The 448,543-nt window shown below is 66.6% G+C and carries 439 protein-coding genes, 4 tRNA genes, 5 pseudogenes and 1 riboswitch (2 of these 449 cut by a window edge); of the genes and pseudogenes, 255 read left to right on the top strand and 193 right to left on the bottom strand.

Annotated features, from left to right (window positions below; genetic code table 11):
• Positions 1-1,112 carry the 5' portion of a chromosomal replication initiator protein DnaA gene (gene dnaA / locus FS388_RS06420; RefSeq protein ID WP_146340668.1) on the bottom strand. Its footprint begins 421 nt before the window's first position, so 1,112 of the gene's 1,533 nt are visible here — the first part of the coding sequence; its start codon is at positions 1,110-1,112; its stop codon lies beyond the left edge, outside the window.
• A 257-nt stretch (positions 1,113-1,369) separates the two neighbouring features.
• Between dnaA and rpmH the strand changes: the two genes are divergently transcribed.
• The 8 genes from rpmH to FS388_RS06380 all read left to right on the top strand — a co-directional run bounded on the left by rpmH (position 1,370) and on the right by FS388_RS06380 (position 6,978).
• Positions 1,370-1,507, top strand: a complete 138-nt coding sequence (gene rpmH, locus FS388_RS06415) for a 50S ribosomal protein L34 (protein ID WP_146340667.1) — start codon at positions 1,370-1,372, stop codon at positions 1,505-1,507.
• Positions 1,508-1,571: 64 nt separating this feature from the next.
• Positions 1,572-1,958: a ribonuclease P protein component gene (gene rnpA, locus FS388_RS06410; protein ID WP_146340666.1), complete on the top strand. Its 387-nt coding sequence runs from the start codon at positions 1,572-1,574 to the stop codon at positions 1,956-1,958.
• Positions 1,955-2,392: a membrane protein insertion efficiency factor YidD gene (gene yidD, locus FS388_RS06405; RefSeq protein WP_210410158.1), complete on the top strand. Its 438-nt coding sequence runs from the start codon at positions 1,955-1,957 to the stop codon at positions 2,390-2,392. The genes rnpA and yidD overlap by 4 nt, the downstream gene beginning before the upstream one ends.
• Before the next feature lie 100 nt (positions 2,393-2,492).
• On the top strand, positions 2,493-3,488 hold the full coding sequence (gene yidC / locus FS388_RS06400; RefSeq protein WP_146340665.1) for a membrane protein insertase YidC: 996 nt from the start codon (positions 2,493-2,495) through the stop codon (positions 3,486-3,488).
• Positions 3,485-4,093 carry a R3H domain-containing nucleic acid-binding protein gene (locus FS388_RS06395; RefSeq protein WP_146340664.1) on the top strand — a complete coding sequence of 203 codons (609 nt, stop codon included), beginning with the start codon at positions 3,485-3,487 and terminating at the stop codon, positions 4,091-4,093. Before yidC ends, FS388_RS06395 begins: the two co-directional genes overlap by 4 nt.
• Entirely contained in the window at positions 4,093-4,755 is a 663-nt protein-coding gene (rsmG, locus tag FS388_RS06390) for a 16S rRNA (guanine(527)-N(7))-methyltransferase RsmG (protein WP_146340663.1), read from the top strand. The genes FS388_RS06395 and rsmG overlap by 1 nt, the downstream gene beginning before the upstream one ends.
• Positions 4,756-4,770: 15 nt before the next feature.
• A complete protein-coding gene (locus FS388_RS06385; RefSeq protein ID WP_146340662.1) occupies positions 4,771-5,679 on the top strand; it encodes a ParA family protein in 909 nt (302 codons plus the stop codon).
• A 93-nt stretch (positions 5,680-5,772) separates the two neighbouring features.
• Positions 5,773-6,978 carry a ParB/RepB/Spo0J family partition protein gene (locus tag FS388_RS06380; protein ID WP_146340661.1) on the top strand — a complete coding sequence of 402 codons (1,206 nt, stop codon included), beginning with the start codon at positions 5,773-5,775 and terminating at the stop codon, positions 6,976-6,978.
• Positions 6,979-7,092: 114 nt separating this feature from the next.
• Here the strand turns inward: FS388_RS06380 and trxA are convergent, their stop codons facing one another.
• From trxA to FS388_RS06355, 5 genes are all read right to left on the bottom strand, one after another.
• Positions 7,093-7,419, bottom strand: a complete 327-nt coding sequence (gene trxA / locus FS388_RS06375) for a thioredoxin (RefSeq protein WP_146340660.1) — start codon at positions 7,417-7,419, stop codon at positions 7,093-7,095.
• Between the two features lie 13 nt (positions 7,420-7,432).
• Positions 7,433-8,410: a thioredoxin-disulfide reductase gene (gene trxB, locus FS388_RS06370; protein WP_146340659.1), complete on the bottom strand. Its 978-nt coding sequence runs from the start codon at positions 8,408-8,410 to the stop codon at positions 7,433-7,435.
• A 108-nt stretch (positions 8,411-8,518) separates the two neighbouring features.
• Positions 8,519-9,712, bottom strand: a complete 1,194-nt coding sequence (locus FS388_RS06365) for a hypothetical protein (RefSeq protein ID WP_146340658.1) — start codon at positions 9,710-9,712, stop codon at positions 8,519-8,521.
• 70 nt (positions 9,713-9,782) lie between these two features.
• Positions 9,783-11,486 (bottom strand): murein biosynthesis integral membrane protein MurJ, encoded by a 1,704-nt coding sequence (gene murJ, locus FS388_RS06360; RefSeq protein WP_146340657.1) that lies wholly within the window; start codon positions 11,484-11,486, stop codon positions 9,783-9,785.
• 20 nt (positions 11,487-11,506) lie between these two features.
• Complete coding sequence (locus FS388_RS06355) at positions 11,507-11,950, bottom strand: NUDIX hydrolase (protein WP_246836344.1); 444 nt, start codon at positions 11,948-11,950, stop codon at positions 11,507-11,509.
• Positions 11,951-12,229: 279 nt separating this feature from the next.
• On the opposite strand from FS388_RS06355, the gene FS388_RS06350 reads away from it, so the two are divergent.
• From FS388_RS06350 to FS388_RS06315, 9 genes are all read left to right on the top strand, one after another.
• Entirely contained in the window at positions 12,230-12,829 is a 600-nt protein-coding gene (locus tag FS388_RS06350; RefSeq protein ID WP_146340656.1) for a TetR/AcrR family transcriptional regulator, read from the top strand.
• Positions 12,830-12,879: 50 nt separating this feature from the next.
• Positions 12,880-14,352, top strand: coding sequence for an amidase (locus FS388_RS06345; RefSeq protein WP_146340655.1), 1,473 nt, complete (start codon positions 12,880-12,882; stop codon positions 14,350-14,352).
• A gap of 43 nt (positions 14,353-14,395) precedes the next feature.
• Complete coding sequence (locus FS388_RS13045; RefSeq protein ID WP_246836343.1) at positions 14,396-14,767, top strand: hypothetical protein; 372 nt, start codon at positions 14,396-14,398, stop codon at positions 14,765-14,767.
• Positions 14,674-15,354 (top strand): branched-chain amino acid ABC transporter permease, encoded by a 681-nt coding sequence (locus FS388_RS06340; protein ID WP_246836132.1) that lies wholly within the window; start codon positions 14,674-14,676, stop codon positions 15,352-15,354. Before FS388_RS13045 ends, FS388_RS06340 begins: the two co-directional genes overlap by 94 nt.
• Positions 15,272-16,471, top strand: a complete 1,200-nt coding sequence (locus tag FS388_RS06335) for an ABC transporter substrate-binding protein (RefSeq protein ID WP_146340653.1) — start codon at positions 15,272-15,274, stop codon at positions 16,469-16,471. The genes FS388_RS06340 and FS388_RS06335 overlap by 83 nt, the downstream gene beginning before the upstream one ends.
• Positions 16,468-18,177 carry an ATP-binding cassette domain-containing protein gene (locus tag FS388_RS06330; protein ID WP_146340652.1) on the top strand — a complete coding sequence of 570 codons (1,710 nt, stop codon included), beginning with the start codon at positions 16,468-16,470 and terminating at the stop codon, positions 18,175-18,177. Before FS388_RS06335 ends, FS388_RS06330 begins: the two co-directional genes overlap by 4 nt.
• A 2-nt stretch (positions 18,178-18,179) precedes the next feature.
• A complete protein-coding gene (locus FS388_RS06325) occupies positions 18,180-18,869 on the top strand; it encodes an ABC transporter ATP-binding protein (RefSeq protein WP_168198627.1) in 690 nt (229 codons plus the stop codon).
• Positions 18,870-18,938: 69 nt separating this feature from the next.
• Positions 18,939-20,375, top strand: a complete 1,437-nt coding sequence (locus FS388_RS06320; protein WP_146340650.1) for a CCA tRNA nucleotidyltransferase — start codon at positions 18,939-18,941, stop codon at positions 20,373-20,375.
• On the top strand, positions 20,375-21,748 hold the full coding sequence (locus FS388_RS06315; protein WP_146340649.1) for a glycosyltransferase family 87 protein: 1,374 nt from the start codon (positions 20,375-20,377) through the stop codon (positions 21,746-21,748). Before FS388_RS06320 ends, FS388_RS06315 begins: the two co-directional genes overlap by 1 nt.
• A gap of 7 nt (positions 21,749-21,755) precedes the next feature.
• Here FS388_RS06315 and FS388_RS06310 read toward each other — a convergent pair whose 3' ends face one another.
• Complete coding sequence (locus FS388_RS06310) at positions 21,756-22,085, bottom strand: hypothetical protein (RefSeq protein ID WP_146340648.1); 330 nt, start codon at positions 22,083-22,085, stop codon at positions 21,756-21,758.
• 157 nt (positions 22,086-22,242) lie between these two features.
• Between FS388_RS06310 and FS388_RS06305 the strand changes: the two genes are divergently transcribed.
• The 10 genes from FS388_RS06305 to rplI all read left to right on the top strand — a co-directional run bounded on the left by FS388_RS06305 (position 22,243) and on the right by rplI (position 30,641).
• Positions 22,243-23,532 (top strand): DUF418 domain-containing protein, encoded by a 1,290-nt coding sequence (locus FS388_RS06305; protein ID WP_168198626.1) that lies wholly within the window; start codon positions 22,243-22,245, stop codon positions 23,530-23,532.
• Positions 23,533-23,585: 53 nt separating this feature from the next.
• Positions 23,586-24,497 carry an ABC transporter ATP-binding protein gene (locus tag FS388_RS06300; RefSeq protein ID WP_146340646.1) on the top strand — a complete coding sequence of 304 codons (912 nt, stop codon included), beginning with the start codon at positions 23,586-23,588 and terminating at the stop codon, positions 24,495-24,497.
• Positions 24,494-25,345 carry an ABC transporter permease subunit gene (locus FS388_RS06295; RefSeq protein WP_146340645.1) on the top strand — a complete coding sequence of 284 codons (852 nt, stop codon included), beginning with the start codon at positions 24,494-24,496 and terminating at the stop codon, positions 25,343-25,345. The genes FS388_RS06300 and FS388_RS06295 overlap by 4 nt, the downstream gene beginning before the upstream one ends.
• Before the next feature lie 11 nt (positions 25,346-25,356).
• Positions 25,357-26,730: a sensor histidine kinase gene (locus tag FS388_RS06290; RefSeq protein WP_146340644.1), complete on the top strand. Its 1,374-nt coding sequence runs from the start codon at positions 25,357-25,359 to the stop codon at positions 26,728-26,730.
• Positions 26,727-27,482, top strand: coding sequence for a response regulator transcription factor (locus FS388_RS06285; protein WP_146340643.1), 756 nt, complete (start codon positions 26,727-26,729; stop codon positions 27,480-27,482). The genes FS388_RS06290 and FS388_RS06285 overlap by 4 nt, the downstream gene beginning before the upstream one ends.
• 16 nt (positions 27,483-27,498) lie before the next feature.
• Positions 27,499-28,788, top strand: a complete 1,290-nt coding sequence (locus tag FS388_RS06280; RefSeq protein ID WP_146341901.1) for a M18 family aminopeptidase — start codon at positions 27,499-27,501, stop codon at positions 28,786-28,788.
• A gap of 95 nt (positions 28,789-28,883) precedes the next feature.
• Positions 28,884-29,183: a 30S ribosomal protein S6 gene (rpsF, locus tag FS388_RS06275; protein ID WP_146340642.1), complete on the top strand. Its 300-nt coding sequence runs from the start codon at positions 28,884-28,886 to the stop codon at positions 29,181-29,183.
• 69 nt (positions 29,184-29,252) lie between these two features.
• Positions 29,253-29,825, top strand: coding sequence for a single-stranded DNA-binding protein (locus tag FS388_RS06270; RefSeq protein ID WP_146340641.1), 573 nt, complete (start codon positions 29,253-29,255; stop codon positions 29,823-29,825).
• A gap of 85 nt (positions 29,826-29,910) precedes the next feature.
• Positions 29,911-30,156: a 30S ribosomal protein S18 gene (gene rpsR, locus FS388_RS06265; protein ID WP_146340640.1), complete on the top strand. Its 246-nt coding sequence runs from the start codon at positions 29,911-29,913 to the stop codon at positions 30,154-30,156.
• Positions 30,157-30,185: 29 nt separating this feature from the next.
• Entirely contained in the window at positions 30,186-30,641 is a 456-nt protein-coding gene (gene rplI / locus FS388_RS06260; protein WP_146340639.1) for a 50S ribosomal protein L9, read from the top strand.
• A 43-nt stretch (positions 30,642-30,684) separates the two neighbouring features.
• Here the strand turns inward: rplI and FS388_RS06255 are convergent, their stop codons facing one another.
• A complete protein-coding gene (locus tag FS388_RS06255) occupies positions 30,685-32,175 on the bottom strand; it encodes a peptide synthetase (RefSeq protein WP_146340638.1) in 1,491 nt (496 codons plus the stop codon).
• 89 nt (positions 32,176-32,264) lie between these two features.
• On the opposite strand from FS388_RS06255, the gene FS388_RS06250 reads away from it, so the two are divergent.
• From FS388_RS06250 to dnaB, 4 genes are all read left to right on the top strand, one after another.
• A complete protein-coding gene (locus FS388_RS06250; RefSeq protein ID WP_246836325.1) occupies positions 32,265-33,074 on the top strand; it encodes an alpha/beta fold hydrolase in 810 nt (269 codons plus the stop codon).
• Between the two features lie 619 nt (positions 33,075-33,693).
• Positions 33,694-34,830 (top strand): CE1758 family FMN-dependent luciferase-like monooxygenase, encoded by a 1,137-nt coding sequence (locus tag FS388_RS06245; RefSeq protein ID WP_146340637.1) that lies wholly within the window; start codon positions 33,694-33,696, stop codon positions 34,828-34,830.
• 172 nt (positions 34,831-35,002) lie between these two features.
• Positions 35,003-35,212, top strand: a complete 210-nt coding sequence (locus tag FS388_RS06240) for a hypothetical protein (RefSeq protein WP_146340636.1) — start codon at positions 35,003-35,005, stop codon at positions 35,210-35,212.
• A 28-nt stretch (positions 35,213-35,240) separates the two neighbouring features.
• Positions 35,241-36,602: a replicative DNA helicase gene (gene dnaB / locus FS388_RS06235; protein ID WP_168198625.1), complete on the top strand. Its 1,362-nt coding sequence runs from the start codon at positions 35,241-35,243 to the stop codon at positions 36,600-36,602.
• Positions 36,603-36,623: 21 nt separating this feature from the next.
• Here dnaB and FS388_RS06230 read toward each other — a convergent pair whose 3' ends face one another.
• The 3 genes from FS388_RS06230 to FS388_RS06220 are packed head-to-tail and all read right to left on the bottom strand — an operon-like array spanning position 36,624 to position 39,092.
• Positions 36,624-37,211 carry a DJ-1/PfpI family protein gene (locus FS388_RS06230; RefSeq protein ID WP_146340635.1) on the bottom strand — a complete coding sequence of 196 codons (588 nt, stop codon included), beginning with the start codon at positions 37,209-37,211 and terminating at the stop codon, positions 36,624-36,626.
• 51 nt (positions 37,212-37,262) lie between these two features.
• On the bottom strand, positions 37,263-37,730 hold the full coding sequence (locus FS388_RS06225) for a hypothetical protein (protein ID WP_146340634.1): 468 nt from the start codon (positions 37,728-37,730) through the stop codon (positions 37,263-37,265).
• A 12-nt stretch (positions 37,731-37,742) separates the two neighbouring features.
• On the bottom strand, positions 37,743-39,092 hold the full coding sequence (locus FS388_RS06220; protein WP_146340633.1) for a galactokinase family protein: 1,350 nt from the start codon (positions 39,090-39,092) through the stop codon (positions 37,743-37,745).
• A gap of 134 nt (positions 39,093-39,226) precedes the next feature.
• Between FS388_RS06220 and FS388_RS06215 the strand changes: the two genes are divergently transcribed.
• Positions 39,227-39,652: an organic hydroperoxide resistance protein gene (locus tag FS388_RS06215; protein WP_146340632.1), complete on the top strand. Its 426-nt coding sequence runs from the start codon at positions 39,227-39,229 to the stop codon at positions 39,650-39,652.
• Between the two features lie 69 nt (positions 39,653-39,721).
• Here the strand turns inward: FS388_RS06215 and FS388_RS06210 are convergent, their stop codons facing one another.
• From FS388_RS06210 to FS388_RS06200, 3 genes are read right to left on the bottom strand one after another with little or no spacing between them, the layout of a single operon-like run.
• Positions 39,722-40,267, bottom strand: coding sequence for a DUF4190 domain-containing protein (locus FS388_RS06210; protein WP_210410249.1), 546 nt, complete (start codon positions 40,265-40,267; stop codon positions 39,722-39,724).
• Between the two features lie 45 nt (positions 40,268-40,312).
• Positions 40,313-41,266, bottom strand: coding sequence for an electron transfer flavoprotein subunit alpha/FixB family protein (locus tag FS388_RS06205; protein ID WP_146340631.1), 954 nt, complete (start codon positions 41,264-41,266; stop codon positions 40,313-40,315).
• The gene (locus FS388_RS06200; RefSeq protein ID WP_146340630.1) at positions 41,263-42,078 is read right to left on the bottom strand and encodes an electron transfer flavoprotein subunit beta/FixA family protein; all 816 of its coding nucleotides are present in this window, start codon (positions 42,076-42,078) and stop codon (positions 41,263-41,265) included. The genes FS388_RS06205 and FS388_RS06200 overlap by 4 nt, the downstream gene beginning before the upstream one ends.
• A gap of 97 nt (positions 42,079-42,175) precedes the next feature.
• On the opposite strand from FS388_RS06200, the gene FS388_RS06195 reads away from it, so the two are divergent.
• Positions 42,176-43,075 (top strand): CoA ester lyase, encoded by a 900-nt coding sequence (locus FS388_RS06195; protein ID WP_168198624.1) that lies wholly within the window; start codon positions 42,176-42,178, stop codon positions 43,073-43,075.
• 17 nt (positions 43,076-43,092) lie between these two features.
• A complete protein-coding gene (locus FS388_RS06190; protein ID WP_146340628.1) occupies positions 43,093-44,232 on the top strand; it encodes an acyl-CoA dehydrogenase family protein in 1,140 nt (379 codons plus the stop codon).
• A gap of 12 nt (positions 44,233-44,244) precedes the next feature.
• On the opposite strand, the gene FS388_RS06185 is transcribed toward FS388_RS06190, so the two are convergent.
• Together FS388_RS06185 and FS388_RS06180 are read right to left on the bottom strand one after the other, a co-directional pair.
• Positions 44,245-45,411, bottom strand: coding sequence for a M20 family metallopeptidase (locus FS388_RS06185; RefSeq protein WP_146340627.1), 1,167 nt, complete (start codon positions 45,409-45,411; stop codon positions 44,245-44,247).
• A 53-nt stretch (positions 45,412-45,464) separates the two neighbouring features.
• The gene (locus tag FS388_RS06180) at positions 45,465-48,707 is read right to left on the bottom strand and encodes a beta-phosphoglucomutase family hydrolase (protein WP_146340626.1); all 3,243 of its coding nucleotides are present in this window, start codon (positions 48,705-48,707) and stop codon (positions 45,465-45,467) included.
• 123 nt (positions 48,708-48,830) lie between these two features.
• Between FS388_RS06180 and FS388_RS06175 the strand changes: the two genes are divergently transcribed.
• The 5 genes from FS388_RS06175 (at position 48,831) to FS388_RS06155 (ending at position 53,321) form a co-directional block, all read left to right on the top strand.
• Complete coding sequence (locus FS388_RS06175) at positions 48,831-49,769, top strand: acyl-CoA thioesterase (protein WP_146340625.1); 939 nt, start codon at positions 48,831-48,833, stop codon at positions 49,767-49,769.
• A gap of 97 nt (positions 49,770-49,866) precedes the next feature.
• Entirely contained in the window at positions 49,867-50,796 is a 930-nt protein-coding gene (locus tag FS388_RS06170; RefSeq protein ID WP_146340624.1) for a CPBP family intramembrane glutamic endopeptidase, read from the top strand.
• 1 nt (position 50,797) lies between these two features.
• Complete coding sequence (locus FS388_RS06165; protein ID WP_246836324.1) at positions 50,798-52,174, top strand: MATE family efflux transporter; 1,377 nt, start codon at positions 50,798-50,800, stop codon at positions 52,172-52,174.
• A 63-nt stretch (positions 52,175-52,237) separates the two neighbouring features.
• Entirely contained in the window at positions 52,238-52,822 is a 585-nt protein-coding gene (locus FS388_RS06160) for a hypothetical protein (RefSeq protein ID WP_146340622.1), read from the top strand.
• Positions 52,823-52,901: 79 nt separating this feature from the next.
• Positions 52,902-53,321, top strand: coding sequence for a hypothetical protein (locus FS388_RS06155; RefSeq protein WP_146340621.1), 420 nt, complete (start codon positions 52,902-52,904; stop codon positions 53,319-53,321).
• A 10-nt stretch (positions 53,322-53,331) separates the two neighbouring features.
• Here FS388_RS06155 and FS388_RS06150 read toward each other — a convergent pair whose 3' ends face one another.
• Both FS388_RS06150 and FS388_RS06145 read right to left on the bottom strand, forming a co-directional pair.
• Entirely contained in the window at positions 53,332-54,141 is an 810-nt protein-coding gene (locus tag FS388_RS06150; protein WP_146340620.1) for a CGNR zinc finger domain-containing protein, read from the bottom strand.
• A 162-nt stretch (positions 54,142-54,303) separates the two neighbouring features.
• Positions 54,304-54,780 (bottom strand): SRPBCC family protein, encoded by a 477-nt coding sequence (locus tag FS388_RS06145; protein ID WP_146340619.1) that lies wholly within the window; start codon positions 54,778-54,780, stop codon positions 54,304-54,306.
• 61 nt (positions 54,781-54,841) lie between these two features.
• Here FS388_RS06145 and FS388_RS13040 point away from each other — a divergent pair, with 61 nt between their 5' ends.
• Both FS388_RS13040 and FS388_RS06140 read left to right on the top strand, forming a co-directional pair.
• Positions 54,842-56,101 (top strand): hypothetical protein, encoded by a 1,260-nt coding sequence (locus FS388_RS13040; protein ID WP_168198623.1) that lies wholly within the window; start codon positions 54,842-54,844, stop codon positions 56,099-56,101.
• Positions 56,102-56,106: 5 nt separating this feature from the next.
• A complete protein-coding gene (locus tag FS388_RS06140) occupies positions 56,107-57,732 on the top strand; it encodes an NAD(P)/FAD-dependent oxidoreductase (RefSeq protein ID WP_168198622.1) in 1,626 nt (541 codons plus the stop codon).
• Between the two features lie 4 nt (positions 57,733-57,736).
• On the opposite strand, the gene FS388_RS06135 is transcribed toward FS388_RS06140, so the two are convergent.
• Positions 57,737-58,459, bottom strand: a complete 723-nt coding sequence (locus FS388_RS06135; protein ID WP_146340617.1) for a LysE/ArgO family amino acid transporter — start codon at positions 58,457-58,459, stop codon at positions 57,737-57,739.
• A gap of 76 nt (positions 58,460-58,535) precedes the next feature.
• On the opposite strand from FS388_RS06135, the gene FS388_RS06130 reads away from it, so the two are divergent.
• Genes FS388_RS06130 through FS388_RS06120 form a run of 3 tightly spaced genes read left to right on the top strand, consistent with a single transcriptional unit; the run spans position 58,536 to position 61,718 of the window.
• A complete protein-coding gene (locus FS388_RS06130; protein ID WP_146340616.1) occupies positions 58,536-59,426 on the top strand; it encodes an ArgP/LysG family DNA-binding transcriptional regulator in 891 nt (296 codons plus the stop codon).
• Between the two features lie 36 nt (positions 59,427-59,462).
• Entirely contained in the window at positions 59,463-60,572 is a 1,110-nt protein-coding gene (locus FS388_RS06125) for an Atu2307/SP_0267 family LLM class monooxygenase (RefSeq protein WP_146340615.1), read from the top strand.
• A gap of 27 nt (positions 60,573-60,599) precedes the next feature.
• Positions 60,600-61,718: a hypothetical protein gene (locus FS388_RS06120; protein WP_146340614.1), complete on the top strand. Its 1,119-nt coding sequence runs from the start codon at positions 60,600-60,602 to the stop codon at positions 61,716-61,718.
• A gap of 44 nt (positions 61,719-61,762) precedes the next feature.
• Here the strand turns inward: FS388_RS06120 and FS388_RS06115 are convergent, their stop codons facing one another.
• Entirely contained in the window at positions 61,763-62,290 is a 528-nt protein-coding gene (locus tag FS388_RS06115) for a small multi-drug export protein (protein ID WP_246836323.1), read from the bottom strand.
• A gap of 135 nt (positions 62,291-62,425) precedes the next feature.
• Here FS388_RS06115 and FS388_RS06110 point away from each other — a divergent pair, with 135 nt between their 5' ends.
• Positions 62,426-63,106 (top strand): hypothetical protein, encoded by a 681-nt coding sequence (locus FS388_RS06110; protein ID WP_146340613.1) that lies wholly within the window; start codon positions 62,426-62,428, stop codon positions 63,104-63,106.
• Between the two features lie 64 nt (positions 63,107-63,170).
• Positions 63,171-64,028: a UbiA family prenyltransferase gene (locus FS388_RS06105; RefSeq protein WP_146340612.1), complete on the top strand. Its 858-nt coding sequence runs from the start codon at positions 63,171-63,173 to the stop codon at positions 64,026-64,028.
• Positions 64,029-64,035: 7 nt separating this feature from the next.
• Here FS388_RS06105 and FS388_RS06100 read toward each other — a convergent pair whose 3' ends face one another.
• The 5 genes from FS388_RS06100 to FS388_RS06080 all read right to left on the bottom strand — a co-directional run bounded on the left by FS388_RS06100 (position 64,036) and on the right by FS388_RS06080 (position 68,324).
• Entirely contained in the window at positions 64,036-65,151 is a 1,116-nt protein-coding gene (locus FS388_RS06100; protein WP_146340611.1) for an NAD(P)/FAD-dependent oxidoreductase, read from the bottom strand.
• Complete coding sequence (locus FS388_RS06095; protein ID WP_146340610.1) at positions 65,144-65,839, bottom strand: methyltransferase domain-containing protein; 696 nt, start codon at positions 65,837-65,839, stop codon at positions 65,144-65,146. Before FS388_RS06095 ends, FS388_RS06100 begins: the two co-directional genes overlap by 8 nt.
• 5 nt (positions 65,840-65,844) lie before the next feature.
• Positions 65,845-66,927, bottom strand: a complete 1,083-nt coding sequence (locus FS388_RS06090) for a type III polyketide synthase (protein WP_146340609.1) — start codon at positions 66,925-66,927, stop codon at positions 65,845-65,847.
• Positions 66,928-67,013: 86 nt separating this feature from the next.
• Positions 67,014-67,625, bottom strand: a complete 612-nt coding sequence (locus FS388_RS06085) for a flavodoxin family protein (protein WP_146340608.1) — start codon at positions 67,623-67,625, stop codon at positions 67,014-67,016.
• A gap of 72 nt (positions 67,626-67,697) precedes the next feature.
• Positions 67,698-68,324 carry a bifunctional 2-polyprenyl-6-hydroxyphenol methylase/3-demethylubiquinol 3-O-methyltransferase UbiG gene (locus tag FS388_RS06080; RefSeq protein WP_146340607.1) on the bottom strand — a complete coding sequence of 209 codons (627 nt, stop codon included), beginning with the start codon at positions 68,322-68,324 and terminating at the stop codon, positions 67,698-67,700.
• Between the two features lie 91 nt (positions 68,325-68,415).
• On the opposite strand from FS388_RS06080, the gene FS388_RS06075 reads away from it, so the two are divergent.
• From FS388_RS06075 to FS388_RS06050, 7 genes are all read left to right on the top strand, one after another.
• Positions 68,416-68,892: a DUF3253 domain-containing protein gene (locus FS388_RS06075; RefSeq protein WP_146340606.1), complete on the top strand. Its 477-nt coding sequence runs from the start codon at positions 68,416-68,418 to the stop codon at positions 68,890-68,892.
• A 47-nt stretch (positions 68,893-68,939) separates the two neighbouring features.
• Complete coding sequence (locus FS388_RS06070; protein WP_146340605.1) at positions 68,940-69,488, top strand: DUF421 domain-containing protein; 549 nt, start codon at positions 68,940-68,942, stop codon at positions 69,486-69,488.
• Positions 69,489-69,578: 90 nt separating this feature from the next.
• Positions 69,579-69,977, top strand: a complete 399-nt coding sequence (locus FS388_RS06065; RefSeq protein ID WP_210410248.1) for a DoxX family membrane protein — start codon at positions 69,579-69,581, stop codon at positions 69,975-69,977.
• Between the two features lie 92 nt (positions 69,978-70,069).
• Positions 70,070-70,558 (top strand): cation transporter, encoded by a 489-nt coding sequence (locus FS388_RS13245; RefSeq protein WP_246836322.1) that lies wholly within the window; start codon positions 70,070-70,072, stop codon positions 70,556-70,558.
• On the top strand, positions 70,555-71,001 hold the full coding sequence (locus tag FS388_RS13240; protein ID WP_246836321.1) for a hypothetical protein: 447 nt from the start codon (positions 70,555-70,557) through the stop codon (positions 70,999-71,001). Before FS388_RS13245 ends, FS388_RS13240 begins: the two co-directional genes overlap by 4 nt.
• 51 nt (positions 71,002-71,052) lie before the next feature.
• The gene (locus FS388_RS06055) at positions 71,053-72,516 is read left to right on the top strand and encodes a YdiU family protein (RefSeq protein WP_146340603.1); all 1,464 of its coding nucleotides are present in this window, start codon (positions 71,053-71,055) and stop codon (positions 72,514-72,516) included.
• Between the two features lie 127 nt (positions 72,517-72,643).
• Positions 72,644-74,035 carry an NAD-dependent succinate-semialdehyde dehydrogenase gene (locus FS388_RS06050; RefSeq protein WP_146340602.1) on the top strand — a complete coding sequence of 464 codons (1,392 nt, stop codon included), beginning with the start codon at positions 72,644-72,646 and terminating at the stop codon, positions 74,033-74,035.
• A gap of 40 nt (positions 74,036-74,075) precedes the next feature.
• On the opposite strand, the gene FS388_RS06045 is transcribed toward FS388_RS06050, so the two are convergent.
• Together FS388_RS06045 and FS388_RS06040 are read right to left on the bottom strand one after the other, a co-directional pair.
• Complete coding sequence (locus FS388_RS06045; protein ID WP_146340601.1) at positions 74,076-75,770, bottom strand: AarF/ABC1/UbiB kinase family protein; 1,695 nt, start codon at positions 75,768-75,770, stop codon at positions 74,076-74,078.
• Positions 75,771-75,818: 48 nt separating this feature from the next.
• The gene (locus tag FS388_RS06040; protein WP_371708770.1) at positions 75,819-76,394 is read right to left on the bottom strand and encodes a PadR family transcriptional regulator; all 576 of its coding nucleotides are present in this window, start codon (positions 76,392-76,394) and stop codon (positions 75,819-75,821) included.
• 282 nt (positions 76,395-76,676) lie between these two features.
• Between FS388_RS06040 and FS388_RS06035 the strand changes: the two genes are divergently transcribed.
• From FS388_RS06035 to FS388_RS06015, 5 genes are read left to right on the top strand one after another with little or no spacing between them, the layout of a single operon-like run.
• A complete protein-coding gene (locus tag FS388_RS06035) occupies positions 76,677-77,789 on the top strand; it encodes an ABC transporter ATP-binding protein (RefSeq protein WP_168198621.1) in 1,113 nt (370 codons plus the stop codon).
• 48 nt (positions 77,790-77,837) lie between these two features.
• Positions 77,838-79,121, top strand: coding sequence for an ABC transporter substrate-binding protein (locus FS388_RS06030; RefSeq protein WP_146340599.1), 1,284 nt, complete (start codon positions 77,838-77,840; stop codon positions 79,119-79,121).
• Positions 79,122-79,176: 55 nt separating this feature from the next.
• Positions 79,177-80,460 (top strand): ABC transporter substrate-binding protein, encoded by a 1,284-nt coding sequence (locus tag FS388_RS06025; protein WP_146340598.1) that lies wholly within the window; start codon positions 79,177-79,179, stop codon positions 80,458-80,460.
• Between the two features lie 4 nt (positions 80,461-80,464).
• Positions 80,465-81,418 (top strand): carbohydrate ABC transporter permease, encoded by a 954-nt coding sequence (locus FS388_RS06020; RefSeq protein ID WP_168198620.1) that lies wholly within the window; start codon positions 80,465-80,467, stop codon positions 81,416-81,418.
• A gap of 7 nt (positions 81,419-81,425) precedes the next feature.
• Entirely contained in the window at positions 81,426-82,253 is an 828-nt protein-coding gene (locus FS388_RS06015; RefSeq protein WP_146340596.1) for a carbohydrate ABC transporter permease, read from the top strand.
• Here the strand turns inward: FS388_RS06015 and FS388_RS06010 are convergent.
• The gene (locus FS388_RS06010) at positions 82,246-82,713 is read right to left on the bottom strand and encodes a hypothetical protein (RefSeq protein WP_146340595.1); all 468 of its coding nucleotides are present in this window, start codon (positions 82,711-82,713) and stop codon (positions 82,246-82,248) included. The two genes, FS388_RS06015 and FS388_RS06010, sit on opposite strands and share 8 nt — an antisense overlap.
• A gap of 62 nt (positions 82,714-82,775) precedes the next feature.
• On the opposite strand from FS388_RS06010, the gene FS388_RS06005 reads away from it, so the two are divergent.
• Entirely contained in the window at positions 82,776-83,639 is an 864-nt protein-coding gene (locus FS388_RS06005; protein ID WP_146340594.1) for a PhzF family phenazine biosynthesis protein, read from the top strand.
• 69 nt (positions 83,640-83,708) lie between these two features.
• On the opposite strand, the gene FS388_RS06000 is transcribed toward FS388_RS06005, so the two are convergent.
• On the bottom strand, positions 83,709-84,092 hold the full coding sequence (locus FS388_RS06000) for a hypothetical protein (protein ID WP_146340593.1): 384 nt from the start codon (positions 84,090-84,092) through the stop codon (positions 83,709-83,711).
• 355 nt (positions 84,093-84,447) lie between these two features.
• Between FS388_RS06000 and adhP the strand changes: the two genes are divergently transcribed.
• Positions 84,448-85,485 carry an alcohol dehydrogenase AdhP gene (gene adhP, locus FS388_RS05995; protein WP_146340592.1) on the top strand — a complete coding sequence of 346 codons (1,038 nt, stop codon included), beginning with the start codon at positions 84,448-84,450 and terminating at the stop codon, positions 85,483-85,485.
• Between the two features lie 13 nt (positions 85,486-85,498).
• Here the strand turns inward: adhP and FS388_RS05990 are convergent, their stop codons facing one another.
• From FS388_RS05990 to FS388_RS05980, 3 genes are all read right to left on the bottom strand, one after another.
• Positions 85,499-85,783 (bottom strand): hypothetical protein, encoded by a 285-nt coding sequence (locus FS388_RS05990; RefSeq protein WP_146340591.1) that lies wholly within the window; start codon positions 85,781-85,783, stop codon positions 85,499-85,501.
• 95 nt (positions 85,784-85,878) lie between these two features.
• Entirely contained in the window at positions 85,879-87,315 is a 1,437-nt protein-coding gene (locus tag FS388_RS05985) for a sodium:solute symporter (RefSeq protein ID WP_146340590.1), read from the bottom strand.
• A 126-nt stretch (positions 87,316-87,441) separates the two neighbouring features.
• The gene (locus FS388_RS05980; protein WP_146340589.1) at positions 87,442-88,284 is read right to left on the bottom strand and encodes a MurR/RpiR family transcriptional regulator; all 843 of its coding nucleotides are present in this window, start codon (positions 88,282-88,284) and stop codon (positions 87,442-87,444) included.
• Between the two features lie 84 nt (positions 88,285-88,368).
• Between FS388_RS05980 and FS388_RS05975 the strand changes: the two genes are divergently transcribed.
• Positions 88,369-89,598, top strand: a complete 1,230-nt coding sequence (locus FS388_RS05975; protein WP_146340588.1) for an amidohydrolase family protein — start codon at positions 88,369-88,371, stop codon at positions 89,596-89,598.
• Between the two features lie 67 nt (positions 89,599-89,665).
• Here the strand turns inward: FS388_RS05975 and FS388_RS05970 are convergent, their stop codons facing one another.
• Complete coding sequence (locus FS388_RS05970; protein ID WP_168198619.1) at positions 89,666-91,723, bottom strand: DUF262 domain-containing protein; 2,058 nt, start codon at positions 91,721-91,723, stop codon at positions 89,666-89,668.
• 432 nt (positions 91,724-92,155) lie between these two features.
• Here FS388_RS05970 and FS388_RS05965 point away from each other — a divergent pair, with 432 nt between their 5' ends.
• On the top strand, positions 92,156-93,424 hold the full coding sequence (locus tag FS388_RS05965) for an alpha/beta hydrolase (protein ID WP_146340586.1): 1,269 nt from the start codon (positions 92,156-92,158) through the stop codon (positions 93,422-93,424).
• A 21-nt stretch (positions 93,425-93,445) separates the two neighbouring features.
• On the opposite strand, the gene FS388_RS05960 is transcribed toward FS388_RS05965, so the two are convergent.
• Positions 93,446-93,928 (bottom strand): Lrp/AsnC family transcriptional regulator, encoded by a 483-nt coding sequence (locus tag FS388_RS05960; RefSeq protein ID WP_146340585.1) that lies wholly within the window; start codon positions 93,926-93,928, stop codon positions 93,446-93,448.
• 99 nt (positions 93,929-94,027) lie between these two features.
• Here FS388_RS05960 and hisC point away from each other — a divergent pair, with 99 nt between their 5' ends.
• Positions 94,028-95,125 carry a histidinol-phosphate transaminase gene (hisC, locus tag FS388_RS05955; protein ID WP_146340584.1) on the top strand — a complete coding sequence of 366 codons (1,098 nt, stop codon included), beginning with the start codon at positions 94,028-94,030 and terminating at the stop codon, positions 95,123-95,125.
• Positions 95,122-95,778 carry a YitT family protein gene (locus FS388_RS05950; RefSeq protein WP_146340583.1) on the top strand — a complete coding sequence of 219 codons (657 nt, stop codon included), beginning with the start codon at positions 95,122-95,124 and terminating at the stop codon, positions 95,776-95,778. Before hisC ends, FS388_RS05950 begins: the two co-directional genes overlap by 4 nt.
• On the opposite strand, the gene FS388_RS05945 is transcribed toward FS388_RS05950, so the two are convergent.
• Positions 95,775-96,473: a YafY family protein gene (locus tag FS388_RS05945; RefSeq protein WP_146340582.1), complete on the bottom strand. Its 699-nt coding sequence runs from the start codon at positions 96,471-96,473 to the stop codon at positions 95,775-95,777. The genes FS388_RS05950 and FS388_RS05945 overlap by 4 nt on opposite strands.
• A gap of 73 nt (positions 96,474-96,546) precedes the next feature.
• Here FS388_RS05945 and FS388_RS05940 point away from each other — a divergent pair, with 73 nt between their 5' ends.
• Positions 96,547-97,287, top strand: a complete 741-nt coding sequence (locus tag FS388_RS05940) for an alpha/beta fold hydrolase (protein ID WP_146340581.1) — start codon at positions 96,547-96,549, stop codon at positions 97,285-97,287.
• Between the two features lie 40 nt (positions 97,288-97,327).
• On the opposite strand, the gene FS388_RS05935 is transcribed toward FS388_RS05940, so the two are convergent.
• A complete protein-coding gene (locus FS388_RS05935; protein WP_146340580.1) occupies positions 97,328-98,476 on the bottom strand; it encodes a glycerol dehydrogenase in 1,149 nt (382 codons plus the stop codon).
• Between the two features lie 180 nt (positions 98,477-98,656).
• Between FS388_RS05935 and FS388_RS05930 the strand changes: the two genes are divergently transcribed.
• The gene (locus tag FS388_RS05930) at positions 98,657-99,406 is read left to right on the top strand and encodes a phosphatidylcholine/phosphatidylserine synthase (protein ID WP_146340579.1); all 750 of its coding nucleotides are present in this window, start codon (positions 98,657-98,659) and stop codon (positions 99,404-99,406) included.
• A gap of 24 nt (positions 99,407-99,430) precedes the next feature.
• Here FS388_RS05930 and nudC read toward each other — a convergent pair whose 3' ends face one another.
• From nudC to FS388_RS05915, 3 genes are all read right to left on the bottom strand, one after another.
• Positions 99,431-100,306, bottom strand: a complete 876-nt coding sequence (nudC, locus tag FS388_RS13035; RefSeq protein ID WP_168198618.1) for an NAD(+) diphosphatase — start codon at positions 100,304-100,306, stop codon at positions 99,431-99,433.
• 1,236 nt (positions 100,307-101,542) lie between these two features.
• Positions 101,543-102,193: a hypothetical protein gene (locus FS388_RS05920; protein ID WP_146340577.1), complete on the bottom strand. Its 651-nt coding sequence runs from the start codon at positions 102,191-102,193 to the stop codon at positions 101,543-101,545.
• Positions 102,190-102,900 (bottom strand): hypothetical protein, encoded by a 711-nt coding sequence (locus tag FS388_RS05915; protein ID WP_146340576.1) that lies wholly within the window; start codon positions 102,898-102,900, stop codon positions 102,190-102,192. Before FS388_RS05915 ends, FS388_RS05920 begins: the two co-directional genes overlap by 4 nt.
• Before the next feature lie 300 nt (positions 102,901-103,200).
• Here FS388_RS05915 and FS388_RS05910 point away from each other — a divergent pair, with 300 nt between their 5' ends.
• The 3 genes from FS388_RS05910 to FS388_RS05900 are packed head-to-tail and all read left to right on the top strand — an operon-like array spanning position 103,201 to position 105,950.
• Positions 103,201-104,031: a UbiA family prenyltransferase gene (locus FS388_RS05910; protein WP_246836319.1), complete on the top strand. Its 831-nt coding sequence runs from the start codon at positions 103,201-103,203 to the stop codon at positions 104,029-104,031.
• A complete protein-coding gene (locus FS388_RS05905; protein ID WP_146340574.1) occupies positions 104,028-105,467 on the top strand; it encodes an NAD(P)/FAD-dependent oxidoreductase in 1,440 nt (479 codons plus the stop codon). Before FS388_RS05910 ends, FS388_RS05905 begins: the two co-directional genes overlap by 4 nt.
• A 39-nt stretch (positions 105,468-105,506) precedes the next feature.
• Positions 105,507-105,950, top strand: coding sequence for a hypothetical protein (locus FS388_RS05900; protein WP_146340573.1), 444 nt, complete (start codon positions 105,507-105,509; stop codon positions 105,948-105,950).
• On the opposite strand, the gene FS388_RS05895 is transcribed toward FS388_RS05900, so the two are convergent.
• Positions 105,951-107,054: an alanine racemase gene (locus FS388_RS05895; protein ID WP_146340572.1), complete on the bottom strand. Its 1,104-nt coding sequence runs from the start codon at positions 107,052-107,054 to the stop codon at positions 105,951-105,953.
• 188 nt (positions 107,055-107,242) lie between these two features.
• On the opposite strand from FS388_RS05895, the pseudogene FS388_RS05890 reads away from it, so the two are divergent.
• Positions 107,243-110,695 (top strand): annotated as a pseudogene (locus FS388_RS05890) (pyruvate carboxylase).
• 17 nt (positions 110,696-110,712) lie between these two features.
• Here the strand turns inward: FS388_RS05890 and FS388_RS05885 are convergent.
• The 4 genes from FS388_RS05885 to FS388_RS05870 all read right to left on the bottom strand — a co-directional run bounded on the left by FS388_RS05885 (position 110,713) and on the right by FS388_RS05870 (position 114,865).
• Complete coding sequence (locus FS388_RS05885; protein ID WP_146340571.1) at positions 110,713-111,492, bottom strand: MerR family transcriptional regulator; 780 nt, start codon at positions 111,490-111,492, stop codon at positions 110,713-110,715.
• Positions 111,485-112,735, bottom strand: a complete 1,251-nt coding sequence (locus FS388_RS05880; RefSeq protein ID WP_146340570.1) for an MFS transporter — start codon at positions 112,733-112,735, stop codon at positions 111,485-111,487. Before FS388_RS05880 ends, FS388_RS05885 begins: the two co-directional genes overlap by 8 nt.
• A gap of 239 nt (positions 112,736-112,974) precedes the next feature.
• Positions 112,975-113,952: a serine hydrolase gene (locus FS388_RS05875; RefSeq protein ID WP_146340569.1), complete on the bottom strand. Its 978-nt coding sequence runs from the start codon at positions 113,950-113,952 to the stop codon at positions 112,975-112,977.
• Positions 113,915-114,865 carry a LysR family transcriptional regulator gene (locus tag FS388_RS05870; RefSeq protein ID WP_256369564.1) on the bottom strand — a complete coding sequence of 317 codons (951 nt, stop codon included), beginning with the start codon at positions 114,863-114,865 and terminating at the stop codon, positions 113,915-113,917. Before FS388_RS05870 ends, FS388_RS05875 begins: the two co-directional genes overlap by 38 nt.
• Positions 114,866-114,994: 129 nt before the next feature.
• Between FS388_RS05870 and bla the strand changes: the two genes are divergently transcribed.
• The 3 genes from bla (at position 114,995) to FS388_RS05855 (ending at position 117,549) form a co-directional block, all read left to right on the top strand.
• Positions 114,995-115,903, top strand: a complete 909-nt coding sequence (bla, locus tag FS388_RS05865; protein ID WP_146340567.1) for a class A beta-lactamase — start codon at positions 114,995-114,997, stop codon at positions 115,901-115,903.
• Between the two features lie 129 nt (positions 115,904-116,032).
• The gene (locus FS388_RS05860) at positions 116,033-116,491 is read left to right on the top strand and encodes a hypothetical protein (protein WP_146340566.1); all 459 of its coding nucleotides are present in this window, start codon (positions 116,033-116,035) and stop codon (positions 116,489-116,491) included.
• Entirely contained in the window at positions 116,488-117,549 is a 1,062-nt protein-coding gene (locus tag FS388_RS05855; RefSeq protein ID WP_146340565.1) for a YdcF family protein, read from the top strand. The genes FS388_RS05860 and FS388_RS05855 overlap by 4 nt, the downstream gene beginning before the upstream one ends.
• Positions 117,550-117,585: 36 nt before the next feature.
• On the opposite strand, the gene FS388_RS05850 is transcribed toward FS388_RS05855, so the two are convergent.
• Positions 117,586-117,807, bottom strand: a complete 222-nt coding sequence (locus FS388_RS05850) for a hypothetical protein (RefSeq protein WP_146340564.1) — start codon at positions 117,805-117,807, stop codon at positions 117,586-117,588.
• A 194-nt stretch (positions 117,808-118,001) separates the two neighbouring features.
• Here FS388_RS05850 and FS388_RS05845 point away from each other — a divergent pair, with 194 nt between their 5' ends.
• Positions 118,002-119,582, top strand: a complete 1,581-nt coding sequence (locus tag FS388_RS05845) for a peptide chain release factor 3 (protein WP_146341896.1) — start codon at positions 118,002-118,004, stop codon at positions 119,580-119,582.
• A 102-nt stretch (positions 119,583-119,684) separates the two neighbouring features.
• Here FS388_RS05845 and FS388_RS05840 read toward each other — a convergent pair whose 3' ends face one another.
• The gene (locus FS388_RS05840) at positions 119,685-120,785 is read right to left on the bottom strand and encodes a DUF2235 domain-containing protein (protein ID WP_146340563.1); all 1,101 of its coding nucleotides are present in this window, start codon (positions 120,783-120,785) and stop codon (positions 119,685-119,687) included.
• A 252-nt stretch (positions 120,786-121,037) separates the two neighbouring features.
• On the opposite strand from FS388_RS05840, the gene FS388_RS05835 reads away from it, so the two are divergent.
• A complete protein-coding gene (locus FS388_RS05835; protein ID WP_146340562.1) occupies positions 121,038-121,775 on the top strand; it encodes a VIT family protein in 738 nt (245 codons plus the stop codon).
• Positions 121,776-121,909: 134 nt separating this feature from the next.
• Positions 121,910-122,755 carry a heliorhodopsin HeR gene (gene heR, locus FS388_RS05830; RefSeq protein WP_146340561.1) on the top strand — a complete coding sequence of 282 codons (846 nt, stop codon included), beginning with the start codon at positions 121,910-121,912 and terminating at the stop codon, positions 122,753-122,755.
• A gap of 121 nt (positions 122,756-122,876) precedes the next feature.
• Here heR and FS388_RS05825 read toward each other — a convergent pair whose 3' ends face one another.
• Together FS388_RS05825 and FS388_RS05820 are read right to left on the bottom strand one after the other, a co-directional pair.
• The gene (locus FS388_RS05825; protein WP_210410247.1) at positions 122,877-124,745 is read right to left on the bottom strand and encodes an ABC transporter ATP-binding protein; all 1,869 of its coding nucleotides are present in this window, start codon (positions 124,743-124,745) and stop codon (positions 122,877-122,879) included.
• Between the two features lie 949 nt (positions 124,746-125,694).
• Complete coding sequence (locus FS388_RS05820; protein ID WP_146340560.1) at positions 125,695-126,537, bottom strand: PhzF family phenazine biosynthesis protein; 843 nt, start codon at positions 126,535-126,537, stop codon at positions 125,695-125,697.
• 83 nt (positions 126,538-126,620) lie between these two features.
• On the opposite strand from FS388_RS05820, the gene FS388_RS05815 reads away from it, so the two are divergent.
• On the top strand, positions 126,621-127,610 hold the full coding sequence (locus FS388_RS05815) for a LysR family transcriptional regulator (RefSeq protein WP_146340559.1): 990 nt from the start codon (positions 126,621-126,623) through the stop codon (positions 127,608-127,610).
• 119 nt (positions 127,611-127,729) lie between these two features.
• Here FS388_RS05815 and FS388_RS05810 read toward each other — a convergent pair whose 3' ends face one another.
• Together FS388_RS05810 and FS388_RS05805 are read right to left on the bottom strand one after the other, a co-directional pair.
• Positions 127,730-128,182, bottom strand: coding sequence for a nuclear transport factor 2 family protein (locus FS388_RS05810; protein WP_146340557.1), 453 nt, complete (start codon positions 128,180-128,182; stop codon positions 127,730-127,732).
• 49 nt (positions 128,183-128,231) lie between these two features.
• The gene (locus FS388_RS05805; RefSeq protein ID WP_146340555.1) at positions 128,232-128,549 is read right to left on the bottom strand and encodes a hypothetical protein; all 318 of its coding nucleotides are present in this window, start codon (positions 128,547-128,549) and stop codon (positions 128,232-128,234) included.
• A gap of 92 nt (positions 128,550-128,641) precedes the next feature.
• Here FS388_RS05805 and FS388_RS05800 point away from each other — a divergent pair, with 92 nt between their 5' ends.
• On the top strand, positions 128,642-129,226 hold the full coding sequence (locus FS388_RS05800) for a TetR/AcrR family transcriptional regulator (protein ID WP_146340553.1): 585 nt from the start codon (positions 128,642-128,644) through the stop codon (positions 129,224-129,226).
• A gap of 152 nt (positions 129,227-129,378) precedes the next feature.
• Here the strand turns inward: FS388_RS05800 and FS388_RS05795 are convergent, their stop codons facing one another.
• Both FS388_RS05795 and FS388_RS05790 read right to left on the bottom strand, forming a co-directional pair.
• Positions 129,379-130,368 carry a hypothetical protein gene (locus FS388_RS05795; RefSeq protein ID WP_146340551.1) on the bottom strand — a complete coding sequence of 330 codons (990 nt, stop codon included), beginning with the start codon at positions 130,366-130,368 and terminating at the stop codon, positions 129,379-129,381.
• Positions 130,369-130,400: 32 nt separating this feature from the next.
• Positions 130,401-130,763, bottom strand: coding sequence for a GntR family transcriptional regulator (locus tag FS388_RS05790; RefSeq protein ID WP_146340549.1), 363 nt, complete (start codon positions 130,761-130,763; stop codon positions 130,401-130,403).
• A 662-nt stretch (positions 130,764-131,425) separates the two neighbouring features.
• Here FS388_RS05790 and clpB point away from each other — a divergent pair.
• Positions 131,426-134,035, top strand: a complete 2,610-nt coding sequence (gene clpB / locus FS388_RS05785; protein WP_146340547.1) for an ATP-dependent chaperone ClpB — start codon at positions 131,426-131,428, stop codon at positions 134,033-134,035.
• Here clpB and FS388_RS05780 read toward each other — a convergent pair.
• Positions 134,032-134,721, bottom strand: coding sequence for a septum formation family protein (locus FS388_RS05780; RefSeq protein WP_168198617.1), 690 nt, complete (start codon positions 134,719-134,721; stop codon positions 134,032-134,034). The two genes, clpB and FS388_RS05780, sit on opposite strands and share 4 nt — an antisense overlap.
• 148 nt (positions 134,722-134,869) lie before the next feature.
• Here FS388_RS05780 and FS388_RS05775 point away from each other — a divergent pair, with 148 nt between their 5' ends.
• Both FS388_RS05775 and FS388_RS05770 read left to right on the top strand, forming a co-directional pair.
• On the top strand, positions 134,870-135,067 hold the full coding sequence (locus FS388_RS05775) for a DUF3073 domain-containing protein (RefSeq protein ID WP_146340543.1): 198 nt from the start codon (positions 134,870-134,872) through the stop codon (positions 135,065-135,067).
• Positions 135,045-136,055, top strand: a complete 1,011-nt coding sequence (locus tag FS388_RS05770; protein WP_146340541.1) for a Sir2 family NAD-dependent protein deacetylase — start codon at positions 135,045-135,047, stop codon at positions 136,053-136,055. The genes FS388_RS05775 and FS388_RS05770 overlap by 23 nt, the downstream gene beginning before the upstream one ends.
• On the opposite strand, the gene FS388_RS05765 is transcribed toward FS388_RS05770, so the two are convergent.
• On the bottom strand, positions 136,038-136,412 hold the full coding sequence (locus tag FS388_RS05765; RefSeq protein WP_146340539.1) for a hypothetical protein: 375 nt from the start codon (positions 136,410-136,412) through the stop codon (positions 136,038-136,040). The two genes, FS388_RS05770 and FS388_RS05765, sit on opposite strands and share 18 nt — an antisense overlap.
• A 144-nt stretch (positions 136,413-136,556) precedes the next feature.
• Between FS388_RS05765 and FS388_RS05760 the strand changes: the two genes are divergently transcribed.
• The 7 genes from FS388_RS05760 to FS388_RS05730 all read left to right on the top strand — a co-directional run bounded on the left by FS388_RS05760 (position 136,557) and on the right by FS388_RS05730 (position 143,545).
• Complete coding sequence (locus FS388_RS05760) at positions 136,557-137,750, top strand: Fic family protein (RefSeq protein WP_146340537.1); 1,194 nt, start codon at positions 136,557-136,559, stop codon at positions 137,748-137,750.
• 144 nt (positions 137,751-137,894) lie between these two features.
• Positions 137,895-139,424 (top strand): MFS transporter, encoded by a 1,530-nt coding sequence (locus FS388_RS05755; protein ID WP_371708773.1) that lies wholly within the window; start codon positions 137,895-137,897, stop codon positions 139,422-139,424.
• 65 nt (positions 139,425-139,489) lie between these two features.
• Positions 139,490-140,059, top strand: coding sequence for a TetR/AcrR family transcriptional regulator (locus tag FS388_RS05750; RefSeq protein ID WP_146340533.1), 570 nt, complete (start codon positions 139,490-139,492; stop codon positions 140,057-140,059).
• A 112-nt stretch (positions 140,060-140,171) separates the two neighbouring features.
• Complete coding sequence (locus tag FS388_RS05745; protein ID WP_146340531.1) at positions 140,172-141,131, top strand: ABC transporter substrate-binding protein; 960 nt, start codon at positions 140,172-140,174, stop codon at positions 141,129-141,131.
• Positions 141,132-141,180: 49 nt separating this feature from the next.
• Entirely contained in the window at positions 141,181-142,230 is a 1,050-nt protein-coding gene (locus FS388_RS05740; RefSeq protein WP_146340529.1) for an ABC transporter ATP-binding protein, read from the top strand.
• A 6-nt stretch (positions 142,231-142,236) separates the two neighbouring features.
• Positions 142,237-142,878: an ABC transporter permease gene (locus FS388_RS05735; RefSeq protein ID WP_246836317.1), complete on the top strand. Its 642-nt coding sequence runs from the start codon at positions 142,237-142,239 to the stop codon at positions 142,876-142,878.
• A complete protein-coding gene (locus FS388_RS05730) occupies positions 142,868-143,545 on the top strand; it encodes an ABC transporter permease (protein WP_146340527.1) in 678 nt (225 codons plus the stop codon). Before FS388_RS05735 ends, FS388_RS05730 begins: the two co-directional genes overlap by 11 nt.
• Here FS388_RS05730 and purM read toward each other — a convergent pair.
• From purM to FS388_RS05715, 3 genes are read right to left on the bottom strand one after another with little or no spacing between them, the layout of a single operon-like run.
• A complete protein-coding gene (purM, locus tag FS388_RS05725) occupies positions 143,523-144,665 on the bottom strand; it encodes a phosphoribosylformylglycinamidine cyclo-ligase (protein ID WP_146340525.1) in 1,143 nt (380 codons plus the stop codon). The two genes, FS388_RS05730 and purM, sit on opposite strands and share 23 nt — an antisense overlap.
• Positions 144,662-146,239: an amidophosphoribosyltransferase gene (gene purF / locus FS388_RS05720; RefSeq protein ID WP_246836316.1), complete on the bottom strand. Its 1,578-nt coding sequence runs from the start codon at positions 146,237-146,239 to the stop codon at positions 144,662-144,664. Before purF ends, purM begins: the two co-directional genes overlap by 4 nt.
• Entirely contained in the window at positions 146,232-146,576 is a 345-nt protein-coding gene (locus tag FS388_RS05715) for a hypothetical protein (protein ID WP_146340521.1), read from the bottom strand. The genes purF and FS388_RS05715 overlap by 8 nt, the downstream gene beginning before the upstream one ends.
• Before the next feature lie 78 nt (positions 146,577-146,654).
• Between FS388_RS05715 and FS388_RS05710 the strand changes: the two genes are divergently transcribed.
• Positions 146,655-147,575, top strand: coding sequence for an ion transporter (locus FS388_RS05710; protein WP_146340519.1), 921 nt, complete (start codon positions 146,655-146,657; stop codon positions 147,573-147,575).
• On the opposite strand, the gene FS388_RS05705 is transcribed toward FS388_RS05710, so the two are convergent.
• Entirely contained in the window at positions 147,552-147,920 is a 369-nt protein-coding gene (locus FS388_RS05705; RefSeq protein ID WP_146340517.1) for a sterol carrier family protein, read from the bottom strand. The genes FS388_RS05710 and FS388_RS05705 overlap by 24 nt on opposite strands.
• 2 nt (positions 147,921-147,922) lie before the next feature.
• On the bottom strand, positions 147,923-148,936 hold the full coding sequence (locus FS388_RS05700; RefSeq protein ID WP_146340515.1) for an asparaginase: 1,014 nt from the start codon (positions 148,934-148,936) through the stop codon (positions 147,923-147,925).
• Positions 148,937-148,971: 35 nt separating this feature from the next.
• On the opposite strand from FS388_RS05700, the gene purD reads away from it, so the two are divergent.
• A complete protein-coding gene (gene purD / locus FS388_RS05695; RefSeq protein ID WP_146340513.1) occupies positions 148,972-151,179 on the top strand; it encodes a phosphoribosylamine--glycine ligase in 2,208 nt (735 codons plus the stop codon).
• A gap of 53 nt (positions 151,180-151,232) precedes the next feature.
• On the opposite strand, the gene FS388_RS05690 is transcribed toward purD, so the two are convergent.
• The 7 genes from FS388_RS05690 to FS388_RS05660 all read right to left on the bottom strand — a co-directional run bounded on the left by FS388_RS05690 (position 151,233) and on the right by FS388_RS05660 (position 161,666).
• Entirely contained in the window at positions 151,233-151,628 is a 396-nt protein-coding gene (locus FS388_RS05690; RefSeq protein ID WP_146340511.1) for a hypothetical protein, read from the bottom strand.
• Positions 151,629-151,702: 74 nt separating this feature from the next.
• On the bottom strand, positions 151,703-154,075 hold the full coding sequence (locus tag FS388_RS05685) for an acyltransferase family protein (protein WP_246836342.1): 2,373 nt from the start codon (positions 154,073-154,075) through the stop codon (positions 151,703-151,705).
• A 151-nt stretch (positions 154,076-154,226) separates the two neighbouring features.
• On the bottom strand, positions 154,227-156,098 hold the full coding sequence (locus tag FS388_RS05680) for an ABC transporter ATP-binding protein (protein WP_146340507.1): 1,872 nt from the start codon (positions 156,096-156,098) through the stop codon (positions 154,227-154,229).
• Positions 156,098-157,963 (bottom strand): ABC transporter ATP-binding protein, encoded by a 1,866-nt coding sequence (locus FS388_RS05675; protein ID WP_146340505.1) that lies wholly within the window; start codon positions 157,961-157,963, stop codon positions 156,098-156,100. The genes FS388_RS05680 and FS388_RS05675 overlap by 1 nt, the downstream gene beginning before the upstream one ends.
• Positions 157,960-158,883 carry a metallophosphoesterase gene (locus FS388_RS05670; protein ID WP_146340503.1) on the bottom strand — a complete coding sequence of 308 codons (924 nt, stop codon included), beginning with the start codon at positions 158,881-158,883 and terminating at the stop codon, positions 157,960-157,962. Before FS388_RS05670 ends, FS388_RS05675 begins: the two co-directional genes overlap by 4 nt.
• A gap of 21 nt (positions 158,884-158,904) precedes the next feature.
• Positions 158,905-161,133: a transglycosylase domain-containing protein gene (locus FS388_RS05665; RefSeq protein WP_146340501.1), complete on the bottom strand. Its 2,229-nt coding sequence runs from the start codon at positions 161,131-161,133 to the stop codon at positions 158,905-158,907.
• Positions 161,134-161,438: 305 nt separating this feature from the next.
• On the bottom strand, positions 161,439-161,666 hold the full coding sequence (locus tag FS388_RS05660; protein WP_146340499.1) for a hypothetical protein: 228 nt from the start codon (positions 161,664-161,666) through the stop codon (positions 161,439-161,441).
• A gap of 41 nt (positions 161,667-161,707) precedes the next feature.
• Between FS388_RS05660 and FS388_RS05655 the strand changes: the two genes are divergently transcribed.
• Positions 161,708-162,466 carry a hypothetical protein gene (locus FS388_RS05655; protein WP_146340497.1) on the top strand — a complete coding sequence of 253 codons (759 nt, stop codon included), beginning with the start codon at positions 161,708-161,710 and terminating at the stop codon, positions 162,464-162,466.
• A 13-nt stretch (positions 162,467-162,479) separates the two neighbouring features.
• On the opposite strand, the gene FS388_RS05650 is transcribed toward FS388_RS05655, so the two are convergent.
• On the bottom strand, positions 162,480-163,661 hold the full coding sequence (locus FS388_RS05650) for a MarP family serine protease (RefSeq protein WP_168198615.1): 1,182 nt from the start codon (positions 163,659-163,661) through the stop codon (positions 162,480-162,482).
• Positions 163,662-163,853: 192 nt separating this feature from the next.
• Here FS388_RS05650 and FS388_RS05645 point away from each other — a divergent pair, with 192 nt between their 5' ends.
• The gene (locus FS388_RS05645; protein ID WP_146340493.1) at positions 163,854-164,531 is read left to right on the top strand and encodes a Crp/Fnr family transcriptional regulator; all 678 of its coding nucleotides are present in this window, start codon (positions 163,854-163,856) and stop codon (positions 164,529-164,531) included.
• Here the strand turns inward: FS388_RS05645 and FS388_RS05640 are convergent.
• Genes FS388_RS05640 through acs form a run of 6 tightly spaced genes read right to left on the bottom strand, consistent with a single transcriptional unit; the run spans position 164,528 to position 170,126 of the window.
• The gene (locus FS388_RS05640; RefSeq protein WP_246836315.1) at positions 164,528-165,763 is read right to left on the bottom strand and encodes a peptidoglycan bridge formation glycyltransferase FemA/FemB family protein; all 1,236 of its coding nucleotides are present in this window, start codon (positions 165,761-165,763) and stop codon (positions 164,528-164,530) included. The two genes, FS388_RS05645 and FS388_RS05640, sit on opposite strands and share 4 nt — an antisense overlap.
• Before the next feature lie 32 nt (positions 165,764-165,795).
• Entirely contained in the window at positions 165,796-167,028 is a 1,233-nt protein-coding gene (locus FS388_RS13235; RefSeq protein WP_246836314.1) for a hypothetical protein, read from the bottom strand.
• Positions 167,018-167,479 carry a RidA family protein gene (locus FS388_RS05635; RefSeq protein ID WP_146340489.1) on the bottom strand — a complete coding sequence of 154 codons (462 nt, stop codon included), beginning with the start codon at positions 167,477-167,479 and terminating at the stop codon, positions 167,018-167,020. Before FS388_RS05635 ends, FS388_RS13235 begins: the two co-directional genes overlap by 11 nt.
• An 8-nt stretch (positions 167,480-167,487) precedes the next feature.
• The gene (locus FS388_RS13030; RefSeq protein ID WP_168198614.1) at positions 167,488-167,652 is read right to left on the bottom strand and encodes a hypothetical protein; all 165 of its coding nucleotides are present in this window, start codon (positions 167,650-167,652) and stop codon (positions 167,488-167,490) included.
• Between the two features lie 9 nt (positions 167,653-167,661).
• A complete protein-coding gene (gene aroQ, locus FS388_RS05630; RefSeq protein ID WP_146340487.1) occupies positions 167,662-168,108 on the bottom strand; it encodes a type II 3-dehydroquinate dehydratase in 447 nt (148 codons plus the stop codon).
• Positions 168,109-168,125: 17 nt separating this feature from the next.
• On the bottom strand, positions 168,126-170,126 hold the full coding sequence (gene acs, locus FS388_RS05625) for an acetate--CoA ligase (RefSeq protein WP_146340485.1): 2,001 nt from the start codon (positions 170,124-170,126) through the stop codon (positions 168,126-168,128).
• Between the two features lie 113 nt (positions 170,127-170,239).
• Between acs and nth the strand changes: the two genes are divergently transcribed.
• From nth to FS388_RS05595, 6 genes are all read left to right on the top strand, one after another.
• The gene (gene nth / locus FS388_RS05620; protein WP_146340483.1) at positions 170,240-171,022 is read left to right on the top strand and encodes an endonuclease III; all 783 of its coding nucleotides are present in this window, start codon (positions 170,240-170,242) and stop codon (positions 171,020-171,022) included.
• Between the two features lie 120 nt (positions 171,023-171,142).
• Complete coding sequence (locus FS388_RS05615; protein WP_146340481.1) at positions 171,143-171,997, top strand: hypothetical protein; 855 nt, start codon at positions 171,143-171,145, stop codon at positions 171,995-171,997.
• Entirely contained in the window at positions 171,997-172,227 is a 231-nt protein-coding gene (locus FS388_RS05610; RefSeq protein WP_146340479.1) for a hypothetical protein, read from the top strand. Before FS388_RS05615 ends, FS388_RS05610 begins: the two co-directional genes overlap by 1 nt.
• Positions 172,220-173,404, top strand: a complete 1,185-nt coding sequence (locus tag FS388_RS05605) for a TadA family conjugal transfer-associated ATPase (RefSeq protein ID WP_146340477.1) — start codon at positions 172,220-172,222, stop codon at positions 173,402-173,404. Before FS388_RS05610 ends, FS388_RS05605 begins: the two co-directional genes overlap by 8 nt.
• Positions 173,404-174,141 (top strand): type II secretion system F family protein, encoded by a 738-nt coding sequence (locus tag FS388_RS05600; protein WP_146340475.1) that lies wholly within the window; start codon positions 173,404-173,406, stop codon positions 174,139-174,141. The genes FS388_RS05605 and FS388_RS05600 overlap by 1 nt, the downstream gene beginning before the upstream one ends.
• A 10-nt stretch (positions 174,142-174,151) precedes the next feature.
• On the top strand, positions 174,152-174,721 hold the full coding sequence (locus FS388_RS05595; RefSeq protein WP_146340473.1) for a type II secretion system F family protein: 570 nt from the start codon (positions 174,152-174,154) through the stop codon (positions 174,719-174,721).
• 3 nt (positions 174,722-174,724) lie between these two features.
• Here FS388_RS05595 and FS388_RS05590 read toward each other — a convergent pair whose 3' ends face one another.
• The 5 genes and pseudogenes from FS388_RS05590 to FS388_RS13230 form a co-directional block, all read right to left on the bottom strand.
• Positions 174,725-175,456: a PIG-L deacetylase family protein gene (locus tag FS388_RS05590; protein WP_146340471.1), complete on the bottom strand. Its 732-nt coding sequence runs from the start codon at positions 175,454-175,456 to the stop codon at positions 174,725-174,727.
• Between the two features lie 16 nt (positions 175,457-175,472).
• Positions 175,473-175,748, bottom strand: a pseudogene (locus FS388_RS05585) (DUF4031 domain-containing protein); the annotation flags it as partial.
• Between the two features lie 255 nt (positions 175,749-176,003).
• Positions 176,004-176,444: an Rv3654c family TadE-like protein gene (locus FS388_RS05580; RefSeq protein ID WP_168198613.1), complete on the bottom strand. Its 441-nt coding sequence runs from the start codon at positions 176,442-176,444 to the stop codon at positions 176,004-176,006.
• On the bottom strand, positions 176,441-176,815 hold the full coding sequence (locus FS388_RS05575; RefSeq protein WP_146340465.1) for a TadE family type IV pilus minor pilin: 375 nt from the start codon (positions 176,813-176,815) through the stop codon (positions 176,441-176,443). Before FS388_RS05575 ends, FS388_RS05580 begins: the two co-directional genes overlap by 4 nt.
• Before the next feature lie 8 nt (positions 176,816-176,823).
• Positions 176,824-176,892: a hypothetical protein gene (locus FS388_RS13230; RefSeq protein ID WP_246836341.1), complete on the bottom strand. Its 69-nt coding sequence runs from the start codon at positions 176,890-176,892 to the stop codon at positions 176,824-176,826.
• Positions 176,893-177,182: 290 nt separating this feature from the next.
• On the opposite strand from FS388_RS13230, the gene FS388_RS13025 reads away from it, so the two are divergent.
• The 7 genes from FS388_RS13025 (at position 177,183) to FS388_RS05545 (ending at position 183,744) form a co-directional block, all read left to right on the top strand.
• The gene (locus tag FS388_RS13025; RefSeq protein WP_168198612.1) at positions 177,183-177,809 is read left to right on the top strand and encodes a M3 family oligoendopeptidase; all 627 of its coding nucleotides are present in this window, start codon (positions 177,183-177,185) and stop codon (positions 177,807-177,809) included.
• Complete coding sequence (locus tag FS388_RS05565; RefSeq protein WP_168198611.1) at positions 177,806-178,699, top strand: hypothetical protein; 894 nt, start codon at positions 177,806-177,808, stop codon at positions 178,697-178,699. Before FS388_RS13025 ends, FS388_RS05565 begins: the two co-directional genes overlap by 4 nt.
• Positions 178,587-179,636 carry a phage/plasmid primase, P4 family gene (locus FS388_RS05560; RefSeq protein WP_256369571.1) on the top strand — a complete coding sequence of 350 codons (1,050 nt, stop codon included), beginning with the start codon at positions 178,587-178,589 and terminating at the stop codon, positions 179,634-179,636. Before FS388_RS05565 ends, FS388_RS05560 begins: the two co-directional genes overlap by 113 nt.
• Before the next feature lie 17 nt (positions 179,637-179,653).
• Positions 179,654-180,052: a primase-like DNA-binding domain-containing protein gene (locus FS388_RS05555; RefSeq protein ID WP_168198609.1), complete on the top strand. Its 399-nt coding sequence runs from the start codon at positions 179,654-179,656 to the stop codon at positions 180,050-180,052.
• 130 nt (positions 180,053-180,182) lie between these two features.
• A complete protein-coding gene (locus FS388_RS13020; RefSeq protein ID WP_168198608.1) occupies positions 180,183-180,347 on the top strand; it encodes a hypothetical protein in 165 nt (54 codons plus the stop codon).
• A 748-nt stretch (positions 180,348-181,095) separates the two neighbouring features.
• On the top strand, positions 181,096-182,055 hold the full coding sequence (locus tag FS388_RS05550) for a plasmid recombination protein (RefSeq protein ID WP_168198607.1): 960 nt from the start codon (positions 181,096-181,098) through the stop codon (positions 182,053-182,055).
• A gap of 654 nt (positions 182,056-182,709) precedes the next feature.
• Positions 182,710-183,744, top strand: coding sequence for a hypothetical protein (locus tag FS388_RS05545; protein WP_146340455.1), 1,035 nt, complete (start codon positions 182,710-182,712; stop codon positions 183,742-183,744).
• Between the two features lie 43 nt (positions 183,745-183,787).
• On the opposite strand, the gene FS388_RS05540 is transcribed toward FS388_RS05545, so the two are convergent.
• Positions 183,788-184,627 (bottom strand): hypothetical protein, encoded by an 840-nt coding sequence (locus FS388_RS05540; RefSeq protein WP_146340452.1) that lies wholly within the window; start codon positions 184,625-184,627, stop codon positions 183,788-183,790.
• 126 nt (positions 184,628-184,753) lie between these two features.
• Between FS388_RS05540 and FS388_RS05535 the strand changes: the two genes are divergently transcribed.
• Positions 184,754-184,996, top strand: coding sequence for a helix-turn-helix transcriptional regulator (locus tag FS388_RS05535; protein ID WP_256369570.1), 243 nt, complete (start codon positions 184,754-184,756; stop codon positions 184,994-184,996).
• A 326-nt stretch (positions 184,997-185,322) separates the two neighbouring features.
• Here FS388_RS05535 and FS388_RS05530 read toward each other — a convergent pair whose 3' ends face one another.
• Entirely contained in the window at positions 185,323-186,432 is a 1,110-nt protein-coding gene (locus FS388_RS05530; protein ID WP_146340448.1) for a helix-turn-helix transcriptional regulator, read from the bottom strand.
• Positions 186,432-187,310 (bottom strand): site-specific DNA-methyltransferase, encoded by an 879-nt coding sequence (locus FS388_RS05525; protein WP_146340446.1) that lies wholly within the window; start codon positions 187,308-187,310, stop codon positions 186,432-186,434. Before FS388_RS05525 ends, FS388_RS05530 begins: the two co-directional genes overlap by 1 nt.
• Before the next feature lie 377 nt (positions 187,311-187,687).
• On the opposite strand from FS388_RS05525, the pseudogene FS388_RS05520 reads away from it, so the two are divergent.
• A pseudogene (locus FS388_RS05520) lies at positions 187,688-188,661 on the top strand (IS481 family transposase).
• On the opposite strand, the gene FS388_RS05515 reads toward FS388_RS05520, so the two are convergent.
• The 6 genes from FS388_RS05515 to FS388_RS05490 form a co-directional block, all read right to left on the bottom strand.
• Positions 188,658-188,891, bottom strand: coding sequence for a hypothetical protein (locus tag FS388_RS05515; RefSeq protein ID WP_146340443.1), 234 nt, complete (start codon positions 188,889-188,891; stop codon positions 188,658-188,660). The pseudogene FS388_RS05520 and the gene FS388_RS05515 sit on opposite strands and share 4 nt — an antisense overlap.
• A complete protein-coding gene (locus tag FS388_RS05510; protein ID WP_146340441.1) occupies positions 188,884-189,258 on the bottom strand; it encodes a hypothetical protein in 375 nt (124 codons plus the stop codon). Before FS388_RS05510 ends, FS388_RS05515 begins: the two co-directional genes overlap by 8 nt.
• A gap of 752 nt (positions 189,259-190,010) precedes the next feature.
• Positions 190,011-191,504, bottom strand: a complete 1,494-nt coding sequence (locus FS388_RS05505) for a recombinase family protein (RefSeq protein ID WP_146340439.1) — start codon at positions 191,502-191,504, stop codon at positions 190,011-190,013.
• 340 nt (positions 191,505-191,844) lie between these two features.
• A complete protein-coding gene (locus FS388_RS05500; RefSeq protein WP_246836313.1) occupies positions 191,845-194,334 on the bottom strand; it encodes a DEAD/DEAH box helicase in 2,490 nt (829 codons plus the stop codon).
• Positions 194,335-194,364: 30 nt separating this feature from the next.
• On the bottom strand, positions 194,365-195,414 hold the full coding sequence (locus FS388_RS05495; protein WP_146340437.1) for a homocysteine S-methyltransferase family protein: 1,050 nt from the start codon (positions 195,412-195,414) through the stop codon (positions 194,365-194,367).
• Positions 195,415-195,560: 146 nt separating this feature from the next.
• Positions 195,561-196,259 carry a GNAT family N-acetyltransferase gene (locus FS388_RS05490; RefSeq protein ID WP_168198606.1) on the bottom strand — a complete coding sequence of 233 codons (699 nt, stop codon included), beginning with the start codon at positions 196,257-196,259 and terminating at the stop codon, positions 195,561-195,563.
• 68 nt (positions 196,260-196,327) lie between these two features.
• Between FS388_RS05490 and FS388_RS05485 the strand changes: the two genes are divergently transcribed.
• The 6 genes from FS388_RS05485 to proC all read left to right on the top strand — a co-directional run bounded on the left by FS388_RS05485 (position 196,328) and on the right by proC (position 204,632).
• Positions 196,328-197,293: a rhodanese-related sulfurtransferase gene (locus FS388_RS05485; protein WP_146340433.1), complete on the top strand. Its 966-nt coding sequence runs from the start codon at positions 196,328-196,330 to the stop codon at positions 197,291-197,293.
• Positions 197,290-198,966: a methyltransferase gene (locus FS388_RS05480; RefSeq protein ID WP_146340431.1), complete on the top strand. Its 1,677-nt coding sequence runs from the start codon at positions 197,290-197,292 to the stop codon at positions 198,964-198,966. The genes FS388_RS05485 and FS388_RS05480 overlap by 4 nt, the downstream gene beginning before the upstream one ends.
• Positions 198,967-198,981: 15 nt before the next feature.
• Positions 198,982-201,735: a type I DNA topoisomerase gene (topA, locus tag FS388_RS05475; RefSeq protein ID WP_246836312.1), complete on the top strand. Its 2,754-nt coding sequence runs from the start codon at positions 198,982-198,984 to the stop codon at positions 201,733-201,735.
• 26 nt (positions 201,736-201,761) lie between these two features.
• Positions 201,762-202,847 (top strand): Ppx/GppA family phosphatase, encoded by a 1,086-nt coding sequence (locus FS388_RS05470; protein ID WP_146340429.1) that lies wholly within the window; start codon positions 201,762-201,764, stop codon positions 202,845-202,847.
• On the top strand, positions 202,847-203,662 hold the full coding sequence (locus FS388_RS05465; RefSeq protein WP_146340427.1) for a sugar phosphate isomerase/epimerase: 816 nt from the start codon (positions 202,847-202,849) through the stop codon (positions 203,660-203,662). Before FS388_RS05470 ends, FS388_RS05465 begins: the two co-directional genes overlap by 1 nt.
• Before the next feature lie 130 nt (positions 203,663-203,792).
• A complete protein-coding gene (proC, locus tag FS388_RS05460) occupies positions 203,793-204,632 on the top strand; it encodes a pyrroline-5-carboxylate reductase (protein ID WP_146340425.1) in 840 nt (279 codons plus the stop codon).
• Here the strand turns inward: proC and FS388_RS05455 are convergent.
• The 8 genes from FS388_RS05455 to ectA all read right to left on the bottom strand — a co-directional run bounded on the left by FS388_RS05455 (position 204,613) and on the right by ectA (position 210,876).
• Positions 204,613-204,858 carry a glutaredoxin family protein gene (locus tag FS388_RS05455; protein WP_246836311.1) on the bottom strand — a complete coding sequence of 82 codons (246 nt, stop codon included), beginning with the start codon at positions 204,856-204,858 and terminating at the stop codon, positions 204,613-204,615. The two genes, proC and FS388_RS05455, sit on opposite strands and share 20 nt — an antisense overlap.
• An 84-nt stretch (positions 204,859-204,942) precedes the next feature.
• Positions 204,943-205,041, bottom strand: coding sequence for a 30S ribosomal protein bS22 (locus tag FS388_RS05450; RefSeq protein WP_081652675.1), 99 nt, complete (start codon positions 205,039-205,041; stop codon positions 204,943-204,945).
• A gap of 111 nt (positions 205,042-205,152) precedes the next feature.
• Entirely contained in the window at positions 205,153-206,256 is a 1,104-nt protein-coding gene (locus FS388_RS05445; protein WP_146341891.1) for an acetoin utilization protein AcuC, read from the bottom strand.
• A 105-nt stretch (positions 206,257-206,361) separates the two neighbouring features.
• On the bottom strand, positions 206,362-207,000 hold the full coding sequence (locus FS388_RS05440; RefSeq protein WP_146341889.1) for a TrkA family potassium uptake protein: 639 nt from the start codon (positions 206,998-207,000) through the stop codon (positions 206,362-206,364).
• 25 nt (positions 207,001-207,025) lie between these two features.
• Complete coding sequence (locus FS388_RS05435) at positions 207,026-208,390, bottom strand: TrkH family potassium uptake protein (protein ID WP_246836310.1); 1,365 nt, start codon at positions 208,388-208,390, stop codon at positions 207,026-207,028.
• An 81-nt stretch (positions 208,391-208,471) separates the two neighbouring features.
• Positions 208,472-208,864 (bottom strand): ectoine synthase, encoded by a 393-nt coding sequence (locus FS388_RS05430; protein ID WP_146340421.1) that lies wholly within the window; start codon positions 208,862-208,864, stop codon positions 208,472-208,474.
• 113 nt (positions 208,865-208,977) lie between these two features.
• Entirely contained in the window at positions 208,978-210,264 is a 1,287-nt protein-coding gene (gene ectB, locus FS388_RS05425; protein ID WP_146340419.1) for a diaminobutyrate--2-oxoglutarate transaminase, read from the bottom strand.
• An 81-nt stretch (positions 210,265-210,345) separates the two neighbouring features.
• Entirely contained in the window at positions 210,346-210,876 is a 531-nt protein-coding gene (gene ectA / locus FS388_RS05420) for a diaminobutyrate acetyltransferase (RefSeq protein WP_146340417.1), read from the bottom strand.
• 206 nt (positions 210,877-211,082) lie between these two features.
• On the opposite strand from ectA, the gene FS388_RS05415 reads away from it, so the two are divergent.
• Positions 211,083-211,301 (top strand): CsbD family protein, encoded by a 219-nt coding sequence (locus tag FS388_RS05415; RefSeq protein ID WP_146340415.1) that lies wholly within the window; start codon positions 211,083-211,085, stop codon positions 211,299-211,301.
• 94 nt (positions 211,302-211,395) lie between these two features.
• Positions 211,396-212,772, top strand: coding sequence for a uracil-xanthine permease family protein (locus FS388_RS05410; RefSeq protein WP_146341888.1), 1,377 nt, complete (start codon positions 211,396-211,398; stop codon positions 212,770-212,772).
• 33 nt (positions 212,773-212,805) lie between these two features.
• Here FS388_RS05410 and FS388_RS05405 read toward each other — a convergent pair whose 3' ends face one another.
• Positions 212,806-214,323, bottom strand: a complete 1,518-nt coding sequence (locus FS388_RS05405; RefSeq protein WP_146340413.1) for an amidase — start codon at positions 214,321-214,323, stop codon at positions 212,806-212,808.
• A gap of 60 nt (positions 214,324-214,383) precedes the next feature.
• Between FS388_RS05405 and FS388_RS05400 the strand changes: the two genes are divergently transcribed.
• From FS388_RS05400 to FS388_RS05385, 4 genes are all read left to right on the top strand, one after another.
• Positions 214,384-214,710, top strand: coding sequence for a rhodanese-like domain-containing protein (locus FS388_RS05400; RefSeq protein WP_146340411.1), 327 nt, complete (start codon positions 214,384-214,386; stop codon positions 214,708-214,710).
• A 17-nt stretch (positions 214,711-214,727) separates the two neighbouring features.
• On the top strand, positions 214,728-215,660 hold the full coding sequence (pheA, locus tag FS388_RS05395) for a prephenate dehydratase (protein WP_146340409.1): 933 nt from the start codon (positions 214,728-214,730) through the stop codon (positions 215,658-215,660).
• 92 nt (positions 215,661-215,752) lie between these two features.
• Positions 215,753-217,324, top strand: coding sequence for a DUF4041 domain-containing protein (locus FS388_RS05390; RefSeq protein ID WP_146340407.1), 1,572 nt, complete (start codon positions 215,753-215,755; stop codon positions 217,322-217,324).
• A gap of 147 nt (positions 217,325-217,471) precedes the next feature.
• Complete coding sequence (locus FS388_RS05385; RefSeq protein WP_146340405.1) at positions 217,472-218,398, top strand: diacylglycerol kinase family protein; 927 nt, start codon at positions 217,472-217,474, stop codon at positions 218,396-218,398.
• 22 nt (positions 218,399-218,420) lie between these two features.
• Here FS388_RS05385 and FS388_RS05380 read toward each other — a convergent pair whose 3' ends face one another.
• Entirely contained in the window at positions 218,421-219,080 is a 660-nt protein-coding gene (locus FS388_RS05380; RefSeq protein ID WP_168198605.1) for a potassium channel family protein, read from the bottom strand.
• A gap of 190 nt (positions 219,081-219,270) precedes the next feature.
• Between FS388_RS05380 and serS the strand changes: the two genes are divergently transcribed.
• Both serS and FS388_RS05370 read left to right on the top strand, forming a co-directional pair.
• Positions 219,271-220,560 (top strand): serine--tRNA ligase, encoded by a 1,290-nt coding sequence (gene serS, locus FS388_RS05375; protein ID WP_146340401.1) that lies wholly within the window; start codon positions 219,271-219,273, stop codon positions 220,558-220,560.
• A 209-nt stretch (positions 220,561-220,769) separates the two neighbouring features.
• Positions 220,770-221,264, top strand: a complete 495-nt coding sequence (locus FS388_RS05370) for a Dps family protein (protein WP_146340399.1) — start codon at positions 220,770-220,772, stop codon at positions 221,262-221,264.
• A 37-nt stretch (positions 221,265-221,301) separates the two neighbouring features.
• On the opposite strand, the gene FS388_RS05365 is transcribed toward FS388_RS05370, so the two are convergent.
• The gene (locus FS388_RS05365; RefSeq protein ID WP_168198604.1) at positions 221,302-222,360 is read right to left on the bottom strand and encodes a LacI family DNA-binding transcriptional regulator; all 1,059 of its coding nucleotides are present in this window, start codon (positions 222,358-222,360) and stop codon (positions 221,302-221,304) included.
• A 590-nt stretch (positions 222,361-222,950) separates the two neighbouring features.
• On the opposite strand from FS388_RS05365, the gene FS388_RS05360 reads away from it, so the two are divergent.
• The 8 genes from FS388_RS05360 to FS388_RS05325 all read left to right on the top strand — a co-directional run bounded on the left by FS388_RS05360 (position 222,951) and on the right by FS388_RS05325 (position 232,372).
• The gene (locus tag FS388_RS05360) at positions 222,951-224,267 is read left to right on the top strand and encodes an extracellular solute-binding protein (protein ID WP_146340395.1); all 1,317 of its coding nucleotides are present in this window, start codon (positions 222,951-222,953) and stop codon (positions 224,265-224,267) included.
• A 23-nt stretch (positions 224,268-224,290) separates the two neighbouring features.
• Positions 224,291-225,283 carry a carbohydrate ABC transporter permease gene (locus FS388_RS05355; protein ID WP_210410246.1) on the top strand — a complete coding sequence of 331 codons (993 nt, stop codon included), beginning with the start codon at positions 224,291-224,293 and terminating at the stop codon, positions 225,281-225,283.
• A 4-nt stretch (positions 225,284-225,287) separates the two neighbouring features.
• Positions 225,288-226,238: a carbohydrate ABC transporter permease gene (locus FS388_RS05350; protein WP_146340393.1), complete on the top strand. Its 951-nt coding sequence runs from the start codon at positions 225,288-225,290 to the stop codon at positions 226,236-226,238.
• A gap of 51 nt (positions 226,239-226,289) precedes the next feature.
• Positions 226,290-228,647, top strand: a complete 2,358-nt coding sequence (locus FS388_RS05345) for a glycoside hydrolase family 3 N-terminal domain-containing protein (protein WP_246836309.1) — start codon at positions 226,290-226,292, stop codon at positions 228,645-228,647.
• A gap of 129 nt (positions 228,648-228,776) precedes the next feature.
• Entirely contained in the window at positions 228,777-229,805 is a 1,029-nt protein-coding gene (locus FS388_RS05340) for a sulfate ABC transporter substrate-binding protein (RefSeq protein WP_210410245.1), read from the top strand.
• Positions 229,805-230,602 (top strand): ABC transporter permease, encoded by a 798-nt coding sequence (locus FS388_RS05335; RefSeq protein ID WP_146340391.1) that lies wholly within the window; start codon positions 229,805-229,807, stop codon positions 230,600-230,602. Before FS388_RS05340 ends, FS388_RS05335 begins: the two co-directional genes overlap by 1 nt.
• A complete protein-coding gene (locus FS388_RS05330) occupies positions 230,592-231,389 on the top strand; it encodes an ABC transporter permease subunit (protein ID WP_146340389.1) in 798 nt (265 codons plus the stop codon). Before FS388_RS05335 ends, FS388_RS05330 begins: the two co-directional genes overlap by 11 nt.
• A gap of 14 nt (positions 231,390-231,403) precedes the next feature.
• Entirely contained in the window at positions 231,404-232,372 is a 969-nt protein-coding gene (locus FS388_RS05325) for a sulfate/molybdate ABC transporter ATP-binding protein (protein WP_146340387.1), read from the top strand.
• Here the strand turns inward: FS388_RS05325 and FS388_RS05320 are convergent.
• Both FS388_RS05320 and FS388_RS05315 read right to left on the bottom strand, forming a co-directional pair.
• Positions 232,369-233,274, bottom strand: coding sequence for a RimK family alpha-L-glutamate ligase (locus tag FS388_RS05320; RefSeq protein WP_146340385.1), 906 nt, complete (start codon positions 233,272-233,274; stop codon positions 232,369-232,371). The two genes, FS388_RS05325 and FS388_RS05320, sit on opposite strands and share 4 nt — an antisense overlap.
• Positions 233,271-234,191 (bottom strand): DMT family transporter, encoded by a 921-nt coding sequence (locus FS388_RS05315; protein ID WP_371708728.1) that lies wholly within the window; start codon positions 234,189-234,191, stop codon positions 233,271-233,273. Before FS388_RS05315 ends, FS388_RS05320 begins: the two co-directional genes overlap by 4 nt.
• Before the next feature lie 60 nt (positions 234,192-234,251).
• Here FS388_RS05315 and FS388_RS05310 point away from each other — a divergent pair, with 60 nt between their 5' ends.
• Positions 234,252-235,298 carry a nitronate monooxygenase family protein gene (locus FS388_RS05310; protein ID WP_146340383.1) on the top strand — a complete coding sequence of 349 codons (1,047 nt, stop codon included), beginning with the start codon at positions 234,252-234,254 and terminating at the stop codon, positions 235,296-235,298.
• On the opposite strand, the gene FS388_RS05305 is transcribed toward FS388_RS05310, so the two are convergent.
• Genes FS388_RS05305 through FS388_RS05295 form a run of 3 tightly spaced genes read right to left on the bottom strand, consistent with a single transcriptional unit; the run spans position 235,289 to position 238,198 of the window.
• On the bottom strand, positions 235,289-236,077 hold the full coding sequence (locus FS388_RS05305; protein ID WP_146340381.1) for an ABC transporter ATP-binding protein: 789 nt from the start codon (positions 236,075-236,077) through the stop codon (positions 235,289-235,291). The genes FS388_RS05310 and FS388_RS05305 overlap by 10 nt on opposite strands.
• 13 nt (positions 236,078-236,090) lie before the next feature.
• Entirely contained in the window at positions 236,091-236,930 is an 840-nt protein-coding gene (locus FS388_RS05300) for an ABC transporter permease (protein ID WP_146340379.1), read from the bottom strand.
• Positions 236,927-238,198 carry an ABC transporter substrate-binding protein gene (locus FS388_RS05295; protein WP_168198603.1) on the bottom strand — a complete coding sequence of 424 codons (1,272 nt, stop codon included), beginning with the start codon at positions 238,196-238,198 and terminating at the stop codon, positions 236,927-236,929. The genes FS388_RS05300 and FS388_RS05295 overlap by 4 nt, the downstream gene beginning before the upstream one ends.
• Before the next feature lie 136 nt (positions 238,199-238,334).
• On the opposite strand from FS388_RS05295, the gene FS388_RS05290 reads away from it, so the two are divergent.
• Both FS388_RS05290 and FS388_RS05285 read left to right on the top strand, forming a co-directional pair.
• Positions 238,335-238,919 (top strand): OsmC family protein, encoded by a 585-nt coding sequence (locus FS388_RS05290; protein ID WP_146340375.1) that lies wholly within the window; start codon positions 238,335-238,337, stop codon positions 238,917-238,919.
• 4 nt (positions 238,920-238,923) lie between these two features.
• The gene (locus FS388_RS05285) at positions 238,924-240,015 is read left to right on the top strand and encodes an acyl-CoA dehydrogenase family protein (RefSeq protein ID WP_168198602.1); all 1,092 of its coding nucleotides are present in this window, start codon (positions 238,924-238,926) and stop codon (positions 240,013-240,015) included.
• 20 nt (positions 240,016-240,035) lie between these two features.
• Here the strand turns inward: FS388_RS05285 and FS388_RS05280 are convergent, their stop codons facing one another.
• Both FS388_RS05280 and xylA read right to left on the bottom strand, forming a co-directional pair.
• Positions 240,036-241,508 (bottom strand): xylulokinase, encoded by a 1,473-nt coding sequence (locus FS388_RS05280; protein ID WP_146340370.1) that lies wholly within the window; start codon positions 241,506-241,508, stop codon positions 240,036-240,038.
• 114 nt (positions 241,509-241,622) lie between these two features.
• Positions 241,623-242,804 carry a xylose isomerase gene (gene xylA / locus FS388_RS05275; RefSeq protein ID WP_146340368.1) on the bottom strand — a complete coding sequence of 394 codons (1,182 nt, stop codon included), beginning with the start codon at positions 242,802-242,804 and terminating at the stop codon, positions 241,623-241,625.
• A gap of 128 nt (positions 242,805-242,932) precedes the next feature.
• On the opposite strand from xylA, the gene FS388_RS05270 reads away from it, so the two are divergent.
• Positions 242,933-244,348, top strand: coding sequence for an ROK family transcriptional regulator (locus FS388_RS05270; RefSeq protein WP_146340366.1), 1,416 nt, complete (start codon positions 242,933-242,935; stop codon positions 244,346-244,348).
• Positions 244,349-244,368: 20 nt separating this feature from the next.
• Here the strand turns inward: FS388_RS05270 and FS388_RS05265 are convergent, their stop codons facing one another.
• On the bottom strand, positions 244,369-245,772 hold the full coding sequence (locus FS388_RS05265) for a cytochrome P450 (protein ID WP_146340364.1): 1,404 nt from the start codon (positions 245,770-245,772) through the stop codon (positions 244,369-244,371).
• 143 nt (positions 245,773-245,915) lie between these two features.
• On the opposite strand from FS388_RS05265, the gene FS388_RS05260 reads away from it, so the two are divergent.
• Together FS388_RS05260 and FS388_RS05255 are read left to right on the top strand one after the other, a co-directional pair.
• Positions 245,916-247,640, top strand: a complete 1,725-nt coding sequence (locus FS388_RS05260) for a carbon starvation protein A (RefSeq protein WP_146341883.1) — start codon at positions 245,916-245,918, stop codon at positions 247,638-247,640.
• A 38-nt stretch (positions 247,641-247,678) separates the two neighbouring features.
• The gene (locus FS388_RS05255) at positions 247,679-248,278 is read left to right on the top strand and encodes a MarR family winged helix-turn-helix transcriptional regulator (protein WP_146340362.1); all 600 of its coding nucleotides are present in this window, start codon (positions 247,679-247,681) and stop codon (positions 248,276-248,278) included.
• A gap of 9 nt (positions 248,279-248,287) precedes the next feature.
• Here the strand turns inward: FS388_RS05255 and FS388_RS05250 are convergent, their stop codons facing one another.
• From FS388_RS05250 to FS388_RS05215, 8 genes are all read right to left on the bottom strand, one after another.
• A complete protein-coding gene (locus FS388_RS05250) occupies positions 248,288-249,526 on the bottom strand; it encodes a 2-hydroxyacyl-CoA dehydratase family protein (protein ID WP_210410244.1) in 1,239 nt (412 codons plus the stop codon).
• Positions 249,523-250,602, bottom strand: coding sequence for a 2-hydroxyacyl-CoA dehydratase family protein (locus FS388_RS05245; protein WP_146340360.1), 1,080 nt, complete (start codon positions 250,600-250,602; stop codon positions 249,523-249,525). Before FS388_RS05245 ends, FS388_RS05250 begins: the two co-directional genes overlap by 4 nt.
• Positions 250,599-251,834 carry a CaiB/BaiF CoA-transferase family protein gene (locus FS388_RS05240; protein WP_146340358.1) on the bottom strand — a complete coding sequence of 412 codons (1,236 nt, stop codon included), beginning with the start codon at positions 251,832-251,834 and terminating at the stop codon, positions 250,599-250,601. Before FS388_RS05240 ends, FS388_RS05245 begins: the two co-directional genes overlap by 4 nt.
• The gene (locus FS388_RS05235) at positions 251,831-252,961 is read right to left on the bottom strand and encodes a CapA family protein (protein ID WP_146340356.1); all 1,131 of its coding nucleotides are present in this window, start codon (positions 252,959-252,961) and stop codon (positions 251,831-251,833) included. Before FS388_RS05235 ends, FS388_RS05240 begins: the two co-directional genes overlap by 4 nt.
• Positions 252,958-253,716, bottom strand: coding sequence for an amino acid ABC transporter ATP-binding protein (locus FS388_RS05230; protein WP_146341881.1), 759 nt, complete (start codon positions 253,714-253,716; stop codon positions 252,958-252,960). Before FS388_RS05230 ends, FS388_RS05235 begins: the two co-directional genes overlap by 4 nt.
• 28 nt (positions 253,717-253,744) lie before the next feature.
• The gene (locus FS388_RS05225) at positions 253,745-254,677 is read right to left on the bottom strand and encodes an amino acid ABC transporter permease (RefSeq protein ID WP_146340354.1); all 933 of its coding nucleotides are present in this window, start codon (positions 254,675-254,677) and stop codon (positions 253,745-253,747) included.
• Positions 254,674-255,594: a transporter substrate-binding domain-containing protein gene (locus FS388_RS05220; RefSeq protein ID WP_146340352.1), complete on the bottom strand. Its 921-nt coding sequence runs from the start codon at positions 255,592-255,594 to the stop codon at positions 254,674-254,676. Before FS388_RS05220 ends, FS388_RS05225 begins: the two co-directional genes overlap by 4 nt.
• Before the next feature lie 210 nt (positions 255,595-255,804).
• Positions 255,805-256,875, bottom strand: a complete 1,071-nt coding sequence (locus tag FS388_RS05215) for a PaaX family transcriptional regulator C-terminal domain-containing protein (protein WP_146340350.1) — start codon at positions 256,873-256,875, stop codon at positions 255,805-255,807.
• A gap of 117 nt (positions 256,876-256,992) precedes the next feature.
• On the opposite strand from FS388_RS05215, the gene FS388_RS13015 reads away from it, so the two are divergent.
• From FS388_RS13015 to FS388_RS05175, 7 genes are all read left to right on the top strand, one after another.
• Positions 256,993-258,156, top strand: a complete 1,164-nt coding sequence (locus FS388_RS13015) for an ABC transporter ATP-binding protein (RefSeq protein ID WP_168198601.1) — start codon at positions 256,993-256,995, stop codon at positions 258,154-258,156.
• Positions 258,153-259,886 carry an iron ABC transporter permease gene (locus FS388_RS05200; RefSeq protein ID WP_146340348.1) on the top strand — a complete coding sequence of 578 codons (1,734 nt, stop codon included), beginning with the start codon at positions 258,153-258,155 and terminating at the stop codon, positions 259,884-259,886. Before FS388_RS13015 ends, FS388_RS05200 begins: the two co-directional genes overlap by 4 nt.
• 29 nt (positions 259,887-259,915) lie before the next feature.
• Positions 259,916-260,953, top strand: coding sequence for an ABC transporter substrate-binding protein (locus FS388_RS05195; RefSeq protein ID WP_168198600.1), 1,038 nt, complete (start codon positions 259,916-259,918; stop codon positions 260,951-260,953).
• Positions 260,953-262,158, top strand: a complete 1,206-nt coding sequence (locus tag FS388_RS05190) for a cytochrome P450 (RefSeq protein WP_146340344.1) — start codon at positions 260,953-260,955, stop codon at positions 262,156-262,158. The genes FS388_RS05195 and FS388_RS05190 overlap by 1 nt, the downstream gene beginning before the upstream one ends.
• Before the next feature lie 48 nt (positions 262,159-262,206).
• Positions 262,207-263,391: a cytochrome P450 gene (locus tag FS388_RS05185; RefSeq protein WP_146340342.1), complete on the top strand. Its 1,185-nt coding sequence runs from the start codon at positions 262,207-262,209 to the stop codon at positions 263,389-263,391.
• A gap of 196 nt (positions 263,392-263,587) precedes the next feature.
• The gene (locus FS388_RS05180; RefSeq protein ID WP_146340340.1) at positions 263,588-264,754 is read left to right on the top strand and encodes a sulfurtransferase; all 1,167 of its coding nucleotides are present in this window, start codon (positions 263,588-263,590) and stop codon (positions 264,752-264,754) included.
• A 66-nt stretch (positions 264,755-264,820) separates the two neighbouring features.
• On the top strand, positions 264,821-266,080 hold the full coding sequence (locus FS388_RS05175) for a YeeE/YedE family protein (RefSeq protein ID WP_168198599.1): 1,260 nt from the start codon (positions 264,821-264,823) through the stop codon (positions 266,078-266,080).
• On the opposite strand, the gene FS388_RS05170 is transcribed toward FS388_RS05175, so the two are convergent.
• Positions 266,073-266,954, bottom strand: a complete 882-nt coding sequence (locus FS388_RS05170; protein WP_210410242.1) for an HAD family hydrolase — start codon at positions 266,952-266,954, stop codon at positions 266,073-266,075. The genes FS388_RS05175 and FS388_RS05170 overlap by 8 nt on opposite strands.
• A 90-nt stretch (positions 266,955-267,044) precedes the next feature.
• Between FS388_RS05170 and FS388_RS05165 the strand changes: the two genes are divergently transcribed.
• From FS388_RS05165 to FS388_RS05140, 6 genes are all read left to right on the top strand, one after another.
• Positions 267,045-267,947 (top strand): aldose epimerase, encoded by a 903-nt coding sequence (locus FS388_RS05165; protein ID WP_146340336.1) that lies wholly within the window; start codon positions 267,045-267,047, stop codon positions 267,945-267,947.
• 46 nt (positions 267,948-267,993) lie between these two features.
• A complete protein-coding gene (locus FS388_RS05160; RefSeq protein ID WP_146340334.1) occupies positions 267,994-269,172 on the top strand; it encodes a DNA glycosylase AlkZ-like family protein in 1,179 nt (392 codons plus the stop codon).
• A complete protein-coding gene (locus tag FS388_RS05155; protein WP_246836308.1) occupies positions 269,165-269,767 on the top strand; it encodes a GNAT family N-acetyltransferase in 603 nt (200 codons plus the stop codon). Before FS388_RS05160 ends, FS388_RS05155 begins: the two co-directional genes overlap by 8 nt.
• A gap of 114 nt (positions 269,768-269,881) precedes the next feature.
• Positions 269,882-270,385: a helix-turn-helix transcriptional regulator gene (locus FS388_RS05150; protein ID WP_146340332.1), complete on the top strand. Its 504-nt coding sequence runs from the start codon at positions 269,882-269,884 to the stop codon at positions 270,383-270,385.
• Between the two features lie 5 nt (positions 270,386-270,390).
• The gene (locus FS388_RS05145; protein ID WP_210410239.1) at positions 270,391-271,266 is read left to right on the top strand and encodes a M23 family metallopeptidase; all 876 of its coding nucleotides are present in this window, start codon (positions 270,391-270,393) and stop codon (positions 271,264-271,266) included.
• 41 nt (positions 271,267-271,307) lie between these two features.
• The gene (locus FS388_RS05140) at positions 271,308-271,793 is read left to right on the top strand and encodes an inorganic diphosphatase (RefSeq protein ID WP_146340328.1); all 486 of its coding nucleotides are present in this window, start codon (positions 271,308-271,310) and stop codon (positions 271,791-271,793) included.
• 81 nt (positions 271,794-271,874) lie between these two features.
• Here the strand turns inward: FS388_RS05140 and FS388_RS05135 are convergent, their stop codons facing one another.
• Genes FS388_RS05135 through FS388_RS05125 form a run of 3 tightly spaced genes read right to left on the bottom strand, consistent with a single transcriptional unit; the run spans position 271,875 to position 275,991 of the window.
• Complete coding sequence (locus FS388_RS05135) at positions 271,875-274,049, bottom strand: S9 family peptidase (protein WP_371708716.1); 2,175 nt, start codon at positions 274,047-274,049, stop codon at positions 271,875-271,877.
• Between the two features lie 13 nt (positions 274,050-274,062).
• Complete coding sequence (locus FS388_RS05130; RefSeq protein ID WP_146340323.1) at positions 274,063-274,722, bottom strand: response regulator transcription factor; 660 nt, start codon at positions 274,720-274,722, stop codon at positions 274,063-274,065.
• 48 nt (positions 274,723-274,770) lie between these two features.
• Positions 274,771-275,991, bottom strand: a complete 1,221-nt coding sequence (locus FS388_RS05125; RefSeq protein WP_146340321.1) for a sensor histidine kinase — start codon at positions 275,989-275,991, stop codon at positions 274,771-274,773.
• Between the two features lie 173 nt (positions 275,992-276,164).
• Here FS388_RS05125 and FS388_RS05120 point away from each other — a divergent pair, with 173 nt between their 5' ends.
• From FS388_RS05120 to pstA, 7 genes are all read left to right on the top strand, one after another.
• Positions 276,165-277,013 (top strand): DUF4352 domain-containing protein, encoded by an 849-nt coding sequence (locus tag FS388_RS05120; protein WP_246836307.1) that lies wholly within the window; start codon positions 276,165-276,167, stop codon positions 277,011-277,013.
• A 70-nt stretch (positions 277,014-277,083) separates the two neighbouring features.
• Positions 277,084-277,734, top strand: coding sequence for a hypothetical protein (locus FS388_RS13010; protein ID WP_168198598.1), 651 nt, complete (start codon positions 277,084-277,086; stop codon positions 277,732-277,734).
• Positions 277,731-278,264 carry an amino-acid N-acetyltransferase gene (locus FS388_RS05110; protein ID WP_146340319.1) on the top strand — a complete coding sequence of 178 codons (534 nt, stop codon included), beginning with the start codon at positions 277,731-277,733 and terminating at the stop codon, positions 278,262-278,264. The genes FS388_RS13010 and FS388_RS05110 overlap by 4 nt, the downstream gene beginning before the upstream one ends.
• 177 nt (positions 278,265-278,441) lie before the next feature.
• Entirely contained in the window at positions 278,442-279,314 is an 873-nt protein-coding gene (gene pstB, locus FS388_RS05105) for a phosphate ABC transporter ATP-binding protein PstB (protein WP_146340317.1), read from the top strand.
• 76 nt (positions 279,315-279,390) lie between these two features.
• A complete protein-coding gene (pstS, locus tag FS388_RS05100) occupies positions 279,391-280,560 on the top strand; it encodes a phosphate ABC transporter substrate-binding protein PstS (protein ID WP_146340315.1) in 1,170 nt (389 codons plus the stop codon).
• 81 nt (positions 280,561-280,641) lie between these two features.
• On the top strand, positions 280,642-281,640 hold the full coding sequence (gene pstC, locus FS388_RS05095; protein WP_146340313.1) for a phosphate ABC transporter permease subunit PstC: 999 nt from the start codon (positions 280,642-280,644) through the stop codon (positions 281,638-281,640).
• On the top strand, positions 281,637-282,575 hold the full coding sequence (pstA, locus tag FS388_RS05090) for a phosphate ABC transporter permease PstA (RefSeq protein WP_146340311.1): 939 nt from the start codon (positions 281,637-281,639) through the stop codon (positions 282,573-282,575). The genes pstC and pstA overlap by 4 nt, the downstream gene beginning before the upstream one ends.
• A 48-nt stretch (positions 282,576-282,623) precedes the next feature.
• Here pstA and FS388_RS05085 read toward each other — a convergent pair whose 3' ends face one another.
• The 10 genes and pseudogenes from FS388_RS05085 to FS388_RS13435 form a co-directional block, all read right to left on the bottom strand.
• Positions 282,624-283,637 carry an inorganic phosphate transporter gene (locus FS388_RS05085; protein ID WP_168198597.1) on the bottom strand — a complete coding sequence of 338 codons (1,014 nt, stop codon included), beginning with the start codon at positions 283,635-283,637 and terminating at the stop codon, positions 282,624-282,626.
• Between the two features lie 4 nt (positions 283,638-283,641).
• Positions 283,642-284,262, bottom strand: a complete 621-nt coding sequence (locus tag FS388_RS13005; protein WP_168198596.1) for a nuclease PIN — start codon at positions 284,260-284,262, stop codon at positions 283,642-283,644.
• A 262-nt stretch (positions 284,263-284,524) separates the two neighbouring features.
• A complete protein-coding gene (locus tag FS388_RS05080) occupies positions 284,525-285,802 on the bottom strand; it encodes an ABC transporter permease (protein ID WP_146340307.1) in 1,278 nt (425 codons plus the stop codon).
• On the bottom strand, positions 285,799-287,067 hold the full coding sequence (locus FS388_RS05075) for an ABC transporter permease (protein ID WP_146340305.1): 1,269 nt from the start codon (positions 287,065-287,067) through the stop codon (positions 285,799-285,801). The genes FS388_RS05080 and FS388_RS05075 overlap by 4 nt, the downstream gene beginning before the upstream one ends.
• Positions 287,064-288,632 (bottom strand): ABC transporter ATP-binding protein, encoded by a 1,569-nt coding sequence (locus FS388_RS05070; protein WP_146340303.1) that lies wholly within the window; start codon positions 288,630-288,632, stop codon positions 287,064-287,066. Before FS388_RS05070 ends, FS388_RS05075 begins: the two co-directional genes overlap by 4 nt.
• Positions 288,633-288,682: 50 nt before the next feature.
• Entirely contained in the window at positions 288,683-289,810 is a 1,128-nt protein-coding gene (locus tag FS388_RS05065) for a BMP family protein (protein ID WP_146340301.1), read from the bottom strand.
• Positions 289,811-289,957: 147 nt separating this feature from the next.
• Positions 289,958-290,581, bottom strand: coding sequence for a hypothetical protein (locus tag FS388_RS05060; RefSeq protein WP_146340299.1), 624 nt, complete (start codon positions 290,579-290,581; stop codon positions 289,958-289,960).
• Positions 290,581-291,090 (bottom strand): hypothetical protein, encoded by a 510-nt coding sequence (locus FS388_RS05055; protein WP_146340297.1) that lies wholly within the window; start codon positions 291,088-291,090, stop codon positions 290,581-290,583. Before FS388_RS05055 ends, FS388_RS05060 begins: the two co-directional genes overlap by 1 nt.
• 90 nt (positions 291,091-291,180) lie before the next feature.
• On the bottom strand, positions 291,181-292,002 hold the full coding sequence (locus FS388_RS05050; protein ID WP_246836306.1) for an ATP-binding protein: 822 nt from the start codon (positions 292,000-292,002) through the stop codon (positions 291,181-291,183).
• A 96-nt stretch (positions 292,003-292,098) separates the two neighbouring features.
• Positions 292,099-292,248: pseudogene (locus FS388_RS13435) on the bottom strand (AAA family ATPase); the annotation flags it as partial.
• A gap of 150 nt (positions 292,249-292,398) precedes the next feature.
• Between FS388_RS13435 and FS388_RS05045 the strand changes: the two are divergent.
• Positions 292,399-292,611, top strand: coding sequence for a hypothetical protein (locus FS388_RS05045; protein ID WP_146340293.1), 213 nt, complete (start codon positions 292,399-292,401; stop codon positions 292,609-292,611).
• A 7-nt stretch (positions 292,612-292,618) separates the two neighbouring features.
• Here the strand turns inward: FS388_RS05045 and FS388_RS05040 are convergent, their stop codons facing one another.
• Entirely contained in the window at positions 292,619-293,779 is a 1,161-nt protein-coding gene (locus FS388_RS05040) for an MFS transporter (protein ID WP_168198595.1), read from the bottom strand.
• A gap of 85 nt (positions 293,780-293,864) precedes the next feature.
• Here FS388_RS05040 and FS388_RS05035 point away from each other — a divergent pair, with 85 nt between their 5' ends.
• From FS388_RS05035 to FS388_RS13430, 4 genes are all read left to right on the top strand, one after another.
• Entirely contained in the window at positions 293,865-294,473 is a 609-nt protein-coding gene (locus tag FS388_RS05035; RefSeq protein WP_146340291.1) for a TetR/AcrR family transcriptional regulator, read from the top strand.
• A gap of 29 nt (positions 294,474-294,502) precedes the next feature.
• Positions 294,503-294,575 (top strand) — tRNA-Lys (locus tag FS388_RS05030).
• A 149-nt stretch (positions 294,576-294,724) separates the two neighbouring features.
• Entirely contained in the window at positions 294,725-295,438 is a 714-nt protein-coding gene (locus tag FS388_RS05025) for a hypothetical protein (RefSeq protein WP_146340289.1), read from the top strand.
• Positions 295,439-295,979: 541 nt separating this feature from the next.
• On the top strand, positions 295,980-296,147 hold the full coding sequence (locus FS388_RS13430) for an oxygenase MpaB family protein (RefSeq protein ID WP_371708707.1): 168 nt from the start codon (positions 295,980-295,982) through the stop codon (positions 296,145-296,147).
• Here the strand turns inward: FS388_RS13430 and FS388_RS13225 are convergent.
• Both FS388_RS13225 and FS388_RS13220 read right to left on the bottom strand, forming a co-directional pair.
• Positions 296,116-296,370, bottom strand: coding sequence for a MarR family winged helix-turn-helix transcriptional regulator (locus FS388_RS13225; RefSeq protein WP_246836305.1), 255 nt, complete (start codon positions 296,368-296,370; stop codon positions 296,116-296,118). The two genes, FS388_RS13430 and FS388_RS13225, sit on opposite strands and share 32 nt — an antisense overlap.
• An 11-nt stretch (positions 296,371-296,381) precedes the next feature.
• The gene (locus FS388_RS13220; protein WP_246836304.1) at positions 296,382-296,684 is read right to left on the bottom strand and encodes a hypothetical protein; all 303 of its coding nucleotides are present in this window, start codon (positions 296,682-296,684) and stop codon (positions 296,382-296,384) included.
• A 167-nt stretch (positions 296,685-296,851) separates the two neighbouring features.
• On the opposite strand from FS388_RS13220, the gene FS388_RS05015 reads away from it, so the two are divergent.
• From FS388_RS05015 to FS388_RS05000, 4 genes are all read left to right on the top strand, one after another.
• Positions 296,852-297,040 carry a hypothetical protein gene (locus FS388_RS05015; RefSeq protein ID WP_146340285.1) on the top strand — a complete coding sequence of 63 codons (189 nt, stop codon included), beginning with the start codon at positions 296,852-296,854 and terminating at the stop codon, positions 297,038-297,040.
• 22 nt (positions 297,041-297,062) lie between these two features.
• A complete protein-coding gene (locus tag FS388_RS05010; protein WP_210410238.1) occupies positions 297,063-297,200 on the top strand; it encodes a hypothetical protein in 138 nt (45 codons plus the stop codon).
• Positions 297,197-297,385: a hypothetical protein gene (locus FS388_RS05005; protein ID WP_146340282.1), complete on the top strand. Its 189-nt coding sequence runs from the start codon at positions 297,197-297,199 to the stop codon at positions 297,383-297,385. Before FS388_RS05010 ends, FS388_RS05005 begins: the two co-directional genes overlap by 4 nt.
• A gap of 99 nt (positions 297,386-297,484) precedes the next feature.
• Positions 297,485-298,159 (top strand): SDR family oxidoreductase, encoded by a 675-nt coding sequence (locus FS388_RS05000; protein ID WP_146340280.1) that lies wholly within the window; start codon positions 297,485-297,487, stop codon positions 298,157-298,159.
• 46 nt (positions 298,160-298,205) lie between these two features.
• Here the strand turns inward: FS388_RS05000 and FS388_RS04995 are convergent, their stop codons facing one another.
• The 3 genes from FS388_RS04995 to FS388_RS04985 are packed head-to-tail and all read right to left on the bottom strand — an operon-like array spanning position 298,206 to position 300,695.
• The gene (locus tag FS388_RS04995) at positions 298,206-299,261 is read right to left on the bottom strand and encodes a zinc-dependent alcohol dehydrogenase family protein (RefSeq protein WP_146340278.1); all 1,056 of its coding nucleotides are present in this window, start codon (positions 299,259-299,261) and stop codon (positions 298,206-298,208) included.
• A 24-nt stretch (positions 299,262-299,285) separates the two neighbouring features.
• Positions 299,286-299,975 carry a class F sortase gene (locus tag FS388_RS04990; protein WP_210410237.1) on the bottom strand — a complete coding sequence of 230 codons (690 nt, stop codon included), beginning with the start codon at positions 299,973-299,975 and terminating at the stop codon, positions 299,286-299,288.
• A gap of 6 nt (positions 299,976-299,981) precedes the next feature.
• Positions 299,982-300,695 (bottom strand): CHRD domain-containing protein, encoded by a 714-nt coding sequence (locus tag FS388_RS04985; protein ID WP_146340276.1) that lies wholly within the window; start codon positions 300,693-300,695, stop codon positions 299,982-299,984.
• 177 nt (positions 300,696-300,872) lie between these two features.
• Here FS388_RS04985 and FS388_RS04980 point away from each other — a divergent pair, with 177 nt between their 5' ends.
• The 9 genes from FS388_RS04980 (at position 300,873) to FS388_RS04940 (ending at position 310,708) form a co-directional block, all read left to right on the top strand.
• Positions 300,873-301,412, top strand: a complete 540-nt coding sequence (locus FS388_RS04980; RefSeq protein ID WP_146340274.1) for an RNA polymerase sigma factor — start codon at positions 300,873-300,875, stop codon at positions 301,410-301,412.
• Positions 301,405-302,142 carry a hypothetical protein gene (locus FS388_RS04975; RefSeq protein ID WP_146340272.1) on the top strand — a complete coding sequence of 246 codons (738 nt, stop codon included), beginning with the start codon at positions 301,405-301,407 and terminating at the stop codon, positions 302,140-302,142. The genes FS388_RS04980 and FS388_RS04975 overlap by 8 nt, the downstream gene beginning before the upstream one ends.
• Before the next feature lie 62 nt (positions 302,143-302,204).
• Complete coding sequence (locus FS388_RS04970; RefSeq protein WP_146340270.1) at positions 302,205-303,593, top strand: deoxyribodipyrimidine photo-lyase; 1,389 nt, start codon at positions 302,205-302,207, stop codon at positions 303,591-303,593.
• 121 nt (positions 303,594-303,714) lie between these two features.
• Positions 303,715-305,232 (top strand): TIGR01777 family oxidoreductase, encoded by a 1,518-nt coding sequence (locus FS388_RS04965; protein WP_146340268.1) that lies wholly within the window; start codon positions 303,715-303,717, stop codon positions 305,230-305,232.
• A 100-nt stretch (positions 305,233-305,332) separates the two neighbouring features.
• Positions 305,333-306,487, top strand: a complete 1,155-nt coding sequence (locus tag FS388_RS04960; RefSeq protein WP_146340266.1) for a PP2C family protein-serine/threonine phosphatase — start codon at positions 305,333-305,335, stop codon at positions 306,485-306,487.
• A complete protein-coding gene (locus FS388_RS04955) occupies positions 306,484-308,457 on the top strand; it encodes a glycosyltransferase (RefSeq protein WP_146340264.1) in 1,974 nt (657 codons plus the stop codon). Before FS388_RS04960 ends, FS388_RS04955 begins: the two co-directional genes overlap by 4 nt.
• Complete coding sequence (locus FS388_RS04950) at positions 308,442-308,774, top strand: STAS domain-containing protein (protein ID WP_146340262.1); 333 nt, start codon at positions 308,442-308,444, stop codon at positions 308,772-308,774. The genes FS388_RS04955 and FS388_RS04950 overlap by 16 nt, the downstream gene beginning before the upstream one ends.
• On the top strand, positions 308,767-309,186 hold the full coding sequence (locus FS388_RS04945; protein WP_146340260.1) for an ATP-binding protein: 420 nt from the start codon (positions 308,767-308,769) through the stop codon (positions 309,184-309,186). Before FS388_RS04950 ends, FS388_RS04945 begins: the two co-directional genes overlap by 8 nt.
• 67 nt (positions 309,187-309,253) lie before the next feature.
• Positions 309,254-310,708: an SDR family oxidoreductase gene (locus FS388_RS04940; protein WP_146340258.1), complete on the top strand. Its 1,455-nt coding sequence runs from the start codon at positions 309,254-309,256 to the stop codon at positions 310,706-310,708.
• On the opposite strand, the gene FS388_RS04935 is transcribed toward FS388_RS04940, so the two are convergent.
• Positions 310,683-311,237, bottom strand: coding sequence for a MarR family winged helix-turn-helix transcriptional regulator (locus FS388_RS04935; protein ID WP_146340256.1), 555 nt, complete (start codon positions 311,235-311,237; stop codon positions 310,683-310,685). The two genes, FS388_RS04940 and FS388_RS04935, sit on opposite strands and share 26 nt — an antisense overlap.
• A gap of 65 nt (positions 311,238-311,302) precedes the next feature.
• Here FS388_RS04935 and idi point away from each other — a divergent pair, with 65 nt between their 5' ends.
• The 10 genes from idi to FS388_RS04885 are packed head-to-tail and all read left to right on the top strand — an operon-like array spanning position 311,303 to position 318,928.
• Positions 311,303-311,866, top strand: coding sequence for an isopentenyl-diphosphate Delta-isomerase (gene idi / locus FS388_RS04930; protein WP_146340254.1), 564 nt, complete (start codon positions 311,303-311,305; stop codon positions 311,864-311,866).
• A complete protein-coding gene (locus tag FS388_RS04925; protein WP_146340252.1) occupies positions 311,866-312,759 on the top strand; it encodes a phytoene/squalene synthase family protein in 894 nt (297 codons plus the stop codon). The genes idi and FS388_RS04925 overlap by 1 nt, the downstream gene beginning before the upstream one ends.
• On the top strand, positions 312,756-314,303 hold the full coding sequence (gene crtI / locus FS388_RS04920; RefSeq protein WP_146340250.1) for a phytoene desaturase family protein: 1,548 nt from the start codon (positions 312,756-312,758) through the stop codon (positions 314,301-314,303). Before FS388_RS04925 ends, crtI begins: the two co-directional genes overlap by 4 nt.
• Positions 314,296-314,643 (top strand): lycopene cyclase domain-containing protein, encoded by a 348-nt coding sequence (locus FS388_RS04915; protein ID WP_210410236.1) that lies wholly within the window; start codon positions 314,296-314,298, stop codon positions 314,641-314,643. The genes crtI and FS388_RS04915 overlap by 8 nt, the downstream gene beginning before the upstream one ends.
• A complete protein-coding gene (locus tag FS388_RS04910) occupies positions 314,631-315,002 on the top strand; it encodes a lycopene cyclase domain-containing protein (protein ID WP_371708699.1) in 372 nt (123 codons plus the stop codon). The genes FS388_RS04915 and FS388_RS04910 overlap by 13 nt, the downstream gene beginning before the upstream one ends.
• Positions 314,992-315,861 carry a prenyltransferase gene (locus FS388_RS04905; protein ID WP_146340248.1) on the top strand — a complete coding sequence of 290 codons (870 nt, stop codon included), beginning with the start codon at positions 314,992-314,994 and terminating at the stop codon, positions 315,859-315,861. The genes FS388_RS04910 and FS388_RS04905 overlap by 11 nt, the downstream gene beginning before the upstream one ends.
• A 13-nt stretch (positions 315,862-315,874) precedes the next feature.
• Positions 315,875-317,095, top strand: a complete 1,221-nt coding sequence (locus FS388_RS04900; protein ID WP_146340246.1) for a ferrochelatase — start codon at positions 315,875-315,877, stop codon at positions 317,093-317,095.
• Between the two features lie 2 nt (positions 317,096-317,097).
• Positions 317,098-317,574 (top strand): pyrimidine dimer DNA glycosylase/endonuclease V, encoded by a 477-nt coding sequence (locus tag FS388_RS04895; RefSeq protein WP_146340244.1) that lies wholly within the window; start codon positions 317,098-317,100, stop codon positions 317,572-317,574.
• Positions 317,571-318,317, top strand: a complete 747-nt coding sequence (locus tag FS388_RS04890; RefSeq protein WP_305778815.1) for a glycosyltransferase family A protein — start codon at positions 317,571-317,573, stop codon at positions 318,315-318,317. The genes FS388_RS04895 and FS388_RS04890 overlap by 4 nt, the downstream gene beginning before the upstream one ends.
• Complete coding sequence (locus tag FS388_RS04885; RefSeq protein WP_146340242.1) at positions 318,314-318,928, top strand: hypothetical protein; 615 nt, start codon at positions 318,314-318,316, stop codon at positions 318,926-318,928. Before FS388_RS04890 ends, FS388_RS04885 begins: the two co-directional genes overlap by 4 nt.
• A 9-nt stretch (positions 318,929-318,937) precedes the next feature.
• Here the strand turns inward: FS388_RS04885 and FS388_RS04880 are convergent, their stop codons facing one another.
• Both FS388_RS04880 and arsB read right to left on the bottom strand, forming a co-directional pair.
• Positions 318,938-320,155, bottom strand: coding sequence for an NAD(P)-binding domain-containing protein (locus FS388_RS04880; protein WP_146340240.1), 1,218 nt, complete (start codon positions 320,153-320,155; stop codon positions 318,938-318,940).
• A 10-nt stretch (positions 320,156-320,165) separates the two neighbouring features.
• Positions 320,166-321,278, bottom strand: a complete 1,113-nt coding sequence (arsB, locus tag FS388_RS04875; RefSeq protein ID WP_146340238.1) for an ACR3 family arsenite efflux transporter — start codon at positions 321,276-321,278, stop codon at positions 320,166-320,168.
• Between the two features lie 90 nt (positions 321,279-321,368).
• On the opposite strand from arsB, the gene FS388_RS04870 reads away from it, so the two are divergent.
• Positions 321,369-321,773, top strand: a complete 405-nt coding sequence (locus FS388_RS04870) for a metalloregulator ArsR/SmtB family transcription factor (protein ID WP_146340236.1) — start codon at positions 321,369-321,371, stop codon at positions 321,771-321,773.
• On the top strand, positions 321,770-322,210 hold the full coding sequence (locus FS388_RS04865) for a low molecular weight phosphatase family protein (RefSeq protein WP_146340234.1): 441 nt from the start codon (positions 321,770-321,772) through the stop codon (positions 322,208-322,210). Before FS388_RS04870 ends, FS388_RS04865 begins: the two co-directional genes overlap by 4 nt.
• A 7-nt stretch (positions 322,211-322,217) precedes the next feature.
• Here the strand turns inward: FS388_RS04865 and FS388_RS04860 are convergent, their stop codons facing one another.
• Together FS388_RS04860 and FS388_RS04855 are read right to left on the bottom strand one after the other, a co-directional pair.
• Positions 322,218-323,045 carry an undecaprenyl-diphosphate phosphatase gene (locus FS388_RS04860; RefSeq protein WP_146340232.1) on the bottom strand — a complete coding sequence of 276 codons (828 nt, stop codon included), beginning with the start codon at positions 323,043-323,045 and terminating at the stop codon, positions 322,218-322,220.
• Positions 323,046-323,084: 39 nt separating this feature from the next.
• Positions 323,085-324,164, bottom strand: coding sequence for a BMP family protein (locus tag FS388_RS04855; protein ID WP_168198593.1), 1,080 nt, complete (start codon positions 324,162-324,164; stop codon positions 323,085-323,087).
• 142 nt (positions 324,165-324,306) lie between these two features.
• Here FS388_RS04855 and cutA point away from each other — a divergent pair, with 142 nt between their 5' ends.
• From cutA to FS388_RS04835, 4 genes are read left to right on the top strand one after another with little or no spacing between them, the layout of a single operon-like run.
• Positions 324,307-324,624 carry a divalent-cation tolerance protein CutA gene (gene cutA, locus FS388_RS04850; RefSeq protein ID WP_146340230.1) on the top strand — a complete coding sequence of 106 codons (318 nt, stop codon included), beginning with the start codon at positions 324,307-324,309 and terminating at the stop codon, positions 324,622-324,624.
• A gap of 38 nt (positions 324,625-324,662) precedes the next feature.
• Complete coding sequence (locus FS388_RS04845) at positions 324,663-325,721, top strand: low specificity L-threonine aldolase (protein WP_246836303.1); 1,059 nt, start codon at positions 324,663-324,665, stop codon at positions 325,719-325,721.
• Positions 325,718-326,395: a TVP38/TMEM64 family protein gene (locus FS388_RS04840; protein WP_246836302.1), complete on the top strand. Its 678-nt coding sequence runs from the start codon at positions 325,718-325,720 to the stop codon at positions 326,393-326,395. The genes FS388_RS04845 and FS388_RS04840 overlap by 4 nt, the downstream gene beginning before the upstream one ends.
• Before the next feature lie 9 nt (positions 326,396-326,404).
• The gene (locus FS388_RS04835) at positions 326,405-327,082 is read left to right on the top strand and encodes a YigZ family protein (protein ID WP_146340228.1); all 678 of its coding nucleotides are present in this window, start codon (positions 326,405-326,407) and stop codon (positions 327,080-327,082) included.
• A 37-nt stretch (positions 327,083-327,119) separates the two neighbouring features.
• Here the strand turns inward: FS388_RS04835 and FS388_RS04830 are convergent, their stop codons facing one another.
• The 8 genes from FS388_RS04830 to FS388_RS04795 form a co-directional block, all read right to left on the bottom strand.
• The gene (locus tag FS388_RS04830) at positions 327,120-329,150 is read right to left on the bottom strand and encodes a CocE/NonD family hydrolase (protein ID WP_146340226.1); all 2,031 of its coding nucleotides are present in this window, start codon (positions 329,148-329,150) and stop codon (positions 327,120-327,122) included.
• Between the two features lie 10 nt (positions 329,151-329,160).
• Positions 329,161-330,438, bottom strand: coding sequence for an acetyl-CoA carboxylase biotin carboxylase subunit family protein (locus FS388_RS04825; protein ID WP_146340224.1), 1,278 nt, complete (start codon positions 330,436-330,438; stop codon positions 329,161-329,163).
• 146 nt (positions 330,439-330,584) lie between these two features.
• Entirely contained in the window at positions 330,585-331,034 is a 450-nt protein-coding gene (locus FS388_RS04820; protein WP_146340223.1) for a hypothetical protein, read from the bottom strand.
• A gap of 4 nt (positions 331,035-331,038) precedes the next feature.
• Positions 331,039-331,365, bottom strand: coding sequence for a hypothetical protein (locus FS388_RS04815; RefSeq protein WP_146340221.1), 327 nt, complete (start codon positions 331,363-331,365; stop codon positions 331,039-331,041).
• Positions 331,366-331,537: 172 nt separating this feature from the next.
• Positions 331,538-331,843, bottom strand: coding sequence for a hypothetical protein (locus FS388_RS04810; protein WP_146340219.1), 306 nt, complete (start codon positions 331,841-331,843; stop codon positions 331,538-331,540).
• A 79-nt stretch (positions 331,844-331,922) separates the two neighbouring features.
• Positions 331,923-332,744, bottom strand: a complete 822-nt coding sequence (locus tag FS388_RS04805; RefSeq protein WP_146340217.1) for a spermidine synthase — start codon at positions 332,742-332,744, stop codon at positions 331,923-331,925.
• Between the two features lie 110 nt (positions 332,745-332,854).
• Complete coding sequence (locus tag FS388_RS04800; RefSeq protein WP_146340215.1) at positions 332,855-334,534, bottom strand: sodium:solute symporter family protein; 1,680 nt, start codon at positions 334,532-334,534, stop codon at positions 332,855-332,857.
• On the bottom strand, positions 334,531-334,848 hold the full coding sequence (locus FS388_RS04795; RefSeq protein WP_146340213.1) for a DUF4212 domain-containing protein: 318 nt from the start codon (positions 334,846-334,848) through the stop codon (positions 334,531-334,533). The genes FS388_RS04800 and FS388_RS04795 overlap by 4 nt, the downstream gene beginning before the upstream one ends.
• A 288-nt stretch (positions 334,849-335,136) precedes the next feature.
• Here FS388_RS04795 and FS388_RS04790 point away from each other — a divergent pair, with 288 nt between their 5' ends.
• Both FS388_RS04790 and FS388_RS04785 read left to right on the top strand, forming a co-directional pair.
• Positions 335,137-335,685, top strand: coding sequence for a hypothetical protein (locus FS388_RS04790; protein WP_246836301.1), 549 nt, complete (start codon positions 335,137-335,139; stop codon positions 335,683-335,685).
• Complete coding sequence (locus tag FS388_RS04785) at positions 335,685-336,257, top strand: LytTR family DNA-binding domain-containing protein (protein ID WP_146340211.1); 573 nt, start codon at positions 335,685-335,687, stop codon at positions 336,255-336,257. The genes FS388_RS04790 and FS388_RS04785 overlap by 1 nt, the downstream gene beginning before the upstream one ends.
• A gap of 80 nt (positions 336,258-336,337) precedes the next feature.
• Here FS388_RS04785 and FS388_RS04780 read toward each other — a convergent pair whose 3' ends face one another.
• Entirely contained in the window at positions 336,338-338,458 is a 2,121-nt protein-coding gene (locus FS388_RS04780) for a BCCT family transporter (protein ID WP_146340209.1), read from the bottom strand.
• A 216-nt stretch (positions 338,459-338,674) separates the two neighbouring features.
• Between FS388_RS04780 and FS388_RS04775 the strand changes: the two genes are divergently transcribed.
• The 4 genes from FS388_RS04775 to FS388_RS04760 all read left to right on the top strand — a co-directional run bounded on the left by FS388_RS04775 (position 338,675) and on the right by FS388_RS04760 (position 343,266).
• Entirely contained in the window at positions 338,675-339,985 is a 1,311-nt protein-coding gene (locus tag FS388_RS04775; RefSeq protein ID WP_146340207.1) for an endonuclease/exonuclease/phosphatase family protein, read from the top strand.
• Between the two features lie 53 nt (positions 339,986-340,038).
• Complete coding sequence (locus tag FS388_RS04770; protein ID WP_146340205.1) at positions 340,039-341,088, top strand: hypothetical protein; 1,050 nt, start codon at positions 340,039-340,041, stop codon at positions 341,086-341,088.
• 88 nt (positions 341,089-341,176) lie between these two features.
• Positions 341,177-342,130, top strand: a complete 954-nt coding sequence (locus FS388_RS04765) for a glycerophosphodiester phosphodiesterase family protein (protein WP_146340203.1) — start codon at positions 341,177-341,179, stop codon at positions 342,128-342,130.
• A gap of 80 nt (positions 342,131-342,210) precedes the next feature.
• Positions 342,211-343,266, top strand: coding sequence for a universal stress protein (locus FS388_RS04760; RefSeq protein WP_146340201.1), 1,056 nt, complete (start codon positions 342,211-342,213; stop codon positions 343,264-343,266).
• 94 nt (positions 343,267-343,360) lie between these two features.
• Here FS388_RS04760 and FS388_RS04755 read toward each other — a convergent pair whose 3' ends face one another.
• The 3 genes from FS388_RS04755 to FS388_RS04745 all read right to left on the bottom strand — a co-directional run bounded on the left by FS388_RS04755 (position 343,361) and on the right by FS388_RS04745 (position 346,396).
• A complete protein-coding gene (locus FS388_RS04755; protein WP_146340199.1) occupies positions 343,361-344,335 on the bottom strand; it encodes a C40 family peptidase in 975 nt (324 codons plus the stop codon).
• Between the two features lie 594 nt (positions 344,336-344,929).
• Positions 344,930-345,664, bottom strand: a complete 735-nt coding sequence (locus tag FS388_RS04750) for a hypothetical protein (protein WP_146340197.1) — start codon at positions 345,662-345,664, stop codon at positions 344,930-344,932.
• Between the two features lie 366 nt (positions 345,665-346,030).
• Positions 346,031-346,396: a metallopeptidase family protein gene (locus FS388_RS04745; protein ID WP_146340195.1), complete on the bottom strand. Its 366-nt coding sequence runs from the start codon at positions 346,394-346,396 to the stop codon at positions 346,031-346,033.
• Positions 346,397-346,496: 100 nt separating this feature from the next.
• On the opposite strand from FS388_RS04745, the gene FS388_RS04740 reads away from it, so the two are divergent.
• From FS388_RS04740 to FS388_RS04725, 4 genes are all read left to right on the top strand, one after another.
• A tRNA-Glu gene (locus FS388_RS04740) sits at positions 346,497-346,569 on the top strand.
• 72 nt (positions 346,570-346,641) lie between these two features.
• Positions 346,642-346,718, top strand: a tRNA-Asp gene (locus tag FS388_RS04735).
• An 18-nt stretch (positions 346,719-346,736) separates the two neighbouring features.
• Positions 346,737-346,812: transfer RNA gene (locus tag FS388_RS04730), tRNA-Phe, on the top strand.
• 170 nt (positions 346,813-346,982) lie between these two features.
• On the top strand, positions 346,983-347,627 hold the full coding sequence (locus tag FS388_RS04725) for a DUF4282 domain-containing protein (RefSeq protein WP_146340194.1): 645 nt from the start codon (positions 346,983-346,985) through the stop codon (positions 347,625-347,627).
• 55 nt (positions 347,628-347,682) lie between these two features.
• Here the strand turns inward: FS388_RS04725 and FS388_RS04720 are convergent, their stop codons facing one another.
• Together FS388_RS04720 and nadE are read right to left on the bottom strand one after the other, a co-directional pair.
• Positions 347,683-348,486, bottom strand: a complete 804-nt coding sequence (locus FS388_RS04720; protein ID WP_146340190.1) for an exodeoxyribonuclease III — start codon at positions 348,484-348,486, stop codon at positions 347,683-347,685.
• A 13-nt stretch (positions 348,487-348,499) separates the two neighbouring features.
• Complete coding sequence (gene nadE, locus FS388_RS04715) at positions 348,500-349,330, bottom strand: ammonia-dependent NAD(+) synthetase (protein WP_146340188.1); 831 nt, start codon at positions 349,328-349,330, stop codon at positions 348,500-348,502.
• Positions 349,331-349,438: 108 nt separating this feature from the next.
• On the opposite strand from nadE, the gene pyrE reads away from it, so the two are divergent.
• Positions 349,439-349,999 carry an orotate phosphoribosyltransferase gene (pyrE, locus tag FS388_RS04710; RefSeq protein ID WP_146340186.1) on the top strand — a complete coding sequence of 187 codons (561 nt, stop codon included), beginning with the start codon at positions 349,439-349,441 and terminating at the stop codon, positions 349,997-349,999.
• A 10-nt stretch (positions 350,000-350,009) separates the two neighbouring features.
• On the opposite strand, the gene FS388_RS04705 is transcribed toward pyrE, so the two are convergent.
• On the bottom strand, positions 350,010-350,543 hold the full coding sequence (locus FS388_RS04705) for a GNAT family N-acetyltransferase (protein ID WP_210410235.1): 534 nt from the start codon (positions 350,541-350,543) through the stop codon (positions 350,010-350,012).
• A gap of 23 nt (positions 350,544-350,566) precedes the next feature.
• A complete protein-coding gene (locus FS388_RS04700; RefSeq protein ID WP_146340184.1) occupies positions 350,567-351,760 on the bottom strand; it encodes a MalY/PatB family protein in 1,194 nt (397 codons plus the stop codon).
• 26 nt (positions 351,761-351,786) lie between these two features.
• Between FS388_RS04700 and FS388_RS04695 the strand changes: the two genes are divergently transcribed.
• On the top strand, positions 351,787-352,479 hold the full coding sequence (locus tag FS388_RS04695; protein ID WP_146340182.1) for an RNA methyltransferase: 693 nt from the start codon (positions 351,787-351,789) through the stop codon (positions 352,477-352,479).
• On the opposite strand, the gene FS388_RS04690 is transcribed toward FS388_RS04695, so the two are convergent.
• Positions 352,453-353,163, bottom strand: coding sequence for a glutamate racemase (locus FS388_RS04690; protein WP_168198592.1), 711 nt, complete (start codon positions 353,161-353,163; stop codon positions 352,453-352,455). The two genes, FS388_RS04695 and FS388_RS04690, sit on opposite strands and share 27 nt — an antisense overlap.
• An 85-nt stretch (positions 353,164-353,248) precedes the next feature.
• On the opposite strand from FS388_RS04690, the gene FS388_RS04685 reads away from it, so the two are divergent.
• The 9 genes from FS388_RS04685 (at position 353,249) to FS388_RS04645 (ending at position 361,289) form a co-directional block, all read left to right on the top strand.
• Positions 353,249-353,971, top strand: a complete 723-nt coding sequence (locus tag FS388_RS04685; RefSeq protein WP_246836300.1) for an AzlC family ABC transporter permease — start codon at positions 353,249-353,251, stop codon at positions 353,969-353,971.
• A complete protein-coding gene (locus tag FS388_RS04680; protein WP_146340177.1) occupies positions 353,968-354,279 on the top strand; it encodes an AzlD domain-containing protein in 312 nt (103 codons plus the stop codon). The genes FS388_RS04685 and FS388_RS04680 overlap by 4 nt, the downstream gene beginning before the upstream one ends.
• Before the next feature lie 104 nt (positions 354,280-354,383).
• Positions 354,384-355,406: a class II fructose-bisphosphate aldolase gene (gene fbaA, locus FS388_RS04675; RefSeq protein ID WP_146340175.1), complete on the top strand. Its 1,023-nt coding sequence runs from the start codon at positions 354,384-354,386 to the stop codon at positions 355,404-355,406.
• A 184-nt stretch (positions 355,407-355,590) separates the two neighbouring features.
• On the top strand, positions 355,591-356,409 hold the full coding sequence (locus tag FS388_RS04670) for an HAD family hydrolase (protein WP_168198591.1): 819 nt from the start codon (positions 355,591-355,593) through the stop codon (positions 356,407-356,409).
• Between the two features lie 162 nt (positions 356,410-356,571).
• Positions 356,572-357,666: a phosphate/phosphite/phosphonate ABC transporter substrate-binding protein gene (locus FS388_RS04665; RefSeq protein ID WP_146340170.1), complete on the top strand. Its 1,095-nt coding sequence runs from the start codon at positions 356,572-356,574 to the stop codon at positions 357,664-357,666.
• Between the two features lie 102 nt (positions 357,667-357,768).
• A complete protein-coding gene (gene phnC, locus FS388_RS04660) occupies positions 357,769-358,587 on the top strand; it encodes a phosphonate ABC transporter ATP-binding protein (protein ID WP_146340168.1) in 819 nt (272 codons plus the stop codon).
• A 2-nt stretch (positions 358,588-358,589) separates the two neighbouring features.
• On the top strand, positions 358,590-359,663 hold the full coding sequence (locus tag FS388_RS04655) for an ABC transporter permease (protein WP_146340166.1): 1,074 nt from the start codon (positions 358,590-358,592) through the stop codon (positions 359,661-359,663).
• Positions 359,660-360,838 (top strand): ABC transporter permease, encoded by a 1,179-nt coding sequence (locus tag FS388_RS04650; protein ID WP_246836299.1) that lies wholly within the window; start codon positions 359,660-359,662, stop codon positions 360,836-360,838. Before FS388_RS04655 ends, FS388_RS04650 begins: the two co-directional genes overlap by 4 nt.
• A gap of 25 nt (positions 360,839-360,863) precedes the next feature.
• Complete coding sequence (locus tag FS388_RS04645) at positions 360,864-361,289, top strand: DUF3151 domain-containing protein (RefSeq protein ID WP_146340164.1); 426 nt, start codon at positions 360,864-360,866, stop codon at positions 361,287-361,289.
• 22 nt (positions 361,290-361,311) lie between these two features.
• Here FS388_RS04645 and FS388_RS04640 read toward each other — a convergent pair whose 3' ends face one another.
• Entirely contained in the window at positions 361,312-362,598 is a 1,287-nt protein-coding gene (locus FS388_RS04640; protein WP_146340162.1) for an adenylosuccinate synthase, read from the bottom strand.
• Between the two features lie 94 nt (positions 362,599-362,692).
• On the opposite strand from FS388_RS04640, the gene FS388_RS13000 reads away from it, so the two are divergent.
• Entirely contained in the window at positions 362,693-362,839 is a 147-nt protein-coding gene (locus tag FS388_RS13000) for a hypothetical protein (RefSeq protein WP_168198590.1), read from the top strand.
• Between the two features lie 66 nt (positions 362,840-362,905).
• Here FS388_RS13000 and FS388_RS04635 read toward each other — a convergent pair whose 3' ends face one another.
• From FS388_RS04635 to FS388_RS04575, 13 genes are all read right to left on the bottom strand, one after another.
• Positions 362,906-363,424: a CoA-binding protein gene (locus FS388_RS04635; RefSeq protein ID WP_146340159.1), complete on the bottom strand. Its 519-nt coding sequence runs from the start codon at positions 363,422-363,424 to the stop codon at positions 362,906-362,908.
• Positions 363,421-364,722, bottom strand: a complete 1,302-nt coding sequence (locus tag FS388_RS04630; protein WP_146340157.1) for an O-acetylhomoserine aminocarboxypropyltransferase/cysteine synthase family protein — start codon at positions 364,720-364,722, stop codon at positions 363,421-363,423. The genes FS388_RS04635 and FS388_RS04630 overlap by 4 nt, the downstream gene beginning before the upstream one ends.
• Positions 364,719-366,788, bottom strand: a complete 2,070-nt coding sequence (locus FS388_RS04625) for an acetate--CoA ligase (RefSeq protein WP_146340155.1) — start codon at positions 366,786-366,788, stop codon at positions 364,719-364,721. The genes FS388_RS04630 and FS388_RS04625 overlap by 4 nt, the downstream gene beginning before the upstream one ends.
• A gap of 17 nt (positions 366,789-366,805) precedes the next feature.
• Positions 366,806-367,681, bottom strand: coding sequence for an ABC transporter permease (locus FS388_RS04620; protein ID WP_146340153.1), 876 nt, complete (start codon positions 367,679-367,681; stop codon positions 366,806-366,808).
• Positions 367,678-368,733: an aliphatic sulfonate ABC transporter substrate-binding protein gene (locus FS388_RS04615; protein ID WP_146340151.1), complete on the bottom strand. Its 1,056-nt coding sequence runs from the start codon at positions 368,731-368,733 to the stop codon at positions 367,678-367,680. The genes FS388_RS04620 and FS388_RS04615 overlap by 4 nt, the downstream gene beginning before the upstream one ends.
• Before the next feature lie 87 nt (positions 368,734-368,820).
• Positions 368,821-369,660 carry an ABC transporter ATP-binding protein gene (locus FS388_RS04610; RefSeq protein WP_146340149.1) on the bottom strand — a complete coding sequence of 280 codons (840 nt, stop codon included), beginning with the start codon at positions 369,658-369,660 and terminating at the stop codon, positions 368,821-368,823.
• 11 nt (positions 369,661-369,671) lie between these two features.
• Positions 369,672-369,771: riboswitch (SAM riboswitch) on the bottom strand.
• A gap of 132 nt (positions 369,772-369,903) precedes the next feature.
• A complete protein-coding gene (locus FS388_RS04605) occupies positions 369,904-370,533 on the bottom strand; it encodes a hypothetical protein (RefSeq protein ID WP_146340147.1) in 630 nt (209 codons plus the stop codon).
• Positions 370,534-370,642: 109 nt separating this feature from the next.
• Positions 370,643-371,632 carry an endonuclease/exonuclease/phosphatase family protein gene (locus FS388_RS04600; RefSeq protein WP_146340145.1) on the bottom strand — a complete coding sequence of 330 codons (990 nt, stop codon included), beginning with the start codon at positions 371,630-371,632 and terminating at the stop codon, positions 370,643-370,645.
• Positions 371,625-372,365, bottom strand: coding sequence for an HAD family phosphatase (locus FS388_RS04595; RefSeq protein ID WP_146340143.1), 741 nt, complete (start codon positions 372,363-372,365; stop codon positions 371,625-371,627). Before FS388_RS04595 ends, FS388_RS04600 begins: the two co-directional genes overlap by 8 nt.
• On the bottom strand, positions 372,362-373,438 hold the full coding sequence (locus FS388_RS04590) for an ABC transporter ATP-binding protein (RefSeq protein WP_146340141.1): 1,077 nt from the start codon (positions 373,436-373,438) through the stop codon (positions 372,362-372,364). Before FS388_RS04590 ends, FS388_RS04595 begins: the two co-directional genes overlap by 4 nt.
• Positions 373,435-374,280 (bottom strand): ABC transporter permease, encoded by an 846-nt coding sequence (locus FS388_RS04585; RefSeq protein WP_146340139.1) that lies wholly within the window; start codon positions 374,278-374,280, stop codon positions 373,435-373,437. The genes FS388_RS04590 and FS388_RS04585 overlap by 4 nt, the downstream gene beginning before the upstream one ends.
• On the bottom strand, positions 374,268-375,227 hold the full coding sequence (locus FS388_RS04580; protein WP_246836298.1) for an ABC transporter permease subunit: 960 nt from the start codon (positions 375,225-375,227) through the stop codon (positions 374,268-374,270). Before FS388_RS04580 ends, FS388_RS04585 begins: the two co-directional genes overlap by 13 nt.
• Entirely contained in the window at positions 375,224-376,360 is a 1,137-nt protein-coding gene (locus tag FS388_RS04575; protein WP_210410234.1) for an ABC transporter substrate-binding protein, read from the bottom strand. The genes FS388_RS04580 and FS388_RS04575 overlap by 4 nt, the downstream gene beginning before the upstream one ends.
• 191 nt (positions 376,361-376,551) lie before the next feature.
• On the opposite strand from FS388_RS04575, the gene FS388_RS04570 reads away from it, so the two are divergent.
• Positions 376,552-377,343, top strand: coding sequence for a GntR family transcriptional regulator (locus tag FS388_RS04570; RefSeq protein WP_146340137.1), 792 nt, complete (start codon positions 376,552-376,554; stop codon positions 377,341-377,343).
• A 24-nt stretch (positions 377,344-377,367) separates the two neighbouring features.
• Here the strand turns inward: FS388_RS04570 and FS388_RS04565 are convergent, their stop codons facing one another.
• Positions 377,368-378,678, bottom strand: a complete 1,311-nt coding sequence (locus FS388_RS04565; RefSeq protein WP_146340135.1) for a hypothetical protein — start codon at positions 378,676-378,678, stop codon at positions 377,368-377,370.
• Between the two features lie 21 nt (positions 378,679-378,699).
• Positions 378,700-379,173, bottom strand: coding sequence for a hypothetical protein (locus FS388_RS04560; RefSeq protein ID WP_146340133.1), 474 nt, complete (start codon positions 379,171-379,173; stop codon positions 378,700-378,702).
• 9 nt (positions 379,174-379,182) lie between these two features.
• On the opposite strand from FS388_RS04560, the gene FS388_RS04555 reads away from it, so the two are divergent.
• Positions 379,183-379,458, top strand: coding sequence for a hypothetical protein (locus FS388_RS04555; RefSeq protein WP_146340131.1), 276 nt, complete (start codon positions 379,183-379,185; stop codon positions 379,456-379,458).
• Here the strand turns inward: FS388_RS04555 and FS388_RS04550 are convergent.
• Positions 379,450-379,665, bottom strand: a complete 216-nt coding sequence (locus FS388_RS04550) for a hypothetical protein (RefSeq protein ID WP_146340129.1) — start codon at positions 379,663-379,665, stop codon at positions 379,450-379,452. The genes FS388_RS04555 and FS388_RS04550 overlap by 9 nt on opposite strands.
• 151 nt (positions 379,666-379,816) lie before the next feature.
• On the bottom strand, positions 379,817-381,193 hold the full coding sequence (locus FS388_RS04545; RefSeq protein WP_146340127.1) for a PucR family transcriptional regulator: 1,377 nt from the start codon (positions 381,191-381,193) through the stop codon (positions 379,817-379,819).
• A 112-nt stretch (positions 381,194-381,305) separates the two neighbouring features.
• Between FS388_RS04545 and FS388_RS04540 the strand changes: the two genes are divergently transcribed.
• Genes FS388_RS04540 through FS388_RS04530 form a run of 3 tightly spaced genes read left to right on the top strand, consistent with a single transcriptional unit; the run spans position 381,306 to position 384,294 of the window.
• Entirely contained in the window at positions 381,306-382,070 is a 765-nt protein-coding gene (locus tag FS388_RS04540) for an SDR family oxidoreductase (RefSeq protein WP_146340125.1), read from the top strand.
• 1 nt (position 382,071) lies between these two features.
• The gene (locus FS388_RS04535) at positions 382,072-383,475 is read left to right on the top strand and encodes an aspartate aminotransferase family protein (protein WP_146340123.1); all 1,404 of its coding nucleotides are present in this window, start codon (positions 382,072-382,074) and stop codon (positions 383,473-383,475) included.
• Positions 383,476-384,294: a coenzyme F420-0:L-glutamate ligase gene (locus tag FS388_RS04530; RefSeq protein WP_146340121.1), complete on the top strand. Its 819-nt coding sequence runs from the start codon at positions 383,476-383,478 to the stop codon at positions 384,292-384,294. It abuts the gene before it with no gap.
• Here the strand turns inward: FS388_RS04530 and cofD are convergent.
• From cofD to cofC, 4 genes are read right to left on the bottom strand one after another with little or no spacing between them, the layout of a single operon-like run.
• Positions 384,255-385,280 carry a 2-phospho-L-lactate transferase gene (gene cofD / locus FS388_RS04525; protein WP_146340119.1) on the bottom strand — a complete coding sequence of 342 codons (1,026 nt, stop codon included), beginning with the start codon at positions 385,278-385,280 and terminating at the stop codon, positions 384,255-384,257. The genes FS388_RS04530 and cofD overlap by 40 nt on opposite strands.
• Entirely contained in the window at positions 385,274-386,755 is a 1,482-nt protein-coding gene (locus FS388_RS04520) for an NAD(P)/FAD-dependent oxidoreductase (RefSeq protein WP_146340117.1), read from the bottom strand. The genes cofD and FS388_RS04520 overlap by 7 nt, the downstream gene beginning before the upstream one ends.
• The gene (gene cofG / locus FS388_RS04515; RefSeq protein WP_146340115.1) at positions 386,752-389,106 is read right to left on the bottom strand and encodes a 7,8-didemethyl-8-hydroxy-5-deazariboflavin synthase CofG; all 2,355 of its coding nucleotides are present in this window, start codon (positions 389,104-389,106) and stop codon (positions 386,752-386,754) included. The genes FS388_RS04520 and cofG overlap by 4 nt, the downstream gene beginning before the upstream one ends.
• Complete coding sequence (gene cofC / locus FS388_RS04510; RefSeq protein WP_246836297.1) at positions 389,103-389,771, bottom strand: 2-phospho-L-lactate guanylyltransferase; 669 nt, start codon at positions 389,769-389,771, stop codon at positions 389,103-389,105. Before cofC ends, cofG begins: the two co-directional genes overlap by 4 nt.
• Positions 389,772-389,990: 219 nt before the next feature.
• Between cofC and FS388_RS04505 the strand changes: the two genes are divergently transcribed.
• From FS388_RS04505 to FS388_RS04465, 9 genes are read left to right on the top strand one after another with little or no spacing between them, the layout of a single operon-like run.
• Positions 389,991-390,839 carry a nitrilase-related carbon-nitrogen hydrolase gene (locus FS388_RS04505; protein WP_146340113.1) on the top strand — a complete coding sequence of 283 codons (849 nt, stop codon included), beginning with the start codon at positions 389,991-389,993 and terminating at the stop codon, positions 390,837-390,839.
• Between the two features lie 14 nt (positions 390,840-390,853).
• Positions 390,854-392,269, top strand: coding sequence for a dihydropyrimidinase (gene hydA / locus FS388_RS04500; RefSeq protein WP_146340111.1), 1,416 nt, complete (start codon positions 390,854-390,856; stop codon positions 392,267-392,269).
• Between the two features lie 18 nt (positions 392,270-392,287).
• Positions 392,288-393,316: a TIGR03842 family LLM class F420-dependent oxidoreductase gene (locus tag FS388_RS04495; protein ID WP_146340109.1), complete on the top strand. Its 1,029-nt coding sequence runs from the start codon at positions 392,288-392,290 to the stop codon at positions 393,314-393,316.
• A 6-nt stretch (positions 393,317-393,322) separates the two neighbouring features.
• Positions 393,323-394,372, top strand: a complete 1,050-nt coding sequence (gene fgd, locus FS388_RS04490; RefSeq protein WP_146340107.1) for a glucose-6-phosphate dehydrogenase (coenzyme-F420) — start codon at positions 393,323-393,325, stop codon at positions 394,370-394,372.
• Positions 394,369-395,280 carry an ABC transporter permease gene (locus FS388_RS04485; protein WP_246836296.1) on the top strand — a complete coding sequence of 304 codons (912 nt, stop codon included), beginning with the start codon at positions 394,369-394,371 and terminating at the stop codon, positions 395,278-395,280. The genes fgd and FS388_RS04485 overlap by 4 nt, the downstream gene beginning before the upstream one ends.
• Positions 395,277-396,077, top strand: a complete 801-nt coding sequence (locus FS388_RS04480; protein ID WP_146340105.1) for an ABC transporter ATP-binding protein — start codon at positions 395,277-395,279, stop codon at positions 396,075-396,077. Before FS388_RS04485 ends, FS388_RS04480 begins: the two co-directional genes overlap by 4 nt.
• Entirely contained in the window at positions 396,077-396,862 is a 786-nt protein-coding gene (locus FS388_RS04475) for an ABC transporter permease (RefSeq protein ID WP_146340103.1), read from the top strand. Before FS388_RS04480 ends, FS388_RS04475 begins: the two co-directional genes overlap by 1 nt.
• 36 nt (positions 396,863-396,898) lie before the next feature.
• The gene (locus FS388_RS04470; RefSeq protein WP_146340101.1) at positions 396,899-398,065 is read left to right on the top strand and encodes an ABC transporter substrate-binding protein; all 1,167 of its coding nucleotides are present in this window, start codon (positions 396,899-396,901) and stop codon (positions 398,063-398,065) included.
• A gap of 53 nt (positions 398,066-398,118) precedes the next feature.
• Positions 398,119-400,095 (top strand): amidase, encoded by a 1,977-nt coding sequence (locus FS388_RS04465; protein ID WP_256369563.1) that lies wholly within the window; start codon positions 398,119-398,121, stop codon positions 400,093-400,095.
• A gap of 33 nt (positions 400,096-400,128) precedes the next feature.
• Here the strand turns inward: FS388_RS04465 and panD are convergent, their stop codons facing one another.
• The 4 genes from panD to FS388_RS04445 are packed head-to-tail and all read right to left on the bottom strand — an operon-like array spanning position 400,129 to position 405,318.
• A complete protein-coding gene (gene panD / locus FS388_RS04460; RefSeq protein ID WP_146340097.1) occupies positions 400,129-400,536 on the bottom strand; it encodes an aspartate 1-decarboxylase in 408 nt (135 codons plus the stop codon).
• Positions 400,537-400,569: 33 nt separating this feature from the next.
• Complete coding sequence (locus tag FS388_RS04455) at positions 400,570-403,149, bottom strand: HAD-IC family P-type ATPase (RefSeq protein ID WP_146340095.1); 2,580 nt, start codon at positions 403,147-403,149, stop codon at positions 400,570-400,572.
• Between the two features lie 31 nt (positions 403,150-403,180).
• Complete coding sequence (locus FS388_RS04450; protein ID WP_146340093.1) at positions 403,181-404,326, bottom strand: hypothetical protein; 1,146 nt, start codon at positions 404,324-404,326, stop codon at positions 403,181-403,183.
• A 29-nt stretch (positions 404,327-404,355) separates the two neighbouring features.
• On the bottom strand, positions 404,356-405,318 hold the full coding sequence (locus tag FS388_RS04445) for an AEC family transporter (RefSeq protein WP_146340091.1): 963 nt from the start codon (positions 405,316-405,318) through the stop codon (positions 404,356-404,358).
• Between the two features lie 75 nt (positions 405,319-405,393).
• Between FS388_RS04445 and dcd the strand changes: the two genes are divergently transcribed.
• Positions 405,394-405,972, top strand: coding sequence for a dCTP deaminase (gene dcd / locus FS388_RS04440; protein WP_146340089.1), 579 nt, complete (start codon positions 405,394-405,396; stop codon positions 405,970-405,972).
• On the opposite strand, the gene FS388_RS04435 is transcribed toward dcd, so the two are convergent.
• Entirely contained in the window at positions 405,962-407,392 is a 1,431-nt protein-coding gene (locus FS388_RS04435) for an MFS transporter (RefSeq protein ID WP_146340086.1), read from the bottom strand. The two genes, dcd and FS388_RS04435, sit on opposite strands and share 11 nt — an antisense overlap.
• 72 nt (positions 407,393-407,464) lie before the next feature.
• On the opposite strand from FS388_RS04435, the gene FS388_RS04430 reads away from it, so the two are divergent.
• Genes FS388_RS04430 through FS388_RS04400 form a run of 7 tightly spaced genes read left to right on the top strand, consistent with a single transcriptional unit; the run spans position 407,465 to position 414,693 of the window.
• Positions 407,465-410,449: a Na+/H+ antiporter subunit A gene (locus FS388_RS04430; protein WP_146340084.1), complete on the top strand. Its 2,985-nt coding sequence runs from the start codon at positions 407,465-407,467 to the stop codon at positions 410,447-410,449.
• Complete coding sequence (locus FS388_RS04425) at positions 410,446-411,024, top strand: Na(+)/H(+) antiporter subunit C (RefSeq protein WP_146340082.1); 579 nt, start codon at positions 410,446-410,448, stop codon at positions 411,022-411,024. The genes FS388_RS04430 and FS388_RS04425 overlap by 4 nt, the downstream gene beginning before the upstream one ends.
• On the top strand, positions 411,024-412,751 hold the full coding sequence (locus tag FS388_RS04420; protein WP_146340080.1) for a Na+/H+ antiporter subunit D: 1,728 nt from the start codon (positions 411,024-411,026) through the stop codon (positions 412,749-412,751). Before FS388_RS04425 ends, FS388_RS04420 begins: the two co-directional genes overlap by 1 nt.
• The gene (locus FS388_RS04415; RefSeq protein WP_146340078.1) at positions 412,748-413,431 is read left to right on the top strand and encodes a Na+/H+ antiporter subunit E; all 684 of its coding nucleotides are present in this window, start codon (positions 412,748-412,750) and stop codon (positions 413,429-413,431) included. Before FS388_RS04420 ends, FS388_RS04415 begins: the two co-directional genes overlap by 4 nt.
• On the top strand, positions 413,428-414,015 hold the full coding sequence (locus FS388_RS04410) for a monovalent cation/H+ antiporter complex subunit F (protein ID WP_146340076.1): 588 nt from the start codon (positions 413,428-413,430) through the stop codon (positions 414,013-414,015). Before FS388_RS04415 ends, FS388_RS04410 begins: the two co-directional genes overlap by 4 nt.
• A complete protein-coding gene (mnhG, locus tag FS388_RS04405; protein WP_146340074.1) occupies positions 414,015-414,419 on the top strand; it encodes a monovalent cation/H(+) antiporter subunit G in 405 nt (134 codons plus the stop codon). Before FS388_RS04410 ends, mnhG begins: the two co-directional genes overlap by 1 nt.
• A gap of 49 nt (positions 414,420-414,468) precedes the next feature.
• Positions 414,469-414,693, top strand: coding sequence for a hypothetical protein (locus FS388_RS04400; protein WP_146340073.1), 225 nt, complete (start codon positions 414,469-414,471; stop codon positions 414,691-414,693).
• On the opposite strand, the gene FS388_RS04395 is transcribed toward FS388_RS04400, so the two are convergent.
• Genes FS388_RS04395 through FS388_RS04385 form a run of 3 tightly spaced genes read right to left on the bottom strand, consistent with a single transcriptional unit; the run spans position 414,694 to position 417,092 of the window.
• Positions 414,694-414,966 carry a DUF4235 domain-containing protein gene (locus tag FS388_RS04395; RefSeq protein ID WP_146340071.1) on the bottom strand — a complete coding sequence of 91 codons (273 nt, stop codon included), beginning with the start codon at positions 414,964-414,966 and terminating at the stop codon, positions 414,694-414,696.
• A 35-nt stretch (positions 414,967-415,001) separates the two neighbouring features.
• Positions 415,002-415,736 carry a GntR family transcriptional regulator gene (locus FS388_RS04390; RefSeq protein ID WP_146340069.1) on the bottom strand — a complete coding sequence of 245 codons (735 nt, stop codon included), beginning with the start codon at positions 415,734-415,736 and terminating at the stop codon, positions 415,002-415,004.
• A 9-nt stretch (positions 415,737-415,745) separates the two neighbouring features.
• Positions 415,746-417,092 carry an aspartate aminotransferase family protein gene (locus tag FS388_RS04385; RefSeq protein ID WP_146340067.1) on the bottom strand — a complete coding sequence of 449 codons (1,347 nt, stop codon included), beginning with the start codon at positions 417,090-417,092 and terminating at the stop codon, positions 415,746-415,748.
• A gap of 300 nt (positions 417,093-417,392) precedes the next feature.
• Here FS388_RS04385 and FS388_RS04380 point away from each other — a divergent pair, with 300 nt between their 5' ends.
• A complete protein-coding gene (locus tag FS388_RS04380) occupies positions 417,393-418,481 on the top strand; it encodes a phosphotransferase enzyme family protein (protein WP_146340065.1) in 1,089 nt (362 codons plus the stop codon).
• Between the two features lie 21 nt (positions 418,482-418,502).
• Here the strand turns inward: FS388_RS04380 and FS388_RS04375 are convergent, their stop codons facing one another.
• Entirely contained in the window at positions 418,503-419,195 is a 693-nt protein-coding gene (locus FS388_RS04375) for a LuxR C-terminal-related transcriptional regulator (RefSeq protein WP_146340063.1), read from the bottom strand.
• A gap of 216 nt (positions 419,196-419,411) precedes the next feature.
• Here FS388_RS04375 and FS388_RS04370 point away from each other — a divergent pair, with 216 nt between their 5' ends.
• The 10 genes from FS388_RS04370 (at position 419,412) to FS388_RS04325 (ending at position 431,621) form a co-directional block, all read left to right on the top strand.
• Positions 419,412-420,410: a sugar ABC transporter substrate-binding protein gene (locus tag FS388_RS04370; RefSeq protein ID WP_146340061.1), complete on the top strand. Its 999-nt coding sequence runs from the start codon at positions 419,412-419,414 to the stop codon at positions 420,408-420,410.
• Positions 420,407-421,921 (top strand): sugar ABC transporter ATP-binding protein, encoded by a 1,515-nt coding sequence (locus FS388_RS04365; RefSeq protein WP_146340059.1) that lies wholly within the window; start codon positions 420,407-420,409, stop codon positions 421,919-421,921. The genes FS388_RS04370 and FS388_RS04365 overlap by 4 nt, the downstream gene beginning before the upstream one ends.
• Entirely contained in the window at positions 421,918-422,901 is a 984-nt protein-coding gene (locus FS388_RS04360; protein WP_146340057.1) for an ABC transporter permease, read from the top strand. Before FS388_RS04365 ends, FS388_RS04360 begins: the two co-directional genes overlap by 4 nt.
• Before the next feature lie 463 nt (positions 422,902-423,364).
• Complete coding sequence (locus FS388_RS04355; protein WP_146340055.1) at positions 423,365-423,826, top strand: phosphotransferase family protein; 462 nt, start codon at positions 423,365-423,367, stop codon at positions 423,824-423,826.
• Positions 423,823-424,764, top strand: coding sequence for a choline kinase family protein (locus FS388_RS04350; RefSeq protein ID WP_146340053.1), 942 nt, complete (start codon positions 423,823-423,825; stop codon positions 424,762-424,764). Before FS388_RS04355 ends, FS388_RS04350 begins: the two co-directional genes overlap by 4 nt.
• A 33-nt stretch (positions 424,765-424,797) precedes the next feature.
• Positions 424,798-426,087 carry a M20 family metallo-hydrolase gene (locus FS388_RS04345; protein WP_146340052.1) on the top strand — a complete coding sequence of 430 codons (1,290 nt, stop codon included), beginning with the start codon at positions 424,798-424,800 and terminating at the stop codon, positions 426,085-426,087.
• Complete coding sequence (locus FS388_RS04340) at positions 426,087-427,568, top strand: amidase family protein (protein ID WP_146340050.1); 1,482 nt, start codon at positions 426,087-426,089, stop codon at positions 427,566-427,568. The genes FS388_RS04345 and FS388_RS04340 overlap by 1 nt, the downstream gene beginning before the upstream one ends.
• A gap of 17 nt (positions 427,569-427,585) precedes the next feature.
• The gene (locus FS388_RS04335; RefSeq protein WP_168198589.1) at positions 427,586-428,221 is read left to right on the top strand and encodes an HAD family phosphatase; all 636 of its coding nucleotides are present in this window, start codon (positions 427,586-427,588) and stop codon (positions 428,219-428,221) included.
• A gap of 48 nt (positions 428,222-428,269) precedes the next feature.
• Entirely contained in the window at positions 428,270-430,279 is a 2,010-nt protein-coding gene (locus tag FS388_RS04330) for a primary-amine oxidase (protein WP_146340046.1), read from the top strand.
• A gap of 526 nt (positions 430,280-430,805) precedes the next feature.
• Complete coding sequence (locus tag FS388_RS04325) at positions 430,806-431,621, top strand: carbon-nitrogen hydrolase family protein (RefSeq protein ID WP_146340044.1); 816 nt, start codon at positions 430,806-430,808, stop codon at positions 431,619-431,621.
• 25 nt (positions 431,622-431,646) lie between these two features.
• On the opposite strand, the gene FS388_RS04320 is transcribed toward FS388_RS04325, so the two are convergent.
• Entirely contained in the window at positions 431,647-432,618 is a 972-nt protein-coding gene (locus FS388_RS04320) for an aminotransferase class IV (RefSeq protein WP_146340042.1), read from the bottom strand.
• A 66-nt stretch (positions 432,619-432,684) separates the two neighbouring features.
• Between FS388_RS04320 and cls the strand changes: the two genes are divergently transcribed.
• Together cls and FS388_RS04310 are read left to right on the top strand one after the other, a co-directional pair.
• On the top strand, positions 432,685-434,211 hold the full coding sequence (gene cls / locus FS388_RS04315; RefSeq protein ID WP_371708663.1) for a cardiolipin synthase: 1,527 nt from the start codon (positions 432,685-432,687) through the stop codon (positions 434,209-434,211).
• A 25-nt stretch (positions 434,212-434,236) separates the two neighbouring features.
• Positions 434,237-435,067, top strand: a complete 831-nt coding sequence (locus FS388_RS04310) for a hypothetical protein (protein WP_146340040.1) — start codon at positions 434,237-434,239, stop codon at positions 435,065-435,067.
• Here FS388_RS04310 and FS388_RS04305 read toward each other — a convergent pair whose 3' ends face one another.
• Entirely contained in the window at positions 435,068-436,324 is a 1,257-nt protein-coding gene (locus FS388_RS04305; RefSeq protein WP_246836294.1) for an anthranilate synthase component I family protein, read from the bottom strand.
• Between the two features lie 140 nt (positions 436,325-436,464).
• Between FS388_RS04305 and FS388_RS04300 the strand changes: the two genes are divergently transcribed.
• From FS388_RS04300 to FS388_RS04290, 3 genes are all read left to right on the top strand, one after another.
• Entirely contained in the window at positions 436,465-439,239 is a 2,775-nt protein-coding gene (locus FS388_RS04300) for an MMPL family transporter (RefSeq protein ID WP_146340036.1), read from the top strand.
• Complete coding sequence (locus tag FS388_RS04295) at positions 439,236-439,820, top strand: TetR/AcrR family transcriptional regulator (protein ID WP_146340034.1); 585 nt, start codon at positions 439,236-439,238, stop codon at positions 439,818-439,820. The genes FS388_RS04300 and FS388_RS04295 overlap by 4 nt, the downstream gene beginning before the upstream one ends.
• A gap of 79 nt (positions 439,821-439,899) precedes the next feature.
• Positions 439,900-442,446, top strand: a complete 2,547-nt coding sequence (locus FS388_RS04290; RefSeq protein ID WP_146340032.1) for an MMPL family transporter — start codon at positions 439,900-439,902, stop codon at positions 442,444-442,446.
• On the opposite strand, the gene FS388_RS04285 is transcribed toward FS388_RS04290, so the two are convergent.
• Complete coding sequence (locus FS388_RS04285; RefSeq protein ID WP_146340030.1) at positions 442,441-443,268, bottom strand: HAD-IIA family hydrolase; 828 nt, start codon at positions 443,266-443,268, stop codon at positions 442,441-442,443. The two genes, FS388_RS04290 and FS388_RS04285, sit on opposite strands and share 6 nt — an antisense overlap.
• Positions 443,269-443,412: 144 nt before the next feature.
• Between FS388_RS04285 and FS388_RS04280 the strand changes: the two genes are divergently transcribed.
• From FS388_RS04280 to FS388_RS04270, 3 genes are read left to right on the top strand one after another with little or no spacing between them, the layout of a single operon-like run.
• A complete protein-coding gene (locus FS388_RS04280; RefSeq protein ID WP_146340028.1) occupies positions 443,413-443,775 on the top strand; it encodes a GntR family transcriptional regulator in 363 nt (120 codons plus the stop codon).
• 13 nt (positions 443,776-443,788) lie between these two features.
• Positions 443,789-444,703 carry an ABC transporter ATP-binding protein gene (locus FS388_RS04275; protein WP_146340026.1) on the top strand — a complete coding sequence of 305 codons (915 nt, stop codon included), beginning with the start codon at positions 443,789-443,791 and terminating at the stop codon, positions 444,701-444,703.
• A complete protein-coding gene (locus FS388_RS04270; RefSeq protein ID WP_146340024.1) occupies positions 444,700-445,410 on the top strand; it encodes a hypothetical protein in 711 nt (236 codons plus the stop codon). The genes FS388_RS04275 and FS388_RS04270 overlap by 4 nt, the downstream gene beginning before the upstream one ends.
• A 193-nt stretch (positions 445,411-445,603) precedes the next feature.
• On the opposite strand, the gene FS388_RS13215 is transcribed toward FS388_RS04270, so the two are convergent.
• Positions 445,604-445,918 carry a transglycosylase family protein gene (locus FS388_RS13215; protein WP_371708772.1) on the bottom strand — a complete coding sequence of 105 codons (315 nt, stop codon included), beginning with the start codon at positions 445,916-445,918 and terminating at the stop codon, positions 445,604-445,606.
• On the opposite strand from FS388_RS13215, the gene FS388_RS13210 reads away from it, so the two are divergent.
• Positions 445,917-446,312 carry a hypothetical protein gene (locus tag FS388_RS13210; protein WP_246836293.1) on the top strand — a complete coding sequence of 132 codons (396 nt, stop codon included), beginning with the start codon at positions 445,917-445,919 and terminating at the stop codon, positions 446,310-446,312. The genes FS388_RS13215 and FS388_RS13210 overlap by 2 nt on opposite strands.
• A gap of 47 nt (positions 446,313-446,359) precedes the next feature.
• Here FS388_RS13210 and FS388_RS13425 read toward each other — a convergent pair.
• A pseudogene (locus FS388_RS13425) lies at positions 446,360-446,731 on the bottom strand (SH3 domain-containing protein); the annotation flags it as partial.
• 631 nt (positions 446,732-447,362) lie between these two features.
• Between FS388_RS13425 and FS388_RS13200 the strand changes: the two are divergent.
• Positions 447,363-447,515: a hypothetical protein gene (locus FS388_RS13200; protein ID WP_246836291.1), complete on the top strand. Its 153-nt coding sequence runs from the start codon at positions 447,363-447,365 to the stop codon at positions 447,513-447,515.
• A gap of 166 nt (positions 447,516-447,681) precedes the next feature.
• Here the strand turns inward: FS388_RS13200 and FS388_RS04260 are convergent, their stop codons facing one another.
• Entirely contained in the window at positions 447,682-447,921 is a 240-nt protein-coding gene (locus FS388_RS04260) for a hypothetical protein (protein ID WP_146340020.1), read from the bottom strand.
• Positions 447,922-448,357: 436 nt separating this feature from the next.
• Between FS388_RS04260 and FS388_RS04255 the strand changes: the two genes are divergently transcribed.
• Positions 448,358-448,543: the start of an RNA-binding S4 domain-containing protein gene (locus FS388_RS04255; protein WP_146340018.1), read on the top strand. The gene runs 213 nt beyond the window's last position; the window shows 186 of its 399 coding nt (coding positions 1-186); the start codon lies at positions 448,358-448,360; the stop codon falls past the right edge of the window.

The raw sequence follows: 448,543 nt of genomic DNA, 5'->3' as shown, positions 1-448,543 counted from the left end.
GTCGAGATCTTGGAACCGATGTACTCCAGCACATCGTCCGGGCATGAGAAGTTCTCGGCGTTGGCCTTCTTGCGCAGGATCGCGATGCGCGTCTCCAGCTCCGGAGGCTGAATGTCAGTGATCAGGCCCCATTCGAACCGGGAGCGAAGCCGCTCCTCAAACCCTGACAGCTGCTTGGGGGGCAGGTCCGAGGTGATGACGACCTGCTTGTTGTTGTTGTAGAGCGTGTTGAAGGTGTGGAAGAACTCCTCCACCGTGCGCTCCTTGTCGGCGAGGAACTGGATATCGTCGAGGAGGAGGATGTCCACGTTGCGGTAGAGGGTCTTGAAGCTGGCACCCTCATCGTCGCGGATGGAGTTGATGAAGTCGTTCGTGAACTCCTCAGAGTTGACGTACCTGACCCTGATTCCCGAGTAGAGGCGCTGGGCGTAGTGGCCGATGGCGTGCAGCAGGTGCGTCTTGCCCAGTCCCGAGTCCCCGTAGATGAACAGCGGATTGTATGCCTTGGCGGGCGCTTCGGCGACGGCGTTGGCCGCTGCGTGTGCGAACCGGTTCGACGAGCCGATGACGAACGTGTCGAAGGTGTACCGCGGGTTCAGCCGAGAGGCCTCGAACGTCTCTCCCTGCGCAGTGGCATCAGGATCAGGAACCGGAGAGGGCCTGGGAGCCTCGAAGGGTTCGGCGTGGGAGGTCGGAGCGGGTCCGCGGGCTGGACTCGGAGCGGGGGCTTCGGGCGCATGCGGCGGATACTGCGGGGAGGGCTGCTCGCCGACGGACTCAGCAGCCGGGGTGAGCGAGGGGTCGGTGCCGGGAGAGTCAGCGCGCTGCCGCTTGGCGAGCTCCGGATCGATCACGTAGGCGCACAGCACATCTTTGCCGAAGACTGTCCGAAGTGCGGCGGAGATCTGAGCCTGGAGTGTGGACTGCATCGTCTCTCGGATCCGCTCATGCGGGACGGCGAGCAGCAGGGTGTCGCCGATGAGCTGGTCCGACTGGGGGACCGCCCGGGCGATGTCGGTGAGCTTCAGACCGCTGATTCCATGGTTCTCACGCAGTTCTGCAATGACCTGCTGCCATTTGGCTGAGACGCTGGTCTGATAGGTGTCCGACACGCTGTGGAGTCCTCCATTAGTATTCTCATGCCATGTGCTAAGCGGCCAGTCTTCGTGCTCGGACAGTATTCCACAGGTTGTGAACAGCCTGTGGGGAAAATGTTGACAATCTGTGGAGTTGACGATGACAGGCTGTCGCCCGTAGTGTTGACAGGTCGCTCTGTGTTATGTGCGCGCCGTGACGCCTCACGTGGCGCTCCCGCAGCGCCGAGCAGAGCCCGTAAGACTTCACAGACATTTCATTTGGGAGAAGACCAATGACCAAGCGGACTTTCCAGCCGAGCAACCGCCGCCGCAGCCGTAAGCACGGCTTCCGGTCCCGCATGCGGACCCGCGCGGGCCGGTCGATCATCTCGGCGCGCCGTCGCAGCGGACGCAAAGAGCTGAGCGCCTGAGCTTCTGCACGACACGTCAACGGCCCGTTCCCCGCTTGGGGGACGGGCCGTCCGTGTTCTGAATATGCTTCCTGTCGAGCACCGCATCCGGAAGGCCCAGGACTTCAGGGCGATACTGCGCTCCGGCGCGCGCGCCGGAACGAGCACCTCTGTGGTGGTGGTTCGCGTGACTCCCCTCAGCGCTGAGGAAAGCCTGCGCCCCGTCCGATGGAGGGCCGGGCTCGTCGTGTCCAAAGCGGTGGGCAACGCAGTCGTCCGCCATCGGACCGCCCGCAGACTCCGGCACATCTGCGCCGAGATCGTGCCTCCGTGGACCATGGACGGGCACCGTCTCGACATCGTGGTGAGGGCACTGCCCCCCATCGCAGCCTCTGACCACGAGACGGTGACCAAAGAGGTGCGAAGCGGACTCAAGCGGGCTCTCAAGCGCGCCGGATACGGAGCGTCATGACGCAGACTCCCGAGGGCACATCCTGGCTCCGTCATCGTGACTACTACGTGGAGGAGGGCGAACAGCCCGGCCTCCCCGGTCCGGCACCGTCGGACGAAGAGGTCAGATCGCAGCACTGGGGCTGGCTCAGGAGAGCGCCCTCCTATCCTCTGGTGCTGTTCGTCATGGCCTGGCGCCGCGTGATCTCCCCGCTCTACGGGCAGGTGTGTGCGTTCTATCCCAGCTGCTCGGCCTACGGCCTGGAGGCGCTGACCACGCACGGGCTGATCAGGGGCGGCGCGCTGACGGCGTGGAGAGTGCTCCGGTGCAATCCCTTCACCGGCGGCGGAGTCGACCACGTTCCGTGCGCCCATCGGATTTGGCCGGCGGAGGAGCTCCCCCGGATCATAGAGACGAACCATCCGCCCATCGACCATGAGCCGAGCAGCCCCTAGAGGTCAGGAACTTCCGATACCCTGGAGGCTGATCTTTTGCGAGCTTTCAGCCGGACGGCGTCCCAAGCACTGATGTCCGGCCCAACCCTTTGAGAGTTATATGGCCTTCCTCGACACACTAATGTGGCCCTTCAGCTGGGCCGTGTCATTCATCCTCAGCATCGCCCACTCCTTCCTGGGCATCCTCGGCATGGATTCCGAGTCCGGATGGACGTGGACGATCTCCATCATCCTGCTGGTGCTCTTCATCCGTACCCTGCTGATCCCGCTGTTCGTGCGGCAGATCAAGTCGCAGCGCGGCATGCAGTCGATGCAGCCGGAGATGCAGAAGCTCCAGGCCAAGTACAAGGGCAAGAAGGACCCCGTCTCGCGGCAGGCGATGGTTCAGGAGCAGCAGGCGCTGTTCAAGAAGCACAGCGTGAACCCGTTCATGACCTGCCTGCCCATTCTGGCGCAGCTGCCGATCTTCTTCTCCCTCTTCTGGATGCTGAACCGGATGAACGAGGAGTACTACGACGAGGGGTACTTCTCGCTCTCCGGCAGCGAAGTGCAGAGCCTCTCCGAGTCCACCATCTTCGGCGTCGGCATGAACGACGTGCTCTGGGGCGCGGTCCAAGGCGATCCGTCGACTCAGGGCAGCGTGACCTCCGTCGTGCTCCTCGCCAGCATCCTGACGGCAGCCATGGTGGCCAGCCAGTTCTTCACGCAGAAGCAGCTGATGGCGAAGAACATGTCCGAGGCGGCCCAGACCGGCCAGATGGCGCAGATGCAGAAGATCATGCTGTACGTGCTGCCGCTGGCCATGATCTTCGGCGGCGTGAACTTCCCGCTGGCACTGATCATCTACTGGACCGCGACCAACCTCTGGACCATGGGTCAGCAGTGGTGGGTCATCCGCAACAACCCCACGCCCGGCTCCATGGCGGAGAAGGAGCTCAACCTCCGGCGCGCTGCCAAGGGCCTGCCGCCGATCGGTGAGGAAGCACGCAAGGCCGCCGAAGAGGCGAAGAAGCCGACCGGCGAGCACAAAGGGCCCCAGGCCCAACCAGCCCGCAAGCGCAAGAAAAAGAAGAAGAAGAAAAAGGGACAGCGATGACGGAAACCTCTGAGAACCCCGCCGAGAACCCAGTGCTCCAGGCCAATGAGACTGTGGCCCCTGAGGAGGCGCACGTCGTCGAGAACCAGGACACTGTCGAAGAGCTTCCGGAGGAGGACTCCGACGGCGAGGACGACAGCGACGACGAGACCCCGGACGAGGGAGACGTCGCCGCCGATTACCTCGAAGAGCTTCTGGACATCGTGGACCTCGACGGTGACATCGAGATCGAGATCCGCGGCGAACGGACGTTCATCTCCATCCAGGCTGAGGACGGCGGCGCAGAGCTGCAGGACCTCGTCGGCACGGACGGAGAGACGCTCGACGCGCTCCAGGAACTGACGCGCCTCGCCGTGCTGTCGGCGACCGGTCACCGCACCCGCCTCGTGCTGGACATCAACGGTCATCGCAACGCACGCAACGAGGAGCTCCGGGCCAAGGCCCAGGAAGCCGTCCAGAAGGTCAAGGACACCGGCGAAGAGGTGCCCATGGAGCCGATGAGCGCCTTCGAGCGCAAGATCGTCCACGACTTCATCGCCGAGGCAGGCCTGACCTCAGGCTCCGAGGGCGAGGGCCGCAAGCGGCACGTGGTGGTCTCCGCCTGATGACGGAGGCCCCAGTCCCGGACCCCACGGAGCAGGAGCGTCGAGCGGCCGAGCAGCTGTTCGGCGAACGCCTGCCCCTTGCCGAGGGGTTCGTCCGCCACCTGTGCACCACAGGCATCGATCACGGTCTGCTGGGCCCTCGTGAGGTGCCGCGCATGTGGTCCCGCCATGTGCTGAACTGCGCTGTGCTTGCGCCCGAACTGCCGGAGGGCGGCGACGTGGCAGACGTGGGCTCCGGCGCAGGGCTTCCAGGACTGGCTCTTGCGATCGCACGGCCCGATGTCCGCATGTCACTCATCGAGCCCATGGAGCGACGTGTCGACTGGCTCTCCGAGGTGGTGGCCGATCTGGGCCTCGACAACGTCGACATCATCCGAGGCCGCGCCGAGGACGTCACGGACGAGGTCATGGCTGACGTGGTGACAGCACGCGCCGTGTCAGCACTTAAGAAGCTTGTACCCCTGACAGCGCCACTGCTGGCTGATGACGGTCAGCTCCTCCTGATCAAGGGCCGGAGTGCGGCAGAAGAGATTGAGACGGCAGCGAAGGCCATTCGTCGCTTCAAACTCCGCGCGCCGGCCGTCGAGCTTCTGGGCGAGGATCTTCTGGAGGAGCCGACGACGGTTGTCAGGATCCGTCGAGTGCCCGCGTCCGACAGCTGACCTAGACTCGTCGTCATGACTGAATCTCTCTCTGGCTCACCGCTGGCCGCACAGCTGCACGACGAGCAGCGCCGTCGCCGCAAACTTTCAGAGATGTCTCTCCAGCCCCCGGAGAGCACCCGCGTCATCACGGTCTCCAACCAGAAGGGCGGCGTCGGCAAGACCACGACGACCGTGAACCTCGCAGCTGCCCTTGCCGATCACGGATTCAACGTTCTCGTCATCGACATTGATCCCCAGGGCAACGCATCAACAGGGCTGGGAGTCCCCCACAGCGCTGAGACCGACTCCATCTATGACGTGCTGATCGATGACCTCTCCATCGCTGAGGTCGTCTCAGCCTCTCCCGACGTAGAGAACCTCGAAGTGGTTCCTGCAACGATCCACCTGGCGGGCGCGGAGATCGAACTGGTCTCTCTCGTTGCTAGGGAGCAGCGTCTCCAGCGGTCGCTTGATGAGTACATCCAGTACAGGGAGAACGAGGGCAAACCCCGCCTGGACTACGTATTCATCGATTGCCCGCCGAGTCTTGGTCTCCTCACCGTCAACGCCTTCGTCGCGGCCAGAGAAGTTCTGATCCCGATCCAGTGCGAGTATTACGCGCTTGAGGGACTCAGCCAGCTGCTGAACAACATCAGTCTCATACAGAAGCATCTCAACCCGAAGCTTGAAGTCTCCACGATCCTGCTGACCATGTACGACGCCCGGACAAACTTGGCGGCGCAGGTTGTTCATGAGGTCAAGGAGTACTTCGGTGGGGAAGTGCTGGAGAGCAAGATTCCGCGCAGCGTCAGGATCGCTGAAGCTCCCAGCTATCAGCAGAGCGTCATCACCTACGCGCGCGACAGCACGGGTGCGCTCGCCTATCTTGAAGCAGCTGCAGAGATAGTCCAACGGGCGTCGTCAGCTCCCTTTGCCGGGTAGCTTCCCGTTTCACGTGAAACCCTGCCCCCGCTGAAGCTCTCCCCGCCCTAGAATGAAGGGCATCATTCGAACGCTCGGGAGGGCATCTTTTCTATGGCAGAGCGAAAGCGACGCGGACTTGGCCGGGGCCTCGGCGCACTGATCAACTCCGACGCGGAGGAACAGTCTCCCTCCGGCGCGACGGCGCATGCGATCCCTCCGCTGGAACCTGAGATACCTCCGGAGCCCGTTTCACGTGAAACCGATGAAGCGGCCAATGAGCGGCCCGAACGACCCATCGACGTCTTCTTCTCGGCCAAGAGTCACCTGGAGACCCAGAAGATCTCGCATCAGCGGGATGCATCGCGAGCCCGCACGACGAGCAGCCGCGCGAATGGGCGAAAGCGAGCGGAGATGCCTGCCATGTCCTCCGCCCAGACAGCGAAGCAGGAGACTGTCAGTTCTCTTCCCGTTCCACGTGAAACGGAACCGTACGAGTCCGCCGAGTTCCTCGCCGTTCCGATCGCGAGCATCCGACCCAACCCTCGCCAGCCTCGTCAGGTGTTCGACGAAGACGATATGGCGGAGCTCGTTCACTCGATACGCGAGATTGGGGTCCTTCAACCCATTGTCGTGAGGCCTGTAGAAAATGCCGGCTATGAGCTCATTATGGGCGAACGTCGTTGGCGGGCATCCGAGGCGGCGGGCAAGGAGACCATTCCAGCGGTGGTCCGACACACCGCGGACGAGGATCTGCTCCGTGACGCGCTGCTCGAGAACATCCATCGCTCAGAACTCAACCCTTTGGAAGAAGCCGCCGCGTACCAGCAGCTGCTCGACGACTTCGGGATCAGTCAGGAAGAGCTGTCACGCCGTATTGGCAGGTCACGCCCACAGATCTCCAACACTCTGCGTCTGATGCGCCTGCCCGCCGCGGCCCAACGACGCGTGGCCGCCGGCGTGCTGTCCTCGGGTCATGCGCGCGCCCTGCTGTCCTTGAACAGTGAGGATCGTATGGAGGAGCTCGCATCCCGGATCGTATCCGAGGGCCTCTCCGTGCGCGCTGCCGAAGAACAGGCGTCGGTCATGAAGCGGACTCCCGCACAAGAAGCTCCGGTTTCACGTGAAACGGACCGTCTGCCCAGCAGCTCTCGTTATGAGCAGCTCGACGAATACGCCGAGGCCTTGATTGACACCCTCGACACCCAGGTCAAGATCACTTTGGGGGCGAAGAAGGGACGCATAGCGATCGACTTCGCAGGCGTTGAGGATCTCGAACGCATTCTGAAGCAGCTGGGGCTGCACGTGGACGCTGGGTGATCAGCAGGCAAGGTGGACCGCCGGGCAGACTGGCGCGTTTCACGTGAAACACAAAAATGCCCCCTCCGGCGTCTCCATGAGATCAGCCAGAGGGGGCATTCCTATGCCCGACGTCTACTTCAGAAGATCGGAGAACTCATCCTCGAGGGCAGGCTTGGGCTTTGCTCCGATGGAGGAGACCACGTGCTCGCCGTCGCGGAAGCCGTAGACCGCAGGAATCGACGTGATGCCGTACTTCGCCGCGGTGGCGGGGTTCTCGTCGACGTTGACCTTCACGACCTCTATCTTGTCCTCGTTCTCGTTGGCAAGCTCTTCGAGGACCGGGGAGAGGGCCCGGCAGGGGCCGCACCACTCCGCCCAGAAGTCCACCAGAACCGGCTTGGAGTTCTGCAGAACATCGGCTTCGAAGCTTGAATCGGTCACGTTCTTCAGTTCAGACATAATGTGTCCTTTCCTAGGAGGTTTCGGCCAGTTGGGGAGTGGTGGGCAGACGGGATGCCAGGTAGTGCTCGACGTCGAGGGCGGCCGTGCAGCCTGAGCCTGCAGCGGTGATCGCCTGACGGTAGTGCGGGTCCAGGACATCCCCCGCTGCGAAGACGCCGGGGAGCGACGTCTTGGAGGATCGTGCGTCCACGGCGACGGTTCCCTCGGCAGTGAGCTCAAGCTGATCAGCGAACAGTGCTGTTCGAGGATCATGGCCGATGGCGACGAAGAGTCCCGTCACATCCAAGGACGACTCCTCGCCTGTCACGGTGTTGCGCAGGGCCAGGCGGTTCACTTTGCCATCACCGTCGACTCGAGTGATCTCGTTGTTCCACACAAAATCGATCTTGTCATTGGCATGGGCGCGGTCGGCCATAATCTGCGATGCGCGCAGGGAGTCCCGTCGGTGAATGACGGTGACCTTGGAGGCGAACTTTGTGAGGAACATTGCTTCTTCCATAGCGGAGTCGCCGCCTCCTGCCACGGCAATGTGCTGCTCCCTGAAGAAGAAGCCGTCACACGTGGCGCACCAGCTGACTCCGTGGCCGGAGAGCTCCTTCTCACCGGGCACTCCCAGCTCACGGTACGCCGAACCCGTTGCCAGAATGACAGCACGGGCGTGGAGGATCTCCCCTGAGCCGGTGGTGATCTTCTTGATCTCGCCGCCCAGGTCCAGAGCGGTGGCGTCCTCGTGCCGGATGTCGGTGCCGAAGCGTCGCGCTTGGGCTTCCATGTTCATCATGAGGTCAGGTCCCATGATGCCCTCGGGGAATCCGGGGAAGTTCTCGACCTCAGTGGTGTTCATCAGCTCCCCGCCCGCGGTGACCGAGCCCGCGAGGACCACAGGGCTGAGGTTCGCTCGGGCGGTGTAGATGGCAGCCGTGTAGCCGGCGGGTCCGGAGCCGACGATCACAACGTCGTGCACCTGGTTCGGAGTCTGATCAGTCACGCTGGGTGTCCTTCGTGGGGTTGTAGGGTGCCAATGGCATCAACAGCTGTGTCCATGGAGCCTATTCCATCAGCTGAGTCTGAGGCCCTCCTGGCCGGGCCTTGGGGGTCAGCCTTGGAGCGCTGCGAAGATGATCACAGCGGCGATGATCACCAGAAGAAGGAGGCCGCCGGCCGAGACCCACTGGCGGGGCGTGAGGCTGGCCATGCTGAAGCTGTCCTCGGACGGCGCTGCCTCTGCTGAGCCGGGTTCGGCTGCGGAGGTGCCTGCGGCGGAGCCGTCGCTGCTGGCGGACGGGAAGCTCTTCGGAGCCTTGGGTGCGTCAGATGTGAGCAGATCGGCGAAGCTGCTCGGTGCCTGCGCGCTCTGTGGGGCGACGGGGGCGGGAGCAGCGCCGCTGTACATGTGGTCAGGCTGCTCAGGCGGGTTGTCTATGACTTCCTCGCCCTCTGCGATGAGGTCTTCCTCAGGGGTGGCCTGGGGTGAGGCCGAGGTATCAGCGGCATCATCTGCTGCTGCAGCCGGCTTATCGCTCGGGCCGTCGGGTTCCTTAGCCGGCTCTTCGACAGGCCCGTCGTCCGATGTTGCCCATGACGTTGAGGCCTCATCTGCGTCACCGACGGCGGAGGGGCGCAGTGAGGCCTCCAAGGTCTCGCTTCCGTCCGCCTCAGAGGACACAGTGATCTCGTCCAGATCGGACAGCAGGCCCAGGTCTGCCTGGAACGCCTTCGAGGGCTCATCCTCGGGCGTGGAAGCAGGGGCTGCCTTGTCCAGGAACGCCGGACGCTTCCGAGCGCCTGCCTCACGGGGCGGACGCCGCTCTCCCATACGAAGCCGTCTGCGCGCCCACCCGGGGGCAGGGGCATCCGGGGTCTCATGGAGCCTGGCATAGTACTCGGCATCGTCGGCGAAGGTCTGCGGCTGCATCTCCCTGGACTGGCCGAAGATCTCCGAGCCCAGCGAGTCGGTGAAGTACGGCTCCACGAAGGGCGCGACGTCAGGAACCACCAGATCCAGAAGCTGATTGGGGTCCACCAATGTGGAGATCAGATACGTCCGATCATCGGCGAGGCCAAGATCCAGGACCTCCACCTCAGAGGCGCGGTCGCCGGCCGCCAGCTCGCGAGCCGAGGTTGCGACCTGCTTCGCATTCGAGCGCGAAGCCAGAAGGACGGAGACCTCGCGGCCGAGGGCTTCGTCGTGCGCCTGGAAGACGATGTCCTGATCCGCGGAGGTCACCACGTGATACGTGATGCGATAGCGGCCGCCGACCACATCGCCGACGCCGAAAGGCTTGGCCACGGACTCTCCTTGGGCTAGCGGGGGTACTCAGGACTGCGTGGAAACATTAGCCTACCGCTCTCCTGCTCGATCAGAGGCGAACCAGGCGGCGAGCTGCCGGCACGCGGCGCCCAATGGGCTCCATGAACTCCTCGAACTCCCGCACTCGCAGGGCCCGAAGCACCGCGATGTACACCACGGCCATCGCTGTGCCCGCCAGAGCGCTCGTCAGCGCAGCAGTCATGATGCTGCTGTAGGCGAATCCGAAGGTGTAACCACCCATCCCCCAGGCGATCAGGCCGCCCGCCAGGCCGGCGGCCGCCGCAGCCCATCCTGACCGCACATAGGCGGTGATGATGCTCGGCAGCCCGAAGCTGCCCCAGCGTCGGGCTGCCAGGACATGGAAGCACACGTAGCGCATCACGTTCATGATGCCCCACACGGCGACGACGACGAAGGGCATGAGCTCGTAGGGGACCACGAGCAGGGCCGCATGCGCGGTCACCTGCCCGAAGCCCATCGTGATGAGCGTCACCTTCAGGGGCGTTTTGGGGTCCTCGGCGGCGTAGAAGGTCCGCATCATGTACAGCGAGGCCGACCGGAACGGCAGCGCCACGGCGAAGAGGATCAGCAGCTGGCCGATGGCGGCCGCCGCCATCTCGGAGTCGGCGGCGGCGCCTGAGAACAGACGCCCCAGCACGCCTGCGAGGACGAGGAAGGCGATGGTGGAGAACATGATGGGTATGGCGAAGATTCGCAGACCCCGGTTCATCACCTCCCGGGCCTCACTGACCCGCCCTTCGCCCATCGCGTCCGACATCTGGTTGAACAGCACCGTCGCGATCGACAGGACGAACACCGAGTGCGGCAGGAGCACGATCAGCTCCGCGATGTTCGCGGCATACTCGCCGGGCACCGACGCCCCGTCCTGGCCCATCTCCTCACGGGCTGCCGTCGCGCCTGAGATGAGACGGATGTGGACGATGTTGGAGACGTTCCCGATCGTCATCGTCAGCAGCGTCCAGGCGGCGATTCGGCCGGTGGCGCCGAGCCCCATGCCGCGGACGCCGAACCGGGGGCGCAGCTTCAGGCCGAGTCTGCTCAGCGGCCAGATCAGCAGGGCCGCCTGAGCGGCGATGCCCAACGTGTGGCCCCCGGCGAGGATGACGGTCTGGGTCGTCGTCCACTCCGCCAGCTGCTCCTCTTCGCCGCTGTACTGTCCGAACGCGACGATGTAGCTGATGAGCATGGTGATGGCGACGATGTTGTTCAGCACCGGCGCCCACATGTACCAGCCGAACTTGGCGTTCGCGTTGAGGATCTGCCCGATCACGGCATAGACCCCGTAGAAGAAGACCTGCGGCAGGGTCCACAGGGCGAAGGATGTGCCCAGTGCGAGCATGGGCTCGCTCCAGCCGAGGGTGAGCAGCCTCAGGATCGGATACGCGCAGACCGTGAGCACAGCCGTGGAGACGAACATCACCACCAGGCTCAGCGTGAGCAGTCGGGAGGTGTAGTCGGCACCCTGGTCAGGCTTCTTGGCCGCCTTGATCAGCTGAGGGACCAGCACCATGTTGAACATGCCGCCCACCAGCAGCAGATACACCGAGTTGGGGATGGTGTTGGCGCGTTCGAAGACGTCGACGATCAGCGTGGTGCCGCCGATCGCCACCGCCAGCAGCATGCTCCGCACGAACCCCAGAACGCGCGAGACCATGGTGCCGGCGGCCATGATGGTCGAGGCCGCGGCCACACCATTCTTGGGAACATGGGCGGGAGGGGAAGGTTGGCTCATCGGAGCCGACTATAGGCCACTCAGACGATGTCGCTGATGACCTGCTTGGCCGCGGCCACAATGCGTCGCTCGTTCGGGAAGGACAGGCGCCGGTCCAGCTGCTCGAGGTTCACCCAGGCCACATCCACGGCCTCATGGTCCGGGTCCTTCTCGATCGTGAGCTCCCCGCCGATCGCCTCCATGAGGTAGTGGTGGACCGTCTTGTGCACCCGGTGGGTGGGAACGGTGAACCAGTACTCGATGGATCCCAACGAGGTCAGGATCGACCCTTCGATGCCCGTCTCCTCAGCGACCTCCCGCAGAGCAGCCTCGCGGTGGTCCTCCGCACCCTCAGGGTGGCCCTTGGGGAGGCACCATTCCAGACGTCCTCCCCGGTTGTAGCGGGCGATGATGGCAGCTTCGAATCCGTGGGCGGCCGGGCGGATGATCACACCGCCTGCGCTGACCTCCTCGACCGTGGGCATCTGACCGGACTGGCGGGCCCGCGGGGGCCGCTGCTGATGGGATGCAGCCCGGCGTGCGCCCATCGAGACAGTCAGGGGCGTCTGCCCTTCATCTCCCGAGTCGGCCGTAGTCATGCTCTCTACTTTAACCGTGAGCGGTTTCACCAGGATTGCCCCTCCGGGGAGAGGTGACGTAATGGCGAAGAAATCTGCCTGTACTACTCTTGAGCGAGTACGAGTGACATATGTCACATAGCATATGCCGTCTAGGAATTCTCAGTCCAAGGATGAGGCCCAACGATGCGAGTAGATGCAGCGAACAACAAGATGCGTCTGGTCCGTGCGGTCAGAGATGTCATCAGTGAACAGGGGAGGGCGGCGGTCACGGCAAAAGAGATCGCCTGCAAGGCGGGAGTAGGCACTGCCACCTTGTATCGCCACTTCGAGAACAAGGACACCCTCATCGACGAGGTCTCCATCGTCCGCTGGATGCAGATGGAGCAGACGGCGCGACAGGGTGCACAGATGGGGGGTTCGAGCCTCGAAGACATCATACGAACCCTGGACTTCTTCACGCGGATGATCAATGCAGACAACCAGTTCATCGATATCGTCGGTGTGAAGATCGGCTGGTCGCCGGAGCCGATCCGTCCGATCCGACGGGCCTTCGAGACACCGTTCACCGATATGTGGGTCAGGTGCCAGAGGGAGGGAGCGATTCGCCGCTCCGCACATCCCCGCGACGCCATCGACATGGCGGGGTCCGTGCGCAACGGTGAACGACGACTCCAAATGCTCACGATGGTGGTCGGCGGATTCTGCACCGGTGCCGTGGATGCCGAAGCCTTAGTGCATGACATGGTCGTCTCAGGAAAGTTAAAAGCGAGAACCTCCTTCTGAGTTGATCTCACTTTCAAGTCTTTTCGTCTGGACATTGGCAGTCTGTGCACATGGACAGCACAGAATCTTCTCAGCTATCGCTGCTGAGCACGATTGAGAGTCTGCGGACGGGCAAGGTGACTTCTGCCGACCTGGTGGGCGCAGCACTGGACCGCATTGACCAGGTGAATGGACCAGCTCCGAGTTTCGACGGCACTGAAGGTGCAATCAATGCGTGGGTGCGTCTCTACCCTGAGCGAGCCCGCGCGGCCGCCCAGGAGGCCGACATGCGCCTGGCGCAGGAAGGCGACGACGCGCCTCTGCTTTGCGGCGTTCCGATCGGCATTAAGGACCTGTACGCCGTGGAAGGCCTTCCACTGACAGCCTCCAGCGCCGTGCTCGAGGGGAACATCGCGGATGAGTCCTCAGCGCTGACACGCCACTTAGAAACGCAAGGGGCAGTCGTCATTGGGCATACACATACCCATGAGTTCGCTGCAGGTGGTTCTACTCACCAGGTAGGAAACCCCTGGGACTTGAGCCGCTCCGCGGGGGGATCCAGCGGCGGCTCAGCTGCGGCGGTAGCCTCCGGACAGGTTCCCTTGACTCTGGGGACGGACACGGCAGGGTCCATCCGTATTCCTGCTTCCCTGTGCGGCGTTTCGGGCTTCAAGCCCTCTATCTCGGTGCTGCCCACCGACGGAATCATTCCGCTTTCCTACACTCTCGACCATGCCGGGCCACTGGCGCCGACTATCGCCGACTGCGCTGTCGCCCTCAATAGCCTGCGAGACGCACCTCGGACCTCTTCGCCCTTCGGTCTGCACAGTGCAGCCCGTCTGGAGGAGCTTCCCACCAGGGCGCTCAACGTTCCCACACCGCTCAAGGGTGTGCGCATAGCTCTGACGGGTCGCAACATGGGCGACATTGTCGAAAGAGAGATAGTTGAGGCGCTGGAACAGGCACGCGCGGCCTGTGAAGCACTGGGGGGTGAGATCGTTGAGCTCCCACAGCCTCGTGACATGGACAAGGCTGCCTACGACACGATCCTCTTGGCCGAGTCGAGGGACTTCCACCGGCAGTTTGCCGAACAGGAAACCCAATATCGCGGGAGCACTAGAGATTTCCTCGCCTTCGGCTCTGCCCCTATTACCGCTCAGGACTACCTGGGCGCCCAGCGGGACCGGATCAGAGTCACAAAGGCATGGGATACGTGGTTTCAGGAGAACCGCATTGACGCCGTGCTAGAGCCGACTCAGGCAATCGTCGCGCCCAAGAGAGGACATGGCTACGACCCGGACCAGCAGATTGGGGGCGAAGACCCCATGACGCTGTTCACGGCTCTTTGGAACTACACCGGCTTCCCTGCAGCCACTCTCCCGGTTGGTGTCGGACCGGAGAGCGGAATGCCGTTGGGAGTCTCGCTGATATCAGCCTTCGGCCGGGATCGTGCCCTCGTGGAGATCTGTCTTTCTCTGCAGGCCCAGGCGTTGCCGGCCCTGAAGAAGCCCGGACAGACGGCAAGTGCGGGTGCGCAGGCATGAGCATCAGGGGCCATGAGTCAGGAAGGAGGGCCGGACTGTGGAGATGATGGTCGTCTTCTCGCTCTCCGTTCTGACTCTCTTCGGCTTCTACGCCCTGCTTGCCTGGGGCCTGGGTTTGATCTTCGGGCAGCTGGGAGTGGTCAACGTTGCCCACGGAGAGTTCGCCATGGTTGGAGCCTTCACTGTGGTCGCCTTGGCTCCGCTGCCATTCGTGATTCGCGTGCTGGTGGCCATCCTCGTGGCGATCGTTCTTGCGGTGCTCGCCGAGCGGTATTGCTCACGAAGCTCTATGCCCGTGGACTGTTGGCCACTCTGCTGGCGATGTGGGGCGTCGGTATCGTTCTTCGGCAAGGAGCCGAGGCGATCTTCGGCACCACGCCTCGATCAGTCGCAGCTCCCATCACCGGCAGTTTGAATATTCTCGGAGTCCAGTACCCGACCTATCGTCTGGTGGCTACAGGCGTTGCGGTGCTGGTGATCGCGCTCGGACTGCTGGTTATATACCGAACCGATCTAGGCCTCAGACTTCGAGCGTCGATCGACAACCGTGAGATGGCTTCCCTGTTGGGCATCTCCCCGACCCTCATGATTACCAGCACGTTCTGCCTGGGAATCAGCCTCGCCGTGCTGGCAGGTGCGCTGCAGAGCCCCATGCTGGGGATCACTCCGGAAGTGGGACTGAGCTTTCTAGCTCCTGCATTCTTTGCAGTCCTGGTCGGAAAGCCCGGCTCCCTGGCGGGTCCGGTCTTTGGAGCCTTCCTGGTGGCGCTCCTGCAGACTGCGCTGCGAATGACCTTTTCCGAGACGATCGCCAGCCTCATCTTCTTCCTCGCACTCATCATTCTGATCGCTATTCGCCCACAGGGCCTGAACTGGAGGATCCCCACATGGAGCAGAAAACTCGCACCGAAGCCGCGGCATGAGGCACAGCTCACTGCTGGCCTCCCCACTGATCGCAGCGCTGGGCCTGACCGCCTGCGGCGGGTCTATGGGCGGAGGTGATGACGACGGTTCGGCCGACGGCGAGCCCAACGAGGTGTTCACCGTGGGCATTGTCGCCCCGCTGACCGGGAATGCCTCCCTGGAGGGCAACGCCCTGAGCGATGGCTTCACCCTCGCGGTCGATGAGATCAACGCTGATGAGGGTCTGCTCGGCAACGATATCGAGCTGGTCTACGTCGATGACCAGGGCGACGCGGCGCAATCTACGCAGGCCGCTCAGCAGCTAATCCAGCAGGACGAGGTCGACTACATCTTCGGCACAGTGGCCGGCGACACCTCCGAGGCCGCCGCAGGGGTGGCCGAGAGCGCTGAGGTTCCGTTCTCCACCTCCATTGTGGGATCCATCCCCCACTGCAGTCCGCACTTCTGGCCCTTCGGCGCGACTGAGCAGACGGCGGTCGAAGATCTCATTCCGCACATGATGGAGGAATACGGCGAGTCCGTGGCCCTGGTGGGCAACGACTATCTTTTCCCTCGTCAGTATCACGAGGTGGCTGCGGACATCATCGAGGAGGCTGGAGGCGAAGTGGTCGTCGAGGAGTACTCATCGATGGGAACTTCGGACTGGCAACCGGTGATCAATCAGATTTCCAGCGCTGATCCCGACTGGGTGCTCACGGCCGTGGTAGGCGGCGATGCCATCTCCTTCACCCAGCAAGCCGACCAGTTCGGACTTCTCGACGACGTCGGCATCACAGGAACCTCTATGCAGCAGGAGTTCTTCCCTGCAACAGCCGACATCATTGCGGGGGAAGTGACGGCGCAGCCTTACTCCGATCAGGTCGACTCTGAGGAGAACGCAGCCTTCGTAGAGGCTTATCGAGACGAGTTCGACTTCGAAGACCCGATTCCGGTGGTTGCCGCCACTTCGTATCACGCGGCCCACTACATCGCAGAAGCAGTGGAGGCTGCAGGCAGCACAGACGCGGAGGCCATAAGCGCCCAGATGCCCGAGGTTGAATATTCCGGCCTCATCGGCTCAGGAAGCTTCGATGCGGAGAACCACACCTTCAGCAGTCATATGCGTCTGCTGGAGATCGGCGAGGACGGAGCGTATGAGCCGATCGAAGACTACGGTGTCGTCGAGGACACCTGGATCGATCGAGACTGCTCATGAGTTCAGCTCGCTTCGCCGGACGCATCCGACGCGGGCACATCCTGACTATCGCAACTGTCGCCGTGGGCATAGCGGCCACCCCGTTTGCACTGACGCCTTATCCGCTGGCCCTGCTCACACTGGCCTTGGCCTATGGGCTCTTCGCCTTCGGTCTGGACCTCACCTGGGGACGGGCCGGAGTGGTCAGCATCGGTCATGCTGCTTTCTTCGGCATCGGCGCCTACGGGGTAGCGATCGCGACGGACAATGATCAGCACATGCTCCTTGGGGCGCTCGCGGGGATCGCGATCTCAGTACTGGTGGCTCTGGCCATCGGGCGGATAGGACTGGGGTCGAAGACTCTGCCCTCGACGATGGCCATCCTTACCTTGGCGGCCACCCTGCTCGCCCAGCAAGTAGCACTTTCCTGGCGGGGCACCACCGGGGGGAGCAACGGCATCTTCGTTGCGAGCAGCGGAGTCGTTCCCGATTTTTATCGCACTGCCGCAGTCGTTTTCGTTGTGGTGATCTGTGTATGGTTCTTCGTGATCCGCGGCCAATGGGGACGCAGGTTCCGGGCCGTGCAGTCCAACGAAATCCGTGCCGCCCACCTGGGCATCGACCCCCGCCAGACGAAAGTGATCTCGTTCTGCCTCAGCGCCGCAGTCGCTGCCATCGCAGGGGCGCTGGCAGCGCCCGTGATGGGTCTGGTGTCTCCCAGTGCGGCAGGGATCATGCTGTCTACCCAGGTGTTGGTCTGGCTGGCCGTGGGCGGCAGGGGCAGCATTGCAGGCGCATTTCTCGGGGCAGGACTGATCAGCATCGGGGAGCGCTATCTCGGCGATGCCATCGGCAGCTGGTACCTGCTTGTGCTGGGCATCGTGTTCATTCTGGTCGTCCGGTTCGCTCCGTCGGGACTGGTCGGGTCTATGCGGCTGCTCACGAGGCGGCCACTGTCAGAGACCGCCGCACTCGGTGCCCTGCTGAGGGCTCCTGAGCCTCCGACGCAGCATCAGAGTGCCGGAGGCAGCGGTCGCGCGGCGCTGTCGCTCGAAAGCGTCGAGAAATCCTTCGGGGCCTCTCGTGTGATCGATGAGGTCACCATGGATGTCACCGATGGAGAGGTTGTATGCCTCATCGGTCCAAACGGCGCTGGGAAGACGACTCTGCTCAACATCATGGCCGGGAACCTGCCGGCAAGCAGGGGTACCACCCGATACTTCGGCCAGGACATTTCCCGATGGTCTATTCACCGGCGCGCCAGGCTTGGTCTGGGCAAGGTGTTTCAGATTCCCAGCGTCTTCGCGGACCTCACCCCTGCGCAGAACATTCAGATTGCGCAGTCCGAAGCGAACTGGACCGTGCCCATGCCCGTGGCCTACCAACGATTCGTGGAGGACGAGTCGATCCTGGCCGCGGATCTTCCCCTGGCGGACCGTAGGGCGCTCGAACTCGCCATGGTGCTGGCATGGGGACCGCAGGTCATTCTTCTGGACGAGCCCGCCGCCGGTCTCTCCCACGAGGAGTCCATCGGCCTGGCTCAGCGGCTGCGAGAGGTGGCCGAGCAGAACGGCTGCACCCTGGTGACTGTCGAGCACGACATGGAAATCGTACGAGAACTGGCCGACCGAGTCATTGTGCTCGCCAACGGCTCGCTCCTGGTGGACGGGAGCATGGACGAGGTCTCCGACAACGCGGACGTGCGCCGCGCATATCTAGGAGCATGACAGTGCTGAACGTAACGGACCTGGTCGCCGGCTATCGCGACGCCACAGTCATCCATGGCCTGAATCTGCATCTGCGGGCCGGCGAAATGACAGCCGTGCTGGGACGCAACGGTGTAGGCAAGTCGACACTGCTGAAAAGCATATTCGGCCTCTGCCGCATCACATCCGGAGACGTCATGGCAGAGGATCAGTGGGTGCGTCCCGGCCGCCCGGAGCTGTTGGCACGACGCGGGTTCAGCTTCATGCCTGATGACAGGGGAGTCTTCTCCACCCTGACCGTAGAGGAGAATCTGCGGTTGGCCCGGCGTAAGGACTACACACCCCCGGTGGATGTCACGGAGCTGTTTCCGCTCCTGAACGAACGAGCATCCCAGCAGGCGGGAAGCCTCTCAGGCGGGCAGAAGCAGCAGGTCGGCATCGCGAGAGCCATCCTTCAGGGCAGCCGCATGGTCGTCATCGACGAATTCTCGCAAGGCTTGCAGCCATCGATCTCGCGGGCCGCGCTGCTGGCCTTCCGGCAGCTATGCGAGACAGGGGTCTCCGTCGTCATCGTGGAACAGAGCCCTGCGCTGCCCCTGGAGCACTGTGACCGCATCGTCGGAATGTCCAAAGGGCGGGTCGTTCTGGACCGAACAGTCGCGGAAGTGGAGGCTGAGCCCAGTGAGCTCAACGACCTGCTGATAGTTACCTGAACCCCGGGCTTCGCACGCCGCGATTCGCGCCCGTGGGTCTGCAGGCGTTGTGCCAGACTGTCCTGCATCATGGTTGATCTTCCCCACGGGTTCCCGGATGGCGCGCGCCTTCCGGACGTTGTTGTTGAGCTCGGCGAACGCTTCGAGTCCGCAGGCTTCGAGCTGGCGCTGGTCGGAGGGCCGGTGCGCGACCTCTTCCTGGGACGAGTGTCGCCCGACCTGGATTTCACCACCGATGCCGACCCGGACCAGATCCTCGGCGTCGTGCGGCCCTGGGCTGACGCCGTCTGGGAGATCGGACGGGACTTCGGGACGATCGGCCTGCGCAGGGCAGACAGCGACGGCGATCACCAGCTCGAGGTCACCACGTACCGTGCGGAGGCCTATGACGCGGCCTCACGCAAGCCTGAGGTCCGCTTCGGCAAAGACCTGGGCGACGATCTGGTCCGGCGAGACTTCACCGTCAACGCCATGGCGCTGCGGCTGCCGTCCCTGGAGCTCGTGGATCCCCATGGAGGTGTCCGCGACCTGGTCGGCCGGCAGCTGCGCACCCCCGCCACTCCCGAGGAGTCGTTCTCGGACGACCCTCTGCGCATGATGCGGGCTGCGCGCTTCGCCTCCCAGCTGAGCCTCGACGTCGCCCCCGAGGTGCGTGAGGCCATGACGCAGATGGCGGAGCGGCTGGAGATCGTCTCCGCCGAACGCATCCAAGTGGAGCTGGTCAAGCTGATCAGCGGCGAATCCCCCCGTGCCGGCATCGACCTGATGGTCGACACCGGGCTGGCGGACATCATGCTGCCGGAGATTCCCGCGCTGAAGCGCCTGGACGATGAGCACAACCGCCACAAGGACGTCTACCAGCACTCCCTGCAGGTGCTCGAGCAGGCGGCCGAGCTGGAGACCGACCCCGACGGCCCCGTTCCCGGCCCAGACTTCGTCCTGCGGTTCGCCGCGCTGATGCACGACGTCGGCAAGCCCAAGACCCGCCGCTTCGAAGCCGGAGGAGCGGTCAGCTTCCGCCACCACGACGTGGTGGGAGCCAAGCTGACGCGCAAGCGCATGCAGGCGCTGCGGTTCGACAAGGAGAGCATCAAGGCCGTCACCCGGCTCGTCGAGCTGCACATGCGGTTCTACGGGTACGGAGAGCAGGAGTGGACCGACTCTGCGGTGCGGCGGTACGTCACCGATGCGGAGGATCAGCTGGAGCGCCTCCACCGACTCACCCGCTCGGACGTGACGACGCGGAACCGGAAGAAGGCCAACCGGCTCGCGCACGCCTACGACGACCTCGAGCAGCGGATCGCTGAGCTCCGGGAGAGGGAGGAGCTCTCCAAGATTCGGCCCCACCTCGACGGGGAGCAGATCATGGAGCTCCTCGAGATCCCTCCCGGACCCGCCGTCGGCAAGGCATACCGGTTCCTCCTGGACCACCGGATGGAGCACGGCCCTGTGGAGCACCAGGAGGCAGTCGCCCTCCTGAAGCGCTGGGCCCAAGAGAACCTGTAATGCCCGAGCACTCCTCGCCCTCCCGCACGGACCCGGTGGTGCGCCTTCTGTCCGATCGGGTCGGGGGGCCTGCGGGACGCCGAGCTGCGGCACGCGGCGGATTCTGGACGCTGCCTCGGATACTGATGGCGCTCACCACGGTGGGCATCCTGCTCTCGGCCCTGTCCATGCAGTACTGCCGCATGCACGGCTGGGGAGGCGTCGAGGTCTATCACCACGGCTGCTACTCGGATGTGGCCGCGCTCTGGGAGGGACGCGACTTCGCCGCATCGGCCTGGGCTCCCTTCCGGGAGGACCTCAGCAGCTTCGAATACCCGGTGCTGACGATGCTGCTGGCCTCAACGGCTGCGGGCCTGACCCACGGGCTCGACGGACTCACAGACGGCTACTGGGAGCATCGGACGAGCCTGCTGTTCTGGGACATCACATTCGTCGTGGCCGCCCTGTGCTGGATGGCCCTGGTCCTGGTGACGATGCGCGCCGCACGGCACCGGCCCTGGGACGCCGCCGTGGTGGCCCTCTCCCCGGCCATCATCTTCGGCATCGGCATCAACTGGGACATCTACCCGGCCCTCGCTCTCGCCGGGGCGGTGCTTCTGACGCAGCGGGGGCACTGGGCCGCGGCCGGCGTGCTGATCGGGGTGGGAGCCTCGTTCAAGCTCTACCCGCTCTTTCTGCTGGGCGCCGTCTTCACCCTGGCGGTGCGCCGCAGGCTCCGCAGAGATGCGCACCTGGCCGCTCACCCCGAGGATGCCCCGGACATTCCCAGCGTGGTGAGGCTGGCGGTCGCCGGCGCGGCGACCTGGGCGGTGCTGAATGTTCCAGCCATGCTGATCAGCTGGGACTCATGGGTCCGGTTCTACGGGTTCTCCTCCGAGCGCGGCGCCGGCTACTCGAGCGTGTGGCATATATGGCAGACCCTCAGCGAGCAGGGCCCGTCGGCCGACACCGTCTCACTGCTGAGCTTCCTCGTCTTCCTCACCGCGTGCGGGGGCGTCTTCGCCGTCGGGCTCACAGCACCCTGCCCTCCCCGCATGGCTCAGCTGCTGCTTCTGATCGTCGCGGCGTTCTGCATCGCGAACAAGGTGTACTCGCCGCAGTTCATGCTGTGGCTGGCTCCCCTGATAGTGCTCGCCGCGCCTCGCATGCGCGACCTGATCATCTGGCATGCGGTGCAGCTGCTGCACTTCTGGGCCATCTGGATGCATCTGGCCGCCGTGGTCGGGGATGCCGAGCCGCAGCACAGCTTCGACGAGAACCTCTACATCGTGGCGGTGGCTGCGCACGTCCTCAGCACGCTGTACATCTGCGCGCAGGTGGTTCGGGACGCGTACAGGCCATCCCGCGATGTGGTGCGCGCCGAGGCGCACTAGCCGGCGCTCACTCCGCGTCCTCTCCCGTGCGCGTCTCGGTCAGCTCGGCCTGATACTCGACCTCGTCAGTCTCCTCATCGACGTCGACGATGGTGATCTCCCAGATGTCTGTCTCCGCGAGGTCCTCGAAGTGGACGGTGCACTCCTCCGAGGCACCCTCCTCCGCGGCGACGTCCGTGCACGTCATGGTGTATTCGTCCTGCGAGTACCCCATCTCCGCGTAGTCGCTGTGGAGAGCCTCCTCGATGGCGTCGGCCTCAAGCACTTGATCGCACCCCGTCAGGACCAGGGCCCCCAGTGCGGCCAGTCCTGCGCCGGCCAGTCCTCTGCGTGTCATGCCGTTCCCTCTCTCTGCTCCTGATCAGTACTCGATACGAACAGCCTGACCCTTTTCTGTTCAGAGGCTGTGCAGAAGCTGAGTGTGCGCGGCGACGAGGACGTCGTCATCCCTGGGGAGGATGCGCCGGGAACCGGTCAGACGTAGGTTGCCAGTCATGAGCACCCCACACCCAGCACCTGAGAGCGACCCGCCCGGCAGCGGCCGTCCGGCATCCCAGGAGAGGACAGCGGGAGACGCAGCATCCCCGGTGCGGCTGCACGCGGTGGACGCTCTCCGGGCGCTGGCGCTTCTGGGCATCCTCAGCGTCAACGTATGGTTCTTCGCCCACCCCGACACCATCGTCGGCGCCGTGACAGGTGATGCGGACACTGCACAGCCCACCGGGGCCGACCAGCTGGTCCGCTTCGCCTCGAGCCTCCTCTTCGAGGGCAAGTCCTACGTGGTCTTCAGCTTCCTGTTCGGGCTGAGCTTCGTCTTCGCCTGGGCGAGGGCCTCGGAGAGCGGTGCCTCTGAGGTCCGGCGATCCCTGCGACGTTCGGCTGCGCTCATCGTCCTGGGCGCGCTCCACGGGATCTTCCTGTTCTTCGGCGACATCCTCCTGGCGTACGGGGTGCTCGGCATGCTGCTTCTGGCGGTCCGACGGATCTCCGTGAAGCCGGCCCTCATCATCGCCGCCTGCCTGTACGCACTGGTGATCACCGTCGTCCTGGGCAGCGCCGGTCTGATGGTCATGCTGGAGGGCGCAGCCGGCGCCGACGCCATGGGCGCCGGGTTCGAGCTTCCCGTCACCCCCGACGAGGTGACGGAGGCCTACACGGGCTCGGTCGGCACATACCTGCTGTATCAGCTCATTGCGTGGGTCGTCATGGTCTTCAACATCTTCCTCGCCCAGGGGCCGCTGGCCTTCGCCGCATTCCTGGTCGGCCTGGTGGTGGGCCGGGCGCGCATCATCGAACGCCTGCTGGCCGGGGAGTTCAGCACCGCGCGCCTCGTCGGCTATGCCGTTCCGGCCCTGGTCCTGGGGCTGCTGCTCAGCGGCCTGGGCTCCTGGCTGGCCTGGGGCGCTCCCGGAACGCCCGACTATGACGGCAGCGCGTGGGCCATGATGGGTCAGGCGCTGGCGCTCGCCGCCGGCCCCATCCAATCCTTCGGCTATGTGGTCCTCCTCCTGATGGCCTTCCGCTCCGGAGCCTTCGACTGGCTCGTGACGATCCTGGCGCCGGCAGGCCGCATGTCACTGACCAACTACCTCATGCAGTCGCTCGTGCTGGTGCTGATCTTCGCCGCACCCGGCCTGGGTTTGGCGGGTCAGCTGGAGGCCTCGAGCGTCGCAGTCATCGTCGCGGCGCTGTGGCTCAGCCAGCTGCTGCTCTCCCACCTGTGGTTCGCGAGGTTCCGCCGCGGACCGGTCGAAGCGCCGGTGCGCGCCTGGACCTACCGATGAATCCTCCCTGAGGGGGATGTGCTCATCCCGGGGGCGGACCTAGGCTGAATTCTGTGATTACAGCGGAGAACCTCACCAAGCGCTATGGGAGCACCACGGCCGTCGACGGCATCAGCTTCGCTCTCAAGCCCGGTCAGGTGACAGGCTTCCTGGGGCCCAACGGCTCCGGCAAGTCCACCACCATGCGCATGGCGGTGGGCCTGGACCGGCCGACCTCAGGAGCGATCACCGTCTGCGGCATGGAGTATCCGCGGCACCCAGCGCCGATCCGCAGCGTAGGCGCCGTCCTGGACGCCGGTGCCACGCACCCTGGCCGCACGGGCAGAGGCCACCTGAAGATCCTCGCCGCCACCCACCGCATCTCCTCCGCTCGGGTGGAGGAGCTCATCGAGCTGACGGGGCTGGGCCCTGCCGCCCACAGGCGCATCAAGCAGTACTCGCTGGGAATGAACCAGAGGCTCGGCATCGCTGCCGCGCTGCTGGGAGACCCGGCGGCGCTGATCCTGGACGAGCCGGTCAACGGGCTGGACCCCGAAGGCGTCCGATGGGTGCGCCAGCTCTGCCGGCAGCTCGCCGCAGAAGGGCGCACCGTCTTCGTCTCCTCCCACCTGATGAGCGAGGTGGCCCAGACCGCGGATCATCTGATTGTGCTGGGGCGCGGGCGGATCCTTGCAGATGCCCCCATGCGTGACTTCATCAGCGACGGGGCGGAGCAGCGCACGCTGGTGCGGGCTGAGGACGCAGCGACTCTCATGAGTGCGCTGTCCGGTCAGAGCGCGGCCGTGACCACGCTCGATGCGGAGACGTTCGAAGTCGTCGGAGTCTCACCGCGCGACATCGGTCGCCGCGCTCTGGAGGCCGGCGTGGTCCTCCATGAGCTCTCACCGCAGCACAGCACCCTGGAGGACTCATACATGCGACTCACCGGCGACCACGTCGAATACCGATCAGGGGAGGCAGCATGACGCATCGCACCGCTCGGGGCGTGGCGGAGCCGGTCCGCCCCTTCGCCCCAGACCCGGACCTGCCAGGCGTCACCTTCGCCGGCGCATTCATCGCCGAGGTGCGGAAGCTGCTGGCCCTGCGCACGGCCTGGTGGCTCATCGGCATCGCCGTCGGGCTCAGCGTGCTGCTGGCCGGGGCGGTCGCCTGGAGCTTCAGCGGAGCCGCCCCCGACGCCGGCATGCTCGGCGCCTCCGATGTTGCCGACGGAGCCATGGCGGGCTCCTACTTCGCGATCATCCTCTTCGGGACCTTCGCCGCAATAGCGGTGACGACCGAATACTCCGCCGGGTCGATCCGATCCGCCCTGACCGCAGTTCCGCATCGCGGAATGCTGGCCGCAGCCAAGCTGGGCGCTGTGCTGACCGTGACAGCTGCCGCTGCCGCAGCCATCGTGCTGCTGAGCCACGTGGTCGCTGCCCTGTTCGCCGAGCAGCTCGGTCTGGGCGACATCGTCATGGACGCGACCGTGCCGGTCATCTATGGGACCAGCTGGCTGGCCATGATCGTCACAGCGGCGCTCGGGTTCGGTCTGGGGCTTCTCCTTCGCTCCTCCGCGGGAGCCATTGTGGTGCTGGCGGCGCTGCTCTTCGTCGTGGAGGTGGCACTTGCCGTCATGTACGGGGTGACTCAGGCGGAGTGGATTCAGTCGCTCTCCGAATGGCACTACATGTACTTCATGAGCGAATTCGTCAGTCTCGACGGCGAGCATCGTGAGCTGGGCCGTCCGGCGGCGCTGCTGGGGATGCTGGCGTGGGCTGCCCTGCCGACCGCAGCCGGGTGGGTCAGGTTCGTGCGCTCCGATGCCTGATACTTGAGCCCATGCCAGAGAATCAGCGGCCGAGCCCGTCACCCGGCAGCGGGTTCGAGGACCTCGGTCTGGTTCGCCGCCCCGGCCTGAGGGGCTGGTTCCGCAAGCACCCGGGGTGCATGAACGCCGTCGTCATCGCGATCTACCTGCTGATGGCGCTCTGGACGTTTCCGATCGCCCTGGTCGACATGGAGGCCGACGCCCTGTGGCTGCTGGCGGCCTACGCGCTCACCGCGATGCTGCTGTGCTTCCGCCGTACGAGGCCGCTCACTGTGCTGCTGGGGATCGCCGCCCTGGAGGCCGTCCAGCTGCTGATCTACCCGTGGAACGGCTCCCAGATGGTGGCCCTGTGGTTCGCCGCATACTGCGTCGCCCGGGACCGGGGACTGGTGCGGGGCCTGATGCTGTCCGTTCCGCTCTGCGCCGTCGCCTATACCGTCCTGCTCAGGTACGGAGCCTGGGAGCGGGCGTACGGGCCGAGCTGGTGGATGGAGGAGTTCTATCCAGCCTTCGGGGTGGACTTTCCCCAGGCGCTGATCACCCTGGCTCTCAGCGGACTCATGTTCACCCCTGTTGCGGTGGGGATCGGCGCCGCAGTCCGCGCGAACAGGCGGCACGAGCAGGAGATCCTCGAATGGGCGCAGCGCACCCACGGCCTCGCCCAGGCTGCCGAGCGCAACCGGATCGCACGCGAGATGCACGACGTGGTCGCCCACTCGCTGTCGGTCATGATCAGTCTGGCCGACGGCGCCAAAGTGGTGGGCCGCCGGGACTTCGCGCGGGCCGAGGAGGTCCTCAGCGAACTCTCATTGACGGGCCGCACCGCTCTGGACGATATGCGTCGGGTCATCGGGGTGCTGACCAAGGGCGAGGAGCTCAGCGAATCGCGCCGGCCGGTCCACGAGTCCCTCGAGGAGCTCTACGAAGGATTCCGGCAGGCCGGCCTGCCGCTGAGAGTGCGCACCTCAGGTCCGCCGCTGCCCGAGGACGCCGCGTTCGGCCTCACGGTGCACCGCATCATTCAGGAGTCTCTGACCAATGTGCTGCGCTACGGCCGGCAGGTCACCGATGTTGAGGTCTCGGTGGAGCACACCCCCGGCACCCGTGAGGCGGAGTGGCAGCAGCTGGCCGAGGAGGGCTACAGCCGCAAAGAGGCCGAGGCGCTCGGACTGGGCGGTCCGGCTCAGGTGGTCCTCTCCATCACCGACGACGGGGCAGTGGCCCCAGCGGGCCATCACGCGTCAGTCGGCTCAGGCATGGGCATCCGCGGGATGCAGGAGCGCGCCGGGTTCTACAGCGGGTCGGTCTGGGCCGGACCCGGAAAATACCGAGGCTGGGAAGTCAGAGCGGTCCTCGAACCGCCGCAGAGAAGGAGCGAAGCATGAGCATCAGGGTGGCGCTGGTCGATGACCAGCACCTGCTGAGGATGGGCTTTCGGCTGATCCTCGAAGGCGAGGACGACCTGCAGGTCGTGGGGGAGGCCGCTGACGGGGCTGAGGCTCTGGAGCTGATCGGGGGTTTGGGCGAGGAAGCTCCCGATGTGGTGCTCATGGACGTGCGGATGCCCCGCATGGACGGCATTGAGGCGACAGCCAAGGTGGTTCGCCGCCACCCCGAGACGAAGGTGATCATCCTGACCACCTTCGACCTCGACGAATACGCCTTCGCCGGGCTCCAGGCCGGCGCCAGTGCGTTCCTCCTCAAGGATGTGGAGCCGGAGGCGCTGGTGGAGGCGGTGCGCACCGTGGCCGCCGGCGACGCCGTCGTCGCCCCCCGGATCACCCAGCGCCTCCTGGAGGTCTATCTCCGGCAGGGCGTCGGGGAGGGCACGCGGGGCCCGTCCGCACAGGCGGCGCCCCAGCACGCGCCGGGGCATCCTGCAGCTGGCCTGCCGCGCGGGGAGGACGTCGCCCAGGCGCTTCAGGACGGCACGCCCCGGGAGTCGCTGACCCAGCGGGAGACCGAGGTTCTCTTCGCCGTCGCTGAAGGCCTGTCGAATGCGGAGATCGCAGCGCGGCTCTTCCTCTCCGAAGCGACCGTGAAGACCCATGTGCGCCGCATCCTGACCAAGCTGCAGCTGCGGGACCGTGTCCAGGCGGTGGTCTACGTGTACCAGGCCGGACTGCTCGGACCTTAGTAGGCTGGCGGACATGATGAGCACTGACGAGCTGGTGTCCGACCTGGGAGCGTTCGTCACGGCGTCGCCCTCCTCCTACCATGCTGCCGAGGAGACGGTTCGACGGCTTGGGGCCGCAGGGTTCCGGATCCTGCGCGAGGACCAGGACTGGAAGGAGGTGCAGCCCGGCAGCCGCTGCGCGGTGGTCCGCGACGGCGCCGTCATCGCGTGGGCCGTGCCGCAGGACGCAGGGCCCACGACGCCGGTGAGGATTCTGGGCGCCCACACCGATTCCCCCGGCTTCAAGCTCAAGCCCGAGCCGACACTGACCCGGCACGGGTGGGTGCAGGCGGGTGCGGAGGTCTACGGAGGGCCGCTGCTGAACTCGTGGCTGGACCGGGAGCTGCGGCTCGCCGGACGCATGATCTTCAGCGACGGCAGCGAACGCACCGTGGCCACGGGGCCCGTGGCGCGCATCCCCCAGCTGGCGATCCACCTGGACCGCCAGGTCAACGACGGGCTCAAGCTCGGCAAGCAGCAGCACACCCAGGCGGTGCTCGCGCTCGCCGGCGATGATGCCGTCGACGTGCTCGATCTGGTGGCCGAATCCGCAGGCATGAGGGCCAAGGACGTCGACGGGTGTGACATCGTCTTCGCCGACGCGCAGGAGCCCGCCCGCTTCGGCGCGCACGGCGAGTTCTTCGCCTCCGGCCGACTGGACAACCTCTCCTCCGTCCACGCCGGGCTCACCGCGCTCGAGCAGCTCGATGAGCGCCTCCCTTCTGGGGCGATTCCGATGCTGGCCGCGTTCGATCATGAGGAGATCGGCTCCGGCTCCCGATCCGGTGCCGCGGGCCCATTCCTCGAGGAGGTGCTGGAGCGGATCTACGCGGGCCTCGGCGCCGACGCAGACCAGAGGGCGCGTGCGATGCACACCTCATGGCATGTCAGCTCGGATGCCGGGCACTCCGTGCACCCGAACTACCCGGAGCGGCACGACCCGGCCAACCGGCCCCTGCTCAACGGCGGCCCGCTGCTGAAGATCAACGCCAACCAGCGCTACACCACCGACGCGCGCGGCACCGCCATGTGGACGCGCGTCTGCCGCGACGCCGGGGTGCCGGTCCAGCCGTTCGTCTCGAACAACGACATTCCGTGCGGCTCCACGATCGGTCCGCTCACCGCCACCCGGCTGGGCATCAGCACGGTGGACGTGGGCATTCCGCTGCTGAGCATGCACTCTGCGCGGGAGATGTGCGGGGTCCAGGACGTGGCTCATCTGCGGGACGCCATCAGCAGTTTCTTCCGAGGGGCCCGAATACCGTAAGATAGCTGAGTTGTGCTCGTACACGGGCACACACGCATCGAACCTCCTGTGACGGAAGTCCCGTCACCGTAAGACCGAAGGAGGTGGGTTCACACATGCGTCACTACGAACTGATGGTGATCGTCGACCCCGAGGTTGACGAGCGCACCGTTGAGCCGACCCTGGGCAAGTACATGGAACTCGTCAAGAAGAACGAGGGCACCGTGGACAAGATCGACGTCTGGGGCCGTCGCCAGCTCTCCTACGAGATCGACAAGAAGACCGAGGGCGTCTACGCCGTCGTCGACTTCAACTCCACTCCTGAGATCGCCAAGGAGCTTGACCGCCTGCTGCGTCTGAACGAGACCATCATGCGCACCAAGATCACCCGTCCCGAGGAGATGAAGATCGCCTGACGATCTTCGCCCCTCTCCGCTGCTGGGTACTCAACTGGACCGCCGGATACATCACCCTGAGGAGCCACCATGGCCAATGAAACAGTCATCACCGTCGTCGGGAACCTGACCGCTGACCCGGAGCTGCGCTTCACCCCTTCGGGTGCGGCCGTCTCCAACTTCGTGATCGCCTCCACGCCACGCTACTTCGACCGCCAGGCCAACGAGTTCAAGGACGGCGAGACTCTCTTCGTCCGCTGCTCGCTCTGGCGCGAAGCTGCTGAGAACGCCGCCGAGTCGCTCACCAAGGGCACGCGTGTGGTCGCTCAGGGCCGTCTGAAGGCTCGGTCCTTCCAGACCAAGGAAGGCGAGAACCGGACCAGCTGGGAGCTCGACGTCGATGAGATCGGCCCCTCGCTGCGCTTCGCCACCATGCAGGTGAACCGCCAGCCCGGCACCGGCGGCTCCGGCCGCGGCGGTGGCGGCGGCGGCTTCGGAGGCAATTCCTCCGGAGGCGGCTTCGGCGGAGACTCCTACGGCGGCCAGCAGAGCTCCGGCGGCTGGGGCGGCGGCCAGGGCGGACAGCAGTCCGACCCCTGGGGCGGCCAGCCCTCCTCCGGAGGCGGCTGGGACACCCCGAACAACGACGAGCCTCCGTTCTGATCTACGGGCTCGTACGAACACCTGATTAATCACCATCCCGCGCCCACCCGGGCTGCGGGCTCCACCGAGGAAAAGGAGCACCACGATGGCTGGCAAGGCTGACACCAAGAAGCCCATCAAGCCCAAGGCGAACCCGCTGAAGGCTGCTGACATCACCCACATCGACTACAAGGACACCGCTCTGCTGCGGAAGTTCATCTCCGACCGGGGCAAGATTCGCGCTCGTCGCGTGACCGGCGTGAGCGTGCAGGAGCAGCGCAAGATCGCTCAGGCCATCAAGAACGCCCGCGAGATGGCCCTGCTGCCCTACGCCGGCGCTGGCCGCGGCTGAGTCCGACTGAGGAAGGGAAGGAATAACCAATGGCAAAGCTCATCCTGACTCAGGAAGTGACCGGACTCGGAGCCGCTGGCGACGTCGTCGAGGTCCGAGACGGCTACGCGCGCAACTACCTGCTGCCCCGCGGATACGCGATGACCTGGTCCAAGGGCGGCGAGAAGGACGTGCAGCGCATCCGCTCAGCACGTCAGGCTCGCGAGATCGCGACCGTCGAAGAGGCTCAGGCGATCGCCCAGAAGCTGCAGGCGAACCCTGTCAGCGTCCAGGTGAAGACCGGCGAGTCCGGACGCCTGTTCGGCACCGTCGGTCCCGCTCACATCGCCGAGGCTGTTGAGGCCGCAGGCCTGGGCAGCATCGACAAGCGGACGGTGGAGATCCCCGAGCGGATCAAGTCCACCGGCAGCTACACCGCAACGGTCAAGCTGCACGCCGATGTTTCGGCCGCCCTGGATCTGAATGTGATCCCGGCCGGCAAGTAAGCATCGTCGCACTGCGGCGCAGGACCCCGAAGCAGGCCCTCTCCTATGAGGCCCGCTCCGGGGTCCTTCTGCGTCCGGCCGGCTTCTGCATCCCCTCCAGAGGGCCGCGCAGACCGTAGACCAGCCCGGCCAGCCAGGTGCGCATGGCTCGCCGCGCCTGACGCGTGTCCGGGTACCGGCACCGCAGGTGCATCCCCGACTCGTTGATCACGAACCACACCATCACCCCATCGGTGCGTATCACCGCCGAAATGTGCTGAGGACGCAGCGTTTCCGGGACGTTGACCGGAAGCTTTCGATGATCAAGCCATGACATGGCGAACATCCCAGGGTCCTGCGGCATGCCGCCATAGGGCCGCATGATCGGCGCCAGAGGGTGCGATCCCAGCCTGACCGCCTCCTTCACAGCGGCGCGGCAGGCTTCATAGCTGGTGTCTGAGGATTCGATGACGGAGTTGGTGATGAACCATCCCACCGAGTCGTACCAGCGCGGCTCATAGCGGGAATGGACCGGGAACACGGCGCGCAGCGGCTCCCCGACGAGCTCGTGGGCCAGCCGCGTCATCACCGAGACGGCCACCGCGATGAGCCGCACGCCGCCCTCCTCCGCGTGGCTCTCCACGGCGGCGAGCTCCTCCGCGTCGAACACATCCCGGACCTCCACCACCTCGGCCGCTGGGGCGGCGGGATCCCCCAAGTCCAGGGGAAAGGTGGGCATAGCGCCGCCGCCGGCCTCAAGGATCTCAGTCCAGCGGCTCACCACATCCTCCGGGGGGCACGAGCGCTGCTCCAGGGACGCCGAATGCGCTGCGAAGGACTCGGGCGCCGGCCTGTCCTGCGCGGAGGGACCCCCGGCGACGAGGTCCTCGATGGCCGTGGAGAGGTCGCGCATGAGCACCAGGAGGCTCCAGGCGTCGACATGCGCATGATCGGATCCGATGACGATCTGCGAGTGGCCGCCGTCAGCGGGATCCTCAATGAGGCACAGCCGATGCGAGGGGCGCGCGAAGGGTTCGCAGACGGCGTCGAAGTGAGCGCGCAGAGCGGCGCGGATTCCTCCCGCGGTCATCGTTGAGGCTTCCTCTGCCGGAACAGGGTTCGCGTCGGCGCGGCTGTCGTCCTCCTCGTGATCCCACGCTGCCCACGGAGTGTCCAGAGGCTCCCACATGCCCCCGAGCACCTCCAGCGGAGTGAGGACCAGATCGGTGTCGGGCCCGCCGCACACGTCGCTGGGGCGCACAGCGGGCGCGGATGCCCGCTGTCTGGGGTCGCGGCTGAACGCTGTCCGAAGTGTGCTGTGGCGCGCGATGACGCAGTGCCAGGCCTCAGCGATCGTTTCACGTGAAGCGGCGCCGGGGAGCCGGAAGGAGGCGGCCATCCAGGTGCCCGGCCGCGAGCCGAAGCTCACGTGCCTGCCCTGGTCGAAGGAGACCGGCATCTGATCGTGCGGCTCCGGGAGGTCCTCGACGTGCAGGCGATAGGAGAGCAGTCGGCCGGGCTGCACGTCCATCTGGGAGACATTGGTGAGCCGCATGAGGCGTAGTCTAGGCTCCAGCTGAAAACCGAAACCGCCGGTTGTATGAACGCCGGTTTAACAGATGACCAAGAGGTGACATCTCTTCCGTGGCAGACGCCAGAACGCCCGCTTTCCGCGTGCAGGGGGCCGCTCTCGCGTACGAGCTCACCGGCCCGGAAGACCCCGACGCCCCGGTGTTCGTGCAGATGCACGGACTGACGTCGTCTGCGTGGAGGGAGCACCGGGCCGGACTGGATATGACCGCAGGGCTACCTCGATCCATGCGTGTGCTCCGGTACGACGCCAGGGGGCACGGTGCCTCGACGGGACGAGCGGTGCCCTACGACTATCTGTGGCCGAAGCTGGCAGATGATCTGCTGAAGCTGCTGGACCAGGCCGCACCGGGGCAGGCGGTGCATGCGGCAGGCCCGTCGATGGGAAGTGCCACACTGCTGTATGCGGCCCTGCGTGATCCCGAGCGGTTCCGGACGCTCACGCTGATGGTTCCGCCCACCGCTTGGGAGACGCGGGAGCACCAGGGCGAGTCCTACAGGGCGTCGGCCGATCTCGTGGAGAAGCAGGGGATCGGCGCCTTCGTCCGCGTCGGCGAGGACGTGCTTCCTCCACCGGCTCTGGCGGACCGCCCGAAGGAGCGGGTGCCCGCGGTGAGCCAGGAGCTTCTTCCGTCGATATTCAGAGGGGCTGCCATGACCGACCTCCCCGCCCTGGAGGACATTCGGAGCATTTCTGCGCCCGTTCAGGTCTTCGCGTGGGCGGATGACCATACGCACCCGGTCTCGACGGCCCAGAAGCTTCACCGCGCCATACCGGGCTGCCAGCTTCGCATCGCGGAGACTCCGGAGGACCTGCAGACCTGGCCCGCCGCGACGGCGAGCTTCCTGGAACGCCACTCCTGAGCGCCAGTGGCCAGTTAGAGGGCCGCTTGGAAGGGCCTGCGGTGAGGCGGATCGCCGAGCCGGGCCCCTGAGGGCACCAGCAGGATCACGCCCGTGAAGGCCTGATCCTCTTCCCAGTGCTGGTGGCTCGGCGATCCGAACGGCGCCGATGCACGCTGGACGATGATCCAGCCAATATCCGCGCCTCTTCTGCTCCCATCAAATGCGGGACGGTCCACACTGTATTGCCGCCGAGAGGTGCTGGGCAATAGCGCCATCCACTGGGGTTGTGGATTATGTGTGCAGTACGCGGCGTGTTGTGTGCACTACCTGGGGATAACGCTGTGGATAGATATCAGCGGAGAGGGCATTAGGCGACCTGACCTGGGGTTTTGCAGCCGAGCGCCTGTGGGGAAAAGTTTTTTCGCGAGCGGCGGCCGTCGAGCGGGGGCCCTTGCTGTGGCACGCTCTGAGGTGTATAAGCGGACGCCATGTGGACCGAGAGTGAGGTTCTCCACAAGTTATCCCCACCCTGGTGATAATCCGCTGTGCGGAGCTTCCCTGAGATTCCGCCTCTGCCGCGGCAATTGGGGGCACAGAGGGATCGTATTATATTCAAATTTGAATTATCATGCATCATATGCAGTTCGGAATCTTCTCCATCGGTGACGTCACACCCGACCCGACCACCGGCAGGGCCCCCAGCGAGCACGAGCGCATCAGATCGATGGTCGCCATCGGCAAGAAGGCCGAAGAGGTGGGACTTGATGTCTTCGCCATCGGCCAGCACCACAACCCTCCGTTCGTCGCACCTGCCAATCCGCCCATTCTGATGGCCCATCTGGCTGCGCAGACCGAACGGCTGCTCTTCTCGACAGCCACCACCCTCATCACCACGACCGATCCGGTGCGCCTGGCCGAGGACTACGCCTACGTGCAGCACCTCACCGACGGACGCGTCGATCTGACCCTCGGACGGGGCAACACCGGGCCCGTGTACCCCTGGTTCGGCAAAGATATGCGAGCAGGAATACCGCTGGCGGTGGAGAACTACGCGCTGCTGCACCGGCTGTGGCGCGAGGAGAGCGTGAACTGGAGCGGGCGCTACCGCACCCCCTTGGAGCGCTTCACCGCCACTCCACGCCCTCTCGACGACACCCCTCCGTTCGTATGGCACGGATCGATCCGCTCCCCGGAAATGGCTGAGCAGGCCGCCTACTACGGCGACGGGTTCTTCCACAACAACATCTTCTGGAACAAGGAGCACACGGGTCGCCTCATCGACCTCTACCGCGAGCGCTTCGAGCACTACGGGCACGGCTCTGCCGACCAAGCCGTCGTGGGTCTGGGCGGTCAGGTGTTCATGCGCCCCACCAAGGAGCAGGCAGTGCGCGAGTTCCGTCCGTACTTCGACAACGCTCCCGTCTACGGCGGAGGCCCCAGCCTGGAGGACTTCTCGCAGCACACCCCCCTGACAGTGGGCACCCCCGAGGAGGTGATCGAGAGGACGCTGACCTTCAGCGAGTATGCGGGCCACTACCAGCGCCAGCTCTTCCTCATCGATCACGCAGGGCTGCCGCTGAAGACCGTCCTGGAGCAGATCGACATCCTCGGCGAACAGGTGGTCCCGGTGCTGCGCAGAGAATTCGCCAAGCAGAGGCCGGCCTCGACCCCTCCAGCGCCCACGCACCAAGGACTGGTGGAGCGTCGCCGTGCCGGCCTGGAGCCCGTGCCGGGCGGCAGGGCCTCCTCGTCAGCGTCGGAGCACGCGGCCTGAGCACAGGCACCTGACGCGACGGAGCCGGGCAGCGTCCAGGGTCGGTGGCGGATCCGGGGGGAAGTTTTACCTCATGCTCAGGGCATTCACAGTGTAGGTCCTTACAGTTTGGTGCCAGAACGAGAGAAGAAAGCGACGAGACAACGCATGCTTCATCCAACCGGAGGCTGATATGAAGTCCCAGGAGTCCGACAAGGGCGAGCTCATTTTCGCACTCGGCCCGTCACGTGGACACGACACATCCAAAGGGCGGAGCGGCAGAGAGTCCGACGACGACGACCTCGGCTTCTCCGCATCGAATCGCGCTGTGGGCATCACGCTGGCCATCGGGATCGGCCTGATGGTTCTGGTGCTGATGCTTCCTTACATCGGCGGGCTCTGACCCGCCCAGACTCCCGTACCCTGGTGCGGTGAGCATCGACACCTACGACCCCTCAACCGGTGCGGGCCAAGAATCCCGCATTCCACCGCAGGACGTCGTCGCGGAGCAGTCAGTGCTCGGCGGAATGCTTCTGGACAAGGACGCCATCGCGGATGTCGTCGAGGTCCTCCGCGGGCACGACTTCTACCGCCCCGCCCACGAGATGATCTATGAGGCGATCATCGACCTCTATGGTCGGGGTGAGCCGGCGGACGTCGTCACCGTCAACGACGAGCTGTCCAAGAAGCAGCAGCTGCAGCGTGTGGGCGGGCCCACGTATCTGCACAACATCGCGCAGACTGTCCCCACCTCGGCCAACGCGAGCTTCTACGCGGAGATCGTGCGCGAGCGGGCCATGCTGCGACGCCTGGTCGAAGCGGGCACCAAGATCGTTCAGCTGGGCCACACCGCCGACGGTGAGGTGGAGGCCATCGTCAATGAGGCGCAGGCCGAGATCTACTCGGTGGCCGAGAACCGGCAGTCCGCAGACTACGTCTCACTGTCCGAGGTCCTGGCGCCCACGATCGATGAGATTGAGACCAACGCCGCCCATGACGGCTCCTTGACGGGCATTCCCACCGGATTCCGCGAGCTCGATGAGCTGACCCACGGCTTCCACGGGGGCCAGATGATCGTGGTGGCTGCGAGACCGGCCATGGGCAAGTCGACGCTGGCGCTGGACTTCGCCCGATCAGCGTCAGTCAACAACCAGATGCCCACCGCGTTCTTCTCCCTGGAGATGGGCCGCACCGAGATTGCGACCCGTCTGCTCTCGGCGGAGTCGCGGGTGCTCTTCGGAGACCTCCGCAAAGGAAACCTGAAGGACGAGGACTGGGAGAAGATCTCCCAGGCGGTGGACAAGCTGGACAACGTTCCGCTGTTCATCGATGACAGCCCGAACATGAGTCTGATGGAGATTCGCGCCAAATGCCGTCGGCTCAAGCAGCGCAATGGCCTGAAGTTTGTGATCCTCGACTACCTGCAGCTGCTGTCCTCCGGAAAGCGCGTCGAGTCCCGTCAGCAGGAGGTCAGCGAGTTCTCCCGCACGCTGAAGCTGCTGGCCAAAGAGATCGACGTGCCCATCATTGCGCTCTCTCAGCTGAATCGAGGCTCGGAGCAGCGGCCCGACAAGAAGCCCCAGGTCTCAGACCTGCGCGAATCGGGCTCGATCGAGCAGGACGCGGACATGGTGCTGCTGCTTCACCGGCCGGAGGTCTACGACAAGGAGACCGAACGCGCGGGCGAGGCAGACATCATCGTGGCCAAGAACCGAAACGGGCCCACCCGCGACATCGTCGTCGCCTTCCAGGGCCACTACGCGCGCTTCCAGGACATGGCCCGGGACTTCTGACGGCGACGTCCCGGTCAGGGCCTAGACCGGCGGGAGCGGGTCGTACTGAATCCCGCGGCGCACCTCGCGCGCCCGCTCGGCTCCTGCCAGCCGCCGCACCAGGTGAAGAGCCATATCGATGCCGGCGCTCACTCCGGCGCTGGTGATGGTGTCACCGTCGTCCACCCATCGACTCTCCGGCTTCACCGTGATCGTCGGGTCGTACTCGGTCAGGTGGTCCAGCGCGCCCCAATACGTGGTGGCAGGCCGATCCGTGAGCAGGCCTGCCGCGGCATACACCAGGCTGCCGGTGCACACGCTGGACATCAGCGGGGTGGACGCACGCAGCTCGCGCATCCACCGCAGATGCTCCGGGTCCACTGCCAGTGCCCGTGTGCCGACGCCCCCGGGATGCAGGAGCACCTCCAGCTCGGGCAGGCCCGCTCTTGAGGTGTGCGGGGTCAGAAGCATGCCCTTGGCCGCGGCGACGGGGCGACCGTCGGGGGAGACCATCGTGACCTCATAGCCGTCCTGAGGGAAGTTCTGGGTCCACCAGGCCAGCACCTCCCAGGGGCCGACGGCGTCGAGCTCCTCCACGCCGTCGAAGAGCAGCACACCGATGAGCTTCATGCCCTGAGACTCTCACGGACTCGCATCGCTGGCGAGCGGGGGCCCGGCGGCTCAGAAGGCGGCGAGGATCTGGTCCAGGAACAGGAAGCCGACGGTGCCGTAGATCAGACCGATCCACAATGCGTGCGTCAGGCTGCGCCAGAACTGGCCGGTGGCGATGAGCAGGCCGAAGGCCCACGGCAAGCAGGCTAGGACGTAGCCGCCGGCGACGAACCACAGGCCGATGAACTCCGGGACCGACAGCATGTACACCCCCATGCCCAGGGTGAAGATCATCGTCGACTCGAACAGCAGGGCCGCGATGAGCAGGGAGGTGACCGCGCCCCAGAGCCTCCGGGCCCACGTCCATCGCCGTTCCTGGCGCTGCTGCTGCTCGAGGCGACGCTGGCGTGCCGCGGCCGACTCAGGGCTGCGGCGGCGCGCTCCCGATGATCCCGTCGACGGGCGAGGGGATCGGGTCGGCTTCCGCCGGGCGCTGCTCGGCTTCTTCTTCGCGGAGGAAGGCTTCCTGCTGCTCATCTGGCCCCCACACTACGTGGCGGGCCACAGGGCCCGCGCAGGCCCTGAGGGAGTCACCTCGAGGAACCTGATGCCTCTGCTCAGGCGTCCGACGCTCCGGGTGATCTTGTCCACCGCGGCCTCCGGGGCCATGATCAGCACGCTGCCGCCGAAGCCGCCGCCGATGAGCCGGGCACCTTGGGCGCCCGCCCCCAGTGCGGCCTCGACCACGCTGTCCGCCAGGGGGAAGCTGACCTGCGCGTTGCTGCGCATACTGCTGTGGCCGGCGGTCATGACCTCGCCCAGCTCACCGGCCATCTGGGTGACGCCGTGGCACTCACCGGTGAAATGGTGATTGAGCTTCTCCGACCGGACCATCTCTGACAGGGCGTGCTTGAGCCGACGCCGGCAGCCGTCCACGGGCCGGCCCTGAATCTGGTCCTGACCGGCTGTCAGCTCGTCGAAGCGGGCGAGCACATCATCCACCTCGGCTCGTCGGGCGCGGTGGCTGAGCGCATCCCGCAGCCGCTCCACGCCCAGCACCGCAGCAGCGGCCTCGGAATCTGCCCGGCGGGAGCCGAACTCCCCGTCCGAGAGTGCGTGGGGGGTGTCAGTGTCGACTGCGATGAGGCGGTGGCCGCGCAGCAGGAAGCTGATGGCGACTCGCTGGAGGCTGAAGTCGCGGCAGTCCAGCGAGAGCAGCATGCCTTCGGCCGCGCGCAGCGACGTGGTCTGGTCCAGCCCGCCCGTGCCGGCGCCGACGACCTCCACCTCGGCACGCATGCAGGCGGCTGCGACGTCAGCGCGATGGGCGTCGGTGAGCGCATCGGTGAGCATCGTGCCGGGGTTGTCCCTGCCCAGAGCGGAGCCGAGGCCGACGAAGGCGAGGGCTGCCGCGCACTCCAGCGATGCGGAGGAGGAGAGGCCGCCGCCCACGGGGAGAGTCGAGCGGATCAGCAGGTCCGCACCGAACTGCGGGTCCGGCCGGAGGTCCTCATCGTCCGCGCGCTGCAGCGCCCACAGCACCCCGCTCACGTAGCGGGTCCACCCCGGGTACTGGTCCTGGCCCTCGGCGTCGGCAGGCCCGACGGCTGAGATGGTCACCTCGTGCACGCCCTGGTCCAAGGATGCTTCCAGGGTGCGCACCCGCAGCACCCCGTCGTTCCTTGCGCGAGCCGCGGCGTAGGTGCCGTGGGGCAGAGCAAGGGGCAGGCAGCGGCCTCCGTGGAAGTCGATGTGCTCTCCATTGAGGTTGGCTCGGCCGGGTGCGAACCAGATTCCCTCGGGGTCCGTGCCGAACTCTTCGCTGAAGCGTGCGCGGAGGTTCTGAGCTATGGAGGCAGGCTCGCCTGGAGCGAGCCACCTCGGTGGGGCGTCATTCATCGTGAGCAATTGTGCCACTATGAGCCGCACCTGAACGTCGCCATGATATTTGCCCGAAGCTCTGGAACATCTGGGCACGGTGTGATGCTGTAGGGGACGGACATACAGTCCGCTGACCCTTCTAGGAGGACACCATGGCAGTTGACGTGAAGTACACCGCAGAAGCCCTTGCCACCGGCGGCGGCCGCGAAGGCCACGCGAAGACCAAGGACGGCTCCTTGGATCTCACCCTTGCTCCGCCCAAGGAGCTGGGTGGATCCGGCGACGGCGTGAACCCCGAGCAGCTGTTCGCCACCGGGTGGGCCGCCTGCTTCCTCGGCGCCATGAAGAAGGTCGCCGGCGACGACTACGACACCACCGACGCATCCATAGGCGTCAAAGTGGGGCTCGGCGCCGACGACGACGGCGGCTTCGGCCTCACCGCGGAGATCGAGGTGGTCCTGCCGAAGCTCGAGCAGGCCTCCGGCGAGGAGCTTGCGGAGAAGGCGCACGCCTTCTGCCCCTACTCCAAGGCGACCAGCGGCAACATCGACGTGAAGCTCACCGTCTCGCAGGACTGATTCGCGCTGATTCGCAGAAGGGCCCGGGGAAGAAGTCCCCGGGCCCTTCGCGCGTCGCAGCCTGTGCGGCTAGAAGGTGGTTTGGTCGAAGGCGCCGCCCGCTGAGAATGCGAATCCGAGCAGGACGATGAACGCCACCAGGGCGAGCACATAGAGGATGCCCAGCGCCACGTTGATCCAGCCCATCACCACGCCCGGAGTGCCGTTGGCGTGGCCTCGTGCGGCCTTCTTGCCCTGCCAGACGCCGAAGGCGCCGAGGATCAGGGAGACGGGCCCTGTGATCCACAGGAACGGTGAGATGACCACCGCGTTGACCAGGCCGATGATGCCCAGCACGAGCCCGGCCGTCTCATTGCCCTTGCCCGGAGGCGCCGCCGGGTACCCGTACCCGTAGTCGGGGGTGCCCTGCGGGTATGAGCCCGGAGGTGCTGCCGGGTAGCCGTATCCCTGCTGGGGTGCCTGCTGCGGGTAGGCGGGATAGCTGCCTGCCTCAGGCTGTGCGGGGGGAGTCGGCGGGTGCGGCGGAGGGTAGTGCCCCTGAGCGGACCCGGTCTGCTCGTAGTCGGGACGGCCGTCTGCGCGCCGCGGCTGGCTCTCGTCAGGTGTCTCGGTCATCGCGCTGCTCCGTCCGAGGAGTCGGGGGTGAGTACACCCAGCACTTTAGCCCTTCCGCGCACGAAGCTCCTCGATCATCTGCGGAAGCACCTCGTTGAGGTCGCCCACCACACCGTAGTCGGCGATCTCGAAGACCGGAGCGTCCTCGTCCTTGTTGATCGCGACGATCACATCGGAGGTCTGCATGCCGGACTTCTGCTGGATCGCGCCTGAGATGCCCACGGAGATGTAGAGCTGCGGGGACACGGTGACGCCGGTCTGGCCGATCTGCGCCGAGTGGTCGATCCACCCCGCATCCGTGACGGCTCGGGAGGCGCCTATCGCTGCGCCCAGCTCGTCCGCGAGCTGCTCCACCAATGAGAGGTCGCCGTCGACGCCGCGGCCGGCCGCGATGACCACCCGGGCCTCCGTCAGCGGAGGGCGCCCGGAGGTGGGAAGAGGTGCGGTCTCCAGCACCTCGAAGGCGGGCGAAGGCTTCACCGGCAGTGAGGTCAGCTCAGGGCGCGCGCCCTTCTCAGTGATCGCCTCGACGCTGTTCGGCTTCACCGTGGCGATGAGGGGCCCCTGGCCTGCCCGCGCGACGCAGGTGTGCTCGCCGGCCAGCACCGGCTTGCTCACCGTTCCGTCGACGTCGATGCCGGTCGCTGAGGTGATGATGCCCGCATCCAGGCGGACCGAGAGGCGAGCCAGCGCGTCGACCGCGTCGGGAACGTCCACTCCCAGCACCACCGATGCCTCCGACTCCTTGACCGCGGTCTCGAGCAGATCCACCAGTGCGCCGTCGGGCGGGGTGATCTCACCGTCGCCCACGTACACCTCACGCACGCCCCTGATGCTCAGGGCGTCGCCTGCGGCCTCCCCGGAGGCGCCGGTCACCACCGAGACGTCGCCGAGGCGCTCCGCGAGAGTCAGCAGCTCCGCCTGAGCGCCGCTGAGCGTGCCCTCGATCCGCTCCAGAAGCACCAGCACCTGACTGATCCCTGATGTGCCACGGCTCATACAAGACGCTCCTTTGCGAGATACTCCACGATTCGTCGGCCGCCCTGACCATCGTCGGCGATGACCTCTCCGACAGCGCGGGCGGGCCGGGACTGGATGCTGACCAGCCCAATCTTTGAGCGCGCGTCGACCGGCGTCAGCCCCACATCGAGGAGGCTGAGCTCCGTGACCGGCTTCTTCTTCGCGGCCATGATCGCCTTGAAGTTGGGGTAGCGGGGATCGTTGGCCTTGTCGGTGACGGAGACGACCGCAGGCAGGGGGAGGTCGAGCTTCTGGCTCGTCTGCCCCGAGATCCGGGTGACCACCAGGTGCCCGGCCTGAAGCGCCAGGTCAAGGGCGCGGGTCAGGGCAGGGATGCCCAGGCGCTCGCCGACCTGCGCCGGCACCGCGCCGGCCTCACCGTCGTCGGAGGCCATGCCGGTGAGCACCAGGTGCTCGGGGTCCTCGTCGGCGTCGAACACGGCCTGATCGCGCACGGTGCTCACCAGCGCGGCGACGGCCGCCGAGGTGGCCCAGATGTCAGCGCCCGTCAGAGCATCGTCGGTGAGTCGGAAGCCGTCGTCGGCTCCGAGCTGCAGGGCCTTCTTCAGGGCGGCCGAGGACCCCTCGGGGCCGACCGTCACCGCCGAGACCCGCACCTCACGGTCCGGGTGGGCCTCCTTGATCTGCAGGGCAGCCTCCAGCGGGTACTCATCCAGCTCCGCCAGGATTCCCTCTGATCGGTCCAGCCGGTTCTCGTCGGTGAAGCGGCGCTGCAGCTGGGAGTCGGGCACCCATTTGACCAGGGTGATGATGTGAAGCGGTGCCGGCATGAGGTCCTTTCAGTCCAGGTGTCCGCGGCGTGCCAGGATCGATCACCAGTTTCGCACGATACTCACCGCTGGGTCAGGCGAGCGTAATGTGGGTCCTATGGCTGTCCTCCTCCCCGGTCCGGCACTCCTCTTCTGCCCCGCAGACCGCCCTGAGCGCTTCGCCAAGGCGGCAGCGCGATCCGACGGGGTCATCCTCGACCTGGAGGACGCAGTGCTGCCGGGCAGCAAGGACCAGGCCCGCCAGCATCTCGCCGCGGCCTTCGAGGGCCCTGAGCCGCTGGCCTCCGAGACCACCCTGGTGCGCATCAACGGGCAGGCATCCGGTCACCAGGACCACGACGTGGCCGCGCTGGCAGGCACAGGCCTGCGGTGGGCCGTGGTGCCCAAGGTCGAAGATCCCGCCGAGCTCGACCGTCTCGCACATCACCTCCCCGGCACAGGCCTGATTCCGCAGATCGAGACCCCGCGGGGCGTCCTTGAGGCCGCACGGCTGGCGGAGCACCCGGCTGTCGTCGGCATCCTGTGGGGCACCGAGGATCTCGCCGCAGGCCTCGGGGGAGCCGGGGCCCGGGATGAGGACGGGGCGCTGCTGCCCGCCATCAGCCATGTCCGGCATCAGCTGCTGCTCACGGCCGCCGCCAATGGGATCCCGGCGATCGACACCATCTTCACCGCCCTGGAGAGCCCGGCACGGATGCAGCAGGAGGCCGCCGAGGCGGCAGCTGCGGGCTTCGCCGGCAAGGCCTGCATCCACCCGCAGCAGGCGGCAGCGGTCCGCGAGGCCTATGCGCCCACCCCCGAGCAGCTGGAGCGGGCCGAGGAGCTGCTCGCTGAGTTCGCCCGCCACGCCGGCGTGGCGCCTGACCAGGCCCACACCGCTGAGCCGAGCCTCAGCGGCGCATTCCGGTTCCGCTCCGACATGGTGGATGCTCCGGTGGTGGCCCAGGCTCAGCGCGTCATCCGCAGACATGAGGCAGCCGGGGGGTCGAAGGGCTGAGCGGTAGACTCCCGGGTATGTTCACCGGGTTCTATGAGGAGCTCCATGAGGAGTTCCGTGAGGTTGTCCGTGAGTTCGTGACCCGCGAAGTCGCCCCCCACTACAAGGAGTGGGACGCAGCGCACATGATGCCGCGATCCCTGTGGGAGGCAGCCGCGGAGAACGGGCTGCTCGGCCTGGCGATCCCCGAGGAGCACGGGGGCATGGGCCTGACGGACCTCAGGTTCCGGATGATCATCGACGAGGAGCTCGCCCGCGCCGACTGCCTGGCCGTGGGCCTGGCGTTCCACCTGCACGACCACTGGGTGCTGCCCGCCGTGCTGCAGTTCGGCACTGATGAGCAGAAGGAGACCTGGCTTCCCCGGTTCATGGATGCCAGCCTCATCACCTCCGTCGCCTTCACCGAGCCCGGGGCCGGCTCGGACCTCCGCAGCATCCGCACCAAGGCGGAGAAGAACTCCGACGGCTCCTGGACGCTCAACGGGCAGAAGACCTTCATCGGCAACGGAATCAGCGGCGACGCCGCCCTGGTGCTCGCCCGCACCGGGGAGTCCCACTCACTGTTCCTGGTGGAGAAGAGCGGCAACCCCGGCTACCAGCCGGGCCGGCAGCTGGACAAGATGGGGCTCAAGGCCTCCGACACCGCCGAGCTGTTCTTCTCAGACGTCCGCATCCCCGCCAGCGGGCTCATCGGCGAGGAGGGCCGCGGGCTGGAGTACGCCAAGGCCGTGCTCCCCGAGGGGCGGCTGGGCCTGGGCGCCGCCGCCGTCGTCGTGGCCGGCGCCGTGCTCGACGCGACCCTGACCTACGTGAAGGAGCGAGAGGCGTTCGGCCAGCCGATCGCAGGGTTCCAGAACACCCGGTTCCAGCTCGCTGAGACCGCCGCCCAGCTGGAGGCCGCGCAGCGCCTCGTCGGCGCCGCAGTGGAGAAGCACAGCGACGGCAGCCTGAGCCACGCGGACGCCGCGAAGCTGAAGCTGCACGCCTCGGAGTTCGCCAAGCAGGCGGTGGACACCTGCCTGCAGCTGCACGGCGGCTACGGCTACATCCTCGAATACCCGGTCGCCCAGGCGTTCCTGGCGGTGCGGCTGATGACGATCTTCGGCGGCACCAGCGAGGTGCTCAAAGAGACCATCGCCCACGACCTGCTCGGCTGAGCCGAAGCCGCCTCAGAGGTTGGCGCGGATGAGCGCGGCCAGCAGAGCCGTGCGCGGAGCGATGTAGGCGGAGAGGGCATGTTCGTGCTCGGCGTGGGCGCCGTCGCCCACAGCCCCCAGCCCGTCGAGGGTCGGGATGCCCGCCGCAGCCGTGTAGTTGCCGTCGGAGGCGCCCCCCACCTCGCGGCCGGCAGGGACGTCGATGCCCAGCTCCCCGGCCAGCTTCTCCGCCTGCCTGAAGAGCTGCTCGCCCGCGGCGCGCTCCATCGGGGGCTTTCGGATGCCCCCGGTGACCTCCACCCGGGTCCCCTCCACAGGGCTGGTGAGGGCACGGATCTGCTGATCGGTTCGCTCCTGCTCGGCCACGCTCGTCGCCCGGCCGTCCACCGCGACGGTGGCTAGGTCTGGCACCGTGTTGGTCGTGGTGCCTGCGGAGATGATGGTGGGAGTCACGGTGGTTCCGGCCTGGGGGTCGCCCAGCGCTTCGATGTGCGGCAGCAGCTGCCCCAGGGCGATGCCGGCGTTGATTCCCTTCTCCGGGTCCAGGCCTGCGTGGGCTGCGCGGCCGTGCACATGCACCTGCCAGTCCGCGGTCCCCTTGCGGGCGATCTTCAGGTCGCCGCGCTCGCCGATGGCGCCCTCCATGACAAACGCTGCGCGAGCGCTGCGCCCTTCATCGAGGAGGAGCCTGCGCCCGGTGGCTGAGCCGACCTCCTCGTCGCCGGTGACCACGATGCTCAGCCCGGTGAGGTCCTCGTCGGCCTCTTGAAGCAGTGCGGCCGCGTGGATGGACATGACCACGCCGGTGAGCATGTCGAACACTCCGGGCCCGCGAAGGACGCCGTCCTCGTGGGCGAACGGCTTCCGCGCCAGCGTGCCGATCGGCCACACGGTGTCCTGGTGATTGACCAGCAGAACCCGTGGGTCGGAGGAGCCGAATCGGATGCGCACGTGGGTGACGCCCTCGTCCGTCAGGGTCTCTGCGGTCACCCCGTCCGTCTTCAGGTCCAGCCGCTCCGCTGCCAGCTGCGCCACCTCTGCGGCGCCGCGGGCCACCGCCTCGTAGTCGCTCGAGGGGCTCTCGACCTCCACCAGCCGGCGGATGTCGGCGAGCATCTGCTCAAGCCGCGCGTCGGCGGCCTGACGCAGGGGGACGGCGGTCGGCTCAGCGTCATTCATGCCGTCCAGCCTAACGGGGCGTGCCGACACGGCTGGGCGCAGGCCTGCGCCCCTCAGGCCGCGGAGAGGCTGTGGCGTTCATGGGCGCGAGCCTGGTGCTGCAGCGGCACTGTCCAGGTCTCCCCGGGCTGCAGCGTCTTGTGCTGGCCCTCGACATTGACGTCGATCGGCTCCGCCGAACCTTCGGACAGATTGAGGACGACCTTCTCGTGGTCGATGCGCACCACGATGGGCTGGTTCCGGTAGCGGATGCGGAAGCACATCTCCGGCACCTCGTCCGGCAGCAGGGGGTGCAGCCAGAGGGCGTCCGACCGGGTCTCCACTCCGCCGTAGCAGCGGATGACCATGTCGACGGTGCCGGCCATGGCCCCCAGGTGGATGCCTTCGCGGACCGTGCCTCCCTGGGTGTCTGAGATGTCGGCCTCCAGGGCCTCCTTGAAGAGGTTCCATGAGCCGCCGCGGTCGAACCTGGCCGCCACCCAGCCGTGCACCAGCCGGGACAGTGTGGAGCCGTGCGAGGAGCGGGCCAGGTAGTACTCGACGGTGTGGCCGAATTCGTCCATCGTGAGCTCATACCCCATGTGTTCGAGCGCGTCGATGAGCTCCTGGGCCGAGAAGATGTAGCAGAGCATGAGCACATCGGCCTGCTTGGAGAGCTTGTACCGGTTGGTGGCGTCACCCTCGGCCTGCAGGATGAGGTCCAGCCTGCCGATGTTCCCGTACTTGGCGCGATAGCCCTCCCAGTCGAACTCGAGCAGGTCTCCGTACCCGTCGAACTGGCTGATCACCCCGCCGTCGTGGAAGTGGATCCGAAGCCGCTGCGACACCTTGTCCCAGTGGTCCAGCTCGTCGTCGTAGATGTCCAGCCACTCGGAGAGGGGGTCGTCGCGGTCGTCGAGCTCGCGGACCAGCCCTGCGGTGTGCCGCAGAACCCACGAGGCCAGCACGTTGGTGTACGCGTTGTTGCGCAGCCCCGAGCCGGGCGTGTCGGGGTAGCCGTCGTGATACTCGTCGGGCCCCATCACTCCGTCGATGTCGTACCGGTCCGCCTCGGCGTCGTACTGGGCCATCGAGACGAAGAAACGGCTGACCTCCACCAGCATCTCCCCGCCGTAGTCGGAGAGGAAGGTGTAGTCCTGGGTGACTTCGAAGTACCGGATGACCGAGTAGGCGATCGCCAGGGAGACGTGCCGCTGCCGGTGGGAGTTGTCGGGCATCCACTGCTGGGAGCGGGGGTTCCACAGCTCTGTGGGGGTCTCCTCGCGGCCGTCCGAGCCTGCCTGCCAGGGGTACATGGCGCCTTCGTACCCTTCGGCCGCTGCCATGGCGCGGGCTTCGTCGAGCCGGCGGTACCGGTACATCAGCAGCCCGCGCGTGAGCTCCGGCCGCCGGAGGGTCAGCATGGGGTACATGAACATCTCATCCCAGAAGAGATGGCCGCGGTAGCCCTCACCGTGAAGCCCGCGTGCGCCCAGAGAGGCGTCGAGGTCGTGACGCGCGCCGTAGGCCGTCTGCAGGACGTGGAAGATGTGAAGATTCAGGGCCAGCTGCTGGCGGCCGTTGGTGCACCCGTCCTCGGCCTCATTGCCCAGGGACACGGCGAAGCGGTGCCACAGGGCGCCCCACAGCTCCTCCTGATAGCTCAGCAGCGATCGGAAGCTCGGCGCCCGCTGCACGCGCTTGACCGCGTTGTGCCATACCGTGCTGATGGCGTGGTCGTGGGAGTTCGACGCCGCGGCGATCTTCTCGATCCGCACGGGAACACCCGCGTCGAGGCTCAGCGAGATGTCGTGGCCGGCCACCAGGTCCCCCTCCATGACGGGCCGGCGCATCGGCGTGGTCTTGCCGGGTGTGGTGACGGAGGTGCGAGCGGCCACCGCGATCTGAACCTTCGACTGATTGGTCTCGGTCTCCAGAAGCACCGTTTCGCCGTCCACCTCGCGCGACTCGACCGGCTCGATGTGATTGCCGGCGAGCTCGCGATCTGCGGCGACGTTGCGGTTGGCGACGCGGCCGTCGACCATCGATCGGATCCCCACGTTGCCGGACCAGTTCTCGGCCTCGAGCTTGACCTCCATGCAGCCCAGGTGAACGTTGGCCAGGGCTTGGAACTGCCGGATGGTGACCTTGGTGCGCCGGCCGTGCAGATCCTCGTATCGCGCCACGCGAGTGTGCAGGCCGCGACGCATGTCGAGCTCCTGGAAGTAGTCGACCAGCTCCGGGGATCCGGGCAGCAGCGGCGTGCCGGCCTCCGGGGTGACCTGCAGGAATGTCCAGTCCGGAATGTTGACCATGTGCTCGGTCTCGACGGTTCTGCCCATGATGTCGGTCTGCAGCCGGTTGAAGACCCCAGCCATGTAGTTGCCGGGGTAGTGGCTGGCGTCGGCCGAGGTGCCCGGGTAGGACCCTCGCGTGCCCCAGTAGCCGTTGGCCGTGGCCGTGAGCGTCTCCCGGGTGGGCTCCGCGGCCGGATCGAACTCGTCGTAGCGCAGCACCCACCTGGGGTCGAAGGGCCGGGTGGTCCTGGTCTCCAGCTTCGCGACCGCGAGGTCCTTCACGACGATGTCGGCCCCGCCCTCCTTGAGCCGCTTCGGATCATCGCCCCGGTTCAGGCCCACCACCATGCCGAAGTCGCCCGCGCGCCCGGCCTGGACCCCGGAGACGGCGTCCTCGATGACGATGGAATCCTGAGGCTCCACGGCCAGCAGCGCCGACGCGTGCAGGAACATGTGCGGCGCGGGCTTGCCCGGCAGGCCGAGCTCTGCGATGTCTGAGCCGTCCACAATGACGTCGAAGCAGTCGATCAGCCCGGCGCGGCGGAGCACCTCGCGGCCGTTGCGCGAGCTGGTCGCCAGCGCAATCGGGATGGAGTCTCTGCGCAGCCGCTCGATGAGGGTCACGGTGGTGCTGAAGGTGTCCACGCCGTCGCGGTTGAGGACCTCTTCGAAGTACCCCTGCTTGCGCGCCGCCAGGCCGTGCACCGACAGGGTCTCCGGCGAGTCCCCCGGCCGGCCCTCACGGACGGGCAGTCCGCGGGCGCTGAGCAGGCTGCGCACGCCGTCCTCGCGCGGCCGTCCGTCCACATAGTTGAGGTAGTCCTCCTCAGTGAACTCCGGCTGCGGCGCGCCGGCGATCTCTGGCAGCGCGGCGTCGAAAAGCTCCTTCCACGCCGTGGCGTGGACGCCGGCGGTGTCGGTGACGACCCCGTCCATGTCGAAGATGACGGCGCGGAAGTGGCGGAGGGCGTGCCTCTTCGCCTCTGCGCTGTGGCGGAAGGGGTTCTCGAAGGGATGCATGTGGAGCCTCAGACGTCTCTGCGGATCGGGATCTGCTTCGGTCAGGGTTGTGCTTCTTCATCATCCTATGCACTGGTGCTCCATGCCGCCCTGTGATGCGCGCCACCGGGTAGAGTCAGGCCCGTGGCGCGACGAGCAAAGATTGAGCTGACCTTCAGAGAGGTCACGGGCACGTCGTCGAAGAAGAATGTCGCCGCCGGCACCGTGGTGGACTGGATCGACAAGACGGCCTACGCCTGTGCGGCCTCCTGGACCCGCGCGCAGTGCGTGACCTCGTACGTGGGGAACATGCACTTCACCCGGCCCGTTCCTCGCGACACTCCCGTACGGGTGCAGGCGCGGGTGGTCCACACCGGCCGCCGCAGCGTCCACATCCAGACCAGAGTCCTCTCCCGCTCAGAGGGGTCGTGGAAGGTCTGCACCGAGTGCTTCATGATCTACGTGGCGGTCGGCGAGGACGGCGAGCCGGTCGAGGTGCAGCCCTTCGAGCCCTCCACCGAGCTGGAGATCCGCCGCGACGTCGACGCTGCCCGCCGTATGGACCACCGCAGGCAGATTGAGGATGAGATCCGCGAGCTGCCCGAGTCCATGGGCGACTCCGAGGCTCTGACGATGCGGTTCGTGGCGGACACTGAGGAGCGCTACCCGGACGGCAAGGTCCGCGGAGGCACGGTGATGAAATGGGTGGACCTGGCTGCGGAGATCTGCGCAGAGCGCTTCAGCGGCCACCGGGTCACATCGGTGCTCACCGGCGGGGTGCGGTTCTACCGCCCCATCAAAGTGGGGGATCTGGTCGAGGTCGAGGCGCGCCTGGTGCTCACCGGGAGCACCTCAATGCACGTGCTGGTCCGTGTCAGGGGCGGAGACCGCACCGAACGACGACCGGAGGACGTCGCCTACGGGCTCCCGGTGATGGTGGCGCTGAACGAGGACGGCTCCGCGATGCGCATCAGCCGGTGGGAGCCGATCTCGGATGAGGACTACGCGGTGGCGGAGAAGGCCCGGCGCATACGCGACCTCCGCAACGCGACGCTGCTGACGCCCAGCCCCGACCCCATGTGAGCCCCGTCCCTCCCTCAGCCCCGCCGTCGGATGACCCCGAGAAGATCATTCGAAAGGCTGAGTACGTCGTCAGGGAGGGGCCGCTAGGCTGACCGGCGTGAATGAACAGCAGTCGCCCGGACCGCATGCCCCTGCCCCTCATCAGCCGTACTACGGGGCCCAGCCCGCGGACGGCGGGCACCCGGACAAGTACGCGGTCAGGTACCCGGCCAAGGGGCTTCCGACCCGCCTGTGGGGCCAGCCGGACTCCGACCCGGGCCGGCTCTCATGGTGGGATCTGCTGACCGCCATCCCCTATTTCGGGTTCTTCCTCATCGGAACCACCATCCTCACGCTGGTGATGAACGCCGCGGGTGTGGACCCCATGGGCGGGGTGTCGCTCAGCGACGAGGACTACATGATGCAGTTCGCGGAGAACGCGGTGATCTTCGGGATCCTCCTGGCTCTGATCCTGCCGCTGAACCTGAAGGCCCTCATCAGGAGCTTCCGGGTGTTCACGCACAGCGGGCTGGCGTTCCTCAAGCTGCTCGCCGTTCCGGGCCTGTGGCTGGTCACGATCGTGGCGAACCTGATCATCACTCTTCTGATCATGGCGATCTTCGGCCAGGAGCCGACCACCTCAGAGAACCAGGCCGGCCTGGAAGCCATGATGCAGGTGGTCCCGTTCTGGGCCGCTCTGCTGCTGTTCGGCATCGTGGTGCCCTACATCGAGGAGTACTTCTTCAGGCACCAGCTGGTCGGCAAGCTCTCCACCAAGCTCAACATCTGGGTCTGCGCGGTCATCTCGATCCTGATCTTCGCAGCCGTCCACGTGACTGCAGAGCTGGTGACCGGGGACCTGATGCTGATCATGACCTCGCTGTTCACCTATCTGACGATGTCGATCATCATGACGCTGGCATACATCTTCAGCGGACGCTCGCTCGCGTTCGCCTGGTTCGTCCACGCGTTCAACAACATCGTGGCCGTCTGCAGCATGTACTTCCTGCTTCCCTATGTCGACGACTTCGCCGTCATCCTCTTCTGAGGTGAGCCCCGGCACCGCCGCGGGCCATAATGAGGGCCGGCCGCGCTCCCTGCCCCGACAGATCCTGGCCCTAGCCGTCCCCGCACTGGGGGCCCTGGTGGTCGAGCCGCTCTTCCTGCTCGCCGATACGGCGATCATCGGCCGTCTGGGCACCGAGCCCCTCGCCGGAGCCGCCCTCGGCACCACCGTGATGCAGACGGTGGTGGGGCTGATGATCTTCCTGGCCTACTCCACCACTCCGGCGGTCGCGCGGTTCCTGGGGGCAGGAAAGCACGGACGGGCTCTGGCGGCCGGGCGCGACGGGGTATGGCTGGCCGTCCTCCTGGGAACAGGGCTGGCACTCGCCGGCGGCGCCTTCGGCCGAGAGCTGCTGAGCCGCATGGGAGCCGACGCCGCAGTGCTCGACCACGCCTGGGCGTATCTGCTGTGGTCCCTTCCCGGACTGCCCGCGATGCTGCTGGTCTTCGCTGCCGTGGGAACCCTCCGCGGGCTTCAGGACACCAAGACGCCGCTGGTCGTCGCCGGGGTCGGCTTCACGGCCAACGCGCTGCTCAACCTCGTCCTGGTGCACGTGCTGGGCATGGGTGTCGCGGGTGCGGCCCTGGGCACCTCAGCAGCGCAGTGGGGAATGGCCATCACGTACCTGATGATGCTCGCCCCCAGGCTCCGGGCCCACGGGGTGTCCCTCATGCCCGACCCCCTGGGGCTGCGCAGCGCATGCACTGTGGGCGGGTGGATGTTCCTGCGGACCCTGTCTCTGCGTGCGGCGATCGTGGCCACCGTGCTGGCGGCCACAGATCTGGGCCCGGAGGTCCTGGCGGCGCACCAGGTGGCCTTCGTCGTGTTCTCCACCATGGCCTTCGCCCTCGACGCGCTCGCCATTGCTGCGCAGGCCCTGATCGGCCGCGAGCTGGGAGCCGGCCGGAAGCAGGACGCACAGCGGATGACGCGGCTGATGATTCTGTGGTCCTTGGGCTTCGGCGTGGTGACGGGGCTGGTCGTCGCGCTCTCCGCGCCGTGGGCGCCGCTGCTCTTCACACCCGACGAGCAGGTCGCCGCCGGCATCACCGTGGCCCTGCTCGTCCTCGCGGCGTCGCAGCCTCTGGCCGGCTTCGTGTTCATTCTCGACGGGGTGCTCATGGGCGCCGGCGATGTGGCCTACCTTGCTGTGGCGGGCCTGGTCACACTGGGCATCTACCTGCCGGTGCTCTGGTGGGTCTCCGCGCTGGACCATGAGGGACCTGCCGGGATCCTGTGGCTGTGGATGGCGTTCGCCGTGGTCTTCATGGGCGCCCGCGCCCTGACCCTCGGACTGCGCATCCTCACTGACCGCTGGATGCGGCTCGGAGAGCCCGGCCGGGAGCGCCGTCCGCGCTGATCGGAGGTCCCGCGCAGAGGTCCTGCGCCCCGAAGCGCCTCAGGACGGCGTAGAATCTCGGCCGTGTCCGTGACCAGAGTTCCCGTCGAGACCGCGGCCGCCCTGCAGCGGCCCGTGTGGCTTCGTGCCGCCTTCACCGCCGCCTTCGGCATCTTCGCCACCTTCTGGACCGGCAACGAGGATCTGATCGGGCTGTGGGGGGACAACGCATTCTTCATCGGCAAGGTGGTCATGGCCGCCTTCTTCATCGTGACTGCCTCCATGGTCTGGGAGTACGCCAAAAGCTCGCATGTGCCCCAGCGCCTCCGAACGATGCTTGCCGCGGGCGCTGCCCTCTGGACCCTGAGCGGTGCAGTGCTGGTGCTCATGGGCGCCAGCTGGGCAGTCGCCGTCGCCGCCGGCGCCGGCCTGCTCGCCATGGGAGCCCTCGAGCTCATCGGAGGGGCCCTGGTGCGCGGAGAGTTCGTGCCGGCCCGGGACCACATGACGGTGGGAGGCGTGACCGCCCTGACCGGGATCGCCCTCTTCATCTGGCACGGCCCGGATCTTCATGCAGTGGCCGGCACTGCGGGCATGGGAATGATCCTTGCCGCGGCACTGCTGCTCATCAGTGCTGCGGGGCTGACGTACGAGGCCCGTCGGAGCTGAGAGCGAAACGGTCGCACTGCTCCTTCTACGAGCAGTAGAATGATGTGGCCCCGAAACACCGTCCGATTGGAATCTGCACGTGTCCGATGATCAGAGCCGGCGCCGCTCCCTGCTTCAGTCGGTGAAGGCTCCCCTGATCTTTTCGGGGATCCTGGGGGCAGTCGCTGCGGCCGTGGTGTTCCTGGCAACCTCCGGCGGCACGGACAACCCGCGCGTCGAACAGGGCGGGGGCGATATGGGCGGCCTCAGCTCCCCGGTCAACCTGGCCCTGCTGGCCTTCGGCATCGCCTTCATTGCCGCGCTGCTGCTGGTCTCTATGCTTCAGCTGGCGTCGCGGGAGAACCCGGAGGAGCTCAGCCAAGGCTCGGGGGTGAACCAGAACGCCGAGGAGCTGTACCGCCAGCAGGTGGCGCAGCGGCGTGAGAAGGAGCGCCGCCGAAAGCAGGAGGAGGCCCGCCGTGAGCATGGCGAGCCCCCCTACGGACGAGACGCTGAGTAGCGCCTCCGGCCTACTTCTTTTTCTTCTTCTTCGACTTTTTCCCGGTTTTGGCGCGGGCGTCCATCAGCTCAGTGCGCATCTGATCGCGGAACTCCTTGGCCGCCACGGCGGACTCCGACGTGGGCTGCTCGATGGCCGCGGCCTTCTCCGCCGAAGACGGCTTGTTCAGCTTCGGCTCCCTCGGCAGATCCTCCTGCGGCGCCTGCGGAGTCGCCGCAGCAGGGCGGCGGCCGTTGCGCACGGCTGCCTGTCGCGCCCGGTAGGCGCGCACATGCGCTCGGTTCGCACAGTTGCCGAAGTCGCAGAACAGTTTGGAACGGTTCCGGGTGAGATCGATGATTGCGGCCTCACAGTCCTCGCCCTTGCAGATCCGCATGCGCGCGGTCTCCTCCTCCACCACCAGCCGGGTCAGGGCTGCGGCCATAGTGGCCGTCATGATGTCGCCGAGCTTCTTCGACACGGGAACGGGAGCCTGCCGGAACGGCGGCTCCGTCTTGCCCCGGCCCTCGACCTTCTCCAGCCGGGTGCCCACGCCGTGGAGCAGGTCATTGATCTGCTCCATCGGCCTGCCGCCGGTGACGGGGGCCTGGTGCCAGATCTGGCGGAGGGCGGTGCGAAGCGCTCGCGCCTTCTCCAGCTGGGGGCGGTCGACAGTCGAGGTGGGCCAGCCGAGGCCCGGATCCTGTTGGCCTGAATATCGTTTCAGGTCCTCCACTGTGGTCAGAGTGTCAGACGTTTCGTGATTGCTTCGGAGACCCGCCTCTGTATTGATGAGCTCGGCGGCCGCGCTGAGGGCGCGGTTGATCTCGGGGTTGAACATGCAGCCTCTCCTGCCGATTCGGCGTGACCGGCCAGGTGCGACGAGCCGGTCACGCGGTGCAACGTAGAAGCATCTGCAGACGGGTAACGGCCGTCGGGGGCAGACGCTTGTGCACAGAGTGTACTCGAGAGTAGGGCTGGCTCTCCGCAGCGGCGAGGGCCGTCAGGGAGACGGGAAGAGTCCGCGCATCCGTATCAGCGAGGCTCGGATGTTCGCGGCGTTGTCCTGGAATACTCCGGCAGCCTTCAGTCCGACGCGCACCGGCGGCAGCTGCTTGGCCGCGTCGAACGCCTCGGTGACGATCACGTCCTCGCCGTCCGGTTCGATCTCCCACCGCCAGCGGTGGCCTGTGGGCTGCTTCCATTCGAGCACCCGCTGATGCTCAGACCGGGTCACGCGCAGCGGAAGCCTGTAGGGGATGCCGAACCTGCGCATGTGCACGCTGAAGCGGTCGCCCCGGCGCAGCTCCTCGGGTCCGATGGCCTGGGACTGAACGGAGCCGGAGCCGTCGAACTCGTGGTGCCGGTGGGGATTGGACACTAGGGCCCATATCTCCTCGGGGGAGGCGGCGATCCGGATTCGCGCGCCGACGGCGTGCTTGCCGAGGTCCAGTGCCAGCGGAGCTTCGTCGTCGTGCATGTCTGTGACATTACCCGGGCACCTCGACCCGGCGATAGGCCGGGGATGATAATTATTGGTGATGAGCTTGTTGGGCACGCACGGCAGAGCCAGAGAGCTTGCCGCCAGGGCAGCCGTCGAGGATGCCGAGCACCACGCCCACGCCACCGGCCCTCAGGCGGAGTCGCACGCTCGGCTCCAGGTCCTCATCGAGTCCAGAGCCATCTGGTCGCTGCTCCTGGGAGCGGTCATCGGACTGCTGGTGGGTTTCGTGGTCTTCCCGGGGGAGCGACCTGCGCTGGCGGGAAACGACGACATGTCCATTCAGTTCTACGGGGCTGTGGTGGGCGGAGTCACCGCAGGCATGGCCTTCATCGTCGGATGGTCGCTGAACACCCGCATGGCCAATATCTGGATGGGCCAGCGCCCCGCCCTGCAGCAGGTGATCGACACGCTGTCCCTCGTGGTGATGCACAGCTCGATCGCGGTGATGGCCTCGCTCGGGATCTTCCGCGTCTTTCAGGAGGCCTTCATCGGCCTGACCGTCGACCACATCGCCGGATCGGTGCTGCTGGGACTGGTGGGTGCCGTCAGCGGCTACTTCGCCTTCAACTCAGGAGCCCGGCTCACAGCGTTCTCACTGTCGACGATCCTGGCGATCTTCATGGCCAGCGGCATTCTGATCTCCACGCTCTTCGCGGAGAATCCGTACTGGTGGCACGTCATGTTCTCCGAGCTGGGAACCGGACAGGCCGGCACCACCAGCTTCTGGACGTTCAACACCACGCTCGTGGTGTCGGGGATCATCATCACCACGCTCACGGGCTTCATCAGCCGGGACCTGCGACTGTGGGCTGAGGCAGCCCGGATCAAGGTCGGCAGACGCATCGCTCAGCGTCAGCAGCGCGCCGAAGAGGGCTCGCGCGCAGCGGCGGTGACCGCCCGGGTGTCCAACAGTCTCGACGCGCACTTCTGGAACCCGCGGATCGGTGTGGTGCGTGCCTGCATGGTCGGCATGGGGGTCTCGCTGGCGGGCATCGGCCTGATCCCGATCAGTCTCCACCACGACGGCCATGTGGTCGCCAGCGCCGGGTTCGCCCTGTTCTTCCTCATTCTGCTGGTGGGCATTCCGTACTGGCTGCCGGGCTTTCCGAGGTCGTTCTATCTGTTCAGCTACGTTGCCGCGGGGGCGCTGATCTTCTCGTTCGTCCTATGGATTCCGATGGACTACTGGAATCTGACCTCCATGGAGCTGGTCGGCGCGGCCATTCTGTTCAGCTGGCTGGTGGTGTTCATCCGCAATATTGCCGCTCAGGTGGAGCGGGTCCGAGCAGTAGGCTAGGGGCTATGGCATGGCGCGCCGCAGTAGTGGGGTCCGGTCCCAATGGTCTCGTGGCTGCGAACCGCCTTGCCCAGGCCGGCGCTGAGGTCACGCTCTTCGAGGCCGATGAGGCGGTGGGGGGTGCGCTGCGTTCGGCTGAGCTGTTCGGCGAGGGACTCATCAGTGACCTCGGCGCGAGCGTGCATCCGCTCAGCATCGCCTCCCCCGCCTATGACTCGGTCCTGGAGCGCAGCCCTGACTGGGCTCATCCCGCCATACCCGCCGCTCACGGGATAGACGGCGGCCATGCGGCCCTGCTGCACGCCTCGATGGAGGAGACCGCAGCGGGTCTCGGGTCCGACGGCGGCCGGTGGAAAGCCCTGGTCGGTCCTCTGGTGCGGCAGTGGGAGGACGTCCGCAGGGGCGCTCTGGTCCCGCCCACTCGCCCGTTCGCCTACCGGTACGACGATCTGACCCGCGTCACCGACGACGTGCCGCTCTCGGAGCGCCTGGACGGGCTGCCCTTCGGCAGCGGGGCGATGCTCGGGAGGGGGTATGCGCTGGCGCAGCTGGGGCTGCGGGGCGCCCTTCCTGCGCGCACTGTGGACAGGCTGTTCGCCCGCGAGGAGACCCGTGCCCTCTTTGCGGGGCTGGCCGGCCACTCCTCGGCGGCGCTGAGCAGCATGATGACCTCGGCGTTCGGTGTGCTCTTCGGTGCGGCCGCGCACGCCAACGGTTGGCCGGTGGTGCGAGGAGGCTCCCAGCAGCTGGTCAATCAGCTGGTTGAGAGCCTGGTGCAGCGAGGGGGCCGCATCGAAACGGGGTTCTCGGTGGAGTCGATGGCGGAGGCCGACCTGCCTGCGGGACGGGTGAGGACGCGCCGGGACGCGAGGCGCCGCGGCTACACGCTCGCCGGGTCCGGAGGGGGATCGCCCCGCGCCGCCGAGGACGTCTATGACGTGGTGGTGCTGAACCTGACGCCGCAGCAGCTGCTGCGCATGGACGGCCTGGAGATGCCGGAGTGGCTGCGTCGCCGTCTCGGCAGGTGGAAGTACGGACCGGCGGCAGTCAAGGTGGACTACCTGCTCGACGGGCCCATCCCCTGGAGCGATCCCCGCATGGCTGAGGCGGGCACGGTGCACCTGGGCGGCTCTGCCTCTCAGATCGCTGCTTCGGAGGCTGCTGTTGCCCGCGGCGTGGTTCCCGGACGTCCCTACGTTCTGATGGCCCAGGCGGGAGCGGCGGACGACACGCGCACCCCGGACCATCGGCAGACGATGTGGGCCTACGCGCATGTGCCGCAGGGCCTCGACGCCTCGGCTGCCCAGCGGACGGTGCGCATGATCGAGGAGGAGATCACGAGCCAGGCCCCTGAGTTCGGCGATGTGGTCCTCGAGCGCAGGGTCTGGAGCCCCGCGGACCTCGAGGAGTGGAATCCCAACCTGGTGGGCGGCTCCATCAGCGGCGGCCTGCCGATTCTGGGGCAGATGGTCGCTCGTCCGCGCCCGATGCGGCCCTACGCGCTGGGCCCGGAGGGCGTCTACCTGTGCTCCTCATCGACGCCCCCGGGCGGCGGGGCCCACGGCATGGGCGGGTTCAATGCGGCCACTGCGGTTCTCAGGGATCTCGGGCTGGAGCACCGCGGCTCGTAGGTTCCTACAGCCCGCTGACGGCGAGCATGCCGGCCACGACGAGCATCGTGACTCCCACGAGTGTGTCGATGATGACCCAGGTGCGGGGGCGGTTGAGCACACCGGCGAGAGCCGAGCTTCCTGCGCCCAGGGCCGCGTGCCACAGCACGGAGGCTGCCACGGCGCCCGCGGCGAAGGCCCACCGTCCGTCTCCGAAGCTGTTGGCCATGGTGCCCAGCACCACCACTGTGTCCACCAGGGCGTGCGGGTTCAGCAGCGACAGGGCCAGGCCGGTCATCAGCACCGCGGAGGCTCGTGAGAGGGCGGGTGCGGCGGCGCGCTGGAGGGTGGCCGTTCCGCCTCGCGGCGTCTCCGCCGGGGCGTGGGAGTGAGCGTCCACGGCGGGCATTTCGCTGGTGAGGGCCTCCTCCACGGTCTCGCTGCGCTGGTCGGCGTCGGCGCCGGCGCGTGAGCGCCAGGCGGACCGGAAGGACTTCAGGGCGAACCAGGTGATGTAGGCGACGCCCACCCAGCGCAGGACGTCGAGCAGCCACGGGGCCGCGTCGAGCGCGACTCCCACGCCGGCGACCCCCAGGGCGATCAGGGCGATGTCGCCGATGAGGCAGGCGGTCACGGCCAGGGCCACTCGGTCTCGGCGCAGTCCCTGGCGGAGCAGCCACGCACTCTGCGGGCCGATCGCCACGATGAGGGCCATGGTGGTCAGGAATCCGGTGAGCAGAATGGTCATGGGCATCATCCTGGGCCCCGGGACCCTTTCCGCACCAGCTCACAATTCTTCAGCATCTGAAGCTATGCTTCATACGATGAACACGGATCATCTGCGAGCATTCGTCACCGCCGTGGACGAGGGGACCTTCGGGGCCGCCGCGGACCTGCTCAGAGTCTCCGGCTCGGCCCTCTCCCAGCGCATCAAGGCCCTGGAGCGCGAGGTCGGGCACGTGCTCGTCACCAGGACCGTGCCCGTGCGGCCCACCGCCTCGGGCGAGCAGATGCTGCGGATCGCCCGCCAGACGCTCCTGCTGGAGGACGAGGCGCGGGCCGCCCTGGGATTCCAGTCGGCGGAGGCCCAGCCCGTGACGACCATCAGCATCGCGGTCAACGCCGACACCCTGGCCACGTGGTTCATCCGGGTCCTGCAGGAGGCGGCCACCTGGGACGGTGTCGAGCTGCACCTCCACACGGAGGATCAGCAGCACACACATGAGCTGCTCCGCAGCGGGACCGTGGCCGCGGCGGTGGCGGATCATCCCACTCCTGTCTCCGGGTGCGTCTCCGAGCCTCTGGGCACGATGCGGTACTGGCCGGTGGCCTCGGCCGAGCTGCTGGACCGTCATCGGCGCGAGGACGGCACCGTGGACTGGCGGCGCGTTCCGCAGGTGGACTACAGCATCCGGGACAACACTCAGCGCGCCGCGCTCGCCGGACTGGGCGTCGGCTCGCCTGCGATCACGCACCTGGTGCCCAGCGTGCAGGCGTACAACGCTGCGGTGGGGCACGGCCTGGGGTGGGGCACCATTCCGGATTCGATGCTGCCCCCCGGGGTGCGCGAGGGTGCGCATCGGGACCTGCAGGTCATTCCGGAGCTGGCCCCGGAGGAGGTGCAGCTGCACTGGCACCGATGGTCGACCAATGCCTCGCACATGCACCGGCTGACCGATGCGGTGCGCCGCGCCGCAAAAGTACTTCAAATCTGAAGGAATTGTTCGGCGGCCTCGGCGGTTGAGCTGACTATGACGATCAGCAACGAACGCCGCACTGACCACTTCGAGTTCGGAATCCACACCTTCGGGGACGTGACCAAGACCCCGGACGGCTCCCGCACCCTCTCCCAGCCCGAGGTGCTGCGCAACGTCGTGGAGGAGGCACGCATGGCTGACTCGGTGGGGATCGATGTGATCGGCATCGGCGAGCACCACCGAGCCGACTACGCGATCTCAGCCCCCGACGTCGTGCTCTCGGCGGTGGGTGCGGCGACCGAGCGCATCAAGCTGATCAGCGCCGTGACGGTCCTCTCCTCCGACGACCCGGTGCGTGTGTACCAGCGGTTCGCCACGATCGACGGGATCACCGGAGGCCGGGCTGAGGTCTCCCTGGGGCGAGGAAGCTTCATCGAGTCCTACCCCCTCTTCGGCTACGATCTCAGCGACTACGAGAAGCTCTTCGAGGAGAAGGTGGACCTTTTCGTCAAGCTGCGCAGCGAGGGGAAGGTCAGCTGGCAGGGCGAGACCCGAGCCGGCCTGAAGAACCAGGAGATCTTCCCCAAGACCGACCACGAGAACGGGCTGCCCACATGGATCGCCGTCGGCGGCACCCCGAACTCGGTGGTGCGGGCTGCCCGCCACGGCGTCGGACTGGAGCTGGCGATCATCGGAGGCGCTCCGCCGCGGTTCGCGCCCATGGTGGACCTGTACTACCGGGCGCTGCAGGAGTTCGGCCACGGGCAGGACTTCCGCGTGGCGAGCCACTCGCACGGATTTGTGGCGGAGACGGATGAGAAGGCCAAGGAGATCTTCTACCCCTCCTGGGCGGATCTGATGGCGCAGCTGGGCAGTGAGCGCGGATGGGGCGGCGGCCGCCCTGGCCGCGACCAGTTCGAGCAGGAGATCCAGCACGGCGCCCTCTTCGTCGGGTCCCCGGAGACTGTGGCCGACAAGATCGTCCGCACCAAGGAGGCTCTGGGCCTCACCCGCTTCGGCCTGAAATACGGCAACGGATCCCTCGCGCACGAGCACATGATGGAGACCATCGAGCTCTACGGGTCGAAGGTGAAGCCTCTGGTGCTGGAGAAGCTCGGCGACTCGGCCCTTTCAGGACACGCGGACCGCACGGCCAGCGTCTGATAAGACTTTCGTTGTACGCTCCGGCGCGTGTCTTCCTCCGAAACTGACGAGCGCGACGTCGATCATGAGAATCAGGGACAGGATGAGGTCCACGAGGCCCAAGGGGATCGTGCGCATCGAAAGATAGCCATCTACTCCGACCCGGGGCGCACGTCCCTGATCATGCGGAAGATTCTGGACGAGCAGAACCGTGACTGGGCGCAGGAATACTCAGTCGAGCACGAACAGGTGCTGATCCCGCTGCGCAAGGACGGCACCCTGGACCTGGACACCGCTCAGCAGTGGGCGCGCGACTCTGAGGCGGACATCACCGTGGTGGTCACCGAGGTGCCGCGTACCGCGGGCCGACGGTCCAAGACCACGGAGCTTCACTTCCAGGAGAAGCTGGCCGTCATCTCACTGCCCGCCCTGGGACCCGTCGGCTGCAGAGGCGGGCTGAGATTCCAGCTCAACGGCGCCGTTCGTGCGCTGATCCACGAGTCAGCGGATGAGGCGCGCGTCAAAGGCGGGCTCATCAACCAGGTGCGGGATCAGCGCGGCGAAGACACCGTGTACATCAACCCGCGAGCACCTGTGCCGAGCCGCATATGGATGCTCATGGGCATGGTGGTCGCCAATGAGCCCCTGTGGTCGATGCTGAAGCTGTCCAAAGTGTTCGCGGCCGGCGTGGCCACGGGCGCCTTCGGCGTGTTCTTCACCACGATTTGGGAGATGTCCAACGCGCTGCCCTGGTGGCGGCTTGCGCTGGCCAGCATCATCGCCGTGACGGCGATGGTGGCGTGGCTGATCGTGTCGAACCGGCTGTGGGACCGTCCCGCCGACTTCGGCGGCCGGCGCGAGGCGATGGTGTACAACGCGTCCACCGTGCTGAGTCTGCTGGTGTCGGTGACCTCGCTGTACCTGGTGCTCTTCTTCACCATCCTTGCGATGGCCCTGATGCTCATCGATCCGGGCTTCCTGGCGGAGTCGGTCGAGGACGCCGACGGCGAGTTCATCAACTACGTCGAGATTGCCTGGATGGCAGCGTCGATGGGCACCGTGGCCGGAGCGTTCGGCTCCAACTTCGACGACAACGTGGCGATCAAGGACCTCACTGAGGGCTCCAGAGAGGCCCAGCGGTACCCCCGCGACGAAGAGCAGAGCTAGCAGCGCCGCCGATCGCCTCACCAGCGGCGGCGGCCCAACAGCGGTCAGCTGATGACGGAGAGCAGCCAGATCGTGAGCGCGACAGAGAAAAGCCCCCACAAGATGATCGATACCAGCATCCACGCCATCACGTTGTGACGGCTGGCGCCGAAGCTGACCATCAGCGGCGCGGTGAGCTGGCTGGGCAGGGCAAAGGGCCCCAGAATGGCGACGCCGGGCACGCCGTACTTGTCCAGGAGCCGCTGGATCTTCTCGCGGCGCCTGCGCTTCTTCTCGGGCACGTCCTCCGGGTTCTCTCGGCTCAGCGCCGCGGTGCGCAGGCCGTGGGTCATGTACACCAGAGCGGCCACCGCGATCGCGTTGCCGAGGACGGCTGAGACCAGCGCCGCCCACCAGGGCATCCCTGCAATGATCCCGAAGAAGGGCCCCGTGTAGGACTCCAGCCACGGGACGGCAGAGAGCGCGGCGACGCCGAGCCACTGCAGCGCCTCGGGCAGCCCGTCGACCCAGTCCTGCAGCCCTTCCATCCACGTGCCTTCCACAGCTGCTCTGCTGCTCATCCATGTCGTCATGGTCATCATTCTGCCGAGTGCTGCAGTCCCCGTCGTCATCCCTGGGGCGCATTGCGGCAGTCATCAGAAAGGCGTAAGCGATGCACGCCTGCGGGCTGAGGCCCTGAGCCCATTCTGCGGCCTACGCTGGCGAGCATGCTCAGCAGATGGCGCCGCAGCCGCAGGCTCAAGAAGGTCAGACCAGGAGACGGCCATGAGCTGAAGCCGTACCGCTGGTGGCAGCCGCTCTCCAGATCCATGTTCCACCTGCGCACCGCCGCTCCCGATGAGCCGGGCGGTGTGGTCTACACCGTCGACGTCGACTTTTTCGACTTCAGCAGCTACTCGGGGGCCTACCGGGTCAACGTCTACCGCAACGGCGCCCATCATGCCTACGCGGACCTGCCTGCGAGCTTTCCGGTGGAGGGCGGCCAGATCGAAGCCGCAGCGAGCTTCGCCGGGCTCAAGCGCATCCACTATGTGCCGCAGGGCGCATCCGCGAAGGACGGTCAGCTGCTCACGCCGGACCCCCAGTCCGGCGAGGGGCTTCGTGCTGCCCTGGGACGCCGCGCACCTGCCCTGAGCCGATGGCTGGGCCGCGCGGCCGTCGCGATCCTGATCACCGCTCTCCTCCTCGGGCTGCCCCAGACCGTGGAAGCCGTGACGGCGATCCCATGGGCGGCGGAGAACCTCGGCACGTTCGAGTCCCCGCTGCACCTGCCGGCCTGGGCGAACACCACTCTGGTGGTCGCCGCTGCTCTGGCAGTCGTGGAACGTGCCCTGACCATGCGCCATCATTGGCTGCTGGACGGTGACGCGGGCCTCTGGGACGAGTGAGCGGCCCCGAGCTGCCTGGGGCCTGAATATGCCTTTGCGCCGTGGTCCGGGCAGACTGGCACCCATGGAAAGAGCCTCCGAGTCGGTGCTGGGCGCCCTGTGGAAGTCCTCTCACCCGGGCCCGACCCTGGTGGTGACGGCCCTGGCGGGCCTCCTCGCGGTCAGCGCCGAGCTGGAGCTCTGGCGCGGAGCCGTGCTCACAGCGGCCGTCTTCGCCGGGCAGCTGTCGGTGGGCCTGTCGAATGACGCTCTGGACGCCGAGCGGGACCGTGCGGTGGGCCGCACGGACAAGCCGATCGCCCGGGGCGTGATCAGCGTGCGGACGGCCTGGGCCGCCACGTGGACGTGCTTGGCCCTCGCCCTGCTGCTCTCAGCCCCGCTCGGCGTGGGACTGCTGCTCGCCCACGCGGTGGCGCTTGCCTCCGCCTGGAGCTACAACGCCGGACTGAAGGCCACCCCGCTGTCTGTGCTGCCGTACATGGTGACGTTCGGCATCTTTCCCTCGCTGCCGGCCCTGGCCGCGGAGCCCGCCCAGTTCGCCGGGGCGTGGGTGTGGTGCACCGGTGCGGCACTCGGTGTGGCGCTGCACTTCACCAACGTCCTTCCCGATCTGGATGACGACGCCCGCACCGGCATTCGCGGGCTCCCGCACCGCCTCGGCGGACAGATCTCCGCCGTCAGCGCCTCAGCGGCGGTCGTGGTGGGTGCCGCCGCCGCCACGCTCGGCCCGGCCCAGTGGAATGCTGCCGAGGTGCCCGTCGTCTCCTGGGCTCTCTGCGTGGGGGTCATCGTGCTCGCCGTCGTGACCGTCGCTGTGGGACGAGGGGTCCGCGCAGGACGGCTGCAGTTCCGCCTCGTCATGCTCGCTGCCCTGATTCTGGCGGTGCAGCTCATTCTCTCGGGCGGCTCCCTGACGGCCTAGCGCCCGGTCAGGAGTGGGCGTCGAAGCCCATGGCGTAGGCGTGCGCGAACAGACGGCCGGAGCCGGGTCCCAGCATCGTGCGGACCAGCTGCTTGCGCGCGAGCTGCACCGGCGGTGAGGCCCGCCGTCCGAGGCGCGTATTGAGGCTTGCCAGCGCGGCAGCCCGCCTGGCTGAGCTCAGACGATCCTGCTCCCACGCCCGCAGATCCGCGTCAGGAGACGCCCCGGTATGCGTCCAGCGGGCCAGCAGCGGCGCAAGCGCTGCGGCGTCGAGCAGGCCGAGGTTCATGCCCTGCCCGCCGATGGGGCTGACCTCATGGGCGGCGTCGCCGATGACGAGCAGCCGGCCGTTCCGCATGCGAGGGGCGACGAACCGCCGGACCCCGAACGCCCGCACCTGCTCAGGATCTGCGGCTGCCCGGTGGCCGCTGAGCAGCTGGGCCATGCGCTCGGATTGGGCGGCGGGCTCAGCCGAGCTGCCGGGGGCATCCCATGCGACGAAGCGCCGCCGTCCGCCGGGGAGGGGGAAGGATTCGAGCACCCCGTGGGATTCGAGGTGGATGACCGCCGCTGCCTCGTCCGGCCCATCACCGGCTTCGGCGTCGACCATGAGGTAGCGGTCCGGATACTGGTGCGCCTGCGGCTGGGAGTAGACGAGGCTTCGTGAGCGTGCGCCGCCGGTGAGCACCACCAGAGGCGCTGTGCGCTCGCCGGCATCGGTGCGGATGCTGACGTGCTCATCGCGGGGAAGCAGCTGCTGCACGGGGGTTCCGCGTTGGGGCGGGGGAGCGGCGGCGCTGAGGACCGTCTCGGTCGTCTCCTGGGGCAGGGTCGCCACAAAGGGGAACCGGCGCTTCAGGGCGTCGAACTGCACGGTGCCGAGGAGCCGGCCGGCCGCGCGAGCCTCGCCGGTGCGGACGCGCAGGGCGTGCTGCAGAAGCTGCTCGGTGAGCCCGGAGGGCTCCATCGCGGACAGAGCCGGCGGGTGGATCCCTATGGCCCTGCTGCCGGGGCCCGGCGTGGGGCGCTGTTCGAGCAGGTGGACGTCCACCCCCAGCCGCTGAAGCTCAGCGCTGAGCAGCAGGCCGACGGGACCGGCCCCGATGACGATGACGTCAGGCACCGCCGGGCGCTTCCGCGAGGACTCGGAAGGGAGCAGCTGCGGTGACCGTCCATGGGTCTCCGAGGGCGCGGCTGAGTTCGGCCGGGGTGTAGCTGCGCCGGATGGACCGCAGCCCGTCCGTCCGCAGGAAGGTGCCGGGGCTCACCGGTGTGATGCCCGCGGCGAAGAGCGCGTAGGCCAGTCGGCTGCGGGCGATGTCATTGTGCAGGACCAGTCCGGTGGCGAGCAGACGGGAGGTGTGTGCGAACTGGTCCAGCTCGGCGGCGGGGATGTGGTGGATCACGTGGTTGGTGAGCACCATGTCGAAGGTCTCTCCGCGGTTCAGCAGCGCTTCGGCCTCCGTGCAGAGGAATCGGACGGTGGGGGGCTGGTCCGCCGTGGCCGCCCGGTGCGCTCGGGGGTCGGGGTCGGCGCCGGTCCACTCCACATCGAGGCCGTCCTTGTCCGCGAGGCGGGAGAGGCGCCTCAGCACGTCGCCGCCGCCTGACCCAAGGTCCAGCACGCGTGAGCGCCGTCCGGTGCTCTGCAGGAACGGCCGGATGTGTGAGCGGTAGATGGTGTCCCACCCGGAGACGGCCCGGTTGACCAGTCCGAAGCGCCGGAACGTGGCGTCCAGGCGCTTCGGATCGCAGTTCGGGTCGTCCATGAGCTCCTGCAGGTGCTCGTCGCGCTGCGCCAGGAAGGGCATCGTTCTCAGCTCACCGGGTGCAGGAGGGCGGATTCCACGGTGAGCCCGGGCCCGAAGGCCAGCGCGGCGATCGGCGCGGAGGGGGTGGGCTGCTCCATGATCCGCCGGAGAATGAACAGGATGGTCGCGCTGGACATGTTCCCGTAGTCGCGAAGCACCGAGCGGGAGGAGTCCAATGCTTCGGGGCTGAGCTCGAGCCCCTTCTCGACGCGGTCCAGGACGCTGCGGCCGCCGGGGTGCACCGCCCACGTGTGGGGCGGCTCCGTCTCGCCGACCAGGCGAGCGACGGCGGCGCGTATCTCGCGGCCGATGATGCGGGGAACTTCGGCGGAGAGCTTCATCTCGAAGCCGTGGTCGCCGATGGTCCAGACCATGTCCGCCTCCCCCTCGTCGGTGAGGGCTGTGGCGAAGCGGCCGAGCGCAAGCCCGCCGCTGCGTCCTCGCCCGGAGTCAGCGGTGACCACGGCTGAGGCGGCGCCGTCGGCGAAGACGGAGGAGGCGACGATCTGTTCGGGGTCGCTGCTGCTGCGAATGTGCAGTGAGCAGAGCTCCACGCTGACGACCAGCACCACGGCGTGCGGCTGGGAGTCGGTGATGTGCGCGGCTTGGCGCAGAGCCGGGATCGCCGCGGCGCATCCCATGAACCCGAGGTGGCTCCGCTCTGCGGTCGCGGGGAGGCCGAGGTCGCGGATCAGCCGGTAGTCCAGGCCGGGGGCGAAGAACCCGGTGCAGGAGACGGTGATGAGGTGTGTGACCTCGGCTGCCTCGAGCTGCGCCTGGTCCAGGGCGTCCTGGGCGGCGTCGAGGGCCAGCGGCGTGGACTCGCGGCGGTAGGTCTCGTTGCGTGTGCCGGTGCTGGGCCTCAGCAGCTCGTCGCCCTCCTGGGTGTAGACGCCGTCGGCCTGACCGTGCAGACCGGGCAGGACGGTGTGCCGGGTACTGATCGCTGCAGCGTCGAATGCTGCCCCGATCAGGCGCTTGGTCAGGGGGGCGGCATCCGGCTGACCTGCGAAGAAGGCCCGCAGCCGCTCTTGGGGCAGGGCGGCACCGGGGACAGCGGTGCCGATGGAGACGATGCGCGCAGTCATAGGGCCACTACATCACGAGTTCGACGGGTTTCCCATGAGAGCGCACCGCTCAGGGCGCTCTGATCAGCAGGTTCTCCGATGGGTGATCACTGACCGGGGTAGGGCGCCTCAGCGAGGCGGTGCGCCAGGTGCACGGCGTTGGCGGCAGAGGTGCGGTTGGTGGCGGCGACGGCCTCGGGGGTCTCCTCGAGGTCTTTGTAGTCCTTGGGGTTCATCGCCTCGTGGTTCCAGTAGGTGGCTCCTTGGGCGGGGATGCTGAACCCGATGTCGTTGAGCCCCTGGAACGCGTCGGCGATGATCGCATGCGCCCCGTCCTCGTTGCCCACGACGGCCGTGATGGCCACTTTGCCGAACATGACGGGGCGGCCCTGCTCGTCGGTTTCGCCGCCGGCGGCGTTGAGGCGCTCCAGGGCGCGCTGCGCCACGCTGGACATGTGGCCGAGCCAGGTGGGTGTGGCGAAGATGAGGATGTCGGCGCCGCTGATCTTTTCGAGGATCTGCGGCCACTCGTCGCCGCTGCCCATGTCGGCCTCCACGCCTGGGGCCACGTTGCGGTCCACCAGGCGCACTGTCTCGCAGCTGACGCTGTGCTCCTGGAGCTGCTCAGCGAGCTGGTCGATGATGACGTCGGTGCTGGACTCCCCGGGGGAGGGCTTGAGGGTGCAGTTCAGGGCGACGGCTGTAAGCGGCTTATCCATGGGTGCACGCTAGGGGGCGACTCTGAGGGCGGCCTGGGCACCGGGTGGTGGCAGCCTCGCAGCGCGGGCTGGTCAGCCGATGCGCTGGGCGAAGATGACGACATCCTCCAGGACTGCGTCCTGCCCGTCGGGGCCGACGGCGCTCCTCCGGCGATTCTCCGCGGCATGCAGATGCCAGTCGGAGACGGGCGCCAGGGCGCGCAGGTCGCCCTCCACGGTGGGCATCTGGCGGGGGCCGTGCTCGTGGTTCGCCCACGGCGGCGGCTCGGCGTGGGAGACGATCAGCATGCGGCCGCCGGGGGCGACGCGGGCCGCAGCGGCTTCGAGGATGCCCTGTCGGTCCAGCTCGACGGTGGACTGCAGGAAGGACGCGGTGATCAGGTCGAAGGGCTCGTCCGGAATGCCCTGAGGCAGTTCCGCCGCCACGAACTCGGCCTGACCCTGAGGCAGCCCGGCCTCCTCGGCATGCGCTCGGGCGCGTGCGACGGCTGTCGCGGAGATGTCGACGCCGGTGGCTCGCCAGCCCCGCTGGGCCAGCCAGAGCACGTCGCCGCCCTCGCCGCAGCCGAGGTCCAGGGCGCGTCCGGGCGTCAGATCTGCCGCCAGCGACTCCAGGGTGGGGTTCACCCGGCCTGACCAGACTCGGTCGGATTCTGCGTACCGCTTCTCCCAGTGCTCTGCAGGGCTCAGGTCGTCCATGGGGTCCGCCTTTCGGGTCTCTGCTGCGTGTCCAGCGTGTAGGGCAACGCTCTCGCCACGGGCGCTATGCCCGCGGCGTAGAGTGCCTCGCATGGGCGAGCCGGAGAGGACCGAGGACGGCAGGCACATCGTCGTCGACGGCAGACGCTGGCGCGCCTCGGACCCGAGCATCCCCGAGAAGCTGCGCTCCGAGCTCGTCAAAGAGCTGATGGCTGCCCGGCGTCTGGTGAAGACGCAGGGGGATGCGGTGAGGTTCCGTGTGCAGGACGCCAAGGTCGCGCTCGGGGAGCGCGGAGACCCCTGGTGGGAGCCCACCGAGGAGGGGCGCCGCGAACGGATCGCCGCCGCCGTGCGCGCTCTGCTCCGCCACCGTGATGGGACCACGATCTGCCCCAGCGACGCGGCCAAGGTGGTGGGCGGCGAGCAGTGGCGCGACCTCATGGAGACGGTGCGGCACGTCGCCGCCGAGATGGTCTCCGAGCAGCAGATCAGCATCACCCAGAAGGGTGAGCTGGTCGAGGCCGACGCCAAGGGTCCGATCCGCCTGGGGCCCGGCCCGCAGCTCTGAGCCCCCGCCCGTTGGACACGGCCTGCGGGTGCTGACATGGTCGCCCCATGGATATCACTCAATATTGGGACGGGTGGGACCCCATCGTCCACACCCTCATCACCGTAGTCGCCGGTTATCTGACCCTGGTGATTCTTCTTCGCATCTCAGGTGCAAGAACCATGGCGTCGATGACTCCTTTGGACATCATCATTGCCATCACGATCGGCTCCGCATTCGGACGGACGCTCACCGCTGAGGACGTGCCGCTGGCACAGATGGCCTTCGTCCTGTTCATGCTGATTCTGCTGCAGTGGGTTCTTGCGTGGGCCCGCGGGCGATCCCCGCGGATCAGGCGGATGCTGGATGCGCCCCCGGTCCTCGTCTACTACCAGGGCGAGTTCCATCGGCACCAGATGCGCCGGCACCAGCTGGTGGAGGACGACGTGCACACCGCGGTCCGGTCCTCGAGCAAGGGCTCCCTTGCGGGCGTCTCTGCGGTGGTGCTGGAGGCCAACGGCTCCCTGCTGGTCATCGGCGAGGACGCGGTGGGCGACGCATCCAGCGTGCTTCCCTTCGTCGGCAAGGACCGTGAAGACGGTCACGGCAGCAACTAGGCCCGAAGGTCCCTGCGGGCCTGTAATCTCGATCCTGAAAGATCGGACGAGGCCGCGCGCCTCCCGCCCCTACACACGCTGGAGATCGTTATGAAGCTCTCAACCCTGGCCCTGCGCACCATCCCCGGGGCGTTCATCCTCAACGCGGGCATCGGCAAGCTGAAGCTGGACAAGGACTCCGCCGCCGGCCTGCAGCAGATGGGTGCCACCGGCGTCCCCGCGGTGAAGAATCTCTCCCCGGAGACGTTCGGCAAGGCTCTGGCCTACGGGGAGATCGCCGTGGGGGCAGCGCTGCTCACCCCCCTGGTCCCCAACCGGCTGGCCGGCCTGGCTCTGGGCGGCTTCTCCGCGGGCATGCTCAGCATGTACTTCCGCAATGACGACATGACCGAGGCAGACGGTGTGCGGCCTTCGCAGCAGGGCACCCCCGTGGCGAAGGATGCATGGTTGGCGGCTATTGCCGTCGCCCTCATCGCACGCCGAAAGTGATCGCAGCTCCCCGCGGCGACGACGCAGAACGCGTCCCCGCCGCGGGGCCGCAGCCTCCCTGGGAGGCAAGCTCATAGAAAGGTGAGCGGCTCGTGCGCACCGAACAGCAGGCGCTGAAGCTCTCTTTGGCAGGGATTCTCCTCGTCGCAGCTCTGGGCGTGGGGTTCGGGCTCATCTCGGGATCGTTCGCGATTCTCTTCGACGGCGTCTTCTCCCTCGTCGACGCGGTGATGTCCGTGGTCTCCATCACTCTGGCTGGGCTGATCGCGAAGTCCGCTGCCAACGAGCTGTCCAAGCGCACCCACGAGCGCTTCACCATGGGGTTCTGGCACTTTGAGCCGATCGTGCTGGCCGTCAATGCCCTGCTCATGATGTCCGTGGCCGCCTACGCGCTGTTCCAGGCCGTGACGGCGCTGCTGAGCGGCGGGCGCGATGTGGAGTTCGGCGCTGCCGTGATCTATGCCGGTGTCGTGGTCGTTCTGACGTTCGCCATCGGCTTCGTCGAGCACCGCGCGAACAGGACGCTGAACTCAGCGCTGGTGGCCATCGATGTGAAGGGCTGGATCATGGCGGCGGTGTGACCAGCGCTCTCCTCGTCGCGTTCCTCATCGGTGCGCTGATCGACGGAACCGACGCGGAATGGCTGATGCCCTACGTCGATCCCGCGGTGCTGGCGCTCGTGGCGCTGGTGCTGCTGCCTGTGCCGTTCTCCACCCTGCGCCGCGCGGTTGCCGAGATCTCACTGGTGACCCCTCCTGAGCTGAAGGTGCAGGCGGAGGAGGCTGCTGGTGCCGTCGCCGCGGCCCACGGGTTCCTCGACCACAGGGTCTACGCTGCGCAGCAGGGGCGGGCCCGCACCATCGACGTCATCTACTACGTTCCCGCGGAGAAGGGGCTGAGGCCCCTGGAGGAGTGGGACAGCATCCGCGACGAGACGCGCGCCCAGCTGGACGGCGAGGATCCGCACAGCTGGATCACCATCTCATTCACCACCAAGGCGCCCCCGCCGCAGCCTCGCAGCTGAGCGCACAATTGCAGCCAGCGCACCCCCAGGGGCGCCGCGTACTGTGGATGGATGAGTGCTTCAGCACAGTCCACCATGCAGCTGCGCAGCGACTTCGCCCACTCGCTCCCCGAGCTGGGCATCCCGTGGCAGGCGCAGGACATCCCCCACCCGCGGCTTCTCGTGCTCAACGAGTCGCTGACAGCGGACCTGGGGCTCGATGCCTCGGAGCTGCGAAGCGAGCACGGTCTGCGCCTGCTCACCGGAGGCGATGTGCCTGAGGGTGCGACGCCGGTGGCCCAGGCCTATGCCGGTCACCAGTTCGGCGGCTACTCGCCCAGGCTGGGCGACGGCAGGGCCCTGCTCCTCGGCGAGCTCGCGGGTGCCGACGGGGCGCTGCACGATGTGCACCTGAAGGGTTCGGGGCGCACACCGTTCGCCCGCGGCGGCGACGGCCAAGCCGGAGTGGCACAGATGCTGCGCGAGTACGTGATCAGCGAGGCGATGCACGCACTGGGCATCCCCACCACACGATCCCTGGCGGTCGTGGGAACCGGCCTGCCCGTCTACAGGGAGGCGGAGCTGCCGGGTGCGGTGCTGGTGAGGGTGGCCAGCAGCCACCTGCGCGTGGGCACCTTCCAGTACGCCCAAGCGATGGGGGATACGGATCTTCTCGGAAGGCTCGCCGACCATGCCATCAGCCGGCACTATCCGGAAGTCGCCGAGCATGAGAATCCCTATCTGGGGCTGCTGCAGGGTGTGATCAGTGCCCAAGCATCGCTGGTGGCGCAGTGGATGCTGGTGGGCTTCGTCCACGGGGTGATGAACACCGACAACACGACCATCTCGGGCGAGACCATCGACTATGGGCCGTGCGCGTTCATGGACGCGTTCAGCACCAGCGCTGTCTACAGCTCCATCGACAGGGGCGGACGCTACGCCTACGGAAACCAGCCCCTCGCTGCGGAATGGAATCTCACCCGTTTCGCTGAAACCCTGCTTCCGCTTCTGCACGAGGATGAGAAGGAGGCGGCGGCCATGGCCACAGACGCCCTGGGCGGCTTCCGCAGCCAGTACAGCGCAGCCTGGTCAGCCGGAGCGCGGGCCAAAATGGGGTTGGGCGCAGAGGTTGACGTCGACACTGCCGCCCCACTGATGAATGAGCTGCTGACGCTGCTCGAAGAGCACGAGGTGGACCACACCTCGTTCTTCCGGCGCCTCAGCCGTGCCGTCTCCGGTGATTCTGAGCTGAAGCCGAATCTGGTCAGCGACCCGGCGGCCTTCGAGAACTGGATTCGGCGCTGGCGGCAGCTCGGACCCGACGCCGATCTCATGAACAGGGTCAACCCGGCCTACATCCCCAGAAACCATCTGGTGGAGGAGGCCCTCTCCGCAGCCGTCGCGGGAAGCATGGAGCCCATGCACCAGCTGCTGGACGCCGTGACCAGGCCGTATGAGGAACGCCCCGGCCTGGAGCGCTGCGCGGAGCCGGCCCCGGAGGACTTCGGCGCCTACCGGACCTTCTGCGGCACCTGAGCCCAGCGGTCCGCGGTCGCTGTGCGGGCAGGACTCCGGTCGCGCGCCTCGGGAATACGCTTCGGCGCTTTTCTGCTCCTGCCGAAACCTCTGTACGAGGAGGGCCCCCAGGCGTTGAATGGAGCTCATGAGCACTTTCGCAGTCACCAACCCGAACACAGGCCAGACCGAGCAGACCTTTGACTCCGTCCCGCCGGAGCAGATCCCCTCCATCATCGAGGACGCCGACCGCGCCTACCAGCAGTGGCGCGACACCCCGGTCGCCAAGCGCGCCGAGGTGCTCCGCGCCGCTGCGGACATCTTTGACTCTCGTGTGGACGAGCTGGCGGCCATCATCGGCCGGGAGATGGGCAAGCCTCACGCCCAGGGTGTGAAGGAGGCCAACAAGGTGGCCTTCACGATGCGCTGGTACGCAGACAACGGTCCCGGCTTCTTGGAGCCGACCGAGCTGCCGGAGGCCCTGGGCGCCGAGCGGACCTACGTGAAGCATGACCCTCTGGGTGTGCTGCTGGGCATCATGCCGTGGAACTTCCCCTACAACCAGATCGCCCGGTTCGCGGTGCCCAACCTGATGGTCGGCAACGCGGTCCTGATGAAGCAGGCCGCGATCTGCCCGGTCTCATCCCAGACGTTCCAGGAGATCCTCGAGGAGGCGGGACTGCCGCGCGGGGTCTACACGAACATGTACCTCAACAGCAGCGATGCGGAGAAGGTCCTGGAGGACCCCCGGGTTCAGGGCGTCTCGCTGACCGGCTCCGAAGCGGCCGGCGCCTCTGTGGCCGGCATCGCAGCGAAGCACCTGAAGAAGTCGGTCCTGGAGCTGGGCGGCAATGACCCTGCCGTCGTCCTGGACACCGACGACGTCACCGCTGTGGCGCAGAAGCTGGTTACGCTGCGGCTGGCGAATGCGGGTCAGGTCTGCACCTCGCCCAAGCGAATCATCGTGACCGAAGACCTGTACGACGACTTCGTCGCGGCCGCCAAGGAGGCCGTGGAGAATTCCGTCGTCGGCCCTGCCGATGACTCCAGCACCGACGTGGGCCCCCTCTCCTCCGAGGGAGCGCGGGACGAGGTCGTCGAGCGTGTCCAGCAGGCCGCGAAGGACGGGGCTACCCTGCACACCGGCGGTGAGAAGCTGGATCGCGACGGCTGGTTCATGTCCCCGGCGCTGCTGACCGACATCGACCTGGACAGCGACTTGGGCTGCAATGAGCTCTTCGGCCCCGCCGTCATGGTGTTCAAGGCCGAGGATGAGGCGGATGCCCTGCGGATCGCCAACAGCACCCAGTACGGACTGATGGCCTCGGTGTGGACCCAGGACATGGACCGCGGCCAGAAGTTCGCGGAGCAGATCGAGGCGGGCATGACGTTCGTCAACACCCACATGGACTCCAGCCCGGAATTCCCGTTCGGCGGCATCAAGAACTCCGGCTACGGCCGAGAGAACGCCCAGTGGGCGCTGCGTGAGTTCACCAACGAGCGGCTGGTGCGGCTGGCCGCTCACCCCACCGGCGAGTGAGCTTCACACGGTGAGCCCGGCATGAGGGCCGGTGCCGGGCTCACCGTCGGGGGATGGCGGCGTGCAGGAAGGGTATGGCTGACACGGCGATGAGCGTGTAGCCGAGGGTGCTGCTCTCGGTGTGCAGCAGGGCCCCGGAGATCACCAGCCCGGTGAACAGCACGGCCGAGACGGCTCGTCGGCTGAGGCGCTCCACTCGGGCCAGGCGGCGGTCCAGGTCTGGGGTGCGAACGGCGATGCGGCCGTCATCGAGCCGTTCGGCGAGCGCGTTGAGCCTGCCGGGCAGGCGCAGGGCTGCGCCGGCGGCTTCGGCGGCCTGACGCGCGGTGTCCTGCAGGGCGGGGCCGCGCTGCTCGCGGATGAGCTGCTGGGCGTAGGGCTCGATGGAGTCCCAGAGGTTGAAGCGGGTGTCGAGAGTGCTGCACACCCCGGAGATCAGGGACACGGTTCTCAACGTCAGCAGGAAGTTCTCGGGCAGCTGGAAGGGCAGCGAGCGCACCAGCTCCCCGAACTCTCGAGCGAAGTCGCGGTATTCGCGCGGGTCGACTTCTTTCAGCTCGGCGAACCCCATGCCCCCGAAGCGCGCGAACAGCTCCGTCATGGCGCGCTCGAGCTCCGCGGTGTCCGCGGAGGGCAGGAGCACTCCTACGTCTTGGATGCCGTCGACGAGGCTCTTTCCGTCCCGCGATGCGGCGGCGATGAAGACTCGCCGCAGCCCGTTGCGGAGGGTGTCGGGTATCTCGCCCATCATGCCGAAGTCGATGAACGTCAGATGCCAGGCAGGCGGCGTCTCGCCCTCGGCGCTGAGGCCTGCCGGCGGGGGGCCGGGCGTGACGAAGATGTTGCCGGGGTGCGGGTCGGCGTGGAAGAACCCGTAGACGAACAGCTGGTCAAACATGACGTCGGCGAACTGGGCGGCGACCTCGGAGGGGTCGATGCCTGCCTGTCGCAGCCCGTCGACGTCGTTGATCTTGATGGCGGTGACGTCTTCGAGGGTCAGCGCGCGTCGGGTGGAGCGTTCCCACAGCACCTGCGGCACTGAGACGCGGGGGTCCTCGGCGAAGTTCGCGGCGAACCGTTCGGCGTTGGCAGCTTCCTGGAGGTAGTCGATCTCTTCGAGGCTGGTGGCGGCGAACTCTTCGACGAGGGCGGGTGCGTCGACCCTGCTGCTGACCAGTCGGATGTGGGAGAGCCACCGGCCGACTCGTCGCAGGGCGGCGAGGTCCACGTCGACGATGTCGCCGATGCCGGGTCGCTGGATCTTCACGACGGCGTGTGCGAAGCCGCCGAGTTCGGCGTCCTCATCCGTGGGCTGAGCGCGGTGGGCCTGGCCGAGGGACGCCGAGGCCACGGGGGCCGGATCGACCCACGAGTAGGCCTGGTCGAGCGGCGTTCCGAGTTCGGCCTCGGCGACGGCTCTGATGTCGGCGAATGCGACGGGGCTGACTTCGTCCTGCAGCCCTTCGAGCTCTTTGGTGATCTCGGGCGGGAGCACATCCAGGCGTGAGGAGAGGAACTGCCCGACTTTGATCATGAGCCCGCCGAGGTCCACGGCGAGGCGGTGGAACCGTTGGGCGAGGCGCTGCATGCGCCGGGATCGGTTGATCGCGGAGATGCGGGCCAGGCCGATGCGCGGCAGGAACAGCTCGAACCACCACAGCTGGGCGAGGTGGAACGCGGCGAAGCGCAGGATGCGGCGGTATCGGGTGCGCAGCGGCTTAGCCGCGGCGGTCACTCGGCGCCCTGCAGGTGGCGGTGCGCGTGAGCGGCTGGGGCCACAGGCTCAGTCCTGCGCGAGGATGGCGTAGAGCCTGCGTCGCACTTGGTCGATCTCCTGCTCCGCCTGACGGATCTGCTCGGGGGTGCCGGAGCGTCCCACCTGGGCGAGTGCCTGGGCCAGGTCCATCCCAGTCTTGGACAGGGCGCGCACGGCTGGGCCGCGGTGCTCGGTGCCCTCCCACTGGGTCTGCCACTCGTCGGAGGCGGCTGCGACTTCGCGCCCCTCCTCGGTGAGCGAGTAGGTCTTGCGTCCGCCGTCGGTCTCGGAGTGGATGAGCCCTTCGTCGGCGAGCAGCTGGAGTGTGGGGTACACCGAGCCGGGGCTGGGCTTCCAGGCTCCGCCGCTGCGCTGCTCGATCTCATGGATGATCTGGTAGCCGTGCATGGATCGCTCGGCGAGCAGTGAGAGCACCGCCAGGCGCACGTCGCCGCGGTTGGCTCGCGGTGCCGACTTCTGCTTGAAGGTGCTGCGAAGGTGGTCAAGTGCTTCCCAGATGTCACCTGCGGGGCCGCCTGGGCCTGGGCGGCGGTCTCCGAACATGTGCCGGGAGTGCGAGCTGCCTGCTGATGAATCGTGCATCACGAACCTCCTGTGCGCCTCGCCCACGGTGAGCTCGGCCTGAGTCAACGATATATCGGCAGTCCCGAGATTGCGAGGGTGGCTGACGCTGTCTGCCCCGCTCGGAGCGTTCTGCGACAGCACGGAGAAGCGCCTTGACCCCGATCTGCATCGTTTGCCCAGCCCTCACCTCTCATACACCGTCCCGACACCTCCCCTTCATCTCGTTTGACCACTCTGTCGGAGGTCGTCGTGGGCCTCAGCGTCCAGCGGCTGAGGACACACCAGGTGAGGAGAAGATGCGTGAGCAGAGTGCAGCTGCAAGATATCCGCAAGAGCTTTCCATCGCGAGCGGGTGAGGTTGAGGTTCTCAGGGGCATCGACGTCACAGTCGAAGACGGGGAGTTTCTTGCGATTCTGGGCCCCTCGGGCTGCGGCAAATCCACCCTGCTGCGCCTGATCTCAGGCCTCGAGCTCGCGTCCGGCGGCTCCATGAGCATCGACGGGACGGACATCACCGGCACGGCGCCCGAGAAGCGCGAACTTGCCATGGTCTTCCAGAACTACGCCCTCTTCCCGCACCTCAACGTGCGGGAGAACATACTGTTCGGCCTGAAGTCCCGGGGCGCGGAGAAGAGCCTGCGGAGCGAACGTCTGGCCGAAGCAGCCGAACTGCTGGGTCTGGAGGAGCTGCTGGATCGCAAGCCCTCAGAGCTCTCCGGAGGGCAGCGTCAGCGCGTCGCGCTCGGAAGGGCGCTGGTCAGCGGTCAGCGCCTGGTGCTGATGGACGAGCCCCTGTCCAACCTCGACGCCAAGCTCCGCGCCGAAATGCGAGTAGAGCTTAAGCGCATCCAGCGACGTCTCGGGCTGACGATCATCTACGTCACCCATGACCAGGTCGAAGCCATGACGATGGCTGACCGGGTGCTGATGATGTCCGAAGGCCGCGTTGAGCAGCTCGCCCCGCCGGAGGAGATCTACTCCGCGCCGGCGACGGTCACCGTGGGTCGCTTCATCGGCTCACCGCCGATGAACATCGTCGACGTGCCTGCCGATTCGGATCTGGCTCACCTGCTGCCCGAAGAGCTCCGCGCCTCAGGCGCCGCCTTGGGCGTTCGGCCGGAGTCGGTCGAGCTCCACGCAGCCGGCGAAGCCGTGCCCGGTGACCGGGTGCGCCTCGCCGGTGCCGAGGTCCTGGTCAATGAGCTGCTCGGCGCGGACCGAATCATCAGCACTGCTCTGGAGAGCAGCACGTCGGCTTCCACCGCCGGCCGCCGCATCACGGCCCGCCTCGAACCAGGACGAAGGATCGACGTCGAGGAGCACGTCAGCCTCAGCGCGAAGGCCGCGGATCTTCACTGGTACAGCCCCAGCGACGGGACACGCATGACTCCCACGGCCCTTCAGGCCGCCTGAATCGCACCCGCATCACTCGCACCACCATCTGAGGAGACCCCGAACCGTATGCTGCACCGCCGTTCCCTGACCGTGACCTCGACCATCGCCGCATCTGCCCTGGTGCTGACCGCTTGCGGCGAGAGTGCCGAGGCCGAGGACCAGCCGACCGCCATCGACTTCTACTACCCGATTGCCGTGGGCGGCCCGCTCGAATCGGTGATCGACGGCTACATCGACCAGTTCAACGAGGAGCACGACGAGTATGAGGTGACCCCGGTCTACTCGGGCGACTACGAACAGACTCGCGCATCGGTCCAATCTGCCGCCCAGGCCGGAAACAGCCCGGGCCTGACCGTGCTGGGAGCCAATGAGCTCCTCAGCGTCGAAGAGGCCGGCATCATCACCCCCATCGGCGACATTGTGGACGACCAGGAATGGTTCGACAGCTTCTACGAGCCGTTCATGGGTGACTCCACGCTGCCCGACGGCACGGTCGCCTCCATCCCGTTCCAACGCTCCACCGTGGTCATGTACTGGAACAAGGAGCTGTTCGAGGCAGCAGACTTGGACCCTGAGACACCCCCGGAGACCTGGGACGAAATGGTCGAGTTCGGTGAGGAGACGCAGCAGGCGGACGCCGACTGGGGAGTGCAGATCCCCTCCACATCGTGGGGCGTCTGGATGCTCGAGGCGATGACCATCCAGAACGGCTCCATGCTCTGGGACCCGGACACCGGGACTGACGTGGCCTTCGACGACCCAGCCACGGTCGAGGCCCTGCAGAACTGGGCCGACCTGCAGGAGGAGGGTCTCGAACCGTCCGGAACTGTGGACTGGGGAACGCTCCCCACCGAGTTCTCCAACGGGGGCACCGCGATGATCTGGACCACCACGGGCCAGCTCACCAACATCAGCGAGAACGCCGAGTTCGACTTCGGCGTCGCACCGCTGCCGGCCCAGGAGCAGGCCGGCTCACCGACCGGCGGCGGCAACCTCTACGTGATGGAAGGGATCACCGACGAGCAGCAGGAGGCAGCTGTGGAATTGGCGCGGTTCCTCTCCAGCCCGGAGATCCAGTCGGATTGGGGCGTCGAGTCCGGGTACGTGGCCCCACTGGACGAAGCGTGGGAGGCAGAGCCTCTGGCCAGCTATGCCGAGGACTTCCCTGCGGCCGCCGCTGCTCGTGAGCAGCTGGAGGTTGCCGAGCCCGAGTTCGGGGTCTACCGCCGTCAGGAAGTCTTCGACGTGATGGCCAACTCCATCGAAACGGTCATGGGCGGCGGCGACGTCGAGAGCGAGCTCGAACAGGCCCAGGAGCAGGCCGACGACATCCTCTCCGAGTACCGGTGAGACGACCCCCAGCAGTCCCGTCCCACTGCCGTTCCGCATCTGTGAGAGGAAAATCATGAAGCACCCACGCCTTGTCCCTACCGCCGGCCTGGCCGCCGTCGCCCTCACGTTCACCGCGTGCGGAGGAGACGACGGAGGCGATGACGACGTCGTCTCGATCGACTTCTACTACCCGATCGCCGTGGGCGGTCCGCTGGAATCGGTCATGGACGGGTACATCGAGCAGTTCAACGAAGAGCACGATGAGTACGAGGTCACTCCTGTCTATTCGGGAGACTACGAACAGACGCTGGCCTCGGTGCAGTCAGCAGCTCAGGCCGGCAATGCGCCGGCAGCGACTGTGCTGCTGAGCACCGACCTCCGCACCCTCGAAGACCAGGACATCATCACCCCCATCGGTGAGATCGTCGAGGACGACGAGTGGTTCGACAGCTTCGACGAAGCGTTCATGGCCAACTCCACCCTCGAAGACGGCACGGTCGGCGCCGTCCCCTTCCAGCGGTCCACGCTGGTGCTCTACTGGAACAAGGAGCTCTTCGAGGGAGCAGGCCTGGACCCGGAGGCCCCGCCGGAGAACTGGGATGAGATGAAGGACTACGGCCATCAGGTGATGGACGACGGGGACGCCGACTGGGGGGTCATGATCCCTTCGTCCGGAACGGCAATCTGGCAGTTCGAGGCTGCAGCCATCCAGATGGGGCTGCAGTTGGACAGTGAGGACGGCACGGAGACCTACCTCGACGATCCTCTCGCCGTGGAAGCCCTGGAGAACTGGGTCTCCCTGCAGGAGGAGGGCCTTGAGCCGGAGGGCATCGTGGACTGGGGCACCGTGCCGGAGGAGTTCACCTCGGGGACGGTGGGCATGGTGTGGACGACCACTGGTCAGCTGACGAATATCAGAAACAGCGCCGACTTCGACTTCGGAGTGGCCCCGCTTCCGGCCCTGGAGCAGCCCGGGTCTCCCACCGGCGGAGGCAACCTCTACGTCACCTCGGGGCTGCCCGATGAAGAGGAGGAGGCAGCCGTCGAGCTCATCCGCTACCTCTCAAGCCCGGAGATTCAGGCTGACTGGACTGTCGAGTCGGGCTACATCGCACCGCTGCAGGAGGCGTGGGAGACGGAGCCGCTGGCCAGCTACGCCGAGGAGTTCCCTGAGGCGCAGGTTGCGCGTGAGCAGCTGCCGGATGCTGAACGGGAGTTCTCCACGTACCACCGCCAGGAGGTCGGCCAGTTCGCCTCCAGTGCAGTTCAGTCCGCGCTCACTGGCGACGGCGAGCCTCAGGAGCTCCTGGAGGAGGCCCAGCAGCAGGCTGACAGCGTCCTTGAGGAGTACCGCTGAGACGATGACGACCACTGCTGAACCCAACACGTCCGCGAGAGCGAGCTCCCGACCCAACAGTGCCCCGGCGACGGGGGCTCCCGGCGCGCAGGCTCTGCGCAGACGCCGGGTCTCGGACGCGCTCTTCTCCTACGCCGCTCTGACGCCTGCCTTCATCATTCTGCTGGGCTTCACGGTGCTGCCGTTCCTTCTCTCGGTGTGGCGCAGCGTCCGATCTCCGGCGGGGGAGTTCACCGCAGCGAACTACGAGCGGATGCTCAGCGACGGCGTCTTCCATGATGTGATCGCCAACCAGCTGGTGTACACCGCTGTGACGGTGCCTGCGACCATCGCCGTCTCCCTGTTCCTCGCCGTCCTGGGCGCCCGGGTGGTGAGGGGCCGCTCCCTGGCCAGAGTGTCCTTCCTGGCTCCGGCGGTCCTCCCGGTGGTGGCTGCGGGGACCATATGGGTGTACTTCTACCAGCCCAACTTCGGGGTCCTCAACGGCATCGCGCGCGCCATCGGCCTGCCGGGAGTGAACTGGCTGGGAACCTCGGACACCGCGCTGGGAGCGATGATGGTCGTCGCCGTGTGGCAGCAGGCGGGGCTCTTCGTCATCTTCTACCTGGCGGCGCTTCTCACTCAGGACCCGCAGCTGCGGGAAGCGGCCCGCATCGAGGGAACCCGGTCCTGGACGTTCTTCCGACGGGTCACGTGGCCCCTGCTGATGCCCACCACGCTGTTCGTCGGGGTGATCGCAACGGCCAACTCGTTCAAGCAGGTGGACCTGGTGTTCGTCATGACCCAGGGAGGGCCCTCCGATTCGACCAACCTGATGCTCTACTACGTCTGGCAGACCGCCTTCGGCCAGTTCCGGGCAGAGTATTCAGCGGCCATCACGGTGATGCTGGTGATCATTCTGCTGCTCATCGCCATCGTCCAGATCCGTCTGCTCGACAAGCGGATCCACTACAGGTAGGCGCGCTATGACAACGACAATCACTGCCCCTCACACTTCAGTGCCGGACAGGCTTATGGTCATCCTCGCGTGGGCGATGGCGGTGCTCTGGGTCTTTCCGCTGGTGCTGGTGCTGGTCATGGCGTTCCGCGATTCCCCGACGAACCTGTCGCTGCTCGAGGGCTGGACATTGGAGAACATCACTCGAGTGTGGGGAGCGGCTGCCTTCGAGACGTATCTGCGCAACAGCTTCATCCTGGTGGTGGGGCTCACCGCCGCACAGATCGTGCTGGGGGTGCTGGCGGCGTACGCGTTCGCACGGTTCGAGTTCCCGGGGAGCCAGACGCTGTTCTTCATCGTCCTGGCTCAGCTGGTGATCTACCCGGAGATCATGCTGTCTGAGAACTTCTTCATGATCACTCGTCTCGGGCTCGACGACACCCTGCTGGGAGTGGGCATTCCGTACGCGGCCAGCGCCTTTGCGATCTTTCTTCTGCGGCAGTCGTTCAAGACCGTGCCGAAGGAGCTGGTGGAGGCTGCGGTCATGGAAGGCATGGGCCGGATGCGCGTGCTGTGGCGCGTCTACCTGCCGCTGTGCCGCTCCACCGTGGCCGCCTTCGCCATGGTGTCGGTCTCATTCCACTGGAACAACTTCCTGTGGCCGCTGATCGCCACCCGGACCAACGAAGCGCGTCCCGTCACAGTGGGTGTGGTGCGGTTCCTGGCACCGGAGTCAGGCGTCGACTACGCCTCTCTGACGGCGGGAACGCTGATCATCGTGATTCCGCTGCTGATTTTCTTCATCGTCATGCAGCGCCAGTTTGTGCAGAGCTTCATGCGCTCAGGCATCAAGTAGGCCCTGCGCGGGCCCTGCTGTGGGAGCTGACTTGGGCGTAGGCGCCCGCCGCAGCGGCCAACCCCATGGCCGCACGCGGGGCGGGCACGCGAAGCGTCCGGAGCGTCTTCTCCGCTGCAGCGTCGAACCAGAAGCAGAAGCGAGCCCCCAGGTATGTCGCAGCGCCGGCGGTGAGGGCGTAGGCCGTTCTGGCGGCGGGGGTCAGTTCGGGCAGCTCCGTGGTGTCGAGGGTCTCACCCTGCCACGCGCTGGCCTTATGCAGAACCCATGTGGTCGCACCGGGGGCAGCGGCCATGGCTGCCACGCCCGCCGTCGGCCCCCAGATCAGCGTGCGTCGCAGCCACTGCGGGTACGTGCGGGCGGGGATGACGGAGAGCGGGCCGATCACCGCCGCTTGAGTCCATGGGTCCTGTGCCAGACGGCGACCAACGCTGCTCAGGACGGCAGATGCGGTGGGCATGCCCCCACTCTAAGAGAGTCGGTGACTCAGCGGCGCGTCTGCTGCTGAAATATGGTGGGAGCATGAGGCGATTTCGGCAGGTTGACGTGTTCGGCCAGGAGCCCTGCACCGGCAATCCCGTGGCAGTGGTTCTCGATGCTGAGGGGCTTGATGATGAGGCGCTCCGCCGGTTCTCGGTGTGGTCCAACCTCTCGGAGTGCACGTTCGTCCTGCCGCCTACGGACCCCGGCGCGGACTACCGGATGCGCATATTCAGCCTCAGCACCGAGCTGCCGTTCGCCGGGCACCCGACTCTGGGAACCGCGCGCGCCTGGCTGGACGCCGGCGGCAGCCCTGCGACGCCCGGGGTTGTGGTGCAGGAGTGCGGTGCCGGGCTGGTGCCGGTCCGCATCGAGGGTGACCGGCTCGCCTTCTCCGCGCCTGATCGGCTGCGATCGGGTCCCGTTGAGCCTGACCTGCTGTCAGCTCTGACAGAGATCCTCGGGGTGGAGCGCGACCGGGTCGTCGATGCGGAGTGGCTGGACAACGGCCCGGGCTGGGTGGGGGTTCTGCTGGACCACGCTGATGCTGTGCTCGCCCTGCGGCCAGAGGCTTCGCCCGCTGGGGGGCCATGGGCTATCGGTGTGATCGGGGCCCACGCTGCTGACGCGGACACTGCGTATGAGGTCCGTGCGTTCTTCACAGAAGACGACGGCCTGCTGCGTGAGGACCCGGTGACCGGCAGCCTCAATGCTGCGGCCGCCCAATGGCTGGTGGGCAGCGGTCGTGCCGCGACTCCCTACGTGGCCGCTCAGGGCACTGCGATGGGACGTCTCGGCCGTGTCCACGTCGGCGGCGACGATGAGGGGATCTGGATCAGCGGACGTGCCGACGTCGTCCTTTCGGGGCGCGCAGCTTTGTCGCAGCGCGGTCCCTCGCCGGCCTGATCTGCTGTCGCGGGGCTTCGTTCGGAGTTCTCCGATTCGGGCTGCTGCATCCGGTAGCCTCGCGGCGCATCATGCCTGCCGATCGTCTTTGCCGACCGCCCGGTTCTGTTGGCTTGCCTCGTGTGCAGTCGCGGCTTTCCCGGGCCGCCTTGAAACGATCCTGCCGGCCATCGAGAGCAGGGCGATCGCAGCGAGCACGGCTGCCAGAATGCCGTACACCACGGTGTGGTCAGGGGTTGGCTGCATATTCCTGATAGGCGCTCCCAGAAGGATGCGAAGAGTTGCGTCGGCAGTCCAGAACGCAAGGAGTGATGCAAGGGCGCCGGCCAGGAGAAATGGATCGCGCTTTGAGGCGCCGAGCGTCAGCAGTCCAACGACTATGGGGAAGATCGGCCCAAAACTGTCGAGAGCGGGATGAACGCGCCTGCAGCTGTCGCCGCGAGTGCCGCCCATCCGTAGCCGGCGGACTTCTCGGTGGATCGCAGCGCGCACCAGACCACTGCTAGCGCAAGAGGGAACGCAAAAACGGAGATCAGTTCGAAGCTCGGGGACATGAGCGGAAAGTCCATGACGGCCGATATGAGCGCGCAGAGAGAGCTCAGCAGGAGCACGCTGCACCTGTGGATGGCTGACACTGTCGATTTCCTCCCGTATGCGGAGAGCTTCGTGCAGGTGAGTCCCTGTTCGGCACTCAACGCCCACCCTACGGGTCTCGGTCGACGCGCAGCGCGGGGCAACGTGCATGCAACCTCTGAGTCCCTAGTGTGAGGCACATCACCTACAAGAAATTTATGACGAGGGAGTCGCCATGAGCACCATGAACGCAGCAGTCGTCGAAGGCTTCGGAAGAGAGCTGGCCGTCACCGAGTACCCCGTGCCCGAGCCTGCCTATCACCAGGCGCTGGTGAGAGTCATCGCCTCAGGCGTCTGTCACACCGACCTCCACGCCCGCGACGGCGACTGGCCTGTGAAGCCGACTCCGCCCTTCATTCCGGGGCATGAGGGTGTCGGCGTCGTCGAGAAGGTCGGCAGCGACGTGACCAACGTTGCTGTGGGGGACATGGTCGGAAACGCGTGGCTCTGGTCGGCCTGCGGCTCCTGCGAATACTGCCGCACCGGCTGGGAGACCCTCTGCGAGCAGCAGTCCAACGGCGGGTATTCGATCGACGGATCATTCGGCGAGTACATGCTCGTCGACGCCCGCTATGCCGCACTGATCCCCAAGGGCGCTGACCCGCACGAGATCGCACCGGTGCTGTGCGCCGGGGTGACCGTCTACAAGGGGCTGAAGCTGACCGGGGTGCGCCCGGGCCAGTGGGTGGCGATCTCCGGGATCGGCGGCCTGGGTCATATCGCCGTCCAGTATGCGGTGGCGATGGGCATGCGCGTCATCGCGGTGGACATCGCTGATGACAAGCTGGCGCTGGCGAAGAAGCACGGCGCTGAGATCACTCTCAACGCGAAGGGTGTGGACCCGGCGCATGAGATTCAGCAGCAGGTTGGAGGCACCCACGGGGTTCTGGTGACTGCGGTGCACCCGAGCGCTTTCGGGCAGGCGATCAGCATGACCCGGCGCGGCGGAACGATCGTCTTCAACGGCCTGCCCCCAGGGGACTTCCCTGCACCCATCTTCGACATCGTGCTGAAGGGGCTCACCATCCGCGGCTCCATCGTCGGGACGCGCCAGGACATGGTCGAAGCCCTTGAGTTCTACGAGCGCGGACTCATCCACCCGACGTACTCGAAGCGCCCGCTGAGCGACATCAACGCGGTCTTCGATGAGATGCACCACGGCAAGATCGACGGTCGAGTGGTCATCGACTACTCCTACGCCGATGCACAGTAGCTCGGCCTCAGCGCTAAGGGCCTGAGATGACTGTCGCCAGCACCAGCACCGCCGGTACGCAGATCACGCCGAGCGCAGCGGAGGCGAGAGCCCACCTGGCCCTGTCCTGACTTCTCACGGCGCGGTCGCACCATGCAGCGGCCGCGCCGGCGAGGAGCAGTGCTGGTGGAAGCAGCAGGAGGAACGCGCCCAACCGGAGGCCGCTGCCACCGACGTATGGGTCACCGATGGTGGTGAACAGCAGCAGGACGGTGACGACGACGGCCAGCGTCACCAGGGCGACTGCTGCTGCCGGCACGCGCCGGTGCGGAGACCCCCGTTCATGGTGACTCTTCACACGGTGTTTCTTACCAGACGTGTGGTGGCCCCAGGTGAGGCGCGGTCATCCGTCGCTCAGACGGTGGAGGCTTCGCGCTCCGCGGCGGTGCTGTCCTCCAGTGCCGGAGCAGGCTTGGTGGCCAGTGAGATGAGCACCAGGGCTGCCACTGCGACCGGGAACGCGACGACCACGGAGTTGACGCCTTCGCCGAAGACTTCCCACAGGACCGTCACGATGCCGCCGGTGATCATTGAGGCTGCGGCGCCGGCGGCGCTGACTCGTTTCCAGAAGAGCGCGGCGAGGACTGCAGGGGTCACCGCGGCGCCGTACATGGTGTAGGCGTACATCTGCAGGTCCAGCAGGGTGGGGAAGAACTGGACGAGGATGTACGCGCAGATTGCGATGCCGATGACGGCGAGCCTGGCGGTGAGGACCTGCCTGCCGGGGGCTGATGCTTCGCGGCGGGCCCTATCGCGGAAGATCAGGTCGTAGACGATGTTCCCCGAGCAGGTCAGCAGGTACGAGGAGCCGGTCGTGACGATAAGGGCCAGTGCGGTGACGAGGATGACGGCGCCCACCAGCTCCGGGGTGAATCCGCCCGCAGCCAGGCCGAGGACCGCCATGTCCGGCTCGGACCCCGGGTTCACGATCGTTGCGGAGGAGGCCAGCAGGATGATGGGGATGATCATGGTCAGGCCGCCGAGGAAGAACAGGAGAGCGGCGCGCTGGGCAGTCTTCGGGCTCTTTGCCGCCGAGAGTCGCTGGTGCATGTTCTGGTCGCCCAGGCAGAGCAGGAAGAGGGGGAGGAAGTAGCCCAGGATCTGCAGCGGAGTCAGCGGCCCGGTGAGCGTGCTGAGTGCGGGGTCGAGCCGATCGACGTAGCTTCCGAAGCCGCCGATGTCCTGGACGAAGACGAAGCCGACCGCGGCGACGAGACCGACGATGATGATGATCGCGGAGAGGAAGTCCGTCCAGGCCACGGACTTCAGTCCGCCGGCGAGGGCCAGGAACGTGATGAGCAGAACGGCCACCACTGCGCCCTGGGTCTGGCTCAGAGGGGTGATGAGGCTGAAAATGTAGCCGGCGCCTGTGAACTGTGTAGCGGCGATGCCCATGAAGGCGACCAGGACGATGAGTGTTCCGATGGTGCCGGTGTTCCTGCCGAAGCGGGTGCGCAGCAGCTGCGGCACCGTGTGGAAGGACTTGCGGCGGATCTTCTGCGCCAGGAAGCCGAGGGTCAGTGCGCCCAGCAGGGTGCCCAGGAAGAAGAAGATGCCGGCCAGCGGGCCGTTCTGGAAGACGAAGCTGGCGCCGCCGATGATGGAGCCGGAGCCGACGAACGTCGTGAGCAGGGTGCCTGCAAGGACCCAGGCGGGGAGCGACTGTCCGGCGAGGACGAAATCTGTGCCCGTCTTGATCTTGGCTCGTTTTCCGAGCCAGGCGGCGAATGCCACCATGAGCAGCAGGTAGCAGATGAGGACGACGATGTTGGTCACGGTGCGGTGCTCCATCCGGGCGGTGAGTGTGACGTGGAACTCATCAATAGTGACGGCCCACAGTCAGCATTGCAACATTCATTGCATTACCGTCGTGTTTCGCCGCCGCCCTGCCCGTCACGTGCGCAGGTGGCCGTCGTGTCACTCCACGACGACGCCTACCCGCTTCCACATCTCATCGGCCTCGCGCAGGCTGGCCTCAGCACCGGTGCGGTCCTGTTCGGCAACGCCCATCAGGAGCGCCTGAATCACTGCGGTCGCGGGGATTGTCGAGGGCAGGTAGCGCGCGGACTCACTTGGCACGGTGATGGCCACATCGGATCGTTGGACCACCGGCGTGGAGCGGTCGGCTATGGCCAGGAGCGGGACTCCGCGCTCGGCGGCCATGATCGCCAGCTGGTTGATGGCCTCGGTGGTCTTCCAGATGTTGAATGTGATGACGAGGTCGTCGGCCTTCAGCTGCCGCACCGCGGTCATCTGCGCGGAGACTGCCCCGGTCTGCAGCGAGACGTCGCAGCCGAGGAGCTGCGCGCCGTGGGCGAGCTGGGCGGCGGGCCCTGCGAAGATTCCTGTGGCCAGCACCACGGTGCGCTTTGACCGGCGGATGAGTTCGGCGGCGGCGTCGATGACGCTCTCATCGAGGGTTGTGCTGAGCGACTCCAGCGCGCGCACGTCCTCCATGATCGACGCGAGTCCCTTCACGCCTGAGCCCGAGGCGCTGAGGATTCGGTCGGCGGTGAGTGTGGCGAGGTACCGCCCCCGATAGTCCAGCACCAGGTCCGGCCATCCTGAGAATCCGAGGAACTGCGCCGTTCGCGTCACCGTTGCGATGTTGACCCCGGCGACGTCGGCAAGCTGCTGCGTGGTGGCGAAGGCACAGAGCTCGGGGTCGGCTCGGAGGAGCTCCACCACCCGGCCCAGCGCTGGCGAGGGCGCGCGGCCTTCGACCAGCTTGTCCACCCAGGCGGAGACACTCTGACTCATGCTTGCAAAGTCCTTTGCATATCGTTACGTTGATCACACCGCGCGATGATGATCTGCGGAGTCTGAACCAACTGAGGGAGTCTGATGCAGCTCGACCATTCCCACCGTGCGATCACCAACGTGCGTCTGCTCGATCCTGAGACCGAGACGATCTCCGAGCCGACGACGCTTCGGATGTCCGACGATCGTATCGTCTCGATCGGTGGAACGGCCGAGTCTGGCGACGAGGCTCTGGATGCCGGCGGGCGCATCGCGATGCCGGGCCTGATCGACTGCCACGTGCATGTGCTGGCCAATACGGCAGACCTGGGGCGGCTCGGCGATGAGTCTCCCTCCTATCTTGCGATCACAGCCATGAACTCCATGCAGGACGCGCTGGGCAGGGGATTCACCACACTGCGCGACGCAGGCGGTGCCGACTTCGGCCTTGCCCGTGCGGCGGAGGAGGGCCTGTTCCCTGCCCCGAGACTGTTCTACGGGGGCAAGGCGATCTCGCAGACCGGCGGCCACGCGGATATGCGCGCACCGGGAAGTTCGGTCATGGACTCGCATCAGTGCTGCCCTCACATGGGCGTCGTATGCGATGGGGTGTCGGAGGTGCGACGGGCTGCGCGCCATCAGCTGCGCACCGGCGCGGATCACATCAAGCTCATGCTCTCGGGCGGAGTCGCCTCCCCGACTGACCGTGTGGACTCCACACAATTCTCCGATGAGGAGATTCGGGCTGCGGTGGAGGAGGCCGAGGCTGCGAACCGCTACGCGCTGGGGCATGCCTACACGGCGAAGGCCATCAACCGTGGGCTCCGGCTCGGTGTGCGCTCCATTGAGCATGGAAATCTCCTCGATGAGGAGAGCGTGCAGCTGTTCCGCGAATACGACGCGTTCCTCGTCCCCACCCTTGTCACCTACGAGCGGCTCAAGGAGGACGGTGCGGCCAACGGGCTGCCCCAGGAGAGCCAGGACAAGGTCGACAACGTTCTTCACGCGGGCATGGAGGCGCTGCGTCTGGCCGATGAGGGCGGCGTCAATATTGCTTATGGCTCTGACCTGCTGGGCGGCATGCGGGGCTGGCAGAGCCACGAATTCTCAATCCGCGCCCGTGTTCAGTCGCCGGGCTCCATCTTGCGATCAGCCACCACCACGGCCGCGAAGCTGCTGCAGAGCGAGGGCGACCTCGGAGTCCTCGCGGAGGGCGCCTACGCGGACCTTGTCCTTCTGGATCGGAACCCTCTCGACGATGTCACAGTGCTGAGCGATCCGGAGACGGCCATCAGCCACGTGTTCAGCCGCGGCGGGTTGGTGACCGGGCGCTGATAGGCGCTCGCTCAAGGCCCCGCGTCGAGTTCTTGGAGTCGAGCAACCGTGAGTATGCACTCACGAACTATTCGGCACCTGGCATGAGCTCCACCAGGGCATCGGCTCGGAGGCGCGTTTTTGCATCGGCTCGTCCCCGAGAGTCGAAGGTGATTCCCTCGTCTTGAAGCAAGTCTCGGGGGTCGACGGACTGGTTGTCTCCTACCCAAGCGAACTGATCGGATACGGCACCGTTTGTTTTCAGGACGCGGTGTGGGTTCGAGGCTGGCTTGTGGGCCAAATAGTTCCCAACACTCTGGGCTGAAACGCCGATTGCCGCTGCGAGGTCGCCGTATGTGGTCCAGGTGCCTGTTGGCATCTCCGACAGGATGAAACGCAGGTTCACCCAGTGCTCTTTGTCGGGAGCGGGTTCGATGCCTTCCAGGGGTCCTGGCCAGTACTGCACGGCCAAGTCGATGAGGCGGTCTGTCCGGGCTTCGATCGAGTCGAAAGTCCAGACCGACTCGTCCGCGATCTCCTGGCTCATCTTCAAGCTGGTGCCCCTCAGATACGCTTGCTTCTCCGCGAAAGGCCGATTCGACTGAGGCGCGTTATAGCCGGTCAGGGTGAGGTTGCCAAGGGTATGCACGAGTGCTGTGTGGCGCTCTGCGACTTCATCATGATGCTCGGCCAGGCTTTGTTCCCACTCGGCCGAAAGGGTCTGAGGCATCACGTGCTCGATGGTGAGGTCGTCCGGATCGATCCGTTCCTGGCTGTTGAACAGCTCCTCGAGCCACAGCAGGACCTGTTTGCGCTGTTTTGCACGCCCGGAGTAGTAGAACGCGGAGGTGCCCGCAGCGTTCCTCAGGCCTTGGTCGCTGACGAACTGCCGCACCTGCCGGGTCAGATAATTGCGCACGAGCACATCGGCCGGCTCCCCGGTCGTGTCCTCGTATAGTTCGTTTGAGAGCGTGGCCAGTTGCCGGTTGATGCCCTGGCTGGCCCGACCCGCGAGAATTCGGCGGACCAGGTAGGACTCGATAAGGAGCATCGCCTGAGCGATTTCCTCTGAAGTTGCCCGGCCTTGGTCTCGCATGATCAGGAGCTGCAACACCGGAGGGTCAGTGACGGTCGCACCCCAATCGAGTAAACGAGTGAGTTGACGCCTCACCCCTGCGTGCGACTCTTCTTCCGGGTGCCAAGCCAACCGATAAAGGGCGCCGAGGTGCGCTAACCTCTTGACTTCCTCGGCAACTTCATCCTCGGTGCGCATCGTTTCCAGACGGAGACGTTGCCGAGCGTAGGTGTCTTTGAAGCGAGCCACTGGGTCTCGACGCACCAAGTCGATCCAGAGCATCGTCTCGATGTGCTCGTTCTCCAGGGCACGTTGCAAAGACCGCCAGTGTCGGTCATAGAGCTCTTGGCTCCTCGTGGGCAACCGCATAAATAGATGGTTTCGGACCAGGTCCCCTTGGGTGAGTTTTAGGCCGGTGTTGTTCAGGGACTCGAAAATTCGGTAGACGTTGTCGTCGTGCTCAGTCGAGATTGACACCAAGGACAATCCATGCGAAACCGCGTCCTCAATCTCTTTCACTGAAGGAGTTTCCTCATCCCCCTCGGCCAGATCCAGCAGTGACGCGAAGTGCTGGTAAGCCTCGACGATGCGAGAGTTCCCCCGTGCGACGCGAGCCTGGTCCAGAATGGTCGTGTAGTCGTCACGGTCCTGCTGGGTCGGCAGAAGTTTGTAGTACTCAGGGCCCTCCTCGTACTGGTTGACTAGGAAGGTGTGCTCAAGGCGGCTAGCACGTCTCAGGGCTCCCTCCTCTCCCGAGGCGAGGATGTGGTCCCGGATAGCCGCGAGGACGAGCGTAAGGGTAGTGAGCCGTTGTTGGCCGTCAACGACCATGAACTTGGTCAATCCCCCAGCTACTACGCCTGGCGCTGGGGCCAGCACAAGTGAACCGATGAAATGGTTAGCCCCTACGGCTCCCTCTCCGTGCCGTTCCTGGGCCAGGCGCAGGATGTCTGTCCAGAGCACATCCCACTGACCCTTGCTCCACTGATACGGGCGCTGATACAGCGGGACTTGAAATTGGTAACTGCCCTCAAGAATTTTCTGCAGACTTACTTCTTGCGCCTTGACCAACGGGCTCACCCTTCTTTGACGTGGACAGGGGCCAAGTTACCGGTCCGGAATTGCTTCACCGCGAGTGTGACACCGATATGACCTGGGGCTTTGAGCATGCTCACGGGTAGATTCCCATATTGACGCTGTCTCGATGAACCACGTTTCACCCGCTAGAACGCAGCTGCGCACCCACCTCGTGGGATCTTCAGATTGAGTGATTGGCCTCGCCGGAGGTGGCTCGTCGTTGAAGACCGCGGGACACGTTTGACCGGGCTTTGCGAGCCGATTTTCCGATCCCTAACGGGCCTCACGCGATGGTCTGGGGCATTATCAACGGGGCTTGGGGTGACTGATCGCACCGTGATCTTTTCATTGACGTGATCTAGATCACATTTTAGCCTCTATTGGGTGCGTACAACTGTTCGCACAGAGGCTGACAAAGGAAACCGTATGACTGACAGTCACGCCCACAGGGATTTGCAGGGCGGCAGGGCGCGGGGAGTCGCCATTGCCATGTTCGTCGCATTGTTCGGGACAGGGTTCGTTGCGCCCGGGGCAAGCGCCAGCAATGAGCCTGAACCCAGCTCGGGAGTCGAGGTCATATCGGACATTGCGTACACCGACCCTGTCCCCGAAAGCACCAGAGGGAATCTGCTGGATCTCTACCTGCCGGAGGACACCGACGGGGAGCCGACGCCTCTGGTGATCTGGTCCTCAGGCTCAGCGTGGATGGCTGACAACGGCAAGGACGGAGCCGCAGCAATCGCCGAGGTGTTCAATGACAAGGGCTTCGCGGTGGCTGGGGTCAGCGTGCGGTCGAGCTTCCAGGTCCAATTTCCCGGTCAGCTGCACGACGTCCGCGCCGCCATCAGGTGGCTGCGAAGCAACGCTGACGAGCACAACATTGATCAGGACCGGATGGCGATCATGGGCGACTCCTCAGGAGGCTGGGTAGCCGCGATCGCCGGCACCACCAGCAGCACCGACCAGCTTCCCGGTGAGCCGGCGACCGACGGGGTCTCCAGCGCCGTCCAAGCCGCCGTCCCGTTCTTCCCACCGGTCGATCTTCTTCGCCTCGACGAGCAGACCGATGCGCAGCACGAAACCTACGACCTCCCGTTCGATCCGCCCTTCGTGCACGACGCCCCCGACTCCCCGGCCTCGATGATCATCGGCTGCCCGATTCAGACGTGCCCGGAGGAAGCTGCCCAGGTCAACCCGCTCACCTATGTCACCGGTGACGAGCCCCCGATGCACATCTTCCACGGCACACACGACTCTGTCCTGCCGCCAGGGTCCTCCCAGACACTTTTCGAAGGGCTGATCGCCGCAGGGTCTGAGGCGACCTACACCCTCGTCGACGGAGCCGGCCACACTGTCAGCGACATCATCAACGCCGACTCCTATGAGGTGTTCCGCGCCAACCCCGGCGGCCAGATCGTGACAGGCCAGGAGCCCGCCCCGACCTGGGACAACATCGAGCAGTTCATCCGGTCTGCCTTCGGCGACGCTCCGGGCGAGGCCCCAGGGAACTCCGGCAACGCGCCGGGCAGGAGCGGCGAATCCCCCGGCAACTCGGGCAGCGCGCCGGGCAGGAGCGGTGAAGCCCCCGGGAACTCCGGCAACGCACCGGGAAGAACTGGGGAGGCCCCGGACAACTCCGGCAACGCTCCGGGCAGAACCGGAAGCACCTCCGGGGCGCTGGTTCTGGTCCCGTAGGACCGCCGCGTCCGACTAAGCCTAGGCGCCTCGCTCGTCCAGGGCGACGGATTCGAGCAGCGGCTGGGTGCGGGTGGGCATCACTTCCACCAGGGACATGGCGGTGCTTGTCCGCTCCACGCCGTCGATGGCGAGCATGCGGTTGGCGATCTCATGCAGGTCTGCAGGGTTCCTCGCGGCGACTTTGACGTGCAGGTCGGCATCGCCGGTCGTCGCATGCATCTCGATGATCTCGGGGATCGTGCGCACCTGCTCGATGGCGCTGTCACTGGCTGACTGGCTGATCGCCACAGAGATGAACGCGATCAGGGGCAGCCCGAGCGCCTCGGTCCTGACGCGCTGACTGAACGGGCCGAGGCTTCCGTCGGTCAGCAGCCTGCGCAGTCGGGCGTGGGCAGTGTTCCGCGCGACGCCGAGCTCACGCGACAGGGACAGGACGGTCGCCTGCGGGTCCCGGTCCAGAGCCAGGAGGATCTTGGCATCAAGGGAGTCGATGGTGTGCATACTGCGCATTTTGTCAGCCGTTAAGCCGAAAAGCACCTGATCTGTCCTACGCCCGATGCTTGTGTTGCGCACAGCGCTGGCGTGATTGAACATCCTTGCATGCCCAGTGCGTCCCACCTTCCCAGTGCTCCTCGCGTGCGGTCCGTCGTCGACGGCCTGCCTGCCTACGTTGCTGGCCGCAGCGCCCAGACGGCCCTCACCGCTGCGCTCGCGTCCAACGAAAGCCACTTCCCGCCCCTGCCGTCGGTGACCAGCCTCATGGAGACAGAGACCTCACGGATCCATCGCTACCCGGACATGGCCTCCGCAGACCTCCGAGAGGCGATCGCCGCCCATGTGGGCGTATCGGCCGATGAGGTGGCCGTGGGCCCGGGCAGCTCGGGGGTGCTGCAGCAGATCCTGTCCGCGGTCTGCGACCCAGGCCACGAGGTGATCTTCGCGTGGAGGTCCTTCGAGGCGTACCCGATCCTGGCTGCTGTCGCCGGGGCCGAGCCGGTGCGGGTGCCGCTGCTTCCCGATGAGCAGCATGATCTCGACGCGATGGCCGCAGCAGTGACCGACGAGACGCGGGTCGTCCTCCTCTGCTCTCCCAACAATCCGACCGGCGTGCCCCTCGACGCTGAGCGGACAGAGGACTTTCTCAGCAGGGTGCCTTCGCATGCGCTGGTCGTGATCGACGAGGCCTACGTGGAGTTCCAGGATGAGGCCGGTGCGGTGGATGCCCTTGAGCTCTACCGCCGCTATCCGAACGTCTGCGTGCTGAGGACCTTCTCGAAGGCCTATGGGCTGGCCGGGCTGCGCGTCGGCTACGCCATTGCTCGAGCACCGCTCGCTGAGGGGCTGCGCAGGACCGCGATTCCCTTCGGCGTGAACCGGATGGCGCAGACAGCGGCCGCAGCCTCACTGGCAGCCCACGACGAGATGCGCGCCCGCACGGCCGAAGTGCGAGCCGAGCGCACACGGATGATCGCTGCCCTGCGTGGTGCCGGTTGGACCGTCCCGGAGAGCCAGGCGAACTTCGTCTGGCTCCGCTGCGGGGACGAGACCCGGGAAGCCATCCTGTCTGCTCTGGCGGACGCGGACATCCTCGCCCGCGGCTACAGGGATGACGGAGTCCGGATCACGTTGGCTGACCGTGGCACCAACGATCGGGTGCTTGCCGTGCTGGCTGAGCGCGGAAGGTTCGGGAGTCAGTGAGCAGCGCACCGACATCGCAGAGTCCCGCTGCCGACGTCCCCGTCCGCCCGCCGACATCAGCGCCTCGGCACTCGGCGGTCGAGAACATCCTGGGCATCCTCACCGGATGCTTCGTCGTCTCCCTGGGCCTGTTTCTGCTGAAGTCATGCCAGGCCGTCACCGGCGGCACAGCCGGGCTGGCCCTGCTGGTCAGCTATGCCGTCGATGTCCCCTTTGGGATCATATTCATCGCCGTGAACTCGCCGTTCTTCGTGCTGGCGGTGTGGAAGAAGGGGTGGGACTTCACGCTGCGCACCATCGGCGCGGTGGTGCTGGTGTCCGTGCTTGAGCCCGTTCACTCCGCCGTCATCGGCGAGATCACCATTGCGCCTCTCTACGGGGTCCTGGGTGGGAACCTGCTGACGGGGGTCGGACTGCTCATTCTGTTCCGCCACAAGGCCAGCCTCGGGGGGTTCAACATCCTGGTGCTCATTCTCCAGGAACGCTTCAACTGGCGCGCCGGCTACGTGCAGATGGGGCTCGACGTCACGATCGTTCTGGCGGCGCTCACCGTCGTCTCCCCGATGATGGTGGTGCTCTCCGCGCTGGGCGCAGCGGTGATGAATCTGACCCTGGCGCTGAATCACCGCTCCGGACGGTACTTGGTCTCCTAGTCCGGCTGGCCGTGGACGGCTCTGGCGTGCGATGGCGGCTCCCCGACCTCGTCCACGGTGTGGCCCGTGCACGGTGTGCTGGTGACGTTGGCGCGTTGGATGCGTGACACAGCGAACCAACGGATCGCCTCGCGTGTGCGGCACCATCCGACGAGGTGCCACTGGCCGTTCCTGGAGGCGAACAGCACCGGCTCGACGTCGCGGTCGGTCGTGGTGCCGCCCTGTGAGGTGTAGCGGATCCGGACGACGCGCTGCTCGGCCATTGCCTCCTCCACTGCTGACCTGATCGCCCGGGAGCCGGAGGGCGGCGCGCTGACCCACACGCGGCCGGCGAGCTCATCGGCTCGTGCCCGTGTGCGGGGGTCGAGCACATCGAGGATCTTCTGCACACCTGCCGCGGCCGAGTCGGAATAGGGAGCATCCCGCGCTGCGGAGACAGCGGCCATCAGCGCCACGGCCTGCGAGGCGGAGAGACTGACCGGCGGCAAGGACGAGCCGGCAGCCAGGCCGTATCCACCGCCGGGGCCGGGGCGGGACCAGACGGGGGCGCCGCTGCGCTCCAGGGCTTCGAGGTCCCGTTTGACGGTGCGGACAGAGACGTCGAAGTCGTGTGCCAGTCGCTCGGCCGAACAGCCCCGTGACCCGCTGCGTCGCAGCATCTCCGACAGGGCATGAAGCCGCTCCGCCCGCTTCATTGTTCTGCACTCCGCAGATTCATGACACAAATAGTGACATACAGCTGTCCGGGGCATCCCCGAAGCTTGCTGTATGACACCTTCACACAGCACCCCGCCCATCATTCTCGTCGCAGGCCACTGGCTCGGAGCGTGGGCCTGGGATGAGGTCCTCGATCACATGGGACCTGACCGTGACCGCACGGTCGCGGTGACGCTCCCGGGCCTGGATCCGGATGATCCGGAGCGGTCGACCAGAACTCTTGAGGATCAGGCGAGCGCGATCCACAACGCCCTCATCCGGAGCGGAGACCCGGAGGGGCGAGGTTCGGTGCTCGTCGCTCACAGCGGGGCGAACGCCCCGGTCAGTCTGGTCCTGGACCGGCACCCTCATCTGGTTCATCGGGTGGTGTGGGTCGATTCCGGTCCGATGGCGCCTGGGACCGCGTTCGCCCCAGACTTTCCTCCGGAGCTGAAGGAGCTTCCGCTGCCCTCGTTCGATGAGCTCGAGCAGCAGGCGAGTCTGGAAGGCGTGAGCGAAGCGGCGCGTGACCGGTTCCGCGCCAAGGCGGTTCCGCAGCCGGCTCCTGTGCTGCGAGCCGAGGTCGACCTGACGAACGACGCTCGCTGGGCCGTGCCCACCACTCTGGTGTGCTGCTCGATCTCAGGCGCGCAGGTGCAGGAGCTGGCCGGGGGAGGGCATCCGATGTTCGCCGAGGTGGCGAACTTCGAGACTCTGGAGGTCGTAGACCTCCCGACGGGGCACTGGCCGATGTGGAGCCGTCCGGCTGACCTGGCGCGGATCATTCGGACGGCAGCCTCGGGCACCGGCTGAGCGCGAGGGGCCGAGCCTCGGCGCGGCTCATCGAACGTGCTCAGTGGGGCGCTGTGTAGAGCTCCGGTGCTGGCAGTCCATGGGCCTGGCGCACGCGGCGGGAGATGGTCTCGACGGTCATCATGGCGTCAGCCACCAGGTCGGGGGTGACGGTGAAGGGCATGTTGTGGATGGTCTCGCCTTCCGCAGCGGCTGCTTCAGCGATGGCCTTCACCTCGTCGGTGTCCTCCGGTGTGAGTCCGATTTCGGTCAGGGAGTTGGGCAGCCCGACCTTGGTGGTGAAGACGATGAAGTCTTCGATCTCCTGGGCGGGCGCACCTTCGAGGACCAGCTGGGTGGTGGTGCCGATGTTGACCTTCTCGCCGTGTGTCAGGCCGTGCGTCTGCGGGGCAGCTGTCATGCCGTTGTGGATGGCGTGTGCGGCGGCGAGGCCGCCCGATTCGAAGCCCAGTCCGGACAGCAGAGTGTTGGCCTCGACCACTGACTCCAGGGCGGGGGTCACGCACTTGGTGCGGACGGCGTCGAGTGCGTCGAGGGAATGCTCCCAGAGGATCTTCCATGAGAGTTCGGCCAGCGCGGTCCCGGTGTGCGTGGGCGCGTCGCCGACCATGGTGGCAGCGCGAGTCTTGGCGACCGCACGCGCCTCCACCCAGGTGGCCAGAGCGTCTCCGATGCCGCCCACGAGGAACCGCTCCGGGGCGTTGGCGACGAGGGACGTGTCGATGAGCACAAGGTCCGGGTTCTTGGGGAAGAACCGGTACTCCACGAACTCGCCCTCCTCGGTGTAGATGACCGAAAGGGCGGAGGTCGGAGCGTCGGACGAGGCCGCAGTGGGAACGCTTGCCCAGTTGATTCCGGCGAGGTGGCCGGCGGCCTTGGCGGCGTCGATCACGGAGCCGCCGCCCACGCCGACGATCACGTCGTGCTTGCCGGCTCGGATCGTCTCCACCAGAGAGTCCACGGCTTCAGCGGTGGCGAACTGCTCGAAGCCGACCCGGGTGACGGGGAGGTTGGCCGCTTCGAACCCATGGGTGAGGGTCTTCTCCACGATCTCCCACACCACATCGTCTGCCACCAGAAGCGGAGCCGAGCCGATCGCTGAGAGGCGATCGCCTAAGCTGCTGAGTACATTCTTGCCCTGCACGTAGCGGGACGGAGCTGCAAGGACATGTTCTACGACGGCGTTCATCGCTACCCCTTATGTTGTGTGCGCGGCGTCCATCAGCGTCCCCCCATTCAGTCTATGGATCGTGGCGGGGTTCTGTCAGCACTTGATCCGACTGCCGGGCGAGGCGCCGGGCGCGCTGGGCTTTCGGCGCAGCAGATCCTGCTGAGACGGCTGATCAGCATGACGAACTAGGGTGAGGCCATGTCTGGACCCCAATTCGGCCTTCGGCGTCGTTTCAGTGCGATGTCGGTCCATGCCTACACGGCTGTGGGTGTGGTCCTCGCACTGCTGATGGTGCACATGTCCTACGCCGGCGAAGTCGAGATCGTTCTGTGGCTGTTCCTCGCCGCCATGTTCATCGACGGCTCTGACGGCTTCCTGGCCCGCTACTTCCGGGTCAAGGAGGTGACGCCGGGCTTCGACGGTGCGCTGCTGGACAACATCGTCGACTACATCACCTACGCCTTTGCGCCGATGGTGCTGCTGTGGAGCACCGGCTACCTGCCGGAGGGCTGGCTGGGCGGGGTGGTGGCCTCAGTGCCTCTGCTGGCGTCCTGCTTCCAGTTCTGCCGCAGCGATGCCAAGACCGACGACCACTTCTTCGTCGGGTTCCCCAGCTACTGGAACATCGCCGCGTTCTATCTCATCGTCCTCGGCGCCGGCGTGGCCACCACCACCACCGCACTGCTTGTCCTGACCGTGCTCGTCTTCGTCCCGATCAAGTACGTCTACCCGTCCCAGACGGAGACCGCATGGTGGCTGACGATGCCACTGACCGTCGTCTGGTTCGGCCTCTACGCGCTGATCCTGGTGCAGTATCCGTCGCCGAGCCTGTGGTTCATCGCCCTGTCCGGCGGCTACGTCGTCTACTACACAGCCCTGAGCCTGCGGCTCACGCTGAAGCGGCGACGTCAGGACAGGCGCGAGGCGATCTCAGCCAACGCTGCATAGGGCTCCACCCTTCCGGATGAAACCCTATGAGGGAGCCTCTGGCAGCTCAGCCCCGTACCAGTGGGTGATCAGCGCATGCGACATGGCAGATGCCCAGGGCAGCGTGATGCGGCCGGCGACGAGTGCGTCTCGGAGGTCGTGGCGGCTGAACCACTGGACATCGCGTATTTCGTCCCGATCAGCTGCCGCGCCGGTCTCCCGGGTGTAGGCGAAGAATCCCAGCATGAGCGATCGTGGATACGGCCACGACTGGGACCCGAAGTACTCCACGCGTTCCACAGTGATGCCGGCCTCTTCGTGAACCTCCCGCACGACGGCGTTCTCCACCGATTCGCCCGCCTCGACGAAGCCCGCGAACGTTGAGTAGCGACGCGCCTCGCCGTTCATGGCTGACCCCAATAGCAGCCGATCCTGATCGTCAATGACGGCCGTGATGGCCGCGGGATCCGTGCGCGGAAAGTGCGACGAGGCGCAGTGGACGCACTGACGAGACCATCCCGACGCGCCCGGCACGGTATGACTGCCGCAGGATGGGCACAAGCCGGCCGATCGGTGCCAGGCGAACAGGGCCATTGCCTGCGCCACACACTCCGCCTCCCACGCGGGCAGAAGGTGGCCAGCGCTGAGAAGATCATCCCAGCGGCCTTGATGCGCCTGAATGTCCGCGGAGAACTCCTCATGAGGAACGGCCACCACATGGTTGGCGCGCCCCGCATCCGCGCCGGCACCGTCGTTGGTCAGCTCCCCCAAGTAGATGCTCCCCTCCGGGAGAGCTCCTGTGGGAGCGGCGAACAGCACTCGCAGTGCGCCGGCTGACGTCCCGTCCGGGCCAGGAGCGGAGAGGGTCGGGACCTTGTCCTCTCGGAGGAGCAGAACGCGTGTGTGGGGCTGGTTCCACACCTCATCCAGCCAGTTCTCCGCCTTCCGACGATCGCCATGCCTTTCGACACGGGTGGCCTGTCCAGTCTGAAAAAGATCCCTCAGTGGTGAGCACCGGATGACGCTAGCCGTCGCACCTTGAGGTTCGCTCAGTCGGCGGTCTTTATGCGCCGCCTGTGCCGAGAGGCTGCCAGTGTCAGAGAAATACCTGCAAAGACCACCAGTCCTGCTGCGACGATGAGCGGCAGAGCTCCTGATGCGCCCGTCTGGGCGATGGCTGCGGGCACGCCTCGCGTGATCGGTTCGCTCCCCGTCGTGGGGTGGGCAGCCGCGGACTCTGTGACGTCGGGTTCGGAGCTGGGGCCTATGTCGTCCGGGGAACGTGTGGCGCCCCCGGTTGCGCCCTCGGCCGGGTTGTCGTCCCGTGATTCCTCTGGGCTGATGCTCGGCGTCGCGGCAGGTTCCGCAGACGGTGTCGCTGTGGTCAGCTCCTCTGCGGGTGTCGGAGACGCGGCGGGCTCCCCGAGGCGGCGGCAGGTGCTGAGGGAGAAGCGTCAGGCGTCGCGATGCTGGACGTGTCCTCACCGTCAGTGCCCGGCGGCAAGGGAGATGATGCTGTGGGCGCAGCGGTTGTTGAAGGGTCTGGGGTTTGGGAGGCCTCGGGGTGGACGATGCCGCAGGAGCCGGGCTCGTCGCGGAGTCTGTAGGTTCTTCTGTCGCTGGGGCAGACGGTTCAGTCGGCTCGGATGGTTCAGTCGGTTCAGGTTCAGTGGGTTCGGTGGGTTCCGGCAGGTCCGTGGGCTCGACCGCACCGGGATCGGTGGGCTCAGGCGACACCGTGGGCTCGAACGACTCCGTCTCAGCGGGTTCTGTGGGTTCTGGAATGTCAGTCGGCTCAGCGGAGCTCGTCTCGATGGGCTCTGGGGTTTCGGTCGGCTCCGGTGCGGCGCTGGGAGACTGTGTCTCAGTGGGCGACGGGGTTGCCGTCTCCGACGGGGTCGGCTCCTCCTCCGGCTCAGTTGGAGCGATCACACCGCTGCCCCGGACCGATGCAGTGGCGATGTGCACCGTCGCGGCCATCTCCTCGGACGCCGGCTCGACATTGAGGGACCTGGTCGTGGGTTCCTCGTTCTGCATCTCGGGAATTGGACCGTCAGGGCGCGAGCCGTTGAGAAATCGTCAGTGCTGGCCCCTGGGTCGCGTGGGAGGCGCTGACTGCGACGGTGTCTGCCATGACGTCGACGATCGGCTGCGCGATCATCTCCGCCACGGAAAAGTCGGTCTCGAGATAGTCGACCATATCGGCCAGCAACGCGTTCTCGATCTCGCACCGTACGCGATAGCTCTCCCGACCTCTTCCTCGGAGGTGAGCGATGATCCGCCAGAAGGCTGATTCGACTGCAGGTCGATGAACTCTTCCCAGCGTGGCTGGTCAGTCACCTCGATGTCCGTCGCACACTGTTCGGCGCCACCAGCGGTGGGGTCGGCGCTGATGCGTGCGACGACTGCTCCATTCCAGGTGACGGTGTCCTCTGTGTGGTGCTCAGATGCATACGTGGTGAGCTGCTCGCGCGCGAACTGGTCCACAGACCTCATCAGAATGTTTCTAACCGTGCTGTCCGAGGGCTCGCCCAGAATCTCTTGCGCTGGGCCTGGGTCGTTGCTGCCTGACAGTGAGGGAACAGTGATCTGTGCTTGGCCTGCGCTGAAGTCGATGGCTGCCACGTCATTGGAGAACGTGGATCCGAACTCCGGCAGATTCTGTTGCACGTCGAAACCAGAGCCGGCTGGGATCGAGAAGAAGGAGGGAAACTCACTCGGGGACTCCACGTTGGCCTCCACCGCGGCGAGAGAAGCAGCGACCACCTGCGGCAGAAGAGGACTCTGGAGTTGGACATGGATATTCATAGGGAGCTCTCCAGCTCTGGCCCGTCCTCGTCGAGGCGAGCGGAGGAGCTGATGCTGTCGACGCTCAGCTGAAGTTCACTGACCACTGGGGCTCCAGGGCTCGGCTCCACGGCCCACCATGGAGCCTCCCAAGGCTCATCGAAAGGCTCGCTGTAAGCCTGGGCATCGGGATCCGATCGAAAGCAGCTCAATGGGCTCATCGTCACCCGGGAAGGCAGGTACTCTCCCATGCGGTTTCCCGGAACCAGCATCAGTCGCGACGTGACATCCACTTCCACCGCAGGTGCTTCAGGGTCGGACTCGGACGGCGTGATGCCCTGGGCGGTGGCCAGCGCGTACCCGTTCTCTTCGGTCAGCGCGCGCTCCTCACCGGGCGCGAGCCGAACATAGCCTTGGGGTCCGAGGATCGGGTGCCCGTCGTCGATCGTGGCCGAGGCCCACGGCGTTTCGTTGGGAAGCACGGTGCGGGAGTCATCACCCGGGCTCTCACGTGACGTCCCCTCGTCGAGAGCCTGGGAGGATTCCCCAGAGCCGGTCTCGACCGAGACCCACTGGCTGAGCGCCTGTGCCCAGGGCTGTGGCTCCTCGTCGTCGGGTGGGGTCGGTGCCGGGACTGCGGCCGAGAGCGTTGCCGAGGCTGTCAGCGTGCTCAGGGCCACGACGGCGGCAGCTGCCGCCGTCCAGCCACGAGACCAGCGTCCTGTCATGAATCTTTGCACTGTGTCTGCACCTCTCCGCCGCGGCCGATCATTCCGACAAGAGGACAATACAGGTTTTGAGGAGGAAAAATTCGGCCAACACCCAGTTTTATGGCAGCCGATGCAATCCCGAATTCCACCTGACGTAGCATGGCCAGCATGGGCCCCGCCGCCGTCAGCGACCGGACGCCACCGGTTCAGGAAGCTGGCGAGACCAGGCACATGCGACATTCAGAAGCAGCCGTTTCACGAGGCGGAAGGGACTCCACCGTCGAATCTCATGCGGGCGCACAGCCCGTCCTGCAGCGCATGGTGCACATTTCGCGGCCCGTTCTGTGGGTCAACACCATCGGTCCCGCGGTCCTGGCCATGTGGCTGGCCGGTCACCTGTGGGACTGGGGTGCCCTGGCGCTGCTCCTCTGGCTGACGCTTCCGTTCAACCTCCTCATCTACGGCGTCAACGACATCTTCGACCAAGACACGGACGCGCTGAACCCGCGCAAGGGCACCCTCGAAGGGGCCCGCATCGTGTCGGGCGAGGTGCGGCCGATCTGGGTGGGCGTCCTGGTCACCAACATCCCGTTCCTGGCGTACTTCCTGTGGACGCTTCCCGCTGATGCGCTGCTGTGGATGGGGCTCTACCTGCTCATCTTCATCTTCTACTCCGCACCGCCCCTGCGGTTCAAGGCCCGTGCCTACCTGGACTCCCTCAGCAACGCCGCCTATGCCTTTCCGATGGTGTTCGTGCCCATGGCGCTGGGAACCAGCCCGGTCTGGGCGGCTGCTCTGGCACTGATGGCATGGAGCGCGGCCAAGCACACTTTCGACGCAGTCCAGGACATCGATGAGGACGAGGCCGCCGGCATTGTCACCACGGCCGTTCGGCTGGGCGTGCGCGGAGTGGTGCTCTGGAGCGGCATCTGGTGGGCGGTGTCCACCGTCGGCTTTGCGCTGGTCAACCTTCCGGTGGCGGTGGTGAACGCGCTCATCAGCGGGTGGCTGCTCTACAGGCTGTTCCGATCTCCCTCCGTCGACACCGCCCACGGCCTCTACCGATACTCCATTGCCTTTCCCTACGTGGCAGGGGCAGTGGCGGGCGTTCAGCTGGCTGCCGCGCTCCTTCTGGGGTGGTACCCATGAGCCGCATCGCAGTGATCGGCGGGGGAGTGGGCGGCCTCACGGCAGCGGTGCTCTCCGCCTGGGCGGGGCATTCGGTCACCCTGCTGGAAGCAGCTCCCACTCTGGGCGGCAAAAGCCACCGGATCGAGGTGGGCGGCCAGCGCGTCGACACCGGACCATCCCTGTTCACCTTTCCGGCCGTGTGGCAGGAGCTGCTGCGCCGCCTGGACAGCTCCAGCGGGAACACGGCCGCGCCGGCTGAGGAGACCGCGGGGCTGCATCTTGAACAGCTGACGGAGGTGGGTCAGTACTACTTCCGCGGGCAGGCCTGTTCCCTTCCGGTCCCGCCGGGGCACCCCTGGCACCCCGCGTGGGAGCGGTTCGTGGAGATGCACGGGCCGATCGGCCCCGACGTCACCCAACTGCTGACCACTGCGGTCATGGATCCCGCCGCGCGTCCTTCACTGGCCCGCCTAGGGAGCCTGTACGGGCGTCGGCTGACCACCCGCAGCTACCTCGACAGTCTCACCTGGATGCCCGAGGGCCTCCGCGAGGTGATCGCCATCCACACGCTCAATGCGGGGGTGGGCCCATCCCGCACGCCAGCCCTCTACGCCAGCATGCCGGCGGTGATGGCCGAAGAGGGAGTGTGGGTGCCGCAGGGCGGCATATATGAACTCATACGAGCCCTGGAGCGGCTGGCGCGTGCCGCGGGGGTGGATATCCGGCTCGACGAGCCGGTCCTGCGCGTGAAGCGCGGCGAGGTGGAGACCGCGCAGCAGGTGCACCGGGCGGATGCCGTGGTCAGCGGCCTGGATGCTCACCGCCTCGGGGGGCTGCTGAACGATCGCGCACCGCGTCCGCCGCGGAAGCTGTCCTGCTCAGCGATTGCGGTGTACTCCTCGCTCAAGCGGCCCCTGCCGGAGGGCATGCCGCGGCACAGTGTGGTGCTGCCCGACGACCCGTCGGAGCTCTACGCAAGCTTGGAGGCTCAGCTTGAGCCCGACCAGACCATGGCGTTCCTGAACTACTATCCGCAGTCGGATCCCGGTCCGAATACTGCGGATACGCTCGCGGTGCTGCTGACCTCGCCCTCGAACGGACGGCGCTACGACCTGGACAGCGAATTCGTCGACCGGGAGCTCCGGCGCGTGTGGAGCACGGTGGGACTGCCCGAAGGGTTCGACGCGTTTGCCGCAGAGACGACCATCTTGGACCCGGAGCACTTCAGCCGCGCCGGCTCCTCCGGGGGCGCGCTCTATGGGCCGATTCGGCCTCTGTGGATGAGCGGGCCCATGCACCGCCCCTCGCATCGCAGCCTGACGAGGCCGTGGCTGTGGCGCGTCGGCGCCTCAGTCCACCCTGGAGGCGGCCTGCCGGCCGTGATGGGCGGGGCCATGATCACAACGCACGGGCTGCTCCGCGCACTGGGTCCGGCTGAGCGCACTGGCCGCTGAGGCCGCGCTCTGACGCGGGGCGTGTGAGACGGTGATTCTATGCGCACCCGGAATGCCCTCATCACGCCGGGCCTGATGGCTCTGGTCCCCGTGCTTCTCCTCGCGACGTCCTGCGGTGAGGACTCTGCCGCCACCACGTTCGATGGTGTGGAGGACCTCATCTCGTCGATGGAGGACGAAGGTCTGGAGTGCGGCGTCATGGACGGAACAACGCTTGGGGACGGTGCGAACGAGGCGGGTGAGCAGGTGATGTGCGTGGAGGGTCACACGCTCATGGTGTGGGATGAGGACGCCGACCTCGACACCGAATCCAGCGACGATGACCCACTGGTTCAGGGCATGGAGGAGCAGGGAACGATTGAGCATCTTCGCGGGGAGAACTGGCACATCATGTCCATCGACGATGAGGTTCTGGACGAGTTGGAGGACAGCTTCGGCGGTGTCCGCGACGAAGAGGGCTTCCCGAACTTCGCCGTGGACTGATTACTTGTTGCGCCCGCGGGCGGCAACGCGCCACCGGTCGATGATGGTGCCGTCCGCTGTCACGGTGACTTCGTCGACGAGGTTCATGGCGAGGCACACGTGGTTGGGGATGACCCGCAGGCGCTCACCCAATGCGGGCAGGGTCACGTCGGGTGGCCATACGACGGTGGCATGATGCTCCGAGAGCGCAGTGATGCGGGCGTCGAGGTGTTCCATCACCCTGCCGAAGCCCGTTGCCCACGCTGGTCGGTCGCTGCCCAGAATCTTGCTGCCCGCATCGAGGATCACTCGTCGCGGCATGCCGTCGGTGCCCTCATGCCGGCTGACAACTGTGGCCGCGACGGTCAGCGCAATGTCCTCCGGCGTGCACCGTTCCAATTCGAGCTGCTGGGCGTCACCGAACACATAAACACCGGGTCTGACCTCTGTGACGAGGGAGGGGCCCGTCAGGGTGGCCGTGGGCGTGGACCCTCCGCTGAGACGCTCCACATGGAACCCCGCGTTGGTGAGCAGGTTCGAGGCTGCGGCGAGAGCGGCCTCCTCCTGCTCTGCAGCCTTGATCGGCATACCGGGCGCATAGCTGTGGCCGGGGAACGTGAAGATGCCCGCCACGTGCAGCCCGGCGGCCGCGGCTGATTCGGCAACGGCAACGGCGGCTTCCGGCGCGATCCCGCTGCGATGGTGGCCGCTGTCGATCTCCAAAAGGACGTCCATCTGGCCGGCGTCGGCTCCCATGGACTGCGCCATCATCTCCGCTGCCTCTGGGGAGTCCACTCCGACAGCAAGGCGGATGTCGGCGTGCAGCAGACGTCGCAGTCGTTCGGCCTTCTGAGGTCCGACCCACAAGGGATACGCGATGAACACGTCGTCTGCGCCGTGCTCCGCGAAGACTTCGGCTTCTCCAACGGTTGCGACGGTGAGGCCGACAGCCCCAGCTGAAAGCTGCAGGGCTGCTATCTCCGGCACCTTGTGCGTCTTGGCGTGAGGCCGAAGATCCAGCCCTTTGGTGCGGACCGTGGCGGCCATGCGGTCGATATTGCGCACCAGCACGTCCCTGTCGATCAGGATTTCTGGTGTGTCGATGCTTTCAGGGATCAGGTGCATGCGGTTCCTTCCCTCTGCGCCGGCCGCAGCCTGTCAGCGGCTGCCTGGTCGGAGTCTAACGGCGAGATTCCACGTCCTCAGAGGATCAGCCCCCGGCGTGGGCATAGCTGATAGCCCCAGCCCGGTACTATCACCCCAACGTCGCCACAATGACGTGGCGGCGCCATCACGTAAGGGAGACCGCAGTCATGTTCTCGAAGATCCTTGTCGCCAATCGCGGAGAGATCGCCATCCGGGCCCTGCGCGCCGGCGTCGAACTCGGGGCTCGCACCGTCGCCGTGTATCCGCACGAGGACCGCAACTCCTTCCACCGCCAGAAGTCAGACGAGGCCTACCGGATCGGCGAAGAGGGCCACGCGGTTCGCGCCTACCTGAACATCGAGGAGATCATCCGCGTCGCCAAGGACGCCGAGGTGGACGCCATCTACCCCGGCTACGGCTTCCTCTCCGAGAACCCCGACCTGGCCCGCGCCTGCGAAGCCGCCGGCATCACATTCATCGGCCCGCCCGCCGACGTCCTGCAATCCACCGGAGACAAGGTTAAAGCTCTCCGGGCCGCCAAGGAAGCCGGCGTGCCGGTCCTGCAGAGCTCCGAACCCTCCACCGACACCCAGAAGCTGACCCGCGCCGCCGAGGAGATCGGCTTCCCCATCTTCGTCAAGGCTGTCGCCGGCGGCGGCGGTCGCGGCATGCGCCGGGTGGACAGGCGCGAAGACCTCGCCGAAGCGTTGCGTTCGGCCATGCACGAAGCCGAGACGGCCTTCGGCAACGCCACCGTCTTCCTGGAGCAGGCCGTCATCCGCCCCCGCCACATCGAGGTCCAGATCCTCGCCGACGCAGAGGGCGACGTGGTCCACCTCTTCGAGCGCGACTGCTCGCTGCAGCGCCGCTACCAGAAGGTCGTCGAGATCGCCCCCGCCCCCCAGCTGGACGAGGGCATCCGGCAGGCGCTGCACCGGGACGCCGTCGCCTTCGCCAAAGCCATGGACTACCGCAACGCCGGCACCGTGGAGTTCCTCGTGGACACCGCCGGAGAGCGCGCCGGGCAGCACGTGTTCATCGAGATGAACCCACGCATCCAGGTCGAGCACACGGTCACCGAGGAGATCACCGACATCGACCTGGTCGCAGCGCAGATGCGCATCGCCGCGGGGGAGACCCTCGAGGACCTCGACATCCGCCAGGAGGACCTGCGCGTCCGCGGATCCGCCATGCAGTGCCGGATCACCACCGAAGACCCCGCCAATGACTTCCGCCCCGACATCGGCACCGTCACCGTCTACCGCTCCGCCGGCGGCTCCGGCATCCGGCTCGACGGCGGCACGATCTACACCGGCGCAGAGATCAGCCCCCACTTCGACTCGATGCTGGTGAAGCTCACTGCCCGCGGCCGCGACCACCAGACCGCCATCGCCCGGGCCCGCCGCGCTCTCTCGGAGTTCCGCATCCGCGGCGTCGCCACCAACATCCCGTTCCTGCTCAACGTGCTGGACTCAGAGGAGTTCATCGCCGGGGACGTCGCTACTGACTTCATCGACGCCCACCCCGAGCTGGCCACGATCAACCGCTCCCAGGACCGCGGATCCAAAGCCCTGCAGTACCTGGCGGACATCACGGTCAACCAGCCCCACGGCCCGCGGGTCGAAGGGATCGATCCGCGGGACAAGCTTCCGCGCTTCCCCGGGGACAAGACCGACGAACCGGACCGGAGCCCGTTCGACGGCCCCTCAGATCACCCCAAGCCGGATGGGTGGCGCCAGGTGCTCCTCGCCGAGGGTCCGGAAGGCTTCGCCAAGAGGCTGCGTGAGCAGACCGCCCTCGCCGTCACCGACACCACCTTCCGCGATGCCCACCAGTCGCTGCTCGCCACCCGGGTGCGCACCCGTGACCTGCTGGCGGCCGCCCCCGCCGTCGCGCACGTGACCCCGGGGCTGCTCTCCGCGGAGGCCTGGGGCGGCGCCACCTAGGACGTCGCGCTGCGGTTCCTCTCTGAGGATCCCTGGGATCGGCTGCGCCTGCTGCGCGCGGAGCTGCCGAACATCCCGATCCAGATGCTGCTGCGGGGGCGCAACACGGTGGGATACACGCCCTACCCCCTTGAGGTGACCGACGCCTTCGTGGCTGAGGCGGCCGCCACGGGGGTGGACATCTTCCGGATCTTCGACGCGCTCAATGATGCGGACCAGATCATCCCGGCCATCGAGGCGGTCCGCAGGACCGGCACCGCGGTGGCCGAGGCCGCCCTCTGCTACACCGGCAACCTCTCCGATCCGGACGAGAACCTCTACACCCTGGACTACTACCTCGGCCTGGCCGAGCAGCTGGTCGACGCCGGCGCTCACATCCTCGCGATCAAGGATATGGCCGGCCTGCTGCGGCCTGCCGCCGCGAAGACCCTGGTCACCGCGCTGCGGGAGCGCTTCGAGGTGCCCGTGCACCTGCACACCCATGACACCTCCGGCGGGCAGCTGGCTACGCTGCTGGCCGCCGCAGAGGCCGGAGTCGACGCCGTGGACGTGGCGGTGGCCTCCATGGCCGCGACCACGTCCCAGCCGCCTGCCTCCGCGCTGGTCGCCGCTCTGGAGCACACCGAGCGCGACACGGGGCTCGGCCTGGAAGCGGTCGCCTCGATGGAGCCCTACTGGGAGGCCGTGCGTTCGATCTACACGCCGTTCGAGTCGGGGCTCCCCAGCCCCACCGGCCGGGTCTACCGGCACGAGATCCCGGGCGGGCAGCTGTCCAACCTGCGCCAGCAGGCCATCGCCTTGGGCCTGGGGGAGCGGTTCGAGAGCATCGAGGACATGTACCACGCGGCTGACACCATGCTGGGACGGCTGGTGAAGGTCACCCCGTCGTCGAAGGTGGTCGGTGACTTGGCGCTGCAGCTGGTCGGCATGGACGCGGACCCGAATGAGTTCGAAGCCGACCCGCAGAGCTTCGACCTGCCCGATTCGGTGATCCAGTTCCTCGCCGGGCAGCTCGGGGATCCGCCGGGCGGCTGGCCCGAGCCGTTCCGCACCAAGGCGCTGGAGGGCCGCACGGTCAAGCCTCTGGATCAGGAGCTCAGCGAAGAGGACTCGAAGGCGTTGGCCTCAGAGGACGCCGCGGAGCGGCGCCGCACACTGAACCGGCTGCTGTTCCCGGGACCGACCAAGGACTTCGAGGCCGCCCGGGAGAAGTACGGCGATGTCCAGGTTCTGCATACGCGTGACTTCCTCTACGGGATGCGCACCGGCTACGAGCACGTCATCTCCCTCGGCAAGGGTGTACGGCTGCTCGTCACGCTGCAGACCATCTCGGAACCTGATGCCAAGGGTGTGCGGACCGTCATGTGCACTCTCAACGGTCAGGCCCGCCAGGTCGGTGCCCGGGACGACTCCGTGGAGGCCACGGTCGCGGCGGCAGAGAAGGCGGACTCGTCCGACCAGGGCCACGTGGCGGCCCCCTTCGCCGGGGCGGTCACGCTGACGGTCGAGGAGGGGGACACGGTTGAGGCTGGGCAGAACGTGGCCACCATCGAGGCGATGAAGATGGAGGCTGGGATCACCGCCCACGTCGCAGGCACGGTGACCCGGGCGGTGATCGACGGTGTGCAGCGGGTCGACGCCGGTGACCTGCTCCTCGTCGTCAGTGAGAGCTGAGGAGCCTGACTCTCGGCTCACGTGTCGGGAGGCGCGGACGTCCCGTCATGCCGGGCCTCGAGGGCGGACCGCACCGTGTCCAGGACGGCCCGCTGGCCGGAGCTGAGATAGTCCGTCGTGTGCTGACTGAACCACGCGTCCGGCGGGGCAGGGAGCTCGGGCGCGTCCTGGGCGGCGAGTTCAGCCACGACAGGCAGGAACAGCTCAGTGATCTGCTCAGCGAGAGCCATGATCTCTTCACGCGACGCGTCGTCGTCAAGGTCCGCCCACGCTGTCATCGCAGCCGCGGCGGCCGAGGCCCGGTGCGGGTGGCTGAGCAGCTCATAGATCGCGGTCAGGTAGCCCTGGCCCTGGCTGCCCATCAGATGCATCAGCAGCAGAGTGTGGTCGCGATCGACGGCTGCTGCGCTTCCCGTCAGGCCAGAGCGGAGCAGGAGATGGTGGAATGACGCGATCTGAGGGGGAAGATCCGGCAGCGCCTCGTACTGTCTGAGATGAGCGAGAAGCTCTCGCTGGTGAGTGAGACGGTCGATCTGCGATGCGAACTCTGCGTCCAGGGCGTCGAACACCTCAGCGGGCGGCGGTTCGGTTCCCTCGAGCATGGTGGAGATCTGCGGCAGTGAGAATCCCAGATCGGCCAGGCGGCGAATGCGGAGGACTGTGACCAGCGCATGGGTGCCGTAGTCCCGGTATCCGTTGCTTGACCGCTCCGGCTCCTCCAGCAGGCCGATCTGGTGGTAGTGCCGCAGTGCCCGCACGGTGATGCCGGCCAGGCTGGCGAGTTCGCTGCTACGCATCACGCATCATCTCTTGATCCTGTCCGGCGGGGGCGGGCTTCTCCAGGTTACGCATCGACCTGGCGCCCAGTGCCACCAACAGCCCGGTCGCCCACAATGATGCGAGCAGCACGAGTGCTGTGTGAAGCCCCAAGAACTCCGTCATGATCCCGGCCAGGAAGATCCCTAAGGGTGAGGCTGCGGTGACGAAGGTGTTCTGGGTGCCCAGGACCCGTCCGCGCTTGTCCTCGGGGATGCGTTCGATGGAGAGCACCCCCACGAGGGCTCCGAAGAGCCCGACGGAGAAGCCGAGGACGAACGCCCCGGCGAAGAGCACCCACACCGACATCAGTGTGGCCACGATCGCCAGGCCGAGCACGCTGCCCAGCGAGCCCGTGACGAACCATGCACGACGAGATCCTCGTGCTCCGGCAGCGGCGTAGATTCCTCCGCCGGCCAGTGACCCGGCGGCGATGGCGCTCATGACAAGACCAAGCAGACCTGGGCGATCGATCTCGGTGAAGTAGAGCGGAAGGATGATGCCTTGGAGCCCTCCGATGGCGATGACTGCCGATGTGGTCAGGATCGTGGTGACGAGCACGAACCTGTTGCGGATCATCTCGGCCCACCCTTCTCGCAGCTGCGCCCAGACGCGGCGGACTGGGGCCCCGCTCGTCGTGGTTGTTCGGTCGAGTGCTCCCACGCGGTGGGGAATCAGCAGGGTCAGCAGCGCCGCGGCCAGTGAGGTGCTGGCTGTGACCCACAGGGCTGTGGTGCCGTCCCACATGGTGAGCATGAACCCGGCGGCTGCGGGGCCGACGAGGATCGCGACCGCGCCGAGGGCTTCGCGGGTTCCTGTGATGCGTTCCGCAGAGATCCCGCCGCTGCGGATGACGGCAGGGAGCAGTGCTTCGCGTGCGGTGATCCCTGGCACGTCTCCGATGGCGCCGATGATTCCGAACAGGACGAACCAGCCGACAGAGAGCCCGGTGATCATGTCGATGACGGGGAGGGCGCCCATGGCGAGGGCGGAGATGAGGTCGGTGAGGACTGATGAGGTGCGTCGGTTGATCCGGTCGATGACGAGGCCCATGAAGATGCCGGCGAGGACGGCGGGGATGATCGTGGCGGCTGCGACGGTGCCTGCTGCGAGGGCGCTTCCGGTGGTCTGCAGGACGATCAGCGGCAGCACGATGGCGGCGATGGAGTTCCCCAGCGCGGAGAGTGTGTAGGAGGCCAGGTACGCGACGGGGAGGAATCTCATGGGATGAGCTAAAACTATGACGCCGCGTCGGGGTCAACAGGATCGGTCCGGCAGCGGAATCAGCGACAGCAGCGCCGTGAGCGTGGAGGTGCCGAGAACGATCCCGGACCGCCTCACCTGTTCTGATCGTGACGCAGACCGTTTCCTTGGGTTCTCGGCCGCTCTATCTGTCTAAGGTCATCCTCCGACCGGAGGCGGGACCGCTCGAAATCAGTCACACCGCGAGGCTCGGGCAGCTGTCAGCGTGACGTTCGGCTGAAGGCGTGGCTGCCGGATCGCAGGTGATCATGGAGCTGACGCGCCACACCGGCCATCACAGCCTCAGCTCCGGGTTGGACGGATGCGGCCACGCGAGATTCCGTCAGAGCCGCAACAGCGATGACTGATCCGTCGGCGTGCTCTACGGCACCGATCTCATGACGCAGGTTGAGCTGAGTCCCGGTCTTCGACGACCATCGGCTCGCATCGGAGGCGAAGTCGGGAGCCAGCCGGTGCCGGTGCACATTCGCGCTCATCAGACTGCGAAGACGTTCCGAGACCCAGGGGTCGATCGATGATTGGCCCCGTGAGAGGCGGGTCTCTGTGGGCGAGAGGGCCGTCCAGACGACGTCGAGCAGATCCACCAGGCCACGTGCGGTGCCGGCATTCGTCCGGCTGAGATCAAACTGCTCCAGCCGGTGGCCACCGCCGGAGGTGCTTCTTTCGATGGCCAGGGAGTGCGCGAGGTCAGTGTCATGGGGTGCCAGCGTCTCCGCGGGCGTCTGGGTCAGTGCGGTGAGGGTGTCACGCACGATGATGGAGCTGAGATCCCACTGCGCGAGGAGGGCGCTCACCTCGGCTGGAGGGATCAGTTGGAACAGGGCATCAGCTGCCGCGTTGTCGCTGAGCGTGACTGCGAGCAGGAGCGCGTCTTCGACTGCGATGTCAGCGACATGCTGAAAGCGAGTGATTCCTGTGGGACCAGCCGTCGAGATGCGCCCCGGTGGGATCTGAAGTCTGCTGGCCGGATCGAGTGCTCCACGCCGAATGTTCTCCAGAACAGCCAGTGCGAGCGGCACTTTCACCAGCGACGCCAACGGCATCAGCCGGTCGGCGTCTATGCCGATCTCCTCACCGGTGGCGAGGTCCCTCACAACGTAGGAGCCGACCAACCCCGCCTGTTCGAGTTGGTCGCGCAGATCATCGATCAGTTCCGCGAGAGCGGGTTCCTCGTTCATAGCCATCCTGTGCATATACGTCCTGGATCGGGGAGCTCGTGCGATCAGCTCCAAGAGCGCGGCCGATGGGTGCGTGCAGCGCGTCGGCGAGCTCTGCGGCGCCGCTGCCCGATACGCCTCGCAGGGCGTAGGAGCGTTTGAAGCCGGAGAGGGCGATGGCCCGCCAGTGGAGCCCGAACTCGTCCGCCTGCTGCGCGGAGCACACCAGCATGTCATCCCCGCTGTACGTCTCGGTGAGCGCATTGGTCAGGGTCGTTGCGATCTGCACCTGAGTCGGAGCCAGGCCGGCCGCGTCGCGAAGGTGGAGAAGGCGGTCGCGGACCGTCGGCACATCATCCTCAGGCTGCAGCCATAGGCGGCGGGCCACCCCTGCAGGCTTGTGCCGTCGGCCCCTGAGCGTATCGAGATGCAGGGGGTGGGTGCCTTCATTCCACACCGTGGCCACCCCCAGCGGAACCGTCCAGCTCGCTTCGTCCTCCGCAGCCGCAATGAGCGCGGTCTCGACGTCATGGGTGCGCAGCTGTTCGACCCGCTCAGCCGGCTCGGCCTGAGACAGGTGCAGCACCACGTCTGCTTCTCTGCCCGCCCTGCCGAGCTCTGCGAGGTCCCTGACCGCGCACGCGCTCGGGACCGCACACCGCAGGGGTGCCGCGCGGGCCTGAGCCGCGTCGCGTCGCAACGCGTCAGCACGTTCCACGAGCCGACGCGCCCGCGGCAGCAGTCTGGCCCCGAACGGCGTCAGCGTGGCACGACGGCCTGAGCGGTCAATCAGCCGAGCTCCGAGCTCATGCTCCAGTGCGGCGACTCGTCTGCTCGCCACCGATTGGGGGATTTGTGCCGCAGAGGCACCGATCGTGAAGCTGCCCATGTCACTGACGCTGACGAACGCGCGACAAGCGCCCAAGAAGTCCACCCGCTCATGCTATGCCGATTCAGCATCATCATGACGATCTCGTGCTTGGACTGCATAGACAGCGGTTCTGCACTCTAGGGACACCACTCATTCAGACCCGACGATCAGCGCACCGCGCAAGGAGATTGCATGCACTCGACCCACCACCGGGGCCTCAGAGCCCTCGGCTTGACCCTCCCTCTGGTGCTGCTCACCGCAGCATGCTCTGCCGCTGAGCCGGACACTGCACCCTCAGCACCTCCGTCTCCCGAAGAGTCGGCCGTCGCGGAGAGCTTCGAGGAGCTTGAGTCGCGCTATGACGCCAGGCTCGGCGTCTACGCGGTGGATACAGGGACCGGTGACGAGGTGGCGTGGCGTGATGAGGAGCGGTTCGCATACACCTCCACGATCAAGGCCATCGCCGCGGGGGCGCTCCTTGATCAGGTGGGCCTCGAGGGGCTCGAGACTGAAGTTCCGATCCAGGAGAGCGATATGGTGCCTCACGCCCCCGTCACCGAGAATCATGTCGGTCAGACGCTCACGCTCGGGGAGATCGCCGAGGCCGCAGTGACCGTGAGTGACAACCCGGCTGCGAACTATCTCTTCGACGAGTTCGGCGGCCCAGCCGAGTTCGATGCAGTCCTGGAGGAGCTGGGCGACGACGTCACGGAGGTGGTGCGCCGCGAACCTGATCTCAACGAAGCGGCCCCCGGTGATGACCGAGACACCACCACGCCACGTGCAATCTCAGAGAATCTGCAGGAGTACCTCTTCGGCACGACCTTGAATGACGAGGAGAAGTCCCAGCTCCGCCAGTGGATGATCGACAGCGAAACCGGAGACACCCTGATCCGCGCTGATCTTCCCTCGGAGTGGACCATCGGAGACAAATCTGGAGGCGGGGGCTACGGGAGCCGGGGCAATATCGCGGCGATCTGGCCCGCCGAAGGTGATCCCATCGTGATCGCGGTCCTGTCGTCACGTGACGAGCCGGACGCTGAGCACGATGACCGGCTCATCGCTGAAGCAGCCGAGGCGGCTGTCTCCGACCTTCGCTGACGCACGGATCTCATACTCCAGGAGGAGAGAAGAAGTCCTACTCAGGGGTGTTCCTCGGCGTCTGCCCCTCTCATAGCCTCGATGCAGTCAGTAGTTGCACGGCCCTGCATACGCGTTGAGGAGAATGAGATGACCGAAACAATGAACCATGCGGACACGGGTCTGAAAGCCGCCGGCAAGGCACGATCGGCGGGGTCCCTCGGTGCTGTTGGACTGGCTCTTGGTCTGGTGCTCAGCGGCTGCGGGTTCTTCGAGGAGTCACGCGCGGTGACCTACGAGGTCGAGACCGTGTCAGGGGATCCCGGTGCTGAGAACCTGCTGGTCGAATACCTCGGGCGTGAGTCTGGAATGAGCAGCCAGGAGACGGTGGGATCCACGGTGACCGACGGCTCAGGGTCGGCACAGTTCGAGACGCTCGGTCGGGTCGATGATGAGGTGTCGGTCTCCGTGTCTGGTGTCCCCGGCGCCGTCCTGAGGTGTGCCGTGATCATTGATGACTCGGAGACGCTGGTGGAGGCGGAGTCGAGCGCTTCTGGTGAAAGTGTGGAGTGCAGCGCCACCGTTCCTGCCCAGGAAGGTCAGGGGTGACACTGGCCTGGCTATGGTGGGCCCTGCTGCTGGTGGGGCTCGGGGCAGCAGGCTGGGGGTGGGTCAGGTACTTCCGCGACGGTCGCCGCCTGGGAGCGTTCGTCCTGGGCACGTTCGGGGCGCTGGCCGCACTGGTTGCTGGGGGATTCCTCGCCCTGGAGCACGGCCACCCGGGAGTGCTCCAGGGCACGGGCCTCGCTGCGTTGGTGATTCTCGTGGCAGGAAATGTTCTCGGCTACCCGGCTCTGACCGTGATCCTCCTGTGGAGCGGGGTGACCGTGCTGCGCCGGGAGAGCCGCTCTCTCGGCAACGCCTTGGCTCTGCTCGGCGGGGCGACGCTGGTTGTTCTGCCCGCCGCATTGCGATGGCTGGAACCCACGGGTGTGGTGCGTGACGATGCGGAGTACTTGATCCGCTATGGGCTGCACCTGGCAGCAACGCTCTTCGTGGGGTACTTCGGATTCTGCTTCTCGGTCTTCCTGGTCGCCTCGCTCCTCTATCGGTGGCGACCGGTCAGGCTCACTCCCGAGGCGGTCGTCGTGCTCGGGGCAGGGCTGGTCAACGAGCAGGTCCCGCCGCTGCTGGCGGGCCGATTGGATCAGGGATGGGAAGCGCAGCGCCGATACGGTGCGCCGCTGCTGATCACCAGCGGAGGCCAGGGCGACGACGAGCCGGTCCCCGAGGGCAGGGCGATGCGTGACTACCTCATCGACCGGGGAGCTGAGCCGGACAGGGTCATCGCGGAGACGGCTTCGAGAAATACTGCGGAGAACCTCGAGCTTTCCCGCGCCCTGCTGTCTGACCCGCATGCCCCGGTGTTGGTGGTGACCAGCAGCTATCACGTGTTCCGGGCCGCTCTCCTGACTCGACAGCTGGGCATGAGAGCTCATGTGATCGGGTCAAGCACAGCCTGGTACTTCCTCCCCAGCGCAGTGATTCGAGAGTTCATCGGGATCCTGCGTGACCAGCTGCGATTCCATGCTGCAGCGGTTGGGGCCATTCTCACCGTCAGTGTCATGGCTGTTGCCTTTGTCGCGGCCATGACTGCACCGCAATAATCGATCGTTCCCGAGGGCTGAGTCAGCCCCTTCGTCTCACACGAATCGCATAATGCGCTTCTGCATGTCGAGGCTTGGGTAGAGGTCACCCTTCACGCGCTCCAGGAGCACCTGCACGTACTCAGGCACCTCGTCCGGGGCCAGCATTGATTCGACCATATTGAGCTGTGTGACAGACGGGTAAGGCTCTTGCCCGATTCTGGTCAGCAAGTCTTGAACAACTGTCGAACGCAGGTCGGTCAGCTCGTCGGTCGCCATGACGATCTCCTCAGTGCTCGCAGATTATGATCCCTGTCACGTTTCATGCTAAGTGCGCTGAGGAGCGCCGTCGAGGTCCTATGACTCGATGCAACTCATTCGGCTCTTCCGGCAGCGGCTTTCTGCACCCACGACGACCCTGCGGTCCCCCAGAATTAAGCTCACCCATGCGGAAGCGTAAAGTCTGAACCGTGATGGAAGCAGATGCCAAGCAGATCTTGGAGGAAGCGCTGTCTCGCCGCACCATCGCTGTGATCTCGCATCCCGACGCGGGCAAGTCGACGTTGAGTGAGGCCTTGGTGCTGCATTCCGATGCGATCACCGAGGCCGGCGCGGTCCACGGCAAGGCCGGACGGCGCGGCACCGTCTCGGACTGGATGGACATGGAGAAGGCCCGCGGGATCTCGGTGAGCTCTGCGGTGCTGCAGTTCACCGTCGGCGACACGATCGTGAACCTGGTGGACACCCCCGGCCACGCCGACTTCTCCGAAGACACCTTCCGGGTGCTCGCGGCGGTGGACGCGGTGATCATGCTCATCGACGCCGCCAAGGGCATGGAAGCCCAGACCATGAAGCTCTTCGAGGTCTGCAAGGCCCGCTCGCTGCCGGTGATCACTGTGATCAACAAATGGGACCGTCCGGGCCAGGCCGCTCTGCAGCTGGTCGACGACATCCTCACCCGCACCGGAATGCGCTCGATGCCCCGCAACTGGCCGGTCGGAGACTCCGGAAACATGCTGGGACTGCTCAACCCCGATGCCATGACCATGAGCCGCTACACCCGCGCCCCCGGCGGCGCGAAGAAGGCCCTCGCCGAAGCGCTCCCCGTGCAGGTGGCCGAGACCGAATACCCCGAGGAATGGCAGACCGCAGTGGAAGAGTCATCCCTGCTGGAGGTCGACGACCAGTTCTACGACCGCGACGCATTCCTCACGCAGGAGGCCACCCCGCTGTTCTTCGCCTCGGCCGTGCAGAACATCGGCGTCGAAGAGCTGCTGCACTTCATCCGGGAACAGGGCCCGCCCCCGCAGGCACGCCCCGACGCCGAGGGCAACCCCCACGAGCTGACCTCGGACTTCAGCGGATACGTCTTCAAGGTCCAGACCGGCATGGACAAGGCCCACCGCGACAAGATCGCGTTCATGCGCATCTGTTCCGGAGTCTTCGAACGCGGCATGGTCGCCACCCACGCCCAGTCGGCCAAGCCCTTCCCCACCAAGTACTCCCAACAGGTCTTCGGCCGCGACCGCCATACCGTGGACACCGCCTGGCCCGGCGACGTCGTCGGACTGGTCAACGCCTCCACGCTGCGCCCGGGAGACACGCTCTACGCAGGCCAGCCAGTGCTGTTCCCTCCTTTCAAGCCATTCGCCCCGGAGTACTTCCGCGTCGGCAGGACCCGGGATGCCAGCAAGCACAAGCAGTTCCGCAAGGGCATCGAACAGCTCGACCGCGAAGGCGTCATCCAGGTGTTCTACTCCGAACGCCGCGGCCAGCAGCACCCGGTCCTCGGCGCCCTCGGCCCCATGCAGTTCGAGGTCGTCTCCGCACGCATGGAGTCCGACTTCGGCGCCTCGGTCTCCTTCGACGCGCTGGACTACTCGGTGGCCCGCGATATTGACGAGGATGCCGCAGCGATCCTGCGCCAACGCCAGGACTGCGAAATCCTCTACCGCAACGACGGGACCCCCGTGGCGCTGTTCAGAGACTCGTGGAGGTTCCGCACTGTCCAGCGCGACCATCCGCACCTGCTCCCGAACCCACAGGGAGCATGACAAGCAGTTCGGTCTCAGCGCGGATGTGGGAAGAGGTCACCCTGGCACGTTCCATGCTCGGCGCGCTGAGAAGCGTCGTCGAGGCCCTTCGTCTCAAGGGTCTCATTCGGCCCTTCCGGCAGCGGTTTCCTGCACCCAGGACGACAGGTTCGGGTTGTTCGGTTGGTAGGGAGGGTCCTCGGGGCCCCACCGGGACAAGATAGAACTGTCGAGTGTTTCCCCGACGGCGGTGCGAACTGGCCGTAGGTAGGGTTTGTTCCCTGGAAGGAATTGGCCCAACCCTCCGAGGAAGCGGCTGAATGAGGCTCGGATGGGTCCACGCCATTCCTCTCCCGTCAGAGGTGATGTCGGCGGTTTGATCTCCAGTCCGGCAGCTGAGGCGCGTTCGGCGATCCATTCTCGGGAGAGCGCGGAGAGAGTATTCGTGTCGTCGGTCGAGGTGCCGTCCTTGAAGGTGCCGCCACCGATGTTGGAGTGGGAGCCGATGAACCAGCGCTGTTCGATCGTGGGGGTGCCATGGCTGCTCGGCGTGGGCGCCCCGGTCCAGAGCGTGGGTGCGAACTGCTTGCGGTGCTCGTCGATCGCGACTGCATGACAGGCGTGGTCTATCAGCCCGCTCAGCGCAGTGTCGTGGAACTGATAGCGCCTGCGGGAGAGCGCCCGTCCGATGCCGCCGGGAATGCCGAGACGCCCGACCGTGTCGAAGAGCCCGATGAAAGAGATCCGCACCAGCCGAGATCGTTCAAGGATCAGGCGGTCTTCAGCCGTCACGGGTGGCGCTTCGCCGTTCTGCATCTCCTGGAGCCCGGGGGCGTCCTTATTTCGCTGGTAACGAGCGAAGACTTCTTTCGCGGACATGTCCGACGGGTCAACAAGCCCGCATTTGGCTATCATTCCGGCGAGGCTGCGGGCGGAGAAGGCGCCGCGGCTGTACCCGAGAAGGCAGATGCGATCGTCCTCGGAGTGGTGGTGCTCGGCGATGAAGCGGTAGGAATCTGTGATGTCGTCTTCGAGGCCGTGACCGAGGGCTCCGCCGGTGAGGCGGCTCCATACGCCGCCGCTTGTGCCCACTCCGGGGTTGTAGTGGACTCTCTGCGCCGCCGCGAGACTGTCTTCAGGGGTCAGGCGTTCCCAGAGCTGCGCGATGTTGGTGCCATCTTCGCGGTCTCTCCATGTGCCATCGAGCAGGACCGCGATGTTCATGACTGTTCCCCTGAAGAGTTGATGCTGATGCGGGAAGTCTAGTTCCGGGGATCGCACCCCAGACGTCACGCATCGTGATGGTGGTGTCTTTGCCGTCGAAGTGCGCCTCGCAGAGGCGGCACTAGGACTTTGTGCTCTAGCGTGGACAGGGCGGGTGCGCTTGTATGGAGGGTGTAAGGGCGCATCGCGACTCGTCCTGGGACGAATCGTCTGCAGCCGCAATTGCGGAGCAACCGATGATCAGGGGATGGTATGACTGGAGCTGATGCTTCACGCGGTCCCGTCAGCCACTCTGCCGAACCCCATCAGGCCGGTCTGGCGAAGCGTCTCAACTGGCTTCGTGCTGGAGCGCTGGGTGCTAACGACGGCATCGTATCTGTCGCTGCGATCGTGGTCGGCGTCGCCGGGGCATCAGCAACGACCGGTCCTGTTCTGACCGCTGGAGTCGCTGGTCTGGTTGGCGGTGCTGTCTCGATGGCACTGGGGGAGTATGTCTCGGTGAGCAGCCAAAGCGACAGCGAACGGGCGCTGATCGTGAAGGAACGCCGAGAGCTCGCAGAGATGCCTCAGGAAGAGCTTGACGAACTCGCCAGCCTTTACCGCAGGCAAGGACTCAGCGGAGACACGGCACGACAGGTTGCGGAGGAGCTGACCAAGCACGACGCGTTGACGGCTCACCTCTCGGCCGAGCTGCATATTGATCAGAACGATGTCGTGAACCCCTGGCACGCGGCGGCAGCCTCGGCAGCAGCCTTCACGGTGGGCGCGCTCCTGCCGCTTGTGGCGATTCTGCTGCCGCCTGATGCTTGGCGGGTACCAGTGACCTTCCTCGCCGTCCTGCTGGCATTGACGCTGACGGGGCTGGTCTCCGCACAGATCGGAGGCAGCTCCAGGGCAAGAGCCGTTCTGCGTCTGGTCGTCGGTGGAGCTCTCGCATTGGGTGCCACGTATGTGGCCGGGCTGCTTCTAGGTGCCTCAGGGGCGGTGTGATGGGCAGCGGCTGCGGCAGCTTGTGGCCAACGGGGCTTTGATCTGAGATATCAGTGGTCCGGTCCCGGACGCCTCAGTCTCATGGGTCGAAGTGCCCTATACGACGCCGCTGGACCGGTGAAACACTCGTGGACATGGGCACTTACCCTTTAGAACTGAACACCGCGTCGGTGAACGTGCCGTCACAGGCAGCGAAGAGGCTGCGGATATTCAACGCTGTGATCGGTCTGCTGCATCTGGTCTCCGGCTCAGCCATGCTCGCTCTCAGCAATGACTTTGCCCTGCCTGTCTCCTCCTTCGCTCTCAACGGTCCGCCAGGGACGCCGGTCTCGCAAGGCACCCTGAATCTGGTGTTCGAACTTCCCCTCGGAATCGCGGCAGCATCCTTTCTCTTCCTTTCGGCTCTTTTCCACTTCCTCATCATTTCCCCGTGGGGCTTTCGCCGCTACATAGGCGAACTGTCTAAGGGTCGAAACCGTTTCCGCTGGGTGGAGTACAGCCTCTCCTCGACGCTCATGATTGTCCTCATCAGCCTCCTGCTTGGTATCTCCGACATCGCGGCCCTCATCGGTGTGGGCTTCGCCAACGTCGCCATGATCCTCTTCGGATGGCTGATGGAAATGGCAAACAACGGACTGATGCACGAGAAGAACGGGCGCTCGGCTCGTGGTGAGCGAGCATGGTGGACGCCCTTCTGGTTCGGATGCATTGCCGGAGCTGCCCCGTGGTTGGCAGCCGCAGCCTACTTGATCATCAACGTCGGCATTGAGGGTGGCGAAGGTCCGCCCGGTTTCGTCTACGGAATCATCGTGTCGCTGTTCGTGCTCTTCAACATCTTTGCCGTCAACCAGTGGCTCCAATACAAGCAGCTGGGCCGATGGAAGGACTACCTCACGGGAGAGCGCACGTACATCGTGCTCAGCCTTGTCGCCAAGAGCCTGCTGGCGTGGCAGGTGTTCGCGAACGTTCTGGTGAGCTGACCAGGGAAATATGCCGCGTTCTCGACGCGTACGCGCCGACTGGCAGACGTATCAGGGCCATGCACCAGAGCATCCCCTGCAGGATCCCTCGGATTCTGTCAGGCGGGGCAGGGGGTGGGCTCTAGGAGTCCTCTGTGGCGAACTGGGTCCGGTAGAGCTCGGCATAGCGTCCGTCGGCCGCGAGAAGCTCGAGGTGTGTGCCGCGTTCCACGATCTGACCTGCCTCGACCACGAGGATCGCATCGGCGGCGCGGACGGTGGAGAGCCGATGAGCGATCACCAATGCGGTTCGCCCCACGAGCGCTTCGGTCAGCGCGGCCTGCACCGCGGCCTCGGAGGTGGAGTCCAACGCGGCGGTGGCCTCATCGAGGATGACCACCTGCGGCTGTGCAAGCAGCAGGCGGGCCAGTGTCATCCGTTGGCGCTCGCCGCCGGAGAGCCGGTAGCCGCGTTCGCCGACCACGGTGTCCAGTCCATCGGGCATGGACCGGATCACTGATTCCAGCTTGGCCCGACGGATGGCGTCCCAGATCTGCGCATCGGTGGCTCCCGGGGCCGGCAGCGTGAGGTTGGCCCGGACCGTGTCGTGGAAGAGGTGGCCGTCCTGGGTGACCACACCTATGGAGGCGCGCAGCGACGCGAAAGTCGTCTCGCGCACGTCCACCCCAGCCAGGCGCACCGCGCCGGAGTCCACGTCGTAGAGCCGCGCCAGCAGGGCGGCGATGGTGGACTTACCGGCTCCTGAGGAACCGACGATCGCGACAGTCTGTCCAGGCTCCACCCGCAGATTGATGCCGTGCAGCACCTGCTCGCCGCCGCGCTGGTCCAGAGTGGCGACTTCCTCCAGTGAGGCCAGTGAGACCTTCTCAGCGGAGGGGTAGGAGAAGGTGACCTCCTCGAACTCCACGGATGCAGGGCCCGCCGGCACTGGCTTGGCGTCCTCCTTCTCCGTGATCAGCGGTTCAAGGTCCAGCACCTCGAAGACCCGTTCAAAGCTGACCACCGCACTCATCACTTCTACTCGGGCGCTGGCCAAGGACGTCAACGGAGCGTAGAGCCGGGTGAGCAGCAGGGCCAGGGAGACGACGGCTCCGGCCTGGAGTTCTCCCACGATGGCGTAGACGCCGCCTAGGCCATAGACCAGCGCGAGTGCCAGTGCGGAGACCAGGGTCAGCGCCGTGATGAAGGTGGACTGCAGCATCGCGGTCTTTACCCCGATGTCCTGGACCCGTTGGGCTCGCCGCTCGAACTCGGCGGACTCCTCCTCGGGGCGGCCGAAGAGCTTGATCAGGGTGGCGCCTGGGGCGGAGAAGCGTTCGGTCATTTGGTCGCCCATGGCGGCGTTGTGGTTCGCCGCCTCACGCTGAAGCCGGGCAAGCCGACTGCCCATCCGACGGGCGGGAAACACGAAGATCGGCAGAAGTACGAGAGCCAGCAGGGTGACCTGCCAGGACAGTGAGAGCATCGCGATGAGGGTGAGCACGACCATCACCAGGTTGCCCACGACCCCGGAGAGGGTGCCGCTGAAGGCACGCTGCGCGCCGATGACATCGTTGTTCAGCCGACTCACCAGGGCGCCGGTGCGGGTGCGGGTGAAGAAGGCGATCGGCATCTTCTGCACGTGGTCGAAGACTGCGGTGCGCAGATCCAGGATCAGGCCCTCGCCGATCCGGGAGGAGAGCCAGCGCCCGAGGATGCTGAACCCTGCGTCGGCGACGGCGATGAGCGCGATCAGCGCGGCCAGTCCGACGACGACCTCCACGTCGGCCGAGCCCGTGATCGCATTGATGACCTGTCCAGCCAGCAGCGGAGTGGTCACCGCGAGCGCAGCGGTGACCACCGAGAGGATCAGGAACCAGATCAGCCGGGCGCGGTGGGGGCGTGCAAACCGCCCGATGCGAGTCAGCGTCTCCCGATTGAACGGCCGGTAGTCCTGCTTTGCATGGGTGATGCTGTACAGCGAGCTCCGTGCCGCGCCCTCCATGCTCACGCACAAACCCCCAAGTTCTCCACTGATGCCGCAGCGGCTGCTGCGGTGCCGTTCTAAGCTGGAAGTCGAAGCACCTTGTCCTGCGGGACCTTCGCCTTCAACAAATCCTTCTCGTGGTCCTCGCCCATCATAAACACCGGCGTCGCACTCGCGGCGTGACTGGAGCTGTCATCTATCAGTGCGGCAGAGCCTCTGTTGTTCGACTCTTCCTCATTGGCAGCGCACGGGAGACGACGTTCAGCAGTTCCGCCGACCGTGGTTGATGAGATCAGGACACGTTCGGTGAGATGCGACATCTGCTGTAGGACCCTGCGGATCTTGTCACACCGGGGAGCCGCTGACATGGGGAGCGAGATCTCGTTGAGACGCGGTCTGTCTCACGAACTTGTCGTAATCCTCAGGCTCATGCGGAGGGATACGCCAGGCGCCCGGGGTTGAGGATACAGCTGTGGCTCTATTTCCTCGAGAGTCCCAAAGCGCTAGATCACTCCGCCGAGGCTGCTGGGACCTTCTCGTGGCGGAACCACTTCTCTGCAATGGCCACTTCTGGGTCGATTCCGAGATGTTTCGCGTAGACCAGGCACATTCCGAGACCCCTATCACCGGGTACGAGCAACGGTGATTGCTTTGCAACTGCCGTCACTCGCGCGGCGATACCTGTTGCAGTTGTCGTACCCCTGCGGGCATCTTCATCGAGCGGGGTAAACGGGCATCCGAGCAGTCGCACGGGTGCGAGATCTTGATGAGTCGGCTCGCGCTCGGTGGAGGACCGGCTTGGGGGGCAAGGCTTCGCATGCCCCTGAGGGCTTCTGGATCTGGTGCGCTGAACGCCGTGAAGCACGATCCCGTCCGTGACCGGTGCGTCTTATCGTGGTGGGGCTCGCGAGGCGTCCAATGGGCTTTTGCTTACCGCCCTGAGGCGTGTGTCAGGTCTCCCTAGGTAGCCCCACTATTGAGTGATCGGCACCGCGGATCCGGCGACAGTGACGCGTTTGGAATCGGCTTGAGCCACGACGTCGAGCCGGCTAGGTCTGCCCATGTCTTGACCTTGCAGGATTGTCAGTTCGAGTCTCCCTTGTACGCGGCCGAGGCTGCGTAGGTAACCTCCCAGGGCCGCGGCCGCAGCGCCAGTTGCCGGATCCTCCACCACACCGCCGACAGGAAACAAGTTTCTGGAGTGCGCCAGATGTTCGTTCTCGAACCACACCAGTTGCACAGTCGTCCACCGGTAGTCCTGCATGATCGCCTTCAGCGCCGCGAAGTCATACTTGACGTCGGCCAGCCGTCGACGAGACCCCGTGACCAGAACAAGATGGGTTTCCCCACCGAAAGCTTCATGGGGTGGAAATTCAGTCGAGAGATCCTCTGCAGACCACCCCAGCGCGTCGAGCACATACTGAATCTGCCAGGCGGAAGCTGGTCGACTCCGCGTCTCGGTGCTGGTCAGCGTTGCCCGGACAACCCCATCGACGGTCTGGGTTGTTACTGGGATGGGCCCTGCCAACGTTTCGAACACCACATCGCCAACGCCGAATCGGTGCGCTAGTGCGACGGCCGTTGCGATCGTGGCGTGCCCGCAAAAGGCCACCTCAGCGAGTGGACTGAAGAAACGGACGCGGTACACACCGGCAGTAGGGCCGGAGTCCACAAAGGCGCTCTCAGAGTAACCAACCTGTGACGCCAGGTCTTGCCGATCTTCGTCGGAGAGATTCTGAGCATCGAGAACAATTCCGGCGGGGTTGCCTCCCGAGGGGTCGGAGGTGAAAGCAGAATAATGAAGGATCTCGTCCATGTGCCAAGTCTGCTCGAGCTGATCAATCGAATCCAACGATAGTTTCCGATGTACTGCATCAGTGTTCCCGATAATCTAGGTGCATGGACACATCGTTGCTGAAGACTTTCCTCTCCGTGGCTCGGTGGAAAAACTTCACAGCCGCAGCTGACGAGCTTTACCTGGCGCAGTCCACGGTCACCGCCCGTGTGAAGCTGCTGGAGCGTGAGCTTGGTGCGCGCCTGTTTGAGCGCACACCGACCGGGGCTCACCTGACGGAAGCTGCCAAACGGATTCATGAACAGGCGCAGCAGCTTCTGGACATCGAGCATTCAATGGCACTAGCGGTCCGCGGTCAGGAGAGAGAGCCACAGGGTGACGTGGTCGTGGGGGCTCCCGAGTCGATCTGTGCGTATCGCCTTCCCTCCGTGATCGCCGAGATTCGGAAGCAGTATCCGCGTATCAACTTGCATTTGGTCCCCTCGGACACGAGAGCTTCCATGGCGGGGGTCTCAGATCGCAGCCTCGACATTGGCCTCATTGTTGAGGAAGCACCGCCCACCTCTCGGCTTGACATCGACGTGGTCGGCTATGAGCAGGTAGCCGTTTTCGCTGCCCAGGGACACCCGTTGACGCAGCAGAAATCGGTGGAGTGGTCAGAACTCTCCGACGAGGTCTTCTATCTGCTCGAGGACGGCTGTGGCTACTCGGATGCTTTGTACAGGGATCTCTCAGAAGGACTGTCGAGGGCCCCGCGGGTGACTCGCTTCGGCAGCATCGAGGCAGCTCGGGCGTGTGTTGAGGCGGGTCTGGGGCTTGCCGTGCTCCCAGTTGCGGCGTGCATGGCTCGTCCTGAAGGCATCGCAAGGGTACCGGGACTGCCGCGTCCGGATTATCCTTTGAGACTTGTCGTTGATCCGCGCCGCTCCCAGTCCCTTGCAGTCCAGAAAGTGTCTGAAGCCATCATCGATGCGGCTGGAGTGCCATCGAGCGCCGCGCTGGGTGGGTCAAATGTTCAGGTCGGGCCAGGGGGTCACTTGTTGCCTGTGCAAGCCCCGGGTCTCTCGTGTGATTTCGGCCGAGATGCTTCGTGACAGTGCATTCTGTGGCTTCAGGACAGCGGCTCAGCGTGGTGGAGGTTCGAAGTCTTGTGGGAATCGACCAAGTGCCCGCTGAGGGATCCCCGATTGAACATTGTCACCCAGTGTTGGGGTCAGTTCAGGATGGGTTCGGCGTGGGCTTCGGTGATGCCGGTGGCGGCGAGGGCGGTCATCATCTGGACGACGGCCTGGGAGTCTTCGTTGGCGTCGATGGCGGTGGCCTTTCCCCAGCGGAGGGTGACGACGTGGACGCCGTGCTGGTGGTAAGGGGCCCCGTCGGGGAAGGTCGCGGTACCGGTCCAGCGGATGATGACGGTGGTGTTCCAGGGTGTGCCCTTGATCCACATGTCGGTGATGGTGAGGTGGAGGGTGGGGACGAGCCTCCCGAGCCGGTCGAGCCACTTCCCGAGGGCTTCTCTGCTGTGGCGTTGGCCGCCGAGTGCGTGGTCGCCGCCGAACCGGTGGCTGATGTCGGAGGTACAGGAGGCGAGGAGCTCGGTGTGGCCCTTGGTGTTGATGAGCTCGAAGTTCTTCGCGGCGAGCCGCTTCACGAGCGCGTGGTACATGGCGGGATGTCCTCTGTGTATGTGTGGACGTCGATGGCTGAAGGTGGGGCTACGCGGCGAGGCCGGCGGCGGCATGAAGGGCGGGGAGTGCCGGGACGCCGAAGACGGCGCCGACCTGCCCGACGGATCCGATCGAGAGCACCGATCCAATGGAGCTGATCGAGAAGAGGGAGCCGAAGGAGAACATGGACCCGAGTGACACGGCGCTGAAAAATGACGCGGCGCTGAAGGCGGAGTAGAAGGACGCCGCCGATGCGGCAGGGCCGGCGCTGGCGACGGAGGCGATCGACTCGCGTGACGCCGCGGAGGCAATGGAGCGGATGCTGCCGCGGGAGGCGATGGAACGGGTAGCGGTGATGGTCGTCATAACGGAGCCCTTCGTTTGGTTGACGCTGTCAAGTAATACAACGATGCGGCCTGAAGTTGACAGTGTCAAGCGCAAATCGAGAGACTCTTCCTATGACCTCCCAACTCGCCTCCGCCGACGCCCGTGCTCGGCTCATCGACGCGGCGCGCGCGGAACTCGCAGAGCGGGGGCTTGCTGGGGTGAGTCTGCGTGGTATCGCTCGACGGGCGGAGGTGTCTCATGCGGCACCGAAGTATTTCTTCGGTGACCGGGCGAGCCTGTTGACGGTGATCGCGTCGGAAGGGTTCGCTGAGCTAACCGACTCCCTCCGGTCGGCCGTCGCCGATGAAAAGCCGCGCCTGGGAGATTTGGGGCGGGCGTACGTGCGCTTCGGTTTGGAGCATCCGGCTCTGTTCGAGTTGATGTTCCGCCCGAACGAGCTCCATCCGGAGGATCCCGCGCTGAAGCGGGCGCAGGCGGAGAGCATCGGGATCCTGGCGTCAGCGACCAGTGCGATCGAGGTCGCCGAGAGGCAGTCCGAGGTTGTCCCGCCCGCGCGGGCTCTGGTGAGCTGGGCATTCGCTCACGGACTCGTCGCTCTTGTCCGCGATGGCGCACTGCAGAACGCAGGCGGCGGTGCCGATGCGTCAACCCTCGCCGATGAGCTGGTTAGCGTCTTCGAGAACGCCATGAACTAATCGTTCACCGGTGTGCGGTGAACGATCGGCTTGCGCGCAGCGGGGTGACATCAAACGCTGCGAATAGACCGCCACTTATCGCTGCGATCCACACCGGAAGCCTGCTCGTGAGGTCCGCCCCACAACCAAGGAACTGGGACGGGGACCGTCGACTACCCAGTCTCGTGACAGGCGCGGTTTCGTTGAGCCAAAGCCCTCAGGAGCGAGGCGCCAGTGGAGGCATCATTGACGGTGATGACCACGCGCCGCTCGCCACTTCGAGAGATGTCGACAGCTTCCCCGCCGCGAATGATCACCCCCACCGTCCCACTGGGCTGTGTGGGAGTGAGGTGCGAATTCCCCAGCCACCAAACTCCCGGAGAGGACTGGCCACCACTCGACTCGGCTCCCTCGACCTCGTCTGCCGGAACATGGAGTCGAGGCCACCCCAGGATCGCTTGAGCAGTCAGACCTTGAGAATCAACTTTCACTCGCCAGACCAACATGGTGGACACCAGGGCCAGGATTACCACTCCTAGTATGAATCCGAACCAGGAGCCACTGAGCCAGGAAGTCCAAGCTAGAATCCCCAAGACGGCGGTTCCTACGAGGGCGCCGACGACGACGAATTTCGGGGTCGGAGTCACCCGCTTGATCCACACTGCGCGTTCGTGGGTACCAAGCTCGGCTTTGTCTCCTGCTACTGGCCCCGTCGCCGGAAGCCTTGCATCACTCCCCGCAGTCAAGGCAGCCGCGGCACCCGCCAAGAGCCCGAGAACTACGGCGCTCATCACGTATGCGTCGAAGCCTTGCGGTACCGTGCCGGATTCAGTGTCGAGCTGAGCTGCCAAGGGAGCCAGCAGGAGCCCTGCGAAGAACACCGACTGGCCCATCGCGAGACCCAGCACCAAGCGGCGCACCAACGATGTTCTCCCGGTAGTCAGCGCGAAGACAGCGAGCGTCACCAAACTCAGGATGGCCATGCCCCCGTTGGTCCACAGCAACTCATCGATCGGCCCGCTGCGGTTTACCTCATCTCCCCAGTGCAGTGCCACATCTCCAGGAAGACGGGGCAACCAACGGAATGCCAGCACGAATGCTGCGCCGGTCACAAGCACCGGCAGAAGAACGCCCCACACAAGTCGCCGGCCCAGATAGGGCATAGCAGGGGTCTGAGTGGTCGTCTCTGATGCCCTCATGCAGTTTCCCCTGTAGGTTGCTCGATCATTTTGGCGACTGCTGAAAGTGGCACTCCCAGGCGTCGGGCTTCTTCCCGCACTGCTTCCAGGGATTGTGCCAATCCTTGATATTGGTCCGACGTACTGGCAGTGACCACCGCTCCTCGGCCTCGCCGCAGGTCAATGAGGCCTTCGTCGCGCAACGATTGGTAAGCGTGGAGCACGGTGTGCTGATTGACCTGAAGCGACTCTGCCACCTCCCGGGCCGAGGGAAGGCGCTCACCATTGGGTAGATCACCGGATAGCACTGCCAGCCGGACCTGGGACGCCAACTGCTCGAAGAGCGGCTGGCCTGAACTGGTATCCACCCGAAACAGCATGAATTAACTTTAGTTGTTATAGACCAATTATAACAATAGTCAGAGGTTGGCGTTCTGCGAACCAGGCTATAGGGGACCGTCGTGACCACCATTAGATCCAAACGGTGTTGGCCGCAGACCGCGGCAGACGTGTCCCATAACCCATGTGTGGGAGACCCGGCGAGCCGGACCTGCCCGCCCCACTGCACGAAGGGTCATCGTCCGACACGCAGTAGGGCTGACATTCATGGCTACGAATAAACCGCCACTTATTGCTGCGACTCGCAATATGGAGTGGTTTTGGGGTGGGGGAGTGCCCGCTGAGGGATCGGCTTACGTGCAACCCGTAGGCGACCTTTGAGAAAGCTCTCGTCTACCAGCCAGCGGTGGCTCGTAGCTGTTAGAAGAGAGATAACTTCGTTGCTTCGCGTGGCCGGGTGGAGTTCGGCACAGAAGACCGTCAACAATTTGGGCGGCGCTGGGGTGCTGTTCCCAAGTCGTCCCCGCGACGACGAACGGTGGCCACGAAAGTGAGAATTTGCCAACTTGCACGAGAATCCACACCTCATCGTGGCGCTTCGGCGGAACGGTGACGGAATAAACGTGACGCACCCTAAGTTGAGTGTGAATGACTCAAGTTTCACTCGTCGTTGTCGACATGACTGAAAGGGGGCCGCAAGGCCATGGACGTTGACAAGCTCACCGAAAAGTCCCGCGAGGCCGTATCGGCCGCCATCTCCTACGCCGAACAGGTGAAGAACCCCCGGGTTGAGCCCGCCCACCTGCTCAAAGCACTCATGGACACCCCCGAGTCCCTCGCCGTCCAGGTGCTCCGAGCCGCAGGCGGGGACCCGGAAGCAGTCAGCAGGAACGCCTCCGACCTCATCAGCAAGCTCCCCCAGCTCGGCAACGCCGCCTCCACCCAGGGGAGCCCCGGCTTCGCAGCAGTGCTCAACGCCGCCCAGCGCAACGCCGGCAACGCAGGCCACACCTACACCTCCGCTGAGCACCTCCTGCACGCCCTGGCCACCGAAGCACAGGACACCGCAGAGGCCATCCGCCGCGGCGGAGCTAGCCCCCAAGACATACTCAAGGCCGCAGAGAACATCCGTGCCGGCCAGCCAGGAGACAGTGTGAACCCAGAAGCCACCTCCGAAGCCCTCTCCAAATACGGCACCGACCTCACAGCCCTCGCCAAAGAGCGCAAACTCGACCCCGTCATCGGACGAGACTCCGAAATCCGCCGCGTCGTCCAGGTGCTCTCCCGGCGCACCAAGAACAACCCCGTGCTCATCGGGGACCCCGGCGTCGGCAAGACCGCCGTCGTCGAAGGCCTCGCCCAGCGCATCGAACAGGGCGACGTGCCCAACGCGCTCAAAGGCAAGACCCTGATCAGCCTCGACCTCGGCGCCATGGTCGCCGGCTCCAAATACCGCGGCGAATTCGAGGAGCGCCTCAAAGCAGTGCTCGATGAGATCAAAGCCGCCGACGGTCAGATCATCAGCTTCATCGACGAGATCCACACCGTCGTCGGCGCAGGCGGAACCTCCGACGGTTCCATGGACGCCGGCAACATGCTCAAGCCCATGCTTGCCCGCGGCGAGCTGCGGCTCATCGGCGCCACCACCCTCGACGAGTACCGCGAGAACATCGAAACCGACGCCGCCCTGGAACGCCGGTTCCAGCAGGTGTACGTCGGTGAGCCCAGCGTCGAAGACACGGTGGCCATCCTGCGCGGCATCAAGGAGAAGTACGAAGCCCACCACGGCGTCGAGATCGCCGACGCCGCGCTGATCTCCGCGGCCACCCTCTCCGACCGGTACATCACCGCCCGGCAGCTGCCCGACAAAGCCATCGACCTCGTCGACGAAGCCGCCTCCCGCCTGAAGATGGAGATCGACTCCAACCCCGTCGAGATCGACGAGCTCGACCGTGCCGTCAAGCGGCTCAAAGCCGAAGAGGAGTGGCTCGAGAAGGAAGCCGACGACGCCTCCAAAGAACGCCTCGAGGTCCTCCGGGCAGAGCTCGCCGACAAGACCGAGAAGCTCGCCGAGCTCCAAGCCCGGTGGGAGGCCGAGCGGGCCACCCACGTCAGCGCCGGTGAGCTGCGCGCCAAGCGCGACGAGCTCAAGTCCGCCGAGGAGCGGGCAGAGCGCGAAGGCAACCTCGCCGAACTCGGCCGCATCCGCTACGGCGAAATCCCCGAGCTCGAAAAGCAGCTCGAAGCCGCCGAGGCCGCCGAGCAGTCCGCCGACAAGCAGGACCGCATGGTGCCCGAGCGCGTCGACTCCGACGCCATTGCCGAAGTCATCGCCGCATGGACCGGCATCCCCGCCGGACGCCTGTTGGCCGGAGAGACCGAGAAGCTGCTCGCCATGGAGGAGCAGATCGGCTCCCGGCTCATCGGGCAGAAGCGCGCCGTCACCGCCGTCGCCGACGCAGTCCGCCGCGCCCGCACCGGCGTGGCCGACCCCGACCGGCCCACCGGCTCCTTCCTGTTCCTCGGCCCCACCGGCGTCGGCAAGACCGAGCTGGCCAAAGCGCTCGCCGAATTCCTCTTCGAGGACGAGCGCTCCATGGTCCGCATCGACATGTCCGAATACGCCGAGAAGCACTCCACCGCACGGCTGGTCGGAGCGCCCCCCGGCTACGTCGGCTACGACGAAGGCGGCCAGCTCACCGAAGCCGTCCGCCGCCGCCCCTACTCGGTGGTGCTGCTCGACGAGGTCGAGAAAGCCCACCCCGAGGTGTTCGACATCCTCCTGCAGGTCCTCGACGACGGCCGCCTCACCGACGGGCAGGGCCGCACCGTCGACTTCCGCAACACGGTGCTCATCCTCACCTCCAACCTGGGCAGCCAGTACCTCGTCGACCAGACCACCGACGAGGCCACCAAGCGCGAACAGGTGATGAGCGTGGTGAACAGCGCCTTCAAGCCCGAGTTCCTCAACCGGCTCGACGACACCGTCCTGTTCGACCCGCTCGGCATGGAGCAGCTGACCTCCATCGTCGACATTCAGATCAGGTCCCTGCAGGAGCGGCTGGCCTCACGGCGCCTCACCCTGCAGGTCACCTCCGCCGCCAAGGAATGGCTCGGCTTCACCGGCTACGACCCCGCCTACGGGGCACGGCCGCTGCGCCGGCTCATCCAGCGGGAGATCGGCGACCAGCTCGCCAAGGCCCTGCTCAGCGGCGCGATCGTCGACGGCGACACCGTCGAGGTCGACCGCAACGAGCTGGCGCTGCAGGAAGGGTCATCGCACGGGCTCACCGTGCGAAGGGTCGCCAGCTAGTCCTCGTCGTCGGCGTCGTCCGCCTCATCGTCCCGCGGGTCAGCTGAGACGGACACGTCGGCCTCAGCATCCCCGTCCTCGTCCTCCTGCTCCTCCTCATCCAGCACAAAGTCGCCCGTCAGAGGGCCGTCATCACTGCGGGTGAGGAAGCAGGAGACCAGGCGGTCACCGTCGTCCCACGTGGACTCGGTGGGGTGCCACAGGCGCACCGCCAAGTCATGCTCAGCCTCGGCGGCCGCCTCCTCATCGAGGCGAAGGTCATCGTGGCACCACTCGTGCGCAGTGTCGGCCACCTCCACGTCACCCGGATAGGCGCCGTCGGAGATGTTCTGCCGCAGCACCACCTGCACGTCATAGGGGCGCTCGCAGTCCACCACGTCAGCGGGCTCGTCCTCGTCCTCATAGCCGACCAGGCACCAGCCGGTCTCCCAGTCCTCGGCAGGAACGTCACGGGCGTGGACGCCGTCCGCCGGCTCCTCCACCCAGTCCCAGCCCTCAGACTCCTCCTCAGCGGGCTCCCGAATGACGAACCACCACAGCAGCCCCATGGTCAGCAGGACCACCAGGCCGCCGGCGATCAGGAAGGGAATCGCGTTGAGCTGAACCCCGTGCTCGGTCTGCGCGCGACGCTCCCGGCGCGATGCCGCAGGAGTGCTCTCGGAGGGGCTTGGGGAGTCCTCAGTCATCCAGGCGGAGCCTTCCGATCGGTGCGACGCAACGGGACGCCTCATGCTAACTTAGGGGGCACGAAGCACATCATCTGAACAGTCAAGCCCGTGGTGAACCTTCCGACGTTCCGCCGCGGCATGAGTAGATGTTAAGGGGGTCCCGCTCATGGGGCGTGGCCGTCAGAAGGCTAAAGCAACCAAGCAGGCACGGGAGATCAAGTACTTCACCCCGGACACTGATCTGTCGGCTCTGGAGCGGGAGCTCGCACAGTCCCGCGGAGAGACCGAGGACACCGGGATCGAGTCTGATGACGACCCCTACGCCGATGAGTTCGACGCCGATGACGCAGGGGACCAGCGCTGACGCTGGCTCCCCGGTTTTCACTCAGCAGGCTGAGCGCGCGCATGCCGCAGCCCTGAGGTCGATAGCCCGCATCGTCGAAGACTCAGCGGAGCCGCAGCCCCCGGAAACGGCGAGAGCCGGCATTGCCGCGCTTCTCGGCGAGGGCTCAGTCCTCTGCGTCACCGGGGCGGGGGTCTCCACCGACTCCGGCATCCCCGACTACCGGGGACCCGCCGGGTCGCTGCACCGTCACCGGCCGATGACCTACCAGGAATTCCGGTACGACTCCGCATCCCGGCACCGCTATTGGGCCCGATCCTTCGTCGGCTGGCGGCACATGGGCGCCGCTGAGCCGAACCCCGCGCATCATTGCCTGGCCGCCTGGCAGCAGTCCGGCGTGCTCTCCGGGCTGGTCACCCAGAACGTCGACGGCCTGCACGACCAAGCCGCAGCAGCCCTGAGCATGCGCACCTCCGATGACCAGCCCCGCGACGCTCAGCAGGCCATGAGCCGGGTCGTGGCACTGCACGGCAACCTCGACCAGGTCACCTGCCTGACCTGCGGCGGCATCGAAGACCGCCGCGCCCTGGACCTCAGGCTTGAGGACGCCAACCCCGGCTACGCCGAAGCGGCCATGGTCGCCGCCGAGAACGTCAACCCAGACGGCGACGTCACCCTCGACCAGTCCTGGGTCGAAGAGTTCACCCTGGTGGGCTGCCAGACGTGCGGCGCCGACACCCTGAAGCCCGACGTGGTCTACTTCGGCGAGAGCGTGCCCGAAGAGCGCAAAGCCGCCGTCGACGAGCTCGTGGCGCAGGCCTCAGCACTCCTCGTCGTGGGCAGCTCCATGGCGGTGATGAGCGGATTCTCCATCGCGCTGAAGATGCACCGAGCGAACAAGCCCATCGCCGTCGTCAACGGAGGCCCCTCCCGCGCCGACGCCAAAGCCGACTTCCGCTGGCGCACCCGCATCGCCCCCGCCCTGGAGGAGCTAAGCCGCACCCTCTGACCGCTGCCGGCCTGTGGTGGCCGGGAGCAGGCCGGTGCGGCAGTACTCCCTGTACTGCGCGTCGAAGGCGCGTACGGAAGTGGCCTGGACGATTCCCAGCGGCAGGATGACGGCGGACGCAGCCAGTGCGAGGAGGGCCACCCAGTAGCTGGCCCCGTCGGAGGAGCTGCCGAGCACCGCATTCGTGAACGCGTTCGGCAGCGACATGCTCATGCCGAAGGCCGCGACCAGCGGCAGCCACCAGGCGCGGCCGGGGTCACCGCGCAGCCAGTTCTGGGACTTCGGCCAGGGCTGGCCCGTCCTCCCCTGATACTCCTGCTTGCTCAGCAGGCGGGCCTCCGGGGTCGGGTCCGTCATCAGTGCATCACTCCTCCACTCCCACACTATCGGCCAGCCGCCTCCACGTGCCTTATTGAAGGATCTGCCCATAACCTTCAATAAGGCGATTCCTTATTGAAGGATGTTGCACTAACCTTCAATAAGGAAGAGAGGTGCTGAAGGATGAGCGCATGGCCCTCCGTGAGCTATGAGCAGTATGACTGGGATCTGCCCGCGCAGGTCGCTGCCCACCTCGACGTCTTCGAGCAGCATCGGCGCAGCCGCCCCTATCAGGCGGCCCTCGCTCCCGAAATCGCTGAGCTGAACCCTGAACGTCACCTTTCCCCCGAGACCCTCGAGCTCGCTCACGAGGCCACCGCGGCCGCAATCCGCTTCGACCAGTACGCGGCACGTCTCCCTGTGGCCATGCCGGCGGTCCTGCTGCGCACAGAGGCGGCCTCAAGCTCACAGATCGAGAACATCACTGCTGGGGCCCGAAATCTGGCAGTCGCGATGCTGGGGCTCCCCGCCAAGGAGAACGCAGCAGAAGTCGCGGCGAATACTGCCTCCATGACCCAAGCCCTCACCTTGGGGCGCGAGCTGACTGAGGAGACGGTCCTCGGCATACACCATGCTCTGATGAAGGACGCCTGGCCCGAGATCGCCGGCAGGTGGCGCACCCGCCAAGTGTGGATCGGGGCGTCCTCCTTCAGTCCCCACGGGGCGGACTTCACAGCGCCGCACCATTCGAGGCTAGCCGCGGCTGCTGAGGACTGGTTCAGGTTCTCGAATCGGCGCGACATCGAGCCTCTCGTCCTCTCTGCCGTCTCACACGCCCAGTTCGAGACCCTCCACCCCTTCGAGGACGGCAACGGCAGAACGGGGCGGGTGCTGGTGCACACCACGCTGAGGCGACTGGGCGTCACCGCAGAATCCACTGTGCCGGTCTCGGCAGGGCTGCTGCGCAGCACCCGAAGATACTTCGAGGCGCTCACCGCCTACCGGGAGGGAGAGCTGGACCCCATCGTCCAAGAAATGGCCAACAGTGCCCTCTCCGCTGTGCAGAACGGGCGCGTCCTGGGGGCAGAGCTGGGGGAGATCCTCAGCACCTGGGAGGGCGCCATCAGAGCTCGACGGGGCTCTGCCGCGTGGAGGCTTGCAGAGCATATCTTCGAGCAGCCCGTCGTCGACGCGAGCTGGGCGGCCGAGCGCCTGAATGTCTCTGACCGCACTGCGCGCAACGCGATCCAATCCCTGGAGGAGGCAGGTGTGCTCGAACAGCCGAGCACCATGCGTCGCAACCAGGTCTGGCAGGCCACGGCGGTGATCGATGCGATGGACCAGTTCGCGAAGAGAGCAGGGCGCAGGCAGCTGTGAGACGGGGCACAAGCCCCCCCACACTTAACCGTACGTACGGTACAGTTTGCGACTGTGGATGTGATGCGGACTCTGACAGGGCGCAAGCGGGTGAGCACCGAAACCGGTCCGGTTCCCCGGGCCGACCGGCGTGCCAGCGGCCCCCTGCGCCCCTCCGCAGCCCCAGACACCAGCCTCACCCGCTGGCAGCGCTGGACCGTCCTCGTCATCGTCTCCGCAGGGCTGCTGCTCGTGGCCCTGGACATGACGATCCTCTACACCGCCCTGCCCCGCCTGACCTCCGCCCTGGAGGCCAGCGCCTCCCAGCAGCTGTGGATCCTCAACATCTACCCCCTCTTCATGGCCGGACTGCTCCCCGGCTCCGGGGCGCTCGGCGACCGCTTCGGGCACAAGCGGACCTTCCAAGTGGGCATGGTCGTCTTCGGCGTCGCCTCCCTGACAGCCGCCTACTCCCCCAACCCCGAAGTGCTGATCGCCGCCCGCGCGCTGCTGGCCGCCGGAGGGGCGCTCATGCTCCCCGCCACCCTCGCCCTGATCCGCATCAGCTTCTCCAACGTGCGCGAGCGCAACATCGCCATCGCCGTGTGGGCCTCCACGTTCATGGTCGCCATGGCCATGGGGCCCATCGTCTCCGGGGTGCTGCTGGAGTTCTTCTGGTGGGGATCGGTGTTCCTCATCAACCTGCCCATCGTGGTGGCCGCCTCCGCGGCGATGATCCTGGTGGGCCCCCGCAACGTCTACGACGCCTCACGCCGGTGGGATGCGATCTCCTCAGCCCAAGCCCTTGTCGGCATGGGGGCGGCAGTGCTGGCCATCAAGACCTGGGCCGAAGCGCCCATCGACTACCCGGTGGCCATCGTCTCCACAGCAGTGGGTGCGGTGGTGCTGACCCTGTTCGCCAGACGGCAGGTGCGGCTGGCCCGCACCGCCGAGCCGCTCATCGACTTCGGGATGTTCCGGAACCGCGGATTCACCGGCGGCGTCATCGGCGCCGGGCTCGCCACCTTCATCACCGCAGGGGTCCAGCTCGCCGTCGCCCAGCGGTACCAGCTGCTCGAAGGCTTCAGCCCGCTGGAGGCTGGGCTGCTGGTCACCGCGCTCGCCGCAGGCTCCGCGCCCTTCTCCATCGTCGGCGGAGCCCTGCTGCAGCGCATCGGCCTGCTCGTCCTCATCGGCGGAGGCATGGGCGTCGCCGCCCTGGGAACCATCGGCGCCACCGTCTCCGCCTTCCAGGACTCGCTCCTCGGGCTGGTGGTCTCCCTGGTGATCGCCGGGGCCGGCATGGGCTGCTCCATCTCCGTGGCCTCCACAGCCATCATGGGCAACGTGCCCCCGCACCGGGCCGGCATGGCCGCCTCCACCGAAGAGGTGTCCTACGAGTTCGGCAACCTGCTCGGCGTCGCCCTCCTCGGAGCCCTGCTGACGCTGGTCTACACCCACACGCTCATCCTTCCGCCCAGCGTCGAGGAGTACGCCGGCGCCTCACCGGCGGCCGCCATCGAAAGCGGCAGCGCCGACGTCATCGCCGCCGCCTCCGCAGCCTTCGACACCGCCTACCTCAGCGTCCTCACCGCGCTCTCAGCCGTGATGATCGTCGGCTCCGTAGCCGTCACAGCGTTCCTGTGGCCCTACAAGCCCGGCACCGAATCCCAGGCCTACCCGAACAATCACTAAGGTGGATCAGCAGCGCCCGCCGGAGAGCCCGGCCCAGCAGCAGAAGACAGGGGAAGCGAGGCAACGTGCGGCAGTCCAAGCGTGAGCAGGCCCTGGAGGCAGCCACCCGAGTGGTCCAGCGCGACGGCGTCACCGCCCTGTCCTACGAGGCGGTCGCCGCCGAGGCCGGACTCACCAAAGGCGGCCTCGTCTACCACTTCCCCTCCCGCGAGGCGCTCCTGCGAGCACTCCACGAGCACGTCTCGGGCGGGTGGGAGCGCTACATGGCCCAGCAGGTCAGCGACGAGGCCGCGCCCGCCCACCCTGAGGAGCTGGACGAGCAGAGCCGGCTCGAAGCCTACGTGCGCGGCTCGGCATCACCCGCCGGGAACCCCGACCGCGCCGAGCTGCAGCTGATGCTCCAGGCCACCGAGGACCCCGAGTCCCAAGCCATATGGAATGCCGTGCACGAGCGGTGGGCGCCCCCGCTGCCCGAGGAGTCCGACGACAGAGCCGTCGACATGTTCCTCGCCCGGCTCGCCTCAGACGGCCTCTGGCTCTACGAGGCGCTCACCGATGAGCAGCTGGAGCCCGCGCTGCGGGAGAAGCTCCTGGCCCGCATCATCCAGCGAGGGCGAGGCGAAGCAGGCTCCTGACCAGGGGGGTCAGAAAAAGACACATGGAGCGTAGGTTCAGGCTCCAGCTCATAGGATGGTCTGATCCGGCTCATGCCGGCGCATCGCACCCGCACCTCCGGAGGTACCGACCATGAGCCAGCCGACCACCGCCCCGCGCGCCCGCCGACGGCCCGCCGCGTGGATCTCCCTCGCCGCAGCCGGCAGCCTCCTGCTCGGAGCCTGCGCCGATCCCACCGAGGAGGAGGCCGACGAGGGCCAGGAGGGTGAGGCCAGCGGCGCGGTCACCATCGGCTCCGCCGACTTCCCCGAGTCCGAAGTGGTGGCATACCTCTACGCCCACGCCCTGGAGGACAGCGGCGTCGAGGTCAGCACCAGCATGAACATCGGCTCCCGGGAGGCCTACGTCCCGGCCCTGGAGGACGGGTCCATCGACCTCATCCCTGAGTACACCGGGAACCTCCTCTTCTACCTCGAGGAGGACTCCGAAGCCACCGACGCCGACAGCATCAACGATGAGCTCCCCGCAGCGCTGGAGGAGCGCGGCCTGGAGATGCTCACCCCCGCCGAGGCGGAGTCCACCGACGCCGTCGTCGTCACCTCAGAGACCGCCGAGGACTGGGACCTGACCACCATCGGCGACCTCGCCGACCAGTCCGAGGACATCACCTTCGCCGGGCCGCCGGAGTTCCAGGAGCGCTCCGTGGGGATCCCCGGCCTGGAGGAGAACTATGGCCTGGAGATCTCCGAGTTCACCCCCATCTCCGACGGAGGCGGCCCCGCCACCGTCGACGCCCTCGTCAGCGGCGACGTGACCGCTGCCAACATCTTCACCACCAGCCCCGCACTGCCTGAGAACGACCTCGTCGTCCTCGAGGACCCCGAGAGCAACTTCCCCGCCCAGCAGGTCGTCCCCATCATCAGCAGCGACGCCATGGACGAGGACATCGCCGAGACCCTCGACGCGGTCTCCGAGCTGCTGAGCACCGACGAGCTCATCGAGCTCAACGACCGGGTCAGCGGCAGCGAGAACCAGGAGCCCTCCGACGCGGCACGCGACTGGCTCGAAGAGCAGGGGCTGATCGAGGGGTGACCGTGCGAGGTGCGCTCGGCGCAGCGCGGCCGCCGAAGCGCGGCACGCTGTGATCACCTTCCGCGGGGTCTCCAAGACCTACCCGGACGGCACCTCCGCGGTCGATGGCCTGAGCCTGACCGTGGAGGCCGGCAGCATGACCGTCTTCGTCGGCCCCTCCGGATGCGGCAAGACGACCGCCATGCGGATGATCAACCGCATGATTGAGCCGACCGAGGGCACCATCGAGATCAACGGCTCCGACGCTGCCAGCCGCCGCCCGGCCCAGCTCCGGCGGGGCATCGGCTACGTGATGCAGCACGCCGGGCTGCTGCCGCACCGCACCGTGGTCGACAACGTCGCCACCGTGCTGCGCCTCACCGGCCAGAGCCGCAAGGAGGCCCGCAGCGCCTCCTACGAGGTGCTCACCCGGGTGGGCCTCGACGAGTCCCTCGCCGGCCGGTACCCCTCCCAGCTCTCCGGGGGCCAGCAGCAGCGCGTCGGCGTGGCCCGGGCGCTCGCCTCGGACCCGCCCATCCTGCTGATGGACGAACCGTTCAGCGCAGTGGACCCGCTGGTGCGCCAAGACCTCCAGCAGGAGCTGCTGCGCCTCCAGGACGAGCTGAAGAAGACCATCGTCTTCGTCACCCACGACATCGAAGAGGCGCTGCTCCTCGGAGACCGGATCGCCGTGTTCGGCCCCGGGGGAGTGCTGCAGCAGCACGACAGCCCCGAACGGGTCCTCACCGCCCCCGCCAACGACTTCGTCTCCCGATTCGCAGGACGTGAGCGAGGCATCCGCTCTCTCGCCTTCGCCAGCGCCTCCCAGGTGCGCATCGCCCCCACGGAGCCGCCGCAGGGCGGACGCGTGAGCCTGAGGGACGGCTGGGCGCTGCTGGTCGACGACGCCGGACGCCCCGATGCCTGGGAGGCCCCCTCACAGGAGAGGACGCCGGTCACCTCCACGCTCAGCGAGGACGGCAGCCTGAGGTCAGCAGTCGATGCGGTGCTGTCCTCCCCGGCGCACACGGCACCGGTGACGGACAGCTCAGGCGCCCTCATCGGCACAGCCGAGCGTGACGACATCTTCGCCGCACTCGCCTCACGCCCCGGAGGCTGACCTTCCGTGAACTGGGCGCTCAACAACTTCTCCCGGCTCATGGAGCTCTTCTGGGAGCACACCGTGCTCTCCACCATCCCCACCCTGCTGGGGCTGATCATCGCCGTGCCCCTGGGCCTGTTCCTCAACGATCGCCGCTACGGACGCCGCATCGCCGTCGCCCTGGCATCCATCGCCTTCACCATTCCCTCCCTGGCGCTGTTCGTCACCATCCCCACCATCATCGGCACCCAGGTGCTGGACCCCATCAACGTGATCGCCGCGCTCACGCTCTACTCCGGGGCGCTGACCCTGCGCTCGGTGTTCGACTCGCTCGACGCGGTCAGCACCAGCGTCCGCGACGCCGCCCAGGCCAGCGGATACTCACAGCTCGGGAGGGCCCTCTTCGTGGACCTTCCCCTGGCGATCCCGGTGCTGACCGCCGGGCTGCGCGTCACCGCAGCCACGAACGTCTCCCTCGTCTCAGTAGGGGCCGTGATCGGTGTGGGCGGGCTCGGCGAGCTCTTCACCTCCGGCTACCAGCGCAGCTACCCGGACCAGGTCTTCGCCGGCATCCTGGCGATCATGGTGCTGGCCTTCATCATGGACCGGCTCATCGCCGCGGCCGGCTGGCTGCTCACCCCCTGGGAGCGTGCCCATGCTGGCTGACATGATCGCCTACTTCGCCGACCCCGAGAACTGGTGGGGCGCCCAGGGGATCCCGGTGCGCGTCGGGGAGCACCTCTGGTACTCCTTCATCGCCGTGGCCCTCGCGGCCCTGCTCGCCTTCCCGGCAGGGGTATACGTCGGCCACACCGGACGTGGCCAGACGTTCATCGTCACCGTCGCCAACTCCCTGCGCGCCATCCCCTCCCTGGGCCTGATGACCCTGCTGGTGCTGCTCATGGGGCTGGGGCTGCTGCCGCCGGTGCTTGCGCTGGTCACCCTCGCCATTCCGCCGCTGCTCGCAGGGGTCTACTCCGGGATGCGCAGCGTGGACCGCGCCGTGGTCGACGCCGCATGGGCCATGGGCATGGCCCGTCATCAGGTGATCGGGGTGGAGCTGCGCAACGGGCTGCCCGGCATGATCGCCGGACTGCGGGGGGCCTCCCTGCAGGTCATCGCCACAGCGATGATCGCCGCATACGTGAACCTCGGAGGCATCGGCCGGTACATCTTCGACGGACTGGCCCTCTACGACTACGGGCGCGTGCTCGTGGGGGCGGTGCTGGTGACGGGGCTCGCCCTCGCCGTCGACGGGGCGCTGGCCGTGGTGGGCCGGCTGGCTCAGCCGGGGGCGAAGAAGTCCTCGGTCAGCCGGAGTAGGCGCCGGTGAGCAGCACGGCTCCGCCGTCCACGCCCTTGGCGCCCTGAGTGAAATCATCGCCGGTGAGGTCGGAGGAGGATGCGTCGTATTCGGCGACCTCCCCCATGATCCACGCCGACTGCCCGGCAGCGGTCAGCTGGGCCACAGCCTCGTCCGCCTTCTCAGCGGCTACCACGGCGACCATGCCGACACCCAGGTTCCAGGTGCGCTCCGCGTCGGCCTGCGGAACGCCGCCCAGCTCCGAGAGCACGGAGAACACCGGCGGAACCGACCAGGTCGAGCGGTCCACGCGCGCCACCAGCCCGGACGGAAGCACCCGTGCGAGGTTCGCCGCCAGGCCGCCGCCGGTGACATGGCTGAAGCCGCGCACCGGCAGATCCTCAGGCAGCTCGCCCTGGGCCGGATCCCCGTTGAGGGACTCCACCAGATCAAGGCACGGTGCGGTGTACAGACGGGTGGGCTCCAGCAGCTCCTCGCCGAGGGTGCGCCCGAACTCCGGAACCTGCTGCGAGAGCTCCCACTTCGCGTCGGCGACGATGCGGCGCACCAGCGAATAGCCGTTCGAGTGGATGCCGGAGGAAGCGATGCCGACCACCTTGTCGCCGGGGCGCACCCGCTCGGCACCCAGCACAGCGGAGGCGTCGACTACGCCGGTGGTCGCACCCGCGACGTCATACTCGTGCTCGCCCAGCAGGCCCGGGTGCTCGGCGGTCTCCCCGCCGACCAGTGCAGTGCCCGCCTCAGCGGCGGCCTTCGCCACACCGGAGACGATCGCCGCAATGCGGCTGGGCTCGACTTTGCCGCAGGCGATGTAGTCCGTCATGAACAGCGGCTTGGCGCCCATGACGACGATGTCGTCGACCACCATGCCGACCAAGTCGAAGCCGATCGAATCGTGAATGTCCATCGCCTGGGCGATAGCGACCTTGGTGCCGACCCCGTCGGTGGAGGTGGCCAGCAGAGGCTTGGGCAGGCGCTTCAGCTCCGAGGCGTCGAAGAGGCCCGCGAATGCGCCCACTCCGCCCATCACCTGCGGGCCGTGGGTGGCCTCCACATGGGCCTTCATCAGCTCGACGGCGCGGTCCCCGGCTTCGGTGTCCACACCGGAGGAGGCATAGGTGGTGCTCATCGCAGGGGGACTTCCTCTCGAAGCGGCGGTTCGGTCTCGTCCAGCTCAAACTCGGAGTCCGGCCCCGGCTCGCACCCGGTCTGCGGGCGCTGGTACGGCATGCCCGGCAGGCGCGGCTGCTCCAGGAGCATCTTGCCCCGCCGATCCTCCGGAGGAAGCTCAATGGGGTACTCGCCGGTGAAGCAGGCGGTGCACAGGGTGGAGCGCGGCTGGCCGGTGGCTGCGATCATGCCCTCCTCGCTGATGTAGGCCAGCGAATCCGCGCCCACCGCCGCAGCGATCTCGTCCATGGTGGCCCCATTGGCGATCAGCTCAGCACGGGTCGCGAAGTCGATGCCGTAGAAGCAGGGCCACTTGATGGGCGGCGAGGAGATCTTCACATGCACCTCCGCGGCGCCCGCCTCCTTCAGCATCCCCACGATGGCCTTCTGGGTGTTGCCGCGGACGATCGAATCGTCCACCACCACCACCTTCTTGCCCGCCACCACATGGTCCATCACGTTGAGCTTCAGCCGGATGCCCAGCTGGCGCAGCGTCTGCGAAGGCTGGATGAACGTTCGCCCTACGTAGGAGTTCTTGATGAAGCCTTGGGCGAAGGGAAGCCCTGAAGCCTCCGCATAGCCCACAGCGGCCGGGGTGCCGGACTCCGGGACAGGGATCACGATGTCAGCGGAGTGCTGCTCCTCGCGCGCCAGCTGGCGGCCCATCTCCACGCGGGCCTCGTACACCGAGCGCCCATTGATGGTGGCGTCGGGGCGGGCCAGGTAGACGTACTCGAACGCGCAGCGCGCAGGAGCCGCCTCGGCGAACCGGTGGGACCGCACACCCTCAGCGTCGATCGCGATGAGCTCCCCGGGCTCGATCTCTCGGATCACGGAGGCGCCCACTGTGGCCAGGGCAGACTGCTCGGAGGCGACCACCCACCCGCGGGAGAGCCGGCCCAGCACCAGCGGGCGCACACCCTGAGGGTCGCGCGCCGCGTAGAGCGTGTTCTCGTCCATGAAGGCCAGGCAGAAGGCGCCTTTGAGGCGCGGCAGCAGCGCCAGGATCTGCTGCTCCAGGGACTCGCCCGGCTCCTCCTTCAGCAGCGCGGTGACCAGGGCCGTATCGGTGGTGTTGCCCTGGGCGAGCTCCCCGAAGGTGCGCTCGCCGTGACGCTCCACCACCGCGTCCCGCAGCTCAGCAGAGTTGGTGAGGTTGCCGTTGTGGCCCAGAGCGACCGTCCCATGAGGGGTGGCGCCCAAAGTGGGCTGGGCATTCGCCCAGTTGTTGGCCCCGGTGGTCGAGTAGCGGCAGTGGCCCACCGCGATGTGACCGGTCAGTGCCGAGAGGGTGGCCTCGTCGAACACCTGGGAGACCAGCCCCACATCCTTGTACACCTTGATGTGGTCGCCGTCGCTCGCTGCGATGCCCGCAGACTCCTGGCCGCGGTGCTGAAGGGCGTACAGGCCGTAGTAGGCGAGCTTGGAGACCTCCTCGCCGGGAGCCCATACGCCGAAGACGCCGCATTCGTCCTGCGGCAGAGGGTCTTCGTCGAGGAGGTTGAAGTTCAGCCGCGCGGTTGCATCAGGCACTGCGGGGGGCCTCGTTTCCGTCGGAGGGAGCGTCAGGGTCGTCGTGGGGCACCCGGCCGTTGTCCGGCAGGCGCTCCATGTCATACGTGGTGGCCCGACGGCGCATGATCTTCTCCGTGGCCAGGTAGGCGACAGCAGCCAGCATCAGGCAGGGCACGGTGTAGAACATGGTGAAGGTGCCGATGGAGGCGCCTGTGGTGTAGTCCTCCGCCGGAGGAGTGACGGTGACGGTGATGACCGCAGCGGTGAATGCCACGACCGGTGCGCCGATCATGAAGGGGATGAGCTTGGGTGTGCTGCGCACACGCGCACGACCACGCGGCTCGTGTGAAGGCATAGCCACCAGTCTACTGCTTTCCGCGCGTGCGGGCACAGGAGGCCGGGCCCCTCAGGCATGGCCTAGGATTGGCGGTCGATGAGCACCCCCGCAGAATCCCCGCCCGGCGCCGCGCCCTGGCGCGCCCAGCTGGGGGAGTGGGTCGAGTCCAGCCCCGTCCAGCGCCTCGTCATCGGCGTCATCCTCCTCAACGCCGTCGTCCTGGGCCTGGAGACCTCGCCCGATGTGATGGACACCGTCGGTCCGCTGCTGATCACCGTGGACGTCATCTGCCTGTCCATCTTCGTGATCGAGATCCTGCTGAAGCTCGTCGCCTTCGGCTGGAGGTTCTTCCGCGACCCCTGGAACGTCTTCGACTTCCTGGTCGTCGGAGCCGCCGTGGTTCCGGCCGGAGACGGATTCGAGGTGCTCCGCACCCTGCGCGTGCTGCGCGTCCTGCGCCTGATCTCCCAGCTGCCGCAGCTGCGCAAAGTGGTCGGTGCCCTGCTGGCCGCCATTCCCGGGATCCTCTCCACCGGCATGCTGCTGGGCATCATCTTCTACGTCGCCGCGGTCATGGCCACCACCTTCTTCCGCGAGACGCTCCCCGAATTCTTCGGCAGCTTCTGGGCCTCCCTGTTCAGCCTCTTCCAGATCGCCACCCTGAGCTCCTGGGAGACCATCGTCCGGCCCGCCATGGACGAGCACGAATGGGCCTGGGCGTTCTTCATCCCCTTCATCATCCTCGCCGCGTTCACGGCGCTGAACCTCATCATCGCCGTCATCGTCGACGCCATGAACACCCTGCATGACATGCCCAGCGCCAAGAGCGCCATGGAGACCGTCAGCGTCAACGGCGTGGAGGACGGCGAGCAGTCCGCCGAGGAGCCTACGGACCGCGGCAGCGCAGACGCTGAGCCGCGGCGCGACAACGAGGTCCTCTACGAGGAGATCCGGGCACTGCGCGGCGAAGTCGCCGACCTCAGCGCGCTGCTCTCAGATCAGCGGAACCAGCCCTGACAGATCGGCCCGGGTGCCCGAGGCGCTGATGCCCCCGGCGGCGTAGGCCTCCTGCCAGGTGCTCAGGCCTGTGGCGAGCTCCATCCATGTCTGCGGGCTCATCTCCACCACATTCGGGGGAGTGCCGCGCGTATGGGAGGGGCCCTCCACGCACTGCGCGACGCCGAAGGGCGGCACTCGGACCTCCACGCTGCTGCCCGGAGCCCGCTCGGCCAGCTCCTCCAGCAGGTACCTGACCGCCGTCGCCAGCGTGCGACGGTCCGTCGCGGCGCCCGCCTCCTGGGCCTGAGCCCAGCTGCGTGCCGCCGCAGATCCCTCCGCGGCCGAAATGCGGCGTCGTGCCATCGCTACAGCACCGACGTGACGGCCTGGCTCAGCCGCACCGCGCCCACGGTCCGCTGATCAGCGCCGCCGACAATGGGCTTGAGGATCTTCTTCAGCACCGCAGAGAGCTGATCAAGATCCACCGCACCGACCGAGGCCAGCAGGCTGAGACCCACCAGATAGTTGGCCCGGTGGCTGCCGTCGAGCGTCTTGACCGCCGCGGCCGTCCCATCCGGAGCCGCGAGGACCAGAACGCCCTCCGCGCCGAGCTTCGAGATCAGCCCCAGCTCCTCCATCACCACCGTGTCCGCCTCGCGGCGGCCGTGCACCAGCCAGGGGTAGTCGAGCATCGCCTGAGCCACCGTGAACGCGTGCAGCTCCGCCCCGCGGTTGCGCTGCGCCCCGGCGACCTTCCCGATGCCTCGGGCCAGGCCGGTCAGGCTCATCGCCGGAGCCGGGGCGCCGCACCCGTCCGTGCCCACTGCGACGGGGCGCTCACCGGTGTACTCCTCGATGACCTCCATGACCGACAGCTGCAGCGGGTGGTCCGGGTCCAGGTAGGTGGCCAGGCGCGAGCCCTGCGTGCGCGCCGCAGCGAGGAAGCCGGCATGCTTGCCGGAGCAGTTGTAGGCCAGCGGGGTGGCGTCCTTGCCCGCCTCCAGGTGCACTTTCAGATCCAGCGGCGCGGACGGCAGCGCGGGAGGGCACTGCAGATGCGACTCATCCAGCCCCTCCGCCTGCAGAGTCTGGGCCACCAGGTCCTGATGCTTCCGGGACCCCACATGGGAGCCGCAGGCGATCGCCACCGCCTCAGGGGAGATCAGCGCACCAGCCCGCAGGGACGCGATCGCCTGCAGAGGCTTCAGCGTGGACCGGGGAAACATGGTCCGCCCGGGTGCGCCCAAGGACTTGGCCACGCTGCCGTCGGCGCTGACCAGCACCGCCGAACCCAGGTGCCTGGACTCGACCACCCCGGCCCGGGTCACGACGGCCAGCTCTGCGGACTCAGCGACGGATGCCGTCTCGACTGTGCTCATAAGCCCTAAGCCTACTGACCGATAGTGTTGGGCCCATGAAGGTTCTGGTGGTGGGCCCTGGCGGCCGAGAGCACGCATTGGTCCGGGCCCTGCTGCGCGACCCCGCCGTGGAGACGGTCGAGGCCGCCCCCGGCAACGCAGGCATCGCACACGATGTCGTCTGCAGGCCGGTGGACGCCCAGGACGGAGACGCCGTGGCGCAGCTGGCGCTCGCCGGCAGCTTCGACCTCGTAGTGATCGGCCCCGAGGCGCCCCTGGCCGCAGGAGTCGCCGACGCAGTCCGCGCGGCAGGCATCCCCGCCTTCGGGCCCTCCAGGGCGGCGGCCCAGCTCGAGGCCTCGAAGGCCTTCGCCAAAGAGATCATGTCCGCGGCGGGCGTGCCCACTGCTGAGGCGGTGCACGCGGCCGGCCCGCAGGAGGCCGCAGAGGCTCTGGACCGCTTCGGCGCCCCGCACGTGGTCAAGGACGACGGCCTCGCCGCCGGCAAAGGCGTGGTGGTCACCGATGACCGCGAGGAGGCGCTGGCGCACGCCCAGGCCTGCTTCGAGGTCGGCGGAACGGTGGTGATCGAGGAGTTCCTCGACGGCCCCGAGGTCAGCCTCTTCGTCCTCTCCGACGGCGAAAGCCTGGTGCCGCTCACTCCTGCCCAGGACTTCAAGCGCATCTTCGACCACGACGAGGGCCCCAACACCGGCGGCATGGGCGCCTACACCCCCCTGGACTGGCTGGAGGGCTACACCGAGACCGACGCCTCCGGCACCGTCCGGGACTTCACCCAGATCGTGATGGATGCCGTGGCGGCTCCCACCGTTCAGGAGATGGCCCGCCGCGGCACCCCCTTCGTGGGTGTGCTCTACTGCGGCCTCGCCGTCACCTCGCGCGGTGTGCGCGTGGTGGAGTTCAACGTCCGCTTCGGCGACCCCGAGACCCAGGCGGTCCTGGAGCGGCTCGAGACCGGGCTCGGCCAGCTGCTGCACGACGCCGCAGTCGGCGCCCTGAACGCAGGCCCGGACGGGACTGGCCGGCCCCTGGCCTGGAAGCCCGGCGCCGCCGTCGACGTCGTCCTTGCCGCCGCGAACTACCCGGAGACCCCGCAGAAGGGCGACCCCATCGAGGGGCTGGAGCGAGCGGAGGCCCTGGAGGGCGTCTCTGTGCTGCATGCGGGCACCGCCGCCGACGATGCTGGCCGCACTCTCACCGCAGGCGGACGGGTGCTCGCCGTCGTCGGGACCGGCGCCAGCCTCGCCGAAGCGCGCGACCGCGCATACGCCGGAGTCGAGCAGATCACCTGGCCCGGCGCCCAGCACCGCACCGACATCGCCGCCAAGGCACTCGGCGGAGAGATCCGAGTCGCGTCCCAGCTTCCCGGCTGGGTGCACGCGGGGTCCGGCAAAGTGCGCGAGCTCTACACCCCGGCGCCCGGCTCCGAATGGGACGGTCAGGACGTCATGCTCCTGGTGACGACTGACCGGGTCAGCGCCTTCGACCACGTCCTCTCACCGGGCATACCGGACAAGGGCAGGATCCTTACCCAGATGAGCCTCTGGTGGTTCCGGGAGCTCGAGAAGCACGGCATCGCGAACCACGTCGTCTCCACGGAGGTGCCCGCGGCGGTGGAGGGCCGGGCCGTCATCGTTCGGCGCCTGAGCATGGTCTCGGCCGAAGCGATCGTGCGCGGCTTCCTGACCGGCTCCGGGCTGAAGGAGTACCAGCAGAGCAGGACCGTCACCGGGATCCCGCTGCCTGCAGGGCTGGTGGACGGGTCCGAGCTGCCGGAGCCGCTCTTCACCCCCTCGACCAAGGCTGAGCAGGGCGACCACGACGAGAACATCACCTACGACAGGCTCGTGGAGGTGGTGGGCTCGGAGCGGGCCAGCGCCCTGAAGGACCAGAGCCTGCGGATCTACGAGCTCGCCGGCGCTCGGGCGAGGGAAGCGGGCATCATCCTGGCCGACACGAAAGTGGAGTTCGGGATCGACGAGCAGGGGGGCATGGTGCTCGCCGATGAGGTCCTCACCCCGGATTCTTCCCGGTTCTGGCCCGCCGATGAGTGGGCGCCGGGGAGGTCGCAGCCGAGCTTTGACAAGCAGTTCGTGCGTGATTGGCTCACCAGTGAGGATTCAGGCTGGGACCGTGAGGCCGGCGTCGCACCCCCGCCGCTGCCGGAGCACATCGTTGCTGCCACCCGGGAGCGGTACATCGACGCATACCGCCGCCTCACCGGCCAGGAGCCGCAGCTCTAGGCCACCGGGCACCCTCGACGTCTCCGAGCGCACCCGGGACGGCGGCGCACCGCCTAGCTGTCGCGCAGGCTGCGACGGGCCTGGCCGATGACCCGATCGCGGCGGAAGATCCGCTCCAGGTGCTCCATCTGGTCGTTGATCTCAGCCTGGCCCGTGGAGAAGGCTTCGACGGTTTCGCGGTAGCGATCTTCGAAGAGCCGCCAATCGTCTGCTTCAAGCTGCGGGGCGATCTCGCGCAGCTCCTCCATGGCGCGCTGCGCCTCGGTGCCCTGGGCGTGAGCTTCGGCGGCCACGTCAGCCAGCAGGTGGAGCGTCGCCGTGGTGTCAAGGGTGGCGGTCTTCTCGTCATCATCGTCGCCGCTGACTTTGCCGATGCCCCACAGGAGAAAGAGAAGGGCAGCGACGCACCCGAAGATCAGCAGGACAGTTTCCCACCATTCGTTGACCACAGCATTCTCCCCGGTTCAGACAGCCCTTACTGATTCGAGTCTACAAGTGCTGCTGTGCCGGTCTCCGGGTGCGACTAGAGCGCGCTTGCGACGGCGGCCGCGTACTCGGCCGTGCACTCGCCGGTGGGGTGGACCTGGTCGGCCTGCAGGCAGTGCGTGTTCGCGTCGGCCCTGCTGTTCCAGTCGGCGACGCGCACGTTGCTGCGGCTCGCGGCGACGCTCTGCAGCATGGCGTTGTGCGAGTCCACGAATGCCATCGGCCCATAGAGGTTCACCAGGATGACTGTCCTGTCGCCGGCGGCGCTGACGGCCCGGGTCACATCCGCCTCGCTGCCCACACCGTTGATGCCGACGCCGAGCACCACCGTCTCGGCGGAGGGCACCTGGCTGACCGCGGCTGAGACGATGTCCGGGGCGCTGACCAGCTGCCGCGACTCGGCTGCGTCCACTACCACATCGAACCGGCTCGTCAGGGCGCCGGATGATGCGAGCATCACCGAATCGCCCACAGCAACCATGCTGGCACCGCTCCCGCTCTCCACCGCGGGAGCCTCCTCGGGTGCTGCCTCCTCCTCGGAGTCGGTCGCCTCGTCCTCAGGAGTCGGCTCCTCGCTCGGGGTGGGGTCCTCGCTCGGGGGGGGCTCCTCGGAGGCGGATGCCTCTTCGGTCGGGGACGGTGCGCTGTCGGTGGGTGAGGGGTCCTGCGGCTCAGGCTCCCCGGCATCCGGCGAGGGGGCTGCCTCCTCCTGCACGGCCTCGCTCGGCGCGGCCTCGGGCTCCTCCTCGAGCACGTCCTCAGGCGTCGGGTCCGGCCCCGATGCATCAGCCTCGTCGGATTCCTCCTCAGCGGCCTCCGGCTCTTCGTCAGCCGCCGACGACGAGCTTCGGTCGTCGCTGCCCGGAAGAGCCGGGCCTCCGGGAAGCAGGCCGCCTCGTTCGAACGACTCCGTGACGGTGTCGTGCTGATCATCCGCCGGGTCCTCGGCAGGCAGGCCGTCCTCGTCCTCTCCCGCAAAGGACTGGGTGTGCTCCTGGCCCTCGGCGAGGAGGGTCTGGAGGGAGGTGGACTCCGGCGAGCTGGTCTGCGACCAGGCAATCGAGGCGACGAGAGCGGCGACGATCGTTCCTGCCGCGGCGGCCCGCGCAGGAGCCTTCAGCACATGGCCGAACCCGTGTCGGCGCACGGGCATCTCCACCCACCGGTAGCTGGCCTCCGCCGCTGCCACGGCGACGATGACGGCCAGCACCCTCACCTGATACTGGTCGAGCAGCTCCAGCAGCGGGATCCGGTGCGCTGCCATGAGGTGGTCGGCCAGCACGATCAGAGGGAAGTGCCACAGGTAGAGGCCGTAGGAGCGTGTGCCGATCCATCCCAGCAGGCTTACGTCACCCCACCGGGAGAGTCCTGCGGGGCCGATGAGGCATGCACCCACCAGCAGCAGGCCGGCCAGGGTTCCGCCGAGGGTGAGGAGCGGCTCGCGGCCGGGGGTTTCGGCCCATGCGGAGAAGGTGAGCAGTCCGATGGCCGCCAGGCCCGCCGCCGTCATCAGCAGCGCCAGCCCGCCGCGTCCCACGACTGCGGCAGTCTCCTGGACGCGTGAGGCAGGGACCTCCGCCTTCAGGCCCCCGGAGCTGCCTGAGGCGTGGCCGGACGCATCTCCGGCGGCGCCGGCGCTGACGGGGGGCGTCTTCAGGAAGGCTTTGGGGCTGAAGGCCAATGCGGCGCCGAGCAGCAGCCCGTAGAGGTGGCTCACGGTGGCCAGGTAGGCGATGTTCGCCTGGCCGAAGTGGACCAGGCCGAGCATCAGGACTGTCGAGACCACGGCGAGGGCTATCAGGTTGGCGCGCATCCGGGCGAACGCCTGTTTGGGCAGCCGAGCCCTGACCAGGAAGGCGATCAGCAGAACCGGCCACAGGAGGTAGAACTGCTCCTCGATGGCCAAGGACCAGAAGTTGTCGAACAGCCCCGCCTGGGAGGCGTTGAAGTAGTCGAAGCTCGCGGCCATCTGCGTCCAGTTCGCCGTGAACGTGAAGATCCCGACCAGCTGCCAGCCCAGACCCGTGAGGACGTCGCCGCCCAGTGCGGCGGCGGCCAGGGTGCAGGCGGCCACGACCAGCACGATGGCGGGGACGAGGCGGCGTGCTCGCCGGACGTAGAAGCGCTTCAGATCGATCCGGCCACGGTCCCTGTACTCGCGGATCAGCAGCGAGGTGATGAGGAACCCGCTGATCACGAAGAACACATCCACGCCGACGAATCCGCCCGGGGCCCACGAGGGGTTGATGTGGTAGACGATGACCAGCACCACGGCCAGGGCGCGGAGCCCGTCGAGCCCGTGGATGCGGGAACGGGTGCCCTCCGCCGGGCGCCGCTTCCGCAGGCCGGTGGGGCGGGCACGCTGAGGTGCGGCGGGCGTGGGCGCGGGCCGTTCAGCCAGCTGTTCCATAGGCACAGCGGTTCTCCTAGGCCATCTGCTTCGGGGGAAGAAAGGGGAAGGCTGCAGAGGACCCGAAGTCATCATGTCAGCAGAGCCCCCGGATGCGGCCCAACCGCAGCACGTGTGTTGGCCCGGCGTACGTCCGGGCGGCAGGGGGCTTCTACGCGCCGCTGGACATGGAGGCTTCCCATGCGGTGTGCAGCTGGGAGAAGTACCCGCCGGCGTCGATGAGCTCCTGAGGGGTCCCGTCCTCAATCACCGTGCCCTCATCAATGACCAGGACCCGGTCGGCGATCGCCACCGTGGAGAGGCGGTGGGCGATGATGAGTGCGGTGCGGCTGCCCAAGAGACGTTCGAGCCCCTGCTGGACCAGCTGCTCGCTGGGCAGGTCCAGCGAAGCGGTCGCCTCGTCCAGGATCAGCACGGTCGGGTCAGCCAGGAAGGCCCGCGCGAAGCTGACCAGCTGGCGCTGCCCCGCAGAGAGCCTGCCGCCGCGCTTGCTCACGTCGGTCTCGTAGCCCTCGGGCAGCGACTCGATGAAGTCATGCACCCCTACGACCTTCGCCGCGGCGACCACTTCCTCGAAGGTGGCGCTCGGGCGGCCCAGGGCGATGTTCTCCCGCACGCTCCCGGAGAACAGGAAGGCCTCCTGGGTGACCATGGCCACGTGTCGCTGCCGGTCCTTCTCGGCCAGCTGCCGAAGGTCAACGCCGTCGAGGGTCACGCGCCCGGAGGTGACGTCGTAGAAGCGGGTGAGCAGCTTGGCCAGCGTGGACTTGCCCGCTCCGGTGCGGCCCACAATAGCCACGGTCTGACCGGCAGGAATGTGCAGATCCATCTGTCGCAGTGCGACCGGGCCGTCGTTCGTGTAGCGGAACTCGGCCGCCTCGAACCTGACCTCGCCCCGCGCCTGCGGAAGCTGCTGAGGCTCAGGGGCCTCGGTGACCTTCGGCTTCTCCTCGAGGAGGCCGGAGACCTTCTCCAGGGCCGCGACCGCCGACTGCAGCGAGTTGTAGAAGATCGCGATCATGTCCAGGGGCTGGAAGACGCGCTTGGTGGCCAGCACCACCCCGGCCAGGGTGCCCGCGCTGAGGTCGCCTTCGAGGGCGCGGAAACCGCCCCACAGCAGCACGGCTGTCACGGTGAGGTTCCCCACCAGGAGCAGGGAGGGCTGGAGCACGCCGAAGAGGCTGATCGCCCGGACCTGATCATTGCGGTAGTCGCCGGTCAGCTGCCGGTACTGCCGGTTCCTGGAATGCTCACGCCGGAACGCCTGCACGGCGCGGATGCCCGTCATCGATTCCACGAAGTGCACGATCATCCGGGCCGAGCTGATCCTTGTCCGCCGGTACGCGACCTCGGAGCGCTTCTGATACCAGCGCGCGAGGAAGAAGACGGGCACGCAGGCCACCGCCAGCACCAGCCCCGAGCGGGGATCCATCACCACGATCGACACGGCGGTGAACAGCATGAACATCCCGCCCTGCACCAGCGCGTTCACGCCGCCGTCGAGCAGCTCCCGCAGCGACTCCAGATCACTGGTCTGGCGTGAGATCACCCGCCCGGAGGTGTACGTCTCATGGAAGTCCAGGGAGAGCCGCTGGGTCTGCTCGAAGACGTCGTCGCGCAGCCGGAACAGCATCGCCTGGGCGGCGGTCGCGGTCATCCGGGTGTAGCAGAACAGCAGCAGCGCGGCGGTGACGGCAGCGGTCATGTACACCGCGGCCGGGACGAACACGCCGCGGACGTCGCCGTCGAGCATCGTCGGGATGCCCCAGTTCAGCGCGAAGGCCACAATCATGGGAGTGGAGGCCTGAGCGGCCTGGGAGACCACCACGGCGATGGCCGTCAGCAGCAGACGCAGCCGCTGGCCCTCCGAGACTCGCACCAGCAGCCTCCAGGAGCGGCGCCGGATGAAGCGGCGCTCCTCCGTGGTGAGGTCGGTCTGCTCCTCGCCGGCTGTGCCCCGCAGGTGTGCGAACGGGTCTGGGGTCGACTCGGTGCCGGACGCGTCGGCTCGCTGCCCGGCCATCAGATCAGCTCCCGCTGGGGCGCCATCACACTGCGGTACAGCTCACTGCGCGCCAGCAGCTCAGTATGGGTGCCCGTCTCAGCGATCCGCGCTCCCTGTCCGGGCTGTTTGTGCAGCAGCGCCACCCGGTCGGCTAGCGCCACCGTGGAGGGCCGGTGGGCGACGATGATGGTGGTGGTCCCATGGAGGGCGGATTTCAGGCGTTCGGTGACGCGCTCCTCGGTGCGCACGTCCAGCGCGGAGAGCGGATCGTCGAGCAGCAGCACGGACGGGCGGGCAGCAATTGCTCTGGCCAGGGCCAGACGCTGCCGCTGACCGCCGGAGAGGCTCAGGCCCTCCTCGCCGATGCGAGTGTCCGCGCCGTACGGAAGAGACTCCACGAATTCGGCGTCCGCGGTGGTCAGCGCCTCCTCCATCACGCGTTCGAGCTCATCGGTGCCGGGTGCCCCGGGGCACTGCGGATGGTGCGGGTCGTCCTCCTCGCGCTCATGCTCGGTGCCCAGCAGCACGTTGGCGCGCACCGACGCCGAGAAGAGCGTGGGATCCTCGAACGCCATGGCCACCCGCGAACGGAGATCGGCGAGGTCGAAGTCCCGCACATCGACGCCGTCGATGCGCACTGCTCCGCCGGTGACGTCGTGCAGGCGAGGAATCAGGCTCAGCAGGGTCGAGGTGCCGCCGCCGGTGGAGGAGACCAGCGCCAGGGTCTCGCCGGGCTCCACCCGCAGGCTGACCTGATCGAGCAGGTCGGGCTCCGCCTGGGAGGTGTGCGGGAAGCGGAAGCTGACGCCCTCGAGCTCCACCAGCCCTCGCTCCGGTGCTGCGGCGGGGCGCTCCGGCGAGGTCAGCTCGGGCGGGATGCTCATCACGTCGATGTGGCGGTCTATGGCTGTCTTCGCCATGAACACCATAGACAGGAGCTGGCCGATGTTCTCCAGGGGCGCCTTCAGCACGATGGCCACGCCGAAGAAGCTGGTGATCGCACCGGCGGTGACATTGCCCTCGCTGACCTGCCAGATGCCGCCGGCCAGGCAGACCGCCAGGACGCCCTCCGGCAGAAGGATCATGATGAGCTGAAACGCTGCGAGGGTCCTGGCCTTAGTGATCTCCAGGACGCGCAGCTGCTGCGCCTGGGTGCGGAAGCTGGCCTGGGCCTCGTCGCTGCGCCCGAAGGCTTTGAGCACCCGGATCCCGTGCACAGACTCTTCGACCTCGGTCGCGACGTCGCCCGCCTGATCCTGCGAGGCCCTCGAGAGCCGGGAGAATCGCCGGCGAAAACGGGGTCCGAACACCAGCACCGGGACGGCGCCGAAGAGGAAGATGCTCGCCATGACGGGCGAGTTCACGAACATGAGCGTCAGGCCGGTGAGGAGGGTGACGACGACGGTCACCAGCATCAGTGACCCGAATGCGAAGAACCGGCGCAGCATGTTCAGGTCCGCTATCGCCCGGGACTGCAGCTGACCGGCATCCCATGAGGCGTGGAATGCTGCCGACTGACCCACCAGGCGGCCGAAGAGTGTGGTGCGCATGTTCGTCTCGGCGTCTGAGGCGACCGGGATGACGAAGAACCGGCGCATGTACACCAGGACGGCTTCGAGGAGGCCGAGCGCGAGGATGAAGCCGGCTCCCAGCCACACGGCCTGCGCAGCGGCGCCGTCGGCCTCGATGTCGTCGACGACCCTGCCCAGCATCTGGGGGATCGCCAGGGCCGTCACGCCTGCACCCACTGCGGAGAGCACGCCCAGCGTCCAGCGCAGGCGAAGCCCCTCGAAGTATGGGCCGAGGCGGGTCAGCGCCTCCCGGAGGCTGCGCTGCTGGCCCTGCGCCTGAGCCTGCTGCTGAGACGCCTTCCCGCTCGTCATCCGGAGGCTCTGCTCTCAGGGGGCGTGAGCGTCAGCAGGGTCGCCTCGGGCGGGCAGAACAGCCGCAGCGGTGCGGTTCGGGATGTGCCGATGCCGGCTGAGACGTGCAGGAGGGTGCGACCGCGCAGGGAGGGCGTGCCGCTGCGGTCGATGCGGCTCAGGCCCTTGGCCTGCCGGGCGGGGAGGTCGCAGTTGGTGACCAGCGCACGGCCGCCGGGGAGGCAGACCTGGCCGCCGTGGGTGTGGCCGGCGAAGACGATCCCGGCCTCTGCCTCGGCGAACTCGGCGAGCACTGATCGGACCGGCGCGTGGGTGACGCCGATGCGGGCACCCTCCTCCTCGCCGGGCCATCCGGGGAAGTCGTCGCGCTCGATGTGGGCGTCGTCGGTGCCGGCGAGGCGGATTCGGCTCTCGCCCACCTGGAGCGAGGCGCCGGCGTTGGTCAGGTCGGCCCAGCCGGTGCTTTCGAAGCCCCGGTGCAGGGCTGCGGTGTCCAGGGTGGGCTCCCCATGCTCCTGATGGGGCTGGGAGGGGCCGCCCAGGTATTTGAGGGGGTTCTTCAGCTGCGGCGCGAAGTAGTCATTGGATCCCGGTACGAAGGCGCCAGGAAATTGCCGGAGCGCGGCGAGTGCGTCCAGCACCTCGTCGACCGCGTCCGGGTGGGAGAGGTTGTCGCCGGTGTTGATCACCAGGTCCGGCTTCAGATCAGCCAGCTGCCGCAGCCATTCGAAGGCCCTGCGCTGGCCGGGCACGTAGTGGATGTCTGAGATGTGAAGGATGCGCAGCGGTGCGCGCAGTCCGGGCAGGGTTCCTTCAGCGCGTCGGAGTGTGTAGCGGCGACGCTCAACGACGCCGGCGTAGGCGGCCGTGCCGACCCCCAGGGTGAGGGTCAGCCCGGCCGCCGCGCCTAGCGGGCGCATGAGCGGCAGGACGCGGTCCAATCAGTCATCGTCATCGTCATCGTCGTCGCCGTTGTCTGACCCGCCGTTGCCGCCGTCGGGGCCCTGGGCCAGTGAGTAGGGCCAGTACCGGTTCTCGCGACGCTCGTCGAACGGGGAGTTCCGCGCCTCGGCGAAGTCGCCTGTGGGGTAGGCGTCGGCGACGCTGCTCATGTAGTCGTACCACATGGGTGCGGCAAGGGTGCCGCCGTAGAGCTGCTCCTCGTAGAAGGTACCGCCGAACGTTTCGTCGTACAGGATGTCCTGCTCGCTCTGCGAGGCCCAGGTGCCGACGTGGCTGACAGTGGTCAGACCCTCCGTGGAGCCGGCGAACCATGTGTTGGTGCCGTTGTTCGACGTTCCCGTCTTGCCCAGCATCGGGAAGGGCGCCTGCCCGTCAGGGATGTCCTCGGCGTTGTTGACCAAGGTGTCGTTGACCTGCGCGGCGACCTCGGCGTCGAAGGCCTGGTGGCAGCTGACATCTTGGCCCGGGTACTCGTTGCCCTGCGCGTCGGTCACCGAGAGGATGGCGCGGTTGTCGCACCGCTCACCGTCCTGGGCGAAGGCGGTGTAGCCCTCGGCCAGCGTCATCGGAGACATCTCGACGCCGCCGATGATCGCCGAGATCGTTTCGGTGAAGTCCGGGTAGCCGTCCTGATCACCCGGGAGATTCAGGCCCGAGCGCTCGATGAGGTCGTTGATGGCACAGAGGTCCATATCTGCCGCGGTGGCCGCCGTCGCCGTGTTGAGCGAGTAGTAGAGGCCGAAGTCCACGGTGGTGTCTTCGCCGTCGAGCTCCTCGATCACGTTGGTAATGTTCCAGCCGCCGTCGTCGAGAAGCCGAACGCTGCCGCCCTCGCGGCAGCTGGCCTCGAACCGGTGGCCCTGCTCGTACTCGTCCGTGGATGCGTCGATGACGTCATCCATAGACCCGCCCTCCTCGATCCAGGCGGCCGAGACGAAGGGCTTCAGAGTGGAGCCGACCGGGAACCCGCCGGAGTCGCCGTACTGGAAATCGGTGTTGAAGTTCATGGTGGTGCGGCCCGCAGCGCCGTCATCATCGGTGTGATAATCCGTGGACTGCGCCATGGCGAGCACATTGCCGGTGCTGTTCTCGATGGTGGTCATCGTGCCGACTGCGCCGGACTCGTGACCGGTCTCGACGTTGTCGTAGACCTCGTCCTCAGCAGCGATCTGCAGGTTCGGGTCCAGGGTGGTCTCGATGCGCAGCCCGCCGCGGTTGAGCAGGTTCTCCCGGTCCTCCCAGGTTTCGCCGAACTGCTCGTCCTCCAGGAAGAGCTTGGTCACGTAGTCGCAGAAGTAGGGGGCGGCGGTGGCGTTGATGCAGCCGGCGCTCTCTCCGGTGTCTTCGACCAGGTCCAGATCCGAGTTCCGGGCCTCCTCAGCCTCGTCTGCCGAGATGAACCCGTTGCGCTCCATGGTCTCGATGACCGTGTTCCGCCGGTAGAGCGACGCGTCCGGGTTGGCGCGTGGGTTGTAGGCGTTGGGGGACTGCACCATGCCTGCGAGGACGGCGGACTGCGCGACGTCCAGCTCGGAGGCCGGGATGCCCCAGTAGGACTGGGCGGCAGCCTCCACGCCGTAGTTCCGGCCGCCCAGCAGCACGATGTTCAGGTAGCCCTCAAGGATCTCCTCCTTGGTCATCTCCTGCTCCACCGCAACTGACAGCTTCATCTCTCGAAGTTTGTCGCCGTAGGTCTTCTCGTTGATCCCGGAGATCGTGTACTGGCCCTCACCAGTGATCGTCACGGCGTTGTTGAGCACGTTGTTCACATACTGCTGGGTGATGGTCGAGGCGCCCTGCTGGGTGGGGCGGGTGAGGTTGTGCGCCAGGGCGCGGCCCACGCCTCGGGCATCGACGCCGCCGTGCTCGTAGAAGCGCTCGTCCTCGATGGCGAGGATGGCATCCTGCATGGTCTGCGAGATCTCGTCCAGAGCCACCGGCTCCCGGTTCTCCTCATAGAACTCGGCGATCTCGTTGCCCTCGCTGTCCAGCATCACCGACGGGGTGGAGAGCGGCGCCTCCTCGAGCTCTGCAGGGATCTCATCAAGGATGTCCGAACCGGCCGCGGCCGCGGCCCCGCCGGTCGCAGCCAGGGGGAAGATCAGTCCGGCGGCGAGAATGCCGCACAGCGCGCTCACACCGAGGAAGGACATGATCTTGCCCACGGTGGTAGCGGTGTCGAAGAGGGGAGATTTGCGAGGCGCCATCCGCACTATGATATACGCCAGGTCAACTCCAGCTCATCACGACCTCAACACCAGGTGGAGACCTGCGCCCCCGCGTCGTTGAGCTACCGTGACACCCATGATTTCACCTGCGAAGGCGGGCTTCGTGCCTGTGATCCTCGGCCCTCTGATCCACGGCTACACCGCAGCGCGGAGCTTCCACGAGATCTACGGGGTGAAGTCCGTCATGCTCGCCCGGAACAAGACGGGGTACACCTGGGCCTCCTCCATCCTCGACCTGCGGCTGCACGCGGATCTCAACGACGACGAATCCTTCCTCAGGATCCTCACCGAGACCGCCGCGGGCTCTCAGAGCCGCCTACGGCGTCCCGCTTGTGCTGGTCCCCAGCAACGACGTCTACGTCGAGCTGGTGGCACGCCACGCCGAGGAGCTGGAGAGCCTGTATCTGTTCAACAGCCCGCACGAGGAGCTGCGCGCCCAGCTGATGGACAAGGAGGCGTTCTACGCCCTCGCCGAGCAGCATGGCCTCGACATCCCGGCCACCCAGATCCACCGGGTGGGGAGCCCTTCGAGCTCGAGATCGACCGTTTCCCCGTGGTCATCAAGCCCACGCACTCCAACCAGTGGTGGGAGCACCACACCAAGATCCGGGGGCATCAGAAGGTCTACCGGCTGGACACGCTGGACGAGGTCCGGGACGTCGTGGCTGCCGTGGAGGACTCGCCCTACCGCGAGTCGCTGATCATCCAGGAGTACGTCCCCGGCGACGACACGCGGAACTGGGACGCGGTGCTGTATCTCAGCAGCGAGGCGAAGTGCGAGCTGGTGACGCTGGGCCAGGTGGCGCTGCAGGAGCATGCTGCCAATGCCGTGGGCACCTACAGCGCTGTCATCTCCAAGTACGACGAGGCGCTCATGACGCGGTTCAGCACCTTTCTCGAGGAGATCGGCTACACGGGCATCGCCAACGCCGACATGAAGTGGGACGAGCGCGACAGGGTCTACAAGGTCATGGAGATCAATTGCCGTCCCGGCCGCTCCAGCTACTACACCTCACAGCTCGGCCATCCGCTCATGCAGTACTTGGTCGACGATGTGGTCCACGGTCGCCGAAGGGAGCTGACCCTTGCCCAGGGCGACGTCCTCTTCCGGGTGACACCCCGCTACGTGCTGCGCGACTACGTGAAGGACCCGGACGTCCTGGCGGAGGTGAAGCGTCTCGTCAGAGAGCGCAAGGACCTCAACCCGCTGCACTACGCCAAGGATCTCTCGCCGAAGCGCAACGCCTACCTGCTGGGACGTCACCTCAAGCAGGGCCGGAAGTACGCCGCCGGCACGTGGGCTCAGGACTGAGGCGCGGGGGCGATCACCGGTCGGTGCACTGCCCCGTGCTGACCGTCTCGGTGAAGGCGCCCGGGTTGCTGAGCACATCGCCTCCGGTCTCGGCGGTGATGGCGAAGCCCACCTGGTTGCCCTCCATCGCGCGGGCGAACACCACCCCCACCACGTTGCCCTCAGGATCGACCAGCGGTCCGCCGGAGTTGCCCTGACGCACGTCCGCGCTGATCTGGTAGATCTCCAGCGACGTGGGGTCGTCCCCGTAGATGCTGTTGACCTGCGAGGTGTCTCGAGCCTGCACCACAGCCGGGCCGGCGGTGAAGGGGCCGCCGGAGGGGTAGCCCATGACGAAGCCCTCGTCGCCTGCATCCAGGGGCTCGCCGATGGTGGCCGCAGGGGCCTGGAGGGGGTCGACGGCCAGGAGTGCGAGGTCCGCAGCGGTGTCGAAGTGGACAGGCCGGCCGGTGACGACCTGTCCGTCCGGCAGCTCGACGGAGGGGTCGGGGACCCCGGCCACCACGTGCGCGTTGGTGACCACCCGGGTCTCGGAGACGGCGACGCCGGAGCCGGACTGCGACTGCGCGCACTGCTCAGCCACTCCGGTGATCTTCGCCACAGAGGCGGAGGCGGCCTCCGCCTCCGCGGTGAGCTCACCGGTCAGCTCCGGGGCCTCCTCCGTCTGGGGCACGAGCAGCTGGGCCAGCTCTGGGATGTCGGAGTCCACGACGGCTCCCTGCAGCTGCCCGAACATGCGCTCGACGGGGTCTGGGACGGCGTCCTCGAGGGCTCGGAGGACGGTGGACTGCTGGATGTGCTGGTTCACCGGGGCGAAGCCCATGCCCTGCATGGAGAAGCTCAGCCCGGCGAGCACGAGGCCCGCCACGAAGAGGTTCAGAACCCCTCCGAAGACTGCGGTGAGGGCCTGGAGCGTCTCTCCGCGGAAGAGCTTCTGGACCTCCCGGCCCGCTGCGGCGCCGAGCGCGTTGCCGGCCACCACGAGGATGATCGCTGTGCCGATGACGGCTATGACGCGCCAGAAGGGGTCATCGACCCAGCCGCCCACGATCGGCATCGCGAAGAATGCGGCCGCCGCGCCGACGAGGAATCCGGCCGCCCCTCCCAGAGTCCTCCAGAAGCCGCGGGCCACCCCGGCGATGAAGAACCCGAGGAGGACGAGGATGAGGACGATGTCCAGCAGAGTGGGCTCCACGTGTCCTCCGGATGCGCGTGTGCAGGGTGTGTCGAAAAGATCGCACCCCAGCGTATGCCACCGCGTGCCGCACCGCGCGGACCGTTCGCCTGACACCCCAAGGGAATATCATGTGACTCTGATAACTTTTCTACGGGCGGTAGTAGATGCTGCCCGTTTTGCCTCGCCCGCCAAACCAGAAACGGATCGGTCATGGACCTCGACGAACTGCGTCGCGCCCCACTGTTCGCAACAGTGGACGACGACGCCTTTTCCACACTCACCGACCAGCTCACAGAGGTCGAGCTCTCCCGCGGAAAGTCGATCTTCCACGAGGGCGAAGAGGGTGACGAGCTGTACTTCATCACCTCAGGGAAGATCAAGCTTGGCCGGGCCACCCCTGACGGACGCGAGAACCTGCTGGCAGTTCTCGGCCCCGGGGAGATCTTCGGCGAGATGGCGCTGTTCAACCCCGCCCCCCGAACAGCCACGGCGACTGCTGTCTCCGAGACGGTGCTGGCCGGCCTGAAGCACGAGAACCTGAAGAAGGTCATCCACCAGGCGCCTGAGGTCTCAGTGCAGCTGCTGCGCGCCCTCGCCCAGCGTCTGAGCCGCACCAACGAGTCGCTGGCCGACTTGGTCTTCTCCGACGTTCCCGGCCGTGTCGCGAAGGCTCTGCTGGATCTTGCGGACCGTTTCGGCCGCCCGGCGCCCGACGGCGTCCTGGTGGCGCATGAGCTCACGCAGGAGGAGCTCGCCCAGCTGGTGGGCGCCTCGCGGGAGACGGTGAACAAGGCCCTGGCAGAGTTCGTCCAGCGCGGATGGCTTCGTCTCGAAGCCCGCGCCGTCGTCATCCTCGACATCCAGCGCATCCGGCAGCGCTCGCGCTAGACGCTCCGCGACGCCATATAGAGGCTGAAGACCTTGGCCAGAGCGGGACTCACCTGGTAGTCCCACTCGCCCAAGGACTGGACCACATCTGCGCCCATCGTGGTCTTGAACTCGAGGAGGCCGCGCGCCGGGGAGCCGGCCTCCAGTGAGGGACTGACGCCGCCCAGCCCGTACCAGCGGCATCCGGCGGCCAGCGCCAGCTCGACCTGATGCAGCTGCAGCAGCCGAGGAGCATAGCGTTTGCGCTCCTCATGCGATGAGGCTCCGTAGGCGTAGAAGCCGAAGTCGCCCTGCCGCAGGTACACGGCTGCAGCCAGTGGCTGCCCCTCGAAGTGGGCGCACAGGACGCGGCACTCACTGAGCCCGCCGCGGTTCATCGCGTCGTGCATGCGACGGAAGTACTCGGCAGGGCGGGGGATGAATCCCTGGCTGGAGGCCGTGGCCTCATAGAGGCGCTGGAACTCGCTCAGCCGTTCTGAGACGTCCCCGTCGGCCGAATCCAGAACCGTCAGCTCGGAGCGCGCGGACTTGCGGGTCTGCCGCTTCGAGGTGGAGCTCATCCTGCCCAGCACCTCATCGGAGGTGAGGGCCTCCTCTGCGCCGTCCTCCGTTCGTGTGGTCAGCGGAATGCTGGCGGCGAACTGCGGCTGGCCGGCTTCGAAGTCGGTGCTCGGCTCGGGCTCTCTCCACCCCAGATCAAGGAGCTGCTGACGGGTCCGGAGCATGTGCGGCCCCTCCCACGCAGGAGGCAGAGCCGACACGTCCTGAGGGGCGTCCTGCTCCTTCTCCGCGGAGGCCAGCGCATGGCGCACCTCCTCGGCGCCCCAGCGCCGCAGATGTCCGGGGAGTCCCATGCGCACCAGGAAGGCTCCTGCCTGGGACAGGTGCTCCGTCAGCGCTGGGAGCGCCTCATGCCAGCTGATGCGCGCCTCGTCGAGGATCGGCCCTTCGGGAATGTAGGCCAGACGTCTGCGCCCGAGCACCGGGGTGCGGCGGGGGACGGGCAGCCGCCTGCCGAGGACCAGGGCCGTTCCCGCGAGGGCCTCAGCACCGTCGTCACCGTGACGGAAGAGGCCCAGGGAGAAACCGTCCCATTCCTTCTTCACCAGCGCCCACTGGGGGTTCTGCATGAAGCTGGCCGCAGGGTGCGCCGCGAGGAACCTCAGGTGTTCCTCGGAGCTGATGGGGCGAAGGGTGATCGCCCGCCCGGAAGGCTGCGGCGCAGTGCGCACAGGGGAGCCTGGGGACACTGGGCACCGCTCCTCTACAGGCCCTTGGCCCACGTGGCTTCGGCGTACTTCTTCCGGTAGCGGAAGGCCCGGACGGCAGCCCAGGCGTGACGTTTGAGGCTCCGCTCGCCCTTGGCGATCATCGGCTTGTAGACCCTCTTCTGCCGGTACATCTGATCCACATCGGCGAGGACCTCGGGGCTGTCGACGTAGGTGGTGAGGATGCTGCGGGGAACGAGGGTGTAGAGCCGGCGCTCCTCCACGAACACGCATTCTGAAGGACGGCGGCCGCGGATGAGGTCCTCCACCAGGTAGCCGGCCAGGTTGTGGCCCTGCGCGGTGGCGTGGTCGCTGGAGCGGCCCTGCCGGATGTTGACCTCAAGGATCTTGAAGGTGCCGTCGCGGCTGTCCCACTTGAGGTCGAAGTTGGCGAGCCCGGTGTAGCCGATCTCCTCCAGAAAGTCCTTCATGAGCGTCATGGTGTCCCGGTCGTACCGAGAGATCACCGAGGCGAAGTTTCCGATCGCGGTCGGCTCATGCTCCTGCAGCACCACCTGGGCCAGGTTGACGAACTCGGCCCGCCCGGAGGTGTGCATGTAGAGGTCCGACTCGTACAGCGAGGTGTCGCCGCCGGGGATGAAGTCCTGGATGATGATGGGCGCGCGGTAGCCCGACGCCTCGATCATGGCCACCTTGGCCGCCAGGTCCTCGTGGGAATACACCCGGTAGACCTTCTCCTGGCCGTCGAACTTGTGGCGGTTGTACTGCACCGGGTCGGAGGGCTTCACAATGACGGGATAGTCGGAGATCTCCGTGGTGAGCGGCTGGCCGACCTGGTGGAAGTGCGTCTCCGGGATCGGCAGCCCGTGCTTCTGCGCGAACGGGTAGAAGAGCTCCTTCCACTGCAGCGTGTCCAGAAGCTCGAGGCTCGGATAGTTGAACCGATAGTGCGCGCGGAGAGCCTCGGCGTGCTCGATGATCAGGCGCACATAGTGGTCGCTGGTGCCCACGAGCAGCAGCGGTCCTTCGTCCTGGTGCGCCGCCGCGAACTCCAGCAGCGCCGGGAGGAAGACCTCAGAGTCGTCGAGTCGGTCCACCAAGGTGGTGGAGGCGATGAGCGAGGAGTATCCGGTGAAGCCGAGATTGACCTTGCCGATGACGCGCGGCCTGACGCCGAAGCCCGAGTAGAAGGCGCTGGCCATGTGGTACGCGTTGAGGTCGGTGCCGATGATGACCGGAGTGAACTCCGGGGTTCCTCTATGCGACATATGCGATGGCGTCCACTTCCACCGGGGTGTCCAGCGGCAGCACGGGGGCTGCTACGGCGCTGCGGGCGTGCTGCCCGGCGTCGCCGAAGGCGTGGCCCAGAAGCTCGGAGGCCCCGTTGATCACACCCGGCTGGCCGGTGAAGTCCGGCGCGGAGGCCACGAATCCGCCGAGCTTGGCGATTCGTGTGACGCGATCGAGGTCTCCCACCGCGTGCTTCAGGGCGGCAATGATGTTGATGCCGCACTGGCGGGCCAGCTCATAGGCCTCCTCGGCGGTGACCTCGGCGCCCACTTTCCCGGTGGCCGGCAGCTCGCCGTTCACCAGAGGCAGCTGACCGGAGACGTAGACGACGTCGCCGACGACGACGGCCGGCTGGTACGCCGCCACGGGCGGGACCACGTCGGGCACGGTGATGCCCAGCTCTGCCAGGCGCTCCTCAACGCGAGACATGCTTCCCCCTAGTGCTTGGGCCGCTTGAGGTATGCCACGGGCGCGTTGCCCTCAGGGCCGGGGAGCACGGTGACGAGCTCCCAGCCGTCCTCGCCCCACTGGTCCAGGATGCCCTTGGTGTTGTGAATGATGAGCGGAATGGTGGCGTATTCCCACACGGTCTGTTCAGCCATGGCCTCAGCTTACAAGCGTCTGTCCACCAGCGAGGCAATGTGGCGGATTGCGTACTGGTAGCCCGCAGGCCCGGCACCGGCGATGACCGCGTCGGCGACCGGCGAGACGTACGAGTGGCGGCGGAAGTCCTCACGGGCGTGCACGTTGGACAGGTGCACCTCCACCACGGGCAGGCCCACTGCTTTGAGCGCATCGGCGATGGCGACGGAGGTGTGCGTGTACGCGGCCGGGTTGATCACGATGCCCGCTGCGGTGCCGGCCGCCGCCTGGACGGCGTCGACGAGCTCACCCTCGTGGTTGGACTGGACGATGTCGGGCTCCATGGCGCAGTCGCGCGCGGTCTGCCGGCACAGGGAGTTGATGTCCTCCAGGGTGGTGGACCCGTAGATCTCCGGCTCCCTGGTGCCCAGCAGGTTCAGATTCGGACCGTGCACGATCAGCAGACGCTCAGCCATACCTGCAGTGTATGCCTCTACTGCGCGTGCTGGGCGCGCATGTCCTCGGCGATCTGAATCATCACCGAGGGATCGGAGAGCGTGGACGAGTCGCCGACGTCGTCGCCGTTGGCCACGTTCTTCAGCAGCCGGCGCATGATCTTGCCGGAGCGCGTCTTCGGAAGCTCCGGGACCACCAGCACATTGCGCGGCTTCGCGATCGCTCCGATATCGGACCGGACATGGTCTCGGAGCTCCGCTTCGACGGCCTCAGGGTCGCCCGCAGCGTCGTCGCTGAGCATCACGAAGGCCACGACTGCCTCCCCGGTCGTCGCGTCCTTCGCGCCCACCACGGCAGCCTCGGCCACCTTGGCGTGGGCGACGAGCGAGGACTCGATCTCAGTGGTGGAGAGCCTGTGCCCGGAGACGTTCATGACGTCGTCGACCCGGCCCATGAGCCAGATGTCGCCGTCCTCGTCGTAGCGCGCGCCGTCGCCGGCGAAGTAGAGGTCCGTGCCGAATCGGGACCAGTACGTCTCGCGGTAGCGTTCGGGGTCCCTCCAGATGCCGCGAAGCATGGCGGGCCAGGGCTGCCTGATGACGAGGAACCCGGACTCGCCGTTGCCGACGGGCTCGCCCATCTCGTCGACGATGCCGATGTCGATACCCGGGACCGGAGCCTGCGCGGAGCCCGGCTTGGTGTGGGTGACTCCCGGCAGGGGCGCGATCATGTGGCCGCCGGTCTCGGTCTGCCACCAGGTGTCGACGATCGGGGCCGGCTCCTTCTTGGGCGGCTGGCCGGGGCCGTTGTTGGCGCCGATGACATCCCGGAACCACAGCCACGCCTCAGGGTTGATGGCCTCGCCCACCGTTCCCAGCACACGCAGGCTGGAGAGGTCGTAGCCGTCCGGGAGCTCGCGCCCCCATTTCATGCACGTACGGATCAGGGTCGGGGCCGTGTAGAGCTGCGTGACGCCGTACTTGGCGACGATCTCCCACATCCGTGCCTTGTGGGGTGTGTCGGGGGTGCCCTCGTAGATCACCTGGGTCGCACCGTTGGCCAGGGGCCCGTAGACCAGGTAGCTGTGGCCGGTGACCCAGCCGACGTCCGCGGTGCACCAGTAGACGTCGGACTCGGGCCTGAGGTCGAAGCTGTCCCGGGTGGTCACCGCCGTCTGGGCCAGGTACCCGCCGGTGGTGTGCAGAATCCCCTTGGGCCTGCCCGTGGTGCCCGAGGTGTACAGGATGAACAGCGGGTGCTCGGAGTCATGAGGGGCATAGGTGTGCTCCGCCGACTGGTGGGGGACCGTCTCGTCCCACCACAGGTCGCGCTCCGGGGTGAGGGAGAGCTCCTCCCCGTTGCGCCTGACCACCAGCACGTGCTCGACGCTGTGGCCCGGCTCCGAGAGCGCCTCGTCCACATTGGGCTTGAGCATGGTGGGGCGGCCCCTGCGGTACGAGCCGTCCGCGGTGATGACCAGCTTGGCCTCCGCGTCGTCGACCCGAGAGCGCAGGGCGTCGGCGCTGAATCCGCCGAAGACCACTGAGTGCAGTGCGCCGATGCGGGCGCAGGCGAGCATGCTGATGATCGTCTCGGGGATCAGAGGCATGTAGATGGCGACCCGGTCGCCCTTGCCCACGCCGAGCGACTCGAAGGCATTGGCCGCACGGGCCACCTCCTGGGCCAGCTCGGAGTAGGTGATGCGCCGGGCGTCGCCCGGCTCGCCTTCGAAGAGCAGAGCTGCGCGCTCGCCGTGCCCGGCCTCCACATGGCGGTCCACGCAGTTGTAGGCGGCGTTGAGCTGGCCATTGACGAACCACTTGGCGAACGGGGCCTCGGACCAGTCCAGGGTCTGGTCGAAGTCGGCGTCCCAGCTGAGAGCATCGCGTGCTTGGTCCGCCCAGTAGGCCAGCCTGTCCTCTGCGGAGGCCTCGTAGCGGTCCGCGCCCGCCACTGCGGCAGCAGCGAACTCTGCGCCGGGTGGGAAGGGCCCGGCCTGCCCGTGCTGGCTCGTGGGCGGTGCTGCGTTGCTGCTCATGCGGTCTCTCCTCACAGAAGGCCTGTGGTGTGCATCACAGATCCTACGTCGGGGGGTGTTGAGTGTGAAGTCCGCAGGTCAGGGGCGGGGAGCGTCTCTTCTAGGATGGGCTGATGCCTGAGGAGACGCTGCTCGCAAAGAAGCGCCGTGTGCGCCGGATCAGTCGGGTGCTCGGTGAGACGTACCCCTACGCCGTCGCGGAGCTCGACTTCGAGAATCCCTTCGAGCTTCTCGTCGCCACCGTCCTGTCCGCACAGACCACCGATGTGCGGGTCAACGCCGTCACCCCGAGGCTCTTCGCCGCGTACCCGGACGCGTTCGCCATGGCCGCCGCCCGGGAGGAGGAGCTCGCTGAGATCATCAGGCCCACCGGCTTCTACAACTCCAAGACGAAGGCGCTGCTGGGCCTGGCAGGTGTTCTGGCCGTCGAGCACGACGGGGAGGTTCCGGACTCCATGGAGGCGCTGGTCAAGCTGCCGGGGGTAGGACGCAAGACCGCCTTCGTGGTGCTCGGCAGCGCGTTCGGCAAGCCCGGCCTGACCGTCGACACCCACTTCGGACGCCTCGCGCGACGGCTGGGCATGACGGAGGAGACGGATCCGGTCAAGGTCGAGAAGGCCGTGGGGGCCCTCTTCGAGCCCAAGGAGTGGACGGACCTGTCGCAGCGGCTGGTCTACCACGGCCGTCGCATGTGCCACTCGCGCCGGCCTGCGTGCGGGGTGTGCCCGGTCGCGAAATGGTGCCCCAGCTTCGGAGCGGGGGAGACAGACCCCGAGGAGGCAGAGAAGCTGCTGGCCTATGAGCTCAAGCCCGGTCGCGAGGAGCTTCTCGAGAAGTTCCGCGCCGGGTACACCAGGCGGCAGCTGCAGGCGGAGGGGTATCCGCTGAGCGCCTGAGGCCGGCGCGCGTGCCGGCTCTTCCACAGCTGCTTCGGGTGCCGGTGCGGCGCGCGGGCAGAGGCTCATGATGCGCGCTCAGGACGGGCATCAGGTGCGGCCTGGGCGACTCTGTCGGACATGCGATCTGAGACGGAGCCGCCCCCGCTGCTGCTGGTCACCGCCGATGAGCGGCTCCGCGATGACATCGCCCTCATCGCCGCCGTCGTCGGAGCCTCCTTGGAGGTCCATGCGCTGTGGCGCGACGCAGCAGACAGCGCGTCGGATCGCTGGGCGGCTCGTCTCTGCGGCCCCGATGCTCCGCCGCCTGCCGGCATCTCAGACGTCCTGCTGGCCGGTCCGGACTCCGAGGCGCTCTGGGCTGCTGCCGCACTGGCGCCCCATGCGTCGCCGGTGCCGCTGCCGGCCGGCGAGGCGTGGCTGAGCGAGCACCTCAGCGCCAAGGTGCTCAACCGTTCGGAGGGCACGGTGATCAGCGTCGCCGGCGCGGTGGGCGGATCGGGAGCCACCACCATCGCCTACCTGCTGGCGGCCGAAGCGGCCGTTCGAGGGGACCGAGTCCTGCTCCTCGACGGTGATGCCGGGTTCGGCAGCGGACTGCACCACGTGAATGAGCGGGCCCATACAGTCAGCGGCGCAGCAGCCGGCGGCCTCGCCCTGCCGGAGCTCATCGCGGCGGAGGGGAGATCTCAGCGTCGCACCTCACCAGAGCCGTGCCGGTGGTCGACGGCATCCATCTGCTCACCGGCGGGGCCGAGACGGACTCTGATCAGCTCAGATCACGCATGGGCAGCATCGTTCGGGCGGGAGCCCGCGCCTTCGACGCAGTCATCGTGGACGTCGGCCGCCGCGCGCTGCCGCAGGCCGTCGCCGAGCGGACTGATCAGATCCTCCTGGTGGCCCGGCCCACGCCTCGCGCCGCAGCGGCCGCGAGCCGTCTCATCGAGTCCGTCCCGCCCCAGCCCGTGGCCGTGATGACGAACGGCAGACCGGCATCAGGGTGGGGGCCCGACGAGATGTCCCACCAGCTGGGGACGGAGATCGTCGCAGACCTTGCCGAGCAGCGCTGGCTGCGGGCCGCCGATGAGCCGGCTGAGGCCTACGAGGTGCTGCGTGCGGCACCCGGGGCTCGCCTGATCGGGAACCTCCTGGAGCGGCTCATGGCACGCGGTTCGCAGTCAGTCGGGAGACTGCACGGTGGCTGACGCGTTCGCCGTCGAAGCAGCGGAGCCCACGCCTCTGATCAGCCCGGAGCGCCTCGAGGTGCTGCGGGAGCAGCTGACGTCCAGTCCGGATGGGGTGACCGTGGCGCGCATCGCCGAGGCGGTGCGGGCGGAGGGTCTGGCTCTGAGCTCGGGCACGGCCCAGCAGCTGGTGCGAGCACTCAGGGATGAGCTCGTCGGCCTGGGACCTCTCCAGCAGTTCGTCGAGCAGCCGGGTGTGACCGATGTGGTGCTCGACGGCCAGGGGATGATCTGGACGGACGGCGCCGAAGGACTGCGGAGCACCGGCACGAGGGTCGAGTCCGAGGAGAAGGCGCGGGCACTGGCCCGGCGGCTCATCAGCGTCTCCGGAGGCCGCCTCGATGAGGGGCACCCCTGCGCGGACGGGAGGATCGGGCACTGCCGCATCCATGCGGTCATACCGCCCATCGCCGTCGAAGGAACCATGATCTCGGTGCGGGCCGCGCGCAGCCAATCCGCCTCTCTCGAGGCGCTCGCCCTCCAGTGGGAGGGGGCGGACGATTGGCTCAGGGCGGTCCGAGGGATGGTGCGCGCCCGCATGAACGTGCTGATCTCCGGGGCGACCGGATCTGGGAAGACGGCGCTGCTCTCCGCTCTGCTGGCGGAGGTGCCGCCGGATGAGCGGATCATCGTCGTGGAGGACACCACCGAGATTCAGGCGTCTCACCCGCACCTGATCCACCTGCAGGGCCGCGGAGGCAACATTGAGGGCGCCGGCGGCGTCGATATGGGTCATCTGGTCCGCCAGACCCTGCGCATGCGTCCGGACCGTCTCATCGTGGGCGAATGCCGAGGTGCGGAGCTGCGGGACTTCCTGACGGCGATGAACACAGGACACGCAGGGGCTGCCGGCACCATTCACGCCAACTCGCCCGAGGCAGTTCCGGCGCGGCTGGTGGCCATGGGTGCGCTGGCGGGGCTCACCCCTGACACAGTGCGCATCCAGGCGGCCGCAGCCCTCCACGCCGTCATTCACGTGGAGCGTCGGCGCGGCCGACGGATGCCGGTGAAGCTGTCCATGGTGACCTATGACGAGGACAGGCTCGCCATGCTCCCAGCCCTGACGAGCACCGGCTCGGGCGTCGAGCGTGGGCCGGGCTGGGAGCAGCTCCTGGTCGGAGAGGAGGGGCGCCCGTGATGCTCGGGGCTGCAGCATGCGCTCTCGGGGCGGTCGCGGTGCTGCTTCTGCTGCCCTCACCCGGCGGCACCCAGGCGCAGCCCCGGTCCCGGGAACAGATACGCATGGTCCTGACGCGTCGGCTCCCAAAGAGGGCTCAGGCCGCAGACCATGAGGAGGCCGCGCAGCTGCTGCGCCAGCTCTCCGCACTGCTGAGCTCCGGCCGCGGCGAGGCCCAGGCGTGGGCAGACCTGCGCGACCACTGGGCCCGCACGAAGCCGGAGCACGCCATCGCCTCGATTGCGCGCCAGATCGCGGCCTCGCACATTGCCGGGGTCGGCACCTCGGAGGCACTCAGCCGCCTTCTCGGCTCCGCCGAGGGCAATGGAGAGGAAGGGCGGGGACAGACGGAGCTGAGGCGAACCCTGAGGCGGCTGCTGGCTGTCGCGCGTCTCTCCGAAACGACGGGGGCACCCCTCGCGCACCTGATCGAGCGGCTCGCGGCCTCACTGGACGATGCCGCGGAGCTGCGCGCCTCGATTCAGTCCGCATCCGCCGGGCCCCGGCTCACCCAGCTGATCCTGACGCTCCTTCCCGTCGGCGGGGTTCTGCTGGGACACCTGATGGGCGCCCAGCCCCTCCAGGCCCTGACCAGCAGCGCAGCAGGACTCGGATGCCTGGCCCTGGGCCTGCTCTTCCTGGGCGCCGGCAGGCTCTGGAGCCGCGCGATGATCCGCGCGGTCGAGGCGCGCATATGAGGGCGCAGCTATGATCTCGGCTCTGGCGGCGAGCGCCTCAGCGGCGGCTCTGGTCCTCCTGCTTCTGCCTCCGAAGGCCGATCCCCGCGCCGCACCGCGACGAGCGCCTGCGCTGCCGCGGCCCTTCGGGCGCGAGCGGACGCAGGAGGACAGCTTGGATGCGGCCTCCCTCCTTGACCTGACGGGAGCGCTGCTTGCTGCAGGAGTCGGCATCGAGGCTTCTCTGGATCGTCTGGCGCGCACTGTGCCTGGAGCGGAGCCTCTCGGCAGGGTGCATCGGGCGCTGGCAGCGGGCGCCGCCTGGCAGGCGGCTGCCGCCCACGTCGCTGACAGTCCGCAGCTGCAGGCCTACTGCGAGCACCTCAGCTTCTCCTACGCCACAGGGGCGCCCAGCACGCAGATGCTGGAGGCCTCCGCTGCCCAGGCGCGGTCCCGGCAGCGGCACCAGGCGGAGCGTGCCGCCGGGGAGCTGGGAGTGAAGATGATGCTGCCGCTGGGAACCTGCTTCCTCCCGGCGTTCATCCTCATCGGAGTCGTTCCGGTCATTCTCAGCATGCTCCCCGAAGCCCTCGGGCTGTGAGCGCTACATTCGGTGGGCAGCGACGCCCAGTGCGTGGGTGACTGCAGGATCGCTGCTGCGCTGAGCGGCCGCTGACGTCATGCCTTCGAGCATCCCGCGGGCGTCGAAGTCGCCTCCCAGCGCGGCGAGATACTGCTTGTGGGCTTCCAAGGAGGCGACGGCGCGCTCCAGCGGCTCACCGGTGACGTCGATCAGGTGAGTCGGTGCGTCGCCGAAGGTCAGCAGCCAGTCCGCGCCCCAGGCCTCGAGGCCCTCGTCCTCCGCCAAGCGTCGGAACACCCACGGGTTGTCCGCGTCGCGCACCGCATCCGCTGCCGCAAGGCCCGCGGCACGGTGATCAGCATGGTTCAGGCCCCAGCTGACCTCCAGACTCCAGGTTTGGGTGAGCACCACGTCGGGCCGCGTCTGCCGGATGCGACGAGCGATCGCCTCGCGCAGAGCCAGATCAGGCTGCAGCATCCCATCCGGGAAGCGGAGGATCTCGAGCTCGTCGACGCCGACTTCGGCACAGGCGGCCCGCTGCTCCTCGGCGCGCAGGGCGGAGGCCTCGAGGGGCTTCACGTTCCGCATGCCGGCCTCCCCGGCTGTCAGCAGCAGGTAGGAGACCTCCACGCCGCGCGCGCTCCACCGCGCGGCGGCCGCCGAGCCGCCGTACTCCATGTCGTCAGGGTGGGCGACGATGCACAGCACGCGTCGGATCTCGGAATCATCGAAGAGGTCAAGCGCGTCTGTCATGCTTCCATCACACCACAGCGCGGCGGATGCGGCGGGCCCGTTGGCTGATGCGCAGCCCGGAGTCTCGTAAGATGCGGGCGAGATCCCGGCCTGTGACCTCAACGGCGCCGCAGACCACCAGCCGTTCGTAGTGGTGCGCCGGAACGTCGTAGTGGTCCAGATCGAATGCTCGCGGGCTGATGCCGGCCGCCCCCGCGAACGCGTGCAGCTCCACGAGCGAGGCATCTGAGATCAGATGCCCGAACGTGGTGCCGTGCGCGGGCCATATCGGCGGATCAATGAAGACGGTCATCAGAGCACAGGAGCCTACTCCACTGTCCTTCCCGAGCTCTCGACAGGACCGGATTCGTCGGACACAAGCGACGCAGAGCCGGCTTGACTTGCCGCCGAATGCGCCTTAATGTGATCCACGACACATCGATGGTCCCAGTGGCCGCGCTTGACTGGAGCACAGCCCAGCAGAGCGCCTGGAGCTGGATCGTGAAACGGAGCCCGAGCGGGGAGAGAGATTCTTTCTGCTCGGGCTCCTTTCTGCGTCACCCTTGCTTCACCTGTGCGGCTGAGGTGCCTTCCGGTCTGCGTCCTCAGCGAGGGCTTCGGGCGGCCCAGCGCGGCTGGTGCGCTCAGCGGAGCCTCCTGGAAGGGTCAGGCCTGCCGGCAGCAGAACGAATGTCGGCTCGACGGCCGCGGTGACCCGCACCTCAGTTTCGAACTCCCCGCCGACCCTGCAGTCCACGAACTCTGCAGCGTTGCGCGACACTGTCTCAGCGGCGGCCGAGCACGGGTCGCCCGCTGCAAGCCCGCGGGCGATGTCGGCGCCGGCCAGCGCCGCGAGATCGGCGGCCCGAGAGGCTTGGACTCCCGCGACGGCGGCTGCGCTGACCAGGTGAATCACCGCCAGGAGGGTCATGAGCCCCGCAATGGTTCCTACAGCCGTCACCGTGCCGGAGCCGCGCTCGTCTCGGACAAGACGCTGGGTCCTGCTCACGGGCGGGCACCTGAGACGTGCTCCGTCCGCGCAGAAGCCTCCGCCTGATGAGCATGGTCGATGCCCACCCAACCGGCGATGCGCACATGCCTGCTGAGGGACACCCGCGTGTAGGGACCCTCTGCGGCGAGAGACACGATGATGTCGCCTCCTGCAGCATCCCGTGCAGCAGCCTCCACCGCAGCAGGCGGCTCCCCTCGGGCCAGCTGACGCGCGGCCTCGCGGGCAGCGGACTCCAGGGCGACAGCCTGGACGCCGTAGGCGCCCAGGCTGAGCACCAGCAGAAGCACAGCGACGATGGCCGGCAGCGAGAGCGCGAACTCCGCGGTGACGGAACCGCGCTCGCCGTCGGTGTCGCGGGTGCGTCCCATCGATGTCGTCAGTGGTTCAGCGCGGACTCGACGACGCCGTTGAGCAGGCCCTGAACAGTGTCCGAGGTGAGGATCACCGTCAGCAGGCCGGCGAAGCCGACGGCGGCTACTAAGTCACGCCTAAGACAGGGTGTAAGCGTGTAGCATTTGGTATCTGGATGCACGACCAGGTAGGATTAGTCAGATTAAGGGCGAGCCTGAGTTGAAAACACTCCCCCGTAAGACCTCAGCAGAGGTCGAGAAGGGGCTGCGGGATACGAAGGTGAGGTCGTGAGGCCAAGGGTCTGCTGATACCTGGGGACTAAAGAAGGTTCCAGCTCCTGCCCGACCAAGGGAGTCATCACTTCGAAAGAAGGATGACTCTGTCATGCCCGAAAACTCTCTTCCTGAGTGGCTGGACCTTTACCAGATCACCGAAATTCGCGACGAGCACGGTCAGCGCACCTACGGCTCCGCGGACACCCTGCGCCGCGACATCCGCCGTGGACTACTGACCCCGCGCCTGCGCGCTGGCAGGTATGAAGTCCACCGCGATGAGCTCAACTCCCTCTTCGAGCGCAAGGCCCAGGTGCGCCGTAAGGCTGGCCGGACGCCGAGGAAGTCGACTGCTGAGACCGTCGACGACTGCATCAAGAAGGTCGTCGACGCCGCGCCCGAGCTGACCGAGGCCCAGCGCCAGCGCCTGGCGGCTGTGGCGACTCCTGCACCTGCCGCTTCTGCGCAGCCTGCCCTTGTCGGGGAGTGGTCGCCTTGCTTGAGGCAAAAGAAAAGGCCCCGGCGGCGAACCAGGGCCTCTCCGAAGAAAGTGCTACTTCCAACGACTCAGAAGCTACCCCCTATTGTAGCATGCAGGATCAGGGGTACCTGGACTCTGAAGCTGAGGCACTTGAGATCCAGCTTCGCTCCGCAGATCCGGAAGCAGCAGCTGAGGACAGAGCTGCTGCGGCTATTCTCAGCTCATACGGCTCAGCCCATGACATCTATGCTGCGATGAGCACTGCGGCAGACTCTGGTGATTTCGCAGCAGCTGAGGATCTGCGCATCAAGCTCGACACTGTTGATTCGGGCTACCGGAGCAGGCGGGCTAAGCAGCAGGGAGTTGCCGGCGGCGACGATGATGATCAGGGCGACGACAACCACGCATCTCTCTCTCGCTCACGGCTGGTTCACGCCGAGCTCACTGAGTACTTGGACCAGATCCGGGACGATGATGCAGACATCGTGGCTGTGGCCATGGGTGCCCGTCGCCGCATCAACGATGCCATTTTGGACGAGAACATCCGGCGCAAGCGCACTGGAGGCGCCTACGTCGACGGCAAGAAGATGTTTGCTGAGAAGCAGCTGGCGCCGGTCGAGGACTTCACCGAAGACTTGGTTGTGCGCATTGCACTGGCCCGCTATGAGATTCGTGCGATCAACCTGGCCGGCGGCCGAGGTGGTGCGGACATGACCACGCCCGGCGTTTACAACGCCAAGACAGGCCTCTACGAGACGGACTCTGAAGCGTTGAAGCGTGTGTTCGTCGCCATCGAGCCGGGACTGTCCCAGCGCGGCATCGAGGCTGCCTACAAGATGGTGCGCACCAACGCGCCGCAGGTGATCAAGACCGAGGACGCTCGCTACATCGCGGTGAATAACGGGATCTTCGATCACAGGGAGCAGAGGCTCATCGACTTCACCTCTGACTTCGTCTTTCTGACCAAGTCACCGGTGGACTACCACGCTGATGCGCAGAGCCCGGTCATCATCCAGCCTGACGGTTCGTCATGGGATGTCGACTCTTGGATCGAGGAGCTGGCGATCGACCTTGGCACCGGTGAGGTCCAGGAGGGAATCCCCACCTTCTCTGGGAGATCACCTCAGCTGCGCTGCGCCCGGGTGTGAACTTCGACCAGGCGGCCTTTCTGCACAGCTCAAGGGCAACAACGGCAAAGGGACCTACTGCTCGATGATCAGGAACCTTCTTGGTCCCGATGGGCACACCTCGATTCCGATCGCGAAGTTCGACAAACCCTTCGCGTTGGCCAAGCTGATCCAAGCGACAGCGATCATCGTCGATGAGAACCCTGTCGGGGCTTTCGCCAAGGATCTGGGCGACTTCAAGTCGGTCATCACCGGGGACGAATTCACCCTGGAGCGCAAGTATCAGGACCCCCTGGCTGTGAGTTTCAACGGTCAGGTCATCCAGTGTGTGAACGACTTCCCGAAGTCCCGGGACAAGTCCTCCTCCTATGCCCGGCGTCAGCTCTTTGTGCCCTTCCGCAATCACTTCGGCGGCGATGGCGTTGAGCGCAAGTACATCAAACATGACTATCTGAAACGCTCTGATGTGCTGGAGTATGTGCTCAAAGAGGCGCTGCACATGGACCACACCGCTTTCTCGAATCCGCCGGCCTGCCAGGCGTTGCTTCTGCGCTTCCAGCAAGAAAACAGCCCCGTCGTCGCCTTCTGGCTGGAGCATGCGGACGACTACGTATGGGACTTCCTTCCAGGGACTTTCCTCTACGACGTCTACAAGGCGTGGTTCGACAGGTCGAATCCTACGGGCAGCAAGCTCGGCCGGAACGAATTCTTCAACGAGCTCGAGGCGTATCTGGATAACCAGCCGGGCTTCAACCTCGTGCGGAAGAAGACGCGCCCCGGTACACGGATGGATGCCCCGGAGCGTCTGATTGAGACCTACGACCTCACCGACTGGATGAACCCAGGCGCGAAGACCTCATTGGACTGGCAGCGTCGCTGCTGTCCGGTGGTCAAGTCCAGCTACAACGTCTTCGTCGAACGGGTCGCACCTAATGCCCCTGTATCGAGGATGATCTGATCGAGTTCTGGGGTGAGGTGCACGACGAACTGATCTGGGATTTCGTGCCTACCGCATTCCTCTATGACCTCTATACGGCGTGGTGCCGGCAAACCAGGGACTCAGAGCCCACCCTTCGGCGCAATGAGTTCATCTACGCGCTCGAGGCTCATCTGAGCAGCTCCGCAGAGTGGGATGTCTCCGGCTTACGCAAGAAGAATCGCCCTGGCACACGGATGGATGCCCCAGAGCGGCTGATCGAGGAGTACAACCTCACAGATTGGATGAACAGCGCAGCCACACCTTCCAGCGGCTGGAGAGAGATTTGCCGTTTCGATGTGCGGGACAACTATCGCGGCATCGCACGCGTGACAAGCGATCCAGGCACGCCTGGTATCGAAGACGAGCAGGAACAGAGCAATCAGCCCCAGGCATAGACGGCGTGGACAGTCCGGTTCCCGGCTGGCTCGCGAACGCTGAGCGAGGCCGGTCGGGGCCGGAAACGTTTCGCAGAACTGTTCCGGGAAACGTTCTTGGAAGAATTCTTGAGAGGAAGATGAGGACGCGATGACAGAGAGCATCGAGACGAAGGAAGATGGCCCGCCGAAGAAGTGGGGTCTGAAGAAGAAGCTGCTTGCCGGTGCGGCGGCGCTCGGCGTCGTCGGGGTCGGCGCTGCCGGCACCTACGTCGTTGGATGGGATGACAGCGCTGAGGGATTGTTCTGGACCTAAGCACGCACCCGGAGCCACTGATAAATGAGCAGAATCGAAGCTTTGAAAAGGCTCTTGCAAGGTGAGGCGTGAATTCTTCACAAATGCACACCCTTAACGTGAAATAGTGCCGATTCATGCACAGGCCCGGAGCCACTGATAAACGAACACTTACGCAGCGTTCGCGGCGCTGGGATCCTGGGCACGAAGGTGCCCATTACAGCCACGATTCGACTGATAAATGAGCTAAAACGCTTTCTATGAGCTAGCTCTACGAGATATGTGTAAGATTATTACCTACGGCTATTTACTAGCCTAGTGGGTTAGATTGGCAGAGGATCCTGGGCTTCGAGGACTGCATCAGATTCGGAGCCGTTTCGTCTTTTCATCATCGTATTTCCTCAGCATGATCGGGGACCGTTTCGACCACCTGAAGCAGACTCTGCCTCAGGTCGACACCGCGGCCCTGCATCAGCTCTGGATGACAGTGCGGCAGGTGGTCGCGTACCGATGAGAGGCAGGAGCTCAGATGTCCTACACAGTCAGTCACAGGCAGGCCGGTGTCACCCGCGGAGACACCTCCGGATTGGTTCGTCACGAGTTCCGAGACGTTGACAAATACAACGGGATCGAGACCCAGCACTCGAACGAACGCATCGTGCCAGAGCGGACGCATATGAATCACTCCGTGTTGTTCGTCGATGGCCAGCCGCAGCCGCTACAGAGCTCTGAGCATGTGTTGCAGGAACTGGACCACAGGCTCGACTCTGTGGCCGGCACCTACACGGACAAGAGGACAGGTGAGGTGAGGAAGAGGAAGATCCGCAGCGATGCGAAGGTGGTCCGCTCCGTGGTGCTGCAGTTGGACCCTGACTGGACCCGCTCGTGTGAGCATCTGCTGGCTCAGGCTGAGACCGGCGACACGGAGGCCAAGCAGCAGGTGGAGGCCATGACGTGGAGGATGGTCGACCGCTACGGCCAGAAGTACGGTCGGCAGAACCTGCTCGCCGCTTCCTTCCACTGGGACGAGACATCGCCGCACATCCACCTGATGATCACGCCCATCGACGATGAGGGCCGCGTGCGCAACCAGAGCTTCATCCCCGACGGCCGCGGCCCACAGTCAGCGATGGCGATGAACGACCGCGAGATGCGGCAGTTCCTGATCTTGAAGGGCTATGACGCGGACCCTCAGCCCATCGGCGATGCCCGCTCCCATATGCACCAGGACGACTACGCCAGGTGGCGTGAGGAGCAGGAGCAGCACAAGGCCCGTGAGGTCGAGCTCGCCGACCGTGAGATGCGTCTGGGCAAGCGGGAGAAGGTCGCTGAACAGCGGGAGCGCATGGTTGACGAGTACGAGTCCGAGGTCGGTGAGCGCGACGACGAGGCCCAGCGGCTGGCTGAGGAGTCTGCCCGGCAGAACGAGATCGCCAGGAGGGCTGTCGAAGAGGCTGAAGCGCGAGAGCGTGAGATGACTGAGGCCCTGGAGAAGCACCGCGCGGCCCGGCAGTGGTACTTAGCGGCTGGCCAGTCGATGAAGCGCGCTGTGGATGCCGCCAACGCCCTGTGGCGGGAGGCTCAGAAGGCCGGCTTCAGGCCAACCACGGACAAGGAGTTCAAGGACGCTGTCCGCGAGGTATCCCAGCTGTATGGCCGATCGAAGTCCCCGACTTCAAGCCTGAAGGGCCCACGCGCTGACGATGCATCAGGAATGCATCAAGATTGACGCAAGACTGCTGCAGATGTGCATCAGAACTGCATCAAGGATGCATCAGAGTGTGTACAAGACTGCATCAAGATTGCCGCAGACCCGACGCACGATCCACGCAGAAACCGCGCAATGTCGAGTCAAGAACGGTGCAGGTTCGACGCAGAATGCGCGCAGAGCAGGTGACCTCTTCGCCGTCTGATGAACCGAACCCGGTCCGGCAGACCAGCAACCCAATGCCCCTATGGCAAACCCATCGCGACAGCGATGGGGCGGCAGCCCTCGACCTCGGCTCGGCTCTGACGTCCGCAGATAGCCGCCTGGAGATGAGCCCCTTGCCGGCCAAATGAAGTCTGTCAGCCCGGACCCGCTGCGGCACCGGCCCTGCCGCAGCAAGCCATCCAAGAGGGCTGATCCAGACAGAGACTCACAGACTGCCGGCGAGGGGTTCAGTTGCACCGGCGGCGATTGGCATCAAGAGACGCCCACCCTGCTTCTCCGGGTTCGCTCCCGAGCAGAGGTCGATGGTGGCGGGTGCTGGACCGTTGACCGAAGGACCTTTCGACGCCCAAACGCGATGAGTTCGAATCCCGTACCGGGTTACTACGAGCGGCGATATCGATTCACACGCAGGCCGCATACTGTGTCTGACCCTGACCGTAGGGTGGCTGTATGCCCGACGCCGCGAAACCGGAAAAGCTTCCATCGAGCAGGTTCATACGGACCAAGCTGCCCATAGCCGACAGTCATTTCACCGCGGATGACATGTTTGAAGCCGAGGTTATGCCTATGCGGCTCAACGAGCCGGACTTCGGCATAATCGGATGGCGGCTCATGCAGGCCTTCGAACGCTACAAGGAGTTCGAAGAGCTGATCGTCAAGGCCGTAGATGAGTGGTCCGGCTATCCAGAAGTCCGCGCACCCTTGTCCACGCCCGAGGAGATCGAGATTCGCCTTCGCAACTGGGGCTGGTACGAGCTGCCACACAGTCGGCGGCTTATCTTCCTCGCCAGCGAGATCGTCCACCATGTGAGGGTGTGCCTGGACTACTGCGCCTACAACGCGGTTTGGATCGCCAAGGGTCAGCCCAATGATCATACGAAGTTCCCGCTGGTCACAGCGCCGGAGAAGTGGAATAAGGCACGGCGCTCCGGCATCCAGGGAGTGAAGGGCGATCACCTCAAGTGGATCGAGGCGGTCCAGCCCTACAACGGGGTTGAGTGGACTGCGGAACTCTTGGAGCTGAGCAACCAGGACAAGCACCGGACCACAGTTGAGCTCGTGCCGCTGTACAAGGTTCGTTTCAACCCGAAGGACATGTACGCAGATCCGGCGGGCGATCCTAAATATCGCGGATTCCAGGCGGAGCACGCGCGAGTTGAGATGCGAATAGCGCCAGCCATGACAACGATCGGCGACGGACCTCCCGGTCGCAACGCCCAGACGACGTTGTTCGATCTTCTCGAAGGGGTGATTGGGCTGGTGAACAACTTCCTCGCTGAAGCTGGGTACAAGCAAATAGAGGTGACCCGGGGAACCCGGTCTGACAGAAGCGGGGCTTGGAGGTATGGTCCCGGTCGGCCGATGCGAGTCTCGGACCGCTATCTCTGCAGTATCGCGAGCGGGGACGATTCCAAGGATCATGCAGTTGGTACTGGGTGCCTCAGGTGGGCAGTGGCGCAAACGAGAACCGCCCCGCAGCCTTGAGGCTACGAGGCGGTTCAAATAGGGATAGCTGCATGAGCTGACTTCAGTCAGTCACACGAAGCAGACCTTCGTCGTCGATGGTGACAACGGCGGTCCTGAACTGCTCAACCTCGGCTGTGGCTGCAGTGTAGTACTCCGTGGAGTGGCACGGTTCCTCCATGCAGTCATCTACGCTCTCGTCCCAGTAGCCCTCGCTCCATTCGATCTGAGAGAAGGGGATCTGAGCGACTGTTCGGGTGTCCTGGTCCTCGGTAGGGCACTCGGTGTCGATCAGAGCAGTGGAGTAGCTCTCATCTGCGAAGGGGTTCTCTGGAGTGTCCTCCTCTGCGGATGCCCAGAAGTCCCGAATCTCTTCGGCGGGGTATTCGCTGCCAGCGTCCAGTGCAGCTTGCACAAATTCGTCGATGTCGATCTGGTACATGCTGCCCCGGTCGACAACGTGGGCCCGCTTTGCTTCCTCTGAGAACGCATAGACCTCGTTGCTCTGGCTGTCGACACCGGTGCTGTTGCTCAACTGGTGTTCCCAGGCAAGGGATGTGACCTCTTCGTCGAAGCGGTCTGACCAGTGGTACTCGACCTCAACGGTGCACTCACCAGCAGTCCGGACGGTGACGGCGTCGAGGACGTTGTGGCTGTCGTAGTGCTCATCAGCCACGGAGTCATCGACGGTGATGGTGATCTCCTCGGCCGGGCCGGCAGGCTCGGAGGAGGTGAAGTCGAAGGTGAACTCATCTGAGGTGGTCTCACCTTCGACGGTCGGCTCAGCAGCCTGAGCCTCGTTGTCGGCATTGGCGCTGTCGCTGTCGTCGCTCCCGCCGCAGGCGGAAAGGGCGAGCAGCAGGGCGGTGGGGAGCACGGTGCCCTTGAGTGCGGATTTGTGCATGGTTCTACTTTCTAGATTCGTTGGAGCAGGAACGGTGTGAGCAATGCGCCACCTAGACGAAGCCTATCCAAATAGGACTGCATCCAGTGCTGTGTGAACGGCCTTGCTTGGGGTTTTCTGAAGGGTGTGCCGCTTCAGCCTGATCCCGACCTCGATCAGTTGAGGCACATCATCGGCAAGGCCAGGGTTGACGCAGGGATGACACTGGAGCAGCTGGCAGAGGCTTCCGGTGTTGGCAGGCAGACGATCGTGCAGCTGTCGAACGGCAAGTACTACGGCGACCTGAATACTTGGCTCAAGCTCTCCCGTGCCCTCAAAGTCGGCTTGGATGAGCTGACTGCGCCTGTGTGGCACAAAGATAAGGAGTAGTCGCGGGTCGGCTTTCGCACCGCCTTTGAGCGGAGAAGCGCCCTGTCAGCTGGGCCTGCCGCGTAGGGCTTTGGTTGGACGTGACGACGGCTTGCATCACGACTGACGCGAGCCCGACGTAAAGACCCCGCGCGTTCGATGCAGCATCTGCGCAGACCAGATGGCCTGTTCGTCGACTGCGCTGAGCGGATTCACAGCCTGGCAGACCAGCAGTCCGCCACATCCCACAGCAACCCACCGCCGCTGCGATGGGACAGCAGCACCACAGTCCAACTGACAGATCACCCAAGCCGTCTCCCGCAGTCACAGTTGGGGAGCAATAGCATCTAGTCTTCGGCGAGGGTTGCTGTACCGCGCAGCTTGGAGATGGGTGAGACTTCGAGCATCTCGTCCAAGGTGTTGAGGGTGAACACTCGCCCGTCGGTATTCGCCAGAACTGGGCCGAGGGTGTCATTGGTGCGGTGCCATCCGGCTCCTCCGAGAACAGCCATGACAGGGATACCTCCGAGCCTAGAGCTTTCGCTCTTCAAGCCGTTGAAACGCATGGCCTTGTCGCGAGCAGTGCCGCCGTCGTTGGCGGTCTTGCACTCGAGCATGGCCATCAGCGTGTCGCTACCCTGGTCGAAGACTACGAAGTCTGGTGCAGGAGCAATGGTGAGCTCGAACCGCTTGGCAATATCAGCCTGGTTGTGCGCTCCTGTGCGGATGTAAGGGATCTGGTGTTCCTGGAATAGCGATTCGACGGCGTCTTCGTAGAGGTTGCCACGCTTGGTGGAGGTCGCATCGAGTATCTGCCGGAAGGCACCGCCGTAGTGACGCTGCTGCAGAAAGGTTGCGTAGTTGACCCCTTGGGAGTGGAATTCTCGGACGCTGGCCCATCCGTGCTTGGTATCAGCCTTGAACTGTTGCTTGACCACGACTTCAGCATCGGGCTCGCCGAAGAGAGTCCCCTCAACGATGCGGCATATTGTCTGAGCGAGTAGATCTGCTCGTTCAGGAGTCGGTTTGGTGCCTTTTCGCTCCATGTTGTCGAGCCGGCCTTTGCTGATGGCATTCTCTGAGTCGATGAGTCCTGTAGCGTGACCGAGCTCATCCGGTGTCAGTCCTAAGATGGCGCGGAAGGCGAGGAGGCTCTGTGGGGCGGTGATCAAGCATTGGGCAACAGTGCTGGCATCGACCTTCTGGAAGCCCTGGGTGATGTCAGCAGCTGCCGTATACGCGGTTCTGAAGTGCGGCAGATCGTAGAACTCAACTGGATGGATGTAGGCGAAGTCCGGCGGTAGATGCGGGACATAGAGCTCTCGAGCGATGGCCGAATAGATCTCCGGCAGAGTGTCGGTCCCGTGTTTGCCGGGGATCTTGCGGATCTCAGCCACACGGGCGTCGTAAGTCTGCGCCGCGACTACAGCTTCGACAGTCTCCTTGATCGTGGCCATCAGCCGATCAGAGCTCCTGGGATGTCATCATCTAGGCCTCTGGCGATTCGGGACTTGGCTTCCTGGACGTATTCCTCGTGCAGTTCAATGCCTAAGGACTTTCGACCCAGACGCTTAGCGACAGTGACTGTGGTGCCGCTGCCGGCGAACGGATCCACCACAAGGCCGTTCTCCGGAGACATGCACCGGATGAAGAACTCGGCGAGACCTTCAGGCATAGCTGCGGTGTGGGCAACGCCTTTGTGCTGGTTGTAGGTCTGGGAGACATGGACGACGTTGCCTGGGTCGGCTCCACCGTGCTTGTAGGTGCCGGCGCGGTTGCGCCCGAAGCCAGCTGCAGTGGCACGACGCCCGGAGGTGTCTTTCATCCGTCGCTCGATCTCGGCCATGTCGCTCTTGTAGGGCACGCGTACGGCATCGAGATCAAAGTGGGGTTTCTGACCTTTGGCGAAGTGATAGACATACTCGAAAGAGTCTTTGGTGCGAGGGCCAAACTTGCCCGGAATGGCGTTTGGCTTGGCCCAGATGTAGGTCTCAATCCAGCGCCAGCCCATGTTCTGAAGTGCGAGGACGAGCTCGTAGACGTAGGGGTGACGCTGCCCTCTGAGGGGACCGCTGCCGGCCACGCGGTTCTTGATGTTGATCACCATGGACCCGGACTCGCCGGTTAGCCGGTACATCTCTCGGGCGAATGGGAGGAACCAGTCCACGTAGCGGTCGGGGTTCACCTTGGAGTAGGCCCGCTGGTCTGCGTACGGCGGCGAGGTGAAGAACAGGTCTACAGATTGGTCTGGGAACTCTGCCATGACCTCGAGGGCGTCCCCGTGGACGACTTCCTCCTCGAAGGCGTTAGCGAGCGATGTGGCGTCGGCGATCATGGATTCAATCCTATGGCCAGGCAGGGACCTGAGAGTTGACCGCCCTGCACCTGTAACCAGATTTCTCGATGAGGTTCTGCTGAGCGTCGATTAAGACAAGCTCCCCCGCTGGCCTATGCCAACGAGGAAGCCTCAGGTCAGTAGTGGACTACGTGGCCCTCGAGCAGCCGGAACAACGCCTCGTCCTCGGAGATGGGCCGGTCGACCTGTTCATGGCCCCACCATCCACGGATACGAGCGTTGACGAGATCTCTGGTGTCGTCGTCTAGATGTATTCGGCCACGAGGTTGGTGACACTCCGGTCGGGTCATTGACGTAGAGGAGACCTCCGGGTGCGGTGGGCGATGTCTAAGTCGTCTACCGTCCGGAGGTCTCCCGTGTCCCACCGTAACGCCCGACTCAATGCCCGTGGTCGGCAACTGCTTGTTGAGCGTGTCTGTGAACAAGGCTGGGCAGTCGCTCACGCAGCCAAGGCCCAAGGTGTCTCCCGTCAGTGCGCCCACCGGTGGATCAACCGCTTCCGCGAAGAAGGCTGGCCCGGTCTCCACGATCGCTCCTCTCGGCCGCGCCACCGTCCACGACAGACCCCGGCCCAGACTGAGGAAGTCATCGTGGCCATGCGCATCCAGCAACGCCGTGGCCAGGACTGGATCGGCCCCGAGCTGGGCGTCCCAGCCCGAACGGTCTCACGGGTTCTGCGCCGGCACGCGATGCCCTATCTGCGCGACTGCGACCCGCTGACCGGGGAAGTGATCCGGTCCTCGAAGACCACCACGGTCCGCTACGAACGCGACCGGCCCGGGAACTGGTCCATGTCGATGTCAAGAAGATCGGCAAGATCCCCGACGGCGGAGGATGGAAAGCCCATGGCCGCCAGATGGGCTCATCAGCGGCGAAGAAGCGAGCCCGGATCGGCTACGACTACGTGCATTCGATGGTCGATGACCACTCCCGGCTGGCCTACTCCGAGATCCTGGCTGACGAGAAGGGCGCCACCTGCGCGGGATTCATCCTTCGTGCAGCCGACTACTTCGCAGGCCATGGCATCACCCGGATCCAGCGAGTCATCACCGATAACCACTTCTCCTACCGGCACTCAGCAGAGGTGGCGGCAGCGATCAGTGTCCTTGATGCCAGACACAAGTTCATCAAACCTCACTGCCCTTGGCAGAACGGCAAAGTCGAACGGTTCAACCGCACCCTGCAAACTGAGTGGGCCTACCGGCAGGTCTTCCTCAACAACGCTGAACGCGCCGCCGCTCTTGCCCCCTGGCTCGAGGTCTACAACAATCAACGCCGCCACACCGCACTCGACGGTCTTCCACCGACCAGCCGACTGTCAACAACCTAACGGCCGAGTACATCTAGATCTGCAGTCAGTTCGATGTGAGGGCCGCCCGTAGTCAGCAGCACCGTGATGCTCCGCTTCCACGAGACGTGCAGCGGAAACTCCTCGATGAGATTCACGGCCTCCTCGACATCGACGTCGTTGGGGCTATGCCGCAGAGTGTTGAGCAGGTCAGCGCAGGTGGAAGCCTTGGCGTCGATCTGCGCCTGGAGCGCCTCAGCAGTCTCAGACATCTGCGGCCTCCTTGGTCAGGGCTTCGATGTCTAGCGTCAGTGCGCAGAGCTCAGCGTCGAAGGGCGGGAGCCGGAAGCGGTTGGTCACTGTGCCGATGCCGGCGGCCTGCAGCGAAGCAGGGGAGCCCGGAGTGCTCGGGTAGTCGCGGACCAAGAGCTCCGCAGGCCCGAGCGCAGTCGGCAGCCGCTCCTTGTCGTAGACGGTGCAAAGGTGCTCGGTCTCACCGTCGGCGGTGATGAGCATCAGGTGCTGCGGGGTGTCGGCATCAGACTGGAGGGTGAGGACGACATCCCCGGTGAGGGAGACGGATGAGAACTGCAGCGTGACGGTCTCGGCGACGACGATGTGGCGCGGTTCCGCGGTCATGGCGGGGACTCCTAAGTGATCGATTGCGGTGTCACTGGCAATCCCGGGTGCCCATACAGGAGCCCCTGCTGAGGAAGTCAGCCACCCCGCCATGGAGAGGGAGACCGCGTGCTTCGAGGGATCAGACAGTCAGAGAGCAGCAGTGCAGGAGTCACGTCACATCTATGCGCTTCAGATGCGCGACGGTTCCCGCCATCATCGCCACAGATGCACCGCATCTCTTTGACGTCCGTTGGTTTGGGTGTACGGACAGGCGGGCTCATCGCCCTGTCAGCAGAGAGCCTCTCCTGGAAACTGCGGTTAGCCGCTCTCCACTACACCCAAGTCATCGGTCATGGGAAAGGTGTGTCAGGGATCTTTGGGAACAGTCGCAACGCACTGCTTCATCTTGCTCCGCATCCATTGCACGTCTGAGGCGTGCAGTCTCAGCCTGAAGAGCTGTACCACGCATGTTCCACCGGAGAACCTCTAATGGAACACTTCAGGAACACCAGCTGGAACAGCCAGATCCCCGCCATTCCAGCGATGTACCACCTCTGTTCCACTGTTCCACCTCTTCTCTAAAAGTCTGCAGTAGAACAGTTGCCTTCTCTCTACGTGTCTCGGTTTGAAATTGAAGTGGAACACGGTGGTACACCTCTGAATCCCGCGTCATAACAGGCGAAGAGGCGTTCCACCCCAAGTGGAACACGGTTGGTACAAACGGCTTCTTGGCGACGTATTTGGTGACTCGCGCCACAGTCATGCCTCATCTACGCCTCCTCGGCCTGCTTCCACTCGATGCTCACCGTCGCCGCCGCCTCAGTCAGGTTCCGCACCTTCTTGCCGTAGCCGACCTTGTGGATCACCACCGTCATCAGCGTCTCCACGACCGTGATCCTGCGGTCCAGCGTCGCGGACTCCCACCACGCACGCACATCTTCGGAGTGGACCACCTCCGCCAGCGGGTCCCGCCTCATCGCCCTGGCGATCAGCGAGTCGACCTCGGCGATGTTGGCCTCCAACTTCCGCAGAGCCTTCCTGCCGGCCTCAGGCCTGCCCACCTCGGCCATCTCCATGAAGATCGTCTCGTAGCGGCTGTCGAGATCCATCCTGCGGGTCTGCAGCGCCCCTAGGTCCAGCTCCTCCTGCGGGGGGACCAGGAGCTTGTTGGCGTCGTCCCTGGAGAGCCTGGCGATGCAGACCTCCGCGACATAGTCGTCGATGATGTCGCCGTTGCGCTGGAAGTGACCGTGCTCTCTGCAACGGTAGGCGTGATACCTCTTCGACGGCGCACTGCCGGAGCCGTCCCTTCTGGGGGTTGGCTTCGTCTCGCCGGCAGCCGAGCGCACCGAGCCGCGGCAGACTCCGCAGACGGCGATACCGCCCAGCAGCCATCTCCGCGCCGTGCCGCTGTGGTTGGGCTTCACGCCGATGAGCATCCCTCGGGCGGCGGCGACCCTCTCGAACTCAATGATGGGCTCCCAGGCGCCCGGTGCGCAGGCTTCGAGCTCGATGTTCTCGAAGCGGAACTTCCCCGTCGGCTGCGCCGGAGGAAGCTTGGCGGCGTAGACGGGGTTCAGCAGAACTCTGCGGACGGTGGAGGAGTGCCACTTCGAGCCTGACTTGGTGCGCCGGCCGGCAGTGTTGAGCTCTCGGGTGATCTGCTTCAGCGAGCGGTCCTTGTCGGAGGCCTCCAGAAACTCCCTGAAGATGAATCTGACATCCTCGGCCTCGTGCGCGTTGACCGCATACCGCGTGCGCTTCTCATCGCGGTCGACGGCTCTGACCCAGTCGTAGCCGTGAGGAGCTCTGCCCGGTGTCGGATGACCCTCCTGCCGGCGAGTGTGGGCGTAGCGTCGGGCGCGTCGGGCCTTGCGCTTGACCTCCTCCTCAGCCAGCAGAACCATCTGCTTGAGCATGTAGTCGTCGTCGGCGGTGTCGATGTTGCCCCGGACCACGATGATCCGCATGTTCCGCTTCTTGCCGCGGACCTCGAGCACGTCTTCCAGCCGACGGGTCATCCGGTCGGTGTCGTTGACGATCAGCGCGTCGAAGAGCCCGTCGTCGTAGTCCCGGAGCATCTGCTTCCACGCGGTGGTGTCATCGCGCTCGGTGCTGCCGCTGACGGCGTCGTCGGGGTACGGGCCCGTCACCAGAGTCCAGCCGCGACGCTTGGCCTCCTCGGTGCAGTCGGCGATCTGCTGCTCGATGCCCTGCTCTTCGGGGGCGGACTGGCGAGCATAAATTGCTGCACGAACGTTCATAGGCTGACAGTATCGGAATCTGTCCCAGTTCGTTCATCATAGCCAGCATGACGATGCCGTACTCGGCCGTCGCCAAGCCCTCCTCATCCTGGTGCAGGGCCTTCAGCGCTGCTTCGGCCTGGCTGCGATCGAACGGGTCGGGCCACGTGGTGCTGTTCTTCATGAGCGTCTCCTTCGGGATGGTGTCCGGGCGGGGTGCCCGGACCCGCTCACTGTCACCGACGGTGACCATCGGTCGCGGCGTGAGGATCGACCCTGTGGAGGTGGGGCACACGCAGCGCGGGTGCGAAGGAGCGTGTGGAAGGGCGAGGGTCAGCGCATAGACGGGACCACGGATGGTCTACAGCTCCGGGGGCTCAGTGACCTCCGGCAGGCTCCAGTCGCGGACGGCTCGGGAGTGGCCCCACACGGGCCGGCCGGCCTCTCCCGCGCGTTCGGCATCGTGATGCTTCAGAGCGGTGCGCAGCAGGTTCAGCGCGCCCTGCTTGCTCAGCGGACTGTTGCGATTGCCGCACTTGGGCGACTGCACGCAGGAGGGGCAGCCGTCCGAGCAGCTGCAGGCCTCGATCGCCTCGGCCGTGGCGCGCACCCATTCGGCCGCCAGCTCGAACCCTCGCTGTGCGAAGCCTGCGCCGCCCGGGTGGCCGTCGTAGACGAAGATGCTCGGCAGCTCAGTGTCGGCGTGCAGGGCAGTGGAGACTCCGCCGATGTCCCACCGGTCGGAGCTGGACAGCAGCGGCAGCAGACCGATCATGGCGTGCTCGGCCGCATGCAGCGACCCCGGGACGTGCTCCACGATCACCCCGCCGGCCTGCAGCGTGGTCTCCGGAGCGGTGAGCCACATGGCCTGCGTCCGCAGAGTCGACGGCGGCAGCTCCAGGGGCTCGTCCGAGATCACCTCCGAGGAGCCGAGCGCTTTGCGCTGGAACCCGACGACGGTGCTTGTCACCTCCACGGTCCCGAAGCACAGCGTGAACTCATTCCACGCCTCCGTTCGCTGCGTCTCCATCACACTGATGGAGGTGGTCTCCCGGGCCTGGGTGTAATAGGGCGGGTTCGCCGGCACCACCAGGACGGTGTTCTGATCCAGGTCCAGCTCCTCCACCACGTAGGTCCTGCCCTGGTGGACGTAGACGGCCTGAGGGTGGGCCTGCGGCTGGGCCTGAGCGGAGCCCATGTCGCCGACCACAGTGCCGTCCTCCGCGTTGACGATGGTGTACGGCCCGGCGCCGTCGGAGCGCAGCTTCACCCACGACGCGGCCGAGACATCGTCATGGTTGAAGAACCAGCCCCGGGGGCGACGCCGCAGGTGGCCCTGCTCCGTCAGCGACTCCACCAGCCAGCGGAGCCCCGCGAAGAGACCCACGTCCTCGATGTCGGCAGGCACCAGGGGCAGCTCCTGCGCGGCCGCCAGCAGGTGCGGGGCAGCGACGTGAGGGTTCGAGGGGTCGGTGACTGCGTCCTCGACAGGTCGGTCGAAGATGGCCTCCGGGTGCGCCAGCAGGTAGGAGTCCAGAGGCTCATCGCCGCCGATGAAGAACGCCGCACCTCGCTGCCCGGACCGTCCGGCTCGGCCCAGCTGCTGGAAGAAGGACGCCCGGGTTCCCGGCCATCCGGCGATGACCACCGCGTCGAGCCCGGAGATGTCGATGCCCAGTTCCAGGGCCGGCGTGGAGGCCACCCCCAGGAGCTGACCGGTGCGCAGCCGGTGCTCCAGCTCCCGGCGCTCCTCCTTCAGATAGCCCGACCGGTACGCCGAGACGCGGTCGACCAGCGACGCGTCCACCTCGGCGAGGTTCTCCTCGGCGATGCGCGCGATCGTCTCAGCGCCCCGGCGGGACTTGATGAACGCCAGGCTCCGGCGCCCCGCCACCACCAGGTTGGTCATCAGATCGGCGGCCTCCACCGTGAGAGAGCGCTTTACAGGTGCGCCGTTGTCTCCGGCGACCCCGACCGCGTCAGCCGCCTCCCACAGGTAGACGTCCACCGCCCCATGCGGGGAGCCGTCGTGGGTGATCGCGGTGACGGCCTCGGGCGTCTCTCCGATCAGCCGCGCGAACGACGTCGCCGGGTCGCCGCTGGTGGCGCTGGCTCCCACGAACACAGGGTCGGCCCCGTAGTGCCGTGCCACGCGGCGCAGGCGCCGCAGCAGCAGCGCCAGGTGCGATCCGAAGATGCCGCGCGCCGTGTGGGCCTCGTCGATCATCACGTACCGCAGCCGCGCAAAGAACCGAGCCCACCCCCGGTGGTTCGGCAGGATGCCCGCATTGAGCATGTCCGGATTGGAGAGGATGAAGTTCGCGTGCTGGCGCACCCAGGCCCGGGACTGCGGATCGGTGTCGCCGTCATAGGCCTCGGCGCGGATGCCCCCGGCGGGCCCGTGGGCGCCGACCGTCTCGGCGAGCTCCCGCAGCCCGTCAAGCTGATCTGCGGCGAGCGCTTTGGTGGGGGAGAGGTACAGCACCGTGGCCTCGCCGGCGGGGTGCGCGGCGACGCTGGGCCCGGGCTCGGCTCCGAGGATGGCCGAGAGCGCCGGCAGCTGGGCCGCAAGCGACTTTCCGGACGCTGTCCCCGTGGCCAGAATGACGTGCTCCCCGGAGTGGAGGGCCTCAGCGGCAAGCGCCTGGTGCGCGTACGGCGAGGGGATGCCGACCTGCCGGTACGCAGCCCTCAGGGGCTCGGGCGTCCACAGGGGCCACTCCGCCGGTGCGGCCTGCCGTGCAGGCAGGGTGCGCACATGCCTCAGGGGGGAGCTCTCCGAGTCGAGGCCAGCCCCGAGGCCCGCTTCACGCAGCAGCGTCAGCGGGTCCTCGGGGTCGGCATCATGCACCCCACCAAACTACAAGGCGTGGGGCTGCTCTCAGGCGCGTGCCCCCAGAGCGACGATGTTCTCAGGGAGCCGCTCGTTGCTTCCGTACATGAAGTGGTTGCTCATATTCTCGGAGAAGCGGCTGGCCTGCGTGGTCTGACCCACCGCCTCAGCCACCTGACGGATGTGCATGGGAGACGCTCCGCAGCAGACGCCCAGATAGTTGATGCCGAGCGCGTGCGCCTCCGCAGCCCAGGAGCCGAGCTCGTAGCGGTTCACGAACAGGGGATCCAGGGCCGTCGGGAACGTCCGTCCGTGCGGGGAGGGCACCGTCGCTCGCACATCGGACAGGTTGAAGAAGGTGGGCTCCTCAGGGGTGGTGCGGTATGGGATGGGCAGCGCGCCTACATGGCAGCTGATCTTCTCCCGGATCTGGCGCAGCCAGGGCATGATCGTCTCCGGCCCGCGGAAGCAGTTGAGCCCGACGACGTCCGCGCCTGCCTGCTCCAGCTGCTGCGCCGTCTCGACCACGCCCACGCCGTCCGCCATGCCTTCGAAGGCCATCGGCGCCAGGGTGAGCACCACCGGCAGTCCGCTGGCTCGAGCGACCTCCAGAGCGGTGAGAGCCTCCCCGGCGTAGTAGAAGGTTTCGCCGATGATGAGGTCCGCGCCCTCCTCGACGGCCCAGTCGACCATCTCTTCGAACATGGCGCGCACCTCGGCCTGCTTGGCGGAGTCGGCGGGGTCCCAGATGTTCGTGTTGGAGATGTTGCCGGCCATGAAGTTCCCCGGCACGGCATCGGCCGCATCCCGGGCGATGCGCAGCGCCGATCGGTTCAGCGGCTCGAGGAGGTCCTCCTTGCCGATGACGCGCATCTTCTCGCGATGCCCGTTGTAGGTGAAGGCCTGGACAATGTCAGAGCCGGCGCGCTGGAAGTCGACGTGAAGCGACGTCAGCGCCTCGGGGTGCTCGAGGGCGACCTCCGGGACGAACTCACCGGCGGTGAGGTAGCCGCGGCGCTCGAGCTCGAAGAGGAAGCCTTCGGCGCAGATGACGGGCCCGGCATCGAGTCGGGCCGTCAGAGAGGTATGGGCGGGCATTGCCGCTCCTTTCCGTCGTGGACGTGAAGCTGCCACGTGCAGGAGCGGCCGAGGCGAGGCCTCGCATATACGGCCGTTAAAAAATGAACTCTTCGTGGCAGTGCCCGCAAATATAGCCGAACGAGGGGGTCACTGCCACATTATGTTCAAATATTGTCGTGCTGAGAGTGCGACGGACGTCGACGGTCCGTCGCGCCGGGCGCACCGAAGACGTGCACATCGCCGACGCGCTCCCAGCCGAGGTACTCATAGAGCTCTCGCCCGTCGTGGGTGGCCACCAGCAGTCCGTGCTCGACCTCCTGCTCGTGCGCGATGGCCAGAAGTGCTCGGGTGACGAACGTGCCCAAGCCCTGCCTGCGATAGTCGGGCGAGGTGTAGATGCGGTCAAGAATGCTGAAGCCGTTGACGACTGCCAAGCGTCCGCGTGCGGCTGTGGCGTCGCCGTGCTTGACCGTGAAGAGGGTCCATTCGTCGAAGTCGTCGCGGGAGGTCGTGAACTCCTCAGGAGTGATGGGGTCCTCGACGTCCTGGTGCTCCATGTCGGCGATCATGATGACCTCCTCGTCGGAGATCAGCTCGAGGCCGTCGATGGTGCGCAGATCCATGACCTCGTCATTGGGCTCGGCGATCACGGTGAGCAGGCGCTTGGGGGACCGGCCCACCGCAGAGGCGATGCGGCGCAGCTCAACCTCATCGGGGGCGTAGAGCACATGCTCGAGGGCCTCGGGGTCCGTCGTCGGCTGAGCCGTGTGGACGCGGCCCTCATGAGTCACCTCATAGTTGTGGGTGCGCGCCCATCCGGTCACCCACGTGCTGACTAGGTCATCATTCAGTTCCACTCCCATAAATCCACAATATGGCATGGGTCACTGTTTGACCAGGGAGTGTGGCACTAGCCATCTATCCTGGTCATGTGAGTCAGTCGCGCATAGTCCTCTACTACCATTTCACACCCCTCGCCGACCCGGAAGGGGTCAAGCTGTGGCAGCGAACCCTGTGCCAGAAGCTCGGCCTGCGGGGACGGATCATCATCTCTGAGCACGGCATCAACGGGACCGTGGGAGGGGACATGGCGGCGGTCAAGCAGTACGTCAGAGAGACGCGCGGCTACACGCCGTTCAAAGACGTCGCGTTCAAATGGTCCGAAGGCGGAGCCGAGGACTTCCCCCGCCTGAGCGTCAAAGTGCGCCCTGAGCTGGTGGCCTTCGGAGTTCCCGACGAAGTCGCCGTGGACGAGCACGGCGTGGTCGGCGGCGGCGAGCACCTGAAGCCGACACAGGTGCATGAGCTGGTGGAGGCCAAGAAGCGCGACGGCGTGGACGTCACCTTCCTCGACGGCCGAAACGCCATGGAGGCTCAGATCGGAAAGTTCAAGGACGCGGTCGTTCCTGACACCGAGACGACCCGGGACTTCATCGCCGAGCTCGACTCCGGAAAGTACGACCACCTCAAGGATCAGCCCATCGTCACCTACTGCACCGGGGGCATCCGCTGCGAGGTGCTCTCGGCGCTGATGAGGAACAGAGGCTTCGAAGAGGTGTACCAGATCGACGGCGGGATCGTCCGCTACGGAGAGACCTTCGGCGACGACGGCTACTGGGAGGGCGAGCTGTACGTCTTCGACGGACGGATGAACACTCGTTTCAGCGAGAACGCGCGCACCATCGGCGAGTGCGCGAACTGTCGCGCGGAGACCTCAACCTTCTACAACTGCATGGACCGCGGCTGCTCCACCCTTCAGCTCTACTGCGACGACTGCGCCCACATCCCGGAGACGACCAGGTGCGCACGCTGCGCGGCCCGTCTCGAGGCTGACCCGGCGGACCCCAACTCCGGGGCGCTCGGCAAGCCCCGCCGGTCCCACCAGGCTGCCGCATGAGCCTCTCACCCAGCCCGGCCCCGCCCTCCTGCGACGCCCCGGAGCTGATCGCGGCCCTGCGCGAGGACCTCTCCGCTGCCGGCTTCACCAACGACGGCGTCGCAGAGCTCCTCGGCGAGGACGCAGTGCAGGCCCTCGACCGGGAGCAGGTCGTGCCGGGGCAGCTGCGGATCCTGGAGCTGCTGGAGGCCGGCGCGACGCCCGGTGCGGTGCTCACGGCCCTGTGGCTGGTCTCCATCGAGGTGACGCCGGAACAGGTGGACAGCGCCCTTCCCCGCGTCCGCACGGAGGGGCTGGTCCGCCTGGGCCTGGCGGAGATCACCGACGCGGACCCCGAGGATCACGCCATCACCCCCCAGGAGGGGCCCGAATCGGCCGTCCCGCAGCGCTCGGGGTCACGGCACCGTGTCCGGCCCACAGCCGACCTGCGGCCCTATCAGGCGCAGCACGGGGAGACGGTGCATGACCTGTGGGTGCTCAGCGATCTCTCCTCCCACCAGATCTCCGGGGCTCTGCCGCACGACCACGTGCTCGGCATCGGGCAGGCCAGCCTGACGCTGGCGGCATCCACTCACCGCCGGCAGGTGGCCACTGCCCTGGACATCGGCACGGGATGCGGCATCCAGCTTCTGCATCTGCTGCTGCACGCCGACCACGTGGTCGGCACCGACCTTTCGGAGCGGGCGCTGACGTGCGCGCGATTCAACCTGCTGCTCAATGCGCCGACGCTGCGGCTCGATCCGCAGAATCTGCACCTGCGGGTGGAGCTCCTGCGGGGAAGCCTGCTGGAGCCCGTGGGCGGCCGGCGGTTCGACCTCGTCGTGTCCAACCCCCCGTTCGTCATCACCCCTCGCACGGGTGCCCCGGATGAGGAGCTGTACACCTACCGGGACGGCGGCAGGGAGGGCGACACTCTCATGGCGGAGCTGGTCAGCGGCATGGCCGAGGTGCTCGCGCCCGGCGGAACTGCCCAGATGCTCGGCAACTGGGAGATCCTCGAGGAGGATGCGATGGCCCGTCCGCGCGCCTGGGCCGAGGACTCGGGGCTGTCCGCATGGTTCATCCAGCGCGATGCTCAGACCCCCGCCCAGTACGCCGAGATGTGGCTCAGGGACGCCGGCGAGGAGCGGAACCTCGCCGAGTACCGCCGCAGCTACGCCGCCTACCTGCGTGACTTTGAGGCGCGCGGAGTGCGCAGCGTCGGCTTCGGAATGATCTGGCTGGGCAGGCCCCAGGAGAATGGGTCCCTGCCCTGGCGCCGGTTCGAGGAGCTCACCGGTGAGGTTCAGCAGCCGCTGGGACCGGTGATCGGACGAACGGCGGAGCGCGCCGCGCGGGAGCGCCGGAGCATCCTGGCCGAGCACTTCGAGGTGGCCGGAGACGTCACCGAGGAGCGGTACCAGCGCTTCGGCGCTGAGCATCCCGAAGTCATCATCGCCCGGCAGGGTGCGGGCCTGCGGCGAGCCCGTCCCATCAGCAGCGCAGCGGCCGGCTTCATGGCCGCCTCTGACGGGGAGCTGGCCGCCGGACAGATCATCACAGCAGTGTGCGCACTGACTGATGCTGACGAAGATGCCCTGCAGGCGGAGGTTCTGGACCTTTGCGCCGACGGATTCCTCACCCTATATAGTGAGGCGCAGCCGCCAAGCAGCAGCACCGCTGCACCCCAGTAGGTTCCAAGGAGATCAGTGCCTCAAGGCAAGAAGCTCGTCATCGTCGAGTCCCCGGCTAAATCCCGCTCCATCGCAAAGTACATGGGCGACGACTTCATCGTGGATGCCTCGGCGGGGCACATCCGTGACCTCCCGCAGCCATCGGAGCTGCCGGATGACATGAAGAAGGGCCCCTTCGGCAAATTTGCTGTCGATCCCGACCACGGATTCGAGCCCTACTATGTGATTTCGGACTCAAAGAAGTCCAAGGTCCGGGAGCTCAAGCAGCTGCTGAAGGAAGCCGACGAGCTCTACCTCGCCACGGATGCCGACAGGGAGGGCGAGGCCATCGCGTGGCACCTCTATGAGGTGCTCAAGCCCAAGGTGCCCACCTTCCGGCTGACCTTCACGGAGATCACCAAGGAGGGGATCACCCGTGCGATGGAGTCCCCGCGCCAGATCGACAGCGATCTGGTCGATGCGCAGGAGACCCGACGCATCCTCGACCGCCTCTACGGCTACGAGATCTCCCCGGTGCTGTGGCGCAAGGTGGGCCGCGGACTCTCGGCGGGCCGTGTTCAGTCGGTGGCCACCCGCCTGGTGGTGGACCGAGAGCGCGAGCGCATGGCCTTCGTCCCGGCCTCCTACTGGGACCTCAGCGGCGAGTTCGCCACCGCCTCCGAGGAGAGCTTCACCGCCAAGCTGAACGCCGTCGACGGCCGACGGATCGCGCAGGGAAGCGACTTCGACGAGACCGGCCAGCTGAAGAGGTCGCGGCAGGACGTTGCCGTCCTGGGCCAGGACGAGGCGCAGTCGCTGGCCGACGGGCTGCTGGAGGCCCGCTTCACCGTGGACTCCCTCGAGGAGAAGCCCTACAGCCGCCGGCCGCAGCCTCCGTTCATCACCTCCACCCTGCAGCAGGACGCAGCACGCAGGCTCCGCTTCTCGTCCCGCGTGACCATGCAGGTGGCGCAGCGGCTCTATGAGAACGGCTACATCACCTACATGCGAACTGATTCGACCACGCTGTCGAATGAGGCGCTCAACGCGGCCCGGAAGCAGGCCACCGAGCTCTACTCCGCCGCGCATGTGCCGGATAAGCCGCGCGTCTACGGCAAGCGCAGCCAGACCGCGCAGGAGGCCCACGAGGCCATCCGGCCCGCAGGCGACTCCTTCCGCACTCCCAAGCAGGTCAAGGGTGAGCTCTCCGCCGACGAATTCCGGCTCTACGAGCTGGTCTGGAAGCGCACAGTCGCCTCCCAGATGGAGGACGCGAAGGGCTTCACTGCCAGCGTGCGCCTCACCGGTGAGGCATCCGACGGCCGCAGCGCCACCTTCGGCGCATCCGGCACGGTCATCACCTTCCCCGGATTCCTCGCCGCCTACGAAGAGGTGGCCGACGACTCCGAGAAGAAGGACGAGGACGCGAAGTCCGCCAAGGACAAGCGCCTTCCGCAGCTCGAAGAGGGTCAGAGCCTCACCGGCACGGACGTGGAGGCCAAGGGGCACGAGACCACGCCCCCCGCCCGGTACACCGAGGCCAGCATCGTGGCCGAGCTGGAGAAGCGCGAGATCGGCCGTCCCTCCACCTACGCGCCGACCATCTCCACCATCATGGACCGCGGCTACGTCACCAAGCGAGGCTCCGCCCTCGTGCCCTCCTGGACTGCATTCAGCGTGATCCGTCTGCTGGAGGAGCACTTCGGCAAGTATGTCGACTACGACTTCACCGCCCGGCTCGAGGGCGATCTGGACCAGATCGCCCGCGGGGACGTGGAGCGGGAGGTGTGGCTCCAAGGGTTCTACTTCGGTGCGGAGAGCGCTGAGGAGGGATTGAAGAATGTGGTCGAGAACCTCGGGGAGATCGACGCTCGAGCGATCAACACCATCCGAGTTGCCGAGGGTGTGGACGTTCGCGTCGGCCGCTACGGACCGTACCTGGAGCGCCCGAACCCCGACGGTGAGGCGGATGAGAACGGCGAGCTGAAGATGCTCCGCGCCAACGTTCCCGAGGAGATCGCCCCGGATGAGCTGACCACGGACAAGGCTGAGGAGCTCTTCCAGCAGGCGGCGCAGTCCGGCCGCGTGCTGGGCACCGATCCTGAGACCGGCCGGGAGATCGTCGCGAAGGACGGTCGTTTCGGCCCCTACGTCACCGAAGTCATCCCCGAGATGACGGAGGAGGAGATGCAGGCGTATCTGGACGCCCTGCCGACGGAGTACTACAAGAACGGCAAGCCCAAGCCCAAGAAGAAGCCGAAACCGGTCAAGCCGCGCACCGGCTCGCTGCTGAAGTCGATGTCGCTGGAGAGCGTGTCCATCGACGATGCCCTGCTGCTGCTGTCTCTGCCGCGCACCGTGGGCACCGACGAGGACGGCCAGGAGATCACGGCTCAGAACGGCCGATTCGGGCCGTACCTGAAGAAGGGCAGCGACTCCCGGTCCCTGGAGTCCGAGGAGCAGCTCTTCAGCATCACCGAGGATGAGGCTCGGAAGATCTACGCCCAGCCGAAGCAGCGCGGCCGCCAGGCTGCCAAGCCGCCCCTGGCGGAGTTCGGCGCTGACCCCACCACGGAGAAGCCCGTGGTGGTCAAGGAAGGACGCTTCGGCGCCTACGTCACCGACGGGGAGACCAATGTCACGGTGCCGCGCAGCGTGACCCTGGAGCAGCTCACCAAGGAGCAGGCGTTCTCCCTGTTGGCCGAAAAGCGAGCCAAGGGCCCGGCCACGGGTGCCAAGAAGAAGAGCAGCGGCGGGGCTCGTAAGAAGACCGCCGCGAAGAAGTCCTAGGACCACTGAGGGGACGCAGGAGATTCATGCGACTGGGTGTGCTCGACATCGGATCGAACACCGTCCATCTGGCTCTGGTCGACGCGCACATCGGCGCGAAGCCTGAGCCGTTCGCCTCGCACAAGCGGCCGCTGTCGCTCGTGCAGCATCTGGACGCGGACGGGGCCATTACGGAGCACGGGCAGGATCAGCTCCTCAGCTTCATCAATGACGCCATGAGGTTCGCCACCCGTCACCGGGCGGAGGATCTGCTGGCCTTCTGCACCTCTGCCATCAGAGAGTCGGCCAACGGCGAGCAGGTGCTTCAGCGGGTCCAGGCGGAGACCGACATTGAGCTCACCGAGCTCACCGGCGCGCAGGAGTCTGCTATGACGTTCTTCGCGGTGCGCCGCTGGCACGGGTGGTCAGCCGGGCACATCCTGAATTTCGACATCGGGGGCGGCTCGCTGGAGATCGCCTACGGGCAGGATGAGCTGCCCTCCACCGCGCTGAGCGTGCCGCTGGGTGCGGCGAGGCTGACCCGCGAATGGCTCCCTGAGGAGCTGCAGGAGGGCGGTCGGCTGAGCGACCAGGCGCCGTCGAAGGCACAGGTGAAGGAGCTGCGCGCCTTCGCCGCCGAGGAGGTGAGGGCCGCGCGCCGTGAGTTCCCGCAGAACCTGGAGATCCCGACGACGCCGAAGACGATGGTCACCGCGACCTCCAAGACGTTCCGCTCCCTGGCGCGCCTGACCGGGTCGGCCCCGTCTGAGGATGGGCCGTATGTCCCTCGGACGCTGAAGCACAAGGATCTGAAGGCGCTGGTGAAGAAGCTCGGGGAGCTTCCCGCCACGGAGCGCGCTCAGCTTCCCGGCGTCTCAGAGACGAGGGCGCCCCAGGTGCTCGCCGGTGCGATTGCGGCGGAGGCTGCGATGAAGGCTTTTGGGGCCGAGGAGATGACGATCTGCCCCTGGGCGCTGCGCGAGGGCCTGATCCTGCGTCGATTGGATGCGCTGTCCCGCTCCAACGGCGTGTCCCTGCCGTCCGCCCCCGGTGTGGGCCACGTCGACCTGGCCCGTGAGCTGCGCAGGCCCAATCACAAGGACGTCCGGCAGATCACCGTGGAGCACGCCTGATGAGTGGGCCCCGCTCTCGCATTCCCGTGGCGCTGTCCACCTCATCGATGTATCCGCTGCGTCTTGATGCGACGTTCGCCATAGCGCAGGACCTGGGCTACGACGGCATCGAGGTGATGGTCACCCACCGCGCTGAGACCCAGCAGGCATCCATGATCAACGAGGCTGTTCAGCGCTTCGGGCTGCCTGTGATGGCCATCCACGCCCCGACCCTGCTGCTGACCCAGCAGGTCTGGGGCACCGCGGACGAGAAGCTGTGGAAGTCTGCCCAGCTGGCCGCGGAGGTCGGAGCCTCCGCCGTCGTCGCCCACCCCCCGTTCCGGTGGCAGGGCGCTTACGCGGTGCGCTTCCCGGAGCTGGTCGATGAGATCGAGGCGGAGACCGGCATCATGTTCGCCGTGGAGAACATGTACCCCTGGCGTGCCCGGGGGCGCGAGGCGAAGATGTATCTGCCCCACTGGAACCCGGTGGCCTACGGCTACAAGCACGTCACGTGGGACTTCTCGCACGCGGCCACGGCCGAGGACGACTCCTACGAGGCGGTGAAGGCTCTGGGCTCTCGCCTGCGCCACGTTCACCTGACAGACGGCTGGTCCAACGGCTTCAAGGACGACCACCTCGTGCCGGGGCTCGGAGAGCAGCGGGTGGCCGAATCGATGGAGCTGATCGGTCAGCCGGACTTCGGCGGCTCAGGGTTCGACGGTGTGGTCGCGGTGGAAGTGTCCACTCGCAGCGCCAAGCAGGTGGGGGAGCGGGAGCGCATGCTCGCCGACTCCCTGCGCTTCGCCCGCTACCACCTCGGCCAAGAGGACTAGAGCTTTACTCCCACTCGGGGAAATAACTGGGAGTAGTGGACGAGATAGAAGATCTGGCGCTCCGCATCAGCATCCTCATGCGCGATATCGAACTCTGACTCGCCGCCGAATCCGCTCTAGGGTGGGGGGCATGAGTTCTGTGAAGATTGCGATGCTGGGGCTGGGCTCCATGAACGGGGCCATCCTGGCCGGACTGCTCGGATCCGGAGTCCCACCCGAGAACGTGACCGTCACCAATCGGTCCGAAGCCTCCGCCCAGCGATCCCGAGACGAGTACGGGGTCACCGCGCTGGCCGAGGAGAGTGCCCCCGGGGCCAATCTGGAGGCTGTGGCGGAAGCGGACGTCGTCTTCCTGGGGGTCAAGCCCCACCAGATCACCGACCTCTGCACTGAGATCAGAGAGGCGGTCCGTCCCGACGCTGCGGTGGTCTCGGTGGCCGCGGCTGTCACCCTGGACATGATGCAGAGCGCCCTGCGGCAGAACCAGCCGGCCATCCGCACCATGCCCAACACACCGCTGTCCGTAGGCGCGGGCGTGGTCGGACTGGCACCAGGGGACCACGCCACCCAGGAGCAGGCGGAAACGGTCGCGGAGCTCCTCTCAGCGGCCGGCCGCGTGCACATCCTCGACGAGCCGCAGATCGACGCCCTCACCGGCGTCGCCGGTTCGGGCCCGGCCTACGCCTTCTACCTCGCCGAGCACATGGCCGCCGCAGGCGTCGAAATGGGACTGGACCCGGACCTCGCCGCGGCCCTCGCCGCCCAGACGCTCTACGGCGCCGGCACGATGCTCGTCGAGAACCTCGGTGCCCTCGACGCCGCTCAGCTGCGACGCAACGTCACCAGCCCCAACGGCACCACCGAGCAGGCCATTCGCACCTTCGACGAGGCCGACATGGGGCACACCATCCGCGCCGGAGCCAAAGCCTCATCCGAACGTGCGGCTGAGATCAGCCAGTCGCTTCGCTGAGCATCCGACGCAGCCGGGCGGCGTCGAAGCGCCAAAAATCGCGGGGCACCCCGTCGATTCGCAGCACCGGGATCTCCTCCGCGAACTGCTCCGCCAGCACGGGGTCCTGCGAAATGTCCGACGTTCGGTGCTCCAGCCCGAACTCGGCGCACACCTCAGCGGTCACAGCGACGGCGTCCGCGCACAAGTGGCAGCCCGGCTTCACCAGAACCTCAACGTCAGTCACAAGCACATCCTCTCAGCCGAATCCCTCGGCACACAGCAGGGCCCCGGACTCTCAATGAGAATCCGGGGCCCTGCGTGAAGCTCACTACTTCTTGTTGCGTCGCTGGTGACGCGTCTTGCGCAGACGTTTGCGGTGCTTCTTCTTCGCCATGCGCTTGCGGCGCTTCTTAATCACTGAACCCATAGGGCGACAATCCTTGTCTATAGGGGGATAAGGCCAAAATGGTCTCGAAGTAGTTTACAGACCGCATCACATCACACGAAACTAGCGCGCGTCGTCGGGAGTTCGGCCTGTTCAGTCGTAGTGCGGGTCGAGGCCCCAGAACGGGAAGATCTCCTTGCGCGTCTGGATCACGGCGCGGTCTGCGTCATCCTCCGGGTCATAGCCTTCGCTCCAGCTGCGGAAGACCGGATCGACGCCGTCGCCCATTGTCTGCGGAGCAGCGGTCCCCCGGCTCTCGACTTCAGCCTGCCACGCCGAGGGGGTGGGCGCTTCAGGCGGCAGGGGATCTCCGGCGACGATGGCCGTCAGGTGCGCCCACGTGCGAGGAACCACGTCGAATACGGCGTAGCCCCCGCCGCCCGTGGCGATCCAGCGCCCGCCGCAGTGCCGGTCCGCCAGCTCCCCAACGGCCAGAGCGAGCTGCCGCTGCCCCTCGATGCTCATCTGCAGGTCGCTCAGCGGATCACGCGCATGCGCGTCAGCGCCGTGCTGAGAAATGATGACCTCAGGGGCGAAGGCTTCCAAGAGGGCCGGCACCGTCGCGTCGAAGGCGCGGAGGAAGCCCGCATCCCCCGTCTCTTCAGGAAGGGACACGTTGACGCTGGTTCCGGCCGCATCCCCGGAACCGGTCTCGTTCGGGTACCCGGAGAACGGGAACAGGTTCGCCCCCGACTGGTGCAGCGAGATGGTCATCACGCGAGGGTCGTCATAGAAGATCTGCTGGGTTCCGTCCCCATGGTGGGCATCGAGGTCGATGCAGGCCACACGGCTGATCCCTCCGTCCAGCAGAATTCTGACAGCGAGCGCCACGTCGTTGTAGACGCAGAACCCTCCGGCCGAGCCGGCCTGAGCGTGGTGCATGCCCCCGGCGAAGTTCACGCCGCGCGTGATGCTCCCGGATGCGACCTGCCCGGCAAGCGCCGCAGTTCCGCCGGCGATGAGGGCTGCTCCGGTGTGCATCGCCTCGAAGACGGGGTTGTCCTCCGTGCCCAGACCGTGCGCCCTCGAGCCCGCCCCGTCCCGCCCTGCTGCCTCGACAGCTGCGAGGTACGCCTCGGTGTGGATCGTGCGCAGCTGATCCGTGCTGGCAGGGGCGGGCGCAATGGTGGTGACCTTCTCGAGCAGTCCCAGCTCCGCGCACAGACGCTCTGTGAGCTCCAGGCGTGCCGGGTCCATGGGGTGCCGATCCCCGAACCGGAACTCCAGCAGCGCAGGATCCCACACCAGGGCGGCTGGAGGGGAGAGAGGCGGCCGGTTCACATGGCCAAGCCTATGCCAGCCTCACACGTGGTCAGCGAAGTACTCCAGTTTGCTGACGTCCCCGGACACGACGATCGTGTCCCCGGCTGAGACCAGAGTGTCAGGCTGGGCGTAGACAAAGTCCTCACCCGGAGACTTCACACCCACGACGTTCACGCCCAATCGCTTGCGCGGCTGAGTCTGGTCGATGGTCTTGCCGTGGAGGATCTTCGGCGGACGCATCTTCACGATCGCGAAGTCATCGTCGAACTTGATGAAGTCGAGCATCTGTCCCGAGACCAGGTGCGCCGCACGGACGCCGGCGTCGTGCTCGGGGTAGATGACATGGTGGCATCCGATGCGGGTCAGGATCTTGCCGTGGGTGGGGTTGATGGCCTTCGCCCACACCTGCTTCACCCCGATGTCCACGAGGTTCGCGGCAATCAGGACTGACGATTCGATCGATGTGCCGACCCCCACCACGGCGGAGTCGAACTCGTGGGCGCCCAGCTGCTTCAGCGCCTCCATGTCGGTGGCGTCGGCCTGAACCGTGTGGGTGAAGATGTCGGCGAACTTCTGGACCAGCCGCCCGTCGCTGTCCACGGCGAGGACTTCCTTGTCCTGGGAGACCAGCTGCTCGCCCAGGGCGATGCCGAAGCGGCCCAGGCCGACCACCAGGATCGGCTTATTCGGGGTGCGTCGTTCTCTAGCCAATGATCGGCCGTCCTTCCGGGTAGCGGTAGCGGATGCGGCTCTGCCGCAGGGTCAGGGCCGCAGCGAAGGTCATAATGCCGACGCGTCCGGCGAACATCAGGCCGGCCAGGACATAGAGCCCTGCCGGAGGCAGCTCCTCACTGAGACCGGAGGTCAGGCCGACGGTGGCGAACGCAGAGATCGCTTCGAAGAGGGGGCGCTCCAGCTCCTCGCCGGTGAGGATGATCAGCGCCATGGTGGCGATGAGGACGAAGGTGGCGCCCATGGCGACCACGCTGACGGCCACGCGCACCGCCTGTGCAGGGATGGTCCGTCCGTGCGCGGTCGACTCTCCGCGGCCGCGGGCCTCAGCCAGGAACGCCAGGAAGATCACCGCGAACGTGGTCACCTTGATGCCGCCGGCGGTGGAGGCTGAGCCCCCTCCGACGAACATCAGCGCGCTGGTCATGAGCATCGTCTCGGAGTGCTCCATGACGTTCTCGACCACGGAGAAGCCGCCTGAGCGCATCATGACGGAGGCGAACAGGGAGCTTTGGAGCTTCTCGCCCGTCGTCATCTCTCCGATGGTGTCCGTATGGTTCCACTCCAAGGCGGCGTAGCCCACGGCTCCCAGCACCATGAGCAGCGTCGTCACCTCCATGGTGAGGCGGGCGTGGAGGCCCCATCGCCTGATGTGCCAGCGGAATCGCCACAGCACCAGCAGCACGGGGAACCCCAACGAGCCGAGGAACACGCCGATCATGATGACCCAGAGCACCAGCGGATCGTTCACGGCGCCCTGGAGGCCTTCGGGGTGAACGACGAAGCCGGCGTTGTTGAACGCGGACACGGCGTAGAAGACGCCGTGCCACAGGCCGTCGAGGACGTCGTTCTCCACCACCATCAGGCGGGGCACCAGGACCGCTGCGAGGGCGGCCTCAACCACCAGGGAGCAGATGACGACGGTGCGGATCAGCGAGCCGACCTCGCCCAGCGCACCGGTGGACATCCCCTGCTCAGCGACGAGGCGGGTGCGAAGCCCCAGATGGTGCGTCACAGAGAGGGCGACCAGCGACGCGAGCGTCAGGATGCCCAGCCCACCGATCTGGATGCCGATGAGAATGACGATCTGGCCCGCCGGAGACCAGTGCTCGGCGGTGTTGACGGAGGTGAGTCCGGTGACGGTGACCGCTGAGGTGGCCGTGAACAGAGCATCGTGGAAGGCGGGCGCGCGGCCGTTGGCGGTGGACCAGGGTGCCATCAGGAGAGCGGTGAAGATCATGATCACCGCCGCAAAGATCAGCAGGGCGGTGCGAGGCGGCGAGGACTTGGCCACCCGGCTGACCAGCTGCTTGATTACCTCCCAGGCGTGGAGCACGAGACCTACTGTAGACACGCTTTGGGCCCGGCCGCACAGCGGACGGGCCCAAAGGTTGAAGGTTGTGCCTGCGAGCGGTGCTCAGTCCTCTTCGACGATGAGGGGGTAGACGCCGTTCTCGTCGTGCACTTCACGGCCGGTCACCGGCGGGTTGAAGACGCAGACCATGCGCATCTCCTCCTCCACCGAGACGTGGTGCTTCTCGTGGCCGTCGAGCAGGTAGAGGAACCCGTCGGTGATCTCGTAGGTCTTGCCGGTCTCTTTGTCGGTCAGCGTGCCTTTGCCGCCGACGCAGTAGACGGCCTCGACGTGGTTGGCGTACCAGAAGTCGTTCTCGGTGCCTGCGCGCAGGGTGGTCTCGTGCAGGGAGAAGCCGACCTTCTCCTTGGCCAGGACCATACGGCGGGAGCGCCAGTTGGTCTCGTTGATGTCGCGGTCGGTGCCGTTGAGGTCATCGATGTGCAGGGTGTACATACACGCTCCTTGCGTTGAGGGGAACTGGTGGGACATGCCTGAGCCAGGCCGGCACAGGGCCAGCCTGGCACAGAGTCAGGCACAGTCCCTCACAGGGGACCTGAAGAGGGGCTTCAGTGGGGTGCGCGCAGGCGCGAAGGCTCACCCATCTGACCGGTGGCGGCCAGGACGGCCTCCTCCAGGATGGCCAGGCCCTTCTGAAGGTCCTCGTCCGGGATGTTGAGCGCCGGCATGAGCTTGACGACCTCATCCTGCGGACCGGAGGTCTCGACCAGCATGTTGCGCTTGTACGCCTCGGCTGCGACCTTGCCGGCCGTATCCGGGTCGGGGAAGCTGATGCCGGCGAGGAAGCCGCGTCCCTTGATGTAGGAGCCCTTCACGTGCTCGACGATCTTGGCCATGCCGGTGTGCAGAGCTTCGATCTTTCCGGCCAGCTCCTCCTGGAAGGTGCCGTCGGCCCAGAACAGCTCGAGGGCGCGCGCCGCTGTGACGAAGGCGAGGTTGTTGCCGCGGAAGGTGCCGTTGTGCTCACCGGGCTCCCAGACGTCCAGCTCGGGCTTGAACAGGGTGAGCGCCATAGCCAGGCCGTAGCCGGAGATCGACTTGGAGACGCAGACGATGTCGGGCTGGATGCCGGCCTCTTCGAAGGAGAAGAAGGTTCCCGTCCGCCCGCAGCCGGCCTGGACGTCGTCGACGATCAGCAGGATGCTGTGCTTCTTCAGCAGGTTGGACAGGGCCCTGAGCCACTCCATGCGTGCGGTGTTGAGGCCGCCCTCGCCCTGGACGGTCTCCACGATCACGGCAGCAGGCTTGTCCACGCCGGATCCCGAGTCCTCAAGGACCTTCTCCAGCCAGAGGAAGTCGGGGATGTCCCCGTCGAAGTAGTCGTCGTAGGGGATCTTGGAGCTGTTGGTCAGCGGGATGCCCGCACCCCGGCGCTTCATGGAGTTGCCGGTGACGGACAGGGCGCCCAGCGTCATGCCGTGGAAGGCGTTGGTGAACGACAGGATGTGCTGCCGACCGGTGACCTTGCGGGCCAGCTTCAGCGCGGCCTCCACGGTGTTGGTGCCTGTGGGGCCCGGGAACATGACCTTGTAGTCCAGGTTCCTGGGCTCCAGGATGATGCGCTCGAAGGTTTCGAGGAAGCGCCGCTTGGCGGGGGACTTCATGTCCATGGAGTGGGTGACGCCTGAGTTGGCCACATACTCCACGACGAGGTCGCGGAGCTCAGGGTGGTTGTGTCCGTAGTTCAGTGCGCCGGCGCCGGAGAAGAAGTCGAGGTACTTGGTGCCGTTCTCAGACCACTGGTAGGGGCCCTCTGCCTTTTCGAAGACAGCGGGCCAGCTCATGCAGTAGCTGCGCACCTGGGATTCGCGGGTGTCAAAGATGTCTGTAGCCATGCTTCTTTCCTGGTTGCCTAACGTGTTGAGAACAGAGAAACAGATGAGGACGTCACAGTGTGGGACGAGCCGGGGACTCGATCAGGAGCCCGGTGCCTGCAGCGGCTCCACGGTGTAGAGGTCCTCGTCGGCGTGCTCCTCGCCGGTCTCGCCCGAGCTGGGAAAGAGGTCTGCGGTGAACAGGGGGTTTCTGGACATCTCGGTGCCGTGGGCGCGTGCCAGGGCGGCGAAGAGGGCCTGTGAGGCCTCGTTGTCCATGGTGATGGTCGTCTCGAGCCGTGACGCTCCTGCGGCCGTGACGCGGTCGACAAGGTCGAAGAGCATCTTCTTGGCCAGGCCGCGGCCCCGGAAGCGGGAGTCCACGGCGACCTGCCAGATGAACAGCGTGCTGGGGTCCGAAGGTTTGCGGAAGCCGGTGATGAAGCCTGCCGGCTCCCCCTCGACCTCAGCGATCACGGACGTCTCGGCGAAGTCCCTCGCCCACAGCAGATAGGCGTAGGGGGTATTGGTGTCAAGCACTCCGGTGCCCTCTGCAAGGCGCCACAGGTCTGCCCCGTCAGCCACCGTGGGTGACCGCAGGATGATCAGCTCATTGCTCTGTTGGTCGCTCATCGCTCCAAGATTAGTAAGACCTGTGGCCGATTCCAATAGCCTGACTCAAAAGCTTGAAAAGTGGAGCCCATTTTTGGTAGAGGAGCCGCCTTGTCTGGACGGATGCCCATAGCTTGCCCTGAAAGTCCTTGAGCCTGCTGACATGGTGTCCGTCGCTCCGTAGCGTGGGGGGCAACAGGTCGTCGACACAGAGAGGAGGCCCAAGGATGGGACTCGAAGGAAAAGCAGACGCCAACAAGGACAAGGCCGCCGGAAGCGTCACGGAGGGCGTCGGCAAGCTCACCGGCGACGAGCGCGCCGAGGCTGACGGCAAGGCCCAGAAGACTCAGGGCAAGGGCAAGGAGGCCGCTGAGTCGGTCAAAGAGGCCGCCGGAGATGCGCGCGACAGCGCCAAAGGCTTCGTCGACGGTCTGAAGAAGGACTGACCCGGCGCAGAGCTCACGCTGAGAAGGGCCGGAGAGGACGCAGCTCCTCTCCGGCCCTTCCTGTGCCTGGGGGCGGATAGAATCGTCGCCCGTGATGAAGAGCTTTGTTCCCGGCTTCGGCTGGAAGATCCACGGTGACGGCAGAACCATCAGGCCCGGAGACGTGGTCGCGCCTGAGGAGCGGCTGAGCTGGCTGCAGACCACCGGCGTCGGGATGCAGCACGTGGTCGCCATGTTCGGCGCGACCTTCCTCGTCCCGGTGATCACCGGGTTCCCACCCTCGACAACCCTGCTCTTCTCGGGGATCGGGACGCTGCTGTTCCTGATCGTCACCGCCGGGCGCGTGCCCAGCTATCTCGGCTCCTCCTTCGCCTTCCTGGCGCCCGTCGGGGCCGCCAGCGCCCAGTACGGGATGTCGGGGGCCCTCGGCGGGATCCTGATGACCGGCCTGGGACTGTTCCTCGTCGGGCTCATCGTGCACTTCGCCGGGCCCACGTGGATCCAGAAGCTGATGCCGCCTGTGGTCACCGGCTCCATCGTCGCGCTCATCGGTCTGAACCTGGCCCCTGCGGCCTGGGGAAACGTGCAGGAGGGGCCGGTGACGGCGACCGTGACCATCGTGGCGATGCTGGTGGCGGGAGTGCTCTTCCGGGGCATGCTCGGCCGGCTGTCCATCCTGCTGGGAGTCGTGGTCGGCTATGCGGTCGCCGTGGTCCGCGGGGAGGTGGACTTCTCCGAGATCACCCAGGCGGGGTGGGTCGGGCTTCCCGACTTCACCGCACCCAGCTTCCACATCGGAGTGCTGGCGCTGTTCATCCCGGTGGTGCTGGTGCTCGTCGCCGAGAACGTCGGCCACGTGAAGTCGGTGGCTCTGATGACCAAGCGGGACCTGGACCCGGTGACCGGACGGGCCCTGATGGCCGACGGTGCTGCGACGATGCTGGCCGGCTCCGGCGGAGGCTCAGGCACCACCACCTACGCGGAGAACATCGGTGTGATGGCCTCCTCCAAGGTCTACTCCACTGCCGCCTACTGGGTGGCCGGAGTCTTCGCCATCCTGCTGGCCCTGGTGCCTAAGTTCGGTGCGCTGGTCAACACAGTCCCGGACGGAGTGCTCGGCGGTGCCGGAACGGTTCTCTACGGCATGATCGGGATCCTCGGCGTGCGGATCTGGGTCCAGAACAACGTCGACTTCTCCAACCCGATCAACCTTGCGGTGGCGGGTGTCCCGCTGATCGTCGCGATCGCCGACTACACGATGGTGTTCGGCGAGATCGTCTTCACCGGCATCGCTCTGGGCTCAGTGGCCGCCCTGGTCATCCACCACGGCATGAGCGCCATTGCGCGGTGGCGCGGCACGGACGCCGGATTCGAGGATGCTGAGGCCGACTTCGCCACCCCCGTCAACCAGGCCGATGCTGAGCACCTGGAGTCGGGCGGGCGCTGGGACGACGACACCTCCGGGCGGTGAGGCTGCCCGGCGCGGTCGCTCGTGCCCGGTCTCTCAGGGCTGCATCAGCGTGGCGGCCAGGGCCAGCAGGTGCTCCTCGGTCCGGGGTCTGCCGATCAGCTGGACGCTCCAGCTCAGCCCTGAGTCGTCGGTGAGCATGGGCACGCTCACGGCAGGAAGCCCCAGGACGTTGATGATGGCCGTGTACGGCGTGAAGCGGCACTGCTCTGCCCCATTGTCCTCCGGTGACATGCTGTCGAACCATCCCACCTCGGGCGGCGCGTAGGCGAGCACGGGCGTCATGATGAGGTCGTGGTGGCCGAAGATGCTCTCCGCGGTGTCGGCCGCCTGCTGAAGGCGTCCCTCAGCCGCATTGTTCTCTGCTTCGGGGCGCGCTTCCGCTGCCTCCAGGTAGTAGCGGGTGAGGGCTTCCATCTGGTCCCGCTGGGCATCGTCGAAGTTGGCGCGGGCCAGCCGTGAGGTCCACAGGGTGGTGAAGTCGTGGAAGAAGCCTTCTGGCCACATGCGCTGCGCTCCCTGCGCGGGAGCGGTCCCGTGGACGCTGTGCCCCCGGTTCAGCAGCCGAGCCACGGCCTCCTCCAGCGCTGCCGTCGCCTCCTCCGCGAGGGTGATGTCCAGCTCGGGGGAGAAGGGCGATTCGGTGGTGACCCCGACGCTCAGCGGCGGCAGCCCATGCCGCTCAGCATGATGGATTGCGCGTGACGCCGGGCCGTACGCCAAGTCAGCCCCGTCGACCCCGCACCCTGAGGTGACGCTGAACGGATTCCCCGCCATCGCGTCGAAGAGCAGTGCGGCGTCCTGAGGAATGGTGGCCAGCGGGCCGTTGACTCCCAGGTTCGCGGCGGAGTGGGCCTGGCGGTCATCGGGCAGACGGCCGCGGCCCGGCTTCAGGCCGACGAGCCCGCAGGCTGCGGCCGGTATCCGGATGGATCCGCCTCCGTCGCTTCCGGGCGCGAAGGGGAGGATGCCTGCGGCCACCGCGGCGGCGGCACCGCCGGAGGAGCCTCCGGCGGTGCGTGCGGGAGCCAGCGGGTTGCGGGCGGGTGAGCCGACCTGGTTCTCGGAGTAGCAGTGCAGCGCGAACTCAGGCACCTGGGTCTTGCCCATGCTCACCGAGCCGGCAGCGTGGGTGCGCCGCACCACAGGCTCGTCCCGTGCCGGAATGTCTGCGGCAAGTGCCAGGGTGCCCCGGGTGCGAGGCAGGCCCCCGACTCGGCTGACGTCCTTGAAGGCAAGCGGCAGGCCCAGCAGGGGGGCCCTGGTCGAGAGTTCGCTCATGGAGCCGCTGCGTCGGACCATCTCCACCACTTCGTCGAGCTGGTCAGCTTTGGCCAGGGCGTACTCGGGATCCACCGAGAGGAACGCGCCCAGTTCGGTGAGGGTGGCGGCCGCGGTCAGGGCGGTGCCGGCCAGTTCGACTGCGGTCACGTCGCCGTTCAGGATGGCGGCACGCCACTGATCGGCCGTGGAGGCGCGGAAGTCGGCACGGGTGCGGTCCGTGGTGTGCTCAGCCGAAGGGACGGGGTGCGGGGAGCTGGGCGTGAGGACCATGTGCTCACTCTATGCAGAAGGCAGTGCGCTCGGCAGAGGCGGGAGGCTATCGTGACGTCCATGAGCGATGTGGAGACTGTGCCAGCCGTGGAGGTGCCGGACGAGGCCCGGCTGCTGGATGTTCGCGAGGCCTACGAGTTCCGTGCCGGCCGGGCGCCGGGGGCCCTGCACATGCCGGTCGAGGAGGTTCCGGAACGGTTTGAGGCGGAGCTGGACCCGGATGAGGACTACTTCGTCATCTGCCGCACGGGAGGCCGCAGCATCCAGATGGCCGGCTGGCTGACCCAGCAGGGGTACTCGGTGCTTTTTGTCGCAGGAGGGTACGACGCCTGGGTCACGTCCGGCCGGGCGCTGGAGAGCGACGACGGCCAGCCCCGGATCCTCTGACGGTAGGCTTTGGCTCTGTGACCGGCACACTGCGCTACTCGTTCCTCGGCCCGGAGGGCACGTTCACTGAGGCCGCCCTGACCCAGATGCCCGGTGCTGACCGTGCTCAGCGCGTTCCGGCCTCCAGCGTTCTGGCCGCCCTGAGCATGGTGGACGAGGGGGACGCCGAGGGGGCTGTGGTCCCGATCGAGAACTCTGTGGAGGGCGGGGTGACCGCCACCCTGGATGCCGTCTCGGTCACCCACCGTCTTCAGATCACCGCAGAGACCCTGGTGCCCATCACGTTTGTGCTGGCCAGCGCCCAGCCCATGGAGCTGTCCGAGGTCACCTCCGTGGCAACCCACTCCCACGCGTGGGCGCAGGTGCGCTCGTGGGCGCAGAACGTGCTGCCCCGGGTGCAGTACATACCGGCGCCGTCGACGGCCGCCGGCGCCCACAGTCTTCGGACGTCCGCGCCGATGGCAGACGCGGCCATCTGTGCGCCACTCGTGGCGGAGCAGCTGGGGCTCCACGTCATCGCTTCCGGCATCGAGGACTTTCCGGGCGCGGTCACCCGATTCGTCCTCGTCACCAAGCCTGGTCAGGTCCCCTCCATGACGGGCGCCGACAAGACCACCGTGACCATCCCTCTGCCCGAGGACCGCGCTGGGGCCCTGATGGAGCTGCTGGAGCACTTCGCCACCCGGGGCGTCAACATCTGTCGCATCGAGTCTCGCCCCACCGGCAGCGCCATGGGCGACTACTTCTTCTCCATGGACCTCGAGGGCCACATCCACGAGCCGCGCGTTGCTGACGCGCTCGCCGGAATCCACCGGGTCTCGCCGGCTGTGCGCTTCCTGGGCTCGTACCCGCGAGCGGACCGCAAGGCCCAGCATGTGAGGCCGGAAGTCTCGGAGGAGGCTTTCGACGCAGCGACGCAGTGGGTGGCCTCACTGACCCGGCGCACCTGACGGCCCAAAGCATCAAGCAGCGCGGACATATTCATGTCATGCCTGATCAGTAAGCTTATTCTACTGTTCGCATGACTTGAGGGAGTTCGCAAATGTCCGAATCCGGATCGGCCTTAGTTTCCGAGGAGAGAACTCCGCAACCGGACGGTTCCCTCGGAACTGGGATCTTCGTCAGCGTCATCATCGCGTTGATTCTCAGCATTGTTCCTTTCGTCGCTGTGCTGCTGATCCCCCCGGTTCTCGTATACGTCTTCTTCATGCGGCGGCGTGCGACCTCGTTGTGGAGACAGCAGGGTCGCCTGACTCAGGAGCGAGACCAGGTCACTGCTGATGCCCGGAAGTTATGGGATGAGAACCATTTCCTGCGCCAGGAAGCGCAGCGACTTGGTGTCATGGACGACCTGTCACGCGGAGAGCATCGGAACGCGCTGGAGAAAGAAATCGCGCGGGTTGAGACCGAGCTCAAGGCTCGGCGTGATGAAGGTGAGAGAAAAGTGGCACAGGTCGAGGCTGAGCTTAGGTCTGGACGTGAGGCGGGCGAGGCGCAGCAGCAAAACTATGCGGAACTGGTGCGCAAAGAACAGGCACGCCTGGAACAGGTGCGTGAAGACATCGTCGACCTCAGAGACATGGCAGACCTGAACGACTACGGGCTCTATAACTTCGAGAACCCTGCAGATGACTCCGTGAGGTACAAAGATGAACTGCAAACAAGACAGGCGGAGATCAGGGAAATGGTCCGGCAGAAGACCGCCGCGACAGGCAGTACGTCTATGACCTTGGACGGCAACCTCAAGAAGGGCCAGAAGATGGTCGGGGACATGACTAAGCTCCTTCTCCGGGCCTTCAACGCGGAAGCGGAGAACTCGGTCAAAACGGTCAAAGCCGGCCACCTCAACGCCGCTATCAAGCGCCTTGAAAAATCCGCCCAGCAAGTCGAGCGGCTCGGTAAGTCCATGGCTATCACCATCAGCAGCCGTTATCTCTTCCTGCGAGAGGAAGAGCTGAGACTCACTCATGCTCATCTCGAGGCAGTCAAAGCCGCTAAGGAGGAAGAGAAGGAAGCTCGCGCGCGAGTCAGGGAAGAGGCCAAAGCGCAGAAGGAATTTCTGGCGCTCAAGGCGAAACAGGAAAAGGAAGTGGAGCATCGCAGAATCGTCCTCGCTCAGCTCCAGGCCCAAGGTGATGTTGAAGAGGCGTCCAAGGCTGCGGCTGCGCTTTCGCACGCCGAAGCTGAACTGGAAGATGTCGAATCGACGATGGCAAACACGCGTGCCGGCTACGTTTATGTGGCTTCAAACCGAGGTGCTTTCGGTTCCGAGGTGGTGAAGATCGGGATGACTCGTCGTCTCAACCCCGAAGAGCGGCTCAAAGAACTCTCAGACGCGTCGGTTCCCTTCAACTTCGATAAGCACACGGTGATCTTCTCGGAGGATGCCTGGGGTCTTGAGAGCGCTCTGCACAGACACTTTGCAGATCGACGCGTGAACCTGATCAATATGCGCCGAGAGTACTTCTATGCCACACCCTCAGAGGTGAAAGACGCGCTTCTTCAACATGACGTGCAGGTGCTCGAATATCACGAGGAAGCAGAAGCACCGGAATTCTTGGCCAGCCAGAAGATGCGTGAAGAGCGCACTGCGGAGTGTGCCGTCCAGGCATGAGGCCGGCGGGAGTGGCGAATAACGCCAACTACCCAGAGAACGCGGCGTCGATTTGAAATCAGGTCTCGGCAGACGACGACCCGCACAGGTGAGTAGATGGGCCTGCGCCACCCGAAGTGACGCGTGCTCGTGGATAGACTCGGGAGCATGACGCTGGTCGGAGCTGTGCTCAATGTGACGAAGGAGCAGGCTCCTGAGGCGGTGCGCCTCATCGAGTTCGCCTGCTGCGAGGCCGGGATGGAGACCCCGCTGGTGATGGCCTCCACCGCGGAGGATCCGGGGCATGTGATGACCCGGCGAGCACTGGATGCTGGCTGCGACGTCGTGCTGGCTGTGGGCGGCGATGGGACCGTTCGTGCCGTCGCAGCGGAGCTGACGGGAACCTCGACGCCGATGGGCGTGGTGCCGATGGGCACCGGCAACCTCTTTGCGCGGAACATCGGCCTTCCCCACGATGACCTGCTCATATGCGTCCACGAGGCCATCCACGGAACCCCCCACTGGGTGGACACCCTGCAGCTGGAGCTCAGACGCCCCGACGGTCCCATCGACGAAGAGATCTCGCTGGTGATCGCCGGCGGAGGTTTGGATGCCGAAGTGATGGCCGATACGCGCGAGGTCCTCAAAGCGCGCGCTGGGTGGCTCGCCTACGGAGAATCGGGGCTGCGGCACGCGGCCGGCGATCGTAAGAATGTGCGCGTGGAGCTCGAGGGCGGGGAGACCGCTCAGATGCGCGTGCGCTCGGTGCTGCTGGCCAACTGCGGGACCCTCCAGGGCGGGGTGCAGCTCATCCCGACCGCCCTGTTCGACGACGGACAGATGGACATCGTGCTCCTCTCGCCCCGCAACCCCTTGGATTGGGCCCGGATCGTCGCGAAGACGGTGCTGCGATGGGGTGAGGACATCCCGGTGATGACGGTGAAGCAGTCGCCGAGCTGCACGGTGGAGATGGATGAGCCGCTGATGTTCCAGATCGACGGCGACGCCGTGGGCGACGTCATCGGCGTCAAGGCGCGAGTTTCCCCTTCATCGCTGAAGGTCAACGGCGTGAGCCGCGCAGTCACCGACGCGTAGGCGTCTCAGCGTTCGCGGCCCCCTAGCGACGCTTCTCTTCAGCTGTCACTTCAATCTTCTCGACGAACCAGGTGGCCAGCGTCGCTGTCACGGTCCCCAGCAGCCCGAGGCCGCACAGCATGAGGCCGACCGCGATGGCGCGACCGAACCCGGTCACCGGGTAATAGTCGCCGTAGCCGACTGTGGTGATCGTGACCACCGACCACCACAGTGCATCCCCGTAGCTGGTGATGTTGGCGCCCGGATCGTTCTGCTCCGCATCGAGAATGGCCAGTGAAGCCGTGAAGACCAGCACCCCGGCGACGAAGGCGGTGGAAATCGTGACCTTCTCCCTCAGTGCGGCCCCCGCATAGCGGCTGAACACCGAAATGACCGTGACCAGGCGCAGAAGGCGCAGCGGCCGCAGGACCGGGAGAATGACGATGGCCAGTTCGTGAATGTGGGTGAAGAACCACCGTCGAGTGTGGGGCACCAGGATCAGCGACACGATGTAGTCGATCGCGAAAAGAACCCACACGGCGTTCATCAGCCAAAAAGGCCAATCGACATGCGACTCGCGCAGATTTCCGATGACCACGTAGCCGTACACGCCGACGAACACCAGGGCGACCCCCACCATGGGCCACTCGGTTGCTCTCGTCCACCGCTCGTAGGCGGCCCTGTTGTTCCACAATGACCGCATCAGGTGATTCCCTCCCTCGCTTTGGACCGTGAGGGTCACGACGCGCTTCTCACCATATCGAATCAAACGCCCCTCCGACCGACGCCTGAGGAGCGCAAGGACGGCGATCAGTACGTCTCCACGGACCTTTCTTCGCGTGACGACGCTCAGCCTGCTGAGGTGCCGAACGGCGTCGATTAGGCTGGAGTCTGTGATCGACATCAAGGACCTCATTGAGAACCCGGAGCACTACAAGGCCTCGCAGCGTGCGCGGGGCGCATCTGAGGCGGCGGTCGATCAGCTGATCGCCGCACACGAGACTCGGTCCGCGGCGATCACCCGCTTCGAGTCGCTGCGTGCCGAGCAGAAGGCCAACGGCAAGAAGGTCGCCCAAGCGCAGGGCGAGGAGAAGCAGCAGCTTCTTCAGGCCGTGAAGCAGCTCAGCCAAGACGTGAAGACTGCCGAAGCCGAATCCGCGCACGCGCAGGACGAGCTGCGCAGCCTGCAGGCCTCCTTCCCGAACCTCATCCACGAGGGCGTCCCCGCCGGCGGCGAGGATGACTTCGCGACGCTGCGCCACGAAGGATCACCGCGAGACTTCGCCGCCGAAGGCTTCGAGCCCAAAGATCACCTGGAGCTCGCCGAAGCTCTCGGCGCAGTGGATATGGAGCGCGGCGCCAAAGTCTCCGGCGCCCGCTTCTACTTCCTCAAAGGCATCGGTGCCCGCCTCGAGCTGGCCATCATGCAGATGGGGCTGGATCAGGCCCTGGAGGCAGACTTCACACCGATGATGACCCCCACCCTCGTCCGGCCCGACACCATGGCCGGCACCGGCTTCGACGTCGAGCACGACGATGAGATCTACCGCCTCGAACGCGACGACATGTATCTCGTCGGCACCTCTGAGGTCGCGCTCGCCGGCTACCACGCCGACGAGATTCTCGACCTCTCGGCCGGCCCCCAGCGCTACGCAGGGTGGTCCACCTGCTACCGGAGAGAAGCCGGCTCGCACGGCAAAGACACCCGCGGCATCATCCGGGTGCACCAGTTCAACAAGCTGGAGATGTTCGTCTACTGCTCCGCATCAGAGTCCAAGGCTGAGCACGAGCGGCTCCTCGCGTGGGAGGAGCAGATGCTGGCCAAGCTCGAGCTGCCCTACCGCGTGATCGATACCGCCGCCGGAGATCTGGGCCTCTCAGCCGCGCGCAAGTTCGACTGCGAGGCGTGGGTGCCCACGCAGGGCACCTACCGCGAGCTGACCTCGACCTCGGACACCACCACATTCCAGGCGCGACGGCTCAACATCCGCGAGAGAACGCTCAACGACGACGGCAGCAGAGGCCCCACAGCCCCGGTCGCGACCCTCAACGGGACGCTCGCCACCACCCGGTGGATCGTCGCCATCCTCGAGAACCACCAGCAGGCCGACGGCTCGGTGCGTGTGCCCGAGGCGCTTCGCCCCTACCTCGGCGGCCTCGAGCTCATCCAGGCCCCCCAGTAGCACTCCGGAGCCGACGCGAGTATCGGCCGAACGTTCGGCCAATACTCAGGCTGCACTCACCTTCGCTCGTTACGAAAGAGACATGAACTCCGAAAGCGCGCCCGGCAAGGACAGCCTCATCTTGCTGGCGCGACTTATTCTGAGTTTCTAAGATCTGAGTGTTGGCGTACGCCAGCACCTGACCCCTCTAAGCGAAGGAGCGGATGGATATGTCCGACAAACACGCAGACTACACAGTGCCCGGCGTCAGCCTGGAGAGCGGACGTGAGCTCGCGGGCCTTCTGCAGGCTCGCCTCCACGCTCTCAACGACCTCCAGCTTGCCCTCAAGCACGTTCACTGGAACGTCGTGGGCCCTAACTTCATCGCCGTCCACGAGATGATCGACCCTCAGGTCGAGAAGGTGCGCGGCTTCGCGGACGAGGTGGCAGAGCGCATCGCCACCCTGGGCTCCGCTCCCTCCGGCCTCTCCGGAGAGCTCGTGACCGAGCGTCACTGGGCCGACTACCCGCTGTTCAAGGCATCCGTCGAGGACCACCTGAAGGAGCTCGACAAGGTCTACACCGGCGTCATCGAGGACCACCGCGAGGTGATGGCCAAGGTCGGAGACACCGACATGATCACCGAGGACCTGCTCGTCGGCCAGATCAAGGACCTCGAGCTGTTCCAGTGGTTCATCCGCAGCCACGTCGAGAAGCTGGGCTGATCCGCAGCCGCCAGCACTGAACCCCGTGGGGCCCCGCTCAGTCCGCTGAGCGGGGCCCCACGGGCATGTGCGCGGGGGCGCCCGTCGTCTCTCTCACCACCAGCTGGGTCGCCAGCTGAACATGATGCGAATCCGGGCCCGCCCCCCGATGCATCTGGAGAAGCGTGCGCAGCGCAGTCCTCCCCATCTCTGAGATGGGCTGACGGATCGTGGTGAGCGCCGGAGCTGTCGGCATCGTGGCGTAGGTGTCGTCGAATCCCATGACCGAAAGATCCTCGGGCACGCGCAGCCCCCGGACGCGAGCGGCCTCCAGCACGCCCTGCGCAGAGCGGTCTGATCCGCAGAAGATCGCAGTCGGAGGCTCAGGCGCGTCCAGCAGCTGCGATCCCATCTGTACCCCATCTTCGAAGTCGAACTGCCTCTCGAGGATCATCGACGGGTCGGCGTCCAAGCCGCAGCCGCGCAGAGCACTCAAGAACCCGTGAAGGCGCTCGCTCCAGGCGGGTGATCGGTGATGGCCCCCCGCGAAGCCGAAGTGCGTATGCCCCAGCTCTATCAGATGCCCCGCAGCCTGGACGCCTCCCGTGAAGTTTGCTCCCCCGATGGAGATCAGCCCGTCGTCCAGGGGGTCCACCGGGTCCACGGCCACCACTGCAATCCCCAGAGACTCCAGGCGTCGCCGCTGCTCGGGCGACATCTCCGCCGTCACCAGGATGACGCCCGCTCGGCCCCGTCGCACCGCATGCTCGCACCAGCGCTGAGACAGAGGCGCGCTGGACGGTTCCCCGTGCGCATCGAGGCTGTCCACCAGAATCTCAACGCGCTCTGAGGCCGCTGCCGAAAGGATGCCGTCCAGCGCCTGCATCACATATGCGTTCAGCACTGTGTTCACGACGACGTGCACTTCGTGAAGAGTGTTGACGGTGCGCGGGCCCGTAGAAGGCACATAGCCCAGCTGCTCCAACGCAGCCTCCACCCGAGAGCGGGTGGCCGCTGCTACATCAGGACGATGGTTGAGCACCTTGGAGACCGTGGCCGTCGAGACGCCGCAGTGCCGCGCCACCTGCTCGAGGGTCGGGCGTGAGATCTGCGGCAACGGAGCCTCCGGCACTCATCGAAAATCTTTCGGCGCGACAGTCGTTGGACCGCGCTTTTCTTGTAGCTATTCTAAGCACGCAGCGAGCATCGGCCTCGAATGACCGGCGCTAGTGACGAAAAAATTTCGAGATACTTTCACCAGAAAGAGAGCTGCTCATGCAGAACCGAACGTAGGCCAATAGGCCCCAGCTCCGAGTGCGCGACCGTCGAGTTCGCCCTGTCAGCACCGAGGGTCGGTGAGCTTTCGCCGCTTCCGTGCGGTCAGTTCCGACATATCAGTCTGATGGTGCGCAATATTCGGCTGATCAGGCCGCCGGCGGAGCAGCTCTGGGGCTCTTTCGATCATGTCGATGCTCCCTCGTCAGCGGATTCTCAAGGATTCGGATGCTGTGGGAGGGGCATTGGACAAACGCAGCGAGGCCCCGGGAATCCGGGAACGCTGACTATGTGACAGCTGTCACTGTGCTCCTTGACACAACCTGTGCGCGCTATTTAGTCTCTCCGTAAGACGAAATGTGGGTCAGATCACCTCGACGGTCAGCCGGACGGTTGAGGGGACCTGCAGGTTGATCCGAAAGGACGTACGCAATGGCGCGTCATCTCACACTCAAAGCTGGAATCGCCGGACTCTCGGCCGCGTCACTGGTGGCCCTGACGGCCTGCGGCGGTGACAACGGAAACGGCGACGGCGCCGGCGACGGTGAAGGCGGCGGCGACGCTTCCGCATGGGTCCTCACCGGCGGCGGCTGGCCGCAGATCGAAGACGACTTCGAGCGCTGGAACGACGAGAACCCTGAGCAGGCCATCAGCGTCGAAGCCTACGAGAACGACGCCTACAAGGAGCAGATCCGTACGGCAGTCGGCGCAGGCGAAGCGCCCACCCTCATCATGAGCTGGACCGGTGGTGCTCTGCTCGAATACGTGGAGGCCGACCGAGTCGCTCCTCTGACCGACCAGACCGGAGACCTCGAAGACCGCGTCTACGAGGCGATCTGGCAGAACGGCGTCGTCGACGACGAGACTTACGCTGTGCCGCTCAACGACGTGCAGCCCGTCGTCATGTACTACAACCAGGAGGTCTTCGACGAAGTCGGCCTGGACGTCCCCGAGACCTGGTCCGACGTCGAAGAGTCCATCGAGGTCTTCAACGACAACGACATCGCTCCCTTCTCCCTTGCCGGCGGCTCTGTCTGGCCAGCGCTGATGTGGCTGCAGTACCTCACAGACCGTCACGGCGGTGAGGAACAGTTCACCGGAGTGATCGAAGACGGCGACTCCTGGAACAACGAATCCATTCTCTTCGCACTCGAGACCATCCAGGAGCTCGGCGAGAACGGCGGATTCGTCGACACCTACAACGGCGTCTCCGCCGCTCAGAACGAGGACGCCCAGCTGCTGGCCGACGGTCAGGCCGCCATGCTGCTCCAGGGATCCTGGGTCTACGCGACCATCAACATGGACTTCCCCGAGTTCGCAGACTCCGGCAACTTCGGCTTCACCACCTTCCCTGAGCTGGAGGACGGCGAGGGCGACCCGAGCAACCTGGTCGGAAACCCGGCGAACTACTGGTCGGTCTCCGCTGACGCTCCCGAAGCGGACCAGCAGGACGCCATCGACTACATCAGTGAGCACCTCTACAACGATGAGGCCGTTGACGCCATGCTCGAGGCCGGCTCGCTGCCGCCGCTGAACGACGTGAGCGACCGCATCGAAGGCACCGAGGCCGAGGACTTCCTCACCTTCGCCGACGAGCAGGTCGAAAACGCCAACCACTTCCAGCTGTCCTGGGACCAGGCCGTGATGCCAGAGCACGAGCAGGTCCTCATGGACAACCTCTCCGAGATCCTCTCCGGAAACATCACTCCGGAAGAGTTCGCGGAGAACATGGACAACGCAACCAACTGACACGGGAATAAGACACCTCACTGATGACTGAGACTGCCGCACCCCGCTCCACGGACGCCCCGGAGGCCCTACAGGGCCCCGGGGCGCCCGGAGGGCAGAAGGCATCACCTGCCTCGCCCTCGCCCAAGACATCGGGCGTCCGCAGACAGGGCCCCTCCTTCCTGATGGCGCTGCCCGCCGTAGCGCTCTTCGGGTTCTTCGCCCTCGTCCCCCTCGCCGGAGTCATTGCCATCTCCTTCCTGGACTGGCAGACCGTCCGGGGCACCGTGGAGTGGGTCGGCACCAGCAACTGGGAGACCGTGCTGTCCAACCGGGACTTCACCTGGCGTGCCCTGCAGCTGACGGTCTACTTCGTCGTCGGTTCGTACCTGTTCCAGATGCCGGTCGCGCTGCTGCTCGGCGTGTTCATGGCAGGCGCCCAGAAGTACCGGGCCCTGCTGGCAGTGCTGTACTTCCTGCCGCTGCTGTTCAGCTCGGTGGCGGTGGGCCTGACCTACCAGTCGCTGCTCTCCCCGAACTACGGCATCTCGGCTGCGCTCTCCTGGGCGCCTCTGCCCAACGACTGGCTGTCCAACCCCAACATCGTCATGTTCGTGATGATCTTTGTGGTCGGCTGGTGCTTCATCCCATTCCACTCCCTGCTGTACCAGGCAGGCGTCCGTCAGATCCCGCAGAGCATGTACGAGGCGGCCACGCTCGACGGCGCCGGCCGGGTGCGCCAGTTCTTCTCCATCACGATGCCGCAGCTGCGGTACACCTTCATCACCTCGTCCACCCTGATGCTGGTGGGCTCGCTGACCTACTTCGACCTCATCTACGTGCTGACCGGCGGCTCACCCGCCAACGCAGTGCGCATCCTGCCGCTGGACATGTACATCGAAGGCTTCAGCTCGCACAACCTGGGCAACGCGTCGGTGATCGCGGTCATCCTGGTGGCGATCGGCCTGGCCCTGTCGCTGATGCTGAACGTCCTCTCCGGCTCGACCAAGATGCAGTCCGACAAGGCAGGTGCCTGAACCGATGACCCACACCGCTTCCACGCAGGCCGGCCAGCCCGAGGCCGGACAGGCCCTGGACCCCAAAGAGCCCAAGGGCGGCGCCCAGGGCACCAAGGCCTTCGGCCCCAAGGGCCGGGGCACCAAGCCTGCAAAGCCCTACGAGTCCCCCAACGTTGCCGCCGGCATCATGGGGTGGGTCTGGCTGGGCATCATCATCCTGCCGATCTACTACATCGTCATCACCGCGTTCCGATCCCGGCAGGACCTTGCGGCCAGCAACCAGCTGATCCCCACCACCGAGCCCACCCTGCAGAACTTCGTCAGGGTCATTGAGAACGACTTCTTCCACTTCTTCCTCAACTCGGTGATCGTCACGCTCGCAACAGTGGTGGTGGTGCTGGGCGTGTCCGTGATGGCCGCCTACTACATCACTCGATCCACCAGCTGGGGCGGGGGCCGGCTCTTCCAGGTGATCCTGCTCGGAATCGCGATCCCCGTGCAGGCCACGATCATCCCGGTCTACTACCTGATCCAGTACCTCAACCTGTATGACACCCTGTGGGCCCTGATCCTGCCCCAGATCGCTTTCGCCATCCCGCTGAGCGTGCTCATCATCGTGAACTTCGTCCGGGACATCCCCAACGAGCTCTTCGAGTCGATGAGGGTCGACGGAGCCGGAGAGTGGAGGATTCTGAGCTCGCTCGTGCTGCCCATGTCGATGCCCGCTCTGATGACCGTCGGCATCTACCAGGCGCTGCAGGTGTGGAACGGGTTCCTGTTCCCGCTGGTCCTCACCCAGTCCAGAGACGTGCGCGTGCTGCCCCTGAGCCTCTGGGAGTACCAGGGCCAGTTCGGCGTGGACACCCCCGCCACCCTGGCTGCCGTGGTGCTGTCCGCGCTGCCGCTGCTGGCCGCCTACATCGTGGGCCGCCGGTACATCGTGGCGGGCCTGACCGCCGGCTTCTCCAAGTAGGGGCGGGCACCTCCCGCACGTCCCACCCGTGACCAACCTGAAAGGGGCCTCGTGGCCGATCACGTGACCGGACCCTGGAATGACACCTCCCTGAGCGTCGACGAGCGCGTCGATGCGCTGCTGGCTGAGATGACCCTCGAAGAGAAGGTCTCTCAGCTGGGGGCCCACTGGGAGATGGAGGACGGCAACGAGGAGGCCGACGGCGATGTCGCACCCATGGAGGATGCGATGTCTGCCGGGAAGCTCCCCTTCAACGAGGAGATCGTCGACGGGCTCGGGCACCTGACCCGCACCTTCGGCACCAAGCCGCTGAGCGTGCCCGAAGGTGCTGCGGACCTGCGCAGACGCCAGACGGCGGTGATGCACAGCAACAGGTTCGGAATTCCTGCCATCGCCCACGAGGAGTGTCTGACCGGCTTCACCGCCTACCAGGCCACCGTGTACCCGACGTCGCTCGCTTGGGGCGCCACGTTCGATCCGGAGCTGATCGAACGCATGGCGTACGCCATCGGTGAGGACATGGCGGCCGTCGGCGTGCAGCAGGGACTCTCGCCCGTGCTCGATGTGGTGCGCGATGCTCGCTGGGGCCGGGTCGAAGAGACGATGGGCGAGGACCCCTACGTCATCGGCACCCTGGCCACCTCCTATGTGAAGGGCCTCCAGAAGGCCGGGATCATCGCCACTCTGAAGCACTTCGCCGGCTATGCGGCCTCACGAGCCGCCCGAAACCACGCCCCCGTGCACATGGGCCGCCGCGAGCTGATCGACCTGATCCTCTATCCGTTCGAGATGGCGGTGCGCGACGGCAAGGTCGGCTCGGTCATGAACTCCTACGCCGACATCGACGGCGAAGCCCCCGCGGCCTCGCACTGGCTGCTCACCGAGCTGCTGCGGGACGAGTGGGGATTCGAAGGGACCGTGGTGGCTGACTACTGGTCCGTCGCGTTCCTCGAAAAGATGCACCACGTCGCCGCCGACCAGGCGGAGGCTGCTCGGCTGGCCGTCTCGGCGGGCCTGGACGTCGAGCTGCCGCACACCGGCGGCTACCGGACGCTTCCGGATCAGGTGCGCGACCGCCTGCTCGACGAGTCTGTGATCGACACAGCAGTCGCCCGGGTGCTCCGGCAGAAGATCGAACTGGGTCTCCTCGACGCTCCCCACAAGGGTGAGTCCTGGGAGCCGACCATCGACGAGAGCCGGGACCTGGACTCGGAGACCAATAAGCAGATCGCCCGCGACGTCGCCCAGAAGTCGCTCGTGCTGCTCCAGAACGACGGCACCCTGCCCCTGGCCCCTGCCGATGCAGCCGGAAAGAGGATCGCCGTGCTCGGCCCCTCCGCAGAGGACGCGCGCACCATGATGGGCTGCTACTCCTTCCCCAACCATGTGCTGGCGAAGTACCCGCAGGGCCGCTTCCCGCACAACGGACTCGGCGTGCCGGTCCCCACCATCCTCGACGCGCTGCGCGAGACCTACGCCGAGGCTGAGATCACCCACGCCCCCGGTGCCCCCATCCTCGGATACGACGACTCGAACATCGCCGGCGCGGCCGAGCTCGCCGCTGCGGCTGACCTCGCCGTCATCACCGTAGGGGACCTGGCCGGCATGTTCGGCAAAGGCACCTCCGGCGAAGGCTGCGATGCGGAGGACCTGAAGCTTCCCGGAGCCCAGCAGGAGCTCGTCGAGGCGGCGCTGGCCACCGGAACGCCGGTGGTCCTGGTGCTCGTCACAGGCCGCCCCTACGCGCTCGGCGACATCGCAGAGCGCTGCGCGGCCGTCGTGCAGAGCTTCTTCCCCGGGCAGGAGGGCGGCCCGGCCCTGGCGCAGGTGCTCTCCGGGGCCGCTGAGCCCACCGGCCGGCTGCCCATCGGCATCCCCGCAGGAGCCGGCGGCCAGCCCAGCGGCTACATCGCCGCCCCGCTCGGACAGAACAGCCAAGGCGTCTCGAACCTCGACCCGACGCCCCTCTTCTCCTTCGGCCACGGTCTGAGCTACACCACCGTGGAGTACTCCGGCCTCAGCACGGAGGCCGAGCGCATCGCCGTGGACGGAACGACCAACGTTCGCGTCACGGTCACGAACACCGGCGACCGACCCACGGAGGAGGTCGTGCAGCTCTACTTCGGGGATCGTCACGCCCAGGTGGCCCGACCCGTCAAACAGCTGCTGGCCTACCAGCGGACCCCGCTGGCGCCCGGTGAGTCCAAAGAGGTCACCTTCTGGGTCCACGCCGACCGGTTCGCCTTCACAGGCGTCGACTACCGCCGGATCGTCGAGCCCGGGCTCATCGATCTGTGGACCGGGCCCAGCGCGGGCGAGCTGCCGCTGTCGGCTGAGCTGACCCTCACCGGAGAGATCCGAGAAGTCTCGGGGCCGCGCGTGCTGGACACCCCCGCACACATCAGCTGAGCGCCGCACAATATATGAACTTATAAACAAATAGGTCTGAGGTGTGTGACGTTGCGTGACAGAACGCGGCGTCACACACCTTTTCTCCTTTAATCTGGGGGCTGCTGCCCGATTCAGAGAGGAGGATCCGTGCACCTCAGACCTAAATATGTTCAGAGATTCTGCGGCTCCTGCCTCGCTCTCTCAGGCCTGACCCTCCTCAGCGGGTGCACAGACGGCTACGAGGACGACCAGATCACCATGGTCGGCTTCGCGGTCTCCGCGGAGGCCGACGCAGCCGTGGCGGACGCCTTCGCCCAGACGCCTCAGGGGCGGAGCACCACCTACGCCACCTCCTACGGAGCCTCCGGCGATCAGTCCCGGGCGGTCGCCAACGGGCTCCCCGGAGAGTTCGTCCACTTCAGCATCGAACCCGATCTCACACGCCTCGAGGACGCCGGGGTGGTGTCCGCCGACTGGGACGAGGGCCCCAGCGGAGGCATGATCACAGAATCCGTCGTCGTGCTCATCGTCCGTGAAGGAAACCCCAAGAGCATCACCGACTGGGAGGATCTGGTCCGCGAGGACGTCGGAGTCGTCACCCCCAACCCCGGCTCCTCCGGCGCAGCGCGGTGGAACGTCCTGGCCGTCTGGGCATCCGTCCTCCAGAACGGCGGAACCGAGGCGGACGCGGCCGACTACCTGGACCGCATGGTCGCCAATATCGAAGCGTTCCCCGGGTCCGGCCGCGACGCGACCACAGCATTCCTCGACGGCACCGGCGACGTTCTGCTCTCCTACGAGAACGAGGCCATTCTGGGCCGGCAGGCCGGGGAGGAGTACGAGTACATCGTCCCCGAACGGAACCTGCTCATCGAGAACCCGGCCGCCCTCACCAAGGAGGCACCGCCGGCGGCTGAGGATCTGCTTGAGTTCGCGCTGAGCCCCGAAGGGCAGTCGGTGTACGCCCAGTACGGCTTCCGGCCCCTGCGCCACGTGGCCGACGAGGTGGACCTCGGGGACGTCAGCGGCGCCTCGGACCCCTCCGATCCCTACCCGGAGATTGAGACTCTCTGGACGGTGGATGAGCACTTCGGCGGGTGGGACAGTGTGGTCGCCGAATTCTTCGCCGAGGACGGCACCATCACCCGGGCCATTGAGGAGTCGGGGATCAGCTGATGCGCACCGCTGCCCTCACCCGCCCGGCGGGCCTGGCCCTGGGCGTCTCGGTCCTGTGGTTCTCGCTGCTGGTGCTTCTGCCCCTGGCGCTGGTCCTCGTCGCCTCCGTCGAAGACGGGTGGCAGGTCTTCTGGGGGACGCTCACCAACGTTCAGACAGCAAACGCCATCCGGCTCACCCTCACCGCAGCACTGGCGGCCACAGCGGTCAACGTCGTCATGGGCACTCTCATCGCGTGGGTGCTGGTCCGGGACAGCTTTCCCGGCAGGCGAGCGCTCGAGTTCCTGGTCGACATCCCCTTCGCCCTGCCCTCACTGGTCGCAGGTCTGGTCCTGCTGAGCCTCTACGGGCCCGACAGCCCCCTGGGCATCAACGTCCTGGGCACGCCCTACTCCGTATTCCTCGCGGTCCTCTTCGTCACGCTTCCCTTCGTGGTCCGGACCGTGGAGCCGGTGCTCATGGAGCTGGACACGGACGTGGAGCAGGCCGCCGAATCCCTCGGCGCCTCCAAGGCGGCCACCTTCGTGCGCATCATTGTGCCGTCCCTGACGCCAGCGGTGGCAGCGGGGGCTACGCTCTCCTTCGCCCGCGGGGTGGGGGAGTTCGGCGCACTGATCCTCCTCACCGGCAACCGTCCGAACGTCTCCGAGGGCGCTCCGATCCGCATCCAGGCCTATATCGAGACGGACAACACGGCAGCGGCTGCCTCCGTCGCCGTGTTCCTGCTGGTGGTCGCGCTGGCAGCCATCGGAGTCCTGGACCTGATCTCCCGCAGGGTGGCTCGCCATGACGCCTAGATCCGCGGCGCGCATCAGCATCGTCGCCGCCTACATGCTGTTCCTCGTCGCCTGGCCGCTCTGGATGGTGATCGACGAGACCTTCTTCTCCGGCGAGAATTACCTGGCCATTGCCCTGAGCGACCCCACCCTGCGCAGCGCGATAGGCGTGACGCTTGCCGCCTCCGCGTGCGCCGTGGTGCTCAACACGGTGTTCGGCGTCGGGCTGGGGATCCTGCTCGTGCGGTACCGGTTCCCGGGCCGGCGGCTGCTCTCCGCGCTGACCGACCTGCCCGCATCGGTCTCTCCCATAGTGGTCGGCTTGGCCCTGCTGCTGGCCTACGGGCCGGTGCACGGGGCGCTCGGAGCACCCCTGGCCGAGATGGGGGTGCGGATGGTCTTCAGCTTCCCGGGCATCGTGCTCGCCGTGACGTTCGTATCGCTGCCCCTGGTGCTGCGCGCCGTCGTTCCGGTGCTCAAAGAAGTCGGCATCGACCAGGAGACTGCTGCCCAGTCCCTCGGCGCGTCCGGCAGGCAGGTGCTGCTCCGCATCACGCTCCCGTCCATCAAGTGGGCCGTCGCCTACGGGGTGGTGCTCACGCTGGCGCGGGCCGTCGGCGAATTCGGCGCTGTCCTGATCGTCTCGGGGGGCATCGTGAGCCAGACCGAGACCGCGACCATCGCTGTGCAGCGGCTGCACCAAGGATTCGAAACCGGCCAGGCCTACGCCCTCGGATTTCTGCTGGCACTGGTGGCCGTGGCCGCCCTGGGCATCGTGACCATCCTGCGTCCGCACGAGCGGCACTGACCACAAGGAGGCCCATGGGGATCAAGATCTCGCACCTGAACAAGAACTACGGCGACTTCGTCGCACTGCAGGACATCAGCCTGTCGGTGCCCTCCGGCAGGCTCACAGCCCTGCTGGGCCCGTCCGGGTCGGGCAAGACCACCCTGCTCAGAATTCTCGGAGGCCAGGAGTCGGCAGATTCAGGGACAGTGCAGATCGACGGCAGCGACGTGACGGTTCTGCCGGCGCAGAAGCGCAATATCGGCTTCGTCTTCCAGCACTACGCCGCCTTCAAGCACATGTCCGTGGCGAAGAATGTGGCCTTCGGCCTGGAGATCCGCAAGGTGCCCAAGGCTCGGATCCGCACCCGGGTGGACGAGCTGCTTCAGCTGGTGCAGCTGTCCCAGCATGGGCACAAGCTGCCCTCCCAGCTCTCCGGCGGCCAGCGTCAGCGAGTGGCGCTGGCCCGGGCGCTGGCCATCGACCCCACGGTGCTGCTGCTCGATGAGCCCTTCGGCGCCCTGGATGCAAAAGTCCGCAGGGAGCTGCGGGACTGGCTGCGCCGCCTCCACGAGGACGTTCACGTGACCAGCGTCTTCGTCACCCACGATCAGGAGGAGGCGCTGGAGGTGGCTGACACCGTCGTCGTGGTCAATGAGGGGAGGATCGAGCAGGTAGGGACTCCCGATGAGATCTACGACAAGCCCGCCACCGATTTTGTGTTCCAGTTCATCGGCGAGGCCACGCGCCTCGGCGGGGCGCTGCTGCGTCCGCACGACGTCGTGATCCGCCCCGAGGCCGAGGGAGACGGATGGGCCGGACGCATCACTCGGTGGACCAGAGTCGGCTTCGAAGTCCGCCTCGAAGTGACCCTGGACGACGCCGTGCAGCCTGATCCGGTGCATGTGCAGCTCACGCGCACAGAGATGCAGGGGCTGGGCATCGGCCTCGGGGACGCGGTCCGCGTGGCGGCCCACCCGAACGCCGAGCTCCGCCCCGCCTAGAGGGAAGCCAGGCGTGCCGCGACCGCCGCAGCGAGCGCGTGAGCAGCCTCGGGGGCGCGGTGCAGATTCAGTGCCGGCTCGAACAGCTCGACCTCCAGCAGCACCGTGCCGTGCTGAGCGGTGCTGACGATGTCCACACGGCCGTAGAGGGGCGTGGTGCTGCCGGTGGCCTGCTCGACGGCTCGCATCACCTGAGCGCCGAAGGCGGCCTCCTCCTCCGCGGCCTCGACCGGCTGCGGATTCTCGAGGTACCGCCCGCCGATGAATCCGCCGCCGCGGGCGAGGAGCGCGCCCTTCGCGATGGTGTGCGTGTGGTTGCCGTCGATGAAGTACACCGCCTTCTCGAGACCCTCAGAGAGCTCCGGGATCTCCGGCTGGAGCATCACCGTGCGCCCGGCCCCGAGGATGCGGGCACCGAGGGCCTGGGCTTCGAGCGAATCGGCCCGCAGCAGTTCCGTGTCCACCGCGCCCGCAGAGAGCGACGGCTTGATGACCACCCAGTCGCTCCCGTGAGCAGCCAATGCCGGCTCAAGCTCCCCAGGGCCGGTAACCCACTGTGTGGGCACGGTCGCCACACCGTGGTCCTCCAGCTCGCGCAGATAGAGCTTGTCGAGGTTCCACATCACCACCTCGGGCGGGTTGAGCACCGTGACGTGCTCCTGCGCCCTCAGCAGCCAGGAGCGGAACTCCTGCTCGCGCTGCGGATAGTCCCAGGGGGAGCGCAGCACCAGCAGGTCGAACGCTGCGGCGAGCTCCGCGCCCACGGGCCACTGGTGCCACACCACGGGCTCCGCAGCGACGCCCCGCTCGCCCAGCGCGGTGATCAGGGGGCCCGTGTCCTTGTCCTCATCGCCGGGCCGATACTGGTCGGTGACGACGATGCCGACCTTCGCTTCGCTCATGGGGCTGGTCCTTTCGGGTGCGGTGTCTGGGGAGGAATAGGGATCGGGCCGGTCCTCAGCAGCGGCTCCCGCTTGCCGCCGCGCTGAGCTGCGGCGCCGGTGAGTACGACGATCGCAATGCCGACGCACTGCACCGCGGTCGGCACCTGGGAGAGGATGATCAGCCCCAGCAGCAGAGCCGCGGCGGGCTCCAGCGCCATCAGAGTCCCGAACGCGGTCGCGGTCATGCGCCGCAGGGCCGCCATCTCCAGGATGTATTGGATGACGGGGGCCATCAGCGCCAGGCCCAGGGCGATGCCCAGCACCCGGAGGTCCATGTTTCCGGCGGCCTGGGGTATGCCGAGGAATGAGGTGGCCACTGCGGCGATCGGCAGCACGATCGACAGGGCGCCCGCACCGGTGAACCGGTCTCCGACCTTCTGCAGCAGCACGATGTAGGTGCCCCAGCCCACGCCTGCGATCAGGGCCAGGCCGATGCCGGCCACGTTGGCCTCGCCGTCCCACGGCTCAGTCATCAGGAGCACCCCGACCAGGGCGCCCACGGGCCAGACCATGGCTTTCAGCCCCCCGCTGCGGACGGCGGCGACCGTCAGCGGCCCGAGGAACTCGATGGCCACGGCCGTGCCCAGGGGGATTCGCTCCAAGGAGGCGAGGAAGGCCACGGTGGTGACCCCCATCGTCAGCCCCAGCCCCAGCAGGACGGGCACGTCACGGCGGCGCACGCGGCGCAGTGGAGGGGGCGCCAGCAGGATCATGAGCAGTGCACCCATGCCGAGCCGCAGCCAGGCGGCGCCGGCGGGCCCGACCATATCGATCAGCGGCACCGACAGTGCCGAGGTCAGCTGTATGAAGAAGATTGCGACCACAGCGATGAGCCAGGGCGGGCCCGGAATCTGCATCAGGTGCTTAGCAATCACCAGGAGAGCCTAGGGGATATCGTGACCGCAGAAGACTCGCCCCTTCAAGGAAGTTCGCTGATGAACCGTCTGATCAGTTCCCGGCTGCCGCTGGCCGCCGCCCCCATGGCCGGAGGTCCGACCGGCCCTGACCTGACTGCGGCGGCCGCCCGAGCAGGAGCCTTCCCCTTCATCGCCGGCGGGTACAAGACCCCCGAGGCGCTGAGGGGGGAGATCGACGCGGCCCGGACGCTCGGCGTCGACTTCGGAGTGAACCTCTTCGTCCCTGAGGGCCGAAGCCCCGACCGCGCGGCCTTCCGCGCCTACGCGGCCGAGCTGCAGCCCGAAGCGGACGCGTACGGTCTCACCCTCAGCCCAGATCCGGTGCTCGACGACGACCACTGGAGCGCCAAGCTTCAGCTGCTCACCGAGCACCCCGTCCCGGTGGTGTCCATGACCTTCGGCATCCCCGACCCCGCAGACATCGCTGCCCTGCAGGACGCCGGCTCCCGCGTGCTCATCAGCGTCACCTCGAGCGAGGAGGCAGAGTCGGCCCGCAGCGCCGGGGCCGACGGCCTCGTCATCCAGGGGCCGCAGGCGGGAGGGCACAGTGCCGTCCATGACCCGCGCCGAACGCCCGAACCGGCCGAGACGCCCGATGCGGTGCGGCAGATCCGCAGCCGCGTGCCTCTGCCCGTGATCGGTGCCGGCGGGGTCGACGGCCCGGATGCGGCGCGCCGGATCCTCGACGCCGGTGCGGAGGGCGTCGTCGTCGGGACCCTGCTGCTGCGCACGGACGAGGCAGGCACCTCGCCCACCCACCGGGCTGCCCTGTCCGATCCGAAGTTCGAGGAGACGGTGCTCACCCGCGCGTTCACCGGGCGTCCGGCCCGGGCGCTGCGCAGCCGATTCATCGATCGTCACCATGACACCGCACCCACGGCCTACCCCGCCCTGCACCACCTGACCAAGCCCATCCGAGCAGCTGCAGGCTCGGCCGGCGACGCCCAGCGGCTGCACCTCTGGGCCGGCACCGGCTGGCGGAGCGCCCCGGAGGGCCCTGCGGCACGTGTCTTTGAATGGCTGGCCGAAGGCGCGGACCGATCGGAAGGAGCCGGTCAGGACTGAGCGGTGAGCAGGTCCAGCAGGTCGCGCCGCAGCGCGAGGTACTCCTGGCTGGCCTGGACGGTGTCGCGGTCCCGGGGCCGGGGGAAGGGGACGCGCACGTCGCGCATCACTCGCGCCTCAGGCCCCTGGGAAAGCACCAGGATGCGGTCGGACAGCAGAAGCGCCTCGTCCACATCGTGGGTGACCAGCACGAAGGTGCGGCTCTCCTGCTCCGAGAGGTGGAGCAGCTGGAGCTGCAGCGCGTGGCGGGTCAGAGCGTCCAGGGCGCCGAGAGGCTCGTCGAGCAGGAGCACCTCGGACTCGAGTGCGAAGGCGCGAGCGATCCCCACCCGCTGCTGCATGCCCCCGGAGAGCTGACCGGGCTTCATGTCCTTCGAGTCGGAGAGCTGCACAAGGTCCAGCCAGTAGTCCGCGAGCTGCTCCCTGTCCTTCGCCGAGCGGCCGGAGCGCCCATCGGCCTCCAGGGCGAAGAGCACGTTCTGCCGGGCGCTCATCCACGGCAGCAGCACGTGCTGCTGGAACACGACGCCGAGCCTGCGGCTGGGACGAAGGATCGGGTCGCCGGTGAGCGTGAGGGTGCCCGCATCGGGAGTCTCCAAGCCCGCCAGCAGCTTCAGCAGCGTCGACTTCCCGGACCCGGAGGGCCCGATGATGGTGACGAACTCGCCCTGCTCGATGGAGAACGAGGTCTCGCCGAGGACGGGCTGGAAGCCGCGCCCTCGACGCGGGAACCCCTTGGTGATGCCCTCGACGGTCAGGGCCGGTGCGGTGCTGGTCATGGTCATGATCCTCCTAGCTCTTCGGGGTGAGCCGGTGCAGCTGGGCGATGGAGCGGTCCAGGATGAATCCCACGACGCCGATGATGAGGATCGCGACCACGATGCTGTTGATGTTCATCGCGTTCCACTCGGTCCAGACGAAGGTGCCCATGCCGCGGTTTCCGACGATCATCTCGGCGGCGACGATCACCAGCCACGCGGTGGACAGGGCGGTGCGCAGCCCGGTCACGATGCCCGGAAGGGTGGCCGGCACCAGGATCTTCAGCGTCCTGTTGGCCGGTGTGGCCTCAAGGGTCCGTGCGAGGTCCAGATACAGGGGGCTGACGCGGCTCACGCCGTCGATGGTGTTGAGCAGGATGATCCACAGACTGGCCATGAAGATGACGAACACGGCGGTGCCCTCCGCGTCCCGCAGCAGGGCAAGGCCGATAGGCAGCCACGCCAGCGGGGAGACCGGCCTCAGCACCTGGATGAACGGGTCCAGAGCCGCGTTGATGCTGCGGTGGGTGCCCAGCAGCAGCCCCAGCGGGATCGCCACCACTGCCGCGAGCCCGAAGCCCAGGGCCACGCGCTGAAGCGAGGCCAGCAGGTGGAAGAAGATGCCCACATCGTTCGGAGGGTTGTGCGTGAACGCGCCGCCGAGCACCTCGATGAGCCGCTCCCAGCTGGCTGCGGGGGTGGGGGCCAGGCCTCCGTCGTCATACCCCAGGGTCAGCAGCTGCCAGATGCCCAGGAATGCGGCGAGAGCCACCACGAACAGGGCGGCGGTCCGCACCCGGTGCAGGGTGCGCTCACGGCGGGCAGCGTCCTGCACCGCCTGAGGGGATGAGGCCTTCTCGGGGATGTTCGTCATGATGCGACCTGCTCGCTCCACTCAAGGGGATTCTCGGGACGGAAGGTCCGGCCGAGGACGGTCTCAGCGCTGCGCTCCTCGGTGATGCCGCCCAGCTCATCGAGCACAGAGGCCGCGGCGTCGGAGTCGAAGACCTCAGAGACCGTCGCGGAGAACTCCGCACCGGTGCTGAACTGCTGCCCGCCCGTCAGGTCCCACCGCTGCAGCGCATCGAGGATCCAGGTGCCGTAGGACTCGTGGGGGTAGGGCTGGAAGCCGATGCGCTCCGGAACCGAGAGCTCGGCCCCCGTGCCGTCCGGGAACTCTCCTGTGAGCACCGCGGTGAGCACCGGCTCGGGCAGGCCCAGATACGCGGGCTGGGCCATGAGCTCCGCGGTCTCGGCACGATGGTCGTGGTCGTCGATGAACAGGGCGGAGTCGCCGATGGCGCGCAGCAGGGCCGTGTAGGTGTTCGGATGGGCGTCGGCGAAGTCCTGCCCCACGGCGAAGCTGCAGCAGGGGTGGTCCTCCCACAGATCCTTGGTGAGGGTGTGGATGAAGCCGATGCCCTCAGCGACGGCGCGCTGGTTGAACTGGTCGGGGAGGCAGAACGCATCGATCTGGTCCACGGAGAGCGCAGTGACCATATCCGCCGGACGCATAATGCGAAGATCCACATCCGAATGCGGATCGAGGCCCCCGGAGACGAGGTAGTCCAGCACCAGCAGGTAGTGCACCGAATACTCGAAGGGCAGGCCGATGCGCAGGCCCCTGAAGTCCTCCGGGCCGTTGACCTCGCCGGCCAGCCGCTGCGAGACCGTGATGCCGTTGCCGTTGATGTTGGTGACGTAGGGCAGACGGATGTCCCGCTGGCCTGAGGCGAACCCGTGATGGATCGCCAGGGGCATGGGCGCCAGGAGCTGGGTGGCATCGAGCTCCCCGGCGACGAAGGCTGTCCACAGCTCACCCCACCCGGTGTATCGGCGCAGGGTGACGTTGAGGCCGTAGTGGGCGTAGATGTCCATCGCCGCCGCATTGACGATCGGCGAGGCGCAGGTGATGGGCACGAATCCGATGGTGATGTCGGTCTGCTCGAGGTCCTCCGGGGCCGGCAGGCTGGGATCGAAGGCCCCGGCTGCTGCTGCGCCTCCGGTTCCGGGGCTCTGGGAGCCGCAGGCCGCCAGGAGGGCCGCCGCGGTGGTCCCGACGCCCAGGCCGAGCAGACGGCGCCGCGTCAGCAGCCTGCTGAGGGAAGGGTCCCCTCCGGCCGCCGCCGGGCGTGTGTTCATGGTGAGAAGGCTAGAGACTCTGAACATACAAGGCCAGCGTCGTCGTAACCTGGGGAGACATTCTCCGCGCTCACAGCCGCGGCGACTAGCATCTCGGCTAAGGATCAGCCCTACCAGACCCCCAGGAGAACCGCTGATGACTGAGACCTCGGTGACAGGAACGTTCAACGGGATCGACCCGCAGGGCCTGGACAGCCTGGCCGCCAAGAACATTGAGAAGCCGGAGCACGGGCACAAGGTGGTCAAGTCCAAGACAGTGCTGGACTCCGGGTTCCGGAACTACAACTACGTGCGCGACCACGAGGGCTACCTCATCTCCGAGCCGCCCAAGCTGCTCGGCGACGACGAGGCGCCCAACCCCACCGAGATCGCCCTCGGCGCCCTCGGCTCGTGCATCTCCGTGGGACTCGTGGCCAACGCCACCAAGCGCGGCGTGACGCTCAGCAAGGTCGAGGTGGAGCTCGAGGGTCAGATCGACATCTCAGCCACCTGGGGCGTCGGCGACCTCGATGATGACAAGGTGCTCGGCGTCTCCCACGTCAACGTGCACGTATACCTCGACGGCGACGCGGATGAGGAGACGCTCAAGGCGATCACTGAGAACGCCGTCAAGTGGTCACCGGTGGTCAACACGTTCTCCCGCCCCGCTTCCTTCGACACCAGCCTCACCGTGGGCGGAGGCCACGCCGACGCAGACGGCGACGCCTCCTCCCACGGCTGACCGCATGGCGCAGCGCACCCTCGAGGAGCCCCTGGCCTCGGTTGAGATCCCCGCAGAGGCGCTCGCCTCCGCTCAGGAGAACGCCCGGGCGGTCGATCAGGGCGACGCCTTCGCCCGCGAGATCTTCCCTGCCCTCGGGCGGGCCGAGCTGCTGGGCCTGGGTGCGCCGGCCAACGCCGGCGGCGAGCTCCTGAAGCAGGCGGCGGTGATCGAAGCGCTGGCCGAGCGCTCGCTCGCCAGCGGGTTCGCCCTCTGGGGGCACCGCATGTGCATCGAGTACCTGGCCGCTGCGGACACCGACTGGGCGCGATCGATCCTCCCGGACCTGCAGGCCGGCACCGTGCCCGGCGTCTCCGGCATGGCCTCGGCGTTCAAGACCTTCGCAGGAGCCGGCACCCTGGACCTGAGCATGGTCCGAGAGGGAGGCAGCGTGGTGCTCAGCGGAACCCTTCCCTGGGCCTCGAACCTCTACGCGGACGCGCTCGTCGTCTCTGCCGCGTGGGACAGGACCGAGGGAGCAGACCAAGCGGTTCCCACCGTCGTCGCCTTCTGGCTCAGCACCGAGGGCGTCGAGGTGGGCAAGGATCTTGACCTGCTCGCCCTGCAGGGCACGGCCTCCACCTACGTCAAGGTCCAGGATGCGCGGATACCGGCGCAGCAGGTCCTCTCCACAGACTTCTACGACTTCCTCGGACGCTGCCGGCCGACCTTCGGCATCCTCCAGTCCGCGTTCTGCATGGGGCTGGCCACAGCGAGCTTCCGCATGGCGCGGGCGAACCTGCCCGGCCTCAACGAGGTGTTCTTCGACGAATTCAGCGACCTGCAGGATCAGCTGGAGGACGCACGCTGCACGCTGCGCGACTACGCCCGCTGCGTCGGCACGCCAGAGGCGCCGGAGCGCCGGGACGTGCTCCGGCTGCGCCTCAGGGCCGGCCAGCTCGCCGTCGCCCTGGCGGCGCTGGAGGGCAAGACCTCGGGAGGCAAGGGCTACGTGGTCACCTCAGACGCCAACCGGCGCCTGCGCGAATCGCTGTTCCTCCCGGTGCAGTCCCCCTCAGAGGCGCAGCTCAAATGGGAGATCGCCAAGGGAAGCTGAGCTGATCCCCGGGCCTCGGCTCAGCGACGCTCAGCGTAGAGGTGCCGGCGGCTCGCGTAGAGCTCCCGGACCTGCGGGGTCGGCTCAGCGGTGAACGTCTTCAGCTCCGAGACGGTCCACGAGGGCGGAGTCGGTCCGCCTGCGAGCACCCAAGCAGCCTGTCGTGCGGCGCCGTCGGCGACGTACTCGCCCGGCTCCGGGACCAGGACCTCCTGGCCGAAGATGGCCGGGGCGATCCGCTGCACAGCCGCGGAGCGGGCTGCTCCTCCGATCAGCTGGATCGAGCTGACCGGGACGCCCAGTGCCGTCTGCGCCTCGAGCCCATCGGCCAGGCCGCACAGCAGTCCCTCCACGGCGGCCCGGGCCACATCGGCGGGGTTCATCGAGGCCAGCGACATGCCCACGAAGGAGCCGGTGGCGTGCGGCAGGTTGGGCGTGCGCTCGCCTTCGAGGTAGGGGATCATCGTCAGGCCGTTCGCGCCCGGCTCGGCAGCCAGGGCCAGCTGGGCCAGCTGCTCGTGGTCGGCGCCGAGCATCTCAGCCACCCCGTCCAGAACTCTGGAGCCGTTGAGGGTCACGGCCAGGGGGAGGTACTCACCGGTGGCGGAGGCGAACCCGTTGATGAGGCCGGTGGGGTCCAGAATCGGTTTGGGGGAGACCGCGGCCACCACGCCGGAGGTGCCGATGGAGATCGATACGTCCCCGGTTCCCATGTTGATGCCCAGCGAGGCGGCGGCGTTGTCGCCTGCCCCGGGACCCAGCACCATCTCGCCCCAGCCGCGGCTGGAGTCGCCGGTTCCGGCGGCCTCGTTGGGGCCCAGAACGCGCGGCAGGATGATGGCCCTGGCGTCGTCCTCGGAGATGCGCAGCGCCTGGGCGAGAAGGTCGTATCGGTACTGGTCCATTGAGGAGTCCCAGTAGCCGGTGCCCGATGCCTCGGACCGATCCGTGGCGAGGTCCTCCAGCGAGGCCGAGCCGGAGAGCTTCCAGGTCAGCCAGTCGTGGGGGAGGGCGACGGCGGCCACACGCCGCGCGTTCGCAGGCTCGGCGTCCGCCAGCCAGCGCAGCTTGGTGACCGTCAGGGAGGCCACGGGCACCGAACCGGTCGCCTCGGCCCAGGCCGCAGCGCCGTTGACCAGAGCATTGGCAGTGTCTGAGCCCTCCGTGACGTGGCCCCGCTCAGCGATGAGCGCCTCGGCCGCCTCAGCGGAGCGGGTGTCGTTCCACAGCAGCGCATCGCGGATGACCTGGCCGTGCGCATCGAGGGCGACCATGCCGTGCTGCTGGCCTCCGACGGACGCGGCGGCCACGTCGTCGAGGCCGCCGGCCTGCTCGATGGCGCTCAGGAGGGCATCCCACCATGCCTGCGGGTTCACCTCGGTGCCGTTCGGGTGGGACGCCTGGCCCTGGCGCACCAGCTCTCCGGAGTCAGCGTCACGGATGACGACTTTGCAGGACTGGGTGGAGGAGTCGATGCCGGCGACGAGTGCCATAGAGGTCTCCTTGGAGGGGCGTGGGACAGGTGGGGTCAGTCTATGTGAGGCGAGGCACAGCGAAGCCCGAGCTCTGAACAGGTGAGCTCGGGCTTCGTCGCACGTCTGAGCAGGTCAGCCGATGAGGTGGCGCAGTGCGAGCTGGTTGAGCTTCACGAATCCGTAGTTGCGCTCCGCGGCCTTGTCCACGTCGAAGTCCTCGTAGGCGGAGGAGTCGGCGAGGAAGTCCGAGACGGACTCGCCCTGAGCGATCGTCGGCTCGGCGAGCTCGTGGATGCCTGCGGTCCTGAACGCCTCCTGGACCTCCGGGTCGGCGCGGTAGGCCTTGGCCTTCTCCGCCAGGAGGGTCACCATCTCCACGTTCGCGGCGGCCGAGTCCCAGATGCCCTGCATGTGGTCGGTGCGCGACGGCTTGTAGTCGAAGTGCAGCCAGCCGTCGTAGGTGGGTCCGCCGTTGGGGAAGCCGTTGACGAGGAGGTCCACGGTGAAGAACGCGGAGATGAGGTCTCCGTGGCCGAAGACCAGGTCCTGGTCGTACTTGATGGACCGCTGGCCGTTGAGGTCGATGTGGAAGAGCTTGCCGGCCCACAGGGCCTGCGCGATGCCGTGGGTGAAGTTCAGGCCCGCCATCTGCTCGTGGCCGGTCTCGGGGTTCAGTCCGACGATGTCCTCGTTGTCGAGCTGGGCGATCAGGCCCAGCGCGTGGCCGATGGTGGGCAGGAAGATGTCGCCGCGGGGCTCGTTCGGCTTGGGCTCCAGCGCGATGCGCAGGTCGTAGCCCTTCTCCTTGATGTAGCCGGCGATGGTGTCGATGCCCTCGGCGTAGCGCTCGTGGGCAGCGTTGAGGTCTTTGGCGTTGTCGTACTCCGAGCCCTCGCGCCCGCCCCACATGACGAAGGTCTCGGCGCCGAACTCAGCGGCGCGGTCGACGTTGCGGAGCAGCTTGCGCAGGCCGAAGCGGCGCACCGAGCGGTCGTTGGAGGTCAGGCCGCCGTCTTTGAAGACAGGGTGGGAGAAGGTGTTGGTGGTGAGCATCTCCACCTTCAGGCCGACCTCGTCGGCCGCGTCCTTGAATCGGCTGAAGTACTTCTCACGCTCAGCGTCATCGGTGCCGAAGGGGGCGACGTCGTCGTCGTGGAAGGTGACGCCGGATGCGCCGGCCTCCTTCAGCTTGGGGAGGTAGTCCCATGGCTCGAGCTCGGGGCGGGAGGCCTCGCCGAACTGATCGCGAGCCGTCCATCCCACGGTCCACAGGCCGAAGGAGAACTTGTAGTCGTCTGCCGGCGTCGTTGCCATGGGTGCCTCCGAGAAATCGTGTCAGGGTTGTGATGGGATCAGCGGGTGACCACTCTGTCGGGATGTGATCCCCGACTCATTTTGTTTCTAGGTGAAACCTAATTGCTTCGGAGGCTAAGATCAAGTCTGTGATCCAGGGCACAGCACAGCGCGACCCCGCGCGGACCAACGGGGTGCATACGAGCGCGCCCGCTTCCGCGGCACCGGTGCCCGGTCGGCTGGCGCGCCTCGGACGACGATCATTCTCCCGAGGACTGGTGGCTGAGGCGCAGGACGGCGGCAAGAACGACTTCCAGCGGCCCCAGCGGCGCGACCGGCCCCGCAAGGGCGAGGCGCAGCGCCCCGGCGCCCGGCAGGAGACGCTGCGCGAGGCCAACCTGCTGGTGCTGACCGAGGAGATCTTCGCATCGGCCGAGCCTCTCTCGCGCGCCGATCTCAGCATCCGCACCGGCATGACGCGGTCGACCGTGTCGCGTCTGGTCGACGAGCTCCTGGCGGCCGGGATCGTCAGAGAGGGCTCCCCAGTGGTCGGGGGCACCCGCGGCCGGCCGGCGGTGCCGCTGACTCCCGCCCGCAGGACGCTGGTGGGACTCGGAGTCGAAGTCAATGTGGACTTCATGGCCGCCCGGGCGCTGGATCTCACCGGCACGGTGCTCGCCGAGGAGATCATCGAGGGGGACTACCGCAATTCGGATGCGGCAGAGGTGCTCCGCGCCGCGGGAGCGATGGCCGGGCGGGTCGCCGCAGGCGCCCAGGAGTCAGGGGCCCGCATCGTCGGCACAGTCGTTGCCATCCCGGGCCTGGTGGCAGCTGACGAACGCTCGCTGCTCTACGCGCCCAACCTCGGGTGGAAGTCGGTGGACGTCGTCGATGCGTTCACCGCGGGCTGGCCCGAGCGCGGCGGATTTGCCCTCGTGGTCAACGAGGCCAAGCTGGCGGCCCTCGCCGTCGCAGAGGAGCTCACCGCCGAGGACCGCACGGAGCAGACCTTCATCTACCTCTCCGCCCAGGCCGGCATCGGCTCTGCGGTGGTCGTCGACGGGGTGGTCGACGCGGGTCAGCACGGCTGGGCCGGTGAGATCGGCCACCTGACCGTGGAGCCCTCCGGCCCGCAGTGCGGATGCGGGTCCACCGGCTGCCTGGAGGTCTATGCCGGCAAGAGGAGCCTTCTGCTGGCCGCAGGGCTGAGCGCCTCGGCCACGGCCGACGACTTGGTCTCACTGACCGAGTGGGACGACAGTGCGGGCGCCCAAGCATGTGCGGCCCTCAGCAAAGCCGGTGAGGCACTGGGAGTGGCTCTCTCGGGCGCGATGAACATGGTCGACGTCCACTGTGTGGTGCTCGGCGGCGAATTCGCCCCGCTGACGGACCTGCTGCGTCCCGGGATCGAAGCGCAGCTGCAGCACCGCGTGCTCGCGGCGGAGTTCTGCGAGTTCCGGGTCCGCGAATCCTGCAGCGGGCTCTCCCCGGCGACCACAGGGGGAGCGCTCCGAGCCCTGCGGGCCGTGATCGACGCCCCGCAGAACTGGGTCCCCGCAGCCTAGGGCCTCGGAGGCGCGGCCGCTCAGGCGGGCGAGGTGAGCTCGAACTCCAGGGTGAAGTTGTTGAGCAGCCCCGGCATGCTTCCGGGCTCCAGGCTGTGGCTGGTGAGCGTGACGTCCTTGGCGCGGATGATCTCGGCGAGGAAGTTGCTCGTCAGCAGCAGCACCAGGTGCCGTCCGGGGCAGATGGCCGTGCCCGCCGAGAACGGCATGAGGGGCCACTGGTCCCTGGTCCGCGGCTCCTCCCAGATCTCCGGCGAGAACGAGTGTGCGAAGTCCAGATTCCGCTCGTCCCGGTGGAAGAACGGCGCGAAGATCAGCACGGACGTGCCTGCCGGCATGACACCGTGCTCGAACTCCACCTCGCGGGTGGTCTCCCGCAGGATCATGGGCGTCGTCGCCCAGAGCCGCAGCGACTCGAGGACGGTGCCCCGCAGATGCTGCAGCATCGGCGCGGTCTCTGCGCCCTCGGCGGCGATCTGCTCGCGCGCCTTGGCCATGTGCTCCGGGTGCTCGGCGAGCAGGGCCAGCGACCGTGCGCTGGCCATGCCGGCGGGATCGAAGGCGAAAAACCACTGCGGCACCTGGTTGGCCGGCTGATCCTCCGGGCCGAAGTCCATATCCTTCATGAAGGCCGCGAGGCTGCCCGGCTCGGCCTTGCTGAGTGCGGCGCCGATCTGGTCCAGCAGATCCTTGCGGCCGGCCTTGTCCACCGGCTTCAGGAAGGCCCAGTTGCCGTCCCCCCGGAGCTTCTCGGTGAGGTCGGTGATCTGACGGTCATCGCGATGGGAGTCGCCGAGCACCACGCGGCGGACCACGCGGAACCAGGCCTGATAGAAGTCCGGGTACTCCAGCGTCCCGCCTTTGGCGTCGACCTCGCGCAGCAGCGCCTCTGCCTCCTCGCGCACCGCCGGCATGAAGGACTCTGCCATGCGGTGGATCGGGTGGTCGGTGTCGAGCGCCGCCTCGTTGAGCTGGCGGCGCTGGGTCCGCTCCTCGCCGTGGGAGATGAGTGAGACCTTCGGCTCGAAGTGCTTCAGCGCGTGCCGCTTGAGAGTCTCGGCGGTGGCGAAGGGCTCCGGCGATGCGTCGAGGATCCGATGCACGTGCTCGGGGTCGAGCACCATGGCCATCTTCTTAGGGGTGGAGAGCATCAGGGGGCCGGTTCCGTAGCGGTCCGCCACCTTCTGCATCCGCTTCACGGCTTGAGTCTCCCAGCCGGTGCGGGCCACCAGCTCCACCACCTTGGGGCGCCGGATGATGGGCCCCTTCGCGATCATGGGCAGCTCGACGTCCCGGAGAATCTGAAGAGTCTCCCTGATGGTGGCCTGCGGAAGGGGGTTCTGCCGGGAGTTCGCATCCGTGGAGGACACCGACGGAACGCGGCGGCTGCTGGGCTGGTCCTTCTCAGGAAGCGTCTGTGACATAAGGTGTGCGGCTCTCTTGTCTTTCGGTGGTCGCTGCTGGTCCTACAGAATCAACCTCACCTGGGCGTCGGCTGATACTATGATCTGGGTCACAAACGAGTAATCTGCAGTGCACACACCCAGGGGGCGCACCGATGGACGGCCTGAATTCGCTGGTGCTGGCGGGCATCGGCATCGTCATGCTGCTGGGCGGGTACTTCCTGTACTCGCGATTCCTGGCCCGCCGGGTCTACGCGCTCAGCGCGGACTTCAAGACCCCGGCCCACACCCAGCGCGACGGCGTGGACTTCGTCCCCACCAACAAATACGTCCTCTGGGGACACCATTTCACCTCAGTCGCCGGGGCCGCCCCCATCGTCGGACCAGCGGTCGCAGTCATCTGGGGCTGGCTCCCTGCCTTCCTCTGGGTCACCATCGGCACCGTCTTCATCGCCGGCATGCACGACCTCGGAGCCCTGTGGGCCTCGCAGCGGAACAGAGGCCAGTCCATCGGCACCCTGTCCGGGCGCTACATCGGCCCCCGCGGACGCAACCTCTTCATCGTCGTGGTGTTCCTGCTCCTTCTGATGGTGATCTGCGCCTTCGCCGTCGTGATCTCAGACCTGCTGGTCGCCCAGCCCACCGCGGTGATTCCCGTCTGGGGCGCGCTCGCCGTCGCCCTGATCATCGGTCAGATGATCTACCGCTTCAGGTGGAACCTCGCCATGGTCACCGTCGTCGGCGTCGTCGCGCTGTACGGGCTGATCCTGGTGGGCAACCAGGTCCCGGTGAGCCTGCCCGAGTCCGTTCTCGGTCTGAACCCCAACGGACAGTGGATCATCCTGCTCTTCGTCTACGCCGCAGTCGCGTCCCTGCTGCCCGTCTGGGTGCTCCTGCAGCCGCGCGACTACATCAACGGGGTCCAGCTCTTCATCGGACTGGGCATCCTCTACGGCGCGGTGCTCATCGCGACCCCCACCATCGTGGCTCCCGCCATCAACACCAGCACCCCTGACGGCACTCCCAGCCTGGTCCCGCTGCTGTTCGTCACCATCGCGTGCGGCGCCATCTCCGGCTTCCACGGCACCGTCGCCTCCGGCACCACCTCCAAGCAGCTGGACAAGGAGACCGATGCGCGGTTCGTCGGCTACTTCGGCGCAGTGGGCGAAGGGCTGCTGGCCCTGGGTGCGATCATCGCCACCACCGCAGGCTTCCAGACGCTCGCCCAGTGGGAGGACGTCTACAGCAGCTTCAACGATGCACCGGTCGCCAACTTCGTCTCCGGGGGCGGCGCGATCGTCAACGCCGGCCTCGGCCTTCCTGAGTCTCTGTCCGCCACCATCCTGGCCACGATGGCCGTGCTGTTCGCCGCCACCACCATGGATACGGGCATCCGCCTGCTGAGGTTCGTCGTCCAAGAGATCGGCGAAATCGGCAACGTCCGCATCAACATCTACGCAGCGACTGCCATCGCCGTCGGCGCGGCCGCAGCCCTCACCTTCTCGCAGGGCGCGGACGGGTCCGGCGGCATGCTCATCTGGCCGCTCTTCGGCACGACGAACCAGCTCCTGGCCGCACTGACCATGGGCATCATCACCGTCATGCTCATTCGTCGCCGCCGTCCCTTCCTGCCTGTCCTCATCCCCATGGGCTTCGTGCTGTGCATGAGTCTCTTCGCCGCAGCCGTGCAGCTGGGAGACTTCTACGCCGACGGCAACTGGCTGCTCTTCGTGCTCGACGCCATCATCCTGGTGGCCGGCACGTGGGTGCTGGTGGAGTCCGTCATCGCCATGGTCGCAGCGCGGAAGAACCCCGACGGCGACGACGCTGACCTCGCTGCAGCCGGCCACCGGCACGACCCGTTCGACGACGTGAACAGCTGCTGCTGACAGCGCGTCCCCGGCCAGGCGCTGTAGGGTCGGCCACTGTGGATGGACTCGAACGCGACCCGAGAGGCACGCCTGCCACGGAGCGCCTGAACTACAGCAGCTACCGCCTGAGCCGGGCGCTCGACCGCTTCACGGAGAACCTGGCGCTCGCCCACGGCGTCACGCTCTCCCAGTTCCTGGTCATGCAGGTCCTGGCGGAGGGGCTGCCGGTCTCCAACGCGCAGCTGGCGCGTCGGACATTCGTCAGCGCCCAGGCGGCGCATTCGGTGCTCGAAGAGCTGCTGAAGGCCGATCTGGTCGCCCGGAGCAGCCACCCCCAGAACCGGAGGGTGCGCCTGGTGCGGCTCACCGAAGCTGGCTGGACCCTCATCAGCCGCTGCTACGCGGAGCTCGAGGAGCTGGAGAGCAGGCTGACGGAGCGGCTCGATGCGGGCGCGCCCCTGGTGGACATCGTCCACACGGCAGCCGAGGCGCTGGCCGGCGGCTACTTCGGCGACGACGAGGCCGAAGCCGAAGCCGTGGCGCAGCGGGCCGTGACCAACCGCCCTCGCCATGTGCCCTCCCGCCTGGCTGCGGCGCGCCTGCGTCAGACGAAGCGTCGCGCATCCGAAGCCGGGGGCGATCCGGAGCACTCCTGAGAGCCGGCCTCAGAGCCGCTCTTCGATGAACTCAGCAATCCTCTCCGGGATGCGCGCCGCACCGCTGGAGCGCTGATCAGCGTTGTTAGCCCTGATCTCGAGCACGGGTATGCCGCAGTCCTCCAAGGCCTCCGTGATGAATCCGCTGCCCGGAGTGTCGTCCGCGACGAGGTGGACGACCCCGTCGACGCCGTGCGTCTGCGCCTCCTTGACATACCACTGCGAGGACCACGGCGGCACATAGAGAAGGTCAGTGAGTCCGACGAATCGCCCTGCCAGTGCGCGCAGCGGATCCTCTCCGTATCTGGCATAGCCGTCGGCGGCGATCGCCAGGTACATCGACCAGACGAAGACCGCACCGTGGGTGTCGTGAAATCGGGTGTAGAGGTCCATGTCGGACCACAGGCCCCGTCCGATCCACATGAGGCGGCGGCGCTCGCCCGGACACACGGCTGCTGAGCGGGACACCCTGTCCCGGACCTCCTCGTAGAGGCTGCGGGCTGCCTCGACCGCCCATTCGGTGCCGCGGTGCCACTGCGGGATCATGACGGCCGGCATCGTGTCGCGCACGAGCACCGGGGACGGGCGCGTCCGGGCGAGGAGATCTCGGGTGCGCCTGTTCCACTCGGCCTGAGCGTTGGCGCGGTCCATGATGGCGCTGAGGACGGTGCGGTCGAGCCGGCGGCCGGTGCGCTCCTCCAGCCACGCGATCAGCTCCTCCATCTCGGCCTGAAGAAGGTCGATCCGATCGCTGCCGAATGCGGTCTCCCACTGCTCGGGCACCAGCTCCCACCAGTCGGCCGGCAGAGGGTCCGCGCCGGTGCGTGAGAGCAGAAACGTCTCCGTGCCCTCCCGGCTGCCCCACTGCTCGAAGATCTTCTGCGTCACGTCGCCGCTGCGCTCGGCGACGGCGAAAGCAGGCACGGGCAGCCCGCCCCACGGGCGCTCAGCCTCCGGCAGCAGCTGCTCACCCAGGGGCAGCGCGTCGTACTGGACGCTGAAGTCGGGCAGCCCCTGCTCATCGAGCGCGGCCAGCGCACCGGGACCGGCGCCCTTCGCCGCGATGATCGAGGACCACCATTGCGTCACCACATAGGGGATGTCCAGCGCGCGGAAGATCTCGTGCGGCGCATCGGCGTTCACGATAGCGATGGGCTCCCCGGCCGCCGCCCGGTCCTGAACCTCGCGGAACCACTGCTTCTGGTACGCCGTGGCGGAGACGGCGCTCTGAAGTCGATCGATGCTCACGGGGTGACTGCCTCTCCGGGCTCAGGGAGCTCCCGGACGGCTGACACTGCCGCCGAGAGACCGTCGTGCGGGCGGATGCGCGTGCGTGCGGCGAGGGGCACAGACGTCGCCCGCAGAGCCGCACTCTGCGGCTGCAGGTCCCAGGCAGGCGCGTCGTCGTGCTCGCGAACCAGTGCCAGGACACCATCGCAGCGCATATCGCTGACCCGTCGGGCCAGATGCTCGGCGCGCTCGCCGCTGAGGGACCGTGCGGCCAGGGGCGGGCGCATCGCATGCCTCTCCGCCAGCCCTCGGAACACATCCTCCGGCGCCTCCTCGAAGACGGCGACGCCCATCCACGCCGCGTCCCCTGAGTCATGGTCCTCACCGACGATCAGCGCGCCCTCAGCCTCGACGGCCTGATAGAGCGTCTCGTCGGGGTGGGAGCTTCCGGTGATGAAGACGCGGCGCGCCGGGGCCCTCTCCGGGGAGCGCGCCGCATCCACCAGTCGCTCTCCCTCCGCGGGCGCTGTCCGGCCGGCCGCCCGGTATGCCTGCAGGGCCTGGGCTCCGGAGCACTGGCCGGCCAGGCGGCGTCGGCGGAGCCTGTCCAGAGCCTCGCCGAGGCGGTGCTCCTCCTCAGCTGCCTGCAGGGACGATGATGCGTCCATCGGGCGTCCCGCGGCTCCGGCGAACGCGGCGAGCCGGGCGAACTGCTTCGCGGCGAAGGCCGTGTGGTGAGGGGCTGTGCCGCGCGGAGCGTCGAGCAGATGCACGGGAAAGGGCAGCCTCCCCCGCTGGGCGAGGATCCGGGCGACGTAGAAGAGGCGAAGATTCGCCATCGAGTCGTTGCACACGACCAGGCCGGCCAATCCGGCGGCCTCCTCGGAGAGCAGGTGATCGAGCACCCGCATGCTCACCGCATCCGCGGCGCCCAGCAGCTCCTGCGACTCCTCGGACACCTCCGCCTGCCACGAGCCGACGATCCGCTGCGGAAGAGTCTGCGAAGCGAGCAGGATGTGGCGCGGCGCGTCCGCGCCCACCACGCCGATGACGGGCTGCTCCGCCCCTTGCGTCTCCGAGGCCGCGTCGGTCATAGGACTCCGTCCTCCCCGAGGCTGGCGATGGTCTCCTGCGTGTAGCCGAGGTCGCCGAGTATCGACGCGGTGTGCTGACCCAGGTGGGGAGCGGTGGGCTGCAGCTGGGCCGCGCTCGAGGAGTAGCGGAACGGCATCCCGGAGCCGAGCAGCCCGTCGAAATGGCCGAACTCGGGGTGCTCCAGGGGCACGACCTCGCGCCGCTCGGTCACCTGGGGGTCGCGGACGGCCTCCGCGGTGGTGCGCACCGGTGCGGCCGGCGCCCCCTCCCGGTCCAGGGCGCCCAGAGCGGCCTCGAGGGTCTGCTCCGCGGCCCACCCTGCGATGAGGCCGTGCAGACGCTTGGAGTTGGTCACGCGGGCGTCCCGGGTTCCGAAGTCCTCGGACTCGAGGAGGTCGGGGCGGCCGATCGCCCGGAGCACGCCCGCGGCGAACTGGTCGGTGGGAGCACAGATGGCGAACCACCCGTCGACGGCTTCGAACGTGCCGAACGGCGCGAGCCGGGGGACGTAGGCCCCGGTCCGCAGCGGGAAGCCCACTGACTCCAGCGCGTCGAAAGGTTCGCAGGCGACCAATGAGGTCAGGGCCCCGAGCATGGACACGTCGACGTGCTGGCCCTCGCCTGTGCGCTCCGCGTGGAGGACCGCGCCCAGGGTTCCGATCACTGCTGAGAGCGGAGCGACGAGGTCGCCCACGGGGAGCCCGAACCGCACCGGCGGATCGTCCGGCTCCCCTGCGGTGGTCATGATGCCGGACAGGGCCTGGACGATGGTGTCCATGGCCTTGCGGTCCCCGCTGTCCGACCCTGCGCCGAATCCGCTGATGGAGGTGTAGACGAGCTTCTCGTTGACGGTGCGGACGCTGGCATAGTCGATGCCCAGACGCTTGGTCACCCCGGCGCTGTAGTTCTCCACGAGGATGTCCGCGTCCCTGATGACATCCATGAGCACGGCGCGGCTCTCAGGGTGCTTGAGGTTCAGCGTCATCGACTCCTTGCCGCGTCCGCGCAGCATCATCGACACGGACATATCCTCCGGCGAGGTGCGCTGGGCGCTCAGGCCCTCCGCCGAGATATAGGGCGAATTGTTGCGCGAGGAGTCCCCTCCCCGCACCGGGTTCTCGACCTTGATGACGCGGGCGCCCAGTCCCGACAGAAGCAGCGTCGCGTACGGCCCGGCCAGGGCGGTGGTGAGGTCGACGACAGTCTTTCCGTGCAATGGCCCCTTGTTCATGCGTTTCCTTCCAGTGTCACGTGCAGACGGTCTGCGTCCCAGCCGAATCCGGTCCGCAGTCCGGCTTCCTGGGAAATGCTGATGATGTAGTCCCCGATGTCCTGGCCGCGTCCGGAGCGGGTCTCCGGGCGCGGCCTGCACTGCTCGTCGATCCAGCAGGGGATGAGCTGTGCGCCGGTGAGCCCGTCGTCGCCGAAGCGCAGCTCTGCCACGGCGGTGCGTCTGCTCTGCGGGTGGAACGGGTACTCGGGCATCCGCGGGTCGGGATCGAATCCGAACAGGCGGCGCCGCTCCCGTGCCCAGCTTCGGCGCTCAGGCGTCTGATCGGCGTCGCCGCTGAGCGCCGTCGTCACGGTGGCGAAGTTCCCCAGACCGTGGAAGATGGGACGACCTCGATAGACCTCCACCCCCTTCATGATGTGCGCGTGGTGGGACAGCACGGCGGCAGCACCAGCGTCGATGGCAGCGTGCGCCACCTCGTACTCGTAGTCGGCGATCTGCGCGGGCTGGTGCACCAGTCCCTTGTGGAGCGAGACGACGACGTCGGTGCCCAGGCCTGCGTGATCGGCGATGCGGTCGGCGAAGGCGCTCAGGGAGCGGGGCTCGGCGAACGTGTAGACCCTCGGAGGCCCTCCGGGGTTGGCGCCCCGGGGCTCGTAGTGCGTGACGATCTCGACGTAGGCGCACCCCGGCTTGGAGGTGCCGGCGTGGGACTCTCGCGGGCCGACGCAGTTCACGCTGAGCACCAGCAGCCTCCGCCTGCCGAGCTGCTGAACGGCCGGCTCCCATGCCTGCTCAAGATCCATGCCGGCCCCGGCTGTGAGCATGCCTCGGTCCCGGCAGTGCCCGCGGGTGTCTGCGATGCCCTGCGCCCCGAAGTCGAACACGTGGTTTCCGGCGAGAGTGAGGACGCTGAAGCCCGCATCGGCGACCGCATCCAAAGCCTGCGGAGGGGCCGGCTGAGCGGCGACGTCGGAGGACATGACGGTCGACGCGTCGGTGTGGGGCACCTCGAGGTGGCCGATGACCGCATCGGCCTGCAGCAGGAGCGGGCGCGCCTCGCCCAGCAGCTCCGCGGGATCGTCGCGCTCCAGCACGAGATCACCGGTCGCCATGACGGTGCTCATGCGCTCGCCCGGCTGGACTGGTGGCTGCTGCGGGCGAGGAACGTGCGGAGCTCCTCGGACTGGGGATCCTCGAAGAACTCCTGCGACGGCCGGTCCTCGACGATCCTTCCGTCGGCCATGAAGATGCAGCGGTCCGAGACTTGACGCGCGAACTCCAGCTCATGGGTCACCACCATCATCGTGCGTCCCGAGACGGCCAGGTCCTGCATGGTGCGGAGCACCTCGTCCACCAGCTCCGGGTCGAGTGCGCTGGTCGGCTCGTCGAACAGCAGGACGCGTGGTTCGACGGCCACTGCCCGTGCGATCGCCACGCGCTGCTGCTGTCCCCCGGAGAGCTGACGCGGGTAGGCGTGAGTCTTGTCGGACAGCCCCACGCGTTCGAGGAGCTCGAGGCCGCGCCGGCGCGCATCGGCCCTGGAGAGGCCGTGGGCGACCATCGGCGCCTCCGTGACGTTTCTGAGCACCGTCCAATGGGGGAAGAGGTTGAACTGCTGGAACACCATGCTCATCCGGCGACGCTGGATGCGGCGTGCTGAGTCGCTCAGGGTGCGCAGTCCGCTGCTGGTGCGCTCGTAGCCCAGCAGCTCACCGTCGAGGTAGATGGCTCCGGAGTCGATCTCCTCCAGCTGGTCGACGCATCGGACCAGGGTCGATTTGCCGGATCCGGAGCGGCCGAGGATGGCGACGACTTCACGCTCGTAGACGGTCAGGTCGACGTTGTCCAGGGCGGTCAGCTCGCCGAAGTGCTTGCTCATCGATCGCACGTCGACGACGGGGGCGGCGTCAGGGCTGCTTTTCACGTGTCTTGCCTCGCGTTCTCGAACGGTGATGTGCGGGACGGTTCGTTCCGCGCCCGAAGTGGGCCTCGACTCGCCGCTGGACCAGGGTGAGGAGCGTGACGATGACCAGATACCAGATGACGGCCACGATCAGCATCGGAACCACGTCGTAGGTGCGGTTGTAGATGGTCTGGACGGCGTTGAGCAGATCGCCCATCGCGATGACGCTGACCAGGGAGGTCCCCTTCAGCAGGGCGATCACCTGTGACCCCGAGGGCGGGATGATCACGCGCATGGCCTGCGGTAGCACGATGGTGCTGAAGGTGTGCCATCTGCCGAAGCCCATGGCTGATGCGGCGTCGTGCTGGCCGTGGTCCACCGAGAGGAGCCCTGCGCGGATGATCTCGGCCATGTAGGCCGACTGGTGGAGCGAGAGCCCGATGATGGCGGCCGTCAGCGGCGTGATCAGCGAGTTGGTGGACCATCCTGCGATCTCCGGCCCGAAGGGGACGCCGATGGAGATGCGGGGCAGCAGGTAGGCGAGGTTGAACCAGAAGATCAGCTGGACCAGCGGCGGGACTCCGCGGAAGAAGCCGACGAACACCAGGCAGGCGAGTCGGTAGGGCCAGAAGTCGCTGAGCTGACCCGCGGCGAGCACTGTGCCCAGCAGGGTCCCCAGCGTCATGCAGACCGCGGTCAGCACCAGCGTCATCATGAGGCCGGCCAGCACCGTGGGGGCGAAGAGGAACTCTGCGACCACGGGCCACTCGAACCGCTCGTTCGTGATGAGGAAGGCGGCCACCCCGAGGGTGATCAGGCCCAGCAGCGCCGATCCCACGATGCGCAGGGGCATCACGCGGGGGCGGGCGTTCGCGGCGTCCGGCTCCTCAGCGACCTGGTCGTGGCGGAGGTGCGGCTGTGCGCTGACGGCCGTCATGAGTCATCGTCCGACATGGGGTTCAGGGACGGCTCGTCGACGGAGGCGTCCTGCAGGTTCCAGTCCTCCATGACCCGCTCGTACTCACCGTTCTCGAAGATGGCCTGGAACGCCTCATACATGGGCTCGGCCAGGTCGTTGTCCCGTGGGAGGAACATGGCCAGCAGGTCTGTGCCGGCTCCCTGCTCGTCCGACTGTGCGATGTAGCCGTACTCGTCAGGGCTCTGGCCCTGGATGTCCAGGGCTGCAGCCTGGGTGGTGCCCGCGTAGTCGGCGCGGTCGGAGTTCAGGGCCAGGATGGTCGAGTTGGTGTCCTCGAGGCCGATGAACTCGGGGGCGTCCAGGCCGTTCTCCGAGCACCACTCCGTGTAGAGCTCCAGCTGACTCTCGGTGACGGAGCCTGTCACCCCGGCGACGCGTGCGCCGCACAGAGCCTCGGGGTCCTCCCGATCGTCGGCGGCCTCCTCCAGGTAGAGGTAGGACGTGCGGGTCGTCATCCATACGATGGCGTCGAAGTCCTCCTCGCGCTCGGGAGTGGTCCGAACGGGGCCGTTGAATGCGTGGTACCGACCGGAGAGCATGCCCGAGAGCATCGCGTCGAGGCCCGAGGTGGTCTGGACGTCGAACGGCACGCCGAGCTGCTCCGAGAGCACCTCCTGCAGATCCGGGTCGATGCCGGTGATCGTCCCGTCGTCGGCGATGGTGCGGTACGGGGGGTGGGTGTCTGCGGCGATGGTGATGCTGCCGGCGTCTCTGATCTCCTGGGGCAGCTCGTCGTAGAGGGGCGCGTCCTCGTTGGCCTCTCCCTGGTCTGCGGGCGAGTCCGAGTCGGTCTCCTCTCCGCCGTCAGCGCATGCCGTCATTGCCAGCGCTGCGGAGAGGAAGAGGGCCGACGTGGCCGGGATGCCGATTCTCATAACAGCCTCCTGAATTTGTGATCCCCATCACATTTGATGAGTGGACGAAGAATATCATGCAGATTGATAACTGTCCCGGGTCGGATGCCGAAGGGCTGCGGTGCGCTCTGCCGCATGCTGCGCGCTGCGACTCAGGATGAGGAGGTGTGAGGGGTCTGACGCCATCCGGTCACGAGGGTACCGGAAGCATGTCAAAAATGTGCTGGAACGTCAGTAAGTGAAATACAAGTGCTCGTTGGCGAACTGCTTCGCCATGGCACCTGCATCGGCAACTCTGTGACTGCTGACGAACGTCATGTGCGCCCGTGAATGGCGCTCCACGGCGTTGTGGACCATGGAGCTCGCCAGCGGCTCGAGCTGGGCGTAGAGCGTCGAGAAGAGCTCGGCGGCCTCCTGGCGCGGCCAGGGCTGGGGGAGCAGTCCCAGGGGCAGGCTCGGGTCTGCACGCGGAAAGCACCGCCACACGTTGATGAGCTCTGTGCGCATGACCAGCGCCTCGGCTGCGGTGACCTTCCCCTCCGACACGCGCTGCAGGGCCTGCCCAGCCTCATCCAGGAATCGGGCGTACTGATCCTGCAGGGTCGGAATGGACCAGGCGTCAGTGGGCTGCCCGTAGGTGAGCCCCGCGCTGTAGGCGGTCGCCTCGAAGACGGTGGCGGAGCTGATCTCCTGCGACTTCAGCAGCGCATCGACCTGCTCCCGGGCGGCCTGCGGGCTGACCCAGACGCCGTCATAGAGCGGCGCGAAGCCCATCCAGCGCAGCCCCTTGTGCAGGCGCAGGCGCCGTGTGCGCATGCCCTCGGGCACGGAGAACATCAGGCAGGTCCAGATGAAGGGGTCGGGCTCCTTCTCCGCGCCGAAGCGGGCGATGGCGCTGAATCCGGAGACGAGCCTGCGGCGCGACCCTGGGGCGATGCTGTAGAACGTGCGGCGGCCCTCTTTGAAGGATTCGAGGCGGCCCTGTCGGCACAGCCGGCTCAGCAGCGTCCGTGTTCCGCTGGGCGGCACATCGAACTCCTCCAGCAGGTCCACCAAGGCCCCCGAGGGCGCGGACGCCCCTGGAGTGATCCAGTAGTCGGCCATGAGGGTGACCAGCAGCTGGCGAGGCCTGGGGCCCTCGGCCATCTCGGCGCGCAGCCCTTCGAGAAACCTCTTCTGCACAGCTACCTCATCGTCAGTATCAGCGGGATATTCCAGGGTCCGAGGATACTCGGGCGCCCTCTGCGCCCGGTCCTCCCCGGTGCGCCCGCTGCTGCCGATGGTCTGCTCCGCGACTCTCATGGGAGCAACAATAATCGTCAATCCCTTGACGCGCGACAAAAAGTTGACAACAATTATCGACGAAATGTGATCCAGATCTCATCTGGTTCCGGACAGTTCGGACAGGCGGAGGTTTCAGTGGAGCCTGCAGTACAGATCGATCGGCTGACCAAAGAGTTCACCCGCAGGGACGGCACTCTGGTCAAAGCGATCGATGACGCGGACCTTGTGGTGGAGCCCGGCGAATTCGTCGTGCTCCTGGGTCCCAGCGGATGCGGCAAGACCACGCTGCTGCGCACCATCGCAGGACTGGAGACTCCGGACCGGGGTCAGATCCGAGTCAGCGGCAAGACCGTCTTCTCCAGCGATGAGCGTGTGCTCGTCACGCCTTCGCAGCGCAATCTCAGCATGATGTTCCAGTCGTACGCGCTCTGGCCTCACATGACGGTGCGCAACAACGTGCGCTATCCCTTGGAGAACCGACGCGCCGGCAAGATGTCTCGCAGCCAGATGCAGGAGAAGGTAGAAGACTCCTTGGCCACAGTCGGCATCTCGGACCTGATCGATCAGTACCCCGGGCAGCTCAGCGGCGGCCAGCAGCAGCGCACAGCCCTGGCCCGTGCCCTGGTGGACGGCTCGCGGGTGGTGCTCTTCGACGAGCCCCTCTCCAACGTCGACGCACAGGTCCGCGAGCAGCTGCGCATCGAACTGCTCGCCACGCAGCGTCGTCTCGGCTTCACCGCGATCTTCGTGACGCACGACCAGGCCGAAGCGATGGAGCTTGCCACCCGCATCGCCGTGCTGGACCAGGGAAAGGTCCAGCAGTTCGGCACGCCGGAGGAGATCTACCGCAGCCCCGCGACCGAATATGTCGCCACCTTCATCGGCTCGACGAACCGGATGGCCGGTGCGTGGGATTCCTCGGCCGGGGTGTTCCGCACGTCGCATGGGCCGATCCGAGTGGGGGACGGCCGGCCCACGCCGAAGCAGGCCAACCTGCTGTGGCGGCCTGAGGACGGCGGCCTCTCCCAGGAGGACCCAGGCACGACGAATGCGATCAGCGGCACGGTGCAGGCCATGCTCTTCATGGGGTCGCACACGGAGTACATCGTGCAGTGCGGCGAGGACCGGATGCGCATCTGGAGCAGCCGGCCCACGTCGCTCTCCGTCGACGATCACGTGTGGATCACTCTGGATCCCGAGTGCGTCATGGTCTTCGAGGACTCCTCGGACAGCCGCCCCTCGGATGAGGCTGGGAGCACCGAGTCCGCAGCAGGGCGCTCCGCAGAGGTCGTCTCATGAAGACCATCACGCCGCTGGTCAGGCCCGGGTCCTCACTCAGGAGCCGCCACTCATCGCTGGACATCGTTGCCCTGCTGATCGCCCTGACGCTCATCGCCATTGTGTGCGTGCCGCTGATTCAGGTCGTGGTGGGGATGGTCTGGAAGGACGGAGGCTTCTCCCTCGAGGCCCTTGAGCGCACACTGGCCATTCCGGACCTCGGATCGCTGGTCTTCAACACGCTGGTCGTCGTGGTCGTCTCCAGCGCATGCGCGGTGGTGATCGGCTTCCTCCTCGCCTGGGCGAACCAGAGAACGGACGCGCGGCTGGGGATCCTCAACGACATCCTTCCCTATCTGCCCTTCCTCCTGCCCCCGGTGGCGGGCGCCGTGGGATGGACCATGCTGCTCTCACCGCGCGCAGGGCTGCTCAACGCCTGGATCCGCGACGCGCTGTCGCTCGTCGGCATCCATATGGAGTCGGGCCCCTTCGACATCAACTCCTGGTACGGCCTCATCATGGTCTACACGATCTACGCCGTGCCCTATGTCTATATGAATGTGGCGGCAGCCCTCGCGTCGTTCGACTCGAGCCTCGAGGAGGCATCGCGCCTCAGCGGGGCAAGCTATCTGCGCACCCTGCGGAAGGTGACGCTGCCGACGCTCGCCCCGTCGGTCGGGGCCGGCTTCCTGCTCTGCACCTGGTTCGGGTTCGGCATGTTCTCCATCGCCGCGATCATCGGAACCCCCGCGCAGATCGACGTCATCGCCGTGCGGATCGTGAACCTGCTGACCTTCAGCTATCCGCCGGATGAGGACCTTGCCCTGGGACTCAGCGCCATCGTCATGGTCTTCGTGGGCATCTCCTACTACGTCCAGTTCCGCATTCTTCGCTCCGCACGCTTCGGCAGCATAGGCGGAAAGGGCGGCCGGCACGGCATCATCAAGCTGGGCCCCTGGAAGCCCGTGGTCCGCGGCCTGGTGCTGCTCTATGTGCTGGTGTCGACCATCCTTCCCATGGCCGGCCTCTTCATCGTCGCGCTCAACGGCTACTGGACGCCCAACGTGGACTGGTCGGGGCTGAGCTTCGAAGCGTTCGCCACCACGCTGGTGAGGGACCCCAGCACCCGGGAAGCGTTCATGAACAGCATGGGACTGGGCATCGTCGGCGGCTTCATCGGCATCATGGCTGCCGCACTCGTGTCCCTCTACGTGCAGCGCCGACGAACCCTCCTGGCCCAGGGAATCGATGTGGCGATCAAGATGCCGGCGTCCATCTCCAACATGGTCATCGCCGTCGGCATCCTGCTGCTGCTGGGCCGGGAGCCGTTCAACCTCGGCGGAACCTGGATCATCCTCCTGATCGGGTACCTGGCGCTCTACCTGCCGCAGGCCTCGATCGCCTCGGATGCGTCCGTGGCAGTGGTGGGCAAGGAGCTGGGAGAGGCGTCCACCGTATCTGGCGCCAAGGACTGGAAGACGTTCTTCCGGGTCTACGCCCCACTGATGCTGCCGGGCCTCGTCGGGGGCTGGGCGCTGCTCTTCATCCGCATCGTGGGGGACCTGACCGCCTCGGCGATTCTCTCCGGCACGGAGAACGTGGTGCTCGGCTTCCGCATCCTCGAGGTGTTCAACGGCGGCTCGTACGCCGAACTTGCTGCCCTTTCGTCCACCCTCGTCCTGATCACGGGAACAGTGCTGTTCTTCGTGATCGTCATCTCAAAGCGCTTCGGCGTATCGAAAACCCAATAGTCCTCGCACGCTCTATGAAGGGAACAACTGTGAAAACACCACGCATCGCCATCCCCACGATCTCAGTCGCTGCTCTGGTCCTCACCGGATGCGGCGGAGGAGATGCCGACGAGGCCGAGGCCGCCGACCAGGGCGGAGGAGACCACAGCGAAGAGGTCCAGGCGCTCGTCGATGAGGCCCAGGACGCAGGGGCGGTCACCTTCTACAGCATGATCGACGAGTCCGCGCTGCGGACCATCGCCGAAGAGTTCACCGAAGAGTACGGCGTGGAGGTCCGGCCGGTCCGGCTGGTGACCGGAGACCTCACCCAGCGGTACTCCGCCGAGGCCGACTCGGGCTCCGCTGTGGCAGACCTGATCCTGATGACGCAGTCCCCCTTCTTCGCCGAGGCGCTCGACAACGAGTGGCTGACCCCCGTCGACGAGCTCGACATGCCCGAGATGGCCGACGAGCTCCCGGAGGAGTTCTGGGACGATGAGGGAGCCACTCCCATCGCCTCGCTGATCCCCACCGACGCGGTGATCAACACTGAGGAGGTCAGTGCGCCTCTGGAGCAGTGGGAGGACTACGCGGACCCCGAGTTCGCCGGAAGCCTGCTTCTGGCCGAACCTGACTCCTCGCCCGCGAACGCCTCCTTCTGGGGGCTGATGCGTCAGGAGTTCGGCGACGAGTTCCTCGAGGGGGTCGCTGACAACGACCCCACGTGGTTGGACAGCGCCGTGCCGGTCACCCAGGCCGTGGCAGCGGGCGAAGGCCAGATCGGCCACCCCGGAGTCAGCGCCATAGTCAACAACCTCATCGAGCAGGGCGCTCCGGTGGAGATCGTCGAAATGTCGCCCACCACCGGACCTGAGGCTGCGATCGGCATCTCCAACGACTCCCCCAACCAGGCAGGGGCGCAGCTTCTGGCCGCATACCTGATGGGCGAGGAGGGCAGCACGCTGCTCAACGATGTCACCGACGCGATCTCTCCCTACGACGACGAAGGCATGGACCGGTTCACCCGGACCAGCGAGATCGAGGATCCTGACACGGACGAGATCAACTCCCTGCTGGGGCTGAACTGATGGATCACCAGACCGCACTCGACGCCGGCCGGGACCGGCACGACTTCGACCCCCAGGCCCCGGAGACCTTCGACAGCGCACACCGGGATCTCGGCGAGGTGCGTTCGCGGTGTCCGGTGGCCCGCAGCCAGGCCTTCGGCGGCTTCTGGGCGATGCTCGGCTACGACGAGCTTCTGGAGGTCATCACCGACATCTCCCGGTTCACCACGACCAAGCAGAATGCTGTGCCGGCCTTCTCGTTCACCGGTGTGAGGCCTCCGCTGCATCTGGATCCCCCGGAGCATATGGCCTACAGGCGTGTCATCAACCGGTTCTTCACTCCGCCCAAGATGCGGGCGATGGAGCCGAAGGTCCGGGAATGCTCCACCCAGCTGCTCACGCCGCTCATCGAGAAGGGCGACGCCGATGTGGCCACCGAGTACGCCCAGAAGCTGCCCGCCCACGTCTTCGCCGAATTCTTCAACCTGTCGGTGGAGACCAGCAGCGAGATCAAGAGTGTGAGCGGCGAATATGTCGACGCGATCCAGGTGCTGGACCACGACACGGTCAAGCGTCTGAGCAAGAGGCTCTACGAGATCGCTCAGGACATCATCGACGCGCGCTCGCAGGGGGGATTCGACCCCGAGGAGGATCTGACGGCGGGCCTCCTGGACGCTGAGTACAACGGTGCTCCGCTGCCCGCCCCGATGGTGCTCGGCTGCGTGCGGCAGCTGATCGTCACCGGCATGGTGGCCCCCTCGGTGTTCATCGGCAACATGTTCGTCCACCTCTCCCGAAACCCGGAGCTGCAGGATGAGCTCCGGGCCTCGCCGGAGAAGATCCCGGCGGCGGTGGAGGAGTTCCTGCGCCTGTACAGCCCCTATCGGGGCATGGCCCGCACCGCGCGGGAGGACACGGAGGTCGGTGGGCAGACGATCCGTCAGGACGACCCCATCGCCCTGGTGTACACCGCGGCCAACCGAGACCCACGCGTCTTCGAGAATCCCGATGAGTTCGTGCTCGAGCGGGAGAACATCGCCGACCACATCAGCTTCGGACGCGGAACGCACAGCTGCCCGGGTGCCCCCCTGGCGCGGATCATGCTGCGCGTCACCCTCGAGGAGGCGCTGTCCCGCTCGGAGTTCTCCCTGACGGGGAACCCTGGGATGGCGATGTGGGCCGAGTGGGGCACCAACTCCGTCCCCCTGGAGTTCATCTCGCTCTGACCCTCCCGCATTCGACGCTCACGAGCCTTCACAGAAGGAGAGGCAACGATGGCACGCACTGTTCCGGCAGACTTCACCCTCGGCACCGACGACCCGGCGGCTGCCCATGAGGTGTACGACAGGCTGCGCAGCGGCTGTCCGGTGGCCTACACCGCAGATCAGGGAGGGTATTGGGCCCTGACCCGGCACGAGGACATCCGACGGGCAGCCGCCGACTCCGAGACGTACATCTCCTCGGTCAAGGCCGTGGTTCCCAGCGACCCGCGGGGCATACGCCGTCCTCCTCTGAACTTCGACGCGCCTCGGCACACTCCGTTCCGGCGAGCGCTGAGCCGGACCCTGTCGGCCCAGCGGGTGGAGTCGCTCCTGGGGGAGCTGCGCCCCATCGCCGAGGATCTCCTCGCAGCCTTCGTGCAGGAGGGCGGGGGCAGCATCACCAAGTCCTTCGGCACCTCCCTGCCTGCTCAGGCCGCCTGCCTCTGGCTCGGGCTGGAGGAGGAGAGGAGCAGCTGGCTTGCCGAGACGGCCACGCTCTGGGTCGATGCGTGGCGGCGGCAGAGCGGCGAGGAGGTGACCCAGCACAGCGAGCAGATGTACGAGGTGGCCCGCTGGCTGGTGGAGGATCGGCGTCAGCATCCCCGGGATCCCCACACTGATCCGGCATCCTCGCTGCTCCATGAGCGGTACGAGGGCGAGCCCTTGGCCGAGGATCTCGTCGTCGGGGCTCTGCGGCAGTCGCTGGTGGTCGGGATGGTGGCGCCGCCGCTGCTCATCGGTTCGATGGTGGTGCACCTGCTCGAGTCCCCGGAGCTTGCGGAGCAGCTGAGGGCTCAGCCGCAGCGGCGCGCAGCGGCGCTGGAGGAGTTCATCCGTCTGTACTCGCCGTACCGGGGCTTCGCGCGCACCGTGAGTGAGCCGATCACGCTCCGCGGCAGGCGGATTGAGCCGGGGGAGCCGGTGACGATGACCTACGCGGCAGCCAACAGGGACCCTGCCGTGTTCGAGGATCCGCACGAGTTCAAGCTGGACCGGCCGAACGCTGCGGCGCATCTCGGCTTCGGCCGCGGCCGGCACCAGTGCGTGGGCATGCATCTGGCCCGCGGTGTCCTCAGCATCGCCTTGGATGTCCTCCTGGACGCCGACGCGGAGCTGCGGCTCGAGGCCCCGCCGGAGCCCACCCGCATGCCGGAGCTGGGGTACCAGGAGGTGCGCGTCTCCGTGCATTCGCGGTGAGGCGCCGACGCCCTCGCCGTGCGCATCCGATAGCACACAGCTGGTCACACCTGAACATATGACGGCATGTGAACTTTGGTGAACTCTGATTGGCTCTCTCCCTTGATCTCCTCCATAGTGGTGTTCAGAAAGGTTTGAACATATAAGTGCCGTCCCCTCATGGGCCGGCAGCAGACCATCGGGGGAGAGGGCCTTCATGAGCACAGAGAGCAGCACCACGCCGAAGAGCACGTCCGGCGGCTCCGGACTGAAGACGGGAATCGCCGTCGTTGCCGCCGCAGCGCTCGCCGGCACCGGCGGATACCTGGTGGCCAACAGCGGCGATGACGCCGGATCGCAGTCGCAGACCGCCCAGGGAACCTCCGATGCCGAGGCCGCTGAGACGGTGGCCGTCGCCGACGTCGCCGGTGAGAGCCGCGGCTTCGACGACGTGCACACCGACGAGCCGCTGGTCTCGACGGACTGGCTGGCCGAACGGCTGGACGAGGGCGACCTCGACGAACAGGGCATCGTGCTCCTGGACGTCTCCGAGGAGCTCGCCTCCTCAGAGCTGACCCCCTACTCCGAGGCGCACATCCCCCAGGCCCAGTCCGTGAACTGGTCGAGCGAGTTCACCCAGGCCAATACGCGAGAGTTCATCTCCGAAAGCGAGTTCACCGAGCTGGCACAGGGCTTGGGCATCGACGACGACTCCACCGTGGTCATCTACGGCGACAACAACAACTGGTTCGCCGCCTACGCAGCGTGGGTCTTCAACCTCTACGGAGCCGAGGACGTCCGGCTGCTCGACGGCGGTCTTCACAAATGGGAGGCCTATGACGGCCGCGAGCTCTCCGAGGAGAAGCCCTCAGTGGAGGCGGGGTCCTTCGAGGCGCAGCCGCAGAACCACGACATCCGCGCGCTGCAGCCCGAAGTCCTCGAGGTGGCGGCGACCAATGCGGAGGCCGACGGTGAGAACGCCGGGGACTACAACCTGGTCGACATCCGAAGCGCCGAGGAGTACACCGGCGAGATTGGGGTGGACCCAGAAATCTTCGAGGGGGAGGGCGCCTCCATCTGGGGGCACATTCCCGGAGCGGTGAACGTGACGTGGTCTGCGATCGTCGACGAGGAGACCGGAGAGTTCCTGCCTGAGGACGAGATCCGAGAGATCTACGCCGACGCCGGAGTCGACTTCGACAAAGACATCATCACGTACTGCAGGATCGGAGAGCGCGCGTCCCACACCTGGTACGCGCTGAGCCAGATCCTCGGTGAGGACGTGCAGGTCTACGACGGCTCATGGTCCGAGTGGGGCAACAGCGTGGGACTGCCTGTGTCCAACACCAGCGGCGAGCGCGGCGGCGTATGGGGAGGATCCTGAGGCCTCTGCCGGCGCTCAGGCGCGGCACGGCTGTGAGGGGACATGATGACGACTGAGACTCCGAGCATGACGGTTGAGGTCAGGGCCGATCGGGCACTGGGCTGGACCAGGGCCGACACGGTGCGCACAGCGGTGGCAGCCGTCGTGGCGGCTCTGCTCCTGGGAACCGCCTGGTACCTGCACTCCACATCCGGCGAGGGGCTCGGCGGCTCGAACGCGGCTCTGATGCTGCTGGTGGGCGCCGGGCTGGGCATCCTGTTCGAGAGGGGTCGCTACTGCTTCTTCTGCATCTTCCGGGACCTGTTCGAGAAGGGGGATTCGCGGGGGATGTACGCCATCCTCGTCTCGATCGCGGTCGGGATGATCGGGTACGCGATCATCTTCTCCACCCGGGTGCCCGATCCGCAGTCGAGCACGGTGCCGACTGACGCGCACATCGCCCCGGTCTCGCTGGCACTGGTGATCGCCGGGGTCGCGTTCGGGGTCGGCATGGTGATCTCCGGGGGCTGCATCGCAGGCCACCTCTACCGCCTCCCGGAGGGGCATCTGCGCTCGATCCCGGCCCTGGCGGGTGTGATCCTCGGCTTCGCCGGCGGCTTCCTCTCCTGGGACTTCATGTACTCAGGCTTCATCCTCGGGGCCCCAGCCCCATGGCTGCCCGCCGGCGGGGGCTACGTGGTGGCCGTGCTGCTGCAGCTGGGGGTCCTGGCCGGTCTGGGCGTGTGGCTGCTGAAGTGGAACCCGCCGGTGCTGGGCCGGGGGACGCGGACGGTGGATGCGCAGGAGGTTCGCCGTCTGGTGTTCTTCAAGCGCTGGCCCGCTTTGGCCACTGGCGCCGGAGTGGGCCTGCTGGCCGTGGTGGCCTACTACAAGGATCAGCCGCTGGGAGTCACTCAGCAGATCTCGTCCTCCGCACGGACCGGGATGACGGAGGCCGGGCTGCTGGATTCCTTCATGCCGGGCCTCGATGAGCGTCTCGCCGGGTGTGTGGCCATGGTGGTGGATACGATCACCACCAACGGGTGGCTGATCGTCGGCATCATGCTCGCATCCGTGGCCGCTGCGCTGCCGGGTCGGCGGGCTCGCATCGAGCGTGCCACCGGCTTCAGCTCTGCGACGGCGCTCTTCGGCGGTGTGCTGCTCGGATGGGGCGCGATGATCGGTCTGGGGTGCACCATCGGGGTGCTCCTCTCCGGGACGCAGGCCATGGCCCTGTCCGGGTGGGTGTTCGGCGCCGCCGTCCTCGTCGCGGCAGGGATTGCCTTCCGGGCGGGACTGCACCGCTGGTCAGCGCCCGGGGCCTACCCGGGAGGACCTGTCAGCTGAGGACGGAGCGCAGAACCTGCGCCAACCCATCCTCGTGGACGCTGCCGGTGACCTCATCGGCGGCGTCCTTCACCTCGTCGATCGCCTGGCCCATCGCCACGCCGCGGTGAGCCCACTGCAGCATCTCCACATCGTTGAGCCCGTCCCCGACGGCCACGGTCGCCTCCCGCGGGGCACCGATCCGCGCTCGCAGGCCCTCCAGGGAGGATGCCTTGGTCACGCCCTGCGCCGCCACGTCCAACCATGCGGACCATCCGACCGAGTAGGTCACGCCCTGCAGTCCGATGCCGCGGACGGCGTCGGCGAAATCGTGGGCGGTGGAGTCCTCGGAGTTCACCACCAGCCGGACCGCCTGGGTGCGCTTCATCTCTTTGAAGCTTGTGGGCTCGGCGACCAGCCCGAAGCTCCGGTCCTCGAACCGTTCGGTGGCCACGAAGTGGCCGGCCGCGTCCTCGATGGCGAACCGTGCCGTCGGCAGCTGCCCTGCGAGGGTTTCGAGCGCCTCAGCGGGGTCGAAGACCTGTCGGTCGATGACCTCGTAGTTGTCCTCCAGGGCCGTGTCGATGCGGAGGGTCACGCCGCCGTTGGAGCACACCGCGAAGCCGTGCGTGATGCCGAACGCCTCGATGATGGGCAGGGTGGCCAGCAGGGACCGCCCGGTGGAGATCACCACGGTGTGCCCCGCAGCCACCGCGGCGCGCCCGGACTCGCGCACAGCGTCGGTCATGTGCCCGTCGTGATCGACGATGGTGCCGTCCACGTCCAGGCACAGCATGCTGGTGCCCTCGACGAACTCGAAGGTGCCGCCTTCGCCCGCAGCAGGAACGGAGAAGTCGGCCGGGCGGGTGGGGTCGGACAGTTCGGTCGGTCTCATAGGGACTAATCTATCCGGGGAGAACACGTGGTTCCTCACGCTGGATGCTGACGGCCCAGCGGAGGAGGCCCCAGATCAGAGGAGCTTCACATGTCGAGGACGGCGAAGACGGTCACCATCACGTCCGGCGAGTACACCGCAGAGATCGCCCTGCGGGGCGGGCAGCTTCTGACGCTGACCAGCGGCCATGACAGTCTGGTGGTCCCGGCGCAGGCCGCCGAGGGCGCCTTCCCGGGGGCGGTGCTGGCCCCGTGGCCCAACCGGGTCGCAGGCGCGAAGTATCTGCACGAGGGGCAGAAGATGCACCTGAGCATCACCGAGCCGGAGACGGGCTCGGCCATCCACGGGCTGCTCACCGACGTGCGGTTCGACATCCTGCTGCGCCGGGCCTCCGAGGTGCACCTGCAGGGCTTCATCCCGCCTGCCGAGGGGTACCCGTTCCCGCTCGAGGTGGTGCTCATCTACCGGGTGGGCGCCGCATTCGGCATGGCGGTGACGCTGATGGCCCGCTATGCCCCGCAGGACGGCGACGAGCGCGCGTTCGCCGCTGCGCCCTTCGGCGTCGGCTTCCACCCCTATCTGACAGCCGGTGAGGCTCCCCTGAAGGAGTGCCGTCTGCGGCTGCCCGCCCGGACGGTGGCTGAGACCAAGCCCTCGGGCAAAGTGGTGGACAAGCTGCCGGTGTCCGGGGATCTGGACCTCACCGGCGGGCCGCTGCTCACCGGCCGGCGCATCGATCACGCCTACACCGATCTTCCGAAGGAGGGGTGGACGGCGGAGCTCACCCATGGGCCCTCGGGCCTCGGCGTCCGCATGATCTCCGACACCCCTTGGGCTCAGGTGTACACCGGGGACCGCATCGGTCGGGCCGGTGTGGCCGTGGAGCCGATGAGCTGCCCTCCCAACGCGTTCAACAGCGGGGAGGATCTTGCGTTCCTCTCACCTGGTGAGTGGTCCAGGACCGGCTGCTCCATCGAGGCGATCCGCACCTGATCGGCGCTGACCCGGTGATCGGCCGCCTTCCCGTGAGCGCAGAGGAGTGACGCCGCCGCGCGTCAGCGCCGCCTGGGCCCGCGGGGCTGTCGTCGCTGCCCAGGGGATCCCCGCCCCGGGCGGCCCGGGCGAGCACCGCGACGCCGCTGAGGTGCTGCGAGGGCTCGGACTGATCCAGCTGGACCCGCTGACGCGGGTGTCCACGGCCCAGCGGTTGACCTGCTTGACCCGGCTGCCCCGCCGTGCGCGTGCGGAGCAGGTGGACGGGGCGCTGTGGCCGGACCCGGCCGCCGGAGGCCCTGCCTCCTTCGAGGCATTCACCAAGGTGGCGTGCGTCTTCCCGGTCCAGGACTGGCCTCTGCTGCGTCTGCGCCGGGAAGCGGTCCGAGCACGCCACGGCCACAAGGTCGAGGCGGGAGTGCGCGATCGGATCCTGGAGCTGGTGGCCGAGCACCCGCAGGGCGTAGCCACCGGAACTGTTGAGAGCGAGTTCGGGCCGGAGCGCACCTCCGGCTGGCAGTGGTCTCAGGTGAAGAAGGCGACGGAGCTCATGGTGCGCATGGGGGATCTGGTCATCACGGCGCGCAGAGGTGCGGTGCGGCTGTTCGATCTGCCGGAGCGGGCGCTGCCGCCCGCAGTGCGCGAGGCCGAGCATCTGCCTGCCGATGAGCTCAGGGCCGGTTTGGCCCGCCGTGCCGCCGGTGCGCTGGGGGTGATGACAGTCGCCGACTTCGCCCATCACTATCACGTCAGCCGGGCCGATGCTGGCCGGGGCGTGGAGGCGGCAGGCCTGCTGCCGGTTGCGGTCGAGGGCTGGAAGGATCTCGCATACGTGACGCCTGAGACGGTGGAGCGCAGCATTCCGGAACCTGGACTGGGCCCGGTCAGCCATGCGCGGCTGATCGGGCCCTTCGACCCCCTGCTGAGAGACCGGGGCCGGGCCCAGCGAATCTTCGGCTTCGACTACCGGTTCGAGGCGTATGTGCCCCGCGATCAGCGGATCTACGGCCACTACGTCATGGGGCTGCTCTCCGGCAACGAGCTGATCGGGCGAGTAGACGTCCGGCGCATCGCCGGGGAGCTGGTGGTGGGCCAGACCTGGCACGAACCGGGTGTCCGGCGGCGCAGCGCAGAAGCTCGCAGCGCAGCTGCCGCCGCCACACTCGCCCGCCAGCTGGGCGTGCAGATGGTGCATCAGCCCAGCGAAGGCGGGATCGATGAGTGAGTGGAATCTTTGCCTGGCCGCGCCGCCTATGGAGCACGGGCCTGTGCGGCTGGAGCCGCTCGCCGCGGAGCACGCTGCGGACCTGGCAGAGGCGGTGGTGCCCGGTGAGCTGTGGCGCACCTGGTATGCCTCTGTTCCGGCGCCCGAAGCCGTGGGGGAGGAGATCGAGCGGCGCCTGCAGAAGCAGGCCGAGGGCGACATAGCCGCGTGGGCGGTCGTCGAGCGTCGCACCGGCAGCGCGGTCGGGATGACCACCTATCTGAACTTTGACCTGGCTCATCGACGTCTGGAGATCGGCTCCACCTGGCTCGGTCAGAAGGTGCAGGGCACCGGCATCAACCCCGCGATGAAGCTGCTGCTTCTGCAGCGGGCGTTCGAGGAGCTGGGCTGCATTGCGGTGGAGTTCCGCACGCATTGGCACAATCACCAGTCCCGTGCGGCGATCGCCAGGCTCGGAGCCAAGCAGGACGGGGTGCTCCGCAACCACCGAATCCTGCCGGATGGGACGCTGCGGGACACCGTCGTCTTCTCGATCCTTGATTCGGAGTGGCCCGCGGTGAAAGCCGGCCTCCACCATCGGCTCACCAGGCGCTGATCCCTCAGCTGATGCTGAAGGCGCGGCGAGCTCTGCTGCAGGTAAGAGGCCGGAGACCGCAGGCAGGTGCGTTCCGCATATTACGTAATTACGTAAAACATGTATTATGTCGCCATGAGTCATGACGAGCGCATAGCTGCCCTGGAGCGGCGGGTGGCCGCACTGGAGGAGCAGCGGCATGCTCCGGTCGAGACTGAGGCCGGGTCGGGGGCCGATGGCACCCTCTGGGCTCTGGACGGGCTGCGTTCCCGTCTCCCCGAACCGGGCGGGGTGCTCATGGCCGGCTCCGTGCAGACGCCGAACGGGGCCAATGCGCGCTGGCAGATGGCCGCGCCTGCTGAGGCGTTCTTCGACTCGGACTTCGCGGAGCGCGCCGAAGCGCTCTCCGCTCTGGGGCATCCCGCACGTCTGCGGATCGTGCAGCGGCTCATGAGCGACGCGGACACGGTGCAGGATCTGGTGGGCACTGGCGAGTTCGGCACCAGCGGGCAGATCTACCACCACATCAAGCAGCTCACCGCCGCAGGATGGCTGCGCTCCGTCGGCGGCGGGCGGTACGAGGTGCCCGCCGCTCGCGTCGTCCCCCTGCTGACCACTCTGCTGGCGGTCGACCGATGAGGCGGATGATCGCACGCCTGAGAAGGCTGTGGACCGCGCTGCTGATGGCTGCGCTTCTGAGCATCCTCGCCGACATGCTGGGGCTCATTAGCCCTCCCGGAGGATTCGTATGGGTCCTGGCCGTGATCGGGGCGATCGTGCTGCTCTCCGCCGCCATGGGGGTGGCCCCGCGCGCGCCGGTGAAGGAGCCCGTCGAGGTGGCCGCCCCGGTGCGAGGACGATGGATTGCCGTGAACAGTCCGGGCCAGAAGATTCCGAGCCACGGCGGCGCACGGTCGCGGGGGCAGCTGAGCGCCGCGGACATCACACACCCGACCCACCATGAGCACGACGAGAACCCTCCGCTGGTCCGGCGCGGCTGGCGGGGCAGCCGACCTGAGGAGTTCACGTGCTTCGGCGCGCCCATCCGTGCGATGGCCGACGGCACCGTGACGGAGACGGCGGACGGCCAGCGCGACCAGCGTGCGCGCAACACATGGCCGACTCTGCTGTGGATGATGACTGTCGAGGGGGCGGTGCGCGAGCTGCTGTTCGGCTATCGGGGCATCTTCGGCAACCGGGTGGTGATCGCACACGACGACGGCACCTGCGCCGCCTACGCCCACCTCAAGAGGGGCTCCGTCACGGTGCGGCCGGGCCAGCGCGTCGCCCAGGGCGACCTGATCGGACGGCTCGGGAACACCGGCAACACGTCGATGCCGCACCTGCACGTGCAGCTGATGGACCATCCCGTCATCGATGCCGCAGCGGGCATCCCGATGCGCTGGACGAACATCGAGCTGGAGGACATCGACCCCCAATGGCAGAAGCACGCCAAGGCGCCTGAGAGGTCAGCCCTGGAAGGCATGCCGCGCGACGGTCAGATCTTCCGTGCGTTGTAGGCTGAACGCCGAGTCTTCAGACCCCACACCAAGGAGGAGCCGTGGCGACAGTCCGCGACGTGACCATCGAAATCCCTGCCGGATCCCGCGTGAAGTACGAGATCGACCATGAGACCCACCGCCTCCGCCTGGACCGGGTCCTCTTCACGTCCATGCAGTACCCCACGCACTACGGGTACTTCGACGACACCCTCGGCGAGGACGGCGACCCCCTCGACGCGCTCGTCTGCATCCCCGGCGTCGACCTGATCCCCGGCGTAGTCGTCGAGGCCCGCACCATCGGCATGCTGAACATGACCGACGACGGCGGAGGCGACGCCAAGCTCATATGCGTCCCGGACGACAAGCGCTTCGACAGCATCACCGAGCTCTCCGACCTCGACGAGCAGCTGCTCAAGGAGATCGAGCACTTCTTCACCCGCTACAAGGACCTCGAGCCGGGGAAGTGGGTCAAGATCGAAGGATGGGAAGGCCGTGAAGAGGCCGAAGCCGAGCTGCAGCGCAGCATCGAGCGCTACAAGGGCTGAGACGCCCCTGCTCCATGAGATGAGCCCGCACCCACCGGAAGGGGGTGCGGGCTCATCCGCGTCTGAGCCTCGACGGGCCGATCAGCGCACGGGCTCAGCGGCCCCCAAGTGATGTGCGAGGAACGCGTAGTCCCAGGCGCGCTCCCTCCACTGCTCGTACCGTCCCGAGGCGCCGCCGTGGCCGCCGTCCATCTCACATTTGAAGACGATGGGCGCCTGACCCTGCTGATGCTCGCGCAGGGCCTGCACCCACTTGGCCGGCTCCACATAGAGGACGCGGGTGTCGTGCAGCGAGGTGACGGCCGCGATCGCCGGATATGCAGTGTCACGGACGTTCTCATAGGGGGCGTAGGACTTCATCAGCTCATAGACCGCCGCGTCCTCGATGGGGTTGCCCCACTCCTCCCACTCCAAGGCTGAGAGCGGCAGGTTCGGATCGAGGATGGTGGTGAGGTTGTCGACGAACGGCACCTGCGCCACGATCGCCCGGTACTTCTCAGGAGCCATGTTCGCCACAGCGCCCATCAGGAGTCCGCCGGCAGAGCCGCCGAGGGCGGCCACACGGTCAGCCGCGCCCCAGCCCTGGGCGACGAGGTGATCGGTGGCGGCGATGAAGTCGGTGAACGTGTTGGTCTTCGCGAGCTTCTTGCCCGCCTCGTACCAGGCCCGGCCCAGCTCGCCGCCGCCGCGGATATGCGCGATCGCGAACACGATCCCGCGGTCCAGCAGGCTCAGCCGGGCGATGCCGAAGACCGGGTCCATGCTGATCTCGTAGGAGCCGTACCCGTACACCAGCAGCGGGTTGGTGCCGTCGGCGGTCACGTCCCGGTGGTGGATGACCGTGACCGGCACCTGGGTGCCGTCCTCGGCCGTGGCCCACACGCGACTGGTCCGGTAGGCGTCGAGGTCGACATCATGGACGGGCGTCTGGCGCCGAAGGGCCGGCGCGGCCACATCGTCGTGCGCGATGTCGTAGATGCGCGGCGGGGTGAGCCAGGAGGTGTAGACCACCCGGAAGATCGGAGCCTCATACTCGGCCGCGGCGAGGCTGAGCGTGTACAGCTCCTCCTCAAACTGCGGAGAGTCCAGTGAGGACGGCGCCACCGGCGCCCCGCCGTCGCGCACCTGCCGGATGGTGTCCAGGGGGAGCAGGAAGACCGACTCGACCGTGTCGACCCGTGCGGTCACCAGCACCTGAGACGCGGTGACGATCAGGTGCTCATCGACCTTCACCGTGTCCTCATGGGAGAGCAGGGGCCTGCCGGGGCTGAAGGTCTCAGCGCCGATCTGGGCCTCCAGCTCCTCCGCCGTGGTCAGGGAGACTGAGTTGTTGGGCCCCTCGGCGCTGTGGACCAGGACGATGCGGCGCTCGCCGTCGAGCTCTATGGGCTCGGCGCTGTGCAGCAGGCGGCGCGTCTCGGGGATGAGGAGCCGCGGCTCGGCGGAGGGGTCGGAGACGTCGAGGGTGCGGGTGGCGTTGTACTCCGAGTTGCCGGAGACGATGACCAGCTCCTTCTTGTCCGCGGAGAGGCCGAACCCGGTCCATAGCTGCTCGTCGCCTATCTCGAGCACCAGCCGGTCCTCCTCGGCGGCGGTGCCCACCGTGTGCTGGTAGAGCCGGTATGGACGCCAGGCGGCGTCGGCCACCATGTAGTAGACGCGCTGGCCCGTCGGCTCGAGCAGGCCGCCTCCGTGGACGCTGTCGACCTGCTCGGCCAGGTTCTCGCCCGTGGTGAGGCTCCGCAGGCGCAGGGTGTAGTGCTCATCTCCGCTGGTGTCCTCGGTGTAGGCCAGCAGGCTGCCGTCGGCGCTGATGGAGAGTCCGCCGATGGAGTAGAAGGGGTGCTCGGCGGCCTCGGCGTTGGTGTCGAAGTAGACCTGCTCACCGTCGAGCTCCACGCCCGCCTCCACCTGCGGTGGCTCCCAGGACTCTGGGTCCTCAACGGGCACCCGGCAGAAGATGGGGTGCTGCTCGCCCTCGATGGTGCGGGAGAAGTACCAGAAGCCTCCTCGGCGGGATGGGACGGAAAGGTCGGTTTCGACGGTGCGGTGCCTGATCTCTTCGAAGATCGCCTCACGCAGCGGCTGCTGCTCGGCGGTGACCGCATCGGTGTAGGCGTTCTCGGCCTCCAGGTGCGCACGGACCTCGGGGGAGTCCTTCTCGCGCAGCCACTCGTAGGGATCGGTGAACGTGTCGCCGTGATGGGTGCGCTCGACGGGCACCTGCTTGGCCTGCGGCGGAGTGGTCGTCGTCATGACTGCCATTCCATCAGAGATCGAGGCGCGCCTGAGCCACCAGCACGGCCAGCTGTGCGCTGGAGTCGGCGTCGACCGCGCTCATCGCCCGGCTGATCGTGCTTTTGACGGTGCTGGGGGAGATGAAGAGCTCCTCGGCTATGTCGCCGTAGGTCATGCCGGATCCGACCAGCTGAGCGACCTGGATCTGCCGCTCGGACAGCTTCTCCGCCTGGGCGCGAGCGTGCTCGCAGATCGGATCGGTGCGGGGGGCGATGTAGCTGGAGATCAGCCGGGAAGTCAGGGCTGGGGAGATCATCGGGTCCCCTGACCGGGCCATGCGGATCGCTGAGGCGAGGCGTTCGGCGGCATCGTTCTTCAGCAGGAACCCGGCGGCTCCTGCTTCCAGGGCGCCGCGCATGTACACCTCGGTGTCGAAGCTGGTGACCGCGAGTACAGCGGGCGGGCTCAGGGAGCTGCGGAGCCGGCGGGTCGCCTCCACTCCGTCCATCTCCCCGCGCAGCTGCAGGTCCATGAGGACGACGTCGGGCCTGACGGTGCGGACCAGCTGCAGGGCGTCGACGCCGGTGGAGGCTGTGCCGACCAGGCTGAGGTCGGAATGCTCGGAGAGGATGCGGCGGAGCGAGTCGAGCACCAGCGGGTCGTCGTCCACCATCGCCACCGTGATCTGCACGCCCGGCAGTCTATCGGCTGGCTCGGATGAGCCGCAGGCGGGTCAGGCTCAGGGAGCCGGAGGGCCCCAGGGCAGCTCGACCCGCAGGTGAAACATGTGGTCCTCGTGGGTGATGTCGGCGCGGCCGCCCAGCAGCTCGGCGCGTTCCCGGATTCCGACCAGCCCGGTGCCGGAGCCGCCGGCGAAGGTGCTCGGGCCGCTGCTGCGGCTGCTCACCTCCAGGTGCACGCCGCGCTCCGGATCCCCCACGATGCGGCAGTCTGCGGCACGGTCTGAGCTGTGGCGCAGGGCGTTGGTGAGAGCCTCCTGGGTGATGCGGAAGATGCCGCGCTGCAGGGCCTCAGGCGCGGAGGAGTATCCGTCCAGCAGCACGTAGGGCCGCACGCTGAGCCCTGCGGAGACAGCATCTTCGAACAGGTCCTGGAGGTCCTGCGCCCCGGCGGGCGTCCTGGCGGGAGCCGAGGGGGCGACGCCGCCCTCCCGCAGCGAAGTGAGCAGGGTCCGGAGGTCCAGCAGGGCCTGATCGGCGTAGCTGCGGGTGGTGCGCAGCGCGTCGTCGAGATGCTGGACCTCGCCGCGCTGAGCGCTCTTCTCCAGGCTGCCCACCTGCAGCGACAGTCCGGAGAGCCTGCCCGCCAGCGTGTCGTGGACCTCGCGGGCCAGCTCCTGGCGTTCGCGCTCGCGGGCCAGTTCGCCGCTGAGCTCCTCGGCGCTGTCCTGGGCCGTTCGGGCCTCGACCGCAGCCTGCTGCGCCGAGCGGCGCAGCCGCGCCCAGAGCGCGATGCCCACCACCAGGCCCAGGCAGATCACGGCCATCGCGGCGACCAGCAGCTGGCCTGTGCGCTGGTAGTCCTCGTCGGGCCACCCCCTCAGGGCATTGAGGTGGATGGCCGCATTGGCCAGGATGGCGGCGACTCCCGCTGCGGCCACCGCCCAATGCCAGCGCTGGCGCGCCCGGGCCATCCATACGGTCAGGCCCACGGCCAGGACCAAAGGATCAGCCTGCACGATGAGTGCGTTCGCGGCGCCGGCGCACAGCAGCAGGCTGGGCAGCCGCCGGTACCAGGGGAGGGTGAGCAGCACGAGCGTACCCAGCATGAACTGGACCACGCCGAAGTCGGTGACCTCGTCCGTGTGCGGGTCGATGGCCCGGACGGACGTCATCAGTGAGCTGGTGAGCAGCAGAATGCCGACAGCGATCATCAGCACGACCGCAGCGCCTGAGAGCAGCGCGCGCAGCGCGGCTCGGCGGCGGTTGCGGGGGGTCATTCCGCCAGTCTACTGAGCGCACCGAGCCTCTCATCAGGCCGGATCGGGGCGCGCACCGTGCCCGATCGGGCATCCAGGTCCGCCTGATCCCCCGTCCAGCGGGAGCCGGCATCCGGGCAGGCTGAGCAGCAGCGCAGACCGCGCACTTCTCGTTCCCTACTGAAGACAGGTGCATGATGACCTCCCCACACCAGACCGAGACCCCCCAGCTCGCCGCCGAGAGCCCCAGCAGAAACACCCTGGGCATCGTCGCCCTCATCATCGCGGCGGTGGGCGCCGTATTCGCCTGCATCCCGGGTGCGCTCATCGTCGGCTGGGTCCTGCTTCCCACGGCCTTCATCCTGGGCCTCGTCTCTCTGTTCCTCAGGGGCAAGCGCCGCGGCACCGGCATCGCCGCGGTGATCGTCTCAGTCATCGGCACCGTCGTCGGCGTCGTCGTCTTTCTGACGGTGGTGGCTGACGCCTTCGATGAGAGCTTCAGCCCGGAGACCACCGCCGAGGCGCCGGACGACGCCGACGGTGAGCGCAGTGAGGACAGCCCAGAGCCCGCAGATGAAGCGGAGGATGCCGCAGAGGACGGCAGCTCCGATGCGGAGGGCACCCGCGAGAATCCCCTCCCGCTGGGCACCGAAGTGTCCAGCGGCGATTGGACGGTCACCGTGAACAGTGTGGACCTCGATGCCACAGACGACGTGCTGGCCGAGAACCAGTTCAACGAAGCCCCCGAGGATGGGCAGACCTACATCCTGGTGAGCATCACCGCCGAGTACATCGGCAGCGATTCGGAAGGCGACATGCCCTGGGCAAGCGTCGAGTATGTCTCGCCCGAGGGGAACACCTTCACCGAAGGCGATGCCGCGATTGTGGCCCCGGAGGCCTTCGACTCCCTCACCACCCTCTATGAGGGTGCTTCCGAGACGGGGAATGTCGCCCTTCAGGTGCCTGCGGACGACGTGGCCTCCGGGGTCCTGGCTGTCACCGCCGACATGTTCGGCGACACCGTCTTCGTCTCGGTCAGCTGAACGGGACGAATCGGATGGTTCGCCGAGTGGCGTGGGCGGCGTGGGGCTGCTGCCGTTCTACCCTGAGGGGATGAGCAGCCCGCGCCGTCCCTCGCCCCAGGTGGCCCGTCGCCGCCAGCTGGTGGCCGCGGTCCTCGGTGTGCTTCTGCTCGCCCTGGTGATCTGGGTCGTCAGCGCGCTCATGGGCACCGGTGACGACGAGACGGACCAGCAGGGCGCCGGCCAGAGCCAGGACGACATTCCGGCGCCGGAGGGCAGCGGCTCGGAGCAGGACGAGGATGCTGAGACCGGCAACGCCGAGCAGCCGGACGACGTGCCCGAGGGGCACTGCCACCCTGACGACGTGCTCGTCACCGCCGACACCCACGCCGACTCCTACGCAGCCGATGAGGCGGTGCGGATGATCATGCAGGTCCGAAACGTCTCCGGCGACGAGTGCGCGATCGAAGTCGGCACCGCCGAACAGACGTGGAGCATCTCCCACAACGGATCCGAAATCTTCACCACGGAGGAGTGCGACATCACGGGCGACTCCTTCGAGCGCGATTTCGCCGCCGGGGAGACGGTCCGTGCGGACCTCAACTGGCCCCGCTCCGACTCCTCCGAAGACTGCTCCGCCCCGGCAGCGATTCCCAGCGGGGAGTACCAGCTGACCGTCAGCGTCTCCGGAACCACCTCCTACCCGCACACCTTCACCGTGGAAGGGGCTGATCCCGAATGAGCCGCCGCAGCGCAGACCCGCCCCCGCCCTACAGCATCCGGCCCGCCCGGACCCGAGACGTCCGGGCCATCCTTGCGCTGTCCGAGCCCCTGGTCGACCAGCGCGTGCTCGTCCCCAAAGATGCAGTCGCCTACTACGAAGACATTCAGGAGTTCCTCATCGCCGAGGACGGCGACGGGGAGGTGGTCGGCTTCGGCGCCCTGCACGTGATGTGGGAGGACCTCGCCGAGGTGCGCACCCTCGCGACCAGCCCCACCACCCGGGGAAGCGGCCTCGGAGCAGCCCTGCTGCACCAGCTTCTCGACCGCGCCCGGAGCCTCGGCGTCACGCGGGTCTTCTGCCTGACCTTCGAAACCGCGTTCTTCGCGCGCCACGGGTTCGAGCCGCTCGGCGAAGGGCAGGAAGCCGTGGACCCCGAGGTGTACGCGGAGCTGCTGCGCTCACCGGACGAGGGTGTGGCCGAATTCCTCGACCTCGCGCGTGTGAAGCCCAACACGCTGGGCAACACGCGCATGTTCCTCACTCTCTGACAGGGTGCCGCAGTCTCCGTGTTCGCACGCTCAGCGGTCCGCGTGTCGGACGCATCGAAGTTTCAGACCGATTTAACCCAACAGGGGCCGTAAGTTCATCTGCCGTTCAGATGTGGGGCATTCCATACGAGACGTATGCAATCGCACCCGCAGAGAGACACTGATCGGAGCTCACAGATGAAACAGGACGTGGAGTCTGTTCGCGCACCTTCGCAGAGCCAGCCCGCCCCGGCCGGGGGCCCCGAGCCCGCCCGCGAGAAGAAGAAGGACCCCACGGCAGTCTTCGAGCTCCGTGAGGCGGCCGTGAAGTATGGGAGCTTCACCGCCGTCTCTGGAATCACCATGGAGATTCCGCGCCAGGAGATCACAGCCTTCATCGGCCCCAGCGGCTGCGGCAAGTCCACACTCCTGCGCTCCTTCAACCGCATGAACGACCTCGTGGCCGGGGCGCGCGTCGAAGGCGAGTTCATCTACAACGGCGAGAACATCTACGGTCCCGGCATCGACCCCGTCGAGGTCAGACGGCGCATCGGAATGGTGTTCCAGAAGCCGAACCCCTTCCCGAAGTCGATCTACGACAACGTCGCCTTCGGGCCGCGCCTGAACGGGCACCGCGGAAACCTCGACGAGCTCGTCGAGACCTCATTGCGCAAAGCGTTCCTCTGGGACGAAGTGAAGGACAAGCTGAAGGACTCCGGGTTCTCCCTCTCCGGCGGACAGCAGCAGCGCCTCTGCATCGCCCGCGCCATCGCCGTGGACCCCGACGTCATCCTCATGGACGAGCCCTGCTCCGCCCTGGACCCCATCGCGACTCTGCGCATCGAAGATCTCATGCGCGAGATGCGAGAGGAGTACACCCTCATCATCGTCACCCACAACATGCAGCAGGCCGCCCGAATCTCTGACCGGACAGCCTTCCTCACCGTGGACATCGACGATGAGGCCGGAGAGCGCACCGGCGCTCTCGTCGAGTACGACGAAACCCGAACCATCTTCAACAACGCATCCGATCAGCGCACCGAGGACTACATCTCCGGTCGCTTCGGATAACGCCGACGAACCGTCCTCGTGCCGTCCCCCTACTTTCTCGTGCCCTAATCACTACCCTCACAGGAGAAGCACCTTGATGAAAACACGCGCCCTCCGGCCCGCCCAGAATCCACGATTGGCCACAGCGGCACTCGCCGGAGTGCTGGCCTTCACTCTTGCCGCATGCGGCGGAAGCGGCCCTGCAGACACGGCGCCGGAAGACGCGGCGGACGACTCTGACGCCGCCGCCGACCAGGAGAACGGCGGCAACGAGGAAGGCGGCGAGGGCGGCGGCGACCTGAGCGGCAACCTCGAAGGCGCCGGCGCCACCTTTCCGGACCCCGTCTTCCAGGACTGGGCCTTCGAGTACGGCGGCAATGTCGAGCCCGGTGTCAGCCTGAACTACCAGTCCATCGGCTCCGGCGGCGGCATCGAGCAGTTCCTGCTGGACACGGTGGACTACGGATCCTCCGAGCGGTACCTCCGCGATGAGGATCTGGAGGAGGCCGAAGAGGCTCGGAACTGCGAGGCCATCCAGTTCCCGGTCCTCTTCGGCGCCGTGACCATCGCGTTCGGCGACGAGGAGATGGACGGACTCGTCCTTGACGCGGAGACGATCGCAGGGATCTTCCAGCGTGACATCACCACGTACGACGACCCGGCGATCGCCGAGCTGAACCCCGACCGTGACCTCCCCGACTCGGAGATCCTCCCCGTGCACCGCTCGGACGGCTCCGGCACCACCTCCGTCTTCACCACGTACCTCGAGGACGCAGCGGAGAACTGGGAGCTCGGCTCCGGCACCGAGGTGCAGTGGCCTGCCGAGACCATCGGCGGTCAGGGCAACGAGGGTGTGACCGCAGGCATCGAGCAGAACGCCGGCGGTCTCGGCTACATCAACCAGGCGTACGCGCTCGTCAATGACCTGCCGACGGCCGCCGTGGTCAACGAGGACGGCAACGCAGTCGAGGCGACCTTGGAGGCGACCACTGAGGCCCTTGAGGTTCTGGACATCCCCGAGGACTTCCAGTTCGACGTCCTGGGCGTCGGCGGCGACGGCTTCCCGATCGTGGGAGCCAACTGGATCTTCGCCTACGAGTGCGGCTACGACGAGACCACCGAGGAGATCCTGAAGAGCTACTGGAGCTGGGCCACCCAGAGCGACGAGGCCACGGAGCTGGCCACGGAGCTGGGCTACGCACCTCTGGGCGAGAGCCTCCAGGGCGACGTCCAGGACGCTATCGACCGAATCAACAGCGAAGACTGACATTCATCTGATTCCTGTGGGGTGCCGGGGCACTGCCCCGGCACCCCACAGGAGCTGAATCTCTATTACAGGATCACTCTCATGCCTCTTATGACACGCGCGCAGAAGAGCGCCGATGGCCTGCGCGCTCGCGGTGCGGCACGATACAGCGACCGATTCTTCGTCGGCTTCCTCATGGTCGCGGCATCCAGTGTGCTGATCATCCTGGGTGCCATGGTGCTGCGGACGGTGTACGACGCGTATCCCGTCTTCGAATACCAGGGCTTCTTCTCCTTCGTCTTCGGCCGTGAGTGGGAAGCTGGATTCGCTCGGCACGAGTTCACCGGCAACTATGGAGCCTGGCCGTTCATCTGGGGCACCCTCTTCACCTCCGCGATTGCCGTCGCAATAGCGCTCCCGCTGGCTGTGGCTGTCGCGCTCTTCATCAACTTCTACGCCCAGGCCCGGTTCAGGACGTTCCTCTCCTACACCGTTGAGATTCTCGCAGCGGTTCCCTCAATCATCTACGGGCTCTGGGGTCTGCTCTGGTTCGTCCCGAACATTCTTCAGCCGTTCAGCAACTGGCTCAACCAGACCCTGGGCAGCTTCATCCCCTTCTTCGGCGGCGGCGTTCCCAACACGAACTACTTCCACGCCGGCGTCGTGCTGGCCATCATGATCCTGCCGATCATCACGGCCATCACTCGCGAGATCATGGCATCGACGCCCCCCGACGAGGTGAATGCTTCATACGGCCTCGGTGCCACCAAGAGCGAGACCCTCAGCCGAGTGGTCCTTCCCCGTTCCTTCGGAGGAATCGTGGGAGCCACCATGCTCGGCCTAGGACGCGCCCTCGGAGAGACCATTGCCGTGCTCATGCTTGTGGGCGGCTCCCAGCAGGCCGGATCCCGCCTCTTCTTTCCGGGGGACTCCCTCGCCGCCCATATCGCCGCGACTTTCCAGGACGCGGCGCCTGAGACCCTCACGGCGCTGATGGGGATCGGCGTGGTCCTCTTCCTGCTCACCATGGCAGTCAACATCGTGGCCCGACTGATCGTGTGGCGCTTCGCGCGCTCGTCCTCCGCAGGAGATGCTCTATGACACTCACCGCTCCCAGTCCTCAGCCCACATCGCAGGAGCCTCAGTCGCCGAAGCGCGTCAGCCTGCGCGACCGCAGCGGCAAGGCCGTCCGGCGCAAACAGTGGGACCGGCTAGTAGCCGTCGTGCTTCTGGTGCTCATGATCGTTGCTGCCATCCCTCTCGTCCTGATCCTCACAGAGGTGATCCGACAGGGCGCCGGCGTCATCTCGTGGGAGTTCTTCACGGAACGGGAGAACCCTCCCGCAAGGGAGGGCGGCGGCTATGCGGCGGGCTTCGTCGGAACGGGCATCATTATGCTCATGGCTATCGGAATTTCCGTGCCGCTGGGCTTGGCAGCCGCAGTGTATCTCGTCGAATACGGACGGGGAGCCTTTGCGAACGTCATCCGATTCGTCACCGATGTGATGACCGGCATCCCCTCGGTCTTCATCGGATTGGCCATCTACGCCCTGCTCATCCTGGGAACCGGCCAGTTCTTCGGCTTTGGGGCCTTCACGGGCGCAGTCGCCATCGCCATCGTGATGCTCCCGATCATCGTCCGCTCCTGCGAGGAGGTCCTCAAGACCGTCTCGGCTGATCTTCGCCGCGGTGCCTTCGCCCTCGGAGCCAGGAAGTGGCAGACCACACTGCGGGTCGTGCTTCCTGCGGCCGCTCCCGGGCTCACCACCAGCATTATGCTCGCTGTGGCCCGCGGCGCGGGAGAGACGGCTCCGCTCATCCTCACCGCCTTCGGGAACGTCAACATCGTCTACGCCTTCTTCAACACTGCGATCGGCGCTGTTCCTCTTCAGATCTACGACGGCGCACGCCAACCCTTCGATGCCGGCATCGAACGAGCTTGGGGCGGTGCCCTCTCGCTGCTCGTCATCATTCTGGTCATCACCGTGGTCGCCAGGCTGATCGGCTCTCGCACGTCGAAGGGGCAGCGCGTCTGATCTCTCCGGACGGAAGAGCCTGTCTCCCGCCTGAGTGGCGGCCTGCCGTCAGAGCAGGGTGCTCAGCACGGCCGTGATGCCTGCTGCCGCGGCGATTCCGACCACAGGCGTCATGGCCCAGTAGAGGACGATGCGTCGGAACTGCCGCCAGTTCACGGTGGCGAATCGCTGGTTGGATCCGGCGCCGATGATCGCTGATGCGGCGGTGAACGAGGTGGACAGCGGCAGCGCCGCCGCCAGCGAGCCTGCCACCAGCAGCCCCGCTGTGGTGGTGGTGCTGACCATGCCGCGCAGCGGATCCATGGCTACCAGCCGGTGGCCCAGCACATGCCCGATCCTCCATCCCCCGTTGAGGCAGCCCAGGGCGAGCATCAGAGCAAAGGTGAGGGTGAGGGCGGCCAGGATCGGTGCGCCCTGCGGAATGTCAGCGGCGCTCATGGCGATCAGCGCCACGATGAGGAAGCGCTGCCCTGCCTGGATCCCGGTGCCGAAGCTGGTCAGTCCGGCGCTGACGCACTGGGCCGCCCGCGAGGTGCGGTTGATCTGCTCGGCCTCTTCGCCGCGCACGAGCCGGGCGGCGGCGAAGACGAGCAGATAGGCCACGAGGAACGCCGCAACAGGCGAGATGATCAGCGTCATCAGGGGGTTGAGCCACGGAAGGTGCAGGATCTCTGATCCATCCACCCCGGAGATGAGCCCTGCGGCCAGTGTTCCGCCCAGCAGCGCGGAGAGCAGCACATGGGTGTTCGATGTGGGCATGCCCTGGAAATACGTGTGGGTCTGCCAGCTCAGGGCCGTGATGAGCGCTGCCAGCACCACGCTCAGGGTCATTGCCGGAGGCATGTCCGGAACGTCGAACCAGCTGTACAGGTACAGGCCCATCGGCAGAGCGGTGAGGACGCCTGCGGCGGTGCAGGCGGCGGCAAGCCGCGTGGCAGCTCGGGCGGTCAGCGCGCGCGTGCGGACAGGGATCGCAATGGCGTTGGGAACGTCATGCAGGCCCGCCAGGTACAGGGTGGGAAGCATGAGCGCCCCCACCAGAGTCAGCAGAAGGAGCTCCACCTGCTCAGGACTCCCGCACCACGATGGAGCCGCACACTGTGGCGACGTCGTCGCGCAGCGCGTGCATGGCGGCGAGGATCTCTGAGGCAAGCTCCGCGTGCTGCAGCGCCACGCCCGGCTGCAGGGCCCCATCGGTGGAGGTTGACCATTCGCGATGGCCGCGGTTCGCCTGCTTGGTGAGGCGCTGGGTCTGCGACCAGTACTCCTCAAGATGGTCGAGATCGTCGAGGCGCCGCAGGGCGGAGGCGGTCAGCTCCACCTCGCGGCTGAGGACCTCGAGCTGCTGGTGGGCCTGCTCGGGCAGGGCCAGCCCGGACCGGGTGATGAGAAGGTCGCCCACAGCCATCAGGTGCTCCATGGCACGGTTGAGGCCGGCGGAGATCGAGTAGACGTCCTCACGGGGGATCGGGGTCAGGAAGACGCTCCGGATCTGGGTCATCAGCGCCAGGTGCTTGTCCATGGCCCGGCCCTCGAGCGAAAGCAGGCCTTCGCGCCGCGAGAGGCGTTCTGAGGCGGAGGTGCCGAGCAGCTCGGCTAAGAGTGCGGTGCCGGATTGGAGCTCGTCGGCTATTTCCGCGAGCAGGTTGGCCGGCCCATCATGGCGCGCCCTGTTCAGAGCAATCATGCGTCCCCACAGCATTAGGAATGAATATCAGATGAACTACGGGTACTGAGTCTATAGCCCGCAGGTGAACGAATGAGGGGGAGGGGTGGGTGCCGGGCTGGGAACGCCTCACGGCGCGTGGCCGCTCGAAGCGGCTAATGGTTGGAGCCCGGGGGTTACCAGCAGCCCGGCACCGCCCATACAGTCTGGGGCCTCTGATCCCAGGCCGTCAAGCGGTCTGAGGCGGCCCTCTGCCCCCTGGCAGCGGGCACGCGGCGGCTGTCTACTTGATGTACGGAGTTCCGTTGGCTGCGGGTGGACGCACTCTGCCCACGAATCCTGCGACCGCGAAGATGGTGATGACGTAGGGCAGCATCAGCAGCATCTCTGAGGCGACGGGGGTGCCGATCGCTGAGAGCGTGTTTCCCAAGGAGGTGGAGAAGCCGAAGAGCAGGGCCGCGAGCAGGGCGGAGAAGGGCTTCCAGCGGCCCAGAATCATCGCGGCGAGGGCGATGAAGCCCTGTCCGGCCGAGATTTCGGGGCCGAAGGCCAGTCCCTGCCCGATGGTGAATGCAGCTCCTCCGAGTCCAGCGATCGCACCGCCGAGGATGACGTTGCGGACGCGGGTCCTGTTCACGTTGATGCCGACAGTGTCAGCCGCTTTGGGATGCTCTCCGACTGCGCGGATGCGCAGCCCCCATCGTGAGCGGAACAGCATGATCTGCAGGATGATGACGACCGCGTACATCAGGTAGACCAGCACTGTCTGGTTGAAGAGCACGGGGCCGATGACCGGCACCTCGGACAGCAGCGGAATGGGCAGCCGATCCAGCTGCTGCCGAGCATTCCACACACCGGGGTTCTCGGTGAGGAGGGTGGAGTAGAAGAAGCTGGTGAGGCCGATGACGAGGACGTTGAGGACCACGCCCACGATGATCTGGTTGACCTGGTACTTCACTGAGAAGAAGACCAGCATCGCACCGACCGCAGCTCCGGCGAACGGGGCGGCGATGAGCCCGAAGTAGGCGTTGGTGACCAGCGAGGCTGCCACGGCTGCGAGGAACGCGCCGGCCAGCAGCTGAGCTTCGATGGCGATGTTGATGACGCCGGAGCGTTCGCCGACCAGCCCGCAGAGCGCCCCGAAGATCAGCGGCACGGACAGGGCCAGGGCGCCGGTGAGCATCGTGGTGAGCGGGATCACCGCTCCGCGGCCGGAGCCGGCCCAGAGCAGGAAGGCGAGCACGAAGGTGACGCCGAAGAGGATGGGGACGAGGAGCTGCGTCTTCTGCCGTGCCGCTGCCCGCTTGAACGCGTAGCCGGCGAGGCCCACCAGCAGTGCCGCGCAGACGATGCCGCCCACCAGAGACGGGACGGTGATCGGGGGGATCTCCACGAAGTCCCGGGCACTGGCGACCCGGAACACGGTGGTGCTGTCTGTCGATACGGAGAGCGGGAAGAGCACGCTCACCAGCGCAAGGATCAGGTAGGTGATCGGATACTTCCAGCTGATCGGCTGGAGCGGGGCGGCTGCGGTGGCCTGCCCCTGGGCGGTCGCACTCATGCGGAGACCTCCTGTGAGCGCTTGGCGCCGGCGCGTCGAATCTTTTTGCCCGGCCTCTGCGGATCAGGAAGGAAGAAGATGGCGCGCACCAGCGGCGGTGCTGCGATGAGCAGCACAATGACGGACTGGACGACCAGGATGATGTCGATCGGGGTTCCGGTGGAGGCTTGCATGAGCACGCCTCCGGCCTGCAGTCCGCCGAAGAGAAGTCCGGCGAGGAAGGTGCCCAGGGGCTTGGAGCGGCCGAGCAGGGCGACGGTGATCGCGTCGAACCCCAGGGAGCCGGCGACTCCGCCGGTCAGGGAGTATTGGGTGCCCAGCACGTGGGCGGCGCCGGCCAGCCCGGCGAGCCCGCCGCCGATGATCAGCACCATCGCGGTGGCTTTGGGGACCGAGATGCCGGCGGTCCGGGCCGCATCAGGGTTCTCGCCGATGGCGCGCATCTCGAATCCGAGGGTGGAGCGCTCCAGCAGCCACCAGACGAAGACGGTGGCAAGGATGGCCAGGAGGAATCCGGCGTGGAGGCGGAACCCGTCGCCGAGCAGTCCGAAGAGACGAGCTGATTCGTCCACTCCGGTGGATCGAGGCTGGTTGGAGCCGGTCTGGACGAACCATTGCTGCTGCAGGAGCCAGGCGAGGAGGTAGAGCGCGATGTAGTTGAGCATGATCGTGACGATCACCTCGTTCGCACCGGTGCGCGCCTTGAGCACGCCCGCGATGCCGCCCCAGATGGCCCCGCCGAGCAGTCCGCCGAAGAGGGCGAAGAGCATGTGGACGCCTACGGGCATGCTGACCGTGTAGCCCAGGAACCCGGCGAACGTGGCGCCCAGGATGATCTGGCCCTGGCCGCCGATGTTGAGCATCCCGGATCGGAATCCGATGGCGATGCCGAGCCCGCACAGGATCAGCGGCACCGCGTTGGTCATCGTTTCGGTCAAGGGCCGCACCGCACGGGAGAGCTCGGGCGCAGTCCAGTCGAAGACAGCGCCGCGGAAGAGGGCGGTGTAGGCCTCCGAGACGGTCGTCCAGCTGGTGAGGAAGAAGTCGCCTGGCTGGGCGAAGAAGTACCCCATCGTGGACCGGACGCTGGGGTCCGCGGCAAGAATCAGCAGCGCGCCCACCGCCAGGGCGATGACAACCGCTAGGAGGGAGACCACTGCCGAGGACTGACCCATTTCCCGCAGGGCCCGTGCGAGCTTCGATTCGGCGTCAGCGAGGGCGGCGCCGCCCTGCTCGGGCTTCTTCGGGGCGTGTTCCTGACTCATCCGTCCACTTCCTCGTCCACCTCGGAGAGCGCGGTCTGGTGCTCTGCGGCAGTGCGTGCTGCCTCATCGGCGGGGACCCCGGCCATCATCAGCCCGATGACGTCCCGGGGCGTGTCCGGGCCGACGATCCCGACGACTCGTCCGCGGTACATCACGGCGATGCGGTCGGCCAGGTTGAGCGCCTCATCGAGCTCGGTGGAGACGATCAGGCAGGGGGTGCCTCTGTCACGCTCTTCGATGATGGTGCGGTGCACGAACTCGATGGAGCCGACGTCCAGCCCGCGCGTGGGCTGGGAGGCGACGAAGAGCTTGAGGGATCTGCTCATCTCCCGGGCCAGCACGACTTTCTGCTGGTTGCCGCCCGAGAGGGTCCTGATGGGGTCGTCGACGGTTCCCATGCGCACGTCGAAGCGTGCGGTCTGCTCCTCGGCGGCCGCGCGCATCACCGAGGGCCTCATGGCCGGCCCGGAGGCATAGGGAGGCTGGTCATACATGTCGAGCACGAAGTTCTCGGTGATGGAGAAGCCTGCCACCACCCCGTCGGTCGATCGGTCTTCGGGCACGAAGCCCAAGCCCGCGTTCAGCCGCTCTTTGATGCTGCGGCCCCTGAGGCTGGTGCCGTTGAGGAGGATGTCGCCCGAGGCGGCTTGGCGGGCGCCCAGGATCGTCTCCGTCAGTTCGGTCTGGCCGTTTCCGTCCACACCGGCCACGGCCAGAATCTCTCCTGCCTTCACGTCCAGGGTGACGTTGTCCAGCGTCACCTTGCCGGTGCTGGAGAGCACGGTCAGGCCTTGGATCTGCAGGGCGGGCTCACCCGGCTGGGCGGGCTCCTTCTGCGTGGTCAGGCTGACTTCGCGTCCGACCATCATGGAGGCCAGCTCTGTCTCGGATGCGCTGGGCGGCGCGGATCCGACCACTTCGCCCCTGCGGATGACGGTGATGGTGTCCGCCACTGCCTTCACCTCGCGCAGCTTGTGCGTGATGAAGAGGATGGAGGTGCCGGCGTCCTTCAGCTGACGCATGATGCTGATGAGCTCGTCCGTCTCCTGCGGGGTCAGCACTGCGGTCGGCTCATCGAGAATCAGGACCTTCGCGTCGCGCGCGAGGGCCTTGATGATCTCGACGCGCTGCTGGACGCCGACGGGAAGCTCCTCGACGGTGGCGTCGGGGTCCACATCGAAGCCGAACCGTGCCGAGATCTCCTCGACCCTGCGGCGGGCGGCGGCGAAGTCGAGCATGCCGACGCCGGAGGTGGGCTCGTAGCCCAGGGCCACAGATTCGGTCACCGTGAAGACCGGGATCAGCATGAAGTGCTGGTGCACCATGCCGATCCCGGCCGCCACGGCGTCGCCGGGTCCGTCGAAGCTCACGTGCTCGCCGTCCAGGAGCATGTCCCCCGAGGTGGGGGAGTGCATGCCGTAGATGGTGTTCATGAGGGTCGACTTGCCGGCTCCGTTCTCACCGAGCAGGGCGTGGATCTGCCCAGGCTCAACGGTCAGGCTGATGCTGTCGTTGGCGGTGAAGGAGCCGAACCTCTTGGTGACGTCCCGCAGCTCAAGTTTCACGTAGGCGCCCTATGCGTCGCGTGCTTCGGCCCGGTGCTTGTGCAGACTCGTCACTCGTCCTCGTCGGCGTCGCCCTCTTCGGCTTCGGCGTCATCCTCGGAGGGGGCGTTCTCGCTGTCGATGACCGTCTCGCCGGAGATGATCTCCTCGGTGATCTGGTCGAGGGCGTCCATGACGTCCTCCGGGACCTCGTCCTCGAAGTCGTGGAAGGGCGCCAGGCCGACGCCGTCGTTCTCCAGGTCGCCGACGTAGGGCTCGCTGCTGAACTCTTCGTTCACGCCCTCTTCGATGGTGTCGTAGACGGCCTGGGAGATCTGCTTGAGCACCGACGTCAGAATGATGTCGCCGTACTCGGTGGACTCGTAGCCGTCGGAGTCGACCCAGATCATGCGGGCGTCTGCGGATTCGATGGCCGGACCTGCGCCCAGGCCTGCGTTGCCGGCGACGGGCATGATGATGTCGGCGTCCTGAGCCAGGAGCTGCTCGGTGACCTGCTGGCCCTGGGTCTGGTCTGAGAAGTCTCCGGAGAAGGAGCCGTTCTGGGAGTCCTTGTCCCAGCCGACGAGCTCAACGTCCTCGTCGTTGTCCTCGTTGTAGCGCTCCACGCCGTCGGCGAAGCCGTCCATGAAGACCGTCACCGATGGGATCTGGATGCCGCCCCAGGTGCCGACGACGCCGCTCTCGGTCATCGCGGCGGCCGCATAGCCGCCGAGGTATGCCGCCTCTGCAGTGTTGAACACCAGCGGCTTGCCGTTCTCGTGCTCCTCGGAGAAGACCTCGTCGATCAGGGCGAAGTCCGTGTCAGGGTTCGCCTCGGCTGCGGCGTTGAGGGACTCTTCGAGGAGGAAGCCCACGCCGAAGACGACGTCGCAGCCCTGCTGGACCATGGCGTCGACGTTGCTGCTGTAGTCGGCCTCGGACTGCGACTCTGCGGTCTGGTCATCGATGCCGAAGTCATCGATGGCGGCCTGCAGGCCCTCGTAGGCGGACTGGTTGAAGGACTGGTCATCCCAGCCGCCCTCGTCGGAGACCAGGCAGGCGGTGTAGTCGACGTCTTCGGCAGCCTCGCCGTTCTCACCGTCGCCGTTCTCCTCATCGGGAGCTTCGCCGCAGGCGGAGAGCGTCAGTGCGGCAGCGGCGGCCAGGGCGATGCCGGCTCGGGCGGTGATGGGCTTCATGGTGGGCTCCTCAGGTGGTGCGGTGTGAGTGATGGCTGCGCCGTTCCACGCAGCGATGGAGAGCATCTTACGTCCGGATGTGTTTCTCCGATGTATCTGGACGCTGTCGACCGCATTATGACGTCGCCTGACGAGGCTGACGCCCGATCAGTCGAGGGTGCCTGCCCGGTAGGAGCGGGCCGAGAGCTCCAGCTCCTCGGCGGTGCGCACGAGCTGATTGGCTCGGGAGGTCAGGCGCTGGGCGTCGCTGGCGGAGACTCCGTGATGATCGGCCCAGAGGGCCTGACCGCGGGCGATGACCCGGCAGAACGCGGCAGCTCGGTCGAAGGCCACGTCGACGTCGCCGTCGTGCATGCCGCTGAGCACCCGGTCGGCCAGCCGGGTCATCTCCTCGGCGGTGGGCGGATCGGCGATTCCGGCGATCGCGTGCGGGGCCGAGTGCGAGCGGCCCAGCTGGTAGTACTCGCTCATGCGCTCGGGGGAGGCGTGGACGGCGGTGCGCAGCGCGTAGATTCGCCACAGCGAGCCGGCCAGGGAGTGGGCGGAGGAGTGGGACCACAGCTCGGCGACGGCGTCGATGCCTTCGGTTTCCGCGAGGCGGACGAAGCGTGATGTGAGGTCGGGGTCGCCTGCGCTGCGTCCGGCGTCGACCAGGGCGTGGGCAGAGTCATGGGCCGCCTGGGAGATCGCGGCAGGGTCAGCTCCGCCTTCTCTGCGGTCGAAGCTGGCGGGGTCGGACAGTGACGGGCGGTGGTGGGAGCGGGAGGCCATCAGGGCTGATCCGCCTCGGCCGGGTCTTGGACCTCGGTATCCTCGTTCTCGTCGTCCTGCTCGGGGTATTCGGCGTCGACGCGGCTGTCCTCTATGTCGAGATCCTCGAGCTCGACGACTTCGCGGTCCCCTAACGGCTCCTCAAGCTCCACGGTGATCTCAGCCTCCACGACTTCGGTGGTGCACACGTCCGGGGAGTCGGGCAGGACCCCGGTGATCAGCGCGACGGCCACCTCGTCGTCGTCCTCCTCCGCCTCGTAGCGGATGCCGTAGCACTCAGGATTCCCCATCCAGGTGGTGAAGCGCAGCTCGGCCTCCCCGGACTCTTCGACGCCGGTCCAGGGCTGGGGGCGTTCGCTCTCGAGGGTGTCGGTGGTGTCGGTGATGGTCTCGGCGTCGTCGGCGGCGGCTGGGGTGTTTGCCGCGCCGTCCTCGGCGTCGTCCCCGCAGGCAGCGAGCAGGAGCGCGGCGGCACCGGCGGCTGCGGCAAGGCGGAGGTGCGATGTCATGGGTATACGATCCACCCTCCTACCGGTCCAAGGTCAAGTTTGGGCGGGAGGGCCGCGCGGGCTCTCCTGCGGGGCTGAGGCAGGAACAGGTCATGCGGCGAGGAGCGCCAGCGGCACAACGGCGATTCCGTCGGCGCGGCGGTAGGCCTTCTCGCCTGTCGATATGACCGCGAGGTCGACGACGTCGTCGGGCATGCGTTCGCGGAACCACTTCAGGTGCCTGAGGTCGTGGTCCCTGAAGTCTGGCGAGAGTTTGACCTCGATGCCGACGAGCTGGCCCTCGTCGCCTTCGACAATAAGGTCAACTTCTTCCCTGTTGTCATACGAGCGGAGGTGCCTCACGGACGCGCCGTGAGCCTCTGCGATGACCCTCACGGTCAATGCCGCAAGGGATTCGAAGAGCTTCCCGGCCTTATCCGCGGCCGCCGGCATTTCGAGACGGCGGGAGGTCAGGCCCATCAGCCTTGCTGCCAGGGCAGGGTCGGCAAGCTGATGCTTCTGCACCGTCTGAAGCTGCTTGAAGGGGTTCGACTCGTTGGTCCACGCTTCAATGGGATCAAGCAGCCGCAGCTTGGTCAGAAACTCTCGATAGGTGTTCGCGGTGGTCCGTGCGGGGCGCTCACCGTCTTCGCCTGCCACGTCGAGGATCTTCTGCTGAGTGGAAGTGGTGGATGATGCGGCGGCATAAGCCTTCAGCCAGCGCAGCAGAGTGCCGGGACGGCGCACTGTATGGCCCTGTTCGGGAAGGTCTCGGTCGATGACTCTCTGAAGGTATGAGTCCACGTAGCTCTTCTGTATCCGTGGTGGCTTTTTGCTGATAGCCGGGAAGCCGCTGGAGACAATCGCGTCGTAGTAGTCGCTGATGGAGAAGTCGGTGGAACCGGCAATTTCAGGGGCCGTTCCAGAGAGCATGTCGCCAAGGCTCACGGTCGGCTGCGTGAGTCCTCGCTCATGCAGGCCCATGGGGCGCATGCGCACCGAGAGAATTCGACCGGCGCCGCTGTGGGTTCCAGTCCCCGGCTGAGGTGTGGCGCTTCCCGCGAGAATGAACCGTCCAGGCCCTGCCCCTTTGTCCACGGCACGGCGCACAGCATTCCAAGAGTCGGGATAGTTCTGCCATTCATCGATGAACAGGCTTCCCGACGCCCTTAGGGCCATCGAGTGCGACGGCAGGGGCTTCCTGCGCTGCATCCTCTGCATGTCGGACGCCTCATGCCGGACCGGCTGTTGACCGGCGGGCACCGACCGGTCAGCATGACATCAGCACTATGTCGTCGGCGCGAGGCCGCAACCAGGAGGATCCTTCCGATGGACCATCAGAGAAGCAAGCTGCCCCAGCCCGGCGACCACTCGCGTAAGCGGACGGAGGAGACGCCGGCTGAGGAGCTCCTCGAAGGAGAGACGGACGAGTCGCGCGTCGTAGATGTCGACGAAGAGACGGAGCACCGCCAGGGGAGCGGCTCTCAACGGCAGGACAAGAACGCTGACGATCAGGACACGGAGAACGACCGGCCGCAGTGACGGCGTGTCAGAGTGCGGCCGGCTCGGCCCGGCGGGTCAGCCCCAGCCCAGCCTCACTGCGAAGAAGCGTAGGCAGGATGGCCAGCACCGCGAAGAGCCCGGCAACGATGAACGCCGGAGCTGGGGAGGCGGGATCCAGCAGCACCCCCAGAATCGCGGAGCCCGCCGCCTGACCCACCGCAAGGGCGATGAACAGCGCAGCGGTGCCGGTCGAGGCGCGATCCGGCACAGCCCGCTCCGCCCAAACGATGAGCAGTCCCGAGACAGCGGTGTAGGTCGCGCCGAACGCGGCAGCAGAGACGTACGCGGCTGCCATCGACCCCGGCGCTGAGCCGAGAACCACGGTCGCGGCCCCCATGGCGAACGTGATGCTGCTCCACGCTGTGCGCAGACTCAGTGCGTGGACGGCATGTCCCGCGCCCAGTCCCAGCACGCCGAAGCCGCCCAGCAGCATCCACGCGATGACCGAGTAGACCTCCCCGCCGCCCGAGGTCTCCGCCATGATGGTGCGGCCGAAGGTCCATATGCCGGCGCTTGAGGCGCCCGCCAGAATCGCGGCGGCGAAGGGCCATGCCAATGCTCGCCAGTGGGATCGGCTCATCGACGGCGACCGGCCCCCGGACGGATGCTGCGCCTGGGACCGATCTGTGACCAGGGTGGAGACGGCGGCCGCAGCGGCGGCCAGGGCGATCGCTGCCCATCCGAGACGCCACTGGGAGACAGTGGCGAACAGCAGCAGCCCAGCAATGACGATCCCTGCGCCGGTGCCGGCGTTGACAGTGGTCTGTGCGTTCTCGCGACGCTGCGGAGAGACGTTGTTCTGCACCAGGGTGACCAGGCCCGGAGTGGCAAAGCCGGCTCCTGCCCCAGCCACGACGATGCTCACCGCAAGAACGCCGGCGTTCGGGGACAGCGCCACTCCCAACGATCCGAGTGAGGCGGTCGCACCGGCCGTCATGACGACGCGCCTGGGATGTGTGCTGACCAGAGTCGCGATGAACGCAGCGACGCAGAAGGAGAGGAAGCTCCCGGCCTGGATGAATCCCGAGACGGCGGAGCTGATGCCGAACTCCTCCATGAAGCGGGGAAGGAACAGTCCGTAGCCGAAGCGCGCCAAACCGTAGGTCGCGGCGATCAGCGCCATGCCGCTCAGCACGAATCCGCGCATCGTCTGCCCTTTCGTCGAAAAATAGAACGAGCGTTACAGTACACCAAAACGTGCGTTTTGTTTACTGGGCCTCTAGACTGTCTCTGTGAGTACTGCAGGACGCCTCTCAGCCCGAGACCGGCTGCTGCGCGCCGCGGACAGCCTCCTGTTTCAGCGGGGCATCCGCGTCACGGCCGTCGACGATGTGCTGCGTGAGGCGGAAGTCTCCACGGCGAGCCTCTACACGCACTTCGGCAGCAAGGATGCGCTCACGGCGGAAGTGCTCCGCATTCGGTTCGCCGACTGGCAGGCGATATGGGATCGCTGCGCCGCGGTCGTGAACACCGATGAAGATCGGCTGCTCTCCGTCTTCGATGCGCTGGCGGAGTACCGCGAGGGCTCAGGCCATGCATCACGCTGGTGCGCCTTCCTGACCGCCGCGCACGAACTGGGCGATACGACGCCGGACGTGACGCCGATCCTGGCGGAGGAGAGAGAGCTGCTGACCTCCCGCCTCCTGCACTTCTCGCGCCCATTGGCGGGGGATCGCGCGCAGGAGCTCGCCGATCAGGTCCACGTGGCATACACCGGCGCTCTCGCCTCATTCCTGAGCGGTGTGCCGGGGTCGCCGATCACCGTCGGCCGACGACTGGCTCGCGCCGCCGTGCGTGCGCACTCGACCGCTGACTACGACCAGCCGCAGGCGATGCGATAAGGTTGAGCCCTGCCTGACGGGCAGGGAAGGGGCCTTTAGCTCAGCTGGTAGAGCACTGGACTTTTAATCCATTGGTCGCGGGTTCGAGCCCCGCAGGGCCCACCGAAGCGTCGTTGTTCAAGCCGCCGACGTCTCCGGCTGCTTGCCTCGTTTTCGTTCTTGCCATGCTGGTTCCACGGGCCATCGAGCCCCGCGGACGGCGACATTCCACCCACCTGCCCGATGACGCGCAGTCGCCAGAAAGGGGAGGCATGATCGACAGCCAGCACCAGGAGCCCGAGTCCTTCGAAGGTCACACGGCGATGGGCCGGCCGTTGTCCATCAGCACGGCCTACAAGCGCTGGGAGCTCACCGCTAAGCGTGCGACAGTCATCGACACCGTCGCGCCGCTGCGCCCGCTGCGGAGCCCCTACGTCTGGGGCTGTGTGCTGGCCACCCTCGCCGGTGTCGGGCTGCTCGTGCAAGGAGAGCTCCTCACCGGCACGCTCGCGCTGCTCGGCTTCGGGCTTCTCGGCCTCCCGCTCAGCTGCTACGGCGCCAGCGCCGGCCCGCAGCTGCGGCTCACCCGCGAGGGCGTCGCACTCCAGCGCTCGGCACGGCGCAGGCGCCCGTCGTACTGGACCCTTCCCTGGGACGGATTCGACGTCGTGCGGGTGGACGCCTCACGCCGCCCCATCAGCCTCGAGGTGAACGAGCACGGCCAGGAGGCACTGCGCGGCACCCGCGCCAAGCTGGACGGAGTAGCCCTGCGCCTACCCCGGCTCGCAACCCCCAGCTGCACGAGGCCGGCCCCTGGCTGGCCGAAGCACGTGCCACCTTCGCCGGCAGTGAGGCGCGGCTCGACGACTCCGCCCGCCCGGCAGGCGCTTACCCGGAGCCCACGTCCGCGTCAGAGCCAGGCAGCGCGCCCGAGTCGGCCAGGCACGCCGAGTGGAACGCCCAGCTCGTCCACGACGGGCAGGTGACCGTACGGACGTCCCGCACGGGAGCTGCCGTCGCCGTCGTCTTCTTCCTGGTGCTCGCCGCGATCTGCGGCGCCACCGCACTGTTCGCTCTCGGGGCCCCGTTCTCCCCGTGGAACACTCCGCTCACTCGGGCGATCATGGCGCTGGGCGCCCTGGGATGCTTGTCCTGCGCTCTGTGGGCCGCCGCCCGCATCCTGCGGCCCACTTCCGTAGTGATCCAGCGCGACGGGGTGCACATCGACCAAGTCGCTGTGGCCTGGCGCGAGGTCCAGGAGGTGACTAGGGACAGCCGCAGCGTCGCTCTGCTGGTCCCGGCGCCCGCTCAGTCCGCCTCGGTTATGAGCCGGCTGCCAGCTCTGAAGCGGGTGGGTCGGAGTATCAACCAGCGTGCTGGGGAACGCGACGGCATCCGCCTCCCGGGCTGCTCGCCGAAGGCGAGGAGCTGCGAGGCTGGCTCCAGGAGCTGCACCGCGCCGCCCGCGCTCAGGAGGCGCCTACGTGCGGTGCCGACCCGGCGGACAAACTGGAGTAATGACCTCGGGTGCGCGCAACGACCACCACCTTCGGCGCCGCCGAGCACGCCCAGCAAGCGATCGGCATCGTGCGCGCGGTGCACGGGCGCATTGCCGGCACTGCCCCCCGCGGCCGCACCTACCGTGCCGACGAAAGCTGCAGCGTCAGCGAGTTTCGTCGCCGTCGTGTGTGCTGACGGCTTGGATGAGCTTTTCGAGGAATTTTGCGGCGCCGGCTCGTTCGGTGGGGGTGAGCTTTTCGGCGGCGGTGATCATGTCTGTGTGCATGCGGCTCAGGGTGCTTCGTACGTCTCGGTCAGCGGCGGGGAGGACTTTCAGCCCGACGGAGCGGCGGTCCTCGGGGTGGGGGACTCTTTGGACGTAGCCGTGGGCGGAGAGGCGGTCGACCAGGGCGGTCACTGATGCGGCGGTCAGCTCCAGTGTCGCGGCGAGGTCCTTCTGCCGGGGGTGTGCCCGGCGGTGTGCTGCTGCAGCAGGAACCTCAGGGCCTTCATGTCGGTGTCCTTCATGCCCATCGAGCCTTGGGTGCGTGCGCGCATGGCTGTTTCTTCGTCGCGGTAGCTGCGCAGCAGGTTCAGCAGGTCGATGGCGGAGTAGGACTCCTGGGTGCGTAGGTACCAGTAGCCGGTGCCGGAGGCGGCCTCGGGGTTGGTCACTGCCTGCTGCGGCTGAGCCTGGGCGGGCTGCAGGGTGGGGGTCTCTTTGTCCTTCATGGTTCCTTCAGGTCTTCGCCGGATGCGGCGGCTGTCCGAACTGATCAGTGAGGAGCCTAACAGTTGACCTCATTAACTGTTAGGCTGTCTAAAGTTGTACACCTTATAGATGAATTTGAGATGAGAAGACGATGAGCGAGCAGGTCGAAGAAGCACAGGATCATAAGGTGAGCGCAGCACTTCAGGCCCCCGAAGGTGCGGGCCAGGACGCTGATGATGAGAGAGTACGGCTGGACCAGGCGGCCAAGGCGGTATCGGCCGGGCTGATGGCCCACCCGGCGGTGGCCTCAGCGATCGTGGAGATCTCCGGGAGCACTGAGGGCTCCGGACTTGGGTCTGCGGTGCACTCTGCATGAGGAGGACGACACCCGCGAGGTGATGGGCACCATCATCAATGGTGTGGTGCCCAATATGGAGCTGATCCTTGATCTGGTGTTCGCCTCCCAGGACATCAGCTTCGTCCTTCCCTCCGGTCGGACCCTGAACCGGGACGAGCTGGAAGGTGCTGGACTGTGAGGACCGCGGCCATAGCCACAGCCCAGGCATACCTGACGGTGGCCCTTGTTCTGCTGGCGCTGATCGTGGTGATCATCGCCTGCCGCAGGCTGCACATGAGAGTCCAGCAGTCCAAGATCCTCAGCCAAGGTCTCGCAGCCAGCCCCAGGCCCGCAGTCCACGCAGGACCCATCACAGCATCCTGAAACCCGGGAATAGCAGCACCGTGCCCGTGGCTGACGAGTGAAGTGCGCGCCACTCCTCAGGGCGTGCGATGAGTATGACCTATGCAGAAGGAGCAGCTTGTGACCACTGTTGCCATTATCGGAGCCGGCAGGAACCTCGGAGAGGCCCTGGCTCGCCGCTTCGGCAAAGAGGGCTACAGCCTCGCCCTGATCTCTCGGAGCCAGGAGCGGCTCGACGCGCTTGCCGCCGACCTTCAGGCTGATGGATTCACTGCACAGGGCTACTCGGCCAATGTGCGGGACCCTGAGTCGCTGATTGCGGCGCTGGACCAGGCCGGCCAGGAGCTGGGGCACATCGAGGTCCTCAGCTACAGCCCGCTGCCGCAGAAGGAGTTCCTGCGCCCCCTGCTTGAGTCCACCGTCACCGACATCAAGGCCGCTGTGGAGTTCTCCGTCTACGGACCTGTCGCCGCGGTGCACCAGGTCCTTCAGGGGATGCGCTTTCTCAAACGGGGTACCGTGCTGTTCGTCAACGGCGGTTCCGCAGTCCAGCCGGTCCAGCACTTCGCCGGCACGTCCATCGGCTTCGCCGGTGAAACCGCCTACATCGAGATGCTCGCTCAGGCCATGAAGGATGAGCCGATCTACGTCGGGCAGCTGATAATCCCCGGAGCGATCATCCCGGGTGACGAGCAGAAGGACCCCGACGTGCTGGCAGAGAAGCTCTGGCAGATGCACACCGAACGGGACCAGTTCCGTGTCTTCGCCACCGAGCTGGAGCAGCAGCCCTACTGATTGCTGGGGCTGCCCTCACGCGAGGTTGCAGCGCCGCTGGAGCTGTTCAAGCCTCCAAGCCTCGCTCGCGCGGATCAATGACCGTAATGCCGGCAACCGTGGCGGTGTCGAAGGTCGGCAGCATCTCGGCAGCCTGCTCCAGCCCCACCGTACGCTCGATGAGCCGCTGCGGGGCCAGCTCCCCCCGGGCGATGAGCTCCAGCATCGCCGGGTAGTCCGCTGCGGCCATGCCATGGCTTCCAAGGATGTCGAGCTCCCAGGCGATCGCCCGGTCCAAGGGGATGCGAGGGTGCCCCCCGGTCGGGGCCAGGAGCCCCACCTGCACGTGACGGCCGCGGCGCCGAAGGCTCAGCGCCGCATCCGCACTCGTCTGCTCGCTGCCGACAGCATCCACCGCCACATGGCTGCCCCCGTCCGTGAGCGCGGAGACTGCTGCCGGAATGTCCTGCCCCTCAGCCAGGAGAACATGATCGGCCCCTAGGCCCGAGGCCGCATCAAGAGCACCGCGGTGGCGATCCACTGCAATGGTGCGAGCCCCCAGCGCCTTCGCGATCATCACCGTGCTCAGGCCCACACCGCCTGCGCCGATCACCGTGACCCACTCGCCGGGCTGCACCGCAGCGCGACCGACCAGCGCGCGGTACGCAGTCGCGAACCGGCACCCGAGCGCTGCGGCGGCCGCCATGCTCACACCATCCGGCACCGCAATGAGGTTGGTGTCCGCCGCATGCAGCACCACATACTCCGCGAACGATCCCCAATGGGTGAAGCCGGGCTGCTGCTGATCAGGGCACACCTGGGCATCGCCCTGCAGGCACCAGGAGCACTGCCCGCAGCCGCAGATGAAGGGTGCCGTCACCCGGTCGCCCGCCTGCCAGCTCTTCACCTCCGGCGCCGTCTCGACCACCACGCCCGCCAGCTCATGGCCCGGCACGTGAGGGAACGCGACACCATCGTCATGGCCGGCCCAGGCGTGCCAGTCGCTGCGGCACAGACCCGTGGCCTCCACTCGGATCACCGCCCCGCCCGGAGGCGGGCTCGGCCGCTCGACGTCGTTGACGGCGGGAACGCCCTGGGCCTGGTCAATCACGAGTGCACGCATCGTCAGCATTCTGACAGAAGCCGCTCAGCCGATCGCCTCGGCGAACACCACACGATTGTCCAGGTGCCGGCCGTTCTGCTCGTCGAAGACGCCGGTGCAGGTGATCAGCCGCAGCTCATCATCGGCGGATAGGCCGAACACCTCCTGCGTGGGGAAGTCATCCTTCGGGAAATCAGCTGTGTGCGTCACCTCGTACTCGTAGATCTCACCGTCCTCGCCGGCGATGCTGACCAGGTCACCCTCCTGCATCTCCAGGAGCCGGTAGAACACCGCCGGGCCGGCCAGCGAGTCCACATGGCCTGCTATCACCGTGGGGCCTCGTTCGCCCGGGCGGCTGCCTTCCGCGAACCAACCCACTTCGTCCCAGTCCTCAGGCTCCTGGAGCCGGCCTGACGAGTCGATGCTGAGGTCGATCATGGGCTCATCGATGTCGATGGAAGGGACAGTCACCCGCTCGGGAGCGGGGCCGCGCTCCTCCGCGCCGGAGGCGGAGGAGGCAGAGCGACCCTGCGGCTGCGCAGGCGGAGATGCTGTCTCAGCGTCCGGGGCCGGGCTCTCCGACCCTGCCGCCTCCGGCTCTGCGGCAGCACCTGGCTCACCCGGGGCTCCTTGAGCCGCGCACCCGCTGACCCCCAGCATCACCGCAGCGGCCGCGAGCAGGCGCACTGCCGGAGCAAGCCGGCCCCGGCAGTGCGCTGCACGCGATGCACTCATCCCGACTCAGGCCTGCTCAGCACGACGGCGCATGAACGCCAATGTGCCGAGGCCGAGCGCAGCGGCCAGAGCGCCGACGCCCAGCATCGGGGCCACGGCAGACTGCTCAGACCCGCCGCCGCCTGTCTCCACGCCGTCCAGCGGCACCTGCATCAGCTGACCGCGCACTGTTCCGGCCGGGTAGTCGTCCGTGTGAGTGTCGGCCTGGAAGGCTGCGGGGTCCTCCTCGATCTGCGCCACGGTGAAGCCCTCACCGTGGTCATTGCCCTCATCGTCGTCAACGCCGGTCACGAACGGACCCTCGATGCAGCCCGAGGACTCACGGCTGCCGTCGCCGACGGGCTGAGGGTCCTCGAAGGCAACGCGCGGCGGGCCGAACTCGCCCAGTGCGGCTTCGTGAATGTGGGTGGCGCTGATCGCTGGGCTCTCGTAGTCGCCCGAGACGCCGTTCAGGGTGATCTCGTAGCAGATGGTGTCTGTGTCGGAGTTCATCCACAGCATGAAGTCGCCCGTGGCGCCCTCCTCTCCGGTCTCCTGCTCGCCCTCGTCGTTGATGACCTCCTCCGGCACTGCCATGACGCTGTAGGCGCTGGTGAACTCCTCCGGCCACTCCGCCTCATTCATCGCCTGAGCGGGCGCCGCCAAGAGCAGGGATGCGCCGCCTGTGAGGGCCACGCCTGCACCGATGAAGCCTGTCCGTCTGATTGTGCTGCGAGTCATTGCCGCGTCCTCTCTCCGATGGAACAGGCCGCTGATGCGCCCTGCTACTGTGGTCTACGCAACAAGCGCGGGTTCCGTTGAACAGGCGACCCGACTTTTTTCCAGAACCGCTCAGCACGGCTGCCCGAGAGGCAGCCCGCCGGGCCGTCGCACCTCGAGAGACAGCGGGGAGGCCGCATGGGCAGAGGCAAGGCTCCCGGTGCGCAGCAGCCCTCCCATGACGAGATCCCCGCATTCGACCTTTCCGAGGCCTATCTGCAGCATGGCCGGGAGCTCTTCCTGTTCGCCCGCAACGCTGTCTCCGACGCCGGTACTGCCGAAGAGATCACCCAAGAGACGTTCACCAAGGCGTGGCGGTCCCAAGAGAGATTCGACGGCCGGTACGGCAGCGTCAGGACATGGCTGTTCGCCATAGCGCGCAATGTCATCAAGGATGCCTATCGGCGCAGCGCGCGCATCCCCGAGCCGACCCCCAACCCCGCTGACGGGATCGGTGCGTCCGAACCGTCGCGCATCCACGACAGGCTTGAGCTCATCGAAGCGCTGGCCCAGCTCAGCATTGAGCAGCGTCAAGCCGTGGTGGCCGTGCACGTGCTCGGATGGAGCTACGCTGAACTCTCCGAATCCGTGAACGTTCCCGTCTCGACGCTGCGCTCCAGAACGTTCCACGGGCTCAGCGCACTTCGACGTCTGATGGAGGAGGCCGATCATGCGTAGTCTCCCGCCGCGAGCCGAGGAGCTGATCGCCGCCGAACTGGCCGGCGAGACCACCGACGCAGAGCGCGCCGAGCTCGAAGCCCTCGCAGTCGAGGACCACAGCGTGCGCAGGGCCTGGGATGAGCTCGCCCCGGTGGCCGCCCGACTGGAACGCAGCGTGGGCGCCTGGGACGAAGCAGATCCGCCCGCCCGCCTCGCCGACACGGTCTCACCTGCCGCCCCGGCAGAGGATCCCTCACCCAGCGCGGTCGATGAAGCCTCCCCCGCGGACGGCGCGCGTGGGCGCCGTCGACGGCTGGCCGCCTGGTTCGCTCTGGCAGCAGCGGGCAGCTTCCTCGCCGGCGCCGGCCTGACCGCGGTGCTGGACCAGACCATGGACAGACCACCAGACGGCCCGCCTGGCACGTACGGGATGGTGGAGGAGGTCACCTTCGACGAAGCGACCCCGCAGGCAGAGATCGACGCCAGCATCATCGCCCACACCTGGGGCACCGAGACCGTCCTGGAGATCGACGGTCTCGCGCCTGAGCGGACGTTCACGGTCACCTTGGTCGATGAGGACGGTGTGGAGCACCCCTCCGGCACCTTCTTCGGCTCGGAGCTCCTCATCGAGTGCCGCATGAACGCCGCCGTCATGCGGCAGGACGTCAGTCATGTTGAGATCCACGCCGACGATGGGTCAACTGTCGCGGCCGCCGACCTTCCTCCGGCGACCGATCCCGAAAGCTGAGCCCCATACCCGCGCTGAGCGTGGACTGCCGAAGAGTTTTCACCCCTCGACCAGGAGGCACCATGGCACGAACACTTGTGTGGTTCCGGGACGACCTCCGAGTGGAGGACCACCCGGCCCTGACCGTGGCCGCCGAGCACGCCGAAGAGCCCGGCGATGTCGTCGGCCTCTATATTCTGGATGACACCACCCAAGGCATCCGCCCGCTGGGCGGCGCGTCCCGCTGGTGGCTGCACCATGCCCTCGAGTCTCTGCAGCGCGAACTGCGCGAGCTCGGCGTGCCCCTGATCCTTCGCGCCGGCAGCCCAGCGGAGCTGGTCCCGCAGCTGGCGGAGGCTCTGAGCGCCGATCGGGTGCACTGGTCCCGACGATACGGACCAGGCGAGCGTGCCCTCGATGCCCAGATCAAGCAGCATCTGCCCGAGCGTGGAATCGGTGTCGAAAGCTTCCCGGGCAGCCTGCTGCACGAACCGTGGACGATCCAGACCAACTCAGGCGGGCCCTACAAAGTCTTCACACCCTTCTACCGCGCCCTGAGCTCCTCCATGATCCGGGAGCCGGGCCAAGTGCCCGAGCCGCTGGGCGGCATCTCCGCAGCGGCGGGGCGCCTCTCCGGCGCACAGGAGCCGTTCGGGGAGCTGCGTGACCTCGATCTGCTGCCGACCGCCCCTGACTGGGCCGGTGGGCTGCGCGACGCCTGGGATCCGACCATCGACGGAGGGCACCGGCGCCTCGGCGAGTTCGTAGAGAGCCTTTCCGAGAACTACGCCGACGGGCGAGATGTCCCCTCATACGACAGCACCTCCCGCATGTCGCCCTATCTGCGGTTCGGCCAGCTCAGCCCTTTCCAGATCTGGGACGCGGCAGCGCAGGTGCCCCAGGAGAAGAGCCGCCGGGCCTTCCGCTCAGAGCTCGGGTGGCGCGAATTCTGCTGGCATCTTCTCTTCCACTTCCCCGAGCTGCCGCAGAAGAACCTCCGCTCACAGTTCGACGCCTACCCGTGGCAGCGCGCATCCGACGAGGCGCAGGTCTTCGAAGCGTGGACCGCCGGCAGGACAGGCTTCCCCTTCGTCGACGCCGGTCTGCGGCAGCTGTGGGACATCGGCTACATGCACAACCGGGTGCGCATGGCCGCGGCCAGCCTGCTCATCAAGAACCTGGGAATCGACTGGCGCGACGGAGAGGCCTGGTTCTGGGACACACTGGTGGACGCTGATGCGGCCTCCAACCCCGCTAACTGGCAATGGGTGGCCGGCTCCGGAATGGACGCCGCCCCCTACTTCCGCATCCTCAACCCGGAGCGGCAGCGGGAACGCTTCGACCCCCACGACGAGTACGCCCACCAGTGGATCCCAGAATTCGGCACAGAGGACTATCCCGAGCCCGTCGTGGACCTCAAAGCCTCGCGCGCCGAAGCCCTGGAGCACTACCAACGCATCACCGGCGCCTGAGGGCTGCGGGGACGCCCGCGCTGTGCCGCACCCCATGATCTAGACTCAGGGGAACCTCCCTGGAGGTGCTAGCCGAGTCGTTCCGCCGCAAACCGACAGCTCAGTCCCCGAGGTGGTCTCAATGCCAGTCTTCGAATATCGGTCCTATCTTCCCTTTCCGCGCGAGGACGTCTTCGACTGGTATTCCCGGCCGGGTGCGCTCGTGCGTCTCCACCCGCCGTTCTCCGGACGCGTGGTCAGCGAGCCGTCCAACGGACTGCAGGACGGATCCGAGTCCACGCTCGGCATCAACCTTCCTGGGCTGCTCGGGACCAGCCTCACCGCAGGCGCGGGACTGGTGAGCGCCCAAACCCACCTGCCGCTGCGGACCTGGATGCAGTGGGACGCCCGGCACAGCGACTATGTCCCCGGAGAGGGCTTCTCCGACGACATCGTCTCCGGGCCGATCTCCGAATGGCACCACGAGCGAGAGTTCGCGGACGATGGCGAGGGCACACGGCTCACCGAGAAGGTCCACTACGAGCTGCCCCTCGTCAGCCGAGCGCCCGCAGCGCTTGCGGGCATCGCCGACTCCCGCTTCGAAGCCGAGATGCGCCGCATCTTCGAATACAGGGAGAGGCAGACCGCCGAGGAGCTCGCCTTCCACCAGGCTCTCGGCACCCTGACCTCCTCAGAGAACTCACCCAGCGTCCGGGTCGTCGCGGTCTCGGGGGCATCCGGGATGATCGGCAAGCACGTGTGCGCGATCCTCGGCGGGGCAGGCATCGAAGTCCGTCCCATGGTTCGCAGCTCCGGTGCGACGTCGCGAACCTCCACAGACTCCAGCGGACGCCGCACCATCCCCTGGGACCCGAAGGCCCAGACCCTCGACCCCGCGAACCTCGAAGACGTCGACGTGGTGATCCACCTGGCCGGACACCCGCTCGCGGCACGATTCACCGCTTCCCACAAACGCAAAGTGCGCGCATCCCGTGTCGACGGCACTGACCTCATCGCTCGAACCCTTGCTCGCCTCGAGGCATCAGACCATCGCGGGCGCGCCCTGGTGAACGGCTCTGCGGTCGGCTTCTACGGCGCCACGCCGCACGACAGGGCCCACCACCAGGAGATCCTGACCGAAGACCTGCCGGCCGGCACCGACTTCCTCGCAGACGTCTGCCGACAGTGGGAGAAGGCCACAGCTCCCGCTCGGGATGCTGGGGTCAGGGTCTCCATGATTCGGACCGGAATCGTCCAGACGCCCGCAGGAGGCGTCCTGCAGCAGATGCTCCCGCTCTTCGCCGTGGGACTGGGCGGACCGCTGGGATCCGAGCAGTGGCAGAGCTGGATCAGCATCGACGACATCGCATCCATGATCGTCCACGCCGCGCTGAAGCCCACCGTGGAGGGCCCCCTCAACGGAACCGCCCCCCACCCCGTGCGGGCCAAGGAGTACGCCAAAGAGCTCGCCGCAGTGCTTCGTCGCCCCGCTGCCGTGCCCGTGCCCGGCTTCGGCCCCAAGCTTCTCCTCGGACGCCAAGGCGCGCGCGAAGTGGCTATGGCCGACCAGCGAGCCAGTGCCGAGCACGTGCTCAGCTCGGGATTCGGATTCAGGCACCCCACCCTGGACAGCGCACTTCGACACGTCCTCGGGCGCTGACCGTCCCCATGGTCACCCCAGCTCAGCGCGGGCGACGTACATCGTGCACAGCACCCGCCGCTCTGTAGAGTGTGCCCAAAGACGTCGCCCAGGGAACTCAATGGATTCTTACGATGAAGCGAGCAGCCAACGAGCGCTCGAACAGCTGAACGTCCTCGACACGCTGCCCGATGAGCGCGTCGACCGCGTCACGCGACTGGCCCAGGAGCTCTTCCAGGTCCCCATGGTCAGCGTGACCCTCCTGGACAAAGACCGTCAGTGGCGTATGTCCGAGATCGGGCTGGGCGGCCGAGAAGCTGGCCGCGAGCACGCATTCTGCGACGTCACTGTGCGCCAGCCCAATACCCTCATCGTCGAAGACGCCTCTCAGGATGAGCACTTTCACGACAACCCCTTCGTCACCGGGGACCCCCACCTGCGCTTCTACGCCGGGCACCCTCTGCGAGCTCCCGGCGGGGAGCCCATCGGCACCCTCTGCATCATGGACAGCGCCACGCGGAGCCTGGACACGCGCCAGCAGGCGCTTCTTCAGGACTTGGCCCAGTGGGTCCAGACTGAGATCGCACGCCGTGCCGAGCTGGATGACCTCGAGCTGATTCAGCGGGCTCAGTGCCCCCGGAAGCTGCCCCGCATCCCTGGCTACACCGTGGCATCAGGCGCAAAGCCGGCGCGTGCCATATCCGGCGATTTTCACGATCTGCAGCTGACCGCGGACGGCCTGCGAATGACTGTCGCGGACGTCATGGGCAAAGGTCTGGGCCCGGGGATCGTGGCAGCAGGGCTGCGCTCCACGCTGCGAGCTCTCGGACAGCGGCCCCCCGTGGAGGCGATGACTGAGGCGGACCGTCTGCTTGCCGAGGACCTGGGCGATATCGACATCTTCGTCACCGCCTTCCATGGAGACCTGAACACCTCCACGGGCACCCTGCGGTTCGTGGACGCCGGCCACAACCTGGGGGTTCTCTTCCGCGCTTCGGGGAACCAGCACAGAGCGCGCACGAGCGGACTGCCGCTCGGGATGGGGCTGGCGTCCGAGCACGAAGAGGCAGTGGTCCACATGGAGCCCGGCGACACCTTCGTCTGCAGCAGCGATGGGCTGCTGGACCTCCTTGACCTGGACGATCCCACCGGAGACGTCGAGCGGATCTTCCGCGACGTCGAGCCCGCAGACGCGGTGGAGACCGTGCTTGATCTGGCTCGCGCTGCCAAGGACGCCGACGACGTGACGGTTGTGATCATCAGGCGCGACGCATGAGCCGGCGCCTCATCATCATTCGCGTCCTGGCAGTGCTGGCAGTGCTGCTCGGGATCAACTATGTGGTCTGGCGCTGGCTGGAGTCCGTGAACTGGGAGGCGTGGTGGATCGCCGTGCCCCTCATCGTCGCGGAGACGTACAGCCTCATCGACACCTTCCTCTTCGCCGCGACCATGTGGAAGTCCCAAGAGCGGCAGCGGCCGTCCTCGCCCCCGCAGGGAACCGTCGACGTGCTCATCACCACGTACAACGAACCCATAGAGATGGTCGTGCAGACGGCTCTCGCCGCGAAGGGCATCGCCTACCCCCACACCACATACATCCTCGACGACGGGGACCGCGCCGAGATGGCCGAGGCGGCGCGTTCGGCGGGCCTCGGCTACATCACCCGTTCGCAGGACTGGCAGAACAAGCCGCGCCACGCAAAGGCCGGCAACCTCAACAACGCCCTGTTCCAGACGGACGGCGAGTTCCTCCTCATCCTCGACGCCGACCAGATCCCTGATCCGCTGATCCTCCACAACACCCTCGGGTACTTCGCCGACGATGCCGAGGTGGCACTGGTGCAGACCCCCCAATGGTTCACCAACGTGGGGGAGACCGACCCGCTGGGCAGCCAGGCGCCCCTCTTCTACGGACCCATCCAGCAGGGCAAGGACGGGTGGAACGCGGCCTTCTTCTGCGGATCCAACGCGGTGCTCCGACGTGAGGCGCTCATGCAGCTGGGCATCGTCGGCTACGTGCACGACCTTCAGAGCTCAACGCGGCGCACCCTGCGCGCCGCCGAGTCGCTGCTCAGCCGCGAGGCCAAGCGCCACCGCTCAGCTCCCGCGCTGCAGGCGGAGCTGACCCAGCTGCGGGAGATCACCGCCGCCGCCCTCGACGACCTGAAGAAGGGCGAACCTTCCGCAGATCTCGTATACCGGGTCCACGACGCCGCGGAGAAAGCCTCCCGCAGACTCTCTGCGCAGGACGTGGAGCAGATGCGCGCGGACCTGGAATCGCTCCAGCACCTCCCCGTCCAACGGGACGGAGAATTGGAGGGGATCGTCATCGACGACGCGGGGCTGCAGGCCCTCATCGCTCGAGAGCATTCACCGCTGGGCGCCGTCGAATCCGTCGCAGCCCTGCTCGATGAGCTGCGCGTAGACCGACCCGGTGAGGCGCAGCCGATCCAGCCGCTGGCCACCATCTCCGTCACGGAGGACATGGCCACCGCCATGCAGCTGCACTCCATGGGGTGGCGCAGCGTCTATCACCACGAGGTGCTCGCTCGCGGGCTCGCGCCTGAGGATCTGACCACGATGCTGAAGCAGCGCCTGCGCTGGGCCCAGGGGACGCTGCAGGTGATGCTGCGGGACAACCCTCTGGTGAAGAAGGGCCTCTCCGCGGGCCAGCGCCTCATGTACTTCGGCACCATGTGGAGCTACCTCTCCGGCTTCGCCGCACTGGCCTACATGACCGCCCCGATCCTCTATCTGACGCTGGGCGTGCTGCCGGTGAACGCGTGGAGCGTCGACTTCTTCGCCCGCTTCATCCCGTACTTCCTGGTCAACCAGATCCTGTTCATCTATGTGTCCCGCGGCATGAGCACGTGGCGGGGCCAGCAGTACTCGTTGGCGCTCTTCCCGCTGTGGATCAAGGCCTGTGTGACCACGGTGCTCAACGTCGTCTTCCGGCAGCCGCTGGGCTTCGTGGTCACCAAGAAGGACGGCAAGGCGGAGGGCGGACCTCCTTGGCGGGAGATCTGGCCGCAGCTCACCTTCATCGTGCTGCTCGCCGTGGCGCTCATCGTCGGCCTCGCGCGTCTGGCCGTCGGAACGGCGGACGGCACCGGCACCCTCGTCAACACGATCTGGGTGGCGTACATCCTCATCGTTCTCAGTGTGATAATTCAGGCAGCCCGATACCGCGGCCCGGCAGCGGCCCTCGACGACGACCCCGAAGGAACATCATGGACATCAGCGTGACCACCCCAGGCGACTACGCCGTGCTCAGCCCGCAGGGGAGGCTGACGGCCGTGGGAGCGCCGATGCTGCGGAAGAATGTGGACCGTCTGCTCGAGGAGGGCAGCACCCGCATCGTCATCGACCTCTCTCAGACCTCTTTCGTGGACTCCTCAGGCCTCGGCGCTCTCATCGGAGGACTGAAGGCAGCGCGTGTTGCCGGGGGCGACCTCCGCATCGCGGCCGCCACCCCCGCGGTGATGAACGTGCTGAAGCTCACCAACCTCGACAAGGTGCTGCGCACCTACGCCTCGCCTGAGGCAGCCTTCGGCGATGGGTGACCTCGACAACTGCTGCCGGGTCAGCGGCGAAGCCGAGCTGGCGCTCGTCGACAGCGTCCTCGACGAGTTCAGCAGCCTGTGCGCCCGCGTGGGGGAGGTCAGCGATGATGAGCGGGATCAGTTCTCCCTGGCGGTCAGCGAGCTGCTCACGAACATGATCACTCACGGGGAGACCGACGATGCCTCCGGCGTCCGCATCAACGCGTGCTTGTGCGTCAGGCCGGACCGTCTCACCGGCACCCTCAGCGACACTGCTCAGGAGGCCGAGGTGGTTCTCGACGGTGTGCGCATGCCGGATCCGATGGCCGAGTCGGGCAGAGGCCTTGCCATCTCCACCATGATCCTCGACAGCCTCGAGCACACCACGGACACCGGAAACGTGTGGAGCTTCTGGCGCTCCCGGGGCCACTGATCCAGGCGTTCGCTCGGAGCCTCAGCCGTTCGGCTGGGACACAGGCTGAGATGGTGGGATACAGCACATGGCACGTATTGCGGTCACCGGAGCAACTGGCTACATAGGCGGGCGCCTCGTGCCCCACCTGCTGCAGGAAGGGCACACTGTCCGCGTCCTCACGCGGCGCGCAGAGTCCCTCCGGGACGTTCCCTGGCGGAAGGACGTGGAGGTTGTCGAGGGCGATCTGTCAGACATTGAGCGCGCTCGCGAGCTCTGCACCGACATGGACGTCGTCTACTTCCTCGTCCACTCCATGACGGGCGGCTCCGACTTCGCCGCCGTCGACAAGCAGTGTGCTGAGGCGGTGGGATCTGCGGCCAAGGAGTGCGGTGTGCGCAGCATCGTGTATCTCTCGGGGCTCCACCCCGAGGGCGAGCTCAGTCCGCACCTGCGCTCGCGCGTCGAGGTCGGCGAGATCCTCGAGGCCAGCGGCGTACCCGTGCTCACCCTCCAGGCCGGTCTGGTCATCGGCTCCGGCTCGGCCAGCTTCGAAATGATCCGCCACCTCACCGACGTGCTGCCTGCAATGCCGTCGCCGCGCTGGGTCCTGAACAGGGTGCAGCCCATCGCCGTGCGGGACGCTCTGCACTACCTCACCCAGGCAGCCGATCTGGAGCTGACCGAAAGCGTCCGTCGTGACATCGGCGGCCCCGACGTGCACACCTACGCCCAACTGATGAAGCGCTACGCGCGCGCCGCCGGCTTCCGGGAGCCGATCGTGATGCCGCTGCCCGTGCTCACGCCGTGGCTGGCCGCCCAGTGGGTCAACCTCGTCACCCCCATCCCGCGTTCGCTGGCCATCCCGCTCGTGCAGTCCCTGCAGCACGACTGCCTCGTCAAGGACAACGGGATCGATGACCTCATTCCGCCTCCGGACTCCGGACTGACGGACTATGACACCGCCGTGGGTCTGGCGCTGGAGAAGATGTCCGCCGACCTCGTCGAGACCACGTGGGCCGGAGCCCACCCGCTCGAGACTCCCTCCGAACCGCTGCCCTCCGACCCCGACTGGTCCGGCCGCACCGTCCTGATCGACAAGCGGGAAGCCACCAGCACCGCCTCGCCCGAGGCGGTCTTCAGCGTCATCGAGAGCATCGGCGGCGAGAAGGGCTACTTCTCCCAGTCCAAGGCGTGGCGTCTGCGCGGACTCGCCGACAAGCTCATCGGCGGCGTCGGGCTCGGCCGCGGCCGCCGGAGCAAGGAGGAGCTGCAGCTGGGCGACGCGGTGGACTGGTGGCGGGTGGAGAGCCTGGACCCAGGCAGACTGCTGCGGCTCCGAGCTGAGATGAAGACCCCGGGGCAGGCTTGGCTCGAATTCCGCGTCGAGCCCGACGGCGATGGTTCGATCGTGACCCAACGCGCCATCTTCTTCCCCTCGGGGCTCGGGGGCCGGGCCTACTGGCTGGCGCTGGCGCCGTTCCACGCGATCATCTTCCGCAAGATGGTCGCGCGGCTCACGGCTGAGGCCGAGGCTCGGTAGCGCACAGGTCATCCAGGAAGCCGATGATCGTCCGGCGCTCCTGCGACGTGAGCTCCGCGGCCACACGGAATCGCTCAGCATGCGTCTTCCCCACCAGCGTGCGAGCGCTTCGACGGGTCTCCTCGGTGACCTCCACCGCGGTGCTCCGCCGATCCGCAGGGTGCGGCAGGCGCAGGATGTGGTCCTTCGCGGCAAGTCTGTCGAGGATCTTCGTCACCGAGGCCGTGGACACCCCCAGGTGCTTGGCCAGGTCGCTCGGAGTCACCACCCGGCCTGCGCTCATGCCCGCCATGACGAATCGGATGGCACGCATGTCCGTCTCGCCGAGCTCCATGTGCCTGCGTGAGGCTTCGCTCATGCGCCGCTCGGCGGCTCGCCACCGGCGCATAGCATCCAGCACAGCGGCAGCTTCGGAGACCTCCTCGGGCGTCATAGCGCCCCGGCTGAGCCGTGTGCTCTCAGGGTCCATCGCCAGGAGCTCAGATATCGGCTCTTCGGCGGGCCCGAGCGGTTCGGCAACGTGCATCATAGGAGATCCCCAGTTACGATTAGCTAAGTTAATTACTAGATAGACTAGCTGATTGAGGAGCATCTATGGAGCCTGCGATCTCAGACCAGGTGGTCCTTGTGACTCCTCAGGGCGAAGCACGAGGAACCCTCCTCAAGAGTGAGGCCCACGGCACCGATACGCCGCTGCATCTCGGCTTCTCCTGCCATGTCATCGACGGCCGGGGACGCGTCCTGGTCACGCGCCGGGCGCTGAGCAAACGGACCTGGCCAGGCGTGTGGACCAATTCGTTCTGCGGACACCCGGGCCCCGGCGAGGGGTGGGAGGACGCGGTCAGACGCCACGGAATGTCGGAATTGGGGCTCGCCATCCATGAGGTCGTCTCTGCGCTGCCTGACTTCCAGTACCGCGCCACTGATGCCTCCGGCGTGGTGGAGAACGAGATATGCCCCGTCTTCACCGCGTCCGCCGAGGATCTTCCGGAGCCGAACCTTCACGAGGTCGTGGAGACGGCATGGGTGGCCCCGCATGATCTGCGCAGCGCCGTGGAGGCCGCACCGTGGGCCTTCAGCCCCTGGATGGTGCTGCAGATTCCACAGATGCCCCTCTACGGAGGCACTCCCAGCAGCGACGCGTCCCCGGGGGTGTGATGAGCGTCGTGCCCGCCAGCAGCGATCTCGGCCTCTACACCAGCTCCGCCCAGGCCGCGGCCGCGCGAGTGATTGATGCCTACTCGACCTCCTTCGGCCTTGCGACCAGCCTGCTGCCCGCTGAGACGCGCACAGGCATCCGCAGCATCTACGCGCTGGTGCGCGTCGCCGACGAGATCGTCGATGGAACAGCAGAGGAGGCGGGGCTCGACGCGGAGCAGCAGCGCGAGGTCCTCGACGCGCTCGAGAGTGAGACCCTCGAGGCCCTCGAGCGAGGGTTCAGCGCCAACCTCGTCGTCCACGCCTTCGCGGTCGCGGCCCGCGCGTCCTCGCTCGAAGCCTCGCTGGTGACCGCATTCTTCGCATCCATGCGACGGGATCTGGAGCCCGTGCAGTCGCTGAGCCGTGAGGAGTACAGCACCTACATCTACGGCTCCGCCGAAGTCGTCGGACTGATGTGCCTGCGCGTGTTCCTGATGCACGAGACGCTCACCCCGGAGGAGCGCGCCGACGCCGAGGCGGGCGCCTCCAGCCTCGGAGCCGCGTTTCAGAAGGTGAACTTCCTGCGCGACCTCGGGGAGGACGCCCATCAGAGGGGCAGGGCGTACTTTCCTGGGACCGTGCCCGGGCAGCTCAGCGAGTCGGAGAAGGTCGCGTTCCTGCGCGAGATCGAGGCGGACCTCGCAGCGGCGCGCAAAGCCCTGCCGCTCCTGCCGCCCGGGCCGCGCAGGGCCACCGCCCTGGCTGCATCCCTCTTCGGGGAGCTCGCGGCCAGGCTCAGAACCACTCCGGCCGAAGAGCTGCAGAGCCGGCGCGTCAGCGTGCCCCCACGGACCAAGCTGCGCCTGCTCATGGCAGTTCTCGCGGCCGAAGCAGCAGGAGGCCTGCGATGAAGCGCGGACGCACAGAGACCAAAAGCGCCATCGTGATCGGCGGGGGCTTCTCAGGCCTCGCTACGGCCGCCCTGCTCGCCAAAGACGGCATCGATGTGACGGTGCTCGAAGGCCGCGACACTCTGGGCGGACGGGCCGGCGAGTGGCACGAGCAGGGCTTCCGATTCGAGACCGGCCCCTCCTGGTACCTGATGCCCGAGGTCTTCGACCGCTTCTTCGAACAGATGGGCACCTCCACCGAGGCGCAGCTGGACCTCGTCACCCTCGACCCGGCCTACCGGGTCTTCTTCGAAGAGGACCCTGACCCCTTCGACCTCCCGGACCAGGGTTCCCTCCAGGCGCTGAAGGCGCTGGAGAAGGAGCCGGGCTCCCTCGACGAGTACATGCGGTCCGCCGCCGAGGCCTGCCGTCTCGCCACGGACCGGCTGCTCTACTCCACGTACAGCTCGCTCAAGGACTTCACCGACCCCGCTCTGCTTCGCCATCTGCCCCGGCTGCTGCGCCTGCTGGCCGAACCGATGGAACGCTTCATCAGCAGGCACACCTCCGACTCACGCGTGCAGAAGGTGCTCGGATATCCGGCCGTCTTCCTGGGCACCTCGCCGAAGGACGCGCCCAGCCTCTATCACCTGATGAGCCATCTGGACATCAATCAGTCGGTTCTCTATCCCCGCGGAGGGTTCACCGCCATCGTGCAGGCTGCGGCTCGCCTGGCCGAAGACCACGGCGCTGACGTGCGCACCGGATGCAGAGTCCAGCACATCGCTGCGTCCAAAGGCCGTGCCACCGGAGTCCACTTCACCGATGCCGAGGGACGACGGCAGTTCCTGGAAGCCGACGCGGTGGTCACCAGCGCAGACATGCACCACACCGAGACGCGGCTGCTCTCCCCGGAGCACCGCACGCGCTCCGACCGCGGCTGGACGCGCAGGGATCCCGGCCCCGGGGCCGTCTTGGCGCTGCTCGGGGTGGAGGGCGAGCTTCCGGAGCTGGCGCACCACTCGCTGTTCTTCACTGAGGACTGGCAGAAGGGCTTCGACGAGATCGCGGGGGTCCGCGCGCCCGCCGGGCCCCCGCGATCCGTGTACGTGTGCCGGCCCAGCGCCACCGATGACGTCGCACCGGAGGGGCACGAGAACCTCTTCGTCCTGGTGCCTGTCCGCGCCGATGAGAGTCTCGGAGGAGGCGGCGTCGACGGAGCGGGGGACGCCCAGGTGGAGCAGATCGTCGACGAGTCCATCGACCAGATCGCGGCGTGGGCCGGCATCGACGGTCTGAAGGACCGTGTGCGGGTTCGCCGAAGCATCGGCCCTGCAGATTTCGCCCGCGAGTACGGCGCCTGGAAGGGCGGGGCGCTCGGACCGGCCCACACCCTGCGCCAGAGCGCGTTCTTCCGCGGCCCCATCCGCTCCCCGAAGCTCGACGGGCTCTACTACACCGGCAGCACCACCATGCCGGGCATCGGCGTGCCCATGTGCCTGATCAGCGCCGAACTGGTGCGGATGTCGCTGCGACGGGCCGCCGGGAGGCCCACCGATGCCTGAGGCCCTCATCGGCTTCGTCTATCTGGCGGGCCTGATCCTCTCGCTGGGCGGCATGCTGCTCATCGATCACCGGTTCTCGCTGTTCGTCTTCAGCAACCCGATGCGTGCCGCCGCGGTGCTGGTCATCGGCGTCGCCTTCTTCCTCCTGTGGGACGCCGGAGGCATTGCCCTGGGCATCTTCTTCCAGGGCACGGGCCCCTACATGACCGGTGTAGTCCTTGCCCCGGAGCTGCCGCTTGAGGAGGTCGTGTTCCTCACGTTCCTCTGCCACCTGACGATGGTTCTCACCCTGGGCGCACACCGTCTCCTCCAGCATCGGAGGTCAGCATGGGCGAACTGACCTACGCGGTGCTGTGCATCCCCTTTCTGCTGATCAGCGCGGCTGCCGCGGTCACTGCCCGACGCGCTCACCTGCGCCGCCGTGCGAGCGGAAGCGTGCACGCCGAGGCGCGGCCGCGGGATCTCGTCGCCGCCGCTGCCCTGGCCATGGGGGTGCTGTTCGCGCTCACCGCCATCTTCGACAACGTGATCATCGGCATCGGCCTTGTCGCCTACGACGAATCCGTCATCTCCGGGCTGCGCATCGGACTCGCGCCGATCGAAGACTTCGCCTACCCCCTGGCGGGTGTGATCCTGCTGCCGGCGCTGTGGGTCCTGCTGAGGCCCCTCGGATCCGCAGGGGAGCGCGATGATCGCTGAGCTGCTCCGCTCCTCCCGCCCGCTGAGCTGGATCAACACGGCCTACCCCTTCGCCGCCGCCTGGCTGCTCGCCGGGGGAGACGTCGGCGCGGAGCTGATTGTCGGCTCCCTCTTCTTCCTCATCCCGTACAACCTGGCGATGTACGGCATCAACGACGTGTTCGACTATGCTTCCGACCTCGCCAACCCTCGCAAGGGAGGTGCCGAGGGGGCGCTGCTCGACACCTCTCTCCACCGGCCCACACTGATCGCCAGCGGGGTGTTCGCCGCCCCCTTCGTCATCGTGCTGGTCGCGCTCGGGAACCCGGCCTCCTGGGCGGTGCTGGCGGTGAGCCTCCTGGCCGTCGTCGCCTACTCCGCCCCGCCGCTGCGCACCAAGGAGATCCCGGTCCTCGACTCGGTCACCTCCAGCCTGCACTTCGTCACGCCCGCCGCCTACGCGGTCGCACTGGCCGGCGGCGAGGTCAGCGTCGCCGTCGCCTGCGCCCTCGGAGCCTTCTTCCTCTGGGGCATGGCCAGCCACGCGTTCGGCGCCGTACAGGACATCGGCCCGGACCGCGCCGCCGGCATCAGCTCCATCGCCACAGCGCTCGGCGCCCGCCTCACCGTCCGAATCTCCCTGGCACTGTGGGCTGCGGCCGGGGTGCTGATGCTCGGCGCCGGCTGGCCCTGGGCGCTCGCCGGCCTGCTCGCCCTGCCCTATCTTCTGGCGGCTGCGCCCCACGCCCGGCTCACCGACGAGACCGCCGCCCGAGCGCACAGCGGGTGGCGTCACTTCCTCTGGATCAACTACGTGGCCGGGGCTGCACTGACGCTCCTGCTTCTTGAACACCGAACAATCGCCCCAAGCGCAGTATGAAAGGACAGGCACCATGTCAGAGAACGGTCTGAGCTCAGCCGCTGCGAACAGCAGCGAGTCTGAGACCACCCAGGTCCCCTTCGCCAACGAAGCCTCACTCCACGGACCCAAGCACGTGACGGTTCCGCAGGAGTACGACGCCATCATGCTCGCCGGCTTCGGCGGTCCGGAGGGTCAGGACGATGTGATCCCCTTCCTGCGCAACGTCACCCGCGGCCGAGGCATCCCGGACGAGCGTCTCGAGGAGGTGGCCACGCACTACCGCCACTTCGGCGGCGTGAGCCCCATCAACGAGCACAACCGCCAGCTGCGCCAGGCCATCGAGGACGAGATGCGCCGCCGCGGCCTCGACCTTCCCATCTACTGGGGCAACCGCAACTGGGCCCCCTACCTGGAGGAGAAGGTCAAGGAGGCCGCCGACGCCGGCCACACCCGGATTCTGGGAGTGGCGACCAGCGCATACAGCTCATACTCCTCGTGCCGCCAGTACCGCGAGGACTTCGCGAGAGCGATCCTGGACAACGGGCTCGAAGGAAAGGTCCGCATCGACAAGGTGCGCCAGTTCTTCGACGTTCCCGGCTTCGTCAAGCCCTTCGCCGACGGGGTTGCCGATGCGCTGAAGGGATTCGCGGATCAGGGGGTCGCCCCCGAGGACATCCGCGTCCTCTTCGCCACCCACTCGATCCCGACCGCCGATGCTGAGCGGTCCGGTCCTCAGGAGCTCGGCCTGGGCGAAGGCGGAGCCTACGCCGCCCAGCACCTGGCCGTGGGCGGGCAGATCATGGAACAGCTGCGCGAGGAGGGGAAGGCCGGCGCCGAGACCCAGTGGGAGCTCGTCTACCAGTCACGCTCCGGCCCGCCCTCCCAGCCGTGGCTGGAGCCCGACGTCTGCGACCGCATCGCCGAGCTTCCCGCCGAGGGGGCCAAGGCTGTGGCCGTGGTTCCCCTGGGCTTCCTCAGCGACCACATGGAAGTCATGTGGGATCTCGATGAGGAGGCCATGGAAGCAGCGGAGGAGGCCGGCCTGCACGCAGTGCGCACCCCCACGCCCGGTTCCCACGCAGACTTCGTCTCCAGCGTCGTGGACCTCATCGAGGAGAGGATGCAGGCCACCCCGGTGGACCAGCGCCCCCACATGACAGACCTTGGCCCCTGGTTCGACGTCTGCCGCCCCGGATGCTGCGAGAACGTCCGGCTCGGCTTCAAGCCCGCCGCGTCCGGGGTCAAGCCCTAACGGTGCGCCTGTGGTCTCTGCACCCTGCGGCCCTGGACCGGCAGGGACTGATCGCCTCCTGGCGTGAGGCCCTGCTCGCCCAAGCAGTGCTGCTGGGCCGAACGCGCGGGTACACCCGCCACCCGCAGCTGCACCGGTTCCGGGAGCATCCGGAGCCGGTGCAGGCCATCGTCGCCTTCCTGCACGGGGTGCGGGAGGAGGCGGTGGTCAGGGGCTACAGGTTCGACGCCGGCCGCATCGCCGAACCTCCTGAGAGCGCCGCCGCCGGCATTGATCCGTCGCCCATCGAGGTCACCGCCGGTCAGCTCGATCTTGAGTGGCAGCACCTGCGGGCCAAGATCGCCGCGCGCTCCCCGGAGCGGCTCGAAGCCGCCGACGCCCTCGTGGCGGGACCCGTCGGGGCCGGACGCGAGCATCCGCCGGCGCACCCCCTGTTCACCGTGGTTCCGGGCGGGCCGGCCGACTGGGAGCGCGCGTGAGCTCCAGCACCGTCTCCGTGGTCATTCCCTGCAAGGACGATGCTCGACTGCTGCGCGTATGCCTCGCAGCGCTGGCCGAGCAGACGGTCCTCGCCGATGAGGTGATAGTGGTGGACAACAGGTCCTCCGACGATTCCGCCGCCGTGGCCGAGGCTGCCGGAGCGAGGGTGGTGCGGTGCGAGGAGCCCGGCATTCCCGCGGCCAGCGCCGCCGGCTACGATGCCGCCTCCGGGGATCTCATCCTCCGGCTCGATGCGGACTGCATCCCGCCCGTCCTGTGGATCGAAGAGATGGCGGCAGGGTTCGACGAGCACCCGCGGGCAGCGGCGCTGACCGGGCCGGCCCAGTTCTATGACGGCCCCGCTGCTCTGCGCCGACCGCTGGTGGCCTGCTACCTGGGCGCCTATGTCGTCGTCTCATCCGCCGCCCTGGGGCATCGGCCCCTCTTCGGATCCAACATGGGCATCCGGCGCGCTGCGTGGCGAGAGGTGCGTGACGGTGTGCATCGGAGCGACCAGGAGATACATGACGATATGGACCTCTCCTTCCACATCGGCGCAGAGCACCGCGTCGCATACCTGCGAGGAGCCTCGGTGATGGGCATGTCCATGCGACCGTTCTACGATGGGCGAGCATTTATGAAGAGATTCAGCAGAGGCATGCGCACGGTCACGATCCACTGGCCGGAGGACTTCCCTCCCCGCCGGTGGACGAGGCTCCTGAGGCAGGGGGCGTCCCGATGACCCTGCCGCCGCAGACCGCCGCGTCGATGATGGACCGCTTCCTGCGCCCGCCGGAGACCTACGCCGAGACCGCCGCTGATGCCCTCCGGGTCATCGGTGTGCTCGGAGTCATCCTCGCGTTTGCACTCTTCGACGTGACCGACGCCGGAATCCTTGCCTTCGCCCTGCCGGGGGTCTTCGCGCCCCGCTTCATCGGCCTGCGGCCCTCCCTGGACATCACGGTCTCCGTGACGCTGCTGATCGCGGCCTGGAGCAACGTGTTCGACCTGTACACCAGCATCTGGTGGTGGGACATCGTCGTCCACCTCGTCCTCAACGGCGTGCTCGCCGCCGCGCTGCACGCCTTCCTCGTCACCCAGAGCGTGCTCCCGCAGCCGGGGGACCCGCGCCCCATCGCCACCGTAGGCCTGACCGTCGCACTGGGCCTGGCCATGGCCTCCCTGTGGGAGATGGTCGAATGGGTGGGCTTCGAATACGTCACCCAAGACATCTACGTCACCTACGCGGACACGATCGGCGATATGGCTGCCGGAGGACTCGGCTCCCTGTTCGCCGGGTACGTGGTGCTGCGCTGCCGCCTCACGCGCATCGAGCGCTGCCCCGACCTCTGAAGGCCCGCTTCAGCCGGAGCACACCCCAGTGCGCGGCAGCTTCAGGTCCCGAGCGACAGAGTCCGCGCCGGCGAGCTCCGCTGCGATGGACCGGACCTGCTCATAGCCGGTGGCCATCAGGAAGGTCGGCGCCCTGCCGTATGACTTCATGCCCGCGGTGAAGAACCCCTCCTCCGGGTGAGAGAGGACGTCCGCGCCGTGAGCGGGCACGGTGCCGCAGGAGTGGATGGCCGGATCGATCAGCGGGGCCAGCGATCGGGGCGCGAGAAGCTGAGGGTCCAGATCCAGCTCCAGGGAGCTCAGCGGGCCCAGGTCCGGGCCGAAGCCGGTCGCAGAGATGAGCGAGTCGACGCTCGCCGTCCGGCCGTCCGTGAACGTGACGGTCAGAGACCCTGCGTCGCTGTGAAGACGGTCGACTCCGGCTGCGGTGAGGAGCTCCACCTTCTCGCTCTCCACCAGACGGCGCAGACGCTGCCCCAGCGCCCCGCGCTCGGGCAGCTGATCCGCCTCCCCGCCCCCGTAGGTGCGCTCGGGATCATGTCCGCGGATGGCCCACAGGATCTGCGTCCGGGGCTCTTCCCGTTTGAGCGCGGCCAGGCTGAGGAGCGAGTTCACAGCGCTGTGGCCCGATCCGACGACGAGCGCCCGTCGACCCGCACACCGAGAGCGATCCCGGCCGAGCACATCGGGCAGGGCTCCGAGCAGGTGCCGCTGGACGCTCGGGTCGTGCTCACCCGGAACCGGCGAATCGGGAGCGCCGAGTGTGTTGGGCCTGTCCCATGTGCCGGAGGCATCGATCACCGCCCGGGCCTGCGCCTGCGTCGGAGCACCGTGCTGATCGCCGCTGAGCAGGAACGCTCCGGCGCCCTCCGCTGCGGCGGTGCGCGCGATGGCGGTGATGCGAGTGCCCCACCGGATGTGCCCGCGCAGCGCGGGGGTGTCCGCCAGCGGCGTGAGATAGTTCTCGACGAGCTCGGCTCCGGTGGGAAGAGCGGTGGGCCGAGGAGAGGTCCAGCCCTCAGCCTGGAGCAGCCGGCGGGCGGCGGCGTCGAGGTTGTACTGCCAGGGGGAGAAGAGCCGGATGTGCCCCCACCGGCTGACGGCCGCTCCCGCGTGCTCGCCTGCTTCGAAGACGAGCGGTTCGATGCCGTGCTCGATCAGGTGAGCCGCAGCTGCGAGCCCCACAGGCCCGGCCCCGACGACTGCGACGGGCAGCTGCTCGTTCATGCTCGCTCCTTCAGAGAGTGGTGGGCGGGGTGTGGGCCATCACGCGCTGGCCGCGTTCGCCCGCGGTGTGGAAGTGCTTGCGGGCCCAGAGGGCCACGTAGACCAGGCCGACGAGGACCGGCACCTCGATGAGCGGGCCGACGACTCCGGCCAGCGCCTGCCCGGATGCGGCGCCGAAGGTCGCGATCGAGACCGCGATCGCCAGCTCGAAGTTGTTGCCCGCCGCGGTGAAGGCCAGTGTGGTGGAGCGCTCGTATCCCATCCTCAGCATCCAGCCGATCGCCATGGAGGCGATGAACGTGACCGTGAAGTAGACCAGCAGCGGCAGTGCGATGCGCACCACGTCCAGGGGCTGGCTGAGCACCTGCTCACCCTGCAGGGCGAAGAGGACGACGATGGTGAACAGAAGGCCGTAGAGCGCCCACGGGCCGAGCTTCGGCAGCAGCCGCTCCTCATACCAGGCGCGGCCTTTGCGACGCTCGCCGACGACGCGGGTGAGGAAGCCTGCCGCCAGCGGTATTCCGAGGAAGACGAGCACCGAGACCGTGATCGCCCAGATGCTGAACTCCGCCGTCGTCGTCTCCAGGCCCAGCCACGTGGGGAGCACCTGGAGGTAGAACCAGCCGAGGACGCCGAACATGAAGACCTGGAAGACGGAGTTGATGCCGACCAGGACGGCGGCGGCCTCACGGTTGCCGCACGCGAGGTCGTTCCAGATCAGGACCATGGCGATGCAGCGGGCGAGGCCCACAATGATCAGCCCGGTGCGGTATTCGGGCAGGTCGGGCAGGAAGATCCAGGCCAGAGCGAACATGAACGCCGGTGCAAGGAGCCAGTTGATCACCAGCGAGGTGATGAGGAGCTTCCTGTCCCGCAGCACCAGATGGGTCTCGGAATAGCGCACCTTGGCCAGGACGGGGTACATCATGACCAGCAGTCCGACTGCGATCGGCACCGAGACGCCGGCCACCTCGACGGCGTGGAGGGCCTGCCCCACCCATGGAGCGACGACGGCGATCAGCAGTCCAAGTCCCATCGCTGCGAGAATCCAGACCGGCAGGAATCTGTCCAGCAGCGACAGCCGTGCGGCCACGGGCGCTGTGTCGACCGGGGTGGAGTTCATGAGAAGCCGGATCCTTCATCTAGATCGATGGGTGTCGATATGAGAGTATTCTCTCAAACATCGATGTTCGTCAATCCAAGGAGGTCGATCATGGCACAGAACGGCGAGCCGCAGCCTGCCGAGTGCCGCAGCGTCCCTCCGGGGCATCCCGCAGTGGATGCGAACACCGCTGTGGAGGTCGCCTCCAGGATGAAGGCGCTGAGCGATCCGAACCGGCTCGTTCTGCTCTCACTCGTGGCTGCCGGGGAGAACGCAGAGGCCTGCGTCTGCGATCTCACGGAGCCTGTGGGCCTCGGGCAGCCCACCGTCTCGCACCACCTGAAGATCCTCGTCGACGCCGGGTACCTCACCCGCGAGAAGCGCGGAACCTGGTCCTACTACTCAGTGGTGCCAGGCTCCCTGGAGGAGCTGAGCCAGACCCTCAGCAGCCTGATGCCCGGCACCGTCGTCGACGACCGTGCCGACCAACCCGCGAAGGAGACAGTGAACGTATGAGCAGCAGCACTCCGGGCGTCCTGTTCGTCTGCGTGAAGAACGGAGGCAAGTCGCAGATGGCGGCAGGCCTCTTCGAGAAGGGCCTCGAAGAGCGCGGCCAGTCCGACGCGGTGCGGGTCGCCTCCGCCGGCACGAAGCCGGGAAGCGCAGTGAACGCGCTGTCAGCAGAGGTCCTCGCTGATGTCGGCGTCGATATCGCCGACCGCACGCCCACCCAGCTGACGCCCGAGGCGATGCAGGAGGCCGGGAGGGTTGTGATCCTGGGCGCGGAGGCGGAGGTCCCCGAAGTCGAGGGCGTGACCATCGAGAGGTGGGAGACCGATGAGCCCTCGGAGCGCGGCATCGAAGGCCGCGAGCGCATGGAGCTCGTCCGGGACGACATCCGTACTCGCACCGAGAGGCTCGCCGACCAGCTCCTTCCGGGCGGCGACGCCTGAGCCGGGTTCAGGCGCTGATGATGCCGAAGCTCAGCATCACATAGACGCTGATGCCCAGCAGGATGCGGTAGCCCACGAACAGGCCATAGCTGTTCCTCGACACGTAGGCGAGGAACCAGCCGATGATCACATAGGCGACGACGAAGCCGACCGCCGTGGCCAGCATCGTCTGCCCCATCGTGTACGGCCCCGTCTGGTCCCCGAACGAGCCCATCAGCTTATAGAGGCCTGAGCCGAACACCGCCGGAATCGCGAGAAGGAACGAGTACCGAGCGGCGGCCTCACGGGTGTATCCCATCAGGAGCCCCGCGGTGATCGTTCCGCCGGAGCGTGAGACCCCGGGCACCAGGGCCAACGCCTGAGCGAAGCCGAAGATCACACCGTCACGCACGCTCAGCCGCTCCAGCGGCTTCCGCTGGCTGCCTATCCTGTCCGCGAACCCCAGCAGGATTCCGAACCCGATGAGCATCGTGGCCACGAGCCACAGGCTGCGGAAGGTGGACATGATGTAGTCCTCCAGCAGAAGCCCCAGCACCACGATCGGGATCGTTCCGACAATGATGAGCCAGCCCATCCGGGCGTCCGGGGAGCTGTGGGGACCCCGTCCCAGCACTGCGCGGCCCCACGCACCGAGAATGCGGAGAATGTCGCGCCAGAAGAACACCAGGACCGCCGCCTCGGTCCCGAGCTGGGTGATGGCGGTGAACGCCGCCCCGGGATCCGCTGCGCTGGGCAGAAACTCTCCGACGATCCTCAGATGGGCCGAGGAGGAGATGGGGAGGAATTCGGTGAGGCCCTGCACCAGGCCCAGAATGATCGCTTCGATCCATTGCACCTGCTGAGACTACTCCTGGCCGGGCCCTCCGAAGACCGCCTATGTGGGCGCGTTCTCGCTCTCGATGACAGTCTCGCCCGAGATGATCTCCTCACGGAGCCTGTCCAGGTCGTCGACGAGCTGCTGCGGCACATCGTCCTCGAACTCGTGGAAGGGTGCCAGCCCCACTCCTTCGTTCTCGAGGTCGCCGACGTAGGTCTCACTGCCGAACTGGTCCGCTTCGCCCTCTTCGATGGTGTCGTACACCGCCTCCGAGATCTTCTTCATGACGGAGGTCAGCACCACATCGCCGTATCGGGTGGACATGTACCCGTCCGAGTCGACCCACACCATCTTTGCGCCGGCATCCGCGATCGGGTCACCGGCCCCCAGGCCGGACTGGCCGGCTACGGGCATGATGATGTCCGCGCCCCAGGCGATCAGCTGCTCGGTGACGAGCTCACCCTGCGCACGGTCGGCGAAGTCGTCGGAGAAGGACCCCTCCTGCGTCTCCTTGTCCCAGCCGACGAGATCCACGTCGGCGTCGTTGTCCTCGTTGTAGCGATCAATGCCGTCCGAGAAGCCGTCCATGAACACCGTGACCGACGGGATGGGCATGCCGCCCCACGTGCCGACCGTTCCGGTCTCTGACATGCCGGCGGAGAGGTAGCCGGCGAGGTACGCGGCCTCACCGGTGTTGAAGACCAGTGCCTTGGCGTTCTCATGCTCGTCGGCGAACACGTCGTCGACCAGGGCGAAGTCGGTGTCCGGCTGCGCGTCGGCCGAGGTGTTCAGCGTCTCCTGCAGGTTGAAGCCGATGCCGAAGATGAGGTCGCACTCCGCCTCCAGCATCTCCTCCATGTTGGGCTCGAAGTCCCACTCATAGGTGGACTCCGCCTCGTCGTAGCCGATCTCAAGGTCCTCCACCGCGCGCATCAGGCCCTCATAGGCGGACTGGTTGAAGGATTCGTCGTTCCAGCCTCCGGAGTCTGAGATCAGGCACGCGCCGTAGTCGGCGTCGGCAGGACGGACCTGGGGGTCTTCGGAGACTTGCTCCTCCGCAGCCGAGCTGCAGGCAGTGACAGTCAGAATGCTCGCCGCCGCCATGACCGTTCCGGCGCGAGGGATTTTGGGCATCATGTGATTAGGGGTCCTCAGTGGGAAGTTCGAGTGATAGGACGACGTCGTTCCTCGCCGTCCCGGTCGGAGAGTCTACCCTCTGCCGGAGAGGCCGCCGCGCCGGCTGCCGCATCAGCCCCGCCCCTCAGGCCATACTGAGGGGATGCATGAGCACCCTTTCGCGGCCGTCCAGACCACCGTCTCCTCGGAGCCTGAGGCGGAAGCGCTGGCCCGACGGATCATCGAGGAGCGCCTCGCCGCCTGCGTTCAGGTGACGCAGGTGCGGAGCTACTACCGATGGGACGGAGTGCAGAGCTCTCCCGAGCAGCTCCTGACCTGCAAAACGGCCTCGCCCGCGGTGTCGGCGCTGAAGTCGCTGATCGCCCGGGAGCACCCCTACGATGAGCCCGAACTCATCGTGCTTCCCATCACCGACGGCAGTGAGGGCTATCTCGACTGGGTCTCGTCCGAGACGCGCTGAGCACTTCCGCCTCGGTGTGTTCGGCCTAGACTCGCAGGGTGAGCATCTCTTCCCTCCCCGACACAGATCAGCACCGGCGCACGTTCGCCTCCGACAACTATTCCGGGGCCCACCCTGAGGTGATGGCCGCTCTCGCTGAGGCGAACGTCGGCCACGCCCCTGCCTACGGCGACGATCCGTGGACGGCTCAGCTGAAGGAGCTCGTCGGCCGCCTCTTCGCCCCGGAGGCTGAGGTGCATCCGGTGTTCAACGGCACAGGGGCCAACGTCATCGGCCTCCAAGCCGCGCTGCCGCGGTGGGGCGCCGTCATCTGCGCCGGCTCCGCACACATTCAGAACGACGAAGGGGCCGCTCCGGAGAAGACCGGAGGGCTGAAGCTGCTCGCCCTCGAGGCGCCCGACGGAAAGCTCACACCGGAGCTGGTCGAGGGGCGCGCCTGGGGATGGGGCGACCCGCACCGGGCTCAGCCGCTGGCAGTGTCCATCACGCAGAGCACCGAGCTCGGCACCTGCTACACGCCGGATGAGGTCCGCGCGCTGGCGGAGTGCACGCATCGTTACGGCATGGTGCTGCACATGGACGGGTCCCGGCTCGGCAACGCGGCTGCGCACCTGGGTGCGAGCCTGGCCGAGATCACCGCCGACGCCGGGGTGGACGTCCTCAGCCTCGGCGGCACCAAAAATGGTCTTATGGGCGCCGAGGCGGTGGTGGTGCTGCGTCCGCATGCTGCACTCGGCATGGAGTATCTGCGCAAGACGAACATGCAGCTCGGCTCCAAGATGCGATTCCTGTCCGCACAGCTGCTGGCGCTCTATGAGGGTGACCTCTGGCACCGCTCAGCCGCACATGCGAACGCGATGGCCGCTCGGCTCCGCCGTGGGCTGGAGGAGATCCCGGAGGTGGGCCTGGACCTCCCGACGCAGGCCAACGTCGTCTTTGCCGTCCTCCCCCCGGAGGCCAAGAGTCGGGCGCGCGAGGCCTTCCACTTCTACGATTGGCCTGGCCGCCCTGGCCTGGTGCGTCTGATGTGCTCCTTCGACACCACCCCGGAGGATGTGGATGCGCTCGTCGATGCGGTGTCCGGCGCCGCCCGATGACCTCTGAGGCGGAGGACGGCGCAGAGCCTGCATGGCTGAGTCTGCTGCGCAACGCCGCCCTGGGCGGTGTCGTGCTGCTCATGATCTGGCTGGTCTTCAACGTCGACCTTCCCTCCGTGGACGCCCTGCAGCAGATGGCGGCAGACTGGGGCCTGCTGGGCATCCTCGCCTTCATCGGTCTCTACGCCGCCGTGGGGCTGACCCCCATTCCTGTGACCGTGATGGCCGCAGCCGCCGGCGTGCTCTACGGGGTGGCGCTGGGCAGCATCGTCGCGGTGATCGGGGTGACGCTCGGAGCCTGGGGCGCGTACTGGCTGGCGCGGCTTCTGGGGGAGCGAACCGTGCTGAGGATGCTGGGGCGGTATCGGGAACGCCTCGTGGGCCATCTCGGCCGCGCCGGCTTCGAAGCGATCACCATGCTCCGTCTGATGCCCGGGATCCCCTACTGGCCCGTGAACTACGGCGCGGGGGCCTTCGGCGTCCGGCAGCGGATATACCTCACCGCCAGCTTTGTCAGCATCATTCCCGGTCAGGTTTCCCTCGTGTCCGTCGGGGCCTTCGCCGCCGAGCCCACTGTCATGACCGCACTGCCTGTCCTCGTGGCATGGACTGTGGTGATCGTCCTGACGGTCATCGCGTACCGCCGTTGGCGGGCCGTTGAGAGCAACGGCTGAGGGGTTCGCATGGATGCTCAGTACACGGCTCTCCGCGAAGGATTCCGCGCCGCCGCTGAGGTGGAGCGGAAGAAGTCCCGCTTCCTTGCGGTGCTCACCAGGGTCCATTCCGCCGAGGAGGCGCAGAGCCTGGTGGAGGAGCTGCGGCGCGAGCACCCCGGGGCCCGCCATCACTGCTCCGCCTGGGTCATCGGGCCGGAGCGCCGAGTGCAGCGCGCCAACGATGATGGTGAGCCGTCCGGCACAGCCGGCGCTCCGATGCTTGAGGCTCTGACCAGAGCTGACACCGCGCGCGGCGGGGGCGACCTCTCAGACGCCGTATTGGTGGTGGTGCGCTGGTTCGGCGGAACTCTGCTGGGGTCCGGCGGACTCGTCAGCGCCTATTCGGATGCCGCTCGCGCGGCCCTGGACCAGGCCCGCAGCGCGTTCGTCACTCGTTCGCGGCAGCGGCTCTTCACGCTCGAGGCGCCTCCTGCTCTCTCCGGTCAGTGGGAGAACGAGCTGCGACGGCGCGGAGCCCGCATCGCGGGGGTGGAGTACACCGCGGAGGGCACTGCCGTCATCTGCCTGTCGGCCCTGGATGCGGGCGCCGCCGCTGATCAGCTCGCCGCTCATGCGGCGGCCGTGACAGGCGGAACGGCCCCGCTGACCCCTGCCGGCGTCGAGTGGATCGACTCGCCGGACTGAGATCAGCGGGGCCGTCAGGACCCGCGTGCCTGAGGGCTCAGACGTGATCGCGCGGAATGGTGGTCTCCCAGGTCTTGGACGCGAACCGCTCCTCGCCCTCGTAGGCGTCCAGTTCGGCGTAGACGTGGAAGTCTGTGGGGGTGGAGGTCAGCACCGTCTTGGTGCGGATCTCGGTGCTCCAGTCCCCGCGGGAGAAGCCCATGGTCCACACGGTCTCGCCGCGGACCGAGTCGTAGTCCCGGTCGACGAAGCTGTACTTCTCGAAGGCGCGGCGAGTCAGGTTGAGGTCGATGTCCGGAAGGTGGACGACACCGAGGTCCTTGACCACTTCGAGGGCGCCGGAGAGGTCCACCAGGCTTCGGGAGACCTTCCAGTCCTTCTCCCCGGGAACGACCTGGTTGACCGGCAGAGCCGGCGTCCCCTCGGGCTCGCCGAAGACGGGGGTCAGGGCGGAGTCCTCCTCCTCGGAGACCGGCCGCTCCGGCAGCAGGAGCGCTGATTCCTGCGGGTGCACCGTGAGCCGGAACGGCTCAGGCGACGGCCACACCACCGGCCAGTAGGAGGTGGACACGGACAGGCGCAGCCGGTGGCCGGGCGGAAACGACTGCGCCATGCCGTTGAGCTGCACACGGATGGTGCGCTTCTCGCCCGGCTGCAGGGGCTGCGGGCTGTCATGGCCGTCATGGTGGTTCAGGTTCAGCACGCCGTAGCTGACCCGTGTGGCGGCGTCGTCGGGGGCGACGTCGGAGAGGCGCACTGCCACCTGGGCAATGGGCTTGTCCACTTCGACGGTGAGCTCCGCGACGGGCGCCCCCAGCAGCTCGAGCCGCTCGTTCAGGGGTTCGGTGGTGAAGATCATCGCACCGCCGTCCTCCTCCCGCTGGTCGTAGGGGAGGTCCGGGGGTGCGTTGTAGGAGCACCATTTTCCGCCGAACTGGCCGACGGTCAGGGGCGATTGGATGCTGACCGGAGGGCTGTCCTCAGACTCGCCGGGCTCGAGGATCCCGTAGCGGCTGAGGGGGCGTCGCACCTCGTCGATGCGCGGGCTGGGCCACGACGGTTCGCCGACCCACCGGCCGGGCCGCTCGTCGTAGGCGGTGGCAGGCTCGACGGTGTCCTGCATCCACACCGACAGCTCGGGGCCGTCCATCGCCCCATTGTCGGTCTTGTCCTTCAGCCAGTGGTCCCACCAGGCGACGACTTCCTGCAGCCAGCCGATGGCCGGGCCCGGCTCCCCTTGGTGAGGGTACTTGTGGCTCCACGGGCCGATGAGGCCGCGGGTGGGGGAGTCGAGGTTCTCGACGAGCCGGAACACCGAGTTGGAGTAGCCGTCGGCCCAACCGCTGACGGCAAAGACGGGAACGTCGACGTCCTGGAAGTTCTCGCTGATGGAGCCGTGCTTCCAGTAGTCGTCCCGCCGCTGGTGCTGCAGCCACTTCTCCAGCCACAGGCCGGAGCCTTCGATGCGGTCGCGCCACATCTCGCGCCACCGGTCGCCTACTACGTTCGGGTCCGGAGGGCAGGTGGTGTAGGCGAACATGGTCGATGCCCACGACAGGTTGTCCGTGAGCATGAGGCCGCCCATGTAGTGGACGTCGTCGGCGTAGCGGTCGTCCGTGGAGGCCACGGTGACCACGGCGCCGAGTGACTCCGGGCGACGCGCAGCGACCTGCAGGCCGTTGAAGCCGCCCCAGGAGATGCCCATGATGCCGGTGCGCCCTGAGCACCACGGCTGCGAGGCGGCCCACTCCAGGACCTCTTCGACGTCCTGGAGCTCCTGCTCAAGGTATTCGTCCTCCAGCACGCCCTCGGAGTCGCCGGAGCCGCGCAGGTCCACACGCAGGCACGCGTAGCCGTGCCCTGCCATATAGGGGTGGTGCACCGAATCCCGCTCGGCGGTCATGTCCCGCTTGCGGTACGGGATGGCTTCGACGATGCAGGGCACCGGGCTGCCCTCCGCGTCGGCGGGCTTCCAGAGCCGGGCACCCAGGCGCGTGCCGTCGGAGAGGGTGATGAAGAGGTTCTCGGTCTCTTCGACCTGGTGGGGGAGTTCTGTGACAGTGTGCAAAAGGGACTCCTCAGAGGTCTTCGATCTCGAAGTTCAGCTCGTCGACTACCTTGTTGTACGTCTCGATCATGTCGTCCTCAGACTGCCCTGCTGTGAAGATCTCAGCAAGCGCGAAGCTGTAGCTGTCCTCAGCCACGTCGCCGGAGAGCCGTCGTCCCTCGCCCTTGTCGACCTGGATCGTCGTGCCGGGATACTTCTCCTCGATGGCCCTGACCTCCTCCGAGGTGGGAGCGCGGCGGATCCAGCCGTCCTTGAAGTGCCGGAGGAACCAGGTGGCCGCCACCTTGAACTCGCCGTTCTGCGCCGGCATCTGGGGACGGCGGCCCAGAGCCAGATCGACCATGCATGCGTGGTTGGGACGCCCGTCCACCAGCTGGAAGAGCTGGGCGTGGGACTGCGAATGCCGCGAATTGATCTCCAGCAGCCGCAGCTTCTGCGCGTCAGCGTCCCAGAAGTATTCGATGTTGAAGGTGCTGTGGTGCAGACCCACTGCCTCGATGACGCGCTGTGAGACGCTGACGATGCGCTCCTGGACATCCTCCGGGAGCTGGGATGGGTACTGGTACCGGAGGAAGCTTGAGGTGCCGTCGTAGACGTGGGAGTCGATGACCCCGTACACCTCGACCTCGCCCTCGTAGCTGAAGCCTTCCACGGTGAGCATCGACCCGGAGGCCTCTTCCTCCACCATGGCGGCGCTCCCGCCGATGCCGCCGATCTCGGCGGGCAGGTCCAGCCGCTCGAGGATCTCGTTGAAGCCGCCTCCCAGCCGGTTCACAGCCTGGCGCTCCTCCTCGAGGGCCGCCTTGAGGGACTCGTCGTCGGTGATGCGGTATGCGCCCTCCGATGAGGTGGATTTGATGGGCTTGATCCATGCCGGGTAGCTGACTCCCTCCGGCAGGGCGGGGTCAGCACCGTTGAGGTCGACGAGCCCGAACCCGGGGATCTCCTCGTCGGCGACGCGCTGCTGCTCGAGCCGGCTCCAGTATTTGTGCTCCACCGTGGCGATGCCTTTGAGGTTGGCGGAGGGGAGTCCCTGCTTCTGGGCGAGGACCGGGGCCATCGCGGTGGCGGGGAAGTCCCAGTAGGCGACGATGCCGTCGATCGTGCCGTCGAAGCCGTTCAGCTGGTCCTCGGCCTTCTCCAGCAGCCCAGTGACGGTGAGGGAGGAGTCCTGCAGCTCATCGAAGGTGAGCAGCTGATGGAAGGTGTACTCCTCAGCGCCGGGCAGCTTCTGCAGCGCTCGATGGTTCAGGTCGTCCAGACCCAGTACGAAGATGTTGCGGCCCAATGAGGCTCCTTGCGCGTTCGGTGGTTTCGATGACTGTGGAAGCCAACCTCACCCCGCTGAACAGAACCCCACCCGGAACTGGCGGACCTCTCCTCAACGCCTGAACACGGCCTCGGAGGGCCGCGGCGCCCTCCAAGGCCGGGCCTCTACTGCAGCATGCCCGTGGGCAGGAACTCGCTCTCCTCGTCGGGCTCATCATCCGGCGCTTCCTCGCCGCTGTCGGGGTCCCATGAGGCGCCGTAGCCCTCCCACGTCACCTCGGGGCTCTCATCGGTCATGTCGACGATGGGGTCATCCAGACGAAGCTCCGGGCCGATGGTGACTTCGTAGATGCTGCGTTCGCCGTCCACGGTGCCCTCGAACAGCGTGTCCACGGTGACGCCGCTGATCCATGTGCCCACGAGGTTGGGATTGTTGTAGTCGATCTCGGGTTCGATGCTCTCGAGGCTCTGACGGCTGCTGGTGCTCATGCTGCGCTGCACTGAGCGCTCTTCGATGTCGTCGTTGTCATAGACGATGTCGAGCCCGCACCCGGGCGCGGCCTCCCCGGAGTCGAGGCACTCGTCGACGTCGGCGATGATCAGATCGCGCCACATCTCCTCAGCCTCCTCGGTGGGGAGCGAGGTCGGTCGAGCTGAATGTCACCCAGTCGTCGGCCTCGAGGACGAACCAGCCCTCGTCATTCGACTGCTCGGCCGCGAGCTCGAAGTTCTCGTGGTCGACATCGACCTCATAGGCGAGTCCGGCAACCAGCTCCGCACGATCGCCGTGCCCGCCTTCGCCGTTGACGGTGTACTCAAGGTCGCCGCCGCTCTGCGGCAGAGTCACTGCGGTGAGCGCGTAGATGTCGTCCACTTCCCACGTCTCGGACTGGAAATCTTGGACTGTGTCGATCGAGCCGGAGTGCTGCTCACCCCGACGGTCCACGTGTAGTCCACCGGAACGCTGTACTCGTCGGCGTAGCTGTCCTCCGAAGGCGCCTCCGCGATCTCGAGACCTTCGAGGGGAGCGATCTCCAGCGATCTGTCCAGCATCTCTTGGGTGAAGTCGCCGAATGAGCCGGAGAGATGATCCTCCGCGGCTGGGAGGTCGCCCGCGGTCAGGGCCTGCAGGTAGCCCTCGGCGGCGGCGTGGGGGACTGGTCGGCCGGTTCGCCTTCAGCCTCATCGTCCTGGGCTTCGGCCTCCTGCTCGTCACCGACCGCCTCTGGCTGGGGTTCGTCGTCGCCGCCCAGGAGCAGCCAGCCCACGATGGCCACCATGACGCCGCCGGCGAGCACCACGAGCGCTCCCAGAACGAGGACGGGCAGGAGCCATGCAGGTCGTGAACTCGTGGGCTCGGTGCTGCTCCAGTGGTTGGCGGGGCGCTGGCCCTGAGGCTCGTACGGCTGCTGCGTCTCGGACATGCTTACCCCTGAAGTCGTCTGTCTGCGGTTGTGACACTGATCCTAGCGCTTGGTCATGACATGGGGCAGGGCGGCTCGTTCAGGTCCGCGTCGCACAGACGTCCTCGTCGTCGAGCCACTGTTCGAGCTCCTGGCCGCTCAGGGCGTCTCCCGGATGAGGCCCTGCCGCCCGGATGCGACGCACCTCAGCGTCGGCGAACCCTGCGGAGTCGACCGCGAGCATGAGGTTGCCTTCGGCGGATCCGCTCATCACCTCATGCGGGGCGGAGAGAAGCATCCGGCTGCTGCAGCCGTCGGCCGCGGCAAGCACAGAGGCGACCAGTCTGCGGGCAAAGGTGAGGTCAGCGTCGTCGCCGAAGTTCATCAGCAGAGTCCCGGGGCTCCGGACGGCAGCCAGCGCCTGGCGGAAGAACGCCGGCTCGGTCAGGTGCGGCGGTGCCTGGGCCGAGTTGAAAAGGTCGATGACGAGGAGCTCGAACTGAGCGTCCCTGAGGGACGTGGAGAGCGCCTCTGCCGCGTCGGCGACGATGCTCCTCGGCGGGGGAGCCATCGGCAGATGCTCGAGGACGAAGGCGACGAGCTCCGGCTCATAGTCGACCACCGTCTGCTCGATGCCGGGCCAGGTCACGAGCAGCCACCGGGGCAGGGTCATCGCACCGGCGCCCAGATGCAGAGCGGTCCGAGCACTCTGCCCCCGAGAGGCCTCCAAGGCGGTGAGCACCGAGCGCATCCTGCGCAGATAGTCGTGGAGCAGGAAAGCCGGGTCCTGGGCCTCGACGTGCGACTGCTCGGCGGCTCCGATCGTGAGCACGACGCCTGACTCGGTGATCGAGTCATGCTCCAGCGTCGCGGTGAGTCCGGACCGGCTCAGTCGGACTCGTGCGGGAAGCTCCGGTGCCATGCGCCCATCAAACCACGGGCCGACGGACAGCTCCGACAGCAGGGGGACAGACGACTGTGGGTCCAGCTCCTGGGTGAGGAGCTGGACCCACAGGTCTCATTGAGGGTGGGTCAGGAGCCGATGACCTGGTCAGCCGTACGGGCCTGCGGGTAGCGGATCTCCTCGACCATCTCCTGGATCTCCGGGGTCGGAGGCTTGGTGGCCAGCGAGATGATGATGATCAGGGCGGCGTTGATCGTTGCGCCGATCACACCGATGCCCTCGGGGGAGATCCCGAAGACGTGATCGTTGGCGGCCGTCCCGAAGATCTCCAGGGTGTAGATCATGTAGCTGACCGAGAAGATCAGACCGGCCAGCATGCCGGTGACGGCACCCTTGGCGTTGGCCTTCTTCCAGAACACGCCGAGGATCAGCACCGGCAGCAGTGTGGACGCTGCGATGCCGAAGGCCAGCGCCACCACCTGGGCGACGAAGCCTGGCGGGTTCAGGCCGCCGATCACAGCGATGACCACTGCAACACCCATGGCGATGCGGGCCACGAGCATCTGCTTGGCGTTGGATGCCTGCTCCTTGGAGATCATCCGGTAGTAGATGTCGTGGCTGGCTGCCGAGGAGATGACCAGCAGCAGGCCGGCCGCAGTGGACAGCGCCGCTGCCATGCCGCCGGCAGCCATCAGGCCGATGATCGGAGCCGGAAGTCCGCCGATCTCCGGGGAGGCCAGCACCATGATGTCGTTGGAGACGATGAGGTCAGCGCCGGAGGCGGCCTGGTTCGAGACGGTCTCAATAATGCCGTCAGTGTTCAGGGTGACGTATCCGGCGGTCGACCACGGTTCGATCCAGCTGGGCAGCTCATCCGCCGTGGAGCCCTGTGCGCCGCGGAGCAGGTTCAGCTTGGTGAACGCGCCGACGGCAGGAGCTGTCAGGTAGAGGATACCGATGAAGAACAGTGCCCAGAAGACCGAGTAGCGCGCCCCGCGGACGGTTCGCGTGGTGTAGAAGCGGATGATCACGTGAGGCAGGCCGGCGGTGCCGAGCATGATGGTCAGCGTCACCAGGAACACGTCGAGCATGCCGCCCGGGCGTCCGCCAAACGCATCGGTGAACTCGTTGAGCCCGAAGTCGCTCTGGAGTCCGTCCAGCTCGCTGAGGATCTGGCCGAAGGTGACCTGGGGGATCGGGATGCCGCCGAGGCTCTGCGAGACAGCCACTGCCGGGATCAGGTAGGCGGTGATCAGCACGATGTACTGGGCCACCTGGGTGTAGGTGATCCCCTTCATGCCGCCGAGGACGGCGTAGAAGAAGATGACAGCTGCCGCAACGATGACGGCCCACTCCGCCGGGAGGCCCAGGAAGCGGGCGAACACCACGCCGCCGCCGGTCATCTGACCGACCACGTAGGTGAAGGAGGCGATGATCGCACAGGCTGCTGCCACGACGCGGACGGAGTCCGAATAGCGGTCGCCGACGAACTCAGGAACGGTGAACTTCCCCCACTTGCGCAGGTACGGAGCGAGCAGCAGGGCCAGCAGCACGAAGCCGCCGGTCCAGCCGATCAGGTAGACCGAGGCGTCGGAGCCCATGAAGGCCACCATGCCTGCCATGCCGATGAAGCTTGCCGCACTCATCCAGTCAGCACCGACGGCCGCGCCGTTGGTGATGGCGGAGACGCCGCGGGAGGCGACGTAGAAGTCCTTCGACTGGCTGACGCGTGCCCGCCAGGCGATAACGATGTAGATGCCGAAGGTCAGAATGAGGAAGAAGAGGGTCCAGAACTGCATAGCGCTCATGCCTTGTCACCTCCGGGCTTCTCTGAGACGCCGAATTCTGAGTCGATGCGGTCCATCCAGACGGCGTACACGAGGGTGATCAGGATGAAGGTGATGATGGATCCCTGGTGGGCGAACCACAGTCCCAGCGGGAAGCCGAGGATCTCGAAGTTGTTGAGCGGCTCGATGAGGAGGACGCTCAGGCCCAGTGAGACGAACGCCCAGATGCTCAGGAGGACGACGAGCACTCTCACGTTCTTCTTCCAATAGCGTTTCCGCCAGCTGAGGTCCGGCGGCGGACTGCCGGCCTCCTGATGCTGGTCCACGTCGGACATAGTGATCTCCTTCTCTTCACAAGGGTGGTGCGTGCGTTACCCAGCGCACTGTTGCGTCAGGGCCTGAAGTTAGAGAACACTGAATGTGATGGCAGTCACAAGCTGAGAGGCATGAACGGAAGCCACTCTTCCTTCAGCGGTCACTGAGAACTCTTCAGTGGCTCATGCAGAAGGGTCCTGTGCCGTTTGATCGGGATTGACCACCACTCGGGGGCAGAAAAATGCCGCTCATCGACGATTCCCAGCAAAAACATAGCTATGTGATGTGCCTCACCTTAGTCTGAGGCCATGGCAGCGACACAGCAGTCCAAAACCTCGAAAGCACAGAACGCCGGCAGCATCCAGTCCGCAGCAGAGCTGCAGGGACTCGCCGGCGTGGCCCAGCGCCTCAAAGCCGGCAGCCGAGACGGCTTCGGCGTCTTCCACATGGGGAGCTTCGCCATGCTCGGCGCCGGCTTCATGCTCCTCATCGCCACGTTCTCCCCTTGGGTCTACGTCACGCTCACCCAGGACATCATCGGCGAAGCCTTCGTCCTGCGCGGCACCGACGGCCCCGGCATCGTCACCATCTGCATGGGCGTGCTGGCGCTCGCCGGCGGGTTCTTCCCGCGCAGGCGCTTGGCCATCGCGCATGCTCTCATCGCCGGGGGGCTGACCGGCCTCGTCGTCGGATGGCAGGTGTGGAACATCCTCAGCGCCTCCGCCGCCACCGCGTGGGGGTCATTCCTTCCCGGCATGGGCCTGGTGCTCTCTGCGGGCGCCGTGGCGCTGCTCCTGCACGCAGCGGTTCGCATGATCCGCGGCTGGGAGAAGCCGGCTCAGAAGGCCGTGGCGTGATGTCCGGCGCGCGAGCTCTCATCCTCGACCGGGACCCCCTGACCCGGCACCGGCTGCGCCGCTCCCTCGCCCCCGCTCGGGGCGTAGAGATCATCGGGGAGGTCAGCTGCGCCGAAGAGGCGATGGCTCTGCTCGATCGCCTCGGCGCCAATGTGCTGATCACCGCAGAGCAGAGCGGGACTCCCGCTGCTCCCCGCCACGAGCCCGAGGCCGAAACGGTCCGCATCCCCGTGCAGCGGCAGGGGCGGACAGTGCTGGTCGACGCCTCACGCATCGTCTTTGCCGACGCCGCAGGCGGCTACGCGCGCCTGAAGCTCGGCGACGAGCGGCACCTGGTCTCCTTCTCACTCTCTGAGCTCGAGCGGAGGCTCCCTGACCACTTCTTCCGCGCTCACCGCTCATGCTTGGTGAACCTGCATCTGGTCCGGGAGCTCACTCCCGATTTCGGCGGCTCCCTGACGCTGATCATGGGGGATCGCGAACGCTCACGCGTCGGGGTCTCTCGCCGACGCGCACGCGATCTCCGTGCTCGGCTGGGCGTCCCGGCCACGCGGACTGCCTCGCCTGAATAGAGGGGGCAAGCACCGCCCTGCACGAAAGAGCCCGCCCCGGAGACCCAGGGCGGGCTCTTTCGTCTGACTGAGGGCGAAGGCTACGAGCTGTTCTCGTCCTTCGGCTTCGTGTTCGGCTCCACCGTTTCGATCGTCCCCGTGGCGACAGTCTCGTCGAAGAACTCCTCGGACTCGCTCTCCCAGCCCTCGTAGGACTGTGCGTACTCCTCGGAATCGAACTCGGTGTCCGGCAGTGGGTCGCGATATCCAAGCTCTCGGTTCCAGCCCAGAACACCCGTCTCCGTGTTGACGGTGGTGGCCTGGCCTGGGACGTCCTGGATGGCCAGCACGAGATCGTCATTGGCGACGCCCTCGGCCAGCTTCCGCTCGCTGGAGCGCGCCGGAAGGCCTGCAAGCGTCGCAGATGCGCCGCCGAACAGAGTGCGCAGGGAGGTCGCCTGCTTATTGAGCAGGCTGAGCAGGTTGCGCTGGACCGCTGTGCCATTCTCTGCGCCGGCCGCCTCTCGAGCGGCCTTGACCATGGCCGCCTTCGTGGCGTGGTGGCGGACTCGGACGTACTTCGATGAGGTGCGCCCCTCAAAGAGCAGAAGGCGCAGCATCGCGATCACTGCGAGCGCATAGACGATCGACAGAGGTGCTGCTGCCATGATCGCCGACATCTGCAGCACGGTCATGGACGCCTCGGGATCGGGCGCCGCGGAGAGCAGCACGATCGCGGTGATGGCGATCAGCACGGTCCAGAACGTCCTGGTCAGCTTCGGGGTCTCGGTGCGTCCGCCGTAGGAGAGCACATCGGTGACCAGGGATGCCGAGTCACCTGAGGTGATGAAGAACAGCGTGACGATCAGGATGGCGATGACCGAAGCGATGGACGCGATGGGCAGCTGCTCCAGCATCAGGAAGAGGGACTCCTCTGTGCCGATCTCGGCAGCGCCCTCGTCGTCATAGCTGACCATCGTGCCCTCGGTGATCTGGAACCACAGGCCGGTGCCGCCGAAGATGGAGAACCACAGGAGCCCCACCATGGTGGGGGCCAGCAGCACGCCCAGGACGAATTCGCGGATGGTGCGTCCCCGGGAGATGCGGGCGATGAACATGCCGACGAAGGGCGCCCAGGACATCCACCAGCCCCAGTAGTAGACCGTCCAGTCCACGGAGAACGAGCCCAGCAGGCCGCCGTCCTCCGTGACCCCTTCCCCGCCGGATCCGGCGTAGTCCATCGAGGACTCGAAGAGCATCTGCGGGAAGATCTGAATGTATTCGCCGATGTTGGCCACGAACGACTGCAGGAGGAAGAGGGTCGGGCCGGCCGCCAACACGAACAGTGCGAGGCAGGCTGCAGCGATCATGTTGGTGTTGGAGAGCCATTTGAGGCCCTTGTTGACGCCGGTGATGACCGAAATCGTGGCGATCCCCATGACCACCACCACGACCATGGTGAGCAGGAACTGGTCTGAGCCGTCCTCGACCCAGCCCATGAAGCCCAGCCCTGCGGCGATCTGCTGCGTGCCGAAGCCGAGAGAGGTCACGACGCCGAAGACGGTGCCCGTGATGGCGACGATGTCGATCAGGTGGCCGACCCAGGATTCGATGAGCCTGCGGCCGAAGATCGGCTCGAGCAGCCAGCGGACGGACAGAGGGCGTCCGCGGCGGAACGTCATATAGGCAAGGCCCAGCCCCACGACGACGTAGATGGCCCAGGCGTGGAGCCCCCAGTGGAAGGCCGTTGCGCCGAAGGCCGATCCGATCATGTCGGACTGCGTGGCCATACCCTCGCTGGTGGCGTCTCCGGTTGCCTCAGGCGGTGCGACGAAGTGCCAGAGAGGCTCTGCGACACCCCAGAAGACCAGGCCGATGCCCATACCCGCCGCGAAGAGCATCGTGAACCACGACCCCAGAGCGAATTCGGGCTTCTCGTCGTCGCGGCCCAGGCGAATGTTGCCCACTTTGGACAGTCCGGCCCAGAAGGCGAAGCCGACGAAGACGGCGGTGATGATCACGTACCACCAGCCGATGGTCTCGACCACCGTGTTGTTGAGCTCCTCGAAGCCCTCCCCGCCGTATTCGGCGCCCCACCAGGTGGCGAAGATCAGGCCGGCGATGATGATGATCACCGCAGGGATGAATACGGGCTTGTTCAGTCCGCGCCAGACGTCTGACGGCGACCAGTCCCGGAGTTTCGTCTCGGGCTCCACAGCCATAGCTGTCTGTCCTTCCTCATTGGTTCAGTGATGCACTCCTGCGCCCACCATACTCTTGCTGGAAAAAACAACAGGTCAGGGCTTAAAGCCCACTGAACGGTGCGGCCGGAATGTCCGCGGCATTGGGAGAACAGGAACGTCACGGCTTTATAACATTTCTTCAAATCTTGAGAAGCGGGGTTGGCACCCTGAGCCGACCTGGTTACCGTGGTGGGCATGCCTGAAGGCTCTACTGCTCCTGCGCGCCGTTTTCGAGGGATATGCGCCGCCAGCACCTCTGCTGCCGCCGTCGCGGCCCTCACATTCGCGGCCGCTCCGGCAGCTCACTCGTCGCCCGCCCCGGACGCGTCCTACGCAGCCGCGCTGACGCCTCTGTACCCCACACCTGGCCAGCCTGCCTCCAGCGAGCCCGGCTCCGAGGCTGAGGTGACTGCTGTGCCCAACGAGGAGGACGGTCTCCGCGTCGCGACTCTGCACGCCGGGCTCACTGCTTCGAACCCCGAAGGCAGCGATCCCCTCGACAGCCTCATCAGCGACCTGGCAGGCGGGAACCACGGCCAGGCGAGGACCTTGGCCGAGACCGTCCAAATCAATGAGCCGGATGTGCTGGTCCTCACGGGGGTCAGCCACGACGAGGACGGCCGCATCGCCGAGATCCTGCAGAACCAGTACTTCGCAAGCGGTCAGAACGGGCAGTCCAGCAAGCACTACCCCCACGTGTTCACGGCGCCCACGAACTCGGGTGTGGACTCCGGCGTGGATCTCGACGGAGACGGAACCGTCGGAGGCTCCGGTGACGCCATGGGGTACGGCTCCTACCCGGGCCAGGAGGGGATGATCATCTTCTCCAAGGAGCCGCTCGACACTGACGGTGCTCGCACTTTCCAGGAGTTTCTGTGGAAGGACATGCCCGGCTCCTCCCTCTCGGACGAGGGCTTCACACAGGCGGAGGAGTCGATCCTGCGGCTGGCTACAACGAGCCTGTGGGACGTTCCCGTGCTCGTCGAAGGTCATGAGCCCATTCATCTCATCGTTTCGGCGACCGCGGCTTCCGACGAGCCGGGCACCGCGGATCGGGCTCGGTCCGAGGACTTCGCTCAGGTTCTGGCGGACTACGTGTCCTCTGAAGCCTGGTATCTGTATGACGACGAGGGAGTCGAGGGCGGGCTGCGCCCCGGTGCTCAGGCCATCGTCGTCGGGGAGCCGTTCATCCATGAAGATGCCGGGGCCGAGAAGCTGATCAGCCACCCGGCGCTGGAGGACCCCGAGCCTGAAGCGGTCACCGACACCGACGTGAGCGAACGTCCGGGCGAACCTTCGCAGACTGACGAGACCGCCACCCGGTGGGTGAGCGGCGGAGAGGACCTGCGAGCGTCCTTCGCCGTGCCCTCGAAAGGGCTGAGCTTCATCCAGTCAGGCGTCTTTTGGCCGGGAGACGGCGAGTTCGGTCATAGGACGGTGGACCCCACCGCCTCGAACGCCCTCGACGACCGCCTCGTCTGGCTGGATGTCCACGCCCCGCACTGAGAACGTCCGGGGTGGGGTGACTCCCCAGCTGGGCGGCCCGTAGACTTCCGGGCATGGCCTCGATGAGCATCATCCCCTCCGGCGGCTACGACCCCCAGGATCACCCGCCGGTCCCCAGCAGGTCGCCGAGCACCAAGCAGGGCGCCGGCTCTGTGCTGCGCAGCGCCGCCGGCGGCTACGCGGCGGCCAAGGGGCTCAGCATGGTCTCCCGCAAAACATTTTCCGAGGACGGTCGTCTCACACCGACAGCGGAGGAATGGCTCACACGAGCGGTCACCGTTCAGCGGCCCGTCGTCCTGGCCAACCTGCGCCGCCTCCGGAAAGCGCACCCCACCCACACCAACCGGCAGCTCGCCCATGAGCTCGACCGAGAGTTCAAGCGCACCCTCACCGGCTCCGGGGCGGCAATCGGTGCCACAGCTGCTGTTCCAGGAGTGGGCACTGCGGCTGCGCTGGGCATCTCCGCAGCCGCTACAGGGGGCTTTCTGGAGCTGTGCGCCCTCTACGCCCAATCCATGGCAGAACTCTCGGGAATCACCACCGAGGACCCGCAGAAGGCCAAGCTGCTGGTCATGGGCGTGATGCTCGGCGATGACGGCCGCAAACTGCTGGCTGAGCTCAACGCTCAGGCCGGCGGCAAGGGAGCCGGGCCGATCAGCTCCATGGTTCCGCTGAGCTCATGGGGGTCAGCCTCCGCGGGCTCCTCGACCATGGGCAATCTGGTCGCCAACCAGCTGAAGCGGCAGTTCCTGAAGCGATTCTTCGTGCGCCAAGGCTCATCCATGTTCGCCCGCGCCATACCGTTCGGCATCGGCGCCGCCGTCGGTGGGCTCGGCAACCGTGCCCTGGGCTCACGAGTCATCGACAGTGCCCACAAGACCTTCGGCGAGCTGCCGGAGGGGACGCCCGCCGCACTCGTAGCGGACTTTCGGCGGGGGCTCGAACGCGATAAGCACCGGGCCGAACGCCGGGAGCGGCGCCAGCGCAGGAAGGCGCTGAAGGCCGAGGGTCGGTCGGAGCGTGCCCAGCGCAGAGCGCTGCGCGCAGCAGAGGCCGAGTCCGACGACGAGGACGGCCAGGAGCTGCGAGAAGTCGGGTCCTAGACCGGTTCACCCACTGTTCACCTGACGTTCTGTCCGGGTTTCACCCGCTGCCCCTCCCCGGTTGATTTCATCGCCTTGCATAGGGGGTGTGACGACAGGCCTCTTCAGCGCACAGTCCACAGCCCCCGCCTCCGCGCCGACCAGGCGACGCGCGCAGATCTTCGCCCACCGCGGTGCCTCCGGAGCATTCGCCGAGCACACGCGCGCCGCCTACCTCCACGCCCTGGCAGAAGGAGCCGATGGGCTCGAGATCGATGTGCATCTCACCAAGGACGGCCAGGTGGTCTGCTTCCACGACGAGACTCTGGACCGAACCACCGACGCCCGAGGCCTGGTGGCGGAGCGGACCCTGGCTGAGCTTCGCCGACTCGACGTCTGCAGCTGGAAGACCTCAGCGATTCCCGCCGAGTACGGCGGGCTCCGCAGCCAGCTGATGACCCTTGGGGACACTCTGGAGCTGCTGCTCACTGCTGGTCGAAGCGTGCGCCTGGCCATCGAGCTGAAGCATCCGTCGCCCTTCGGCCATCAGCTCGAAGATCACGTCCTCCGTACGCTGCTGTCCTACGGGTGGGATCCCGAGACGTCTCGCATAGGCGTGAAGGAGGGGCAGGCCGTCGAAGTGTCCTTCATGAGCTTTCACCCGGGGTCCCTCATGCACCTGGCTGATTTGGTGCCGGCGGAGAAGCTGTGCGCCCTGTTCGCCCCGGTGACATCCGAGGACGTCGGTGCTCGCGCGGGACGCACGCCCCTGGGTACGGCATTCAGGCCCCTGATCTCCGCAGTGATGCGCGGCGCTGTCAAGGACGCCGAGGCGCTGGTGTGGAACAGGCAGGTCGGCATCGCGGGCCCGGGGATGAGCTTCGTGCGCGCGCACCGTGCTGAGGCCAAAGCCTGGATCGCCCGGGGCGCGCACCTGCGCGTGTGGACCGTGGATGAGCCCGAGGACGCGCAGCTCCTTCTGTCGCTGGGGGTCCAGGAGCTGACGACGAACTTTCCGGGTCGGATGGTCAATGAGGTCTCGACGCAGGCGAGCTTCAGCTGAGAGCTGGGCCATGGCTTCCTGCCGGGCCGGATCCTCTCCGCGTAGAATGAGGAGACCGTACTCAGTGAGGGAGGTCACTCATGACGGATGCACGTGGGAGCACGAGCCCCAGCGGCGCGGTGGTGGTGGGAGTGGACGGCTCGGAGCAGTCTCTGCGCGCCGCGCACTGGGCCGCCGCCGAGGCCTACCGACGCGGCCTGCCGCTTTCGGTGCTGACCGCATACTCGATGCCGGCCTTTGCCGCCTCCTCCATGGACGGCGGCTACGCCATGATGGATGACTCCGGCCTGCGCGCCGGAGCTGACGGCGTCATCGAGCAGGCCAGGGAGTTCCTCCGGGACTACCCGGCCGAGGTGACCTACCGCGTCGAATCGGGGGATCCCTCGACGGTGCTCCTCGAGGAGTCGCGGACCGCTGAGCTGGTCGTGATCGGCACCCGAGGCCGGGGAGGGTTCCTCGGCCGGCTGCTCGGCTCCGTCTCGTCAGCGCTGCCCGCGCACGCGCAGTCGCCGGTCGTTCTCGTGCCTCTGCAGTTCTCGTCGCAGGCAGAGAATGCCGTGACCTCGGCAACCGGGGCCATACCGATCGTCTCCGAGTCGGACGGCCCAGGGGCTGCTGCGCCGGCAAGCCTGGTGGAGCAGGGCGCCAAGCCCATCCGTGAGCGGGACCCGCGGCCGGTGATCGCAGGAGTGGACGGATCCGACTACGGCCGAGTGGCCGCACTGACCGCCGCCCGAGAAGCGTCTGAGCGCGGCACCACGCTGAGGCTGGTGTGCGCACTGCCGCCCGTCAGCGCCATCACCATGTGGGCTCCTACTCACATCGACGATGCTGAAGCGATCGAGGAGCTGAGGGGCAAGCTCTACGCCGGCGCGCTCTGGCTCAACTATCACTACCCGTCGCTGCACATCGACTATGAGGTCCAGTCCGGCACGTCGGTGGACGTGCTGGTCGATCAGACGCGCCATGCTCAGCTCACCGTCCTCGGCACTCGGGGCCGCGGAGGATTCGCCGGCATGCTGCTGGGCTCCACATCCCAAGGCGTGATCCAGCGTGCGGCCGGCCCGCTGATGGTGGTGCCGGAGAACTCCGATCGTCGCATTGCTAACCGCGATGAGTTCGGGCCCGTTCTATAGGGGGGGGGCTCTGAGCCCATATCGCACGCCAGACGCAGGTGGGCCCCGGGGATATGACATCCCCGGGGCCCACCTGCGTGGTGAGGCTCTGGCGTCAGCCCACGCGCTGACCGTGGGAGGCGCCGCCGAACATGCGACGTTCGGTCACACCGGAGGCCGGAGTGCCAGCGTCGAGGATCATGCCGCCGCCGGCGTAGACGGCCACGTGGTAGGCGCTTCCGCGGCCGCCCCAGAAGACCAGGTCCCCGGCCTGCAGGTCACTGATGGAGACGGTGGTCCCCACCGTGGACTGCTGAGCGGCGGTCCGGGGGAGGCTGATCCCTGCCGCGCGGAAGGCTGCGGTGGTGAAGCCGGAGCAGTCGTAGGCGGTCGGACCGTTGCCGGCGTGCCGGTAGAACACACCGGGGGTGTTCACGATGCTGCGTGCCGCACTGACCGCCGCGGTGGCGCCCCCACCCGGAGCGGGCGCTGAGGCCGGGGTCGCACCCGAGCCGGAGCTGGTCGAGTTCGAGCTCGGGGAGCTGGACTGGGTGGGGCTGCTGGACGTTGACGGGCTCGAGCTGGATCCGGAGCTGCTGCTCGAGGAGCTGGAGCTGCCGTGGCGGGACTCGAGCATGTTCACGTGCGAGGTCATCGCCACCTGCGAAGCACGGCCGCTCGAGTCCGTCAGCGCATCGTTGTTCAGCACCGCTCGGTAGTAGTCGCTGCCTGAGCCGGAGAAGTTGGGCTCCAGCTCCGCGCCTCGTTCCATCAGTCGGCGCAGATCGCCGCTGAGGTTCCCATAGGAGGGGATCGATGGAGCGGACGAGGAGCTGGAGCTGCCGCTCGAGGACGAGCTCGAGCTCGACGACGAGCTGGATGAGCTGGAGCTGCTCGACGAGGAGCTGCTGCTCGATGAGGAGCTGGAGCTGCTGCTTGAGTTCGACGAGGAGCCGGATGAGCTGCTGTTCGACGAGGAGCTCGTCTGGGACGGGCTCGGTGTCGAGGACGGGGTGGGTGACGCGTTGGATTCGAGGTAGCGCACGTGGTCAGACATGGCGTCGAAGTTGAACGAGCCGTCTGAGGACATGAACGTGTCGTTGCTCTGCGCCAGCGTGTAGTAGTTCGAGGCGCTGGAGATGTTCTCGAGCTCTGCGGCCTCGGCCAGCAGGTCCCGCTGGCTCGATGAGAGCTGGCTGAACGGTGCGGGGCCGGGCGTGCTCGCTCAGTGGGAGTGGACTCCGCCGTGGGGGTGGGCTCCGCAGGGGGTGGGCTCAGCTGTTTCGCTGGGCTCCTCAGTGGGAGTCGGCTCTTCGGTGGGCGTCGGCTCCGCAGAGGGGTGGGCTCCGCTGTTTCGCTGGGCTCCTCAGTGGGAGTCGGCTCCTCGGCAGGCGTTGGCTCTGCGGATGGGGTGGGCTCAGCTGTTTCGCTGGGCTCCTCAGTGGGAGTCGGCTCTGCGGATGGGGTGGGCTCAGCTGTTTCGCTGGGCTCCTCCGACGCTTCCTCCTCCTCCTCATCTTCGGAGGATGCGGCTTCCCCTTCCGCATCCTCCGAAGAGGTGTTGGACGCGGGCTCAGCCTGCACGTCCTCGTCGCGGACCTCGGCCTGCTCTGCCTCGGCGCGCAGCTGCTGCACGCGGAAGGCCAGGGCCTGATAGTCCACATCGCCGTCGTCGTCGAGGAAGTCAGGAATTGCCGAGGACCATCTCGTAGAACTCTTGGAGCGAGTAGCCTTCGCCCTCGAGCTCGTGCAGAGCCACCATCTGGCGGTGGACGTTGGCGCCGAGCTCCTCCACGTCCTCGACGGTTGAGCTGCTGCTGGTGTCGACGCTGGCCTCGGCCTCGCGGGCCTCCTCCGCCAGGCGCTCCGCCTCAGCCTCGGCCTCGCGGGCCGTCTGCTCAGCGGCGACGGCGTCAGACTCGGCGCGGTCCTCGAGCTGCTGGTCCGTGGCGTCGTCGGCCAGAGCGTGTTCGTCACCAAGGAGGACATCTGCGGCAGAGGTGTCGTCGTCCTCAGTGTCCTCTACGGCCATGGCGGCCTCGGCCTCGGTCCGCGCCTGCTCAGCGGTCTCCTCGGCCTCCTCCGCAGCGGCGAGGCGTTCAGACGCCTCAGCCTGCTGGCGCATCAGGTTCTGCTCCAGCTCGTCAGCGCGAGCGCTGGCCTGGTCGATGCGGCCGGCGATGTCAGCGATCATGCGGTCGCTGGCCTCGCGGTCGCTCTTGGCGCCGGAGATGTCGTCGACGGACGGGTTGGCGGGCAGGGCCGTGGTGGTGCCGCCCTCGACGGTGCCGCCCTGCTCCTGCTGCTCGGCTGCACTGTTGGTGCGGTCGGCGACAATGTCGGGCAGGGTCGTTCCGACCAGGGCGGTGGTCACGATCACGGCGGTGACGGCCGCCACCGCAAGATTACGGTTGTTCACAGCAGTTCCTCACTTTGTTCCTCGGGCGCAGCGGGGCTCCAGGTGGGGGCCGGGTCGGCACAGAGCGGATGAGGGTGAGCGATGGGAAGCTCCTCATCCGGTGTCGAGCGATGGGAAAGCTCTGAACCGGTTGGGTCCTGTCGTGGTGCTGCTCCGCTCACGTTAATTGCGAAAAGGTCACGACGACAAGGTGTGTCGCTTTTTCTGTGATTGAACTGTGAGCCCTAGATCCGCATGGTGACGCGGATCTAGGGTCACAAATCAGTCTCGATGAACCTTCAAGCTACTTGAAGGTTGGCCATTGCCCAGGTTTGTCACAGGCCTGTGCTAGGCGGAGTCATGCGCTGGGGGCCGCACTGTGAGGGCTCAGCCCCAGCCCAGGCGGTGCAGGGTCTCGTCGTCGATCCCGAAGTAGTGCGCGACCTCGTGCACCACGGTGATGCGAACCTGTTCGACCACTTCTTCGCGGCTGCTGCAGATGCTCAGAATCGGCTCCTTGTAGAGCGTGATGCGGTCGGGCATCGCCCAGGGGGCCTCCCCGCGCTCCGTCAGAGGGATGCCCTCGTAGAGTCCGAGCAGCGTGGTCTCCGGGTCCTCCCACGGCTCTGGGGTGTAGACGTCTTCGACGAAGACCGCCACGTTGTCGATCTTCGAGGCGAGGCGCTCCGGAATGGACTCCAGTGCGACGCCGACGGCCTCGTCGAACTCCTCGTCTGACATCGCAGGGACCATGTCCCCACTCTAGGGGCGTCGGCACTGATTTGATGCGGCTGCGCCGGAGCGACTATTCTTATCAGGTCCTCATCGTGGGCTTTCGAACGCGATGGAGCAGGCCCCCATCGTCTAGCGGCCTAGGACACCGCCCTTTCACGGCGGCGGCACGGGTTCGAATCCCGTTGGGGGTACGGATTGGCGTTGCAGGCAAAGCACTGGTAACGTTCTTCCTCGGCCGTCATGGCCGGTACAACTGAAAATATGGCCCTGTGGCGCAGTTGGTTAGCGCGCCACCCTGTCACGGTGGAGGTCGCGGGTTCAAGTCCCGTCAGGGTCGCCAGGCATCGGATTCAGTGAAGGCTCTGTAGCTCAGTTGGTAGAGCGTTCGACTGAAAATCGAAAGGTCACCGGATCGACGCCGGTCGGAGCCACCAATCCGGTGTCATAGATAGCCCCCGTACTCTTCGGAGTGCGGGGGCTATCTGCGTCACAACCGAGTGTGCTCTCGTCTCTTGGGCTCGGGGCTGAAAGGATGAGCCTCAGACGGCTGACAGAGCCGTTCAGCCGATCGTGCTGACCCCACTGTGCAGAGGCAGGACTCTTCATGACTCAGCCCCCTCAACCGCCGGAGCCCCACGGACCGGAGTCCGAAGGCGCAGACCCGCATCCCCCGGAGCCGGCCGAACCGCATCGGCCCGAGCCCAACGAAGCTCACCGGCCCGATCCCGCCGAGCCGCACCGGCCGGAGCCGGCCGCTGCTGAGCACCAGGCGCAGGGGCCCACGCCCCCGCGTCCGCCCTACCCGGGCCCGCCAGCGGGCGGCGGGGGGTATCAGCCCCCGTACCAGCCGCCGACCGGCCCCGGCGGAGGCTCGGACGGGTCAGGAGAGCCGCGTCGGGACCCGGCCCGCCGCAAAGGGTTCTTCGGTGCCCTGTTCGACCTGACGTTCCGCAGCTTCGTCGCGATCAAGTTCGCGTCGTTCATCTACGTGATCCTGCTGGTCGCCATCGCCATCGGCTGGATCATCGCCATGATTGCGACGCTGGTGCTCACAGTTGCTGTCGCCCAGGAGAACGGGGTTCTGGCCGTCCTGATGTTCCTCGGCGGCGTCATCGGCGGGACCATCTGGTCTGCCGTGCAGCTGATCGTTCTGCGCGTGGTTCTTGAGTTCATGATCGCTGCCATCCGTACAGCGGAGAACACCGGAATCGCCGTCGACGAACTGGAGCGGCTCAACGCCCGCAGATGAGGCGAGGAGGACGCGGCTGCGGTCCGTGTGAGGCCGCGCCGCGTACTGCCCGCGGTCAGCTGAAGTCTGCGATCACCGGCGCATGATCGCTGGCACCCTTGCCGCGTCGCTCGTCCTTGTCGATGAACGCGTCTGCGGCACGGTCCGCAAGTGCGGGGGAGGCGAGGAGAAAGTCGATCCGCATGCCCTGCCTCTTCTGGAAGCGCAGGCTGGTGTAGTCCCAGAACGTGTACGCCCCGGGCCCCGGAGTGTAGGGGCGGGCCACGTCCGCGTAGCCGGCGTCCAGGAACCCCTGGAACGCGGCGCGCTCCTCGTCGGTGACGTGGGTCAGCCGGTTCTTCTCAAAGAAGTCGATGTCCCACACATCCTCATCCTCCGGCGCCACGTTCCAGTCGCCGGCCAGGACGATCTGCGCGTCGGGCGTCTCCGTCAGCCAGGCCTCGGCATGGTCGCGGAGGCGGTCCAGCCAGCCGAGCTTGTAGGTCATGTGCTCGTCGTCGCGCGAGCGGCCGTTGGGGACGTAGAGGGACCACACCCGCACGTCGCCGCATGTTGCAGCGATCGCCCGGGCCTCCTGAACCGGGTCCTTTCCCGCCTTCCCGAAGGGGGGCTGGTCGGGGAAGGTCCTCTCCACGCCCTTCATGCCCACGCGCGAGGCGATGGCGACGCCGTTCCACTGGTCGTAGCCGAAGTGGGCCACGTCGTAGCCGTTGTGCTCGAAGACCTCCCACGGGAAGTTCTCGTCCTTGCACTTGGTCTCCTGGATGGCCAGAACATCTACGTCCTGGCGCTCCAGAAACTCCTCGACCCTGTCGGCCCGGGCCCGCAGCGAATTGACGTTCCATGTAGCGATGCGCATCGCCAGAACGCTATCAGGACTCGGACTTCCACCACTGGTCGGCGATCGTGACCGGCTCTGTGCGCTTATGGCGCGTCTTCAGCCACTGGTTCTCGAGCCGGGCTGCCGTCTCCGCGGAGACCTCGCGGCCCTCCAGATAGTCGTCGATCTCGTCGTAGGTGATGCCGAGCTCCGTCTCGTCAAGCTGTCCTGGGCTGTCGTCCAGCAGATCGGCGGTGGGAGCCTTGGTGTAGAGCCTCTCCTCCGCGCCCAGGTGCTTCAGGATCTGCCTGACCTGCCGCTTGTTCAGCGTGAACAGGGGGGCGACGTCCACGCCGCCGTCCCCGTACTTGGTGAAGAAGCCGGTGATGCCCTCGGCCCCGTGATCGGTGCCGACCACCAGAGCGTTGTTCTCGCCGGCCACCGCATACTGGGCCACCATGCGCAGGCGCGCCTTGACGTTGCCTCGGTGGTAGTCCTTCAGGGGTCGGCCGTGGCCCTCGGCGAAGGCCGCATCCATCCCGGCGACGGCCTGTTCGATGTTGAAGGTGTGCAGGCGGTCCGGGCCGATGAATCCGAGCGCCCGCTCGGCGTCCTCCTCATCATGCTGGACCCCGTGTGGGAGCCGCATCGCATGGAAGGTCGCCTCATACCCGTCCTCGCGCAGCTTCTCGACGGCCAGCTGGCACAGTCGTCCGCCCAACGAGGAGTCCACCCCGCCCGAGATGCCCAGCACCAGGCCGTCCGCTCCCGCGGCCTTCACGTACTCAGCCAGGAACGTCGTGCGGCGCAGCACCTCCTCGGTGGGGTCGATCGTGGGGCTGACGCCCATCTCTTCCAGAATCTGATTCCGCAGATGACCCATACTGCGCAGTGTATCCGGGGCTTCGTGACCCAGATGTGAATGGCGGCTGAACGCCGCCTTGACGGAGGGCGCGCACAGTCCCGGCACGACGGATCATAGGATGCCTGTATGACTTCTGCTGCTGACCGCGACCGTCTCAACGAACTCATCCGCGACCTCGCCGTGGTGCGCGGTCGGGTGACCCTCTCCTCGGGCAGAGAGGCCGACTATTACGTCGACCTGCGCCGCGTCACACTCCACCACGAGGCCTCCGGCCTGGTGGGCCGGGTGATGCTGAACCTCCTCGACGAGGCGGGGATCGACGTCGACGCCGCAGGAGGGCTGACGATGGGTGCGGACCCGGTCGGAACGGCTCTGATGCACGCCGCGCGGGAGCAGGGCCGCAGCGTGGACGCGTTCGTGGTGAGGAAGCAGCAGAAGGACTACGGAATGGGGCGCCAGGTGGAGGGCCCCTCAGTGGAGGGTCGCCGAGTGGTGGTCCTGGAGGACACCTCCACCACAGGAGGCTCGGCGCTGACAGCAGTGGAGGGAGTCCGCGCAGCGGGCGGCATCGTCCAGGCTGTGGCCGTCATCGTGGACCGGGCAACCGGGGCCGGGGATCACATTGCGCAGCAGGCGGATGTTCCCTATCTCTACGCCTACACCAAGGACGACCTCGGCCTGGAGTGAGCACCCCGCCTCAGCGCAGGGGGCGCTGGAGCAGGTATGTGCCCAGCGTCCTGCCGTGCTTGACGTCGACCTGCGGCAGGTGGCCGACGGGACGGAAGCCCAGCTTGGTGTGCAGGGCGAACGACGCCTCACTCTCCTCATCGGTGAGCACGCCGATCATCTGCTGGTGCCCCGCTTCGGCGCAGCGCTCGATCAGAGCGCTCAGGAGCGCGGTTCCGACGCCGCGGCCGGCGGCAGCAGGACTGAGGTAGATGCTGTCCTCAACCGTGATGCGGTGCTCGGACTTCGGGCGCCACCAGTCCGCATAGGCGAAGCCGACGATCTCGCCGGGCGCCTCGTCCGCGCTCTCCGCCTCCGGGTGCAGCTCGGCCACGAGGAAGGGCAGGCCGTCCTCCCGCATGCGCTCCATGCGCACCTGCCAGTCAGCGGCGGTCGGTGCCCGATGCGTGAAGGTGGCCAGAGTGCTGAGCACATAGTGCTCCATGATGGTCGCCGCAGCGTCGAGGTCTGCGGTCTGCGCGTCGCGGATGATCGGTTCAGTCACCCTGCAGAGGGTAGCCGAGAAGCTCAGCCGAGCGCCCGGCCGATGCGCTCTGCGGCCTCGGTGAGCGTCGACTGCGAGCACGCGAAGTTCAGCCGGGCGTGCCGTTCGCCGCCGGTGCCGAATCCGTGCCCGCCGCTCAGCGCCACTCCGGCCTCCGCGAGCAGGTGCCGCGCGGGGCCCTGGATGGGCGATTCGGTGCCGCCCGTCGGCTCATCCGTCTCGAACCCGTAGGCGGAGAAGTCCAGCCATGCCAGGTAAGTGCCCTCCGGCATCGTGTGGCCGACCTGCGGCGCGTGCTTCTGGAGCAGCTCGCTGAGGAGCCTGCGGTTGGAATCCAGCCCCGTCAGCAGCGAGTCCAGCCACGGTCCGCCCTCGCTGTAGGCCGCTGTCTGGGCGAGCACTCCGAGGTGGCTGGGCCCGTAGGCGATTTCGGAGGGCAGGTTCTGCAGCTCGCCCACGGCGTCGTCGCCGGCGATGAGGAGGCCTGCCTTCGCGCCCGCCAGGTTCCAGGCCTTGGACGCGGACATGAGGGACAGGCCCGCAGGATCCACCGTCAGGTACGGCGTGAAGCTGTGCTCGTCGTAGACCAGGGGCGCGTGGATCTCGTCGGCGACCACCCGAACTCCGTAGGAGTGGGCGAGCTCCGCGACCTGCTCGAGCTCCTCGCGGGTGTGGACCACGCCGGTCGGGTTCTGCGGGTTGCAGAGCAGCATGGCCGCGCTGCCGCCCGAGGTGCGCAGGTTGAACGACTCCTCCAGCATCTCGAAGTCGATGCGTCCGTCGGCTCCGAGCGGGGCCTCGACCACGCGCAGTCCTCCGGAGGAGGGATATTTGAAGAACGGCGGATAGACCGGCGAGTTCACGATCACGGTGTCCGCCAGTTCGGTGATCAGATGCAGCGCGTTCACCACGCCGCTCATCACATCGCGGACGGGGCGCACCTGGGATGCTGAGACCTCCCAGCCCCACCGCTGCGCTGCGAATCCGCAGAAGGCCTCCACGAAGGGTGCGGTGGTGGGGTAGCCGGTGTCGCCGATCTCCACCGCACGGCGCAGCGCCTCGGCGACGGGCTCGGCAAGAAGGGTGTCCTGCTCGGCCACCCAGAGCGGAAGCACGTCGTCGCCGAACACCCGCCACTTCGCAGACCGGCGGTGGCGCAGCTGCTCCAGGGAGAGCTGCTCAAGCGGGTTGTCAGGAGATTCTGCTGTCTGGCCCATGCGTTGAGCGTAGTACGCTCAGCCGGATGAGTCAGGGTCCGGGGGAGAAAGATGACGAGCTCGGGCCTCAGGAGCTCCAGCGCGAAGTCGGCGTAGGCCCCTGGGAAGGGCCCCTCCCGGCCGGCGAGCACTGGGATGGGGAGCTGCTGCGCGACGGCGACCGTCGCAATGTGGTGGACGCCTACCGCTATTGGAGCCGTGAGGCCATCGTCGCCGACTTGGACACGCGACGCCACGGATTCCACGTGGCGATCGAGAACTGGCAGCACGACTTCAACATCGGCACCGTCGTCCGCACCGCGAACGCCTTCCTGGCCCAGGAAGTCCATATCATCGGGAAGAAGCGGTGGAACCGACGGGGGGCGATGGTCACCGACAGATACCAGCATGTGCGGCACCATCCCACCGTCGAGGACTTCGTCGCCTGGGCGCAGGACGCCGGGCTGCCGGTGCTCGGGGTGGACCTCTTTCCCGATTCGGTCCCGCTGGAGACCTTCAGTCTGCCGCGCGACTGCGTCCTGGTCTTCGGGCAGGAGGGCCCCGGGCTCAGCGATCAGATCCGCGACGCCGCCGCGGCGACCCTCTCGATCGCCCAGTTCGGCTCCACCCGCTCCATCAACGCGGGCGTAGCTGCCGGCATCGCCATGCACGCATGGGTCCGGCAGCACGCAGCGCCCGGCGGCGCAGACGGCTCAGACCACGGGGCCCCGCTCGGCTGAGGCCGCACCCCGAGCGCGTCCCGCCGACTGGGAGAGCACCCGTGCGACCTGGCCGGCCACCGCATCGGACGGCTCGAGGACGGTGACCGAACGATCGGGCAGGTCAGCGCGCAGCCGGCCTTCGATGCGGTCCCGGATCCAGTGGTAATGGGTGCAGGCCAGCACCACCGCGTCGGCACCGGAGCTGCGCACCGTCTCGACCAGGGGGCTGAGGTCCACGCTCTCGGGACCATCCCGCTCAATGCTTGCGGCCCAGTCGCGGCAGTCAGGCTCCACCACCTCAACACCCGGTGCCCACCGGTCCTTCAGAGCTGCGTAGCGCGCGCTGTCCAGGGTCGCGGGTGTGGCGCAGACGGCGATGACGCCGCTGAGGCTCATTGCCGCGGCGGGCTTGACCATTGGCTCTAGGCCGACGAATGGGATGCCTGGGATCTGTCGCCGCAGATGCTCAATGGCCGCGGCGGTGGCTGTGTTGCAGGCGAGGACCACTGTGTCGCATCCGGCGTCCAGCAGCGGCCGGATGCCGGCTTCGGTGAGGCGCTGAACCTCCGCCTCGGAGCGGCTCCCGTAGGGGACGTTGGCCGAATCGTGGGCGGTGAGCACCTCGGAGTCGGGCAGGAGCTCGCGGAGACGGACGGCGACTGCTTCGCCCCCGCGCCCAGAATCGAAAACGCCGATCTTCATCGAAGAAACCATAGCCGGGTCCGTACCCCTGTGGGCGCGCTTTGGGGGTCGACTCGCCGCGCACGGCATTGCGTACGATGTGCCGGTGGGCTGCGAGGGGCGGAAGGACGGTGAGGCGCTGCTGCGGGTGACCCCCGCGAGCAGGATGGCCGCATCCATCACACTCGCCGTCTCCCTCTACGGCATCTCCTTCGGCGCACTGGCAGTGGCCGCCGGCTTCAGCGTCTGGCAGGCCGTGGCCCTGAGCGTGCTGATGTTCACCGGAGGCTCGCAGTTCGCCTTCATCGGCGTCGCGGCCGCCGGCGGCTCTCCCGCGGCCGCATTCACCAGCGCCACCCTGCTCGGGGTTCGGAATACGCTCTACGCGGCTCAGATCAAGGCGATGCTCAGCCCCTCGGGGCTGAAGCGGCTGCTGGCGGCCCAGGTCACGATCGACGAGAGCATGGCCGCGGCGACGGCCCAGGAGGCGGGCCCCGAGCAGCGCCGCGGCTTCTGGCTGACCGGGATGGGCATCTGGATCGGCTGGTCACTGGCCACGGTGATCGGCGCGCTCCTCGGAGACGTGATGGCGGACCCCGAAGCACTCGGCCTCGACGGAGCGGTGGTCGCGGCGTTCCTCGGTCTCCTCTGGCCCCGGCTGAAGGCAGCAGAGCCCTGGGCGCTCGCCGTCGTCGCGGCTCTCGTCACGGTGATCGCGATGCCGGTGGTGCCCGCGGGGGTGCCGATCCTGCTGGCCGCTGCGGTGACCGTGCTCTGGGGCACGGTCGCGGCGCGTCTCGAGCGGAGCAGGGAGCGGCGAGCGGCATGAGCGTCTGGGCATGGATCGTGCTGGCCTGCGTCGCAGCGTACGCGCTGAAGATCCTCGGCTACCTGGTGCCGGCTGCGTGGCTGGCCCGTCCGGCCGTGGTGCGCATCTCGGGGATGCTCACCATCGGACTGCTCGCGGCGCTGGTCGCCATGAACGCGGTCTCCTACGACGGCGGCTTCGTTCTGGACTCCCGTCTCGGAGCGCTCGTCGCTGCCGCCGCGGCGCTGATGCTCAGAGCTCCCTTCATCCTCGTCGTGGTCATCGGCGCCCTCGCAGCTGCCGGACTGAGGCTCCTCGGCTTCCCCTGATCGAGACGCACAGGGTTACGTGTGGCTCGCGTCTCGTTAGGATGGGTGCGGAGAACGTGCATGAGGGCGTTCCCCGACCGACTTCACCGACAGAGGAGCATCACGTGGCCGTTGCAACCCCGGACAAGTACACCGAGATGATTGACGCGGCCAAGGCCGGCGGATATGCCTACCCCGCGGTCAACGTGACGAGCTCCCAGACGCTCAACGCGGCCATCAGAGGCTTCGCCGACGCAGAGTCGGACGGCATCATCCAGGTCTCCACCGGCGGCGCCGCGTACTGGTCGGGCTCGTCCGTGAAGGACATGGTCACCGGATCCAGGGCGTTCGCCGCCTTCGCCAAAGAGGTCGCGAAGAACTACGGGGTCAACATCGCCCTGCACACCGACCACTGCCCCAAGGACAAGCTCGACAGCTTCGTCCTGCCCCTGCTGGAGGCTTCCGAGGCCGAGGTGAAGGCCGGACGCGACCCCATCTTCAACTCCCACATGTGGGACGGCTCCGCGGAGACCCTCGAGGAGAACCTGCGGATCGCCGCTGAGCTGCTGCCCCGCTCGGCCGCCGCCAAGCAGATCCTTGAGGTGGAGATCGGAACCGTCGGCGGCGAGGAGGACGGTGTGGAGAACGAGATCAACGAGAAGCTCTACACCACCGTCGACGATGCGATCGCGACCCTTGAGGCTCTGGGCACCGGCGAGCACGGCCGCTACATCACCGCTCTGACCTTCGGAAACGTGCACGGGGTCTACAAGCCCGGCAACGTGAAGCTGCGCCCAGAGATCCTCGATGAGATTCAGCGGGCGACGGCCGAGAAGTACGGCTCGGCGCGTCCCTTCGACCTGGTTTTCCACGGCGGCTCCGGCTCCAGCCAGCAGGAGATCGAGGATGCCGTCAGCTACGGCGTCATCAAGATGAACATCGACACCGACACCCAGTACGCCTTCACCCGCCCGGTGGCCGGGCACATGCTGGAGAACTACGACGGCGTGCTGAAGGTCGACGGCGACGTCGGCAACAAGAAGACCTACGACCCCCGCGTGTGGGGCAAGAAGGCCGAGGAGGGGATGGCCGCACGCATCGTCGAGGCGGCACAGTCCCTCGGCAGCGCAGGGAAGACGATCAGGTAGTCGGATGCACGGCACAGGGACCCCGCAGGCACCGCGCCTGCGGGGTCTCCGCGCATCATCGGCCGGTCAGCGAGGCGGAGCCTCCGGGAGCATCGAGCGTCGCCTATAGTTCTCCACTGCGGACAATGCGTCCATGGCGACTTCCGCCCCTTCCCCTCGTTCCCGTCCCCTAAGGCTCATCATCGTGCTCAGCTCCTCAGCTTCCGATCACCGGCGCAGGCTGCTCATCCTCGACTTCGACGGGACGGTCTGCCTCGGCGACGAACCGGCCATGCTCTACGCCCATGAGGCGGATGAGCTGATCGCTCAGCACGGGCTCCCGGGGCTGGGCCGCAGCATTGCCCGGATCGTGGCGCAGGCACTCTCATCCGACTCCCTGGCCATCCCGGAGATCGAGGTGGACGGGAACGGCGAGCCGCCCCTCCTGCGGGAGTCCTTCGGGGTTCAGGGTGCGCATCCGGTGGCATGGCCGCTGCAGGACGGGTATCAGCTGGTTCAGCTTCTGGGCCGCCAGGCCGGTCTCAACGACGCTCAGACCGGGCAGGCGTTCATGGCCGCGCGCCGCCGCATCGTGAGGGACGGGCTGGAGCAGACTGATGTCCACGCGCCGGAGGAAGCCGGTCGGCTCATCGCAGAGATGCGGGCCGCAGGGGTGAGGGTCGTGCTGATCACCAATTCGCCGGCCGAGGGGTTCGACCGCTGGCTGGACGCCTTGGGCCTGCACGAGTCCTTCGATGAGGTCATCAACAGTGCCCGCAAGCCCTACGGCATGCCGGAGGCGCTTCAGCAGGCCGCCCGCCACGACGATCTCAACGGGCTGAGCATCCTGTCCGTGGGCGACATCTGGAAGAACGACCTTGCCCCCGTGGCGGACCTCGGGGGAGAGACCGTCCTGATCGACCGCTTCGGCACCGGGCTCGGCGCCCCAGATCATCGCGTCTCGTCCTTCGACGAGGCGGTCAGCATGATGCGGACCTGGGCGGATGCGCCAACGCCGGGTTAATTCTGAGTGACGACTGTGAAAACTGCCGGGTTACAAGTTGAGGGGCTGCTCAGCGCGCCCATAGAGTGAGCATCGGACCTCCGTGCCGCAGATCACCCTATCGGCTGGCCGGGCGCAGAGGCCCGCACTTGCACCTGGATCTATGGACTAAGGACGTTCGCAATGCGCTTGAACACCACGTCAGCCTTCGCGCTGGCATCTGTGCTGACCCTCTCACTGGCCGCGTGCGCCGGGGACGAAGGTGACATCGACACCGGCGACGATGACGCTGAGGACCAGACTGAGGAGGACGCCGCAGGAGAGGGCGCCGAGAACGGCGAGGAGGCCGACGGGGAGGCCGGCGCTGAGATTGAGTCGGTGGACAGCATCACCATCGGCCTGGTCCCCGCCACCGACTCCGCCACGCAGGCGGAGGAGGAGAACGCCGATGCGCTGGCGGACCAGCTGTCCGAGTCGCTCGGCGGCTTCGACGTCGACATCTTCTTCGCAGACTCGTACCTGGGCGTCATCCAGGGCATGCAGTCCGGCGACGTGCAGCTGGTGATGTCCGGCCCCATCGGCATGATTCAGGCCGAGGACGAGGCCGAGGGCACCCCGATCCTCCAGTCGATCCGGTACGGCGCGGACACGTACGTGACCCAGTGGTTCACGAACGACCCCGACACCTACTGCGAGGACGAGCCGGTCGCCGATGAGGACGGCTACATGTTCTGCAACGGTATCTACGATGAGGAGTCCGGCGAGCTTGCCGACTACGGCCCCATGGGCGAGGACTCCCTGGCCCAGATCGAGGACGGCACCCCCGTCGCCTTTGTGGAGGAGGGCTCCGCGTCGGGCTTCTACTTCCCGCAGACCCAGCTCAACGAGCTCGGCGTCGAGGTGGACGCCCAGTTCGCAGGCGGCCACGACGATGCTGTGCTGAACGTCTACAACGGCGAATTCGAGATCGGCACCTCGTTCGACGATGCCCGCACCAACGTCGTCGACGACAACCCAGACGTCGGCGAGGAGCTCGTCGTCTTCGCATGGGCCGGTCCCATCCCCAACGACGGGATCGTCGCGTCGAACGAGTTCACCGACGAAGAGCTCCAGACGCTTGAGGACGCATGGCTGAGCTTCGCTGAGTCCGGTGACCTGGACGAGGGAGACCCGCTCTATGACGTCTACGAGATCAACGGTCTGACGCCAGCCGACGATGAGGCCCTCGACGTGGCCCGTGAGGTCTACAACGACTTCGGCGACGAAGCCGGCGAGTGACCCTGAGGCTTTTCTGAGCTGAGAGGAATTCTCTGGCATGCTGGGGTGCGGGCTGCGGCACAGGGCCGCGGTCCGCACCACGGCCGTCAGGAACTTTTCATTATGATCAAGTTTGAGAACGTCGATGTCGTCTATCCGAACGGCTTCAGAGGCCTGAACGACATCAGCCTGGAGATCGGCGAGGGCGAGTTCGTCGCCATCATCGGCCTCTCCGGGGCGGGGAAGTCGACTCTCATCCGGGCGGTCAACGGTCTGGTGCCCTACACCGGAGGAACGCTGACGGTTGGGGAGACGGTGGTGGACCCGAAGAACAAGTCCAAGCTGCGGCGGCTGCGGTCCCGCGTGGGGATGATCTTCCAGCAGTTCAACAACGTCGGCCGCATCACCGTTCTCAACAACGTGCTGATCGGACGCTCATCCGTCACCCCCACCTGGCGCTCGCTGCTCGGCTGGTACGGGCACGAGGACAAGGAAGTCGCCTTCCAGTCCCTGGAGCGGGTGGGGATCGTCGACAAGGCCTACAGCCGGGCATCGGCGCTCTCCGGAGGGCAGCAGCAGCGAGTGGCGATCGCGCGGGTGCTCGCCCAGGACCCGGAGCTGATCCTGGCCGACGAGCCGGTCGCGTCGCTCGACCCGCCCACTGCCCGCAAAGTCCTCGGAGACCTCCGCCGCATCCAGCGCGAGCTCGGCATCACCTGCATAGTCAACATGCACCACCTCGACCTCGCCCGCGACTACGCGGACCGGATCGTCGGCATGCGGAACGGCGAAGTCGTGTTCGACGGTCCCACTGAGGAGGCGACCGACGCGGTGATCGAAGAGGTCTACCAGCGCTCCCTCTCCCAGGAGGAGGCAGCCGCGGAGAAGCCTGCCGATGAGAGTGTCGAGGTCGTCGCCGCGGGACGGGCCGGAGAGTCCTGAGCGTGACAGCAGTCGCCGACCCGGCTGCGGCCAGGACCGCCTCGCAGCCGGCGCCCCGCCCGGCACCTCCTAAGCCTCCGCTGGCCAACTACCTGATGCTCGTCGGCGTCGCCGTTCTGGCCTTCGCCTTCTTCTGGTGGACCCGCGAGTCCACCGGTGTCCTCTTTCTGCCTCTGGGCTTCACCACCCTGTGGGCGCCCCAGTGGCCGCTCATCGGGTTCCTGACGATGCTTGGGGTCCTGGGGCTCTGCTGGCTGACGCGCGTGGGCCCCATGGGAGCCTTCGGGGCGCTGACATTCGTCATCATCAGCTACTGGGCCGGCTCCAGCATCTACTTCCTCGACAGGATCGCCGAGCTGCCGGGCCGCCTGACAGGAGGCAGCACCCGTGATCAGCTGCTGGGATACTTCAGCCCGGACTGGTCCTACCTGCTGCTCTCCAACGTCGCCGGAACCTCCCGTCCGATCTGGGGGGAGTGGCTGATCACGCTGTGCATGGCGGTCGTGGCCACCATCATCGGATGCTTCATCGGACTTCTCCTGGCGATGCTGGCCTCGCCGGTCTCCAGCCCCAACCGCTTCAGCAGTCAGGGCATCAAGGGCCTCAACTCGATCGTCCGTTCGATCCCCGATGTTGCCTGGGCCCTGCTCTTCGCAGCCTTCATCGGCAGCACCGCCTACGGGTTCGGCGCCCTGGCCGCAGTCCTCGCCCTGATCATGTTCAACATCGGGATCGTCGCGAAGCTGCTCGGCGAGTCCATCGACTCGGTCGACCCCGGGCCGCTGGAAGCCGCCGACGCGACGGGTGCGAACCTGATGCAGCGCGACCGCGTCGCCGTCCTCCCGGCGGTCATGCCGAGCTTCATCTCGTACAGCCTGTACGTGTTCGAGCTGAACATCAGGGCCTCAGCTGCCCTCGGCGTGGTCGGCGTGGCCGGCATCGGCGGGGAGCTGAGCCGACAGATCGGACGCATGTCGCAGGGCTACGACAACGTGGGGGCGATCCTCTGGGCACTTGTCGCTGTTGTCCTGATGGTGGACCTGTTCTCGCTGTGGATCCGGAGGAAGCTGCTGTGAGTCACGGACACAAGATCATCGCGGCCGTGGCCGGTGCGCTGCTGCTGGCTGCCGGCAGCTTCCTGCTGACCTACTCGGCTCCCGCCGAATCCTCTGACGTGCTGCTCCGCGGCCTGTGGGGCTTCGCCCTCTGCGGCGCCGTCGCGGCCCTGGGGGTGGGCATCTACGGCCTGGCGTATGCGAGCACCGCCAAGCAGCAGAGGCAGGAGCAGCAGCGTCTCTCCGAGGGAGGCGCAGGCTTCGCCCCCGATCGCCTCGATGAGCGGCCGGTCAGGCCCGTGAAGTTCTGGTACACCATGGCGCTGCTGCTGGTCGGAGCAGTATTCATCTCCTCGGCCGCTGGGACGGGGATGACGCTGTCTGCGCTGCTGGACATGCCTGCGCGCATCTGGGAGTTCAGCGTGCAGATGGTCGGCGGGGTCGCTCAGGTCCCCGACGAGGAGGCTCGCGAGGACTGGTCGCTCGCCTTCGACGCCATGCTGGAGTCAGTGGCCATCGCCTGGGTCGGCACAGTCGTCGGGGCGCTCTTCTCCCTGCCCTGCGGGATCCTTGCGGCGAGAAACATGGCGCCCCTGTCGATCTACATCCCCATGCGCTTCATCCTCTCTGTCATCCGTGCCGTGCCCGAGCTGGTGTTCGCCGTGGCCATCTTCATCCCCCTCCTGGGAGTGGGTCCGGCGCAGATGGGCGGGGCGATGGCCGGTGCGTTCGCGCTGGGCATCAGCAGCATCGGCACTCTCTCCAAACTGATCTCCGAAGCCATCGAAGGGGTGGACCCCGGCCCGCTGGAGGCCTCGACGGCCGCTGGAGCCACCCACGTCCAGCGGATCCGCTGGGCGGTGCTGCCTCAGGTTCTGCCGGAGGTGCTGGCCATCTGGCTGTACCGGTTCGAAGTCAACATTCGCGCCTCGGCCATTCTCGGCGCCCTGGGCGCAGGCGGGATCGGGCGGCTCATCAGCCCGCCCAACGGTCTGTTCGGCCAGCGCCCGTACGACTGGGAGGCGATCGGCATCACCCTTTTCGTGATCATTGTGATCACCATGGCGGTGGACCAGGTCTCCGGGTTCGTCCGGCACCGGGTGATACACGGTGCGAAAGTGCGGCAGAAGAAGAGCGCCAAGCCCGGCGACGGTGCGGGCCCAGACAAGAAGCAGGCAGCCGCCGTGCGGATCTGAGCCGCTTCACCGTTAGGCTGGGCCCATGTCTATGCTTGGCAAGAACCTGATGGAGCCTGAACCCACTCTGCTGCCTCCCGAGCCGGAGGTGACTGAGTCGCTGGCCGCCGGCGAGGAGCCGGTGGACCTCGCCGCCAAGCACCCCACCTCATCCTTGGTGTGGGCGCTGCTGGCCGAGGACGCCCTGGACGGCGGATACACCGTGGAGGGCTATGCATACGCGCGTGTGGGCTACCACCGCGGCCTGGACTCCCTGCGCCAGAACGGCTGGAAGGGAACCGGCCCGGTCCCCCACAGCCACGAGCCCAACCACGGCTTCCTCCGGGCCCTCTACTCCCTCGGTCAGGCCGCGGCCGCGATCGGAGAGGAGCCGGAGGTCGTGCGGATCAACAACCTGCTGGACGACTGCGACCCCACCGCGAAGGAGAAGATCGCAGCCATCCGCCGATGACGGCGGCGCTGCGCTCCGAGGATCAGGTGATCAGGTCGTGGATCTGAACCACCTGGTCCCGGCCCGGGCCCACACCGATCGCTGAGAAGCGGGTGCCGGAGAGGCTCTCCAGGGCCCGCACGTAGGCCTGAGCGTTCTCAGGAAGCTCATCCATGGTCCGGGCGCCGGTGATGTCCTCGGTCCACCCGTCGAAGTGCTCGAAGATGGGCGTGGCGTGGTGCAGCTCGGTCTGGGTCATCGGCATCTGGTCGTGCCGCACGCCGTCGACGTCGTAGGCCACGCAGACCGGGATCGACTCGATGTTGGTGAGCACATCGAGCTTGGTGAGGAAGTAGTCCGTGAAGCCGTTGATGCGTGCGGCGTACTTGGCCATCACCGCGTCGTACCAGCCGCACCGTCGAGGACGGCCCGTGTTCACACCGAACTCGCCGCCGGTCTTCTGCAGGTACTCGCCCCACTCGTCGAAGAGCTCGGTGGGGAACGGGCCAGCGCCCACACGCGTGGTGTAGGCCTTGATGATTCCGATGGACCGGTCGATGCGGGTGGGGCCGATCCCCGAGCCCACTGAGGCCCCGCCCGCGGTCGGGTTCGACGAGGTGACAAACGGGTAAGTGCCGTGGTCCACATCCAGGAAGGTGGCCTGGCCGCCCTCCATGAGCACCACTTTGCCCTCGTCCAGCGCATCGTTGAGAAGGTTCGTGGCGTCGACGACCATGGGGCGCAGACGCTCAGCGAAGCTCAGGAAGTACTCGACGATCTCGTCGACCTCCACCGCCCTGCGGTTGTAGAGCTTCACCAGCAGCTCGTTCTTCTGGCGCAGCGCCCCTTCGATCTTCTGACGCAGGATGGACTCGTCGAAGATGTCCTGGACGCGGATGCCCAGCCGTCCGACCTTGTCCATGTAGGTGGGGCCGATGCCCCGGCCGGTGGTGCCGATGGCGCGTTTGCCGAGGAAGCGCTCGGTGACTTTGTCCATGGTCTGGTGGTACGGCGCCACCAAGTGCGCGTTGGCGCTGATCCTCAGCTTGGAGGTGTCTGCGCCGCGGGCCTCCAGCCCCTCGATCTCCTCGAACAGCGCCTCGAGGTTCACAACCACGCCGTTGCCGATCACCGGGACCGCATTGGGGGAGAGGATGCCCGCAGGCAGGAGCTTCAGCTCGAACTTCTCCCCGCCGACCACCACAGTGTGCCCGGCGTTGTTGCCCCCATTGGGCTTGACGACGTAGTCGACACGGGAGCCGAGCACGTCAGTAGCTTTGCCCTTCCCTTCGTCGCCCCATTGGGCGCCGACGATGACAATGGCGGGCATAGCGGGGCTCCTTGAAAACTGGTGAACTGGCCGTCAGGAGTCTACCAACCAGGCTTTGAGGAACCGCTCAGGGGCCCTGGCTAGGGTCGGCGACATGGTTGCAGCGCTGAAGAAGATGGCCGTCACATTCCTCAAAGCACGCGTGCTGGCGAAATTTGCGATGCCGAAGGTGCTGCTGATCCTCGGTGCGGTGAAGGTGATCAGGTGGGCCTTCGCCCGTCGGAGCAGGGCCCCGCAGTGAGGAAGGGGGCCCCGGCGCTCCTCCGAGCGGCAGGACCCCCTTCGCGGCCTCCGTGCGCGAAGGGCGCTAGGCGTCCCTGAGCTGCCTCTTGGCGCTGATCACACCGGTGTCGAAGCCGCCGAGGTGAAGGTTGCCGTGGAAGCGGCCGTGCTCGATCTTCACGCACCGGTTCTGCACGGCGCTCAGGCCCAGATCGGTGGCCGTCTGCATGGCCTCCTCCGAATGGATCCCCAGCTGCACCCACAGGGTCTGCGCCCCCGCCTCTGCGGCGTCGCGGGCGAGGTCCGGCAGATCCTCCGGCTTGCGGAAGGCGACGACGATGTCCGGCGACTCGGGCAGGTCCTGCAGGGACCCGTAGCCGGGCTCCCCGAGGACGGTCTTGCCCACCAGGGCCGGGTTCACCCAGTAGAGCCTGTAGCTGGAGTCGGACTGCAGGTAGGTGGCCACGAAGTGGCTGGCCCGGGAAGGCTTATTTGACATGCCCACGATCGCCACGGACTTCGCCGCGCGCAGCAGCTGAAGCCGACGCGCCGGACCCGGCTCCTCCCACACGCCGTTCGGGTGCTCAACAGTGCTGGTGCTCATGAGTTCTCTCCCTTGGTCGCCGTCTCCAGGGCCTGGTCGAGGTCCCAGATGATGTCTTCAACGTCTTCGAGGCCCACAGAAATCCTGATCAGATCATCGGGAATTCCGCCGGCGACCAGCTGCTCCTCCGAGAGCTGCTGGTGGGTCGTGGATGCAGGGTGCAGCACGAGGGTGCGCGCATCGCCGACGTTGGCCAGGTGCGAGGCCAGCTGCAGCGACTCGATGAACCGCTGGCCGTTGGCCCTGCCGCCGGCTATGCCGAAGCTGAAGACTGCGCCGAGCCCCTTCGGCAGGAGCTCCTTGCCTCGGCTGTGGTGCCGGTGCTCGGGCAGGCCGGCGTGGTTGACGTAGTCCACGCGCGGGTCAGCGTTGAGCCACTCGGCGACCGTCTGGGCGTTGGCCACGTGCTCCTCCATGCGCTGGGGGAGGGTCTCGACGCCCTGGATCAGCTGGAAGGCAGCCTGCGGCGTCAGGGACGGGCCGAAGTCGCGGAGCTGCTCGGCGCGGATCTTGGTCAGGAATCCGTACTCGGCGAAGTTGCCCCACCAGGAGAGGCCGCCGTAGGAGGCCACCTCCTCGGTCATCTGGGGGAAGTTTCCGTTGTTCCACGGGAACGTGCCGGCTTCGACGATCACCCCTCCAAGTGTGGTGCCGTGCCCGCCGAGGAACTTCGTCACCGAGTGGGTGACGATGTCCGCTCCGTGCTCGATCGGCCGCAGCAGGTAGGGGGTGGTGAGCGTGGAGTCGACGACGAGCGGGATCCCGTGCTCGTGGGCGACGTCAGCCACGCCGGGGAGGTCCACGACGTCTGAGCTGGGGTTGGAGACGACCTCGGTGAAGATGAGCTTGGTGTTCGGCTGCAGGGCCGCCTTGAAGTCTGCCGCCTCGTCCGAGTTCACGAACGTGGTCTCGATGCCGAACCGCCGCAGCGAGACGTCGAGCTGGGTGATCGTGCCGCCGTAGAGCTTGGAGCTGGCCACGATGTGGTCTCCCTGCTGGCACAGGGCGGCGAAGACGAGGAACTCCGCCGACATTCCCGAGGCGGTGGCCACGGCGCCGATGCCGCCCTCCAGGGATGCCATGCGCTCCTCCAGGGCCGCCACAGTGGGGTTGCCGATGCGGGAGTAGATGTTGCCGAACTTCTGCAGGGCGAAGAGGTTCGCCGCATCGTCGCTGTCCTTGAAGACGAAGCTGGTGGACTGGTGGATCGGCACTGCACGTGTGCCGTACGTGGCGTCGGGGACGGCGCCTGCGTGCAGGGCGCGGGTGCGGAATCCGAACTGGCGGTCGCTGCTCATCGTGTTGCCTCTTTCCTTGGTGGTGCCGTGCTGCGTGCTGCGCAGATCTCGGCGATCTGCGGCACGCATGGTTCGTTCTGCAGGCTGGTGGTGTCGCCGAGCCGGTCGCCGTCGTGCAGCTGGGCGAGCAGTCGGCGCATGATCTTGCCCGACCGGGTCTTGGGGACGTCGGGGACCGGAATGACGGTGCGCGGCTTCGCGACGGGGCCGATCACCGTCGCCACATGCTCGCGAAGGAGTGAGGCGAGATCGGCCTCGGCGTCGGGGTCGGCCGCCAGGCGGGAGGACGCGGCTTCGCTGAGGACGGTGAAGGCAACTGCCGCGTGGCCGGTCTTCTCGTCGTGGCAGGGCGCCACTCCGGCCTCGATCACATCGGGGTGGGAGATCAGAGCCGACTCGATCTCGATGGTGGAGAGGAGATGGCCCGACACATTGATCGCATCGTCGATGCGTCCCAGGATCCAGACGTCTCCGTCCTCATCCTGCTTGGCGCCGTCGCCGGCGAGGAACCATCCCTGGTCGACGTGCGCCTCCCAGTACGAGGTGTAGAAGCGCTCCGGATCTCCCCATACGCCGCGCGCCATCGAAGGTCCGAATTCGGTGACCACGATGCTTCCCTGAACTCCGGGGGCGACGGGCTGGCCGTCCTGGTCCACGACCCTCGCGCCCCAGCCCGGCAGGGGACGGGTCGCGGAGCCCGGCTTGAAGGAGGTGTCGTCGGGTCTGGGGGAGAGGACTGCTGAGCCGGACTCCGACTGCCACCACGTGTCGACCATCGGCAGCGCGGGCCTGCCGGCCGCGTCAGACGTGTCCCGTCCGATCTGGCTGCGCAGCCAGGACCATGCCTCCGGGTTCACCGCCTCGCCCACCGTGCCGGCGAGCCGCACCGAGGAGAGGTCGTACTCGGCCGGGATGCCGTCGGGCCACCAGCCCATCAGGGAGCGGACCAGCGTGGGGGCCGTGTAGTAGCTGGTCACGCGGTGCCGCTGGATGATCTCGAAGTGCCGGCCCGGGTGGGGCGCGTTCGGCACACCCTCGTAGATCACCTGGGCGGCGCCGGCGGCCAGCGGCCCGTACATCTCGTAGGTGTGGGCGGTGACCCATGCCAGGTCGGCGGTGCACCAGTGCACGTCATGCTCGCGCTCGGCCGGGTCCGGGTGGGCGAAGAGGCGCAGATAGGAGTAGAGGCTGCCGGTGAGATACCCGGCCGTGGTGTGCACCAGGCCCTTGGGCTTGCCGGTGGTGCCTGAGGTGTACATGATGAACAGCTCGTTCTCCGCATCGAACATGGGAGCCTCGTGCTGGTCAGACGCGGAGTCGACGACGTCGTGCCACCACACGTCGCGGCCCAGGCCGTCGCCGCTGAGGTCGGTGCTGTCCCAGCTGATCTCGGAGCCGGTGCGTCGCAGCACCAGCACGTGCTCCACCGCGCCGCCGCCTCCCAGGGTGAGACCCTCCACGGCGGCGTCGGCGTTCTCTTTGACCGGCACAGCCTGACCGCGGCGGTATTGGCCGTCCGTGGTGACCAGCAGCTTCGTCCCGGTGTCCTCCACCCGGAAGCGCAGGGCCTGGGCCGAGAATCCGCCGAAGACCAGCTGGTGCACCGCGCCGATGCGGGCGCAGGCGAGGGTGATGACGATCGTCTCCAACAGCACCGGGAGGTAGATGACCACCCGGTCGCCGTGGCCGACGCCGAGGGCCTCCAGAGCGTTGGCCGCTTGGCAGACGCGGCGCTGAAGCTCCGCGTAGGTCACCGTCTCCCGGTCGCCGGGCTCACCCTCGAAGTGCAGGGCGACGGTGTCCCCGCGTCCGGCGTCCACGTGACGGTCCACGCAGTTCACCGCCGCGTTGAGCCTGCCGCCTTCGAACCAGCGCATCGAAGGACCCCGTCGGGTCTCCGGGTTCGGCGGCTCCCATGTGCGCAGGGTATGCCAGCCGGTGTCCCACTCGAGGAGCCCGGCCGCACGCTCCCAGTGCGCGAGGCGCTCCGCCTCGGAGGAGGGCTCGGGCCACGAGAGCACATCGGCAGAGAGGGGGTGGTGGTGAGTGCGGGCAGCGTCCGGCATGTGCGGCCTCCTTCGGCTCAGGCCCAGGTCTTGAGCGCTTTGCGCTCGACCAGGCCGAGCAGCGCATCTGTTGTTTTGCCCAGGACGGCCAGCAGCACGATGGCGAGCAGCAGCCGGTCCACGCGACCGTTGCTCTGCGACTCCGTGAGCAGGAAGCCCAGCCCTTCGGCCGCGGCGAGCAGCTCAGCGGCCACCAGGAACAGCCAGGACTGTGCCAGCGCCAGCCGCAGCCCGGAGAACACCGGGGGCACGACGGCGGGCAGCTGGACGGTCGCCAGCAGACGCACTCCGTGGAACCCGAAGGCGCGGCCGGCCTCCACCAGCTGGGCGTCCACGTGGCGGAGCGCCGAGTGCACCGAGGTGAAGACGGGGAAGAAGGCGCCGATGGCGATGAGCAGGTATTTTCCGTCCTCACCGATGCCGATCCAGAGCAGGATCAGGGGCACCCATGCCAGGGACGGCACGGCACGGAAGGCCCCGACAGTGGGGTGCAGCAGCGCATCGGCCGCTCGGGACAGGCCCAGCAGCGAGCCGAGCACCAGTCCCGCCCCGGCGCCGAGGGCGAAGCCGACCAGCACACGCTGCACGGAGATGCCGATATGGCCTGCGAGGGCGCCGGACTCCAGCAGAGCCTGACCGGCTTCGACGACCGCGACCGGGGAGGGCAGCTGAATGGGGGTGAAGATCCCCAGGGCGTCCGTGACCAGCCACCACAGGGCGACGAGCGCCACCGGGACGATCGCGCCGACAAGGACCCTTGAGGCCCCGTTGAGGCCGGAGCGGGAGCGCGACGGCTTCGACCCCTGATCAGCCGTGGCCGGCGCGGGCGCGGCTGCGAACCCGGCGGTGCTCGCAGCCGCAGGAGGCGTGTGCTCGGTGGGGGCCGGGCTCATGCGTCCTCGTCCTCCTGAATCTCCGCCTGCTCGGCTGCGTCGTCAGTGCCCTCAGCATCGGTGGCCTCAGCCGCTTCCGCGTACTCGGGCCAGAAGAGCTCCTCGAGGGCCTCGTCGACCTGCTCCTCGGAGTCGACGTCGCCGGTCTCGACGAAGAAGGGGCCCACCGGCTCCAGGGCGGCGCGCAGGTCTTCGCCCGGCACCGGGCTGATGTCGAAGTTCACGCGGTCGGCGATCACCAGCTCTGCGACGTCGAGATCGATGCTTGCGTACTCGGCGAGGATCTCCGCGGTCTCCTGGGGGTTCTCCTCGGCCCACTGCCGGGCCTGCTCGTACACGTTGACGACCGTCTGAGCGACCTCCGGGTGGTTCTCCAGGAAGTCTCCGGTCGCGTTGACGGTGGAGTAGGTGTTGAAGTCGACCTCCCTGGAGAACAGCTCGGCTCCGCCGAGCTCGGCGTCGCCCATGATCGGGTCTAGGCCGGCCCAGGCATCGACGTCGCCGTTCTCCAACGCCTGACGGCCGTCTGCGTGCTGCAGGGCCTGAACCTCAATGTCGTCGAGGGAGAGGCCCGCCTCGTCCAGCGAACGGGCGAGGAAGAAGAACGGGTCGGTGGCCAGCGTCGCCGCCACGGAGGCGCCCTCGAGGTCCTCCACGCTCTCGATGTCGGAGTCTTCACTGGTGACCAGTGCGGACCACTCGGGCTGCGACTCCACGTAGAAGGTGTGCGTGTCGGCGCCGACGGAGCGGTTCAGCAGGGCGGCGGAGCCTGCGGTCGAGCCGACGTGCAGCTCATCGGCGCGGAGGTACTCGTTCGCCTGGTTGGAGCCGTGGGACTGGATCCACTGCACGTCGGTGCCGATCTCCTCCAGCTCCTCCTCCAGCCAGCCGTGCTCCAGGATCACCAGGGACAGCGGGTTGTAGGTGGCGAAGTCGATGTTCAGGGTGTCCAGCTCCCCGTCTGCGTCATCGCCGCAGGCGGACAGCGCGAGCAGCGCGGCTGTCCCGAGTGCGGTGACGGAGGCGGCGGAGCGGGAGAAGGAGGTGGGCATGGGGGAGCCTTTCAAAGTGTCGTTCGGCGAGGTGGGCGGACCTGTGCGAGGCAGGCCCAAAGAATGCAGAGGGGTGTGCGGGCGTGGTCAGTGGGCGTCGACGCCGAGGCCTGCGTACAGCTGCGACTTCAGCTCGGCCAGGTCGGCGGAGGCCCGATCGCGGGGGCGGCGTCCCGGCACGGTCAGCAGCCGCTTGGCGGTGGCTCCCTCGGCCGCGGCGCCGTCGTCCTTGCCCAGCAGAAGAATCCGGTCGGCCAGCTGCAGAGACTCGTCGACGTCGTGGGTGACGAGGAGCACCGTCGTCCCTGTCTGGGCGTGGATGTCCAGGAGCAGATCCTGCATCTTGAGCCGGGTGAGGGCATCGAGTGCGCCGAAGGGCTCGTCGAGCAGGAGAACGCCGGGCCGGCGTGCCAGGGCGCGGGCCAGCGAGGCCCGCTGGGCCATGCCCCCGGAGATCTCCCGGGGCTTCAGATGCGCGCGCTCGGCGAGCCCGACCAGCTCCAGCAGCTCGTCGACCCGGGCCCTGCCCTCGGCCTTGGACAGCTCGCGGGGCAGTCCGAGCTCAATGTTCCTGCGCACCGAGCGCCAGGGGAGCAGGCGAGGCTCCTGGAATCCGACGGCGGTGCGGTCGTCATAGGGCTGCACGGGCTTCCCCGCGATGGTCAGCTCACCGGTGAAGCCGGTGTCGAGACCCGCCAGGGCGCGGAGCAGGGTGGATTTGCCGCAGCCTGAGGTCCCCAGGATCGCGAGGACCTCGCCGGGGGCGATCTCCAGGCTGATGTCGCGCAGCACGGGGCGGCCGCCGAAGCTGCGGCCCACACCGGCGAACCGGACGTTCAGCGAATCGAAGGCGGCCTGCGGGGCGGCGGAATGCGTTGAGGGCTCCCCAGGCGAGGTCGGCGCCTCAAGGGTCGCAGAAGCAGTCATGCGAGAATTCACTCCCATCGTCCCTGGCATTAGCACCGAGCCCGCAGAGAAGCTCTGCAGTGGTTGCTGCGGCGTCGTCGAGCCAGATCTCTCAGCCGCTCCGGATGGATACGCCTATGACTGTACGCCAGAGCCGAGTCCGCGCACAAAAACCGGGTCACAAACGTCACACTGCGCGTCTGGGGCGGGGCGCGGCCCGCAGAGGACCACGCCCCGCCCCAGACGCGTCGTGGGGCTTGCCGCCTACTGCTGCCCGCGGGTCACGGGCCAGCCTTTGGAAGCGCTGGTGCTGCCCGTGCGCCTCCGCCCGGCGGTGTCCATCTCCTCGCAGATCTTCTTGATGGACGCCAGGCACTTCTGATTCTGCACGTCGGAGACGTCCTCGGGGTCTTCGCCTGCGTAGAGCCGTCCGAGCACGCGGCTGATGACCTGGTGCTCCTTGTCCTTGGGCATGTCCAGCACGGGGATGATCTTCCGCGGCACCGCTTCCTCGGAGACCTTCTGGGCGACCAGTGCCTGGACGGAGTCGACCATCTTCCGCTCGCCCGGGGGGATCGAACGGGTCTGGGAGCCGTCGTCGGGCGGCAGTCGGGTGGCGTTGACCTCCTCGCGCGCCTCGGGCGTCAGCACGACGAACGCCACCGGGATCGTGCCGGCTTCCGCGTCGCCGATGGAGCAGACGCCGGATTCGAGCACGCTCTCGTGCGAGTTCATGGCGTCACGGATGTCGTTGAGGTGAATCTCCTGGCCGTTGACGGTGATCTCGTCGTCGTGCACGGCTTCGAGATCCTCTTCGGCGGGATCGGTGCGGAACCGCGGCTCCTCCGTCGTCGCCCGATCAGGACCCGTTGTCGTGCGGTCTGTGGTGCTCATCGCTCGGCCTCTCCTCGAACATCATGCGGAGTGTGTCATGCACAAGGTGGCAGACCTGTCTGAGTGTGGCCTCAGCGTCTGGTCCATGCTCCCTCACACGGTCGTCGACTCATGAGGGACGGTCGAGCGTCGCCCGCACGGCCAGATGATCGGACGGAAAGGCGTTGCCCCTCTGGTCAGGGATGTGGCGCGCTGGACCCCCATAGTCGCAGAAGCCCTCATCTGCGGCGGTGTCGGACGCGTCTGCCGCCCCGCCCAGATGGTCCGCTGCGACCACGTTCAGACCCCTGGCGAAGATGAAGTCGATGCGATCGCGAGGCTCGGTCTCCAGGGACTCGATCTGGGACCAGGTCAGCCCCGGCGCCCGAGCGGGATCGGGATGCACTGCGCGGAACGCGTCGGTGAAGCCGGCCTTCAGGAGCGCGTCCGTGGCGGGCCACTGAGCCGCAGGACGGTGGGAGCCGTCCCAGTCCAGGGGTGAGGGAACGTTGAAGTCTCCGGCGATGATGACCGGCATGTCGCCGAGCTCCTGGAGGAGCCGATCGGTCTCGGCCAGGATCTGCTGCGCCTGCTGGGTGCGCTGGGCCTCGCCCGGCTGGGCGAAGACCGACTCGGCCGCACGGGGCAGGTCATCTCGTCGGTACGGGCTGTAGTCGGAGGAGGCCAGGTGGACGGACCAGGCCAGCACCTCGCCGAGACGCGTCTGGACAGCGGCTGCCGTCGCGAAGGGCTCCGTGCTGGTCTGCAGGAGCCGGATGGGGGAGGCGCTGAGCACAGCACAGTTGAAGTCCTGCTGGGCTGCGGTCATCCCCGCCGATCGCGCCAAGCGGATGCCTGCGGTGCCATAGCACTCCTGCAGGAGAACGATGTCGGCGTCCTCGGCCGCGAGCACAGCTGCCTGCTTGGCGGCGGAGTCGTCGACCTCTCTGCCGCCGAACCAGAGGTTCCAGGTGAAGACCTTCAGGGTCCGCAGCTCTCGGAGCTTCTGCTCGACGGCCTGCTCGGGGGTCATCCCGTCCGCCTGCTGCTGGTCCAGGGGCTGGTCCGCCAGCGTGTCCTGAGGGCGCCGGATCTGCTGCTGCGGGTCTGCTTCAGTCATGGTGCTCCTGATCGTCGATGGGGGCTTCGGGCTCGGCTGTCGGGAGGAGGACCTCCTCCAGGCTGGAGATTCGGTAGCGGCACGGCAGCTCGAGATGCGGGTCCTGGTTCACCCCGATCACGATGAGCCCGGCTGCCGCGGCCGCCTGGGCGCCCGCGGGGGAGTCCTCGAACGCTGCGGTTGCGGCAGGATCCACGCCGAGCCGCTCGCAGGCCTCGAGGTACAGGTCGGGGGCGGGCTTGCCGGCCGCGACGTCCTCCACCGTGCAGACCGCCCCGGGGGAGCGCAGAAGCCCTGCGCTGTCGAGCATCGTCCGGACGTCGCGGCGCAGCCCGTTGCTGGCGACGGCGGTGGGCACCGAGGCGGCGAGCTCGGTGAGCAGCCGGCGCGCTCCCGGCATCAGCTCCACGCCGTCGGAGAGCATCTCGGAGTAGCGGGCGTTGATCTCCTGCAGGGTGCTCTGCGCAGGCAGGCCGGTCAGCTCGCCCAGCCGCTCAGCCGTGTCTGCCGAGGCGAAGCCGTGGAAGCGCTCGGCCTCCTCGGGGGTGCGGCCGTGCTCGCTGAGCCAGCTGCTGAGCATGCGCAGCCACGTGTCCTCGGAGTCCATGAGGAGCCCGTCGCAGTCGAAGACGGCTCCCTGGATGCACAGGTCAGCACGGAGCCCACCGGCGCGGATGCTCAGCGGGGCGGTGATCGGAGGCCGCGTCCCTGGGTCGGAGGAGTGGCTGCTCATGCGGCGGAGAGGGAGGTCGACGAGCCGGCCCCGACGCGCAGCGCCGGAGCCGAGTTCACGTACGGGGTGACGCGCGAGCCCGGCGTGAGATCGGATGCCTCTGCGGCCGACACCGACGATATGATCTCCAGGCCCTCGACGGGCGTGACGGCACGGATCATCGTGCGTTCGCCTGTATAGGTCTGGGATATCACGGTCGACTGCCCCTCCTCGTCGGGAGCGAGGGTGATGTCCTCGGGGCGCACGAAGAGTGTGTCGAGCCGCTCGGAGGGGGCGTGGATGGGCAGCTCGCCGCCTCGGAAGGACGGCTCCACGCCGACCTCTGTGACGGATCCGACGAACCGGGCGACGAACTCGTTGGCCGGCGACTGATACACCCGACGCGGCTCGTCGACCTGGTCGATCACGCCGTCGCGCAGCACGGCGACCCGGTCTGCGATGGACAGGGCCTCCTCCTGGTCGTGCGTGACGAACATGGTGGTGATCCCCAGCTGCTGCTGCAGCCGTCTGATCTCTTCGCGGATCTGGACGCGCACGGTGGCGTCCAGGGCGGAGAGCGGCTCATCGAGCAGCAGCACCTCCGGCTGGGTGGCCAGCGCCCGGGCCAGAGCGACGCGCTGCTGCTGACCTCCGGAGAGCTGGGCGGGGAACCGGGAGGCGAACTCGCCCAGTCCGCACATCTCCAGCATCTCCTGGGCGGTGCCGCGCCTCTTCTGCCGGTCGATCCTGCGGACCCGCAGCCCGTACTCGACATTGTCCTGGACGGTCATGTTGGGGAAGAGGCTGTAGGCCTGGAAGACCATGCCGATGCCCCGACGGTTGGGGGCCACCTGCGTGAGGTCTCGGCCTCCGACGCGCACCGTGCCCGTGGTCGGCTTCTCGAACCCAGCGAGGATCCTCAGGGCGGTGGTCTTGCCGCAGCCCGAGGGGCCGAGCACGGTGATCAGCTCGCCTGCGCCGATGGTGAGGTCCAGGCCGTGGAGCACGGGGGTCGAGCCGAAGGTCTTCGAGATGCCCTGAAGCACCACCTCATTGGAGGTCTGTGTCGGGCCTGCGCCGGCGGTGGAGGTCATGATGCAGCTTTCTGTAGGGAGCGTTCGGCACGGGCTGCCCGTCCGGCCGGGGAGAACCGGTCGGCGGAGAGGGTCGCGACGAACAGAAGGGCCCACGTCGCGAGGTTCAGGAGAACGGCAATGGCGATGGAGGCGCGGAAGTTGTTCGAGGAGACGTCGAACAGCCATACCGGCACAGTCTGCTGGCCCAGGGTGGCGGCCAGCGAAAACTCTCCGAAGCACAGGGCCGTGGTGAAGAAGACGGAGAAGAGCATGGAGCCCCTGATGTTGGGGATGACGACTCGCCAGATGGTCCCCCAGGTGCTCGAGCCCAGGATCGCTGAGCCCTCCACCATTGCTTTGAGCGGGATCGTGCGCAGCCCCGCGTCGATCGAGCGGAACGTGAAGGGCAGACACAGGACCACATAGGTGCCCACCAGGATGAGGGGCAGGTCGGGGCTCTGCATGAACTGGCTGACCTCGCTGGCCAGGGAGCCGCGGCCCTGCTGAGCGCCCCAGCGCAGCAGCGCCACCACCCCGGCGGCGATCGCGATGGGCGGGACCACCAGCGGCAGGGTGCACAGAATCTCCAGGATCGGGCGCAGCCGAGGAGCCCAGAGGTGGACGGCGACGAGCGCGGGGACCAGTGTGGCCACCAGCGTGACGATGGTCAGCCCGGTGATCATGAAGGTTCGGCTTGCGGCGGCGGCGAGGCTGGCATCTTCGGTGATCACCGAGTAGGCGCGCAGCGAGAAGGTGCCCCCGGGGAACACGGCGTAGTAGGCGGCGCAGAGCACCGGAATGAGGACGTAGAGGCCGACGGCGATCACCGGCAGCCAGCGGGAGAGTCTCACTGCACCCATCGGGCGGACCTCCTCTGCAGGCGGTTGAAGACGAACAGCACGGTGACGGCGATGACCACCATCGTCACGCCCAGCGCCATGGCGATGGGCTGGCTGGAGGGGGACTGGCCCAGGAGCGAGGAGATGTTCAGCGGAATGAGCGGGAATCCGCCCGCGCCGATGAGGACCGCCGCGGAGGCGTGGGTGGCGAACGCTGCGCCGAAGCACAGAATCCAGCCGCCCAGCAGGGCCGGTGCGGCGACCGGCAGGCCCACGCGGAGCCAGAACGTGCTGGGGGAGCCGCCGAGGGCGGCATTGGCCTCACGCCACTCCTTGCGCAGCCCCATGAACGTCGGCAGTGTGACCATCACCATCGTAGGGATCAGGAAGTACTGGTACATCACCACCAGGCCCTGCCACGAGTAGAGCGAGAAGCCCGTGGCCTCCAGATTCAGCGCAGCGTACAGAACCCCTGCATTGCCGAGGGTGACGATGAACGAGAACGCCAGCGGCGCGCCGCCGTCGTTGGCCAGCACTGAGGAGAAGACGGCCACCACGGAGTCCAGCGCCTTGGACCGGATCTGAGCGATGCAGAACGCGGTGAGGGAGCCGACCGCCGCGGCGATCGTCGACCCCACCAGCGACACCTGCACCGAGTTGGCGATCGCCTGAAGGTGGGAGCCCCTCGTCAGCGCCTCAAAGTTCGCCAGGCCTATGCTCGTTCCTCCATCCTCCGCGGTGACGGAGAAGGCGATGACGGCCATCCCCACGATCGGAAGGATGAAGAAGATGCCCAGGATGAGTCCCAGGGGAAAGAGCGAGAGGGCAGCCGGAGACCGCAGTGCCGATCCCACCCCCTTCCACCGCTCTCTGCTGAGCAGCGGGGGCCGAGCCCCGGCCGGCGCTGAGGCGCCGTCCGGGGCCTGCGGCTGGCCAGCCCCAGCGGGCTGGGTGATCGGCAGACTCACTGAACAGTGCCGTCCCACTGCTCATTGACGATGGCCTGGTTGGTATCGCGCTGCTCCAGAGTGGGCTGGGGAGCTTCGATGCCGTCCTGGCTGGGCAGCTCGGCGAGCGCGTCCTCGTTCACGGTGCCCTCTTCGATCATGGCGTCCAGGCGCACCGGGGAGACATAGCCCTCCAGCAGGATGTTCTGGCCCTCGTCGGAGAAGAGGAACTCGTAGAACAGCCGCGCCACTGCGGGGTGGGGCGCATCGTCGTTGATGGAGGCGGCGTAGAAGGAGGAGACCTGACCGTCCTCGGGCAGGTTGATGTCCATCTCGATGCCGGCGTCCTCCTCGAGGTCGTTGGCGATGGGCTGGAGCAGGTAGTCCCAGTCGATGACGATGGGAGTCTCACCGGTTTCGATGGTTCCTGCGTCGGCTTCGACGGGGACGAGGTTGCCCATGCCGGAGAGCTCGCCGAAGAACTCGATGCCTGGCTCGATGTCGTCGAAGCTGCCGCCGTTGGCCTCAGCAGCGGCGTGCACGATCATGAATGAGCCCTCGGAGGCCGTGGGGTTCGAGGGCAGAGCCACCTGGCCGGAGTACTGCTCGTCCAGCAGGTCCTCGAAGCTCTCGGGGCAGTCCTCGACGCGCGAGGTGTCGCACCCGATGGCGACGGTGCCGCCGAGGTGGTTGATCCAGGTGCCGGACTCGGAGACGAACTCCTCGTCGATGTCGTCGATGGTCTGGGGTGAGTACTCGGCGAGCAGGCCGTCCTCGGCAGCCTCTTCGGCGAAGCTGACGCCGGTGTCGAGATAGTCCAGGGAGTTGTCCTGCCCCTGGCGGTTCACCACGGCGTTGATGAGGTCCTGGCTGGAGCCGGTGGAGGTGTCGTTGGTGATCTCGATGTCGTACTCCTCGGAGAACGCCTCGAGGAGCTCGCCGTAGTTGGCCCAGTCTTCGTAGAGCCCCATGGCGTTGAACTGCCCTTCGGCCTGGGCGTCCTCGACGAGCTGGTCCATGCCGCCGCCGTCCTCGACGGACCCGGCCTCGCGCCAGTTCTGCGATGCCTCAGATTCGCCGCCGTCGCCGCAGGCTGTCAGGCCGAGGGTTGCGGCAAGGGCGGAACCGATCATGATGCGGGTGCGAGTGATCATGCGAGTGTCTCTGTCCTTTTGGTTGCAGATGGTCGGCACTGTGGTGCTCACGTGCCGGAAGCGCCGTGGAGCGGCCCTCTGTTTCTCCATCCTCACTAGTGAAGTGCTCGTGGTCAACTGTTACGTCACTAGTGATGATGAATTCTGCGTAAACTCTGGGTGGACAGAGATCAGCATCAGGAGGAGCGCCGGTGGGAACAGTCGCCTACGCAGAGATAGCCCGTGCCCTCGCCCGGGACATCGAGCAGGGGGTCTACAGGCCGGGCGCCCTGCTGCCCTCAGAGCGGGAGCTCTCCGAGCGCTTCGGAGTCTCCCCGGGGACTGTCAGAATGGCGCTGCGCGAGCTCGTGGCCGAAGGAACAGTGGACGGAACGCGCGGCCGGCCCAAGCGCGTGGTGCAGGTGCCCAAGCGCCAGGCATCCTTCGACGAGTTCCGAAGCTTCGCGCAGTGGGCCCGGCGCCAGGGGATGTCGCCTGGGGGTGCCGTGATCTCCTCCCGGTGGCAGATCGCCGATGCGCAGGATGAGCAGATGCTCGACGTCCCGCGCGGACGGCGGGTGCTGGGAGTTCTGCGCCTGCGCTCTTTGGACGGTCAGGCGGTGATGCTTGAGCACACACACTATCCCGAGTGGTTGGGGGAGATCGTGGAGGGCCTTCCGGCGGATGCGCCCTCCGTCACCTCGCTGCTGGAGGAGGGGCATGGGGTGCACTTCAGCCACGCGGAGCACATCTTCGGCGCGGAGCGGGCCAAGCGCGAGCACGCCGAGCACCTCGGGGTGGGGCGCAGCTCCGCGCTGCTGGTCCATCACCGTGTCTCCCGCGACTCGGCCGGACGGTCGCTGGAGTGGTCCAGCGACCGCTACATCGCCGGGCGCATCATGCTCTCCGTCGGCAACTCGCGCCACGCGAACCCCATGCAGTGGATCACCCCTGAGGCATTCGGGCCGGCAGCCTTCGGCGCCGAGAGCATCCCGGAGGAGTAGCCCTGCCGGCGGGCGGCCGGGGAACTAGCGTGAGGCCTGCTCCAGGATCTCGTCCATGACGGCGTCGTTTACCTTCCGGGGCTCCCCGTAGCTGGGGTAGTGGAACTGCGCGATGTTGGCATAGGGGTTCACGTCGAGCACCACTGCTCCCTCAGCGGAGTCCAGCCGGGGCACCAGCAGGTCTACGCCGGCTGCCCCGAGTCCGGGCACAGCCTGCAGGCCGCTGACGGCCAGGTCCTTCAGCTCGCCGGCGAGGTGGTCCAGCACGTCGACGGCCAGGCCTCCGCCCCGGGCGGTGTCGGCGATCTCGGTCAGCATCACGAGCTCTCCCATGGCCGGCACCGCGGTGCGGTCCAGACCTGCAGGGGCGAGGAACTGGTCCGTCACCTCGGGCTGCCGCGGCTTGAGGTATTCGTTGCCGCGCCGTCGTGCGATCTCGTCGTCGGCGAGCCGGCCGATCGATGAGACGCCGTCGCCGATCACGTAGAGCGGGATGCGAGCGACCGCGCCCACCACGCGGCTGCCCACCACATAGGCGCGGATGTCCAGGCCGGGCGCGTACTCCTCGACCACGATCAGGTAGCGCGAGTCTGAGGTGGCCGACCGTGCTGCCATCGCTTTGGCCCATGCGGCCCGCAGCTGAGACTCGCGTGTGATGTCCGGTGTGATGCCCTTGCCGACTCGTCCGGAGGAGGGCTTGACGGCGACGCGCTTGCCCAGCGACTTCATGGTCTTCACGGCCCGGGAGAATTCCGTAGGGCTGATGGCCTTGCCTCTGGGAGTGGGCACTTCGGACGTCTGAAGGTACTTCTTCGTCATCGCCTTGGAGCGTGAGAGGCGGCGGGCCTGATGGGACACCAGGGAGGTGATGACGCCGTCCATCCCGCCGACCACCACACCGGAGAGGAAGAACAGCTGGTTGGCCTCGGAGATGATCTTGATGGTCATTCTCTTGCGGCGGGCGGCGCGCTGCAGCAGCTCCTGGTGGGGCAGGGTCGAGGACCACTGCCTGAGCTCGTCGTACATCGGCTCCACGTGCTCGACGATGAAGCGCGCGGTGACTGAGGCGCTCTCCTCCAGGCGGGCGGCAGGACGCACCTCGGAGGCGGTGCGGTCCGCGTCCCGCTCGTCGTGCTCCTGCGGCAGATCCGCGTCGGCAGCAGCGTCGGCAGGGCGGGCGCGAGGGGGCAGCGGAAAGGATGGGGCAGTCGTCTCGGCGTCGGGGGAGGGTGCAGCGCGGACGTCTGAGGCCGGCTGAGGGTCGGTCCCGGCTGCGGGGCGTGTGCGGCCGGGGCGCCTCGCGCCGAGTGGGAAGGTGTGCGGCTCAGAGCTCATCGTGGGGTCAGCCTAACGGCTTCAGACCGCTGCTGTGGCGAGGAGCTGCTCCGCGATCGCGGCGCTGACGGGCCGTCCGGGTCCCAGGGTGGGATAGGTGTGGGGCAGAGGCGAGGCCTCTGCTGATACGTCGAGGACGGCTGCGTGCTGGGCTGAGTCCAGCGAGGCGGCGGAGAGGGTGGTCGCCCCGGCCAGGACCCCGGGCACTGCGCGCAGGGCGTCGGTGCGGAGCTGCTTGTGCTCCTCCGCCACGAGGTCGGTGACGTCCACGGCGATGGTGGGCGGCTCGGAGGGCTGGGGATCGGGGAGGAGGTCCCGGTCCACCAGGGCGAGAACGCTGACGGCATGCTCGCCGGCCGTGTACACCTCCAGCGTCAGGGTCTGCGGAGGATCGTCGTCGTCCTGCTCCTCGTCCTCCTCGGCGGGGTCCTCGGAGCTCAGGGTGCGGCCGGCCGGCTCAGCGTCCGCGCGGCCGATGCGGTGAGGTATGTCCATGAGGTCGAGGTGGGCGGCGACGCTCTCCGGCTTCGCGAGCACCCGGCGGCCGTGGGCGCTGACCAGCGTGGTGACGCCCTGGGACCACCCGCCGATGACGGCGTCCCCGAAGATGAAGACCCACCGGCCCTCGGTGATCCGTCGGAGCCGAATGCGCCGCTCTGCCAGAGCCTGGCCGAGCAGCTGCTGGGCCGAGGGCAGGTTCCCGCGGTGCGGAAGGAGTCGCGCTCAGGGGCGATGCGCTCGGAGACGAGCCGGGACAGATCCATCACCCGCTCAGCGTAATAGGTCAGGGCGACGTATTGCCGCTTTGGCCGCCGTTCTCGTCTCCGGTCTGCTCGGCTTCGTCGATGATGTCCTCCGCTCGCCGGCGGCGGCATCGGCCTGCTCGGATGCGCTCCTCACCGCGTCGGAGGCGTAGGTGGCAGCCCTGCGGCCCTGCACGGCCACCTCATGGACCAGCTCCTCAGCCCGCTCCGATGTCTTGGACACCAGATCCTGAACGTCAGGGCGGTTCCACGCCTCTTCAGCTCTCCTCTTGGCGGTGTCGAGGGCGGTGTCGACCTTTCGCGGCCCTTGGAGGTGCCGAGGGCGTAGCCGATCGCGACGCCGGCGCCCAGGGAGATGAGTCCCATAGCTGCTCTCACTTTCTGATGAGGTTCGATGTGCTCTCAAAGCTAGCGGCACGCGGCAGGGCTGTCATCAGGTGGTGTCCCTGACGCGACCCTGATTCATGCACTGAGCCTCTCCAGAAGCAGCGCGGTGTGCAGGGTCGCGAGGATCTCTCTCCATCGAGGGGCTGGCCGAGGGCTCGTTCCAGTCGCGCGATGCGTGAGTAGAGCGTGGGACGGGAGATGCCCAACGCTCGCGCGAGCTCGGCCTTGTTTCCTCCGGTGCGCACGGCGGCCTCGACGAGATCTCGCATCGAATCGCCTTCGGCACCTCGAAAGGGGGCCAGAAAATGGTGCATGAACCAGCTCGTCGAGGGATCGGCGGCCAGCTGCACCAGCAGCCCGGAGAGCCCCAAGTCGGCCGCGGTCCAATAGCCGGCCTTCGGGAGGAGTCGGCGCTCGCCGGCAGCCTCCCGAGGCGGCTGAGCGCCGAGGCGGCCGAGGCTGTGCGGGCAGTGCGCGGCAGTACGTGGGGTACGTCTTCCAGGCTGATCGAGTCCAGCTCTGCGCCCACGGTGTAGCGCGGGATGAGCTCCTGGGTGCGGCGTCGGACAACGGCCTGACGGACGGCGGCGCAGAGCTTCCGAGGGTCTCCGTGGGCGATGACGACCCAGATATCCTCTGGCCTCCGGCGCCCACCAGCGCGGGAGCCTCAGCGTATTCGCTGAGCTCCGGATCAGGGTTGCCAGGGAGGGCGCCTGTCGTTCGGCCGCAGTGGCGGCGCCGGCGTCGTCGTGGGTCGTGAAGACCATCGGGGTGAAGCGAGCTCCCGCAGGCATGCCCAATGCTTTGGCTCGGGCTGCCACCTCTTGGCTGGGCAGACCTCCGGGCGCTGCCAGGTCATCGAAGAGGTTCGTGGTGGCGCTGACGATGGGGTCCCACGAGGGCTCAGACCGTGACGCACCGAGCTGCCGTGAGACCAGCTCGCGGTGCAGCGCTTCGGTGATCTCGACGAAGCGAACTTCGTTGGTGAACCGCAGCAGGGGAACGAGGCTCCCAGCGGCCGGGCTGCTCTCCCGCTCCGCCGCTGCCTCCTCCAGGGCGGCGCGAAGAAGAGGGCGGTCCGGAAGAACCTCGACAGCGAGCGCAGCAGCCCCTGTTGCGTCAAGGTCCTCCAGGTAGCCGCGCACCGCGTCGAGCAGGTCCGGGCGGCCTTCGTGCAGACGTGGGAGGGTCGACAGCACCAGCTCGCCCCCCTGCAGCATGGCTCCGGGCCGGTCCTGACCGATGATGTGCACCCAACGGATCGTGCGTGCCAGGCCAGCGGACGGAGTCAGCAGCTCCGGCTCTCCGCCCGCCATGGGGCGAAGCTGGAGGCTCTCCTGCACGCTGAGCGTCGAATCGACCATGCGCAGACTTTACTCTGTGTAAGAACTGCCGCGTCTCAGTTGACACTCTGCTTTGGCCTCGCACGCCGATGCCGCGCATCATGGTGGCGGACCCCACCCTAAGGAGAGCTCTATGGCCACTGCTGGAACCGATCGCCGCATCCTCGTCACCGGAGCCTCCACAGGCATCGGCGAGAAGACCGTCCGTCGTCTTGCCGACCAGGGATATCGGGTGGTGGCAGCCGCTCGGCGCAGGGAGAGGCTGGAAGCCCTCGCCCAGGCGCACAGCAGTGTGGAGGCATACCCGCTGGACATCACCTCGGATGAGGACGTCGCGGCGCTGGCCGAGCACCTCAGCTCCACCGGCGGCCTCGACGGAGTCGTCAACAACGCCGGAGGCGCCCTCGGCCTCGACAGGGTTGAGGACGGCGACGTGGACGGGTGGCGCTGGATGTACGAGCTCAACGTGCTGGGCACACTGCGGGTGACCAAGGCGATGCTCCCGCTGCTGCGCGCCGCCGAAGGGGGCGACATCGTCGTGGTCACCTCCACTGCGGCCTACGAGCCGTACGAGGGCGGGGCCGGCTACACCGGGGTCAAGCATGCCGAGCGCATGCTGTCCACCACGCTCCGCCAGGAGATCGTGGGCGAACCGATCCGGATCATCGAGGTCGCCCCCGGCGCCGTGGCCACCGAGGAGTTCAGCCTGACCCGGTTCTCCGGCGACGCCGAACGAGCCAAGAAGGTCTACGAGGGATACCAGCCCCTGCACGGCGAGGATGTCGCAGAATCCATCGAATGGGCCCTCGGACGGCCGGAGCATGTCAATGTGGACCTCATGGTCGTTCGCCCCCGCGATCAGGCCAGCAGCAGCAAGATCGCAAAGAAAGGCGCATGAGATGACCGTCACGCCCACCGCCGCCGCCCTCGCGCCCCACCGGGAATTCACCTCTGAGGAGCTCGAAGCGGGCCGAAGCGCCTACGCCCTGGACCGTCAGCACGTCTTCCATTCGTGGTCCGCGCAGGAGACCCTGTCGCCCCTGACCGTCCTGGACGCCGAAGGGTCCTGGATCTGGGACGGAGAGGGCCGGCCGCTGCTCGATCTCACCTCGCAGCTGATCTACACCAACGTCGGCCACAAGCACCCTGCCGTGGTGCAGGCGATCAGGGACCAGGCGGAGAAGCTCTGCACCGTCGCCCCTCAGCACGCCAACGACGCGCGCTCCGAAGCCGCACGACTCATCGTCGAGCGCCTGCCCGAGGACATCAGCCACGTCTTCTTCACCGCAGGGGGAGCCGACGCCAATGAGCACGCGGTGAGGATGGCGCGCCACCACACCGGCCGACGCAAGGTGCTCTCCGCCTACCGCAGCTATCACGGGGGCACGCAGCTGGCGGTGAACATGACCGGCGACCCTCGCCGGATCCCCAACGATGACGACGCGGGTGTGGTGCACTTCCTTCCGGCCTACACCTACCGCTCCTACTTCGCCCCGGACTCGCAGCGCGGCTCGTGGACCGAGCAGGATGAGTCGCAGGCTGCCCTGGCCCATCTGAAGCAGGTCCTGGAGCTTGAGCGCGGGACCTCCGTGGCGGCCATCGTGCTCGAGGGCATCCCCGGAACGGCTGGCATCTACCTGCCCCCGCCGGGATACATGGAAGGGGTGCGCCAGCTGTGCGACGAGCACGGCATTGTGATGATCCTCGACGAGGTGATGGCAGGCTTCGGCCGGTCCGGACGGTGGTTCGCCCACCAGCACTTCGGCATTGAGCCGGACATCGTCACCTTCGCCAAGGGCGTCAACTCCGGCTACGTCCCCCTGGGCGGCGTGGCGATGGATGACGAGATCTTCGCCAATTTCGCCACGCACCCGTACCCCGGGGGCCTGACCTATTCAGGCCACCCCCTGGCTGCGGCGGCGGCCGTGGCGAACATGCGTGCCATGGCAGACGAGCAGATGGTCGAGAACGCGGCCCATCTGGGGGAGGCCGTCATCGGTCCCCGGCTGGAGCAGATCAGGCAGAACCACCCCTCAGTGGGCGACGTGCGCGGACTCGGCGCGTTCTGGGCGATCGAACTGGTCAGGGATCCCGCGACCCGGGAGCCGCTGGCGCCCTACGGCCAGACCCACGAGGTGATGGGGAAGATCGTCGCCGCGGCCAAAGAGCGGGGTGTGCTGCCCTTCATCAACATGAACAGGATCCACATCTGCCCGCCGCTCAACGCCTCAGAGGACGAGATCCGCTTCGGCCTGGACGTTCTCGACGAGGTGCTCAGCCTCGCTGACGAGGTGGTCGTCTGAGTGGCTGATCATCAGGCGGTCGGGCCCGTCACCGCCTGGGCGGTGCCCGGCATCCCTGAGGTGAGGCCGCACGATGATCTCCCGGACCTCATTCTGGATGCTCTCGCGAAGCAGACCAGCGCGGGGGCGCTCGCCGACGGCGACATCCTGGTGGTGACGTCCAAAGTCGTCTCCAAGGCAGAGGGCAGAGTCATCGCAGCCCAGGACAGGGAAGCCGCTATCACTGCGGAGACTGTTCGCGAGGTGGCGTCACGTCCCCGCGCGGACGGTGAGGGGCGCATCCGCATCGTCGAGAACAGACTCGGCATTGTCGCCGCGGCGGCGGGAGTGGACGCCAGCAACACAGCCGACGGCACGGTGCTGCTGCTCCCTGAGGATCCTGACGCGTCTGCGGCGCGACTGCGCCTGGCAGCGGCGCAGCGCCTCGGGGTGAGCGTCGGGGTGCTGATCTCGGACACGCTCGGCCGTGCCTGGAGGATGGGGCAGACGGACGCGGCGATCGGCGCCTCAGGCGTGCGGGTTCTCTACGACCACCGCGGGGGCACGGACTCCGCGGGCAAGGAGCTGACGGCCACCTCGATCGCAGCCGGGGACGAGATCTGCGCCGCGGCAGATCTCGTCAAAGGCAAAGCCGCAGGGCTGCCCGTCGCCGTGGTGCGGGGCCTCGGCCACCTCCTCGACCCCGACGCCCCCGGCGCTAGGAGTCTGGTGCGCACCGGACCGGAGGACATGTTCCGGCTCGGGACCGACGAGGCCATCGCTGAAGGCTATCGCCGAGCCTATGAAGAGAGCGCGGTCGCCAGGGACAGCGCGTCCTGAGCGAGGCGTCGGCTGGTGTGCTCGTCCCGCATTCGCAGCGGGACTGACTCCGCCCGGATCCCGGTCGCCTCCAATTCGGCAAGGCAGGACTCATCCTGCTCATCGACCAGCCAGCCGTCCAGCAGTCCGCCCGCACGGCGGGCGCCATAGGCCCGCGCCACAGCTGCGGCTGAGCAGTCATGGCCGAGCACCTCCAAGCACTCACGCGCCATCCCATGGATGGGGGCCTCGCCGATGATCGGAGACACTCCCACCACAGGAGCGGCTGCGGTGCGCAGCGCCTCACCAGCCCCTGGGATTCCCGGAAGGCCCGCTTGCCCTCCCTCTCCCGAGAGGCCCAGAACCGTGCCGACTGACACGACGGGGTTCGACGGCGCCAGCAGGATCACGTCCGCCGCCCCGAGGGCCTCAGCAGCCCCCGGGGCGGCGACGGCCTCTTCGGCTCCCCGCTGGATGAACCGCTGCGCCGGGGCGGACGCCCGGGTGCGGACCCACCACTCCTCGAAGTGCATCTCCGTGGCTTCTCCCGCATCCTCCGTGCGGACCCAGGTCTCCACCTCGTCATCCGAAGCGGGCAGCAGCCGCGTCTGCGGCTCCCTGAAGGCGTCCGCCCATCGGGAGCACAGCCGGTCGGTGACGTCGGAGAGCGTTCTGCCCTCACGCAGCATGGCGGTGCGGGCAAGGTGGGTGCCGAGGTCCAGGTCTCCGAGGGTGAACCACGGCCAGCCCACGCCGTAGGCAGTCAGCTCAGCGCTGACCCGTTCGCTCTCATGCTGCCTGCCCCAGCCGCGCACGGCGTCATTGACGCCCGCCAGGGCATACATCATGGAGTCCAGGTCCGGGCAGACTCGCACCCCCGTCAGCCACATATCGTCGCCCGTGTTGACCACCACGTCGACCCTGTCCTCAGGCGTCAGCGCGGAGCGGAGTCCCCGGACGAACTTGGCGCCTCCCACCCCTCCGGCGATCACAGCGACTCTCAGCATGAGGATCCCAGCGCCACCTGCTCGATGGTGTGCTGCTCCGGGTGGAAGACTCCGAAGCGACGCCGATACTCCTGCGCTGTTCCCGGCCAGAGCAGAGTGACTCGTCCTGTGCCTCCGTGCCGGTACCAGCTGCGGCAGCCGGGCGAGACCCACGCGGTCGATGCCGCCCGCTCGTCGATCATGGCGGTGTAGGCCTTCTCCGCCTCCGCGCGGACCTCCCATACGCCGCCGGCGGGAACGGACGCGAGAGCGCTCAGAAGCTGGTCGAACTGAGCCTCCAGCATCGCCACTGCCGAGTTGTGGCCGAGGGCGGCGTGAGGGCCTCCCAGGATGATGCAGTTGGGGAAGCCGGAGACCGATGTGGATCCGTAGGAGGTCATGCCGTCCGCCCAGTGCTCAGCGAGAGTCTCGCCGCCGCGCCCGACGATGCTGGAGGCAATGGCCGGGCGTGATGCGTCGAACCCTGTGGCGAAGACGAGCGCATCGAGTTCGTAGGTCCTGCCGGACGCGGCCCGGACGGCTCTGCCCTGCACCGCGAGTGGGGCAGAGGGCTCCACAGCGGCGGCGCCGGAAGCCACGGCCGGGTAGAAGTCGTCGGAGAGCAGCACCCTTCGGCAGCCGACCTCGTCCGCAGGAGTCAGCGCTTCGCGCACAGGTCCCGCAGGAATGCTGCGCCGAAGATGGTCCTGCGCCCGACGGCGCAGCTCCGTGTGCGCCGTGCTGCCGAGCACTCGTGCCTCGAAAGCACTGTCCAACTCGTCAAAGATCTCGGCACGGTGATCCCGGCGAACGTCGTCGTCCGCGGCGAAGACCGATTGCTCTGCGGTCCCGTACGCCGCGTCATGCTTCGGGAGGATCCACGGGGCGCTGCGCTGGAAGACGGTGACCTGGGCGCCGCGCCCGACGAGCGCCGGGACAGCTTGGACGGCTGAGGCGCCCGAGCCGACCACTCCGATGCGTGCGCCCTCGGGAACGATCCGAGGATCCCAGCGGGCTGTGTGGCACACCCTGCCGGGGAACGTCACCAGTCCGGGCAGCGTCGGCAGAGCCGGGCGCGAGAAGCGGCCGGATGCCAGGACGAGCGCGCCCGCGGTGATGGTCCCTGCGTTGGTGGTGACCTTCCAGCTGCGCGGGCCCTGCCTCCATTCGGCGGAGAGCAGGCGGGTGCCGCAGCGAATGTGCTCGGCAACCTCCTCGGCACAGCTGCGCAGATATTGGCGGATCTCTTCCCCGCCGGCGAACCGCCGCTTCCAGTCGGACTTCGGCGCGAACGAGAAGGAGTACAGGTGGGAGGGAACGTCGCACGCGACGCCCGGGTACGTGTTGTCCCGCCACGTCCCACCCACTTCATCGGCCTGCTCCAGGACGAGGAAGGAGTCCTCCCCGCTGCGGCGCATACGGATGGCGGCGCCGAGGCCGGCAAAGCCTGCCCCCACGACGAGGACGCGGACATGCGTGCCGTCCAGGCCGGTCACGGGCTGGCCGTCCCGAGGCCGTCGAGCCGCTCGTAGAGTGTGCTGCGCTGCACCGACGTGCGTCCCAGGGCAGCTGCCGTGCGGCGAACGTCGTCCAGGCTGAGCGTCCGCCCTGCCTCCGGGTCGGCCTCCGGGCGCGTTCCGTCGAGCAGCACGCCGCCCACGTCGTCCGCGCCGCCGGAGAGGACCCGCTGTGCGCACCCCAGGCCGAATTTGGGCCAGGCGGCCTGAATGTGGCTGATCTCACCGTCAAGCAGCAGCCGGGCCACCGCGTGCACGGCCCGCGTCGTCCGGTCATCGGCCATCCGGCAGACTCCGGGCACGAGCACGGGGGAGTCCTGGGGGATCAGCGGCATCGCGATGAACTCGGTGAATCCGACTGTCTCCTCCTGCAGCCTGCGCAGCGCAAGGAGGTGCTGGACGATCTGAAGCGGCGTCTCGGCGTGCCCATAGACCATCGTGGCGGTGGAGCGGAGTCCGGCCCGGTGAGCGCTGCGGATGAGGTCCAGCCACTGGGCAGCAGGTATGTCTGTGTCCGCGCTGAGCGTCCGCCGCAGGTCGTCGTCGAGAATCCTGGCCGCGGTGCCCGGCACCGAACCGACGCCGTGGGACTGCAGCTGCTGCTGAAATTCGCCGGTGGTGACGTCCAGCCGCTGTGCGGCATCAAGGATCTCCGCAGGGCGGTACGCGTGCAGGTGCAGATCTGCCCCCGCGCCCTCGGCTCCAGTGCGCAGGGCATCGACGATATCCAGATATGCGGTCCCCGGCAGGAGGGGATCCACTGCTCCTTGGACACAGATCTCTGTGGCTCCGCGGGCTGCGGCCTCTGCGGCGATGAGGCGGAGATCCTCGTCGGTGAGCCCCCCTCTCCGTCGGCTCGGGTCATAGAGCGATGCGTCGACGTTGCGGTTCACCGCGTAGGTGACCTGCTCGCCGACTCGCTCAGCGCGGACCGCGTCGGCGGAGGAGGCCAGCTGCTCGAGGCTCTCCCCGTCCGACTCGAGCAGATGAGCCCACTCATGCTCTGCAAGGGCCGACGAATCGGCCTCGGCTCGGCGCAGCAGGGCCCGGCCCGCATGGGAGTGGGCTGCTGGTGCCCCAGGGGCGGCCTCCAGCAGGAGGCTCACGGGATCATGAAGCCGGTGGTCGAGCCAATAGTCGGGATCGGCCGTCCACCGCGGGTGTGCGGTGAGGCGCTCCTTCAGGTCGTATCCCGCCTGGGATGTGAGTCGGCTGAGATCCTCGATCTGCGGCCAAGGCCGCTCGGGGTTCACATGATCCGGAGTCACCGGGCTCACGCCGCCCCAATCGTCGATGCCGGCGCGGATGAGCAGTCGCAGCTCCTCGGGGTCGGTCAGGTTCGGCGGGGCCTGGATATGGGCCCCGGGTCCCATCACCCATCGCGCGACGGCGACGGCGGCCGCGTATTCGGAGGTTCCGAGATCGGGTTGGTTCTGCATCGCGGTCCGCGGCTTGGCGCGGAAGTTCTGGACGATCGTCTCCTGTATGTGCCCCCACCTCGTATGGGCGTCCCGGATGGCGAAGAGGGACTGAGCCCGATCCTTCAGGGTCTCCCCGATGCCGAGCAGGATCCCGGTGGTGAAGGGGATTCGGGAGCGGCCTGCGTCATCGAGCACCTGCAGTCTCAGGGCCGGGTCTTTGTCCGGGGAGCCGTAGTGGGCGCCGCTCGGCTGTGACCACAGCGCTGAGGAGGTCGTCTCCAGCATCATGCCCATAGATGGTGCAGCAGGGCGCAGACGCTGCATCTCTGTCCAGGTCATGACGCCGGGGTTCAGGTGAGGCAGCAGGCCCGTCTCATCTCGTACCAGCTCTGCCATCGCTCTCACATAGTCGAGCGTGGACGCGTAGCCGTGCTCGGCGAGCCAGTCGCGAGCTGCTTCCCATCGATCCTCCGGACGGTCCCCAAGAGTGAAGAGCGCCTCCTTGCAGCCCGTCGCAGCACCGTCGCGGGCGATGAGCACAACCTCCTCAGGGCTGAGGAACGGCTGCCGGCCCTGGTCCCGAAGACTCCGCGGCGTGTCCACGAAGGTGCAGTAGCGGCACCTGTCGCGGCACAGGGTGGTCAGCGGGATGAAGACCTTCTTCGAGTAGGTGATGCGCCGTCCTGAGCTGTCGCCGCGGGAGGCGGCACCCCGATCGCGCAGGTGACCTGCGAGGGCGAGGAGCCGCTCGAGCTGGGGTCCGTGTGAGGAGAGCAGCGCCTCTGCATGCTCGAGAGTGGGCTCACCCCCAGCCTCGGCGTAGGCCAGGGCCCTGCGGGCCGCGGACTGGGGGAGCGGCCCACTCGTGCTGCGATGCGGGAGCTCGATGTTCACCGCGACTCGGCTCATGCGACCATCCCCTCCGCGCGGCCCACCTGCAGGCCGCCCTGCTCGACGACCCTCGCAGTGTGCGGGCCCAGACCGAGCTCCGCGGCGCGCCGCAGGTCGGCGAGCGTGTCCACGTCATGCCGCAGCGTTGAAGCTGCCGGAACCGTGAGCTCGGTGTAGCCGGAGGTGCGGTGGAGCAGAGCCGATCCGGTCCCGAATCGCGGCCGGTGGCGCGCGCCGGCGGATGCTGTGAGGAGCACGGTCCCGGTGCCGTACCGATCCGAGACGAAGCCTCGCGGAGCCGATCGAGCGCGGTCCAGCGCTTCGCCCAGATCATCCGGCCGCAGGGCAGGGAGGTCGCCGAGCATGACGGCGGTGCGCCGGGTCTCTCCGAGGCAGGTGAGGCCGGCCCGGACAGCTGCGTTGAGGCCCGCCCGGGCCTGCACGTGAACGTCGCAGGGCAGTCCTGCCGACCAGGCGGCATCGTCGGTGACCAGCAGCACGCTGTGCACCCGGGGGCACCGCGAGACGGCCTCAAGGGTGTCTCGCGCGGCCGCCTCCGCGAGCTCACCGGCAAGAGGGGGGCTGCCCAGCTCGGCGGCGAGCCGGGTCTTGCCGCTCGAGGGCCGGCGCACAGGAACCACCAGCCTGAATCCGTCGCTGTCCGCTGCACGGCCTATCTGCACGCTGCGCCTCCCTCGCCAGGCTCTTCCGGGTACCGCAGAAGACTATATTCCGTATTGCGTGTACTCAGTTTACACAGTGGAAAAACGCTATGAGTCTGGCTTGACACTATGTATCAGGAGGCCTGCTCAATGCTCTGGAATGATCAACGCAATTCGAGAGAAGATCCAAAAATTGTGAGATTGATGTAACGCAAATTTAACAAATGAGGGGACATTTCCATGACCGCGGTCCGCATCGCGCTCAGCCAGACCACCTGGACGGGCGACCAGGAGTCCATGCTGGCCAAGCACGAAGACTTCGTCCGTCGCGCCGCAGCAGAGGGGGCGCAGGCGATCTGCTTCCAGGAGCTCTTCTACGGCCCCTACTTCGGCATTACGCAGGAGAAGAAGTACTACGGATACGCCGAGCCCGCTGACGGTCCCGTCGTCCGACGCTTCGCAGCGCTGGCCGCTGAGCACTCGATGGTGATGGTCCTGCCGATCTATGAGGAGGCCATGCCCGGGGTCTACTACAACACTGCCGTCGTGGTGGACGCCGATGGGACCGTCCTCGGTTCGTACCGCAAGAATCACATCCCGCACGTCGAATCCTTCTATGAGAAGTTCTACTTCCGGCCGGGCAATCTCGGCTGGCCCGTCTTCGACACTGCGGTCGGCCGCATCGGTGTGACCATCTGCTATGACCGGCACTTTCCCGAAGGCTGGCGCATGCTCGGCCTCGCGGGGGCCGAGATCGTCTTCAACCCCAACGCGTCCAAGCCGGGACTCTCCAACCGGCTCTGGGAGCTCGAGCAGCCCGCTGCGGCGGCCGCCAACGGGTACTTCGTGGTGGTTCCCAACCGCGTCGGGCGGGAGGACAACGAGTACGGGGACCAGGCCGTCACCTTCTACGGCACCAGCTACGTGGCTGACCCGCGCGGAAACTTCGTGGGGCAGCCCGGCTCATCGAACGCCGAGGAGCTTCTCATTCGTGACATCGAGATGGAGATGATCCGCGAAGTTCGCGAGGACTGGCAGTTCTATCGCGACCGCCGCCCCGACACCTACGACGCGATCACCGCCCCCTGAGAAGGAGCAGCACCATGAAGACCCTCATCACCAACGGCATCCTGGTCAACGCCACGGGAACCGGACACGCCGACGTCCTCATCGAGGACGAAAAGATCTCGGCTCTCTTCACCCCTGGGACGTTCGAGGCCGGGGCCGACAAAGTCATCGACGCCGCAGGGAAGTACGTGATCCCCGGCGGGATCGACGCCCATACGCACATGCAGATGCCCTTCGGCGGCACCAACGCCTCCGACACCTTCGAGACCGGCACCCGCGCCGCCGCATGGGGCGGCACGACCACCATCATCGACTTCGCTATCCAGAAGCAGGGCGAGCGCGTGGAGGACGGTCTCGAGACCTGGCACGGTCTTGCCGCCGGCGAATGCGCCATCGACTACAGCTTCCACCAGGTGATCGGCGGGGTGGATGACAGCTCCCTCAAGGCGATGGAGAGGCTCGTCGACGAGGGCGTGAGCTCCTACAAGATGTTCATGGCCTACCCCGGGGTGTTCTACGCCGACGACGCACAGATACTGCGCGCGATGCAGAAGGCCCGCGACCTCGGGCTGATGACGATGATGCACGCTGAGAACGGGCCGGCGATCGACGTCCTGGCTGAGCAGCTCGCCGCCCAGGGCAAGACCGCCCCCTACTATCACGGCATCGCCCGTGCCTGGCAGATGGAGGAGGAGGCCACGCACCGGGCGATCATGCTCGCCGATCTCACCGACGCCCCCCTCTACATCGTTCACATGTCCGCCAAGCAGGCGGTTGAGCAGGTGGCATGGGCCCGCGACAAGGCCAAGAACGTCTTCGGCGAGACCTGCCCCCAGTATCTGTATCTCTCGCTGGAGAAGCAGCTCGGCTCATCCTCCGAGGAGTGGGGCGACTTCGAGGGTGCCAAATGGGTCTGCTCGACGCCCCTGCGCAGTGAGCAGGAGGGACACCTCGAGGCCATGTGGCAGGGGCTGCGGACCAATGATCTGCAGATGGTCTCCACCGATCACTGCCCCTTCTGCATGAAGGACCAGAAGGAGCTCGGCAAGGACGACTTCCGCTCGATCCCCAACGGGATCGGCTCGGTGGAGCATCGCGTGGACCTGCTCTATCAGGGGGTCGTCGACGGTCGCATCTCCCTTCCCCGCTGGGTGGAGCTGATCAGCACCACCCCGGCCCGCATGTTCGGCATGTACGGGAAGAAGGGCGTCATCCAGCCCGGAGCCGACGCCGACGTCGTCGTCTACGACCCGAACGGCCGCACCAGCATCGGCGTGAACAAGACCCATCACATGAACATGGACTACTCCGCATGGGAAGGCTTCGAGATCGACGGGCACGTCGACGTCACCATCTCGCGGGGCAAGGTGCTTGTGGAGGACGGCGCCTACAAGGGCACCAAGGGCCACGGACAGTTCATCAAGCGCGGCCTCTCGCAGTACCTGATCTGAACGGAAAGGCACATCATCATGGAATTCGGCGTCGTCGCCCAGACGAATCCGCCCGCAGCGCGCACGCTCGCGCTGGCACGACTCTCCGAGGAGCACGGCTTCGACCACTTCTGGACCTACGACTCCCACATCCTGTGGCAGGAGCCCTACGTCCTCTACTCCCTGATCCTCGACCAGACCACCACCATCAGGGTCGGGCCGATGGTGACCAACCCCGCCACCCGCGACTGGACGGTCACCGCCTCCCTCCACGCCACCCTCAACGCGCACTTCGGAAACCGTACCGTGTGCGGCATCGGACGAGGCGACTCGGCCGTGCGGGTCATGAACGGCAGTCCGGTGAAGCTGCGGGACTTCCGACGCTCCATCGAAGTCATCAGAGGGCTCGCGAGCTCTCAGCCGGCCGAGGTGAATGAGGCGACCATCCGATTCCCATGGTCCAAGGGGTCCCACACCGAGGTATGGGTGGCCGCCTACGGGCCCAAAGCTCTGGCCATCGCCGGCGAGGTCGGCGACGGGTACATCCTGCAGTGCGCAGATGTCGAGATCGCCGAATGGATGATCAAGGCCGTGCGCACCGCCGCGGAGGACGCCGGCAGGGACCCCGACAGTCTGAGCTTCTGCGTGGCGGCGCCGTTCTACATCACGGACGGGTCGCAGGAGTCCCGCTCCCATGCTCTTGAGCAGTCCCGGTGGTTCGGCGGAATGGTCGGAAATCACGTGGCAGACATCGTGTCCCGCTACGGGACCGAATCCGACGTGCCCAAAGCGCTCACCGACTACATCGCCGGCCGACAGGGCTATGACTACAACCAGCACGGCAGGGCAGGCAATGACCATGTCGACTTCGTCCCCGACGAGATCGTCGAGCGATTCTGCGTCATCGGCACCGCGGAAGAGCACACCGAGAAGCTCAAGCGGCTGGAAGCCGTCGGCATGACCCAGTTCGCCGGATACCTTGCCCACGACAACAAAGAAGAGACACTGCGCGTCTACGGGGAGAAGATCATCCCCGAGTACGACGAGCAGGTCCTTGCGAAGTCCTGAGGATCTATGAGCACCCTGACACTGGGATACAAGGCTTCCGCGGAGCAGTTCGGACCACGGGAGCTCGTGGAGCTTGCCGTGGCCGCCGAGCGGCACGGCTTCGACTCTGCCTTCATCTCCGACCACTTCCAACCGTGGCGGCACACCGGCGGCCACGCCCCCTTCTCGCTCGCATGGATCACCGCGGTGGGGGAGCGGACCTCCACCATCCGGCTCGGAACCTCCGTGATGACTCCGCACTACCGGTACAACCCGGCGGTCATCGCCCAGGCATTCGCAACGCTTGGGGTCCTGTATCCGGGAAGGATCATTCTCGGGGTAGGCACGGGGGAGGCGCTGAACGAGTCCGCCACGGGATGGAACGGCGCCTCCGGCAGCAGCGAATGGCCCGCCTTCCGGGAACGGTTCGCCCGCCTGCGCGAGTCCGTCCGCCTCATCCGTCAGCTCTGGTCCGAGGAGCGGGTCACCTTCGACGGGGACTACTACACCACTCGCGACGCCTCCATCTACGACCGCCCCGAGCACCCCATCCCCGTGCACATCGCAGCCGGAGGGCCGACCGTGGCGAAGTACGCCGGGCGCGTCGGGAGCGGATTCATCTGCACCTCCGGCAAAGGCATGGAGCTCTACACCGAGAAGCTCATGCCGGCCGTCGCGGAGGGCGCCCGCATCAACGGGCGCGACGTCGGAGAGATCGATCGCATGATCGAGATCAAGCTCTCCTACGACCGGGACCCGAAGCAGGCCCTGGAGAACACGCGCTTCTGGGCGCCGCTGTCCCTGACGCCCGAGCAGAAGCACTCCATCACCGACCCCGTCGAGATGGAGGCTGCCGCCGACGCGCTGCCCATCGAGCAGATCGCCTCGAGATGGATCGTGGGATCCGACCCCGACGAGGTCGCCGCTCGTATCGGCGAATATGTCGATGCCGGGTTCAACCATCTGGTATTCCACGCACCCGGGCAGGATCAGCGGCGGTTCCTTCAGGCGTTCGAAGCTGACCTGGCCCCCCGCCTCCACGCCATGGCAGCGAGGAAGCTGGAGGCTGGACGGTGACTGCGGCACCGACACAGGTCAGCCTGAAGCAGGGCAGCGAGACGCGCCTGGGCCCCTGGGGATGGGGAGTCCTGGGCATCCTGTCCCTGCTGGCCCTCTGGGAGGTCTACAAGTTCGTCGGACCGGATGACGGCATCCTCGTGGGAGAGACGCGCATCCTTCCCCGGACCTCAGACCTGGCCATGCCGCATATCTGGGACATGGTCGCGCGCCTGTTCGAAGGGGAGACGTCGGCTTCGACCGCAGATCCGCTCTGGCTGACGGTCGGCTCCGCCGCACTGTTCAGTCTCGGGATAGCTGCCGCCGGCTGGTGCGTCGGAGTGATAGTCGGGGTCGGACTGGCGCTGCTGATGCTGCGCTGGCGTGTGGCGGAATGGGGGCTGCTGCCCTGGATCGTGCTGTCCCAAACGGTGCCGATCATCGCCTTCGCGCCCGTCGTCCGCTCCTGGGGCAACCAGCTCGAGCTGGGCTTCATCGAATGGCAGGACTGGATGTCCGTAGCGGTGATCGCCTCCTGGCTCGCGTTCTTCCCGATCGCCGTCGGGGCGCTGAAGGGCTTTCAGTCTCCCGAGGTCGCCCACGAGGAGCTCCTGAAGACCTACGCGGTCGGCTGGTGGGCCACCCTCATCCGGCTGCGTCTGCCTGCCGCGGTGCCATACCTGCTCTCGGCCTTCCGCCTCGGAGCTGCGAACGCTGTGATCGGCGCGGTGGTCGCCGAAGTCTCCACAGGCCTTCGAGGCGGCATCGGACGCATCCTCATCCAATTCGCGGGCCAGGCCTCCAACGATCCTGCCAAGGCGTGGGGCCCCATCTTCGGGGCAGTAGCACTGGGACTGGTCGCGGCCGGATCCATCGCCATCCTCGGCCTGACCCTGCGCACCTACCGACGAACGGAGACCGCCACATGAGCACCGCGGTTCACGCCGCCGGCGTCGACAAGATCTTCCCGACGACCTCCGGAGAGGTTCACGCCCTCTCCGACATCACCCTCGACGTCGCCGCCGGAGAATTCGTATCCCTCATCGGCCCCTCAGGCTGCGGCAAGTCCACTCTCATGCGGCTGATCGCAGACCTCGACCAGCCCACCGCGGGTGAGCTCACCGTCTTCGGCAAGAGCCCGGACCGGGCAAGGCGCGACCAGGACTACGGCATTGCCTTCCAGAAGGCCGGCCTGCTGCCGTGGCGCACCGTGAACGACAACATCGGTCTGCCTCTGCAGCTGCACGGAGCCGACAGGAGGGCCCGCAGAGAACGTGTCCAGGAGCTGCTGCACATGGTGGCGCTCGAGGAGTTCGGGAATCACCACCCCGATCAGCTCTCCGGCGGCATGCAGCAGCGCGTTGCCATCGCCCGCGCTCTGGCAGAGAAGCCCCGGCTGCTGCTGATGGATGAGCCCTTCGGCGCGCTGGACGAGATGACGCGCGAACGCATGCAGACCGAGCTGCTGCGCATCTGCTCAGAGACAGGCGCTGCCGTCGTCTTCGTCACCCACTCCATCCCCGAGGCGGTGTTCCTGTCCGACCGAGTGGTGGTCATGTCACCGCGGCCCGGTCGCATAGCCGAGGTGGTCGATATGAAGCTCGCAGACACGTCGCAGCGCGGCGAGGATCTGCGCGAAGAGAGCAGCTACTTCGAGATGATCACCGCCGTGCGTGAGGCCCTCCACGGCGGCGCGCCCGCCGGCCGTGCCGTGGAGACCCGCTGATGGGAACCAGCGCCCTGACCCCGCAGCAGCAGAACCTCGGCCGCATCATCGCTCCGGTCATCGTCGGCGTCGTCGTGCTGCTCCTGTGGCAGCTGATCGTCGGCGGACTGGGCCTCTCCTCCTATCTGCTGCCCACGCCCGCTGCCATCCTCGATCAGGCCCTGGAGTTCTCCGACTCCATCGTCGCCGCCGCGGGCATCACCGGCTGGAACTCCCTGGTCGGGCTGGTGATCGGCTCTCTGCTCGGGGTGGGTCTCGCAGCGCTCGCGGCCTCGTCGAAGTCGGTCGACGCCATGGTGAACCCGATCGTCGCCGCGCTCGCCGTCATCCCGATCGTCGCCCTGGCGCCCATCCTCAACACGATGTTCGGCACCACCCAGTTTCCCCGGCAGGCCATCGCCGGACTCGCCAGCTTCGTGCCCGTCTTCGTCTCCACGCTGCGCGGGCTGAGGCAGACGAACCCCGAGCACCGTGACCTCATGCGCACCTATGCCGCCACCGGCCTGCAGACCTTCCGCACGATCACGCTGCCCACCGCCCTGCCCTACGTGTTCACCGGCGTCCGGCTGGCGTCCTCCCTGGCCGTGATCTCCGCCCTGGTCGCCGAATACTTCGGCGGGCCCAGGGGAGGTCTCGGGGGCATCATCTCCGCCGCGGCTGCCTCCAGCCAGTATCCGAGGGCCTGGGCCTATGTGCTGGCCTCCATCGTGCTCGGACTGCTGTTCTACCTCGCCGCGCTGGGCCTCGAGAAGCTCGCCAACCGCGGACGAGCTGCCATCGCCTGACACCACCCGCACCCATCACAAGGAAGAAGGAAGACAATGAGGAACTCACAACCGCGCTTCAACCGACCCGTCCAAGGCATCGGCCTGTTCGCCGCTGCCGCTCTTGCCCTGACCGCCTGCGGCGGTGAGAGCGCCGACGGTGAGACTGCCGGAGGCGAAGAGCTCACCCAGATCGACCTGCAGCTTCAGTGGCTGCCGCAGGGGCAGTTCGCCGGCTACTTCGCTGCGGACCAGCAGGGGTTCTTCGAAGAGGAGGGCCTGGAGGTCAGCATCATCGAGTCGGGAGGCGACATCGTTCCTCAGGATGCTCTCGCCGGCGGAGACGTCGACTATGCGATCGCGTGGGTGCCTAAGGTCCTCGAGACTTTGGAAGCAACCGGGGCCGAGCTCACCAACGTCGCTCAGACGTTCCAGGAGTCCGGCACCGTGCAGGTCGCGTGGGCGGACTCCGACATTGAGGGGGTGGAGGACTTCGAGGGTCAGCGGATCGGATCCTGGGGGTTCGGGAACGAATGGGAGATCTTCGCGGCCATGGCCGAGTACGACCTCGACTCCAGCACCGTCGACATCATCACTCAGTCCTTCGACATGAACGCATTCCTCGAAGGCGACATCGACGCTGCCCAGGCGATGACCTACAACGAATACGCCATGCTGCTCCAGGCGGAGAACCCAGAGACCGGCGAACTCTACACCGAGGATGACTTCAACGTCATCGAGTACGAGGAGACCGGCGGCGCGATGCTTCAGGACGCCATCTGGGCCGACACGGAGCGCCTCGAGACGGACGAGGCATACGCCGAGGACACCGTGGCCTTTCTGCGCGCCGTCATCCGTGGATGGGCCTGGGTCGCAGAGAATCCCGAAGAGGCGGCTGACATGACGATCGAGGCGGGCTCCGGGTGGGACCAGCCCCACGAGCTGTGGATGGTCAATGAGACCAACCGACTCATCTGGCCCGCTGAGGACGGCTTCGGCGTCATCGACGAGGCCGCGTGGGATGAGACGGTCCAGGCCGCGATGAGCGCGACCAATGAAGAAGGTGCGCAGCCGATCACGGAGGAGCCCAGCGACAGCGCGTGGACGAACGAGTACATCGAGCAGGCGCTGGCGGACCTGGAGGATGAGGATCTGGATCTGACCGGAGAGAACTGGGAGCCCTTGGAGCTGTCCTTCGACGAAGAGACTGAGTTCGAAGGCTGAGGGGTCGTTCCCGGGCCGCGTGACGAACACCGACGAAGAGAGGCAGAGCCCTGGTGCGAAGAAGCGAATCCGAGCCCAACCGTGATGTTGTCGAGATGAGCATCGCTGAGATGCTCCATGCTCTGAAGGCAGGTGAGCTGACCAGCGTGGATCTGGTCTGCGCCTATATCAACCGCATCGCCTGGTTCGACCGCACCGGGCTCTGCCTCAATGCAGTCCCCGTCCTGAATCCTGAGGCCCTCGCGGAGGCGGAGGCCTCAGACGCTCGGCGCCGCTCCGGCCGGGCCGGCCCGCTGGAGGGCGTCCCCTTCACCGTCAAGGACAGCTACATGGCCGCCGGCCTCACTGTGGCCTCCGGGAGCCCAGCGCTGAAGGACCTGGTGGCGCAGGCGGACGCGGCCACCGTCGCGCTGCTTCGCCAGGCCGGGGCCGTGCTGATCGGCAAGACGAACATGCCGCCCATGGCCGCAGGAGGAATCCAACCGGGCGTCTACGGCTATCCGAGGAGCCCCTACAATCCGCAGTACATCGCAGCGGCCTACGGATCCGGCTCCTCGAGCGGGTCGGCAGTCTCCGTCGCGGCGAGCTTCTGCGCCTTCGGCATGGCGGAGGAGACGGTCTCATCCGGCCGTTCGCCGGCCTCCAACAACAGTGTGGTGGCCTACACCCCCTCGCGCGGAGTCATCTCCATCCGCGGGAACTGGCCGCTCAGGCCGACGTGCGACGTCGTAGTGCCCCACACTCGCACCGTGGAGGACCTCCTGCACCTGGTGGGAGTCCTGGCAGCGGAGGACGAGGAGACGGCCGGAGACTTTTGGCGCGAGCAGCGCGTCATCGACCTTCCCTCACCTGCGGAGGTCTTTCCCGAGCCTGTGCTGCGGGAGCGCCCCGAGCGACTCGACGGGCTGCGCTTCGCAGTGCCGCGCATGTACATCGGCCGGGATGACGACCTCCTGGTTCCTCCGGCGATGCGCCCGACTGTCCGTGCCCTGTGGGAGCAGGCGGCGAGCGACCTGCGCAGTCTCGGCGCCGAGGTCGTCGAGACTGACTTCCCCGCAGTATCCAACTATGAGGAGGATCGCCCGGGCGCTGATGGCCTTCCTGCACGCGGTCTGGTGCCTGCGCAGTGGAGAGACATCGAGGGCGGAACCATCACGGCCATGGCCCTGGACAGCTTCCTGCGCAGAAACGGCGATCCCACCCTGAATACATGGGCCGACGTGGACGCAGAGTCCGTCTTCCCCTCAGATGATGCGCCGACGCACGTATGGATCACCCGTGCCCGGGGCGGCTTCGACTGGCAGCGCCTCTCCGAGCTCACCAAGGCAGGCCTGCCGTCGACCTACGACGACGTTCCAGGGATCGAGCATCTTCTCCAGGGGCTTGAAGAGGCCCGCACGCGCGACTTTGAGGAATGGATGCTCCGCGAAGGGCTCGATGGGGTGGTCTTCCCTGCTGTCGGCGACGTGGGACGCGACGACCTCTTCTCTCGGCCCGAAAGTCTGGACCACGCGTCGCAGAACGGGGTCGTCTACTCCAACGGCAACCGGGTCATTCGCCACCTCGGCATACCCACCGTCACGGTGCCCATGGGATTCATGGCGGACATTCAGATGCCCGTGGGGCTGACGTTCGCCGGCCCTGCCTACAGCGATGACACCCTTCTGACCCACGCGCTCGCCTATGAGAAGGCGAGCCGTCGCCGGCAGAAGGCGTTCCTGACTCCCACACTGGCCAGCAGCCAGATCGCACCGACGCCGGCACGGGGGCAGGAACCCATCTCATTCACTGTCCGCATCGAGTCTGACGGGCCCTTCTGGAGCGTGACGGTGCGCCTGGGCGGGGGTGCAGTCGAAGGAGCCCACGCATGGGCAGACGGCCACATTCTCGAGCCGGAGGACGGACAGCCTGACCTGTTTCGGGGACGCGTTTCACGGGCCAGGAAACGACTCGCACCTCACATGCTCGTGGCAGTGAAAGCGGCAGCCGGTGCGACGTTCAGCCTCGAGGAGCTGCCGCAGGACGACTGAGAGGCCGCCCGTCAGGACATCCGGAGCCAGGCCCTAACGGCTGGGAATCTGATCGGCTGAGCCGGGCACAGGCTCAGCCGGATCGCTGCCCAGGGCCACGATGCTGTTGCGCTCGTCGACGTGGACCACACGGGGGGAGTGCTGAGCGCGCTCCGCGTCGTCGACCATGGCGTAGGAGATGATGATGACGAGGTCGCCGGGGTGCACCAGGTGGGCAGCCGCCCCGTTGATGCCGATCACCCCGGAGCCGCGCTCGCCGGCGATCGTGTAGGTGTCCAGGCGAGCGCCGTTGGTCACATCGACGATCTGCACACGCTCACCGTCCACGATGTTCGCCGCGTCCAGGAGGTCAGCGTCGATCGTCACCGAGCCGACATAGTGCAGATCGGCCTGGGTGACCGTGGCCCGGTGAATCTTCCCGCTCATCAGAGTTCTCAGCATCGCGGGGCGATTCTATTGCACCCCGCACCTCCCTCAAAGGGACGCTGGGCGGTCCACCGCTGCGGTGTAGACGCGGTGCCCCAGCTCTACGGCGCCGCAGCCCAGCACGCTGGTCACGAAGGCGACAGCCAGCAGCTCAGCCTCGGGCAGCTGGAAGAGGTGATACTGCTGGCTGATCGGCAGCAGCAGCACCGCGGCCAGCAGCAGGTACAGGCCCGTCACCACAGCAATCCGGGCCGCGTTCAGCGGACGAAGCACCAGATTGAGGATCCACAGACCCACAAGGGCAAGGGTGATGAAGCTCGCTGTCTGGATCTGCGCCGCCGCGTCCTCGAAGAGCCTCCCGAAGAACGACACCGTCACCACCGCGACCACGACCACCACCGAGGGCGGAAGCGCGAACAGCGCGGAGCGGCGCAGGAAGCCGCGGCGATACCGCTGCGGGTTCGGCATCATCGCAAGGAAGAACGCCGGGGCCCCCACAATGATGAAGTCGACCGTGGAGAACTGCCGCGGCAGGAACGGAAAGGGCCAGAACATGAGGGCGAACACCAGTCCCAGCCCCACCCCGAACGCCGTCTTCGTCAGGAACAGGTGCGCCAGCCGCTCCGCGTTGGCAATGACCTTCCGGCCCTCGGCGAGCACCCCCGGCAGGCGGGCGAACCTGCCGTCCAGCAGCACCAGCTTCGACACGGCCTTGGTGGCCGGGGCGCCTGAGCCCATCGCGATGCCGAGGTCGGCACGCTTCACCGCCAGCGCATCATTGATCCCGTCTCCGGTCATGGCCACCACATGCCCGTTGGCCTGCAGCGCCTGGACCATCGCCGCCTTCTGCTCCGGACTGACCCGCCCGAAGACAGTGTGCTGAGCCATCAGCGGGCGAAGAGTCTCCGGATCCGTGCCCAGCTGGGCGGCATCCACGGCCTCGCCCTGAACCGGCAGACCAACCTCCCGCGCCACCGCGGAGACCGTATGGGGGTTGTCGCCGGAGATGATTCTCAGCCCCACGTCCTGCTCACGGAAGTACTCCAAGGTGCTCGCGGCGTCGCGGCGGACATTCTCCCGGAACGTCAGCAGAGCCACGGGCCGCAGCGGGCCCGGAAGCTGCTCACCGCGGCGCAGCGGCACCGTCTCCTCCGAGTCAGGGGGAGCGGCATTGGGCGCGTGCGCCAGCACCACGGTGCGCAGGCCCTGCGCAGAGACGGCGTCCGCATGCTTCAGAAGTTCGGATGTGTCGACGCCCTCGACAGCCTCGGCCTCCCGCAGCACCTCAGGGGCCCCGAGGATCCACTGGCCCGAGAGGTCGCCTGCGGTCTCGGCGAAGCTGACTGCCGAGAACCTGCGCATCGACGAGAACTGCACCCTCCAGGCGGGATGGTGGCCGGGAACGTCACGGAACGGAACCTTCAGCGCCGCCGCGGTGGGGTTCGCCTGCTCATCGGCTCCGAAATGAGCCAGAATGCGCTGCCACGGCTGCAGCTCGCCGGAGGAGAGCTCCTCGGCGCGGCGCCAGGGGCCGGCTCTGCCGCCCTCGTCCATCTCCGAGGCGGCGTGGAAGGCGATGGTGCCGTCGGTGAGCGTGCCGGTCTTGTCCAGGCAGACGACATCGACCCGCGCCAGGATCTCGACCGCAGGCTGCTCCTGGATGAGCACATGATTGTGTGCCAGCTTCACGGCCGCCAGGGCGAAGCTGATCGTCGTCATCAGCGCCAGCCCCGCCGGAATCATGGCGGTCACCGAAGAGACCGCTGTGACCAGCCCCTCCTGCCACTCGCCCGAAGCCCACGCCTCGGCCCACCCGCCGTGGGCCTGCATCTGGCCGTTGAAGACCACCGCGGTGATGGGGATCAGAGCCAGAGAAAGCCAGAACGCGATACGTTCCAGCGCCCGCCGGATCTCCGAATTGATCTTCAGATACTTCTTCGCCTGAGCGGCCAGCTGCACGGCATGAGCCTTCGGGCCCACTGCCGTGACCACAAACCTCCCCGTGCCGGCCAGAACCGCCGTGCCGGAGAGCAGCCGGTCGTCCCGATGCTTCGGCACCGCCCGGGCCTCACCGGTCAGCATCGATTCGTCGAGATCCAAGTCCGATGACGAGACCACCACCCCATCCGCAGGAACCTGATCGCCGCGGCGCAGCTCCACCACGTCGTCCAGAACAATCTGCTCCCGATGGATCAGCACGACCATGCCATCGCGCAGCACACGGATGTGGTCCTGGTGCAGCAGTGCGATCGCATCCAGCTTCCGCTTGGCGCCGTACTCCTGCCCCAGGCCGATGACGACATTGCCCACCGCGGCGACGGCGAAGAGCAGATCGAGCCACCGGCCCAGCAGCACAATGATCAGAGCGCAGGCGAAGATGATGCCGTTGAAGAGGGTCAGCAGATGCGTCCGCAGGATCTCCGTGATGGAGCGTGACGTGGTCCGGGGCTGCACATTGGCAAGCCCGAGTCTCTGGCGCTCGCCGACCTGCACAGAGTTCAGGCCGTGGCGCTCGAGAAGCTCAGGGTTGACGGACGAGCGCCGCTCCTCCGGGGTGAGCTCGGGGGAGTCGGGGCTGGATTCAGGTGCGCGACCGCGCTGGGGAGGCGCAGAGTCCTGTTCCGTCACGCATCGAGTGTATAGGCCGCGCGGCTGAGCCTCAGAGGGACTCCTGGTCAACGCCCTGCCGCCCCTCGGAGCTGCTGACGGACACGATGAGGTCCTCTCCGCTGGCGCCCACCGTGATGTCCAGGGCGAAGGGAACCGTCTCGGTCTCGCTGATCTGAGTTCCGTCGAAGTAGTGCACCGCCTCGAAGCTCACGTCCGCGGTCAGCTCACCATGGTCCACGCTCCACCCGTCGGCGTCGAAGCTGAGCTCGAAGTCCTCCGGGTCCGGGAAGCTCCAGCTGATGCTGTCGGGATCCACACTGTGAGGGGTGGACGTCCCGACCGGGCACCCTGAGGGCATCAGAACCTCCTGCTCGCAGCCCTCGAAGTACTCCGCGAGCTCGCTGCGGAGCACCTCGGCGGCATCGTCGCTGGCCTCAAGATCGAGCGTCACTCCGGCCGGCTGCTCCTGGGGGTCCTCCTGGGCGGTCACGGCGTGCTGGGCCCGCCCGATGAGCCACTGGGAGTCCACCTCCACCTCTGCTGCGGCGGGCGCGAAGGCGGAGAGCCGTGCGGTCTCGCCGTCGAGATTCACGGGAGTCCCATTGACGCTGACCTGCCCGATCCCGCCCTGCGGAGCCCCCGGCACGTCGATCTCGAACCACGTCATCGCGCTCGAATCGATGCTGTACTCGTCGAAGAAGCCCCAGGTCGTTCCCGTGCGCTCCACGGGCAGGCTGGTGCTGTGGCTGTCGTCTCCGAGCACGAACTCCACCTGGGCGGCGGCCTCGCCCTCCTCCTCGGCCACCGTCAGCTGGGAAGCCTCCATCAGCTCTGCGCTGCGAGCCAGCGGGTCCCCGTTGAGCAGCACATGGTCCAGGTCTTCCTCGGACAGGAACTCCGGCCGCTGCTCCACATGTCCCAGCGCGACTCTGCCTCGGCCGGCCTGCAGGGCCTCCCAATAGTCCTCGGCGGCGCTCTCCGGGGTGTAGACCTGCTCATTGACCTGCCAGACGGCAATCACAGTGCCGGCCACGGCGATGAGCACAGCCGCGAGCCAGCCCCAGCCGGCGAAGCTTCGACCGTTCGAGCCCCCTGCCTGATCTCCGCGCGCAGGGCGGTGCGGCTGCTCCCATATGGGCGCGTCTGCAGCCTCGCCGTGCTGCTCGTTCGGTGGGGGCGGTGGTGCGGAGGTCACCGGAATAGGGTAAGGCCTGGGCAGGAGGTTCAGGCGAGCAGCAGGGCGATGAGCACCATCGACGGAATGCCGAGGACCGTGGTGACCAGCACTGTGTCGCGGGCGATGTTCTCACCCGATCGGTAGCGCACGGCGGTGACCAGCACGTTCTGCGCGGTGGAGAGCGAGCCCATGATGACGGCGGCCAGAAGCATGTTCCCCTCCAGCCCGAAGAGGAAGTAGGCGATGAGGAAGGCGACCGCCGGATGCACCAGCAGCTTGATGCCGGAGGCGAGCGTCACGTCCCGACGTCGTCCGCCCTCCTTGTTCAAGGGCTTCACGCCCACCAGGGACAGTCCGAAGGCCAGCAGCATCAGCGGGATGGATGCCCCCGCCAGCAGCTCTATCGCTTCGCTGACAGGCTCCGGGAACGACCACCCCTGCCACGAGAAGAGCAGGCCCAGCATGGACGCGACGATCACAGGGTTCAGCATCGACATTCCGGCCGAGCGGAGAACCGCGAGCCGGGGGTGGACGGGGCGATCCTCCGGGCCTGATCGCTCTCGTCGGGTCAGCTGATCCATCACCATGACGTACAGGGGCGCGTAGCAGGCGAGCTGGAACATGACGATGGGTGCGGCCAGCCGAACATCGCCCAGGACATACTCGGCGATCGGGAAGCCGAGGTTCGCCGCGTTCACCAGGGAGGCGCCCATCCCTGCGATCATCAGCTCCGAGCCCCTGCGGCCGCGCAGAAGCACCGTGCCCAGCAGGAGAAAGACCCCCAGGGTGGCGAAGGCGCTCAGGGCTGCCACGGCGAACTGGGGCCCGAGCACCTCAGCAATCGGTGAGGCTGAGATCGTGGTGAACAGAAGGCACGGCGAGGCCACGAAGAAGGTGAGCCTGGAGAGGATGAGCCTCGCGTCGGGCCCCAGCAGGCCCCAGCGGCCGATGGCGAAGCCCACCACGATGATGATCCAGATGACGGTGAAGCCCTGAAGCACCGCACCCATACTGAACCCTCCGGCATCGTTCGCTCTCGTCCGCCCCACAGCCTACGCCGAGGGCTCGCCTGGTAGTTTGTCTGCGTGCTGCTCTCAGATCGCGACATTCGGGCCGAGCTCGACGCCGGCCGTGTTCGGCTGGATCCCTTGGAGACCTCCCTCATCCAGCCGTCGAGCGTGGATGTGCGGCTCGAGCGCATGTTCAGGCTCTTCGACAACCACAAGTATGCGCACATCGACCCCTCCGAGCCTCAGCCTGACCTGACCCGTCTGGTGGAGGTGGACCCGGACGAGCCCTTCATCCTTCACCCGGGCGAGTTCGTCCTCGGCGCCACCTACGAGACGGTCACGCTGCCGGACGACATCGCCGCGCGCCTGGAGGGCAAATCCTCGCTGGGAAGGCTCGGCCTGCTGACGCACTCCACGGCCGGCTTCATCGACCCCGGCTTCTCCGGGCAGGTCACCCTTGAGCTGTCGAACATGGCTACCCTGCCGATCAAGCTCTGGCCGGGCTCCAAGATCGGCCAGCTGTGCTTCTTCCGGCTGACCTCACCGGCGGAGCACGGGTACGGCGCGGGCGCCCACCAGTCCCGCTACCAGGGGCAGCGGGGCCCCACCGCCTCGCGCAGCCACGAAAACTTCCACCGGACCATCATCGCCTGAGCGCATGCTCGGTCATGTAGGCCGGGCCCTGAGGGTCTCGAACCAGGGTGAGAAGCAGGACCAGCCCAGTCCCGAGCACGATGACGATGCCTGGTATCGCCATCACCTGCCCGCCGACCAGAGCAATCAGAGCTCCGATGAGTGCGGGCGTGAGGAATGACATGCCCCGTCCTGCGGTGGCGTAGAGCCCGAAGAGCTCTCCGGCCCGTGCAGGGGGCGCCAGACGGCCGAGGAACGCGCGCGAGGACGCCTGAGCCGGTCCGACGAACAGGCACAGCAGCAGTCCGAACAGCCAGAACGCCTCCACTGGGGTGATCGCGGCCGGGCCTATCTGACGGGGCTGAATCATGACCCAGAGAAGGATCGCAATGCTCAGCAGGCTGATGATGCTCATCGAGATCACACGGCGCGGGCCGATCCTGTCATCGAGCCAGCCGCCGGCGAACGCGCCCAGCGCGGCCACGACATTTCCGGCGATTCCGAAGAGCAGGACGCTGCCGGCGATCTGGGTGAACGGGATGTCAGCATCCTCGATCTGGTAGACGTGCACTCCCAGCACAGCGCCCCAGGTGAAGATCGCAGAGAGGCCGTCGCGGTAGATGGCGGAGGAGAGCAGGAACCACAGGGTGTTCCGGTCGTTGCGCCAGAGCCCCGCGATCACCCGGAAGAGCCGTCGGTAGGACTCTGCGACGGTGACCTTGTCCTCGACGTGGTCCTGGTCGGCTGTGGGAATCTTCGTCAGCAGCAGCGGCAGGGCGAAGATGAGATGCCAGGCGGCGGCGAGCAGGGCGACGCTGCGGATGTTGATCGCGTCCTCCTCGCCCAGGCCGAACCAGTGCGGAGGCTCCCCGGCGATCAGCCCGATGTAGACGATCAGCAGCAGCACAATCCCGCCGAGGTATCCGGCGCCCCATCCGATCCCCGAGACCCTGCCCATGCGGCTGTGATCGCTGATGTCCGTGATCATGGCGTTGTAGTTGAGGTTCGCGAATTCGTCGAAGATCCCCATGAGCGCCATCAGTGTGACGCCCAGGAGCAGGTACCCCTCCTCCGGACGGACGAAGAAGCACGCGGCCACCATCGTGACCACCATGATGGTGTTCAGGGTCAGCCAGAGGCGGCGGCGCCCTGCTTTGTCCGTCCTCTGTCCGATCACCGGCGCCGTCAGGGCGACGACCGCGCCGGCCGCTGCGGTGGCGACCGCGAGATACTGGGCGCCTCGGTTACCGGGGCCGAAGGCTTCGGAGGTGATGTAGGTGCCGAAGACGAATGTGGTCATCACGGCTGACACCGTGGAGTTGCCCCAGGACCACATGGACCAGTAGGCCACCAGCTTTCGGCTCAGCGGCTGCGTGGGCCCTTCGCTGCGCTCTGATGAGGACGTCGCCGCAGCTCGGGGCCCTGTCGGTGAGGTGCTCATCACAGTCGGATAGTACACGGGCGCTGATAACATAACGTCAACTTCTCCGTTCTCCCGCCGAAAGGGCGCTACATGCTATTGATGCTTGCTGCGCTCTCTGCAGCGAGCATCGCAGCACCGGCTCTGTTCGCGGTGGTGGGGCGGAAGGTCTTCTACGTGCTGGCCGGGATCCTCGGCGGCGTCTTCGTCGTGGCCCTCTCCTACGGCGGTGCGGTCCTGGACTCCCCGCGGACCGAGACCTACGAGTGGATTCCTCAGCTGGGCATCGAGATCGCGCTGCGCCTGGACGCGCTCAGCTATGCACTGGTGCTTCTCATCACCGGCGTCGGGGCCCTGGTCATGCTCTACTGCGCCCGGTACTTCCCCGAGGGGGAGCGGCTCCAAGGCGCGCTGGCGGCTCAGCTGTTCGCCTTTGCGGTGGCGATGCTGGGGCTGGTGCTCTCGGACGACATTGTGCTGCTCTTCGTCTTCTGGGAGCTCACGACTGTCCTGTCCTTCATGCTTATCGGCTACTCCGGCCACCGTGTCTTCGCCCGCAGGTCAGCGGTCCAGGCCCTGGTGGTGACCACATTCGGCGGGTTGGCCATGCTCATCGGACTGCTGTGGCTGGGGCAGTTGGCGGGAACCTACCGGCTCTCCGAGATTGTGGCGGCAGGAGGCGAGCTCTCGGGAGAGTGGGCAGCGGACGGCGCTGCCGCTCTGATCCTGGTCGGGGCGCTGTCGAAGTCGGCTCTGGTGCCCTTCCACTTCTGGCTGCCCTCTGCCATGGCCGCTCCCACCCCGGTCTCCGCCTACCTGCACGCCGCCGCGATGGTGAAGGCGGGCGTGTACCTGGTGGCGCGCCTGGCCGAAGGCTTCCATGAGGGGGCGCTCTGGCTGCCCCTGGTGCTGGGCCTGGGCCTGGCGACGATGCTCATCGGCGCCTACAGAGCTCTTCGGCAGACTGACATCAAGCTCATCCTCGCCTACGGCACCGTCTCCCAGCTGGGCTTCCTGGTGATGGTCAGCGGCCTGGGCACCCGCGACGCCGCGCTGGCGGGCGTGGCCATGCTTCTGGCCCACGGCCTCTTCAAGGCCTCTCTGTTCATGATCGTCGGCATCATCGACCATAAGGCCGGCACACGAGACCTCAGAGTCCTCTCCGGCGTCGGCCGCCGCCAGCGCACGCTCCTGGCTGCCGCCGTGATCGCAGCGGCGTCCATGGCGGGGCTGCCGCCGCTGTTCGGCTTCGTCGCCAAAGAGGTTGTCTTCGAGTCCCTCTACGGCTATGCGGAGGTGAGCGGTCCGGCCGGGTGGGCGGTGCTGGCCGGTGTCTCGGTCGCCTCGGCGCTGACGGTCGCGTACTCGCTGCGCTTCCTGTGGGGCGCGTTCGCAGCCAAGAGGGACGGGTACGGCCATGAGCTGAAGCCCACTGAGTTCCACGGCAGGCCTGAGCCGGTATTCCTGGCAGCGCCGATGCTCCTTGCCGGGGCCACTCTGCTGTTCGCCGTATGGCCTGCCCCGATCCAAGCGATGGTCGTTCCGTTCGCGGAATCCTTCGCGCCGGCCGACGCGGACATTCCTCCCACATATCTGGCGCTGTGGCACGGGGTGACCCCGGTGCTCGGCCTCTCCGTCCTCACCTGGGGTGCGGGACTGGGCATCTTCTGGCTCATCGGCCGCTCGCTGAACCCGCAGCGGGCCGTTCCTGCGCCTTTGGACTCGGAACGGATGTATCGACTGGTGCTGCGGTCGCTCGACGACGTGGCCGCGTGGGTGACCTCCAAGACGCAACGCGGCTCCCTCGGCTGGTACCTGTCCATCATCTTCGGAGTGGCGACGGTCGTCCCTGGGGTTCTGATGCTGATGACTGAGCACCAGATGCCCGAGCACTGGATCGTCGCCGAGCAGCCGATCCAGGTCGGACTGGGCGCCCTGATCATTGCTGGGGGCGTCGGCGCGGTGCTGGCCCCCAAACGCTTTATGGCCGTTCTGATGATGGGCCTGTGCGGCTGGGGGATCGCCGGAATGTTCGCGATCCAAGGTGCGCCGGATCTGGCGCTGACCCTGCTGCTGGTCGAGTCGATCATTCTGGTCTCCTTCGTCCTGGCCCTGCGCAGCCTTCCTGCTCGGGTGTGGACGCAGAACCCCACCCGCTTCAAACTGGGCCGGGCGGCGCTGGGCGCCGGCTTCGGCCTCCTCATCATGGTGGCGGCGGCCGTGGCCATGGGTGGGCGAGTGGCCGAGCCCGTCAGCGTCGAGTACCCATGGATGAGCTACGACATCGGCCACGGGGCGAACATCGTCAATGTGACGCTGGTCGACATCCGCGTGTGGGACACCTTCGGCGAGATCACCGTCATCGCCGCCGCAGCCACGGGCGTCGCGAGCCTGATCTTCGTCAAGCGGCGAGACGTCCGGCGGCGGAGCCTGCACGAGGTCCCTACGGGCTCCGTGGGACGGATCCTCTCCGACCGGGAGCTCTCCACTCGCCAGGTCAAGGAGATCCAGGTGGCGCGCTCCTTCTCCACGGTGGCGCGTGAGGCATGGCTGGTGGCCGGCAGAACCCTGGCGCCCGAGCACCGTTCGATCATCTTCGAGGTGATCACGCGCCTGATGTTCCACCCCATCATCCTCATCTCCGTCTACCTGCTGCTCGCCGGGCACAACACCCCGGGCGGCGGATTCGCAGGAGGCCTCCTCGCGGGCCTCGCCTTCGTCCTGCGCTATCTGGCGGGCGGACGCTACGAGCTGGAGGCCGCCATCCCCTTCTCGGCCGGGGCGCTGATGGGATGGGGGCTGGCCATCGCGTGCTTCACCGGAGTCCTTCCCCTGTTCGCGGGCGGTCAGGCATTCCAGTCGTTCGTCGTGGACTTCCAGCTGCCCCTCATCGGGGAGCACCACTTCGTCTCAGCGCTGCTGTTCGACGTGGGCGTCTACCTGGTGGTCATCGGCCTCATCGTGGATGTGCTGCGGTCGCTGGGCTCTGAGATCGATGTGCGCAGCGAGCAGGAGAACATCGAGTCCGACATCGGCCACAGCAGCCACTCCCGCACGTCGATGGGAGTGGCCCGATGACCATCAATCTGACGCTGCTGATCGTGATGGGCGCCATGTTCGCGATCGGCCTCTACCTGATGCTTGAGCGCTCCCTGACGCGGGTGCTCCTCGGCATCATCCTGATGTCCAACGGCGCCAACCTGCTGGTGCTGATGACGGCTGGCCGCGCGGGCAGGGCCCCCCTGTACGAGGAGGGCGTGGACGCTGGTGAGTACCTCGACCCTCTGCCGCAGGCTCTGCTGCTCACAGCCATCGTGATCGGATTCGCCACAGTGGCGTTCATGCTCGCGCTGATCTACCGGTCCTGGGTGCTGGCGCGGCAGGACGAGCTCACCGATGACGAGGAGGACCGCCGCGTCGCCGCGGCCGTCGGAGCGTACGACCCTGAGGAGGACGCCGAGGTGGTCTCCGAGACCTCCGAGTTCGCCGAGCATGAGGACCCCAACACCGGCTCTGTGCGTCCAGTCTCACGCGAGGCCAGGGACACCCCTGAAGCCGCGGAGTTCGGGCCGGAGAAAGCGACCCCCGATGTGCGCTCAGAGGGCGACCGTCGCCGCCGGGCGGACCGTCTCAGGCGCAGGGGTGAGCGCTGATGGAGCTGGACTTTCTCGCCCTGACGCCGCTGGCGGTGCTCATCCCGTTCTTCGGCGCCGCCTTCGCGTTCGCCTTCTACCGCAACCAGTCGCTGCAGAAGTCGATCACCATCGGCACCCTCATCGCAGTTCTCATCCTGGAGAGCGCGCTGCTGAGCCAGGTCTGGGACGGGGGGACCTACGCGGTGCACCTTGCGGGATGGCCGGCTCCCTTCGGCATCGCCATGGTCATCGACCGCTTCGCCGCGCTGATGCTGGTCACCTCCTCCATCATCACGTTGGCAGTGCTCCTCTACGCCGTGGGTCAGGGCGCCGCAGAGGAGAAGAACGATTCGGGCCCCGTCAGCATCTTCTACCCCGCCTACCTGATCCTGGTGGCCGGAGTGTCCAACGCATTCCTGGCAGGGGACCTGTTCAACCTCTACGTAGGCTTCGAGATCTTCCTCACCGCCTCCTACGTGCTGCTGACCCTCGGGGGAGGTGAGTCGCGCATCCGGGCAGGCGTCACCTATGTGGTGGTCTCGATCGTCTCCTCCTCCCTCTTCCTCATCGTCATCGGGCTGTTCTACGCGGCCACCGGCACGGTGAACCTGGCAGACCTCGCGCTGAAGATCAATGAGCTGCCGCCCGGGACTCAGCTCGTCCTCCATGTGATGCTGCTGATCGCGCTCGGCATCAAGGCGGCCGTCTTCCCGCTCGCGTTCTGGCTGCCGGACTCGTACCCCACAGCGCCGGCGCCGGTCACTGCCGTCTTCGCCGGCCTGCTCACCAAAGTGGGGATCTACGCCATGATCCGGACCGAGACCCTGCTGTTCCCCGGGGACCGGATCAACACCGCGCTGATGATCGTGGCCGCGCTGACGATGATCGTGGGGATACTCGGGGCCCTCGCCCAGGCTGACATCAAGCGGATGCTCTCGTTCACCCTGATCAGCCACATCGGCTACCTGGTGTTCGGGCTGAGCCTGACGAGCATCATCGGGATGGCGGCCACCATCTTCTACGTAGCCCACCACATCACGATCCAGACCACCCTCTTCCTCGTGACGGGCCTCATCGAACGTCGCGCCGGGACCTCCAACGTCGACCGCCTCGGCTCGCTTGCGAAGATCTCTCCCGTGCTCGCCGTCCTGTTCCTCCTTCCCGCCCTGAACCTGGCCGGCATTCCGCCCTTCAGCGGCTTCATCGGCAAGGTCGGGATGATGGCCGGCGGCATCGCTGAGAACACGTGGATCACGTGGACGCTCGTGGTGGCCTCCGCGCTCACCAGCCTGCTGACTCTGCTGGCGGTGGCGCGCATATGGTCCAAGTCGTTCTGGCGCCGCGCTGAGGACGCCGAGAACACGCCTCGGCTGCTGAGGCCGAAGACCCTGACTCACGCCCGGGCGGCCAACAAGCGGCTTCTGCCTGCCTCCATGGTGGGGCCCACGGCACTTCTGGTGGGAGTGTCTTTGGCCTTCACGGTCTTCGCCGGCCCGCTGATGGACTACTCGCGCGCCGCGGCCCAGGACATGTACGAGAGGACTCCCTACTTGGATGCGGTATTGGGCGAAGCGCAGGTGGATTCGGTCCGCGGGGATCTGGAGGAGTTCACGGAGAGTTTGGACCTGGATCCGGATCCCCAGGACGGCGGCGCCGATGAGCACGCCCCCATCGACACCTCGGTGCAGCCCGATATGCGCGACGACCAGGACGGCGCCGATGTGGACGAAGGAGGTGCAGAATGAGGAGACCGCGCACACCTCTTCGGATGGAGCTGCCTCTGATCCTTGTGCTGGGTGTGATCTGGATGTCGCTCTGGCAGTCCTTCGATGCTGGCACGTTCATCATCGGCCTGATCTACGGGACCATCCTTGTGCGGGTGTTCTATCTGCCGCCGCTTCGCGGCACGGGACGCATCAACCCGGTGTGGGGCGTGGTGTTTCTCGTGCGCTTCTTGGGCAAGATGGTTCTGGCCAGCTTCGAGGTCTCCTGGATCGCGGTGGTCAAGGGCCCTCGGGTCCGCAACTCGCTCACCTCGGTCCAGCTGCGCAGCCACGATGATCTGCTGGTCACCCTGACCGCCCACTCCCTGGCCCTGGTGCCGGGGTCAGTCGTCATCGACGTGGATCGCACCACGGCCACGCTCTACCTGCATGTGCTCAATGTGGCTGACGATGCGGACGCCGAACGCGTGAGGCAGGACGCCCTGGCCACGGAGGCGCTGCTGATTCGGGTGCTCGGCACCCGGTCTGACCTGGCCGGTGTGAAGGCGGAGAAGCGTCTCGGACGCGTGGCCGGGCTCTCCAAGACGGAGCGGGAAGCTCCGGTCGCCAGCCAGTCCGCCGATATCAGGGTCCTCGGCCGCGGCGGAGCCGGCCTGTCCGACATGAGCGGCAGGACGCCTCGCCGGAAGGGCAAGCCATGATGCTCGACTACGCCTACTGGATCACGCAGGGCCTGCTCGCCGCCGCCCTCATCGGCGCGGTGTATCGCGCGTACCGGGGCCCCAGCGTGCTCGATCGGGTGATCAGCCTGGACGTCATCCTGATCGTGGTCGCGTCCGTGATGCTGACCGATATGGCCTACAACCGGCATCAGGATCACATCATCTTCGTCGTCGTCACTGCCGTGATCGGGTTCTTGGGCGCAGTGGCGCTGGCGCGGTACGTGGTGGTGCGCACCCCCGAGGGGGAGCCCGGTACAGGGGAGGTGCCTCAGGTGGGGGACCCGGGCGTCCCTGCAGACACCACTCCGCCTGACATTCAGGACGAGAACCGGCTGCATGAGGAGGCCACGGAGCAGCACACCGTGGAAGTCCCGGGCGCTCGCTCGTATCCGCGTCCGGCCCCTGACGGGTCTGAGGAGGACGATCCTGAGGAGGATGAGACCACCGCTTGGTTCACCCATCTCACGCGGTCCGGCTACCGCCCCCGTGCCCGCGGTGACGATCAGAGCCAGGATGAGGGTCTGCGGCAGGATGATGGCACGGGAAGCGGAGGTGATCGCTGATGGACTGGAGTGAGATTCTCGACGGGACGGCGGCGGTCTTCATGGTCATCGGCGGCCTGATGTCCTTGGCCGCCGGGGTGGGGCTGGTTCGGTTCCCGGACCTTCACTCGCGCATGCACGCTGCCACGAAACCGCAGGTGCTGGGCCTGCTGATGATGCTCCTGTCCGCAGGAATCATGTGGAGGTCATGGTCCTGGCTGGCGATATGCCTGCTGGTCTGGTCGCTGATGCTTCTCACCGCGCCGGTGAGCGCCCATGTGGTGGGGCGCGCCGGCTATCGGACGAAGCATCTGCGCACGGATCTGCTCACTCACGACGAGCTGGCCCTGACGGTGGACCGGCTGTCCCGTCACGGCAGTGTGCGCCGGGAGCTGAGGGGACCGGAGCACGGCCCCGAGACGTGACCGGACATTTCGATCCCCGCGGAGGCCTGATTAGTCTTAGGCTGGACCTATGATCCTCAAAATTGGTCTGGGCCTCATCACGATCCTCACGGTCACAGCCGGCATCATGAGCCTGATGGAGACGGAGCCCGGCGTGACGGCCGGCTTCGCCTTCGGTGCCGCGGTCGTCTCTGCGATCGGCATCGCCTACCTGCTGGGCCGTGACGGGAACGGCAGAAAGAAGCCGGCCGCCGGGAGTGCGGCGGCCGGCGACCGTCCTGCTAAGAAGCTCTGATCACACTTCGCTTCGGCGGCCGTAGCCGCCCCGCACCTTGCGGGTGGCGGCTTTGGCGCCCCGCTGGGAGAGAACCTGCACGGCGCCGCTCACGGCAGCTGAGGTGATGCCGAACACCAGCGCCCGCTTGATGTCGACGGCGTCGATCTCGTCGTCCTTCGGCGGGTTCTCGCCGGTGATCTGCCTCCACGCCAGGTCGAAGATCTTCGTGGCGACCAGCCCTGCGCCCAGGGAGATGGCTGTGGTCATGCCCTTTTCAATCAGCTTGTCCATGGGGTCACCTTACCGCGCGATCATAGAGGCAGGGTCTAGAAATTCCGAGCGCGCTTCCAACTGGACCCGACCTTCTGCGTATGGATGCGTGTCCGGTCCGCGCGGAAGAGATCGTGTGCATACTCCACTGGCAAGTGGCACTCGTCATAGGTGACCCGGTGGATCTCCAGCAGGCCAGCACCCATGGGGATTTCAAGTTCTTCGGCCTGTTCGCGAGTCGCCTGCGTGGCTTCGACCGTTTCCTCCGCTCGGTCGATCGTCAGCTCATATTCTCGACCGAGCAGACGATAGAGGGACACCGTGAGATCCTGGCTGAGAAGTCGTGGGAAGCGGCGGGCGGGCAGCACCGACGTGTCGAGGGACCAGCTGGCGGAGCCGGCATGCCGAATTCGCACGATTCGGAAGACAGGTGAGCTCCCCTGCATCTCGAGGGCGCGTTGCTCTGATGGTGAGGGGGAGGCCAGCTCTGCGCGGATCACAGTGGTCCGCACCGTCAGCCCCTGGCGCCGAACCATCTCGGGTACACCCTGCACTGTATTGAGATGACGCTGGATCTTGCCGTCGTCTGCGAACACCCCTCCGGTGCGCCCCATCGAGCGGCGCAGCCTCTGCTGGTTCTCGAGACGCTCCAATCCTTGACGCAGGAGGCTGCGGCTGACGTCGAGCTGTTCGGCCAGGGACCGCTCTGTGCCGATTCGCTCACCTGGACGGAACTCACCTTCGCTCAGCAGACGCAGAAGTCGCTGCTCGATCTCCTCAGCCCGTGTCATCCCTTGAGTCTAGTGAGAGAGGGCCTTGAGAGAGTCGTCCAGGGCGGCCGAGGCCCACCTGATGTCGTCCCGCTGGAACGGGAGCGGAGGGCGCAGCTTCAGCACATTGCCGTGCGGGCCGGCGACCGAAGTGAGCACTCCGCGAGACCGCAGCTCTTCGAGCATGGCCAGTGCGAGGTCGCGGTCCGGCTCCCGCGTGCTGCGGTCCTTCACCAGCTCAAAGCCGATGAAAAGGCCTGCGCCGCGCACGTCACCGACGGCGTCGTGCGTCTCACCCAGGAGCTGGAAGGTCCTGAGCGTTTCTGCGCCCACCTCCGCCGCGTGCTGCTGAAGTCCTTCCCTGCGAATCACATCCAACACAGCCTGAGCGGCTGCCATGGAGACTGGGTTTCCGCCGAAAGTGTTGAAGTAGGGGGTGGTGTCGCTGAAGGAAGCCAGCACGTCGGAGCGGGCGAGCAGCCCCGAAACGGGAATGCCGTTACCCATGGGCTTTCCGGTGGTGATGATGTCTGGAGCGACGCCATGGGCGGCGAAGCCCCAGAACTGTTCACCAGTCCGAGCGAACCCGGGCTGAACCTCGTCGGCGATGAATATCCCGCCGGAGCTGTGCACAGCCTCGATGGCCTCTTTGAGGTAGTTGCCGGGCAGCACGCCGTCGGAGGAGAAGATTGAGTCGGCGAGGAAGCCGGCCAGCTTGACCCCTCGGGACTCCATGTCCGCTATGGCGTCACGGACCTGTTGAGCGAACCAGGGTTCGATCTCTTCGACGCCTGTGCGGTAGGAGTCAGGAGCGGGCAGAAGCCACACGTTTTCGCCGATGGGCTGTCCGCTCCCTAATGCTGGGGAGACGGAGGAGCTGAGCTCGGAGTTTCCGTGGTAGGCCTCAGTCGTCGCGATCAGCCCGCTGCCGCCGGTGTGGGCCTTGGCTACGCGCAGGGCGAGGTCGTTGGCCTCAGACCCAGTGCACATGTACATGGCTTTATATCTTGCTGATTCCAAGTACCCGGGAAGGGTTCCGCGCAGGTCATCGGTGTAGTCGAGTATGCGCTCATGCAGGTACCGAGTGTGGGTGTTCAGCTGCTGCATCTGAGAGTGGACCGCCTCGACCACGGCTGGGTGAGCGTGTCCGATGCTGGCTACGTTGTTGTACATGTCGAGGTACTTTGTGCCGTTGGCGTCCCAGAGATACTGGCCTTCTCCGCGGACCAAGTGGACGGGCTTGCGGTAGAAGAGGCGGTAGGAACCTCCGAGCGCGTCTTCACGACGCTGGGTGAGTCTCAGCGTCTCTGGCTCGAGCTCACCGGCGTGCTCAGCACGGAAGCTGTTGTTGTCCATGATGGTGGATCGAATCGCCATGGGTTCCTTCTTCGTGAGATCGGATATGAAGCCGGCAGCCTGGGGCACCCAAGCCCTCCGTGTGCTGCAGTGTGAGATCTTCAATGGTTCCAGCAGCTGGTCGGGGCGGGAACCGTTGACGTTTCGGGAGCGTTACAGAATCTGCGTTCCAGATAAACGGTCCATTACAGAAACGGCGCTGCGTGAAAGCTGTGTAAAGACTCGGTGGAGCTGCCCGTTTTAGTCGTCAGATGACTGACGCTCATGGCAGTCTGAAGGTGAGGCACCCAGCCCTCCTCACTTGAACGAGGAGAACTTCCATTGCTGAGCACCGCTTCGCCGGACCTGATCATGTCGAATCATTCTTTTGCGGCGTTCGCAGCCATGAGCAAGGGGGATATGGCCCCGGACTGGCTCATTCGCCGCGTCACTGTCGGGTGGGGCTTACCCCCCGAGCGCACGCGCCTGAAGCTCATCTCCGTGTCAGAGAACGCGACTTTCCGGGTCGAGATCGATGGTTCCCCCTATGCGGTGCTGCGCGTGCACCGTCCCGGCTATGTGGAACCGGAGCAGATCCGCTCGAAGCTCCAGTGGGTGCGCGCGCTGGGTAACGACATGGATGTCAGAGTGCCGAGCGTCCTGCCCCTGGTCGACGACTCCTTGGTTCTCACCTTCGGGCGAAGCGAGGCCGAAGGTGCTGCCGCGGCTGAAGCTCCGTGGCACGTGGTGGCCTTCGCCTTCATCCAAGGGGAGGTTCTCGAGGACATCATTGACACTCTGCAGGACCCTGCCTCCTACTATCGCCGCATCGGCGCGACGACTGCCGTGTTCCACGACCATCAGCAGGAATGGCTGAGACCGCAGGGATTCGGGCGATTCCAATGGGGGATAGCTGACATGCTGGGAGAGTCGAGCCGCTGGGGAGACTGGCGCGGAGCTCAGCTCACTGGCACACAGTTCACAGTGCTGCCGCAGGCCGAAGAGCGGGCCCTGGAGCAAGTCTCTGGTCTGGAGCCAGGGGGCGCCGGCTGGGGCCTGATCCACGCAGATCTCCGGCCTTCGAACATCATGATCCACGACGACACATTGACGGTCATTGACTTTGATGACTGTGGATACGGCTGGCTGCTCTATGACCTCGCCTCCGCGTTCTCGTTCATCGAGCACGAACCGTATGCGCCCCGGATCGCCAAGGAGTGGCTCAAGGGTTATCAGGAGGTCCGTGAGCTGAGTGACAAGGAAATCGGTCACGCCTGTGCGCTCAGCATGCTGCGCGGACTCACGATGCTGGGGTGGACCATCACCCACCGTGAGGACGCACTACCACCGGCGATCTGGGCTGCTCAGGTCCCCGGAACCGTGAACGTGGCGAACCAGTACCTATGTTCGTCGGTTTGGATAATAGAATAAACGGTCTACTAAGCTAGTCTCCTAGAATCCATGTCTGACTGCCCAGGCTGCAGCCTGAGATCTATTGATAGAACCGGTCTTTTTAAGAATATGGTCAACATGAGTACTGATGGTTCGGGGTGACACATAAAGAGTCGAAGCAATTTCAGGATTGCTTAATCCTTCTCGTATATAAGTTATTATTTCGCGCTCTCGAGAAGTTAGTCCTGTACTGAAACGCTCGTACAGCACGTATGCAGCGTCCGCCAGTTGATCTGCAGTTTCTCGTAGCATTTCTTGCGTCTCGGTTTCAAACTTAAGCCTCGTTATATTCGTATGTATGAATCCGAATATAATGCCATGTGTACTGGTCAGCGGGTAGGTGATCCCGTTGCGATATCCAGCAGGCATGAGGGTCTCTGATGCATACGGCGTGTCTGCGAACTCGGAGCGATCCCATGGGTAGAGACGCTTGGGGTCGTGCTGATGGCGCCTGATGCGACGTGGTGTGAGTCCGAACCATTCTTCGGTGTAAACCCTTGCAACATCGGCCTCATATCCATCGTGTGCCACCAAGCGGGGCTTGTTGTCGAATGGAGGGACCAGGGTCAGTGCTAGTGCGTCGACGCCAAGAATGTGGCGTGACAGCCGCAGTGCGCCCTCAGTGCGGGTTTGGGGATCCTGGCCAATGGCGTCCGCAAGACTCTGTGGGAAATGTTTGAGATTGACTTCCATGGGTCAGGGGCGTCCTATGCGTGGGATTGTGTGACCTTCAGATGTCCAGTTTTATTGAAGAGTGTTTCGGGGATGTAAAACTGGCATGAAGCTTCCGGAGAACATTTAACTAAACCTCTAGGAAGCTCCGTTATTTGACGTATGGATAAGCGTCTCCAGTGTCGGTAGCTTGATGGTGTCACTCATCGAGCACCTTGGCTTACGGAGGTTTAATTCATGTTCAAATTCCCGAAAACCTATTTTACGGCAGGCTCACTCGCTGCTATTTCCGCAATTCTTCTCACCGCGTGTAATGGAGATGGTGGAGATGCAGCGGCAGCGAATGAAGACTGTGAGGAGACTTACACGATCGGCTTCAGCCATCCCCTGGGAGAAGTGGATTTCGTCAACACTCTGAAAAGCTATACCGAGGAGTACGGTGCGGAGACTGAATGTGTGGATGTCCTGCTCGACGGGACCATCGAGAGCAACCTTGAGTCACAGCGGGAGACGATCGAAAGTTGGGTCAACCAGGGTATTGACGCGATCGTCCTTTGGCCGGCGGACGTCGGTGCTTTCGCGGGACTGCAGTCTCAGGCTCAGGACAACGGTACTGCATGGTTGACGTATTCCTCTCAGATGGATGGCCAGGACGGAAGTGTCGGCTTTGACAACGAGTACTCCGGGCAGATGATTGCGGACCATTTGGACGAGTGGCTGGATGAGAACTACTCCGATGGAACCGAGGACATCACCGCAGCAATTGCCGAGATTCCCTCTTTGCCGCCGCTTGCCGGTCGCTGGCAGGTTCCGGCCGAGCTGCTGGAAGAGCGTGGGATTGAAATCGTGTCCTTGCAGGACTGTGGCGACACATCGTGTGGCAGGCAGGTCGCCGAGGATGTTATCGCGGAGCACGATGATGTCCGGATCTTCATCGGGACGAACGACGACGCAGCTGTCGGTGCTCTTGGCGCATTTCAGGCGTCCGACATCCCGCCGGAGGAGACCTATATTGCAGGCAATGACGGCATTCCCGAAGCTTTCGAAGCCATTGAAAGCGATACGCACTATAAGGCCAGCGCAGCCATCGACATCGAACACTTGGCACACTCGATCGTCGACAACTCCCTGGCGGCAATCGTCGGAGAGGGAAACCCTGACGATGAGTCTCCTTATCATCTCGTGCACCCCGATGATCAGGACCTGCTTGATGAGATGAAGGCGCAGTTCGAATGAGCACCGGCCTTCTCGTAGAGAACCTTCGGAAGAAGTTCGGCCCTGTCGAAGTGCTGAAGGGCGTCAACCTAGAATTCAGAAGGGGAGAGGTCCACGCTTTCTTGGGAGCTAACGGGGCCGGGAAGTCGACGCTTCTCAGCTGCCTCAGCGGTGCACATCGTTCGACCAGCGGCCGCATCACTATAGGTGGCAAAGCATACGAAGGGTTCTCTCCGACGGGAGCCTTTGAGGCTGGAATCGCAATCATCTATCAGCATTTTCAGCTGGCTGGCTCGCTTTCAATCGCCGACAACATCTTTCTGGGAGATGAGCTGGGTGTAGCTGGGGTATTGAACCGACGTGTACAAGATCAGGTGGCTCGAGAGCTGCTGCAGAGTCTGGGAACGGAGCTAGACCCGCGCACCCCCGTTGAGAAGCTCTCGATCGGGCAGCAACAGATTGTGGAGATCGCGCGTGCACTGCGTCGGGAGCCGTCTGTTCTCATCCTTGACGAGCCAACCGCAGCTCTGGGGCAGGCAGAAGTCGATTCTCTCTTGGCCCTGGTTCGCAAGCTGGCCCACGAGCGCGATATTGCCGTCGTCTTCGTCACGCACATTCTGGGCGAAGTCATGGAGGCAGCGGATCGCGTCTCGATTCTGCGGGATGGAAGGGTCCTCTGGTCCAAACAGCGGCAGGACGTGACTCTGGAGGCTCTTGTCTCCGGCATTTCTCCGTCCGCCACCGGCGGCAGCGGACGGACTGACTATGTTCCGGGGCCGGAGAACGTCCGCTTCAGTGATTACCGCACTTCATACTGTGGGCCCGTGGACCTGAGCATAGGTGAAGGGGAGGTCGTGGGCGTTTACGCCATGATGGGCGGGGGAAGGACAAATCTGCTGGAGACGCTTGCTGGTGCAAGAAGGCCTCGAGGGGGAAGGCTGACGCTGGGCGGTCGCAACGCGAAGGCCTATACACCCCGACAAGCAGCCCGTAGTGGAATATCTCTCGTCGCCTCGGATCGGCCTGCACAGTCCCTCTTCGCTGAACTGTCAGCTCTGGACAATCTGCTGATGCCGCATTTCCGGTATCTGTCCCGCGGTCTGCGCCTTCCACGTCAGGAGAAAGGGGTCTTCAACCGAGTTGCGGAGAAAGTCCAACTGTCTCCTCCCGCCGCAGATGCTAATGCCAGCGCATTTTCCGGTGGGAATGCCCAAAAAATCGTCGTCGGACGTTGGCTTGCCGGACTCGGCGAAACCCGGCTCCTGCTGCTTGACGAGCCGACACAAGGTGTGGACATCGGGTCCAGGGAGCAGATCTACCGCTTGGTCAAAGAGTTCGCGGCTCAGGCCCCCGGCCGGTCCGTGCTCTTCACGACCTCTGACCCGGAAGAAGCCGTCGCCCTCGCTGATCGCATCGTGGTGCTTCACGAAGGGCAGATCACGGATGTATTCGGCCCGGAAGTGGACGAAGAGACTCTCCTCTCGAAAGCACAGTCAGTCGATCTTCAGAGCGAAAAGGTAAACGCCTCATGAGCACAGCAACTATCTCCGTGATGGGCAAGAGGACCGATACTCGTTCCTTTCTGCTCACCGCCATTGCCGCTGTCATGCCAGTGGCAACCGTTCTTCTAATGGTTTACTTCACCTTGAATACCGCATCTTTCCTGACGGTTGCAAACCTGCTAACCGTAATCACGCAAAATGCTCCCTTGTTTATCATTTCCATGGCTTTCGCCATGCTGCTCATGGCCGGCTACGTGGACCTATCCGTGGGTTCAACTATGGCCGTGGCGGGTGTGACTGGGGCGATCGCTTTCGGCCCACTCGGTTTTTTGGGCGGAAGCCTGGTCGCAATAACAGTAGGTGCCGCGGTAGGCCTAATTAACGGAACTCTGATCGGCTACCTTTCCATTTCTCCCATTGTCGTCACCCTAGGAATGCTCGCCGCCGGACGTGGCACCGCAATGGCTCTGGCACCGGACCCTCTCTTCGGCTTCGGGGAGGGAGCTCAAGCATTCGGCTCTGGGGATTTCCTCGGCATTTCCTATATTGCATGGGTTGCCATCGGAGTCGCTGCGATCTGCATCTTCATTATGGGAACAACAGCCGTTGGAAAACACGTACTTGCCATAGGGGTTAACAAGCGGGCTGCCTTCTTAACGGGTATCAAGGTCAAGACCACTGTCTTCGCCCTGTACATCGGGGTTGGTGTGGCCGCAGGCATCGCCGGACTCGTCCTGGTGACGCGTCTGGACTCAGCGCCCGCAGGGACGTTGGGAAGCGGGTTCGAAGTAACGGTGCTCTCCGCAGTGCTCCTCGGCGGCATTCCCTTCACCGGAGGTCGAGGCAGCCTATGGCGTGTGCTTCTCGGTGTCTGGTTCATCGCTGTGCTCCGAAATGGTCTGACCCTCATGAACGTCGGGTCCGAGATGGTCAACATCGTCTCCGGCATCGTGCTGATCTGCGCGGCAGGGCTCGAAGCACTGCGTATGTACCTTCGGCAGAAACTCTGACTATCAAGTCCACGAAAGGAACAGCTATGGGCATCACCAAAGACGAATCCCTCTCTCCGCCACCTCCTACGATGGCGAGTCCCCATTGGTGGGGCGCTGATTCCGTCAGATGGCGTGCACGGCACGAAAGCGGCGCATCGGTTTTCGTCAAAGCGCATACCCAGCATGCGAGCGGCTACTTGGACCTTCCCTCAGTCTTTGGCACGACAAAGAAAGCAGGGGAAGAGGGACTTGGCCCAGAAGTTATCGGGGCCTCGTATGGCCCCCCTGAACTTCTTCTGGAGGACCTCACCGAAACCCATAGGACATCCACGATGGCGGATTTCCTGGATGAAGAAGTCCTGGTGAAATACCTCGGTGTCAGGCGCAGGCTCTGGCAACTCGAAGTGCCCGTGCTGCGGGCCTGCTCGGTCTTCGACGACATCGAATCCCTTCAATCGCTCTTGGGGACGGCACCGGAGGAATGCCTAGCGATGTCGAGTGGATTTACTCGCTGGTCGCTGAAATCGCAGGTCTCATCCAGTCGCTGGGCGCCGACGAGGCGCCGATCCATGGGGATGCCAACTGCTCCAATGTAGCCCTCAACCGCAAGGACAACAGTGCCCTGCTCCTCGACTTCGACTGGGCCAGCAAGGCAGATCCCCTGCAGGATGTCGGCTCTGCGCTCCTCGAATTTGGGCTCACCGAATACCAGGGCAGGGAGGTGTTCGAACTCTTCTGGGGCTCCTTCGAAGAAGGCCTCTACTGCCGGGCGCGTCTATACGCAGCAGCGGAAGCCGTCAGAGGTGCCCTCCTTGGCGTGTGGTTGGATCGCGTCGACCCGGGCATGCAGGAGTACTCCAAGTTCGCCGACTGGATGTTCCTACGCGCAAGAGTGGCGCTCTCCGCCTATGTAACTGACGACCACCTGAGGAGGGTGAAATGAGTAACGTACTCGGCCAAGCCAGCACTGCGGCTGAAAGAGAAGTGGAAGAGCATCTGAGGTCCGTCCCCGAGTGGGGTGGCCTGGGTGTTGAATACGCGCCGGTAATAGGAGGTCTCCAGAACAGCAATTGGCGTGTGACAGTCCCAGGTGACCACCGCAGCTACTTTCTCAAGGTGCCGGGCGCAGGAACCGATGCGTTCATAGACCGGGGAGTGGCGAATGTCGCGGCCAAGCGAGCCGGTGACTTGGGAATCAGCCCTAGGGTGGCCCATTTCGACGGCGCCTCTGGTGCTGAGGTCTGTGAGTTTTTAGAAGGGTACCGAGCATGCACTAACGGAGACATGAAGGAATGGGCTATCACGGAGGACGTTCTGCGCCTGTATGACGCCTTCCACGGAACTGAACCCCTTCCCGTTACCAAGACGATGTTCGATCTTATCGACGAACATCTGGCGCAGGGCGCTGAGTTGGGTGCTCAACTACCTCCCTTCGCTTCGGTGCTCCTGCGCGAATACGGGATCGTGAAAGAGGTGCTGCAAGCCTCAGGTTTGGATCTCGTTCCATGCCATAACGACCCAATGCCGGGGAACTTTCTCATTAGCGAACATGGGCCGATGAAGCTGGTCGACTTCGAATTCGCCTCCAATAACGAACGCGCATACGACCTCGCGCTCATCCTGGCCGAGTTCTTCTACGACGAGCCGACGGCGATGGCCTGCATCGAGGCGGCCTATGGGAGCACTAACTGGAAAGTGGTCTCCCGTGTGCAGCTCTGCCGCTTTCTAGCGGACGTGAAATGGGGCCTTTGGGGCTGCGTGAATCACCAGCTGAACACGAGCTGGGACTTTGACTATCACAAATACGGGGTCTGGAAACTCCTGCGGGCACGGGGGCAGATGGCTGACCCTCGTTGGTCGCAGTGGTTGCAAGCCGTCTGATTCCGACGCTTTTGAACAAAGGATTCATCAAAGATGACAAGAACCTCATTCCCGGCAGAGTCGGGAGCCGCCGCCTTTCTCAACGCTGATGCATTTTTGAAGGACTTTCAGCGGACAGCAGACTTCGGCGCTACCCCAAACCAAGGAATCGACAGGCAAGCAGGAACGGCAGAGCACGGTGCAGTGCGGGACTGGTTCGCGCAGAAGGCGGAGAGGCGCGGGTTTTCTGTAAAGACCGATCCAATTGGAAACATATTTGCCCTCAAGGAATTTGTTCCTGGGGAGCCATACATACTTCTGGGCTCCCATCTCGACAGCCAGCCCCAGGGCGGGAGGTTCGACGGGGCCTACGGTGTTATCGCCGCCTTCCACGCGGCCTTAGCTGTCGAAAAAGCGGTAGAAGCAGGTCTTGTGCCGTCGCGGTTCAATCTGGCAGTGGTGGACTGGTTCAATGAAGAGGGTGCACGTTTCGGCCCCTCGATCATGGGATCCTCCGTGTACACAGGAGCGCTGCAGCTCGAGGAGGCGCTCAACGTTCGTGATGCCGACGGAATCTCAGTGCGCAGTGCTCTGCGAGATACCGGCCGCCTTGGCGAACCGGTGGAGTTCCATACGGCCGTCTGCGTAGAGATACATATCGAGCAGGGGCGGAGACTCGAACGATCCGGAGCACATGTTGGGATCGTCGAAAGAAACTGGACCGCCCAGAAGTTGCTCGTCCATGTCCGCGGCGAGCAGGCGCACGCGGGCGCGCTCTTGGCTGATCGTCGGGATGCACTCCTGGCAGCCGCCGAAGTGGTGACCGCAGCACATCGAGAAGCCCATAGGCATCGGGCAGATGAGTTCATCACGTCTGTCGCCAAATTCGATGTGCACCCTAATTCTCCGAGCGTTATCGCCCGTCAGGTTGATCTTCTGCTTGACGTCCGTGGGCTGTACCAGAAGGACGTAGAAAGCGCTCGGAGCAGTCTCATCGCCGAGTTCGGCGAGATTTCGAAGAACCACAATGTAGACGTTGATGTTGAAGAATTCACCATTCGTCCGAGCCAGCCGTATACGGCGGCTGGAGTCGAGCTTGCAGAGCAGGTTGCCCATGAAGAAGGCCTGACTCCCCAGCGACTGACAACTTTGATCGGTCACGATTCAGTAGCTCTGAATAGGATCTATCCCACGGTCATGCTCTTCGTGCCCTCCGCAGATGGGATTTCGCACTGCGAACGTGAATTCTCGAGCGACTCCGACATGCTCAACGGCCTGCGCTTGGTCACCGGTCTCGTTAGTCGCCTGGTACAACACGGGATACTTGACGAGGGGGCAGAGTGATGAAGGACGGGAGCATCGCGGCACCCTCATCCTTGTCGCCGCTCGGCATGAATTCGGAAGAGCTGAGGCAGAACTACACCGAGGGATCGTTGAGTCCCGTCGAGGTGCTCGAGGACACCTTCGCGCGTATCGACTCGGTAAACGGTGATATCAACGCAATTGCCTTCCGGAACGACAGCGAGGCTTATCAGCAGGCCCAAGCGTCAGCCCGAAGGTGGCGGAAGGGTGCCCCTCTCAGTGCGCTGGACGGCATGCCGATTTCGATAAAGGACAGTATCAACGCTGTAGGCACCCCGTGGCGTCATGGTTCTCAAGGTCACGAACAGGTGCCCCCGGCAGCAGTGGACTCCCCACCTGTGGCTCGGCTGAAGGAAGGCGGCGCGGTCGTCTTCGCGAAGACGACGATGCCTGATTTCGGGATGGCAGCTTCTGGTGTGAGTTCCTTGTACGGCATTGTGCGCAATCCCTGGAATCTCAGCCTCAGTCCTGGGGGATCAAGCGCGGGGGCTGGTGCCAGCTTGGCTGCAGGGATAGGGATTGCAGGCGTCGGCACGGACATCGCCGGGTCAGTCCGCCTGCCCGCCGCGCATTGCGGACTTTTTGCCCTGAAGCCGACTCAAGGAAGGATCCCGCATCTGGCCCCCAGCACCGTGAGATCGCCGGGTCCCATGGCCCGTTCGGTGAGAGAGGGCGCTGAACTGTTCGAGCTGCTCACGCAACCGGACCGTCGGGACTACCTAAGCCTTCCTCCGTCGTCCGAGAAAGGTGCAAGGGAACTTGCTCAGGAGGACATCCGTGACCTGAAAGTAGGACTGCTGCTGGATATTGGCTACGGCGAGACTCTTCACCCATCTGTTGAACGCGTGGTGAGGCAAGCCGCTGAATCGCTTCAGGAAGGTGGAGCGCAGGTGGCTGAAATGCGCCCGCTCTTCTCGGAGGACCCCTACCGGGCGCTGGATCGGCTCTTTCAGGTTCGCGCTCGTACTGAATGGTGGAGTATCCCTGAAGAAAAGCGCTCTCAAGTCCTGCCGGCTATCAGTGAGTGGTGCGCGGAGGCTGACGGTTTCACAGCCGTTCAGCACGAATCGGATCAGCATGCCGTGCTGAGGTCGGCGGCTACGGTCATCGAACGTTTTGATGCGTACGACGTCGTGCTCTCGCCGGTTCTTCCTGGGTTGGGATACCTCGCTGAGATGGTAGGCCTGGATCACTCACGCCCCCTGGCCCACTGCTCCTACACTTGCTGGGCCAACCAGACGGGGCAACCGGCAGCGAGTGTGGCGTTCGGGATGGAGAAAGGGCTGCCCGTCGCAGTGCAGGTCCTAGGAAAGAGATTTGACGATGAACGCGTCATTGGGATCTCTGAGTGGTTGGAAGCAAACCGGCCCGTGGAAATGTGTTGGCCAGTCGCGCCGAACAGCGAGAGTCCCATAGAAGAAACCTTCTTTGCGGGGGCAGCGCGGATCGGAGGCTCAGCGTGATGCACGCAAGGCGGTCCGTGGGGGCAGTCGTCTTTGATCTGGACGGCACTCTGATTGATACCGAGGGCCACTACCGCGACTCTGCACAGAGGATCGTCCAGGAAGCAGGCGGTCGATGGACGGAGGACGAAGATCTCGAAGCAGTGGGGATGGGTCTTCAGGATCTGGCGGCTCTGCTCCAGCATCTTGGGGTGTCTCTCGGCAGCGGGGAAATCGTCGACCGGATCGTCGAGGAGGTGACAAGCCGGCTGTCCGCAGCAGTGCCATGGAGGCCGGGCGCCCTGGCTTTCGTTGCAGAGTTGCAGAAGGAGGGGCTGCCTATCGGGGTAGCTACGATGGCGCATAGGCCGACTGTGGAACAGGTGCTCGCCGCTCCGGAGGCGCCTCGATTCGCCGCCGTAGTGACCGGTGATGATGTCAGCAGAGAGAAACCCGCCCCCGACGTCTACCTTCGTGCGGCAGAGCTCCTTGCTGTTTCGCCGGGAGCAGTAGTCGGCGTTGAGGATTCCCTCCGAGGGCTTGCAGCAGTTCGAGCCGCAGGCATGTGCTCAGTGGGAGTTCCTGCGTATGAGGTTCTCGAAGCATGCCACGCAGACATCCTCTGGGGTTCCCTCGAGGGTAAGAACCTTCTGGATCTTAAGGCGCACACCTAACCACCAGATACGTGAAGAACGCTCGAAACCCTTGAGAGGACACATCCCGTGACACAGCAAGCCGCTCAGCCCACCGGTGAGGCTTTCACGATTATCCATCCGTTCGAGCCGCTCACGTCGGAGGAGATCAGCAGAGCGAGCACCCTCCTGCGCCAGCATCCCGAGTTCACAACTGCCCAACGCTTCGTCTTTGTGGAGCTCAAAGAGCCCGGCAAGGAGACCGTTCGCGCCTTCGATGCTGGTGTCGAGAGCCGCCGTGCGAACTGGAGCCGCGAGGCCTTCATTCTACTGCGCGACCACGCAGGCCGCCGTAGTCTCGAGGCCGTTGTCGATCTCACTGCGGAGACCGTGACCAGCTACACCGAGCTGCCAGGCTCCCAGCCGCCCATGACGGAGGAGGAGTTCCTGGCCTGTGAAAACATGATCCGCGAGGATTCGCGCGTACAGGATGCTCTTCGGAAGCGCGGGGTGCAGGATTTTTCCAAAGCTTGGGTGGACAAATGGGCGGCCGGACACATCATGGAGGCTGACGCTCCCAGTTCGCGGCGCATTGCGCGGCCGATCCTCTTCATCCAGGGCGAGGACGATGCAAACGCCTATGCCCGGCCGGTGGAGAATCTCGTGGTCACCGTTGACCTCGACAGCAACGAGATCGTGGACATTAAAGACACCGGTGTCGTCGAGCTCCCTTCGAAGAAGGGCAACTACGCTGCCGAGCGCGTCACCGACCCCCAGAACTCCCCGCATTTCCCCGAGGTGAGGGAACCGATGAAGCCCATTCATATCACTCAGCCCGAGGGGCCGTCGTTCCGCATGGAAGGCCACGGAATCGAATGGGCCAAATGGAAGCTGCGCCTGGGATTCACGGCCCGCGAAGGGCTGGTCCTGCACGACATAACCTATGACGATCGCGGCACGGAGCGATCCGTGCTCTACCGCGCGTCGCTCGCCGAGATGTACGTTCCCTACGGCGACCCTGGCGATACCCACTGGAACAAGAACGTCTTCGATGAGGGTGAGTACGGACTCGGCGGGCTGGCCAACTCCCTTGAGCTGGGCTGCGACTGCCTGGGGGAGATCACCTACGTGGACGCTCAAGTCTGTGATCAGGAGGGTCAGCCGGCCACCATCCCCAACGCGGTCTGCATCCACGAGGAGGACGCCGGCATCGGCTGGAAGCACACTGACTTCCGCACCGGCCGTGGGGAGGTCCGCCGCAATCGGCGCCTGGTCATCTCCTTCTTCGCCACCGTCGGCAACTACGACTATGGCTTCTACTGGTACCTCTACCTGGACGGCTCCATCGAGTTCGAATCTAAGCTCACCGGCATCCTCTCGACCGGAGCCTTCGGTGACGGCCAGTCACCTAAGTTCGGCGAGGTCATCGCCCCGGGTCTCTACGGCCCCAACCACCAGCACTTCTTCGCCGTCCGCCTGGATATGAACGTGGACGGCCCTGCCAACAAGCTTTACGAGTTGCAAGCCGAAGCGGCCCAGCCGGAGGAGAACCCTTGGGGCAACGCCTGGTACGAAACGAAGACCCAGCTGAAGACCGAATCCGAAGCGCAGCGGATTGCCGACCCCCTTCGTGGGCGCTCATGGCTGGTCACTCATGCGGAGAAGAAGAACACTCTCGGCGGCGACGTCGGCTACAAGCTTGAGCTCGGGGGCACTCTCGCGCTGCCGCTCTCTCAGCCCGGCTCGCAGCAGCACGCGCGCGGCGCCTTCACCCGCAAGCACCTCTGGGCTACGCCCTTCGCCGAGCGTGAGCGCTACGCAGCTGGTGAGTACGTTCCGCAGAATCCTGCATCGGGAGGTCTCCCTTCCTACACGCAGCACAACCGGTCCCTCGACGGTGAAGACCTCGTTCTATGGCCGATCCTCTGTGCCCACCATGTGGTCCGCCCTGAGGATTGGCCCGTCATGCCGGTGGCGACCGTCGGCTTGCACCTGAAGCCATCCGGCTTCTTCGACGGCAACCCGATGCTGGACCTTCCGACCCAGAAGGATGACGCCTCGTGCCACACCGGTGCCAGCTCTGGTGAGTCCTGTCACTGAGAGAGGCGCTGGGAGCGATGAGGGTCCCGCGCGTTGTACGCCGGTGTCTGGCCGTGGGGGCGGGCACCTCGGCGCTGCTGCACCTGCTGATGCTCGGGCACGGAACGTTCTGGTCCAGCATGCTCATGGCGGGGCTCGCTGTGGTCTGCCTTCCCTGCGCAGGACACCTATGGCGAGTCCCGTCGCGGCGCACAGCGGCAACGATCGGTGTGATGAACGCTGGCATGCTGCTTCTTCACATCTGGCTTCTTCTTGAGCCGGGGTCGATGATCGCCCCCGAAGCAGTTGGTCAGGGGAGTCACCGGCACCATGCGGGACTCGGCGTCATGATTGATCACACGGCTCTCCTTGTCGCCGCCACCGCCCTGGCTGCACTGGAGGTGTGTGGTGCCAGCTGGATGCTGGCTGCCCGATCGAACGCCATTCCTGGCTCCAGCAGCGGAAATGGGGCTCTGTCATGCGGAGTAAAGCAAGGTTCTCCAGGTGACCGGCAACCTGGGCCAACGCCCTTACGTAGGATGGGCGCATGAGGATCGCTGTCGCACAGGTCACTACCGGGGCCGAGGTTCAGCAGAACCTGGACCTCATCGCCGAATGGACCGCGGATGCCGCCGCCCAGGGGGCCGAGCTGGTCGTATTCCCGGAGGCCGCCCAGCGGGCCTTCGGCAACCCCCTGAAGGAGATCGCCGAGCCGCTCGACGGCTGGTTCGCCCAACAGGTCGAGAAGATCGCGGAGGAGCACGGGGTGCTCGTGGTGGTGGGGATGTTCACCCCCGGCCAGCCCAGCGAAGAAGGAGCTGAGCGCGTCACCAACACCCTGCTCATCAGCGACGGTGAGCAGCTGAAGGTCAGCTACGACAAGATCCACCTCTACGACGCTTTCGGATTCCAAGAGTCCAAGACCGTCCAGCCCGGCGCTGAGCCCGTCACCGTCAAGGTCAGCGGTGCGACCGTCGGCTTCGCCACCTGCTACGACGTGAGGTTTCCCCACCTCTTCCAGCATTACGCGCGCCGCGGTGCATCAGCGACCATCCTGCCCGCCTCCTGGCAGTCCGGACCGGGCAAAGTCGCGCAGTGGAAGACGCTCGTCACCGCCAGGGCCCTGGACTCGACGCAGTTCATCATCGCCTGCGGGCAGGCGCTGCCCAACGGGACAGACCCGGAGAAGCCGGCGTCCGCGCCGACCGGTGTGGGGCACTCCCTGGTGGTCTCGCCGACCGGGAGCGTGATCGCTGAGGCCGGCGAAGGACCCGAACTGCTGATCGTAGACATCGATCCCGCCGACGTTCAGGAGGCGCGGAAGCGGATCCCCGTCCTGGAGAATGCTCGCGACCTGAGGTGACGCCGGACGTTGGAGCCGCGTCCGGTCAGGAGGGGTGCTGGACCGGGAGGTCCTCGTCCAGGAACTCGTTGAGCTTCTGGGTCCAGTGCTCGTCGGTGCTCAGGCGGTGCTGGGCTCCGCCCTGATCCTCGATGAGCTCAATCGGCTTGGCCAGTGCCACCGATCCGACCAGCCACACGTGGTCTGCGTCGTAGAGGTCCTGGGGGGTCAGCGGACCGTAGCCCAGCTCCCACCCCTGGCGCTTGGCAGCCGCGAAGATCGCGCCCTGCGTGGTTCCCGGAAGGATTCCGGCTTCGAGGATGGGGGTGATGAGCCGCGGGCGCTCCGGGTCGGCCGGATTCTTCTTCAGCATCAGCACAGACGAGACAGGCCCCTCGAGGACCTGCTCGCGCGGGGTGACGAAGATGGCGTCGTTGTGGCCGTTGGCCTTCGCATGCCGCAGCGCGGCCATGTTGACTGCGTACGAGAGCGTCTTCGCCCCCAGCAGCAGCCACGGCGCGCGGTCGGCCAGGTCCGCGTCGTACCCGCGATCCAGCAGCATCACGGAGATGGGGGAGAAGCGCTTGGCGATGGTCTCCTCAGGCACGGGGGTCAGCAGCGCCCAGTACGTCCCGGCGAAGAGAGGGTCATCGCTTGCGGGCTCACCGTCCACGCCGCGAGTCGCGGAGAGCCGTACCGTCACCTCTGCGGGAAGGCCTCCGCGGGCCTCGAACTCGTCAAGGCCGCGACGAACGGCAGCCCGCCACGACTCGGCCGGAGGAATGCCGATATCGGTGATGTCTGCTGATCGCTGCAGGCGAGCCAGATGCGCGTCGAACTTCCGCACGTGACCTTCGCGGACCAGCATCGTCTCGAAGATTCCGTCGCCGCGAACGGCGCCGAGATCGGTGACGCGCAGCTGCGGCTGGTGGGGGTCGAAGAGGAAGCCCTCGGGGTGCTCAGGGTCGATGCGGACAGCCACGGCGGACACGGAGCTGTCCTGAAAGTGCTCAGCCATAGGGACCAGCGTACTCTGTCGCGCGCAGTCTGCTCCCCGTCGGGGAGGAATGGTCGTATTGTTGGGATGATGCTGTGGCCTTTGAGCGGATTGGGGATCGAAAACTTCCCCACGTGGGCGGTGGCGCTCATCCTCGCCGTAGAAGTGGGCGTCCGCCTGGCCGTGCTCGGCTTCATCCCGGAGAACAGGCGTCCGCAGACTGCCATGGCCTGGCTCATCGCGATCTTCTTCATCCCGGCGCTCGCGCTGCCGCTGTTCCTGCTGATCGGCAGCGCCAAACTCTCAGCCCGGCGGCAGCGTCGTCAGGCGAGGATCAACGAAGAGGTGCTGAAGGCCACGCGGGGCATGGACCTCTCGGACCAGCTGCGTGATCTCGACGAGCAGCTCGGCGGCACGGCTGCGCTGAACCGAAATCTGGGGGCCTTCCCTGTGCAGGACGGAAACAGCATCGACCTGATCTCCGACTATGACGACTACTTCGACCAGTTGGCGGACGTCATCGATGAGGCGGAGCAGTACGTCCACGTGCTCTTCTACATCATCGGAGCTGACGACACCGCCGGCAAGGTCCTTGATGCCTTGGAGCGTGCAGCAGCCCGTGGCGTGACGGTCAGGCTTCTCTACGATCATGTGGGAAGCATGCGCACCAACGGCTACCGCAGACTGGTGCGGCGGCTCCGCATGGCAGGGCGCCGGTGGCCCGATCACTTCAACTGGCACCGTGTGCTGCCCATCCGACCCTTCCGCCTGCGGTTCTCGCGGCCCGATCTGCGCAATCACCGCAAGATCGTCGTCGTCGACGGGCACACGGCCTTCACCGGCAGCGCCAACCTGATCGAGTCTCAGTACCTGCGCAGAACCTCCCGACGCCTGGGCAGACACTGGGTGGAGCTCAACGCGAGGATCACCGGCCCGGCAGTCTCAGGGTTGGACATCGTGTTCGCCACCGACTGGTACGCAGAGTCGGACGAGAACCTGGCTCTCACCCGCCACGGCCACCCCCTGATGGTCGACATCGAAGCCGACGAGGCAGCCCGCGGCGGCTCACTGGCCCAGGTGGTGCCCTCCGGCCCCGGCTTTCCCGATGAGAACAACCTTCGGCTCTTCAACGACCTCATCTATCAGGCCACCGACCGGATCGTGGTCTGCACTCCGTACCTCGTCCCCGACGACTCCCTCCTCTACGCCCTGACGAACGCCTCGTACCGGAACGTGGATGTCGTCGTCCTCGTCACGGAGAAGGCTGATCAGCTGCTGGTGCAGCACGCCCAGCAGTCCTACTACCAGGCGCTGCTGGAAGCCGGAGTGCGAATTCTCAGGTACCCCGCGCCCGATGTGCTGCATTCGAAGTTCATGGTCATCGACCGTGATACCGCCGTCCTCGGCTCCTCCAACATGGACATGCGGTCCTTCACGCTGAATCTCGAGGTGACGCTGATGGTGGTCGACGAGGAGACTGTCAGGGCGTTCGACCAGATTCTGGCGCAATATTTCGCCATATCCTCGGAGGTGACCGCCGAGGCATGGGCGGGACGGAGCCTGGCCACGCGATACCTCGACAATGTGAGTCGGCTCACAGCTGCACTGCAGTGACGTGTTTTCCATTACCCTGGTGCGCGTGCCTCGACCAGCCCACAGCTTCTCACGGACGGTGAGTGCTGTCGCCGCCGCTTCGGCGGTCTGTCTCCTCAGCGCCTGCGGTGCCGATGAGACCCCGAACGGCGAGGATGAGACTCCCGAGCCCACCGCCGAGGCCACCGAGGGCACCACGGCCAGTCCGGATGAGGAGAGCCCGGCGGAGGACGACGAGCCGAGCGAGCCCGAGCCCTTCAGCGGCGAGGAGATGACGGAGATCCTCCTCACGTCCGGCGAGCTGCCGGAGACGCCCACCGGGCACTCCACTCATACGGGACTCGACTGGTTCACCGAAGAGCTCGCAGTGGAATCGACCGCCTACGCCGATGCCTTCGGCGAATCCGAATGCGCCTCCGCTCTGGACACCATCAATGTGGACCTCGTGGGCGAGGAGGCTCAGGAGGGACTTGCCCATGAGTACCAGCGCACGACGGGCGAGGACGACGGCGATGCCGAGGACGCCGCCACGGAGACGCTGGTGGTCTGGGCACTGGCCTACCCGGCGGACACCTCCCGAGAGACCGCGGAGCTCTGGGAGGATCTCGCGGCATCCTGCGAGGACGATCTGGAGCGCGGCGGCGACACCATCAGCGTCGAGCCCCTGGAGCCCAGCGATGATGAGCTCTTCACCGGAATGAGCCTGACCATCACGATGAGCGACGGCGACGACGCGGCCGAGATCGATGTGTTCTCAGCCACCGCCGACGTGGGGCCCAACACCGTCATGCTCAGCGCCGTCAATATGGACCGGAGCACCTTCGTGGACCTGCTGGACGCCCAGGAGGACAAGATCCAGGATCATCTCGCGGGCTAGCTAGCGCTCCGGGAAGCCGGCTCCCAGGGCGCCGAGCACGCCGCGAGCCTTCACCAGCACCTCATCCCATTCGCGCTCAGCGACAGAGTCCGAGGTGATGGCCCCTCCGACTCCCAGATGGAACGAGGCCGACTCGGCTCCTGGCGTTCGGCGCAGCACCGCCGTGCGGATCAGCACGGAGAGGTCGCAGCTGCCGTCGGAGCCGAAGTGCCCGGCGGCTCCCGCATAGGGCCCTCGGCTTCCGCCCTCCAAGCGGCGAAGAATCTCCATCGTCGAGATCTTCGGCGCACCGGTCATCGACCCCGGCGGGAAGGCGGCCAGCACCGCAGCCGCGCGCGATGCGCCGGGCGCCAGCCGGGCGCTGATCGTCGAGACCATCTGGTGCACCGTCGGGTAGCTCTCCACAGCGCACAGGCGTTCCGTGCGGAGCGTCCCGGCCTGCGAATGCTTGGACAGGTCGTTGCGGACGAGGTCTGCGATCATGATGTTCTCCGCCCGGTCCTTGGGGTCTGTCCGCAGCTCCTCGAGCAGAGCGGCATCACTCTCAGGGGTGGAGCCCCGGGGGCGCGTGCCCTTGATCGGCTCCGAGCGCATGGTGCCGTCCGGGGCGACGCTGAGAAATCGCTCCGGTGAGGTCGACAGCACCTCAACTGTGCCTCCGTCGGCTTCGGGAAGGATCAGCAGCTGGGTGAACGGCGCTCGGTTCGCGGACCGGAGCCGACGGTAGGCACTCATCGCGTCTCCATGGAGGGTCCCGCAGACCGCAGTGGTCAGGCATACCTCGTAGGAGTTCCCGCGGCGGATCTCCTCCTTCGCCGCAGCCACCTTGCTGAGGTACTCCGCGCGGGAGTCCCGGACGCAGAGGTCGGTCAGGACGGGAGTGACGCTCTGAGGCTCCTCGACGACGAGATCTGCGACGGCTGCCTCGACCAGCTCATGCCAGCCGGGCTCTCCTCGGATCTCGAGGCCGCCGGTGCTGTGGTCGACGATCACGCTCCGCTCGGCTCTGAAGAAGTATCCGGTGAGCTCGTACTCGATCATGCCGAACCAGTCCGCCCCACCGGGCCAGACGCTCTCGAGCCATGCGGGCAGCTCCTCGGCGGACGGCGCGGCGGTCTCCGTGCCGAAGGCGAGCAGGCTTCGGCGCCCTCTCGAGGCAGGCATATGCGCCGCGTCCGAGGAGTCGAGGAAGGCCTGCGGCCCCGGGGGAAGCTGACGGCTCAGCGCCTCGAACAGGGCGAAGGCGCGGTCAGGCATGCGGGCCATCCTATTCTGCGCGCACGGGGGCCGCGCAGGTTCATGACGGGGTTCAGGGTCGCGTCTGCCGAAACGAGACGAGCCGGGCACAATATGTTCTGGCAGATCTGGTCTGCAGCGATGACTTTCGAAGGGTATTGATGGCACGTCTTCTCTACAGGCTGGGTCTCTTCGCGGCACGGAGGGCGAAGTCGGTCCTGGCGTTCTGGTTCGCGATGCTTGTGCTGGCCGCAGCTGCGTTCGCCGGCTTCGGCGGGCAGCTGACTGACCAGATCTCGATGCCGGACCTGGAGACCTCCGAGGTCGCCGACCGGCTGGCCGACGAGCTCCCCGATGCTGGGGGCGGCTCCGTCACGGCTGTGGTGCGCAGCGAGGACGGCTCGGCGATCACTGAGGAGCAGCGTGAGGCTGTCGAGGATCTCATCGCCGAGGTGGAGTCACATGACGTCATCGACGAGATCACCGACCCGTGGGCGGCGCAGGAGGACCTGGCCGAGGCCGAGGAGGAGCTTCAGGAGGGGCGCGCCGAGCTGGAGGACGGCCAGGAGCAGCTGGATGAGGCTGAGGCCGAGCTCGACCAGGCGCGTGAGCAGCTCGACGGGCTCGACCGCGAAGGTCTCGAAGAGGCTCAGGCGGAGGTGGACCAGGCGTGGGATGACGCCGGCATCACACCTGAGGAGGCCGAGGAGCAGCGCCAGGAGGTGGAAGCCGGACTGGCGGAGCTGGATGCCGCCGACGCCGAGCTGGACGCACAGGTGGAGCAGGCTCTGGCTGATGGCACGTGGTCTCAGCAGGAGGCGGAGCTGAACGCTCAGCGTGCGGAGATCGCAGCTCAGCGCAGCGAGCTCCTGGAGGCTCAGGCCCAGCTCCAGGCGCTGGAGCCGCTGGAGGCTCAGCAGGAGGAGCTCGACGCCGCTGAGGAGGCGCTCACCGAGATCGAAGAGGGTGAGGAGGAGCTCGCGGAGCAGCGCGAGGAGCTGGAGTCGGGCGACGCGGAGCAGGAGCTGGATCAGGCCGAGCGTCAGCTGGAGCTGAACGAGGAGTTCCAGCTGCTCTCCGAGGACGAAGGCGTCGCGGTGCTGATGGTGGGCTTCGACGTGCCGATGGAGCAGGTGGGCACCGAGGCCCTGGCTGCTGTCTCCGATGAGCTGACCGGCGCGGACATCGACGGCCTGGACGTGCTGCCCGGGGGTGACCTCTCCATGGAGGTGCCCCCGCTCTTCGGGTTCGCCGAGGCAGTGGGTCTTCTGGTGGCCGGACTGGTGCTCTTCATCATGCTGGGCACTTTTGTGGGCGCGGGGCTGCCCCTGCTCTCGGCGATCCTGGGCGTCGGCATTGCGGTCCCCGCGGCGATCTCCCTCTCCGGGTTCATCGAGATGAACAGCATCACGCCGATTCTGGGGCTGATGCTCGGACTGGCCGTCGGCCTCGACTACGCCCTGTTCATCATTCACCGCCACCGCGAGCAGCTCAAGGGGGGTGCGGAGCTGCACGAATCCATCGGACTGGCCAACGGCACCGCCGGCAACGCGGTGCTCTTCGCAGGCATCACCAATGTCATCGCGCTGCTGGCGCTCAACGTCACCGGCATCCCGATGCTCGCGATGATGGGCTCGGTGGCAGCCTTCTGCGTCGTCGTCGCGGTGATGCTCGCCACCACGATCATTCCTGCGCTTCTGCGTCTGGCCGGGCGACGGATCCTGAGTCCGCGCGAGCGCCGCTACATCGGTGCTGACTGGACGTCCCAGGGCAGCGCTGAGAGCCGCATCTCCGAGCCCATCTCCGTGGGCCACTCGCTGCTCTACGGAGCGGTGAGCATCGCGGCGCTGGTCGTGCTCGCCCTGCCGGCCGCGGACATCCGGCTTGCGTTCCCCGACGCCGGCTCGGAGGCGGAGGACACCGCGGCGCACCAGGCCTACATCGCCATCGAGGACGCGTTCGGCCAAGGCATGAACGGTCCGCTGCTCGTGGTCTCCGACTTCCCCGCCGGTATGGAGGACCTGGAGGCGGGGCAGACGCAGCTCGACGTGGCGGAGGAGCTGGGCAGCCTGGAGCAGGTGGAGACGGTGGTCCCCATTGCGATGAACGATGAGAACACCATGGCCGCCTACCAGCTCATTCCGCAGGAGGGCCCCGCAGGAGCGTCGACTCAGAACCTCGTCCACCTGCTGCGGGACTCGAACCCCGTGGAGGAGCAGGGAGTCGAAGAGATATCCGTGGCCGGCGTGACCGCAGCGGAGATCGACATCTCCGACATCATTTCGGACGCCATGCCGCTGTACCTCGCCCTGGTCATCGGCCTGTGCCTGCTGCTGATGATCATGGTGTTCCGATCGCTTCTGCTGCCGGTGGTGGCCACATTGGGCTTCGTGGGATCGCTCGCGGCGTCGGTGGGCATCGTCGTAGCCGTCTTCCAGTGGGGCTGGGGCGCTGAGATTCTCGAACTGGGCAGGCCGGGACCGATCATGACCATGCTGCCGATCCTCATGGTCGGCATCCTGTTCGGCCTGGCGATGGACTATCAGCTCTTCACCGCCTCGGGCATGCGCGAGGCCTATGCCAAAGGTGTGCCCGCGCGGCTGGCCGTGCGTCGCGGTCTGCATGCGGGCCGGGCCGTGGTCACCGCCTGCGCTCTGATCATGACCTCGGTGTTCGCCGGGTTCATCTTCACTCCCGACCCGATGATCGCCTCCATCGGTCTGGGCCTGGCCGTGGGCGTGCTGCTGGACGCGTTCGTGGTGCGTGTGGTGCTGGTGCCGGCCGTGCTGACCCTGCTGGGTTCCGCCGCCTGGTGGATGCCCGCGTGGCTGGACCGTGTGCTTCCGGACATCGACGTCGAAGGCGCACGGCTGATCGAGCCGGAGCCGCGCCCGAGCGGCTCCGAGGCGGCAGAGCGGGAGGAGGTACGCATATGACGAGCACGAAGAGAGGACGTCCGCGCAGCGAAAGCTCGCACCGATCCGTCATGGAGGCAGTTGCCCGCCTCCTCGACCAGCAGCGGTGCCCGTATGAGGAGGTCACGGTCGAGGGCATCGCGGCCGAGGCCGGCGTGGGCAAGCAGACGATCTATCGGTGGTGGCAGAACAAGGCTGCGGTGATCCTGGAAGCGCTGCTGACGGGATATCTGAGACTCGATTTCGACCCGGTGCCGAACACTGGGGACCTCAGGGCTGACCTGCACGCGTGGTTGGACGAGGGGCACCGGGGTGACGACGTGCCGACGATGGTGCGCAGCCTGATGGCGGCCATCGTGACCGCGGGACCGGAGACTCAGGCGCTGATGGCCGAGGCCGAGCCGTGGGCCAACACCCACCTCGCGGACCGCTTCCGGGCCGCCGCAGAGGCTGGCCACCTCCGCGACAGCGTGGAGCCGTCGATGCTCGCCTCGGCGCTGATGGGACCGGTGGTGCTGCGCATGATCACCGTCGGAGACCCGGACCCGGAATGGATGAGGGGTCTGATCGACATCCTGCTGAACGGCGCACTGGCCCCATAGGATGTGAAGTTCATCACTTTCGAGTCTCTGCGTCTCGATTCGTTCTTCTGAGACGCGGCGTCCCGTTTATGCTCGTGGCATGGCAAAGCTCCTCTTTCGGCTCGGGCTGCTCGCTGCGCGCCGCGCTAAGACCGTCATCGCCGCCTGGCTCGCCCTGCTCGCGCTGGCCGCAGCGTCCTTCCTCGCGTTCGGGGGGAACCTGACAGACCAGATCACACTGCCTGATCTGGAGACCACTGAAGTGGCCGATCGCCTGGCGGAGGAGCTTCCCGATGCAGGCGGCGACAGTGCCAGCGCCGTGCTCAGGACTGAGGACGGCTCCGCCTTCTCGGAGGCGCAGGAGCAGGAGGTCGCTGCGCTCGTCGACGAGCTTGAGGAGCGGGACGCTGTTGCTGAGGTGACGGATCCCTTCGCCGCGGAGTCTGACATGGCTGAGGGGCGGGATGAGCTGTCAGAAGGCAGGGACGAGCTGGAGTCCGGTGCCGATGAGCTGGAGTCGGCGCGGGCCGAGGTGGACGAGGGCCGCGATGAGCTGGACGCCGCCCAGGAGCAGCTGGACGCCGCCGTGGCCGAGGCAGAGGCGGGAGGCTACTACGATGCCGCCGCACCGGAGCTCGAGACCCAGCAGCAGGAGCTCGACGCGGCCCAGGAGGAGCTCGACGAAGCCCTCGTCGAGATCGAAGATGCTGAGGAGGAGCTCGCAGACGGAGAGGCCGAGCTGGATCGAGGCGAGGCCATGCTCGAGCTCACCGAGGAGCTTGCGCTGGTGTCCGAGGACGAGGACGTCGCCGTCATGATGGTGAGCCTCTCCGACTCATTCGCCAACATGGGGCTCGAGGAGCTCTCTGCCATCGACGAGCAGCTCACCTCAGCCGGCATCGACGGCGTGGAGATCCTGCCGTCCTCGGAGCTCTCCCAGGAGATGCCCCACCTGTTCAGCGTGGCCGAAGTGATCGGCCTGATGGTTGCGGCCCTGGTGCTGCTGATCATGCTGGGCACCTTCGTGGGCGCGGGACTGCCGCTGCTGAACGCACTGGTCGGCGTCGGAATCGGCGTGGCCGGTGCGATGTCGCTCTCCGGCGCAGTCGAGATGATGTCGGTGACGCCGATCCTGGGTCTGATGCTCGGGCTGGCCGTCGGCATCGACTATGCCCTGTTCATCCTGCACCGACACCGACGGCAGCTCAAGAGCGGGATGGGTGTCCGAGACTCCATCGGCCTGGCCGTCGGAACAGCCGGCAATGCCGTGGTCTTCGCAGGCGCTACCGTGGTCATTGCGCTCCTCGCGCTGAACACGACGGGGCTTGGGTTCCTCGGTCTCATGGGCACCGTGGCGGCTGCCTGCGTCGTCATCGCTGTGCTGATGGCCGTGACGATGACCCCCGCCATGCTCTCGTTGGTGGGGGAGAGGATACTCAGCCGGAAGGAGCGGCGCGCGGTGAGCGGCGCCGATTCTGCCGCTGCCCAGCACGAACGTGAAGGCGCTGCGCCCGAGAGCTCTCAGCAGGTCGTATCACCCATGTCCGGGCGGAAGGCGCTGGGGATCGCCGCACTGTCCCTGGTGGGGCTGGGGATCCTTGCTGTGCCTGCGGCTGACCTGCGCCTGGGGCTTCCCGACGCGAGCTCGGAGGCCGCCGACTCCACGGCCTACATGGCCTATGCCGAGACCGAGGAGGCGTTCGGCCAAGGCATGAATGGTCCCCTGGCAGTCCTCGCTGACCTTCCTGAAGGGCTCAGTGAGGAGGAGGCGACCGACTATCAGATTGACGTCGCCGGGGTTCTTTCGGACCATGACGACATCGCGGCAGCCGTGCCTGCGGCTCTCAACGACGAGCACACTGCGGCCGTCTTCCAGGTGATCCCGGAGGAGGGGCCTGCGGCCGCCTCCACTGAGGCGCTGGTCTATGAGTTCCGCGACGGAGACCCTCTGGCAGGAAGCGGCATCGACGGCGTGGAGCTGTCAGTCGCCGGCATCACGGCCGCCAATATCGATGTCTCCGGCGTCATCGCGGACGCTCTGCCGCTCTACCTGCTGGTGGTGGTGGGCCTCTCGCTGCTGCTGATGATCATGGTGTTCCGCTCACTGGTGCTGCCGGTGGTGGCAACCCTCGGGTTCGTCGGCTCGTTCGCGGCGGCAGTCGGCGTCGTGGTGGCCGTCTTCCAGTGGGGGTGGTTCGGCGAGCTCTTCGGAGTGACCGAGCCCGGTCCGATCCTGACGTTCCTGCCCATCATCATGGTCGGAATCCTGTTCGGGCTCGCGATGGACTACCAGCTGTTCACCGGCTCCGGAATGCGCGAGTTCTACGCCCACGGCACGGAGGCGCGCCTGGCGGTCCGTCAAGGGCTGCTGGCAGGCCGTTCGGTGGTGATCGCGGCGGCGCTGATCATGGGCTCCGTGTTCGCCGGCTTCATCTTCACCCCGGACCCGATGGTCGCCTCCATCGGGCTGGGGCTCGCCGTCGGCGTGCTGCTCGACGCCTTCGTGGTGCGCCTGCTGCTGGTTCCGGCGGTGCTCACGCTCGTCGGGCGGGCCGCCTGGTGGCTGCCGCGCTGGCTGGACAGGCTCCTGCCCGACGTCGACGTGGAGGGTGCGAAGCTCGAGCGGCAGGGCGCCTCGCAGCTATGAGTCGTCCGGGTCCGGCTCCGTTCTCAGGAGAGGGTCTTCGACGAGCTCATGCACGCCGTCGATGATCCGGTTGGGGCGGAAGGGGTAGTCGGCCACGCTGGCCTGCGATGAGACCCCGGTCATGACCAGCACGGTGTACATTCCGGCTTCCATGCCGGCGACGATGTCGGTGTCCATCCGGTCGCCGATCATGGCCGTGTTCATCGAGTGGGCGCCGAGCCGGTTGAGCGCAGAGCGGAACATCATCGGGTTCGGCTTGCCGACCACATATGGATCCCGGCCGGTCGCCTTGGAGATCAGCGAGGCGATGGCGCCTGTGGCGGGCATGACCCCTTCGGGCGAAGGGCCTGTGGCATCCGGGTTGGTGACGATGAACTTCGCCCCGCCGTTGATGAGGCGCACTGCCCTGGTGATTGCTTCGAAGCTGTAGTTGCGGGTCTCGCCGACGACTACGTAGTCGGGGTCGGTCTCGGTCATGATGAAGCCGACTTCGTGAAGCGCCGTGGTCAGCCCGGTCTCGCCCACGACGTAGCAGGTGCCTGCCGCGTTGGCCTCCCCGCCTACCTGCTGTGCGAGGAAGGTCGCAGTCGCCAGCGCCGACGTCCAGATGCGGTCCTCAGGGACCACCAGCCCTGAGTTCCTCAGCCGAGCGGAGAGATCGCGCGCGGTGTAGATCGAGTTGTTGGTGAGGACGAGATAGGGGAGGTCCCGGCGGCGCCACTGCTCCAGCAGCTCGGCCGCGCCGGGGAGAGCCTCGTACTCCCGCACGAGGACCCCGTCCATATCGGTCAGCCAGCATTCGATGTTCGCATCTCGCTCCATGGCCTCATCCTATGGGGCGGCGGAAGAGGGCGACAGGGTTGACGACCCCCAGGATCCATGGTTCATTAGTTAGGTAACTAACCATTGAAGTTCTGGTGCGGAGGCGCTGAGCCGATGACCACGACCTCCTAAGGCGGTGAATGGGTGGAAGAAGGACGTCCGCTGTTCGTGCAGATTGCGGAGCAGGTTGAGGCTTCCGTGCTTGACGGATCCCTGGCCGAAGGCGAGCGCGCCCCCTCGACGAATGAGCTGGCGGCCTTCCACCGCATCAACCCGGCAACGGCGGCCAAGGGCATCAACCTCCTGGTCGACCGGGGGGTCCTCGTCAAGCGCCGCGGACTGGGGATGTTCGTCGCCGACGGCGCGCGCGACATTCTCCGCTCCGAGCGGCGTCGGAGCTTCGCCCATGACTACGTGGACCCGATGGTGGCTGAGGCCAGGCACCTCGGCATGACAGATGACCAGCTGATCGAGCTGCTGCGCGAGCGAGCGCAGCGTCACGAGTAGAGGAGGAGCGGCTATGGCGGAGCCATACGAGGGCGTCGCAGTGAGCGCACGAGGACTGACACGGACCTACGGAAGGGCGCATGCTCTCCGCGACGTCGATCTGGACCTGGCGGCGGGGCAGGTGCACGGGCTGCTGGGCCGCAACGGCGCAGGGAAGTCCACTCTCATGTCCATCGCCACGGGCCAGGAGTATGCCACTGCGGGTGAAGTGCGGATCTTCGGCGAGCATCCTCACGAGAATGAGGGGATCCTTCCCAAGATCTGCTTCATCCGCGAATCCCAGCAATACCTGGACGACATTCGCGCGGTGCACGCATTCAGGGCGGCGGCGGATGCCTTTCCACGGTGGGACTGGGACCTGGCCGAGCGTCTGATCCACGAATTCCAGGTCCCGGAGAAGACCAAGATCAAGAAGATGTCCCACGGCCAGAGGTCTGCTGTCGGAGTGATCACCGGCATCGCCTCCCGTGCTGAGCTCACACTCTTCGACGAGCCCTATGTGGGGCTGGACCCGGTGGCCCGCAGTCAGTTCTACCGGGCCCTGCTGGAGGACTACACCGAGCACCCTCGGACCATCGTCGTCTCCTCCCATCTCATCGATGAGATCGCGCATCTGATCGAGAATGTGGTGCTCATCGACCACGGGCAGGTGATGCTTCATGAGGCCGCCGACGACATCCGCGAACGTGCCGTCACCCTGGTCGGAAGGGATGATGCTGTCACGCTGATCGCGGGTGATCGTGAGGTCCTCACTCGCGAAGAGATGGGAAGAACCGTCCGCGTGACAGTCGAGCGTGCGCTCAGCGACGCGGAGCGCCGACGGGCGGCCGAGCTGGACGTCGACGTGCTTCCTGTGGGCCTGCAGGATCTGGTGGTGCATCTCACCACCCGGGAGCAGACTTCGAGCGGAAAGGAGAACGGAGCATGAAGCGCATCATCGCTGCAGCGCGGCTGCACCTGCTGCCGAAGAGCAACGTCATCACGATGACCTTGATGGTGCTGCCCATCGCGTACATCATTCAGCTGGGGATCGTCTCCTGGCTGCAGCTGCAGAATGAGCAGATGCCCGGTGGGGGCAATGTGGGCGGCGTCTACGGCGCCGTGATCGGAGCGCTCGTCGTCACAGCAGCCATGGCTGGGGCCTACGGGGTGCCGCACGCGCTGAGCCTCAGCTACAGCCGGAGGGTCACACTGGCAGGGCTTGTCCTCGTGTTCGCCGCGTCCTCACTGACTGCCGGTGCGCTCGTCGCCGCAGTGATCGGCCTGGAGCAGCTGACGGACACGTTCGGCACCGGGCAATCCATGCTGGCGATCCCTGACCTCATGGAGCCCGCCGGAGCGTGGGGACTGGGGCTGGTGATCGCTGCAACGACCATGTTCCTCATGATGAACGGCTTGTTGGCGCCGATGCTCTATCGTCGGCTGGGCACGGCGAGGATGCTCATCGTCTACGGGCTGGCCGCCGTGGTTCTGCTGGTCGGCGGTGCCGGGATCACCGCGGCGGGCGGCTGGGGTGCCGTGTTCAGCTGGGTCGTTGAGCAGAACGCTCTGACGTGGACAGGCTGGCTGACGCTTGGAGCCCTGGTGATGACGGGAGCGAACTGGCTGGTGATCCGCCGCATTCCGGCCGCCTAGTGGCGGGCGCCGCCTGCCGCGCAGCAGCAGCGCATGAGAAAACCCCCGAGTCGGCTGCGTGAGGGGGACGCTTGATAGCCGGCTCGGGGGTTTGAATCACTCGCACCTTGATGAGGTGCTTACTAATGTAGGGGCCCACCTTGAAGGGATGCCCCAAAACCCCTGAACATTCGCTGTGAGTTTTTGGGCGGCTCTACTGACCGTGCTCGGCGAAGTAGCTGTCGCCGTAGCCGCCGGGGCTGCCCTGGAGTCCGAGCTGCCGTGAGCAGGAGGGCCACGCGCCCCAGCCCTGACGCTGGTAGAGCGCGTAGGCGCGGTTGATCTGCTCAGCGCGGGAGGCCTCGTGGGGTCGGCCGGTGCCGCCGACCCACTCCCAGGACTGCTGGGAGAACTGCAGGCCGCCGTAGTAGCCGTTTCCGGTGTTGATCGACCAGTTGCCGGAGGACTCGCACTGCGCCAGCTCGTCCCATGCCCGGCTGTACGGGCCGTGCGGGGACTGGCGGTGCATGCCGCTGCTGGGCCCCTGCCGGGCGGGGGTCGTGCTGCCGCTCGAGCTCCCGGAGGAGCTCGTGCCGGAGCTGCTGGATCCGGAGGCGCTCGACTCGTTCGATCCGGATGCGGTCGACTCCGACGGGGCGGAGGTGCTGGACTCGCTGGAACCGGAGCTGCTCGAGTCTGAGGAGCCGGAGCTGCGTGACCCGCCCGAGCTGTCTGAGTCGTTGGAACCAGAGCTGCTTGAACCTTCGGAGTCGCTCGATCCAGAGCCGCTTGAGCTGGAGGTGCTCGAGCCGCTCGATCCGGAGCCGCTCGATCCGGATGTGCTCGAACCCGAGCTCGAACTGCTGCTCTGCCCGGTGCTGTCGTTGGATGAGGAGGAGCTGGAGTCCAGTCCGCTCAGGTAAGCAGTGGAGAGCCATCCGGTTCGGCCGCTGTGCTGAACCTGAGCCCAGCCGGAGCTCTGCTGGAGGACCGTCACATCCGTTCCTCGGGAAAGGGTGCTGATCACGCCGTGCTGCGTGCTGGGACCGGAGCGGAAGTTCAGCGCCGCTGTTGTGCTTGCCGTCGGTCCGCTGGCGGGGCTCTCCGATGCTGAGGGGTCAGTCTCGCTTGAGTCGTCTCGGCTGGGAGCGTCGTCTGCAGCGGAGGAGCTCGATGTGCCTGCGCTGGTGCTCGGAGTGCTGGAGTCCTCGTCTGATTCGGCGGACGCGGCGTCTTCTGTGCCGGGGAGCTCCAGGAGGGACTTCGCCAACCATCCTGTGGTGCCCTGGTGCCTGATCTGGACCCAGTGGTCTGTCTCGTTCAGGATGTCCAGCTCGGTCTGGGGTGCGACAGTTCGCACGACGCCGTGGTTCAGTCCGGCTCCGGAGCGCAGATTCTGCGTGGTCGTGGTCGTCGCCGTCCCCAGGGAGGCGCTGGAGCTGGCGGTCTCATCGCTGGACGAGGACGATGAAGATGAGTTCGATCCGGACGACCGTGAAGCGGAGGATGAGCCGTCTGCGGAGGAGCTTGCGCTGCGTCCCTGCTCGGACGACTGCGAGGAGGAGCGGGAAGAGTCGGAGGATCCGGAGCTGGAGCTCCCACTGTCCGTCTCCCTCTGGGGCGATGCAGGAGCAGACGATCCCGTCTGAGCGTCGTCGCGCGATGCTGACCGCGCCTGGCCTGAGCTCTGCGAGGATTCGCCCGATCCCGATCCCGATCCCGATCCCGATCCCGAGCTCGGGGAGGGGGCCGGGGAGCTCTGCGAGCGTGTGCCCTGCGAACTCGTCGCCGTGTCTCCGCCGGAGCTGTCCCGAGAGCTGGCGGGGGCCGAGGCGTCCTCGGACGCCGAAGCCGAGGATTGGCCGCCGACCGGTGCCATGTAGAAGCTGTTGGACCACACTTCCTGGCCGTTGCGGCTGAACTGGACCCAATCGCCCCTGCGGTCGGTCACGGTGATCTGAGTGCCGGCGGGCATGCCCTGGAGCACCGGGTGGTGCACCCCTGGGCCGCTCCGGGCGTTCAGGGGCGTGGTGACGCGCAGGCGCTCACCGGTGCTTGAGGAGCTGCTGGAGGGAGCGTTCGTGGAGGTGCTCGCGGCCCTAGCTTCGCCGGCCGGCTCCAAGTAGTCGCCGTGAGACCACACGCTGCGGCCGCTGCGCTCGAACTGGACCCACTTGCCGCTGCGGCCCGTGGCGGTGACCTCAGTTCCGGTGAACATCCCGTCCACCACGGGGTGCTGCATACCGGGGCCGCTTCGGACGTTCAGAGGCTGGGTGACCCGCAGGCGCTCGTTCACACTGTCATCGGTGCGGGACGTCGGTTTTGAAGCAGGAACGCGCAATTCGATGCCCCTGAGAGTGACGTCCCGGCCAGCTGGGGAGTGCTGAACTGAGACGAGCTGAGGTGTTGGGGTCCCGCTCCGCTGCTTGGGGCATCGGTGTGGGCGGATGCTCCGGCAGCGCTCAGCGGCACCACGGCTCCGGCCGCCAGCGTTCCGATGATGGCCGGAGCCAGCTTCTTCTGGGCAGTCACAGTCTTTTCCTCACTCTTGGGCACCCGATGCACGGGCCTTCCGCCGCTGGCAGGTGCCGCGGCGGAAGCCCGTTCGGACTGCTGAGGGATCAGGTGCGCGATGGGAAGCACAGCCCTCGGCAATCGCCGCCAGCGTAATGAGAGCCCGCGCGTTCATGCGATTCACAGCTCAAGCACAGGTTTAAGGTCAGAAAGGCGGCATTCATGTGGTTGCCTGTGCGTCTGCCTAGAAACGGGGGCTCGGCGGGCTGACAGACTCACAGCGAATGCCCAGTGAAAACAGGGGGTCCCGTCAAGGTCTGCCGCCGAATATAGAGAGTGCCTCTTCAAGGTGCGAGTGATTCAGCCCCCGGGCCGGCATTCTTAAGCGTCCCCCTCACGCAGCCGGACCGGGGGCTTCTCTCTGCCCGGCGCCCTCTCAGTACACTGGATCACTATGACTGAGGGACCTGTCTCGCCCGTTCGTCTGGACGCGTGGCTGTGGTCAGTTCGGGTCTTCAAGACCCGGTCCGCAGCCACTGAGGCGTGCCGTGCCGGGAAGGTCAAGATCGGCGGTGAGGCGGCCAAGCCCGCGCTGAAGATCACCCCCGGCACCTATGTCCACATTTCCAGGCCCGGCTAC

The organism is Nesterenkonia sp. NBAIMH1, assembly GCF_007922635.1.
GTDB lineage: Bacteria > Actinomycetota > Actinomycetes > Actinomycetales > Micrococcaceae > Nesterenkonia > Nesterenkonia pannonica.
Note: the sequence above shows the minus strand (reverse complement) of the source record. Positions and strands in the feature narration are given on the sequence as shown.

Excerpts from the sequence above, each read along its gene's own strand:
- rpmH (WP_146340667.1), top strand. The coding sequence starts at position 1,370 with ATGACCAAGCGGACTTTCCAGCCGAGCAACCGCCGCCGCAGCCGTAAG.
- rnpA (WP_146340666.1), top strand. The coding sequence starts at position 1,572 with ATGCTTCCTGTCGAGCACCGCATCCGGAAGGCCCAGGACTTCAGGGCG.
- yidD (WP_210410158.1), top strand. The coding sequence starts at position 1,955 with ATGACGCAGACTCCCGAGGGCACATCCTGGCTCCGTCATCGTGACTAC.
- yidC (WP_146340665.1), top strand. The coding sequence starts at position 2,493 with ATGGCCTTCCTCGACACACTAATGTGGCCCTTCAGCTGGGCCGTGTCA.
- FS388_RS06395 (WP_146340664.1), top strand. The coding sequence starts at position 3,485 with ATGACGGAAACCTCTGAGAACCCCGCCGAGAACCCAGTGCTCCAGGCC.
- rsmG (WP_146340663.1), top strand. The coding sequence starts at position 4,093 with ATGACGGAGGCCCCAGTCCCGGACCCCACGGAGCAGGAGCGTCGAGCG.
- FS388_RS06385 (WP_146340662.1), top strand. The coding sequence starts at position 4,771 with ATGACTGAATCTCTCTCTGGCTCACCGCTGGCCGCACAGCTGCACGAC.
- FS388_RS06380 (WP_146340661.1), top strand. The coding sequence starts at position 5,773 with ATGGCAGAGCGAAAGCGACGCGGACTTGGCCGGGGCCTCGGCGCACTG.
- trxA (WP_146340660.1), bottom strand. The coding sequence starts at position 7,419 with ATGTCTGAACTGAAGAACGTGACCGATTCAAGCTTCGAAGCCGATGTT.
- murJ (WP_146340657.1), bottom strand. The coding sequence starts at position 11,486 with ATGAGCCAACCTTCCCCTCCCGCCCATGTTCCCAAGAATGGTGTGGCC.
- FS388_RS06355 (WP_246836344.1), bottom strand. The coding sequence starts at position 11,950 with ATGCCCACGGTCGAGGAGGTCAGCGCAGGCGGTGTGATCATCCGCCCG.
- FS388_RS06350 (WP_146340656.1), top strand. The coding sequence starts at position 12,230 with ATGCGAGTAGATGCAGCGAACAACAAGATGCGTCTGGTCCGTGCGGTC.
- FS388_RS06345 (WP_146340655.1), top strand. The coding sequence starts at position 12,880 with ATGGACAGCACAGAATCTTCTCAGCTATCGCTGCTGAGCACGATTGAG.
- FS388_RS13045 (WP_246836343.1), top strand. The coding sequence starts at position 14,396 with ATGATGGTCGTCTTCTCGCTCTCCGTTCTGACTCTCTTCGGCTTCTAC.
- FS388_RS06340 (WP_246836132.1), top strand. The coding sequence starts at position 14,674 with ATGTGGGGCGTCGGTATCGTTCTTCGGCAAGGAGCCGAGGCGATCTTC.
- FS388_RS06335 (WP_146340653.1), top strand. The coding sequence starts at position 15,272 with ATGAGGCACAGCTCACTGCTGGCCTCCCCACTGATCGCAGCGCTGGGC.
- FS388_RS06330 (WP_146340652.1), top strand. The coding sequence starts at position 16,468 with ATGAGTTCAGCTCGCTTCGCCGGACGCATCCGACGCGGGCACATCCTG.
- FS388_RS06320 (WP_146340650.1), top strand. The coding sequence starts at position 18,939 with ATGGTTGATCTTCCCCACGGGTTCCCGGATGGCGCGCGCCTTCCGGAC.
- FS388_RS06315 (WP_146340649.1), top strand. The coding sequence starts at position 20,375 with ATGCCCGAGCACTCCTCGCCCTCCCGCACGGACCCGGTGGTGCGCCTT.
- FS388_RS06310 (WP_146340648.1), bottom strand. The coding sequence starts at position 22,085 with ATGACACGCAGAGGACTGGCCGGCGCAGGACTGGCCGCACTGGGGGCC.
- FS388_RS06305 (WP_168198626.1), top strand. The coding sequence starts at position 22,243 with ATGAGCACCCCACACCCAGCACCTGAGAGCGACCCGCCCGGCAGCGGC.
- FS388_RS06295 (WP_146340645.1), top strand. The coding sequence starts at position 24,494 with ATGACGCATCGCACCGCTCGGGGCGTGGCGGAGCCGGTCCGCCCCTTC.
- FS388_RS06290 (WP_146340644.1), top strand. The coding sequence starts at position 25,357 with ATGCCAGAGAATCAGCGGCCGAGCCCGTCACCCGGCAGCGGGTTCGAG.
- FS388_RS06285 (WP_146340643.1), top strand. The coding sequence starts at position 26,727 with ATGAGCATCAGGGTGGCGCTGGTCGATGACCAGCACCTGCTGAGGATG.
- FS388_RS06280 (WP_146341901.1), top strand. The coding sequence starts at position 27,499 with ATGAGCACTGACGAGCTGGTGTCCGACCTGGGAGCGTTCGTCACGGCG.
- rpsF (WP_146340642.1), top strand. The coding sequence starts at position 28,884 with ATGCGTCACTACGAACTGATGGTGATCGTCGACCCCGAGGTTGACGAG.
- FS388_RS06270 (WP_146340641.1), top strand. The coding sequence starts at position 29,253 with ATGGCCAATGAAACAGTCATCACCGTCGTCGGGAACCTGACCGCTGAC.
- rpsR (WP_146340640.1), top strand. The coding sequence starts at position 29,911 with ATGGCTGGCAAGGCTGACACCAAGAAGCCCATCAAGCCCAAGGCGAAC.
- rplI (WP_146340639.1), top strand. The coding sequence starts at position 30,186 with ATGGCAAAGCTCATCCTGACTCAGGAAGTGACCGGACTCGGAGCCGCT.
- FS388_RS06255 (WP_146340638.1), bottom strand. The coding sequence starts at position 32,175 with ATGCGGCTCACCAATGTCTCCCAGATGGACGTGCAGCCCGGCCGACTG.
- FS388_RS06245 (WP_146340637.1), top strand. The coding sequence starts at position 33,694 with ATGCAGTTCGGAATCTTCTCCATCGGTGACGTCACACCCGACCCGACC.
- FS388_RS06240 (WP_146340636.1), top strand. The coding sequence starts at position 35,003 with ATGAAGTCCCAGGAGTCCGACAAGGGCGAGCTCATTTTCGCACTCGGC.
- FS388_RS06230 (WP_146340635.1), bottom strand. The coding sequence starts at position 37,211 with ATGAAGCTCATCGGTGTGCTGCTCTTCGACGGCGTGGAGGAGCTCGAC.
- FS388_RS06225 (WP_146340634.1), bottom strand. The coding sequence starts at position 37,730 with ATGAGCAGCAGGAAGCCTTCCTCCGCGAAGAAGAAGCCGAGCAGCGCC.
- FS388_RS06220 (WP_146340633.1), bottom strand. The coding sequence starts at position 39,092 with ATGAATGACGCCCCACCGAGGTGGCTCGCTCCAGGCGAGCCTGCCTCC.
- FS388_RS06215 (WP_146340632.1), top strand. The coding sequence starts at position 39,227 with ATGGCAGTTGACGTGAAGTACACCGCAGAAGCCCTTGCCACCGGCGGC.
- FS388_RS06210 (WP_210410249.1), bottom strand. The coding sequence starts at position 40,267 with ATGACCGAGACACCTGACGAGAGCCAGCCGCGGCGCGCAGACGGCCGT.
- FS388_RS06205 (WP_146340631.1), bottom strand. The coding sequence starts at position 41,266 with ATGAGCCGTGGCACATCAGGGATCAGTCAGGTGCTGGTGCTTCTGGAG.
- FS388_RS06200 (WP_146340630.1), bottom strand. The coding sequence starts at position 42,078 with ATGCCGGCACCGCTTCACATCATCACCCTGGTCAAATGGGTGCCCGAC.
- FS388_RS06195 (WP_168198624.1), top strand. The coding sequence starts at position 42,176 with ATGGCTGTCCTCCTCCCCGGTCCGGCACTCCTCTTCTGCCCCGCAGAC.
- FS388_RS06190 (WP_146340628.1), top strand. The coding sequence starts at position 43,093 with ATGTTCACCGGGTTCTATGAGGAGCTCCATGAGGAGTTCCGTGAGGTT.
- FS388_RS06185 (WP_146340627.1), bottom strand. The coding sequence starts at position 45,411 with ATGAATGACGCTGAGCCGACCGCCGTCCCCCTGCGTCAGGCCGCCGAC.
- FS388_RS06180 (WP_146340626.1), bottom strand. The coding sequence starts at position 48,707 with ATGCATCCCTTCGAGAACCCCTTCCGCCACAGCGCAGAGGCGAAGAGG.
- FS388_RS06150 (WP_146340620.1), bottom strand. The coding sequence starts at position 54,141 with ATGTTCAACCCCGAGATCAACCGCGCCCTCAGCGCGGCCGCCGAGCTC.
- FS388_RS06145 (WP_146340619.1), bottom strand. The coding sequence starts at position 54,780 with ATGCACGACGACGAAGCTCCGCTGGCACTGGACCTCGGCAAGCACGCC.
- FS388_RS13040 (WP_168198623.1), top strand. The coding sequence starts at position 54,842 with ATGAGCTTGTTGGGCACGCACGGCAGAGCCAGAGAGCTTGCCGCCAGG.
- FS388_RS06140 (WP_168198622.1), top strand. The coding sequence starts at position 56,107 with ATGGCATGGCGCGCCGCAGTAGTGGGGTCCGGTCCCAATGGTCTCGTG.
- FS388_RS06135 (WP_146340617.1), bottom strand. The coding sequence starts at position 58,459 with ATGACCATTCTGCTCACCGGATTCCTGACCACCATGGCCCTCATCGTG.
- FS388_RS06130 (WP_146340616.1), top strand. The coding sequence starts at position 58,536 with ATGAACACGGATCATCTGCGAGCATTCGTCACCGCCGTGGACGAGGGG.
- FS388_RS06125 (WP_146340615.1), top strand. The coding sequence starts at position 59,463 with ATGACGATCAGCAACGAACGCCGCACTGACCACTTCGAGTTCGGAATC.
- FS388_RS06115 (WP_246836323.1), bottom strand. The coding sequence starts at position 62,290 with ATGACGACATGGATGAGCAGCAGAGCAGCTGTGGAAGGCACGTGGATG.
- FS388_RS06110 (WP_146340613.1), top strand. The coding sequence starts at position 62,426 with ATGCTCAGCAGATGGCGCCGCAGCCGCAGGCTCAAGAAGGTCAGACCA.
- FS388_RS06105 (WP_146340612.1), top strand. The coding sequence starts at position 63,171 with ATGGAAAGAGCCTCCGAGTCGGTGCTGGGCGCCCTGTGGAAGTCCTCT.
- FS388_RS06095 (WP_146340610.1), bottom strand. The coding sequence starts at position 65,839 with ATGCCCTTCCTGGCGCAGCGCGACGAGCACCTGCAGGAGCTCATGGAC.
- FS388_RS06090 (WP_146340609.1), bottom strand. The coding sequence starts at position 66,927 with ATGACTGCGCGCATCGTCTCCATCGGCACCGCTGTCCCCGGTGCCGCC.
- FS388_RS06085 (WP_146340608.1), bottom strand. The coding sequence starts at position 67,625 with ATGGATAAGCCGCTTACAGCCGTCGCCCTGAACTGCACCCTCAAGCCC.
- FS388_RS06080 (WP_146340607.1), bottom strand. The coding sequence starts at position 68,324 with ATGGACGACCTGAGCCCTGCAGAGCACTGGGAGAAGCGGTACGCAGAA.
- FS388_RS06075 (WP_146340606.1), top strand. The coding sequence starts at position 68,416 with ATGGGCGAGCCGGAGAGGACCGAGGACGGCAGGCACATCGTCGTCGAC.
- FS388_RS06070 (WP_146340605.1), top strand. The coding sequence starts at position 68,940 with ATGGATATCACTCAATATTGGGACGGGTGGGACCCCATCGTCCACACC.
- FS388_RS06065 (WP_210410248.1), top strand. The coding sequence starts at position 69,579 with ATGAAGCTCTCAACCCTGGCCCTGCGCACCATCCCCGGGGCGTTCATC.
- FS388_RS06055 (WP_146340603.1), top strand. The coding sequence starts at position 71,053 with ATGAGTGCTTCAGCACAGTCCACCATGCAGCTGCGCAGCGACTTCGCC.
- FS388_RS06050 (WP_146340602.1), top strand. The coding sequence starts at position 72,644 with ATGAGCACTTTCGCAGTCACCAACCCGAACACAGGCCAGACCGAGCAG.
- FS388_RS06040 (WP_371708770.1), bottom strand. The coding sequence starts at position 76,394 with ATGCACGATTCATCAGCAGGCAGCTCGCACTCCCGGCACATGTTCGGA.
- FS388_RS06030 (WP_146340599.1), top strand. The coding sequence starts at position 77,838 with ATGCTGCACCGCCGTTCCCTGACCGTGACCTCGACCATCGCCGCATCT.
- FS388_RS06025 (WP_146340598.1), top strand. The coding sequence starts at position 79,177 with ATGAAGCACCCACGCCTTGTCCCTACCGCCGGCCTGGCCGCCGTCGCC.
- FS388_RS06020 (WP_168198620.1), top strand. The coding sequence starts at position 80,465 with ATGACGACCACTGCTGAACCCAACACGTCCGCGAGAGCGAGCTCCCGA.
- FS388_RS06015 (WP_146340596.1), top strand. The coding sequence starts at position 81,426 with ATGACAACGACAATCACTGCCCCTCACACTTCAGTGCCGGACAGGCTT.
- FS388_RS06010 (WP_146340595.1), bottom strand. The coding sequence starts at position 82,713 with ATGCCCACCGCATCTGCCGTCCTGAGCAGCGTTGGTCGCCGTCTGGCA.
- FS388_RS06005 (WP_146340594.1), top strand. The coding sequence starts at position 82,776 with ATGAGGCGATTTCGGCAGGTTGACGTGTTCGGCCAGGAGCCCTGCACC.
- FS388_RS06000 (WP_146340593.1), bottom strand. The coding sequence starts at position 84,092 with ATGGGCGGCACTCGCGGCGACAGCTGCAGGCGCGTTCATCCCGCTCTC.
- adhP (WP_146340592.1), top strand. The coding sequence starts at position 84,448 with ATGAGCACCATGAACGCAGCAGTCGTCGAAGGCTTCGGAAGAGAGCTG.
- FS388_RS05985 (WP_146340590.1), bottom strand. The coding sequence starts at position 87,315 with ATGGAGCACCGCACCGTGACCAACATCGTCGTCCTCATCTGCTACCTG.
- FS388_RS05980 (WP_146340589.1), bottom strand. The coding sequence starts at position 88,284 with ATGAGTCAGAGTGTCTCCGCCTGGGTGGACAAGCTGGTCGAAGGCCGC.
- FS388_RS05975 (WP_146340588.1), top strand. The coding sequence starts at position 88,369 with ATGCAGCTCGACCATTCCCACCGTGCGATCACCAACGTGCGTCTGCTC.
- FS388_RS05965 (WP_146340586.1), top strand. The coding sequence starts at position 92,156 with ATGACTGACAGTCACGCCCACAGGGATTTGCAGGGCGGCAGGGCGCGG.
- FS388_RS05960 (WP_146340585.1), bottom strand. The coding sequence starts at position 93,928 with ATGCACACCATCGACTCCCTTGATGCCAAGATCCTCCTGGCTCTGGAC.
- hisC (WP_146340584.1), top strand. The coding sequence starts at position 94,028 with ATGCCCAGTGCGTCCCACCTTCCCAGTGCTCCTCGCGTGCGGTCCGTC.
- FS388_RS05945 (WP_146340582.1), bottom strand. The coding sequence starts at position 96,473 with ATGAAGCGGGCGGAGCGGCTTCATGCCCTGTCGGAGATGCTGCGACGC.
- FS388_RS05940 (WP_146340581.1), top strand. The coding sequence starts at position 96,547 with ATGACACCTTCACACAGCACCCCGCCCATCATTCTCGTCGCAGGCCAC.
- FS388_RS05935 (WP_146340580.1), bottom strand. The coding sequence starts at position 98,476 with ATGAACGCCGTCGTAGAACATGTCCTTGCAGCTCCGTCCCGCTACGTG.
- FS388_RS05930 (WP_146340579.1), top strand. The coding sequence starts at position 98,657 with ATGTCTGGACCCCAATTCGGCCTTCGGCGTCGTTTCAGTGCGATGTCG.
- FS388_RS05920 (WP_146340577.1), bottom strand. The coding sequence starts at position 102,193 with ATGAATATCCATGTCCAACTCCAGAGTCCTCTTCTGCCGCAGGTGGTC.
- FS388_RS05915 (WP_146340576.1), bottom strand. The coding sequence starts at position 102,900 with ATGACAGGACGCTGGTCTCGTGGCTGGACGGCGGCAGCTGCCGCCGTC.
- FS388_RS05910 (WP_246836319.1), top strand. The coding sequence starts at position 103,201 with ATGGTGCACATTTCGCGGCCCGTTCTGTGGGTCAACACCATCGGTCCC.
- FS388_RS05905 (WP_146340574.1), top strand. The coding sequence starts at position 104,028 with ATGAGCCGCATCGCAGTGATCGGCGGGGGAGTGGGCGGCCTCACGGCA.
- FS388_RS05900 (WP_146340573.1), top strand. The coding sequence starts at position 105,507 with ATGCGCACCCGGAATGCCCTCATCACGCCGGGCCTGATGGCTCTGGTC.
- FS388_RS05895 (WP_146340572.1), bottom strand. The coding sequence starts at position 107,054 with ATGCACCTGATCCCTGAAAGCATCGACACACCAGAAATCCTGATCGAC.
- FS388_RS05885 (WP_146340571.1), bottom strand. The coding sequence starts at position 111,492 with ATGCGTAGCAGCGAACTCGCCAGCCTGGCCGGCATCACCGTGCGGGCA.
- FS388_RS05880 (WP_146340570.1), bottom strand. The coding sequence starts at position 112,735 with ATGAGATTCCTCCCCGTCGCGTACCTGGCCTCCTACACACTCTCCGCG.
- FS388_RS05875 (WP_146340569.1), bottom strand. The coding sequence starts at position 113,952 with ATGAACGAGGAACCCGCTCTCGCGGAACTGATCGATGATCTGCGCGAC.
- bla (WP_146340567.1), top strand. The coding sequence starts at position 114,995 with ATGCACTCGACCCACCACCGGGGCCTCAGAGCCCTCGGCTTGACCCTC.
- FS388_RS05860 (WP_146340566.1), top strand. The coding sequence starts at position 116,033 with ATGACCGAAACAATGAACCATGCGGACACGGGTCTGAAAGCCGCCGGC.
- FS388_RS05850 (WP_146340564.1), bottom strand. The coding sequence starts at position 117,807 with ATGGCGACCGACGAGCTGACCGACCTGCGTTCGACAGTTGTTCAAGAC.
- FS388_RS05845 (WP_146341896.1), top strand. The coding sequence starts at position 118,002 with ATGGAAGCAGATGCCAAGCAGATCTTGGAGGAAGCGCTGTCTCGCCGC.
- FS388_RS05840 (WP_146340563.1), bottom strand. The coding sequence starts at position 120,785 with ATGAACATCGCGGTCCTGCTCGATGGCACATGGAGAGACCGCGAAGAT.
- FS388_RS05835 (WP_146340562.1), top strand. The coding sequence starts at position 121,038 with ATGACTGGAGCTGATGCTTCACGCGGTCCCGTCAGCCACTCTGCCGAA.
- heR (WP_146340561.1), top strand. The coding sequence starts at position 121,910 with ATGGGCACTTACCCTTTAGAACTGAACACCGCGTCGGTGAACGTGCCG.
- FS388_RS05820 (WP_146340560.1), bottom strand. The coding sequence starts at position 126,537 with ATGGACGAGATCCTTCATTATTCTGCTTTCACCTCCGACCCCTCGGGA.
- FS388_RS05815 (WP_146340559.1), top strand. The coding sequence starts at position 126,621 with ATGGACACATCGTTGCTGAAGACTTTCCTCTCCGTGGCTCGGTGGAAA.
- FS388_RS05810 (WP_146340557.1), bottom strand. The coding sequence starts at position 128,182 with ATGTACCACGCGCTCGTGAAGCGGCTCGCCGCGAAGAACTTCGAGCTC.
- FS388_RS05805 (WP_146340555.1), bottom strand. The coding sequence starts at position 128,549 with ATGACGACCATCACCGCTACCCGTTCCATCGCCTCCCGCGGCAGCATC.
- FS388_RS05800 (WP_146340553.1), top strand. The coding sequence starts at position 128,642 with ATGACCTCCCAACTCGCCTCCGCCGACGCCCGTGCTCGGCTCATCGAC.
- FS388_RS05795 (WP_146340551.1), bottom strand. The coding sequence starts at position 130,368 with ATGCCCTATCTGGGCCGGCGACTTGTGTGGGGCGTTCTTCTGCCGGTG.
- FS388_RS05790 (WP_146340549.1), bottom strand. The coding sequence starts at position 130,763 with ATGCTGTTTCGGGTGGATACCAGTTCAGGCCAGCCGCTCTTCGAGCAG.
- clpB (WP_146340547.1), top strand. The coding sequence starts at position 131,426 with ATGGACGTTGACAAGCTCACCGAAAAGTCCCGCGAGGCCGTATCGGCC.
- FS388_RS05780 (WP_168198617.1), bottom strand. The coding sequence starts at position 134,721 with ATGACTGAGGACTCCCCAAGCCCCTCCGAGAGCACTCCTGCGGCATCG.
- FS388_RS05775 (WP_146340543.1), top strand. The coding sequence starts at position 134,870 with ATGGGGCGTGGCCGTCAGAAGGCTAAAGCAACCAAGCAGGCACGGGAG.
- FS388_RS05770 (WP_146340541.1), top strand. The coding sequence starts at position 135,045 with ATGACGCAGGGGACCAGCGCTGACGCTGGCTCCCCGGTTTTCACTCAG.
- FS388_RS05765 (WP_146340539.1), bottom strand. The coding sequence starts at position 136,412 with ATGACGGACCCGACCCCGGAGGCCCGCCTGCTGAGCAAGCAGGAGTAT.
- FS388_RS05760 (WP_146340537.1), top strand. The coding sequence starts at position 136,557 with ATGAGCGCATGGCCCTCCGTGAGCTATGAGCAGTATGACTGGGATCTG.
- FS388_RS05745 (WP_146340531.1), top strand. The coding sequence starts at position 140,172 with ATGAGCCAGCCGACCACCGCCCCGCGCGCCCGCCGACGGCCCGCCGCG.
- FS388_RS05730 (WP_146340527.1), top strand. The coding sequence starts at position 142,868 with ATGCTGGCTGACATGATCGCCTACTTCGCCGACCCCGAGAACTGGTGG.
- purM (WP_146340525.1), bottom strand. The coding sequence starts at position 144,665 with ATGAGCACCACCTATGCCTCCTCCGGTGTGGACACCGAAGCCGGGGAC.
- FS388_RS05715 (WP_146340521.1), bottom strand. The coding sequence starts at position 146,576 with ATGCCTTCACACGAGCCGCGTGGTCGTGCGCGTGTGCGCAGCACACCC.
- FS388_RS05710 (WP_146340519.1), top strand. The coding sequence starts at position 146,655 with ATGAGCACCCCCGCAGAATCCCCGCCCGGCGCCGCGCCCTGGCGCGCC.
- FS388_RS05705 (WP_146340517.1), bottom strand. The coding sequence starts at position 147,920 with ATGGCACGACGCCGCATTTCGGCCGCGGAGGGATCTGCGGCGGCACGC.
- FS388_RS05700 (WP_146340515.1), bottom strand. The coding sequence starts at position 148,936 with ATGAGCACAGTCGAGACGGCATCCGTCGCTGAGTCCGCAGAGCTGGCC.
- purD (WP_146340513.1), top strand. The coding sequence starts at position 148,972 with ATGAAGGTTCTGGTGGTGGGCCCTGGCGGCCGAGAGCACGCATTGGTC.
- FS388_RS05685 (WP_246836342.1), bottom strand. The coding sequence starts at position 154,075 with ATGGAACAGCTGGCTGAACGGCCCGCGCCCACGCCCGCCGCACCTCAG.
- FS388_RS05680 (WP_146340507.1), bottom strand. The coding sequence starts at position 156,098 with ATGGCCGGGCAGCGAGCCGACGCGTCCGGCACCGAGTCGACCCCAGAC.
- FS388_RS05675 (WP_146340505.1), bottom strand. The coding sequence starts at position 157,963 with ATGACGAGCGGGAAGGCGTCTCAGCAGCAGGCTCAGGCGCAGGGCCAG.
- FS388_RS05670 (WP_146340503.1), bottom strand. The coding sequence starts at position 158,883 with ATGCGCCCGCTAGGCGCGGCGGCCGGGCTGACCCTCACCCTGGGGGTC.
- FS388_RS05665 (WP_146340501.1), bottom strand. The coding sequence starts at position 161,133 with ATGGCGCCTCGCAAATCTCCCCTCTTCGACACCGCTACCACCGTGGGC.
- FS388_RS05645 (WP_146340493.1), top strand. The coding sequence starts at position 163,854 with ATGGACCTCGACGAACTGCGTCGCGCCCCACTGTTCGCAACAGTGGAC.
- FS388_RS13235 (WP_246836314.1), bottom strand. The coding sequence starts at position 167,028 with ATGTCGCATAGAGGAACCCCGGAGTTCACTCCGGTCATCATCGGCACC.
- FS388_RS05635 (WP_146340489.1), bottom strand. The coding sequence starts at position 167,479 with ATGTCTCGCGTTGAGGAGCGCCTGGCAGAGCTGGGCATCACCGTGCCC.
- FS388_RS13030 (WP_168198614.1), bottom strand. The coding sequence starts at position 167,652 with ATGGCTGAACAGACCGTGTGGGAATACGCCACCATTCCGCTCATCATT.
- aroQ (WP_146340487.1), bottom strand. The coding sequence starts at position 168,108 with ATGGCTGAGCGTCTGCTGATCGTGCACGGTCCGAATCTGAACCTGCTG.
- acs (WP_146340485.1), bottom strand. The coding sequence starts at position 170,126 with ATGAGCAGCAACGCAGCACCGCCCACGAGCCAGCACGGGCAGGCCGGG.
- nth (WP_146340483.1), top strand. The coding sequence starts at position 170,240 with ATGCCTGAGGAGACGCTGCTCGCAAAGAAGCGCCGTGTGCGCCGGATC.
- FS388_RS05615 (WP_146340481.1), top strand. The coding sequence starts at position 171,143 with ATGCGATCTGAGACGGAGCCGCCCCCGCTGCTGCTGGTCACCGCCGAT.
- FS388_RS05610 (WP_146340479.1), top strand. The coding sequence starts at position 171,997 with ATGACGAACGGCAGACCGGCATCAGGGTGGGGGCCCGACGAGATGTCC.
- FS388_RS05600 (WP_146340475.1), top strand. The coding sequence starts at position 173,404 with ATGCTCGGGGCTGCAGCATGCGCTCTCGGGGCGGTCGCGGTGCTGCTT.
- FS388_RS05595 (WP_146340473.1), top strand. The coding sequence starts at position 174,152 with ATGATCTCGGCTCTGGCGGCGAGCGCCTCAGCGGCGGCTCTGGTCCTC.
- FS388_RS05590 (WP_146340471.1), bottom strand. The coding sequence starts at position 175,456 with ATGACAGACGCGCTTGACCTCTTCGATGATTCCGAGATCCGACGCGTG.
- FS388_RS05575 (WP_146340465.1), bottom strand. The coding sequence starts at position 176,815 with ATGGGACGCACCCGCGACACCGACGGCGAGCGCGGTTCCGTCACCGCG.
- FS388_RS13025 (WP_168198612.1), top strand. The coding sequence starts at position 177,183 with ATGCCCGAAAACTCTCTTCCTGAGTGGCTGGACCTTTACCAGATCACC.
- FS388_RS05565 (WP_168198611.1), top strand. The coding sequence starts at position 177,806 with ATGAGCACTGCGGCAGACTCTGGTGATTTCGCAGCAGCTGAGGATCTG.
- FS388_RS05560 (WP_256369571.1), top strand. The coding sequence starts at position 178,587 with ATGTCGACTCTTGGATCGAGGAGCTGGCGATCGACCTTGGCACCGGTG.
- FS388_RS13020 (WP_168198608.1), top strand. The coding sequence starts at position 180,183 with ATGACAGAGAGCATCGAGACGAAGGAAGATGGCCCGCCGAAGAAGTGG.
- FS388_RS05545 (WP_146340455.1), top strand. The coding sequence starts at position 182,710 with ATGCCCGACGCCGCGAAACCGGAAAAGCTTCCATCGAGCAGGTTCATA.
- FS388_RS05540 (WP_146340452.1), bottom strand. The coding sequence starts at position 184,627 with ATGCACAAATCCGCACTCAAGGGCACCGTGCTCCCCACCGCCCTGCTG.
- FS388_RS05530 (WP_146340448.1), bottom strand. The coding sequence starts at position 186,432 with ATGGCCACGATCAAGGAGACTGTCGAAGCTGTAGTCGCGGCGCAGACT.
- FS388_RS05525 (WP_146340446.1), bottom strand. The coding sequence starts at position 187,310 with ATGATCGCCGACGCCACATCGCTCGCTAACGCCTTCGAGGAGGAAGTC.
- FS388_RS05515 (WP_146340443.1), bottom strand. The coding sequence starts at position 188,891 with ATGTCTGAGACTGCTGAGGCGCTCCAGGCGCAGATCGACGCCAAGGCT.
- FS388_RS05510 (WP_146340441.1), bottom strand. The coding sequence starts at position 189,258 with ATGACCGCGGAACCGCGCCACATCGTCGTCGCCGAGACCGTCACGCTG.
- FS388_RS05505 (WP_146340439.1), bottom strand. The coding sequence starts at position 191,504 with ATGAACGTTCGTGCAGCAATTTATGCTCGCCAGTCCGCCCCCGAAGAG.
- FS388_RS05495 (WP_146340437.1), bottom strand. The coding sequence starts at position 195,414 with ATGCCCGCCCATACCTCTCTGACGGCCCGACTCGATGCCGGGCCCGTC.
- FS388_RS05490 (WP_168198606.1), bottom strand. The coding sequence starts at position 196,259 with ATGGGAGTGGAACTGAATGATGACCTAGTCAGCACGTGGGTGACCGGA.
- FS388_RS05480 (WP_146340431.1), top strand. The coding sequence starts at position 197,290 with ATGAGCCTCTCACCCAGCCCGGCCCCGCCCTCCTGCGACGCCCCGGAG.
- FS388_RS05470 (WP_146340429.1), top strand. The coding sequence starts at position 201,762 with ATGCGACTGGGTGTGCTCGACATCGGATCGAACACCGTCCATCTGGCT.
- FS388_RS05465 (WP_146340427.1), top strand. The coding sequence starts at position 202,847 with ATGAGTGGGCCCCGCTCTCGCATTCCCGTGGCGCTGTCCACCTCATCG.
- proC (WP_146340425.1), top strand. The coding sequence starts at position 203,793 with ATGAGTTCTGTGAAGATTGCGATGCTGGGGCTGGGCTCCATGAACGGG.
- FS388_RS05450 (WP_081652675.1), bottom strand. The coding sequence starts at position 205,041 with ATGGGTTCAGTGATTAAGAAGCGCCGCAAGCGCATGGCGAAGAAGAAG.
- FS388_RS05445 (WP_146341891.1), bottom strand. The coding sequence starts at position 206,256 with ATGGACCCGGCACGCCTGGAGCTCACAGAGCGTCTGTGCGCGGAGCTG.
- FS388_RS05430 (WP_146340421.1), bottom strand. The coding sequence starts at position 208,864 with ATGTACACCCTGCACATCGATGACCTCAACGGCACCGACCGCGACATC.
- ectB (WP_146340419.1), bottom strand. The coding sequence starts at position 210,264 with ATGGCTACAGACATCTTTGACACCCGCGAATCCCAGGTGCGCAGCTAC.
- ectA (WP_146340417.1), bottom strand. The coding sequence starts at position 210,876 with ATGAGCGACCAACAGAGCAATGAGCTGATCATCCTGCGGTCACCCACG.
- FS388_RS05415 (WP_146340415.1), top strand. The coding sequence starts at position 211,083 with ATGGGACTCGAAGGAAAAGCAGACGCCAACAAGGACAAGGCCGCCGGA.
- FS388_RS05410 (WP_146341888.1), top strand. The coding sequence starts at position 211,396 with ATGAAGAGCTTTGTTCCCGGCTTCGGCTGGAAGATCCACGGTGACGGC.
- FS388_RS05405 (WP_146340413.1), bottom strand. The coding sequence starts at position 214,323 with ATGGTCCTCACGCCCAGCTCCCCGCACCCCGTCCCTTCGGCTGAGCAC.
- FS388_RS05400 (WP_146340411.1), top strand. The coding sequence starts at position 214,384 with ATGAGCGATGTGGAGACTGTGCCAGCCGTGGAGGTGCCGGACGAGGCC.
- FS388_RS05390 (WP_146340407.1), top strand. The coding sequence starts at position 215,753 with ATGTCCGAATCCGGATCGGCCTTAGTTTCCGAGGAGAGAACTCCGCAA.
- FS388_RS05385 (WP_146340405.1), top strand. The coding sequence starts at position 217,472 with ATGACGCTGGTCGGAGCTGTGCTCAATGTGACGAAGGAGCAGGCTCCT.
- FS388_RS05380 (WP_168198605.1), bottom strand. The coding sequence starts at position 219,080 with ATGCGGTCATTGTGGAACAACAGGGCCGCCTACGAGCGGTGGACGAGA.
- FS388_RS05370 (WP_146340399.1), top strand. The coding sequence starts at position 220,770 with ATGTCCGACAAACACGCAGACTACACAGTGCCCGGCGTCAGCCTGGAG.
- FS388_RS05360 (WP_146340395.1), top strand. The coding sequence starts at position 222,951 with ATGGCGCGTCATCTCACACTCAAAGCTGGAATCGCCGGACTCTCGGCC.
- FS388_RS05355 (WP_210410246.1), top strand. The coding sequence starts at position 224,291 with ATGACTGAGACTGCCGCACCCCGCTCCACGGACGCCCCGGAGGCCCTA.
- FS388_RS05350 (WP_146340393.1), top strand. The coding sequence starts at position 225,288 with ATGACCCACACCGCTTCCACGCAGGCCGGCCAGCCCGAGGCCGGACAG.
- FS388_RS05335 (WP_146340391.1), top strand. The coding sequence starts at position 229,805 with ATGCGCACCGCTGCCCTCACCCGCCCGGCGGGCCTGGCCCTGGGCGTC.
- FS388_RS05330 (WP_146340389.1), top strand. The coding sequence starts at position 230,592 with ATGACGCCTAGATCCGCGGCGCGCATCAGCATCGTCGCCGCCTACATG.
- FS388_RS05325 (WP_146340387.1), top strand. The coding sequence starts at position 231,404 with ATGGGGATCAAGATCTCGCACCTGAACAAGAACTACGGCGACTTCGTC.
- FS388_RS05320 (WP_146340385.1), bottom strand. The coding sequence starts at position 233,274 with ATGAGCGAAGCGAAGGTCGGCATCGTCGTCACCGACCAGTATCGGCCC.
- FS388_RS05310 (WP_146340383.1), top strand. The coding sequence starts at position 234,252 with ATGAACCGTCTGATCAGTTCCCGGCTGCCGCTGGCCGCCGCCCCCATG.
- FS388_RS05305 (WP_146340381.1), bottom strand. The coding sequence starts at position 236,077 with ATGACCAGCACCGCACCGGCCCTGACCGTCGAGGGCATCACCAAGGGG.
- FS388_RS05300 (WP_146340379.1), bottom strand. The coding sequence starts at position 236,930 with ATGACGAACATCCCCGAGAAGGCCTCATCCCCTCAGGCGGTGCAGGAC.
- FS388_RS05295 (WP_168198603.1), bottom strand. The coding sequence starts at position 238,198 with ATGAACACACGCCCGGCGGCGGCCGGAGGGGACCCTTCCCTCAGCAGG.
- FS388_RS05290 (WP_146340375.1), top strand. The coding sequence starts at position 238,335 with ATGACTGAGACCTCGGTGACAGGAACGTTCAACGGGATCGACCCGCAG.
- FS388_RS05285 (WP_168198602.1), top strand. The coding sequence starts at position 238,924 with ATGGCGCAGCGCACCCTCGAGGAGCCCCTGGCCTCGGTTGAGATCCCC.
- FS388_RS05280 (WP_146340370.1), bottom strand. The coding sequence starts at position 241,508 with ATGGCACTCGTCGCCGGCATCGACTCCTCCACCCAGTCCTGCAAAGTC.
- xylA (WP_146340368.1), bottom strand. The coding sequence starts at position 242,804 with ATGGCAACGACGCCGGCAGACGACTACAAGTTCTCCTTCGGCCTGTGG.
- FS388_RS05265 (WP_146340364.1), bottom strand. The coding sequence starts at position 245,772 with ATGTCACAGACGCTTCCTGAGAAGGACCAGCCCAGCAGCCGCCGCGTT.
- FS388_RS05245 (WP_146340360.1), bottom strand. The coding sequence starts at position 250,602 with ATGACCGACGCGGCCTCGGAGACGCAAGGGGCGGAGCAGCCCGTCATC.
- FS388_RS05240 (WP_146340358.1), bottom strand. The coding sequence starts at position 251,834 with ATGAACAAGGGGCCATTGCACGGAAAGACTGTCGTCGACCTCACCACC.
- FS388_RS05235 (WP_146340356.1), bottom strand. The coding sequence starts at position 252,961 with ATGAGCACCGTCATGGCGACCGGTGATCTCGTGCTGGAGCGCGACGAT.
- FS388_RS05230 (WP_146341881.1), bottom strand. The coding sequence starts at position 253,716 with ATGAGCAAGCACTTCGGCGAGCTGACCGCCCTGGACAACGTCGACCTG.
- FS388_RS05225 (WP_146340354.1), bottom strand. The coding sequence starts at position 254,677 with ATGACGGCCGTCAGCGCACAGCCGCACCTCCGCCACGACCAGGTCGCT.
- FS388_RS05220 (WP_146340352.1), bottom strand. The coding sequence starts at position 255,594 with ATGAGAATCGGCATCCCGGCCACGTCGGCCCTCTTCCTCTCCGCAGCG.
- FS388_RS05215 (WP_146340350.1), bottom strand. The coding sequence starts at position 256,875 with ATGAGAGTCGCGGAGCAGACCATCGGCAGCAGCGGGCGCACCGGGGAG.
- FS388_RS05200 (WP_146340348.1), top strand. The coding sequence starts at position 258,153 with ATGAAGACCATCACGCCGCTGGTCAGGCCCGGGTCCTCACTCAGGAGC.
- FS388_RS05190 (WP_146340344.1), top strand. The coding sequence starts at position 260,953 with ATGGATCACCAGACCGCACTCGACGCCGGCCGGGACCGGCACGACTTC.
- FS388_RS05185 (WP_146340342.1), top strand. The coding sequence starts at position 262,207 with ATGGCACGCACTGTTCCGGCAGACTTCACCCTCGGCACCGACGACCCG.
- FS388_RS05180 (WP_146340340.1), top strand. The coding sequence starts at position 263,588 with ATGAGCACAGAGAGCAGCACCACGCCGAAGAGCACGTCCGGCGGCTCC.
- FS388_RS05175 (WP_168198599.1), top strand. The coding sequence starts at position 264,821 with ATGACGGTTGAGGTCAGGGCCGATCGGGCACTGGGCTGGACCAGGGCC.
- FS388_RS05170 (WP_210410242.1), bottom strand. The coding sequence starts at position 266,954 with ATGAGACCGACCGAACTGTCCGACCCCACCCGCCCGGCCGACTTCTCC.
- FS388_RS05165 (WP_146340336.1), top strand. The coding sequence starts at position 267,045 with ATGTCGAGGACGGCGAAGACGGTCACCATCACGTCCGGCGAGTACACC.
- FS388_RS05155 (WP_246836308.1), top strand. The coding sequence starts at position 269,165 with ATGAGTGAGTGGAATCTTTGCCTGGCCGCGCCGCCTATGGAGCACGGG.
- FS388_RS05150 (WP_146340332.1), top strand. The coding sequence starts at position 269,882 with ATGAGTCATGACGAGCGCATAGCTGCCCTGGAGCGGCGGGTGGCCGCA.
- FS388_RS05145 (WP_210410239.1), top strand. The coding sequence starts at position 270,391 with ATGATCGCACGCCTGAGAAGGCTGTGGACCGCGCTGCTGATGGCTGCG.
- FS388_RS05135 (WP_371708716.1), bottom strand. The coding sequence starts at position 274,049 with ATGACGACGACCACTCCGCCGCAGGCCAAGCAGGTGCCCGTCGAGCGC.
- FS388_RS05125 (WP_146340321.1), bottom strand. The coding sequence starts at position 275,991 with ATGACCCCCCGCAACCGCCGCCGAGCCGCGCTGCGCGCGCTGCTCTCA.
- FS388_RS05120 (WP_246836307.1), top strand. The coding sequence starts at position 276,165 with ATGATGACCTCCCCACACCAGACCGAGACCCCCCAGCTCGCCGCCGAG.
- FS388_RS13010 (WP_168198598.1), top strand. The coding sequence starts at position 277,084 with ATGAGCAGCCCGCGCCGTCCCTCGCCCCAGGTGGCCCGTCGCCGCCAG.
- FS388_RS05110 (WP_146340319.1), top strand. The coding sequence starts at position 277,731 with ATGAGCCGCCGCAGCGCAGACCCGCCCCCGCCCTACAGCATCCGGCCC.
- pstB (WP_146340317.1), top strand. The coding sequence starts at position 278,442 with ATGAAACAGGACGTGGAGTCTGTTCGCGCACCTTCGCAGAGCCAGCCC.
- pstS (WP_146340315.1), top strand. The coding sequence starts at position 279,391 with ATGAAAACACGCGCCCTCCGGCCCGCCCAGAATCCACGATTGGCCACA.
- pstC (WP_146340313.1), top strand. The coding sequence starts at position 280,642 with ATGCCTCTTATGACACGCGCGCAGAAGAGCGCCGATGGCCTGCGCGCT.
- pstA (WP_146340311.1), top strand. The coding sequence starts at position 281,637 with ATGACACTCACCGCTCCCAGTCCTCAGCCCACATCGCAGGAGCCTCAG.
- FS388_RS13005 (WP_168198596.1), bottom strand. The coding sequence starts at position 284,262 with ATGATTGCTCTGAACAGGGCGCGCCATGATGGGCCGGCCAACCTGCTC.
- FS388_RS05080 (WP_146340307.1), bottom strand. The coding sequence starts at position 285,802 with ATGAGTGCGACCGCCCAGGGGCAGGCCACCGCAGCCGCCCCGCTCCAG.
- FS388_RS05075 (WP_146340305.1), bottom strand. The coding sequence starts at position 287,067 with ATGAGTCAGGAACACGCCCCGAAGAAGCCCGAGCAGGGCGGCGCCGCC.
- FS388_RS05065 (WP_146340301.1), bottom strand. The coding sequence starts at position 289,810 with ATGAAGCCCATCACCGCCCGAGCCGGCATCGCCCTGGCCGCCGCTGCC.
- FS388_RS05060 (WP_146340299.1), bottom strand. The coding sequence starts at position 290,581 with ATGGCCTCCCGCTCCCACCACCGCCCGTCACTGTCCGACCCCGCCAGC.
- FS388_RS05055 (WP_146340297.1), bottom strand. The coding sequence starts at position 291,090 with ATGACATCGCACCTCCGCCTTGCCGCAGCCGCCGGTGCCGCCGCGCTC.
- FS388_RS05050 (WP_246836306.1), bottom strand. The coding sequence starts at position 292,002 with ATGCTCTCTGGAACGGCCCCTGAAATTGCCGGTTCCACCGACTTCTCC.
- FS388_RS05045 (WP_146340293.1), top strand. The coding sequence starts at position 292,399 with ATGGACCATCAGAGAAGCAAGCTGCCCCAGCCCGGCGACCACTCGCGT.
- FS388_RS05040 (WP_168198595.1), bottom strand. The coding sequence starts at position 293,779 with ATGCGCGGATTCGTGCTGAGCGGCATGGCGCTGATCGCCGCGACCTAC.
- FS388_RS05025 (WP_146340289.1), top strand. The coding sequence starts at position 294,725 with ATGATCGACAGCCAGCACCAGGAGCCCGAGTCCTTCGAAGGTCACACG.
- FS388_RS13220 (WP_246836304.1), bottom strand. The coding sequence starts at position 296,684 with ATGAAGGACAAAGAGACCCCCACCCTGCAGCCCGCCCAGGCTCAGCCG.
- FS388_RS05010 (WP_210410238.1), top strand. The coding sequence starts at position 297,063 with ATGGGCACCATCATCAATGGTGTGGTGCCCAATATGGAGCTGATCCTT.
- FS388_RS04995 (WP_146340278.1), bottom strand. The coding sequence starts at position 299,261 with ATGCGTGCACTCGTGATTGACCAGGCCCAGGGCGTTCCCGCCGTCAAC.
- FS388_RS04990 (WP_210410237.1), bottom strand. The coding sequence starts at position 299,975 with ATGAGTGCATCGCGTGCAGCGCACTGCCGGGGCCGGCTTGCTCCGGCA.
- FS388_RS04985 (WP_146340276.1), bottom strand. The coding sequence starts at position 300,695 with ATGACTCGCAGCACAATCAGACGGACAGGCTTCATCGGTGCAGGCGTG.
- FS388_RS04980 (WP_146340274.1), top strand. The coding sequence starts at position 300,873 with ATGGGCAGAGGCAAGGCTCCCGGTGCGCAGCAGCCCTCCCATGACGAG.
- FS388_RS04975 (WP_146340272.1), top strand. The coding sequence starts at position 301,405 with ATGCGTAGTCTCCCGCCGCGAGCCGAGGAGCTGATCGCCGCCGAACTG.
- FS388_RS04970 (WP_146340270.1), top strand. The coding sequence starts at position 302,205 with ATGGCACGAACACTTGTGTGGTTCCGGGACGACCTCCGAGTGGAGGAC.
- FS388_RS04965 (WP_146340268.1), top strand. The coding sequence starts at position 303,715 with ATGCCAGTCTTCGAATATCGGTCCTATCTTCCCTTTCCGCGCGAGGAC.
- FS388_RS04960 (WP_146340266.1), top strand. The coding sequence starts at position 305,333 with ATGGATTCTTACGATGAAGCGAGCAGCCAACGAGCGCTCGAACAGCTG.
- FS388_RS04955 (WP_146340264.1), top strand. The coding sequence starts at position 306,484 with ATGAGCCGGCGCCTCATCATCATTCGCGTCCTGGCAGTGCTGGCAGTG.
- FS388_RS04950 (WP_146340262.1), top strand. The coding sequence starts at position 308,442 with ATGGACATCAGCGTGACCACCCCAGGCGACTACGCCGTGCTCAGCCCG.
- FS388_RS04945 (WP_146340260.1), top strand. The coding sequence starts at position 308,767 with ATGGGTGACCTCGACAACTGCTGCCGGGTCAGCGGCGAAGCCGAGCTG.
- FS388_RS04940 (WP_146340258.1), top strand. The coding sequence starts at position 309,254 with ATGGCACGTATTGCGGTCACCGGAGCAACTGGCTACATAGGCGGGCGC.
- FS388_RS04935 (WP_146340256.1), bottom strand. The coding sequence starts at position 311,237 with ATGATGCACGTTGCCGAACCGCTCGGGCCCGCCGAAGAGCCGATATCT.
- idi (WP_146340254.1), top strand. The coding sequence starts at position 311,303 with ATGGAGCCTGCGATCTCAGACCAGGTGGTCCTTGTGACTCCTCAGGGC.
- FS388_RS04925 (WP_146340252.1), top strand. The coding sequence starts at position 311,866 with ATGAGCGTCGTGCCCGCCAGCAGCGATCTCGGCCTCTACACCAGCTCC.
- crtI (WP_146340250.1), top strand. The coding sequence starts at position 312,756 with ATGAAGCGCGGACGCACAGAGACCAAAAGCGCCATCGTGATCGGCGGG.
- FS388_RS04915 (WP_210410236.1), top strand. The coding sequence starts at position 314,296 with ATGCCTGAGGCCCTCATCGGCTTCGTCTATCTGGCGGGCCTGATCCTC.
- FS388_RS04910 (WP_371708699.1), top strand. The coding sequence starts at position 314,631 with ATGGGCGAACTGACCTACGCGGTGCTGTGCATCCCCTTTCTGCTGATC.
- FS388_RS04905 (WP_146340248.1), top strand. The coding sequence starts at position 314,992 with ATGATCGCTGAGCTGCTCCGCTCCTCCCGCCCGCTGAGCTGGATCAAC.
- FS388_RS04900 (WP_146340246.1), top strand. The coding sequence starts at position 315,875 with ATGTCAGAGAACGGTCTGAGCTCAGCCGCTGCGAACAGCAGCGAGTCT.
- FS388_RS04885 (WP_146340242.1), top strand. The coding sequence starts at position 318,314 with ATGACCCTGCCGCCGCAGACCGCCGCGTCGATGATGGACCGCTTCCTG.
- FS388_RS04880 (WP_146340240.1), bottom strand. The coding sequence starts at position 320,155 with ATGAACGAGCAGCTGCCCGTCGCAGTCGTCGGGGCCGGGCCTGTGGGG.
- arsB (WP_146340238.1), bottom strand. The coding sequence starts at position 321,278 with ATGAACTCCACCCCGGTCGACACAGCGCCCGTGGCCGCACGGCTGTCG.
- FS388_RS04870 (WP_146340236.1), top strand. The coding sequence starts at position 321,369 with ATGGCACAGAACGGCGAGCCGCAGCCTGCCGAGTGCCGCAGCGTCCCT.
- FS388_RS04865 (WP_146340234.1), top strand. The coding sequence starts at position 321,770 with ATGAGCAGCAGCACTCCGGGCGTCCTGTTCGTCTGCGTGAAGAACGGA.
- FS388_RS04855 (WP_168198593.1), bottom strand. The coding sequence starts at position 324,164 with ATGATGCCCAAAATCCCTCGCGCCGGAACGGTCATGGCGGCGGCGAGC.
- cutA (WP_146340230.1), top strand. The coding sequence starts at position 324,307 with ATGCATGAGCACCCTTTCGCGGCCGTCCAGACCACCGTCTCCTCGGAG.
- FS388_RS04840 (WP_246836302.1), top strand. The coding sequence starts at position 325,718 with ATGACCTCTGAGGCGGAGGACGGCGCAGAGCCTGCATGGCTGAGTCTG.
- FS388_RS04835 (WP_146340228.1), top strand. The coding sequence starts at position 326,405 with ATGGATGCTCAGTACACGGCTCTCCGCGAAGGATTCCGCGCCGCCGCT.
- FS388_RS04820 (WP_146340223.1), bottom strand. The coding sequence starts at position 331,034 with ATGTGGCGCGATCTGATCATCGCCGACGTCGACGAGTGCCTCGACTCC.
- FS388_RS04810 (WP_146340219.1), bottom strand. The coding sequence starts at position 331,843 with ATGTCCGAGACGCAGCAGCCGTACGAGCCTCAGGGCCAGCGCCCCGCC.
- FS388_RS04805 (WP_146340217.1), bottom strand. The coding sequence starts at position 332,744 with ATGGCACCGGAGCTTCCCGCACGAGTCCGACTGAGCCGGTCCGGACTC.
- FS388_RS04800 (WP_146340215.1), bottom strand. The coding sequence starts at position 334,534 with ATGAGCGCTATGCAGTTCTGGACCCTCTTCTTCCTCATTCTGACCTTC.
- FS388_RS04795 (WP_146340213.1), bottom strand. The coding sequence starts at position 334,848 with ATGTCCGACGTGGACCAGCATCAGGAGGCCGGCAGTCCGCCGCCGGAC.
- FS388_RS04790 (WP_246836301.1), top strand. The coding sequence starts at position 335,137 with ATGGCAGCGACACAGCAGTCCAAAACCTCGAAAGCACAGAACGCCGGC.
- FS388_RS04785 (WP_146340211.1), top strand. The coding sequence starts at position 335,685 with ATGTCCGGCGCGCGAGCTCTCATCCTCGACCGGGACCCCCTGACCCGG.
- FS388_RS04780 (WP_146340209.1), bottom strand. The coding sequence starts at position 338,458 with ATGGCTGTGGAGCCCGAGACGAAACTCCGGGACTGGTCGCCGTCAGAC.
- FS388_RS04775 (WP_146340207.1), top strand. The coding sequence starts at position 338,675 with ATGCCTGAAGGCTCTACTGCTCCTGCGCGCCGTTTTCGAGGGATATGC.
- FS388_RS04770 (WP_146340205.1), top strand. The coding sequence starts at position 340,039 with ATGGCCTCGATGAGCATCATCCCCTCCGGCGGCTACGACCCCCAGGAT.
- FS388_RS04760 (WP_146340201.1), top strand. The coding sequence starts at position 342,211 with ATGACGGATGCACGTGGGAGCACGAGCCCCAGCGGCGCGGTGGTGGTG.
- FS388_RS04755 (WP_146340199.1), bottom strand. The coding sequence starts at position 344,335 with ATGTCCTCAGACGGCTCGTTCAACTTCGACGCCATGTCTGACCACGTG.
- FS388_RS04745 (WP_146340195.1), bottom strand. The coding sequence starts at position 346,396 with ATGGTCCCTGCGATGTCAGACGAGGAGTTCGACGAGGCCGTCGGCGTC.
- FS388_RS04725 (WP_146340194.1), top strand. The coding sequence starts at position 346,983 with ATGACTCAGCCCCCTCAACCGCCGGAGCCCCACGGACCGGAGTCCGAA.
- FS388_RS04720 (WP_146340190.1), bottom strand. The coding sequence starts at position 348,486 with ATGCGCATCGCTACATGGAACGTCAATTCGCTGCGGGCCCGGGCCGAC.
- nadE (WP_146340188.1), bottom strand. The coding sequence starts at position 349,330 with ATGGGTCATCTGCGGAATCAGATTCTGGAAGAGATGGGCGTCAGCCCC.
- pyrE (WP_146340186.1), top strand. The coding sequence starts at position 349,439 with ATGACTTCTGCTGCTGACCGCGACCGTCTCAACGAACTCATCCGCGAC.
- FS388_RS04700 (WP_146340184.1), bottom strand. The coding sequence starts at position 351,760 with ATGGGCCAGACAGCAGAATCTCCTGACAACCCGCTTGAGCAGCTCTCC.
- FS388_RS04695 (WP_146340182.1), top strand. The coding sequence starts at position 351,787 with ATGAGTCAGGGTCCGGGGGAGAAAGATGACGAGCTCGGGCCTCAGGAG.
- FS388_RS04690 (WP_168198592.1), bottom strand. The coding sequence starts at position 353,163 with ATGAAGATCGGCGTTTTCGATTCTGGGCGCGGGGGCGAAGCAGTCGCC.
- FS388_RS04680 (WP_146340177.1), top strand. The coding sequence starts at position 353,968 with ATGAGCGTCTGGGCATGGATCGTGCTGGCCTGCGTCGCAGCGTACGCG.
- FS388_RS04665 (WP_146340170.1), top strand. The coding sequence starts at position 356,572 with ATGCGCTTGAACACCACGTCAGCCTTCGCGCTGGCATCTGTGCTGACC.
- phnC (WP_146340168.1), top strand. The coding sequence starts at position 357,769 with ATGATCAAGTTTGAGAACGTCGATGTCGTCTATCCGAACGGCTTCAGA.
- FS388_RS04645 (WP_146340164.1), top strand. The coding sequence starts at position 360,864 with ATGTCTATGCTTGGCAAGAACCTGATGGAGCCTGAACCCACTCTGCTG.
- FS388_RS04640 (WP_146340162.1), bottom strand. The coding sequence starts at position 362,598 with ATGCCCGCCATTGTCATCGTCGGCGCCCAATGGGGCGACGAAGGGAAG.
- FS388_RS13000 (WP_168198590.1), top strand. The coding sequence starts at position 362,693 with ATGGTTGCAGCGCTGAAGAAGATGGCCGTCACATTCCTCAAAGCACGC.
- FS388_RS04635 (WP_146340159.1), bottom strand. The coding sequence starts at position 363,424 with ATGAGCACCAGCACTGTTGAGCACCCGAACGGCGTGTGGGAGGAGCCG.
- FS388_RS04630 (WP_146340157.1), bottom strand. The coding sequence starts at position 364,722 with ATGAGCAGCGACCGCCAGTTCGGATTCCGCACCCGCGCCCTGCACGCA.
- FS388_RS04625 (WP_146340155.1), bottom strand. The coding sequence starts at position 366,788 with ATGCCGGACGCTGCCCGCACTCACCACCACCCCCTCTCTGCCGATGTG.
- FS388_RS04620 (WP_146340153.1), bottom strand. The coding sequence starts at position 367,681 with ATGAGCCCGGCCCCCACCGAGCACACGCCTCCTGCGGCTGCGAGCACC.
- FS388_RS04615 (WP_146340151.1), bottom strand. The coding sequence starts at position 368,733 with ATGCCCACCTCCTTCTCCCGCTCCGCCGCCTCCGTCACCGCACTCGGG.
- FS388_RS04610 (WP_146340149.1), bottom strand. The coding sequence starts at position 369,660 with ATGACTGCTTCTGCGACCCTTGAGGCGCCGACCTCGCCTGGGGAGCCC.
- FS388_RS04605 (WP_146340147.1), bottom strand. The coding sequence starts at position 370,533 with ATGAGCACCACAGACCGCACGACAACGGGTCCTGATCGGGCGACGACG.
- FS388_RS04600 (WP_146340145.1), bottom strand. The coding sequence starts at position 371,632 with ATGACTGAAGCAGACCCGCAGCAGCAGATCCGGCGCCCTCAGGACACG.
- FS388_RS04595 (WP_146340143.1), bottom strand. The coding sequence starts at position 372,365 with ATGAGCAGCCACTCCTCCGACCCAGGGACGCGGCCTCCGATCACCGCC.
- FS388_RS04590 (WP_146340141.1), bottom strand. The coding sequence starts at position 373,438 with ATGACCTCCACCGCCGGCGCAGGCCCGACACAGACCTCCAATGAGGTG.
- FS388_RS04585 (WP_146340139.1), bottom strand. The coding sequence starts at position 374,280 with ATGGGTGCAGTGAGACTCTCCCGCTGGCTGCCGGTGATCGCCGTCGGC.
- FS388_RS04575 (WP_210410234.1), bottom strand. The coding sequence starts at position 376,360 with ATGATCACTCGCACCCGCATCATGATCGGTTCCGCCCTTGCCGCAACC.
- FS388_RS04565 (WP_146340135.1), bottom strand. The coding sequence starts at position 378,678 with ATGAGCTCTGAGCCGCACACCTTCCCACTCGGCGCGAGGCGCCCCGGC.
- FS388_RS04560 (WP_146340133.1), bottom strand. The coding sequence starts at position 379,173 with ATGGACATACCTCACCGCATCGGCCGCGCGGACGCTGAGCCGGCCGGC.
- FS388_RS04545 (WP_146340127.1), bottom strand. The coding sequence starts at position 381,193 with ATGGTCGATTCGACGCTCAGCGTGCAGGAGAGCCTCCAGCTTCGCCCC.
- FS388_RS04540 (WP_146340125.1), top strand. The coding sequence starts at position 381,306 with ATGGCCACTGCTGGAACCGATCGCCGCATCCTCGTCACCGGAGCCTCC.
- FS388_RS04535 (WP_146340123.1), top strand. The coding sequence starts at position 382,072 with ATGACCGTCACGCCCACCGCCGCCGCCCTCGCGCCCCACCGGGAATTC.
- cofD (WP_146340119.1), bottom strand. The coding sequence starts at position 385,280 with ATGCTGAGAGTCGCTGTGATCGCCGGAGGGGTGGGAGGCGCCAAGTTC.
- cofG (WP_146340115.1), bottom strand. The coding sequence starts at position 389,106 with ATGAGCCGAGTCGCGGTGAACATCGAGCTCCCGCATCGCAGCACGAGT.
- FS388_RS04505 (WP_146340113.1), top strand. The coding sequence starts at position 389,991 with ATGACCGCGGTCCGCATCGCGCTCAGCCAGACCACCTGGACGGGCGAC.
- hydA (WP_146340111.1), top strand. The coding sequence starts at position 390,854 with ATGAAGACCCTCATCACCAACGGCATCCTGGTCAACGCCACGGGAACC.
- FS388_RS04495 (WP_146340109.1), top strand. The coding sequence starts at position 392,288 with ATGGAATTCGGCGTCGTCGCCCAGACGAATCCGCCCGCAGCGCGCACG.
- fgd (WP_146340107.1), top strand. The coding sequence starts at position 393,323 with ATGAGCACCCTGACACTGGGATACAAGGCTTCCGCGGAGCAGTTCGGA.
- FS388_RS04480 (WP_146340105.1), top strand. The coding sequence starts at position 395,277 with ATGAGCACCGCGGTTCACGCCGCCGGCGTCGACAAGATCTTCCCGACG.
- FS388_RS04475 (WP_146340103.1), top strand. The coding sequence starts at position 396,077 with ATGGGAACCAGCGCCCTGACCCCGCAGCAGCAGAACCTCGGCCGCATC.
- FS388_RS04470 (WP_146340101.1), top strand. The coding sequence starts at position 396,899 with ATGAGGAACTCACAACCGCGCTTCAACCGACCCGTCCAAGGCATCGGC.
- panD (WP_146340097.1), bottom strand. The coding sequence starts at position 400,536 with ATGCTGAGAACTCTGATGAGCGGGAAGATTCACCGGGCCACGGTCACC.
- FS388_RS04445 (WP_146340091.1), bottom strand. The coding sequence starts at position 405,318 with ATGGGTGCGGTGCTTCAGGGCTTCACCGTCATCTGGATCATCATCGTG.
- FS388_RS04435 (WP_146340086.1), bottom strand. The coding sequence starts at position 407,392 with ATGAGCACCTCACCGACAGGGCCCCGAGCTGCGGCGACGTCCTCATCA.
- FS388_RS04430 (WP_146340084.1), top strand. The coding sequence starts at position 407,465 with ATGCTATTGATGCTTGCTGCGCTCTCTGCAGCGAGCATCGCAGCACCG.
- FS388_RS04425 (WP_146340082.1), top strand. The coding sequence starts at position 410,446 with ATGACCATCAATCTGACGCTGCTGATCGTGATGGGCGCCATGTTCGCG.
- FS388_RS04420 (WP_146340080.1), top strand. The coding sequence starts at position 411,024 with ATGGAGCTGGACTTTCTCGCCCTGACGCCGCTGGCGGTGCTCATCCCG.
- FS388_RS04415 (WP_146340078.1), top strand. The coding sequence starts at position 412,748 with ATGAGGAGACCGCGCACACCTCTTCGGATGGAGCTGCCTCTGATCCTT.
- FS388_RS04410 (WP_146340076.1), top strand. The coding sequence starts at position 413,428 with ATGATGCTCGACTACGCCTACTGGATCACGCAGGGCCTGCTCGCCGCC.
- mnhG (WP_146340074.1), top strand. The coding sequence starts at position 414,015 with ATGGACTGGAGTGAGATTCTCGACGGGACGGCGGCGGTCTTCATGGTC.
- FS388_RS04400 (WP_146340073.1), top strand. The coding sequence starts at position 414,469 with ATGATCCTCAAAATTGGTCTGGGCCTCATCACGATCCTCACGGTCACA.
- FS388_RS04395 (WP_146340071.1), bottom strand. The coding sequence starts at position 414,966 with ATGGACAAGCTGATTGAAAAGGGCATGACCACAGCCATCTCCCTGGGC.
- FS388_RS04390 (WP_146340069.1), bottom strand. The coding sequence starts at position 415,736 with ATGACACGGGCTGAGGAGATCGAGCAGCGACTTCTGCGTCTGCTGAGC.
- FS388_RS04385 (WP_146340067.1), bottom strand. The coding sequence starts at position 417,092 with ATGGCGATTCGATCCACCATCATGGACAACAACAGCTTCCGTGCTGAG.
- FS388_RS04375 (WP_146340063.1), bottom strand. The coding sequence starts at position 419,195 with ATGGAAGTCAATCTCAAACATTTCCCACAGAGTCTTGCGGACGCCATT.
- FS388_RS04370 (WP_146340061.1), top strand. The coding sequence starts at position 419,412 with ATGTTCAAATTCCCGAAAACCTATTTTACGGCAGGCTCACTCGCTGCT.
- FS388_RS04365 (WP_146340059.1), top strand. The coding sequence starts at position 420,407 with ATGAGCACCGGCCTTCTCGTAGAGAACCTTCGGAAGAAGTTCGGCCCT.
- FS388_RS04360 (WP_146340057.1), top strand. The coding sequence starts at position 421,918 with ATGAGCACAGCAACTATCTCCGTGATGGGCAAGAGGACCGATACTCGT.
- FS388_RS04355 (WP_146340055.1), top strand. The coding sequence starts at position 423,365 with ATGCCTAGCGATGTCGAGTGGATTTACTCGCTGGTCGCTGAAATCGCA.
- FS388_RS04350 (WP_146340053.1), top strand. The coding sequence starts at position 423,823 with ATGAGTAACGTACTCGGCCAAGCCAGCACTGCGGCTGAAAGAGAAGTG.
- FS388_RS04345 (WP_146340052.1), top strand. The coding sequence starts at position 424,798 with ATGACAAGAACCTCATTCCCGGCAGAGTCGGGAGCCGCCGCCTTTCTC.
- FS388_RS04340 (WP_146340050.1), top strand. The coding sequence starts at position 426,087 with ATGAAGGACGGGAGCATCGCGGCACCCTCATCCTTGTCGCCGCTCGGC.
- FS388_RS04325 (WP_146340044.1), top strand. The coding sequence starts at position 430,806 with ATGAGGATCGCTGTCGCACAGGTCACTACCGGGGCCGAGGTTCAGCAG.
- FS388_RS04320 (WP_146340042.1), bottom strand. The coding sequence starts at position 432,618 with ATGGCTGAGCACTTTCAGGACAGCTCCGTGTCCGCCGTGGCTGTCCGC.
- cls (WP_371708663.1), top strand. The coding sequence starts at position 432,685 with ATGATGCTGTGGCCTTTGAGCGGATTGGGGATCGAAAACTTCCCCACG.
- FS388_RS04305 (WP_246836294.1), bottom strand. The coding sequence starts at position 436,324 with ATGCCTGACCGCGCCTTCGCCCTGTTCGAGGCGCTGAGCCGTCAGCTT.
- FS388_RS04300 (WP_146340036.1), top strand. The coding sequence starts at position 436,465 with ATGGCACGTCTTCTCTACAGGCTGGGTCTCTTCGCGGCACGGAGGGCG.
- FS388_RS04295 (WP_146340034.1), top strand. The coding sequence starts at position 439,236 with ATGACGAGCACGAAGAGAGGACGTCCGCGCAGCGAAAGCTCGCACCGA.
- FS388_RS04290 (WP_146340032.1), top strand. The coding sequence starts at position 439,900 with ATGGCAAAGCTCCTCTTTCGGCTCGGGCTGCTCGCTGCGCGCCGCGCT.
- FS388_RS04285 (WP_146340030.1), bottom strand. The coding sequence starts at position 443,268 with ATGGAGCGAGATGCGAACATCGAATGCTGGCTGACCGATATGGACGGG.
- FS388_RS04275 (WP_146340026.1), top strand. The coding sequence starts at position 443,789 with ATGGCGGAGCCATACGAGGGCGTCGCAGTGAGCGCACGAGGACTGACA.
- FS388_RS04270 (WP_146340024.1), top strand. The coding sequence starts at position 444,700 with ATGAAGCGCATCATCGCTGCAGCGCGGCTGCACCTGCTGCCGAAGAGC.
- FS388_RS13210 (WP_246836293.1), top strand. The coding sequence starts at position 445,917 with ATGCCGCTGCTGGGCCCCTGCCGGGCGGGGGTCGTGCTGCCGCTCGAG.
- FS388_RS13215 (WP_371708772.1), bottom strand. The coding sequence starts at position 445,918 with ATGCACCGCCAGTCCCCGCACGGCCCGTACAGCCGGGCATGGGACGAG.
- FS388_RS13200 (WP_246836291.1), top strand. The coding sequence starts at position 447,363 with ATGCCCTGGAGCACCGGGTGGTGCACCCCTGGGCCGCTCCGGGCGTTC.